334 protein-coding genes, 1 other RNA gene, 106 pseudogenes, 1 riboswitch and 1 other annotated feature (2 of these 443 running past the window's edge) are annotated in these 461,373 nt (G+C 60.8%); of the genes and pseudogenes, 188 read left to right on the top strand and 253 right to left on the bottom strand.

Annotation, left to right across the window (positions count from 1 at the left end):
• Positions 1–661 (top strand): annotated as a pseudogene (locus ACVWW3_RS37625) (IS5 family transposase); its annotated part reaches 128 nt to the left of the window's first position; the annotation flags it as partial.
• A 14-nt stretch (positions 662–675) separates the two neighbouring features.
• On the opposite strand, the pseudogene ACVWW3_RS37620 reads toward ACVWW3_RS37625, so the two are convergent.
• The 3 genes and pseudogenes from ACVWW3_RS37620 to ACVWW3_RS37610 form a co-directional block, all read right to left on the bottom strand.
• Positions 676–870: pseudogene (locus ACVWW3_RS37620) on the bottom strand (hypothetical protein); the annotation flags it as partial.
• A 10-nt stretch (positions 871–880) separates the two neighbouring features.
• Positions 881–2,318: pseudogene (locus tag ACVWW3_RS37615) on the bottom strand (IS701 family transposase).
• A 211-nt stretch (positions 2,319–2,529) separates the two neighbouring features.
• Positions 2,530–3,615: an IS5 family transposase gene (locus ACVWW3_RS37610; protein ID WP_456651353.1), complete on the bottom strand. Its 1,086-nt coding sequence runs from the start codon at positions 3,613–3,615 to the stop codon at positions 2,530–2,532.
• A 154-nt stretch (positions 3,616–3,769) separates the two neighbouring features.
• Between ACVWW3_RS37610 and ACVWW3_RS37605 the strand changes: the two are divergent.
• Together ACVWW3_RS37605 and ACVWW3_RS37600 are read left to right on the top strand one after the other, a co-directional pair.
• Positions 3,770–5,105: pseudogene (locus ACVWW3_RS37605) on the top strand (IS1182 family transposase).
• Between the two features lie 77 nt (positions 5,106–5,182).
• Positions 5,183–5,405: pseudogene (locus ACVWW3_RS37600) on the top strand (IS110 family transposase); the annotation flags it as partial.
• Positions 5,406–5,770: 365 nt separating this feature from the next.
• On the opposite strand, the gene ACVWW3_RS37595 reads toward ACVWW3_RS37600, so the two are convergent.
• The gene (locus ACVWW3_RS37595; RefSeq protein ID WP_456651354.1) at positions 5,771–6,091 is read right to left on the bottom strand and encodes a hypothetical protein; all 321 of its coding nucleotides are present in this window, start codon (positions 6,089–6,091) and stop codon (positions 5,771–5,773) included.
• Between the two features lie 251 nt (positions 6,092–6,342).
• On the opposite strand from ACVWW3_RS37595, the gene tnpB (ACVWW3_RS37590) reads away from it, so the two are divergent.
• The 3 genes and pseudogenes from tnpB (ACVWW3_RS37590) to ACVWW3_RS37580 all read left to right on the top strand — a co-directional run.
• Complete coding sequence (gene tnpB, locus ACVWW3_RS37590) at positions 6,343–6,531, top strand: IS66 family insertion sequence element accessory protein TnpB (protein WP_456651355.1); 189 nt, start codon at positions 6,343–6,345, stop codon at positions 6,529–6,531.
• Complete coding sequence (tnpB, locus tag ACVWW3_RS37585; RefSeq protein WP_456672357.1) at positions 6,491–6,679, top strand: IS66 family insertion sequence element accessory protein TnpB; 189 nt, start codon at positions 6,491–6,493, stop codon at positions 6,677–6,679. Before tnpB (ACVWW3_RS37590) ends, tnpB (ACVWW3_RS37585) begins: the two co-directional genes overlap by 41 nt.
• A 56-nt stretch (positions 6,680–6,735) precedes the next feature.
• Positions 6,736–7,330, top strand: a pseudogene (locus tag ACVWW3_RS37580) (IS66 family transposase); the annotation flags it as partial.
• Here ACVWW3_RS37580 and ACVWW3_RS37575 read toward each other — a convergent pair.
• A protein-coding gene (locus tag ACVWW3_RS37575; RefSeq protein ID WP_456647380.1) for an IS3 family transposase occupies positions 7,327–8,459 on the bottom strand; the annotation gives its coding sequence in 2 pieces (ribosomal slippage) (positions 7,327–8,204 and positions 8,204–8,459; 1,134 coding nt in all). The pseudogene ACVWW3_RS37580 and the gene ACVWW3_RS37575 overlap by 4 nt on opposite strands.
• 108 nt (positions 8,460–8,567) lie before the next feature.
• On the opposite strand from ACVWW3_RS37575, the gene ACVWW3_RS37570 reads away from it, so the two are divergent.
• A complete protein-coding gene (locus tag ACVWW3_RS37570) occupies positions 8,568–8,810 on the top strand; it encodes a hypothetical protein (RefSeq protein WP_456651357.1) in 243 nt (80 codons plus the stop codon).
• A 186-nt stretch (positions 8,811–8,996) separates the two neighbouring features.
• Here the strand turns inward: ACVWW3_RS37570 and ACVWW3_RS37565 are convergent.
• From ACVWW3_RS37565 to ACVWW3_RS37550, 4 genes and pseudogenes are all read right to left on the bottom strand, one after another.
• Positions 8,997–9,224: pseudogene (locus ACVWW3_RS37565) on the bottom strand (IS256 family transposase); the annotation flags it as partial.
• A 380-nt stretch (positions 9,225–9,604) separates the two neighbouring features.
• The gene (locus tag ACVWW3_RS37560; RefSeq protein ID WP_456672356.1) at positions 9,605–10,105 is read right to left on the bottom strand and encodes a hypothetical protein; all 501 of its coding nucleotides are present in this window, start codon (positions 10,103–10,105) and stop codon (positions 9,605–9,607) included.
• Between the two features lie 421 nt (positions 10,106–10,526).
• On the bottom strand, positions 10,527–10,955 hold the full coding sequence (locus ACVWW3_RS37555) for a hypothetical protein (RefSeq protein ID WP_456672355.1): 429 nt from the start codon (positions 10,953–10,955) through the stop codon (positions 10,527–10,529).
• Between the two features lie 146 nt (positions 10,956–11,101).
• Complete coding sequence (locus ACVWW3_RS37550; RefSeq protein WP_456672354.1) at positions 11,102–12,490, bottom strand: recombinase family protein; 1,389 nt, start codon at positions 12,488–12,490, stop codon at positions 11,102–11,104.
• A 523-nt stretch (positions 12,491–13,013) separates the two neighbouring features.
• Between ACVWW3_RS37550 and ACVWW3_RS37545 the strand changes: the two are divergent.
• Positions 13,014–13,667, top strand: a pseudogene (locus tag ACVWW3_RS37545) (reverse transcriptase domain-containing protein); the annotation flags it as partial.
• Here the strand turns inward: ACVWW3_RS37545 and ACVWW3_RS37540 are convergent.
• Positions 13,618–14,670: a KamA family radical SAM protein gene (locus tag ACVWW3_RS37540; RefSeq protein ID WP_456672353.1), complete on the bottom strand. Its 1,053-nt coding sequence runs from the start codon at positions 14,668–14,670 to the stop codon at positions 13,618–13,620. The pseudogene ACVWW3_RS37545 and the gene ACVWW3_RS37540 overlap by 50 nt on opposite strands.
• Positions 14,671–15,244: 574 nt before the next feature.
• Between ACVWW3_RS37540 and ACVWW3_RS37535 the strand changes: the two are divergent.
• Positions 15,245–16,770, top strand: a pseudogene (locus ACVWW3_RS37535) (ISNCY family transposase).
• A 244-nt stretch (positions 16,771–17,014) separates the two neighbouring features.
• A pseudogene (locus tag ACVWW3_RS37530) lies at positions 17,015–18,047 on the top strand (IS110 family RNA-guided transposase).
• Positions 18,048–18,566: 519 nt separating this feature from the next.
• On the opposite strand, the gene ACVWW3_RS37525 reads toward ACVWW3_RS37530, so the two are convergent.
• A protein-coding gene (locus ACVWW3_RS37525; protein WP_456651361.1) for an IS3 family transposase occupies positions 18,567–19,746 on the bottom strand; the annotation gives its coding sequence in 2 pieces (ribosomal slippage) (positions 18,567–19,470 and positions 19,469–19,746; 1,182 coding nt in all).
• A gap of 1,206 nt (positions 19,747–20,952) precedes the next feature.
• On the opposite strand from ACVWW3_RS37525, the gene ACVWW3_RS37520 reads away from it, so the two are divergent.
• From ACVWW3_RS37520 to ACVWW3_RS37500, 5 genes are read left to right on the top strand one after another with little or no spacing between them, the layout of a single operon-like run.
• Complete coding sequence (locus ACVWW3_RS37520) at positions 20,953–21,750, top strand: GHMP family kinase ATP-binding protein (RefSeq protein ID WP_456651362.1); 798 nt, start codon at positions 20,953–20,955, stop codon at positions 21,748–21,750.
• A gap of 19 nt (positions 21,751–21,769) precedes the next feature.
• Positions 21,770–22,795 (top strand): pyridoxal-phosphate dependent enzyme, encoded by a 1,026-nt coding sequence (locus ACVWW3_RS37515; protein ID WP_456652099.1) that lies wholly within the window; start codon positions 21,770–21,772, stop codon positions 22,793–22,795.
• Positions 22,796–22,806: 11 nt separating this feature from the next.
• A complete protein-coding gene (locus ACVWW3_RS37510; protein WP_456651363.1) occupies positions 22,807–24,018 on the top strand; it encodes an ATP-grasp domain-containing protein in 1,212 nt (403 codons plus the stop codon).
• Positions 23,939–24,664 carry a lyase family protein gene (locus ACVWW3_RS37505; RefSeq protein WP_456672352.1) on the top strand — a complete coding sequence of 242 codons (726 nt, stop codon included), beginning with the start codon at positions 23,939–23,941 and terminating at the stop codon, positions 24,662–24,664. The genes ACVWW3_RS37510 and ACVWW3_RS37505 overlap by 80 nt, the downstream gene beginning before the upstream one ends.
• Positions 24,643–25,506 (top strand): lyase family protein, encoded by an 864-nt coding sequence (locus tag ACVWW3_RS37500; RefSeq protein WP_456672351.1) that lies wholly within the window; start codon positions 24,643–24,645, stop codon positions 25,504–25,506. The genes ACVWW3_RS37505 and ACVWW3_RS37500 overlap by 22 nt, the downstream gene beginning before the upstream one ends.
• Before the next feature lie 701 nt (positions 25,507–26,207).
• Here the strand turns inward: ACVWW3_RS37500 and ACVWW3_RS37495 are convergent.
• On the bottom strand, positions 26,208–26,468 hold the full coding sequence (locus tag ACVWW3_RS37495; RefSeq protein ID WP_456651365.1) for a hypothetical protein: 261 nt from the start codon (positions 26,466–26,468) through the stop codon (positions 26,208–26,210).
• Between the two features lie 403 nt (positions 26,469–26,871).
• On the opposite strand from ACVWW3_RS37495, the pseudogene ACVWW3_RS37490 reads away from it, so the two are divergent.
• From ACVWW3_RS37490 to ACVWW3_RS37475, 4 genes and pseudogenes are all read left to right on the top strand, one after another.
• Positions 26,872–29,377 (top strand): annotated as a pseudogene (locus ACVWW3_RS37490) (CoA transferase).
• 263 nt (positions 29,378–29,640) lie between these two features.
• Positions 29,641–31,089: an IS5 family transposase gene (locus ACVWW3_RS37485; protein WP_456651367.1), complete on the top strand. Its 1,449-nt coding sequence runs from the start codon at positions 29,641–29,643 to the stop codon at positions 31,087–31,089.
• Between the two features lie 467 nt (positions 31,090–31,556).
• Complete coding sequence (locus ACVWW3_RS37480; protein WP_456672350.1) at positions 31,557–32,207, top strand: aminopeptidase P family N-terminal domain-containing protein; 651 nt, start codon at positions 31,557–31,559, stop codon at positions 32,205–32,207.
• Positions 32,128–32,781 (top strand): M24 family metallopeptidase, encoded by a 654-nt coding sequence (locus ACVWW3_RS37475; protein ID WP_456672349.1) that lies wholly within the window; start codon positions 32,128–32,130, stop codon positions 32,779–32,781. The genes ACVWW3_RS37480 and ACVWW3_RS37475 overlap by 80 nt, the downstream gene beginning before the upstream one ends.
• 245 nt (positions 32,782–33,026) lie before the next feature.
• Here ACVWW3_RS37475 and ACVWW3_RS37470 read toward each other — a convergent pair.
• Together ACVWW3_RS37470 and ACVWW3_RS37465 are read right to left on the bottom strand one after the other, a co-directional pair.
• A pseudogene (locus tag ACVWW3_RS37470) lies at positions 33,027–34,443 on the bottom strand (ISNCY family transposase).
• Position 34,444: 1 nt separating this feature from the next.
• Entirely contained in the window at positions 34,445–34,789 is a 345-nt protein-coding gene (locus ACVWW3_RS37465; RefSeq protein WP_456651369.1) for a DUF6788 family protein, read from the bottom strand.
• Positions 34,790–35,183: 394 nt separating this feature from the next.
• Here ACVWW3_RS37465 and ACVWW3_RS37460 point away from each other — a divergent pair.
• Positions 35,184–35,418 (top strand): annotated as a pseudogene (locus ACVWW3_RS37460) (IS256 family transposase); the annotation flags it as partial.
• 339 nt (positions 35,419–35,757) lie between these two features.
• On the opposite strand, the pseudogene ACVWW3_RS37455 reads toward ACVWW3_RS37460, so the two are convergent.
• Positions 35,758–36,113: pseudogene (locus ACVWW3_RS37455) on the bottom strand (transposase); the annotation flags it as partial.
• Between the two features lie 7 nt (positions 36,114–36,120).
• On the opposite strand from ACVWW3_RS37455, the pseudogene ACVWW3_RS37450 reads away from it, so the two are divergent.
• Both ACVWW3_RS37450 and ACVWW3_RS37445 read left to right on the top strand, forming a co-directional pair.
• Positions 36,121–36,743: pseudogene (locus ACVWW3_RS37450) on the top strand (ISL3 family transposase); the annotation flags it as partial.
• Between the two features lie 126 nt (positions 36,744–36,869).
• Positions 36,870–37,894 (top strand): annotated as a pseudogene (locus tag ACVWW3_RS37445) (IS110 family RNA-guided transposase).
• 289 nt (positions 37,895–38,183) lie between these two features.
• Here ACVWW3_RS37445 and ACVWW3_RS37440 read toward each other — a convergent pair.
• The 8 genes and pseudogenes from ACVWW3_RS37440 to ACVWW3_RS37405 all read right to left on the bottom strand — a co-directional run bounded on the left by ACVWW3_RS37440 (position 38,184) and on the right by ACVWW3_RS37405 (position 45,920).
• Positions 38,184–38,807 (bottom strand): UPF0149 family protein, encoded by a 624-nt coding sequence (locus ACVWW3_RS37440; protein ID WP_456651370.1) that lies wholly within the window; start codon positions 38,805–38,807, stop codon positions 38,184–38,186.
• Positions 38,804–40,361 (bottom strand): annotated as a pseudogene (tnpC, locus tag ACVWW3_RS37435) (IS66 family transposase). The gene ACVWW3_RS37440 and the pseudogene tnpC (ACVWW3_RS37435) overlap by 4 nt, the downstream one beginning before the upstream one ends.
• A gap of 50 nt (positions 40,362–40,411) precedes the next feature.
• Positions 40,412–40,764 (bottom strand): annotated as a pseudogene (tnpB, locus tag ACVWW3_RS37430) (IS66 family insertion sequence element accessory protein TnpB).
• On the bottom strand, positions 40,761–41,222 hold the full coding sequence (tnpA, locus tag ACVWW3_RS37425; protein WP_456651371.1) for an IS66-like element accessory protein TnpA: 462 nt from the start codon (positions 41,220–41,222) through the stop codon (positions 40,761–40,763). The pseudogene tnpB (ACVWW3_RS37430) and the gene tnpA (ACVWW3_RS37425) overlap by 4 nt, the downstream one beginning before the upstream one ends.
• 219 nt (positions 41,223–41,441) lie before the next feature.
• Complete coding sequence (locus tag ACVWW3_RS37420) at positions 41,442–41,645, bottom strand: ATP-binding protein (RefSeq protein ID WP_456651372.1); 204 nt, start codon at positions 41,643–41,645, stop codon at positions 41,442–41,444.
• A gap of 881 nt (positions 41,646–42,526) precedes the next feature.
• Entirely contained in the window at positions 42,527–43,798 is a 1,272-nt protein-coding gene (locus tag ACVWW3_RS37415) for a Coenzyme F420 hydrogenase/dehydrogenase, beta subunit C-terminal domain (RefSeq protein ID WP_456651373.1), read from the bottom strand.
• Between the two features lie 324 nt (positions 43,799–44,122).
• The gene (locus ACVWW3_RS37410; protein ID WP_456651374.1) at positions 44,123–45,091 is read right to left on the bottom strand and encodes a 3-hydroxyacyl-CoA dehydrogenase NAD-binding domain-containing protein; all 969 of its coding nucleotides are present in this window, start codon (positions 45,089–45,091) and stop codon (positions 44,123–44,125) included.
• Positions 45,092–45,158: 67 nt separating this feature from the next.
• Positions 45,159–45,920, bottom strand: a pseudogene (locus ACVWW3_RS37405) (3-keto-5-aminohexanoate cleavage protein).
• A 903-nt stretch (positions 45,921–46,823) separates the two neighbouring features.
• Between ACVWW3_RS37405 and tnpA (ACVWW3_RS37400) the strand changes: the two are divergent.
• The 3 genes from tnpA (ACVWW3_RS37400) to tnpC (ACVWW3_RS37390) are packed head-to-tail and all read left to right on the top strand — an operon-like array spanning position 46,824 to position 49,269.
• Positions 46,824–47,225 carry an IS66-like element accessory protein TnpA gene (gene tnpA / locus ACVWW3_RS37400; protein WP_247442931.1) on the top strand — a complete coding sequence of 134 codons (402 nt, stop codon included), beginning with the start codon at positions 46,824–46,826 and terminating at the stop codon, positions 47,223–47,225.
• A gap of 23 nt (positions 47,226–47,248) precedes the next feature.
• Positions 47,249–47,569, top strand: coding sequence for an IS66 family insertion sequence element accessory protein TnpB (tnpB, locus tag ACVWW3_RS37395; RefSeq protein WP_430642467.1), 321 nt, complete (start codon positions 47,249–47,251; stop codon positions 47,567–47,569).
• Positions 47,570–47,616: 47 nt separating this feature from the next.
• On the top strand, positions 47,617–49,269 hold the full coding sequence (tnpC, locus tag ACVWW3_RS37390; RefSeq protein WP_456647434.1) for an IS66 family transposase: 1,653 nt from the start codon (positions 47,617–47,619) through the stop codon (positions 49,267–49,269).
• 362 nt (positions 49,270–49,631) lie between these two features.
• On the opposite strand, the gene ACVWW3_RS37385 is transcribed toward tnpC (ACVWW3_RS37390), so the two are convergent.
• Together ACVWW3_RS37385 and ACVWW3_RS37380 are read right to left on the bottom strand one after the other, a co-directional pair.
• Positions 49,632–50,858 (bottom strand): aminotransferase class I/II-fold pyridoxal phosphate-dependent enzyme, encoded by a 1,227-nt coding sequence (locus ACVWW3_RS37385; RefSeq protein ID WP_456651376.1) that lies wholly within the window; start codon positions 50,856–50,858, stop codon positions 49,632–49,634.
• A 1,002-nt stretch (positions 50,859–51,860) separates the two neighbouring features.
• Positions 51,861–53,456 carry a class I adenylate-forming enzyme family protein gene (locus tag ACVWW3_RS37380; protein ID WP_456651377.1) on the bottom strand — a complete coding sequence of 532 codons (1,596 nt, stop codon included), beginning with the start codon at positions 53,454–53,456 and terminating at the stop codon, positions 51,861–51,863.
• A gap of 1,276 nt (positions 53,457–54,732) precedes the next feature.
• Here ACVWW3_RS37380 and ACVWW3_RS37375 point away from each other — a divergent pair.
• Complete coding sequence (locus tag ACVWW3_RS37375; RefSeq protein WP_456651378.1) at positions 54,733–56,802, top strand: recombinase family protein; 2,070 nt, start codon at positions 54,733–54,735, stop codon at positions 56,800–56,802.
• Here the strand turns inward: ACVWW3_RS37375 and ACVWW3_RS37370 are convergent.
• The 10 genes and pseudogenes from ACVWW3_RS37370 to ACVWW3_RS37325 form a co-directional block, all read right to left on the bottom strand.
• Positions 56,772–57,033: pseudogene (locus ACVWW3_RS37370) on the bottom strand (integrase core domain-containing protein); the annotation flags it as partial. The gene ACVWW3_RS37375 and the pseudogene ACVWW3_RS37370 sit on opposite strands and share 31 nt — an antisense overlap.
• Before the next feature lie 37 nt (positions 57,034–57,070).
• Positions 57,071–58,443: pseudogene (locus tag ACVWW3_RS37365) on the bottom strand (IS30 family transposase).
• A gap of 46 nt (positions 58,444–58,489) precedes the next feature.
• Positions 58,490–59,116: pseudogene (locus ACVWW3_RS37360) on the bottom strand (IS3 family transposase); the annotation flags it as partial.
• Complete coding sequence (locus ACVWW3_RS37355; RefSeq protein WP_456672348.1) at positions 59,117–60,487, bottom strand: IS110 family RNA-guided transposase; 1,371 nt, start codon at positions 60,485–60,487, stop codon at positions 59,117–59,119. It abuts the pseudogene before it with no gap.
• A 238-nt stretch (positions 60,488–60,725) separates the two neighbouring features.
• Positions 60,726–60,980: pseudogene (locus ACVWW3_RS37350) on the bottom strand (transposase); the annotation flags it as partial.
• Positions 60,981–61,791: 811 nt separating this feature from the next.
• Positions 61,792–62,415, bottom strand: a complete 624-nt coding sequence (locus ACVWW3_RS37345; protein WP_456651370.1) for a UPF0149 family protein — start codon at positions 62,413–62,415, stop codon at positions 61,792–61,794.
• A pseudogene (gene tnpC, locus ACVWW3_RS37340) lies at positions 62,412–63,969 on the bottom strand (IS66 family transposase). The gene ACVWW3_RS37345 and the pseudogene tnpC (ACVWW3_RS37340) overlap by 4 nt, the downstream one beginning before the upstream one ends.
• A 50-nt stretch (positions 63,970–64,019) precedes the next feature.
• A pseudogene (tnpB, locus tag ACVWW3_RS37335) lies at positions 64,020–64,371 on the bottom strand (IS66 family insertion sequence element accessory protein TnpB).
• Positions 64,368–64,829 (bottom strand): IS66-like element accessory protein TnpA, encoded by a 462-nt coding sequence (gene tnpA / locus ACVWW3_RS37330; protein WP_456651371.1) that lies wholly within the window; start codon positions 64,827–64,829, stop codon positions 64,368–64,370. The pseudogene tnpB (ACVWW3_RS37335) and the gene tnpA (ACVWW3_RS37330) overlap by 4 nt, the downstream one beginning before the upstream one ends.
• 148 nt (positions 64,830–64,977) lie before the next feature.
• On the bottom strand, positions 64,978–65,178 hold the full coding sequence (locus ACVWW3_RS37325) for a hypothetical protein (RefSeq protein ID WP_456651380.1): 201 nt from the start codon (positions 65,176–65,178) through the stop codon (positions 64,978–64,980).
• A 684-nt stretch (positions 65,179–65,862) separates the two neighbouring features.
• Here ACVWW3_RS37325 and ACVWW3_RS37320 point away from each other — a divergent pair.
• Positions 65,863–68,361 (top strand): CaiB/BaiF CoA transferase family protein, encoded by a 2,499-nt coding sequence (locus ACVWW3_RS37320; RefSeq protein ID WP_456651381.1) that lies wholly within the window; start codon positions 65,863–65,865, stop codon positions 68,359–68,361.
• 1,351 nt (positions 68,362–69,712) lie between these two features.
• Here ACVWW3_RS37320 and ACVWW3_RS37315 read toward each other — a convergent pair.
• Positions 69,713–70,555: an enoyl-CoA hydratase/isomerase family protein gene (locus ACVWW3_RS37315; protein WP_456651382.1), complete on the bottom strand. Its 843-nt coding sequence runs from the start codon at positions 70,553–70,555 to the stop codon at positions 69,713–69,715.
• Between the two features lie 765 nt (positions 70,556–71,320).
• On the opposite strand from ACVWW3_RS37315, the gene ACVWW3_RS37310 reads away from it, so the two are divergent.
• Together ACVWW3_RS37310 and ACVWW3_RS37305 are read left to right on the top strand one after the other, a co-directional pair.
• Positions 71,321–72,406, top strand: a complete 1,086-nt coding sequence (locus ACVWW3_RS37310) for an IS5 family transposase (RefSeq protein WP_247772700.1) — start codon at positions 71,321–71,323, stop codon at positions 72,404–72,406.
• A gap of 63 nt (positions 72,407–72,469) precedes the next feature.
• A pseudogene (locus ACVWW3_RS37305) lies at positions 72,470–73,530 on the top strand (IS3 family transposase); the annotation flags it as partial.
• Between the two features lie 1,392 nt (positions 73,531–74,922).
• On the opposite strand, the pseudogene ACVWW3_RS37300 reads toward ACVWW3_RS37305, so the two are convergent.
• Positions 74,923–75,838: pseudogene (locus ACVWW3_RS37300) on the bottom strand (3-keto-5-aminohexanoate cleavage protein).
• A gap of 956 nt (positions 75,839–76,794) precedes the next feature.
• Here ACVWW3_RS37300 and ACVWW3_RS37295 point away from each other — a divergent pair.
• Complete coding sequence (locus ACVWW3_RS37295; protein WP_456651384.1) at positions 76,795–77,250, top strand: transposase; 456 nt, start codon at positions 76,795–76,797, stop codon at positions 77,248–77,250.
• Between the two features lie 585 nt (positions 77,251–77,835).
• Here ACVWW3_RS37295 and ACVWW3_RS37290 read toward each other — a convergent pair.
• From ACVWW3_RS37290 to ACVWW3_RS37265, 6 genes and pseudogenes are all read right to left on the bottom strand, one after another.
• Complete coding sequence (locus ACVWW3_RS37290; protein ID WP_456651385.1) at positions 77,836–78,891, bottom strand: 3-hydroxyacyl-CoA dehydrogenase NAD-binding domain-containing protein; 1,056 nt, start codon at positions 78,889–78,891, stop codon at positions 77,836–77,838.
• Positions 78,892–79,489: 598 nt separating this feature from the next.
• Positions 79,490–79,726: an acyl-CoA dehydrogenase family protein gene (locus ACVWW3_RS37285; RefSeq protein WP_456651386.1), complete on the bottom strand. Its 237-nt coding sequence runs from the start codon at positions 79,724–79,726 to the stop codon at positions 79,490–79,492.
• A 38-nt stretch (positions 79,727–79,764) separates the two neighbouring features.
• Entirely contained in the window at positions 79,765–79,875 is a 111-nt protein-coding gene (locus ACVWW3_RS37280; protein WP_456672444.1) for a hypothetical protein, read from the bottom strand.
• Positions 79,876–80,159: 284 nt separating this feature from the next.
• Positions 80,160–80,339 carry a transposase gene (locus tag ACVWW3_RS37275; protein WP_456652102.1) on the bottom strand — a complete coding sequence of 60 codons (180 nt, stop codon included), beginning with the start codon at positions 80,337–80,339 and terminating at the stop codon, positions 80,160–80,162.
• Positions 80,327–80,653 (bottom strand): transposase, encoded by a 327-nt coding sequence (locus tag ACVWW3_RS37270; protein ID WP_456651387.1) that lies wholly within the window; start codon positions 80,651–80,653, stop codon positions 80,327–80,329. The genes ACVWW3_RS37275 and ACVWW3_RS37270 overlap by 13 nt, the downstream gene beginning before the upstream one ends.
• A gap of 520 nt (positions 80,654–81,173) precedes the next feature.
• Positions 81,174–81,321, bottom strand: a pseudogene (locus ACVWW3_RS37265) (IS110 family transposase); the annotation flags it as partial.
• Between the two features lie 121 nt (positions 81,322–81,442).
• Between ACVWW3_RS37265 and ACVWW3_RS37260 the strand changes: the two are divergent.
• Positions 81,443–82,589, top strand: a protein-coding gene (locus tag ACVWW3_RS37260; protein WP_456672347.1) for an IS3 family transposase whose coding sequence is annotated in 2 segments (ribosomal slippage) — positions 81,443–82,321 and positions 82,323–82,589 — 1,146 coding nt in all. Because the reading frame shifts where the segments join, the coding sequence is not laid out codon by codon here.
• 819 nt (positions 82,590–83,408) lie between these two features.
• On the opposite strand, the gene ACVWW3_RS37255 is transcribed toward ACVWW3_RS37260, so the two are convergent.
• Complete coding sequence (locus tag ACVWW3_RS37255; protein ID WP_456651388.1) at positions 83,409–83,819, bottom strand: hypothetical protein; 411 nt, start codon at positions 83,817–83,819, stop codon at positions 83,409–83,411.
• Between the two features lie 359 nt (positions 83,820–84,178).
• On the opposite strand from ACVWW3_RS37255, the gene ACVWW3_RS37250 reads away from it, so the two are divergent.
• Positions 84,179–84,697, top strand: coding sequence for an N-acetyltransferase family protein (locus ACVWW3_RS37250; protein ID WP_456651389.1), 519 nt, complete (start codon positions 84,179–84,181; stop codon positions 84,695–84,697).
• 44 nt (positions 84,698–84,741) lie between these two features.
• Here the strand turns inward: ACVWW3_RS37250 and ACVWW3_RS37245 are convergent.
• Positions 84,742–85,004: pseudogene (locus ACVWW3_RS37245) on the bottom strand (IS630 family transposase); the annotation flags it as partial.
• Positions 85,005–85,268: 264 nt separating this feature from the next.
• Between ACVWW3_RS37245 and ACVWW3_RS37240 the strand changes: the two are divergent.
• The 9 genes and pseudogenes from ACVWW3_RS37240 to ACVWW3_RS37200 all read left to right on the top strand — a co-directional run.
• Positions 85,269–86,413, top strand: a protein-coding gene (locus tag ACVWW3_RS37240) for an IS3 family transposase (protein ID WP_456651390.1) whose coding sequence is annotated in 2 segments (ribosomal slippage) — positions 85,269–85,446 and positions 85,446–86,413 — 1,146 coding nt in all. Because the reading frame shifts where the segments join, the coding sequence is not laid out codon by codon here.
• A gap of 63 nt (positions 86,414–86,476) precedes the next feature.
• Positions 86,477–87,633 (top strand): annotated as a pseudogene (tnpC, locus tag ACVWW3_RS37235) (IS66 family transposase); the annotation flags it as partial.
• 788 nt (positions 87,634–88,421) lie between these two features.
• Positions 88,422–89,054, top strand: coding sequence for a tyrosine-type recombinase/integrase (locus ACVWW3_RS37230; RefSeq protein ID WP_456672346.1), 633 nt, complete (start codon positions 88,422–88,424; stop codon positions 89,052–89,054).
• Positions 89,055–89,122: 68 nt separating this feature from the next.
• A complete protein-coding gene (locus tag ACVWW3_RS37225) occupies positions 89,123–89,857 on the top strand; it encodes a tyrosine-type recombinase/integrase (protein ID WP_456672345.1) in 735 nt (244 codons plus the stop codon).
• Positions 89,858–89,938: 81 nt separating this feature from the next.
• Positions 89,939–90,766: a tyrosine-type recombinase/integrase gene (locus tag ACVWW3_RS37220; RefSeq protein ID WP_456651393.1), complete on the top strand. Its 828-nt coding sequence runs from the start codon at positions 89,939–89,941 to the stop codon at positions 90,764–90,766.
• Positions 90,735–91,106, top strand: coding sequence for a Maf family protein (locus ACVWW3_RS37215; RefSeq protein ID WP_456672344.1), 372 nt, complete (start codon positions 90,735–90,737; stop codon positions 91,104–91,106). Before ACVWW3_RS37220 ends, ACVWW3_RS37215 begins: the two co-directional genes overlap by 32 nt.
• Positions 91,107–91,120: 14 nt before the next feature.
• A complete protein-coding gene (locus ACVWW3_RS37210; protein WP_456651395.1) occupies positions 91,121–91,321 on the top strand; it encodes a hypothetical protein in 201 nt (66 codons plus the stop codon).
• Positions 91,322–91,434: 113 nt separating this feature from the next.
• Positions 91,435–91,579 (top strand): annotated as a pseudogene (locus ACVWW3_RS37205) (transposase domain-containing protein); the annotation flags it as partial.
• A 652-nt stretch (positions 91,580–92,231) separates the two neighbouring features.
• Positions 92,232–93,112: pseudogene (locus ACVWW3_RS37200) on the top strand (IS3 family transposase); the annotation flags it as partial.
• Positions 93,113–93,152: 40 nt separating this feature from the next.
• Here the strand turns inward: ACVWW3_RS37200 and ACVWW3_RS37195 are convergent.
• A complete protein-coding gene (locus tag ACVWW3_RS37195; protein ID WP_456651396.1) occupies positions 93,153–94,526 on the bottom strand; it encodes an IS30 family transposase in 1,374 nt (457 codons plus the stop codon).
• Positions 94,527–94,569: 43 nt separating this feature from the next.
• Between ACVWW3_RS37195 and ACVWW3_RS37190 the strand changes: the two are divergent.
• A pseudogene (locus tag ACVWW3_RS37190) lies at positions 94,570–94,848 on the top strand (IS3 family transposase); the annotation flags it as partial.
• 80 nt (positions 94,849–94,928) lie between these two features.
• Here the strand turns inward: ACVWW3_RS37190 and ACVWW3_RS37185 are convergent.
• Positions 94,929–95,936, bottom strand: coding sequence for a D-alanine--D-alanine ligase family protein (locus ACVWW3_RS37185; protein ID WP_456651397.1), 1,008 nt, complete (start codon positions 95,934–95,936; stop codon positions 94,929–94,931).
• A gap of 377 nt (positions 95,937–96,313) precedes the next feature.
• On the opposite strand from ACVWW3_RS37185, the pseudogene ACVWW3_RS37180 reads away from it, so the two are divergent.
• Positions 96,314–97,065 (top strand): annotated as a pseudogene (locus tag ACVWW3_RS37180) (IS5 family transposase).
• 366 nt (positions 97,066–97,431) lie between these two features.
• Here the strand turns inward: ACVWW3_RS37180 and ACVWW3_RS37175 are convergent.
• Positions 97,432–98,581 (bottom strand): IS3 family transposase gene (locus tag ACVWW3_RS37175; protein WP_456651398.1). Its coding sequence is split into 2 segments (ribosomal slippage): positions 97,432–98,131 and positions 98,130–98,581, totalling 1,152 coding nucleotides; the frame shifts between segments, so codons are not numbered across the junction.
• Positions 98,582–98,967: 386 nt separating this feature from the next.
• Between ACVWW3_RS37175 and ACVWW3_RS37170 the strand changes: the two are divergent.
• Positions 98,968–99,354: pseudogene (locus ACVWW3_RS37170) on the top strand (IS110 family transposase); the annotation flags it as partial.
• A gap of 105 nt (positions 99,355–99,459) precedes the next feature.
• Here the strand turns inward: ACVWW3_RS37170 and ACVWW3_RS37165 are convergent.
• Positions 99,460–100,161, bottom strand: a complete 702-nt coding sequence (locus ACVWW3_RS37165) for a hypothetical protein (RefSeq protein WP_456651399.1) — start codon at positions 100,159–100,161, stop codon at positions 99,460–99,462.
• Positions 100,162–100,897: 736 nt separating this feature from the next.
• Between ACVWW3_RS37165 and ACVWW3_RS37160 the strand changes: the two are divergent.
• Positions 100,898–101,667 (top strand): annotated as a pseudogene (locus tag ACVWW3_RS37160) (IS5 family transposase).
• Between the two features lie 240 nt (positions 101,668–101,907).
• On the opposite strand, the pseudogene ACVWW3_RS37155 reads toward ACVWW3_RS37160, so the two are convergent.
• Positions 101,908–103,174, bottom strand: a pseudogene (locus tag ACVWW3_RS37155) (IS256 family transposase).
• Between the two features lie 100 nt (positions 103,175–103,274).
• Between ACVWW3_RS37155 and ACVWW3_RS37150 the strand changes: the two are divergent.
• The 3 genes from ACVWW3_RS37150 to ACVWW3_RS37140 all read left to right on the top strand — a co-directional run bounded on the left by ACVWW3_RS37150 (position 103,275) and on the right by ACVWW3_RS37140 (position 106,491).
• On the top strand, positions 103,275–103,790 hold the full coding sequence (locus tag ACVWW3_RS37150) for an IS4/Tn5 family transposase DNA-binding protein (protein ID WP_456672343.1): 516 nt from the start codon (positions 103,275–103,277) through the stop codon (positions 103,788–103,790).
• Positions 103,791–104,429: 639 nt separating this feature from the next.
• Entirely contained in the window at positions 104,430–105,944 is a 1,515-nt protein-coding gene (locus ACVWW3_RS37145; RefSeq protein WP_456651400.1) for a recombinase family protein, read from the top strand.
• A gap of 4 nt (positions 105,945–105,948) precedes the next feature.
• The gene (locus ACVWW3_RS37140; RefSeq protein ID WP_456651401.1) at positions 105,949–106,491 is read left to right on the top strand and encodes a recombinase; all 543 of its coding nucleotides are present in this window, start codon (positions 105,949–105,951) and stop codon (positions 106,489–106,491) included.
• Here the strand turns inward: ACVWW3_RS37140 and ACVWW3_RS37135 are convergent.
• A pseudogene (locus ACVWW3_RS37135) lies at positions 106,461–107,266 on the bottom strand (IS3 family transposase); the annotation flags it as partial. The gene ACVWW3_RS37140 and the pseudogene ACVWW3_RS37135 sit on opposite strands and share 31 nt — an antisense overlap.
• On the opposite strand from ACVWW3_RS37135, the gene ACVWW3_RS37130 reads away from it, so the two are divergent.
• From ACVWW3_RS37130 to istB (ACVWW3_RS37115), 4 genes are all read left to right on the top strand, one after another.
• Positions 107,150–107,521 (top strand): hypothetical protein, encoded by a 372-nt coding sequence (locus tag ACVWW3_RS37130; protein ID WP_456672473.1) that lies wholly within the window; start codon positions 107,150–107,152, stop codon positions 107,519–107,521. The pseudogene ACVWW3_RS37135 and the gene ACVWW3_RS37130 sit on opposite strands and share 117 nt — an antisense overlap.
• Positions 107,506–107,805, top strand: coding sequence for a hypothetical protein (locus tag ACVWW3_RS37125; RefSeq protein WP_456651402.1), 300 nt, complete (start codon positions 107,506–107,508; stop codon positions 107,803–107,805). Before ACVWW3_RS37130 ends, ACVWW3_RS37125 begins: the two co-directional genes overlap by 16 nt.
• A gap of 172 nt (positions 107,806–107,977) precedes the next feature.
• Positions 107,978–109,516 (top strand): IS21 family transposase, encoded by a 1,539-nt coding sequence (gene istA / locus ACVWW3_RS37120; RefSeq protein WP_456651403.1) that lies wholly within the window; start codon positions 107,978–107,980, stop codon positions 109,514–109,516.
• A 40-nt stretch (positions 109,517–109,556) separates the two neighbouring features.
• Positions 109,557–110,180, top strand: coding sequence for an IS21-like element helper ATPase IstB (istB, locus tag ACVWW3_RS37115; RefSeq protein ID WP_456651404.1), 624 nt, complete (start codon positions 109,557–109,559; stop codon positions 110,178–110,180).
• On the opposite strand, the gene ACVWW3_RS37110 is transcribed toward istB (ACVWW3_RS37115), so the two are convergent.
• The 3 genes from ACVWW3_RS37110 to ACVWW3_RS37100 form a co-directional block, all read right to left on the bottom strand.
• On the bottom strand, positions 110,175–110,534 hold the full coding sequence (locus ACVWW3_RS37110; RefSeq protein ID WP_456672342.1) for a hypothetical protein: 360 nt from the start codon (positions 110,532–110,534) through the stop codon (positions 110,175–110,177). The two genes, istB (ACVWW3_RS37115) and ACVWW3_RS37110, sit on opposite strands and share 6 nt — an antisense overlap.
• Before the next feature lie 43 nt (positions 110,535–110,577).
• Positions 110,578–112,056, bottom strand: coding sequence for a recombinase family protein (locus ACVWW3_RS37105; RefSeq protein ID WP_456672341.1), 1,479 nt, complete (start codon positions 112,054–112,056; stop codon positions 110,578–110,580).
• A 217-nt stretch (positions 112,057–112,273) separates the two neighbouring features.
• Complete coding sequence (locus ACVWW3_RS37100; protein WP_456651406.1) at positions 112,274–112,756, bottom strand: hypothetical protein; 483 nt, start codon at positions 112,754–112,756, stop codon at positions 112,274–112,276.
• Between the two features lie 20 nt (positions 112,757–112,776).
• Between ACVWW3_RS37100 and ACVWW3_RS37095 the strand changes: the two are divergent.
• The 4 genes and pseudogenes from ACVWW3_RS37095 to ACVWW3_RS37080 form a co-directional block, all read left to right on the top strand.
• Positions 112,777–112,905: pseudogene (locus ACVWW3_RS37095) on the top strand (ATP-binding protein); the annotation flags it as partial.
• Between the two features lie 227 nt (positions 112,906–113,132).
• Positions 113,133–114,324, top strand: a pseudogene (locus tag ACVWW3_RS37090) (ISL3 family transposase); the annotation flags it as partial.
• A gap of 138 nt (positions 114,325–114,462) precedes the next feature.
• Entirely contained in the window at positions 114,463–115,203 is a 741-nt protein-coding gene (locus ACVWW3_RS37085; protein ID WP_456672340.1) for a hypothetical protein, read from the top strand.
• Positions 115,200–116,201, top strand: coding sequence for a hypothetical protein (locus ACVWW3_RS37080; protein WP_456672339.1), 1,002 nt, complete (start codon positions 115,200–115,202; stop codon positions 116,199–116,201). Before ACVWW3_RS37085 ends, ACVWW3_RS37080 begins: the two co-directional genes overlap by 4 nt.
• A 266-nt stretch (positions 116,202–116,467) precedes the next feature.
• On the opposite strand, the gene ACVWW3_RS37075 is transcribed toward ACVWW3_RS37080, so the two are convergent.
• The 7 genes and pseudogenes from ACVWW3_RS37075 to ACVWW3_RS37045 form a co-directional block, all read right to left on the bottom strand.
• On the bottom strand, positions 116,468–117,637 hold the full coding sequence (locus ACVWW3_RS37075; protein ID WP_456651408.1) for a M20 aminoacylase family protein: 1,170 nt from the start codon (positions 117,635–117,637) through the stop codon (positions 116,468–116,470).
• Between the two features lie 277 nt (positions 117,638–117,914).
• Positions 117,915–118,808, bottom strand: a complete 894-nt coding sequence (locus tag ACVWW3_RS37070) for a M24 family metallopeptidase (protein ID WP_456651409.1) — start codon at positions 118,806–118,808, stop codon at positions 117,915–117,917.
• A 112-nt stretch (positions 118,809–118,920) separates the two neighbouring features.
• Positions 118,921–120,119, bottom strand: a pseudogene (locus ACVWW3_RS37065) (IS256 family transposase).
• 131 nt (positions 120,120–120,250) lie between these two features.
• Positions 120,251–120,538 (bottom strand): aminopeptidase P family N-terminal domain-containing protein, encoded by a 288-nt coding sequence (locus tag ACVWW3_RS37060; RefSeq protein ID WP_456672443.1) that lies wholly within the window; start codon positions 120,536–120,538, stop codon positions 120,251–120,253.
• Between the two features lie 134 nt (positions 120,539–120,672).
• The gene (locus tag ACVWW3_RS37055) at positions 120,673–120,822 is read right to left on the bottom strand and encodes a hypothetical protein (RefSeq protein WP_456672472.1); all 150 of its coding nucleotides are present in this window, start codon (positions 120,820–120,822) and stop codon (positions 120,673–120,675) included.
• Positions 120,788–121,114 carry a D-aminoacyl-tRNA deacylase gene (locus tag ACVWW3_RS37050; protein WP_456672338.1) on the bottom strand — a complete coding sequence of 109 codons (327 nt, stop codon included), beginning with the start codon at positions 121,112–121,114 and terminating at the stop codon, positions 120,788–120,790. The genes ACVWW3_RS37055 and ACVWW3_RS37050 overlap by 35 nt, the downstream gene beginning before the upstream one ends.
• The gene (locus ACVWW3_RS37045; RefSeq protein ID WP_456672471.1) at positions 121,014–121,619 is read right to left on the bottom strand and encodes a hypothetical protein; all 606 of its coding nucleotides are present in this window, start codon (positions 121,617–121,619) and stop codon (positions 121,014–121,016) included. The genes ACVWW3_RS37050 and ACVWW3_RS37045 overlap by 101 nt, the downstream gene beginning before the upstream one ends.
• Before the next feature lie 1,013 nt (positions 121,620–122,632).
• Positions 122,633–122,730: riboswitch (glycine riboswitch) on the top strand.
• A 153-nt stretch (positions 122,731–122,883) separates the two neighbouring features.
• Here ACVWW3_RS37045 and ACVWW3_RS37040 point away from each other — a divergent pair.
• Together ACVWW3_RS37040 and ACVWW3_RS37035 are read left to right on the top strand one after the other, a co-directional pair.
• On the top strand, positions 122,884–123,243 hold the full coding sequence (locus tag ACVWW3_RS37040; RefSeq protein ID WP_456672337.1) for an FAD-dependent oxidoreductase: 360 nt from the start codon (positions 122,884–122,886) through the stop codon (positions 123,241–123,243).
• Complete coding sequence (locus ACVWW3_RS37035) at positions 123,236–124,162, top strand: FAD-dependent oxidoreductase (protein WP_456672336.1); 927 nt, start codon at positions 123,236–123,238, stop codon at positions 124,160–124,162. Before ACVWW3_RS37040 ends, ACVWW3_RS37035 begins: the two co-directional genes overlap by 8 nt.
• Here ACVWW3_RS37035 and ACVWW3_RS37030 read toward each other — a convergent pair.
• The 4 genes and pseudogenes from ACVWW3_RS37030 to tnpA (ACVWW3_RS37015) form a co-directional block, all read right to left on the bottom strand.
• Positions 124,144–124,767 carry a UPF0149 family protein gene (locus tag ACVWW3_RS37030; RefSeq protein ID WP_456651413.1) on the bottom strand — a complete coding sequence of 208 codons (624 nt, stop codon included), beginning with the start codon at positions 124,765–124,767 and terminating at the stop codon, positions 124,144–124,146. The genes ACVWW3_RS37035 and ACVWW3_RS37030 overlap by 19 nt on opposite strands.
• Positions 124,764–126,322, bottom strand: a pseudogene (tnpC, locus tag ACVWW3_RS37025) (IS66 family transposase). Before tnpC (ACVWW3_RS37025) ends, ACVWW3_RS37030 begins: the two are co-directional and overlap by 4 nt.
• 50 nt (positions 126,323–126,372) lie before the next feature.
• Positions 126,373–126,724, bottom strand: a pseudogene (tnpB, locus tag ACVWW3_RS37020) (IS66 family insertion sequence element accessory protein TnpB).
• Positions 126,721–127,197 carry an IS66-like element accessory protein TnpA gene (gene tnpA, locus ACVWW3_RS37015; protein ID WP_456672335.1) on the bottom strand — a complete coding sequence of 159 codons (477 nt, stop codon included), beginning with the start codon at positions 127,195–127,197 and terminating at the stop codon, positions 126,721–126,723. Before tnpA (ACVWW3_RS37015) ends, tnpB (ACVWW3_RS37020) begins: the two are co-directional and overlap by 4 nt.
• An 838-nt stretch (positions 127,198–128,035) precedes the next feature.
• Between tnpA (ACVWW3_RS37015) and ACVWW3_RS37010 the strand changes: the two genes are divergently transcribed.
• Positions 128,036–128,512 (top strand): Lrp/AsnC family transcriptional regulator, encoded by a 477-nt coding sequence (locus tag ACVWW3_RS37010; protein ID WP_456651415.1) that lies wholly within the window; start codon positions 128,036–128,038, stop codon positions 128,510–128,512.
• An 853-nt stretch (positions 128,513–129,365) separates the two neighbouring features.
• Entirely contained in the window at positions 129,366–131,090 is a 1,725-nt protein-coding gene (locus ACVWW3_RS37005) for an MFS transporter (protein ID WP_456651416.1), read from the top strand.
• Positions 131,091–132,285: 1,195 nt separating this feature from the next.
• Here the strand turns inward: ACVWW3_RS37005 and ACVWW3_RS37000 are convergent.
• A pseudogene (locus ACVWW3_RS37000) lies at positions 132,286–132,677 on the bottom strand (alanine dehydrogenase); the annotation flags it as partial.
• A 302-nt stretch (positions 132,678–132,979) separates the two neighbouring features.
• Here ACVWW3_RS37000 and ACVWW3_RS36995 point away from each other — a divergent pair.
• The 6 genes and pseudogenes from ACVWW3_RS36995 (at position 132,980) to ACVWW3_RS36970 (ending at position 136,836) form a co-directional block, all read left to right on the top strand.
• Positions 132,980–133,414, top strand: a complete 435-nt coding sequence (locus ACVWW3_RS36995) for an autoinducer binding domain-containing protein (RefSeq protein WP_456651417.1) — start codon at positions 132,980–132,982, stop codon at positions 133,412–133,414.
• 221 nt (positions 133,415–133,635) lie between these two features.
• A complete protein-coding gene (locus ACVWW3_RS36990) occupies positions 133,636–135,072 on the top strand; it encodes an IS701 family transposase (RefSeq protein WP_456651263.1) in 1,437 nt (478 codons plus the stop codon).
• A 24-nt stretch (positions 135,073–135,096) separates the two neighbouring features.
• Positions 135,097–135,237: pseudogene (locus tag ACVWW3_RS36985) on the top strand (LuxR C-terminal-related transcriptional regulator); the annotation flags it as partial.
• A gap of 94 nt (positions 135,238–135,331) precedes the next feature.
• The gene (locus ACVWW3_RS36980) at positions 135,332–135,691 is read left to right on the top strand and encodes an acyl-homoserine-lactone synthase (RefSeq protein WP_456672334.1); all 360 of its coding nucleotides are present in this window, start codon (positions 135,332–135,334) and stop codon (positions 135,689–135,691) included.
• A 51-nt stretch (positions 135,692–135,742) separates the two neighbouring features.
• Positions 135,743–135,928, top strand: coding sequence for an acyl-homoserine-lactone synthase (locus ACVWW3_RS36975; protein ID WP_456651418.1), 186 nt, complete (start codon positions 135,743–135,745; stop codon positions 135,926–135,928).
• Positions 135,929–136,665: 737 nt separating this feature from the next.
• Positions 136,666–136,836, top strand: a complete 171-nt coding sequence (locus ACVWW3_RS36970) for a hypothetical protein (RefSeq protein ID WP_456651419.1) — start codon at positions 136,666–136,668, stop codon at positions 136,834–136,836.
• A 64-nt stretch (positions 136,837–136,900) separates the two neighbouring features.
• On the opposite strand, the gene ACVWW3_RS36965 is transcribed toward ACVWW3_RS36970, so the two are convergent.
• The 3 genes and pseudogenes from ACVWW3_RS36965 to ACVWW3_RS36955 all read right to left on the bottom strand — a co-directional run bounded on the left by ACVWW3_RS36965 (position 136,901) and on the right by ACVWW3_RS36955 (position 139,432).
• Positions 136,901–137,140, bottom strand: a complete 240-nt coding sequence (locus tag ACVWW3_RS36965) for a DUF2274 domain-containing protein (RefSeq protein WP_456651420.1) — start codon at positions 137,138–137,140, stop codon at positions 136,901–136,903.
• Positions 137,127–137,462 (bottom strand): annotated as a pseudogene (locus tag ACVWW3_RS36960) (TrbI/VirB10 family protein); the annotation flags it as partial. The pseudogene ACVWW3_RS36960 and the gene ACVWW3_RS36965, both read right to left, overlap by 14 nt.
• A 164-nt stretch (positions 137,463–137,626) precedes the next feature.
• The gene (locus ACVWW3_RS36955) at positions 137,627–139,432 is read right to left on the bottom strand and encodes an ABC transporter ATP-binding protein (protein WP_456651421.1); all 1,806 of its coding nucleotides are present in this window, start codon (positions 139,430–139,432) and stop codon (positions 137,627–137,629) included.
• Between the two features lie 999 nt (positions 139,433–140,431).
• On the opposite strand from ACVWW3_RS36955, the pseudogene ACVWW3_RS36950 reads away from it, so the two are divergent.
• The 5 genes and pseudogenes from ACVWW3_RS36950 to ACVWW3_RS36930 form a co-directional block, all read left to right on the top strand.
• Positions 140,432–140,711, top strand: a pseudogene (locus ACVWW3_RS36950) (ATP-binding protein); the annotation flags it as partial.
• A 121-nt stretch (positions 140,712–140,832) separates the two neighbouring features.
• Positions 140,833–141,123: a hypothetical protein gene (locus ACVWW3_RS36945; protein WP_456651422.1), complete on the top strand. Its 291-nt coding sequence runs from the start codon at positions 140,833–140,835 to the stop codon at positions 141,121–141,123.
• 364 nt (positions 141,124–141,487) lie between these two features.
• Positions 141,488–141,745: pseudogene (locus ACVWW3_RS36940) on the top strand (transposase); the annotation flags it as partial.
• A gap of 26 nt (positions 141,746–141,771) precedes the next feature.
• Positions 141,772–142,434, top strand: coding sequence for an ABC transporter ATP-binding protein (locus ACVWW3_RS36935; protein ID WP_456651423.1), 663 nt, complete (start codon positions 141,772–141,774; stop codon positions 142,432–142,434).
• 39 nt (positions 142,435–142,473) lie between these two features.
• Positions 142,474–143,391 carry an ABC transporter ATP-binding protein gene (locus tag ACVWW3_RS36930; protein WP_456651424.1) on the top strand — a complete coding sequence of 306 codons (918 nt, stop codon included), beginning with the start codon at positions 142,474–142,476 and terminating at the stop codon, positions 143,389–143,391.
• Positions 143,392–144,132: 741 nt separating this feature from the next.
• On the opposite strand, the gene ACVWW3_RS36925 is transcribed toward ACVWW3_RS36930, so the two are convergent.
• The 19 genes and pseudogenes from ACVWW3_RS36925 to ACVWW3_RS36835 all read right to left on the bottom strand — a co-directional run.
• On the bottom strand, positions 144,133–144,423 hold the full coding sequence (locus ACVWW3_RS36925) for a hypothetical protein (RefSeq protein ID WP_456651425.1): 291 nt from the start codon (positions 144,421–144,423) through the stop codon (positions 144,133–144,135).
• 8 nt (positions 144,424–144,431) lie between these two features.
• Complete coding sequence (gene hypE, locus ACVWW3_RS36920; RefSeq protein WP_456651426.1) at positions 144,432–145,472, bottom strand: hydrogenase expression/formation protein HypE; 1,041 nt, start codon at positions 145,470–145,472, stop codon at positions 144,432–144,434.
• Positions 145,469–146,611, bottom strand: a complete 1,143-nt coding sequence (hypD, locus tag ACVWW3_RS36915; RefSeq protein ID WP_456651427.1) for a hydrogenase formation protein HypD — start codon at positions 146,609–146,611, stop codon at positions 145,469–145,471. The genes hypE and hypD overlap by 4 nt, the downstream gene beginning before the upstream one ends.
• A complete protein-coding gene (locus tag ACVWW3_RS36910) occupies positions 146,608–146,844 on the bottom strand; it encodes a HypC/HybG/HupF family hydrogenase formation chaperone (RefSeq protein WP_456651428.1) in 237 nt (78 codons plus the stop codon). Before ACVWW3_RS36910 ends, hypD begins: the two co-directional genes overlap by 4 nt.
• A pseudogene (gene hypF / locus ACVWW3_RS36905) lies at positions 146,844–149,100 on the bottom strand (carbamoyltransferase HypF). The gene ACVWW3_RS36910 and the pseudogene hypF overlap by 1 nt, the downstream one beginning before the upstream one ends.
• A complete protein-coding gene (hypB, locus tag ACVWW3_RS36900) occupies positions 149,097–149,987 on the bottom strand; it encodes a hydrogenase nickel incorporation protein HypB (RefSeq protein ID WP_456651430.1) in 891 nt (296 codons plus the stop codon). Before hypB ends, hypF begins: the two are co-directional and overlap by 4 nt.
• On the bottom strand, positions 149,987–150,331 hold the full coding sequence (gene hypA / locus ACVWW3_RS36895) for a hydrogenase maturation nickel metallochaperone HypA (RefSeq protein ID WP_456672333.1): 345 nt from the start codon (positions 150,329–150,331) through the stop codon (positions 149,987–149,989). Before hypA ends, hypB begins: the two co-directional genes overlap by 1 nt.
• Complete coding sequence (locus tag ACVWW3_RS36890) at positions 150,324–151,382, bottom strand: nickel-dependent hydrogenase large subunit (protein ID WP_456651432.1); 1,059 nt, start codon at positions 151,380–151,382, stop codon at positions 150,324–150,326. The genes hypA and ACVWW3_RS36890 overlap by 8 nt, the downstream gene beginning before the upstream one ends.
• Positions 151,383–151,414: 32 nt before the next feature.
• Positions 151,415–151,930, bottom strand: a complete 516-nt coding sequence (gene hybE / locus ACVWW3_RS36885; protein WP_456651433.1) for a [NiFe]-hydrogenase assembly chaperone HybE — start codon at positions 151,928–151,930, stop codon at positions 151,415–151,417.
• Complete coding sequence (locus ACVWW3_RS36880) at positions 151,927–152,136, bottom strand: rubredoxin (RefSeq protein ID WP_456651434.1); 210 nt, start codon at positions 152,134–152,136, stop codon at positions 151,927–151,929. Before ACVWW3_RS36880 ends, hybE begins: the two co-directional genes overlap by 4 nt.
• Positions 152,133–152,996, bottom strand: coding sequence for a hydrogenase expression/formation C-terminal domain-containing protein (locus ACVWW3_RS36875; RefSeq protein ID WP_456651435.1), 864 nt, complete (start codon positions 152,994–152,996; stop codon positions 152,133–152,135). The genes ACVWW3_RS36880 and ACVWW3_RS36875 overlap by 4 nt, the downstream gene beginning before the upstream one ends.
• Positions 152,993–153,436: a hydrogenase accessory protein gene (locus ACVWW3_RS36870; RefSeq protein ID WP_456651436.1), complete on the bottom strand. Its 444-nt coding sequence runs from the start codon at positions 153,434–153,436 to the stop codon at positions 152,993–152,995. The genes ACVWW3_RS36875 and ACVWW3_RS36870 overlap by 4 nt, the downstream gene beginning before the upstream one ends.
• A 237-nt stretch (positions 153,437–153,673) precedes the next feature.
• The gene (locus ACVWW3_RS36865) at positions 153,674–153,970 is read right to left on the bottom strand and encodes a HypC/HybG/HupF family hydrogenase formation chaperone (protein WP_456651437.1); all 297 of its coding nucleotides are present in this window, start codon (positions 153,968–153,970) and stop codon (positions 153,674–153,676) included.
• 25 nt (positions 153,971–153,995) lie between these two features.
• Positions 153,996–154,580 (bottom strand): HyaD/HybD family hydrogenase maturation endopeptidase, encoded by a 585-nt coding sequence (locus ACVWW3_RS36860; protein ID WP_247438850.1) that lies wholly within the window; start codon positions 154,578–154,580, stop codon positions 153,996–153,998.
• 18 nt (positions 154,581–154,598) lie between these two features.
• A complete protein-coding gene (cybH, locus tag ACVWW3_RS36855; RefSeq protein WP_456651438.1) occupies positions 154,599–155,342 on the bottom strand; it encodes a Ni/Fe-hydrogenase, b-type cytochrome subunit in 744 nt (247 codons plus the stop codon).
• Positions 155,343–155,358: 16 nt separating this feature from the next.
• Positions 155,359–157,146, bottom strand: coding sequence for a nickel-dependent hydrogenase large subunit (locus tag ACVWW3_RS36850; RefSeq protein WP_456651439.1), 1,788 nt, complete (start codon positions 157,144–157,146; stop codon positions 155,359–155,361).
• A 30-nt stretch (positions 157,147–157,176) separates the two neighbouring features.
• Complete coding sequence (locus tag ACVWW3_RS36845; RefSeq protein WP_456651440.1) at positions 157,177–158,268, bottom strand: hydrogenase small subunit; 1,092 nt, start codon at positions 158,266–158,268, stop codon at positions 157,177–157,179.
• Positions 158,269–158,585: 317 nt separating this feature from the next.
• Positions 158,586–159,120, bottom strand: a pseudogene (locus tag ACVWW3_RS36840) (nickel-dependent hydrogenase large subunit); the annotation flags it as partial.
• A pseudogene (locus ACVWW3_RS36835) lies at positions 159,117–159,289 on the bottom strand (HupU protein); the annotation flags it as partial. The pseudogenes ACVWW3_RS36840 and ACVWW3_RS36835, both read right to left, overlap by 4 nt.
• Positions 159,290–161,201: 1,912 nt before the next feature.
• Between ACVWW3_RS36835 and ACVWW3_RS36830 the strand changes: the two are divergent.
• On the top strand, positions 161,202–162,257 hold the full coding sequence (locus ACVWW3_RS36830; RefSeq protein WP_456651441.1) for a pyridoxal-phosphate dependent enzyme: 1,056 nt from the start codon (positions 161,202–161,204) through the stop codon (positions 162,255–162,257).
• A gap of 273 nt (positions 162,258–162,530) precedes the next feature.
• Here the strand turns inward: ACVWW3_RS36830 and ACVWW3_RS36825 are convergent, their stop codons facing one another.
• Positions 162,531–162,854, bottom strand: coding sequence for a hypothetical protein (locus ACVWW3_RS36825; RefSeq protein ID WP_456672332.1), 324 nt, complete (start codon positions 162,852–162,854; stop codon positions 162,531–162,533).
• A 794-nt stretch (positions 162,855–163,648) separates the two neighbouring features.
• Between ACVWW3_RS36825 and ACVWW3_RS36820 the strand changes: the two are divergent.
• The 4 genes and pseudogenes from ACVWW3_RS36820 (at position 163,649) to tnpC (ACVWW3_RS36805) (ending at position 167,321) form a co-directional block, all read left to right on the top strand.
• Positions 163,649–164,845, top strand: a pseudogene (locus tag ACVWW3_RS36820) (IS3 family transposase).
• A gap of 30 nt (positions 164,846–164,875) precedes the next feature.
• Positions 164,876–165,277, top strand: coding sequence for an IS66-like element accessory protein TnpA (tnpA, locus tag ACVWW3_RS36815; RefSeq protein WP_247442931.1), 402 nt, complete (start codon positions 164,876–164,878; stop codon positions 165,275–165,277).
• Between the two features lie 23 nt (positions 165,278–165,300).
• Positions 165,301–165,621 carry an IS66 family insertion sequence element accessory protein TnpB gene (tnpB, locus tag ACVWW3_RS36810; protein WP_430642467.1) on the top strand — a complete coding sequence of 107 codons (321 nt, stop codon included), beginning with the start codon at positions 165,301–165,303 and terminating at the stop codon, positions 165,619–165,621.
• 47 nt (positions 165,622–165,668) lie between these two features.
• Positions 165,669–167,321 carry an IS66 family transposase gene (gene tnpC / locus ACVWW3_RS36805; RefSeq protein WP_456647434.1) on the top strand — a complete coding sequence of 551 codons (1,653 nt, stop codon included), beginning with the start codon at positions 165,669–165,671 and terminating at the stop codon, positions 167,319–167,321.
• A 427-nt stretch (positions 167,322–167,748) separates the two neighbouring features.
• On the opposite strand, the gene ACVWW3_RS36800 is transcribed toward tnpC (ACVWW3_RS36805), so the two are convergent.
• The 8 genes and pseudogenes from ACVWW3_RS36800 to ACVWW3_RS36765 all read right to left on the bottom strand — a co-directional run.
• Positions 167,749–169,086 (bottom strand): glutamine synthetase family protein, encoded by a 1,338-nt coding sequence (locus tag ACVWW3_RS36800; RefSeq protein WP_456651443.1) that lies wholly within the window; start codon positions 169,084–169,086, stop codon positions 167,749–167,751.
• A complete protein-coding gene (locus tag ACVWW3_RS36795) occupies positions 169,086–170,372 on the bottom strand; it encodes an ATP-grasp domain-containing protein (protein WP_456651444.1) in 1,287 nt (428 codons plus the stop codon). The genes ACVWW3_RS36800 and ACVWW3_RS36795 overlap by 1 nt, the downstream gene beginning before the upstream one ends.
• Positions 170,369–171,331: a DMT family transporter gene (locus ACVWW3_RS36790; RefSeq protein ID WP_456651445.1), complete on the bottom strand. Its 963-nt coding sequence runs from the start codon at positions 171,329–171,331 to the stop codon at positions 170,369–170,371. Before ACVWW3_RS36790 ends, ACVWW3_RS36795 begins: the two co-directional genes overlap by 4 nt.
• On the bottom strand, positions 171,328–172,119 hold the full coding sequence (locus tag ACVWW3_RS36785; RefSeq protein WP_456672331.1) for a gamma-glutamyl-gamma-aminobutyrate hydrolase family protein: 792 nt from the start codon (positions 172,117–172,119) through the stop codon (positions 171,328–171,330). Before ACVWW3_RS36785 ends, ACVWW3_RS36790 begins: the two co-directional genes overlap by 4 nt.
• A 38-nt stretch (positions 172,120–172,157) precedes the next feature.
• Positions 172,158–173,216, bottom strand: a pseudogene (gene rtxC / locus ACVWW3_RS36780) (dhydrorhizobitoxine desaturase).
• A 24-nt stretch (positions 173,217–173,240) separates the two neighbouring features.
• The gene (locus ACVWW3_RS36775; protein WP_456651447.1) at positions 173,241–174,560 is read right to left on the bottom strand and encodes an O-acetylhomoserine aminocarboxypropyltransferase/cysteine synthase family protein; all 1,320 of its coding nucleotides are present in this window, start codon (positions 174,558–174,560) and stop codon (positions 173,241–173,243) included.
• A 474-nt stretch (positions 174,561–175,034) separates the two neighbouring features.
• On the bottom strand, positions 175,035–175,652 hold the full coding sequence (locus tag ACVWW3_RS36770; protein ID WP_456651448.1) for an aminotransferase class V-fold PLP-dependent enzyme: 618 nt from the start codon (positions 175,650–175,652) through the stop codon (positions 175,035–175,037).
• Between the two features lie 724 nt (positions 175,653–176,376).
• Positions 176,377–176,975: pseudogene (locus tag ACVWW3_RS36765) on the bottom strand (transposase); the annotation flags it as partial.
• 405 nt (positions 176,976–177,380) lie between these two features.
• Between ACVWW3_RS36765 and ACVWW3_RS36760 the strand changes: the two are divergent.
• On the top strand, positions 177,381–177,758 hold the full coding sequence (locus ACVWW3_RS36760) for a hypothetical protein (protein ID WP_456651449.1): 378 nt from the start codon (positions 177,381–177,383) through the stop codon (positions 177,756–177,758).
• A 441-nt stretch (positions 177,759–178,199) separates the two neighbouring features.
• Here ACVWW3_RS36760 and groL read toward each other — a convergent pair whose 3' ends face one another.
• The 3 genes from groL to ACVWW3_RS36745 all read right to left on the bottom strand — a co-directional run bounded on the left by groL (position 178,200) and on the right by ACVWW3_RS36745 (position 184,228).
• Positions 178,200–179,840: a chaperonin GroEL gene (gene groL, locus ACVWW3_RS36755; protein WP_456651450.1), complete on the bottom strand. Its 1,641-nt coding sequence runs from the start codon at positions 179,838–179,840 to the stop codon at positions 178,200–178,202.
• Between the two features lie 85 nt (positions 179,841–179,925).
• Complete coding sequence (gene groES / locus ACVWW3_RS36750; protein ID WP_456651451.1) at positions 179,926–180,240, bottom strand: co-chaperone GroES; 315 nt, start codon at positions 180,238–180,240, stop codon at positions 179,926–179,928.
• 2,431 nt (positions 180,241–182,671) lie between these two features.
• Positions 182,672–184,228: an ISL3 family transposase gene (locus tag ACVWW3_RS36745; protein WP_456652106.1), complete on the bottom strand. Its 1,557-nt coding sequence runs from the start codon at positions 184,226–184,228 to the stop codon at positions 182,672–182,674.
• A 702-nt stretch (positions 184,229–184,930) separates the two neighbouring features.
• Here ACVWW3_RS36745 and ACVWW3_RS36740 point away from each other — a divergent pair.
• From ACVWW3_RS36740 to ACVWW3_RS36710, 7 genes and pseudogenes are all read left to right on the top strand, one after another.
• Positions 184,931–186,502 (top strand): acetyl-CoA carboxylase biotin carboxylase subunit, encoded by a 1,572-nt coding sequence (locus ACVWW3_RS36740; RefSeq protein WP_456651452.1) that lies wholly within the window; start codon positions 184,931–184,933, stop codon positions 186,500–186,502.
• A gap of 72 nt (positions 186,503–186,574) precedes the next feature.
• Complete coding sequence (locus ACVWW3_RS36735) at positions 186,575–187,000, top strand: biotin/lipoyl-containing protein (RefSeq protein WP_456651453.1); 426 nt, start codon at positions 186,575–186,577, stop codon at positions 186,998–187,000.
• Positions 187,001–187,081: 81 nt separating this feature from the next.
• Positions 187,082–188,684, top strand: a pseudogene (locus ACVWW3_RS36730) (acyl-CoA carboxylase subunit beta).
• 1,332 nt (positions 188,685–190,016) lie between these two features.
• Positions 190,017–190,178: pseudogene (locus tag ACVWW3_RS36725) on the top strand (anthranilate phosphoribosyltransferase); the annotation flags it as partial.
• 84 nt (positions 190,179–190,262) lie between these two features.
• Positions 190,263–191,395 (top strand): IS3 family transposase gene (locus tag ACVWW3_RS36720; RefSeq protein WP_456647380.1). Its coding sequence is split into 2 segments (ribosomal slippage): positions 190,263–190,518 and positions 190,518–191,395, totalling 1,134 coding nucleotides; the frame shifts between segments, so codons are not numbered across the junction.
• Positions 191,396–191,492: 97 nt separating this feature from the next.
• Positions 191,493–191,957, top strand: coding sequence for an AMP-binding protein (locus ACVWW3_RS36715; protein WP_456672442.1), 465 nt, complete (start codon positions 191,493–191,495; stop codon positions 191,955–191,957).
• Between the two features lie 128 nt (positions 191,958–192,085).
• On the top strand, positions 192,086–192,469 hold the full coding sequence (locus ACVWW3_RS36710; RefSeq protein ID WP_456672330.1) for an AMP-binding enzyme: 384 nt from the start codon (positions 192,086–192,088) through the stop codon (positions 192,467–192,469).
• Between the two features lie 880 nt (positions 192,470–193,349).
• On the opposite strand, the gene ACVWW3_RS36705 is transcribed toward ACVWW3_RS36710, so the two are convergent.
• Positions 193,350–193,868: an Lrp/AsnC family transcriptional regulator gene (locus ACVWW3_RS36705; RefSeq protein ID WP_456651455.1), complete on the bottom strand. Its 519-nt coding sequence runs from the start codon at positions 193,866–193,868 to the stop codon at positions 193,350–193,352.
• A 179-nt stretch (positions 193,869–194,047) separates the two neighbouring features.
• Between ACVWW3_RS36705 and ACVWW3_RS36700 the strand changes: the two genes are divergently transcribed.
• Positions 194,048–195,484, top strand: coding sequence for an IS701 family transposase (locus ACVWW3_RS36700; RefSeq protein WP_456651263.1), 1,437 nt, complete (start codon positions 194,048–194,050; stop codon positions 195,482–195,484).
• 373 nt (positions 195,485–195,857) lie between these two features.
• Here the strand turns inward: ACVWW3_RS36700 and ACVWW3_RS36695 are convergent, their stop codons facing one another.
• The 11 genes and pseudogenes from ACVWW3_RS36695 to ACVWW3_RS36645 form a co-directional block, all read right to left on the bottom strand.
• Positions 195,858–196,217 carry a hypothetical protein gene (locus tag ACVWW3_RS36695; RefSeq protein ID WP_456651456.1) on the bottom strand — a complete coding sequence of 120 codons (360 nt, stop codon included), beginning with the start codon at positions 196,215–196,217 and terminating at the stop codon, positions 195,858–195,860.
• Between the two features lie 1,812 nt (positions 196,218–198,029).
• Complete coding sequence (locus tag ACVWW3_RS36690; protein WP_456651458.1) at positions 198,030–198,248, bottom strand: hypothetical protein; 219 nt, start codon at positions 198,246–198,248, stop codon at positions 198,030–198,032.
• A gap of 562 nt (positions 198,249–198,810) precedes the next feature.
• Positions 198,811–199,080 carry a DUF6129 family protein gene (locus ACVWW3_RS36685; protein WP_456651459.1) on the bottom strand — a complete coding sequence of 90 codons (270 nt, stop codon included), beginning with the start codon at positions 199,078–199,080 and terminating at the stop codon, positions 198,811–198,813.
• A gap of 33 nt (positions 199,081–199,113) precedes the next feature.
• Positions 199,114–199,467: a DUF3024 domain-containing protein gene (locus ACVWW3_RS36680; RefSeq protein ID WP_456651460.1), complete on the bottom strand. Its 354-nt coding sequence runs from the start codon at positions 199,465–199,467 to the stop codon at positions 199,114–199,116.
• A 15-nt stretch (positions 199,468–199,482) separates the two neighbouring features.
• Complete coding sequence (locus ACVWW3_RS36675) at positions 199,483–199,722, bottom strand: nitrogen fixation protein NifZ (protein ID WP_456651461.1); 240 nt, start codon at positions 199,720–199,722, stop codon at positions 199,483–199,485.
• Between the two features lie 23 nt (positions 199,723–199,745).
• A pseudogene (locus ACVWW3_RS36670) lies at positions 199,746–200,206 on the bottom strand (nitrogenase cofactor biosynthesis protein NifB); the annotation flags it as partial.
• Positions 200,207–200,827: 621 nt separating this feature from the next.
• Positions 200,828–201,235 (bottom strand): hypothetical protein, encoded by a 408-nt coding sequence (locus tag ACVWW3_RS36665; RefSeq protein WP_456651462.1) that lies wholly within the window; start codon positions 201,233–201,235, stop codon positions 200,828–200,830.
• A gap of 7 nt (positions 201,236–201,242) precedes the next feature.
• Positions 201,243–201,461: a hypothetical protein gene (locus ACVWW3_RS36660; protein ID WP_456652107.1), complete on the bottom strand. Its 219-nt coding sequence runs from the start codon at positions 201,459–201,461 to the stop codon at positions 201,243–201,245.
• Between the two features lie 157 nt (positions 201,462–201,618).
• Positions 201,619–202,992, bottom strand: a complete 1,374-nt coding sequence (locus tag ACVWW3_RS36655; RefSeq protein WP_456647414.1) for an IS30 family transposase — start codon at positions 202,990–202,992, stop codon at positions 201,619–201,621.
• 592 nt (positions 202,993–203,584) lie between these two features.
• A pseudogene (locus tag ACVWW3_RS36650) lies at positions 203,585–204,860 on the bottom strand (IS256 family transposase).
• Between the two features lie 36 nt (positions 204,861–204,896).
• Positions 204,897–205,214: a hypothetical protein gene (locus ACVWW3_RS36645; protein ID WP_456672329.1), complete on the bottom strand. Its 318-nt coding sequence runs from the start codon at positions 205,212–205,214 to the stop codon at positions 204,897–204,899.
• 693 nt (positions 205,215–205,907) lie between these two features.
• On the opposite strand from ACVWW3_RS36645, the gene ACVWW3_RS36640 reads away from it, so the two are divergent.
• A complete protein-coding gene (locus ACVWW3_RS36640) occupies positions 205,908–206,093 on the top strand; it encodes an aldehyde dehydrogenase family protein (RefSeq protein WP_456652108.1) in 186 nt (61 codons plus the stop codon).
• Here the strand turns inward: ACVWW3_RS36640 and ACVWW3_RS36635 are convergent.
• Positions 206,090–206,254 (bottom strand): hypothetical protein, encoded by a 165-nt coding sequence (locus tag ACVWW3_RS36635; RefSeq protein ID WP_456651464.1) that lies wholly within the window; start codon positions 206,252–206,254, stop codon positions 206,090–206,092. The genes ACVWW3_RS36640 and ACVWW3_RS36635 overlap by 4 nt on opposite strands.
• A gap of 127 nt (positions 206,255–206,381) precedes the next feature.
• Between ACVWW3_RS36635 and ACVWW3_RS36630 the strand changes: the two are divergent.
• Together ACVWW3_RS36630 and ACVWW3_RS36625 are read left to right on the top strand one after the other, a co-directional pair.
• Positions 206,382–206,696: pseudogene (locus ACVWW3_RS36630) on the top strand (aldehyde dehydrogenase family protein); the annotation flags it as partial.
• Positions 206,697–206,833: 137 nt separating this feature from the next.
• A pseudogene (locus tag ACVWW3_RS36625) lies at positions 206,834–207,349 on the top strand (MFS transporter).
• A 229-nt stretch (positions 207,350–207,578) separates the two neighbouring features.
• Here the strand turns inward: ACVWW3_RS36625 and ald are convergent.
• The gene (ald, locus tag ACVWW3_RS36620; protein WP_456651465.1) at positions 207,579–208,691 is read right to left on the bottom strand and encodes an alanine dehydrogenase; all 1,113 of its coding nucleotides are present in this window, start codon (positions 208,689–208,691) and stop codon (positions 207,579–207,581) included.
• Between the two features lie 328 nt (positions 208,692–209,019).
• Here ald and ACVWW3_RS36615 point away from each other — a divergent pair, with 328 nt between their 5' ends.
• The 6 genes from ACVWW3_RS36615 to ACVWW3_RS36590 all read left to right on the top strand — a co-directional run bounded on the left by ACVWW3_RS36615 (position 209,020) and on the right by ACVWW3_RS36590 (position 214,245).
• Entirely contained in the window at positions 209,020–209,742 is a 723-nt protein-coding gene (locus ACVWW3_RS36615) for a helix-turn-helix transcriptional regulator (protein WP_456651466.1), read from the top strand.
• Positions 209,743–209,836: 94 nt separating this feature from the next.
• Complete coding sequence (locus ACVWW3_RS36610) at positions 209,837–210,469, top strand: acyl-homoserine-lactone synthase (RefSeq protein WP_456651467.1); 633 nt, start codon at positions 209,837–209,839, stop codon at positions 210,467–210,469.
• A gap of 65 nt (positions 210,470–210,534) precedes the next feature.
• Complete coding sequence (locus tag ACVWW3_RS36605) at positions 210,535–210,801, top strand: LysR family transcriptional regulator (RefSeq protein WP_456651468.1); 267 nt, start codon at positions 210,535–210,537, stop codon at positions 210,799–210,801.
• Positions 210,802–210,946: 145 nt separating this feature from the next.
• Positions 210,947–212,485, top strand: a complete 1,539-nt coding sequence (gene istA / locus ACVWW3_RS36600; protein ID WP_456647450.1) for an IS21 family transposase — start codon at positions 210,947–210,949, stop codon at positions 212,483–212,485.
• 13 nt (positions 212,486–212,498) lie between these two features.
• Entirely contained in the window at positions 212,499–213,242 is a 744-nt protein-coding gene (gene istB, locus ACVWW3_RS36595) for an IS21-like element helper ATPase IstB (protein ID WP_456647451.1), read from the top strand.
• A 295-nt stretch (positions 213,243–213,537) separates the two neighbouring features.
• Positions 213,538–214,245, top strand: a complete 708-nt coding sequence (locus ACVWW3_RS36590) for a LysR family substrate-binding domain-containing protein (RefSeq protein WP_456651469.1) — start codon at positions 213,538–213,540, stop codon at positions 214,243–214,245.
• Here ACVWW3_RS36590 and ACVWW3_RS36585 read toward each other — a convergent pair.
• The 13 genes from ACVWW3_RS36585 to ACVWW3_RS36525 form a co-directional block, all read right to left on the bottom strand.
• Positions 214,218–214,460 (bottom strand): DUF2274 domain-containing protein, encoded by a 243-nt coding sequence (locus ACVWW3_RS36585; protein ID WP_456651470.1) that lies wholly within the window; start codon positions 214,458–214,460, stop codon positions 214,218–214,220. The two genes, ACVWW3_RS36590 and ACVWW3_RS36585, sit on opposite strands and share 28 nt — an antisense overlap.
• 5 nt (positions 214,461–214,465) lie before the next feature.
• Entirely contained in the window at positions 214,466–215,647 is a 1,182-nt protein-coding gene (locus tag ACVWW3_RS36580) for a TrbI/VirB10 family protein (RefSeq protein ID WP_456672441.1), read from the bottom strand.
• 21 nt (positions 215,648–215,668) lie between these two features.
• A complete protein-coding gene (gene trbG / locus ACVWW3_RS36575; protein WP_456672328.1) occupies positions 215,669–216,643 on the bottom strand; it encodes a P-type conjugative transfer protein TrbG in 975 nt (324 codons plus the stop codon).
• A gap of 1 nt (position 216,644) precedes the next feature.
• Positions 216,645–217,325, bottom strand: a complete 681-nt coding sequence (gene trbF, locus ACVWW3_RS36570) for a conjugal transfer protein TrbF (protein WP_456651472.1) — start codon at positions 217,323–217,325, stop codon at positions 216,645–216,647.
• Positions 217,326–217,374: 49 nt separating this feature from the next.
• Positions 217,375–218,607, bottom strand: a complete 1,233-nt coding sequence (gene trbL / locus ACVWW3_RS36565) for a P-type conjugative transfer protein TrbL (RefSeq protein WP_456651473.1) — start codon at positions 218,605–218,607, stop codon at positions 217,375–217,377.
• Positions 218,608–218,610: 3 nt separating this feature from the next.
• Positions 218,611–218,982, bottom strand: a complete 372-nt coding sequence (gene trbK-alt / locus ACVWW3_RS36560) for a putative entry exclusion protein TrbK-alt (protein ID WP_456651474.1) — start codon at positions 218,980–218,982, stop codon at positions 218,611–218,613.
• A 2-nt stretch (positions 218,983–218,984) separates the two neighbouring features.
• Positions 218,985–219,719 (bottom strand): P-type conjugative transfer protein TrbJ, encoded by a 735-nt coding sequence (gene trbJ, locus ACVWW3_RS36555; protein ID WP_456651475.1) that lies wholly within the window; start codon positions 219,717–219,719, stop codon positions 218,985–218,987.
• Positions 219,719–222,151 carry a conjugal transfer protein TrbE gene (gene trbE / locus ACVWW3_RS36550; RefSeq protein ID WP_456651476.1) on the bottom strand — a complete coding sequence of 811 codons (2,433 nt, stop codon included), beginning with the start codon at positions 222,149–222,151 and terminating at the stop codon, positions 219,719–219,721. The genes trbJ and trbE overlap by 1 nt, the downstream gene beginning before the upstream one ends.
• A 9-nt stretch (positions 222,152–222,160) precedes the next feature.
• Entirely contained in the window at positions 222,161–222,424 is a 264-nt protein-coding gene (locus ACVWW3_RS36545; RefSeq protein WP_456651477.1) for a VirB3 family type IV secretion system protein, read from the bottom strand.
• Positions 222,424–222,750 carry a TrbC/VirB2 family protein gene (locus tag ACVWW3_RS36540; protein WP_456651478.1) on the bottom strand — a complete coding sequence of 109 codons (327 nt, stop codon included), beginning with the start codon at positions 222,748–222,750 and terminating at the stop codon, positions 222,424–222,426. Before ACVWW3_RS36540 ends, ACVWW3_RS36545 begins: the two co-directional genes overlap by 1 nt.
• Complete coding sequence (gene trbB / locus ACVWW3_RS36535) at positions 222,747–223,667, bottom strand: P-type conjugative transfer ATPase TrbB (protein WP_456651479.1); 921 nt, start codon at positions 223,665–223,667, stop codon at positions 222,747–222,749. The genes ACVWW3_RS36540 and trbB overlap by 4 nt, the downstream gene beginning before the upstream one ends.
• A 516-nt stretch (positions 223,668–224,183) precedes the next feature.
• Complete coding sequence (locus ACVWW3_RS36530; protein ID WP_456651480.1) at positions 224,184–224,489, bottom strand: hypothetical protein; 306 nt, start codon at positions 224,487–224,489, stop codon at positions 224,184–224,186.
• A 332-nt stretch (positions 224,490–224,821) separates the two neighbouring features.
• Positions 224,822–225,214: a hypothetical protein gene (locus ACVWW3_RS36525; RefSeq protein ID WP_456651481.1), complete on the bottom strand. Its 393-nt coding sequence runs from the start codon at positions 225,212–225,214 to the stop codon at positions 224,822–224,824.
• Positions 225,215–225,637: 423 nt separating this feature from the next.
• On the opposite strand from ACVWW3_RS36525, the gene groES (ACVWW3_RS36520) reads away from it, so the two are divergent.
• Positions 225,638–225,952, top strand: a complete 315-nt coding sequence (gene groES / locus ACVWW3_RS36520; RefSeq protein ID WP_247350375.1) for a co-chaperone GroES — start codon at positions 225,638–225,640, stop codon at positions 225,950–225,952.
• A gap of 206 nt (positions 225,953–226,158) precedes the next feature.
• Positions 226,159–227,221, top strand: a pseudogene (groEL, locus tag ACVWW3_RS36515) (chaperonin GroEL); the annotation flags it as partial.
• A 429-nt stretch (positions 227,222–227,650) separates the two neighbouring features.
• Here the strand turns inward: groEL and ACVWW3_RS36510 are convergent.
• The gene (locus ACVWW3_RS36510) at positions 227,651–228,028 is read right to left on the bottom strand and encodes a hypothetical protein (RefSeq protein WP_456651482.1); all 378 of its coding nucleotides are present in this window, start codon (positions 228,026–228,028) and stop codon (positions 227,651–227,653) included.
• Between the two features lie 706 nt (positions 228,029–228,734).
• Between ACVWW3_RS36510 and ACVWW3_RS36505 the strand changes: the two genes are divergently transcribed.
• On the top strand, positions 228,735–228,896 hold the full coding sequence (locus tag ACVWW3_RS36505; protein ID WP_456651483.1) for a hypothetical protein: 162 nt from the start codon (positions 228,735–228,737) through the stop codon (positions 228,894–228,896).
• 218 nt (positions 228,897–229,114) lie between these two features.
• Here the strand turns inward: ACVWW3_RS36505 and ACVWW3_RS36500 are convergent.
• Positions 229,115–229,866, bottom strand: a protein-coding gene (locus tag ACVWW3_RS36500) for an IS5 family transposase (RefSeq protein ID WP_456672327.1) whose coding sequence is annotated in 2 segments (ribosomal slippage) — positions 229,115–229,536 and positions 229,536–229,866 — 753 coding nt in all. Because the reading frame shifts where the segments join, the coding sequence is not laid out codon by codon here.
• 1,137 nt (positions 229,867–231,003) lie between these two features.
• Here ACVWW3_RS36500 and ACVWW3_RS36495 point away from each other — a divergent pair.
• Positions 231,004–231,360: a hypothetical protein gene (locus ACVWW3_RS36495; protein WP_456652147.1), complete on the top strand. Its 357-nt coding sequence runs from the start codon at positions 231,004–231,006 to the stop codon at positions 231,358–231,360.
• Positions 231,321–231,436: a sequence feature (AL1L pseudoknot), on the top strand. Its footprint overlaps the gene before it by 40 nt.
• A pseudogene (locus ACVWW3_RS36490) lies at positions 231,327–232,204 on the top strand (IS3 family transposase); the annotation flags it as partial. Its footprint overlaps the feature before it by 110 nt. The gene ACVWW3_RS36495 and the pseudogene ACVWW3_RS36490, both read left to right, overlap by 34 nt.
• A 27-nt stretch (positions 232,205–232,231) precedes the next feature.
• Here the strand turns inward: ACVWW3_RS36490 and ACVWW3_RS36485 are convergent.
• Both ACVWW3_RS36485 and ACVWW3_RS36480 read right to left on the bottom strand, forming a co-directional pair.
• Entirely contained in the window at positions 232,232–232,618 is a 387-nt protein-coding gene (locus tag ACVWW3_RS36485) for an ectoine synthase (protein WP_456651484.1), read from the bottom strand.
• 964 nt (positions 232,619–233,582) lie between these two features.
• Positions 233,583–234,474 (bottom strand): annotated as a pseudogene (locus tag ACVWW3_RS36480) (IS701 family transposase); the annotation flags it as partial.
• Between the two features lie 86 nt (positions 234,475–234,560).
• Between ACVWW3_RS36480 and ACVWW3_RS36475 the strand changes: the two are divergent.
• From ACVWW3_RS36475 to tnpC (ACVWW3_RS36430), 10 genes and pseudogenes are all read left to right on the top strand, one after another.
• Positions 234,561–236,110: pseudogene (locus ACVWW3_RS36475) on the top strand (ISL3 family transposase).
• A gap of 468 nt (positions 236,111–236,578) precedes the next feature.
• Entirely contained in the window at positions 236,579–236,920 is a 342-nt protein-coding gene (locus ACVWW3_RS36470) for an IS4/Tn5 family transposase DNA-binding protein (protein WP_456651487.1), read from the top strand.
• 74 nt (positions 236,921–236,994) lie between these two features.
• Positions 236,995–237,591 carry a hypothetical protein gene (locus ACVWW3_RS36465; protein WP_456672326.1) on the top strand — a complete coding sequence of 199 codons (597 nt, stop codon included), beginning with the start codon at positions 236,995–236,997 and terminating at the stop codon, positions 237,589–237,591.
• A 14-nt stretch (positions 237,592–237,605) separates the two neighbouring features.
• A complete protein-coding gene (locus ACVWW3_RS36460; protein WP_456651489.1) occupies positions 237,606–238,001 on the top strand; it encodes a hypothetical protein in 396 nt (131 codons plus the stop codon).
• A gap of 22 nt (positions 238,002–238,023) precedes the next feature.
• Positions 238,024–238,455 (top strand): transposase, encoded by a 432-nt coding sequence (locus tag ACVWW3_RS36455; protein ID WP_456672325.1) that lies wholly within the window; start codon positions 238,024–238,026, stop codon positions 238,453–238,455.
• 23 nt (positions 238,456–238,478) lie between these two features.
• Positions 238,479–238,757, top strand: a complete 279-nt coding sequence (locus ACVWW3_RS36450) for a hypothetical protein (RefSeq protein WP_456651491.1) — start codon at positions 238,479–238,481, stop codon at positions 238,755–238,757.
• The gene (locus tag ACVWW3_RS36445; protein WP_456651492.1) at positions 238,750–238,938 is read left to right on the top strand and encodes a hypothetical protein; all 189 of its coding nucleotides are present in this window, start codon (positions 238,750–238,752) and stop codon (positions 238,936–238,938) included. The genes ACVWW3_RS36450 and ACVWW3_RS36445 overlap by 8 nt, the downstream gene beginning before the upstream one ends.
• Before the next feature lie 46 nt (positions 238,939–238,984).
• Positions 238,985–239,386 (top strand): IS66-like element accessory protein TnpA, encoded by a 402-nt coding sequence (gene tnpA / locus ACVWW3_RS36440; RefSeq protein ID WP_247442931.1) that lies wholly within the window; start codon positions 238,985–238,987, stop codon positions 239,384–239,386.
• Positions 239,387–239,409: 23 nt separating this feature from the next.
• Positions 239,410–239,730 (top strand): IS66 family insertion sequence element accessory protein TnpB, encoded by a 321-nt coding sequence (gene tnpB, locus ACVWW3_RS36435; RefSeq protein WP_430642467.1) that lies wholly within the window; start codon positions 239,410–239,412, stop codon positions 239,728–239,730.
• A gap of 47 nt (positions 239,731–239,777) precedes the next feature.
• Positions 239,778–241,430, top strand: a complete 1,653-nt coding sequence (gene tnpC / locus ACVWW3_RS36430; RefSeq protein ID WP_456647434.1) for an IS66 family transposase — start codon at positions 239,778–239,780, stop codon at positions 241,428–241,430.
• Between the two features lie 290 nt (positions 241,431–241,720).
• On the opposite strand, the pseudogene ACVWW3_RS36425 reads toward tnpC (ACVWW3_RS36430), so the two are convergent.
• From ACVWW3_RS36425 to ACVWW3_RS36400, 6 genes and pseudogenes are all read right to left on the bottom strand, one after another.
• Positions 241,721–241,966, bottom strand: a pseudogene (locus ACVWW3_RS36425) (hypothetical protein); the annotation flags it as partial.
• A 117-nt stretch (positions 241,967–242,083) separates the two neighbouring features.
• Positions 242,084–243,082 (bottom strand): annotated as a pseudogene (locus ACVWW3_RS36420) (thioesterase domain-containing protein); the annotation flags it as partial.
• Between the two features lie 186 nt (positions 243,083–243,268).
• A pseudogene (locus ACVWW3_RS36415) lies at positions 243,269–247,531 on the bottom strand (amino acid adenylation domain-containing protein); the annotation flags it as partial.
• Positions 247,479–255,071: an amino acid adenylation domain-containing protein gene (locus ACVWW3_RS36410; RefSeq protein WP_456672324.1), complete on the bottom strand. Its 7,593-nt coding sequence runs from the start codon at positions 255,069–255,071 to the stop codon at positions 247,479–247,481. The pseudogene ACVWW3_RS36415 and the gene ACVWW3_RS36410, both read right to left, overlap by 53 nt.
• A 28-nt stretch (positions 255,072–255,099) precedes the next feature.
• Positions 255,100–256,134: a formyltransferase family protein gene (locus ACVWW3_RS36405; RefSeq protein ID WP_456672323.1), complete on the bottom strand. Its 1,035-nt coding sequence runs from the start codon at positions 256,132–256,134 to the stop codon at positions 255,100–255,102.
• 211 nt (positions 256,135–256,345) lie between these two features.
• Positions 256,346–256,546: a hypothetical protein gene (locus ACVWW3_RS36400; RefSeq protein ID WP_456651494.1), complete on the bottom strand. Its 201-nt coding sequence runs from the start codon at positions 256,544–256,546 to the stop codon at positions 256,346–256,348.
• 948 nt (positions 256,547–257,494) lie between these two features.
• On the opposite strand from ACVWW3_RS36400, the pseudogene ACVWW3_RS36395 reads away from it, so the two are divergent.
• Together ACVWW3_RS36395 and ACVWW3_RS36390 are read left to right on the top strand one after the other, a co-directional pair.
• Positions 257,495–259,048: pseudogene (locus ACVWW3_RS36395) on the top strand (ISL3 family transposase).
• A 116-nt stretch (positions 259,049–259,164) separates the two neighbouring features.
• Positions 259,165–260,193 (top strand): IS110 family RNA-guided transposase, encoded by a 1,029-nt coding sequence (locus ACVWW3_RS36390; protein ID WP_456652110.1) that lies wholly within the window; start codon positions 259,165–259,167, stop codon positions 260,191–260,193.
• A gap of 940 nt (positions 260,194–261,133) precedes the next feature.
• Here the strand turns inward: ACVWW3_RS36390 and ACVWW3_RS36385 are convergent.
• The 5 genes and pseudogenes from ACVWW3_RS36385 to nifB (ACVWW3_RS36365) form a co-directional block, all read right to left on the bottom strand.
• A pseudogene (locus tag ACVWW3_RS36385) lies at positions 261,134–261,301 on the bottom strand (DegT/DnrJ/EryC1/StrS family aminotransferase); the annotation flags it as partial.
• A 155-nt stretch (positions 261,302–261,456) separates the two neighbouring features.
• A complete protein-coding gene (locus ACVWW3_RS36380; protein ID WP_456651495.1) occupies positions 261,457–261,726 on the bottom strand; it encodes a hypothetical protein in 270 nt (89 codons plus the stop codon).
• Positions 261,727–261,762: 36 nt separating this feature from the next.
• Complete coding sequence (locus tag ACVWW3_RS36375; protein ID WP_456652111.1) at positions 261,763–262,116, bottom strand: DUF3024 domain-containing protein; 354 nt, start codon at positions 262,114–262,116, stop codon at positions 261,763–261,765.
• 21 nt (positions 262,117–262,137) lie between these two features.
• Positions 262,138–262,362 carry a ferredoxin gene (locus tag ACVWW3_RS36370; protein WP_456651496.1) on the bottom strand — a complete coding sequence of 75 codons (225 nt, stop codon included), beginning with the start codon at positions 262,360–262,362 and terminating at the stop codon, positions 262,138–262,140.
• A gap of 12 nt (positions 262,363–262,374) precedes the next feature.
• A pseudogene (gene nifB / locus ACVWW3_RS36365) lies at positions 262,375–263,864 on the bottom strand (nitrogenase cofactor biosynthesis protein NifB).
• 290 nt (positions 263,865–264,154) lie between these two features.
• Between nifB (ACVWW3_RS36365) and ACVWW3_RS36360 the strand changes: the two are divergent.
• Positions 264,155–264,618 (top strand): annotated as a pseudogene (locus tag ACVWW3_RS36360) (IS5 family transposase); the annotation flags it as partial.
• 533 nt (positions 264,619–265,151) lie between these two features.
• Here ACVWW3_RS36360 and ACVWW3_RS36355 read toward each other — a convergent pair.
• From ACVWW3_RS36355 to ACVWW3_RS36335, 5 genes and pseudogenes are all read right to left on the bottom strand, one after another.
• Positions 265,152–265,608 (bottom strand): annotated as a pseudogene (locus tag ACVWW3_RS36355) (P-type conjugative transfer ATPase TrbB); the annotation flags it as partial.
• Between the two features lie 572 nt (positions 265,609–266,180).
• A pseudogene (dctA, locus tag ACVWW3_RS36350) lies at positions 266,181–267,477 on the bottom strand (C4-dicarboxylate transporter DctA).
• 613 nt (positions 267,478–268,090) lie between these two features.
• Positions 268,091–269,218 carry a TlpA family protein disulfide reductase gene (locus ACVWW3_RS36345; RefSeq protein ID WP_456651498.1) on the bottom strand — a complete coding sequence of 376 codons (1,128 nt, stop codon included), beginning with the start codon at positions 269,216–269,218 and terminating at the stop codon, positions 268,091–268,093.
• Positions 269,219–269,442: 224 nt separating this feature from the next.
• Complete coding sequence (locus tag ACVWW3_RS36340) at positions 269,443–270,921, bottom strand: MFS transporter (RefSeq protein ID WP_456651499.1); 1,479 nt, start codon at positions 270,919–270,921, stop codon at positions 269,443–269,445.
• Positions 270,839–271,444, bottom strand: a complete 606-nt coding sequence (locus tag ACVWW3_RS36335; protein ID WP_456672322.1) for a hypothetical protein — start codon at positions 271,442–271,444, stop codon at positions 270,839–270,841. Before ACVWW3_RS36335 ends, ACVWW3_RS36340 begins: the two co-directional genes overlap by 83 nt.
• A gap of 978 nt (positions 271,445–272,422) precedes the next feature.
• Between ACVWW3_RS36335 and ACVWW3_RS36330 the strand changes: the two genes are divergently transcribed.
• A complete protein-coding gene (locus ACVWW3_RS36330) occupies positions 272,423–272,629 on the top strand; it encodes a hypothetical protein (protein WP_456651501.1) in 207 nt (68 codons plus the stop codon).
• Between the two features lie 831 nt (positions 272,630–273,460).
• Here ACVWW3_RS36330 and ACVWW3_RS36325 read toward each other — a convergent pair.
• The 7 genes from ACVWW3_RS36325 to ACVWW3_RS36295 all read right to left on the bottom strand — a co-directional run bounded on the left by ACVWW3_RS36325 (position 273,461) and on the right by ACVWW3_RS36295 (position 282,505).
• Positions 273,461–273,985 carry an SDR family oxidoreductase gene (locus ACVWW3_RS36325; protein WP_456651502.1) on the bottom strand — a complete coding sequence of 175 codons (525 nt, stop codon included), beginning with the start codon at positions 273,983–273,985 and terminating at the stop codon, positions 273,461–273,463.
• Positions 273,986–274,973: 988 nt separating this feature from the next.
• A complete protein-coding gene (locus tag ACVWW3_RS36320) occupies positions 274,974–275,393 on the bottom strand; it encodes a CopG family transcriptional regulator (protein WP_456651503.1) in 420 nt (139 codons plus the stop codon).
• Positions 275,394–275,406: 13 nt separating this feature from the next.
• On the bottom strand, positions 275,407–277,386 hold the full coding sequence (locus ACVWW3_RS36315; protein ID WP_456651504.1) for a conjugal transfer protein TraG: 1,980 nt from the start codon (positions 277,384–277,386) through the stop codon (positions 275,407–275,409).
• A 1,280-nt stretch (positions 277,387–278,666) separates the two neighbouring features.
• A complete protein-coding gene (locus ACVWW3_RS36310) occupies positions 278,667–280,394 on the bottom strand; it encodes a relaxase/mobilization nuclease domain-containing protein (protein WP_456651505.1) in 1,728 nt (575 codons plus the stop codon).
• 241 nt (positions 280,395–280,635) lie between these two features.
• Positions 280,636–281,229, bottom strand: coding sequence for a lytic transglycosylase domain-containing protein (locus ACVWW3_RS36305; protein ID WP_456651506.1), 594 nt, complete (start codon positions 281,227–281,229; stop codon positions 280,636–280,638).
• Between the two features lie 305 nt (positions 281,230–281,534).
• Positions 281,535–282,014 (bottom strand): S26 family signal peptidase, encoded by a 480-nt coding sequence (locus ACVWW3_RS36300; RefSeq protein WP_456652112.1) that lies wholly within the window; start codon positions 282,012–282,014, stop codon positions 281,535–281,537.
• A 26-nt stretch (positions 282,015–282,040) separates the two neighbouring features.
• Positions 282,041–282,505 (bottom strand): DUF2840 domain-containing protein, encoded by a 465-nt coding sequence (locus tag ACVWW3_RS36295; protein WP_456651507.1) that lies wholly within the window; start codon positions 282,503–282,505, stop codon positions 282,041–282,043.
• 344 nt (positions 282,506–282,849) lie between these two features.
• On the opposite strand from ACVWW3_RS36295, the pseudogene ACVWW3_RS36290 reads away from it, so the two are divergent.
• Positions 282,850–283,875 (top strand): annotated as a pseudogene (locus ACVWW3_RS36290) (IS110 family RNA-guided transposase); the annotation flags it as partial.
• A gap of 593 nt (positions 283,876–284,468) precedes the next feature.
• Here the strand turns inward: ACVWW3_RS36290 and ACVWW3_RS36285 are convergent.
• The 5 genes and pseudogenes from ACVWW3_RS36285 to ACVWW3_RS36265 all read right to left on the bottom strand — a co-directional run bounded on the left by ACVWW3_RS36285 (position 284,469) and on the right by ACVWW3_RS36265 (position 286,943).
• Positions 284,469–285,327 (bottom strand): annotated as a pseudogene (locus ACVWW3_RS36285) (replication initiator protein A).
• Between the two features lie 3 nt (positions 285,328–285,330).
• A complete protein-coding gene (locus tag ACVWW3_RS36280; RefSeq protein ID WP_148742779.1) occupies positions 285,331–285,609 on the bottom strand; it encodes a helix-turn-helix transcriptional regulator in 279 nt (92 codons plus the stop codon).
• A 123-nt stretch (positions 285,610–285,732) separates the two neighbouring features.
• A complete protein-coding gene (locus ACVWW3_RS36275; protein WP_456651510.1) occupies positions 285,733–286,143 on the bottom strand; it encodes a DUF2285 domain-containing protein in 411 nt (136 codons plus the stop codon).
• A 166-nt stretch (positions 286,144–286,309) separates the two neighbouring features.
• Positions 286,310–286,441, bottom strand: coding sequence for a transcriptional regulator domain-containing protein (locus ACVWW3_RS36270; RefSeq protein WP_456672440.1), 132 nt, complete (start codon positions 286,439–286,441; stop codon positions 286,310–286,312).
• Positions 286,442–286,664: 223 nt separating this feature from the next.
• A complete protein-coding gene (locus tag ACVWW3_RS36265; protein WP_456652113.1) occupies positions 286,665–286,943 on the bottom strand; it encodes a DNA -binding domain-containing protein in 279 nt (92 codons plus the stop codon).
• Positions 286,944–287,104: 161 nt separating this feature from the next.
• Between ACVWW3_RS36265 and ACVWW3_RS36260 the strand changes: the two genes are divergently transcribed.
• Positions 287,105–287,356 carry a helix-turn-helix domain-containing protein gene (locus ACVWW3_RS36260; RefSeq protein ID WP_247356711.1) on the top strand — a complete coding sequence of 84 codons (252 nt, stop codon included), beginning with the start codon at positions 287,105–287,107 and terminating at the stop codon, positions 287,354–287,356.
• A 229-nt stretch (positions 287,357–287,585) separates the two neighbouring features.
• Here ACVWW3_RS36260 and ACVWW3_RS36255 read toward each other — a convergent pair whose 3' ends face one another.
• Positions 287,586–287,726: a hypothetical protein gene (locus ACVWW3_RS36255; protein WP_456651512.1), complete on the bottom strand. Its 141-nt coding sequence runs from the start codon at positions 287,724–287,726 to the stop codon at positions 287,586–287,588.
• Between the two features lie 1,174 nt (positions 287,727–288,900).
• Between ACVWW3_RS36255 and ACVWW3_RS36250 the strand changes: the two genes are divergently transcribed.
• Together ACVWW3_RS36250 and ACVWW3_RS36245 are read left to right on the top strand one after the other, a co-directional pair.
• Positions 288,901–290,718 (top strand): recombinase family protein, encoded by a 1,818-nt coding sequence (locus ACVWW3_RS36250; protein ID WP_456672321.1) that lies wholly within the window; start codon positions 288,901–288,903, stop codon positions 290,716–290,718.
• On the top strand, positions 290,699–290,971 hold the full coding sequence (locus ACVWW3_RS36245) for a hypothetical protein (protein WP_456672320.1): 273 nt from the start codon (positions 290,699–290,701) through the stop codon (positions 290,969–290,971). Before ACVWW3_RS36250 ends, ACVWW3_RS36245 begins: the two co-directional genes overlap by 20 nt.
• Here the strand turns inward: ACVWW3_RS36245 and ACVWW3_RS36240 are convergent.
• Positions 290,941–291,802, bottom strand: a pseudogene (locus ACVWW3_RS36240) (IS3 family transposase); the annotation flags it as partial. The gene ACVWW3_RS36245 and the pseudogene ACVWW3_RS36240 overlap by 31 nt on opposite strands.
• A gap of 211 nt (positions 291,803–292,013) precedes the next feature.
• Here ACVWW3_RS36240 and ACVWW3_RS36235 point away from each other — a divergent pair.
• Positions 292,014–293,397: pseudogene (locus ACVWW3_RS36235) on the top strand (IS110 family RNA-guided transposase).
• Between the two features lie 2 nt (positions 293,398–293,399).
• On the opposite strand, the pseudogene ACVWW3_RS36230 reads toward ACVWW3_RS36235, so the two are convergent.
• Both ACVWW3_RS36230 and ACVWW3_RS36225 read right to left on the bottom strand, forming a co-directional pair.
• A pseudogene (locus tag ACVWW3_RS36230) lies at positions 293,400–293,658 on the bottom strand (transposase); the annotation flags it as partial.
• 315 nt (positions 293,659–293,973) lie between these two features.
• A complete protein-coding gene (locus ACVWW3_RS36225; RefSeq protein ID WP_456651514.1) occupies positions 293,974–294,294 on the bottom strand; it encodes a DUF736 domain-containing protein in 321 nt (106 codons plus the stop codon).
• Positions 294,295–294,711: 417 nt separating this feature from the next.
• Between ACVWW3_RS36225 and ACVWW3_RS36220 the strand changes: the two are divergent.
• Positions 294,712–294,860: pseudogene (locus ACVWW3_RS36220) on the top strand (DUF736 family protein); the annotation flags it as partial.
• Here ACVWW3_RS36220 and ACVWW3_RS36215 read toward each other — a convergent pair.
• From ACVWW3_RS36215 to ACVWW3_RS36195, 5 genes and pseudogenes are all read right to left on the bottom strand, one after another.
• Positions 294,809–295,321 carry a hypothetical protein gene (locus tag ACVWW3_RS36215; protein ID WP_456652148.1) on the bottom strand — a complete coding sequence of 171 codons (513 nt, stop codon included), beginning with the start codon at positions 295,319–295,321 and terminating at the stop codon, positions 294,809–294,811. The pseudogene ACVWW3_RS36220 and the gene ACVWW3_RS36215 sit on opposite strands and share 52 nt — an antisense overlap.
• Before the next feature lie 135 nt (positions 295,322–295,456).
• A complete protein-coding gene (locus ACVWW3_RS36210) occupies positions 295,457–296,371 on the bottom strand; it encodes a DUF2493 domain-containing protein (RefSeq protein WP_456651515.1) in 915 nt (304 codons plus the stop codon).
• A 332-nt stretch (positions 296,372–296,703) separates the two neighbouring features.
• Entirely contained in the window at positions 296,704–297,765 is a 1,062-nt protein-coding gene (locus ACVWW3_RS36205) for a DUF7146 domain-containing protein (RefSeq protein ID WP_456651516.1), read from the bottom strand.
• Between the two features lie 137 nt (positions 297,766–297,902).
• A pseudogene (locus ACVWW3_RS36200) lies at positions 297,903–299,153 on the bottom strand (strawberry notch family protein); the annotation flags it as partial.
• Positions 299,154–299,429: 276 nt separating this feature from the next.
• Positions 299,430–300,387: pseudogene (locus tag ACVWW3_RS36195) on the bottom strand (ArdC family protein).
• A 1,031-nt stretch (positions 300,388–301,418) separates the two neighbouring features.
• On the opposite strand from ACVWW3_RS36195, the gene ACVWW3_RS36190 reads away from it, so the two are divergent.
• Positions 301,419–302,363 carry a reverse transcriptase domain-containing protein gene (locus ACVWW3_RS36190; RefSeq protein WP_456651518.1) on the top strand — a complete coding sequence of 315 codons (945 nt, stop codon included), beginning with the start codon at positions 301,419–301,421 and terminating at the stop codon, positions 302,361–302,363.
• Between the two features lie 27 nt (positions 302,364–302,390).
• On the opposite strand, the gene ACVWW3_RS36185 is transcribed toward ACVWW3_RS36190, so the two are convergent.
• Positions 302,391–303,544 (bottom strand): IS3 family transposase gene (locus ACVWW3_RS36185; protein WP_456651519.1). Its coding sequence is split into 2 segments (ribosomal slippage): positions 302,391–303,286 and positions 303,286–303,544, totalling 1,155 coding nucleotides; the frame shifts between segments, so codons are not numbered across the junction.
• A 333-nt stretch (positions 303,545–303,877) separates the two neighbouring features.
• On the opposite strand from ACVWW3_RS36185, the gene ACVWW3_RS36180 reads away from it, so the two are divergent.
• Entirely contained in the window at positions 303,878–304,528 is a 651-nt protein-coding gene (locus tag ACVWW3_RS36180) for a group II intron reverse transcriptase/maturase (RefSeq protein ID WP_456672439.1), read from the top strand.
• A 159-nt stretch (positions 304,529–304,687) separates the two neighbouring features.
• Here ACVWW3_RS36180 and ACVWW3_RS36175 read toward each other — a convergent pair whose 3' ends face one another.
• The 3 genes from ACVWW3_RS36175 to ACVWW3_RS36165 all read right to left on the bottom strand — a co-directional run bounded on the left by ACVWW3_RS36175 (position 304,688) and on the right by ACVWW3_RS36165 (position 305,861).
• Positions 304,688–304,870, bottom strand: coding sequence for a hypothetical protein (locus tag ACVWW3_RS36175; protein ID WP_283089880.1), 183 nt, complete (start codon positions 304,868–304,870; stop codon positions 304,688–304,690).
• 133 nt (positions 304,871–305,003) lie between these two features.
• Positions 305,004–305,525, bottom strand: coding sequence for a thermonuclease family protein (locus ACVWW3_RS36170; RefSeq protein ID WP_456651521.1), 522 nt, complete (start codon positions 305,523–305,525; stop codon positions 305,004–305,006).
• A 63-nt stretch (positions 305,526–305,588) separates the two neighbouring features.
• A complete protein-coding gene (locus ACVWW3_RS36165) occupies positions 305,589–305,861 on the bottom strand; it encodes a hypothetical protein (protein ID WP_456651522.1) in 273 nt (90 codons plus the stop codon).
• 168 nt (positions 305,862–306,029) lie between these two features.
• Between ACVWW3_RS36165 and ACVWW3_RS36160 the strand changes: the two genes are divergently transcribed.
• Positions 306,030–306,296, top strand: coding sequence for a hypothetical protein (locus ACVWW3_RS36160; RefSeq protein ID WP_456651523.1), 267 nt, complete (start codon positions 306,030–306,032; stop codon positions 306,294–306,296).
• A 33-nt stretch (positions 306,297–306,329) separates the two neighbouring features.
• On the opposite strand, the gene ACVWW3_RS36155 is transcribed toward ACVWW3_RS36160, so the two are convergent.
• Positions 306,330–306,461 (bottom strand): DUF3606 domain-containing protein, encoded by a 132-nt coding sequence (locus tag ACVWW3_RS36155; RefSeq protein ID WP_456652114.1) that lies wholly within the window; start codon positions 306,459–306,461, stop codon positions 306,330–306,332.
• Between the two features lie 167 nt (positions 306,462–306,628).
• On the opposite strand from ACVWW3_RS36155, the pseudogene ACVWW3_RS36150 reads away from it, so the two are divergent.
• From ACVWW3_RS36150 to ACVWW3_RS36140, 3 genes and pseudogenes are all read left to right on the top strand, one after another.
• Positions 306,629–306,798, top strand: a pseudogene (locus tag ACVWW3_RS36150) (IS110 family transposase); the annotation flags it as partial.
• Between the two features lie 352 nt (positions 306,799–307,150).
• Positions 307,151–307,327, top strand: a pseudogene (locus ACVWW3_RS36145) (DNA ligase); the annotation flags it as partial.
• A gap of 80 nt (positions 307,328–307,407) precedes the next feature.
• Complete coding sequence (locus ACVWW3_RS36140; protein WP_247772700.1) at positions 307,408–308,493, top strand: IS5 family transposase; 1,086 nt, start codon at positions 307,408–307,410, stop codon at positions 308,491–308,493.
• 128 nt (positions 308,494–308,621) lie between these two features.
• Here ACVWW3_RS36140 and ACVWW3_RS36135 read toward each other — a convergent pair whose 3' ends face one another.
• On the bottom strand, positions 308,622–310,058 hold the full coding sequence (locus ACVWW3_RS36135; RefSeq protein WP_456651263.1) for an IS701 family transposase: 1,437 nt from the start codon (positions 310,056–310,058) through the stop codon (positions 308,622–308,624).
• Positions 310,059–310,147: 89 nt separating this feature from the next.
• Between ACVWW3_RS36135 and ACVWW3_RS36130 the strand changes: the two are divergent.
• Positions 310,148–310,572, top strand: a pseudogene (locus ACVWW3_RS36130) (ATP dependent DNA ligase); the annotation flags it as partial.
• A gap of 193 nt (positions 310,573–310,765) precedes the next feature.
• On the opposite strand, the pseudogene ACVWW3_RS36125 reads toward ACVWW3_RS36130, so the two are convergent.
• A pseudogene (locus ACVWW3_RS36125) lies at positions 310,766–311,378 on the bottom strand (cell envelope biogenesis protein TolA).
• A 702-nt stretch (positions 311,379–312,080) separates the two neighbouring features.
• Between ACVWW3_RS36125 and ACVWW3_RS36120 the strand changes: the two are divergent.
• Positions 312,081–312,326, top strand: a complete 246-nt coding sequence (locus tag ACVWW3_RS36120) for a hypothetical protein (protein WP_456651524.1) — start codon at positions 312,081–312,083, stop codon at positions 312,324–312,326.
• A gap of 289 nt (positions 312,327–312,615) precedes the next feature.
• Here ACVWW3_RS36120 and ACVWW3_RS36115 read toward each other — a convergent pair whose 3' ends face one another.
• Entirely contained in the window at positions 312,616–313,899 is a 1,284-nt protein-coding gene (locus ACVWW3_RS36115) for an IS256 family transposase (RefSeq protein WP_456651525.1), read from the bottom strand.
• 566 nt (positions 313,900–314,465) lie between these two features.
• On the opposite strand from ACVWW3_RS36115, the gene ACVWW3_RS36110 reads away from it, so the two are divergent.
• Both ACVWW3_RS36110 and ACVWW3_RS36105 read left to right on the top strand, forming a co-directional pair.
• Positions 314,466–314,729, top strand: a complete 264-nt coding sequence (locus ACVWW3_RS36110) for a hypothetical protein (protein WP_456651526.1) — start codon at positions 314,466–314,468, stop codon at positions 314,727–314,729.
• Between the two features lie 496 nt (positions 314,730–315,225).
• Positions 315,226–315,513 (top strand): hypothetical protein, encoded by a 288-nt coding sequence (locus ACVWW3_RS36105; protein WP_456651527.1) that lies wholly within the window; start codon positions 315,226–315,228, stop codon positions 315,511–315,513.
• 139 nt (positions 315,514–315,652) lie between these two features.
• Here ACVWW3_RS36105 and ACVWW3_RS36100 read toward each other — a convergent pair whose 3' ends face one another.
• Complete coding sequence (locus ACVWW3_RS36100; RefSeq protein WP_456652115.1) at positions 315,653–316,207, bottom strand: peroxiredoxin; 555 nt, start codon at positions 316,205–316,207, stop codon at positions 315,653–315,655.
• A gap of 527 nt (positions 316,208–316,734) precedes the next feature.
• On the opposite strand from ACVWW3_RS36100, the gene nifH reads away from it, so the two are divergent.
• The 11 genes and pseudogenes from nifH (at position 316,735) to ACVWW3_RS36045 (ending at position 325,535) form a co-directional block, all read left to right on the top strand.
• Positions 316,735–317,625: a nitrogenase iron protein gene (gene nifH, locus ACVWW3_RS36095; RefSeq protein WP_456651528.1), complete on the top strand. Its 891-nt coding sequence runs from the start codon at positions 316,735–316,737 to the stop codon at positions 317,623–317,625.
• 98 nt (positions 317,626–317,723) lie between these two features.
• Entirely contained in the window at positions 317,724–318,386 is a 663-nt protein-coding gene (locus ACVWW3_RS36090; protein WP_456652116.1) for a nitrogen fixation protein NifQ, read from the top strand.
• A 610-nt stretch (positions 318,387–318,996) separates the two neighbouring features.
• A pseudogene (locus ACVWW3_RS36085) lies at positions 318,997–320,147 on the top strand (homocitrate synthase/isopropylmalate synthase family protein); the annotation flags it as partial.
• 118 nt (positions 320,148–320,265) lie between these two features.
• The gene (gene nifW, locus ACVWW3_RS36080; protein WP_456672319.1) at positions 320,266–320,598 is read left to right on the top strand and encodes a nitrogenase stabilizing/protective protein NifW; all 333 of its coding nucleotides are present in this window, start codon (positions 320,266–320,268) and stop codon (positions 320,596–320,598) included.
• A gap of 500 nt (positions 320,599–321,098) precedes the next feature.
• A complete protein-coding gene (locus ACVWW3_RS36075) occupies positions 321,099–321,461 on the top strand; it encodes a hypothetical protein (RefSeq protein WP_456651529.1) in 363 nt (120 codons plus the stop codon).
• A complete protein-coding gene (locus tag ACVWW3_RS36070) occupies positions 321,445–321,720 on the top strand; it encodes a hypothetical protein (RefSeq protein WP_456651530.1) in 276 nt (91 codons plus the stop codon). The genes ACVWW3_RS36075 and ACVWW3_RS36070 overlap by 17 nt, the downstream gene beginning before the upstream one ends.
• A gap of 18 nt (positions 321,721–321,738) precedes the next feature.
• Positions 321,739–322,854, top strand: a complete 1,116-nt coding sequence (locus tag ACVWW3_RS36065; RefSeq protein ID WP_456651531.1) for an electron transfer flavoprotein subunit alpha/FixB family protein — start codon at positions 321,739–321,741, stop codon at positions 322,852–322,854.
• Positions 322,855–322,865: 11 nt separating this feature from the next.
• Positions 322,866–324,174, top strand: a pseudogene (locus tag ACVWW3_RS36060) (FAD-binding protein).
• Positions 324,175–324,215: 41 nt separating this feature from the next.
• Positions 324,216–324,512, top strand: a complete 297-nt coding sequence (locus ACVWW3_RS36055; RefSeq protein ID WP_083926516.1) for a ferredoxin family protein — start codon at positions 324,216–324,218, stop codon at positions 324,510–324,512.
• 388 nt (positions 324,513–324,900) lie between these two features.
• Positions 324,901–325,173 carry a hypothetical protein gene (locus ACVWW3_RS36050; protein WP_456651533.1) on the top strand — a complete coding sequence of 91 codons (273 nt, stop codon included), beginning with the start codon at positions 324,901–324,903 and terminating at the stop codon, positions 325,171–325,173.
• 188 nt (positions 325,174–325,361) lie between these two features.
• On the top strand, positions 325,362–325,535 hold the full coding sequence (locus ACVWW3_RS36045; protein ID WP_456651534.1) for a hypothetical protein: 174 nt from the start codon (positions 325,362–325,364) through the stop codon (positions 325,533–325,535).
• Between the two features lie 606 nt (positions 325,536–326,141).
• On the opposite strand, the gene ACVWW3_RS36040 is transcribed toward ACVWW3_RS36045, so the two are convergent.
• From ACVWW3_RS36040 to ACVWW3_RS36030, 3 genes are all read right to left on the bottom strand, one after another.
• Positions 326,142–327,274 (bottom strand): IS3 family transposase gene (locus ACVWW3_RS36040; protein WP_456651535.1). Its coding sequence is split into 2 segments (ribosomal slippage): positions 326,142–327,019 and positions 327,019–327,274, totalling 1,134 coding nucleotides; the frame shifts between segments, so codons are not numbered across the junction.
• 33 nt (positions 327,275–327,307) lie between these two features.
• Positions 327,308–327,490, bottom strand: a complete 183-nt coding sequence (locus ACVWW3_RS36035; protein ID WP_456651536.1) for a hypothetical protein — start codon at positions 327,488–327,490, stop codon at positions 327,308–327,310.
• An 879-nt stretch (positions 327,491–328,369) separates the two neighbouring features.
• Positions 328,370–329,209, bottom strand: coding sequence for an RMD1 family protein (locus ACVWW3_RS36030; protein ID WP_456652117.1), 840 nt, complete (start codon positions 329,207–329,209; stop codon positions 328,370–328,372).
• A 1,044-nt stretch (positions 329,210–330,253) separates the two neighbouring features.
• Between ACVWW3_RS36030 and ACVWW3_RS36025 the strand changes: the two genes are divergently transcribed.
• Complete coding sequence (locus ACVWW3_RS36025) at positions 330,254–330,583, top strand: thermonuclease family protein (protein ID WP_456651537.1); 330 nt, start codon at positions 330,254–330,256, stop codon at positions 330,581–330,583.
• A 1,878-nt stretch (positions 330,584–332,461) separates the two neighbouring features.
• Here ACVWW3_RS36025 and sugE read toward each other — a convergent pair.
• Together sugE and ACVWW3_RS36015 are read right to left on the bottom strand one after the other, a co-directional pair.
• Positions 332,462–332,777 (bottom strand): annotated as a pseudogene (sugE, locus tag ACVWW3_RS36020) (quaternary ammonium compound efflux SMR transporter SugE).
• Between the two features lie 115 nt (positions 332,778–332,892).
• Complete coding sequence (locus tag ACVWW3_RS36015; RefSeq protein ID WP_456672318.1) at positions 332,893–333,600, bottom strand: SPASM domain-containing protein; 708 nt, start codon at positions 333,598–333,600, stop codon at positions 332,893–332,895.
• Positions 333,601–334,408: 808 nt separating this feature from the next.
• On the opposite strand from ACVWW3_RS36015, the gene ACVWW3_RS36010 reads away from it, so the two are divergent.
• The 3 genes from ACVWW3_RS36010 to ACVWW3_RS36000 all read left to right on the top strand — a co-directional run bounded on the left by ACVWW3_RS36010 (position 334,409) and on the right by ACVWW3_RS36000 (position 337,045).
• Positions 334,409–334,573 carry a DUF2934 domain-containing protein gene (locus ACVWW3_RS36010; protein WP_456651539.1) on the top strand — a complete coding sequence of 55 codons (165 nt, stop codon included), beginning with the start codon at positions 334,409–334,411 and terminating at the stop codon, positions 334,571–334,573.
• Between the two features lie 760 nt (positions 334,574–335,333).
• Positions 335,334–335,639, top strand: coding sequence for a hypothetical protein (locus ACVWW3_RS36005; RefSeq protein ID WP_456651540.1), 306 nt, complete (start codon positions 335,334–335,336; stop codon positions 335,637–335,639).
• Between the two features lie 1,088 nt (positions 335,640–336,727).
• Positions 336,728–337,045, top strand: a complete 318-nt coding sequence (locus ACVWW3_RS36000; protein ID WP_456651541.1) for a DUF2934 domain-containing protein — start codon at positions 336,728–336,730, stop codon at positions 337,043–337,045.
• Between the two features lie 698 nt (positions 337,046–337,743).
• Here ACVWW3_RS36000 and ACVWW3_RS35995 read toward each other — a convergent pair.
• The 7 genes and pseudogenes from ACVWW3_RS35995 to ACVWW3_RS35965 form a co-directional block, all read right to left on the bottom strand.
• Positions 337,744–337,914, bottom strand: coding sequence for a hypothetical protein (locus ACVWW3_RS35995; protein WP_456651542.1), 171 nt, complete (start codon positions 337,912–337,914; stop codon positions 337,744–337,746).
• 368 nt (positions 337,915–338,282) lie between these two features.
• Positions 338,283–339,017: a class I SAM-dependent methyltransferase gene (locus ACVWW3_RS35990; RefSeq protein ID WP_456652118.1), complete on the bottom strand. Its 735-nt coding sequence runs from the start codon at positions 339,015–339,017 to the stop codon at positions 338,283–338,285.
• Between the two features lie 781 nt (positions 339,018–339,798).
• Complete coding sequence (locus ACVWW3_RS35985) at positions 339,799–340,038, bottom strand: nitrogen fixation protein NifZ (protein ID WP_456651543.1); 240 nt, start codon at positions 340,036–340,038, stop codon at positions 339,799–339,801.
• Complete coding sequence (locus ACVWW3_RS35980) at positions 340,035–340,355, bottom strand: nitrogen fixation protein NifZ (protein ID WP_456651544.1); 321 nt, start codon at positions 340,353–340,355, stop codon at positions 340,035–340,037. The genes ACVWW3_RS35985 and ACVWW3_RS35980 overlap by 4 nt, the downstream gene beginning before the upstream one ends.
• Before the next feature lie 1,120 nt (positions 340,356–341,475).
• Complete coding sequence (locus tag ACVWW3_RS35975) at positions 341,476–341,700, bottom strand: 4Fe-4S binding protein (protein ID WP_456651545.1); 225 nt, start codon at positions 341,698–341,700, stop codon at positions 341,476–341,478.
• A gap of 15 nt (positions 341,701–341,715) precedes the next feature.
• Complete coding sequence (gene nifB / locus ACVWW3_RS35970) at positions 341,716–343,272, bottom strand: nitrogenase cofactor biosynthesis protein NifB (protein ID WP_456652119.1); 1,557 nt, start codon at positions 343,270–343,272, stop codon at positions 341,716–341,718.
• Positions 343,273–343,908: 636 nt separating this feature from the next.
• A pseudogene (locus ACVWW3_RS35965) lies at positions 343,909–345,882 on the bottom strand (prolyl oligopeptidase family serine peptidase).
• Positions 345,883–345,963: 81 nt separating this feature from the next.
• On the opposite strand from ACVWW3_RS35965, the pseudogene ACVWW3_RS35960 reads away from it, so the two are divergent.
• Positions 345,964–346,717, top strand: a pseudogene (locus ACVWW3_RS35960) (IS5 family transposase).
• A gap of 482 nt (positions 346,718–347,199) precedes the next feature.
• Here ACVWW3_RS35960 and nifT read toward each other — a convergent pair.
• From nifT to ACVWW3_RS35940, 4 genes are read right to left on the bottom strand one after another with little or no spacing between them, the layout of a single operon-like run.
• Positions 347,200–347,421, bottom strand: coding sequence for a putative nitrogen fixation protein NifT (nifT, locus tag ACVWW3_RS35955; protein WP_456652120.1), 222 nt, complete (start codon positions 347,419–347,421; stop codon positions 347,200–347,202).
• Positions 347,418–348,611 carry a cysteine desulfurase NifS gene (gene nifS / locus ACVWW3_RS35950; RefSeq protein ID WP_456672317.1) on the bottom strand — a complete coding sequence of 398 codons (1,194 nt, stop codon included), beginning with the start codon at positions 348,609–348,611 and terminating at the stop codon, positions 347,418–347,420. Before nifS ends, nifT begins: the two co-directional genes overlap by 4 nt.
• Positions 348,612–348,629: 18 nt before the next feature.
• Complete coding sequence (locus ACVWW3_RS35945; protein ID WP_456651546.1) at positions 348,630–348,923, bottom strand: NifU family protein; 294 nt, start codon at positions 348,921–348,923, stop codon at positions 348,630–348,632.
• Positions 348,924–348,962: 39 nt separating this feature from the next.
• Positions 348,963–349,283: an iron-sulfur cluster assembly accessory protein gene (locus ACVWW3_RS35940; RefSeq protein WP_456651547.1), complete on the bottom strand. Its 321-nt coding sequence runs from the start codon at positions 349,281–349,283 to the stop codon at positions 348,963–348,965.
• A gap of 330 nt (positions 349,284–349,613) precedes the next feature.
• Between ACVWW3_RS35940 and ACVWW3_RS35935 the strand changes: the two genes are divergently transcribed.
• From ACVWW3_RS35935 to ACVWW3_RS35925, 3 genes and pseudogenes are all read left to right on the top strand, one after another.
• Positions 349,614–350,204 (top strand): hypothetical protein, encoded by a 591-nt coding sequence (locus ACVWW3_RS35935; RefSeq protein WP_456651548.1) that lies wholly within the window; start codon positions 349,614–349,616, stop codon positions 350,202–350,204.
• 594 nt (positions 350,205–350,798) lie between these two features.
• Positions 350,799–351,047 (top strand): annotated as a pseudogene (locus tag ACVWW3_RS35930) (transposase); the annotation flags it as partial.
• 44 nt (positions 351,048–351,091) lie between these two features.
• Positions 351,092–351,661 carry an IS5 family transposase gene (locus tag ACVWW3_RS35925; protein ID WP_456651549.1) on the top strand — a complete coding sequence of 190 codons (570 nt, stop codon included), beginning with the start codon at positions 351,092–351,094 and terminating at the stop codon, positions 351,659–351,661.
• Positions 351,662–351,810: 149 nt separating this feature from the next.
• Here ACVWW3_RS35925 and ACVWW3_RS35920 read toward each other — a convergent pair whose 3' ends face one another.
• A complete protein-coding gene (locus tag ACVWW3_RS35920) occupies positions 351,811–353,031 on the bottom strand; it encodes an IS701 family transposase (protein ID WP_456651550.1) in 1,221 nt (406 codons plus the stop codon).
• A gap of 627 nt (positions 353,032–353,658) precedes the next feature.
• Here ACVWW3_RS35920 and ACVWW3_RS35915 point away from each other — a divergent pair.
• Positions 353,659–353,760: pseudogene (locus tag ACVWW3_RS35915) on the top strand (hypothetical protein); the annotation flags it as partial.
• Between the two features lie 189 nt (positions 353,761–353,949).
• On the opposite strand, the gene fdxB reads toward ACVWW3_RS35915, so the two are convergent.
• The 19 genes and pseudogenes from fdxB to ACVWW3_RS35820 form a co-directional block, all read right to left on the bottom strand.
• The gene (fdxB, locus tag ACVWW3_RS35910) at positions 353,950–354,234 is read right to left on the bottom strand and encodes a ferredoxin III, nif-specific (RefSeq protein WP_018457679.1); all 285 of its coding nucleotides are present in this window, start codon (positions 354,232–354,234) and stop codon (positions 353,950–353,952) included.
• A 2-nt stretch (positions 354,235–354,236) separates the two neighbouring features.
• Entirely contained in the window at positions 354,237–354,452 is a 216-nt protein-coding gene (locus ACVWW3_RS35905; protein ID WP_456651551.1) for a CCE_0567 family metalloprotein, read from the bottom strand.
• A gap of 7 nt (positions 354,453–354,459) precedes the next feature.
• Positions 354,460–354,930 (bottom strand): NifX-associated nitrogen fixation protein, encoded by a 471-nt coding sequence (locus ACVWW3_RS35900; RefSeq protein ID WP_456651552.1) that lies wholly within the window; start codon positions 354,928–354,930, stop codon positions 354,460–354,462.
• Positions 354,931–354,940: 10 nt separating this feature from the next.
• Complete coding sequence (gene nifX, locus ACVWW3_RS35895; protein WP_247822239.1) at positions 354,941–355,336, bottom strand: nitrogen fixation protein NifX; 396 nt, start codon at positions 355,334–355,336, stop codon at positions 354,941–354,943.
• Between the two features lie 22 nt (positions 355,337–355,358).
• Positions 355,359–356,738 (bottom strand): nitrogenase iron-molybdenum cofactor biosynthesis protein NifN, encoded by a 1,380-nt coding sequence (gene nifN / locus ACVWW3_RS35890; protein ID WP_456651553.1) that lies wholly within the window; start codon positions 356,736–356,738, stop codon positions 355,359–355,361.
• Positions 356,739–356,747: 9 nt separating this feature from the next.
• Entirely contained in the window at positions 356,748–358,391 is a 1,644-nt protein-coding gene (nifE, locus tag ACVWW3_RS35885; protein WP_456652121.1) for a nitrogenase iron-molybdenum cofactor biosynthesis protein NifE, read from the bottom strand.
• Positions 358,392–358,510: 119 nt separating this feature from the next.
• Positions 358,511–360,070, bottom strand: a complete 1,560-nt coding sequence (nifK, locus tag ACVWW3_RS35880; RefSeq protein WP_456652122.1) for a nitrogenase molybdenum-iron protein subunit beta — start codon at positions 360,068–360,070, stop codon at positions 358,511–358,513.
• Between the two features lie 81 nt (positions 360,071–360,151).
• Complete coding sequence (gene nifD / locus ACVWW3_RS35875; RefSeq protein ID WP_456651554.1) at positions 360,152–361,654, bottom strand: nitrogenase molybdenum-iron protein alpha chain; 1,503 nt, start codon at positions 361,652–361,654, stop codon at positions 360,152–360,154.
• Complete coding sequence (locus ACVWW3_RS35870; RefSeq protein ID WP_456651555.1) at positions 361,651–362,373, bottom strand: hypothetical protein; 723 nt, start codon at positions 362,371–362,373, stop codon at positions 361,651–361,653. Before ACVWW3_RS35870 ends, nifD begins: the two co-directional genes overlap by 4 nt.
• Before the next feature lie 603 nt (positions 362,374–362,976).
• A pseudogene (locus ACVWW3_RS35865) lies at positions 362,977–363,581 on the bottom strand (ISNCY-like element ISBva1 family transposase); the annotation flags it as partial.
• A gap of 2,483 nt (positions 363,582–366,064) precedes the next feature.
• Entirely contained in the window at positions 366,065–366,280 is a 216-nt protein-coding gene (locus ACVWW3_RS35860; RefSeq protein WP_456651557.1) for a hypothetical protein, read from the bottom strand.
• Positions 366,281–366,749: 469 nt separating this feature from the next.
• Positions 366,750–366,947 (bottom strand): hypothetical protein, encoded by a 198-nt coding sequence (locus tag ACVWW3_RS35855; protein ID WP_456651558.1) that lies wholly within the window; start codon positions 366,945–366,947, stop codon positions 366,750–366,752.
• 742 nt (positions 366,948–367,689) lie between these two features.
• Positions 367,690–367,893 (bottom strand): 4Fe-4S binding protein, encoded by a 204-nt coding sequence (locus tag ACVWW3_RS35850; protein ID WP_456652123.1) that lies wholly within the window; start codon positions 367,891–367,893, stop codon positions 367,690–367,692.
• Between the two features lie 1,880 nt (positions 367,894–369,773).
• Positions 369,774–370,658 (bottom strand): annotated as a pseudogene (locus tag ACVWW3_RS35845) (SMP-30/gluconolactonase/LRE family protein).
• The gene (locus ACVWW3_RS35840; RefSeq protein WP_456651559.1) at positions 370,658–371,485 is read right to left on the bottom strand and encodes a citryl-CoA lyase; all 828 of its coding nucleotides are present in this window, start codon (positions 371,483–371,485) and stop codon (positions 370,658–370,660) included. Before ACVWW3_RS35840 ends, ACVWW3_RS35845 begins: the two are co-directional and overlap by 1 nt.
• 55 nt (positions 371,486–371,540) lie before the next feature.
• Positions 371,541–372,807: pseudogene (locus ACVWW3_RS35835) on the bottom strand (CaiB/BaiF CoA transferase family protein).
• Positions 372,808–372,861: 54 nt separating this feature from the next.
• Positions 372,862–373,206: a hypothetical protein gene (locus ACVWW3_RS35830; protein WP_456651561.1), complete on the bottom strand. Its 345-nt coding sequence runs from the start codon at positions 373,204–373,206 to the stop codon at positions 372,862–372,864.
• A 247-nt stretch (positions 373,207–373,453) separates the two neighbouring features.
• Positions 373,454–373,666 carry a hypothetical protein gene (locus ACVWW3_RS35825; protein ID WP_456672438.1) on the bottom strand — a complete coding sequence of 71 codons (213 nt, stop codon included), beginning with the start codon at positions 373,664–373,666 and terminating at the stop codon, positions 373,454–373,456.
• An 804-nt stretch (positions 373,667–374,470) separates the two neighbouring features.
• Entirely contained in the window at positions 374,471–375,793 is a 1,323-nt protein-coding gene (locus tag ACVWW3_RS35820) for an MATE family efflux transporter (protein ID WP_456672316.1), read from the bottom strand.
• 800 nt (positions 375,794–376,593) lie between these two features.
• Between ACVWW3_RS35820 and queD the strand changes: the two are divergent.
• Positions 376,594–376,955, top strand: a pseudogene (queD, locus tag ACVWW3_RS35815) (6-carboxytetrahydropterin synthase QueD).
• Between the two features lie 507 nt (positions 376,956–377,462).
• On the opposite strand, the gene ACVWW3_RS35810 reads toward queD, so the two are convergent.
• Positions 377,463–377,657 (bottom strand): hypothetical protein, encoded by a 195-nt coding sequence (locus ACVWW3_RS35810; RefSeq protein WP_456651564.1) that lies wholly within the window; start codon positions 377,655–377,657, stop codon positions 377,463–377,465.
• Positions 377,658–378,650: 993 nt separating this feature from the next.
• Here ACVWW3_RS35810 and ACVWW3_RS35805 point away from each other — a divergent pair.
• Positions 378,651–379,682 (top strand): recombinase family protein, encoded by a 1,032-nt coding sequence (locus ACVWW3_RS35805; protein ID WP_456672315.1) that lies wholly within the window; start codon positions 378,651–378,653, stop codon positions 379,680–379,682.
• Positions 379,683–379,752: 70 nt separating this feature from the next.
• A complete protein-coding gene (locus tag ACVWW3_RS35800) occupies positions 379,753–380,355 on the top strand; it encodes a hypothetical protein (RefSeq protein ID WP_456672314.1) in 603 nt (200 codons plus the stop codon).
• Here the strand turns inward: ACVWW3_RS35800 and ACVWW3_RS35795 are convergent.
• The 6 genes and pseudogenes from ACVWW3_RS35795 to ACVWW3_RS35770 form a co-directional block, all read right to left on the bottom strand.
• Positions 380,337–380,417, bottom strand: a pseudogene (locus tag ACVWW3_RS35795) (acyl-CoA thioester hydrolase); the annotation flags it as partial. The gene ACVWW3_RS35800 and the pseudogene ACVWW3_RS35795 overlap by 19 nt on opposite strands.
• A gap of 66 nt (positions 380,418–380,483) precedes the next feature.
• Positions 380,484–381,404 (bottom strand): metallophosphoesterase, encoded by a 921-nt coding sequence (locus tag ACVWW3_RS35790; protein ID WP_456651566.1) that lies wholly within the window; start codon positions 381,402–381,404, stop codon positions 380,484–380,486.
• 129 nt (positions 381,405–381,533) lie between these two features.
• Positions 381,534–382,568 carry a Holliday junction branch migration DNA helicase RuvB gene (gene ruvB / locus ACVWW3_RS35785; RefSeq protein ID WP_247446360.1) on the bottom strand — a complete coding sequence of 345 codons (1,035 nt, stop codon included), beginning with the start codon at positions 382,566–382,568 and terminating at the stop codon, positions 381,534–381,536.
• 20 nt (positions 382,569–382,588) lie between these two features.
• On the bottom strand, positions 382,589–383,206 hold the full coding sequence (gene ruvA, locus ACVWW3_RS35780; RefSeq protein WP_247341748.1) for a Holliday junction branch migration protein RuvA: 618 nt from the start codon (positions 383,204–383,206) through the stop codon (positions 382,589–382,591).
• The gene (ruvC, locus tag ACVWW3_RS35775) at positions 383,203–383,730 is read right to left on the bottom strand and encodes a crossover junction endodeoxyribonuclease RuvC (RefSeq protein WP_247341750.1); all 528 of its coding nucleotides are present in this window, start codon (positions 383,728–383,730) and stop codon (positions 383,203–383,205) included. Before ruvC ends, ruvA begins: the two co-directional genes overlap by 4 nt.
• 70 nt (positions 383,731–383,800) lie before the next feature.
• Positions 383,801–384,547, bottom strand: coding sequence for a YebC/PmpR family DNA-binding transcriptional regulator (locus ACVWW3_RS35770; protein WP_456651567.1), 747 nt, complete (start codon positions 384,545–384,547; stop codon positions 383,801–383,803).
• Positions 384,548–384,753: 206 nt separating this feature from the next.
• Here ACVWW3_RS35770 and ACVWW3_RS35765 point away from each other — a divergent pair, with 206 nt between their 5' ends.
• The 6 genes and pseudogenes from ACVWW3_RS35765 to ACVWW3_RS35740 all read left to right on the top strand — a co-directional run bounded on the left by ACVWW3_RS35765 (position 384,754) and on the right by ACVWW3_RS35740 (position 392,597).
• The gene (locus ACVWW3_RS35765) at positions 384,754–386,499 is read left to right on the top strand and encodes a methyl-accepting chemotaxis protein (RefSeq protein WP_456651568.1); all 1,746 of its coding nucleotides are present in this window, start codon (positions 384,754–384,756) and stop codon (positions 386,497–386,499) included.
• Between the two features lie 109 nt (positions 386,500–386,608).
• Positions 386,609–388,033, top strand: coding sequence for a methyl-accepting chemotaxis protein (locus tag ACVWW3_RS35760; protein ID WP_456672313.1), 1,425 nt, complete (start codon positions 386,609–386,611; stop codon positions 388,031–388,033).
• 142 nt (positions 388,034–388,175) lie between these two features.
• Positions 388,176–388,484, top strand: coding sequence for a hypothetical protein (locus ACVWW3_RS35755; protein WP_456651569.1), 309 nt, complete (start codon positions 388,176–388,178; stop codon positions 388,482–388,484).
• 120 nt (positions 388,485–388,604) lie between these two features.
• Positions 388,605–389,070 (top strand): annotated as a pseudogene (locus ACVWW3_RS35750) ((2Fe-2S)-binding protein).
• Positions 389,071–389,078: 8 nt separating this feature from the next.
• Positions 389,079–391,256, top strand: coding sequence for a molybdopterin cofactor-binding domain-containing protein (locus ACVWW3_RS35745; RefSeq protein WP_456651571.1), 2,178 nt, complete (start codon positions 389,079–389,081; stop codon positions 391,254–391,256).
• Positions 391,253–392,597 (top strand): annotated as a pseudogene (locus tag ACVWW3_RS35740) (c-type cytochrome). The gene ACVWW3_RS35745 and the pseudogene ACVWW3_RS35740 overlap by 4 nt, the downstream one beginning before the upstream one ends.
• Positions 392,598–392,677: 80 nt before the next feature.
• On the opposite strand, the gene ACVWW3_RS35735 reads toward ACVWW3_RS35740, so the two are convergent.
• The 6 genes from ACVWW3_RS35735 to ACVWW3_RS35710 form a co-directional block, all read right to left on the bottom strand.
• On the bottom strand, positions 392,678–393,577 hold the full coding sequence (locus ACVWW3_RS35735) for a DUF5677 domain-containing protein (protein ID WP_456651573.1): 900 nt from the start codon (positions 393,575–393,577) through the stop codon (positions 392,678–392,680).
• A gap of 34 nt (positions 393,578–393,611) precedes the next feature.
• Positions 393,612–394,436 (bottom strand): TIGR00282 family metallophosphoesterase, encoded by an 825-nt coding sequence (locus ACVWW3_RS35730; RefSeq protein WP_247446345.1) that lies wholly within the window; start codon positions 394,434–394,436, stop codon positions 393,612–393,614.
• The gene (locus ACVWW3_RS35725) at positions 394,414–395,010 is read right to left on the bottom strand and encodes a 5-formyltetrahydrofolate cyclo-ligase (RefSeq protein ID WP_456651574.1); all 597 of its coding nucleotides are present in this window, start codon (positions 395,008–395,010) and stop codon (positions 394,414–394,416) included. Before ACVWW3_RS35725 ends, ACVWW3_RS35730 begins: the two co-directional genes overlap by 23 nt.
• Before the next feature lie 189 nt (positions 395,011–395,199).
• Positions 395,200–395,359: non-coding RNA, 6S RNA (ssrS, locus tag ACVWW3_RS35720), on the bottom strand.
• 48 nt (positions 395,360–395,407) lie between these two features.
• A complete protein-coding gene (locus ACVWW3_RS35715; protein WP_354044819.1) occupies positions 395,408–395,791 on the bottom strand; it encodes a cell division protein ZapA in 384 nt (127 codons plus the stop codon).
• Positions 395,788–396,108 carry a DUF4164 domain-containing protein gene (locus ACVWW3_RS35710; RefSeq protein WP_026232773.1) on the bottom strand — a complete coding sequence of 107 codons (321 nt, stop codon included), beginning with the start codon at positions 396,106–396,108 and terminating at the stop codon, positions 395,788–395,790. Before ACVWW3_RS35710 ends, ACVWW3_RS35715 begins: the two co-directional genes overlap by 4 nt.
• 311 nt (positions 396,109–396,419) lie before the next feature.
• On the opposite strand from ACVWW3_RS35710, the gene tkt reads away from it, so the two are divergent.
• The 8 genes from tkt to ACVWW3_RS35670 all read left to right on the top strand — a co-directional run bounded on the left by tkt (position 396,420) and on the right by ACVWW3_RS35670 (position 405,947).
• On the top strand, positions 396,420–398,405 hold the full coding sequence (tkt, locus tag ACVWW3_RS35705; protein ID WP_456651575.1) for a transketolase: 1,986 nt from the start codon (positions 396,420–396,422) through the stop codon (positions 398,403–398,405).
• Between the two features lie 170 nt (positions 398,406–398,575).
• A complete protein-coding gene (gene gap / locus ACVWW3_RS35700; RefSeq protein WP_354103006.1) occupies positions 398,576–399,583 on the top strand; it encodes a type I glyceraldehyde-3-phosphate dehydrogenase in 1,008 nt (335 codons plus the stop codon).
• A 141-nt stretch (positions 399,584–399,724) separates the two neighbouring features.
• Complete coding sequence (locus ACVWW3_RS35695) at positions 399,725–400,921, top strand: phosphoglycerate kinase (RefSeq protein WP_456651576.1); 1,197 nt, start codon at positions 399,725–399,727, stop codon at positions 400,919–400,921.
• 66 nt (positions 400,922–400,987) lie between these two features.
• A complete protein-coding gene (gene fba, locus ACVWW3_RS35690) occupies positions 400,988–402,055 on the top strand; it encodes a class II fructose-bisphosphate aldolase (RefSeq protein ID WP_456651577.1) in 1,068 nt (355 codons plus the stop codon).
• Positions 402,056–402,254: 199 nt separating this feature from the next.
• Positions 402,255–403,280 (top strand): class I fructose-bisphosphate aldolase, encoded by a 1,026-nt coding sequence (locus ACVWW3_RS35685; RefSeq protein ID WP_456651578.1) that lies wholly within the window; start codon positions 402,255–402,257, stop codon positions 403,278–403,280.
• Positions 403,281–403,283: 3 nt separating this feature from the next.
• Positions 403,284–403,988 (top strand): thiamine phosphate synthase, encoded by a 705-nt coding sequence (locus ACVWW3_RS35680; RefSeq protein WP_456651579.1) that lies wholly within the window; start codon positions 403,284–403,286, stop codon positions 403,986–403,988.
• Between the two features lie 8 nt (positions 403,989–403,996).
• Positions 403,997–405,064 carry an HcpA family protein gene (locus tag ACVWW3_RS35675; protein WP_456672312.1) on the top strand — a complete coding sequence of 356 codons (1,068 nt, stop codon included), beginning with the start codon at positions 403,997–403,999 and terminating at the stop codon, positions 405,062–405,064.
• 97 nt (positions 405,065–405,161) lie between these two features.
• Positions 405,162–405,947, top strand: coding sequence for an inositol monophosphatase family protein (locus tag ACVWW3_RS35670; protein ID WP_247341807.1), 786 nt, complete (start codon positions 405,162–405,164; stop codon positions 405,945–405,947).
• A 446-nt stretch (positions 405,948–406,393) separates the two neighbouring features.
• Here the strand turns inward: ACVWW3_RS35670 and ACVWW3_RS35665 are convergent, their stop codons facing one another.
• From ACVWW3_RS35665 to ACVWW3_RS35650, 4 genes and pseudogenes are all read right to left on the bottom strand, one after another.
• A complete protein-coding gene (locus ACVWW3_RS35665) occupies positions 406,394–407,518 on the bottom strand; it encodes an AAA family ATPase (protein WP_456651581.1) in 1,125 nt (374 codons plus the stop codon).
• A 129-nt stretch (positions 407,519–407,647) separates the two neighbouring features.
• Positions 407,648–410,809 (bottom strand): annotated as a pseudogene (locus tag ACVWW3_RS35660) (multidrug efflux RND transporter permease subunit).
• A 6-nt stretch (positions 410,810–410,815) separates the two neighbouring features.
• Positions 410,816–412,009, bottom strand: coding sequence for an efflux RND transporter periplasmic adaptor subunit (locus ACVWW3_RS35655; protein WP_247341815.1), 1,194 nt, complete (start codon positions 412,007–412,009; stop codon positions 410,816–410,818).
• Between the two features lie 228 nt (positions 412,010–412,237).
• Positions 412,238–413,245, bottom strand: a pseudogene (locus tag ACVWW3_RS35650) (SAM-dependent methyltransferase).
• Between the two features lie 209 nt (positions 413,246–413,454).
• Between ACVWW3_RS35650 and ACVWW3_RS35645 the strand changes: the two are divergent.
• From ACVWW3_RS35645 to ACVWW3_RS35630, 4 genes are all read left to right on the top strand, one after another.
• Positions 413,455–414,474 (top strand): flagellar motor protein MotA, encoded by a 1,020-nt coding sequence (locus tag ACVWW3_RS35645; protein ID WP_247341821.1) that lies wholly within the window; start codon positions 413,455–413,457, stop codon positions 414,472–414,474.
• 4 nt (positions 414,475–414,478) lie between these two features.
• Positions 414,479–415,507, top strand: coding sequence for a peptidoglycan -binding protein (locus tag ACVWW3_RS35640; protein ID WP_007599914.1), 1,029 nt, complete (start codon positions 414,479–414,481; stop codon positions 415,505–415,507).
• Positions 415,507–415,953: a GNAT family N-acetyltransferase gene (locus ACVWW3_RS35635; RefSeq protein WP_456651583.1), complete on the top strand. Its 447-nt coding sequence runs from the start codon at positions 415,507–415,509 to the stop codon at positions 415,951–415,953. Before ACVWW3_RS35640 ends, ACVWW3_RS35635 begins: the two co-directional genes overlap by 1 nt.
• Before the next feature lie 110 nt (positions 415,954–416,063).
• Complete coding sequence (locus ACVWW3_RS35630; RefSeq protein WP_247341827.1) at positions 416,064–416,291, top strand: hypothetical protein; 228 nt, start codon at positions 416,064–416,066, stop codon at positions 416,289–416,291.
• Positions 416,292–416,521: 230 nt separating this feature from the next.
• On the opposite strand, the gene ACVWW3_RS35625 is transcribed toward ACVWW3_RS35630, so the two are convergent.
• Positions 416,522–418,348 carry an ABC transporter ATP-binding protein/permease gene (locus ACVWW3_RS35625; protein ID WP_456651584.1) on the bottom strand — a complete coding sequence of 609 codons (1,827 nt, stop codon included), beginning with the start codon at positions 418,346–418,348 and terminating at the stop codon, positions 416,522–416,524.
• A gap of 237 nt (positions 418,349–418,585) precedes the next feature.
• Here ACVWW3_RS35625 and rpmE point away from each other — a divergent pair, with 237 nt between their 5' ends.
• Positions 418,586–418,813 (top strand): 50S ribosomal protein L31, encoded by a 228-nt coding sequence (gene rpmE, locus ACVWW3_RS35620; RefSeq protein WP_247341837.1) that lies wholly within the window; start codon positions 418,586–418,588, stop codon positions 418,811–418,813.
• Positions 418,814–418,905: 92 nt separating this feature from the next.
• Here the strand turns inward: rpmE and rcdA are convergent, their stop codons facing one another.
• Both rcdA and ACVWW3_RS35610 read right to left on the bottom strand, forming a co-directional pair.
• Entirely contained in the window at positions 418,906–419,415 is a 510-nt protein-coding gene (gene rcdA / locus ACVWW3_RS35615) for a protease adaptor protein RcdA (protein WP_247341840.1), read from the bottom strand.
• Between the two features lie 590 nt (positions 419,416–420,005).
• A complete protein-coding gene (locus tag ACVWW3_RS35610; protein WP_456651585.1) occupies positions 420,006–420,197 on the bottom strand; it encodes a DUF1192 domain-containing protein in 192 nt (63 codons plus the stop codon).
• A gap of 112 nt (positions 420,198–420,309) precedes the next feature.
• Here ACVWW3_RS35610 and ACVWW3_RS35605 point away from each other — a divergent pair.
• Both ACVWW3_RS35605 and ACVWW3_RS35600 read left to right on the top strand, forming a co-directional pair.
• Positions 420,310–421,309, top strand: a pseudogene (locus tag ACVWW3_RS35605) (NAD(P)H-quinone oxidoreductase).
• Between the two features lie 153 nt (positions 421,310–421,462).
• A pseudogene (locus ACVWW3_RS35600) lies at positions 421,463–424,340 on the top strand (EAL domain-containing protein).
• Between the two features lie 170 nt (positions 424,341–424,510).
• Here the strand turns inward: ACVWW3_RS35600 and ACVWW3_RS35595 are convergent.
• Positions 424,511–424,774 (bottom strand): DUF7662 domain-containing protein, encoded by a 264-nt coding sequence (locus tag ACVWW3_RS35595; protein ID WP_456651587.1) that lies wholly within the window; start codon positions 424,772–424,774, stop codon positions 424,511–424,513.
• Between the two features lie 144 nt (positions 424,775–424,918).
• Here ACVWW3_RS35595 and ACVWW3_RS35590 point away from each other — a divergent pair, with 144 nt between their 5' ends.
• Positions 424,919–426,415, top strand: a complete 1,497-nt coding sequence (locus ACVWW3_RS35590) for a diguanylate cyclase (RefSeq protein ID WP_247343688.1) — start codon at positions 424,919–424,921, stop codon at positions 426,413–426,415.
• A 100-nt stretch (positions 426,416–426,515) separates the two neighbouring features.
• On the opposite strand, the gene ACVWW3_RS35585 is transcribed toward ACVWW3_RS35590, so the two are convergent.
• Positions 426,516–427,391, bottom strand: a complete 876-nt coding sequence (locus ACVWW3_RS35585) for a UTP--glucose-1-phosphate uridylyltransferase (protein ID WP_247343690.1) — start codon at positions 427,389–427,391, stop codon at positions 426,516–426,518.
• A 202-nt stretch (positions 427,392–427,593) separates the two neighbouring features.
• On the opposite strand from ACVWW3_RS35585, the gene ACVWW3_RS35580 reads away from it, so the two are divergent.
• Both ACVWW3_RS35580 and ACVWW3_RS35575 read left to right on the top strand, forming a co-directional pair.
• Positions 427,594–428,991 carry a lytic murein transglycosylase gene (locus ACVWW3_RS35580; protein ID WP_456651588.1) on the top strand — a complete coding sequence of 466 codons (1,398 nt, stop codon included), beginning with the start codon at positions 427,594–427,596 and terminating at the stop codon, positions 428,989–428,991.
• A 198-nt stretch (positions 428,992–429,189) separates the two neighbouring features.
• Positions 429,190–430,886 (top strand): annotated as a pseudogene (locus ACVWW3_RS35575) (SGNH/GDSL hydrolase family protein).
• 162 nt (positions 430,887–431,048) lie between these two features.
• Here the strand turns inward: ACVWW3_RS35575 and ACVWW3_RS35570 are convergent.
• Positions 431,049–431,417, bottom strand: a complete 369-nt coding sequence (locus ACVWW3_RS35570) for a CsbD family protein (protein ID WP_354044784.1) — start codon at positions 431,415–431,417, stop codon at positions 431,049–431,051.
• Between the two features lie 59 nt (positions 431,418–431,476).
• Positions 431,477–432,214 (bottom strand): SDR family NAD(P)-dependent oxidoreductase, encoded by a 738-nt coding sequence (locus tag ACVWW3_RS35565; protein WP_456651590.1) that lies wholly within the window; start codon positions 432,212–432,214, stop codon positions 431,477–431,479.
• 97 nt (positions 432,215–432,311) lie between these two features.
• Here ACVWW3_RS35565 and ACVWW3_RS35560 point away from each other — a divergent pair, with 97 nt between their 5' ends.
• Both ACVWW3_RS35560 and ACVWW3_RS35555 read left to right on the top strand, forming a co-directional pair.
• A complete protein-coding gene (locus ACVWW3_RS35560; protein ID WP_456672311.1) occupies positions 432,312–433,091 on the top strand; it encodes an SDR family NAD(P)-dependent oxidoreductase in 780 nt (259 codons plus the stop codon).
• 141 nt (positions 433,092–433,232) lie between these two features.
• Positions 433,233–434,120, top strand: a complete 888-nt coding sequence (locus ACVWW3_RS35555; RefSeq protein WP_247343709.1) for a TauD/TfdA dioxygenase family protein — start codon at positions 433,233–433,235, stop codon at positions 434,118–434,120.
• 160 nt (positions 434,121–434,280) lie between these two features.
• Here the strand turns inward: ACVWW3_RS35555 and ACVWW3_RS35550 are convergent, their stop codons facing one another.
• On the bottom strand, positions 434,281–434,925 hold the full coding sequence (locus tag ACVWW3_RS35550) for a YqgE/AlgH family protein (RefSeq protein ID WP_456651591.1): 645 nt from the start codon (positions 434,923–434,925) through the stop codon (positions 434,281–434,283).
• Between the two features lie 152 nt (positions 434,926–435,077).
• Here ACVWW3_RS35550 and ACVWW3_RS35545 point away from each other — a divergent pair, with 152 nt between their 5' ends.
• The 3 genes from ACVWW3_RS35545 (at position 435,078) to ACVWW3_RS35535 (ending at position 438,449) form a co-directional block, all read left to right on the top strand.
• The gene (locus ACVWW3_RS35545) at positions 435,078–435,917 is read left to right on the top strand and encodes a protein-disulfide reductase DsbD domain-containing protein (RefSeq protein WP_247343715.1); all 840 of its coding nucleotides are present in this window, start codon (positions 435,078–435,080) and stop codon (positions 435,915–435,917) included.
• A 142-nt stretch (positions 435,918–436,059) separates the two neighbouring features.
• Complete coding sequence (locus ACVWW3_RS35540) at positions 436,060–437,427, top strand: flippase (RefSeq protein ID WP_456651592.1); 1,368 nt, start codon at positions 436,060–436,062, stop codon at positions 437,425–437,427.
• A 197-nt stretch (positions 437,428–437,624) separates the two neighbouring features.
• The gene (locus tag ACVWW3_RS35535; protein WP_456651593.1) at positions 437,625–438,449 is read left to right on the top strand and encodes a sulfite exporter TauE/SafE family protein; all 825 of its coding nucleotides are present in this window, start codon (positions 437,625–437,627) and stop codon (positions 438,447–438,449) included.
• A gap of 46 nt (positions 438,450–438,495) precedes the next feature.
• On the opposite strand, the gene ACVWW3_RS35530 is transcribed toward ACVWW3_RS35535, so the two are convergent.
• The 12 genes and pseudogenes from ACVWW3_RS35530 to cysG form a co-directional block, all read right to left on the bottom strand.
• Entirely contained in the window at positions 438,496–439,284 is a 789-nt protein-coding gene (locus tag ACVWW3_RS35530) for a 3-hydroxybutyrate dehydrogenase (protein ID WP_106941870.1), read from the bottom strand.
• A gap of 2 nt (positions 439,285–439,286) precedes the next feature.
• Positions 439,287–440,463, bottom strand: a pseudogene (locus ACVWW3_RS35525) (patatin-like phospholipase family protein).
• A 79-nt stretch (positions 440,464–440,542) separates the two neighbouring features.
• A complete protein-coding gene (locus ACVWW3_RS35520; protein ID WP_456651594.1) occupies positions 440,543–441,046 on the bottom strand; it encodes a CAP domain-containing protein in 504 nt (167 codons plus the stop codon).
• A gap of 91 nt (positions 441,047–441,137) precedes the next feature.
• Positions 441,138–442,175: a sulfate/molybdate ABC transporter ATP-binding protein gene (locus tag ACVWW3_RS35515; RefSeq protein WP_456651595.1), complete on the bottom strand. Its 1,038-nt coding sequence runs from the start codon at positions 442,173–442,175 to the stop codon at positions 441,138–441,140.
• Entirely contained in the window at positions 442,165–443,076 is a 912-nt protein-coding gene (gene cysW, locus ACVWW3_RS35510; RefSeq protein WP_456651596.1) for a sulfate ABC transporter permease subunit CysW, read from the bottom strand. Before cysW ends, ACVWW3_RS35515 begins: the two co-directional genes overlap by 11 nt.
• Before the next feature lie 9 nt (positions 443,077–443,085).
• Positions 443,086–443,922, bottom strand: coding sequence for a sulfate ABC transporter permease subunit CysT (gene cysT, locus ACVWW3_RS35505; RefSeq protein ID WP_456651597.1), 837 nt, complete (start codon positions 443,920–443,922; stop codon positions 443,086–443,088).
• Positions 443,923–443,955: 33 nt separating this feature from the next.
• Complete coding sequence (locus tag ACVWW3_RS35500) at positions 443,956–444,957, bottom strand: sulfate ABC transporter substrate-binding protein (protein ID WP_456651598.1); 1,002 nt, start codon at positions 444,955–444,957, stop codon at positions 443,956–443,958.
• A 124-nt stretch (positions 444,958–445,081) separates the two neighbouring features.
• Positions 445,082–445,813 carry a phosphoadenylyl-sulfate reductase gene (locus ACVWW3_RS35495; protein ID WP_247343738.1) on the bottom strand — a complete coding sequence of 244 codons (732 nt, stop codon included), beginning with the start codon at positions 445,811–445,813 and terminating at the stop codon, positions 445,082–445,084.
• Entirely contained in the window at positions 445,810–446,325 is a 516-nt protein-coding gene (locus tag ACVWW3_RS35490) for a DUF934 domain-containing protein (protein WP_456651599.1), read from the bottom strand. Before ACVWW3_RS35490 ends, ACVWW3_RS35495 begins: the two co-directional genes overlap by 4 nt.
• Positions 446,312–447,967 (bottom strand): nitrite/sulfite reductase, encoded by a 1,656-nt coding sequence (locus tag ACVWW3_RS35485; RefSeq protein WP_456651600.1) that lies wholly within the window; start codon positions 447,965–447,967, stop codon positions 446,312–446,314. The genes ACVWW3_RS35490 and ACVWW3_RS35485 overlap by 14 nt, the downstream gene beginning before the upstream one ends.
• Before the next feature lie 11 nt (positions 447,968–447,978).
• Complete coding sequence (locus ACVWW3_RS35480; RefSeq protein WP_247343749.1) at positions 447,979–448,296, bottom strand: DUF2849 domain-containing protein; 318 nt, start codon at positions 448,294–448,296, stop codon at positions 447,979–447,981.
• Positions 448,293–449,717 carry a siroheme synthase CysG gene (gene cysG, locus ACVWW3_RS35475; RefSeq protein WP_456651601.1) on the bottom strand — a complete coding sequence of 475 codons (1,425 nt, stop codon included), beginning with the start codon at positions 449,715–449,717 and terminating at the stop codon, positions 448,293–448,295. Before cysG ends, ACVWW3_RS35480 begins: the two co-directional genes overlap by 4 nt.
• Positions 449,718–449,962: 245 nt before the next feature.
• Here cysG and cysD point away from each other — a divergent pair, with 245 nt between their 5' ends.
• The 3 genes and pseudogenes from cysD (at position 449,963) to ACVWW3_RS35460 (ending at position 455,155) form a co-directional block, all read left to right on the top strand.
• Positions 449,963–450,757, top strand: a complete 795-nt coding sequence (gene cysD / locus ACVWW3_RS35470; protein WP_247446358.1) for a sulfate adenylyltransferase subunit CysD — start codon at positions 449,963–449,965, stop codon at positions 450,755–450,757.
• A gap of 19 nt (positions 450,758–450,776) precedes the next feature.
• Positions 450,777–452,694: pseudogene (gene cysC, locus ACVWW3_RS35465) on the top strand (adenylyl-sulfate kinase).
• 295 nt (positions 452,695–452,989) lie between these two features.
• The gene (locus tag ACVWW3_RS35460) at positions 452,990–455,155 is read left to right on the top strand and encodes a malate synthase G (RefSeq protein ID WP_456651603.1); all 2,166 of its coding nucleotides are present in this window, start codon (positions 452,990–452,992) and stop codon (positions 455,153–455,155) included.
• 68 nt (positions 455,156–455,223) lie between these two features.
• Here the strand turns inward: ACVWW3_RS35460 and ACVWW3_RS35455 are convergent, their stop codons facing one another.
• Positions 455,224–455,379 carry a Thivi_2564 family membrane protein gene (locus ACVWW3_RS35455; RefSeq protein ID WP_007599832.1) on the bottom strand — a complete coding sequence of 52 codons (156 nt, stop codon included), beginning with the start codon at positions 455,377–455,379 and terminating at the stop codon, positions 455,224–455,226.
• Positions 455,380–455,653: 274 nt separating this feature from the next.
• On the opposite strand from ACVWW3_RS35455, the gene ACVWW3_RS35450 reads away from it, so the two are divergent.
• On the top strand, positions 455,654–457,747 hold the full coding sequence (locus ACVWW3_RS35450; protein WP_456651604.1) for a methyl-accepting chemotaxis protein: 2,094 nt from the start codon (positions 455,654–455,656) through the stop codon (positions 457,745–457,747).
• A gap of 66 nt (positions 457,748–457,813) precedes the next feature.
• Here ACVWW3_RS35450 and ACVWW3_RS35445 read toward each other — a convergent pair whose 3' ends face one another.
• Entirely contained in the window at positions 457,814–458,467 is a 654-nt protein-coding gene (locus tag ACVWW3_RS35445) for a DUF2865 domain-containing protein (protein ID WP_354044723.1), read from the bottom strand.
• A gap of 16 nt (positions 458,468–458,483) precedes the next feature.
• Positions 458,484–459,272: a L,D-transpeptidase gene (locus ACVWW3_RS35440; RefSeq protein ID WP_456651605.1), complete on the bottom strand. Its 789-nt coding sequence runs from the start codon at positions 459,270–459,272 to the stop codon at positions 458,484–458,486.
• Between the two features lie 209 nt (positions 459,273–459,481).
• Here ACVWW3_RS35440 and ACVWW3_RS35435 point away from each other — a divergent pair, with 209 nt between their 5' ends.
• The 3 genes from ACVWW3_RS35435 to ACVWW3_RS35425 all read left to right on the top strand — a co-directional run.
• Positions 459,482–460,597, top strand: coding sequence for an AI-2E family transporter (locus ACVWW3_RS35435; protein WP_456651606.1), 1,116 nt, complete (start codon positions 459,482–459,484; stop codon positions 460,595–460,597).
• Positions 460,598–460,674: 77 nt separating this feature from the next.
• Positions 460,675–461,046, top strand: a complete 372-nt coding sequence (locus ACVWW3_RS35430; protein WP_456651607.1) for a DUF883 family protein — start codon at positions 460,675–460,677, stop codon at positions 461,044–461,046.
• Between the two features lie 92 nt (positions 461,047–461,138).
• Positions 461,139–461,373 carry the 5' portion of a hypothetical protein gene (locus ACVWW3_RS35425; protein ID WP_456651608.1) on the top strand. 221 nt of this gene lie beyond the right edge of the window, so the window shows 235 of its 456 coding nt (coding positions 1–235); its start codon is at positions 461,139–461,141; its stop codon lies off the right edge, out of view.

The following is a 461,373-nucleotide window of genomic DNA, read 5'->3' as shown; positions in this document are numbered from 1 at the left end:
AGAATCTGCTGCAGGCGATGCCGTTGCAGGCGTTGTATTCGGTCCGCTCGGAGCGGCTCCTGATGGATCGATGGAGCGGCTGGAATACGACGTTCTGTTCCGCTGGTTCGTCGGCATCGGCGTTGACACCCAGCCTGAAACCATTCGGTGCTCTCGAAGAACTGAGACCGGTTGCTGGAAGGCGACATCGCGGCCAAATTGCTGGCGGCGGTGCTGGCGCAGCCCAAGGTGAAGAAGCTTCTATCGAGCGATCACTTCATGAGTCCACGGCACGCTGATGGAGGCCTGGGCCTCGATGAAGAGCGTCAGGCCGAAGGATGGCCCCGGCGAGCCGCCGGCCCAAGGCGGCGGGCGCAATGCCGATGCGGACTTCCATGGCCAGAAACGCTCCAACGAGACCCATGCTTCGATCACCGATCCGGACGCCAGGCCGTACCGCAAGGGCAAAGGCAAGGAGACGAAGCTGTGCTTCATCGGACACGGGCTGATGGAGAACCGCCACGGCCTGCTGGTCGACGCGTGCCTGACACAAGCCGACGGGCATGCCGAGCGGGTGGCCGCGCTGCACATGATCGAGCCTCGTGCCGACCGGCCGACAGCGATCACGCTTGGCGCCGACAAAGCCTACGATGCAGAAGCCTTCGTCAACGAGTTGCGAGCAAGCTGTTGAAGAACTCAGCCGCGTTCGCAAACGAAGGCTGAATTATCGCCATTGTGGATGTAGAAGTGGCCGACGAGCCTGCCTGCAGTGCCGATCATAGCCCATCCACGACCATGGGACGGGTCATTCTCGTCGTGCCCTTCCCATGAAAACTCGGGGCAGGCCGATCTGTCGCGGGTGCCGTAGCGCACGTCCAGGAAGCCCTTGAGAGTCCTAATCTTACTGCGTCATAAATTTTTGCGCGATCGCGGACGCAGGATCGCTCTTGCGCAACATGGACATCGCGACAGACTTCTGACGAGGGCGAGAACGAGCCGTCGACGCATCGTCGCAATCGAGTTTGGAATGTGCCGTTCGGTGCGCAGCGGCGGAGCCTCTGGGTTTGTAACCTTCGGGAAGGGCAGGCGTTTGGAATAGCCCGGCTGAACGAGGCGCTGAGGGGGGAATCGTCTCCCTTTCGGAGATGAGGAATCCGTAAGCCGCTATGCATAGTGTGGCATGGTGGTGGAAGCCGCGCCAACCGCGCCCTTCGAAGTGGCCGAGCCCGACCTCCTGCTTGAGTTCCTGATAGTCGCGCTCAATGCGCCAGCGCAGTTTTGTCAGGTCGACCAACCGATGGAAGGCGATCTTTTCGGGAACGGTCGAGAGCCAATATTTTGTCGGCTCGGCCTCGTTCTTCGGCCACTCGATCAACAGCCATTCTTCCGGGCGGCTCTTGGTGAGGTTGTAATCGCGATGGGCAACCCGCACGCGCACCCGAGCAAAGCGCGAGGTGAGCTGCTCGGCCGAACCTTCGCGCCACGCGATCGTGCGCCATGCCTTTGCCGGCAAGCCGAGCGCGAGTTTCTTGACCGAGATTGGCTGATGATGGCGATCACGCCGTATCAACTTCGGCGGCCTTCCCTGGCCCGACCATCTTTTGGCGCGCAGCGGCACCATGCCCGGCGCCCACACCGTGGTGTTCGGTAGAATGCCAGCGACATAGCTCAACCCCAGCGTTGCGATATCCGTGCGCAGTTCGGTGTTGGCACCGTAACCGGCATCCATCAGCACGACGCCGCGCGGCAGGCCGGCCTCGCAGGCCTTACGAATCTGATCGAACGCGATCTGCGGCTTGGTCTTGAAGACAATGTCCTCAGGAATGCCGGCCTTTCGCCGGCGTGCGCGATCTTGCCATTCCTGCGGTAGGTACAGGCGATAAGCGACCGGCAGGCTGGCGTGGTGATTGGCAATCGACAGCGACACCGCGACCTGACAATTGTCCTGCTTGCCGAGTTGGCCGCAATACTGTCGTGCCACTCCTACTGAATGCCGGCCCTGCTTGGGAAAACCTGTGTCGTCGATAATCCAGGCCTCGATCGGTCCATGACGCTCGATCCGCGGCAGCACCATCTCGCGCACCTTGGTCAAGACCTTCTCGTCCGACCAGCGCCCTTCACCGACAAAATGCAGCAGCGATTGATGCTGCGCCCGCTGTCCGTTCAGGCGCGGTGATCGCCGCCATCGGTTCCACGCTCTTGCGTTCGCATGGCATCATCAGACCAACGCAGTAATCCCGTAACGGCTTCGCCCGGTCTGCATGGCCGATCACGCTCACAAGCCCCTCGACATAGGCCGCAAACCGCGATTCACTCCCGTCCGATCTTGGGTGACCCATCCCAGCTCTCCATGCCGAAAAACGAATCTCCCGAAAATACCAGCAATTCCAGGATCAAAGATCGCGACTTTCTGACTCAGTAAGACTAACAGTCTGCTGAAAAACCTTGAAATGGAGAAATTTCATATTTCCGCCGGTCGTTTTTGGAGCGGCGCGGTAGAGTTGGATGTAATTTCGAGCTTGGTATTGAGTGTGCCCCGGCGCGGGGTGGCTATGCGGCGAGCAGTTTTGGAATTCGGATCAGGTTATAGGCGATCAGATTAAGCAGGAAGTCGGCGGCGACGCGAGCGATGCCCCGATGTTTGGTCTTGCGCATGGTGCCATGCTGCTTGCCCCATCCGAAAATGCACTCGACCATCGCCCGGCGCGATTGCGACATGCCGTATCCGGGATGCCGCGTGGTTCGTTCGTCGATCGCGCTGTTGCGGTTCTTGCCGGTTTTGGTGATGGCCTGGTTCTGTGTCACATGCGGCGTCACGCCGATGGCGCGAAGATTGGCGACATGATCGGCCGTATCGTACGCCTTGTCCTCACCAGCCGTGATGCGGCGACCTGCGGCTTTGCGTCTCGCCTTCAGCATGACCTCCGCAGCCCGGCGTTCGGCGGTGCCATTGGCATGCGTGACCCTGCCGGCCACCGCCAGCCCATGCCGGTTCTCCATGGTGGCGTGGCCCATATAGCAAAGCTTGGCCTCCCGTCCGGCCGCCTTGCGATAAAGCCTGCTGTCCGGGTCACTGGTGCTCGCATGGGTGTCGTTCTTGCGTTTCTGGCCATGGAAGTTGGCGCCGTCATCATCGTCGCCGCTGCCGTCCTTGGGGCGAAAACTCTTCTGCGAAGCCCAGGCTTCGATCAGCGTTCCGTCCACCGAAAAATGCTCGTCCGACAATAGCGGCTGGACCTGAGAATGGTTCAGAAGCCTGGTCATGAACTTCGTGAACACATCGCCGTTCTGCAGCCGCTCCCGGTTCTTGGTAAAGGTGGTCGGGTCCCAGACCGGATCGTCCGGCGACAGTCCCACGAACCAGCGATACAAAAGATTGTAGTCCAGTTGCTCCATCAGCTGGCGTTCCGAGCGGATGCCGTAGAACACCTGCAGCAGCAAGGCGCTCAGCAATTGCTCCGGAGGGATCGAAGGACGTCCCTCGCTGGCGTATAGCTTTCCAAGGCTGCGGTTCAAATCACTCAAAACATCCCGGACAAGTTCCCGGACCTTCCGCAGCGGATGGTTCGCTGGCACGCGCTTATCCGGCGCGATGTACGAAAACAGGCCGCCCTGATCCGTAAACCTGCCGCGCATGATCGTCTCCGCCGATTCGAGATGATAAAGTGAATCATCAAGTCCCCTCCCTGGCGAGGGGGTTTTTCAGCAGTCTGCTAGTGAAACTGACACTAGGAGCCTGTCCGAGTAATCGGATCTTTCTCGACGAAGCACAAGCGTCGTGATTCAAACAGTGGATAGCAAGACATTTCGTCCTTGGGACGTTGATCAGGTTTGGCTGCTTCCGCCGTCGGTCCAGGATTTGGTGCCTTCCGGGCACGTTGCGCACTTTGTCCGCGACACGGTTCGCACCGGCTTGGACCTGTCGGCGATCATGGATAGTTATGACGAGGAGCGCGGCTATCCGCCTTACCATCCGGGCATGATGGCGGCGCTTCTTCTTTATGCGTATAGCCAGGGGATCTACTCGTCGCGGCGGATCGCTCGGGGCTGCGAGGAGCGGCTGGATTTGCGGCGGTGACGGGAATGCAGCGTCCGGATTTCCGCACGATCAGCGAGTTCCGCAAACGCCATCTGGCAGCGCTATCGGGTCTGTTCCGGCAGGTCTTGAAGCTGTGCCGCGAGGCCGGCCTTGTGAAGCTTGGCCATGTGGCGCTCGACGGCACCAAGATCAAAGGCCAATGCCGGGATCAACAAGGCGATGAGCTATGGCCGGATGAAGGAGGCCGAGCCGAGGCTTGCAGCGGAAGTCCAACGCTGGTTGGCCGAAGCCGCCCAGACCGACAAGGCCGAGGACCGTCAGTTCGGAGCCTCGAAGCGCGGCGACGAGATGCCGGACTGGATGGCCAATAAAGAGAAACGGCTCGAGAAGATCCGTGCCGCCAAAGCGGCGCTGGAAGCTGAAGCCAAAGCCAAAGTCGCCTCGAAGCCGGACGACGACGGCTCCGGCGATGGCGGCAAGGCCAGGCCGGGACGCAAGTCCAAGCCTGTCACGGCAGAGCCGAGCGACAAGGCGCAACGCAACTTCACCGATCCCGACAGCCGCGTGATGCCCACCAAGAACGGCTTCATCCAGGGCTACAACGCACAGGCCGCCCGTCGATGGCGCCCATCAGATCATCGTAGCGCACACGCTGACCAACTCGCCGAGCGATCAGGCGCAGTTCGCACCCTTGCTCGATGTCATCAAAGCCAATCTCGGGATGAACCCGGATGAAGCATCTGCCGATGCGGGCTATTGCTCGCAAGCCAATCTTCGCACGCTCAGCCGACGCCGGATCGAGCGCTACGTCGCCACCGGGCGGCAAAAGCACAGCACCAAGGCGGCCACGGCAAAACGGAAGCTCAAATCCGGCACGCTCATCGCCAGAATGAGCACCAAGCTCAAGCGCGCAGGCTATCGAAGCCGGTATCGATTGCGAAAACAGATCGTCGAGCCCGTCTTCGGCCAAATCAAGCAGGCAAGAGGATTCCGCCAGTTCCTCCTGCGCGGCATCGACAAGGTCAAAGCCGAATGGGCCATGATCTGCACCGCCCACAACCTCACAAAACTCGCAGCAGCACGCTAAGGAGAAGCTTGTCTCCTGCAAAAAACGCTCAGAACTCGATTCGCTCGGTCCCAAGTCCATTACCGGGACAGCCTCCTAGCGGCAAGATATCCAGATGGGGCGACAGGCTTCTCCGAACTTACTTGTTCGAGGCAGCGAGCGTCCTTCTCTATCGGACCAAAAAAATGGTCTTCCCTCAAGGCCTGGGAAATGAAGCTGGCGAAGCGGGTCGGTACGAAAAAAGCAAAGGTCGCCACTGCGCGCAAGTTCGCTGTGATCCTCCACTGCATTTGGGTCGATGGCACGTTGTTCGACTGGGGCCCACGCGCCGGCCTGACCTTAATTTTGCTAGTTCCTGGCCCGGTCCGCCGGCCCGGCGATGTCCCGCTGGGACGTTGGTAGTGGTGACCTTCTCAATCGGCTGGTGGCGGCTCGTCCGCACGCCGTTGCAAACGATGAGGCACCCGATCCGGACATCATCATGAGGCGCTTGGGACCTCGGAAAGGATCATGACCGCAGCGACCGGCAGCTGATCGCATTGAGATTTAGGTGACGCTAAACGGCAAATACTACCGAGCTGGTTATCGATCTACCAGCCGCGCTCGCCCCGTCTCCGCAACCCCGACCCGCTCCGACGGGTCGAGCGCTACCGTCTTGGCGAATGGCTTCAAAAAGAGAATTGACATCAATCCGCAATTAAAGGGCCGATTGACACATTGACTGGCGGCTGGCGAGTGATGTCGAAGGGCATCGCGGGGTATCCGCTAGAAAACACCGCATCCAACGGGCCCCGCTCGGCAATCTTCGCAGCACGAACGTAATGTTCGATGTCGAAGAAGGCGCTTGGGTTGGTGCCCGGCCAACGCCACGCCGCGGCATGACCGCCCGCGCCGTGAAGGTTGAGGCCAAGATGAAGCGTGCGGATAACGGAAGACATAGACACTCCCAAATGCGGCAACCTCGAAGCTACTGGCAACGCCTTCAACGACAAATTGATGTTGATCATGCTGTCAGCTACCGCGAACCGGACCAAATCCGAGGCTGGCTTTGTCAGGGCAGTTGTGGCCGAGGGCATCCTCTGGCGTCGGTGGCGGCCTCATCGGAGAGCGCGGCAGCACATTCGACGGAGCGTCGGATTGAGATCGAGTTGGCTGGCGGGCGGCGTGTTATTGTCGATGCGGGCGTCGACATTGAGGCGCTTCGCCGGATCATCGAGGCTCTGGATCCGCGATGATTCCGGTCCCTACGGGAGTTCGGGTGTGGCTGGCGACGGGCCACACCGACATGCGCAAAGGCTTCGCCTCTTTGTCGTTGCAGATGCAAGAGGTGCTACGCCGTGATCCGCTGAGCGGTCATTTGTTCTGCTTCCGCGGACGCAGAAGCTATCTTTTGAAGGTGATCTGGCATGACGGCCAGGGCGCCTGTCTGTTTACGAAGAAAACTTGAGAGAGGTCGTTTTATATGGCCGTCGCTGGCGGACGGCGTTGTGTCGATCTCGCAGGCGCAGATGAGCTATCTTTTGTCCGGCATCGATTGGCGAAATCCTCAAAGAGTCCTGGCGTCCGACGAGCGTGGGCTAAGGTTTTGTCGTTGAATTTGGCGACGAATGTGATTCCATCTGGTTATGGAATCTGCCGCCGACGGACTGCCATCCGATCTCGCCGCCGCACATGCAATGATCCTGGCCGAGCGCGCCGCAAGCTTGCGGCGGAAGCCAAGCTTGCTGAAGCGCTGTTCGAGATCGAGCGCGAGATCTACGGGTTGAGCGCCGAGGAGCGGCTGCCGGTCCGCCAGGAGAGAAGCTCGTCGTGACCGATTTTGAGGCTCGGCTGCGGGCGGAATGTGCCCGGCTCTCGCGTTCGTCCCGTGATCAAGCCGATCAATTATCTGGTGGGACGGCTTCGCCCGCTTTGTCCACGACGGAAGGATTTGCCTGACCAACAATGCGGCGGAGCGAGCGCTGCGCGGTTTTGCGCCGGGAAGAAAGGCATGGTTGTTCGCCGGCTCCGACCGCGGGGCCGAGCGAGCCGCCGTGATGGCGGCGCTCATCATGACGGCGCGTCTCAACAACATCGACCCGAAAGTGTGGCTCGCCGACGTCTTCGCGCGCATCGCGGACATGCCACAGAGCTGTCTACGCGAGTTGCTGCCGTGGAATTGGACATCTCCCCGTCGACGTCAGAGCTGGTCCCGGTTGTCTGAACAAAATCTCCGCGTCGATAAGTGGAGCGTCTGCCGGGGTTAGGCCGCCATGCGGATTGGCGGCTGGTTGAAGTAGGCTTGATCCGGTGTGCTGCCGTCAAGGCTCGAGTGTGGACGTCGGCCGTTGTAGAAGTCGAGATAGCGGCCAATCGAAGCTCGCGCCTCGCCGACCGTTTCGTAAGCTCGCAGATAGACCTCTTCATATTTGACGCTGCGCCACAGCCGTTCGACGAACACATTGTCCCGCCAAGCCCCTTTGCCGTCCATGCTGATGGCGATGGCTTGGTTGGTGAGCAGGCCCGTGAAGGCCGCGCCAGTGAACTGCGAGCCCTGATCCGTGTTGAAGATTTCGGGCTTGCCGTGACGCGCCAAAGCATCCTCCAGGGTCTCGACGCAGAAGGCCGCCTCCATCGTGATCGACAACCGCCACGAGAGAACCCGGCGGGTTGCCCAATCCAGCACGACAGCGAGATACACGAAGCCGCGCGCCATCGGGATATACGTGATGTCCATCGCCCAGACCTGGTTCGGCCGTGTGATCTCCATGCCGCGCAGCAGATACGGATAGATCTTGTGACCGGGCTCTGACTTGGTCGTGCGCGGACGGCGATAGAGCGCCTCTATCCCCATTCGCCGCATCAGCGTTTTGACATGCCGACGGCCGACCTTGCACCCCTCGGCAGCCAGCAGGCCGCGCAACATACGCGAACCGGCGAAGGGATACTCCAGATGCAACCGATCGAGCCGTTGCATAATCGCGAGGTCGGCGGAGGGCACCGGACGCGGCAGGTAATAGACGCTGCCACGGCTGATGTTCAGAGCTTCCGCTTGCCTAGTGATCGACAGATCGTGCTCACGGTCGATCATCGCTTTGCGCTCAGCAACCCCGCCTTGGTGAGCGCTCCTTCTAAAAAATCGTTCTCCAGCGTCAGCTCTCCGATCTTGGCGTGCAACGACTTCACGTCGATGGCCGGCCCGGCAGATGCCGCGGGACCTGCCCCGAAAACGTCAGAGGCACCGCCCTCCAGTTGGGCCTTCCACGCCGTGATCTGATTGGGGTGGACATCAAAGTGCTCGGCCAACTGCGCCAGCGTTCGATCGCCCTTGATGGCGGCCAGCGCTACTTTCGCCTTGAAGGCCGGGGAATGGGTTCGGCGGGATCGTCTGCTCATCGTCGCTCCTGTCTGCGGCAACTATCGCCGCATTCAGGCAGAAACTCCACTTATCGCGATGTTCAGATTTCTGAGACCAGCTGTGTCCTCCGCTCAGGCGGCGTAGCCATGCACGTCAACAAAGTTCATTCCATCTTCACCACCGGTCGCGTCGCAAAGGACCTCGGCGAGGACGAGGACTGGCTCTGGGATGTGGCCAACGGAATGGACCCGGAGGACGGCGTCATCTGGATTCACGGCATAGGTGACGACGGCGTCATGGCGTTCACCGACTTTGGCATCGAAAACCTGATGGAGCTCATTAGGATGCACAAGGAAGACGCCGAACTCCTCAGGCGGTTAAATAGGTGATCCACTGTCCGCGGCTTAGCTCGGATGGATGCTTAGGGGCGGCCTGTGCACTCGAAGAGAGTCGCTGCAATTTCCGAGTGCGCAACCGCCTACTGGTTTATGAGGATTGCGGATGCGGCTGAGAAGAGAGATTGGTGCGGCTACGAGCCGCTCGATCCCGCGGATCTCGCTGTCAATCCCGATGGAAGCGACGGGACCAATACCGGTCATCACCTCGCGTTCCGGCAGGTGACCGCGGCGCACGACGCCCTGGTGGCCGTCCGCAGTCTTCAAATCGGCATGCTTGCGAGACAGTCCGCGACCTCGGCCTCGACGGCCTGGCCCCAACAAATACGCGCCCCATTTGCCGAAGATTTCGGTGAGTTGATCGTCGACGTTTCCTGGTTGAATCAGCTTGATCCTATCTTTGGACACGGCATATCGCTCCTTCGATGAAGAAGTGGGGGCGTTAATCACCTCCACGACATGGCGCCTTACAGATTTTCGCCGTCATCAACTTTCAGCGATAGCTCTGGCATGCATACGCCGAACCCACTGGCAAGTCGGGCAAAACTCAAAGAGGAAAACCTCTGTGACAAGGTACTAGCTCAGGTTTATAGCAGCGATGGACCTCGCTCTTTAGCTCCTCACCAGTTATCCAAACAAGCCAATTGTCCTCGGCAATACCCTCTTTCACCAGCCGCAATATCGAACCGCCGGGTTCATGGTGACGGTAGTGTGGAAGCCCATTGTCCACCCGCCAGCGTGCCACAAGCGCACATAAGAAGTCGGGAGCCCACATTGCAAACGACAGGCTATGCGTTATTCGAGCTATCATCTTCGGAATCGCCCTGTCCTCTGAGGTCTCTGCGCACCCAGAGATCGCCGTTGTAGGCTACTTTGCCGGTCATCTTCTTTGCGCTAGGTGCTATGCAAGCACAATGATCCTGAGGATGTGCGTGTGCGATCGGATCAATGTAAAATGCCCGTAGTGACCGAAGGTGCTCTTCAAAGTTGCTGTTCGAAAGGTCATACAGGCGAGTAGCATTTGTAAGCACAACGTCCTTTTTTTTGTCGAGGCCAACGACCCAATATCCGTCGCCTGAATTAATTGTGGATCGGTCTGGCCGAAAGTTTGGGAATGTTTTCCCTTTTGTTGGAGCGGCCTGAGTAATTGAGACATATTCCTGAAAGTCGAAGCCCATCAATAGGCTGATGTTGTTGTGGGCAGCGACGGCGTCGTATATTTGAATGGAGCGTGAGACGTGAAAAGGAACAACCGCGCACGTGACTGCCGCTCTCTTCTCTACCGTCATGAGCCCTCCCATAGCCTATATGCCAGCAAATTATGGTATCGACGGAAAAACGTATGCCATACTACCTTTTCTGGTGGCCGACTTGCAGGCAAATCACAGATGGTCGGAGGACCTGGTCACCAATTCCTCCCTTGTGGTGAGGTGGGCGGCAAACTGCGGACGTAAGCTATGTCGGCGATGATGGTCTGAGCCCCATTTTTTATCCAGCAATGGGGAGAGTCCCGGGCGGTCGCTTCTGCATCGAGGATCTGGTTTTAATCGACCTTAGCTCCTCCCAGCCGAGGATTCGGCAGCGAAAACTCCGGTCGGTCTCGGAGTTGAAGTCTCAGTTCTTCACACGCGACGAGCTCGCGGATGGAATCCGGTTGTGTCGCCGGTGGTGGCGTAGCTCGGTAGAGCAAAGCGGTCCGGACGCGCGCCCTCAATAGCGCCGTAGCGGGCGGGCGCGGTGACCCGCCGCCAGATACACCACGCCAAGGGACACGATCCGTGCTGCTTTCTCGATCGTCATGCACTCGCCGTCCTGCACTTGCTGTTTCGGCTCGAAGCAGGGGATCTCCCAGTGTGTCCGCAGGCTCGACACACGATTTGCCGTAAACGACAGTCCTGTGGCCGTTGTACGGCCTTGGCGATTGAGGATGCCGGCGATCTTGGTGTCGCTATAATGTGCAGCCAGTCGCCGCAGCAGATCGATCGTATCGTCGGCGGTGCGGATCGGCGATGGGTGCGAGTGCGGCAATGGGACATTAACTTCACTGAAGAGACCGCCGCGCCAACGCAGCGTCAGGTGAGCGTTGTATTTATCGCGCTCGACTCTCAAGGTGACATCGTCGAGCAGCGTGCGGAGCAACTCCTTGCGATCGCGATCTCTCGTCGTGGGCGCGAACCAGATACGCTTGAGGTCTTTACCGAGTGCAAGGATCGCGTCGCGTTCTTCGTGCGTAAGCGAGCGCGGTCGGGCATGTTCGCGGTCCGAGAGTTCGGATTCGGCAGTCTTCAGTTCCAGCAGAGCGCTTTCCCATTCTGCTTCGATCGTCCACGCGCGACGAGTCTATTCTCCGGGTCCACGGCGCGATAGCGTCGCTCGGCGCGCTGCGCGTTGTAGCGCGCACGCTCGACGTCGCGACGGAACTGCGCGAGAATCGTCTCGTGACCGGCGTCGAATTGCTCGATCGCCTGGAGCGAGGCTTCCAGGCCTGCGGGCGCGAGAGCCGCGAGGAACGCTTCGGCGACAGCCGCATCAATCTGCACACCGCCGATGTTGAGGCAGTACTCGCCCCGGCCGTTGACGATGTTCTTGCCGGCGCAGTGATATCCGGGCGCCGAGAACCGGCCGCTGTAGTGTACGGCCAGGCGCCGACCGCAGTGTCCGCATACGGCGAGGACTTGCAGGAGTGCTGCGCCTTCTCTCACGGCACCCCCGCTCTGGTGCGGTCGAGGACGGATGTTCTGCGCCAGGCGCTTCTGGTTCGCCTCGAAGGTATTCCAATCGATGTATCCGGCATGATGGTCACGAATGAACACCGGCCACTGCTCGCGGTCGCGTTGTCTGATGCGCTTTCGGATTCGACCGCCCGCATCGAGATAGCATGTCTGCTGGGTGCGGCCATACACATAAACGCCGGCATAGAACGGGTTGGTGAGGACCTGGTGGATCTTTGTGTAAGTGGGGGCGACCCAGCGGAGATCGACAAGGCTGTTGGAGTGCAGCGGAAAGCGCAGGCCTTGCGAGCGGAACCACAGCCACACGCGTCGTGCCGAGCCGAATTCGGCAAAGCGGTCGAAGACAGCATGGATCGCGGCTTGCACCGACTCGTCAGGATGCAACAGCACCTCCCCGTCGGCGTCGCCTCGTACCAGACCCACCGGCAGCCCGCGGTGCAGTTCTCCGCGTGCGGCCTTGTTGCGGATGCCACCGAGCAGCCGCGCACGCAGCACATGCAGCTCTGCCTCTGACATCGTACCTTTGAGCCCGAGCACCAGGCGGTCATTGAACAAGCCTGGATGATAAATCCCATCTCCATCACCGATGAGCGTGTGGGTCAGGCCACATAGATCGAGCAGACGGTACCAATCAGCATTATTGCGCGCTAGTCGCGAGACTTCCAAACCGAGCACGATGCCCACCTGGCCGAGGCCGACCTCCGCGGTCATACGCGCGAAGCCGGTGCGCTCGGAAAGGCCGGAACCGGAAATACCGAGGTCCTCATCGATGACCTTCACCTGATCGCGTCGCCAACCAAGCCGCGCGGCGCGTTCGGCTAACTCGTACTGACGGGCAGTGGACTCCCGATTATGCTCGACCTGCGTCGTACTGGACTGACGTACGTAGACGATTGCGCATCGGCGTAGGTGCTCAGCGGTGATCTTGCTCAGTTCGTTCATCGTTGTGATCTCCGGCAGTGGCGATTGCTCGGGCGATTAGTCGGGCGAGTCGCAGCACGAGATGTGCGCGCTGCTCTTTATCGAGGGCCCCCCATACGGGTACGGCCCCGCGCTGAGGTGGTGGGTCGAGAAAGCTTAGCTGCTGCATGGCTGTCCTCCGATTCCGCTGGCAGGACAGTATGCGCGGCATCCAATTGCCGCAGCAAAGCGTCGACGATCGTCCGGGCGTGCAGCAGCTCGGCGTGGGAAACCAGGAATGCCGCTCGAGCGCATTGCGGGCTTGCACGCGGTAAATGTTGTGCGATAGGCAGATCTGTCCACGCGGCCGGTACAAGGGCACGGGTACCATCGGGCAGTACAAGCGTCAGATGAAGTTCGCCGCGTCGATGACACCAGCCAAGCACATTAAGCGCAGATCCCTCAAAGGGATGGCGCGACCGAACGATAGTTACCTGATCGGGATAGTCGTCGAGATGATGCGCGCGGTGGTGGGTAGTCTGTCGAGTAGTCTTTTGACTCGGTCGACCACGAGTGGCTGTTGCGGATGGTGGCGCACAGGATCGCCGATCCTCGCATCTTGCGGCTCATAGAGCTGTGGCTGAGGGCCGGCGTTCTGGAGAGCGGCGAGAAGCAAAAAGCGGACAGGGGTACCCCGCAAGGGGCGGGCACCAGCCCGCTCCTCGCCAACGTATTCCTGCACTACGTCCTCGATCTCGGGGCCTACCAATGGCGCCGTCGCCACGCACGCGGCCGCATAGTGACCGTGCGCTATGCGGATTACTTCGTCATGGGCTTCGAGAGGAAGGTGGATGTGCAAGAAATGCTTTTGGCCCTCAGGGCGCGGCTGGCCAGCTTCGGTCTGACGCTTCATGAGGACAAGACGCGGCTGATCGAGTTTGGCCGGTTTGCGGCCCTCTCGCGTCAGCGGCGCGGCGAGCGGCGGCCCAAGACAAGGCCGAATGGCCGAGCTACTCGACCACGATCTGGAAACACTCATCAATCCACCTCTCGATCATCATTCGGGCAGATCGTCCAACCAGCAAGCGGTCTCGATGTATGGCCTGGAAAAGATCTTTCCAACTCTGTCCGGGAACTTGTTCTGATGATATCGCATATAAACGCGCCCATCATCTCCAAGATCGAGGATCATCGATTTTTCCTGAATAGTGCGACATGATGTATCTAAACGTCTTTTCGATGCCCGCGAGACGTTGAGTGACGCCGCGCGCAATCTCTAATCCGCGTCGAAGCGGAACCTGAAAATGGGATGCGGCCTTCACCGGCCTTGCTTGAAAGAGATAGTAAGGACGGACACCCATTTGGTGACACTTGGCAAATGTCGCTGCCAAGACCTCAGGATTATCATTAACTTTCGCGAGAAGCACAGATTGATTGAGGAACTGCACTCCCTGTGCACGCAAACAACGGATATTCCGCTCAGCACCGACCGAGATCTCACCGACGTGATCGAAATGTGTGACAAGCACCGCAGTTTTACCAGCATCACGGATTCGTTGGAAGAAAGCAGGTAGAGCTGGATCCTCGAAGCGCTTTGGTTCAAAGGCGAAGAGCTTCGTGCCGATCCGAATGGAATCCAAATGTCGGATCGGGAGCAGATTTGTAAGAATTTCGTCGAGCTTTGCCGTGCTAAGAACGAACGGATCTCCTCCTGATAGGAGCACATTCGTCATCTCAGGATGGCGGCTAATATATTGCCGAACTTTCGCGAGGTCTGGTACAACTTCGTCGGAGTCTCTGCCAACAAGCCGTTTGCGGAAGCAGAACCGACAATAAGAAGCGCAACGGCTAGTTACCAGCAACAGCCCGGTCTGGGCGTACTTGTGTTGAAGTCCGGGCACGACGGTGTTGTCATGCTCGCCGCTCGTATCCAAAACGCCGGGACTATCCAACTCCTGGACTGAGGGCTCCACAATGTACTTTAGCTGGTCGTAGTAACCACTGTTTGCGATCTGTTCAGCATAAAAATTGCTGACATGATAGCGCGTGATGTTCCGGGCTTGCAGCTCCGCCTCCGTAATTGGGCGAGCGCCATCTATGAATTTCATGCCTGTTGTGCGGAGCGGCGGCTTCATACTTGCGGATGATGACTGGGGTGAGCGATCGCCACAGGTGACCGGTAGGCCCGCTGCATCGTGCATGTCATGTGAAGAAGGCTTCATTTGAACTCCTTTGGTCGGAGAGCGCGAGATCGTCGGCGCAAACACCTAATTTGTCCCTTCTCAGCAATCTGCGTGCCAAGAAGAGTGGTGGCTCGTCCATGCAATGCACCTTTACGCCCCGCCATTAGTGGAGAGTTGTCCTTCAGTTTGTTCGGCTCAGAGCATGCATGTCTTCAATCGGACACAACAATCCAATGAGCCGCGAATGTTTATCCTCTCGATGATCAATGGGTCCTGGGATCAGGTGGATGTCAGCCTCCGAACCTTGCCGCAGGTCATTGAGAACGACCGAGAGCCTTGTCCCGCTACAACTCATCCGAGACGCGCATGCGAAGGGCCTTGCTCGATCGAGCTACACCGACGCCGAGAACCCCGGCGCGCGATAATTGCGTTGCTCCGATCGAGATTCATTTTTGACGGAAGATCCTTTTGAACCCGCTCTGACGAATGGCGGCCTGTCAGACGACTGAGAAAGCCTAGCGCGGCAATCGGGATGGAAGTGCGCACTGCCTCGCCTTAATCGTTGCGGGATGCTGAGCCGTTGCCTCACGTAAATTGCTCCCTTGGACTGGGAATGAGCGGGGCAAAGACGGGATGGCTGAGCATGGCGATGCGGAAGGAACTGACGGCGACGCTAGCCGCGCTATCGGACGTCGGATCGCGCGAAGAAGGCGAGGATATAGATGAGTTCGCCGACATCACCGGATTCCATCGCAAGCACGCGATGGCTTCTTCGAGGTCAGGAAGGCGGACGGCCAGGTCGGCGGACGCGACGACGGGTGTATAACGGGGCAGAACACAACGTTCTCGCGCTCCTTTGGGAGGCGTCAGACCGGATTTGCGGGAAGCGGCTGAAGGCGCTGATGCCTGCGCTGATTGCGGCAATGGAACGGCACGGCCACCTCGTTCTCACTCCCGAGATCCGCGACAAGCTTCTGGCGATGAGCGCTGCAACGATCGGCACCCACGCCAATGTGCGGTCCGAGAGGGGTTGGGTCGCAAGCGCCGACGGCACGCGACGCACTCGTTGAGTCGCAGTATTCCAAATACGGACCTCGGCAGGTTGGACCGATCCGGCACCGGGATTGGTCGAGGCGGACCTCGTAGCGCACAGCGGACCGTCGGGGCGCGGCAGCCTCATCCAAACCCTCTTACTCACTGAGATCGCGACCGGCTGGACGGAGTGCGCCCTCTGATCGTGCGGAACAGACGCTGTTGAGCACGGTCTTGACGGAATTGCGCAAACAATTGCCGTTTGCGTTGCTTGGCTTCAATACGGACAACGATACCGTGTTCATGGATGAGACGCTGAAACCCTACTGCGATACGGCCAGCATCGTCTTCGCGCGCTGCCGCCCTACCGGAAGAACGACCAGGCGTTCGTCGAGCAGACGAACGGTGCTATCGTGCGCAGGATGGTCGGCTATCGTCGGTTCGAGGGTTTGGAAGCGGCCAAGCTGCTGGCTGAACTCTATCGATAGGCGCGCTGCTCGTGAACTTCTTCCAGCCCTCGTTCAAGTTGGCAGCCAAGCAGCGCGACGGCGCGCGTGTGCGCAAGACATACAGCGCGCGCCAGCGACGCCACACCAGCGCTTGGCCGGCGACGCCCGCACGACCGACGCTGTTCGTGTCCATCTCCAAGAACTCTATGCCGCTCTCGACCCGGTCGCGTTGTTGCGCGATATCCTTGCCGCACAGGAACGCCTCACGGCGCTCGCGGATACCCAGCGAGTCGCCCATGCTGCTATGGCATCTCAACAGATCGATATCTTCCTGGAAAGCCTTCGTACCGCCCGGAAGGAAGAAGGTCTGCGACCGACGGATCGGCCCATCGCGAAAGCGAAGAGAGGGCGGCGTCGTCCCGATCCCCTCATCGTGATAACGCCAGATCTGCGAAAATGGTTTGAAGCTGAGCCGTGGCGGACCGATAGCGTACTACTCTCCCGACTACAGGTGGAATATCCTGGGGCCTGTCCGAAAACGCTACTTCGAACGCTTCAGCATCGCCTCAAATCCTGGCGCAGCGAGCAAGCAAATGCACTGCTGTTCGCTCCTACGGACAAGACGCCATCGACTTATGAGGTCACAACACCACAGTGATGGGATGAGGAACCAGCGGAGGAGGCGGGGCACTCCGAAACCCTGGCCATCTCCGCAACCGGCCTCCTCATCTAACTCCGGAGCAAAATAAATGAGGCAACCGATCGCAATCGAGAGCATCGCTACATGCGGCAATACGGCTTCCCATCCAGATTGATGGTGTGGAACGGCCCCGTTACCGACAGCATCAAAGTGCTAAAACGTGGGTCGTTGCTGGCAATGCCACAAGGTAGGGAGCCGTTCCGTGAATCAGGTTAGCACCATCGGCCTGGATTTGGCCAAGAACGTTTTTCAAATACACTGCGCCGATGCCGAGGGCGCGCCGATCTTCTTCGAAAACTGCGTCGGCCGACGTGCTGCGCTTCTTCGCAAAGATTCCGCCGTGTCTGGTCGGCTTGGAGGCGTGCGGCAGTGCCCATTATTGGGCGCGCGAGATTGCGGCGCTCGGTGACGACGTGCGCTTGATTCCGCCGGTTTACGTAAAGCCGTTCGTGAAACGGGGCAAGACGGATGCTGCCGACGCCGAGGCGATCAGCGAAGTGTGACCCGCAAGACCATGCGTTTCGTTCCGATCAAATCGGCCGATCAGCAGGCCTCGGCCATGGTGCGCGCGCGCTCTTTTACTCCGCCAGCAAACTCAGGCGATCAACACGCTTCGCGGGCATTTGTCGGAGCCGGGCATTATAGCCGCCACCGGCACGGCGAAAGTAGCAGAGTTGATCGAGATCGTGCGGGACGAAGAGGACGTTTCCCTGCCAAAAGCCGCCCGTTTGGCTTTGGCTGAAATCGCCGATCAGATCCATGCGTTGACGCGCCAGATCGATAAGCTCGAACGAGGTATCGTCGGCAAGGTGAAGCGTGACGAGGACATGCGGCGCCTGATCACAATTCCGGGCGTTGGAGCGATCACGGCGGCTTCCGTCAAAGCGCTGGTCCCGGATCCCGAAGGATTCAAATCCGGCCGTCACTTCGCCGCCTGGCTGGGACTGACGCCAAAGCCCCATTCTAGCGGCGGCAAGCATCGGCTCGGCGGCATATCGAAAATGGGCAATCCGACGCTCCGCCCGCTGCTTGTTTGTGGCGCGACGTCGGTCTTGCGACGCGTGAAGGGCAACGAGAAAGCGCCGCGGTGGCTAATCTCGCTTTTGGCGCGACGGCCTTTCAAGGTAGTCACGGTCGCGCTCGCCAACAAGATCGCGAGGATCGTCTGGGCGCTCCTCACCAAGGGCGGGAGCTATCGAAATACTGGCGTGGCAAGCGGCGCAGCACGTGCCTGAGCCGAACGACGACCAGAACAGACTGCCCGGCACGTAGCCGGACAGAGGCGAGTTGCATCGTTAGACGATGACCCCACGGGACGAAATCCCGAGGCGAGAGAGGCCGGCGCGACAATGCGCTTAAAGCGCGTCAGATTGATCAGCCCCTCGCATCGCGAATTTCATCGAGGCCAGCGGTCCACGACCGCGCTGAACGGCCGGACATATGACCGCACCGTTCCCGGAGGACGAATGTCTAAAAAAACACTTGCCCGCGGGGCCGTTCCACATATGTCGCGCTATAATAGGATCGTCGATTCGGAGTGGCGCGACCAGGCGTTAGATCACTTCCGCAACTCGCTAAGCGAGGGACACGTGGCCCGATGCCTCGCTTTAGATGATTGACCGAGGGCGCGACACACGGAACGACGGCAGGCAGCCAGGCAACCACTGGCTGTGAATCGATCCCAGGATAGGTAAGAGCTGGTCTCGCTTGTCTGAACAGACTTTCCGCGTCGATAAGTGGAGCCTCTGCCGAGATTAGGCCGCCACGCGGAGCGGCGGAAGGTTGAAGTAGGCTTGATCCGGGGTCATGTCGTCAAGACTCGAATAGGGCCTTCGTGCGTTGTAGAAGTCGAGATACCGGCCGATCGAATGTCGCGCCTCGCCGACGGTTTCGTAGGCTCGCAGATAGACCTCCTCGTATTTAACGCTGCGCCATAGCCGCTCGACGAAGACGTTGTCCCGCCAGGCGCCCTTGCCGTCCATGCTGATCGCGATGCCGTGGCTGGCGAGGACGCCGGTGAAGGCCGCCCCGGTGAACTGGCTGCCCTGGTCGGTGTTGTCGCGACAATGCCTTCGGCATTGCGCTGAGATCTCGGGCTTGCCGTGACGGACCATCGCGTCCTCCAGCGTCTCGACGCAGAACGCCGCCTCCATGGTGATCGACAGCCGCCACGACAGAACCCGGCGGGTCGCCCAGTCGAGCACCACGGCGAGATCGACAAAGCCACGTGCCATCGGGATGTAGGTGATATCCATCGCCCACACCTGATTGGCCCGCTCGATCGCCAGACCGCGCAGCAGATACGGATAGATCTGGTGGCCCGGTTCGGGCTTGGTGGTGCGCGGACGGCGATAGAGTGCCTCTATCCCCATCCGCCGCATCAGCGTCTTCACATGCCGGCGACCGATCTTGCTCCCCTCGGCAGCCAGCAGGCCTCGCAACATGCGCGAACCGGCGAAGGGGAACTCCAGGTGCAGCTGATCCAGATGCCGCATGATCGCGAGGTCGGCGGACGACACCGGGCGCGGCAGATAATAAACGCTGCCGCGGCTGATCTCCAAAACTTCCGCCTGCCTGGTGATCGACAGATCGTGTCCACGGTCGATCATCGCTTTGCGCTCAGCAATCCCGCCTTGGTGAGCGCTCCTTCTAAAAAACTATGCGCGGCGCTGCGCTCCCCCTGTGGGATAGAAACGGCCGGATCTTGGCATGCAGCGACTTCACATCGACTGCGGGCGCGGCCGGCGGCCCGCCCCCTGGTCCGAAAATCCCGGAAGCATTGCCCTCAAGCTGCGATTTCCACGCCGTAATCTGATTGGGGTGAACGTCAAAATGCTCGGCCAGTTGGGCTATCGTCCGATCGCCTTTGACGGCGGCCAGAGCCACCTTCGCCTTGATGGCCGGTGAGTGATTCCGGCGTGCTCGTCTGCTCATCGTCTCTCCTGATTCGCGGGCCTATCGTGCCCGTCGTCAGGCAGAAACTCCACTTAACGTCCTGTGCAGATTTCCAGAGCCGGCTCTGTACAGTCGACGAATGGGTGCCGATGATCGGCTCCCCACGATGATGCTCAAGGCGATGCTACGCGTCGAGGAAGCAAGCCGTCTGGCGCAGGGAGGCACCAGGTCTAGCCGCGGGCATTCTCATCGAGAAGCTCGGCCCCACAATGAAGAAGGTGTCTCACGAGCAGTTTGTGCGCCAACGCGAACTGCATGTCGGATCTTGAACAGGACTCGGCACAAGCCGAGACGACAGCTTAGATGGCACCGGGCGATAAGACCGCGGGTGCTATCGTTCGAGCGTAGCAAACCGGCCAGCTTGACATCTACCAGACTTACAAGTCGACGTCGCGGCAGATTATTTAGCTGAAGCAAGGACGCAACCTGGACTGGCGGGACTTTTGGCTTAGGAAATTTGAGACCGCAATGACCCGCTGCCCAGTCCCAAATGAATATTCCGGCTTGAGCGCTGAGCAACGTCAATGCATTACCGAAATGCCCACCATGGCTCGATAGCCGCTCGCAAGGCGTGACCTTTAACAGCGGACTCTCACTCTTGGTAGGTGCGCCGATCTTTGCGCCTAGCTAAATGTGCCGCTGCGAAATCCATTAGGTAGGTCCCAAACGCAGAAGAAGTATGCGTTCACCTGAAGCGAGGCATTCATAACATCAAAATTGTCACTTCCGGGGGCCTCATTCCACGGGTGGGGATTACTTGTGGTCCGCTACTGCGCAAATAATGGACTGATGCAGATCACATTTGGAGCTGTGGCAATGTCGTTATTTGTAAATGAACAAGTGCGATTGGTGCAGCACTGAACAACATAGAGGAGACCATTTCCATCGGCTTTTTTGCTGCCCTCTCGTTAAGTCATTGGCGATGTACTCGCACGGTAACACCACAGGAGCAACATGATGGTTATTCCAATGCCTCGGACGGACAACACACAGGCCCGCTCCTACTCGCTCGCGAAGCCATACGGGGTGGCTACTTGCCACCCTCATTTCGGCGAGCTGCTGCAGGGAGCCTTCACTGTCAAAGATAGGGGGCAGCGCCGCACAGTGCGTGCGCTCGTTTCAGTTCACATGCCACACGTCGATGGATCGGAAGCCCGTGCGACGTTAGAGCCGAGCCGCATTGGGATGTTCGAACCCCAGGTCGGCCGCACCGGTGTCGAAGTGAGACCTGGTCATTTCCACAAATGTGAGATCGCCGCTCGGGTCACCCTCGATGCTCTAGCAATGAGGAACATGGGGGCTACACTAGAAGTTAGCACGTCGGTGCCGGAAGGCGTCGGCATGGGCTCGTCTACGAGCTGCGTAGTCGCCTCGATCCGTGCGGTCGCCAAAGCCGTCGAAGCTTACCGGGGGGTCCGAGTGACTCCGGCGCCTCATCTACAAGCGAAGCTTGCCGTGTCTGCCGAGCATGCGTGTGACTCGTTGATGTTTGACTGCACCAGCAGCACCATTCTGTTCGCCCATCGAATGGGCAAGATTGTCCGAGTGTTCAACGGTGCTCTCCCACAAATGTTGATTCTGGGGTTTGACACAGGCTCGGCCGAGGGCGGCATCGGAACCGACGGACTCCGGCGAGCGCGCTACTCGCGTGATCAGATCGCGGCGTTCGAGTGCGCCTTGGCAGTCCTAGAGCGTGCAATTGCAGAGCAGAGCGTCGCACTCGTCGGCCGCGTTGCGACTTTCTCCGCCATACAGAGCGAGACCGCCATTCAGAATCCGCTTAAGAAGCCGAAGTTCAACGAACTCCAGCGCATCAAGGAAGACACTGGATCGGCCGGTATTGTCGTAGCCCATAGTGGTACCGTCGCTGGCCTGATCTTCGACCCGGAGCTCCCCGGCCTTCACAACCGACTGGACGAGGCTAGAGCCTCAATTAGCCGCCTAGGCTTCAGTCAGCTGTGTAGTTTCTCGACCCCATATTGAGGATCAACACTTGGTGGACATGCTATCGGACATCATCAGTGCTCATGCGCCCCTGAAGATCGTTTCATTGCGACCAAACTTGGCCGCGATCGATTTCAGGCTAATGAAAGTATTCCCCGCCTTCAACATCATCGAAGCCGGTCTTCGCAACGGTGAAATCGGCCGCAACACGACGATTGTTGAAACGTCCAGCGGAACGATGGCTCTCGCCCTCGCCATCGTTTGCATGCAATTCTCGCTCAAATTGCACATCTTTGGCGACCGCGCTATCGAGCCACCGCTTAAACGCACAATGGAGGAGCTGGGGGCCGACGTTCACCTTGTCGAGGCGACAGCCTCCAACGCCAACGTACAGTTGCTCCGGAAGAATGCGCTCCTTGAGTTTGTGGACCGAACTGGAGCTATTTGGTCACGACAATATGACAATCTTGGCAATCGCCTTTCGTATGCGCGTCCCGCTGCGGAGGCGATCAGGCAATTCGGCGAGATCGACGCTTTGGTTGCAGCGGTAGGGTCTGGAGGCTCATCCTGCGGGCTTGCGCACTATTGCCGCGCATTCTTTCCGGAAATGAAACTCGTTGGGATCGATACCTTCGGCAGCATCTTATTCGGCCAACCGGTCAATCAACGCGATTTGCGTGGTCTCGGCAACAGCATTCTACCTGGCAACTTGTTTCACCAGGCGTTCGATGAAATTCATTGGCTTGGTGCGAACGAAGCATACCAAGCGGCGCACCGACTTCATCGCGAGACTTCGTTAAAGCGCGGGCCTACTAGCGGGGCGGCTTATCTCGTCGCCAAATGGTACGCGGATCTCTCTCCAAAAAGCAAAGTGCTTGCCGTCTTTCCCGATGACAGCAACCGCTACGAGCACAACATCTACGATCCGAGATGGATGCAGGCGAACGGCTATCACGCCGAGCTCGCCGCGACCGAGCCTGTCCTTGTCCCTCACCCGCTTCATGCTGATAACGGCTGGTGCCGTTTCAACTGGAGTCGCCGCTCGTTAGCCGAGGTGATGGAGTATCGGCATTCCGCGAACTGAAGCATAAACGAATGGCACACTCAGCGGCGATCTTCATTGAATCTAATACTACAGGCTCAGGCGCCGAATTTATTCTGCGTGCACAAGAACTGGGGCTCGTTCCGGTGTTTGTTACCGCTTCACCGGAGCGGTATGCCTTTCTGCCTGGCATCGCGGAGCTCGACCTACGTATATGCGAAACGACTTCAGAAGCTGCTGTTTCGGCCGCAATCGATAGCGTCGCCGCGGCCATGCCGATCGAGCTGCTAACGACCTCTAGCGATTTCTACCTTTACACGGCTGCGCTGCAAGCCAAACGTCTCGGGCTCACGGGTCCGGATCCCGACGCAATCGCGCTTTGCCGTAATAAGGGCCGTCAGGCGGCCGCCCTGCGGGCGGCGGGCATCGGCGTGCCTAATTGCGCCCAAGTCAGCGCCGACGGCGATATCCACAACGCGATTACACAGGTCGGGTTACCTGCAGTCACCAAGCCGATCAGCGGTACTGGCAGCATGGGGGTCACCCTCGTGGAAACCGAGACAGATGCAGTTACAGCTTTGCGCAAGCTCCTTGTCACCACGAATGACGTGCGTGGCCGTCCTATGCAGGCTGGTGCCCTTCTTATGTCGTATATTGCAGGCGAGGAGTATTCCGTCGAGATTCTCGATAGCCACATCATCGGTGTGACGCGCAAACATCTTGGGGCCCTTCCGCATTTCGTCGAGATCGGACACGATGTACCAGCACCAGTCTCGCCTTGGTTGCGCGCGCAAATCGCAAATGAAGCGCTTCGCGCCATAAAGGCCCTGGGCCATGTGCAAGGACCAGCTCATGTCGAGCTGCGGCTTCACCAGGGTTGTGTTACGATTATCGAGGTAAATCCGCGCCTCGCTGGCGGTTCGATCCCCAGCCTTTTTCGGCACGCCACGGGTTTTGACCCGGTCCTAGCGGTCCTTCGTAGCCTGCTCGGAATGCCCCCGCAACGTCTAATCGGAGGCTCTCACGGCTCGATTCGATTCATCGTGCCGGAGCGCGATGGAGTCTTTGCCGTTCCACAGAACCATGAGCGTGCTGTCGATCGTTTCGGACTGGCGGAGTTCGTTCTATATCGGACACCGCCAATACAATTTAGGCGCTGTAACGATTTCCGTGACCGGATTGGTCATGTCATCGCAGTTGCTGACGACCCGAGAGCTGCGGCTCAGCGTGCCGCAGCTGCCGTCGCTTTCATCTGTCGTGCATAAGGAGATCATCTTGGGAAGCACAGGCCGCATTAAATCAGCTCTCGATCCTGAAGCGAGCGCTATCGTCTTCGATATCGATCTTCAACGCGCAGCAAACGACGAGCTACCCTTCTACGCTGACATTGATCGAGCCCAGGCCATCATGCTTGAGCGCGTTGGCTTGATCGACCGGGATCTCGCCAGAAGAGTACTGACAGAGCTTGACAAGTTGCAGGCCGGAGCCTTCCAGAGCGTCGCAGCTTGCCGTGCCCCGCGCGGTTCCTATCTCGCTTATGAGGATCATCTCTGCTCGGCCATCGGCAAGGAAGCTAGTAATCTGCATCTCGGCCGCAGCCGCAACGATATCAATGCGACCCTCGTAAAGCTGAAGCTGAGAGCGCCTTATCAGGAATTGGCACGTGAATTAATCAAGCTTCTGCAAGTGCTGTGCAGTCTGGCTCGCGACCACCTTGAGACAATCTTCCCACTACACACGCATCGTCAGCCCGCACTGCCATCCACATTCGCGCACCATTTGGCTGCGTTCGCCAGCGCCCTCGCGCGCGATCTGGATGCGGTTTTGGCAGTGCATCCGCTCCTCAACCTTTCTTGCCTCGGGGCTGGCGTCGGGGGTGGTGCACGACCTTGCCCATCCTGCCGGACTTGACGGCGAGGCTGCTCGGCTTTGCGATGCCACCAATTAACTCAATTGACAGCGTGGCATCTCGGGATTTGATCCTTCGCCTGTTGGCAGGTTGTGCGATTCTCGGATCAACTCTCAGCCGCATCGCCGAAACGTTGCTGTTGTGGGTCGGCGACGCGGGATTGGCTAGTCTACCGGACGAACTGGTCGGCTCTAGCTCCGCGATGCCGCATAAGCGCAATCCCTTCCTTCTCGAGCAGGTGCAGGGAAAGGCAGGCGCGATCATTGGCTGTTTCGTCGCCACGGTCACGGGGATGCATAGTACCCCCTTCACGAACTGTGTGGCAGTCGGAACGGAAGCTACTCGGCATGTCTGGTCCGGGATTGACTATTCCATTGGGGCGGCACGCCTCATCCGATTGTGCTTCTCAGGGTTGAATGTCGCCGAAGACTCGGCCTCGACTATGGTCGAAACGTCGTTCGTGAATGCCATGGAAACAGCGACTCGCCTTGCCCTCAGCAGCGATCTCGATTTTCGTTCCGCCCATAACGAAGTCGGGCAGTTGGTTACGACAGCGCTCGAATGCGGCGCACCGAGTCTCCTGGCGAGCATGCAAGGTGGTCGGATGCTCAATTCCGAGATATCGCCGGCGCCAGGCGTCATCGCGCGGAAGGCTCGAGCTGGAGGTGGGCCCGCTCCGGATGCCGTTGCGACTGCGCTGGACGAGCTTGAACAGAGCATCGAACGATCAGGCGCTCTTTTGCGTGATCTCGGCGCTGGTTGGAGCCGCGCTCGAGAAGAACTTCGATCTGCAATCGGGAGCTTCGACGCGTCCGCCCTGAAGGGGCCCATGGAGGGGGAATGAACCCAGTCATGAGAGACGAGGTGCCGGAGTTCACGGACAAGCTTTCGGGTGATCAGACCCGCAAGCGAAAGCGGAGAACCTCAGAGTCGTTGAGCTCAAAGCCACGTGCGGTGACGCCATCGCGGCCGGTGCTCAGAACTTGCGCGCTCGTGGCTCCGGCCCCGGGCGAGACGCTGTCGCGCTGGGAATACGGGCTGCTCGACAGCCGTCCCAAGTTCACTGGTGAGGCGCTTAATAACGTGGCTTGTGATTCGGGAGACTGCCTTATGACTAAATACGAGTCCCATCCTCTAGGGATTCTCAACCTCGAAAGAGGGCCGAAACCTCCACCTCCGAGGCTCGGCTCGCTCCTCCACCCGTCGACGTTTGCGTTTCCAGTCATCTCGGAAACAGTTGAGGGAGCTTGGGCAGACATTGCGATGCGCGGCGATCCAACGATCGGTCCAGCCACGATCGCAGCGGCCAAGCGCTTGGTCCAAAGAGGCGCTGTTGCGATAAGCTCAAACTGCGCCTCCTTTATCCGACACCAAGACGCTGTGGCCGCGACGGTGAATGTGCCAGTCGTCACATCGGCCTTGCTCTTGGTACCGGCATTGCTTGGCCAACTGCGGCCGACTTCCAAGATCGCTGTCCTTTCTGCTGATTCGAGAAATGCCAGCGAACGCGTGCATCGCGTTGTAGATCCCAGTCAACGATCGAGATTAGTGATTGGCGGCGTAGAAGGAGGTAAATTGCACCAGAACGAAATGAAGCGTCCGCCAGTATATACCGAAACTGCCGATATTGAGGCGGATGTCGCGGCCTGCATCTCCCGTCTCCTCACTGCCCACCCATCGATAGATGCGATTTTGTTCGAGTGCACGGCTTTCCCGCCCGTGTCGCGAGCGATCCGTCGCATGACGAACCTGCCAAGCTACGACATCGCGGGCCTCTGCCGGATGATGATGGAGTCCCTTTCTCATGATCTAACGCATGTTTCAACGAGAATAGCGCAAGGATCATGATTACCGGGAGGGGCCGTACCGGTGAATGCAGTGGGTTCAGCGCTTGACAGAGGCCGTCCTGATCATGACCGTCGAGTGGATAGCATCGTGCGAACACTACCGACGAGGGCATTTTTCAGGCGGACTCCCTAGGAGCTTGCAATGCCGGTGGCTCATTGACGGTTGGAGCCTCGGTCGCCCACACCAGCGGCAACCAACGCGTTGGCACAAACCGTCTGATACGTTTCGTCTTGCAAGACGCTCGCACTGGGGAGAGTCATTCCCGGCGAGCACACGAACAGCAAATCGTCCCGCGCGTTAGACGCGGCATACCTGTGAACGCATCACACCCGGCAAACCAATGCCTCATGAAGGAGTAGCTATGCAGCCGTCAACCCTTCCGCTCTTCGGTGTCAAGGTCGTTGATTTGGGACAGTACATCGCCGGCCCGGCAGTGGCGATGATCCTCGCCGATCTTGGCGCCACTGTCGTACATATCGACCCGCCATCCGGTCCCCTCTGGGACAGCCCGGCCAATGCGACCCTTAATCGAAACAAACTGATCGTTTCGGTGGACTTAAAGACTGAGGAAGGTTTGTCGCAAGCCCAAACATTGATCAGCGACGCGGACATCGTGATCGAGAATTTCCGCCCGGGAGTGCTGCGCCGCCTCGGGATCGACTTCAGCGCTTTGCGCAAGACTCGTCCGACCCTGATTACCGTGTCCATTCCCGGCTTTGCGTCCAACGATCAACTCCGTCGCGAGTGGCGCGCATTTGAAGCGGTAATCGGGGCATCCTCCGGATTATTCACTGATTTGGGGTTGAACCGAGTATTGAGGGGTGTTGATCCATCCTTTTCGCCGCTACCTCTGGCATCGGCCTACGGTACGATGCTAGCGGTATCGGCCGCGGTGCTTGCGCTTCAGGCGCGGGAACGCAGCGGAATTGGTGACCAGATCGAGGTGCCTCTTGCATGCGCGGTGATGGAGGGACTTGCATACAGCTCGATTAGCATCGACCAGCTTCCGCTTCGCTATAAGTCGCAACGTGAGCGCGAGATCGCCCGGCGACGCGAAGCGGGCCTGCCGATGAACCTCTCCTATGAGGAAACGCAGGAACTCCTCGATCCATTTGCCCGCAACTACAGATGCAAGGACGGGCGCATGTTCTTCGTCCTCTGCTCAGCCCACAAACATCATACCAGGCGCTGTTTGCAGGTGTTGGGTCTATACGACGAGCTCCTGGCGGAAGGGCTTGTCGAAGAGATGAATACCTATCTTTCGATGCGCGACTGGCGATCTGACGTCTCCCTCAGTTCGTCCCCTTTGCCGAAATCATGGGCAGACAAGATCGCCGGGCGAATGAAGACCGTCTTTCTCACCCGCACCGCAGCGGAATGGGACGAACTTTTCGGTGAGAGCCGAATCCCCGCCGCACCGCAGCGTTGGCTGCGGGAATGGATCAGAGACGATCACGCAGAACGCGCGGGCCTGATGATCAAAGTCGATGATCCGGTGTATGGACGGATGATTCAGCCCGGACCGGTCGCCTGGCTGGAGGAGAGCGGGGAAGCGATGCTGAGCCCCGCACCGCGAAAATGGGTCGCCTTTGATGAGGCCATCGCAGCATTCTCAGGCTTACCTGTCAGGCAGCTGCCGGCAAGCAAGGCCGACAGTTCCGCGGGGTGGCTCGACGGCGTGCGAGTTCTCGATCTGAGCAATGTTATCGCGGGGCCGCACTCAGCGTGCTATCTCGCTCGCCTCGGCGCTGAGGTAATCAAACTCGACCCGGCCAGCCCGCTTTACGACAGCTCGATCACAGTGGTCTGCAGCATGACTCACATGCGCGGCAAGCGCTCGGTTCTGCTGGACATCGCATCCGCGCCTGGCCGAAAAGTTTTTGAGAGGCTCGTGAAGTCTGTTGATATTGTGATCTGGAATGCAACTGACCGCCAGGTGGCGCGGGTTGGCCTTGGTCCGGCGAGCCTCAAAGCCATCAATCCAGACGCGATCTTCTGCCAGCTCGATTGCTTCGGCGGCATCCGTCGCGGCCCCCGAAGCGATTATCTCGGTTACGAGAATCACGTACAGGCGACTACAGGCATCATGCTGAGGGCCGGCGGTTCCTCAGAAACGCCTGATGAATACGTGAATGTCGGTACTATCGATGTGATGGGCGGGTTCAGTGCAGCTCTCGCAGTTGCGGCGGCACTGTATCAGAAGGTCAGGACCGGGCAAGCAGGGCGAGCTCGCACGTCCTTATCGGCGGTGTCTGGTCTCTTGCAGATCCCATTCTGCTACGACTACGCGGGGCGTGGACCCTTCGATGAACCGGCCGGGATAGATTGCAAGGGCTATGGTGCATTGAATCGCTTCTACACGACGGCGTCCGTCCGCAGCCTCTTGCTCAGCGCATCCGAGCGCGATCTGCCGCGACTTGAACGAATTAAAGGGCTTGAGGGCGTTGTCGATGTGCCGAAGGAGGAACTGACCGACTTCCTAGCCAAAGCTATCGCCAAGGCTTCCGCAGAGAAATGGGTTTCACAATTTCATGAAGTCGGCGTCGGTGCCGCCATTTGCGAGAGTATCGCGGCCATACGATCGGAAAATTCGAGACTTGCGAGTGGTGATCCGGGGATTCGAACAAGGCAGCTACGCCTTCTCCACGTTACGTGACCATCCCAGCGGGCATGTTGTAACGCAGGCTGATCATTGCGCGATCCGTTCGGCCGTCGGAAAGATCTATGCGCTGCCTCCCGCGGAAAAATACGGCGCTTCCACGCGCCAAGTTCTGCAGCGACTACAATACCGCGACCCCGAAATTGACGCGCTATCCCGTGCGAAGGTTGTAAGCGAAAGCTGGAGCACCGAGTATTTGCCCAGCTGACGAGAAGATTACTGCTTGTGCAGCCGATCCGAACACTCAAACGGCACGAGAGATGCAGGGTCGCTTCACGGACGCACCACATAGTCGTCCGTGAAAAATCCTGAAGCAATTGAGCGGCAAAAGGAAAATGCCGGAATTTGCGGGATTGGATTTGCCAGCAACCGGTGCTTGGGAGGCGGTTTTCTTGCAAATTGATGTTTTGTGATTCCCTCGAATCTCGCGCTGTGATTCCCTGCTGCTGGCGGTGACGAGCGGAGGATTCGATGCGGCCACGGGAGCGTCGGGAGAGCGGCGATCAGGATCTGTTTCGTTCACGGCTTGACCAGATCATCGACACGGAACACGCGCTGGTGAAGCTGGCGCGGACGATCGATTGGGGATTTCTGGAGGCGAAGTTCGGAGCGGTCTACACCGATGACCCCGGCCGTCCGCCGCTGCCGACGCGCTTGATGGCGGGGCTGGCCATTCTCAAGCACACTTATGACCTGTCCGACGAGGTGCTTTGCGAGCGCTGGGTCGAGAACCCCTATTACCAGTACTTCTGCGGCGAGGAGTTCTTCCAGCACCGGCTGGTGTTCGATCGCTCGTCGCTGACGCGCTGGCGCAACCGCATGGGCGAAGAGCGGTTGCAGGCGCTGATCCAGGAGAGCCTGTCGGTGGCCGCCATGACCAGGGCGATCAAGCCGTCCGACCTATCCCAGGTGATTGTTGACACCACCGTTCAGCCCAAGAACGTGACGTTCCCCACCGATGCAAAGCTTCTGAACCGGGCGCGCGAGAAATTGGTGCGGTTGGCGAAGCTGAGCGGGGTGTCTTTGCGCCAGTCCTATGCGCGGGTGGGCGAGTTCGCCCTGATCCAGCATCAGCGCTATGCCCATGCCAAGCAGTTCAAGCGCGCCAACCGGATGCTGAAGAGGCTGCGCACCTATCTCGGCCGTGTCATCCGTGACATCGGCCGCAAGATCGAGGGCAATGCCACGCTCGATGGGAAATTTGCGAAGCTCTTGATGCTGGCGCGGCGGGTGCACGAGCAGCAGCAGCGCCAACGCGGACCGAAGGTCTATTCGCTGCATGGGCCGGAAGTCGAATGCATCGGCAAAGGCAAGGCTCACCGGCCTTACGAGTTCGGTGTCAAGGTCTCCGTCGCCACCATGCTCAAGCACGCCGCGGGTGGTCAGTTCGTCACCCATGTCAAGGCGCTGCCGGGCAATCCCTACGACGGCCATACGCTGGCGACGGTCATCCCGGAGATGGAGGCGCTGGTCGGCAATACCATCGAGCGCGCCTTCCTCGACAAGGGATACCGCGGCCACAATGCGCCGCCCGACTACAAGTTCAGGATCTTCCTCTCCGGCCAGAAGCGAGGAGTGACGCCGAAGATCAAGCGCCAACTGCGCCGCAGGTCCGCCGTCGAACCCGTCATCGGCCATCTCATGGCCGAGCACCGCATGGGCCGCAACTATCTCTGGTTCAAGCACGGCGACGCCAACAACGCCGTCCTCGCCGCCGCTGGCTACAACTTCCGCCGTCTCATCCGATGGCTCAAGCTTTTGCTGTGCCAAATCCTGGCCGCGCTCTTCACCGAGCCGATCGCCAGTCCAACCGAAATTAGGGTTCTTCACGCTCGACCACATAGACACGAATCATTTGATGCCCGAAGAGCCAAGCCGCCTATTAACCCGCGGGCAAAAGGCACCACAAATGGGAATTGAAGCGACTTACGGTCGGCGATCACGGAGCAAGCAGTCGGAAAGCCAAAGTCAGCACGAGACGCACGCACAAGGCCTCACTCCTCGACGGGATCCGTCTCGTAGACCTCGCGTAAGTCTTCGCCGGCCCGCTCTGCACGACGATCATGGCGGACCCGGGAGCGGATGTCCAGTTTCACTCAAGGGGAGGCGCGCTCACCCGCGCTCTTGGCGGGCAGATAGAGAAGTTCGTGAGCGCAAAGGGGCTACGGCGCTTGCGGCCGCGACCATCCCGGAGAGTTGCAGTATTCCTGGGTACATTGGTGTGTCGGTCTTGCCAAGGAATTCCGCGCCCCCAATGGTTCGCACCAAACTGCGTGTTTCTCTTTCGAATATGTTACCCAATGAGCGTCCTAACTGACGTAATCTGCTGTCGAGCCAGCGTTTACATCTTATCGATCGCTCGCCGTTGAGCCTTGTCGAGAAAAGCTATGAATACTATTGGTCCAGAATCTATCAGAACGATTCGTTACGCTCCCTTCCCGCGGGCCGAATACGAACATCGGGTCGACCGAGCCCAGTGTTCGATGAGAGAACATGTCATTGACGCGCTTGTGGTGACCTCCGAACACAATTTGCGATATTTTGTTGGCGAGCCTAGCACGACGCCGCAGCAGACGACTCGGCCCCGCTTTCTTCTTATTCTCTTGTCCGGTGAGGCTGTTGCAGTCGTCCCAGAGGGAATCGATCAGTTCTATGAGGAGACGACTTGGGTCAAACGTTTCCGGAGCTGGCCTAGTCCAAATCCAAAGGATGAGGGTGTATCGGCGCTCGCCGGAGCATTGCGCGAACTATTACCGGAGCATGCGAAAATCGGCATAGAGCTTGGCGCCGAAAGCAGACTTGGGTTCCCTGCGGGAGATTTCTTACGTGTTGCGGAGGCTATTAAACCTCGGAAGTTTGTCGATGCATCGGATCTGATTTTCACTCGGTTGCGAATGATCAAGTCTTCATTAGAGGTCGAGCGAATTCGAACTGTATGTCAGCTTGTCTCGGAAGCATTTGGACAACCTGACACCAAAGCTGCGTTTGGGTATGACGGAACGGGAGGCGTGTCGCCTCTTCGAGCTCGAATGCTTTAGTCGCGGTGTCGAAAAGACGGCTAAGATAGTGGGTGTTTCTGGGCGCGGGGGTTATACACGCCCCTACGGTGTTCCGAGCGACAAAGTTCTCTCTGATGGTGACCTGCTGTTTATTGATGCCGGCTGCCTGTTTGACTTTTATTGGAGCGACTTCGATCGACATTTTGCCTTCGGCCCACCCGATCGGCACACCCAAAATGCCTATCAAATCGTTTGGGATGCGACTGAAGCGGGAATCGCTGCCGTTAAACCAGGTACTCCGATCTGCAATATCTGGGGCGCAATGTCAGATGTACTAAATGGCTCAAACAATCGCGGTAAGGCCACGAACATCGGGCGAATGGGACATTCGATGGGTTTATGGATGCCGGAGTTGCCCTCGGTGCAACCTGATGACAAGACGATCCTAAGACCAGGCATGATCATCAACATTGAACCAAGCACCTCATACCCGTCATATTTTGACGGATCACCGAAGTTGATGCTGCACGAAGAGGTCGTCGTCGTGACCGAATCTGGGGCGCAGCTGCTCACTTCTCGGGCTTCTCGAACCATACCGGTTGTCGTCGAATAAAGAGAGCGGCAGATCCGCGTATGCAGCTGCCGATAACCGAAATCGCCGCTCTCCTGTGGAGTGTCCCCCGTTAGAGTGGACACTCCGCTGGTTTGATCAATGCAATGTAAGATCGCGGTCGACTAGCTACTTTCCGGCGCAAAAATCGCGGTTCTGATGGGCGCGGTCAACCATGCAGACAATAAGAAGCCCCGGCGGGGGGGGGCGGCGGGGCGATGTGAGGCCAAGATTGCGCTGGAAGTGGACTACCTTTGGAGTGACTGCTGTTCCATCACGCGACCGATGCTGATGAGGTTGTCGGCGACAACGCCGAGCCCGACCCAGCGCGTGATTCCGGCGCTGCCTTTGTAGCGGCAGCAATCGAGCCCGTGCCGCCGTTTGGCGACGCTGACGCGCCCCTCGCATCCGGTCCGCCATTTCTGGCCGTTGCGGAACCAACGCTTCTTCTGCTCGCGCTTGCGGGCGACGCTCTTGGTGGAACGATTGGGGATGCAGACGCGCTTGACGCCGCTCGCCTTCGCCGCGGCTTCATTCCTGGCGGAATAGAACCCGGCATCTGCCGCGACCAGACGTGGCGTGCGACCGAGCTTGGCTTGGTGGATTTCGATGGCCGGGATCAACAGGTCCGAATCGCTCGGCCGCCGATCATAGACTTCGTAGTCGATCACGATCTGGTTTTCGGCTTCCTGCAGCTTGACCATCTTGCCGAACTCGTTGGGCTTGCCGGCCTTGCCCTTGCGAATGATCTCCGTCGAGGGCTCGAACACGCTGACGAGCTTGTCCTCTCCGCGTGTTGCCGTGGAAGATGCGTTGCCGGGTCTGCCGCATCACCTGCCGCACCAGCGGCATCATCGCTTCCAGCTCCTGCCGCAAGCCTTGCAGCGCCAGTCGTTTCAAGATGCCCCTGGCCCGCTTCACGCCGGTGGATATCTCATGGGAGAAGCGCTTCGCTTGCCCCACCACTCGGCTCGTCGAATCAATAGCTTACGGTAGCCTTGCTTGAGCCTCTCGTGATTGAGCGGTCCTTTGGCACGTGCAATCCGCGAGATATCGAGCAGCCGCAGTTTTACGCTTCGCGTTCGCTCGCGCAGCTTGGTTCCGGCCGCGCCCGCGATCTCGGTGACCTTCTTCATGTGCGGATCAGCACCCTAACCCCGTCACCCAGCAACGTGCTGTCGGTCGGGTAATGGATGTTGGTCTCCACCACCGTCGTATCCACACGCATTCTGCGTCCCTGCGTCACCCCTTGTTGCTGCGCGATTTGCACGATCCGGTCGTGGATCTGTCTGATTGTCTCCGGATCCACAGCCAGGCCCCAGCGCCCCATCGTCTTGGCGTCCGGCATCTTGCCGCCGCCCACACGGGTGAAGTCGCGATACACCAGATTGGCGCGCACTTCACATTCCAGCACGTGATAGCTCCAGTTGCGAACATGCTTGAGGATCAACAACCGCAACACCACCTCGGCCGGCGCGCCCAGCCGACCACGACTGCGGCTCTTGTGCGGCTCTTGGGATGTCGTCTCGCCAGCGCCTCGTACACTGCACCGACGATCTGTTCATCCGCCAGAACCCGGTCAGCATGGATCATCCAACCTTCGCGAAGATCGCTCACTTCCCCGGCGATCAAGCCGTCGCCGAAGCTCAGTTGCGCTCTGCGCATCTCAATCACGTTTCTTCCTCCCCCGCGGCACCGCCACATCAGGGCGCAACAGGTCGTGATTGAACTCGCAGATCGCCTCGATCGCGTCTTTCAGCTTCTGGTAATTCTCCAGCCAGCGGCGCACCTCGGCAACGCGCTCACGCCGCACACTGAACTGGCGCACGCGTCCACCCGCATAGCTCACCGTCAGGACATGCACCTGGTGCCCTTCGCCGCGCGCGCATTTCGGGCAGCCGCTCTTGTGACGAACGGTGCGCTCCAGCAACGAACCGCGCAGCAGTTCGCCGGTGACCGGCAGCTTGCCGACAAGCTTCTCACGCGTTTGAAGGGCTCGCTTACGAATCATTCATAAGAATGAATCAATGCTGCCGCTTCAAGTCAACGCCAATCCGTTCGACCCTGCAGTTTCGCCACACCAAGCGATTCTGGCTGCCTCACAAGGCCGCCAAATTTTGCGCCGGAAAGTAGCTAGGCCATTCGGCTTCGCCCTCACAGATCCGGGCAGGCGGCTTTCCCGCACCCGGCTCTTCCCGAGGATAACCCGCGTCATATCCGCGCCTGTGCCCAAGTGCGAGTGATGCGTGGAACGGGCAGACGGAAGCGTGCCGTCAGCGTCTCGAACTCGGACCAACCCATGCGCCGGCTTTTCTGGCTGCGCCGTCTCAGACAGCGCATCCAGGTCCGACGCAGTTCGCGGTAGAAGCCGTTGAGCGCTGGATAATTGTGCGGCCGGCCGTAGTATCGAAAGCACCTTCGCCACCGTGCGCCACCGCACCATTCCGATCGAAGGGCTGCCTCTCCAAGAAGACGGCACTCGCGATGGTCTTCAAACTGCTTGAGGCCGCGCATAAAAGCTGGCGTCGTCTCGATGGCCACAACCAGTTGCCAAAATTCGTTCTCGGTGTGACATTCAACGACGGGATCGAGGTCATCGCCAAGCCGACCGACCGTCAGCCCATAACCGCCGCCGCCTGACCGGCTCCGGCCGTCACCAAAATTTGGCGATAGGTCCTTTGCCCTCTCATCGGCATCCAATTTTTGCTCTGACTCATATGGGGAACGGCTCGGGCGGCAAGATCTTTCTCTGGTTGAACAAGGGATGACGGTGCGGTCATATGTTCGGCCTGTGAACGCGGCGCCTGGCCACTGGCCACGATGATATCCGCGGAAGCAATCGCCCGATCAATTTCCCGCACTCGAAGCGCAGTGAGTCAGGCGGTCTGATTGCTACGGGGAATGTCGTCATTCGGGGATCATCCAGATTGCAGCTTGCCTCCTCGGCAGCTTTCTTCTTCCGCCGGAGAGCTCTTAAGATTAGGATTTCAGTATTGCGGCTGGCGCCTGATAGATGCCGCCTCTGACCAGCAAGGCCCAGATGGTGCGCGCAATCTTATTGGCGAGCGCCACCGATACGACCTTGACCGGCCGTCTTTGCAGCATGGTCCGAATCCAGAGCGGTACTTTCAACCCTCGTTTAGCCAGCTTGATGATTGAGGTCGCACCAACGATCAAGAGCGTCCGTAATTGCCAATTTCCACGCTTTGATATCGCCCCAAGCCTTTCTTTCCGGCGCTCGATTGTGCCCTCGGTGCTAGCCCCGTCCAAGCGGCAAAATCTCGTGCAGCCGCAAAACATCCAAGTACCGATGTCCAAACGGTAGCGGCGATGAGTTAGACTGGCCACAGCAGGAAGCTGCTACGGCAGGTGATCCGCGGAGAGCGCACCGATGTCTTCCGGCCCCGGCAAAGTTCGCTGGATCCGCATCTGCCACGGCTCGACGATCAGTGGGCGTCCGGCTGTCGAAATGGTGCCGAACTTTGGTAACGCTTGACGACGCGTGGCTTCCGAGCCTCGCTCCGCGTCATCAGCGAGTCGGCGCCCCGCAGACGACGGGCCGAAAGGCCGATGCCCAAAACCTTCAGCGAATCCGGTCGGCTAGAACGATCGCGCGCCTCATTACAATCGGGCGGGATTTGCTCACGAAAGCGGAGACCGTCACGGTCGCCGCGGAGACTGGTGTACCAAACCCGGTTGAGGCCCGCGAGATCATCGCCGAATTCCACCTGATGATCCGGCGCAAGGCTGAGGCGGGTCTCACCCCATGGATCGAGCCAGCCCGTGCGAGTCTCGCCGCATCGTTCACGCGCGGCGTAACGAGTGATGAAGGGGCGGTTCGAGCAGCGATCATCTCGCCTTGGTCCAACGGACAGACCGAGGGGCAGATCACCCGCCGCAAGCTTGTCAGGCGCCAAATGTACTGCCGGGGGAAACTCGATCTGCTTCAAGCCAGACCAGAATAAGCGGAGCTGTACCAAAAATGCGTCAGAGCCAATATTGCAAACGATGACGTAAATTGCGGTCGGCGCTCGTGGGAGAAAGCTCCGTTATCGTCGAGGCTCGCAATCAAACGATTCGGAGGAGCTGTCATGAGGCAATACGTCGGGCTAGATGTCTCGCAAAAAGAGACTACGGTTTGCGTAGAGTCAACGAGACTGGTCAAGCCATTTTTGAAGGAAAGGCTAAGTCTCATCCCGGAGATCTCTCAAAATTACTTCGTAAAGATGCGCCACAGGCGGAGCGTATCGGCTTTGAGACGGGCGCAATGGCGAGCTGGCTTTGGCATGAGCTTCGTAGGGTCGAACTCCCCGTCGTTTGCATCGATGCAAGGTATGCACATGCAGCACTGTCGGTCCGCATGAATAAGAGCGATCAGAACGATGCTCGAGGTCTTGCCGAGCTGGTGCGGGTTGGTTGGTATCGAGAAGTCAAAATCAAGAGTGAAGAGAGCCAACAGGTTCGAGCAATCCTCGTCGCGCGGTCCCGCCTTGTGTCCATGCGCCGGGATATCGAAAACCAGGTCCGCAGTCTGATCAAGGAATGTGGGTTGCTATTCCCCCGAGCCATCGGCCAACAGTTCCGCAACTTAGTCCGTGAGCTGTTGAGCGAAGGCAATCAGCTCCTCGCCGTGGTAGAGCCGCTCCTATCGATTCATGAGCATATCTGCCAGCAGCAGAGCAAATTTGAGGACGAAGTCCGCCGATTGGCGAAGTCGGACGAGACGACGCGTCCCCTGATGACAGTTCCTGGTGTCGGCGTCGTCACCGCCTTGACGTTCCGCCATACGATCGATGACCCGTCCCGCTTCCGATCGGCCTCGACAGTCGGCGCCTATCTCGGCCTCACCTCGGCGCAACCAATCTGGTGAAACTGACACTAGTGGCAAGATATCCCGATGGAACGACAGGCTTCTCCGAACCTACCTGTTCGAGGCAGCGACCGTCCTTCTCTATCGGACCAAGAAATAGTCTTCCCTGAAGGCCTGGGGGATAAGCTCGCGAAGCGGGTCGGTATGAAAAAGGCAAAGGTCGCCATTGCCCGCAAGATCGCAGTGATCCTCCACTGCATATGGGTCGATGGCACGTCGTTCGACTGGGGCCACGCGCGAGCCTGACCTTATTTTGTAAGTTCCTGGCCCGGTCAGCTGGGCCGGCGATGTCCCGCTGGGACGGTGGTCGTGGTGACCTCGGTCAATCGGCTGGTGGCGGCTCGTCCGCACGCCGTTGCAAACGATGAGGCACCCGATCCGGACATCATCATGAGGCGCTTGCGATCTCGGAAAGGACCATGACCCCAGCGACGGGCAGCGGATAGTTGAAATTTAGGTGACGGCTAATCGACCGACACTACCGAGCTGGCTATCGATCTACCGTAACCGGTATGAGCTCCCACGTCTGCGGTGATCAGCGGGCGCGAGCGTAGCGGATCGGCATCCAGTATTGGCACATGGCCTCGACGGCCGCTGGAAGATCGGCGTGGGCGTTGCGCAGAAAATCCCTGGTCTCGCGCCCGCTTCGTGCCGGTCCGAGCAACGGCCGGCCCTGATCGTCGCGACAGTGCAGCAGGATGGGCAGAAGCAGGCCATGATTGACGTTGCTGGCGTCCAGCAACGGCGCCCACGCCGACGGCCTGAGCCGCGTTGCGGCATAGAATCCCTGGCACCAGGGTCGCGGATCGACGTCGCCATTGGCTTTGCGCCGGTGCATCGGCTCGAACTGGCTAGGCGTGGTCGAAAGGATCTGGCTGATCTCGTTGTGGCGCAGCGCGACGGCGGAGATCGCTGCGAACTCCGGAGTGCCGCCGTGGTTGAAAGCATCGGCATCGATGGCGAGCAGCGGGCAGATCCAGTCGAGCGGGCTGATCGACACCGGTCCGGCCACGATCGCGGCGACGTAGCCATCGAGCATGGGGAGACTGGTGGCGGCAGGGTGCCGATCGACACGAACCTGGAGCCACCGCTCGAGCTCCGCAAGCGGCATCGCGGCTGCGGCCATCGACGACGATGCTGAATGGCGACGCGGGCTCATGCGGCGGCTTGTGCGATGCGCTCGCGGGCCGCCTTCCAGTTCCAGGCGAGCAGCTCGTGCAGCTGATGGCTCTTGGTTCGCCCAGACACGATGCGCTCCAGCACGTCGGACAAGTAGGCCTGCAGATCGAGCTCATGAAGCTTTGCTGTGTTCACGATCGACGACAGGATCGCCCAGCTCTCGGCGCCGCCTTCGCTGCCGCTGAACAATGAGTTGCGTCTTCCCATTGCAATCGGGCGCATGGAACGCTCGACCGTGTTGGGATCGACCTCGACGCGGCCGTCGCGAAGAAACAGCGTCAGTCCGTCCCAGTGATTGAGCGCGTAGTTGATGGCCTCGGCCAGCTTCGACTGGGAGAAGAGCTGGCCGACCGTTGCCGTCAGCCGCGCCTTGAGCGCCGCCATCAGTGGTGCGGTCCTGGTGCGGCGGGCGGCAAGCCGCTGCTCGGCACTGCTGCCGCGGATCTCGGCCTCGATGGCATAGACCGCCTGCAACCGTTCGATCACCTCGCGAGCGAATGGCGACTGGGTCGTCTTGTAGACCTCGACAAATTTGCGCCGGGCATGGGCGAGGCAGAAAGCGAGCTGGATCGCGCTGCCATGACCGCGGGCGAGCGCCTTGTAGGCGGCATAACCATCCACCTGGAGAATGCCGGAAAAGCCGGTCAATTGTCCGGCGATCTCCTCGGTGCCGCGGCCGCCGGCGAACACGTAGGCGACCGCCGGCGGCGCGGGGCCGCCCCACGGGCGGTCATCCATGGCATGCGCCCAGAACTGGCAGATGCGGGGGCGATGTTGTCCGGGATCGAGCACCGGCATCGGCGTCTCGTCGCAGAACACGCGCGGCGAGGCCTGGATCGTGCGCAGCTGGAGCTCATAGAGGCTCTTGAGCCACCAGGCCGCACGCTTCACCCAGCCGGCCAGCGTCGCGCGGTCGAGATGAAGGCCCTGACCGGCCAGAATCTGCACCTGCCGATACAGCGGCAGATACCAAGCAAACTTCGACACCACCACGTGGGTCACCAGCGCCGTTGAGGCCATGCCGCTCTCGATCAGTCGCGGCAGCACCTTCGCCTGCACCACGCCGTCGGTGCAGCCGCGGCAGGCGTATTTGGGACGGATCGTGCGCAGCACCCGCAGGATCGCCGGGATCACGTCCAGCACCTCGCTGACGTCCTCGCCGATCTTATGCAGGCGGCCGTCGCAACACGGGCACGCTGTCGCGTCCGGCTCCAGCACCTGCTCACAGCGTGGCAGGTGCTTGGGCAGCGCGCCGATGTTGCGGCGGGCCTTCTTGCGCGGCTTACCAGCCGGCTTGGTCGCAGCCGCATCGTCGTTGGCCGGCGCAGCTGGTGTGACGCCGGTCTCCAGATCGTCCAGCTCGAGCGCGAGCTGCTCGTCCACGAGCACCGCAAGTCACTCCGAGCGCTTCCCGAAGATCATCTCCTTGAGCGCTGCATCGCCAACGTAGCTTCTCGTTCTCGGCGTCAAGCGCGAGCACCATCTCGGTCAGAGCTGCGGTGTCGGTCGGGAGAGCGTCGGGACGAATCGCCATGATCAAACGATACATCCGCACGCCACAGCCTCCAGCGAAATCCACACGCGTCATCCGACGAGCGCCGGCTGCTTCACAGGCTTCGGCGACACACGCGTCCACTCGAGCCCGTCGAGCAGTCGCGAGCTGCGTCGCACTCAGATGTATCACGCCGTCGCGGATCGGTGGCCAGGTGAAGCGCCCTTGGTGCAGCCACTTCGTCACCAGCACCATGCCGCTGCCGTCCCACGCCAGAAGCTTCACTCTGTCCATGCGCTTGCTGCGAAAACACGAAGACGTCGCCGCAATACGGGTTCGCGCGCAGCGCTTCGCTCACCAGCGCCGACAGCGTGTGCACCGACTTGCGGAAGTCGACCGGCTGTGTCGCCAGCACCACCTTAGGGTCAGACCGTAGCGCAATCACCGGATACCCCGGAGCGCCGACAGCACCGTCGAAAGCGTCGCCAACTCCACGCCTGGCTCGACGCGGATGCGCGCTCCACTCACCTCGATCTCGATCACCCCGCAGGGCTTGGCCGGCCGCGCGGCGATCTCCAAAGGCGTCGTTTGTGCCGGCGAAATACGCTCGGACTCGCCAGCTGTCCCGCCACCGCTTCCGGCGCCAATTTGGATCGGCACGAAGTTCGGCGCCTTGCCGGCCACCGCCGCCGCAACCTGGCGGCGCCACACCGTGAGCAGCCCGCGGGAAACGCCATTGCGCCGCGCCACCTCGGAGATGTTCGCACCCTCCTCAAAGCTCTCCGCCACGATCCGGGCCTTGTCCTCGCCCGTCCACCGTCGCCGTCGGCGCTCCCCAGTGATCACCTCGACGCGACGATAGGAGTCACCTCCCTGCCTGGCATCAAGCATGGCATTTGCCATCGCTTCACCTCCACCGATCAGCTCATGCCAGGCTGTATCGCAGGCGATCCTCGCGATGGCGAGGTGGGGGCCTCATGCCGGTTACGATCTACCAGCCGCGCTCGCCCCGTCTCCGCAATCCCGACCCGCTCCGGCGGGGCGAGCGCTATCGTCTTGCCGAATGGCTTCAAAAAGAGAATTGACATCAATCCGCAGTTAAAGGGCCAAATGACAACGGGGTTACTGATCGTCGTCGCGGCGTTTGAATTGCCCACTGTCATTGCCGGTCTCGACGATGTCGCAGTGGTAGGTCAACGGTCGTGCTGTACGGTGGTGATTGGCGTCGCCGAACACGTTGGGCCATTCACCTAACGCGAGATTGGTACTGACGATCCCGGAGGCGCGGCCATAGAGCCGGCCGACTAGATGTGGCAGAAGGTGCACGTATCCGAGCTGGTCCAGAACGGATGAAGTCCATCCAGGCTCAATGCGCAGCGAGCTTATCGCTGACCTCGGCAAGTGAGTAGGTCGCCGACAATGCGCTGCGATTCATGCTTGTGCTTGACCGCAGTCGCCATAAGCTCGTCGAAGGCGGCGTTAATGCCGTAGATATTGAGTTCACCCATGAGATCGAAGAATTGGGTTTATTCCATCAGATGGTCCTCTGGAGGTCGTTGTAGCGGGCACAATCGGCGATTGGCGCATGGCGAACGCTCAGGGCGGCCAGCGTCATTGCGCAGAATTACATCAGGTCGCGGCCCGCTTGCGCCACCGACTCCCTACTCCTTGATTGGCTTGGCCGAGTCGATTCTGGACTCGCGACCGAACTTCCGTCTGTTCATCGCCCCCATCGACCTCGTGAAACACCTAGTCTCAGTGTTAATCAAGCCGGCAGCCGCTTAGATCTGCTCTTCCGTAAACCGACCGCGCTTGCTCTGGTGCTCGTCTTGGACACAAAGCGAAATTCAAACCGGATTAAGCCCGTGAGCACGGCCACGCGGATCCGGGCTTCGCAAACACAGAATCGATTCTGTAAGGCTAGGTACCGATGGAACTCTTCATACGACATAGCGTATTGTTCTCACCAGAGAGCGTGCTTCTTCGATCAAGCTGGATTTGCCGTCCCACTCAGCCTTTCGGCATCGCCCTAGCGCCGTTCCAGATTACGTCTCTCCCCGCGACGCCGCCTGCCTTCACCACGCCTCAAACTCGAGCACGCAGATCCGGCTAAACTGGGTTCGAGATGCCTGATCGCTCCACCTCCACCTCCGGCAAGTGTAAATGAGCTCAGGGCTAATTCTGAAATTGCTCTCTTGGCGAGTGTTCTAGATCAGGTGCTCCCAGTTCTCTCCGGAGAGCACGTGCCTAACTGTGCCTCCAAATTCCTGGAAGATCCTACGTAGCCCGGCACGCTTAAGGCCATCCATCGTCCGATAGCCGAAAGCCTTGATCGTTCTTTGGCCCATGAGCCGCAACGCGAATAAGGATGCGGATGCGGCTGCCTTCCTGTGATGGTTGGTATGCATCTGTTCGATCTCCGCGAGCGAAACCGGCGAGATCTCTAAATATCCTGCGTCGATAGCCCCATGGAGCAACTCTTGGCCAGCTGGCGTTCGAACGACAGCCACGTTGGTCCCCGGAGCTTCAGCGTACAGACGCTTTCCGTTCCGAAGCACCCAGCCATCTGGCACCGATACATCTGCGACTTCACCTACGGTGTCCGGACAAATCTTGCATCGAAACTGTTTTTCGTAACCGAATTTACCCATGTACCAGGCCCCTGGATAAGGGAGATCGTAAACAGTTCCATCTCGGGTCTGCACACGTAGCGGACCGGGCCATCCCTCACCACGGAAACGGTACAAGCCGACGTCCAGCTCGTCGATGCCGTGGTGACGAATTACCGCCTTCGCGATGTGTGCCGAGGGAACACCACCACAAAAGATCGTCAACATGTAGGGAATCAAGCGCTCGACCCGCGGGTCGGCTCGTCCGAGGGCACGAACCGCCGAGATGTCGCAAGGCTTGGCGATCACGGCAAAGTGCTTATCTTCATCGAGCAGCCGGTGCAAATCGATAAGAGGCGACGATGGGCCATAACGAGACTGAGCCCCGCGTAGCACTTCGTCCGGCGTCCTCGAAATGGTGGAGATCGTCAGCCATGGCTTTCGATCATCCGCGCGGACATGCAACACCGCATGAATCCGGCCACTGGTAAGCAGATAGCGGCCAAGGGCCGTCAATGTTCCGCCTGCGGCCGCCTTGTGACGGACGAGCGGCTCTCTCGACCAGGACCTGTGTATCTCGCGCATGGGTCCCCATAACGGGTGAACGGTGCATCCTTCAGGCCTGCCAGGGCCCTGAACCGACACGCCCGGGCAGACGGCAATAATTTGCTCCTTCTTGGCCGCCGCCATCTCACCTTCGACGAGAGGGCGCATGTTGCCTTCAATATTGATGCCCATCGATATCACAGGGGCGGCGATACTCGCGCACATGCCACAGCCCGTGCATAGGCCAGCCCCGACCACATCCTCGACGTGCTGGGCGGGCGGGGAAAAGAATCGTCGCTTGCTGTCCTTCTGCTTGCGTGCCAACAGATTTCTCCTAATAAACTTTCGGATCCTGATGAAAGCCCTTTCACCGCGGGCCTGCTCAAGCCGTGACGGCGAAGATTGGTTTCTACTCAGCGACATCCGGATGCTCCTTCCGACCCACCTCGGACGAGGCAGTGTTGCTTGCATCCGTACCGACTCAGCAAGTGCTCACGCATGTTTCGCTGTCCTTCTTCGTCAAGTTCGCCGCAGACGTCAAATAACCCGATCTGCTCACTCATTGGCCGGCAAGGTCTCATGAGTCGCTCGTGGTCATGTGAAAGCGAGAAGTTGTTCTCATCCCAGAAAATCTGCGCACGCACCACATTACTGAGCCGGAGCAGTGCGCTTCCGGAGCACCTGCTCCCAACGCGCGAGCGTCTCTCCCGCACCGTAGCGTTGAGTTCGCAACGCCTGCAGCACGGACACGAGGCAGTCGTCGCGTTTCTCTTCGAGCTCAGGGAAGGTCAGGTTCTCGACACTAGCCTGCAATTCTGACTGCTCGGCGAGCCTGTCAAGGAAGGCATCAGTGAGTTCCGGCACGTCTGTGAGCTTCGTCCACGGGCACTTTAGCATGGGTCCCCATTGCTCCATGTAGCGACGCATGCCAACCGCGCCACCGCCGATCCGGAAAGGGCCGAGGATCGCTCGACGCAGTCCGAAGGAATAACGCACGGCGTCATCAACCTCCTGCACAGTGGCCACACCGTCGTGGACTAACCACAGCGCCTCGCGCCACATCGCCTCCTGCAACCGGTTCGCTATAAACCCGTCCACCTCTTTGCGAACCACGAGCGGGTGCATTCCCACGCTCCGATAGATCGCCGCCGCCCGAGCCAGTGTTTCGGGCCTTGTGTGCTGTCCTGCGCACAGTTCAACTAGCGGCATTAGATAGGCCGGGTTGAACGGGTGTGCGACGAGCAAGCGCTCGGGGTGGTTCATCTGCGCCTGCAGCAACGACGGTGCAAGCCCCGATGACGAGGAGCAGATCAGCGTATCTGGCGCAGCCGCCCGGCTGGCAGCCGCGAGCAGTGGCTGCTTGAGATCCAGGCGCTCCGGCGCGGATTCCTGGACGAGTTCCACGTCGCGCACGGCGTCTGCAACCGACTCCACCACTGTTAGGGATCCCTCCGGGGGCAGCGGGACTTGTGTAAGACGCCGATATGCCCGTCGCGCTTTGAGCAGGATCTTTTCCACGCGCTCGAGAGCGCCGGCCGACGGGCCGTACAGTCGCACATCCACTCCATTGAGCATAAAACGAGCGGCCCAACCGCCGCCGATAACGCCGCCGCCCAACAGCCCTACCGCGCGCGGTGGCCTGTCCAACGGTGACCTTGAACCCTCTGTCATGGCCTTGACCTCTCTAACTTGGGATTTTGAGTCTCAGGCGTGAACTTTGAGCGCGAGCTTCTCCCGCACCTCGTCCGGACGCATCACGTACACCGATCCTCTCGAGAATCTGTACCGCGCGTTCCACGAGCTCAGCGTTCGTCGTCAACCGCCCCTGGGACAGATAGAGATTGTCCTCCAGCCCCACCCGCAGGTTTGCGCCCACTAAGCGCGCTAGCCCCACGTAGGGAAGCTGCATCCACCCAATCGAGAAAGCCGAATGGACCGAGCGCGGTGGGAGCTGGTGCACGAGCGCCATCAACGTGCTCAGATCTCTCGGCTCACCATAAGGAAGCCCCATGCACGGCTGGATCAACGTTGGCTGTTCGATCAACCTCTCCCAGATCAATTCACGCACCATACAAGCTGACCGGAATCGAACACCTCGAGCTCAGGACGGACACCGAGCCCGCGCACGCGCGCGGACATCTCGCACAGTATCCCGGTGGGTTTTGAACATAATATCCTCATTCCGAGTAGCAAAGCGCATTGTCCCACAAGGGAGCGTGCAGATCTCGGGACGCAACTCTTCCACGTGCACCAGCCGCTGCAGCGCGCCCACCAAATCGGTCTAAGGCTCCATTGGAAGGGAGAGTTGCCTCCACCCAGCACGAGGTCACCTCCCATGCCCGCGGTCAGGTTAATGACCGGATTGAAGCGCGATTCCGAATCCACCTCACCACCTCCGATACAACGCTGGACCACGCGAGCCCCGCCGGGTAGCACCATCGCGCACATGGATGTGCACCACTGCAGCTCCAGCTTTCTTGCCCCGATTGCGGAGTCCTCTATCTGCTCTGGACTCACCGGAACATGTGGATTACGTTCCACCCCATTTCCGCCGTCCGTAAGCGCGCAGGTGATGAACACCTCTGAAATCATCTCAGCTTCTCGTTTCGCTCAAAGTGCTCAAGCCAGGTGTGTGCTGCGAGTTGCCTAATTATGGTCGCCGGAAGCTCGAGTGATAGTACGTCGACTCGAGAGGGTGCTGTCGTCTACTTCCGGGCGATAGGCAATGTGAAGCCCTGGTGATAGTCCTCATCCCAGCAATCGGCGTGCCACTCGCGGAATGCCTTACGCGACGCGCCTCCGGGGGAAAGGCGCGCAGCTAACAGCTAAATCAGCGATATCAGCGATGGAGGGTTCGCGATTCAGCGCGTACTAAGCGTCGCATGATACGCCGGAGCTTGGAGGCCTGTCGGATCCAGAACGCCATTGTTTGGTTGAACTTGTTTCAATAGCGCGTTGAGTCCGTAAGACATATCGTCGGAATGAGTGGCGGGCTGTCAGAATTCTAACATAGCCACAGTGAAGCTGACGCGGCGGCAGACACTTGGCACCGCACCGCCAAGCGTACATCGCTCGACGATTACGCTCCTTATGCCGGCCTCGCGGCCGGCGTGCTCGGTATCTGCGCCGACCTGACCCTCCAATCTCATGCGTACAACACCGCTCACGCTCTCAGCCCGGCGCTGATCGCCAACCGTTTTACGCCTTAGCTGACAAAGACGCAGCTCGTATCCTACGGTCGCAAGCTCAGATCAACTAAGGCGTACGCATCCGACGGGGGCCGTCTTGCGTGACGGATGGTAATTCGCGAAGCGTGTGACCTTAAGTCGAGCTTTAAGGTCATCAGGCGATGCGGGTCGAGGTTTTGGGCGGGCTGGAGCGGCGGCGGCGCTGGTCGCAGGACGACAAGGCACGGATTGTCGAGGAGACGTTGGCGCCGGGCGCGAAGGTGACTGAGGTTGCGCGTCGCAACGGAGTAGCGGCCAGCCTGGTGTTTACCTGGCGTCGACAAGCACGAACATCGGAACAAGTTATACCATCTTTTACGCCGGTGCAGATCGCCGCCGTAGCGGCCTCGGCTGAGGAAGCTCCGAAGCTTTTGCCTACGGTTGATGGCCGAGTTCGCTCCGCGGCAGCCGCGCGTACTGGATTGATAGAGATCGATCTTGGCAACCGACGGTGCATCCGGGTGGATGCGCACGTCGATCCGGACGCGCTGGCGCGGGTCCTCGATGTGCTTGGACGCCGATGATTGCTATACCGGGGAATGTGCGAGTGTGGCTCGCGACAGGCTACACGGATATGCGCAGAGGCTTTCCGTCGCTGGCGCTCCAAGTGCAGGAGGTGCTGCACAAAGACCCGCTCAGCGGTCATCTGTTCGTCTTCCGCGGTCGCCGCAGCGATCTTGTGAAGGCGATCTGGCACGATGGCCAGGGAGCCTGCTTGTTCACAAAAAGACTCGAGAGAGGAAAGTTCATCTGGCCATCGGTTGCCGGTGAATCGGTAACGATCTCGCCGGCGCAGTTGAGCTATCTGCTGTCCGGGATCGATTGGCGCAACCCTCAAGAAACCCATCGGCCGACGCGGGTCGGATAGCCGCTTTTACGGTTTGAATCTGCTGCTTGATCTGATTCAATGGCTTCATGATACCGAAGCCGGACGATCTTCCATCGGACCTTGCGAGTGCCCTGGCGGCGCTGCAGGGCGAGCGTGAGGCGCGGCTGCGAGCCGAGGCGGTGGCTGCCAGTGCGCAGGCGGAGCTGTCGGACAACGAGGCACTGATCGCGCATCTCGAGCTGCGGATCGAGAAGCTCAAACGCGAACTGTACGGGCAGCGCTCCGAGCGCTCGGCACGGCTGCTCGAACAGCTGGAGTTGGAGCTCGAAGAACTCGTCACCACAGCGAGCGAGGATGAGCTTGCCGCGCAGGCCACAGCGGCGAAGACGCAGAACGTCCGCCCCTTCATGCGCAAGAGACCGATGCGCAAGCCATGGCCGGATGACATCGAACGCGAGCGCGTCGTCATTGAGGCTCCAACGACCTGTGCCTGCTGCGGTGGATCGCGGCTGGCGAAGATCGGTGAGGATGTGACCAAGACGCTGGAGGAGATCCCGCGCCGCTTCAAGCTGATCGAGACGGTACGCGAGAAGTTCACCTGCCGCGATTGCGAGAAGATCAGCCAGCCGCCCGCGCCGTTCCATGCCACACCGCGCGGGTTCATCGGCCCACAATTGCTGGCGACGATCCTGTTCGACAAGTTCGGCATGCATATCCCGCTCAACCGCCAGAGTGCGCGCTTCAAGGCCGAGGGGATCGACCTGCCGTTGTCGACGCTGGCCGACCAGGTCGGGCACGGGACCTTCGCCGTCATGCCCCTCTTCCACTTGATCGAACGCCATGTGCTCGCGGCCGAGCGCCTTCATGGCGATGACACCACCATCCGCATCCTGGCGAAGGGCAAGTGCACGACTGGGCGGATCTGGACTTATGTGCGGGATGACCAGCCGTTCGCCGGGCCTGCGCCGCCGGCGGCGGTTTACTACGCTTCGGGCGACCGTCGCGGCGCGCATCCACAGAAGCATCTGGCCACCTTCACCGGTATCCTGCAGGCGGACTGCTACAGCGGCTTCGAACCCCTGTTCGACCCGAAGAGGAAGGTGCTACCGATCACGCCGGCATTCTGCTTCGCCCATGCGCGGCGGGGCTTCTTCGAGTTGGCTGACATCGAGAAAACCGCCCGGGAAGGCCGCAAGGGCAAACCAGTCTCTCCGATCGCGCTGGAGGCGGTCAGACACCTTGACGCGTTGTTCGAGATCGAACGCGCCATCAACGGCCGCAGCACCGACGAGCGGCGAGCCGTGCGCCAGGAGAAAAGCAAGCCGCTGCTCGACGACATGCACGCCTGGCTGCTCCGAGAGCGAGAAACCCTCTCGCGCTCCTCCGAGGTCCTGAAGCCCATGAACTACATGCTCAGGCGCTGGGACGACTTCGGCCGCTTCCTCGACGATGGCAGGATCTGCCTGACCAACAATTGTGCTGAGCGCGCATTGAGAGGCATCGCCTTGGGAAGGCGCAACTGGACCTTCGCCGGCAGCCAGCATGGTGCCGACCGTGCCGCCATCATGCTGACAATGATCACGACCTGTCGTCTCAACGACGTCGATCCCAAGGCCTGGCTCGCCGACATCCTCGCCCGTATCGCCGATCTTCGCGCGTCGCGCCTGCACGAACTGCTGCCCTGGGAATGGAAGCTCCTGGGCCAAACCGACAAGTCCGCCGGTCAGCAGGCCGCCTGACCTTCACCTAACCGATCATAGAGCTCGCTGTGCCCGCGCGCATGCGTCAATCAGGCGGCCTTCGTCGTATGCGTACACTAAGGCGCGCTTCAGCGCTTCAGCAACTGATGTGTCATGTCCACCGGGACAACGGCGACTGAGTCTCGCAGCGGCTGAGGCTTACGACACAGTCCAGTCTCCGAGCGAGACGGACAATTAACCATAGCGCATCGAAGCTGCCATGAAGGATTTGAAAAGATGAGATCCTGCAGTTCGCGGCGGTGGCAGGGTAAGCGAAGTCTCGATTCCAAGGGTGCAAACCATTTCCTCTCCTCAGCACCTGGAGTGATCCGGCAGCTTCAGAAGAGCGACCTGCAGACACATCACCTTAGCGGATAGGGTTTCCCGGTTCTTTCGGCGACTTGTTCCAAGATGCAGTCGCACAGCCGCTCGATGTCGCCGGCCTCATGCTTGGCTGTAATGCACACCCTAATTCTGGCCGCTCCTTGCCCTGCAGTCGGGAAGAACGTGACCAAAGTGTAGAATCCCCCGTCGAGGAGTCCTCTTGAAATTGCAAGCGCATCGACCTCTGATCCAACCGTAATCATTCTGATCGGAACAGAATTGCCCTGCCCCGCAGTTGTGAGGCGGCGGTCAAACATATCGATTCGCTGCGCCAGTTGCTCCCGTCTCCGCCTGAGTTCCGCAGAGCGGTGAAGTTTGCACGACTCAAGCGCAGCGCCAACGGCCGCTAGATTTAGTCCTTCCGAATATTCGCTGGGAATAGACTCTAGTCGTAGCAACGCTTCGTGGTTGGTCGTCCCCAGCATCAATATTCCGCCCGATGCGCCAAATCCATTGCCCAGGGATCCCGCTATGAGCGTACGGTCACCTAACATTTGTGGAAACTGAGATCGAGCAAATCCTTCCCCTTGGCTTCCGAAGATGGATAAGCCATGAGCATCATCGATGTAGAGGAAGAGCCCATAACGTTCCTGGAGCTGACGCAGCTCCTCAATCGGCGAATGGCTTCCCATCCAGTAAACACCGTCGCAAACATAGGCGACCACTGGGTGCTCCCGGCACAACTGTTCGAGAGCGCCGATATCGTTGTGGACGATTGCGTATGCCCGCGTGTCATCGGCCTTCAGCTTCTGAAAGGTTAGCAACATGCGTGAAAAGCTATCGAACACCACGACCGGCTTCTTCCCGCCGGTTAACCGACCGGAAGCAAGCATTGGAATCGCGACCAGATCAACCAGCATCAAGCTGGAGAAGGTGAGCACACGGGCGCGGAATATTTCAGACAGAGTCTCTTCAAGTTCTCCCAGTAGATCGAAACTCCGCCGCTTTCCGGCGCGAGATGAATGCGATGACGGCTGCCCTTGGATCGCGGCGATCGCGCCGGCGACAATCGCTGGATGATCGTCGAGGCCCAGATACGAACATCGAACGAAATCGAGTGGCTGCCGAACTTGACTGTTGCAAGGAACAATAGAGCGTCTAGACGTGGGAGATCCGTCAGCCGCGATGAGGTCGGCTCGGAGGGCTGCATAAGGATCGGTGATCCGAAACTGTTCAGTCGGGTGACTAGGATGCGGTTGCACCATCGTTCTCCATTTTGTCTGCCGAACCGCGCGCAACCGTCGGCACCGGCTCTCTTCGCTCAAGATCGAACGTTCAACAAAGGGCAATTTCTGTACCAGGCTCGTGGACAGCTCGCCCAGTGCATTTAGGCGCCGAACCAAACCACTTAGTACTCGCCCAGCAAGTCGGATCAGCGAGCTCGATCCAGGGCACCCTTGGCGCGCACACTCTGTGCTGGTCTCACGGGTTCGCCGCCGGATCATGCTCTGGTACTTACTCCATGTACCTGCTCGGTTGCCGATCTAATCGGCCAGCCTCTATGGTGGCCATAAGTCCAGATCGAAGTTCCACAAACAAAACGCCGACAGACCTGCTGCCCTCCAGCGCCCGAAGACCGCTTAACCAGTTGATGGCGGGACCCATTCAAGTCACCCGGCTAGGCCGAACGCTTTGAGAGAGTAAGGGCCCGTGGGGTCAACGCTGCTGCGAGCAGCGCGACGTAAATGGCCCTCCCACTCGTGCCGACCAAAAGAGCCCGTTTAGATCGTCGGAACACGAGCTCGCCGCTTCTGTCGGAAGATGAGACCAAAGGCGAGAACGCATACTCCATTGGATCACTGTTGTGACTGGGGATCTAGAGGAAGTCGGTAGATATAGCTTGATCATACCGCCCAACATTCCGCACGGGCGACATGTTGTACGTCGGTATCGGCGCCCGGACTTTTGTATCGAAAGCATTGGCTATTCGCTTCGCGAATCGGAGGCGAGCCTCTCCGCTTGTGTAGAGGCGGACGGTCCGGGCCGGCCTGCACGTCAGCATTAGCGACCAACACGCGTTTCCAACTATTGACGAATTATCAAGTACGTCGTCGACTCGAGTTATCGAAGCCGATCACGGATCGGCGAAGGCGACAGTCTCGCCATTCTTCACGGCCGCCGTATCCGTGAATATCCGAAGCGGAAGGTGAGTCCTTTGGCCGCTTGACGTGCAGGGCCCGGCAGCTCGTTGCCGCGAGGATGTGCCTTCACCGCCAGCGCTTCTGCTCAGCGTCGTAAGCGCCAGCAATCGGATCACTCACTGCCATCAGATCACGTTTAAGCACTTTATTACTGGACGTGGTTCTAGGGAGCGCCGAAATGAAGCCTATGTATCGCGGCACCTTGAACACGGCGAGGTGCCTACGAGCGTGCTCGAGAATGCGAAGGACGGCGTCGTTTGGCGTAATACCTTTCCTTAATTCGACGTAAATCTTCACCTCCTCTCCGCGATTTACATCGCGAACCGGCACGGCGGCTACATCTGAAATCTCGGGAAGCTCGCGGATCACTGCCTCCACTTCGCGCGCAGCGATGTTCTCGCTCGAACGGCGGATCATGTCTTTTGTGCGCCCCACCAACCAGTGGAAGCCGAGTTCGTCGCAACGCATCAGATCACCGGTCTTGAACCATTCTCCTTCGAAGGCGGCGGTATTGGCGTCCGGCTTTTTCCAATATCCTTTAGAAACTCCGCGCCCTTTAACCCACAGCTCGCCGACTTCCCCCAGCGGCGTGTCGCTTCCATCCTCACTTATCAGCTTGAGTGTTCGAAAAGGTGCGCGAATCCCTACAGAACCGGAGTCGGCCAGCTCGTCAAAGTCATTCGCCATTCGGGTACCGAAGCCGATCTCAGTCATCCCATAAGCCTCCTGGGTACGCACTCGAAAACGCTTCCGGAACTGTCGTACCGTATCGGGCCCCCAGCCCCAATTCAGAATCTGCTTCAGGTCTGTCGCCCCATCTTCGTCAGCGGCCTCGGCCTGGCGCGCTATCAGCTCGGGACACTGGCACCACTCGATGCGGTGCTGCTTGAGCCAGCCGATGAAGCGAGTCGAGCTGAGTTGCGGAGCAAGGTAGTGGGTGGCACCATGCCGATATGACTGTAGAAGATGCCACGGCCCATCGACATAGAAGAAGGGTTGCGCAGAGAGATACCTCTTGTACGGCTGCGCATCCCAACTCGCTGCCTGGTACGAGAATACGCCCCAGTAGTCGTGAGTCAACATGCAGCCCTTTGGAAAGCCCGTTGTCCCCGAGGTATACTGAATGTTCAGCAAATCGTCCGGACGGATATCCTCGCTCACCGGAGTGTCCGCCACGCCTTTGAGTAATTTATCGAGGGTGGCAACTGTCACTTTGGAAGGCTGGCCCACAAGAATCGCTCGCTCTATTGTAAGATCTTGCGGCCAGGCCGTCATCGCCATTAACTGAGACCACGCAGATTCGTCGACGACAACGAATCCAACCTCTGCGTCGCTAAGAACGTATTCTATCTCTCTAGGCGTGTAGCGCATATTGATCGGGACCATCACCGCACCGAGCTTCGCAATCGCGAACCAGAGGATTGGAAATTCGATGCGATTTGGCAGCATCGCCCCAATGCGATCGCCCTTGCTTACGCCGAATGCGCGCAAGGCACGTGCATATTTGTTGGATAGTTCTTCCATTTCGGAGTAGGTCGCGCGCTGACCGCGGTCGAAAACGTCGATCGCGGTCGTCGAACCGTGCGCTCTAGCCTTACTTGAAACCAGCTGACCGACCGTGGTCGTCTCATATGCGGATTCCAATGCCTCGATGTTGCGCATTACATTTGCGAGTCGCTCTTGTAGATGTGGTTGTCTCAAGTTCGTAGCATCCATCATTGTTACTCTACCTCTGACATCGGAGGACAAGACAAGTCTACTAGCAGTCGCTGCGATTAACAGCTCGCTGAGAGTTATGATCACTATAGCCACCGCCGCGGTGTGGCGGACAACACTACACATTCCAACCTCTCACCGCCGCAAGGCATGATGGAGGCGATCACGTAGCACCTTCAGTCAACTCGCAATATGCGCGGCCTCACTTGCTCGTGTCGAATGCCGGAAGGAACGCTCGACGACGTGCAGGGGGCACCGACACGTGAAACGGATCCATTGAGTCTTCCCTTACGACTTATTCTCCGATCCAGATAGGAAACCTCAGTAGCTAGTTAACCTTATCGACCAGGATAAAAACACGACCAACTCTGGTAGCGAAATCGCATTGTTTTATGAACGGGACTGTGTCCCCAACGTGAACGGCTCCTTATAAGATAACAATGTCGAGAGTGGCCTCAACCCGCTGCCCAACCATTCGGGGAGTCTGCTATAGACGTCCTTGATGGAGAAACGCGTTCCTATCTGTCCGTCTGAGCTGCTGCCGGTTTGATGGACGGCTGGTTAAGCTAATCCCACCTTGCGCTCGAACTCAACAGGGCTGAGATATCCGATCGTCGAATGACGCCGGATCGCATTGTACAACGAGGTTTGAGAACGCCCACAGGACCGTTCTTCGCGAGGTTCTTTATCGGCATCATCCTTGGTTTGGGCGCCGAGTTTGCGTTCATGGGGCCATCGACAAGGCCGACGATGTCGTTTTTCGCTGCACCCTGGACGGATCGCAAGCAGACCGTTGGCTTGAAGCACCAGCATGGATGTTCGACCGGAGGGCATGCCATGACGCCGGGTTTCTGACAGCTCAGCCGCTTGTTAGCATCGATGCACTTGCGGCGCTTTCTGCGCTTCTCGATGTAGCGTTGAAGGATCGAACGCCATCAGCTGCCCCGCTTTCTGGCGCATCCAGAGGCTCTCACGGCCAGAATCGGGGAGCGACTCATGTCACGGCAGACGGCAATGCCAGGGAGGTGGATACCGACACAATCGACAACCGCGGCCGCGGCAGCAGATGGATCTGTTCGGGAGCGGCCTTTCGAACGGCGCCATCGGCGCACCAGCATGGCTGGAGCTGCCGGCGGAAGCTCGGGCGGCCCTCACAAGCCTGATGACGCAGTTGACGACCATGCTGCGATGACAGCGACGCCGCCCGCGAAGGAGGTCGGTCATGATCTCTGACAAGGTCAGGCCTCATCGTCTGGAGCGCAAGGCGATTCTTTACGTGCGTCAATCCTCGGCACATCAGGTATTGCACAATCGCGAGAGCAGCGCGTTGCAATACGCCATGCGGGACCGGCTGACGGCGCTCGGGTGGTCAGAGATTGAAGTGATCGATGATGATCTCGGTCGCTCAGCCGCTGGCGGGGTACAACGCGCCGGTTTCGAGCGAATGGTAGCGGAGGTTTGCCTCGGTAAGGTTGGTGCGGTTTGCGCCCGCGAGGTCTCGCGCTTCGCCCGCAACAGCCGGGATTGGCAGCAACTCATCGAGATGTGCCGCGTGGTCGATACCGTTCTGGTCGATCAGGAGACTATCTATGCGCCAAGGCACGGCAACGACCGCCTGCTGCTCGGGCTCAAGGGCAGCCTCAACGAGTACGAACTGGATTTGTTGCGCCAACGCTCGCTCTCGGCCCGCTACGAGAAGGCGCGCCGGGGCGAGTTGGTTGTGGCGGCGCCCGTCGGCTTCGTGAAGGCCGGCGACCGTTATGAGAAAGATCCGGATCGGCGTGTCCAGGAAGCGATCAAGCTGGTGTTCGACAAGGTCGAGGAACTGGGCAGCGCGCGACAGGCGCTCTGCTGGCTCCACGAGTACAATCTCGATCTACCAGTGAAGCAGTCCAACGGCGACACAGCCTGGCGGCGACCGAGTTACTCCGCCATCCGCCGGATCATTGAGAACCCGGTCTACGGCGGCGCCTATGCCTATGGTAAGACGGCTGTGGCGGCGGGATACACCGCCGGGGGCGTGAGCGTGAAGATCCGCCGCAAGACGCGGAACGAATGGTTGACGTTGAAGCCTAATACCCACGACGGGTATGTGAGCTGGGAGAGGTTCGAGGCGATCCGCGCGATGGTCAGCAGCAACGTTCCCACTGGTCGGCATCACGGCGCGCCCAAGCATGGAGACGCGCTGCTGGCCGGTCTGATCCGGTGCAAGCGCTGCGGCCGCAAGCTCACACTCCGGTACTCAGGCATGAAGCGCCATATCCCGCGCTACAGCTGCAGCCGCGCCTGGATGGACAATGGCGGCGCTCACTGCATCGCCTTCGGCGGATTGCGCGTCGATGATGCAATCGAGGAAACACTGCTTGGCGTTGTCGGCCCAGGCGCTATCGCCGCGGCAACCGCTGCCGCCAAGGGAGCCAGGGAACGCCGCGATCAGGTGCGCGATGCTCTCAGTCGCGATCTGGAAGCGGCGAGCTATGCCGTCGACCGGGCTTTCCGGCAATACGATGCCGCTGACCCCGCGAACCGGCTGGTGGCGAGTGAGCTTGAAGCGCGCTGGAACAGGGCGCTCGCTCACGCGGCGGAGGTCGAGGGCAAGATCGCTATGCATGATGCGGCGACGCCCGCCCCCATTGCTGATCCAGCTTCGCTCGGCGTTCTGGCCTCAAACCTCAAAACGGTCTGGGATGCGCCGACGACGGATGCTCGCCTCAAGAAGCGCATTGTGCGCACCCTCATCCATGAGGTCGTGGCCGATATCGACGACGCGGCCTCCGAGATCGTTCTCATCGTCCACTGGGTGGGTGGTGCCCACAGCGAGTTGCGCTTCCCCAAGCGCCGGCGCGGACAGCGCAACAGCACCTCTGCCGATATTATCCAAGCCGTGGGTCAACTGGTGCCGATCGCCAGCGATGTCCTGATTGCCGGCCTCCTCAACCGCAACGGCTTCAAGACCGGCAACGGCAATCGCTGGACCCGCGAGCGCGTCACATCAATGCGCTCGAACTACCACATCGCGGTGTTCAAGCCCGCCGAGGATGGAACCGAACCCTGGCTCAACCTTGGCAACGCCGCAAAGCTCCTGAAGATCTCGCCCAGGACCCTCCGGCTGGCCGCTGAAGCCGGTGAAATCGAAGCCTTCCATCCGCTATCGGACGGCCCGTGGATCTTCGCCCGCGCCTCGCTGATAACAACTGCCTCTCAATCTATCGCCGAACGAGCGCGACAGAACCCAAGATACCCCACGGGATCGCATCCCAATCAGCAAAGTCTCTTCTCTTCAACAACATAGACAGATGGGTGTTCTGATGCGCGGTTGTAGAACCGCTCGTTGTAGTCGAACACATTCGGCCCTGGCCTCGTTTCTGGTGCGATAGGTTTTGCTGGCCGTGCGCTCGGTCTTCAGTGACGAGAAGAAGCTCTCCATCGCGGCGTTGTCCCACACATTGCCGGACCGACTCATGCTGCAAACGATGCCGCTGTCGGCCATCAACCGCTGGAACTGCTCGCTGGTGTATTGGGCGGATTCAAACGGTCGTCGCAACACCAGTTACTTTCACTCATGACAGCAGATCGTCAAGCGCCTCCGCCGGCGTTTTCCAGCCTAGTGTCTTTCTCGGTCGGGCATTGAGAGCCGCTGCCACAGCGGATATCTCCTCGGCGCTGTGGATGCTCAGGTCTGTGCCTTTCGGGAAGTACTGCCGCAGCAACCCGTTGGTGTTCTCGTTAGTGCCGCGCTGCCAAGGGCTTCGCGGGTCGCAGAAGTAGACCTGGATACCCGCATCGATCTTGAGACGATCGTGCTGAGCCATTTCGGCCCCCTGATCCCAGGTTAGCGAGCGACGCAGCTCTTCAGGTAAGGTGATGACGGTGCGCGTGATCGCGTCGCGCACGGCTTCAGCCCCGTGTCCCGCGAGCGCAGGTCCGTTCTTCACGCGCGCAGCTTCGCCATGTCCCGCCAACCGGGGAAGGTGCAATAGCATCGTGAAGCGCGTCGTGCGCTCGACCAGCGTGCCGATTGCCGAGCTGCCAACACCGAGGATGAGGTCTCCCTCCCAATGCCCCGGCACTGCTCGATCGGCAGCTTCAGCAGGACGTTCACTGATCATGATCTCCGGGGAGACAAAGCCCTTGCCTCGCCTGCGTACGCGCGCTCTGGGCATCCGTAATACACGCCCTGTTCGCAAGCAGGCCGTCAGCTCGCGGCGTAGCGCGCCGCGGCCCTGAACGAAGAGAGCTTGATAGATAGCTTCGTGGCTGATGCGCATCGTCTTGTCGTCCGGGAAGTCGATCGGCAAGCGTCGGGCAATCTGCTCAGGGCTCCAGGCTTGGCCCATCGCCGATCCTTGCGCGGGCCATGCCGGCGCCCCTTCCACGGAACGGAGGGACCAGGAACGGGAGCGCCGGTCGGGGCTACGACGCCGCCAGCAAGTCTCTCCTCCACATAAGTGCGCAAGGTTGCATTGAGCGCAAGCTTGGTCGGCTTGGGCCGGCGAGCGGATCGATCCGCATGCCATTGGGCAGTTGTTGCCCGATACTCCAACCCGCCGCCGCGGGTGGCCGCATTGCGCCGCAGTTCACGGGAGACTGTCGAAGCAGCCCGCCCCAGGCGACGTCCGATCTCCTGTATGGAATGGCCCTGCACCTTGAGAAGTGCGATCTCCTCGCGCTCAATCAACGAGAGGTACCGCCCGGAGAGCGCCTTTGCCGAAGATCTGAACATCGCTGGTGGCATGCCGCCCGCCTTTCGGAATAATCTGCTTCCGACAGGTTCTGACAATCCGGCTTCGAGTGCAGCATCTTCGCTGCTTAACCCAGCGGCAATCGCCCGCCAAAATTTATTCTGTTCATTGCGCCCCGCAACAGAGGGCCGTCCGGGCGACGGCAATGGGGCTCGTCCTGACCGCTCCGATCTGCGCCTTACAACGTTCATCGCAACCTCCAAACTCCGAGTGTTGCGACGACCGTTTGAATCCGCCCTGGCTGCCCTGATCGGAGTGGTGCAATAACTCGTTGGGCTTGCCCCGCCGCCAGACGGCCATCAGCAGGGCGTCGGCAACCAATTGGGCCGTCATGCTGGCGCTCATCGACCAACCGACCACCCGGCGCGAGAACAGATCGATCACGGCCGACACGTATAGCCAGCCTTCCGCGGTCCAGATGTAAGTGAAGTCGGCGATCCACTTCTGGTTCGGCCGCTCGGCCACGAACTGCCGGTCCAGAACGTTCGACGCTACGGTTGCGACCTGGCGATCGCCTTCGTCCTTCGGCAGACGCCGGCGCCGTGGTCGCGCCCGCAGGGCCTGCAAGCGCATCAGCCGTTCGATCCGGTGCAGACCGCATTCGACGCCATCGGCCAGCACGTCACGCCAGACCCGCCGTGCGCCGTAGGTCCGATCGCGGGCAACGAAGCTGGCCTTCACCTGCCGGCTGACAGCCTCGTCGCCTCGGGATCTGGCGCTGGGGGATCGGTTCAGCCAGGCATGGAAGCCCGACCGGGACACGCCCATCGCATTGCATAGCCATGCCACCGGCCAGATGTTCCGGTGCTTCGCAATGAAGACGAACTTCATGTCGCTTCCTTCGCGAAGAAGGCCGCGGCCTTCCTAAGAAACAGCGCACGGATTGGCGTCTTCCCCCGGAATGGCCTGCAAGACGAAGCCCAGTGATTTGGCCCGCCGCTGAAGGTTGGCGAGGACGCGGCTGCGATATTGTTGCTCATATCGATCAGCACCCGGGTCCTTGTAACTCATGCCGTGCCGAAGTGTGTTGTAGAACAAAACCGCGATCTTGCGGGCGGTCGCTGTCACGGCTTTCGACTTGCCGGCACGTGAGGCCAGCCGGCGATAGAATGCGCCGAGCGCCGTATCGCTCCGCCCGACGGTGGTGGCCGCCAGACGCAGCAATGCGGCTGCCCGACTGGAGGATCGCCGGGTACGCGAAGACAGCACCTTGCCTCCGGAGATCTTGTTGCCCGGTGCGAGGCAAAGCCAGGAAGTGAAGTGTTTGGCCCTCGGCCATGCCCTCAGATCCGTGCCGCACTCACCGATAAGCTTCAATGCGAGCGAGGGACCCAGCCCGTGGATCTCAGTCAGATCGACACCGAGCACGCCATACAGTGCGGCCCTGACATCGAAGGTAGGTGTGTTGACCTGCTTGGTCTTGATGCGTGGCTTGGACAGCCTTCCAACTGGTTTTACGCCTTTATTGTTCAGTGCCGCGATCAGAGCTTCGAGTTTGCGGTCGCAGTCCAGCATCTTCGCCTGGTAGACGTCGTAGAGTTCCAGCGATTGGCCGAGGGCAAAGACATGTTCGTCCCGATTATTGCCGACCAGTGCGGCGCGGATCGTCTCGATCGAGGAATGGCAGCGCACGTCCCGGTAGGTTGCCAACACGTCGGGATTGCGCTCGCCTGCAACAATGGCTCGGATAATCCGCATGCCGGTCGCGCCGGTGATATCCGAGACGACATGATGAAGCTGCAAGTTCATCTCCATCAGGGCCTTCTGCATGTGCTGGATGTGGGCTGCGGCATATTCCACCAGCCGCTCGCGCTGGCGTAGATAGGCGCGCAATGTTGCAATCTCGGCATCCGGTCGGAAGCTGCCGCGTAACAGGCCGTAGGAATGAAGCTGGCGTAGCCATGCGGCATCGCTGCCATCCTTCCGCCCAGGCACGTTCTTGGCGTAGCGTGCGTTGACCAGAATGACCTCAAATCCGCGCTGCTCCAGGATCTCATAGACCGGGATCCAATAGATCCCGGTGGATTCCATCGCCACGCTGGTGACGCCGCACGCTTTGAACCAGTTCGCCAGATCATGCAGGTCCTGCGTGAATGTGCCGAACGTCCGCACTGGGATGTCAGTGCAGGCCGGATTCACCGCAGCCATGTGCATCCTTGATCCGATGTCGATAGCAGCCGCTCCGAAGTTGACCGACTTCAATTCCAGGCAGTCACCGGTTGTCGTCTTGGGCATTGCGAATCCTCCGTCCGATCATGGGCAGGAGGGTCTGGGCTATGCCAATTTGTCATCTTCCTAATCGGGATCGCCGCCGGAACGGCGTCACCACTCTCAAGTCCGCACGCGCCCATGGACCACGTTTTTTAACGGGGACAGTGCCTCCAATAAGCTGACGGCCGCTACCCTCCCAGCCGCAGAGGATAGCACAAGGCCGTTTCTACCCCGCGCAGGCGCGCCTGGGCGCTGGACAGTTTTTTACGATGTCCCGCTCAGCCCTGAGTTTGTTGACCTCGCGCCTGAGCCGCTCGATCTCCTGCTGCTCGGGCTTCATCTGTCCATGCTCGGGGAAGGCCTGAGCCGGATCGGAGCCGAACTCCTTGATCCATTTGCGCAGCACGTTCTCGTGGACGTCCAGGTCACGGCCAGCCTGCGCCACAGACACCCCGCGCTCCCTGACAAGCTTGACCGCCTCGATCTTGAACTCTCGACTGAACTTTCGTCTCCGCATGACCACCTCCGGCTCCATGAAACACCTAAACTTGGCGTCCATCAAACCGGCAGCAGCTCAGTCGTGAATTTCCAATTCGAGTTAGGATCGCGCTCATCATCTTTCCAGATCAGTTGCGTAGGGGCGGAACGTCACCGTGCGCGAGTGGCGCGGATAATATTTAAGAAGTCGCCAAGTGCGGAGTCATATCGCGCTCCAACCGACTGAGCATGATACGTTTATACGGCTTACCGTATTTGACTTAGTTGGCGCGCCCTCCGGCGGAGATCAGATCAAGGGGCTCGCCGACCGTTCGCCAAGTTGCCTCGATGCCGTGTCGCTGCCCGTCTCGCAACAGGGTTCTCGAGTTTGGCAATGACGTGCTCGAGTTGATTTAGGTCGCGACGGTAAGATGGCAAGGAGAATAAAGGATCCCCCGTGGCAGGGCTGGCGTTCCGCCGCCTTGCCTCCGTGACTGCATTGGAAAAGAACCGCAATGCGCGGACGATCTGGTTACTTGGAAAGCACGGATATCCGCCAAGCGCGAGCCAAGGCCGAATGAGCCGATACCACCATCAGGACAAATTTGTTAAGATGTTCCTTGTCCATTTAGCGGATACGCACATACATTCTGAGTGCGGATCGTCGACCAAATCGACGCGACTGACGAATGGAGCGTGGCTCCCATTGAGTAACCAGATGGCCGCTGCCGGTATGTGATCTTGAGTATTGTCGAGCCGCAGCGTCTTCGATCGGTGGGAACTTAAGCGCAGGCTCAGCAGAGTGGCGTTCGTTAGACCGTAACCGGTATGAGCTCCCACGTCTGCGGTGATCAGCGGGCGCGAGCGTAGCGGATCGGCATCCAGTATTGGCACATGGCCTCGACGGCCGCTGGAAGATCGGCGTGGGCGTTGCGCAGAAAATCCCTGGTCTCGCGCCCGCTTCGTGCCGGTCCGAGCAACGGCCGGCCCTGATCGTCGCGACAGTGCAGCAGGATGGGCAGAAGCAGGCCATGATTGACGTTGCTGGCGTCCAGCAACGGCGCCCACGCCGACGGCCTGAGCCGCGTTGCGGCATAGAATCCCTGGCACCAGGGTCGCGGATCGACGTCGCCATTGGCTTTGCGCCGGTGCATCGGCTCGAACTGGCTAGGCGTGGTCGAAAGGATCTGGCTGATCTCGTTGTGGCGCAGCGCGACGGCGGAGATCGCTGCGAACTCCGGAGTGCCGCCGTGGTTGAAAGCATCGGCATCGATGGCGAGCAGCGGGCAGATCCAGTCGAGCGGGCTGATCGACACCGGTCCGGCCACGATCGCGGCGACGTAGCCATCGAGCATGGGGAGACTGGTGGCGGCAGGGTGCCGATCGACACGAACCTGGAGCCACCGCTCGAGCTCCGCAAGCGGCATCGCGGCTGCGGCCATCGACGACGATGCTGAATGGCGACGCGGGCTCATGCGGCGGCTTGTGCGATGCGCTCGCGGGCCGCCTTCCAGTTCCAGGCGAGCAGCTCGTGCAGCTGATGGCTCTTGGTTCGCCCAGACACGATGCGCTCCAGCACGTCGGACAAGTAGGCCTGCAGATCGAGCTCATGAAGCTTTGCTGTGTTCACGATCGACGACAGGATCGCCCAGCTCTCGGCGCCGCCTTCGCTGCCGCTGAACAATGAGTTGCGTCTTCCCATTGCAATCGGGCGCATGGAACGCTCGACCGTGTTGGGATCGACCTCGACGCGGCCGTCGCGAAGAAACAGCGTCAGTCCGTCCCAGTGATTGAGCGCGTAGTTGATGGCCTCGGCCAGCTTCGACTGGGAGAAGAGCTGGCCGACCGTTGCCGTCAGCCGCGCCTTGAGCGCCGCCATCAGTGGTGCGGTCCTGGTGCGGCGGGCGGCAAGCCGCTGCTCGGCACTGCTGCCGCGGATCTCGGCCTCGATGGCATAGACCGCCTGCAACCGTTCGATCACCTCGCGAGCGAATGGCGACTGGGTCGTCTTGTAGACCTCGACAAATTTGCGCCGGGCATGGGCGAGGCAGAAAGCGAGCTGGATCGCGCTGCCATGACCGCGGGCGAGCGCCTTGTAGGCGGCATAACCATCCACCTGGAGAATGCCGGAAAAGCCGGTCAATTGTCCGGCGATCTCCTCGGTGCCGCGGCCGCCGGCGAACACGTAGGCGACCGCCGGCGGCGCGGGGCCGCCCCACGGGCGGTCATCCATGGCATGCGCCCAGAACTGGCAGATGCGGGGGCGATGTTGTCCGGGATCGAGCACCGGCATCGGCGTCTCGTCGCAGAACACGCGCGGCGAGGCCTGGATCGTGCGCAGCTGGAGCTCATAGAGGCTCTTGAGCCACCAGGCCGCACGCTTCACCCAGCCGGCCAGCGTCGCGCGGTCGAGATGAAGGCCCTGACCGGCCAGAATCTGCACCTGCCGATACAGCGGCAGATACCAAGCAAACTTCGACACCACCACGTGGGTCACCAGCGCCGTTGAGGCCATGCCGCTCTCGATCAGTCGCGGCAGCACCTTCGCCTGCACCACGCCGTCGGTGCAGCCGCGGCAGGCGTATTTGGGACGGATCGTGCGCAGCACCCGCAGGATCGCCGGGATCACGTCCAGCACCTCGCTGACGTCCTCGCCGATCTTATGCAGGCGGCCGTCGCAACACGGGCACGCTGTCGCGTCCGGCTCCAGCACCTGCTCACAGCGTGGCAGGTGCTTGGGCAGCGCGCCGATGTTGCGGCGGGCCTTCTTGCGCGGCTTACCAGCCGGCTTGGTCGCAGCCGCATCGTCGTTGGCCGGCGCAGCTGGTGTGACGCCGGTCTCCAGATCGTCCAGCTCGAGCGCGAGCTGCTCGTCCACGAGCACCGCAAGTCACTCCGAGCGCTTCCCGAAGATCATCTCCTTGAGCGCTGCATCGCCAACGTAGCTTCTCGTTCTCGGCGTCAAGCGCGAGCACCATCTCGGTCAGAGCTGCGGTGTCGGTCGGGAGAGCGTCGGGACGAATCGCCATGATCAAACGATACATCCGCACGCCACAGCCTCCAGCGAAATCCACACGCGTCATCCGACGAGCGCCGGCTGCTTCACAGGCTTCGGCGACACACGCGTCCACTCGAGCCCGTCGAGCAGTCGCGAGCTGCGTCGCACTCAGATGTATCACGCCGTCGCGGATCGGTGGCCAGGTGAAGCGCCCTTGGTGCAGCCACTTCGTCACCAGCACCATGCCGCTGCCGTCCCACGCCAGAAGCTTCACTCTGTCCATGCGCTTGCTGCGAAACACGAAGACGTCGCCGCAATACGGGTTCGCGCGCAGCGCTTCGCTCACCAGCGCCGACAGCGTGTGCACCGACTTGCGGAAGTCGACCGGCTGTGTCGCCAGCACCACCTTAGGGTCAGACCGTAGCGCAATCACCGGATACCCCGGAGCGCCGACAGCACCGTCGAAAGCGTCGCCAACTCCACGCCTGGCTCGACGCGGATGCGCGCTCCACTCACCTCGATCTCGATCACCCCGCAGGGCTTGGCCGGCCGCGCGGCGATCTCCAAAGGCGTCGTTTGTGCCGGCGAAATACGCTCGGACTCGCCAGCTGTCCCGCCACCGCTTCCGGCGCCAATTTGGATCGGCACGAAGTTCGGCGCCTTGCCGGCCACCGCCGCCGCAACCTGGCGGCGCCACACCGTGAGCAGCCCGCGGGAAACGCCATTGCGCCGCGCCACCTCGGAGATGTTCGCACCCTCCTCAAAGCTCTCCGCCACGATCCGGGCCTTGTCCTCGCCCGTCCACCGTCGCCGTCGGCGCTCCCCAGTGATCACCTCGACGCGACGATAGGAGTCACCTCCCTGCCTGGCATCAAGCATGGCATTTGCCATCGCTTCACCTCCACCGATCAGCTCATGCCAGGCTGTATCGCAGGCGATCCTCGCGATGGCGAGGTGGGGGCCTCATGCCGGTTACGTTAGACCGGACAATCGGCTGGTTTGATTATCGCAATGTGCGCCCGTGGTGCGCAGACCGGAGTCACATAATGTAGTGGCGCTTGAAGCTGTTCGCGAACGGCTCAGCCATGCCGTTTGTCTCGGAGCTGTCGACCGGGCGAAACGGCTCGAGGTCGATGGGCGACATAGCTGATCGACAAGCCCTTTGCAGCCTGTTGTTGATGCCCGAGAGCTTTGCTCTGTCGTAAACGTCCCGGCGGGCAACGCCCGTAATGATCTCCACCTTCGAATCGCGGAAATAAGGGTTTGCCGAGGACTAGGCGCGGCCTTTGAACGGAGGGGCAGTGCACTCCGGTCGAAGCTCGCTAAGCTCAGCAGAAGGTCTCGATCGGGATCCATGCCAGCAGTATTTGCCGCAGGATCTCGCGCTCCGTCCTCAACGAACGTGTAAACCGATGCGCGATACTGGCTACCAGCTCGTTCGACTGTGCCCGGCGAAAGCATTTGTCAGCCCTACGGCATTCACGACGCGTCTATCTCTCAAGAGCACCGAACCGTCATCGAACGGTGATAAACCTATGCGACTGACCCTCACTAAATCAGGTAGTATCTTGACCTTTAGTCAGTCGCGTAACGTGTATCGGTAACTCGCCGAAGGCACAACGCGCCCTCGCAACAACAGGCAAAGGGGCAGAAATGATCGACATACTGCGCCGCTGTTGTCACTCAGGACATCTTGTAATGCAGTTAGCAACAGTGCGCCGCAAGCTTCGGCAATCGCTGAAACGTCGCTCGATGAACGTGTCGCATACGATTCGTCCGTCGGCTCATCGACGCAGCTGGGCGTCCGTGTGGGCTAGGCCTCTGGGCCATCGCCGATCACGGGTTACAGACGAGAGGGCGGCGCCCGCGATCGTGGACTTGTTAGGTTCACATGGCGGGCCAAATCACGTGCCGGAGCATCAGCATGCTTGAAAAAGGTGAGCGATCGACGAATGTGCTCTCGCATCTACGCGTTGTCGAAATCGGCAGCTCGGCGGCATCCAGCTATTGCGCGCGATTGCTTTCGGACTTCGGCGCCGATGTTCAGAAGGTCGAGCCACCATCAGGCGATCCACTTCGCCGCAGCGCCCCATTAACGCCCCGCGGCCAGAGCGCGTGGTTTGCATTCCTGAGCTTCAATAAGTCAAGCATCATCATCGACCCCAGCGACCCGGACGCGAGCACCCGGCTATCGGCACTGATCAAGAATTGCGACATCTTGGTCGATGGCCGCGACATAGACTCTGCAGATTGTGTCCCCATTGACTTAGCCGAGATCCGGAAGCAGCGCCCCGAGATCATCTACCTCGAAGCAAGCTGGTTCGGAGCGGAGGGCCCTTATGCAGGATTTTGCGCAACTGATTCCACGATCCGTGCGCTCGCCGGTCTTGTCAAGCTGGTTGGGCCGGCCGAGGGGCGCCCGTTGCATGCACCGGACTTTCAAACAGGCATCATGGCCGGCCTGTGGGGCTTCATTGCCGCGGCTGCTTCGGCGGTTGGACGGACGCAGGGGGGAGTCGGGCGCTCTTGGTCGCTGAGTGTTTTCGAAGCGAGCATCGCCCTGAGCGAGTATCAGATGTATCAGGCGCTTCAGGACGGCGACCTAATGCAGCGGATCGGTGTCAATCGCTTTTGGTCGGTCTTTCCGTGGGGGATTTATGAAACGAGGAACGGGTGGCTCGGGGTTTCGGTGAGCACGCCGGCCCAATGGCGTGCATTCTGCGACATGGTTGGTCTACCCAAACTGCGTGATGATCCAAGTCTTGTTCTCGGCGAAGATCGTTTGAAGCATATGGAAGAGATTGAACGACAGTTTATCCCAAGATTGAAGACGCGCACCGCGCTGGAGTGGCTCGGAGAGGGGCTAAACCGCAGAATCCCGCTCGTGCCAGTACCCGAAATATCCAATCTCCTCCAGGACGTGGAGAAGACACGGCGCGGCGCGATCGTGCCCATAGTGTTTGGGGCGGAAGAAGCCTTGACGGTGGGCCCGGCTCTGCGGCTGACAACGACGCCCCCGCTCCGCGGAGGGAAGGTTCCGACCGTCGGTGAGCAGCAGGTGTTCGCAAACAGCCGAAGACATCTGACCGGCCCCGCGTTCGCAGCCCATGACTTTAGCGAGGCCGACCGGCGGCCATTACAAGGAGTCCGCATCATCGACTTCACCATGGGCTGGGCGGGCCCCTTGTGTACCCGCACCCTGGCCGACCTCGGAGCGGACGTCATCAAAATTGAAGCTATTCAATATCCGGATTGGCTGCGTGGCGTTGACAGACGGGCGGCTTACGTTGACGGGCGGAAGTACGAAAAGGCTGCACCATTCTGCATCCTGAACCGCAACAAGCGGGGTATTACACTTGATCTGACGCGCGCGCAGGGCGTCGCTCTTGCGAAACGACTGTTGGCGGAAGCAGACATTGTCGTTGACAATTATTCAGCCGATGTGTTGCCGAAGCTCGGGCTTGGTCACGACGTCATTAGTGCACTCAATCCTCGCGTTGTGATGATGTCAATGTCCGCATTTGGTACCGACAGCACGTATCGAAGTTGTCGGGCCTACGGCTCGACCCTCGAGCAGGGCTCTGGCTTGCCGAACGTGATCGGAAACACGAACGGGCCGCCCGTGATGAGCCACATCGCATTTGGCGATGCCGTCGGTGGCTTGAACGGCTGCGCTGCAGTTCTAGTTGCGCTGATGCACGCCCGCCGTACCGGGCAAGGTCAGTTTATTGATCTCGCGCAGATCGAGTGCATGATGCCGTTTGCGGCGCCATGGATCACCCTCCACTCGATGGACGGTAGGGCTCCGAAACGGTATGGCAATCGACATCCAGACTTCGTGCCGCATGGCTGCTTCCGCTGTGCGGGTGAGGATAATTGGATTGTCGTAGCCGCGACGGACGAAGGGATGTGGCAGAGGCTCGCATTGCTTATTGGCCGAAGAGACTGGGCTGCTGACGAATCGTTGAAAACGTCGGATGGGCGACGTGAGATCGAGGACGTTATTGAGACCGTCATCCAATCGTGGACGCTCTCTCGCGATCCGGATCTAGCTATGTGCGAATTGCAGGCTGCGAGGGTTGCTGCCGGGGTGGCCCGCCTACCAGCTGACCTTCTCAGCGATCACCATCTCAAGTCGCGTGCATTTCTGCAGGAAGTGGAGCGTGCTTTCATTGGTAGGCATCCGCAGCCTTCAATGCCTATTCGCGAGGATCTACGTCCCTACCCGATCTACACCGCGGCGCCGACGCTAGGCCAACACAACAGAGAGATCCTATCAAAGCTCCTCAACATCTCCGACGCCGAGATCGCTCAATTGATGGAGCAGGGCATCATTGGCACAGCGATGCTCTCCGAGGAGCAGCTTGAAGAAACGAAGGCGAAGTCTCAGGTGGACAAAGATCTTGCGGGGAAGTCGGTATGAAATAGATGTCGTGCCAGGATGACAAAGGGATCTATTAATGAGACTAGCCGCATTGTCAAATTTCTCAGCCCGGGTCGATGGTCCAATACCTGTTACGAATGTTCTGCCTGCTGGTGCGCAACAGCTGCGGTTATGGTCGCGGTCAAAATCCTTGTTGCCATGCTGAACACCGGAGTTCTTACCAGTCCTGCCGGGTCTCTTGCGGAATGGTTGGACGCCGCCGCGAAAATTCGATTGGGACGGCTCAGGTGACGCCAGCGAAGCGGGTGTGGGCTGCAGGTAATCGATCGCGAATCTTCGCCTGCTTGCTGAGCTGCAGCAGGAACGTGGTGGCGCCGACCAGGCAACCGGGCCGAGCGAATAAGGGGCGGCACGGGCGAAAACTTGCTGTTGCTGATCTGCGTAGCTGCGGAAGAGCTGATCGAGATCGGCGCCGTTCGGGAAGTTTCAAGGGCTGACCTGACGTCCCCCGTCGACGTCAAACATGGGGTCATAGATCAGACCAAAACCTCACCATCGACGAGGGCGCGTTTACACCGCTCGCTCCGTCAACATGCGCACAATTGTCAGCTGGCATACCCTCACCAGCAAGCTCGTTGCTCTGTCGGCTGATTAATTGCCCGGCCAGATATCACTGCCTCGTCGGGTCTGGCAAAGCATTTTGAAATCTTCGTCTAACTCAGTGCGCGATGGAATGGCTCGAACTCACGACGCCTATGCAAAAACCCGTCAAGGACAAAATCTGCTAGAAGAATATTGTTTTGCCAGAGTGGTCGAACGAAGCCGCTGACACGGCATTGCGTGCTGTCTGAAACGATTGCGAGTGTTCAAAGATCACCCTTAAACAGAAGGTGTTCCAATGGCTGAGATCAGCCCACTTCGCCACCAACCCGGCCTTGTCGCCGGACTCGACACCTGCACAAACACTCGGCAACGCCTTCTGGTCCCGCCGCTGAAACGTCCGATCGCGCGGAAGTCAGATCGCCCGCCACGATCATCATGGAAACCGCCCACTCCACCATGGCCATGACGATCCGCCGCGACGAGTAGATCCTGCGGCATGGCCGTGCATAAGTAGCGCCCTCATCACCTCGTATCGAATTGATGCTAAGCCAGCCCGCTCCGTTAGCAATCCAGGATCACCGATAGATCAACCCTCTCCCCCTGACAAGCGACACGATCAATCGCGAAACCTTGGTCTTGCAGCCCATAATCCTGTACGCGCGTCGGCAGAGGCTTTGCCCCATCGACCTTCAGGGACGAACGTCCTTGCTAATTGACGGCGCAAAGACTCAGACTCGCGCTCCTGACAAGTCACTATTCAGATGAGCTCTTAGCGGTTGCCATTGTGTCAATCGCTTTCCTTCTCAAATGGCTCAAAGATTGAGCTCACCCAATAGTTTGCCGCAGCAGTCCCTTCAGTCAGCTGAATCTGTGCATACCGCTTGAACTCGGAGTCAGAGTTCTCCATGATCAAACCGGCTTCGGCGCCGTAGCGCAAGGCAGAGTCGAAGCCTCCCGCATTCATTGTATTGTTCAGTGCACGCTTGTGCCACACTAAAGTCGCCATAGCGACGCGCGAAATGCGTTTCGCGATACGAATGACTTCTTCCTCAAGGCGATCTTTCTGAAAGACACGGTTCATAAAACCAAGCCTGTATGCCTCCTGCGCGTCGAACATGTCTCCAGTGTACATCAGTTCGCGGCAACGTTGACCCATGACCCATGGGATTGACATCATCATAACAGGTTGTCCAAACCGAACCTCAACTGCACCGAACCTGGCATCGCTAGAACAGTAACGAAGATCGCACATTGAAATGAAATCCATCGCTCCTCCCAAACAGTAGCCATTGACCATTGCGATCACAGGCTTAGAACACTTGAAGGGAGAATAAAGGAACTCGAAAGAGTCATCGACGATCTTCTTCCAATCGTTGACTGTTCTTTGCTTCTCACCGCCGGCTGCTACTTCGGCATCCTCGTCGTTGAGGTCAAAGCCCGCGGAAAATGCGCGTCCACCAGCGCCGCTAATCACGATCACACGTACTTCCGGATCACCATCGGCGACCGCTAGCGCATCGTTAAATTCTTTGCGCAATCGGATTGAGATGGCATTCATTTTCTTCGGCCGATTCAAAGTGATGCGCGCAACGCGGTCGTCCACTTCGTAAACGATTGTGGTGGGTTCCATTTTCTTCTTCCTCTGCTGGGTTGATAACTGCGATAGGCGCCAACCCGTTATCCTCGATGAATCCGAGCGCATCGTCATCCCTTCAAAAAACGTGCCTACGAAATGTCATCGAAGGCAGGGTTCACGGACTTCCGCCCATCGCTCACAGATAGATGAGCTCGCTCGGAATTTGTCGGCCGCCGTTCGCGATTCTAGCACTGTTGGGTATACGTCTCGAGATGAGCACGTCCGCTGCGGAAGCGCTTGGTCGTCGGGCGCGCTGAAGTTAGGGCATGATACAGCTTGACGTTGAACCGAGGCCTACCTATTCTGGTGATGTTGGATTTTCGGAAGGCGGTGTGCCACGTCTCAAAAGTCAACATCGGCAATGCGTTCTTGGCCCAAAGTCTCATCGATCGGAGTTTGCGAGCTGAGGCCAAGTCGCTGACGTGGCGTCACGGCAGAGCTCTCTTCTGCGACCGTTCGTATCTTCCCGCTGTTTCACAGCGCGCGATGCGGCACGGCCGAGGAGCAACCCTATCTGTAGGGACCGTCGATCCGAGTGATTTGTCCTATTGTCTTATCTCGGTAATCTCTTGCGGGTGCATGCGGCAGTTCGATAATGCAATCACATTGCAAACGAGCGAAAGCGGCCTGGTCAGCAGGATCGACAAGCTAAAGCGTTATGGCGCTAACTGTGATAACCTAGCAGACTGCTGAAAAACCCCCTCGCCAGGGAGGGGACTTGATGATTCACTTTATCATCTCGAATCGGCGGAGACGATCATGCGCGGCAGGTTTACGGATCAGGGCGGCCTGTTTTCGTACATCGCGCCGGATAAACGTGTGCCAGCGAACCATCCGCTGCGGAAGGTCCGGGAACTTGTCCGGGATGTTTTGAGTGATTTGAACCGCAGCCTTGGAAAGCTATACGCCAGCGAGGGACGTCCTTCGATCCCTCCGGAGCAATTGCTGAGCGCCTTGCTGCTGCAGGTGTTCTACGGCATCCGCTCGGAACGCCAGCTGATGGAGCAACTGGACTACAATCTTTTGTATCGCTGGTTCGTGGGACTGTCGCCGGACGATCCGGTCTGGGACCCGACCACCTTTACCAAGAACCGGGAGCGGCTGCAGAACGGCGATGTGTTCACGAAGTTCATGACCAGGCTTCTGAACCATTCTCAGGTCAAGCCGCTATTGTCGGACGAGCATTTTTCGGTGGACGGAACGCTGATCGAAGCCTGGGCTTCGCAGAAGAGTTTTCGCCCCAAGGACGGCAGCGGCGACGATGATGACGGCGCCAACTTCCATGGCCAGAAACGCAAGAACGACACCCATGCGAGCACCAGTGACCCGGACAGCAGGCTTTATCGCAAGGCGGCCGGACGGGAGGCCAAGCTTTGCTATATGGGCCACGCCACCATGGAGAACCGGCATGGGCTGGCGGTGGCCGGCAGGGTCACGCATGCCAATGGCACCGCCGAACGCCGGGCTGCGGAGGTCATGCTGAAGGCGAGACGCAAAGCCGCAGGTCGCCGCATCACGGCTGGTGAGGACAAGGCGTACGATACGGCCGATCATGTCGCCAATCTTCGCGCCATCGGCGTGACGCCGCATGTGACACAGAACCAGGCCATCACCAAAACCGGCAAGAACCGTAACAGCGCGATCGACGAACGAACCACGCGGCATCCGGGATACGGCATGTCGCAATCACGCCGGGCGATGGTCGAGTGCATTTTCGGATGGGGCAAGCAGCATGGCACCATGCGCAAGACCAAACATCGGGGCATCGCTCGCGTCGCCGCCGACTTCCTGCTTAATCTGATCGCCTATAACCTGATCCGAATTCCAAAACTGCTCGCCGCATAGTGACCTGCCCCTGCAAATTTCCTCCACGGGGAGCTAGAGTCCGGCCTTCTCAAGGACGGACAGATGAAGCGAGCCAGGTTTACTGAGGAACAGATTATCGGCGTGCTGCGGGAACATGAGGCTGGTGCGAAGACCGCCGATCTCGCGCGCAAGCACGGCGTCTCGGAAGCCACACTGTATAATTGGAAGGCCAAATATGGCGGCATGGACGTTTCCGAGGCCAAGCGGCTGAAGCAGCTTGAGGAGGAGAATGCCAAGCTGAAGAAGCTCCTGGCCGAACAGATGCTGGATGCTGCAGCACTTCGCGAGTTGCTTTCAAAAAAATGGTAGGGCCCGCCGCCCAGCGCGAGGCTGTCGCGCATCTGCAGGCCGAACTCGGCCTGTCGGAACGGCGGGCCTGCTCGATCGTCAGCGCCGACCGCAAGATGATCCGATACCGCTCGTGTCGGCGGCCGGATACCGAACTGCGCATCGAGTTGCGTGAGCTCGCGCATGCGCGCAGGCGGTTCGGCTACCGGCGGCTGTTCGTGCTGCTGCGGCAGCGCGGCGAGCCGTCCGGGGATCAACCGGATCTACCGGCTGTATCGCGAGGAGGGCCTGACCGTACGCAAGCGGCGCGCCCGCCGCCGCGCTGTGGGCGTACGGGCTCCAATCCTGGTCGAGGCCAGGCCGAATGCCCGCTGGTCGCTGGACTTTGTCCATGACCAGTTCGCGTGCGGTCGGCGTTTCCGGATCCTGAACGTCGTCGACGACGTCACCCGGGAATGCCTGGGTGCGATCCCCGACACGTCGATCACCGGACCGCGGGTGGCTCGGGAGCTGACGGCGATTGTCGAGCGCGCGGCAAACCGGGCTTGATTGTCTCCGACAACTGCACCATGTTCACCTGAATTGCGAGGCTGGCTTGGTGGAAGGACACCGTATCGACTGGCACATCATCGCTCCAGCCAAGCCAGTCCAGAATGCCTTCGTCAAGAGCTTCAATGGGCGCAGGCGCGATGAAGGCTTAACGAGATCCTGCTCTTCGATCTCGATGACGCAAGGGCAGCAATTTTGCCGACTACAACTGTGACCGCCCGCACTCCTGGATGAATACCTCACCCCAGCGGTCGTTCACCGCAACTGGCGATCGGCTACGCAACCCCACCAGTTGCCGATCGCCCATTGCTCCACTGGCCAGTCGGCGCACAAAAGCCCGAGGCTCTAACCCGCTGGATGAAACGTTAGTGGCAGGTCAGTTCATCTGGTGGCAATGGGGATATCATGATCTGCCCTCAACCAGATCGTCTTGCCACCTATCTTTTGGAGAACGGCGCCGATATCCGCGCGATCCGGGTGCTGCTTCCGCCATGCCAACCTGTCAAGCACAACGCGCTGCACCCAGGCGAGCGCCAAAAGGATCAGCCATCAACCCAGCCTCATTGGACATCCGCATTCACGGCTGAGATATTGCTCAGAACGGGAGTACATAGTCAATCAAACCAGCCAAGCGTCCGGTCCATCAGGTCAACTCCAGCCTGCCCTCCGGCATCCACAGAAGGAGTTCGCGGTTTTCACAAAAGTAGATGCAAGCCGCCGTTCGTGCGCAAGCATTCGTAGGTCATGTTGCTCGACGCTGGACTTGCGAGGAAGCAGACAAGCTGCGCGACATCCTCCGTTGTCGAGACGACCTTAAGCGCATTTGCGCCAGCGCGGCATCACGCACCTGCCGAGTCCCCGGCTCCATGGCCCCCTTGGTGAAGGATTGAGTATCGATGTCGCCACGACAAACGGTATTGACGCGAATGGAAGGCGCGAGCCCACGTGCCAGCGCCGGCGTAACGGCATTCCCTCGCCCTTGCTCGCTGAGTACGCGATGGATGAGCCGCCGCCGTTGATGCCTGCGATCGAGTAGACGTTCACCACGGCGGCTGGTCGTTCGCTCGCCTTTAGCACCGCCGTTGAGGAGCGACCGCGCTGCACGATCATCTGATATGGTCCCCTCGTATTGACGGCATAGATGCGCTGAAGATCCTCCGCCGAGAGGCCCATCGAGATCGCCATTTGGGACGTGCTTTGTTGTACCGGCATTGTTGATGAGCAAGTTAAGCCGCCCCCAGGGCGTAGCGGCGTAGACGAATTTCCTGCAATCTTGGTCGCGAGAGACGTCGCCTTGCAACACTACCACCTCGGCGGCCGCCCGCAATGCGGCAGACTTTAGCTGCCTTCTGGCTGTTGGAATAGTTGACCACGATGTGCGCCCCATCTTGGACAAGAGAGCGCCATCGCAGCTCCAAGCCCAGACGGCGAGCCCGTCACTATCGCACACAATCTGTTATTCAGCATGGTTCCCTTCTTGAGCACTCAAGGCTTGTGTTATCTGCGAGGCAGAACGCGCGAGATCCACAAAACTGTGTTGCCCGGAAATGACATGGGTCTGCAGCCCCGCGTCCGGCCCTGACGTGAACCAGCATCTGCTCGCGGGTTAACGCCGTGTCTACCCAATCTGCGTGCTGCCGATCGCGCCGTTGCTCCTGTCATCCTCCGTTGCCATCATAGACCAGAACTTTTGGTGAGAGCTTCTGGCGCACCTCATCTGGGCTCATTACCCGGACCCCAATCCTCTCGAGAATCTCCACTGCCCGCTGAGTGAGTTCGGCGTTAGTGGCCAATCGCCCGCGAGAGAGGTAAAGGTTGTCCTCCAAGCCTACTCGCACGTTTGCGCCGACCAACGGGGCCAGCGCCACATAGGGTAGCTGCATCCGTCCGATCGAAAAGGCCGAGTAAATGGCTTGTGATGGGAGCTGGTGCACTAACGCCATGAGCGTGGTGGGGTCATCTGGCGCACCGTAGCGAATGCCCATACATAGCTGGATCAATGCCGGATCGTCAATCAGGCCTTCTTTGATCAAATCGCGTACCAATACCAATTGACCAGCATCAAACACCTCAAGCTCAGGACGCACCCCGAGCTCTTTCACGCGCGTAGCCATCGCGCGCAATGTCCCAGCCGTATTGACCATGACGTACTGACTGCCTGCACCCCAGTTCATCGATCCGCAATCCAGTGTACAGATTTCCGGGCGGAGCTCTTCCACGTGTAACAGCCGCTGACGTGCGCCCGCTAGATCCGTGCCCATTGGGTTCGGCGGCAGAGGAGAGTCCGCTTCACCCAGCACTAGGCCGCCGCCCACCCCCGCGGTCAGATTGATGACCGGATTTACGCTTGATTCCCGAATGCGCTCCCACCACCGCCCGATACAAGGCCAGATCGGCCGAGCCACGCCGCGTGTTTGGATCACGGACGTGGATGTGCACCACCGCCGCGCCGGATCGCGTAGCCTCGATCGCAGACTGCGCTATCTGCTCCGGGGTAACCGGCACATGCGGGCTACGCTCGACCGCATCCCCACCGCCTGTTACAGCACAAGTAATGAATACCTCCGAGATCATAGTGACCTTCTCCATTCCTGGAAGCTTAAGGACTTTCAGTAGACACCGTCGTCGCGTTGAGCTGTCGAAGTGCCAGCGCATTACTAGGTGCAATCGATTGGGAACACCTTGCGTCAGCGCCGGGGGCAACGGTTCGACGGCCAGTCTTTGTCCAAGCAATCGGCGTGCCGTAACCGGAATGCTGCACGCGGCTTGCCGGACGGATAAAGTACGTCCAGGCAGCCGCCGGCTTTTGGAATGAGCTGCGGTTTGTCCGAGTTCGTACATAGCTGCAACGAACCCGACACGCATGGCGTCACAAAAATGGACGCTGACGTGCTGGTCATCCCTCGCGCTGAGTCTCAATGGCTGCCTGATGATGCGCCCGTTTGACGACCTTACCGACGACGTGGAACATCAGTGCATCGCCTAGGAGTATGTTGTTTTGTTACCGGAATCGGCCATCGGGCCAACTTCTATTTTGAACTCCATGCTGGAGCACGCGGGTCAGCATGGATGACGTGACCCTATTCAGAAGATCTTCGCGACCTCGCTCTGGCGAGGGCGGACGCGGGCGAGACCGTTCGTTCGATCGCAGAAGCGCTTCAGATCAATCCTTTCTGTGTAACGAAGTGGAAGAATCTGAGGCGGAAGACCGGAGGCATTTCTCACGGCAAGATCGACGGTCACAAGTAGCCGATTCTGTCCGGTACTAAATGCAGACTGGCTGCGCAAACGCATTCGCTCCGGTCCATTCACTTTGCGGAAACTGATGCAGGAACTGGCGGAGCGCGGGATCAACACAGACGTGCGGGCGGTGTGGACGTTCGTTCACGCCGAAGGGCTGAACGTCAAAAAAGATCCTACCGGCCGTACAAGCCCGATATCACGCGTAAACGGGCGCGTTGGAAGACCCATCGGGGCAAGATCGACGCGTCGCGCCTGGTCTTTATCGATGAGACCAGATCAAAACCAACATGGCGCCGCTGCGGGGCCGAGGGCCGAGCGGGATACGCCTGCAGGCATCTGAGCCTTTCCGCCATTGGACAACCATGACCTTCAATGCAGCGCTGCGCGATGACCGGATCAGCGCGCCATGGGTCGTCGCCGGTCCCATTAATGGCGAGCTCTTTACCCTCTATCGAAAGGTACTGGCGCCGACCCTCGCAAAACGTGAAGTCGTGATCGTCGACAAACTCGGCAGTCACAAGCGAAAGGCGCGCAACGCCGTCCGCGCCGCAGGAGCCCATGTGCTCTTCCTGCCGCTTTATAAGGCCAGACCTCACCCTTTCGCCAAGCTCAAACACCTGATGCGAGCCGCACAGAGACGTGACGTCGAAGCGACTTGGCCCACACTCGGCGAACTCCTCGATGTCTTCTCCAAAGAGGGAATGCGCCAACTGTTCCAAGAATCAGCCTATGTTTCCGTATAAAAAAATCATGCTCCTGCTAACACGGTGTTCATCATCAGATAGGGAATGTTAGGACGCCGATGCCTTTCTGGCTCCAGTGGCGCTGAACGCCCAAAAGGCACTGTTCCAATGGTCGAAGGTCTCCTGGAAGCCGCGCCAGTGAAATCCTCCAGAGCACGCTACGACGAGCTGGTCCGCCAGATCTCGCTGTCTCGAACGACCGATAATCAGGCCCGATATGCAACTCTCGTCGTTCCAAAACACACGATCCACCATGCCTAAGGCTGGCTCCCAAAAAGCAGACTTGAACCAGGTTGCATGTGCTCGCGGACGTTCTCCTGTCGGGCCCTGCTGCCTACTTGGCTCGCCTACTTGGCTCGCCTTCATTGATCAGCATCTGCTCGCCTGTGCCGCCACCCACTCATTATCTTCGGGCCCGAGCACGTGGTCGGTAAAAGTCCCGGACATGGAACGGGTGCGTCTCGAATATACTCTACAGGTACTCCCCGTCTACGTCGACGAACGAATGAGGGATTGGTGTCAAAGGAATGGAGATAACGGCTCGCAGTGAGACTGCGGTTGTAATTGCGTCAGTTGAACGACATCTCAGGCTTTGCTATTAGGAGTAGCTGGTGAACTGGCTGGAATGCGATTGCGAAGCGACTGTTCCCATCGCGCGAGCGTTTCTCCCGCACCGACCCCCTCCGAGCGCAAGCCCTTCAGCACTCCGACAATGCCATTGTCGAGCATCTCTTGGTACTCGGAGATCATCATGTTCTCGCCCAAGGCCAGCGCAGCCGACTGCTCGGTCAGCTTGTCCAGGAAGGCGTCAGTGTACTCTGGCACCTCAGTGAACTTGGAGCTATTAATCCCCGACCATCCCCGCCATTTATTCAAGAAGGCACGTATAGTGGTTTCGCCGCTGCCCACGAGGTAGGTCATAATGGGTCCGAGGACCGGCCGTCGCACCCCGAAGGAGTAACGGACCGCGTCGTCGATTTCCTGGACGGTGGCAACGTTGTCCTGCACCAGCCACAGTGCCTCACGCCACGCGGCGGTCTGTATCCGGTTCGCGATAAATCCCTCGATCTCTTTGCGCACGACAAGCGGATGCATCCCAAGCGCCCTGTAGATGCGCGCCGCCCGCTGCAAGGTCTCGGGCGCCGTGCGCTGTCCCGCGCATAATTCAACTAATGGAACCAAGTATACCGGCTGGAATGGATGAGCGACAAGCAGGCGCTCGGGGCGCGGCATATCGGTCTGCAGAAAAGACGGCGGAATAATCGAGGTCGACGAGCAAATCAGCGTCTCGGGTGCGGCCGCTCGGCACGCTTCGGCAAGCAGAGGTCGCTTCACCTCCACGCGATCCGGCACGCTTTCCTGAACAATATCCACGCTGTGCACCGCGTCCGCCACCGAATCCACAACCGTGAGCGATCCTTCGGCTGGCAGAGGCACCTCAGTCAGACGTTCAAACGCTCGGCGCGCATGCGTTATCTTCTTCTGCACGCGCTCGGCCGCACCAGGGGAGCGACCATACAGGCGCACATCCACCCCGTTGAGAATAAACCGAGCCGCCCATCCGGCGCCGATAACGCCGCTCCCCAGTAGCCCGACTGCTCGTGGCAGCCTCTCAGAACTGAATGCTGAACTCTCAGACATGAACGTTGACCTCAGACATGAACTTTGAGCGCGAGCATCTGGCACAGCTCATCTGTGCTCCTGGCCCTGTGACCGCAGAGGACGCCTCAGAGATGCTTCGCGTCCTTTCCTAACAACTTGATCTTTCCCAATTCGCTCAAAACCGGACAAAGTGTCAATCATGCTGAACGCCTTGGCGGGATCAAGAGCGTGCCACAAAAAACTCTTGTAGCAGGTGGCCGCAGCGCACGCCAATGCAGCTGTCCTCATCAAGCAACCAGCGTGCCACTTGCAGAATTCCGGCCCGGGTTCCGTAACCGACAGATCTAGAGACGAAGCGAGGAGTCGCTCAATGCCGTCGCCTCATGCTTTCGATCGAGTCGTTCCTCTGATGCGAAAGATAATTGTCCGCCGCAACTGGGAATCCACCATCGTTCTCAAGCTCGCAATCCCCGCAATCTCAAATGACGCCGCATCTGGAAAACAGACTTCGGATTGATCGCTTAGGGGCGTATTCTCGGACGACCTAGCTAATTCTAATGCCCGCTCTCGGGTAGGTAGCATTCCTGAGACTGAGCATGCCGAAGGAGGTTGTTGGTCTAGCCGGCCGCTTGCTTGATCATATTGCGGGCGATGACGATTTGCTGGATCTGACTGGTGCCTTCAACAGCCTGAACAGCCGCACATCGAGGTAGAAGCGCTCGATGCCATATTCGGCCATGTGGCCCGCCCGGCCATTTATCTGTAACGCGCGGTCTGCCGACCGCAAGGTTGGTGAATAACTGGTAATACGGTAATACGACGCTTCGGTCGTCACAATCTTTCCATCGTCGCGCCGACGTGCGGCATCGAGCACAACGCGTAAAGTTCCGCCTGACTATCGGCAGGCGTAGCTTAGACGAGCTGAAACTCCGCAACGGCATGGCCGAACTGTTTGCGATCGATCGCGAACTGCAGAGCGTCGCATAGCATCTGTTCGCCCGCGCCAGCTGCGAGCGCAGCCAGATGGATACGCCTTTCTCATCACGGGTTTTGAGCCGTGTCCTTCCTTGCCGCCGATGACCTGCGAGGCTGCCACTTCGGCAGCTCTCAAAGAACTTGCCGGCCGTGTGTGTCCTTCTAAACCATCTCCCTATCGGGCTTGGTTATAGTAATACTTGGCGTGTTTGCGCTTGAGGATGAATGCAGTCACGCCATCAGGACCTTTGTCCACGGGATGCGGGCCCTCAGAGTCTGTCTCAAAAAGGTGCATCCATTTCAGGCTCTAGCCAGGCGGCGAGTTAGGAGCCTCAAATGGGCAGCGAGCAGCCAAGCGAGTTCGGTGGCGGCAGAACCTTCGAAATCTTGGCGAGGCGGCGACACCTGCCGAACCATGCAAAGGTACGCTCGACGACCCAGCGCCTGGGCAGGGCTGGAAGCTTTTGACGCCGAGTAGTCGCTCGACGATGTCGACCGTCTACAGTCCGCAGTCGGAGAGTGCGTTGACGAGCTGCTTGCCGCGATAAACCGGGTCGGCAAAGACATGCTCGGGCCTTGAGACGCGCTCTCGCAGGTGCTTCAGCAGAGGACCGGCGCCACGGTCATCCTGAATGTTGGCGGGATGAACATGTACGGCCAGCAAGAGACCGTTAGTGTCGGTCACGATATGGAGCTTGCGTCCATGGAGGCGCTTGCCGGCGTCGAACCCGCGTGGCCCGCCGGTCTCCCTCGCCGAGGCGGTGTGGCTATCGATGATGGTTTTGTCAGTCAGGCTCTCAGGATGAATATGCCGCGTTCGGCGCATTGGTGACAAAGCGCTTTGTTCAGTTCACAACGTAAACGACACGATCGCGAAGCGCTGTCGTGCGAAGCGGCGCTCCATTCGTCCGCCGTCTGGATTCGTCAACGCGAACGAGGCAAAGGATCTAACCGGTCGCGAGCCTCAAGCGAGCTCACTATGCTCGGTTCTTTCAAATACTCGGTGTGCTTGCCGTCCTGGCGATCGGAAGACGTTCCAGCGAAGCACGTAACGAGGGACTTATGCGTACTCGCGCTTAAGCAGAAACGGTGAGAATGCTACGCTGACGCGAACGGCAGACATCGTTCGGACATGATTGGGAGAGCAAGGGGTAGACGTCCCGGACGAGCGGGTGATCACCGTAACCAATCGGTTGGGCGCACAGTAGTTTGGCCGTTTTATGTGGAGACAATTTCGACTTTGAGACCGAGCGGACGAAGAAGTCCTCGGATGACTTGCTCCGCGGCAGCGCTGGAGCGGACGATATGCTTGCGAGCAGCTGCTAATGTCTGCGCCCTTTGGCTGCCGATGCTCTTGACGTGGACAGGCTTGAACCATCCCGTTCTCACCATCTGCGCGATCCCACGGGCGCCGTTCCGATCGGTCTTCACCAGCATGGCCGAAAGTGCCGCCTCAACCTGGCGGGCTTCCAAACTGACGGCCGGCAGTCCCAGTTCGATTAGATTTGCGGTCAGCCATTCTGAGGTCAGAGCCGGCTCCGGAAATCTGCACAGGACGTTAAGTGGAGTTTCTGCCTGACGACGGGCACGATCGGCCCGCGAATCAGGAGAGACGATGAGCAGACGAGCACGCCGGAATCACTCACCGGCCTTCAAGGCGAAGGTGGCTCTGGCCGCCGTCAAAGGCGATCGGACGATAGCCCAACTGGCCGAGCATTTTGACGTTCACCCCAATCAGATTACGGCGTGGAAATCGCAGCTTGAGGGCAATGCTTCCGAGATTTTCGGGACCAGGGCGCGCCGCCCGGCCGCGCCTGCAGTCGATGTGAAGTCGCTGCATGCCAAGATCGGAGAGCTGACGCTTAGAAGGAGCGCTCACCAAGGCGGGATTGCTGAGCGCAAAGCGATGATCGACCGTGGACACGATCTGTCGATCACCAGGCAGGCGGAAGTTTTGGAGATCAGCCGCGGCAGCGTTTATTATCTGCCGCGCCCGGTGTCGTCCGCCGACCTCGCGATCATGCGGCATCTGGATCAGCTGCACCTGGAGTTCCCCTTCGCCGGTTCGCGCATGTTGCGAGGCCTGCTGGCTGCCGAGGGGAGGAAGATCGGTCGCCGGCATGTGAAGACGCTGATGCGGCGGATGGGGATAGAGGCACTCTATCGCCGTCCGCGCACCACCAAGCCCGAACCGGGCCACCAGATCTATCCGTATCTGCTGCGCGGTCTGGCGATCGAGCGGGCCAATCAGGTGTGGGCGATGGATATCACCTACATCCCGATGGCACGTGGCTTTGTCGATCTCGCCGTGGTGCTCGACTGGGCGACCCGCCGGGTTCTGTCGTGGCGGCTGTCGATCACCATGGAGGCGGCGTTCTGCGTCGAGACGCTGGAGGACGCGATGGTCCGTCACGGCAAGCCCGAGATCTCAGCGCAATGCCGAAGGCATTGTCGCGACAACACCGACCAGGGCAGCCAGTTCACCGGGGCGGCCCTTCACCGGCGTCCTCGCCAGCCACGGCATCGCGATCAGCATGGACGGCAAGGGCGCCTGGCGGGACAACGTCTTCGTCGAGCGGCTATGGCGCAGCGTTAAATACGAGGAGGTCTATCTGCGAGCCTACGAAACCGTCGGCGAGGCGCGACATTCGATCGGCCGGTATCTCGACTTCTACAACGCACGAAGGCCCTATTCGAGTCTTGACGACATGCCCCCGGATCAAGCCTACTTCAACCTTCCGCCGCTCCGCGTGGCGGCCTAATCTCGGCAGAGGCTCCACTTATCGACGCGGAAAGTCTGTTCAGACAAGCGGGACCAGCTCTGTCGGTCTTGCCTCCGGCCTACCCGCTCAACGATCAGCCCATTGTTCGAGGTGTGCTGCACATTCGACGGCGCGTCCGCCGACCTCGTTCCCTCCCGGATAAGCTTTCCGGTCTCGGCCACTGCACATACCGCAGCGGGACTTTTCCTCCTTGGATGGAATCGGTCCGTCAATCAAAACGCACTGCGTTGCAAATAGGTCAGACGATGGGGACCGAATACCCCATCTCTTCTGCGAAACGATGGTGCTTCATGCTCTGGTCCTCGTCTTGGGCCAGAGCGAACTTCAAACTGGATTAAGCCGGGGGGACAGGATCACATCGCATGGCAATCTCTTCGACGGCTACGCGCTCGGGCCCTGTAGCCGCCAGCGTGGAGAAGCTCACCGGCTTGGAAGCTCGTCGCATTCACGCATTAAAGGAATTTGTCGATCCGTCATCGGCCGGCGAAAGGCCGGGCCACTGCCTGGCATTCGCTCGCGTTGCCCACAGGAATAAGAGAAAAGACAACTAGCCTAGACGTTTGCGACATAGAAGTTAGCGTATCTAGCGCTGACTGTCGGATGTGCGACATGCTGTTGAACTCATGTCAGGTCCACTTTAGCAAATAATCTTAGAACTCAGCCCCTCGCAATTGGCACGCGTTTTGAAACATACTCTCTATCCAGCATCGTTCAATCGAGGCGCCCTAGTGATGCTATACCAGATATTTGCGCTTGACGCATTGTATGCGCGGCTTGTCAGTTCGAGCGCCGCAAGGCTTATCTCAGTGCGAGCTCGTGCACATTTTCGTGCCTCTGATCAACCGCTCCGGAATCGTGGTTCGTGTGATCACCGGCAGACGCGGGTGATTGATCGCTTCGGCGCGCCGAAGCTCGCAGTAGTTGCGGTAGGAGCCCAAATGAACCTTCCTTCGCGATTTCAACGCAGCTGACCGTCAATGGCGTCGATACTAATCGCAATGTTGTCAGGCACGTCGTGTGCATCGCTTCATTTGCTGGTGGATTGTGCGCGATCTTCTGGCAACAGGTCGCCGTGTGACGGCTCAGCTCAACCCGGTTCAAGATCGACTTGCCGATCACCGGGGTTCCGCCTGCTTGCAGCGTGCCCGCCATCACCAGCTCGCGCCGAACTGCGCCGAGGTCGTTGACCGCGCGAAATCCGCCGGCCAATTAAGCTCCGGAAGTGCGGGCCGCTGCCGATCGATGAGCCGCGCAGCGCTGCATCGCCCCATCCGCCCAGCAAGAGCAAGCCTCCGCATTCGACGGGATCGCTCCATTTTCAATACCCCCCACCAGGTCGCTGCCCGGACCGGTTGTGAGCCACGCTCTCGCAGTATCCGGCGTTTCCCGAACTGTTGGACAGTCCTTCTGGCGTTGTGAGATATCCGGCTCCAACGTGCGCGCTTGTCTTGTTGGCCAGATGGCGTTTGATTGCTTCGGCTCTCCAGTTAGTCGAAGGTGACGCGAGAATATGCTGCGAAGAGTTCGAAACGACGTCTCGATCGCACGAACAAAGATGGAGAAAGAACTTGAGCGATATCGTTATTCGGCCAGCTACCGAGGTAGATGCGGCGGAGATCGCAGCGATCCATGTAGCAAGTTGGCGTGACACGTATGCCAGCATTTTTTCTCCGGAATTTCTTAGCGGCCAGATCGAAGCAGACCGGCTAGCCATCTGGTCGCAAAGGCTGTGTGATCGTCGTTCAGATCAGCTAGTAAACGTTGCCATGTGCACAACTGGGCGAATACAGGGCTTCATCTGTGGCTATTGTGATTTTGATCCTGTCTGGGGAAGTCTCGTAGCCAATCTTCATGTTCTCCCGGAGGCTCGTGGTCAGAGCATAGGTGAAAGGCTATTCCGGTCTGTCGTCCGTGAGGTTGCGGAAAGGCAATCTAAATTGGGACTGTATCTGTGGGTGTACGAGGCAAATGAGGCGGCGCTCCGCTTCTACAAAAGGCTCGGCGGCCGCGTGGCTGGGACGCGCAATTCTGATGGAAACATCGTGTTACTGGTACACTGGGCAATGCTGCCCGGAGTGCTTGAATAAGATGCTGGTGCGAAACTAGTCACGTGAATCTAAACCGCGCCACGTCAAGTGTGCTGGGCTGTATGGCAGAAGCGTTTGACGGAAGCTAACATCTGGTCTGCGGACTTGGTCCGTTTGAAGGGCTTGGGTTTATGTTGTGCAGCTCGATGGAGGCAGGGACGTCGGCCCTCGAGCCCGCCGGATCTACTTTCTGGTGAGCTCAGCGAACCAGCGCCTCGACTTGATTGATCCCTGACCCGGAAATCGGCGTGAAGTGGACATTATAATGCGGCCGATGGGCGAGCCACGCCTTGATCTTAGTTGTCTGTCGGTGGCGGAGTTCTCCGGGTGAACGCCCCCTCACGGCGTCGCTGTGCCGAAGAACGTATGCCAGATGCACTGTGGGTGATGTCCCACCGCCCTTTTTTATGGGGCGACAGATTGACTAGTCATCCTTAAGCCAAAAGCGATTCGGGGATCCGCTCCGCCGGCCGTGTTCCGGTGGAGAGCCGGCTCCGGAAATCTGCACAGGACGTTAAGTGGAGTTTCTGCCTGACGACGGGCACGATAGGCCCGCGAATCAGGAGAGACGATGAGCAGACGAGCACGCCGGAATCACTCACCGGCCTTCAAGGCGAAGGTAGCTCTGGCCGCCGTCAAAGGCGATCGGACGATAGCCCAACTGGCCGAGCATTTTGACGTTCACCCCAATCAGATTACGGCGTGGAAATCGCAGCTTGAGGGCAATGCTTCCGAGATTTTCGGGACCAGGGCGCGCCGCCGGCCGCGCCTGCAGTCGATGTGAAGTCGCTGCATGCCAAGATCGGAGAGCTGACGCTTAGAAGGAGCGCTCACCAAGGCGGGATTGCTGAGCGCAAAGCGATGATCGACCGTGGACACGATCTGTCGATCACCAGGCAGGCGGAAGTTTTGGAGATCAGCCGCGGCAGCGTTTATTATCTGCCGCGCCCGGTGTCGTCCGCCGACCTCGCGATCATGCGGCATCTGGATCAGCTGCACCTGGAGTTCCCCTTCGCCGGTTCGCGCATGTTGCGAGGCCTGCTGGCTGCCGAGGGGAGCAAGATCGGCCGCCGGCATGTGAAGACGCTGATGCGGCGGATGGGGATAGAGGCACTCTATCGCCGTCCGCGCACCACCAAGCCCGAACCGGGCCACCAGATCTATCCGTATCTGCTGCGCGGTCTGGCGATCGAGCGGGCCAATCAGGTGTGGGCGATGGATATCACCTACATCCCGATGGCACGTGGCTTTGTCGATCTCGCCGTGGTGCTCGACTGGGCGACCCGCCGGGTTCTGTCGTGGCGGCTGTCGATCACCATGGAGGCGGCGTTCTGCGTCGAGACGCTGGAGGACGCGATGGTCCGTCACGGCAAGCCCGAGATCTCAGCGCAATGCCGAAGGCATTGTCGCGACAACACCGACCAGGGCAGCCAGTTCACCGGGGCGGCCTTCACCGGCGTCCTCGCCAGCCACGGCATCGCGATCAGCATGGACGGCAAGGGCGCCTGGCGCGACAACGTCTTCGTCGAGCGGCTATGGCGCAGCGTTAAATACGAGGAGGTCTATCTGCGAGCCTACGAAACCGTCGGCGAGGCGCGACATTCGATCGGCCGGTATCTCGACTTCTACAACGCACGAAGGCCCTATTCGAGTCTTGACGACATGCCCCCGGATCAAGCCTACTTCAACCTTCCGCCGCTCCGCGTGGCGGCCTAATCTCGGCAGAGGCTCCACTTATCGACGCGGAAAGTCTGTTCAGACAAGCGGGACCAGCTCTCTGATCACCTTCCCCGGAGCGGGTGGTGATCGATGGGCCTACGGCTTGCGAATGCTGCGGCAGCAATCGCCTTTGCAAGCTCGGCGAGGACGTGACGCGGATGCTGGAAGTGGTGCCGCGCCAGTGGAAGGTGATCGAGACGGTCCGGGAGAAGTTCTCCTGCCGCGACTGCGAGAAGATCAGCCAAGCGCCGGCGCCGTTCCATACCACCGCTCGGGGATGGGCTGGCCCGAGCCTCCTGGCCACGATCATGTTCGAGAAGTTCGGCCAGCACCAGCCGCTCAACCACCAGGCCGAGCGCTACGCTCTGGAAGGCGTAACGATCGCACTGTCGACCATGGCGGATGCCGTTGGGGCGGTCTGTGCGTCGCTGGATCCCCTGCTGCGCCTGGCGGAAGCCCATGTGATGGCGGCCGAGCGCTTTCATGCCGATGAAATGACCGCCCCGGTGCTGGCCAAGGGCAAGACCGATGCGGGACGGTGCAGGATCTACCTCCGGGACGACCGGCCGTTTGGGGGCGCGGGCCCACCAGCAGCGATGTCCTACTACTCACGCGACCGCAAGGGCGAGCATCCACAGGAGCATTTGGCGGGGTATGCCGGCATCCTGCAGGCCGACGACTATGATGGGTACAACCAGCTCTATCTGGCGGGGCGCCGGCCCAGACCGATCCGGGAGGCTGCCTGCTGGTCGCATGGAAGGCGTCCGTTCTTCACCATGGCCGACATCGAAGAGAATGCGCGGCGCAAGGCTGCGGGCAAAAAGGAAATCCCGCTCTCTCCGATCGCGATTGAGGTCGTGCGGCGGATCGATGCGCTGTTCGAGATCGAACGCTCGATCAACGGCAAGAGCGCCGAGGAGCGCCTTCAGGTGCGGCAGACGCTGAGCCGGCCCTTGGTCGAGGCCCGTCAGGTCTACACGCGCGGAGAGCTCGCCAAACTGTCTCGCGGTCACGACCTGGCCAAGGCGTTCAACTACACCTGAAGCGATGGGCGAACTTCACGCCATTCCTGGAAGATGGACGCGTGTGTCTCTCCTACAATGCAGCCGAACGGGGCTTGCGAGGCATCGCTCTTGGACGGAAGTCCTAGCTGTTCTGCGGCTTCGACCGGTGCCGACCGTGCCGCGACGATGTACAGCCTAATCGTCACGGCACGATGCCGCGCTCGGCATAGTGCTGTTATGCCGCCCGCCGAACTATGCCGAGGCGGGTCGTTATCCTCAGATTTCTGGCTGACCGGCGTTAATTGGTCGGTTCGACATAGTTCGTTCTGTGCCTCCGCTGTCAGCAGCGGAGAACAAGAAGATGGAAGTTGAAGAGTACTTGTGCAGAAGCCGGCTGTACCGGCGTCTCAGAAGCGGGCCGCACGGACTGCTCGTCGAGTGCTGCGCCGTTCGTCTCGTCGAAGAGAGGCTCGTTCGGCACGGCGCGTGGTTGTTGCCTCAACGCAGTTGCCGGGCTCCTGAGTTGGATCGCGGGCCGCCGCTATAAGCTGATTGATCTCGATGAGCAGGTCGTGAGCGGTACCTCCGACATGGAGGCGGGAGGCAGTCTATCCAAACCGGTGACCGGCAGCGCTCAAGCGATGGTTTTCGGTGCTGCGCGAGGAAGGCGCGGTCGCGCCGTTGGTGCTACCGCCTCTCACCCCGCACGAACGGATGTTCGGAGTTCAATGCCTACCCTGCGATCAGAGCGCGGGTTGGCCCCGAGGTCCGTCGTACGCCATCTCCCGGTCATCCGCAGGTTTTTGCACGAGGTGTGCTCCGGCGGCGCCGGCGCCCTGTGCAAGATCAGCCAAGAGGACGTGATCTGCTACATTGAGCGCCACGCCCAGGATTGGAGCCCGGGAACAGGCAAGGCGATGTGCTGGTCTTTGCGTGCCTTTCTCCGTTACCTCCACCATCGGGGGCTGAACGCGCGCCCGTTGGCGGATTGCGTTCCATCGATGCGCCGATGGAAGTTCGCAACTCTACCGACCTATCTGCCTGCCGCTCAGGTGCGGAAGGCTCTCGACGGTTGCGACCGAGAGACGGTGATGGGACGGCGCGACTACGCCATTCTGTTGTTGCTGGCCGAGCTCGGCCTGCGGGCCGACGAGGTTGCGACGCTCACCCTCGGCGATATCGACTGGCGCGCCAGCGAGATACTCGTTCGCGCCAAGGGCCGACAGGGTGCACGAATGGCGATACCGCCAGACATTGGCGCGGCTATCGTTGCATATCTGCGCAATGGCCGCCCAAAGTCGTCGTGCCGACGGCTGTTCGTCCGCACACTCGCGCCACACGTCGGCTTTGCTTCCGGATGCGCGATCACCATGATCGCCAAGGCCGCTCTCGATCGCGTTGGAATCGAAGGTTGCGCCCACCGCGGCGCCCATATCTTCCGACACAGTCTGGCTACCGACCTTCTCCGAACTGGCGCGACCTTGTCGGAGATCGGACAGTTGCTACGGCACGAGAACCACGACACCTCCCGGATTTACGCGAAGGTCGACATCGATGCGCTCAGAACATTGAGCCTGTCCTGGCCGGGAGGCGTGCAAAGACCGATCTGCGCTCCGCACTCGATAAATACCTGAGCATGCGCAAGGGGGTGGGATACAAGTACGAGGACCAGACCCGTCGGCTCGCCGACTTCGTCACCTTCATGGAGACGCGCAAGGCCAGGATCATCACGACGAAGCTGGCAATGGAATGGGCAACGCTGCCGCCTGATCGTCATGCATCCTGGGCGCTGCGATTGAGCGACGTGCGTGGGTTCGCGCGCCATGTCGCCAACTTCGATCCGAGAACGGAGGTGTCGCCCGTCGGCATGCTGCCCGGATGGAAGCGCGCCAAGCCCTATGTCTACAGCGACGCGGAGATCGATGCGTTGCTGACGGCAGCGGTGGCTCTGCCGCCAGCGGACGGGCTGCGCCGATGGACCTACCATACCTTGTTCGGGCTGATCGCGGTGACAGGCATGCGTATATCCGAGGCGATGGGCCTGGAGCGTGATGACGTCGACCTCGACGCTGGCGTGCTGACGGTCCGGCTGACCAAGTTCGGCAAAGTCGCGGCTCGTGCCATTGCATCCGACGACGAGAACCGCGCTGCGCGACTACGCCCACCGGCGCGACGCGATGCTTGGATCACGCTGCGGCTCGACCTTCCTCGTTGCCGAACAGGGAGGCCGCTTGTGCACCAGTACGTTCATCGCGTCTTCTGGCGATTGTCCAGAGAGATTGGGCTGCGGCGCCCAGCTGATCATACCGGGCCACGCGTGCACGACTTCCGTCGTCGCTTCGCCAGCCGGACGCTGCTCGACTGGTATCGCGAAGGCAAGGACGTCGAGCAACAACTCCCAGTGCTCCACTTTACTCGGCCACGCCTGCGTGCGTGATACTTACTGGTATCTCTCGGCCTGCCCAGTGTTGATGGAAGAAGCGGCACGGCGTCTCGATCGGCGGTGGGAGGTGACGTCATGAAGCCCGCCTGCAATGTCGCCACGTTGATCGAGCGCTTCTTCACCGAGCGCCTCATGCGCCAGCGCAATGTTAGTGGCAACACGATCGCCTCCTACAGAGACACGTTCCGGCTGCTGTTCATGTTCGCACAGGTGCGGCTGCGGAAGTCCCCATCGGCCCTGACGCTCGCCGATCTGGATACAACGTTCATCGGCGCGTTCCTCACCGATCTCGAGGTAAAGCGCGGCGCCAGCGCGAAGACGCGTAACCTGCGTCTGACGGCCATCAGATCCTTCTTCAGGCTCGTGTCCTTCGAGGAACCGGCACACAGTGCGCTGATCCAGCGCGTGCTCGCCATACCGAGCAAGCACCGTGACAAGCGACAGGTGCACTTCCTGACGCGCCCTGAGATCGAAGCGGCTCTCGCCGCGCCCGATCGAAAGACGTGGCTTGGTCGGCGCGATCACACCTTGCTGCTGGTCGCGGCCCAGACGGGCTTGCGCCTCTCAGAGCTGACTGACCTTGACCGGGATGCCGTCCACCTCGGGTCTGGTGCGCACGTACGATGCGTCGGTAAAGGACGGAAGGAGCGGACCACTCCGCTGACCACACTCGCTCGGTGTGCGCTCCAGGCATGGGTCAAGGAACCGTTATGGAAAGGAGCAACAGCGTTGTTCCCGAACGTGCACGGGAGCCGGCTCCGTGCCGACAGCGTCCAGTCGCTACCAATCAGCCCTTGGAATAGTTTTCAAGATGGGTCTATGGCGCGGCAAAACTCCGTTGATCCTGGCTTCGCAAAGCGGCGTGCGCACAATGCTACTGGCGAATGCCGGACTCCAATTTGAAGCGATCGCCGCTGACATTGACGAGCGCGGCACTCAGGCTGCGTCAAAAATTTTTCAAACCGCGCGAGATTGGCCTTTGCTGGCGCGGCAGAAGGCGAAAGCGGTTTCAGCCCATCCTTCCGGAGGCTATGTGATCCGTGCCGACCAGACGCTGGTGACCGTCTGGGCGCCGAATCCGGAAGCGAAGTCGCGTTTACGCGCAAGCGCGGCGCTCCATCGAAGAAACCGCAGCTGCGATCATGAAGCTTACGGCGATCGCCAGCGCTGGGAAAGCATGTTCGTGTCGCTCACAAGAGTTGCCGGTCTTCAAAGGCCAAGAGCGTGTCACCGCACGTGCTAAGGCACAGCGGTGCGATGGAACTGCTGCAAGCCGGAGCCCACTGCTCCGTGATCGCGCTGTGGCTTGGTCATGAATCGGGCGAGACGACGCAGACGTACCTGCAACCCATCTCGCCCTCAAGAAAGCTGCCCTGGCGAAGCTTAAGCCGTACGAGCGCGGCAAGCGAACCGGCTTCCAGCCGAACGATCGCCTGCTCGCCTTTAGGGGCGCTCTGAACGATCAGACTATGCCGAATGGAATGGGGCAACCGTGCACGAGATCGACGGTGGCAGCGGACAACGACGTGCCGTACCGGACCTGTTTCGGCATGGTTCGGCGGGCGGCATAAACGGCGAAGATGAACGGTGTCGACGCGCAGGCGTGGCTTACGGATATTCCTCGTCCGGATCGCCGGGCCTCCAGCGCATCGGCTGGGCGAGTTGCTGCCCTGGAATTGGACGCCGGAAACAGTGATCTCGGCTCGAGCGGCATGACCACCCACGTCAACAAGGTCCATCACGTCACCATCATCACCAAGGTCGCAAAGGACCTCGGTGAAGACGAAGACTGGCTGCGCGACATCGCCATTAGAAGTGGAGATCCAGGAGGGTCATCTGGGTCTATGGCTTCGGAGAAGACGGCGTCAAGGCGTCCACCGATTTCGGTATCGAAACTGCTGAAGCGGTGGTCCTGTGGTCTACGCCGCATGGTTACTTCCATCGCGACACTGGTCACACCACATGCTTTGCCGGTCGGCCAGATCATCTAGGTTCTGGCTACATGTGCCAAACGTGCGCACCGACACATCAGTGCAGGCTGGGTTCACCGCATCCACGCGCATCTTTGATCCGATATCGGTGGCAGCAGCCCCGAAGTCGACCGGCTCTAATTCCGGACGATCTCCGGTTTTCGTCTTTGGGCGTCACAAGCCTGCGTCGGATCATGGGCAGGAGGGTCTGGGTTAAGCCAATTGTGATCTTCCTACTCGGGATCGCCGCCGAAACGATTTCACCACTCAAGTGCGGATGGACCCATGGACCACATTTTTTTAGAGGGGCAGTGCCTCCAACAAGCTGACGGCCGCTATGAGCTGCACCCGGTTCCGAAGACACCAAGTTAGGTGTTTTATGGAGCAGGAGGTGCGTCATGGAGAGAAGGCAGTTTACGCGAGAGTTCAAGCTTGAGGCTGTGCGGCTGATCAAGCAGCGCGGCGTGTCGTATGCGCAGGCGTCAAAGGACCTCGGAGTTCATCCGACACAGTTGCGCAATTGGGTGAAGCAGCTTGCGGACGATCCGCAACATGCATTCCCTGGCCACGGTCAGATGAAGCCAGAGCAACTGGAGATCGCGCAGCTGAAGCGCGAGGTCACCAAGCTGAAGGCCGAACGGGACATCCTAAAAAACGCCGCGGCCTACTTCGCGAAGGAATCGACGTGAAGTTCGGTTTCGTTGCGAAGCACCGAAGGATCTGGCCGGCGGAATGGTTGTGCGAGGCGCTCGGTGTCTCGCGGGGTGGATTCTATGCCTGGCTGACACGGCCGCGCAGTGAACGCAGCCAGAGCGAAGAAGAGCTTGGCGCGAAGGTTCGAGCCAGCTTCCTGGCCAGCGACCGGACCTATGGCGCCAGGCGGGTGTGGCACGACCTGCTGGCCGAAGGGATATCTTGCGGGCTGCACCGGATCGAACGATTGATGCGGCTGCAGGCCCTTAAAGCGCGCCCACGACGGCGTCGACTGCCGCCCGATCTGGGTGAGCGGCAGATCGCCGCCGTCGCTCCCAACGTGCTCGACCGCTCCTTCGAAGCGCCCGCTCCCAATCGCAAATGGATCGCTGACTTCACCTATGTTTGGACGGCGGAGGGTTGGCTCTATGTGGCCGCCGTCGTTGATCTGTTCTCGCGGCGGGTGGTCGGCTGGTCAATGAGTACAGCGATGACGGCACAGCTCGTCACCGATGCCCTGGTGATGGCGATCTGGCGACGAGGCAAACCGGACGCTCTGCTGCATCATTCCGATCGCGGCAGCCAAGGCGGATTCAAACGGTCGTCGCAACACCAGTTACTTTCACTCATGACAGCAGATCGTCAAGCGCCTCCGCCGGCGTTTTCCAGCCTAGTGTCTTTCTCGGTCGGGCATTGAGAGCCGCTGCCACAGCGGATATCTCCTCGGCGCTGTGGATGCTCAGGTCTGTGCCTTTCGGGAAGTACTGCCGCAGCAACCCGTTGGTGTTCTCGTTAGTGCCGCGCTGCCAAGGGCTTTGCGGGTCGCAGAAGTAGACCTGGATACCCGCATCGATCTTGAGACGATCGTGCTGAGCCATTTCGGCCCCCTGATCCCAGGTTAGCGAGCGACGCAGCTCTTCAGGTAAGGTGATGACGGTGCGCGTGATCGCGTCGCGCACGGCTTCAGCCCCGTGTCCCGCAAGGGCTGGTCCGTTCTTCACGCGCGCAGCTTCGCCATGTCCCGCCAACCGGGGAAGGTGCAATAGCATCGTGAAGCGCGTCGTGCGCTCGACCAGCGTGCCGATTGCCGAGCTGCCAACACCGAGGATGAGGTCTCCCTCCCAATGCCCCGGCACTGCTCGATCGGCAGCTTCAGCAGGACGTTCACTGATCATGATCTCCGGGGAGACAAAGCCCTTGCCTCGCCTGCGTACGCGCGCTCTGGGCATCCGTAATACACGCCCTGTTCGCAAGCAGGCCGTCAGCTCGCGGCGTAGCGCGCCGCGGCCCTGAACGAAGAGAGCTTGATAGATAGCTTCGTGGCTGATGCGCATCGTCTTGTCGTCCGGGAAGTCGATCGGCAAGCGTCGGGCAATCTGCTCAGGGCTCCAGGCTTTGGCCCATCGCCGATCCTTGCGCGGGCCATGCCGGCGCCCCTTCCACGGAACGGAGGGACCAGGAACGGGAGCGCCGGTCGGGGCTACGACGCCGCCAGCAAGTCTCTCCTCCACATAAGTGCGCAAGGTTGCATTGAGCGCAAGCTTGGTCGGCTTGGGCCGGCGGGCGGATCGATCCGCATGCCATTGGGCAGTTGTTGCCCGATACCCCAACCCGCCGCCGCGGGTGGCCGCGTTGCGCCGCAGTTCACGGGAGACTGTCGAAGCAGCCCGCCCCAGGCGACGTCCAATCTCCTGTATGGAATGGCCCTGCACCTTGAGAAGTGCGATCTCCTCGCGCTCATTCAACGAGAGATACCGCCCGGAGAGAGCCTTTGCCGAAGATCTGAACATCGCTGGTGGCATGCCGCCCGCCTTTCGGAATAATCTGCTTCCGACAGGTTGTGACAATCCGGCTTCGAGTGCAGCATCTTCGCTGCTTAACCCAGCGGCAATCGCCCGCCAAAATTTATTCTGTTCATCGCGCCCGGCAACAGAGGGCCGTCCTGGCGACGGCAATGGGGCTCGTCCTGACCGCGCCGATCTGCGCCTTACAACGTTCATCGCAACCTCCAAACTCCTGGTGTTGCGACGACCGTTTGAATCCGCCCAATACACCAGCGAACAGTTCCAGAGGCTGATGGCCGATCACGGCGTGATCTGCTCGATGAGCCGGTCGGGCAACGTCTGGGACAACGCTGCAATGGAAAGCTTCTTCTCGTCCTTGAAGACCGAGCGAACAGCGCGCAAGGTGTACCGGTCACGCAACGAGGCCAAGGCCGACGTGTTCGACTACATCGAGCGCTTCTACAATCCGAAGCGAAGGCACTCGACGATCGGATATCTGAGCCCTATGGAGTTCGAACGGAAGGCCGGATTAGCTTAAGCCGGTGTCAACAGAACCGGGTGCAGCTCACATTCCATTCGAGCGGCAGGGTTACAGCCTAGCAGCTCCCTAGTCGGCGTTCAGGTCGCGCGCGAAATGCCAACTCCGAAACATCGCTTGTGAGCGATTTGGAGGATGCGATTAACTAAGCTCGAGAAGCTGTGTCCGGCGGCTGCCGCGGCCTGGACATAGGCAGTGCCTGTACCGAGTGCCGCCATGGAGTTGATCTCGAGAACAAAGGGCTTGCCGGACCTGTCGATTCGGAGGTCGATGCGAGCGTAATCGCGACACAGGCAGGCACGGAAGGTCGAGACCGAAATATCTCGCAAGGTGGCCGCGAGCTTGCTCTCGATTTGCGCCGGGCAACTCCTCCGTGGCTCGGCCGCCGCCAAATGAGCCTTGTCTTCCCAAGTTACGAGACGCGTTTCGCGGTCGCCGAAGTCGAGCTCCACCAGAGGCAACATCTCGACCTCTTCGTTTCCTAGCAGCGCGACCCAGATTTCCTGCCCCTCGATGTACTCCTCCACGATCGCATCCTGCGCATATTGCGTGACGATCACTTCTACGGCGTGCCTCAGTCGAGCAGGCTCATAAACGAGTTGCAATCCGAGGCTGGTGGATTCGTGGCGCGGCTTTACTACTAGCGGGAATCGCAGGTCCTCGGTACTCTCAGTTCCACGACGCATCACGCGAAAGTTCGGGGTTGGCACGCCGCGGTCGCGGATGAGAGTCTTGGTGATGGCCTTGTCGAGCGCCAGCCCATGCCCGAGCGGGCTCGATCCCGTGTACGGAACGCCGGCCATTTCGAGCATCGCCGGAACGTGAGTGTAGCGGCAATCGCCCTGAATTCCGTACGCCATGTTGAAGACGATTCCCGAAGGGCGGGCTTGCTCATCGGGTGGCATGAACCGCTCGAGCGTCGCGAGCAGTTCTTTATCGCCTTCCAATGCCAACGTGTCGTGGCCGTTCTCCTCCAGCGCGGCCACTACGCTTTCGACTGTCTCGCGGTCATATTCCTCCGGACAACGCTGACCGAACCGGTTGATTACGCCCCTATGGTCGTGGTTCCATACGACGGCTACCCGCATGAGCCTCCTCCGATTCTCGCCGGCCATCACATTCATTCGCTTTAAATTAGTCCAACGCGAATAGCTCGACTGCCCCAGCGCGGCACCCCGGTGCGGAGGCGACGACAGCCTTGAGTGCGGCGTCCATCCGAGACTTCCTTCTTGAAGAGCGCACTGTGCTCCACGCCCTCTGATCCGGCATTCTCCATCGTCTCACCTTTCGATCTCATCCTTCGGGCAAATCATTTCAACCAGCAGACGGTCGGCGTGTGTTTGATCATTACCGTATATACACTCGGATATCGCCTGCCAACTCGAGTAGGTCGATATGTTTCATGGACTAGGGTCTGTTGGGATTCAGGATTCTCATGCGGGCCTGGTTGTGATTCAAGCTTGGGATGGACCGATTCGTTTTGACCGACGCCCAGTGGGCGAAGATGGAGCCGCTTTGTCTTGGAAAGCCGGGCGATCCCGGCCGCCGCGGCAAGGACAACCGACTATTTGTCGAAGCCGTGCTGTGGATCGCCCGAACCGGCAGTCCCTGGCGGGATCTGCCAGCCTCGTTCGGCCACTGGAACAGCGTCTTCACGCGCTTCCGCGACTGGGTAAGGGCGGATATCTGGAAGCGGCTGTTCGAGGCTGTCTCCGACGATCCCGACATGGAATACGCCATGGTCGACGCCACCATCGTCAAGGTCCACCGCCACGGACAGGGCGCAAAAGGGGGACGCAAAGCCAGGCGATCGGCCGCTCGAAAGGCGGCATGACCACCAAAATCCTGGCGCTCACTGATGCGCTTGGCAATCTCGTGCGCTTCGTGCTGCTGCCCGGACAGCGCTTCGACACGGTGGGTGTGCCGCCGCTCATCGAGGGATTGATCTTCGACGCGTTGATTGCGGACAAAGCGTTCGACAGTAACGCCATCATTGCCGAACTCGACACGCGCGGCGCCAAGGCTGTCATCTCCCAGCATCCGCGTCGGGCAAAGCCTCTCGCCATCGACAAGGAGATGTACAAATGGCGGCATCTCGTCGAAAACTTCTTCGGCAAGCTCAAGGAATTCAAGCGCATCGCAATGCGCGCCGACAAGACCGATCAGAGCTTCGCCTCAATGATCCATCTGGCCGCAGCCGTGATAAACTCCCGATGAATCCCAACAGACCCTAGAGCGACATGCCCAGCAAGTCATGCTAAAGAATCTTCACCAGATCGCCGCGGCGGCCCCGGATGGTGTAGAGATCGCCGGCATGAGGTCGCGTTCAGGCTTGCCTGAACTGTGAGAGCCACGCTTCGCATGCCGCGACGCATATCGGTGTGGCCGCTGGCGATCCAGACCCTACCGCCGCTCGGAATCGGGATCATCGTCATCGCAAGAGCTCAAGAACCTGCTGCAGCGCCTCAACATCCACGTCTCGGTCAACGCGAACACGACAGCCGCCGCCAAGCTCGATCTCGATGATTCCAGCCCTTCCACGCTGCGCCGGCGGTAAGGCGCCGGTGACCTTGCCCCCAAGTTTTATCCAGTTTTGAGTTCGCCTTTGCCGTTGGATTTGCCCGGCTGGGCGGTGGGAGCGACGGGAGCTGGCGCGGAGCCTTCGGCATAGCGCAGCGCCAGATCCCGGCGCGGGTGGCAGGTTATGGCGAACTCGGACGGGGTTCTCCATCCTAGCTGCGAGTGCGGTCGTGTGCGATTGTAATCGGCCCGCCAGCATCCAAGCGCGACGCGGGCTTGGGCCAGTGACGTGAACAGCGTCTCGTTCAACAGCTCATCCCGCAGGCGACCGTTGAAGCTCTCGATGAAGGCGTTCTGCATGGGTTTGCCCGGCGCGATGTAGTGCCACGCGACACGGCTCTGATCGGCCCATGCGAGAATGGCGTTGCTGGTGAGTTCGCTGCCATTGTCGCTGACCACCATCTTCGGCTTGCCACGCTCGATCATCAGTCGGTCCAGTTCCCGCACCACGCGGGCGCCGGAGAGCGAGGTGTCGGCCACCAGCGTCAGGCACTCGCGGGTACAATCATCGACGACGGTCAGGATGCGGAAGCGGCGACCGTCGATCAGCTGATCCGACACGAAGTCGAGCGACCACCGGTCGTTCGGCGTCATCGGAACCAGCATCGGCGCCCTGGTCCCGATCGCCCGCTTGCGGCCACCACGGCGGCGCACCGTCAGCTTCTCTTCCCGATAGAGCCGGAAGAACTTCTTGTGGTGATCAGATATCCTCCCGCTTGAGCAGAACATGCAGCCGCCGGTAGCCGAAGCGGCGGCGTTCCTGGGCAATCGCCCTCATGCGCTGGCGAAGACCGGCATCGTCAGCCCGGGTCGTCCGATATCTCATCGTCATGCGGCAGCAGCCGATGGCTTTACACGCCCGCCGTTCGCTCATCCCGTGGGCATCCACCAGATGAGCGACAGCTTTCCGTTTCCCCGCGGGCGTCACCACTTCTTTCCCAAGAGGTCCTTCAGTCAGCTTCGTGTTCTCGTCCTCCAGCGTTCTCAGCCGCTTGGCCTCGGAGACGTCCATCCCGCCGAACCTGGCCTTCCATTTGTAGATGCTGGCGTCGCTGACGCCGTGCTTGCGGCACAGATCGGCCACCGAAACCCCGGCCTCATGTTCCTTCAAAATCCCGATGATCTGCTCTTCCGTAAACCGATTGCGCTTCATGCTCTGGTCCTCGTCTTGGGCCAGAGCGAACTTCAAGCTGGATCAAGCCTGTGGGGCAAGGTCACCGGTTGTGGGGCGGCGCTCGGGAGCGGCCGCTACAGGCGTGGTCTCGACGGAAAGAAGAGCTGGCCCAGCATCTCCGCCCAGTCGCCCCTGGCGCGCTTGTCGACGCCAGGTGAACAGCAGGCTATGAGCCACGCCGCAGACGGTCTCGCCGGGCTGCAAGGTCTCTTCGACAAGGCGGACCTTCTCGTCGTAACTCTATTGCCGCCGACGCTCGGCGCCCAACACACTGATCTGCATTCCCGACGGGACCTTAAAGCTGGACTTAACGTCAACTCCTCAGGCTTCCTCGAAGACCAAAAGGCGGCGGCTGGAGGACACCGATGGAATCTACCGGAGTCTACTGGATCCCGGCCTACGAGATCCTGGAACAGTGCGGGTTCGAGGTCATTTTGGTCAATGCGCGTTACGCCAGGAACGTTCTGGGCAAGACAAATGTCGCCGATGCGGCATGTTTGCGCCAGCTCCATCCTTACGGTCTGTTACGCGGGAGCTTACGTCCAAATGCCGAGATCGCAACCCTGCGTACCTATCTGCGTCAACGAGCGAGTTGAATATGCTGCCGCCCATATCCTGCATGTGCAGAAGGCTCTAATGGTGATCAACCTGCAGTGCCATTTGTTGTGTCGGGTGTCCCGGGAGCGGCCGATATGCGGATTATCCGATCCGTTGTTGCAGGCGAGCGCAATCCCGACGTATTGGCGACCTACAGCAACGAACCATCGCAGGACTACGAGGAACTGCACTCACTCGCGTTCAGAACAATGCTGAATGGCTGGACTGGGTTAGTATTGCAAAACACGTCGTTGAATAAGTCACGAGGCAGGAACGGGCCTCGCAAATGCGTAAGGATCAAAAATTCTCCTCAGCTCCTCTTTCGTCATCCACATAAGCCAGTTATCTTCCGTAATATTCTCTTTCGCTAACTGCAACAACGCCCCGCCAGATTCATAGTGAGGCGCAGTGTAGACGCCTTTGTCCAGTGTCCAACGCTGTGCAAGCCAACATAAGAAATCAGGGTTCCACATCGCAAGTGTGATGCCAGTTCCTATTCCCCCCACGCCCTTCAGCAGACCTTGTCTCCTAAAGTCTCTGCGTACCCAAAGGTCTCCGTGGTAGGCAACTTTACCTGTGATCTTCTTCGCACTTGGCGCCGTGCAGATGCAACGATCTTGTGGATGCGTATGTTTTTCGGGCTCAGCATAGAACACCTTCAATGATTGAAGATGTTCTCCAAAATTGCTGTGCTGAAGGTCAAACAGCCGAGCAGCCTCTAGATACGCAACTTCGTTGTTTTTGTCGAAGCCGATGATCCAGTATCCCTCGCCCAACTTTATCGGCGAGCGATCTGGCCGGAACACTGGTTGAGTCGGAAGCTTTGTCGGAGTGGCTTGCGTAATCGACACATACTCGTGAAAATCGAATCCGACCGACATCCTAATACCTTTTGCGGCGGCGGCGTCATCATAGACCCGAAGAAAGCGAGACACCTGCAACAGATTAACTACGCTATTCATTTGCAACATTCTCCTGCCGTGATGATAGCTTGATTGCCAACTTAGCGAGCGCGAGCGATCCATGGTACGCTGTCAGTGGAAGGACCGACATCTACCTAACTTGGTGGGGCAGCGCTCTCATATCTGAGGATGCGCCTGCGATGGCGACTCCGAAAGCACGGGCTTTTCGTTTGTCATCAAGCGCGAGCTGCGCCATCGCCCGACCCTCCAGCCTAACATCGGACGGCTTCAAAGATGAATACCTCAGCTGGTGCTACGTCAAAGGCCGCGCCGGCGATGCCACCAACGTTGTCCTGTCAGCCGTCGGCGCAACTTCCGCCGCGGGCCTGGTTCAGAGAATTCTTGCGCCTGTTGCGCTCTCTCGGCCTGGCGGACGCTTAACTGTCTAGTTCAGCTTAACGATCAACTACGAGGAGCACGCTATCACGCCCGTGACACGAGCAGACGACCGACGAACGCAATCAGCGCGAACGGCACGTATCCGCGCTTGAGCATCGCGACAAACCGGTGAGCGATGCGGCGCGAAGGCGCAGTCATTCGGCGCGCGGCCGCTTTGAACCCGCCAAGAAGCCACTCCAAACACCACCTGTCCATTCGCCCGCGCTGCCGACGGCTACACGGTAGCCTTGGCTCCGCGACTGATCCGCTATCGGTGAGCGAGTTGCAGGCCCGATCCCTCTAGGGTCTGTTGGGATTCAGGATTCTCATCGGGGCTTGGTTGTGATTCAAGCTTGGGATGGACCGATTCGTTTTGACTGACGCCCAATGGGCGAAGATGGAGCCGCATTGTCTTGGCAAGCCGGGAGATCCGGGCCGCAGCGGCAAGGACAACCGACTGTTTGTCGAGGCCGTTCTGTGGATCGCCCGAACCGGCAGTCCCTGGCGGGATCTGCCGGCGATGTTCGGCCACTGGAATAGCACATTCACGCGCTTTCGCGACTGGGTGAAGGCGGATGTCTGGAAGCGGCTGTTCGAGGCCATCTCCGACGATCCCGACATGGAATACGCCATGGTCGACGCCACCATCGTCAAGGTCCACCGCCACGGTCAGGGCGCAAAAGGGGGACGCAAAGCCAGGCGATCGGCCGCTCGAAAGGCGGCATGACCACCAAAATTCTGGCGCTCACCGATGCGCTCGGCAATCTCGTGCGCTTCGTGCTCCTGCCGGGACAGCGTTTCGATACGGTGGGCGTGCCGCCGCTCATCGAGGGATTGGCCTTCAACGCGCTGATCGCTGATAAGGCCTTCGATAGCAACGCCATCATCGCCGAACTCGAAGCGCGTGGCGCCAAAGTCGTCATCTCCCAGCATCCGCGCCGTGCACAGCCTCTCGCCATCGACAAGGAGATGTACAAATGGCGGCATCTCATCGAGAACTTCTTCGGCAAGCTCAAGGAATTCAAGCGCATCGCAATGCGCGCCGACAAGACCGACCAGAGCTTCACTTCAATGATCTATCTGGCCGCGGCCCGCGATAAACTCCAGATGAATCCCAACAGACCCTAGAGCCGGCCTGTCCGGCTCCGCAGCGTAAGCCTACGGTGATCCTTTCAATTACTCAATTACCCATAACTTTGACTACTCGGGCTAATCCGCTGTTCGGCAAAATCTTGAATCGAAAGAATCACTAGTGATTCTTTGTGAGCACCTGATTCGCGCTGGGGTGCTCTATGGGACTGACATTAAGGGAGCGATCGGCAAAGGGCTGTTTGCGGGAGCTATGCGGGATTTTGGGTGACGAGGTGATCAGGCGGCGTGGTTTGCCGGCATGTGGATGACCTCGATGCCGTCGTTGAATCTGACACCTGCGATCACCTTCGGCAACTGATTTGTGCCTTTGAGCCGCCGCCAGGTCCTTGATGCCGCGATGACCAGCTTGAACACCATCAGCTTGGCGGTGATTGGCGACAACGAACCCTTGGTTCGCACCGTTCTGTGCCGCACGGTCGCGAACACGCTTTCGATCGGGTTGGTCGTGCGCAAGTGATCCCAATGCTCGGCAGGGAAATCATAGAAGGCCAGCAACGCGTCGCGGTCCTTGGCGAGGCATTCGACCGCTCGGCCGTACTTGGCGCGGTATTTCTCGGCGAAGGCGCCGATCGCCGCTTCGGCGGCCGCCCGGTTCGGCGCCCAGTAGACTTCGCGCAGGTCCTTCTTCATGTTGGCCTGGACCGAGAGCGGGACCTTGTCCAGGACGTTTACGGTCTTGTGCACCCAGCAGCGCTGGTGCCGTGTGCCGGGAAAGACCTCGTCGAGCGCCTTCCAGAAGCCGAGCGCGCCGTCGCCAACGGCAATTTCCGGGGCGATCTGCAACCCGCGCTGCTTCACGTCGATCAGGAGCTCACGCCAGCTCTGCGCGCTCTCCCGGACGCCGACCTGAAAGCCAATCAGTTCCTTCTTGCCTTCCGGCGTCGCGCCGATCAGCGCCAGCATGCATTCGCCGTGGTCTTCCATGCGCGCCTGCAGGAAGACGCCATCGGCCCACACATACACATAGCGTCGCGCCGACAGATCGCGCCTGCCAGCGCTCATACTCGCCCTGCCACTCGGCCGTCAGCCGGGAGATGACCGCCGGCGACAGGTTCGGCGCGTCCTTGCCCAGCAAGGCCGTCAGCGCCTCCTGGAAATCACCGGTCGAGATGCCGCGCAGGTACAGCACCGGCAACAGCGCATCCAGGCTCCGGGTGCGCCGCGCCCACAGCGGCAGGATTGCCGAGCTGAACCGGATCCGCTCGCTATCGCCGGCCGCCCCGCGGTCCCGAATCTTCGCCCGCGCGACCTCGACCGGTCCGATGCCGGTCGCAATCGTTCGCGCCGGGCCGTAACCATGTCGCACGACACGGGCGCGCCCGTCGGCCAGCTTCAAATCCTTCACCGTGGCAAGAAACGTCTCGACTTCGATCTCCACGGCCTGCGCCAGAAGCTGCCGCGCACCAGCTCGCAGGATATTGGTCAGTGGATCATCGATCTCGCCGGGCTGACGAAGCGGGACAATGTTGCTAGTCTCGTTCATGGCGTATCGCTCTCCTTGAGAGGTTCTGGCAGGCTCGACACCCGCCTCGATACGCCGCCTATCTTATTCCGTCATCACCCACTTTCCTGCATAGCTCTGTTTGCGGTCCTTGCAAGGTGAATGTTGGATTGATCGAGAGAGTAGTGGATGCGAGTTTAGGGACGCGCGGCTTGGCGATAGATTACGCAAGCTGCTCATGCAGATTGGAAGCGCCATGGGACAAAGCATTCCGCTCGTCTGCCAGGATTGGGCGAATATCAAGGCAGCCTACCGCTTCCTCTCTAATGACCGGGTCAGCGAAGCGGACATTCTGGCCGACCATTTTCAATCGACACGTGATCGTGCCGCCGCCACTGAAGGTCTCGTTCTTGTGCTGCACGATACAACCGAGTTCAGCTATCAACGCGAGACGCCAAAAGCGATCGGCATCACCAAGAGCATAAACAGTGGGCGGGATAAGGCGGGTCGCCTCAGATCGCACAAGGTTTGCGGCATCCTGATGCATTCGAGCCTCGCGGTTACAAGAGCTGGTCCCGCTTGTCTGAACAGACTTTCCGCGTCGATAAGTGGAGCCTCTGCCGAGGTTCGGCCGCCGCGAGGAGCGGCGGAAGGTTGAAGTAGGCTTGATCCGGGGGCATGTCGTCAAGGCTCGAATGGGGCCTTCGTGCGTTGTACAACGACGTTTGAGAACGCCCACAGGACCGTTCTTCGCGAGGTTCTTTATCGGCATCATCCTTGGTTTGGGCGCCGAGTTTGCGTTCATGGGGCCATCGACAAGGCCGACGATGTCGTTTTTCGCTGCACCCTGGACGGTCGCAAGCAGACCGTTGGCTTGAAGTACCAGCATGGATGTTCGACCGGACGGCATGCCATGACGCCGGGTTTCTGACAGCTCAGCCGCTTGTCAGCATCGACGCGCTTGCGGCGCTTTCTGCGCTTCTCGATCTAGCGTTGAAGGATCGAACGCCATCAGCTGCCCCGCTTTCTGGCGCATCCAGAGGCTCTCACGGCCAGAATCGGGGAGCGACTCATGTCACGGCAGACGGCAATGCCAGGGAGCGGATACCGACACAATCGACAACCGCGGCCGCGGCAGCAGATGGATCTGTTCGGGAGCGGCCTTTCGAACGGCGCCATCGGCGCACCAGCATGGCTGGAGCTGCCGGCGGAAGCTCGGGCGGCCCTCACAAGCCTGATGACGCAGTTGACGACCATGCTGCGATGACAGCGACGCCGCCCGCGAAGGAGGTCGGTCATGATCTCTGACAAGGTCAGGCCTCATCGTCTGGAGCGCAAGGCGATTCTTTACGTGCGTCAATCCTCGGCACATCAGGTATTGCACAATCGCGAGAGCAGCGCGTTGCAATACGCCATGCGGGACCGGCTGACGGCGCTCGGGTGGTCAGAGATTGAAGTGATCGATGATGATCTCGGTCGCTCAGCCGCCGGCGGGGTACAACGCGCCGGTTTCGAGCGAATGGTAGCGGAGGTTTGCCTCGGTAAGGTTGGTGCGGTTTGCGCCCGCGAGGTCTCGCGCTTCGCCCGCAACAGCCGGGATTGGCAGCAACTCATCGAGATGTGCCGCGTGGTCGATACCGTTCTGGTCGATCAGGAGACTATCTATGCGCCAAGGCACGGCAACGACCGCCTGCTGCTCGGGCTCAAGGGCAGCCTCAACGAGTACGAACTGGATCTGTTGCGCCAACGCTCGCTCTCGGCCCGCTACGAGAAGGCGCGCCGGGGCGAGTTGGTTGTGGCGGCGCCCGTCGGCTTCGTGAAGGCCGGCGACCGCTATGAGAAAGATCCGGATCAGCGCGTCCAGGAAGCGATCCAGCTGGTGTTCGACAAGGTCGAGGAACTGGGCAGCGCGCGACAGGCGCTCTGCTGGCTCCACGAGTACAATCTCGATCTACCAGTGAAGCAGTCCAACGGCGACACAGCCTGGCGGCGACCGAGTTACTCCGCCATCCGCCGGATCATTGAGAACCCGGTCTACGGCGGCGCCTATGCCTATGGTAAGACGGCTGTGGCGGCGGGATACACCGCCGGGGGCGTGAGCGTGAAGATCCGCCGCAAGACGCGGAACGAATGGTTGACGTTGAAGCCTAATACCCACGACGGGTATGTGAGCTGGGAGAGGTTCGAGGCGATCCGCGCGATGGTCAGCAGCAACGTTCCCACTGGTCGGCATCACGGCGCGCCCAAGCATGGAGACGCGCTGCTGGCCGGTCTGATCCGGTGCAAGCGCTGCGGCCGCAAGCTCACACTCCGGTACTCAGGCATGAAGCGCCATATCCCGCGCTACAGCTGCAGCCGCGCCTGGATGGACAATGGCGGCGCTCACTGCATCGCCTTCGGCGGATTGCGCGTCGATGATGCAATCGAGGAAGCACTGCTTGGCGTTGTCGGCCCAGGCGCTATCGCCGCTGCAACCGCTGCCGCCAAGGGAGCCAGGGAACGCCGCGATCAGGTGCGCGATGCGCTCAATCGCGGCCTCGAGGCGGCGCGCTATGCCGCCGACCGGGCTTTCCGGCAGTACGATGCCGCTGACCCCGCGAACCGGCTGGTGACGAGTGAGCTGGAAGCGCGCTGGAACAGGGCGCTCGCTCACGTGGCGGAGGTCGAGGGCAAGATCGCCATGCATGATGCAGTGACGTCCGCGCCCATTGCTGATCCAGCTTCGCTCAGCGTACTGGCTCAAAACGGTCTGGGATGCGCCGACGACGGGTGCTCGCCTCAAGAAGCGCATTGTACGCACCCTCGTCCATGAGGTCGTGGCCGATATCGACGACGCGGCTTCCGAGATCGTTCTCATCGTCCACTGGGTGGGTGGTGCCCACAGCGAGTTGCGCTTGCCCAAGCGCCGGCGCGGACAGCGCAACAGCACTTCCGCCGATATTATCCAAGCCGTGCGTCAACTGGTGCTGATCGCCAGCGACGATCTGATTGCCGGCCTCCTCAACCGAAACGGCCTCAAGACAGGCAACGGCAATCGCTGGACCCGCGAGCGCGTCACATCAATGCGCTCGAGCTACCACCACCCGGTGTTCAAGCCCGCCGATGACGGGATCGAACCCTGGCTCAACCTTAGCAACGCCGCAAAGCTCCTGAAGATCGCGCCCAAGACGCTCCGGCTGGCCGCTGAAGCCGGTGAAATCGAAGCCATCCATCCGCTGTCGGATGGTCCTTGGATCTTCGCCCGCAGCTCGCTGATAACAACTGCTGCTCGATCTATCGCCGAACGAGCGCGACAGAACCCAAGATACCCCACGGGATCGAATCCCAATCAGCAAAGTCTTTTCTCTTCAACAACATAGACAGATGGGTGTTCTGATGCGCGGTTGTAGAAGTCGAGATACCGGCCGATCGAATGTCGCGCCTCGCCGACGGTTTCGTAGGCTCGCAGATAGACCTCCTCGTATTCTACGCTGCGCCATAGCCGCTCGACGAAGACGTTGTCCCGCCAGGCACCCTTGCCGTCCATGCTGATCGCGATGTCGTGGCTGGCGAGGACGCCGGTGAAGGCCGCCCCAGTGAACTGGCTGCCCTGGTCGGTGTTGTCGCGACAATGCCTTCGGCATTGCGCTGAGATCTCCGGCTTGCCGTGACGGACCATCGCGTCCTCCAGCGTCTCGACGCAGAACGCCGCCTCCATGGTGATCGACAGCCGCCACGACAGAACCCGGCGGGTCGCCCAGTCGAGCACCACGGCGAGATAGACGAAGCCACGTGCCATCGGGATGTAGGTGATATCCATCGCCCACACCTGATTGGCCCGCTCGATCGCCAGACCGCGCAGCAGATACGGATAGATCTTGTGGCCCGGTTCGGGCTTGGTGGTGCGCGGACGGCGATAGAGCGCCTCTATCCCCGTCCGTCGCATCAGCGTCTTCACATGCCGGCGGCCGATCTTGCACCCCTCGGCAGCCAGCAGGCCTCGCAACATGCGCGAACCGCGGCGAAGGGGAGCTCCAGGTGCAGCTGGTCCAGATGCCGCATGATCGCGAGGTCGGCGGACGACACCGGGCGCGGCAGATAATAAACGCTGCCGCGGCTGATCTTCAAAACTTCCGCCTGCCTGGTGATCGCGAGAGTGACATTTACGAGCTTTTCTGCGCAGCACAGGAGATCGGAACTCATTTCCTGATCAGGACCTGCGTTGACCGCTTGGCTGGAAACGGGGATCACACGATCGCCGACGAAATGGACGAGGTCGCCGTCAAAGGGCTCCATCGCATCGAAGTCAGAGACAGTAACGGCGATCCCGACCAGGCCGTTCTTGAGATCAGGTATCGCAAAATTCGCGTCCTTCCGCCGGTCGGAAAGCAGAAGTGCTTCCCGCTCTGACCCTGACGGTGATCCATGCCGAAGAGCGCGGGACGTCGAAAAAAAGAAAGAAGATCGATTGGAAGCTGATCACCGACCTGCCTGTTGGTTCCCGCACCGACGCCATTGAGAAGCTCGAACATGGTTTGAGATGGAAGATCGAGGTGTTCCACAAGATCCTCAAATCGGGCTGCAAAGCTGAGGAGTCGAAGCTCAGGACCGCCCAGCGTCTGACCAACCTGATCTCGCTCTTTTGCATCCTGAGTTGGCGGGTGTTCTGGATTGCATGTTCCAGTCGATCGTGATCATGGATTCCAGGTCATCGTGATCACCCATTCCAGAGCATCGTGATCACCGTTTCCAGCGGATCGTGATCGGTATTTCCAGTGATCGCGATCGGGGCAATTAGGAGGCGCGCGCCGCTGACAGTCCGCAACCCTGGTAGCTTGGTCTTTTGCCTAACCGCAGAGGATCGAGATGCCGACCGAGAGACTGTCCATGCGCCACATCCGTGAAGTTCTACGCCTACACGACAGCGTCGGCATGTCGCAACGCGCCGTTGCCCGCAGCCTCGGCTTGGCCCAGGGCACGGTCAGCAAGTACCTCAACCGAGCTCGCCGCGCCGGTCTGACCTGGCCGCTGCCACCGGAGCTGGATGACGACGTCCAGCTCGAGAACCGCCTGTTTCCGCCGCCGTCTGATCGGCACAGCGACGAGCGTCCGCATCCAGACTGGGCGCTCGTGCATCGCGAGCTGCGGCGCCCGAACGTCACGCTGATGCTGTTGTGGGAGGAGTATTGCGACGCAAACTCCGACAGCTTCAGCTATGCGTGGTTCTGCGAACGCTACAAGGAGTGGACCGGCCGCCTCAAGCCGACCCTGCGCCAGGTCCATGTCGCCGGCGAGAAGCTGTTCGTCGACTATTCCGGCCATACCATGGAGGTGGTTGACGGGCTCAGCGGCGAGGTACGGAGCGCGCAGATCTTCGTCGCCGTGCTCGGCGCCTCGAACTACACCTACGCCGAGGCCAGCCTTAGCCAAAGCCTGCCGGACTGGATCGCCTCACATGTCCGGGCATTTGCTTATTTCTGCGGCGTGGCCCGGCAGACGGTGAGCGACAATCTGAAGGCTGGCATCACCCGGGCCTGCTTTCACGAACCGATGGTCAACCGGACCTATGCCGATCTCGCCCGCCATTACCGCACCGCCATCGTCCCAGCGCGACCGTATCGTCCACGCGACAAAGCCAAGGTCGAAGTCGGGGTCCAAATCGTCGGACGATGGATCCTGGCGCGCTTGCGCAACCGCCGCTTCTTTTCGCTCGCCGCCCTCAACGAGGCGATCCACGCGCTCCTGGTCGAGTTGAACGACCGACCTCTCCGGAGTTGGGGACGAAGTCGGCGCGACCTGTTCGAAGAGCTCGATCGTCTGGCGCTCACTCCCTTGCCGGATGAACCGTACCAGTATGCCGAGTGGAAGCGCTGCCGGGTCAACCTCGATTATCACATCGAGATCGCCAAGCATTACTACAGCGTCCCTCACAACCTCGTGCGTCAAGAGGTCGAGACCCGCGTCACCCAAAAGACCGTCGCGATTTTCCTGCGCGGCAAGCGGGTGGCGTCGCATCTGCGCAGCACCCTGCCGCATCGCCCGACGACGATTGCCGAGCATATGCCGAGCTCGCATCGTCGTTATCGCGACCGGACCCATGAGCGTATTCGTTGCGAAGCCGCCAAGGTCGGCCCCGACGTCGACACCCTGATCGACGTCATCCTGCGGTCGCGACCGCATCCGGAACAGGGCTTCCGCTCCGCCATCGGCATTCTCGGGTTGGTCAAGCGCTACGGCCAGGAGCGCGTCGACGCAGCCTGCGCCCGTGCCCTTCTACTCAACGCCCGTTCGTACAAATCGGTCGCCGCCATCCTCAAGAACGGCACCGACAGGACCGCTCCGCCCACCGACGAGACGCCCATTCTCTTCCACGCCAACATCCGCGGCCGCAGTTACTACAATTGATCAGGAGATCAGCATGCTCGTTCACCCCACCGTCGATCGCTTGCGCGCCATCGGCCTCGTCGCCATGGCCGATGGCCTCACTGAACTGCAGAACGATCCCGAGGCAGCCGGGATGCCGAACGCCGATTGGCTCGGTCTCCTCGTCGATCGAGAGGTCACCGCCCGCGACAATCGTCGCATCACGCGTCGCTTGACGAGCGCCAAGCTCCGTCAAGCCGCCACCATCGAGAACGTCGACTATCGTACCGCCCGTGGTCTCGACCGTTCGCTCTTCCAGAACCTCGGCACCTGCCAATGGATCCGCGATGCCAATCACCTGGTCATCGTCGCCCTAACCGGCACAGGCAAGTCCTGGCTTGCTTGTGCGCTCGGCAACAAGGCCTGCCGCGACGGCTTTTCCGTCCTCTACAAGCGGGCACCCCGCCTGTTCGCAGATCTCGCGCAGGCGCGTGGCGAAGGCCGTCTGGCGCGCCTGATCGCAGCCCTCGAGCGCGTCAACCTGCTCATCCTTGATGACTGGGGACCCGAACCGCTCACCGCCGACCAGCGCCGTGATCTGCTCGAGATCGTCGACGATCGTTACGATAAGGGATCGTTGTTGATCACGAGTCAGGTGCCCGTGTCGCAATGGCATGATGTCATTGCCGAGCCGATGACTTCATGATGCCTCCTTCTTGGAACGCTTGGTGCGTCGTACCCGGTTGCGAAGCTGAGTAATTTGTTTGTCTAAGAGCTCGATCTGCCATGGCTGGCCCCTGGCCAATTGATGACCTGCCAGCAACCCGCGCGCGAGATAATCGAACACCCTCTGCGGGGTTACTCCAAGCTCAGTCGCCGCGCCCTGAATCGAGAAGCTCCCGTCGGGCCAGCGCATTGGGTTCATCTCCATGCCGTTGATTTTGACGGTGGGAATGCCCCAGCGGGTACGTAATACCCAGACGTTCTCGCCTTTGAAGGCGCAGCCTCGGGCCGCGACGAAGCCTTCCTGATTGAGTATCGCCGCGATCTCGCCATCCATTTTGTGTTCAGCATTCAACTCGACGATTCGTCGCCGCAACCGATCAATGTCGGTGTAATCGCGGTAGGTGTGAACGCGCCGTTGTACGTGATGCTCGCGTGGTTGCGCCGGTCTGCCAGACAATCTTGAGCCACACTTGACCTCGGGTCCGCTTCTGATCAAGAACCACTTCGCGGATGACAAATCGCAGAATACGCTTGAGATCGGCTGCCGACGTGGTGGCCGCATTCCAAATCCTGGGCAGATTCTCGCCGAGCGCTTGTAGCCCGGCGCGTTCCGCCGGGCCAATCAGAAGCGGCTCTTGGACGCGCCAACGCGCATGCTGCTGCTCGACCGCCTCGACGACACGCAGCTTCTCTTCCCAAGCCCGCTCAAGTGAGCGCGCCACAAGACGGTTCTCGGGTTCTATGGCGTCATACTGACGCCGAGCGCGCTCGGCCTCGTAGCGGGCGCGCTCCACGCGAAGCGCCCACTGGCGCTCGAGCTGACGGCTCTCCTGCTCCAGTTGGCCCGCCGCCGCGAGCGCGATCTCAATCTGATCCGGCACTAGGGCATCGAGGACCACCCGCTCGACCAGCGCGTCAACCGCCAAGGCCCGGACTTCCTGACACAGTGCACTGCCTTGCTGGTCCCGATCCGAGCGGCAGCAATAGACCGGATAGTCGGCATTCGGGCCAGTGTAGCGCATGCTCATGCGCCGTCCGCAACGGCCGCAGATCGCAATTCCTTGTAACAAGGCTGCCCCCTTGCGCGGTACGCCAGAATGTCCTGCCTCATAGCGGAAGACGTTATCTGCCAGTCGCCCCTGGTTGGCCATGAACTCCTCCCAGCTGATATACCCTGGGTGAGCGGCGTGGAGGCAAACCACCCAATCCCCGATCGCCACCTTGACCGTTCCCGTCAGTGATCCCGGCCGGCATCGGCTCGGATCCTTTTGCCGTCGGCCATAAACGTACGCCCCAGCATAGGCCGGATTTTGAAGGACGCTAAGGACGCGTGCACTATCTGGCGCCCGCCAGACGATCTCATGTGGAGATGGGCCAAGCAGCTGTCGAACCGGCAAGGACAATCCGTTCCTGTCCAAGTAACGCATCACACGGCGAGCGCTCTGCAGTTCCCGAAATTTGGCGAACACGAGATGAAGACGGGCCTGCACCTCCTCATCGGGATTGAGAATAATTGTGCCCGCTCGATCATAGGCGAGCCCGGCGGGCAGGGGCAGCCGCAGTTCGCCGCGCGCCGCCTTCTGGCATTCCCCTTGGTGAAGGCGCATTCGAAGCTGATGCAACTCCGCCTCGCTCATGATGCCGGACAAGCCCAACAGCAGGCGGTCGTGGTAGGCGCGCGGATCGTAAAGCCGCTCGCCATCCGCAATGAGCACGCCGAACACCGAGCACAGCTCGAGAAGCTGATGCCAGTCCCGGTTGTTGCGGGCAAAGCGAGAAGCGTCGAGGCTCACCACGAGACCGGCGTTGCCAAGGCCGATCTCGGCAATGAGCTTCTGGAAACCATGACGATCCACACCGCCAGCACTGGATTTGCCCAGATCCTCGTCAATGACCTGGACGCGCTCCGGCGGCCAGCCCAGACCGATGGCGCGCGATCGACGAGGCGGTACTGCAGCTCCGTGCTCTCCTGGTGCTGACGCACCTGGTTCATGGATGACTGCCGCACGTAGACATAGGCCAACTTCGCTCGGTGCGCAGTCGTGAGCCGCTCGTCAGCGACGTTCAAGCTGATTAGCACGACCCAGTCTCCTTCCGGGCGTGCCGGGAACCGCTTGCATTCGCCGCAGCAGCGCGGCGAGGATTTGAGCGATCTGGGTTTGCGTCGTGGTCGACAGATTCGGCCACAGGCGCGGAATGTCGGCCGGACGGCCAGGTGAAGTTGCCAACGTCGGCAGGGGTCGATACGCAACGCGACCTGGAAGCGGTTGGTGGGTCATCGCGAATCACCTTCTCGTCGAGAAGGCTCAGACTCGCGCTCAAATGTTGCATCAATGGGATCAACATACGTGCGCTGATGTGCGGCAGATCGGCGGCGTTCGGGCCGGAAGTTGTCGTCTCGGCAAGATCCGTCGACGCGATCCGAACCGCCCGCGGCCGGCCGTCCGGCAGCGCGACAACGACGTACGCGGGACCGCGCCCCGGCCGCTCCTTCAGCACCTCAACCCGGTGCCCAAAAAGAAAATGATGCGGGTCGGTGATCGTGACGTGAGACACGAGCCGCTCGAGAATCGGGGTACTCTGACGTGTTCGGTGACCCCACCCTCGGCGATGCGATATTGGATCGCATCATTCACAATGCTCATCGCATCGAGCTCAAGGGCGACAGTCTGCGGCGTCAAGCCGGCGAACAGAAAAAGCCGTGAACACCTCGCGCACGATCGTCCCGCCGGACCACAGACCCCTCCCGCGCGCGCCGCTACGTCGCTCGTGGGGGCACTCCGCGCCGCGCACGGGGCCCTCCCATGGACCGCCAGAACGATCTTCGAACCAATCCGCCAGCCTTGACGAGGAGGCCGCTTCCAGCACAAATAAACTCGCCAGTCGTGTTCGTCTCCAGTGATCGCCATCATCTGGAATCCGTGATCACCATCGCCTGGAACGCCTGATCACCATCCCTGGAATGCGCAGCGGCCGGCCGGCAGCAAGCCTCGCCAAGCGGCTCATGCTGCCTGTTAGCAACGATACCTTGCTGCGGGTGGTTCGCCGGTGGACGGCGATGCCGACTGATCCATTGCTTGTTGTGGGTATCGATGACTGGGCGTTCCGGAGAAACCGTCGGTACGGGACCATCGTGTGCGATTTGGAGCGTCGGCGGATCGTTGCCTTGCTGCCCGACCGGGAAACGGCGACCGTTCAGGCGTGGCTGTCGAAGCACCCGGGCATCAACATTGTGTCGGGAGATCGCGGTGGTGGATATGGCGAGGCAGCAGCCAAGGCGCTCTCGAACGCCATCCAGGTCGCCGACCGCTGGCATCTGATGGAAAACGCGAGCGCGGCCTTCCTTGATGCGGTGAGCCGCTCCATGAGCAAAATCCGAACCGCAATCGGGGCGACGACGATCGATCCTAAACTGCTGACCTGTGCGGAAAAGCTTCGCTATCAGGGCTATCTGCGGCGCCAGGACAGCCATGCCGCAATTGCGGCTCTTGTCAGCGACGGTGTGCCGCTCAAGGAGATCATCCGCCGCACAGGACATAGTCGCAATCTGGTTCGCCAAATTAGTCGCGGCGGCGGTACGGATATGTTCCGCACCCGTCAAAGCACCCTGTCGCAACGGTGCCAAACTCTGGCGCCGTTTGAGAGAGCAAGGCTTTAAGGGATCGCTGCGCGTGGTGGCGGAATGGGCCACGCGACGCCGACGCGCCGAGACTATCAGCCGTCAACAATTGCAGAAGGTCCCCGCCGCCAGGACGACAGCGCAGTTGATGACGACGAAGCGCGACCACCTAACCAAGGCCGAGACCGTCACGGTTTCCGCTATTGAACAAAGCGTTCCTATGCTGGCCGATGCCCACGCTCTCGTTGGCCGCTTCCACGCGATGATCCGAAAGAGGGTCGACATCGAGCTCGAACCTTGGATAGATGAATCCAAGCAGAGCCTCATCGGCTCGTTCGCGAATGGCATTGCCAACGATAAGGGCGCGGTGCACGCGGCTATCACGCAACCATGGGCCAACGGCCAAGTGGAAGCTCAGATCACCAAGCTCAAGCTGGTCAAACGGCAAATGTACGGGCGCGCTAAGCTCGATCTCCTTCAGGCTAGGCTGATTGGCGCGCCATAAAAACAAACACGATCATCGAATATGCGTCAGAGCCCCCTTTGGATGCCGATCGGGGGCGCATTGCCTCACGCAGAATGTTACTGGACAACTTCTCGCCGATGACTGCAGCGGCGCCACCAAATTGCTTCGGTGGCCTCTATGGCGGGAAAGATCAGTATGGGCGCGCGGCGCGAAGTGATGTCGGCGGTGATGGAGCGTTACCGGTCGGCCACACGGGCGGAGAAGGGGCGGATCCTCGACGAGCTGTGCGCGACGACGGGCTGGCATCGCAAGCATGCGGTGCGCGCACTCCGGCGACGCGCGACGGTTGGGTCGAGCGAGGTCGAGGCACCGCAAGAGCGCAAGCGTAGATATGGTGCGACGATCAAGGACGCGATGACGGCGCTGTGGGAGGCGTCGGATCGGGTGTGCGGCAAGCGGCTCAAGGTGATGGTCCCGACCTTGCTGCCGGCGCTCGAGCAACATGGCCGATTGCGGCTTGGCCAGGCGGACCGTGATTGTGTTCTGGCCATCAGCGCCGCAACCATCGATCGCCTGCTCGTCGACGTGAAGATCGCGGCGAGCGGCGGCAGGCGGCGCCGTGCCGGATTCTATTCGGCAATCCGGCGCGAGGTCCCGATCCGCACGTTCAATGACTGGAACAGCCCGCTGCCCGGCTTCTGCGAGGTCGACATGGTAGCCCATGGCGGCACGTCGGTGGCTGGCTCGTTCATCCAGACCCTGACGATGGTCGATGTCGCCACTGGCTGGACGGAGTGCCTGCCGCTGTTGACGCGGGAAGGTTCGCTCGTCCTCGAGGCGATCAATCGGGCACAGAGCCTATTCCTTTCCCCTGGTTGTTGCGCGGGGTGGACTTCGACAATGACAGTGCCTTCATGAACGATGTCGTCGTGCCATGGTGTCGCGAACAGAAGCTCGAAGTCACACGCTCGCGCGCCTACAAGAAGAACGATCAGGCGTTTGTCGAGCAGAAGAATGGTGCCGTTGTGCGTCGCCTGATGGGCTACGGCCGCTTCGATGGCCTCGAGACGGCGCGCGCGATGGGCCGCCTCTATGCGGCGGCACGGCTTTACGTCAACTTCTTCCAGCCGTCGTTCAAGCTAAAGGAGAAGCGCCGCGAAGGGGCTAAAGTGATCAAGCGCTATCACCCCCCATCGACGCCCTATGAGCGTGCATTGGCGCGTCCAAAAGTGAGCGCGGCCGTGAAGAAACGGCTGCGCGATCAGTATCGCTCGCTCGATCCGGTCGCGCTGTTGGCCGAGATTCGCGCAACCCAGGACGAACTCGGCGATCGCGTCGATCGTCGTGCCGGACAGGCGCGCGGCCTGCAACCCGCCAGCACGAGCACCGCGCCAGCGACCGCAGCCTCTTTTGTGAAGACGCTCGGCAAGACGACGACGACCGGCGAGCCGCGTGCCACGCACCGGCGCACCCGTCGACCGTATAAAACCAGGGTTCGCATGCCGTCCAAGCTCGACCCGCATATTGCTGCGATCGAGGGCTGGCTCGCTACGCAACCGCAGCTAACTGCACTCGCCATCGTCGGCCGGCTCAGCGAGAAACACCCCGAGGAGTTCGGGACAAGACAGCATTCGATCGTGCAGCGTCTGCTGAGGGCGCTTAGACGGAAGACGGCCGAGCAGTTGGTCGCGGAGGAGCCGCTCGGCGAGGCCACCACTGCTGCCCCATTGCCCGGGGTTGTGGACGGCTCGGGCTATGTAGGGCCCGACCCGCCCACAGCCCCTCTCGTCGAGCAAGCCGGAAAAAGCCACTTGGCGCGGCCGATCAGCCGAGGTCGCATCGACCAGTGCAATGGCGCCGTCAGGGTAACATTCGCAGATGCGGCAATACGGGGGTCCCAGTCCAACGCCGATTGACAGCGTACCTGCTGAGCTAAACCGGGCAGCGGCCGGAGCGCTTCTCGCGCCGCATGGTCATTGCTAGGGATTCGCGATCCAGCAGGCGCATATCAGCTCATCGGACAGCTCGTGGGGTGGAAGCGACAGGTCTTCTGGCAATCTCCCGCAGTTTGCCATTGCCTGCGGCAATGCCGACGACCATCGCAAGTCAGCACGAGCGGCTTAGCGGCTGGGCCGTGCAGCGAGTGAACATTGGGATCGTACGTGCTCCTCCCGCCGACGCTTCAGACGCCTACCAATGTCTCAACCAAGTTCACCCAATAGCCGATGCCATACGGCAAAGCTTCGTCGTTAAAATCATATGCCGGGTTGTGCACACCAGCGGTCGGTCCGTTTCCAATGAAAATCAGAGCGCCTGGCCGCGCCTCAAGCATGTAAGCGAAATCCTCCGCCCCCATGCGGGGTTTAATGCTCTCGTCAACGGAACCGGACCCGACGAGACTGCGTGCCGCCCTGATCGCCAAATTAGTCTCCTGGATGTGATTGAAGGTCACCGGGACCGACCGACGGTACTTGAAGTCGATATCTGCGCCAAATGCGCTCGCGATGCCCTGGGCGGCTGCCATGATCTGGCGTTCGGCGAAGTCTCTCAAGTCAGGGACGTGGGTTCTGACCGTGCCAGCCATTTCGACCTGATCAGCGATGATGTTGTAAGCATTGGCAGCATTCAACTTCGTCACGGAGATCACGAGCGAATCGATTGGATTGATTTTGCGTGAAACGAGAGTTTGTATGCCGACAATGATCTGTGCGGCAATCACGACTGGATCGATGGTCTCATGCGGCTTAGCCGCATGGCCGTCCCGGCCCTTTACGATAATGTCGAAATCGTCCTGCGACGCCATGATAGGCCCGCCGCAAATGCTGAATTTGCCAACCTCGGTGCCCGGCGCGTTGTGCATCCCAAAGATTTTGGAGATGCTGAAACGATCCATGATTCCTTCCTGAACCATTCTTAGGCCGCCAGACGGAAGTTCGACTTCTTCCGCAGGCTGAAAGATCAAAGCAACGCAGCCTTTAAAGTTGCGCGTGCTGGCAAGGTATTTCGCGGCACCCAACAACATGGCGGTATGACCATCGTGACCGCACGCGTGCATTTTACCGGGTGCTTTCGACGACCAGGGCTTGCTTGAGGCCTCGAGGATCGGCAAGGCGTCCATGTCCGCCCTTAGCGCGATGGTGGGTCCGTCTCCGCCCCTCCCCTGGATCAATGCAACGATACCGGTTTCAGCTATCTCCGTCTCAATATGATTGATACCGAAGGAAGCCAGCTTCTCGGTCACGAACCCAGCCGTGTTATGCAGCCGATAATCCAGCTCAGGATTTTCATGAAGGTAGCGACGCCACTCGGTTGCCTCTCGTTGCAGATCTCGGAAAGTGTCCACGCCGTGCATGTCAGACCTCAATTTGTGAGTTCAATACGATACGGCACTGTAGAAGCCCGGCGGATGCGCCATGCTTTCGGGCCTCTTCGAGCACCTTCTGTTGCTGTCAGCCACATGCCCTCCCAGCTTTGCGTCTGACTGGACATTGAGGTCTCGCCGGAACACGTGAACGAGACACGGCGAGGCAGCCTCTATCCATCGAAAATTATGGAACACTTCTCAAGGTTAGGCGAAAACTCAGCATGCTCTTCGCCCGATCCCGCACATTTGGGGTGCTAGCGTTCTCTTAGTTCGCGACAACCGGTATTGTTCGAGAAGCCCGAGAAGTGAGCAGTTGGGCCCCAGAGTCGGTCACGACGACGACCTCTTCGTGCAGCATCAACTTCGGCGATCCGTCAAAATATGACGGGTATGAGGTGCTTGGTTCAATGTTGATGATCATGCCTGGTCTTAGGATCGTCTTGTCAGCAGGCTGCACCGAGGGCAACTCCGGCATCCATAAACCCATCGAATGTCCCATTCGTCCGATGTTCGTGGCCTTACCGCGATTGTTTGAGCCATTTAGGACATCTGACATTGCGCGCCATACATTGCAGATCGGAGTACCTGGTTTAACGGCGGCGATTCCCGCTTCAGTGGCGCCCCAAACGATTTGATAGGCATCTTGGGTGTGCCGATCAGGCGCGCCGAAAGCAAAATGTCGATCGAAGTCGCTCCAATAAAAGTCAAATAGGCAGCCGGCATCAATAAACAGCAGGTCACCATCCGAGAGAACTTTGTCGCTCGGAACACCGTAGGGGCGTGTATAACCGCCGCGGCCAGAAACACCCACTATCTTAGCCGTCTTTTCGACTCCGCGATTGAAGCATTCGAGCTCGAAGACCCGACACGCCTCCCGTTCCGTCATACCCAAACGCAGCTTTGGCGCCAGGTTGTCAAATGCTTCCGAGACAAGCTTACATACAGTTCGAATTCGGTCGACCTCTAATGGAGATTTGATCATCCGCAACGGAGTGAAAATCGGATCCGATGCATCTACAAATATCCGAGGTTTGATCGCTGCCGCAACACGTAAGAAATCTCCCGTAGGGAAGCCAAGTCTGCTTTCGGCGCCAAGCTCTATGCCGATTTTCGCATGCTCCGGTAATAGTTCGCACAATGCTCCGGCGAGGGCCGACACCCCCTCATCCTTTGGATTCGGACTGGGCCAGCTCCGGCACAGCGTGATCGTGTCCCTTGGCGTGGGGTAGCTGGCGGTGGATCACCGCGTTCGGCGGCAAGGGCCGGGCCGGTCAGCTGGCGATAGCCGTGAGGCTGACGCTCGGATCATCGCTCAACGGCGCGATGGTTTCCAGTGTCATGTAGCGAGCGCGTTGGACCGCCCATTCATCGTTTTGCTCGAGGAGGATCGCGCCGATGAGGCGGACGATGGCATCCTCGTTGGGGAAGATGCCGACCACCTCGGTTCGTCGCTTGATCTCGCCATTGAGGCGCTCGATCGGGTTGGTGGAGTGCAGCTTGGTCCGGTGCTGCGGCGAGAAGGTCATATAGGAGAGGACGTCGGTCTCGGCTTCGTCGAGGAAGCATGCCAACTTCGGCAGCTTGGGGCGGAGCTGATCGGAGACCTTGCGCCATTGCGTTCGTGCGGCGTCCGCATCGTCCTGGGCGAACGCGGTGGCGATGAAGGCGGAGACGACACGGCGGCCACTCTTGCCGGCATGCGCCAGCGCATTACGCATGAAGTGAACGCGGCAGCGCTGCCAACTGGCGTTGAGTACCTTGGCCACGGTGGCCTTGATGCCCTCGTGGGCGTCGGACACGACCAGCTTGACGCCGCGCAGGCGGCGGCGGGCGAGCTTGCGCAGGAACGCCGTCCAGAACGTCTCGGCCTCTGACGGGCCGATATCCATGCCGAGAACTTCGCGGCGGCCGTCGCTGTTGACGCCGACCGCGACGATCACCGCGACCGACACGATGCGGCCATTCTGGCGCACCTTCACATAGGTCCGTCGATCCACAGATAGGGCCAGTCGCCCTCGATCGGACGGCCAAGGAACGCCTTCACCTTGTCGTCGATCTCGCCGCACAGCCGGCTGACCTGGCTCTTGGAGATGCCGGTCATGCCCATCGCCTGCACCAGATCGTCCACCGAACGGGTCGAGACGCCCTGCACGTAGGCTTCCTGCACCACGGCGGTGAGCGCCTTCTCGGCCATCCGGCGCGGCTCCAGGAAACCCGGGAAGTAGGAGCCCTTGCGCAGCTTGGGGATGCGCAGCTCGACGGCGCCGGCACGGGTCTCCCAGATCCGGTCGCGGTAACCGTTGCGCTGGGCCAGGCGTTCGGGATTCTTCTCGCCATAGGCCGCCCCGGTCTGGCCTCCCACTTCCAGCTCCATCAGACGCTGGGCGGCAAAGCCGATCATCTCGCGCAGCAGATCGGCGTCGGGGGTCTTCTCTACCAGCGTGCGCAGGTTCATCATGTCGTCGGTCATCGGTGGCTCCTCGGTTGCGTTGGCGTGTCGCAACCCGATCCTGCCGGAGAACTGCCGGTGACCACCGCAAAGCCGCCCGCCCGCTACGGCGCAATTGGGGGCGCGCGTCCGGGCGGCTTTGCTCTACCGAGCTACACCACCACCGGGGACACGACCAGAAGCCGTTTTACCCAGGTCGTCTCCTTATAAAACTGATCGATTCCCTCTGGAACGACTGCAACAGCCTCATCGGACGAGAGAATAAGAAGAAAGCGGGGCCGAGTTGTCTGCTGCGGCGTCGTGCTAGGCTCGCCGACAAAATATCGTAAATTGTGTTCGGAGGTTACCAGAAGCGCGTCAATGGCATGTTCTCTCATCGAACGCCGGGCTTGTTCGACCCGATCTTCGTATTCGGCCCGCGGAAAGGGAGCGTAAGGAATCGTTCTGATGGAACCAGAACCTAGAGAGCATTCATGGCGTTTCTCCTAAAAATGCACCGCGCGGGCGCCAACGGGCAAGTTCAACAAGCTCGCTGTGCAGCACGCCGACTTCGACGACTCGCGCCCCCGCGTGATCATTCGGCAAGATCCTTGGCCTTCAAAGCCGTGCGTCGCTGTTTATGCGAAAGCATTGGGACGCCAAGTTCCTCGGCAAGCAAGCGCGCATCGGCCTTGTAGGGCGCTTTGAGCTTATCGTGGTACACGATGGCTTGAATTCCGCCCACGATTGAATGAATCCACGCACGCTCTTAGATTGATCAATCGACTTTCGTGATCATAGCCGCCAGACACCAGCCAATGATTGGGCAGGACGTGACTAGCTGCTATCGGGAGGTTGTCGAATGACTGCAACACCGCGGTTGTGAAGCTTGGTTCAAAGTGGACGCCGCCGACACAGAGGACGGCACGCACAGGTTCATCCATCCGATCGGACGTATGCAGAAGAGCTCTCGCCAGCACTCGGGCGGCAAGGAGATTTGCCCAATCGTCTGGCGGGCTTCCGATCTCGATGTCCATTGCAGAAGGGCCTCAAGTCCGCGAGACAGGTCCCAGCATAACCGGCTTTGACGCCTGACCAGTGAGTCGCCTCTAAGTAGGTGCGAAAGTTATGAATATCAGAGGTTACGCGCTCGGCCTCAATGGCAAGAAGCAGCCCTCGAGTAATTCGGGGGTCAACTTTGCTGAAAGTCCCCGTAGCCAGGTCGCCAGTCGTTTGAACCGAGAAAATGGCGTTTGGCGCATTGGCACCCTCGTGCCAATTCACTATGCCGATGACATCGGCGTCACCGAACCGCTCATTGAAGAGTGGTGCGTAGCGGGCATAATCGTTACTTACGACCTCGTTAGTGCGTACGATCGAAACGATAGTGTCGCGCAGGCGCGGGACCTCGAGCACCGGATGTCCATCAATCCCGAGCCCCGTCGAAACAACGGTGGATCCGGTCATGATGGCGTTCAGAACGTGACCCGCCACCGGATCTTTTTCGCGGTCAACGCAAAAGATAAAGACGGCACGTCTCACTGCCTCCCTCCTTCAATTTCACTCGGGATTGAGAGCGTACGAGTCGGCCCCGAGCGCGGCTCCCGAGTTCCAAGAGCAGCGCACTGAAGAAAGTCGGGCGCCCGGCCTCAAGAGACCCACCAAGGCGTGCCTCAGCGCGCTTCAACACGGCGCCGGGCACAAGGTGACGTTCGTGGTCGGCCGAAGCCTTCGACGGAGCTGCGGTCGGAACCCGCGTCAGCCGGGAAGGACTGCACTTATCTGCCGAAGCGATGACAAGGGTCGAATTCATAGTGCGCTGATCGCAAATCAAATGCACCGCTGACCGGAAGCAGCATCATCGTCTCCATAGGGCCTAAGAACCACCCGTCGGACGGAGTGACCGGATCACGTTTGCAGACCTCGCAGCCAGGGCGACGAGTTCGGCATCAAGCTCGACGCTGACCAGTTGGCCGGGGATGGATCATCAGGGTGCGTGCCGGGAATCATCCAGACACATTTCGAGGAGCACTGATAGCGGTGTTCACGCATTCAGATGCGATGAGCAGCGCACAATCGGCCTTCAAGGTCATTTCGAACGCAAGACTGAGAGTCCTCAAATTGCGGACGGGCCCGGCGGCACTTCACTGCTGCTTTACCTGAATGCTGGCGTTCTGGCTGGGACCATCAACGCCGCGTGAGACCGGCGGGATAATCGTAAGCCCAGATACAGCGAATTCTTGACACCAAATTGCATGAGACGCGCGGCTTTGAGAGGCGCTACGTCATCGTCGCTGCCCGGACATTAGACCGGCTTTTGTGCTCTCGTCGTGCGTTTTTTTGGATGAGCTTGCAGCATTGCTGCGACTAGCGGGCTATTGTGCTGAAAAGCGGCGACATCCCGCGCGGCTACAATCGGCATCAGCGGCTTCATCCGGCTGATCTTAGTGGCGAAAGAGCGTTCTCCCAGCGACTCCGATGCGGTGTGATTGTCGCGTGGTTCGTGAGCTCTCTTGACGTGTAGGCCGCACGTCTGAAAGTGTCGTGACGCCTGACGATGGTGTGCGGGAGAGTGCGGTGGGCCGACAGGCCCATCGCCGCCGACGGAGCAACTCCCCAAGGAAACTCTCAGGCCCAGGACTGCACACCGAGGACGATCTGGAGAGAGGTGCCGGTTGGTACCCACCGAAGGGGACCGTTGTCTATCAGGATAGCGGAGAAAGCTTCAGGTGCACGGACAGATTTGGGGACGGAGTTGTGGCGGAAGCCGTTTCACCGTTCATTCATCCCTGTCTTGGAGCATACGATGAGCACGATCATCAGTATCGGATCTGGTGTCACCGAAGTTACAACTGCCTATGCCTTGGCCTGCCGCGGCTATTCGGTCACGATCTTTGATCGCCAACGTTATCCCGCAATGGACACTTCGTTTGCAAATGGCGGCCAATTGTCGGCAAGCAATGCCGAAGTCTGGAATAGTCTCGCAACGATCGTAAAAGGCGTGAAATGGATGCTGCGCAAGAACGCACCATTGCTGCTGAACCCCAAGCCCCAGTTTTCACAAGTATTCTTGGCTCGCCGAGTTCGTAGGTCAGATCCGTCACTACCGCCGCAATACGATCGAGACGACGAAGCTCGCGATCGCCGCGCGGCAATATTTGTTTGAGCTTGCCGACCGGGAGAGCATCGACTTCGACTTGGAGCGACGAGGAATATTGCACGTATATTCGAGTAAGGCAGATTTCGACGCGGCTTCTCGGGTAAATCAGTTGCTGCTGCAGGGCGGATTGGATCGCCGCCCCGTGACGCCTTCCGAAATGCTCGCCATAGAGCCAGCGCTCAGTACTACGGCGGTTTCTTTACCCCCTCTGATTCAACCGGCGACATTCACAAGTTCCACGCGTGGTCTCGCTGCGGCTTGCGAACGAAAGGGTGTGCGCTTTATCTTTGGTGCGGAGATCTGCGACATGCGAGCCGATCAAGACGGTGTGGTCGTACGCTGGCAACAAGGTCCTCTGAGGGAGGAACTTAAAGCTGAAAGGGCAGTGGTCTGCGCTGGGGTCGGCAGCCGCCGCATTGCTTCAATGCTGGGGGACAAGGTAAACATTTATCCCGTCAAGGGGTACTCCATCACGGTAGAGCTGCGGGACAAAACGAGCCAAAAGGCTGCGCCCCGTGTCAGCCTGCTCGACGAGGCCACCAAGATCGTGACCAGCCGGTTGGGAGAAGATCGCTTCCGCGTCGCAGGGACCGCCGAGTTCAATGGCGAGAACCGCGACATCCGCTGGGACCGCATCAAGCCTTTGGTACGCTGGGTAGAGCGAGCGCTCCCGAATGTGTCTACCGCACAAGTGGTGCCATGGGCGGGCCTGCGTTCTATGACACCTAGCATGATGCCGAGGGTCGGCCGAGGCAAACGGCCGAATATTTTCTACAACACCGGGCACGGTCATCTGGGCTGGACATTATCCGCTATCACAGCTGAGATGGTTGCCGACGTCATTGCGACAGACGACAGTAAAGCTCGGTCGAGCGTAACCGGTATGAGCTCCCACGTCTGCGGTGATCAGCGGGCGCGAGCGTAGCGGATCGGCATCCAGTATTGGCGCATGGCCTCGACGGCCGCTGGAAGATCGGCGTGGGCGTTGCGCAGAAAATCCCTGGTCTCGCGCCCGCTTCGTGCCGGTCCGAGCAACGGCCGGCCCTGATCGTCGCGACAGTGCAGCAGGATGGGCAGAAGCAGGCCATGATTGACGTTGCTGGCGTCCAGCAACGGCGCCCACGCCGACGGCCTGAGCCGCGTTGCGGCATAGAATCCCTGGCACCAGGGTCGCGGATCGACGTCGCCATTGGCTTTGCGCCGGTGCATCGGCTCGAACTGGCTAGGCGTGGTCGAAAGGATCTGGCTGATCTCGTTGTGGCGCAGCGCGACGGCGGAGATCGCTGCGAACTCCGGAGTGCCGCCGTGGTTGAAAGCATCGGCATCGATGGCGAGCAGCGGGCAGATCCAGTCGAGCGGGCTGATCGACACCGGTCCGGCCACGATCGCGGCGACGTAGCCATCGAGCATGGGGAGACTGGTGGCGGCAGGGTGCCGATCGACACGAACCTGGAGCCACCGCTCGAGCTCCGCAAGCGGCATCGCGGCTGCGGCCATCGACGACGATGCTGAATGGCGACGCGGGCTCATGCGGCGGCTTGTGCGATGCGCTCGCGGGCCGCCTTCCAGTTCCAGGCGAGCAGCTCGTGCAGCTGATGGCTCTTGGTTCGCCCAGACACGATGCGCTCCAGCACGTCGGACAAGTAGGCCTGCAGATCGAGCTCATGAAGCTTTGCTGTGTTCACGATCGACGACAGGATCGCCCAGCTCTCGGCGCCGCCTTCGCTGCCGCTGAACAATGAGTTGCGTCTTCCCATTGCAATCGGGCGCATGGAACGCTCGACCGTGTTGGGATCGACCTCGACGCGGCCGTCGCGAAGAAACAGCGTCAGTCCGTCCCAGTGATTGAGCGCGTAGTTGATGGCCTCGGCCAGCTTCGACTGGGAGAAGAGCTGGCCGACCGTTGCCGTCAGCCGCGCCTTGAGCGCCGCCATCAGTGGTGCGGTCCTGGTGCGGCGGGCGGCAAGCCGCTGCTCGGCACTGCTGCCGCGGATCTCGGCCTCGATGGCATAGACCGCCTGCAACCGTTCGATCACCTCGCGAGCGAATGGCGACTGGGTCGTCTTGTAGACCTCGACAAATTTGCGCCGGGCATGGGCGAGGCAGAAAGCGAGCTGGATCGCGCTGCCATGACCGCGGGCGAGCGCCTTGTAGGCGGCATAACCATCCACCTGGAGAATGCCGGAAAAGCCGGTCAATTGTCCGGCGATCTCCTCGGTGCCGCGGCCGCCGGCGAACACGTAGGCGACCGCCGGCGGCGCGGGGCCGCCCCACGGGCGGTCATCCATGGCATGCGCCCAGAACTGGCAGATGCGGGGGCGATGTTGTCCGGGATCGAGCACCGGCATCGGCGTCTCGTCGCAGAACACGCGCGGCGAGGCCTGGATCGTGCGCAGCTGGAGCTCATAGAGGCTCTTGAGCCACCAGGCCGCACGCTTCACCCAGCCGGCCAGCGTCGCGCGGTCGAGATGAAGGCCCTGACCGGCCAGAATCTGCACCTGCCGATACAGCGGCAGATACCAAGCAAACTTCGACACCACCACGTGGGTCACCAGCGCCGTTGAGGCCATGCCGCTCTCGATCAGTCGCGGCAGCACCTTCGCCTGCACCACGCCGTCGGTGCAGCCGCGGCAGGCGTATTTGGGACGGATCGTGCGCAGCACCCGCAGGATCGCCGGGATCACGTCCAGCACCTCGCTGACGTCCTCGCCGATCTTATGCAGGCGGCCGTCGCAACACGGGCACGCTGTCGCGTCCGGCTCCAGCACCTGCTCACAGCGTGGCAGGTGCTTGGGCAGCGCGCCGATGTTGCGGCGGGCCTTCTTGCGCGGCTTACCAGCCGGCTTGGTCGCAGCCGCATCGTCGTTGGCCGGCGCAGCTGGTGTGACCGCCGGTCTCCAGATCGTCCAGCTCGAGCGCGAGCTGCTCGTCCACGAGCACCGCAAGTCACTCCGAGCGCTTCCCGAAGATCATCTCCTTGAGCGCTGCATCGCCAACGTAGCTTCTCGTTCTCGGCGTCAAGCGCGAGCACCATCTCGGTCAGAGCTGCGGTGTCGGTCGGGAGAGCGTCGGGACGAATCGCCATGATCAAACGATACATCCGCACGCCACAGCCTCCAGCGAAATCCACACGCGTCATCCGACGAGCGCCGGCTGCTTCACAGGCTTCGGCGACACACGCGTCCACTCGAGCCCGTCGAGCAGTCGCGAGCTGCGTCGCACTCAGATGTATCACGCCGTCGCGGATCGGTGGCCAGGTGAAGCGCCCTTGGTGCAGCCACTTCGTCACCAGCACCATGCCGCTGCCGTCCCACGCCAGAAGCTTCACTCTGTCCATGCGCTTGCTGCGAAACACGAAGACGTCGCCGCAATACGGGTTCGCGCGCAGCGCTTCGCTCACCAGCGCCGACAGCGTGTGCACCGACTTGCGGAAGTCGACCGGCTGTGTCGCCAGCACCACCTTAGGGTCAGACCGTAGCGCAATCACCGGATACCCCGGAGCGCCGACAGCACCGTCGAAAGCGTCGCCAACTCCACGCCTGGCTCGACGCGGATGCGCGCTCCACTCACCTCGATCTCGATCACCCCGCAGGGCTTGGCCGGCCGCGCGGCGATCTCCAAAGGCGTCGTTTGTGCCGGCGAAATACGCTCGGACTCGCCAGCTGTCCCGCCACCGCTTCCGGCGCCAATTTGGATCGGCACGAAGTTCGGCGCCTTGCCGGCCACCGCCGCCGCAACCTGGCGGCGCCACACCGTGAGCAGCCCGCGGGAAACGCCATTGCGCCGCGCCACCTCGGAGATGTTCGCACCCTCCTCAAAGCTCTCCGCCACGATCCGGGCCTTGTCCTCGCCCGTCCACCGTCGCCGTCGGCGCTCCCCAGTGATCACCTCGACGCGACGATAAGGAGTCACCTTCCTGCCTGGCATCAAGCATGGCATTTGCCATCGCTTCACCTCCACCGATCAGCTCATGCCAGGCTGTATCGCAGGCGATCCTCGCGATGGCGAGGTGGGGGCCTCATGCCGGTTACGGCCGAGCCGATCCGTGGCCTGATACTCGGGGCTCTCCAGCTCTTCAAAACCATGCTCCCGGCACATTAAGACCGGGAGCGCATTGTTTGACAGAGCGCCACAGCCAGGATCTTGCGTACCCAGGGAAGAAGTGAGGCCTGGCCGGCGTACGACTGGCTTGGACGCACGAAATCAATTTTTCAAACGAATCCCCGGATTAGCCACTTGGCGCCGTCGCTTTCAACAGCCTAACGCAATCACCATCGGTTTAACGAGGGTGTCTGCATGACCCTATGTTGTTTTCGCGAATTCCTGTCAATGCACGCTGTGGCCCCCATTGAAGGTGCGCTTTGCGTCCAAGTAAAAAGGCGCCATGCTGTAGCGTTCGTCAAGGCTTGATTTAGTATCGCCAAAAAAGGACTCGCGCTGCAAAGTCGGCTCGCGGGCTGCTCTGCTAGTATTTCTCTCAGAGCAGAGAACCATCCCGAGACCTCGAAATCGTCGTCATAAACAAGAAGTCGAGCTCAACGTCATGTCGGCACCGGACCCTGCCGGACGACCGCCACGGTCGTTCGCCGCCCAGCCGGCAATCTTCGCTGAGTAGCAGGACGTACGTCTTTTGGAGACCAATTTTGCGACGCGCGCTGCATATTTGTTGAAATTGCCGGTAGATCGACGATACTGATGTCGCAATGATGTTTTTCAACGAGATCTCCCCCTATGGGGAGTTTTTTCTGCGCAGAGTGGGGAGTCTTTGCAGGATTTCCTCTCACGCCTGGAGCTGGTTATGCCATACGACCGAATCGACGCTCACATCCTCGAGATCGTGCAAAAGAATAACCGTCTGACATCCGAGGCGATTGGCGAACTGGCCGGGCTTTCTGCTACCGCGTGTCAACGCAGACTTAAGAGGCTTCGTTCGGCAGGCATCATTGAGGCCGACGTTTCGATCGTCTCGGCGAAGGCGGTAGGAAGACCCATTCAGATGCTGGTGTTGGTGACCTTGGAGCGGGAGCGCTCGGACATAATCGATAGATTCAAGAAGGCGATCAAATCATCAGTTGAAGTAGTCAATGGGTTTTACGTTACAGGTGATGCTGACTTTGTCCTATACATTACCGCACGCACCATGGACGACTATGAGCAGTTCACGCGACGATTCTTCCGTGAGAACCCCGATATCAAAGGCTTCAAAACCATGGTTGTAATGGACCGGGTAAAAGCCGGCTTCGCTATTCCAATCGAGGCTCCGTCCGAGGATTGAAGTGATTGTCTTACGACGCAAATCTGCGTGCTATTGTTTATCATCGCAGGCAAGGTAAAGCGCACTGCCTGAGCTACAACAGGAATCGAGAGCAGATGATGTTTGGGTGCAAGGTGCAATTCATAGGACTTGAGCAGCGTCTCACTCGGACTCGTGGCGCTTGTTGCGCTAACGGTTCAGTGTTGTAGCGCACGCGAGCTGACCGATTCGGTCGAGCGGAACTCGCGAACGTTTACCGAATGGAGAGGTGGTGGCGGCTTGCCCAGCATGCGTCGCATACCGCGCTTTTTCATCGCTCAGTGCTTGTAAAACGCTGCCAACCGCCACATCGATCTTGTACTCTGCGCAATTAGCGAACCTTCGATCGGATTTCTAGATCGGCTTCGAGTAGGACGCCCGTCTATATGCGTTCAGATATTGCTAGCATCCCACTCTGACATAAATATGCAGATCTCAAGAATTCGACGGCGATCTCTCTGCAGCAGGGCTGATGCAGCAGCTCGCTTGCCGAAGCCGGACCAGATACAATCCATTATACGGGATCAAGACCTGGCCCAGGACTATCCCGCCTCTGGCGCGGCTGAGTGCGTGCCACACCTTGCTGACGCGGCCGGTGATGTCGCGGCGAGTGATTAGACATCGGCCCCGTTCATGCTCATGCTTCAAGGACAAGGGTCAGATCCGTTCGCTCCAGGGCCGGCTAGAGCCACAGCGAATCCTCGGAGCGAGGTTCGCTCTATTAAGGCGTTTCGCACCCACATGCGGCACAAAGCAGACAGGGCCGCTCACCGTTGGCCAGTAGCCGAATTTCGGAGCCTATCTTCAATTCATCGGAGGTAATGCAGCAAGCGAGATGACTTATTCTCCCAAGCCTCGGGCTTTCAGCGCTGAAAGCATCACTGCGCCGTTCCGCCACTCTACCTTCCGGCGCATCTGGCTCGCCAGTCTGCTTACGAATTTGGGCGCCCTGATTCGGAGCGTCGGCGCGGCCTGGGCGATGACTCAGATGACATCGTCGGCCGACAAAGTCGCTCTTGTTCAGACCGCGTTGTTGCTGCCTGTTATGCTGATCTCGATGCCAGCCGGCGCCATTGCTGACATGTATGACCGGCGAATCGTGATGCTCGTCTCGCTCGGCATCTCGCTCGCTGGTGCGACCGCGCTGACGACACTTGCCTGGCTCGGCCTGGTCACGCCGGACTTGTTGCTGATACTTTGTTTCGTGATCGGCAGCGGCGTAGCCATGATGGATCCTGCCTGGCAGTCCTCCGTTAGTGAGCAGGTGCCGGCGGAAGCTCTTCCGGCGGCGGTCGCGCTGAACAGCATCAGCTACAATATTGCGCGCAGCGTAGGACCTGCTATTGGCGGCATTGTGGTTGCGACAGCGGGCGCTGTAGCTTCCTTCGCGTTGAACGCCTTGCTATATCTGCCGCTCCTTGTTGCGCTATTCTTTTGGAAGAGAAGTTCCGAACCTGCGTATCTCCCCCCCGAAAAGCTAAACCGTGCCATCGTGTCGGGGGTCCGCTACATCGCTAATTCGCCTCCGATCAAGATTGTTTTGATCCGTTCGATGGTAACGGGCCTGATCGGCGGCGCCATCATTGCGCTAATGCCACTCGTTGCACGCGATCTCCTGCGAGGCGGTGCCCAGACGTATGGGATTACGCTCAGCGCGTTTGGCTTGGGTGCGGTGATCGGAGCACTAAATATACCCGAAATACGGAAGCGGTTGAGCGGTGAGGCAGCAATCCGAGCGTGCGCTTTGTCGATGGCTGGCTCGCTTGCCGCGGTGGCCTTGAGCCGCGATCTCGTTCTAACATCGGCCGCCCTTGTCCTTGCGGGCGCTGTGTGGATGATGGCGTGGGCCCTTTTCAACATTGGCGTGCAACTGTCGGCGCCGCGATGGGTCGCGGGACGCTCCCTCGCGGCCTACCAAGCAGCGAGCTCAGGCGGGATTGCTGTCGGTAGCTGGGGCTGGGGTCGCCTGACCGATGCCGCCGGGGTCGAAACGGCACTTTTGATATCGGCCGTCCTGATGTTGAGTTCTCCGCTATTGGGACTCTGGCTCCGTATGCCTCGCATAAACCTGCGAAGCGAGGACACCGAGGCGCTCGCCCATCCTGAGGTTCGCCTTGCGCTAACCGATCGCAGTGGGCCGCTTGTGATAGAAATCGAATATCGTGTGACACAAGAGAATGCGCGGGCCTTTCACAACATAATGCAAGACGTGCAGCTGTTCCGGAAAAGGAATGGCGCGTATGGCTGGTCGATCGCACGCGATATTGCCGATCCGGAACTGTGGACCGAGCGCTACCATTGCCCGACCTGGCTTGATTATCTGCGTCAACGCAACCGCTCGACCCACACCGAACGCGCGCTGGACCGTCAAGCGGCCTCCTTCCACGTCGGTCCGGAGCCCGTGCGTATCCGTCGCATGCTAGAGCGACCGTTTGGATCCGTCCGGTGGAAGGATGATGTACCTGACCATGCCGCCAACGAAGTCTTGCTGGGCGACTTGGGCGGAGCCGAACGTGGTAATGTCATTTCCAAGACCCGCGCCAATTCGATACTGCCCTGAGGCATCCCGCGCGCTTCTCGGCCGCGGAAACCAGCACCTTTCAGCACTGCAGCCCTTCGAAGCTCGACCAGAGAATGGCGTTTGCCATGATGACCGGCATCCCCCTCGTTGCGAGCTCACCGTGGATCTGCGGGTGGTCTTCGGCTCGGTAGTCGAAGCCTGAGGGCTGTGTCAAGTCTGAACAAACGCACGTTCAGACGCGAGAAACTAGATGGCCTTTTGCAGACCACCAAAGCCGCAGCGTCGTCCTTCCAGAATTCGCGTGGAGATACCGTTTTTGTCCCCGCTTAGGCTTCGCTGAACCAATTCATAGATAGTCTAATCGGGATAGGGGGAGTCTCGCGGCTCTTCCCTCCCACACCACCGTACATACGGGTCCGTATACGGCGGTTCACCGGATTGAGCGCGAACGGCTTGTTTTGCGTCCGCGCCAGAGGTTCAGATGGTGGACTCCGTCGCGTCGGCTTCGGCTCCTTTGAGCGGCGCCGTCCGGGCTTCACCCTTTCCCGCCGCTCCCAAGGCCAGTGACCTGGATTTCCGCCGCATGGCCGGCTCGAGGTTTCCACATCCAAAACGTCTTTCCAGCGTTCGGGCCTTCAGCGAAACTCGTTCCGCCTACTATGCCGTCTGCTGACTTCTCCGTCGCGATCACGAACCTTGCGGCCCGCTCAGTCCGGTCGCCCGGACACGCCGGAAATCTCCCGAGGTAAGTTCGACCGCCTTCCCTGCACGCCCGCCGGATTTATCACCCCAGCCCTTGATGACTGTGGACTTTGCGATCATTGGCTCGCTCGTCCGGCTGGGTAGGCCTCGTTATCCCGGTTCTTGTCCATCGGGCCGCAGGTTTGCTCCACGCTTCCTTCAAACCCCATCTCGCGATGACGCCCTTGCGCTTCGCTAACCCTTCGCCGCCATCAGGCTGGGTAAAGGACTTCCACCTCCAAGCTGTCGAACATGCTCGGCACACCAAAAAAGGGGCCACTCCCGAAGGAGTGGCCCGCCAAGTCAGGGAGAAAACGTCCCATGGTGGGACCTCTGGGATCAGGCCGCAGCCTGTTCGATCGGTGAGAACGGCAGGCCGAGACTTTCGGCCACCGCCTTGTAAGTTAACCGGCCTCGGTAGACATTGAGACCTGCGCGCAGATGCGGATCTTCGAGCACGGCTGCAAATCCCTTTGTTGGCCAGAGCCAAATCAAGTGGAAGAGTCGCGTTATTCAATGCGTCCGTCACAGTTTCATAGGCGATTGCCATGCACCCAGACTTGAGGAGACCCTTAGCCTAGTCCGAATCTGGAGCCAAATGCAGTACGCGAATAGAATCTGTTTCTCTCGCAGTTGGCTTCATTCGGAAGGCTCGGGCTCCTTAACCTTACGATCATCTCGCTAGCTGCGAACACCTCACGAGCGGAGCCCAGGATTGTTGCGCCCGGCTGGCGATAGTTCTCATCCGTTGCGCCAATGCACAGCCCCAGCATTCGTCTGGATGAGCACGCTGTGAACGACGGCCACGTAGTCGCGAACGGCTCCCGGCGTAAGTCCCACGCGGTATTCGTGGCTCTTGATTTCCTTGGGAACACCGATCTTCATTTGCCCTCTCCTCGAGAGTGCTTTTAATCGAAAAAACCGTACGGCCTGCGCCGCAGACGTCCAGATTTTGCAGAAATTCAGCATCTTTCACGCGATCATGCAGGTTTCCAAAAGGAGAAAGATCGAGAGGCCTACAGGAGGTCTCCTCAAGACCACAACATAGCAGATGCAGAGTCGAATCCGGCTGGCTCCCGAAATAGAGGTTGCAGCTAGGCTGGCTCCAGCATATTTCGATGCAAACTTTCTCGAGCAACCCGCCCAGATAGCTTGCGATTTGACATCATCGACCACCGAGGACCGCCGTGTGGTCATCCACGCTGTATCAAGCCTTTCAAAAACTCGCCGACCGGCTCGTCGAAAGCACAGATCGTGATTCCGCTCAGCAGAGCATGGCCGATATCGCAGAGGCGCTGAATCTATCTAGCTTCGCAGTCTTGCACTTCCTCATAATCCAGGGCGGTCCCCCGACCCTAATCTCGATCCGCGATCCTGGACAGCACACTATCTTCAAATACGCGTCCGTTGATCCCGTGGTGCGTGAGGCGATCCGCTATAATCAGCCCTTTCAATGGGGGCTGGGATTTGGCCTGCCCGTCCGATCGGAACGAGAGCGCGAAATATTTGAAGAAGCGGTGAAATTCGGCATCCGTTATGGATTTACATTTCCAATCCACGATGACAACGGTCCGCTCAGCGGCGCTGAGCTTTGCGACCGACGACCGTCGAGCCAGTTTTGAGCATTCGATACTCAAACATGCCCAGGACCTGCGGCTGATCGCAACGTTCTTCCATGCACGTGTCAAGCGTTTCTGGACGGCCGATCGCTTGGTCGCCGGGGTAGCATAGTCTCCCCGAGAGCTCGAATGTCTCTAGTCTTACTGAGTCAGAAAGTCGCGATCTTTGATCCTGGAATTGCTGGTATTTTCGGGAGATTCGTTTTTCGGCATGGAGAGCTGGGATGGGTCACCCAAGATCGGACGGGAGTGAATCGCGGTTTGCGGCCTATGTCGAGGGGCTTGTGAGCGTGATCGGCCATGCAGACCGGGCGAAGCCGTTACGGGATTACTGCGTTGGTCTGATGATGCCATGCGAACGCAAGAGCGTGGAACCGATGGCGGCGATCACCGCGCCTGAACGGACAGCGGCGCAGCATCAATCGCTGCTGCATTTTGTCGGTGAAGGGCGCTGGTCGGACGAGAAGGTCTTGACCAAGGTGCGCGAGATGGTGCTGCCGCGGATCGAGCGTCATGGACCGATCGAGGCCTGGATTATCGACGACACAGGTTTTCCCAAGCAGGGCCGGCATTCAGTAGGAGTGGCACGACAGTATTGCGGCCAACTCGGCAAGCAGGACAATTGTCAGGTCGCGGTGTCGCTGTCGATTGCCAATCACCACGCCAGCCTGCCGGTCGCTTATCGCCTGTACCTACCGCAGGAATGGCAAGATCGCGCACGCCGGCGAAAGGCCGGCATTCCTGAGGACATTGTCTTCAAGACCAAGCCGCAGATCGCGTTCGATCAGATTCGTAAGGCCTGCGAGGCCGGCCTGCCGCGCGGCGTCGTGCTGATGGATGCCGGTTACGGTGCCAACACCGAACTGCGCACGGATATCGCAACGCTGGGGTTGAGCTATGTCGCTGGCATTCTACCGAACACCACGGTGTGGGCGCCGGGCATGGTGCCGCTGCGCGCCAAAAGATGGTCGGGCCAGGGAAGGCCGCCGAAGTTGATACGGCGTGATCGCCATCATCAGCCAATCTCGGTCAAGAAACTCGCGCTCGGCTTGCCGGCAAAGGCATGGCGCACGATCGCGTGGCGCGAAGGTTCGGCCGAGCAGCTCACCTCGCGCTTTGCTCGGGTGCGCGTGCGGGTTGCCCATCGCGATTACAACCTCACCAAGAGCCGCCCGGAAGAATGGCTGTTGATCGAGTGGCCGAAGAACGAGGCCGAGCCGACAAAATATTGGCTCTCGACCGTTCCCGAAAAGATCGCCTTCCATCGGTTGGTCGACCTGACAAAACTGCGCTGGCGCATTGAGCGCGACTATCAGGAACTCAAGCAGGAGGTCGGGCTCGGCCACTTCGAAGGGCGCGGTTGGCGCGGCTTCCACCACCATGCCACACTATGCATAGCGGCTTACGGATTCCTCATCTCCGAAAGGGAGACGATTCCCCCCTCAGCGCCTCGTTCAGCCGGGCTATTCCAAACGCCTGCCCTTCCCGAAGGTTACAAACCCAGAGGCTCCGCCGCTGCGCACCGAACGGCACATTCCAAACTCGATTGCGACGATGCGTCGACGGCTCGTTCTCGCCCTCGTCAGAAGTCTGTCGCGATGTCCATGTTGCGCAAGAGCGATCCTGCGTCCGCGATCGCGCAAAAATTTATGACGCAGTAAGACTAGTGGTCTTCGCGCGGCAAATCTGCTGGCGACATCGGGATCATTCTCGGTATCACCGACCGTACTGTGTGCTTTCACCTGAATAACTTCCGAGCAAAGCTCGACGTTGGCTCGTTGCGTCAAGCCGTCGTGCTGTTAACCGAAGCAAAGTTTCGAACATAGAGCGCCTCCTCTTCGTAGACACCTGAGTGACTGCACAAGATGCGCTCGCCTCTACTCTCTGCTTTGTTTGACGAAACAAACCGGAGAGGTAAGCATGATGCAGCTCATCACCCCAGAAGTCTATGGCGAGTTCCTCGATGATTTCTCGGATAAGCATCGACTGAGGTATCATGTTTCAAGACAGTGCTTGGACCGGGATGTCGAGATCAGCGGCGACGTGGAGGTCGACGAGTTTGATGTCCTTCGGCCAGTTCATCTACTGAACCGCTCAATCGATGGCTGTGTTCAGGGTCGCATCCTGCTTCTGCCTTCGACCGGGCCAATCATGCTGAGAGAACCACGAAGCGATCGGATTTGGAGAGCAGCCGGTTCGCCCTCGATGCTCCGTCGGATGCGGCGAAGGCGAGCGGCGGACTTGCTGCGGCAACTTACGAGTGTTTGCCGGCATGCTTGAGCTCGGCATTTTCATTGAATTGACCGAAATCGTCACTGTCACCGATGCCCGATGGAGCGCATTCTTCGCCGGGCCGGGTGGCCCCTCCGCCCGATCGGGAAAGCTCGTCCTCTCGGAAACACCAAGGCCATTGCTGGACACCTGGAGGTCTCGCCCAATGCCCTGAATCGCAGCCGCAAAGCGGGACACATCTCAGGTCCTGTGCTCTGCGCTCCAGTCATCCGAGCGGCCGCCTGATCTGGAAGTAAGTACAATAAGGGCATGGCTGCACATTTTGAGCGTAAAGCTATCTGGTTTGAGACTTAGATGCACAAACCACCTCGATCAAGAACCTCCCTTCATGCCAACAAGGCAATCGAACTGAAACACCTGAGACTCGCCGTTGCTGCGGCCGCTTGCGGTAGCCTCCGTGAGGCCGCCGCTTTGCTGAATTCGCAACAATCGAGCATCAACCGTTGATGAGCTCGAGCACCATTTGGCGTTGCCGTTTTCGAACATCATAGCGGGGGTGTGCGTCCAACTCACGCCGGGCTCGGTGTGCTTCGCCAGGCTCGAACGATTATGGAGGAGTTTGATGCCCTGATTGCAAGTGCCAACTGCATTCAGAACACCGAAACTGGCCGCCTGAGGGTTGGCTTCTGTACTTCGCTCTCCGCAGGCAATCTGCAGGCCTCGTTGCTGGAATTCAGCCAGACTTCCCCTGATAGAGGTTGCGACATCCGAACGGTCTCGGACGCACCTTGCCACGGCGCTACGCAATGGCGCGCTGGACATTCTGATCGTCACAGGGAGCCTGCCCGTTTTCGAGATCAGAGCCATGTCGCCTTGGAGCGAGCGCGTTCTCATCCTCTTGCTTCAGAAGCACCCCTGGCCGTCCGCGAAACCATCTCCTGGACCGGCCTGCGGGGAAAGGCGGTGCTGCTGAGCCACTACGATCCGGGGGTGTTTCAAGCTCTTCTTGCGGATTCCGCGGATTGCGGCCGAAAATCGAATGCCACGACGTCAGCCGCGGCATCATCAAGAGCCTGATGAGCATGAAGGCCCGAATCAGCTTCGTGCTCGAATCCGATATGGGGGCGAATTTTGCCGGCCTCTCTACCGAGAGCTGCGCGACGGCACGGGTGCGAGCCGGCTGGAGTTGCTAGCATATTGGCGCGGTGAAAACGAAAGCCCCGCCCTCGCCGCCTTTCTGGAAATGCTCTCCGAGCGCTATCCTTCACCTCCGCTCGGACGCTGAGGCGCTCGTCGCGCTTTTCGGAAAGTTCTGTCTGCTGCGATGAACCGAGCCAGCTTGGGGGCGATCAGTCTCGCGAGGTCTGTGATGGGCTGTCCCGTCTCCCGCGCCAGGATTTCGGCGCAGGCGATGAGACCCCGGTGGATGCCGTCGGGGAGTTCGTGCGTGACCTTGACGGGCTTCTTTTCGATTGCAGCGAGTTTAAGCTTTGCCATTCTCACCCCTGTAAAGCTCGAGCACCAGGTCACGATTGACGATCACCCGCACCGGAAAACACGGACGAATCATCAATGTTGCTCGGATGTTGAGATTGCGGCGAACCAATTGCTGGCCGGTTTGGTTGATCGAATCTCCTGCTCCGAGTCGCAGGGCCGCAATGACGTCGCTGTTCGTGCTACCAGAGTCGGCACGCGAATTCACCTCGGTGCCAACGGCGCGCAGGCTCCAAAGCGCTGCTGTCCCCAATAGCTCCTTCCAGTGGTTGTCGACCTCGTCCTCGGGACCGGAATAGCCCGCCGCGTCCGATGGCGCCGAACGACCGCTGGTGCTCGACTTCCTATCGGATCAGCTCATCGATGGTCGCCGCTTCCGTATGCTCAGCCTGGTCGACGACCGCGTTGAGTTTCTTCTGGCTGTGCGCCTCCCTTTGCTGAACCTTCAATTTCTTTCGCGGCTCAAAGACCGAAGTCTCCCTGCCGTCCCTATTCGCTAACCTGCCGTAGAGATCCGAACTCAGTCGCTTGGCTTTCCAACAGCCGCCGATAGATTCCGCCGGGCCGCCTAGTCAACGCAACATGCGTGCCCTGTTCGGCAATGACGCCGCCATCAAATACTAGGATGCGGTCGAGGCTGCGCACCGTCGACAGGCGATGTGCGATCACAATCGAGGTGCGGCCCTTCATCAGCCGCTCCATCGCTTCTTGGATGAGGGCTTCCGATTCTGAGTCGAGACTTGAAGTTGCCTCATCCAGGATAAGCACCGGCGCATTCGCAAGAAACGCGCGCGCCAGCGCAATGCGCTGCCGCTCACCGCCTGAGAGCTTGACGCCACGCTCACCGACCAGCGTGCTGTAGCCCCTGCGCAGCCGGAGGATGAACTCGTGCGCATTCGCAAGCCGCGCCGCCCGCTCGATCGCTTCCACGCCGGCTCCGGGCCTGCCATAGGCGATGTTCTCGGCAAGTGAGCGATGGAACAGGATCGGCTCCTGCTGCACGACCGCTACCTGGCTGCGGAGCGAGTGCTGCGTGGCCAGCGCAATGTCCTGACCATCAACCAGAATGCGGCCGCCCGAGACGTCATAAAGCCGCTGAATGAGCTTGACGAAGGTCGTTTTGCCGGAGCCGGAGCGGCCGACTAAACCAACCCGCTCGCCGGCGCTTATCTCAACTGATAGCTTGTCATAGAGCGGCGCCTCCTCGTCTCCATATTGGAAACTGACATTGTCGAATACGATCGCACCGCCGTTAATGGCGATCGGCCTTGCATCGGCCACATCGCCGATCCCGATCGGCCCGTCATGGATTGCGACCAATTCCTCCATGTCGTCGACTGAGCGCTGGAGGTTGTTGATGTATATGCCGACCTCGCGCAAATACCCGTGAATAACGTAGTAGCTGGTCAGCACATAGGTGACGTCGCCCGGCGAGGCGCGCCCCGCCGTCCACAGCAGCAGCGCGCCGCCGATCACAGACACCCGCAGGCACAACAGCAGCGAGTACTGAGACATGGCGGCGTAGCTGTAGCACAGCCAGGTTCGTCGCAGCCGCGCGCGCCAACGGTTGATGATCCGGGCGAACCGAACATCCTCGCGCGCTTCCGCGCCGAAAGACTTTACCACCGCGTTGCAAGTTAGCGCATCGGCCAACGTGCCGCCGATCTTGGTGTCCCAGGCGTTGGAGACGCGTGCGGCAGGCGCGATATAGCGGATCGAAAATGTCATCGTCACCGCGACATAGAGAGCCGTGCCAATCGCGATCACGCCCCCCAGCGCAGACCAATGCAGCCCGAGCAGGATCATCGAACCGACCAGTACCGTCAGGGACGGCAACAAGGACATGAGGATGGTAGTGTTGAGCAAGTCGAGGGCCCACATGCCGCGCGTGATCTTCCGCACGCTCGATCCGGCGAAAGAGTTAGCGTGCCAATCGGTTGAGAACCGCTGGACACGTATGAACGCCTCGCGTGCCACATCTGACATCGCCTTGAGTGTGAATGGAGCGATTGCCCCCAGACCTACGAGGCGCAAGATCATCGAAAGCAGGCCGAGCACGGCGATGCCGCCGAATGCCGCCAGCGCCGCATGTCGCGCGGCCTCGTTGCAAGGGCCTGACGTCAATGCGTCTACGAGCTGGCCGGAGTAAACCGGCATGAACAGGTCGGCCGCCGTTGCGCCAAGGAACCCAACGAGCACGAGGGCGGCGCGGTAGGGCTGGAGCAGCCATTGGCGGAAGACGAACGGGAGCACCGCACGGATTGCGATAGGACGTTTGTCAGCTCGATCGGTCATGCCGCAACCCGGCCCCGCTCCGGATGCAAATCGAGTCCATCTGAATTGAGCCCCGAATCGCGCCGGCGCGATTGAGCACGGGCATTCTGTCGGCTTTCCGTGGTCAGGCGAAGCACTCGATGCCAACACTTTGGGCCGCTTGGATCTCGCTCCTTAACTTTCCGCGGAAGCGTGGCGGCCTCATGCAAAGGGAAACGCCTCACCTCATGCACCATTAGACGTCCTGAAGAATTCGTTCATTACAGCATCCTGCTCGAGAAAGCCCTCTCCTTCGAAAGATCACAGTCGTCTCAAAGCAGGCCTCGCAAGCAATCATGTCTAGTCCTGTTCCTAAGGCGTTCGTGCATGGGAGCGATCGGCGAGCACAAGATGGTTCATCAAGAAGATAATGATCGCGTTTCATGACTACACGGCCACGAGACAACGCACCGGCCAGGTCCAACGTGATCGGATTTATGTTCGATCTCGAACACACGAGGGCGCTCATGCAGTGCCAGTGTCAATCGTCTCAATCAACAGCCAAGGCTGGTAGTTGACAGGGGGTAGGTGCAGCCGAGTCAATGTATGGGTAGCCGATTGCGCAAAGGACCGGGTCGATAGGTCTCCTCGCACAAGACATTGCTTCCTGTGAATAGGTATCGAGCTCCAGCGCGATAGAGATCGAGCAACTGAGCCCTCTGCAGAACTAAGAACAGCTCACAAGGCGACATATTCTAGATGTCAAAAGGCCAACTGCTTCCGGTAACGAGGCGACTAGGTTGCTGTCCTAGCACCAGACGTCTGCCGCCCACTTGAGCCGTGTAGGAAGAAGCCGAAGGCGATTTAGCAGCGCGCGACGTTGTCCGGCCCCGGGGACGCCCACCTGTTTTTCTTAAATCCAATAATTGGTGCCGCTAACAGTGTTAGGGTGGCGCAGGCGTCAATGTCGCCGGCTGTTAATCGGCATAGCGATAGTATAATTGGTTCCAGTGGGCGGCAGATCATCATAGCGAGTTACGCCTGCCCAGTGTCAAGCCGATCTGGCCGACGCTTGCCGCGCAGTCGGACAAGGAAAGCTGCCCGCCGTGCGCTTCCTTGCTGTGCTTGCCGAGCACGCGGTGGCTGACCGCGCCCGCTGTCGGATCGAGCGGCACACTGCCGAGGCGCACCTGCCCGCGGGCAAGGCGCTCGCCTCTCTCGACTTCGACAGCGTGCCGATGCTATCCAAGGCACAGGTGTGGCACTCGCCGCAGGCGATGTCTGGCTCGAGACCGGCGTCAATCTGCTGCTGTTCGGTCCATCCGAGTCAGATTCATACTGCCCATCTCGCTACCCCCTTAGAGTTGAGCCTCTTTTTGACCCGGATCGCCAGACGATGGCCGCCGGCACCGCCGCGCATGCGCGGCGCGCTTGACATCGGGATGTTCCAGATCAACCGCTTTGATCATCCACGGTGCGCCTTTGCACAGCTGCTGCGCAGGCAAGCTCTGTTCTTCAATCAGACGGCGAACCGTCGAAGGACTGACTTTCAATGCAGTTGCAGCTTCGTCCAAAGTGACATCTCCACGCTCGGCGCGCTCGCCCTCTCGGTAGACCGCGATGGCGTGTTGGTTGCGCAGGCTGCGAACGCGGACACGAGTCCAACTGTTGCCCGCCCCGTCGACTTACTGGCGCGATTGAGAACCGCGGCGATGGTGCTGTCGGGCATCTGACGCGCGAGGACACGAACGAGATCGACCAATCTGCCGCTGTGCTCCAGCGGTGCTCGCCGGTGCGGTTCTTCCTCACCTGCAATGCAGTGTGATCGCCCCCATGCCAGTGGACAATCAAGTCCAGCACCTCGTCGCGGATGCGCACAACAATCTCATGGATCAAGCTTCGGATGATCCTCTTGCGCGTCGCAGCTGTTGCACCCGGACTGGTCGTGTCCCCGGTGGTGGTGTAGCTCGGTAGAGCAAAGCCGCCCGGACGCGCGCCCCCAATTGCGCCGTAGCGGGCGGGCGGCTTTGCGGTGGTCACCGGCAGTTCTCCGGTAGGATCGGGTTGCGACACGCCAACGCAACCGAGGAACCACCGATGACCGACGACATGATGAACCTGCGCACGCTGGTAGAGAAGACCCCCGACGCCGATCTGCTGCGCGAGATGATCGGCTTTGCCGCCCAGCGTCTGATGGAGCTGGAAGTGGGAGGCCAGACCGGGGCGGCCTATGGCGAGAAGAATCCCGAACGCCTGGCCCAGCGCAACGGTTACCGCGACCGGATCTGGGAGACCCGTGCCGGCGCCGTCGAGCTGCGTATCCCCAAGCTGCGCAAGGGCTCCTACTTCCCGGCGGGCGGGATCTTCCTGAGGGAACAGCCGTGCGCGGTGTCTCTTTCTCTCTCCAGGCTGGCCGCTGCCTGGCAATCGTCGGCGGGTCCGGCTCCGGCAAGAGCGTGGCCTCGCGCGCCATTGTCGGTCTTGCTGGCCGCCGAGCTCATGTCCATGCGCGTCAACTGAACTTCGCGGGCACCGATCTCATGGATCTTGATGACCGCAGCTGGCGGCGCGTCCGTGGCAAGGAGATCGGCTTCGTTCTGCAGGATGCGCTCGGGGCGCTCGACCCGCTCCGCCCTGTGGGCAAGGAAATCGGCGAAGCATTGCTTCTCCATCATGCAGTTACTTCAGGAGAGGAACTCAAAAGGCGTGTCGTCGCACTCCTTGAGCTCGTCGGGGTGCCTGAAGCCGAGGTGAAGGCCCGGCAACTGCCGCATCAACTATCTGGTGGCCAGCGTCAACGCTCGCTCATCGCTGCCGCGCTGGCGCTAGATCCACGCATCCTGATCGCGGACGAGCCGACCACGGCTCTCGACGTCACCGTGCAGGCACAGGTGCTGGGACTGCTGGAACAAATCAAGGTTCGGGGCAAGGCGCTCATCTTGATCAGCCATGATCTGGCGGTGGTCTCCCGGATAGCCGACGAAGTCTTAGTCATGCATGAAGGCGAGGTCGTCGAGCGCGGATCGGCAGACCAGGTTTTCTAGGACCCGCAGCACGCCTATACGCGCCAGCTCCTGGATGCAGTGCCCTCTGCTCGCCCGCGAGGCTCTCGTCTGTCGTTATTGCCCGCTGCACGGCCGCCGCAGCCGCAGTCACGCTCCCTGGAGCAATTACCAGCGCAATTATCATCGACATTCCCTCCCATCGTGCTCAGCGCGGCGAATCTTGTGAAGCGGTTCAAAGGACCAGATGGCGTGCTGCGGACGGTCGTCGACGGTGTCTCCTTCGAGCTGCGATCTGGCGAGACGCTGGGCGTCGTCGGCGAGTCCGGATCTGGCAAGTCGACGATGGCACGAATGGCGCTGGCGCTCGACCTGCCCGACGATGGGGCCGTTCTGTTTCAAGGTCAGGCCTGGACCACGCTCACTGATCGCGAGCGCAGAGCGCGGCGCCGGGCTATCTCCGTCATTTACCAGGATCCCCTCAGTTCCTTTGATCCTCGCTGGACTGTGGAACGCATCATATCCGATAGCCTCACCAGTGACGTGCTGACCAGAGGCGAGCGCGATCAGCGCGTTGTCCAGCTCCTTGACCTGGTCGGACTATCACGAGCCTTCCTGGATCGCCGACCGCTCGAACTCTCGGGCGGTCAGCGCCAGCGCGTTGCGATCGCCCGCGCGATCGCTCCAAGGCCCGCCGTGATCGTCTGCGATGAACCGGTCTCAGCGCTCGACGTCTTAATCCAGGCACAGGTGCTGGACCTGCTGGTCGATCTGAAGGCGCATCTTAACGTGAGCTACATCTTCATTTCGCATGATCTCGGTGTGGTCCGCCATCTCAGCGATCGCGTCATGGTCATGCGGCAAGGGCGCGTCGTTGAGACCGGCACCAGGGACGAGATATTCCTCAATCCGCGTACCGACTACACCAAGGGCTTGATCGCCGCAGTTCCAAGTCTTGCGCGCGGCGGGGCGGCCAATCGTTCATTCAGCCGCCTCTAAGAAGACGCCCTCATAAGTGCGCTCATTTCCATGCCGTGTGATGAAGGCCGTTTCGACGAACGGGCCGCGGCCTTTGTCGATTGAAAACGCGTAGAAGCCACATCCTCGTCAGCAAGCGAGGCTTTTGTCATTGCGTCCAGCGTTTACTGCCATTCGAGTCGAGAGTTCAGTCTAACCGATTTGCGGCGCTGGTGAGCTCGGAGGGGGTTGTCATATCGGCGTCCGTCTATTGGGATTCCTGCGGTGCAGAAATTGCGGGATGTCTGCGGGCTGGCTCGTCTTTGATGCCGACTGTGGGATTTGCGACATGTTCTCGGAGGAGGACACGCCCGCTAAAGCAAATAGCCATTACAAATCAAGCTATCGCAGTTGGCACGAGCCTTGAAAAGGAGCTGTCATCCAGCATGGCATGCTCAAGGAACGTAGTGATGGCTCATAAGATCATAGCCTCTCAGTTCACGTATGCGTCGCGTGCGATTGCGACTTCCGAACGCCACTGTCCGACTCATTGCGCGCTCGCGCACGCTTTCGCCAAGGTGATCGACCAAGCCTCGGTTGCGGTCCACGCCCGCACCTATCGCGGTGCCGATGACCGACCATTCTGCCAGCCACCTGCCGCGTCTTCTTTGCGCTCAAAATGGGCCAAAAGGTCGATGCCGCGGCACGCCGCATCGGGAACGTGCGATGGACCCAGATTGGACCGGCGTCGAACTCGCCATCCGCCTGCAGCACCGTGACACCCTACTCCGGGACGCCCTCGAGAATGGCCCAGTCGAGGGCCGCAGGACCGTGGTCACCGGGCGGGCCGGGGTGCACGACGAGGCAACGCACGCCACGCCAGACATCGTCCGGGATCGCCCCTTTCAAGAACGGCGCGATAAGGAGGTCGGGCCGATACAGCGCAATACTTTCGCGGGTCACGTCGGGATGGATATCGAGCTCGACCGAGACCTCATGGCTACGCTCGCAGAGTTCGACATGCAGCCGCTGCGTCAGGATGTTGAAGGAATGCGACAAAAGCAGAATGCGCATCCTGAGCCTCAACAGATCCGGGGTAATTGTTCGCCCGACAGCCAGTCGACGATCCTTCCGCCGCCAAAGCTCGTCGCCATCTGCACGAAATAGTGGTCGTCTGCCACGGCCTCGCCGATCTCGGCGGCATCACGGCCGAGCGGATGCACCCGCATCGCCGCAAGCACGGCTGCTGCAACCTCGGGCGCCACGATCGCTGCCAGCTTGCCTTCGTTGGCGACGTAGAGTGGATCGAGCCCGAGCAGTTCGCAGGCCGCAGCAACACCGGGCTTCACCGGGATCGCCGCCTCCTGAAGTCGGAAGCCGAGGCCGGACTGCTGAGCGATCTCGTTCAGCGTCGCGGCGAGCCCACCGCGGGTGGGATCGCGCATCAAACGGATGCCCTTGCCGCCGGCCGCCAGCATGCTCGCCACGAAATCATGCAACGGCGCGGAATCCGAGACGATCTCGGTCTCAAAAGCGAGGTTCTGGCGTTTGGACATGATGGCGACGCCATGGTCCCCGAGCGTTCCAGAGATCAGGACACGATCGCCGACGCGGGCATTCCCGGCAGAGAGCTCGAGCCCGGCAGGCACGACACCGATCCCGGCTGTCGAGATGAACAGGCCGTCGGCCTTGCCGCGTTCGACGACCTTCGTGTCACCGGTGATGATGTAGACGCCCGCGGCTCGCGCGGCCTCGCCCATGGAATCCGCAATCATCTTCAGGTCGGAGAAACGAAAACCTTCCTCGATGATGAAGCTCGCCGAGAGATAGAGGGGCCGCGCGCCGGCCATGGCGATGTCGTTGACCGTGCCATGCACGGCAAGCGAGCCAATATTGCCGCCCGGAAAGAACAGCGGCGAGATCACATAGCCGTCGGTCGTCATCACCATGCGCCCGGCGCCGACATCGAACGCAGACTGGTCGTTGCCGCACGCCAGCCATTCATTGCCGAAGGCCTCGTGGAACAGGCCCGAGATCAGTTGCGACATCGCGCGGCCACCGGATCCGTGGGACAGGTCGACGCAGCCGTTCCTTATGTCGAGCTTGCGCTGATGGGCTTTCATGACGCCCGCCGTTGCTGATGATCGCGGAAGCGGCCGTAGGTCCAGTGTGCCGCACATGCACCCTCGGACGCGACCATGCAGGACCCCATCGGCGTCTCCGGCGTGCACATCGTGTCGAACAGCTTGCAGTCAACCGGCTTCTTCACGCCGCGCAGGATGGCGCCGCATTCGCAGGCCGGATTGTCGGCAACGCGAAGCTCGTTCATGTCGAAGCGGACCTCGGCGTCGTATTTGGCGTACGCCCGCTTCAGCTTGAGCCCGCTATAAGGCACTAAGCCGAGACCGCGCCACTCGAACTGGTCGCGCAGCTCGAAGATGTCGGAGACCTCCTCCTTGGCACGCAGATTGCCGTCACGGGTTACTGCGCGGCTATACTGGTTCTCCACCTCATTTCGGTGCTCGTTGACCTGCCGCACCAGCATCAGGATCGCCTGCATCATGTCGAGCGGCTCGAAGCCCGCGATCACCACCGGCTTGCCGAATTCTTCGGCAAAGAACTCGTAAGGCTCGGTGCCGATGATGGTCGAGACGTGGCCCGGCCCGACGAAGCCGTCGATCTCGACGCGGCCGATATTGCGGATATCGGCGCTTTCCAGGATGTTCTGCATCGCCGGCGGCGTCAGCACATGATTGCAAAACACGCTGAAGTTCTTGAGCTGCTTCTTCTCGGCGAGCCGGATCATCGCGGCGGTCGGCGGCGTCGTGGTCTCGAAGCCGATGGCGAAGAACACGACCGCGCGGCCGGGAATTTCTTCCGCAACACGGATTGCATCAATCGTGGAATAAACCATACGGACGTCGGCGCCGCGCGCCTTCGCCTTCAGCAGCGAGGCACCCTGCGAGCCCGGCACCCGCATCAGGTCGCCGTAGACGCAAAGGATCACGTCCGGCCGCTCGGCGAGCCGGATCGCCATGTCGATGCGTCCCGCTGGCAAGACGCAGACCGGGCAGCCGGGGCCGTGGATCATCCGCACGTTCTTCGGCAGCATGTCCTCCAGCCCGTAGCGGGAGATTGTATGCGTGTGGCCGCCGCAAAATTCCATGAAACGATAGGATTTTTCCGGATCGGCCTTCGAGCGAATCGCCTTCGCCAATCCCAGCGCGATCTCCTTGTCGCGATACTCGTCCGCATATTTCATTGCGCGGCGTCCCGGCTTTCGGCGCCGATTTCACGCAACAGCTCCAGCGTCCGCTGCGCCTCCTCCGGATCGATCTTGGTCAGGGCGTAGCCCACATGGATGATCACGTAGTCGCCGACGGCGAAGTTTTCGATCAGCGCCACCGAGATTTCCTTGCTGATTCCATCGATCGAGACGACGGCCATGTCGTCGGGCAGGAGCTTTGTGACCTCAGCAGGTATCGCGAGACACATCAGGCGTTTCCTTCCGAGCCTTGCTGTTCGAGGAGTTGGAGCGCGGCGACCCAGGCCTGCCCGAGGCTGAGGCCGCCGTCATTGGACGGCACCTGGCGAGGCAGCAACGGCGAGAGCCCGGCGGCGACGCAGCCGCGCCCGATCTCGTCTGCGAGGATCGCGTTGAGGAAGCAGCCACCGCCCAGGATGACGGTCGTGACGCTGGTCTCCAGTGCCGCGCGCGCGATCCAGTCGATGCAGGCGGCGGCGAAGGTGCCATGGAAGAGCTCGGCCCCATCGACCCGGATCGACCGCAAGGCGCTCGAGCAAGGGGAAAAGAGACAGCACGCCATTCTCGATCGTCCAGCCGTCCTCCGCGAGGCGCGGTGTGCGGACACGCGCTTCCAGCTTCATTGCGGCTTCGCCCTCGTAACTCTGCACCGGACAGAGATCAAGCAGCCCCGCCGCCGCGTCAAACAGCCGGCCGGCGCTGGTCGTCGTCGCCACGCCGGGCTGGTCGAGCATAGCGCAGAGACGCGCAGCCTGCGGCTGCATCGCAAAGCGCTTCGCAATCGCGTCGCCGCGCCGCAAGGCGTGCAGCACGCTCGCGGCCATGCGCCACGGCTCGCGCGTCGCACGATCGCCACCCGGCATCTTCATCGGCGCCAGATGTCCGAGCCGCCGGAAGCGTGCACCATCGCACGAGAGCAACTCGCCGCCCCAATTGCCACCGTCGCTGCCATAGCCGAAGCCGTCGAGCACCAGCGCCAACGCTGGTCCTGCGACGCCATGTTCCGCCATCACGGATGCCGCATGGGCATGGTGATGCTGGACCGCGATCAGCCGCCTCCCGCTGGCTTCGGCGAAACGGGTCGAGGCCATGTTCGGATGCAGGTCGTGGGCGATGACGACCGGGTCGATGTCCAGCGTCGAGAGCAGGTGATCCACCGTCTCCTCGAAAAAACGAATGCCTTCCGCGGTGTCGAGATCGCCGATGTGCTGGGAGACGAAGGCTTCGTTGCCGCGGATGACGGTGACCGTCGACTTCAGCGCGCCGCCGACCGCAAGCACCGACGGAACGGACTTCGCGAGCCTAATCGGCTCGGGAATATAGCCGCGGGCACGGCGGATGAACTGCGCCCGGCCCGCGACCACGGACACAACAGAGTCGTCCGCGCGGGTGACGATGTCGCGGTCATGCGTGACGATCAGGTCGGCGATGCCGGCAAGCCGCCGTTTGGCCTCGTCATTGACGATCACCAGCGGCTCGCCGCCAGGATTGGCGCTGGTTGCCACGATCGCCCAACTTGCGCCGTCCGCTCGCGGATGCGCCGAATCGAGCGCCTTCAGCACCAGATGATGCAGCGGCGCGACGGGCAGCATGACCCCGATCCGCGACAGCTCCGGCGCAATCGCGGGCGGAAGCATATCGCGGGATCTCATCAGCACGATGGGCCGCGGCGAGGATTCCAGCAGCGCGAGCCCGACCGCATCGATTTCAGCGATCTCGCCGACCACATCCGTCGAGCCGACCATCACGGCGAACGGCTTCTGATTGCGATGCTTCCGGTGCCGCAGACGCCACACGGCAGCATCTTCACGGGCATTGCACAGCAATTGATATCCGCCGAGTCCCTTGATCGCGACGATCCTTCCGTCCGCGATCGCAGTGGCGATCTGCTTGGTATCATGACTGATCCTTGGCCCACATCGCGGGCAGGCAATTGCTTCGGCGTGGAAGCGACGGCTCGCCGGATCGGCATAGTCTGCTGCGCAGGCCGTGCACATCGCGAAGCGCCTCATCGCGGTGGTACGGCGGTCATAGGGCAGCCGCTCGGCGATGGTGTAGCGCGGGCCGCAATGGGTGCAGTTGACGAAAGGATACAGATGGAAGCGGCTCGCCGGATCAAACAGCTCGCTCAGACACTGCGGACAGGTCGCGGCATCGGCGGCGATCCGGGTCGAGACCTTGCCCTGCTCACTGGCGCGGATGTGGAATTCGTCGCTTTCGGTGATGCCGACCGGTTGCACGGAAATGTCGTCTATCCGAGCCAGTGGCGGTTTTTCCAGCGCCAGCGCATCGACAAAATCGGCGGCGCGGTCGCCCTCGACCTCGATCACCACGCCATCGGGATCATTGGCAACGAAGCCGCCGAGCCGATAGCGCGCGGCGAGGCCGTAGACGTAGGGACGAAAGCCCACGCCCTGCACGGCGCCGCGCACATGCAGGCGCAGCCGTCTTCTGTCTCGCGCCATGGCCTCGCCGCTCATGCTCATCCCGACACGGCCATCTCGGTCGGCTTCATCTGTGCAACCCGCTTGCGAATCCAGGCATACAATGCCGCAAAACCCTCACCGGTGCACGCCGATAACGTCAAAACCTCGATCTTCGGACTGACCCGGCGCGCATATTCGATCGTCCTTGCAAGATCGAAGTCGAGTACGGGCGCAAGATCGATCTTGTTGATCAGCATCAGAGAGGAGGCTGCGAACATGTCCGGATATTTCAGCGGCTTGTCCTCGCCTTCCGTGATCGAGAACACCACGATCTTGCAGGCCTCGCCGAGATCGAACGCCGCGGGACAGACGAGATTACCGACGTTCTCGATGAAGAGGATGCCGCCGTTAAGCCAGGGCAAGCGGTCATAGGCTTCGCCGACCATGGCGGCATCGAGATGGCAGCCTTTGCCGGTATTGACCTGGATCGCCGGCACGCCGGTCGAGCGGATCCGTTCGGCATCGTTGGAGGTCTGTTGATCGCCTTCGATCACGCCAATCGGAAAGCTGTCCTTCAGCTCGGACACGGCGCGAACCAGAAGCGAGGTTTTTCCGGCGCCGGGGCTCGAGACCAGGTTGAAGACGAGCACGTCGCCGGTGCGGAAGCGCGCGCGGTTGTCGGCGGCAAGCCGATTGTTCTTGCCGAGAATGTTGCGCTCGACCTGGATGATGCGGTCGCTGCTCATGCCGGCGATCTGCTGGCCTGCCGCGTTGGCGCTGCAATCGACCAGCCCGCCATCGCCGGGCGCGTGATCATGATGATGGTGATGGTCGTGGCTGTGCCCATGATGATGCGAATGATCGTACCCATGGGAATGATCATGGGAATGATCATGGGTGTGTTCGATGGACGTTTTGGCATCGCTGCAACCGCATACCGTGCACATCAGTCGACCTCCAGTTCCCTCACGCGCATCTCTTCGCCGCCGATCACCTGCAATTGATAGCTGCCGCAGGACGGACACGGCTCATAGCGCTGCTTGATCTCGACGCCTTTGCAGCAGGCCACGCACCAGGCCGCTCCCGGCGGCGTCTCGACGATCTCGAGCCTTGCTCCTTGCGCAATGGTGCGTGCGGCGACGGCCTCGAAGCAGAACTTCATCGCCTCAGGCGCAACATGGCTGAACGCACCGATCTCCAGGCACACGACGTTCACCCTAGCGAAGGCGCGCTTGCGCGACTCCTCCTGGATAATCTCGATGATTCCCTCGCATAGCGCCATCTCATGCATGGCCGATCTCGCGGAAGCTGAGGCTGAAGCCGACGCACGGATCGAACGAGCCGACGAACGTGCGGACCGCATCCAGCCCCTGCCGGCCCCCGGCCAGAACGGAGCCCTGGAGGCTGCGAACCAACGGCCCGCGGGCATGGAAATTCCACTCCGTCGGCGCCAAGAATTCGAAGCGGACGATGCGGTCTTCATCGTCGAGCTCGACGGCATGATAGAGCCGGCCCCGCGCGCATTCGACGGCACCCGCGCCTCTGCCGGTTCCCAGGCGGTAGCTCTGGAGGACGCTGTCCCCGACTGTCCCATCGTCCGCCTCGAGGAAGGCGCACAGCCGCGCCACTTCCGCGATCCGCGCCTTCAGACGCTCGGCGGGGCCCAGGCCCGGCGGCAGGATCGGCTCACGCCCAACCCGCCGCGCCCAGACGCCGGTCTCCGGAATCCGGCCATGGAGATGAGGCGCGTCGGAGAATATCGCGCCATCGGCAAGCAGCCGCATGACGATTTCGAGATCGTCGGCTGCCGACAGGAATGACTGTTCGACCACCGGCGGCAGCAAGGCATCGCCATCGAAATTCGCAAGATGTACCGCCAGCGCGCTGCCGGCCCCGGGGGTTTGCTCCTCGCTCGCGATCCCGAGCGCGGCGAGCGATGCCCTGATCTTCGCCACCGCCTCGCGGCGCGAGACCGCCTCCCCGCGCTCGGCGATGCTGCCACCCAGAACGGCCGTGGCCTCCATCATGGCACGAACGGCTGCGGCGCCGGCGCCGTCAAGCGTGAGACGGCCAACGAACAGGCCGCGTAACAATTCGGTCAGGCGTTCGGCGACGACAGCGACGACGCGACCGTGCTCAATCTCGAGACTGGCATCCTCGCCCCGCGCCGCCTCGACCGCGGACAGGAAAGCTACCTGATGCGCCATCGAGCACAGGGAGAACAGACGCGGCAGCACCGACGGCAGTGACGAGGCCGGCTTTCCCGCGAACAAGCGCGTCAACGGCGGCCGGCTGCGCGGCCGGATCGCGACGTCGGCGATCGTGCCGCCGGCGAGCCACACCGTGATGTCGATCTCGTTGCGGAAGGCCAGGCTCATCCGCACCGCTCCGTCAGAATACCGCGCAGGAAGTTACGCCGATCGATCGGGCTTGTTGCGGGCTCGCGACGACGGATCGACTCCTCGCTGTCGGCCGGCAGCATCAGCTCGGCGAGGGTCGCTTCGGCCGTCGCCCGCGCGGCGACCATGTCCGCGAACTGGAACATCGGCGAGAACAGCGAGCAGCTCGCGATCAGGCCCATTTGTCCGACCTCGCTGAGAGTGAATTCGATATCGCCCGCAGGGAAGCGAATTCGCAGGCTCGGGCCCGACGTATCCCGCGCGATCGCGCTCGCCGGCATCACCACGTTCATGAACCAGGGCGTGACCATGATGCCGATGGTCGTGCCGTTGAACCAGCGGAAACCGACCGCTTCGACGCCGAGCGCGTCGTTGTAGATCGGCAGATCGCGCATCGCGCGCTCGCGGAACTCCCGATAGCTTCCTGCCAAGAGCTCGCCCCACGCTTCGGCGTCGGCGTCGCTGGCAGAAATTTGCGTGTCAGCCGTCATGACGCGATCGCCATGAACTTGGATTTTGGAGAGTCGCAGTTCGGGCAGCGCCAGTCTTCCGGCAACCCCGCGAACGGAGTGCCGGGCGCGATCTGTGCCACCCCATCGCCATCGGTGGGATCATAGACCGTCCAGCAGATGCCGCATTCCAGCCGCGTGACATCGGCGACGTCCTGGCGCACGCCAAAATTCTCGAACCTGCTCATTTGAAATAGGCCTCGATGATCTCCTGAAGCCGCTCAGCCGAGTCCTCGAAGTCCTCGTCAGCCGCAATCGCCACCGTCGGCACGCCGCCGATCTCCAGCGTATCGAGGATGATGGTGTCCATGGCGTTGAAGAACTGCACCGACCATACATTGCGGATGCCCGTGGAGAGCACCCGGCAGGTACCATAGCCGCGAGAAACCAGTCGGATCGGCCCGTTCTTGATCGTGTCCTGGAGAAAACTCATGTCGACCGAGCTCATCGGCAGCAGCGTGAAATTGATGATCTGCGAGCGGATGCCCGGCCGCCATGCGAGCGCCCGCTCGCGGATTTCCGCAAGCACCGGCAGCACGTTCATGGCACCTTCGGGGGCCTGCCCGATCTCGAAATCCGCAGCCGTGAGATCGGCAGCGGCGCGCTTCACGATCTCCGGGATCGGCCCGACCTCGAGATATTCGTGATTGGCGTCGCTCTCGAGCCGCACGCGCCAGATCCCGGCCAGCACAGATTCCTGGATCTTCGCCAACGATCCATCGGGCAGCGCAACGACGGCGGCCACTTCGCCCCGGCCCATCACGTCGGCAATCAGCTTGCGCTCGAGATCGTTGAGATTGCCAAGCCGGAACAGTTGCGTCGGCATGTCGGCTTTCTGGCTCGCGATCGCTGCGGCCACCTTCGACAACAGCTCGATGGCGTTCGGGCAGCTCCTGGCGAGTTCCACGCTGTCGAGCGTGGCAAGCTTGGCCAAGGCACCGGCCGCGGTCAGGCTGCCGCTCGTCGCGTTCAGGCTCTCATCGCCGATCGGAAACACGTTGATCGGCTGCTCCGCGCCCTCGGGCGCAGTCCAGAAACCCGCGTTCATAGTTCGGCACCTTGGCGGTGCTGGGGAACGATGGTTGTCATGACAACGGCACTCGTGCCGTGCGGACGGTCGACCAGCTTGGTGATGCGGTCGACATAGATCGACCAGTCCTGGATCTTCGCGATCAGCCCGAGTGTCTCGCCCTTGACGACGAAGATCAGCGTCGGCTGCACGCGCACGCCAAAACGCTGGCCGAGCTCGCTCTCGGCACCGCGGGCGATCACCACGGCACGCAAGCGACCCTTGAATGCCTCGATCAGCTCCGGCAGCACGACCGCGACGTCGATCGCCTCCGGAAAACGCGCGGGGTCTCCCGCCGACAGCAATACGGCGATGGCGTGGGCCTCGTCGGTCGTATTCAGAAAACGATTGACCGTCGTAGCATCCACCTCGGGCAAGCCACGCCGCGCCAGATCTTGCCTTCCCTGCTGTAATTTCATCAGACCTCCCCTGACTAGCTTATGATTCTGCTGGGAATAGGGATCAGCAAGGTACGTGCCAAGGACGGTTATCACCTTTCCTGATTTATCTAGTTGATTTGAATCATATGTTTCCACGACAGGAGATGCATCAATCCCAAGACGGAAAGCTAATTTCCATATCGGATGAAAATGAACTTAGCAGATAGAGATTATCTTCCAGCGAGGACACGGGCTCTCGCGGAGCGGGCTGCCGCCCTAATCAAACCGGAGATGCTCGGGCAGTTGCGGCTCGCGGTCAATGAGGTCGACGAAGAAGCGATCGCAATCCTCGCCATTGATCGCTGCGCCCAGACCGTCGATCGCGGCGCCGATCAGGCGCGCCTCGGCCTCATGCAGAAGCCGAACCGCGGTGTCGATAAAGACCAGCACCCTGGCACCGGCCGGCGGGTTCGAGAGCAGCAGCATCGAAACGCGCCGCTGCTCGCCTCGGAACTCGCACAGCGCCGATATCCCGTCAGTCTCAACGATCGTCATCGGCAAGCCGAGGCACATGGCGGATCTCCGACGGTGTAGCCGGTCAGGCCGGCCGCCCCCTCATCTCGTAATGCTGATGATCGATGTCGTTGGCGAGCAGCCGCTCCGATTCTGCCAACGGCGCGGTGCGCGGCATCACCTCGACGCCCCATTCGGCCAGGATCTCGCAACCAAGCTCGAGCGCCGGCGCGATCTGATCGCGCACCGGCTCCGTCAGCGGCCCACCCCAACCCTCGAGGTCGAGCGGCTGGCAGCCGATCAATACGAGATGTCGCGGACAACGGCCAAGCAGGTCGGCCGCGCTGATGACCTCCTGGAAGCCGGTCTGGTGCAAGCTCATCTTCTTGGCGCCGGAGAAACGCGGCACCTCGTCGTCACGAACGACCTTCAACTGCCCGGGCTCGCTCCCATAGTCAATCGCGTCGAACACGATCAAACGATCCGCATCCTCCAGGTAGTTCACGAGGTAGAGCCCCTGCGTGCCTCCATCGAGAATGGTGACGTTGTCGGGCACGGCGTAGCGGCGGTGGAATTCCTCCACCGCGCGCACGCCAAAGCCTTCGTCGGCCCACAGGATGTTGCCGATGCCGAGCACCAGGATGCTGTTTGCTTGCGAAGATGTCGGCATCGGTATCATTCCAGTTTCTCAGTCGCGGAATTGCCGCTCGCCGGAGATCATCGAGGAGATAATGCTCTGGCGCGACATGATGTCCTCACGGACAGCGGCGTAGATGTGCACCATCACGAACACGACCAGCGTCCACATGCCGAGATGATGCCAAGTGTGAACGTCCTGGCTGTTCGGCCAGATCGCGAACACCCAGCCGAACAGCTTGTGCTGCCAACTGTCGATGCCCGCACCTTCCGAATAGAGCGCAAAGCCGGTAACGATCATGAATGCCACGAACAGCGTGAAGCCCGTGAACATCGCGGTCCGCGCCAGCGGGTTGTGGCCGACATACATCTTCGGCTCGCGCTCCAGGAACGCATACCAGCGGATTTCATGCAGCACTTCTTTCCAGAAGTGCTTGCGATGCACCGGCAGATAGAAAATCTGCCGGGAATGGTGATTTCCGACGAAGGCCCACAGAATGCGGGCAAGGAAGAACACCGCCAGCACCTGCCCCGCCGCGAAATGGGCAAAGCGGATATAGCCCATTACGAAGTTCGCCGAGGCCTCGCCCTCGATCGACGGCAATGGCGTTCCGATCAGATAACCGGTCACCATCAGCACGATGGTCGAGAACGCGTTCACCCAATGGCAGATCCGCACCGGCGCTTCGTAGACGTAGACGGCGGGACGGCCGACCCCATGTTCGCCGGCCGCATCGGCCGCTATCGCGGAGAGGTCCGGCTCGGCTTCCGCCGGACGTGCAGCTACATCCATCATGGCGTTTCCCCCTGCTTCACCTGACCTTGACGCTGGCCATTTCCTGGCCGTCCGGACTCATGACATGCGTGGAGCAGGCCAGGCACGGATCGAAGGAATGGATCGTGCGCAGGATCTCCAAAGGCTGCTCGGGATTGACCATCGGAGTGTTCATCAACGAGGCCTCGAATGCACCGATGTTCCCTTGCGGATCGCGCGGTGAGCCGTTCCAGGTGGTCGGCACCACGCACTGGTAGTTGTCGATCTTGGTTTCCTTGATCTTGATCCAGTGCGCGAGCGCGCCGCGCGGCGCCTCGGTGAAGCCAAAACCCTTGGCCTCCTTCGGCCAGCTCTCCGGCTTCCACTTGTCGACGTTCGCGGTCGAGCTGTCGCCGGCCTTGATGTTGGCGACGAGCTTGTCCTGGAAGTCGCGCATTTGTCGTCCGGCCCAGACCGACTCCAGCGCGCGCGCCGCCGTGCGACCGAGCGTCGAGAATAGCGCCGACAGCGGAAGGTCCATATCCTTCAGGAACTTGTCGACAGGATCCTTGAACTCGGCCTTGTTCTGCGCATAGCCCACCACCCAACGCGCCAGCGGGCCGACCTCCATGGCGTGCCCCCGCCAGCGCGGCGCCTTGATCCATGAATATTTTCCGCCCTCATCGAGCTGCTCGATCGCGGTCTTGGTGCCTTTCGCATTAGGTCCCAGCACGTAGTTCGGCTCGGTCACGCCGTCCCAGGGATGCAGTCCCTTTGTTTCGTCGGGATATTTGTACCAGGAGTGAACCACGAACTCCTGGATCTCATCGGGGTTGGCATGATCGACGGGAAGCACCTCCGAGAGATTGCCGTTTATGATGGCGCCCCGCGGCAGCTTCAGGCTCTTGGAGGAGTAGTCGTTGGCGTGTTCCGGCACGTCGCCATAAGAGAGTACGCTCTTGCCGGAGAGACCGCCGCCGTAGAGCCAGTCCTTGTAGAACGAACCGATCGCCGCCACGTCGGCCAGGTAGACCTGCTCGTTGAACTCGATCAGGCGATCGATGATCGACGAGATCAGGTTCAGGCGCTCGATGTTGATGGCACCGACCGCGCCCGCGCCGTCGACGTTGATCGGACAGGGCACGCCGCCCACGAGCCAGTTCGGATGCGGATTCTTGCCGCCGAAGATGGTGTGGATCTTGACGATCTCCTTCTGGAAATCGAGCGCCTCCAGATAGTGCGCGACCGCCATCAGATTGGCCTCAGGTGGCAGCTTGTAGGCCTTGCTGCCCCAATAGCCGTTCTTGAAGGGCCCCAACTGCCCCGACTCGAAGAACTTCTTGAGACGGGTTTGCAGGTCCTTGAAGTAACCTGGCGACGACAGCGGCCAGCTCGAGATCGACTGCGCGAGCGTCGAGGTTGCGCGCGGGTCGGCCGAAAGCGCGGAGACCAAATCGACCCAATCCAGCGCGTGCAGGTGATAGAAGTGAACGACGTGGTCGTGCACCTGCAAGGCAAGCTGCATCAGATTGCGGATCGAATTGGCGTTCTCCGGAATGGTGATCCCGAGCGCGTTCTCGACCGCGCGCACCGACGTCAGCGCGTGCGTGCCGGTACAGACGCCGCAGATCCGTTCCGTGAACGCCCAGGCGTCGCGGGGATCGCGGTTCTTCAGGATCACCTCGATCCCGCGCCACATCGTGCCGGTGGAGACTGCGTTTCGGATGACGTTGTCGGCGTCGACATTGACCTCGACCCGCATATGACCTTCGATGCGGGTCACCGGATCGACGACGATGCGTTTGCCGGAATTGTCGAGATTGAAGCCGTTGGGAGTCTTACCCATGATTTTCTTACCCTTGGATCTCTTTGGCGCTTAGCTGGTGTGGTGCGCGTCTTCGCGCTTGCCGGCGAGCCGCCTCACCGCGGTCACCGCTGCATGCGCGGCGACTGCCGCACCGACGGCTCCGGCCGCCACCATGCCGATCTGGTCGGCGTTCTTCTCGATGCCGAACTGCTTGATGTTGGTGAGACGGTCGTAGAACGAACTCTTGTCCCAGAATCCGTCTTCCGAGCAGCCGATGCAGCCATGGCCCGACTGGATCGGGAAGGAAACGCCGCCATTCCAGCGCACGGTCGAGCAGGCGTTGTAGGTGGTCGGGCCTTTGCAGCCCATCTTGTAGAGACAATAGCCCTTGCGCGCCGCCTCGTCGTCCCACTCCTCGATGAACTGGCCGGCGTCGAAATGCGGCCGCCGATAGCACTTGTCGTGGATGCGCTGCGAGTAAAACATCTTCGGCCGGCCCTGACGGTCGAGCTCGGGCAATTTGCCGAAAGTGGTGATGAAGGTGACGACGCCGGTCATCACTTCGGCGATCGGGGGGCATCCCGGCACCTTGATGATCGGCTTGTTGGCGATGACCTTGTCGATGGGCGTCGCCTGCGTCGGATTGGGCTTGGCCGCCTGCACGCAGCCCCACGAGGCGCAAGCGCCCCAGGCGATGATCGCCATCGCATCCTCCGCCATCATCTTCAGCTTCTCGACGAACGGCTTGCCGCCGTCGATGCAGAACATGCCGCCTTCGTTCAGCGGCGGATTGCCTTCCACCGCGAGAATGTATTGCCCTTTGTGCTTGGCGCGGGTCTCTTCGAGGATCACCTCCGCCTGGTGGCCTGCGGCCGCCATGATGGTGTCGTCATAGTCGAGCGAGATCATCGAGAGCACGGCATCCTTCACCAGCGGGTGCGCGGAACGAATGAAGCTCTCGGAACAGCAGGTGCATTCGAGGCCGTGCATCCAGATCACCGGCACGCGCGGCTTGGTCTCGAGCGCGTTCGCGATGCGGCTCGCCGCCAGCGGCCCCAGGCCGAGACTCGTCGCAGTCAGACTGCAAAATTTGTGAAAGCTCCGACGCGTGATACCTTGTCGCCTGATCACGCTGTAAAACGTTTCCGTCGCCGCGCCCATGAATCCTCCCGCCTCGGGCTTTGACTTGTCTATGACGCCAAGGACAGCAAGAAGCAGGCCAAGCGCTGGGAGCGTAAGGAAAGTAGAGTGATACCAAATTGTTGCAGATTTGAATTGCTCGAATTGCGGTGCGCCCGCATGCCCCGACCGAAAAGCGGAAACAATTCGATTTCAAGCGACAACGAAGTTTCCGCCCCCGCGCGACAGACCACTCAATGCGCGGTGCACACCATCCAGGGATCGAACGAGCGCACGACGTGCTGGATGGCGACCGAGCGTGTGCCGGCGTCGCCGATATCGGTGCCGATCAGCGCCTGCTCCAGCGGGCCGCCGACATCGGCCGGCTGGAAGGCCAGACTATGCGGCCACTTCCGGCGAAGATACCCATGGGTTCGAGCCGCCGCGCCCGCGCCGGCAGGACATCGCGTGCCGCAGTGCCGCGCTTCGCTGCGAAACGGTCCCGTGTCTCCTCATGCCAGGCGTGCGCGGCACAGGCCTCGCGAGCGAAGTCAGGCGTGAAGAAGATGTAGAAGTGCGTGAGATGATCGGCGGCATTCTCCGCCGCATGCGCGAGATTGGCGGCGAGAGTCCCGTTCGGCGCGACCTCGGCCGCCATCGCATCGCGAAGAGCGGCAGCGGCGGCGACCGACTGCGAGACCGAGCAGATGCCGCAGATCCGCGGCGTCAGCGCCAGCGCCTCGAGGGGCGGACGCCCCCCTCCAGGATCCGCTCGAAGCCGCGATACAGCGGCGCCGTGACCTCCGCGCGCATGACCCGCCCACTCTCGACATTGAGGCCAACTTCGAGAGCGCCCTCGACGCGTTGAGCGGACCCGATCGTGATGCGCGTCATGGCGTGCGCTTCGCCGTCGGGCGGCCGGGCAGCACGACCACGTGGTCCGCGGTCGCATTCAGCAGCACCCGCCGCGGCGTCGCCGACTTCGACAGGGCCGCGAGCGCCACGAACCAGGTCTTGGGCATGTCGGTCGGAAGTCCGACGGAATGCCGGCAAGCTCTGCGGATGTCTCTCTCCACAGTGAAACGCGAAGCGACTTGCTCCGGCGCGATCTGCCTCGGTACATCTGGCGCGTACCGCGCGATGTTGGAAAGACAACCAGTCTTCGACTTGCTTTTGACGCGACAGATCATCTTTAAGCGGCGGCCGCCGGCGCGACTCGTTTGCGGTTCGCACGCCACGCCCGTGCTGCGGTCCGCAAGCCCTGCCCCGACGCCTCAGTGAGCGAATAGAGCGCGGCGGCTATACTCTACACACGAAAGGCGGCGAGCCGCTTTTCGAGCGGCGCTAAGGAATAAACAGGCAAAAGGGGCGGCACCTTAGGCTCAAGAGAACATTGGAACGCGGCCCCTAGATCTTGTGATCTGCGGCAGCCGCTTCATCGGCGAGGTCCCCGCGAACCGACGCATCTATGTCGCCACCGGGCATATCTACCGTACCCTCAATGCGCCTCTGGCCGGCACATACGCCGCGGCTTAGCCCAGAGTATACTATGCAGAGACGTGGCTTGCCCCATCAATGCTTGCCTGTAGAGACCGTTCGGGCCTCGGCTGTTCCGAACTCCTCTTCAATCGCGGGACACACCAACTGCACGTTCGGCCAGGCGTCACTTCGGCTTGATCTGGACGTCACCACGGCAGAATGCCTTCGGCAATGCCTAAGCCGCACGACTTTCCGGTCGCGTTCCTGTCGAGATCGCCCAGCAATGACCACAACAAAAATTTAGCTGTCTGTGAAGCTCCACTGTCACATTGAACGGGTCCTAGTCATTGTATTCGTTTTCGGCACAGCTGAGCCACTGACTGCGACCTTAAAACGAAACATCGTTATCAAACGTCTTGATGGACCATCAGGAGGCTGGGACATGCTGGGCTCTCATCGTTAGATTCTAAGTTTTCAGGATTTTGCGCCATGTCATATCCACTCCCTCAAACCAAGCTGCATGCTGTGCTGAAAGGTGCTCTGGAGGATGCTGTCCGGATGGTGCCTGAAGCAAGGCGGACGTCTTCATTGAAGGCTTGCCTCGCCGAGAAGATTCTAACTTTGGCCGCGCGGGGTGAGAGCAACCCAACGATCCTAACTCGTCTCGCCGTGCTGACGGTGCAGAAATCCTGTCATGGCTGTTACGGATGTGAAAGGTGGTAGTCGCACGGGGGTGCCCGCGAAGCGCGAATTGATTAATTTGAACTGGAAGGTCGGGCTTTCTGGCGTCACAGTAGCACGGTTGGCGATACGCTTTTCGCTGACATGATGGAGATTCGTTCGCTATGTCATGGCGTCCGCGTGACCCAATAGCGGCCACCCACGCCGAGGCCAAACTTATCGCATATAAAATAAGACAGAACTTCCTTCGATTTGTAAACCGCCACTGCCTCGCTTCGGGAATGTCGTTTTCGCGACACACGAGCGTGCATTGAAACACGACCCCGTCCGGAATCGAGCACAACACACATTTGCCGAATACCGGAGTGCACATGCAGGGAGGACCAGACTTTGATGACGGAAACGATCGCCTTGATCACGCAGGCGAAGACTATCCAAGAGCCTAAGTACTGTTCGCTCGAAACGTCGGCTGGTTCTGCGACGTGCTATCCGCGAAGATCCGCAGCATCCCGCACAATCGCGCTCGCGTCGATGTAAACGGGCTGCGTCGCAGAGATGGACCCGCGAGGGCCATCGCCGCAATCCTTCAGTCGAGTTCGCTGGGATCGGTCCAACCGCAATTAAACTTGCGTAGGCGGACGCGAGCGCGAAAAAGGCCGCCGCGAAAAGCGCGCGATCGAAGTCGTCGAGGGTGGTGCTCGCAGGTACAGCTGGTTATGATCGGCGGAAACAGTTGCGGTGCAACCCTCCGGCAGCAGCCGTCACCTGTAGCGGACAAGATCAACGCATGAACAGCACCTCTTCTTCACCAGTCAATGCGATCTTCTTCACCAGTCAATGCGATCGCAGCCGAGCTTGGCGGCCTCGATCCCGCATACGCGCCGACGCCACTCCTGAACCTTCCGGCGCTTGCGGAGCGGCTCGGAGTGACGCAGGTGCTAGCGAAAGACGAGGGCCGCCGCATGCTCGGCAGCTTCAAGTCGCTTGGTGGCACCTATGCCGGGTTACGCGCGCTCGCCCGGGCCTCGCGCATGCAGTTGGCCGACCTTCTCGCGGCCCGACCTAAGGGGCAGCCGACCCTGGTCTGCGCCAGTGACGGCAATCACGGGCTCGCGGTAGCTGCCGCCGCGCGCTTTGCCGGGGCGCCCGCCCGCGTGTTCCTGCACGAGGGCGTGCCGAACGCGCGCGCGCGCCGCATCGAGAATCAGGGTGCCGAGATCGTGTGGGTGCCGGGCACCTACGACAATGCAGTTGATGCGGCCGCAGCCGCGGCCTGCCAAGGCGCCGGCATTCTTGTCGCCGACACGACCGACGATCCGAACGACCCCATCGTTTGCGACGTCATGGCGGGATACGGCGTCACGGCGGCGGAAATCCGCGATCAGGTGGATTTCGCCGGCCATGGGCGTCCGACACACGTCTTTATACAAGCTGGTGTCGGCGGACTCGCCGGTGCCATCGCCGAGGGCCTCTCGGGCTGGCTGGCACCTCCGGGATGCATCGTGACGGTCGAGCCGGAAACCGCCGCGTGTCTTGCGCCCGCGCTCGCGGCCGGTCGCCCGATTCGGTTGATGGGCGATCTCCGAACATCCGCGGAGATGCTCTCCTGCGGCCAGGCGAGTGCGCCCGCCGTTGCGGTGCTCAGGCGTCACGGCGCTCGGGCCATCACCGTGCCCGAGGCGGAATTGGTGGATGCTGTCCGCGTACTCTCCGCCCATGATGGCCTCGCCACCACGCCGTCTGGTGCAGCGGGCCTCGCGGGTGCCATGGCTGCCCTCGCAGACCCGAGCCATACAAGCGATCTCGGACTCGACCGGTCGAGCCGCATTCTCGTCCTCCTCACCGAACGCGCCTGGGAGGACGGAACGTGAGCACCGCGATCTTCGCTCCTAGTTCGACTTGCATCCTCTCAGTGACGCCATGTCTGGCAGGCTCGACGCTTCATGATTGGATCATCGGCGGTCCGTCTCCGGCTCGGGAACCAAGGGCGCGCCCCCGACGGAAACCGGCCCTTCTGCTTTAGGCGAGCGAGTGGCTCTTGTAGTCGGCTTTGAAGCGGCCTGGGCTGCTGGCGGACGAATATCTGCAGCAAGAGGCGCAGCAATGTTCTGCAGAGACTCAATTCTTGAGGTCAGGGCTGCGATTTAATCTAACATCCGTTTCAAATCGGCTTGCTGCGCATCGATGTTGCGGTTGAGCGCTGAAATCTCCTCGCTCACCTCCTGTTGCCCCGACCGAATCTCCGAAAGGGCCGCCTTGTCTTCAGGTGACAACGCCGGCATTGGTACGGCTTCACGTGCCGCTGACGCCTCGATCATTCGGTCGATATGGGGCCAGTAAAATGCACCCCCAACGCATAGCCCGATGAAGATGGCGACAAATCCAAAAACCCACGGAAGGCGTCTTGATGACTTCTGCAAGACGGGCGGCAACTCCGAACCGTTCGCTTGATCAATCACATCCATCATTCTTTCTCTCGATCTATAATGGCTCTCGTTGCCGCGATAGTAGATGACGGTCAAGAGCGTCCATGCGAACACTAATTGGTCATGCGCACAAAGATATCGGGAAAGATCATGCCGCTTCAGCATCCAACACGACTCTACTCGTGCCACGAATCGATGTTTTCCAGCGCCAACAGGCACTCGGCGCATTAATGCTGCACAGGCAATAAAAAACGCACGATACGATCGTAAGTACACTCGCGATGGCGCGGGCTCCTCCACACTGGCGGCAATCTGCGGGGCGGGCTGTCGAAAGATAAACAAGCACGCTCGCAGAAGGCGGGCTCAGCTAGCTTCTCAGATCAACTCTGCGCCCGAATGGATGGCTTTACGCAAAGTTAAGCTAGCCGATTGAGAGATGACGAGTCGCGATCTATAAGAACGGGCGTTATCTGCGCGAGTCTAACAGCGAGCCATTTGACCAGGATCATGAGCCAGGAGCCACGGCTCCCTATGCCGGAATTTACCGGTGCATGAGCTGACATCGCGAGATCGGCATCGTAGCGGACCACGTCTTACCGCCACAAGGACATCATACGCACGCGGTGCATTTTTCAAGCGTGACCACCCGGTTCGCAGACTTACTCGGAAATACAAGGAATATTGATTTGGGCGACTGAGTGGGCCTATCTTTTCGACTTTGCAAGCCTAACAACCTGCATTGAACGCGGCGGCATTTTCGCGGCGAGCTTAGAGTGACCTGCCCTGCCGATTTCCTCCGGTTGAAGTTAGAGTCCGGCCTTCTGAAGGACGGACAGATGAAGCGAGCCAGGTTTACGGAAGAACAGATTATCGGTGTGCTGCGCGAACATGAGGCCGGTGCAAAGGCGGCCGATTTGGCGCGTAAGCACGGCATCTCGGAAGGGACGCTGTACAATTGGAAGGCCAAATTCGGCGGGATGGACGTTTCGGAGGCCAAGCGGCTGCGGCAGCTTGAGGACGAGAACGCCAAGCTGAAGAAGCTACTGGCCGAGCAGATGTTGGATGCCGCCGCGTTGCGCGAGCTTCTGTCAAAAAAATGGTAGGGCCCGTCGCCAAGCGCGAGGCTGTCGCGCATCTGCAGGCCGAACTGGGCCTGTCAGAGCGGCGGGCCTGCTCAATCGTTAGCGCCGACCGCAAGATGATCCGCTATCGGTCGTGCCGGCCGCCGGATACCGAACTGCGCGTCCAATTGCGCGAGCTTGCCAATGCTCGCAGGCGCTTCGGCTATCGCCGGCTGTTCGTCCTGCTGCGCCAACATGGCGAGCCGTCCGGGCTAAACCGAATCTACCGTCTCTATCGGGAGGAAGGCCTCAGCGTCCGCAAGCGCCGGACCCGCCGCCGCGCGGTGGGTGTTCGGGCGCCAATCCTGGTCGAGGCTCGGCCGAATGCCCGTTGGTCGCTGGATTTTGTCCATGACCAGTTCGCCAGTGGTCGCCGCTTCCGGATCCTGAACATCGTCGATGACGTGACCCGGGAATGCCTGGCGGCAATCCCCGACACCTCGCTCCCGGGACGGCGGGTGGCGCGCGAACTGACGGCGCTGATCGCCCGTCGCGGCAAGCCTGGCATGATCGTCTCGGACAACGGCACCGAGTTCACCCTGCAACGCCATGCTGACCTGGTCGGAAGACCACCAGATCGCCTGGCACTTCATCGCACCGGGAAAGCCGATGCAGAACGGCTTCTGTGAAAGCTTCAACGGCCGGATGCGCGACGAGCTTCTCAACGAAACTCTGTTCTTAGGCCTCGATCACGCCCGGGCCAGAATTGCCGCTTGGGCCGCCGACTACAACAGCCAACGCCCGCATTCTTCGCTGGGCTACCTGACGCCTGCGGCCTATGCCGCCAACCTCACCGCAACGTGCGACCGGCTGCGCAACCCCGACCAGCTCCGCCGATCGCACGTTGCTCACCCCGTACGCATCCGACGGGGGCCGTCTTGCGTGACGGATGGTAATTCGCGAAGCGTGTGACCTTAAGTCGAGCTTTAAGGTCATCAGGCGATGCGGGTCGAGGTTTTGGGCGGGCTGGAGCGGCGGCGGCGCTGGTCGCAGGACGACAAGGCACGGATTGTCGAGGAGACGTTGGCGCCGGGCGCGAAGGTGACTGAGGTTGCGCGTCGCAACGGAGTAGCGGCCAGCCTGGTGTTTACCTGGCGTCGACAAGCACGAACATCGGAACAAGTTATACCATCTTTTACGCCGGTGCAGATCGCCGCCGTAGCGGCCTCGGCTGAGGAAGCTCCGAAGCTTTTGCCTACGGTTGATGGCCGAGTTCGCTCCGCGGCAGCCGCGCGTACTGGATTGATAGAGATCGATCTTGGCAACCGACGGTGCATCCGGGTGGATGCGCACGTCGATCCGGACGCGCTGGCGCGGGTCCTCGATGTGCTTGGACGCCGATGATTGCTATACCGGGGAATGTGCGAGTGTGGCTCGCGACAGGCTACACGGATATGCGCAGAGGCTTTCCGTCGCTGGCGCTCCAAGTGCAGGAGGTGCTGCACAAAGACCCGCTCAGCGGTCATCTGTTCGTCTTCCGCGGTCGCCGCAGCGATCTTGTGAAGGCGATCTGGCACGATGGCCAGGGAGCCTGCTTGTTCACAAAAAGACTCGAGAGAGGAAAGTTCATCTGGCCATCGGTTGCCGGTGAATCGGTAACGATCTCGCCGGCGCAGTTGAGCTATCTGCTGTCCGGGATCGATTGGCGCAACCCTCAAGAAACCCATCGGCCGACGCGGGTCGGATAGCCGCTTTTACGGTTTGAATCTGCTGCTTGATCTGATTCAATGGCTTCATGATACCGAAGCCGGACGATCTTCCATCGGACCTTGCGAGTGCCCTGGCGGCGCTGCAGGGCGAGCGTGAGGCGCGGCTGCGAGCCGAGGCGGTGGCTGCCAGTGCGCAGGCGGAGCTGTCGGACAACGAGGCACTGATCGCGCATCTCGAGCTGCGGATCGAGAAGCTCAAACGCGAACTGTACGGGCAGCGCTCCGAGCGCTCGGCACGGCTGCTCGAACAGCTGGAGTTGGAGCTCGAAGAACTCGTCACCACAGCGAGCGAGGATGAGCTTGCCGCGCAGGCCACAGCGGCGAAGACGCAGAACGTCCGCCCCTTCATGCGCAAGAGACCGATGCGCAAGCCATGGCCGGATGACATCGAACGCGAGCGCGTCGTCATTGAGGCTCCAACGACCTGTGCCTGCTGCGGTGGATCGCGGCTGGCGAAGATCGGTGAGGATGTGACCAAGACGCTGGAGGAGATCCCGCGCCGCTTCAAGCTGATCGAGACGGTACGCGAGAAGTTCACCTGCCGCGATTGCGAGAAGATCAGCCAGCCGCCCGCGCCGTTCCATGCCACACCGCGCGGGTTCATCGGCCCACAATTGCTGGCGACGATCCTGTTCGACAAGTTCGGCATGCATATCCCGCTCAACCGCCAGAGTGCGCGCTTCAAGGCCGAGGGGATCGACCTGCCGTTGTCGACGCTGGCCGACCAGGTCGGGCACGGGACCTTCGCCGTCATGCCCCTCTTCCACTTGATCGAACGCCATGTGCTCGCGGCCGAGCGCCTTCATGGCGATGACACCACCATCCGCATCCTGGCGAAGGGCAAGTGCACGACTGGGCGGATCTGGACTTATGTGCGGGATGACCAGCCGTTCGCCGGGCCTGCGCCGCCGGCGGCGGTTTACTACGCTTCGGGCGACCGTCGCGGCGCGCATCCACAGAAGCATCTGGCCACCTTCACCGGTATCCTGCAGGCGGACTGCTACAGCGGCTTCGAACCCCTGTTCGACCCGAAGAGGAAGGTGCTACCGATCACGCCGGCATTCTGCTTCGCCCATGCGCGGCGGGGCTTCTTCGAGTTGGCTGACATCGAGAAAACCGCCCGGGAAGGCCGCAAGGGCAAACCAGTCTCTCCGATCGCGCTGGAGGCGGTCAGACACCTTGACGCGTTGTTCGAGATCGAACGCGCCATCAACGGCCGCAGCACCGACGAGCGGCGAGCCGTGCGCCAGGAGAAAAGCAAGCCGCTGCTCGACGACATGCACGCCTGGCTGCTCCGAGAGCGAGAAACCCTCTCGCGCTCCTCCGAGGTCCTGAAGCCCATGAACTACATGCTCAGGCGCTGGGACGACTTCGGCCGCTTCCTCGACGATGGCAGGATCTGCCTGACCAACAATTGTGCTGAGCGCGCATTGAGAGGCATCGCCTTGGGAAGGCGCAACTGGACCTTCGCCGGCAGCCAGCATGGTGCCGACCGTGCCGCCATCATGCTGACAATGATCACGACCTGTCGTCTCAACGACGTCGATCCCAAGGCCTGGCTCGCCGACATCCTCGCCCGTATCGCCGATCTTCGCGCGTCGCGCCTGCACGAACTGCTGCCCTGGGAATGGAAGCTCCTGGGCCAAACCGACAAGTCCGCCGGTCAGCAGGCCGCCTGACCTTCACCTAACCGATCATAGAGCTCGCTGTGCCCGCGCGCATGCGTCAATCAGGCGGCCTTCGTCGTATGCGTACCTCACCCCGCGCCAAACGGCGTAACATCCGCTGAGGCTCTAATCGCCACTGGATGAAACTTCGGAGGCAGGTCAGGCAGGCAATACCGCGCTCGGCCAAATCGGTTCTGTTTTGTGACAACAGTCGCTTTTTCACCGTTGTGGATCCCTCGCGCGACGCGTGCCTCTTTCAAAACACTCGACCCGGGCATCCGGCCAAAGTGGGTCATGCGCCGTCATAGTGATGGCGACGTTCGAACGCTACGAAACCTCGCTAGCCGGCGATAGTATTCAACCAAATGCCAGCCTCACTCGCGTCTCACATGATAGCCCCAACATGAACCGCGGTTCGGACGGACGACCGGCATACCTGCTAAATAGCTTCGAAGTACCGCTGGCGTTCACAGTCGGAGACTCGATGTTGAACGGCTTCCCACTCCCATCGCCGGGAACGGGAGAACGCTTCAACAAACCTTTCGCCAAAAACGTCCATCGCCTTTGGAGATTGTTCAAACCGGGATGTGGCCTCAGATAAGTTTTGGGGAAGCCGTTCGAACGGAGGGTGTTTTTCCTCGCTTGCATCACCAACAATTGGAGCTGCCAACACAACATTCTCTTCAATCCCCAGAATACCGGAGCCGATAGCACATGCGAGAGCGAGATAGGGGTTCACATCTGCGCCACTCAATCTGTACTCGAGGCGGTGTGCAGACTTGTCTCCCGGAATGACCCGCACCGCACACGAACGATTGTCAACTCCCCAGCTAGGACAGGTTGGAGCCCAGTAGCCTGGCCGCAGCCTCTTATAGCTGTTCACGTTGGGCGCAGCGAGTACACAAAAGTTGTTCATATATTTCAGCTGTCCGCCGAGGAATTGGCTCATAGTTCTTGAGATGTTGCGGCTTGCCTCGCCTTCGTAAAATGCATTTTGACCATTTGACGACATTGAAATGTGAATATGTCCCGACTGTCCCGGCCAATTCTCCGAAACCTTTGCCATAAACGTTGCCATCATACCCCGCTTCTGAGCCCAGGATTTCAACATCGACTTGAATACGACTGCTCGATCCGAAGCCTCCAGGGCATCACAATGCCGAAGCGATGCCTCAATCGCCCCAGGCCCGGTTTCAAAGTGGAGCCCGCTGAGCGGCAATCTAGCATTCTCACAAAGCGCCAGAATCTCTTCGAATAGCTCATTACTGCCAAGGGTGCGCGCCACTGAATAGCCAAAAGGGCCTCTCGTCAGGGGGACCCATTGATCATAAGGCTTTTTCTCAATTGTCTCGACGCTCTCATTAAACAGCATAAACTCGAACTCAAATCCAACAGCGCAACTGTATCCGTGGTCAGCAGCTCTTCGTAAGACCTTCCGCAAAACACCACGCGGGCAGATGCTCTCATGGCCACCCGCAAACTCTGCGAGATAAAGATACCGATCATGACGGTTAGACACCGGACGCGCTGTGCCTGACAAAACACGCAGGTTGGCGTCTCCGAATATCGATGGCGGCTCTTGCCCGAAATTGGCAGGTATCACTCGGTCCGAACAATCCCAGCCGAGCACGGCTTCGGAGAACTTGATTGTCCAGCCTTCGTCCGAGACATCGTCAGCAAATACGTGCTTGCCGCGAAGAATGCCGTCAAAGTCGCATACTCCAATCAATGCCTTACGCGCCTCGTCCGCGCCAGCCACCTGTATTTCGCTTGCCATCACTTCTGACCCTGCGCCGTCAATCCGAATACCTCGTCCATACGCATTGCTCGCAGCTTGCGATAATCCTCATCAAGCTCAGTCAAGTTGTTGCTCACGAGATACACAATACCCGGCGTCGAAGCTAAGTCGGTCGTCGGGACCAGGTTTTGACCTATCGGAACAAACGCTATCGAATCTGCGAAGCTGGGCAGCTTGCGGATTGCGTCCAGTCCGGGATAACCGCCAACAACACCGTCCATATTGGAGATGAGTGAGACGCACAATGCGCGCGCCAGCCGCGTGTAAGGCCCGCGTCGTCTCATATGATCAGTAAAACCGATGGGATCTGCGTAGCGCCACGCCGTCAGTGTTATATGATTGTGACCCAAAGCCATGGTCCGGGCTTTTGCCGACATTGTCCCCTGAAGCCTCGCTCCAAGATCCACCAGAACCGGCCCCTTATGATCGATGATAATTTCGGCATGAGCAGGTCCGTTGACGATCTCAAGCGCCCTTAGCGCCGGCACCAAGTAATCGGACAGCTCTTGAACAACTGGTTCCTCACCTCCCAGCAACTGCTCGAGCGCGCAGACCGATGCCGCGCCCTTGATGGCAACGGTGTCATAAGTCCACACCTCCGTGACGAAGGTTTCTCCGTCGATCGAGACAGCGTTTACGGTGTATTGTTTGCCGCTCATCTTCTCCTGGCCAAGAACAAAACGATTCATCGCTCCGAGGCAATTCGCCTTGCCGACAATAACATGCACAGCTCTGCGAACATCAGCCTCGGTCGTGCAAAAGAACACGTCCTCCGTACCTGCGCTGTTCAAGGGCTTGATCACGATTTCGTCGTAGCGCTGTTGACGCATCCAACTTATGACGTCCTCCGCATCGTCGAATACAACTTGTCTGATCGATCGCACTCCTGCAGAGCTCAAAGCGTCAGCCAAGCGCGATTTGTCACGTCTTGCAGCGGACAACGCGGTTCCATTTGAAGGTAGTCCGAGCCGCTCGGACAAGGAATCGGCCAGTTCAACTCCTGACTCACAACCCGCTATGATGAATTCCAACTCCCTACCTCGGAGAGCCTCCAAATGAAATTCAACGATCTCCTCCTTAGCCATGCGCTCGTCCGGCCGAATGATTTCATCATAGATGCCGACGTTAAAGTGCGATTGGAAGATTGGTGGGATTCGTGCATTCGACATCGCATGCACGGTCCTAATTCCGTAGCGTTTGAACTCTTCCGGCAGGTATCGGCCTGTCGAGTATGCGTCGACAATTACACAATTCCGTTCCTTCATGCCGATCTCCGATACTGCAAGTAGACGTTAGCGACGGCGACAGCCGTAATGAGAACGTTTCCAACAAACGTATATAAAGAAGGCACGATACGAGAATCGAAATACTGGAAAAGAAACGTAACGACAGGTGCCGTGGACAAAACCATGTTTGCCGTAAATGGCTCTACGCGGCGAATGCCCTCCTGCACAAGGAGCAAGGGAACAATGATCGTCGAGAGTGCAATCATTATGATCGCAAGCCAATGCTGTGAGATCTCTCGTAAGATGGAGGAAGGATCGCTCAGTGCTAGCAGCAAGAGGATTGCTCCATAGAAGCGATGGGCCAGCACTTGTCGACCAGATAATCCATGGTCGAACAGCAGTTTCACAAGGATATTGGTCAGCGAAAGCGACAGCCCAGCTGCGATTGCCAGGAAGATACCAAAGGACGAGCGAGATCCCCATTCGATCCCAGCGTTGCCGCTTGCCGCGATCCAGACCATGTAAACACCAACAGCCGCAATCAGAACGCTCGCGGCGACATCTGACTTCGGAGGACGCCCCTGTCTCCTGATCAATGCGTTCAACCATGCTGTCGCTGTAGGTCCCAATGCGACCATGAACGTGACGACGATAGCTGGCTCGGCGTACTTCAGCCCGATAAACAAACCGACCCAGCTTATCGCAGTAACGCAATTGAGCGACACAAAAGCTAGAATCGACGACTTCGTGACCTTCGCTCCAATGCCTTCGCGGCGAGCCACAATGTTGAACGTGATACTTACGATACCAAAGGAGAACAGCAGAGTGACCCACACGTTCGCTTGCTGAAAATATGACGCCGCAAAGACTTCACCTGCCGCGCTAACGACAACGTAGAGGGCAATAAGGAGCACTCCTGCGGCGAATTGTCTGCTCGGCCTGTCGAGAGGCTCTCCTTCTTTCAATCCCAAAGGGCGGCATTTCGATCGAAACTTCATGCTACGCCCCTATCACTTCTTAGGCGATACGTGACACACGCCTCTCCAAATGCATTGAAAAGCTGCTTGCTCAGAGGATCAGTTTCGACGTGCCATTCGGGGTGCCACTGCACGCCGATCTGCAGCGTCGGCGCGCCTATTACAGAAGCCGCTTCGATCAGACCGTCGGACGCCCAGGCTTCCGGTTTCAGCGCAGCCGCAAGCCGTTCTATGCCTTGATTGTGCAAGGAGTTAACGTGCGCCTCGATCGCGCCCGCGATCGGAACGAGAACGCCGTCAGGACATAATTTCACGCTGTGCGCTATATCGTACTGGCGATCCCTCGGCAGTCCGGCCTTCTCAGCGTGCATCTGTCCGCTTTCCAGCCTCCATTCGGACAACGACGGGTGAAGCGTGCCGCCAAAATAGACGTTAAGCTCCTGAAGCCCACGGCAGATGCCGAGTATCGGCATCCCAAGGGCAACCGCCTTCTCGATGGCGCCCGCGGACAGCCTGTCACGAGGGCGATCCCTCACGCCAGCTTGAACGTCCGCCTGGCCTGTCAGTTTCAGTCTGCGCCAAGCGGACCAACTGAAGATGGTAGGATCGATATTCGATTCATCGCCTGTCAAAATCAGACCGTCGAGCCTGCCCATGATCGACAGATCACTGTCGCCTTTCGCATCGTCAGCATCGATCGTTGGCAATATCACGCAAGCCACGCCCGCATAGCGAACGAGGGCTTGAACATATTTGCGCCGCAACCAGTCACGGTGCACGCCATCGGCCAAAAGGCGGTTTGAGGTCACGCCCACCACGGCTCGGACCGACTCTGTTCGCCGCGATATCAAGCCAACTGCTCCTTCGCCTCGGGACTGGCCAGAGACTGCTCATACAAGCATCGATTTCGCTCCTTCAACTGGGCAATTACGCTGGGTTGACCTTGAGGGCCCTTGACGAAGAGCCCTCCCCAGGTTGCGGCAACACTTGCGTAATGAGGATCCTGCATTCAAATTTTCTGAGCTTTGCGCAAGAGCCAGAAAGGAATGCCGGGCGACAGATGGTGCTCAAGGTGGTATTCATCCAGATTCTGACCGACAATGGCTCGCTCGATAAAATTCCCCTTTCTATTCCGGGTCAGGTAGACGTTCGTTGTCTCGGTCTCGCACATAGGTGAGTGCTCGGCGAGCTCGATAAACCAGCCGAGAGCTTGAAACGTGGTGAGATAGGGCACGATCCAAAACAGGACGAGGACGTGGAGCAGTCCAAGAAGGTATGACCCACCGAATATGAGCGTCCAAAAGAGATAAAAGCCATACTTGTCGATGAGGATTCCCGACCGGCTCTGGTCCTCGGCATCTGTGATCGAAAACCGATTAGTCCAAAGGTACTTCAGATACGCGACTGTCGCGCCACCCAGTATCGGCTTCCAGATGATGTTGAAGGCGTACTGCTTAGGAGGCACAACTTCGTAAACGCCGCTGGCCAAGAAGAACTTCAAGTCGGGATCCTTCTCCGGATCGCCGAGATTCGGGTGATGCAGGTAGACGTGTGAAATCCGGTATGCCCAGTGGCGCTGGAACAAAGGATAGGACGCGAACAAATGCCCAGGGTATAATTCCAGGTCGTGTTGCTCGCGAGGGTGCGGTGAGCCGCATCGTGAGCGATTGTCGTCAATCCACGCTGGTAGGCGCCAATCAACAGAACTGCGAGGGGATATAACCACCATGACACATGAACCGTCGCCAGCACGCAAGCTGCGATCACAGCGTAGTCTTTCGCGATGTAAGCAGCTCCCGTCACGTTGTCAGGCCTCAGCGGCGGAGAGCTGCTGGTTGATCTCGCGGCCAAATTGAACCGCCTCAAAACGTGACGACCTCAATTTCCAAGCATCTGCCTGTTTCATGAGAACCCTTTTCATAATCGGTTGTCAGATTGCGGAAAGCGCTTTTTCCAAGTCCTTGATGATGTCGCTAACATCTTCGATGCCGACGCAAAGCCGGATGGAGCCACCAAATATGCCGGCCGCTTCGCGCTTTTCCCGTGGGACGGTGGTGTGGGTCGTAGAGACAGGATGGGTTACCAGCGTGCGGGCGTCCCCCACATTCGACACGTGATACATCAGCTCGACGTTCTGGATGAACTTGCGGCCGGCTTGCTCGTTCTCCACCTCAAACATGATCATCGCCCCGTGCCCATACCCGGTATTAAGTGTCTGATCGATGATTTCTCGGTCAGCTCCCTCAAAAAGGCTCGGGTAGAAGACACGGCACACTTTCGGATGTTCCTTCAGAACGTTGGCTACAATCCTGGCATTTTCGCAGTGCTGCTTCATGCGAAGAGGTAGCGTTTCAAGTCCCTGAATGAGTTGAAAGCTCGCAAAAGGGGCGATGGCCGCGCCAGTATCGCGCAACCAAGTCATACGCGCCTTGAGACGAAATTCGCTCTTTCCGAGGTCGTCGAGCTCCGCCAACGCTTTGCGCCAGATGATCCCGCCGTGCGCATCGTCCGGACTATTGAACAGAGGGAAGCGAGATCTTCCCCGGTAGTCGAACCCACAGTTGTCGACGATCAGTCCGCCGAGCGTCGTCCCATGACCGCAAATGTATTTCGTGGCAGAGTACGTCGTAATCGCGGCGCCGAGAGCTGACGGCTGGCAAACCAGCGGGGTTGTCGTATTGTCTACAACCAAGGGGACGCCGTGCCTTCTGCCGATCTCCGCCAGCTGCTGGACGGGAAGCGGAATCAGACAGGGATTGGAGATGATCTCCCCGAACAGACATATCGTGCGATCATCAATGGCGCGTTCGAACGTCTCGGGGTTTCGAGGGTCTGCCGTCCTTACGTTGATACCAAGACGTTTCAACGTGTTGTGGAGAAGATTCCAGGTATTGCCGTATAGATACGGAGAAGCGACGACGTTATCGCCCACCTCACCGCTTGATAAGTTTACGATCGCAAGAAACGTCGCCGCTTGACCTGATGCAACGGCCAGCGAGTCGCTTCCCATGTCGACGGCAGCGTACCTTTTTTCCAGCGCCCGGGTCGTCGGATTGATGATCCGAGTGTACGTGAAACCATCAGCCTTCACGTTATAGACGTCAGCAATATGGCTCAAATTACCGTCGAGCTCATAGGCCGTATTCTGATAGATCGGCACTGCCACAGCTTTTGTCACCGGATCACGACGGTATCCTGCGTGCAGAACAGCAGTTTCGATCGAATATGAATGCCGTGCGATGCTCACCATTGGGCGCGATATCTCTGTAGGGCTCTCGCGTGTTTCCTGGGCTGACACTCGTCCCACGGGCAGAGTCTCACCGGAGCGGAAGTATGTGCGAAAGGCACAGCCCAACTGCTCAATCCAATTGGATTGAATCTCGCCAATACAGCCGATCCGAAAACTGCGCGTAGGAAGATGCAGTTTAGAGTAGATGTAGAGGTTATGGGCTGCCAGGTGCCGATATAGGCAGTCAAACGCTACCTGGTCGGAGATGCCAGCTGGCGCGGTGAACGCCACGCAAACCGGCGACTGGAGGTTCGCTGGAAGCAGTGGGGACGCCACTCCTTCCAGCTCTGTTATGACGCTGCCTCTTATCTTCTCATACCTACGGCGCCTGGCATCTATGCCTTCGATGCTCAGGACCTCCAATGCCATTGTGACTGCCTGAACGATATGCGTTGGTGGGGTCGATCGCCATTCACCAGTGCGCTCAAGCGAGCGTCATTGATCTCTCACGTCGAGCACAAACGATCTTGGCTCTTCAACTGCATTCTCAAGAAGCTCACGAGAGGCAATAACGAAAGCCAGCCCTGGCGGACCTTCGACGCACTTGTTGCTCGACGTAACCAAGACGTCTGGCCCGCCTCGGCCTAGGTCGATGTCGACGCTGCCGAAAGAACTCATTGCGTCGACGATAGTCTTTACACCACGCTGCCTTGCTCCTTCTATGATCGGTTCGAGCGGATTCACAATCCCGGTCGTAGTCTCGCAGTGGACCAAGCATACGTGCGTGATACCTGAATCTCGGTTCAAACGCGCGATGACTTCCTCAGGGTCCAACGGTTCGGTGGCTCGCTTGATAAGAGTCACCGCTTGGACGCCCCACAGCCGCAGAATTTTGAGAATGCGCTCGCCATAGATGCCGTTTATGCAAACAAGCGGCCGGTCGGTTTGGGTGACAAATGAAGAGAGAGCAGCTTCCATTCCAAAGGAGCCGCCACCCTGGATAGGAACGACCGAATAGCCTTTCGCGTTGCCCGACACATTGAGCATCAGCCGCCTCATGCGAGCGGTCACTTCCTTGAACTCGCAATCGCGCGATGCGAGGTCGAGCTGCATCTGGGCCTTCACTGCCGACGATAACGACATTGGCCCAGGCGTCAGCAAAGCACGTTGTCTTGTCACACCACCCCCGTTTAGTTGTCTCGTCACACGATCTCCTTATGTAGTGCCCATCGCAGTTCGGCAGAGTCACACGATGTTCTTCGCGTGACGACGATCGAAACCCGAGTGAACGAGACCCTGATCCTAGTCGCAGATTAAGAACGATCTGCGTAAAGCCCGCAGATCTCCCGGTACCGCACCACGTTGCCGTTCGCACTTGCCGCGAAGCATCAGCTTCCTTCTGGCATTGAGATGCAGGTTTGAGGGCCACCATCTCGCGTCGCTCACAGGCACGTCAGCCACTACTTGCGTGTGAGCGGCGTCTTACGATCCGACGGTGAGCCAAGCGCATCCGTCGGACGCGCGTTGCTATGACTCAGACACAGGAAGCTTCACGACAGTCGTTGATGATCGGGCTCGCCTTGCGTGAGCCCAGGATTTGGGACATTCGCACTCTATGTTACTCGTTGGGACGGCTTCGGGTGCCGAAGTCTGTCGCCCCTATTTCGACACGTTGCATCTTGACGTAAGGTGCGATTCAAGCCCCTCAGATAGCTTATCGTGTGAAACTTTTCAGATAATGCGGCTGTGTCGCATGTAATCCGAGGCGCCACAGTATGTGCACGATGTCAAAGATGAGTCCCATCAAGCTCCAAAGCTAAAAACGCGCTCGAAGCAGTCCGGCCGCCTTGCGATAAAGCCTGCTGTCCGGGTCACTGGTACTCGCATGGGTGTCGTTCCTGCGTTTCTGGCCACGGAAGTTGGCGCCGTCATCATCGTCGCCGCTGCCGTCCTTGGGGCGAAAACTCTTCTGCGAAGCCCAGGCTTCGATCAGCGTTCCGTCCACCGAAAAATGCTCGTCCGACAATAGCGGCTTGACCTGAGAATGGTTCAGAAGCCTGGTCATGAACTTCGTGAACAGATCGCCGTTCTGCAGCCGCTCCCGGTCCTTGGTAAAGGTGGTCGGGTCCCAGACCGGATCGTCCGGCGACAGTCCCACGAACCAGCGATACAAAAGATTGTAGTCCAGCTGCTCCATCAGCTGGCGTTCCGAGCGGAGCCGTAGAACACCTGCAGCAGCAAGGCGCTCAGCAATTGCTCCGGAGGGATCGAAGGACGTCCCTCGCTGGCGTATAGCTTTCCAAGGCTGCGGTTCAAATCATTCAAAACATCCCGGACAAGTTCCCGGACCTTCCGCAGCGGATGGTTCGCTGGCACACGTTTATCCGGCGCGATGTACGAAAACAGGCCGCCCTGATCCGTAAACCTGCCGCGCATGATCGTCTCCGCCCATTCGAGATGATAAAGTGAATCATCAAGTCCCCTCCCTGGCGAGGGGGGTTTTCAGCAGACTGCTAGAAGTCTCACAGCCACAAGAGCTCTGCTTCTTGCGCTCGAGCATTCGCAATGGTGCGTTAACTCCATCTCGGAGCAGTGGGCGACATGGAGCGGAAAATGCACAAGCCTTCGATCGTCAAGAAGACGGCGTGCGGCATGAAATTGTGGACACTTTCCAGCTGCACAGCGCTCACTTAACGCGATCTGTTCCCGGTTACATCAACGTAGCGAGTCGGTTTACGCTGATCACTTGAGCCATGATTGGCATTGTCAGCCGCAGGAAATTTGCGTGCGGGCTTGCGCTCCGACGGAAAGGTGAATCACCAAATGCAATGGAATCCATTTATGAGCGACGTGACAACTCAGATTCATTCGCACGCGGTCGTGTGGATCGACCACCTCATTGCTAAGATATTCTCCACAGGTTTAACGGGCGTCAGCGCGACGGCCGTACGCGCGCATTTGGCGCCCCAGCGTCTTGATTGCAAAGCGAATACTGGCTCTGCCGACGTGAATGACGATCCGACGTTTGTCGTCAGGGTAGGTCGGGCCCTGAGTAGCTGCACTGATCTGCTGATCATCGGACCGGGAACCGAGAAGACCGAGCTGATGAACTTCCTGAGAGTGAACAGGCCGGATCTCACGCTGCACGTCGAGACAAGTAATCCTCCGACCGACCAGGAAATTGTAGCGCTTGGGCGAAAGATCTTCCGTCTCGATTGAGTCGGCGATGTTCTTCTTCTGATTGTGGACGGTGCAACAGGTCGGCCCATTTAGGAGAGATGAGGATCGCTCTTCCCGGGGACCACCACCTGGCTCGCGCATCCGTTTACGGCGATGGATAGGCGCGCGAACCGATGCTATTTAAGTCAGTAGCGCCAATGGGTGGCTATCGCGACCGGGCGTTCTCAGGTGTTCGCCTTGACCGGCCGCCGATGTTGAAGCCGCAGGGAAACACTGTGCAAAACGGCGATCATCCGCTTGTCAACCGGTGACATGCCTACCAGCAGACTCGCGAAACCCCAAGCGGAACGTCTAGCAACGGCCGATCGTCGTTTCCGCAGAGCGCATAGCGCGAGATCAGAACAACGAACTAAAAAAGTCGCGAGCAAAAAATGACCCCGGCATTTTTCTGCCGGGGATTGCATTTTTGAGAGAGTTGGATCAGAAGTCCATGCCGCCCATGCCGCCGCCCGGAGGCATCGCGGGCGCGCCAGTGTTCTTCTTCGGCAGCTCGGCGACCATGGCCTCGGTAGTGATCAGCAGGGCCGCAACCGAGGCTGCGTTCTGAATCGCGGTGCGGACCACCTTGGTCGGGTCGATGATGCCCTTGCTGACCAGGTTGCCATACTCGCCCGTCTGCGAGTCGAAGCCGTAGGCGTATTGCTCCTTCTCCAGGATCTTGCCGACGATCACCGAGCCGTCTTCACCGGCGTTGATCGCGATCTGGCGAGCGGGAGCCGACAGCGCCTTGCGCACGATCTCGACGCCGGTCTTCTGGTCGTCGTTCTTGGTGCGCAGGCCCTTGAGCTGCTCGGAAGCACGGAGCAGGGCGACGCCGCCGCCCGGGACGATGCCTTCTTCCACAGCCGCGCGGGTCGCATGCATCGCGTCATCAACGCGATCCTTGCGCTCCTTCACCTCGACTTCGGTCGCGCCGCCGACGCGGATCACCGCGACGCCGCCGGCGAGCTTGGCCAGACGCTCCTGGAGCTTCTCACGGTCGTAGTCCGAGGTGGTTTCCTCGATCTGCGCCTTGATCTGGGCCACGCGCGCCTCGATGTCGGCCTTCTTGCCGGCGCCGTTGACGATCGTGGTGTTCTCCTTGTCGATCATCACCTTCTTGGCGCGACCGAGCATGTTGAGCGTGACGTTCTCAAGCTTGATGCCGAGATCTTCCGAGATGGCCTGGCCGCCGGTCAGGATCGCGATGTCCTGCAGCATGGCCTTGCGGCGATCGCCGAAGCCCGGAGCCTTGACGGCCGCGACCTTCAGACCGCCGCGCAGACGGTTGACGACGAGCGTGGCCAAAGCCTCGCCTTCGACCTCCTCGGCGACGATGACCAGCGGCTTGCCGGTCTGCACCACGGCCTCGAGCAGCGGGAGCAGCTCGTTCAGCGAGGAGAGCTTCTTCTCGTTGATGAGGATGTAGGCGTCGTCCATCTCAACGCGCATCTTGTCGGCGTTGGTGACGAAGTAGGGCGAGATGTAGCCACGGTCGAACTGCATGCCTTCGACAACCTCGAGTTCGGTCTCGAGCGACTTGGCTTCTTCAACCGTGATGACGCCCTCGTTGCCGACCTTCTTCATGGCGTCGGAGAGGAACTTGCCGATCTCCTGGTCGCCGTTGGACGAAATCGTGCCGACCTGGGCGATCTCGTCGTTCGAGGTGACCTTCTTGGAGTTCTTGACGAGGTCGGCGACCACGGCTTCCACCGCCAGATCGATACCGCGCTTCAGATCCATCGGGTTCATGCCGGCGGCAACCGACTTGGCGCCTTCACGAACGATCGCAGCCGCGAGCACGGTGGCGGTGGTGGTGCCGTCGCCGGCCGCATCGGCGGACTTGGAGGCGACTTCGCGCACCATCTGCGCGCCCATGTTCTCGAACTTGTCGTCGAGCTCGATCTCCTTGGCGACGGTGACGCCATCCTTTGTGATGCGGGGAGCGCCGAACGACTTGTCGAGCACGACGTTGCGGCCCTTCGGACCGAGCGTGACCTTTACCGCGTTGTTGAGAATATCGACCCCGCGCAACATGCGGTCGCGGGCGTCTACGCCGAACTTGACTTCTTTGGCTGACATGTGGGTTTTCCTGAATGTTTTACTTGGTCTCACCCTTGGCGACGCCCAGCAGGCGCTCCTCAGGATGAGCGGTGCGAGCGATGGTTTAGGCGGCCTTCTTCTTGGCGGGCACGTCGGTGAGAACGCCCAGGATGTCGCTCTCTTTCATGATCAACAGCTCCTGGCCGTCGATCTTGACCTCGGTGCCTGACCACTTGCCGAACAGGACGCGGTCGCCGACCAGGACGTCAATCGGGATCAGCTTGCCGCTCTCGTCGCGGCCGCCGGGGCCGACGGCGATGACTTCACCTTGCGAAGGCTTTTCCTTGGCAGTGTCCGGAATGATGATGCCGCCAGCGGTCTTTTCTTCTGCGTCAATGCGCTTGACCACGACGCGGTCGTGAAGCGGACGGAATTCCATGCAGATCTCCTAAGCATTTACACCAATTGAAGATTTCCCGATTGCTAGCAATCGCGGCCCGCGAGTGCCAACGCAGGCGCAGCTGAAATAGGACCGATTTTTTGGGGAACAAGTGTTTGTAGCAGGAAAATCGGCTCAGCGCACGGGGTCTCTGTGGGGGCTGCCCCAGATCACGTTCTCGAGCTTGCCGCCGAGCACCCGACCTTCTTCTGAGTGAGTCGTACGGCTCTGTCTCTCAACCTTGTCGCCTAACAGTTCAATTCCTCTGCCCTAAATTCGAGCTGGTAAAGGCCAGCCGATCTGGTGCCGGTTCAAATGCGAATCGTCGGCTGACTTCGTTCTAAGATTGCGATGCGTTTAGAACCTGACGCAGAGCTCGCGAATTGGGGTATCGATCCGCTTGATCGATGATCCGATACTCAGCAACTCGAGGCCAGGCAACGCTGGCTGCGAGAGCTAGCGCAGAACGCGCTCAGATCGTTCGGCACCTGGTCCAGTTTCAGATCACCTTTGCGCGCCGAAGTCGCTGCTGGACGGATCGCCGGTGCTTCAGACAGCGAGCGCGCCGATGTCCCGGTTTGCGCGAGAGGGCCTCTGCCCGCATCGCGACAGGTCTATATGCGCGAGCAGCTCGCCAAACTGTCCCGCGGCCATGACCTGGCCAAGGCATTCAACTGAATCCTGACGCGATGGGCGAGCTGTGAAGACACCGGTAGCGGCGTGCTGATCGATACCGCCGGCGCAGGTGTGATCTCGACAGGAACAAGAGCTGGCACGAAATCTCCGCCCGGTCGCCCCTGGCGCGCTTGTCGACGCCTGGTGAACAGCCGGCTGTGAGCTCCCCGTACCGGAGCGCGAGGCCGCAGAGCGTCTCGCCAGCCTGCAAATGGGGAACCTTCTCGTCGCAACTCCGTCGCCACCGACGTTCGGCGCCCTTTCGCTACGTGATCTCAAAGCTAGCCTTAAGATCAAATCCTCGGCCGCCTCTCAAACTATACAAGACGGCCGCCGCCGGCGGGATACGGACTCAAACTAGTCAGGTGAATCTAAGTTCCCCCAGGTCCGCCAGGCCTTGTGGCAGAGCCGTCTGGTCTGCGGACTTGGGCGGCGTGAAGTGGACATGATAATGCGGCCCTAACGACGCAATTGGGCGGCTCTTACAACTGCGGTCACGACAAGCGCTCTCCTTCAAGAAGCCCTCTAGAAGCATTTATGGCGCGCGTAGCTTGCAACGGCACGTGCTCAAGACGGCCGCGGAGAATTTGCCGCGGCTTTGTGCAGCGAGCGCGAGCACATGTCAGGACGGCGCCATAATAGTGCGGAGGACCCAGTGACGAGCCCGCCGAGACGGCAGTCGTTCTCGCAATTCGCAGGCATTGCAAGAAGTGACTCGCAATCCGCGGGATCGATCATAATTATTTGCAAGCGCAACGCACCCTTAGGCCCTACATACCCAATCACCTGCGCAGGTTCCCTCGGGTCAGAACAAGAACTGGCTCCACAGAATCAAGCACTGGCTCTCGGCTTTCGTCAAAAAACCTCAGGGCAACGTCTCTTGGTTGTTCATTAAGAGCAGCCACCATGGTGGTTCGCGACTCACCGATCTCCGATCGATGCGGCGTGCCAGGGAGAGGTTGGTCTTACCGGCGGGCAACAGCGGTCGTGATCTCCCGAGTCTCTGGTGCTCCGACGCTGACATGGTGCCAAGGTCGACAAGCGTTTCATAATCAAAGGTCTCGAGCATGGCGCGATTCGCCTTTCGACACGCGCTTGATCTCGGCATCGGTGCGTTGGCGCACGGAAGGATTTCGTTTGCGGCGGCCACAGCCGAAGGCCGGGTGTTCGGCACCTGAAATTGTCCGGCGGACCGCCAACCTTGCACAGTCTTACTACTAGTTTGTGACGTTAGATTACCTTCGAAGCACTTGAGAACGGCGTCAATAAGCTCAAATCGGCGGCTCCGATTTTAAATTTAGCAATCGAGCAGAATAGGCTCGAAGTCGTCGGGGGTCTTTATCGGCTCGAGACCGGCCGGTTCGAATTGGTAAGCTGACCGTCATCAGAGCGTTAACTTCTGAGCAATGCCGTTTGAAGCGACAAGGAAGGGTTGTTGTCTCTGCCGCCGAGTCGACCAGATCCTGGACCGGAGGACAGATCTTACGCAGCGCGCCGGCGCAGCGCCTTCACGGGCAAGCCCCCAGCCGTAGACAGAATGGATAGTGCGTTACGTACGGACCTGGCTACTTCCGGGATGCCAGGAGCTTGGACAAATTTGTGCGATCATCTCGTTGAAAGGCCTTGAATCGCACGTAACGTCACATTGTACGATCTTGAAATGAGATCGCGACCTCTGACAAACGAACGTAAGCTACTCCTAGGGTGTCAATCGGCTTGCAACTTTGGCTCTGACGCAATTTTGGTGCATTGGTGATCATGTAGCGCCGATCAAGCGCGCCTGAACAAGATCGAGCTTGGCGCGCCCGTACATCTGACGCTTGACGAGCTTGAGCTTGGTAATCTGACCTTCGGTCTGCCCGTTAGACCAAGATGTTGTAATCGCAGCGTTGATGGCGGCCTTGTCATTGGTGATGCCGTTGGCGAAGGATGCGACGAGACTTGCGCATGCTCGTTCCAGCCATGGATCAAGATCCACGTGAGTCTTCTTGCGGATCATGGCGTGGAAAGCGATGATGATTTCGCGAGCTTCCACCAGCAGAGGAACGCCCTTCTCGATCGCCGCGATGGTAACGGTCTCAGACTTTGATAGCGCATCGCGGCCATTGGTCATCAGGCGGGCGATGGTTCTGGCAGACGGCACGCGCTGTATACTTTGAACATCGGGCGTTTCGGCGCGCCGACGGCGTGTCGTCCACTCTCTAACAACTCGCTCAGAGCCCCTAAAGCCTAGCACCTTAAGGCGACGCCACAGGTCGGCTCCGTTATAATGGCCTGAAGCCCACTGGGCGTCGAGCCATGGCAGATGGTGCTCGAGTGAGCTCTCGCGCACCCTGAACACATCCGTTCGCTGACCTCGCAGAACTTTGCGAACGAGGCCCCGGCTATGTCCCGTAAGTCGCACGATCTCCTTTATGGAGACACCCGTCTCAGCCTGTCTGAAGATTGCCGCGTTGGTGTCCTCACGCCGTAGATAGCCTTCGTACTGGATGCGCTCGGCGGAAGTGAGCAAGGCAGGATTAATTGTGGCGGCGCCGACCGCCACACGAACCTGGCGCATGGATTTGCGGACCGCATCGAGGAAGGCGTGGCTGGCGTTCTCCATCAAATGCCAGCGGTCAGCAACCTGGGTGGCCTGCGGGAGCGCCTTGGCTACAGCAAGGGCGTAACCACCGCCGCGATCGCGCGCGACCACAGCAATTTGCGGCTGCCCCGCCAGCCAAGCCTGTGCCGTAGCGGGCTCTCTGTCGGGCAACAGCGCGATCGGTCGTCGCCGCTCGAGGTCGCAGATGATTGTTCCGTACCGCTGATTGCGCCGCCAGGCCCAGTCGTCGATACCGATCACGCTCGGCACAGCAAAGGGCTGGCAACCGCGCCTTCGCACGACCCGAAGCAATGTATCGTTGCTCACGGGCAGCATAGGTCGACGGGCAAAACTTGCGGCCGGGCGGCCACCCAGGGCAAGCCCAAGGTGATGGACCAGAAGATCGAGCCGCGCCGTTCGCCGCGCCCACGGCGCCAGAGCCCCGTCATCGAACCGCTCGGTGAAAATACGTCGACTGCACATAACGGTGAAGCAGCGGAAGCGACGCGCCACGACCACCAGGCGAACCGGCCGCCCCGCCAGCGGCAGATCGGTAAGACATCGTTGATATCGGCTATGAATTCGCCCGGAACTGGCTCCGCATCCGGGACACAGACTCTTGTCGCTCCTGGGACGGACGGTGATCACGGTCGTGGCGCCATCACAGACGGCGCTCTCCACGTCAAACCCAGGAGGGATCAGGGCCGACGGTCGCAGGGCTCGCTGCATCATGTTGATTCCCTTGTGAAACCAACGCGAGCCGGCGCCTGAACTTCATCAAAAGTGAGTCAGAGCCAATATTGCAGGCCGAATGACACTCCTAGGGTGTGGGGCGATGGCATAACGATCTTGTCGTATTTCGAATTTGCGGCGAACGCTCGCCGTAAATGAGCCGGCGGCAACTCTCCCTTGCCGACGGTCGGGGCGATGTGTAGCAGCGTCGCTCCTCCCCCTGACTTCGCCCGGCTTCCAAAATGAGGCCGGGCCTTTTTTGCCGTCGGGAAGACGTTAGCGCCTTGTCGACGCGCAACTTGCTCGATCAGCTCGTCCGGAGACCAGGCAAACTTGCGAGGCGAGTCCGGCAAGACAACACGCGTTACGACGACATCGGCATGCTGATTGTAAATCGTCAACAAATCGCAGCCTTCGGTTCTAGCATACAAAGCAACACTTCCGCAGCCATCAACGACTTGAACGGTCCGGCCTGTTTTTCTCTGTAGACAGGCCATACTGTGCCTTGCGCAGGAACACCACTACCGCAACGTACCGACCTAAAGAGGATATCGTGACACGCACACAACGAACGCATTGGTTTTTGCGTCCCAAAGCCAACTGCTGTGCAGTAGTTCTTATTGTGCAACGGCATCTCTGTGCTCGAGTGTGCGGGTTGCGCGAGATCAGCTGCCGACCGACGCGAAGAAAGACGCTTGCATGGAGGACGTGTTTCGCCTGCGTAGCACCCGCATCCCGGATCGCACCGCCATCACTGCGTGTCTCAGAGCCAAGCAGGCGAGCTTGAGTCATCAATGTCGCGACCTCCATTGGCGATACCGCCAAGAAAACACGGGACTCGAAGTCTCGTTTGAGTTGTTTGTTTGGATACGAATGCACACAATGCCTTTCGATACAGTCCTTATCGCCAACAGAGGCGAGATCGCTGCCCGCATCATCAAGACGTTGCGAAAGCTGCGCCTTCGTTCTGCAGTTGTCTACCACGAGGTCGATGCGCGAAGCCCGGCAGTCTCCATGGCCGACACAGCGATTCTTATCAGCGGGCAGACGCCGATCGCGGCCTATCTGGACATCGCACAAATTATCGCCGCCGCTCACAAGGCGGGCGCCGGCGCTGTTCATCCAGGTTATGGATTTCTTTCCGAACAGGCTCAATTCGCCACGGCCGTGATAAAGGCCGGCATTGCGTTCATCGGCCCCGCACCCGAAACTATTGAACTGATGGGCGATAAGATTCGGGCCCGCAACTTCGTCCAGTCGAACGGCTTTCCAGTGGCCCCATCTGCAATTGAGGAGGACGATCCAGCGACGTTCGTCTCCAGAGCGCGTGCAATTGGAACCCCTTTGCTGGTAAAACCGTCAGGGGGCGCGGGCGGCAAGGGCATGCGCATTGTACGCGATGTCGATGCTCTGGAAGGCGCCATTGAGCAGGCTCGCTCTGAGGGGCAACGGTATTTTGGGGATCACCGGCTTTACGTCGAAAGTTACATTGAGAACCCGCGGCATATCGAAGTGCAGGTACTCGGCGACTCTTATGGGAACATTGTACATCTGTTTGAGCGGGAGTGCTCGGTACAACGCCGCTTCCAGAAGATCATCGAGGAAGCGCCCTCGCCAGCCCTGTCGCCAGAACTACGGAAACGCATCTGCGAGACCGCGGTCGGTATCGCACGCGCCGCGAATTATCAAAACGCAGGAACCGTCGAGTTCATTTTCGATGCAGGAGAATTCTACTTTCTCGAGATGAATACGCGCCTACAAGTCGAACATCCCGTGACTGAGATGATCACCGGCATCGATCTTGTCGCCGAACAGGTCTATGCCACCGCGGGCCGAGAACTTGGTTTTGCTCAGTCAGATATCGTTTCGAACGGCCACGCTATCGAAGTAAGGCTGTACGCTGAAGTCCCCGAACGAGGCTATGTTCCGACGTCCGGCAAAGTACTTCTTCTCGAGTATCCGAGCGGGGTACGGATTGACAGCGGCATCACGCAGGGTCAGCCAATCACCACTGCGTTTGATCCCATGCTCGCAAAGATCATCGCGCATTCGCCGACGCGCACATTGGCCACCGCGACGGCCAATCACGCGATTCAGGGTGTCATTCTTCTCGGCTGCGAGCAAACGCTAGCTTCCTCGCCCGCATCCTTTCCGACGAGTCGTTTGTCCGCGGACAGTTTCATACAGGATATCTGGAGGAAAACCCGCACATTGCCGCTGGTAACTCTGCTACCGCCCTACCGGCATTCCTGGCATCAGCTGCTCTCCTGACCCGACAAGTCCGCGAATCGGCCGATGCCGTGCCCGCGCTTCACGCTTCGCTGGGCCATTGGAGAAATTGACATGTATCACTCCGTCGAGGTTGATGGCGTCGACCATCAGTTATGGCTTTCACCCTGCCAATCCGGCTCCTATCATCTTCACTTACGCGACCAAGTCATTTCCCCGGTCGCGTTCGCGCAATACGGCGAGAATTCAGGTGTCCTGACTATTGCCGGCGAGACCGAACGGGTCCGCTTCGTCATCGAAGGCGATCTGATTCACGTCCACATCCGTGGCATAACGCGCGTTTTGCGCTACAGCGACCCGTTGCGAACGCTCGCTTGCGTGAACCAAGAGGAACGTTCGCTCATGACCCGCGCACCGATGCCGGGAGTAGTCGTTACGATCGCGGTTTCGCCTGGTCAACCGGTATCCGCAGGCGCGGCGCTGATGATGATTGAGAGCATGAAGCTGGAACTATTATTCGCTCGTCACAGCATGGCGTAGTCGATCGAATCCATTTCAAAGAAGGGGAGAGCTTCGAGCGGGATGCTGTGCTGATTACGCTATCGAAAGAAGGGCGCTGAATTGCTACGAATCGCTTCTGGGGCGAATGTCAATTCGCAAGACTTTCGTCAAAACGCGCTCCACAACAGGCGGCTTGCTGACGAGTTGAAGGAGCGGCAACGTGCTGTCCGCTTTCAGCGGCCCGAGCGGGAGCTCGAGCGCCTTCGACGTCAGAATAAGCTGTTTGTACGAGATCGAATCGACGCCTTGCTCGATCCAAATACTCCGTTCCTCGAGCTTTCAACGCTGGCCGCTAACAAGGCCTATAACGGCGAAGTCCCCGGCGCGGCACAGGTCGTCGGCATCGGGATCGTCGCGGGTCGCGAGGTGATGGTTCATGCAGATGACGCAAGCGTGAAGGGCGGCGCATGGTATCCGTTGTCTGTCAAGAAGATAGTGCGGGCCTTGGACATCACAATCGAGAATCGTCTGTCAGTGATTCATTTGTGCGATGGCGGGATTCCTACCTTTTCAGGCAGAGTTCTTCGCCGATCGCTACTTCGCGGGTCGGATCCTCCGTAACCAATCCATTCTCTCCAAGATGGGAGTACCGCAGGTCGCGATCGCAATGGGTCATTGCACAGCGGGAGCGGCCTACGTCCCGGCGCTTAGCGAATTCAGCATCATGGTCGAGGATACGGGAGCTATATTTCTCGGTGGCCCTCCAGTCGTGAAAGCTGCTACCGGTGAAGACGTATCGGCACAGGAGCTTGGGGGCGCCCACATGCATACGAGCGTGTCGGGCACGAGCGATTATTCCGCGAGCTCCGAGATGCACGCTATTGCGATCGCACGTGATATCGTTGCCCGATTCCATCGGGCCGCGAAGATTCCGATTGATCAAGCCGCCCCGGAACCCCCTGTCTACGACGCATCGGAACTATACGGCATTGTTCCCAAGGACCCTCGAGTGCAGTTCGACATGCGGGAGATCATCGCCCGCATCGTCGATGGCAGCCGATTTCACGAATACCAGCCGCGTTTTGGCACGTCCCTGCTGTGCGGTTTCGCGCGGCTTCATGGATATCAAATAGGGATTCTTGCAAATAATGGCGTGCTGCTCAGCGAAAGTGCGCTGAAGGGCGCTCACTTCATCCAACTATGCGACAAGAACCGGACGCCCCTGCTCTTCCTGCAGAATACAACGGGCTTCATGGTCGGCCGCGAATACGAGCGCCGTGGCATAACCAAGGATGGCGCCAAGCTGATCATGGCCGTCTCGGGAGCGTCGGTCCCAAAATTCACGGTCGTTTGCAACAGCTCGCATGGAGTAGGTACCTACGCTATGGCGGGACGTGCTTTCGATCCTCGGTTCGTCTTCACCTGGCCGCAGTCTCAGATCTCTGCGATGGGCGCCGAGCAAGCGGCAGGTGTGCTGACCCATGTTAAGACCAGACAACTGGCCCGTGATGGTGGGCGACTCGCAGAGCAGGAGCTAGCAGCCATTCGAGATCCCCTTCTCGACGAGTATCGGGAACGATCGAGCGCCTACTATGCAACCTCTGAAATCTGGGACGACGGAATTCTTGATCCAGTCGATACCCGAAGTGCACTCGCGATCGCCCTGAGCGCTTCGCTGAATGCTCCCATCGAAGCGCCCCATTATGGCGTATTCCGAATGTAGCCGGCAGGAGTCGAACGTCCGTGTCAGTGGATTCTACTCTCTGACCGGAGTCCAAATCGACGGATCGTCCTGTCCCCGGCATGAGCCAGATTGGTGTCGCCCACATTCCGCGCAGAACTCGAATTCGCGACCTTGGTCAAATAGATCAACCCGGGTGGGGCGTTGAATTCGGTGATCACGTTGTCGATCAGGACGACGGCGTTGCGTCGACGCAGCTGGAGCTGGGTCGCATAGGCCTGATTGGCCGCGCATCGAACCTCGCGTGGGGACTACGCAAAGTGCGTAACACTCGAGATGATCTGCTCGTTACACTTCTAGCATTGCGTGGTGTAATTGCGGGGCTCCTGCGGGTCGAAGCCATCGACATCTGGAGTTCGCGATCGATGCAAGCGCGGGCTGCCCTGCTGACTCTGATCCACCAACGGACGCGTCAGTCACAGTAGATCTAGGTGCGCCCTACTGATGGATTGTTGGTCCATTCATCGCCAATGATAACAATCCTTAGGAGGAGACAAGCCATTATACCGATCGCGGTCAACGATTCCGCGACGGGCTGGTTGCAGAAGAAGTGATCCCGCCATGCTCGACTATGGAACCACCCACCGTCTCGCCGTCCGATTGTCTGATCTGATCTCGAGCAAAGAACACTTGCTCCTTTGCAGGTGAACGCCATGGATAGCTTGATTCTTACGCAGCGTCAGGTTGTAGGATTGCAGAGCGGACTGACGTTCAAGCTGACACCGCGCATGCCTCGACGACGCATACGCGGTCCGAGCCGGACCGGTTGCCGAGCTGCATGACCCCACCAACGCCCGTTTCGAATGACGCCTCGCTATTGAACGCAGAAAACGAACAAGGGTGAGAATGATGTCATGGGGCGCGCAAGTATGGCTAACGAGTGACTTAGGATCAGTGCAAACATCCACTAAGCAGACGCTGCCGGTAACGAGCGCCGATGGTGCCGGCCGAGACGCGCGCAAGTTGCGCAACGCGCTCTAATGTCAAGTATCTCAAAGAGGAGGAGCACCATTTGTGATCGAGACGGCGCGACATAATGCCATATCAGGAGCAACATGCAGTATATTTGATCAGGATATCGAGCTATGCGCCAGCGCCAGCTGGGAGCATCAACGGCGAGTAGTCGTGTGTGGCATCGACGTCATCCTGCAACCGTCGAGTTCGGCTCGATCCACAAAACCGCAACGTTTGTCCGATCATATATCAGCAAAGAACAGCGTGGGTATCGACAACATGGAAGGGATCATCTAGCGGCTTGAGGTCGCGCTCGCACGCGCGACTGGCCAATTGGAACGACTAAGCACGTGGAGAGCAATGAACGCCCTCAAATCGATCATTAGCAAAGTTGCTACGGGTGCCACGCTGACCCGCGAGGAGACCGCAACAGCCTTTGAAATCATGATGTCGGACCAGGCGACATCCTCCCAGATCGGAGGATTGTTAATGGGGATGCGGGTACGTGGCGAAACCGTGGAAACAGCTGGTCTCAGAAATCTGAACATCGCGATAAGTGGAGTTTCTGCCTGAATGCGGCGATAGTTGCCGCAGACAGGAGCGACGATGAGCAGACGATCCCGCCGAACCCATTCCCCGGCCTTCAAGGCGAAAGTAGCGCTGGCCGCCATCAAGGGCGATCGAACGCTGGCGCAGTTGGCCGAGCACTTTGATGTCCACCCCAATCAGATCACGGCGTGGAAGGCCCAACTGGAGGGCGGTGCCTCTGACGTTTTCGGGGCAGGTCCCGCGGCATCTGCCGGGCCGGCCATCGACGTGAAGTCGTTGCACGCCAAGATCGGAGAGCTGACGCTGGAGAACGATTTTTTAGAAGGAGCGCTCACCAAGGCGGGGTTGCTGAGCGCAAAGCGATGATCGACCGTGAGCACGATCTGTCGATCACTAGGCAAGCGGAAGCTCTGAACATCAGCCGTGGCAGCGTCTATTACCTGCCGCGTCCGGTGCCCTCCGCCGACCTCGCGATTATGCAACGGCTCGATCGGTTGCATCTGGAGTATCCCTTCGCCGGTTCGCGTATGTTGCGCGGCCTGCTGGCTGCCGAGGGGTGCAAGGTCGGCCGCCGGCATGTGAAGACGCTGATGCGGCGGATGGGGATAGAGGCGCTCTATCGCCGTCCGCGCACGACCAAGTCAGAGCCCGGTCACAAGATCTATCCGTATCTGCTGCGCGGCATGGAGATCACACGGCCGAACCAGGTCTGGGCGATGGACATCACGTATATCCCGATGGCGCGCGGCTTCGTGTATCTCGCTGTCGTGCTGGATTGGGCAACCCGCCGGGTTCTCTCGTGGCGGTTGTCGATCACGATGGAGGCGGCCTTCTGCGTCGAGACCCTGGAGGATGCTTTGGCGCGTCACGGCAAGCCCGAAATCTTCAACACGGATCAGGGCTCGCAGTTCACTGGCGCGGCCTTCACGGGCCTGCTCACCAACCAAGCCATCGCCATCAGCATGGACGGCAAAGGGGCTTGGCGGGACAATGTGTTCGTCGAACGGCTGTGGCGCAGCGTCAAATATGAAGAGGTCTATCTGCGAGCTTACGAAACGGTCGGCGAGGCGCGAGCTTCGATTGGCCGCTATCTCGACTTCTACAACGGCCGACGTCCACACTCGAGCCTTGACGGCAGCACACCGGATCAAGCCTACTTCAACCAGCCGCCAATCCGCATGGCGGCCTAACCCCGGCAGACGCTCCACTTATCGACGCGGAGATTTTGTTCAGACAACCGGGACCAGCTCTGTGCTGCGTCAAGAAGCGTTGCTGTGGAATGGAATTATGAGTCAGCACATGCATAACCTCGGCTCGACCGATCATGTCCTGACAGTCTTGCCGCTGTTTCACGGTGGCGGCCTGAATATCCAGACCACGCCGGCTTTGCATCACGGCGCGACCGTCACCATTCACACGCGAGTTTACGCCCGAGGCGACGCTTGCTGCGATCGAACGCGACAGACCTACGCTGGCAGCGTTGGTGCCTACCACGATGCAATCCCTAGCCGACCATCCTCAGTGGCGGACGACGGACCTCTCCTCACTGAAGGCAATTTGCACCGGTTCAACGATGGTCCCGCAGCACCTTATCGAACGCTTTGTCGCGCGTGGGGTGCCCCAGTGCTGCAGGTTTACGGTTCGACCGAGACCTGCCCTATTGCTGTGTATACGAGGCTCGGCGGCGATCTTGCGCGTAAGGGCTCGAGCGGCTTGCCCGGCCTATGCTGCGAAGCCGGCTATTCTCGATGATACCGGCAACGAGTTGCAGGCAGGCAGCCCGGGCGAGATCGCCGTACGGGGCCCCAACGTCTTCAGCGGGTATTGGGGCGCTCAACAAGCAACGCGCGAGCCTTTGCACAACGGCTGGTATCTCACCGGTGACATCGGCCGCCGCGCTGCCGATGGATACTTTTGGGTGCAATGATCCCAAAAGGAACCTGATCATTTCCGGTGGAGAAAATATCTACCCGGCGGAAGTAGAGCGCGCGCTTATGGAGCATCCCCTCGTCGCAGACTGCGCCGTTGTCGGTCGACCCGATCCGCGCTGGGATGAGGTGCCGATCGCTTATGTGATCAGGCGGCCGGGGGTTCGGCTTGACGCGGAAGCACTAACGGCGCATGCAGGCTCGCAGCTCGCCCGCTTTAAGGTGCCGCGCGAGATTATTTTCACGGAAGAATTGCCACGTACGGCGCTGGGCAAGACCCAGCATTTCGCGCTGAAGGGGCTTACACGATCAAGCCAGTACAACGACGGCGACTGAAGATTTCGATCGGGTGTGGCATTTCCTTTACCCCGCAGGCGTGGCCGCTGAGGGCCGCGAAACCCCACGGGTCACCGCGTCTATGCGAACACGGCAGCTGCGAGTTGATCATTGTCGGCGCCTTTCCGTCGAATAACGTTGCCCCGAGGTCGCTGATGCCGCGGATCCTCCTGAATGCCGGTACCGCGCAAATGTCGGGCTCTGATCTGGCGACAACCAAGTTTCGCTTGCCTCCAATTCGGCCGAGACGTCGTCCATGTCTTCACAGGTGCCGCACTCTTCCAGGAAGTTAATGGAGGTGCTGAGCCGGAGCGACGTCGCCAGTTGGGTACCCATCCTCACTCAGCCGATATTCCGATCGTCTATCCCAGTGGCTCCTCGACGCCGCCGACGTCCGCGTCAGTTAGAGCTTTGCCCGTGTTGCTGCCGGCGTATTCTGGGACGTGATCGAACTACCCGTGCCGTCTTTGGGAGCGCGATTTGTATCAATCTTCCTATCAACCGATGAGTAGCGCGCCATTCGAGCCCGTCCGGGTTCAAGAGGAGAGATCGCTCTCGCGAGCCTGCGTGGACGCTCGCCCTCGACGAGTGCTTGCAGCAATGCCCGTATCAGCGCCATGCTGAATGAAGCTTCTGATATGCCCGGAAAATTAGCGACCTGTCGACCGCGCAAAGCGTCTTGAACCTGACCTGACTTGTTCGGAAGTCCGAAACCGCACAACAAGCGCCGGCCTCATAGTGTTAGCCTCGGACATTGCTGTTGAGGAGCATGCGCCGAGCCAGATGGAATTGCTGGAACGCGGCTCATTTTAATCGGACCGCATCGACCCGGGCCGAGAGTGCGAGATGATCGTTACCGCTCTCGCAGCGCGGAAAGCGATTATGCTTGATCCAAGATGAGGGCGTTAAGGGTCACGGCGGGATACCAGCATGCCAACGATCCCATTTGTAAAATGAAACCGGCTTTGACTAGGTCCAGAACAACTGCAGTCTCGAGGCGCTTTATATCTGGATTTTCATTTATCAAGCGTCGGGTGAAATGCTCGTACTCTTCCATATTATTTGCAGTCACCAACAGGATGAAATCAGCTTGGCCCGCGACGTAAAATCCGCTCATCACCTCCCTCATAGTGCGGATCCCCCGCTTAAAGCGATCAATAATCTCGGCGCGATTGCGCTCAAAGAAAACCAGGGCCAGCATAGTCACGTTTCGGCCGATCGCGCTTGGCGAAATGATTGAGACGTCTGATTCTATCATGCCCTCCTTTCGTAGGCGCTTCGGTCGGCGCTGAACTCCGGATGCAGATAGACCAACTTTCGCGCCGAGTTCTACACTGCTTAGGCGATTGTTGCGTTGAACGAGATCAAGAAGACGAGCATCGATTTTGTCGATTTCCATGGCTGCATTGCGGACTCTCGAGTGCGACCGCCTCGTCCAAGCATGCGACGTAGTCCCATTGAGCGTCCCGGTCATCTCCAAACCTCCTCCCTAGTCTTACTGAGTCAGAAAGTCGCGATCTTTGATCCTGGAATTGCTGGTATTTTCGGGAGATTCGTTTTTCGGCATGGAGAGCTGGGATGGGTCACCCAAGATCGGACGGGAGTGAATCGCGGTTTGCGGCCTATGTCGAGGGGCTTGTGAGCGTGATCGGCCATGCAGACCGGGCGAAGCCGTTACGGGATTACTGCGTTGGTCTGATGATGCCATGCGAACGCAAGAGCGTGGAACCGATGGCGGCGATCACCGCGCCTGAACGGACAGCGGCGCAGCATCAATCGCTGCTGCATTTTGTCGGTGAAGGGCGCTGGTCGGACGAGAAGGTCTTGACCAAGGTGCGCGAGATGGTGCTGCCGCGGATCGAGCGTCATGGACCGATCGAGGCCTGGATTATCGACGACACAGGTTTTCCCAAGCAGGGCCGGCATTCAGTAGGAGTGGCACGACAGTATTGCGGCCAACTCGGCAAGCAGGACAATTGTCAGGTCGCGGTGTCGCTGTCGATTGCCAATCACCACGCCAGCCTGCCGGTCGCTTATCGCCTGTACCTACCGCAGGAATGGCAAGATCGCGCACGCCGGCGAAAGGCCGGCATTCCTGAGGACATTGTCTTCAAGACCAAGCCGCAGATCGCGTTCGATCAGATTCGTAAGGCCTGCGAGGCCGGCCTGCCGCGCGGCGTCGTGCTGATGGATGCCGGTTACGGTGCCAACACCGAACTGCGCACGGATATCGCAACGCTGGGGTTGAGCTATGTCGCTGGCATTCTACCGAACACCACGGTGTGGGCGCCGGGCATGGTGCCGCTGCGCGCCAAAAGATGGTCGGGCCAGGGAAGGCCGCCGAAGTTGATACGGCGTGATCGCCATCATCAGCCAATCTCGGTCAAGAAACTCGCGCTCGGCTTGCCGGCAAAGGCATGGCGCACGATCGCGTGGCGCGAAGGTTCGGCCGAGCAGCTCACCTCGCGCTTTGCTCGGGTGCGCGTGCGGGTTGCCCATCGCGATTACAACCTCACCAAGAGCCGCCCGGAAGAATGGCTGTTGATCGAGTGGCCGAAGAACGAGGCCGAGCCGACAAAATATTGGCTCTCGACCGTTCCCGAAAAGATCGCCTTCCATCGGTTGGTCGACCTGACAAAACTGCGCTGGCGCATTGAGCGCGACTATCAGGAACTCAAGCAGGAGGTCGGGCTCGGCCACTTCGAAGGGCGCGGTTGGCGCGGCTTCCACCACCATGCCACACTATGCATAGCGGCTTACGGATTCCTCATCTCCGAAAGGGAGACGATTCCCCCCTCAGCGCCTCGTTCAGCCGGGCTATTCCAAACGCCTGCCCTTCCCGAAGGTTACAAACCCAGAGGCTCCGCCGCTGCGCACCGAACGGCACATTCCAAACTCGATTGCGACGATGCGTCGACGGCTCGTTCTCGCCCTCGTCAGAAGTCTGTCGCGATGTCCATGTTGCGCAAGAGCGATCCTGCGTCCGCGATCGCGCAAAAATTTATGACGCAGTAAGACTAGCACCTCTACGAATGTGCGTCTTCAGCCGACAATGCGCGCACTGACGAATTGAAAGGCTCAAACCTTACCAGGGACAGCCAACCACCGGTTCCGGCCTTGTGCGCGCCCGGTCGGCTTGCGTCGCCTCTCCTATTCCAATAAGCCGCTAAAGCTCTTTTCCTCACGGCGCTGTTTGTGGAGGTGAATTCGTCGGTACCGCACCTCTTTTGATCCCTGGCGGAAGCGGCCATGTGGGCGGCTTAGCGTCACCAATGGAGCGCCATTGGATTGACCTCGCGGGCGAGCTAGTGCGGGGTGAATTACCTTTAGCTATGTCACGTCGCGCCCGTGGCGGCGCGCAGGCCAGACTGGCGGTTCTCGAAACGGATTAACGACAGCACTCTTCCATAGGCAGGCCGGCTTCCCGCCTGCGTCCCGTCGTGTGATGATCGATCACTGGACGCAATAGATCAGGAAGCAGCGCGACCGGTATCGTCCCGCTCGCACCAGCATCGAAATCTGGCATCATTGTAATGGCTTCCTCTCCGTCGAAGGAGCCTAGGATTGCCTCTCCTCTGGCGTCAGTCAACGTCCGCGGCTTCGCCGCGGCAAACGGCACCTCCATATTGAAACAACTAAAGCGCGGCATCTTCCGGGCAAGGCGCACCGTCACGCCACTAAGCAGCGCATTCAGGACCAGGATCGAAATCTTGGCCGCATCCGCGATACGGCCGAAACGATCGAGCATCGAGGCGCGTCTGCGTTGAGGCTCAGGCCGTGGTAGGGCGGCATCAGCATCAGAAGGCTTGCGCCACGCGCGGCCGCATAGCGGGTGCGCTCGATTGCAAATTGCGTGCTGAAATGTTTGCACGTGATCATGACCGCCTTCCGACTACCCACATGAGCCAGGGACAAATCAACTAATATATCGCACTCCTGCACCGATAACGGGAACTGCTCGGAACAATGAGCCAGAATGCAGATCCATCGACGCGCTCGTCGATCATGCATTCGAGCACGCGGCGCTCCCCCTCAAGGGCAAGAACTCCGGTTTCCGCGAAAGCCGGTGCGACTGGGAAGAGGCGGCTATAGGCGTGTTTCCTTGCATTTGGCATGAGCAGGCGCCCAACAAGCAGATGTTCTTGACGGTCAGATGTCTTTGGGCTCGCTTCAGGTCATCAAGAACATTCGATGCGCCTCGAACAGATAATAGGATCCGGGAATGGTCCTCGCAGTGTTCGCCGCCTGCAACCGAAAGACCGAACTGATCATCGCGCGTCCAGCCATCTGCTGCGAGAAGACTTCTTAGTTATTGTTCCAGAGGGTCCACCAGAAACTAAAGGCTGCGTCGGTGTCGCTCATGCCATAGCCCGCTTCACTTTTCTCTTCCGATGCAGGGCATGAGCAATCCCCACAAGATCATTCCGGCTCTGAGGCAGCCTTTGACGATGAGATCGGAGCGCTAGAGAACTTTATCCCAGCGGTCGCCCGTCGATACGCGGTGTTTTTCGCTCAGCATTTTCGAGATGACTCGAACTGTCCTGCTTCGACCTTATGAGGCGCGGCCCTGCCCCGATCGTGATTATTCCAGATGAGGTCGCATTGGTCCCTTGTAAGACGCAACCGTCTAATTCAGCTGCCCACTTAGACGTGTCGGTTTCTCGCGTATCGCGACGTGAACGGGATGATTCACCTAACATATGCTGAGCGGTGTCTTCCGCTTGTACAGCTTTCGAAAAGCAGACGGCGCTAAAGGCTCCGCAGGAAAGAAACGCTAGCGAGCTTCTGTCTCCCTCCCATGGGCTCCTCCCGCGGCCAACGCATGCTTCTGAGCAAAGCTTGTTCTTGTTCAGCGGAGAGAAGAACACGACGTCCTACTATAAAGATCTTCAAATTGCCGGCGTCTCAAGGATTCGAGTGCGCTGGCGTCCGCCAGTATCAGTCCCGTATACATCCTTGTCCCTGGACTCCGGCTGGACACTTTCGGAATGAAGCTGAGGCATCGGCGATGGTCAGGCGCATCAGGGACTCGAAAGCCGCAGTGCGCGGCGGGACAAGCCGGTGCGCAAAACGCCCGTCTTGGTGTCAATCGGACGAGGCCTGTCGATCGGTTGTCGGAGGAACGAGACCGCCGGCACGTGGGTGTTTCGCAAGCCGACGGATCGCGATATACGGACCCCCGGACACTCGGACCCAACTGTCGACTACAGCGCGGAGTGAAACCGATCTAAGCGCGTGTCCATTACGGGGCCCCGATGCAAAACCCACTGTCAACGTCAAGGGTCGAACCGTGCCGTTGCGTTTGACTCATGATCGATCCGGGGAAAACAACGCGGGAGTGACCGATCGTAAGCCAAACTCCGTCGTGCCAGCAACGATTGACATAATCGAAATAGTGTCATTGCCGAAAGTCAGGAGAATTGTAACCGGCAGGTCCTCGTAGATGTCTTCGATCTGCGACAGACTGTACGCCCTGGCGCCACCCGCTCGATCGCATCGGCTGGACAGCCTGCGAACACCTCAATCTCGTGGCTAGCCACGATATCGATGATCTCTTCGCTCATGCCAGCGTCACAGCTTCTTGCTTGTAGGTGTCAACTGCGGCCCGGGTCAGCCGAAAAACGCCACGACCACCGGGCAGTGAGCGATAGGCAGAGTCGGCTCGGGCTTTGAGAACATCAAACCATTGGTCGGGCGTGAGCCTCGCCGGGCGCTCGCTGATCTGGATCACTCTGCCATTCGGGGCGAAGCGGACGTGAATGATGATCTTCGGATTCATATCGTTACCGTTTTTTTTGCCAGGTTTAGAGACCGGTGGGCTGCTCGATTGTGACGTGTTCAGTTTCGTCCCCTTTGGGGTGGCCCCCGCGCCGCGACTTGAACTTCGCACCTGCATTGGTGCCGGGTGGCCCGTTCGGGCTTGGCGGCGATAATCGCCCGTGTGTTAGGCCTCATACGTCCTTCGGCATTGCCGTGAGCTCGTTTCGGACCAACAGTCGATGTCGCCAAACTCCGCCGGTACGTCCGCGAGATTAATGGCATGGACGGCTTGAGAAACGAATACGAGGAGGCGATTACCTCTTGCTCCGCTCGACACCGAGCGCCTTCAGGCCAAGCAGGAGCCCGATCGTGCGCTTGGAACCGCAACGCTATACTTGCGACCAACATAGACCGCGAAAGCTGGTTCGAGCGTCTCAGTCGTCGACCGACTGGAAATTCGCTGCGAACACAATAGCGCTTCGACGGCAGAGAGTCGGCAACAATGATATCAGGATGCGAGAGCGGAATTGCATTCACCGCCTCCGCGTCATCGAGGTGATTCTCTGCGGGTCCAGTGCCGATCACCGCCTAACATGCCTCCTAGCCAGCACCAATCCAGTCGCTCGCGCCTGATCGGCCGTAATCTGCATGCAGTGGTCCGATCCATCGATTAGATGCAGGTCAAACTGCGGAAGACGCCGGAATGGTTGCTGCGTCACATCCGACGCATCACATCGAACCAAGGTGAGCTGCGGAAAGCGGCGCCTTAGGTCAGCAAAGGCGCTAGTGTCTATGTTAGCTGTCGCAAGCAGGCGTTCGATTTCGATCAATTGTTCTGTGGCGAGCGCCATTGTGGCTCCTATATGACTGCTGCAAAACGAGCATCACTGCCAGAACAGCCGCTCGGGATCCGTGTTCAATTCGTCGATCGCCGACGCAAGCCGGTGGAACATGCTGTAAAATTTCCAGCTTCCTCGCGCATGATTCTTGAAGAACAGTTTCCAGACCCCGCTCACGGCATCGTAATGAAATAGCGCGACATCGATCTGACCGCCATAGTTGCCGATATTGCGCGAGCAGCAGGGACTCTCAATGAGATAGCCAGCCTTTACCGGCGTTACACTCGGCGAGACATAGCGATAGTGCTTGCGCGAGATCAAAGCACGCTCGATCCGCTTGCGATCTAGCTCGTTCGGATGCGGGATCAGCCCGACCGGTATCTCTCTCGACACTCTCATTGCGAGAACATTCCCTCAAAGGACTGCGATCTCTTCTTCAAGACAACCAACGACCAGCCGCTCACCAAAATCTACAAGATAAATCGGCACGCTCGCTTCGGTATGCATCGCGACCCGGACGATCTCGCCGATAGCACCGGCGCCGACCAGGATCCCATCAGGCGGCGCGGTGGCAACTGACTCGTCATTGATGAGATTGACTGCGGTTTTCACGCGCTGGCCCGATCGATATTTTGGAACGCGCGGCTCTGTCATGACACAGCCGATGCTGTGCCGTGCTCGGCGCGGAGATCAGTGGCACGAGAAGTCGTTTTCCGATTGGCCGAGGCATCGCCGGGGCCGGCGATACCGAGCACAGTCAGCTGCGGAATTCTGGTGGCGACCGCGAGCAGCTTTCTCGCCGCCTGCTCAGGAGTGAGCTTCTCACTAACAACACCCGGACGCGATTCATTGGCGCCGTCGTACTTGCGATTGCGGTAGTTGCATTGAATATTGCAAGCCGGCGCTACTGCGACATGGGTGCGAGCGTAATGATGATAAGCTTCTTCGCTATAGCAGGGATGAGTCCTACTTTTGTTCCAGATTTCGGACGCAGATCGCTTGGGGCAGCCTGTGACCCATAGCTCCGTTTGCCATTCTTCGAAGAGCTCCGGGAACCCTTATAATCGGCGATGACCCGCATCCCGTCGCTATCCTCAGCATCTTTGACATGTTTTCCGCGTCGGGCAACAGCGTTCATATTCAATTCTCTAGTGTGGCCATGGCGACCAGCCTGAGCGACCACAGAACGAGAGTTAGCAACTGGCGTGCCATCTCGGACGGCGATGGCATTCCCGCCCTGTGAAGTTAGCTTGCCGTGATCCGCACAGTTGTGCACGCGTCAGCGACAGTTCACACGTCGCAAATGCGACAGGCGTCGCAATTGTGACGGAGATGGCCGTTGGGTTCTCATTGAGCTCGCGTGAAATCTCCCAACCCGCAACGGTGGTTTGCGATTCGACCTCTTCCTACTAGCGGACCGGGGCGAGCAGCCCACTTTGCGCCGCTACTTGGCGCCTGAGCCGTTGACCGGGGCCACGGCGCAGGCGCGGCCAAGTGGGACGGAGTGCCTGGGAGTCTCGCCGCCTTTCAACGGCAACGGTATCTGAGCGCTGATGCCCGCTCGGCATGAACGGCGCACTGCGCATCGCGGGATCTTCGACCTGATCGAAGCAACAGCACCTTTCCTCGATATATATGCTGAGATATCAGCACTTCTCGTTCCAGCTCTCCAATAAAAATTCGAAGCCCACAACGGCATCCAAATTCTCCTTCGGCAACCGATCGTCGGGCGCGGCCTTGATCGCCTAGATAGTCCGGTCTAAGAGTGCGGTGCGCTCGTTCGGCTCTTAGAGGACCGGCGCCGCCCCAGTCCTTCAGGCTCGCGCCGACGTAGCTCGACAGAATGGGATCGTTCCGGGACTGGCGATGCCAGCTCACGAGCTCTCGTGTCCTCTGGCTGGACTTGGGGCTTGCTAGGGCGCGGCTCCATCAATTCGAGCACCGCTCGTCCCTTGTCCGTGATGCGCCACCCTCCATTCACACGCTCGACGAGTCGTTGCGAAAAGAGGTCGAGCTCAGGCACGCGGGCGCCCATGCTCTTGGTGCGCGCCGCCCAATCGGGACCGCTCGTGGCCAAAATGGCCATGTCTCGCTTGAGGTCCGGCATGGATGCGAACCCGTCGGGGTAGCTCACAAGAATCTTCAACACCGTGACCTGGAAATTCACATAAGCACTATGAGTGTTGTCCGCACCTACCGCCACATGTTGGCGCAGAGCGAAGAGCTTCCATGCCGACCTGCCTAAGGTGGTCCGCCGTGATCTCACCTCTATTGGCGGCGTCCAAGATCTTGGAAGCGACATGGGCCCGAGTGCCGGTTTCGCTGCGAGGCAGACCCTCGCAAACCTCCTCGAGAACAGCACGCAAAAGCGCAGTGGTCGTTGCGTCCAACACTTGGCGACTCCGCAAGGCGCAAAGAATGGTAGCACGAGCAAGTACGCTGAAACTTTCAAATGAACTATTAGCTGATTCCAAGACTATGAACTTCACCACAGTTGCCGTTGTTCGTTGGGCGGATTCAAACGGTCGTCGCAACACCAGTTACTTTCACTCATGACAGCAGATCGTCAAGCGCCTCCGCCGGCGTTTTCCAGCCTAGTGTCTTTCTCGGTCGGGCATTGAGAGCCGCTGCCACAGCGGATATCTCCTCGGCGCTGTGGATGCTCAGGTCTGTGCCTTTCGGGAAGTACTGCCGCAGCAACCCGTTGGTGTTCTCGTTAGTGCCGCGCTGCCAAGGGCTTTGCGGGTCGCAGAAGTAGACCTGGATACCCGCATCGATCTTGAGACGATCGTGCTGAGCCATTTCGGCCCCCTGATCCCAGGTTAGCGAGCGACGCAGCTCTTCAGGTAAGGTGATGACGGTGCGCGTGATCGCGTCGCGCACGGCTTCAGCCCCGTGTCCCGCAAGGGCTGGTCCGTTCTTCACGCGCGCAGCTTCGCCATGTCCCGCCAACCGGGGAAGGTGCAATAGCATCGTGAAGCGCGTCGTGCGCTCGACCAGCGTGCCGATTGCCGAGCTGCCAACACCGAGGATGAGGTCTCCCTCCCAATGCCCCGGCACTGCTCGATCGGCAGCTTCAGCAGGACGTTCACTGATCATGATCTCCGGGGAGACAAAGCCCTTGCCTCGCCTGCGTACGCGCGCTCTGGGCATCCGTAATACACGCCCTGTTCGCAAGCAGGCCGTCAGCTCGCGGCGTAGCGCGCCGCGGCCCTGAACGAAGAGAGCTTGATAGATAGCTTCGTGGCTGATGCGCATCGTCTTGTCGTCCGGGAAGTCGATCGGCAAGCGTCGGGCAATCTGCTCAGGGCTCCAGGCTTTGGCCCATCGCCGATCCTTGCGCGGGCCATGCCGGCGCCCCTTCCACGGAACGGAGGGACCAGGAACGGGAGCGCCGGTCGGGGCTACGACGCCGCCAGCAAGTCTCTCCTCCACATAAGTGCGCAAGGTTGCATTGAGCGCAAGCTTGGTCGGCTTGGGCCGGCGAGCGGATCGATCCGCATGCCATTGGGCAGTTGTTGCCCGATACTCCAACCCGCCGCCGCGGGTGGCCGCGTTGCGCCGCAGTTCACGGGAGACTGTCGAAGCAGCCCGCCCCAGGCGACGTCCAATCTCCTGTATGGAATGGCCCTGCACCTTGAGAAGTGCGATCTCCTCGCGCTCATTCAACGAGAGATACCGCCCGGAGAGAGCCTTTGCCGAAGATCTGAACATCGCTGGTGGCATGCCGCCCGCCTTTCGGAATAATCTGCTTCCGACAGGTTGTGACAATCCGGCTTCGAGTGCAGCATCTTCGCTGCTTAACCCAGCGGCAATCGCCCGCCAAAATTTATTCTGTTCATCGCGCCCGGCAACAGAGGGCCGTCCTGGCGACGGCAATGGGGCTCGTCCTGACCGCTCCGATCTGCGCCTTACAACGTTCATCGCAACCTCCAAACTCCGAGTGTTGCGACGACCGTTTGAATCCGCCTTGATTGCCTGAGACGTCGCGGCCGTGTCCTCCTCGCGGAGGGTAGTTGTGATGCTCTTGCTCCGCCACGCCAGTGCCGAGGAACCACCTCCTTGATGGAATTCAGCCCCGGAGAGGCTCTTTTTGACGATTTTCATCGCGATGCCTGTCCTCGCCCACATGAACTCATTCTCGTGGCGGCGCATCTTCAGCATCAGTATCGCGCGCTGAGGCTGATTGAGCTCGCTCACCCGATGCTCAACTGCGCGCACGGCCATTCGTAACTTGCCTTGAACTCTTTAATTCTCGTTGAAGCAAAGGTTTCGTTGGGCCGAGACCACGTTCTGGAAGCGTGTTGCATAGAGATTGATGACAGAACCGCAAGGAGGTCGCCTCCTTCATGGGGCCATCGTCGCGCAAATCGGTCACGAAGCCCTCAACACGACTGGATGCTGCGAGCTGGCGCTCATGATTATCGGCATGCTTCTTGATCGATTCGTCACTGGGCTTGCGGGGATGTCCCGATCGGTGTTGAACTACGTCGGGCCGACGTTGCCGGAGTGAATGTTACGCGGCCCTCGTGACGTGGGCAACGGGCTTGATCGTCACTGCGATCGTGGTGAGCTTGAAGGGCCGCACGCAGAACCGACAATTGCTTATGCGCCTTCAATCGTCGGAAGCCCTTGTTGGCCTCGATCATGCCGGCCGCGACCCATCGCAAGGCCATACCGGCATCCCGCCAGCGTTTGACGTTGCGCGTGACGCGGCGAATGGTGCCCATCATGTTCTCGGCGATGTTGGTACAGGCGAGCGATCGACGAAGCTCCTTCGGCAGCTTCAACCGGACGACAGTCAGGATTTCGTCGAGGCCTTCGAGGATGCTGGCCGCTACGCCGGGCCATTGCTGGTCGAGTCGACGCGCGAGATTGCGGATCAATTTTTCAGCCTTGTCGGCGTCATCGAGCTCCCAGGCCTGGCGCAGCACCCGACGGGTGGCCGCATGATGTTCTTTCGGCAGGCGTTCCACGATGTTGCGCGCCTTGTGGATCTGGCAGCGCTGGATCGCAGCGGCCGAACCGAAGGTGCGGCGGATCGCCTTCGACAACGCTTTCGCGCCGTCGGCGATGAACAGTCTTGGCACCGTCGGGTCGAGCCCGCGCGAGACCAGGTTGTCCAGCAGGGCCTGAACCGTTGCGGCATTCTCGGTCGCCCCTTCCACCAGAGCCAGCGGATGCTTGTTGCCTTCGCCGTCAATCCCGATCGCGGCGACCAGCACGAGATCGTCGCCGAGATGCAGCCCATCGATTTGGACCACTAGAAGGTCGAGCGCGGACAGGTCGGCAGCCATGAAGTCGGCCAGCCGCGCCGCCGACAGCGCTACGAACCTCCGCGAGGCCGCCGACTTCGAAACCCCCGATCCGGGCGGTGCCGGCACGTCACCCTCGGGCAGCCGGACAGCGCGGCCGAACCGGCGCGTCGACACATTGATCAGCATCAGGTTCATCGCCCAGCGACCGAGCCAATCCTCCTGCGCCGCCGTTTCCCAGCTCGGGATCGTGACCTCGCGGCCGTCCACGCCCCGGGCCCGCGGGCGCTCGACCTCGATCTTGCCGCCGTGGAAGCCGATCCGTCCCCGCGTTCGGCCCCAACGGTGCGCCCGCCGCGCCGCGTCGCGACCGTGGCGCAGCCCGCAGGCCGCCGTGACATCCGCCTCCATCATCGTGCCGAGCGCCTCGATCCCTGCCGCAAGGCAGAACCGATCGAAGCTCGCCCGCACTTCTGCAAAAGCTTCGTCCACAGCCCCGGTCGCCGGCGAACCAGCCAGTGTGATATCTCTCGTCATGGCGTTGCTCTCCTTTGTGGAATCAGCACCCCGAGCCTACCGGCTCAAGGTGGGCAACGCCGACCTCTTCAGAAATTCAACAGAACCCGGGACATCCCCGGGCTTGCGCTCGAATTCGGTTGCAATTTGCCCGGATTCCAAGAACGTTTGTGACAACGATACGACATGATCTTTGAATTCATTGCTGGCATTCGGCTCACCTTGCGCCACGCTCCCGTTGACCGTGATAGTGCAGATTGCACCTGTGACAATGACCCCTGAAATCCGCAGCAGTGCCAGCTGTTCGCGTAGCCGAACGCGGAATCCGCGACGCGGTGATGATGTCCAACGAATTCCGATCGCGACTTTGCGCATTTTGCCCCTCAAATGACTTGTCCGGACCCGCCCGAGCTGGTGCGCACTGTCGCGACGCGCAGCTATTCTGCTAAATCGCCGAGCTCAATGTTCTCTGCCGCTCGTTGACGAGCGCTGACTAATTTAGATTGGTTCCTAAATCCTGAAACCGAGCTATCGAGGGTACGGACGCGTACACCGAGCGAGTGTTTGATGGCGTCAATGAACAGTACGCAAGTTCGAATATTCTCGCGAGAAACGCTTCAAGATGGCAGTTGCTGCGAACTTGGCGAAATCTGCGCTCAAAAACTGCAAGATATCTCTGCAAACGCCTCCAATCCTCCGAGGTAAATGAGTATCCGATATCCGCTTGCACGATCCGACGACGTTTCGTGCAAGATTGGAGTTCCCAGTGAGTTCATTTACTTGCCGAGCTCCTATTCAGTGCCCTTCGGGGCGTTTCCTCCCTGACTCGGCCGCGCGGTTCTCGCGCGGCCTTTTTTCGCGATCGACGAAGACCTGATTACTTAGATTTGAAAACCTCCAGGAGCAACGCGACGACCCGACCGCCGCCGCACAACCACGCAAGGCTCGTCCATCCTGCGCTAGCGTCTGAAGGACCCGTCACTTCTCCGGGAGGCCTGCTGGCGCCTGACTTGGCTCACCTCGCCTTTCGGTAAAAACAATCTGGCGATCGGCATTTAGCTCGCCAAACTGCCGCAGCTCTCGGCCGACCGCTGCACGAGAGCCGTGGAGGCTGCTGAACGATCTGCATGGGCTAAGCTCACAGCCAAGCAACGTTCCAACATCCTGCGCAAATGGTACGAATTGATCGTCGCCAATCGCGAGAATCTCGCGCTGATCCTGACCTCCGGGCAGGGCCCCTCTCTGCGGCGCTAGGTGAACTCGATATCGGTGGCGCCTATGTCGAGTTGTACGCCGAAGAGGCGCGCCGAAACGATTCTCTCGCCGCGCCCGGATGCAAGGCTGCTTGCGATAAGGCCACGGATTGGCGTCTGCGGCGCCACCACGCCGTGAAACTTCCCCAACTCGATGATCACCCGCAGGGTAGCGCCGGCGCTCGCCGCAGGTGCACCGTGGTGCTGAAGCCAGTCAGTCAGATGCCGCTCTCGGCGGTTGCGCTCGCAGCCCTCGCTGAAGGCCGGCGTGCCCTAGGGTGTCTTCAACGTCATCACCGGAGATTCGAGACCGATCGGCGAGGTTTTCTGCGAGCACGCGGCCGTGCGCTTTGTCGGCCTCACTGGCTCGACCGAGGTCGGCAAGATCCTCTACCGTCGGGCCTGCATCGGCCTGAAGAGCTCGGCCTCGAGCTGGGCCTTTCGTGGTGTTCGACGACCCGATATCGATGCCGCCATCGAGGGCGCCATCGTCTCCAAATACCGCAACATGGGCCAGACCTGCGTCTGCGCCAATCGCCTCTACGCAGAGGCAGGCATCTATGAGGAATTCGTGCAGAAGCTCTCGACCAACGTCGCGGCATAGAAATTCGCGATGCTGCGGTTCGTGCCTGCACACTGTCCATGAGCGGCGCGATCCGGCGATTGTGCTCAATCATAATTCGGTCTGACAGCCGCAGCTCTGCGGGCGCCGTATGGACGTGAACGCTGTTCAACATTGACGTGCAGCTCTCCCCCCTGGGTTGCCGGCCAATTCGTTGCGGCTTGGTAGGCTGCGTTCTCTGGGGCCTCGCCGTGTCGGTGTCGACTACGCATCCGGCCATCACCGAGCGCGGGGAGGACGCCGACATGCTTGCCGATCCTAAGGTGCGGCTCCCGCTGACGTACCGGAGCGGCCCACTGGTGGTTGAGCTCGAATTTCGCGTGCCCTCGGAAAATGCGCGAGCCTTCCACAACCTCCTGCAGGATGTGCAGCTCTACCGGCAACGCAACGGCGCCTATGGTTGGTCAATTGCGCGTCGCCGACCCCGAGCTGTGGACCGAGCGCTAGACTGTCGACATGACTCGATATTTGCGCCAACGCAACCGCTGGACCAGTCGGAGCGCGCATTACACTAGAAGGCCATGGCTTTCCATATCGGGCCTGAGCCCCTGCGTATCCCTCGTATGCTGGAGCGCCCGTTTGGATCGGTACGCCGGAAGGATGATGTGCCCGACCGCGCCGCGAGTGAGCTCTAGCTGCTGGTTGAGAGCGCGGCGCAGGCAGTTAGCTGTCGTCCATTCGACCGCCCCCGCATTCAAGGACCCCGGGCACGTTGCCCTTGCGCTTGGCTAAGCCTTCGCCGTCAATCAAGTTGGCTAGAGGACTTGCACCTCCAAGCTGTCGCTCATACTCGGTACACAAAGAGAACCACGCTGATGAGCGGCCCAAGTCTGCGACCAAACGTCCCGTAGCGGACCTCTAGAATCAGGCCGCAGCCTGTTCGATCGGCGAGAAGGGAAGACCAAGGCTATCGGCGACAGCCTTATAGGTTAGCCGGCCCCGATAGACATTCAGGCCTGCGCGCAGATGGGGATTTTCGAGCACAGCTGCAAATCCTTTACTGGCGAGAGCCAAACCAAAAGGCAGCGTAGCGTTGTTGAGTGCCTGGCTTGAGGTGAGCGGCACAGCTCCGGGCATGTTTGCGACACAATAGTGGATAACGCCATCCACCTCATAGGTTGGATCGGCATGTGTCGTCGCCCGCGATGTCTCGAAACATCCGCCCTGATCGATCGCTACGTCCACGATCACGGAGCCTTGGCGCATCGAACTCAACATACCGCGGCTGACCAGTTTCGGCGCGCTCGCGCCAGGAACGAGAACGGCACCAATGACAACATCCGCCGCAAATACCTCTTCTTCAACGGCGTCGATCGTCGAGAATCTGGTACGTACTCGCCCTTCGAACAGCTCATCCAGTTCGCGAAGCCTGGGAATGGAACGGTCGAGGATCGTGACCTCAGCGCCCAAGCCTGCCGCCATCCGTGCAGCGTGAGTGCCGACAACGCCCCCGCCGATCACCACAATGCGAGCGGGTGGCACGCCCGGTACCCCGCCAATCAGCAGTCCCCGTCCGCCCGCGTACCGCTTCAGCGCCGCACCCGCGGCTTCAATCGCAAGTCTTCCGGCAACCTCGCTCATAGGGGCAAGCAGTGGAAGGCCACCGTGCCCGTCGGTCACAGTTTCATAGGCAATTGCGGTGCAGCCAGATTTCATGAGGCCCTTCGCTTGCTCCGGATCCGGAGCCAAATGCAGATAAGTGAAGAGGATCTGGTTTTCTCGAAGCTGCGTCCATTCGGAGGGCTGTGGCTCCTTGACTTTCACGATCATTTCGCTCGACGCGAATACCTCGCGAGCAGAGGTCGCAATCGTCGCGCCCGCTTTGCCGTAGTTATCATCTGTCGCGCCAATCCCGGCGCCGGCGTTGCTCTCGACGAATACGCTGTGGCCAGCTGCAACGTATTCGCGGACGGCCCCAGGCGTCAGGCCGACGCGGTATTCGTGCGTCTTGATTTCCTTGGGAACACCGACCTTCATTTGCAATCTCCTTGGTGAGCAGCCCGTTGTAATCGGAAGAGCGGTACAAACCTGCGAGGCGAGAGGCCAAACAGCGCAGTAATCCGGCGATCTTCCGCGCCTCCTTGCAGGATTTCGAACGTGCGACCTAAGACCGCCGAGTTGGCAGGGATGCTACCACGGGGCGACAATACGTGATGCGGCCCCGGCAGCCAAACCAGGCACTCCTGATCAGGATTGATCTACGCCGGACTGGGTCGACTTGTTCGTTGTTTTGCCTCATTCGCAACGATGCTCGATCCGGTAACACGAGTAGCGCTTGCGAGGGAGGCCCGCGGGTTCATCAAAGATGGATCGGGTTTTTCAAAGGTTTGCTGAACGATTGACCGAAAGCACGCATCCAGACGCAGCTCAGCAGAGCATGGCTGAGGTCGCCGCTGCGCTCGAACTGTCGTGCTTCGCATATCTCGCTCTTCCCCGTGAGCCGGGCAGTGCTCCCAACCTGATCTCGACATATCCCCCCTCCTGGACCGCCATCTATCTGCAGCGCGGCTACGAATCCGTCGATCCGGTGGTACGTCGGGCAATGCGCCAGCCTAAGCCCTTCCGATGGGGGCTTGGATTTGAAACGCGAAATCGGCCGGAGCCTGAACGCGCTCTGTTCGAAGAAGCCGACAAATTTGGCATTCGCTGCGGGTTTACATTCCCTATCCACGATGACAAGGGCGCAATCGCCGCGCTGAGCTTTGCAAGTGACGAGCGTCGAACTGCTTTCGAGCGCGCGCTTGTCGAGCACGCCCAGAGCCTGCGATTAATCGCAACGTTTTTCCATGAGCATGCAAAACGCTTCTGGACGATTGATCGCATGGTGGGCGGCGTGGTGCTGTCTCCTCGCGAGTACCAGTGTCTCGAATGGTCCGCGCGCGGTAAATCGGCTGGGGAGATCGGGATCATTCTCGGTATCTCAGAGCGAACGGCGGGATTTCACCTGGACAACGCCCGTGCGAAGCTCCGTGTCAGCTCGCTGCGTCAAGCGATCGTGCTGTTGACCGAATCAAAATCGCGAAAATAGAACGCCAGGAGTCCATAAACACCTGTGGAACTGCACAGGATGCGCTTACCTAGGCCTCTCTGCTTAGTTGCCGGAATTAAGTAGGGAGGCAAGAATGATGCAGCTCATCACGCCGGAGTACTACGGTGAATTCGTCAACGATCTGGCCGAGATGCACCGGCTGCGCTACCGCGTTTTCAAGCAGCGTCTGGATTGGACCGTCGAGGTCAGCGGCGACATGGAAGTGGACGAATTTGACGTGCTTCGACCGGTGCATCTACTGAACCGCTCGCGAGCCGGACAAATTCAAGGATGCGTTCGGCTTTTGCCTTCGAGCGGTCCAACTATGCTGAGGGACACTTTCGCGATCCTGCTGGACGGGCAGCCGGGACCACGAAGCGACCGGATTTGGGAGAGCAGCCGATTCGCGCTTGATGTTCCCGCGGATGCGCCGAAGGCGAGCGGCGGACTTGCTGCTGCCACTTACGAGCTGTTTGCGGGTATGATTGAATTCGGCCTTTCCATTCAATTGATCGAAATCGTCACTGTGACCGACGCCCGCATGGAGCGCATTCTTCGCCGGGCCGGATGGCCCCTTCGCAGAGTGGGAAAAGCTCGCCCTCTCGGAAACACCACGGCGGTTGCTGGGTACCTGGAGGTCTCGCCCGATGCGTTGGACCGCATCCGCAAGGCAGGGCACATCTCGGGACCGGTGCTCTGGGCCCCGGTCATTCAAGCGGCTGCCTAGGTTCTGGAAGCAAACCCAATCGCAGCATCGGTGCACAAGGCCGCTCTTCTCTCTCAAGACTTACTATGCACAAGGCACGACGAACACGACCGTCACTTCAAGCCAGTAAAGCGCTCGAACTGAAACACCTGAGATCGGCCGTCGCTGCGGCCGATTGCGGGAGCGTTCGTGGGGCCGCCGAGTTGCTGAGGGCCCAACAATCGAGCCTCAGCCGAACAATCAGCGAGTTTGAGCACCACTTGGGCGTTCCAATTTTCGAGCGCTTCAGCGGAGGTGTGCGCCCAACGTGCGTGTTCCAGCCGATCGTGATCACGGATTCCAGGCCATCGTGATCACCCATTCCAGAGCATCGTGATCACGGTTTCCAGCGGATCGTGATCGCTATTTCCAGCGATCGCGATCGGGGCAGGAGGCGCGCGCCGCTGACAGTCTGCAACCCGGGTAGCTTGGTCTTTTGCCTAACCGCAGAGGATCGAGATGCCGACCGAGAGACTGTCCATGCGCCACATCCGTGAAGTTCTACGCCTGCACTACAGCGTCGGCGTGTCGCAACGCGCCGTTGCCCGCAGCCTGGGCTTGGCCCAGGGCACGGTCAGCAAGTACCTCAACCGAGCCCGCCGCGCCGGTCTGACCTGGCCGCTGCCGCCGGAGCTGGACGACGACGTCCAGCTCGACAACCGCCTGTTTCCGCCGCCTTCTGATCGGCCCAGCGACGAGCGTCCGCATCCAGACTGGGCGCTCGTGCATCGCGAGCTGCGGCGCCCGAACGTCACGCTGATGCTGTTGTGGGAGGAGTATTGCGACGCAAACTCCGACAGCTTCAGCTATGCGTGGTTCTGCGAACGCTACAAGGAGTGGACCGGCCGCCTCAAGCCGACCCTGCGCCAGGTCCATGTCGCCGGCGAGAAGCTGTTCGTCGACTATTCCGGCCATACCATGGAGGTGGTTGACGGGCTCAGCGGCGAGGTGCGCAGCATGCAGATCTTCGTCGCCGTGCTCGGCGCCTCGAACTACACCTATGCCGAAGCCAGCTTCAGCCAGAGCTTGCCGGACTGGATCGCCTCGCACGCTCGGGCCTTTGCCTATTTCGGCGGCGTGGCGCGGCAGACGGTGAGCGACAATCTCAAGGCCGGCATCACCCGGGCTTGCTTTCACGAACCGATGGTCAACCGGACGTATGCAGATCTCGCCCGCCATTACCGCACCGCCATCGTCCCGGCGCGACCGTATCGTCCACGCGACAAAGCCAAGGTCGAAGTCGGGGTCCAAATCGTCGGACGATGGATTCTCGCGCGTCTGCGCAACCGCCGATTCTTCTCCCTCGCCGCCCTCAACGAGGCGATCCACGCACTCCTGGTCGAGCTGAACGACCGACCTCTCCGGAGTTGGGGACGAAGTCGGCGCGACCTGTTCGAAGAGCTCGATCGTCCGGCGCTCACTCCCTTGCCGGATGAACCGTACCAGTATGCCGAGTGGAAGCGCTGCCGGGTCAACCTCGATTATCACATCGAGATCGCCAAGCATTATTACAGCGTCCCTCACAACCTCGTGCGTCAAGAGGTCGAGACCCGCGTCACTCAAAAGACCGTCGAGATTTTCCTGCGCGGCAAGCGGGTGGCGTCGCATCTACGCAGCACCTTGCAGCATCGCCCGACGACGATTGCCGAGCATATGCCGAGCTCGCATCGTCGTTATCGCGACTGGACCCATGAGCGTATTCGTTCCGAAGCCGCCAAGGTAGGCCCCGACGTCGACACCCTGGTCGACGTCATCCTGCGGTCGCGACCGCACCCGGAACAGGGCTTCCGCTCCGCCATCGGCATTCTCGGGCTGGTCAAGCGCTATGGCCAGGAGCGCGTCGACGCCGCCTGCGCCCGTGCCCTGCTGCTCAACGCCCGTTCGTACAAATCGGTCGCCGCCATCCTCAAGAACGGCACCGACAGGACCGCTCCGCCCGCCGACGAGACACCCATCCTCTTCCACGCCAACATCCGCGGCCGCAGTTACTACAATTGATCAGGAGATCAGCATGCTCATTCACCCGACCGTCGATCGCTTGCGCGCCCTCGGCCTCACCGCCATGGCCGATGGCCTCACTGAACTGCAGAATAATCCCGAGGCTGCCGGAATGCCGCATGCCGATTGGCTCGGCCTCCTCGTCGATCGCGAGGCCACCGCCCGCGACAACCGTCGCATCACGCGTCGCTTGACCAGCGCCAAGCTCCGTCAAGCCGCCGCCATCGAGAACGTCGACTATCGCACCGCTCGCGGCCTTGACCGTTCGCTCTTCCAGAACCTCGGCACCTGCCAATGGATCCGCGATGCCAACCACCTGGTCATCGTCGGCCCAACCGGCACCGGCAAGTCCTGGCTTGCCTGTGCACTCGGCAACAAGGCCTGCCGCGATGGCTTTTCCGTCCTCTACAAGCGGGCACCCCGCCTGTTCGCAGATCTCGCGCAGGCGCGCGGCGAAGGCCGTCTGGCGCGCCTGATCGCAGCCCTCGAGCGCGTCAATCTCCTCATTCTTGATGACTGGGGACCCGAACCGCTCACCGCCGAGCAGCGCCGTGATCTGCTCGAGATCGTCGACGATCGCTACGACAAGGGATCGCTGTTGATCACGAGTCAGGTGCCCGTGTCGCAATGGCACGATGTCATTGCCGATCCCACCCTCGGCGATGCGATTTTGGATCGCATCATTCACAATGCCCACCGCATCGAACTCAAGGGCGACAGTCTGCGGCGCCAAGCCGGCGAAAAGAAAAAGCCGTGAGCACCTCGCGCACGATCGTCCCGCCGGCCCACAGGTCCCTCCCGCGCGCGTCGCTGCGTCGCTCGTGGGGGCACTCCGCGCCGCGCACGGGGCCCTCCCATGGACCGCCGGAACGATCTTCGAACCAGCCCGCCAGCCTTGACGAGGAGGCCGTTTGCAGCACACATAAACTCGTCAGTCGTGTTCGTCTCCAGTGATCGCCATCATCTGGAATCCGTGATCACCATCGTCTGGAACGCCTGATCACCATCCCTGGAATGCGCACCCAACGCGGCCCGGCTGCGACGTCCTTCGGTTGGCCAGGATCATCCTGGAGGAATTCGACGCACTCATCGCAACCGCGCGATCCGTTCACAACAGCGAAATCGGCCGTCTGAGCGTCGGCTTCTGCACATCGCTTTCGGCCGGCAATCTGCAAGCCTCCTTACTTGAGTTCAAGGAGCGGTTCCCGCAGATCGCGCTTGCGACGGTTGAACGATCAAGATCACGTTTAGCAGCGGCACTTCGCAACGGAGCCCTTGATCTCCTGATCGTCACGGGGAACTTGCCTTTGTTGGACACCAAAGCCATGTCTCTGTGGAGCGAGCGTGTTCTCGTTGCCTTGCCTCATGACCATCCTCTCAGTTCGCGCGAGACTGTTTATTGGCCCGACCTGCGCGGCGAGACGGTGCTGCTCAGCCACTGCGACCCCGGAAAGGAGCTCGAAGATCTTCTGGTTTCCAAGCTCGTTTCGCCTGAGGCCCGCCCAACAATCGAGCGCCACGACGTCAGTCGCGGCATGATCAAAAGCCTGATCAGCATGAACACAGGAATAAGCCTCGTGCTCGAGTCCGACATAGGTGCAAATTTGGCGGACCTTGTTTACCGAGAGCTGCGCGACGGCGCGGGTGCGAGCCGGTTCGAGTTTTCTGCCTATTGGCGCGCCGACAATGAGAACCCGGCCCTGCAGGAATTCCTGAAGTTACTCTCCGAGCGCTATTCCTGGCCTTCGATCGGTCGCTGACGCGCGCGGCGCGCTTTCCGAAAGGTTCTGTCGGCCGCCATGAACCGAGCCAGCATGGGCGCGATAAGCTTGGCCGGATCTCCGATCGGCTGAGCGGTCTCCTGTGCAAGAATCTCGGCATATGCCACGAGATCCCTGTGCACGCTCGCGGGCAGTTCATGCGTAATCTTGATCGGCTTGTCGTCTTCGACTGCGCCGAGCTTGAGCTTGGCCATCGTCCTCACCCCTTATACGGTTCGAGCACCAGGTCACGGTTGACGATCACCCGTACCGGAAATCCCGGACGAATCGTCAAAGTTGGCTGAATATTGAGATTGCGGCGGACTATCTGCTGGCCTGTTTGATTGATCGAATCCCCAGCTCCACGGCGGAGCGCGGCAATGAGATCGCTGTTGGTATTGCCGCTATCCGCCCCGGAATTCACCTCGGTGCCCACGGAAAGCAGCGTCGAAAGAGCGGCGGCCCCCAACAATTCCTTCCAATGATTGTCGACTTCGTCCTCAAGACCAGAGTAACCTGCCGCATCTGCGCCGGGCTGCCGTTCCAAAACAATCGACCTCCCATTCGGCATGATAAGGCGCGTCCAGACCAGGAGCACGCGCGACTGCCCAAATGCGACCTGGCTATCGTAGCTCCCGATCAGCCTTGCTCCCTGGGGAATAAGGCGAGCTCGCCCGGTAGGAGAATCGTACACCGCTTCTGTGACTTGCGCCGTGATCTGGCCAGGCAGGTCGGAGCGGATTCCTGTGATCAGCGCGGCCGGAATGACCGTTCCGGCCTGAACGACAAAAGGCGAAGCCGGCCTCACAAGGCGATCGGAGCTTGTCGTCCGACGATCGACCGTTGCACTGACGAACGCTAGCTTTCGGTCTTGGCCGTTTTGAGCAAATGCTTCGTCGGATGATGGCGCGGCGCTTGAACGGGCTTCGCTCGATGAAGTGGCAGGGGCTTGTGGCCGGACGTTGGTGCTGGCAAATACCTTGCTGGTCCGTGCCGCTTCGCTCTCCTGGTTGACACGCTGCTGTTCGGCGTCGATACCGAGCGAGCCGGACGTCGAAGATCCCTGTGCTGCGACGATCGGCCGACCGAGATCGCCTGGCAAAGGCGGCCCCAGGCGCGGCACGTCCTTCGGGATCTCGGTATAATCCTTCGGTAAGGTCGCGAGCTGATCGGCGACGTTGTGGTGGTCAGTCGCGTAAAGCTCCTCGGGCGCTGAGTTACCTGACCGTTTCTCCTGCAGCGCCCAGAGCACCGCGCCAGTGATCAGCAACAGCACAAGGGCGCTGCCGCCGATCAGGACCTTCCGCGAGAGGCGCGCAACTTTTGGCGGGTCCGGCCGGAGCCGCAGGGTTTCGGCGATCTCTTCCGGCGACTTATCCCCGGGGCGCTTCCTTTGGTGTATCGATCGCCTGGTCAGTATCGTTCAAAGCGACCTCCCGTCAGTTCGCACGATCCTGACCTTCTGCTGGTGCTCCTCGCCGAGCCTCAGCTCCGCGGCCGCGAACAGCCGGTCAACAATCAGCACATTTCCGTAAGCGCGGTAGTTGACGATTTCAGTTTTGCCGTCTGGCCCGATCACAAAGAGCGGCGGCATCTCGCCCTGACTGACGCCGAGGGAGAACTCGATATAGGTTTTGCGGCCGTCATCATAAGCGTTGACGGGGCGCCACGGCGGGCTGTCGCCCTCGATGGCATAACGGTACCGGCGCGCCGGCAGGTCCGGAATAAAAGGTGCCGGCGGTAAAGCTCGAGTTCGCTCGCCACGATCCCCCGGATAGAACCAGGCCACCGAGGGCATATAGGGCTTTTCTTTGGCGCGAAGTTCGATCAGGTAAGTACGGCGATCAGTATTGACGACGAGGTTGGTCTCGATCGAGGGACGGGTTGGCTTGACCATAATGTGAACGCGGCGGGTGTCGCCGCTGCCACTCTCGGTGTCGCCGACCACCCAGCGAACGGTATCGCCTGCGGCGACCGGTCCTGAGCCGATCAGCTGCTCACCCGGCTCGAGGGCAATGTCCGTAATTTGCCCCGGCGCGGCATAGATCTGGTAGAGCGCGCCCGGACTATAGGAAAACACTTGCACCGCATTGTAGTAGCCGGCTTTGCGAGGCTGCACGCGTGCAGCGTCATTTGCGGTTTCGATGCGCTCGACAGGCTGCTTGGGCTCCGCGCTGTTGCCGCCTCGTGCAGCCTTCCAGGCCGGCGGCACATGCAGCGGTCGCGGGCGATCATGGGCAAGCGCCGGCAAGTCCGGTGCCGGCGGGAGCTCGTTGTCGTAGCTGATTTGCGGCGGCCTGAAAGTCGTGCAGCCGCCGACCGTCGAGACACAGACCAGAAGAGCCAGAGGCAAGCACGGCCGCGCTTTTCGTGACACAGTAACGAGACCTGATGGCATGTTAGCCGAGCTCCTTTGACCAGTTGATCGCGTTGACGTAGATGCCGAGGGGATTTTTGCGTAGGCGATCCAGATCGCGAGGCGTTTCCACGACGATGGCGAGGATCGCGCTCCACCGCTCCGTTGCGGCAAGCTGACCGTTGTCGTAGCGCCGCTCGATCCAGGCCAGGCGAAAGCTCTCAGGGGAGGCCCGGATGACGCTAGACACTTCGATCGCGACTTGCGTTTTGCCGAGCTTGGCGAATGGTTCGTTATTGCGGGCATAATCATTGAGCGCGGCGGCGCCGCGATCGGTCATGAAGTCATAGGCGCGCAGCCAGTTTTCGCGCAGTACGATGGCGTCCATCGGCAGACCACGCACATGCTCGATGAATCGGGCCAGGTGAAACGCTACTTGAGGGTCCGTCGGTTGGTAGCTGGCATTTGCCGGAGCAACCGTCTTAGCTTCCCCCAATTGGTCAACCTCAACCACCCAAGGCGTGATCGTCCCCTGTGCGGATTGCCAAACCAGGGCCGCGGCGAAACCAGCGGACAAGAAGAGGGAGGCAAACGCCATCAGGCGCCAGTTTTTGGCCTGCACTCGCGCAGACCCAATGCGATCATCCCAGACCTGGGCGGCGCGTTGATACGGAGTGACAGGCTCCGGCATGCGGCCATAGTGAACGGCCGATCGTTTGAACATTGTTTGACCTCAAGAGATGCTCAGGAATGGAAATGGTCGATGTGAAGCGTCAGCCGTCTTGTTGGGAGAGGTCGACAGATCCGCCGCCCCCGCCGTGATCGCCCGAACGGATCGCCTGGGTAGCCGCTGATGCGCCATGGCTAATCGTCTGCGCTCGCTTCATCCGACGAACCCAAGCGGGCGCGTCGGACCCAGCGGCGGAAGAGCCCTCTCCTCTACCGGCATGACTCGGCGACCCACGAAGACCAGCGGCGAGCGAACGTAAAGGACTAGCCGCACCTGACGCACTTGCTTCTGCGCCGGACATGCTCCCCGCCCGCGACACGCTCATCGTACCATTTGCAATCGCGCTGCCTCCACGTGCCGCGCCAGCAATCGCGCCTCCGGCGAGACCCGCCGCGCCGGCGGCAAGACCCGCGCCAGCCGCAACAACGCCACCGGCGGCGAGGCCCGTCCCGACAGCGCTTCCGGCGCCAAGCTGCGGACCTCCGGAGACGATGCCGTTGGCAATACCGGGCCCGAAAATCCCGAGCCCAAGAAGTGTGAGCGCACCGAGCACCAGTGCCATCGCGTTCTCGATGGTCGGCTGGTTGCCGCCGAAACCTGCCGTGAACTGCGAGAACAAGGTCGAACCGATGCCGACAATGACGGCCAGGACCAGGACCTTGACGCCGGAGGAAATGACATTGCCAAGCACGCGCTCGGCCGCAAAGGCGGTCTTGCCGAAGAGGCCAAAGGGGATCAGAACGAAGCCGGCAAGTGTCGTCAGCTTGAACTCAATAAGCGTGACGAAAAGCTGGATCGCGAGAATAAAGAAGGCCAACAGCACCACGATCCAGGCGAACAGCAGGACCGCGATCTGCACGAAATTCTCGAAGAAGCTGACATAACCCATGAGCCCCGAGATCGAGTCGAGGATGGGGCGGCCGGCATCAAGGCCAACTTGCGCGATCCGGCCCGGCCGCAGAAAATCTGCCGACGACAGGCTTGTGCCTGAGGCTTTTAGCCCAAGGCCTGCAAAGCTCTCGAAGACGATGCGCGCAAGGCTGTTCCAGTTGCCGATGAGATAGGCAAAAACGCCGACAAACAATGTCTTCTTGACGAGCCGGGCAAGAATCTCCTCATCAGTGCCAAAGGACCAGAACAGGCCCGCGAGCGTGAGGTCGATCGCGGCCAGCGTCGTGGCGAGATAGCCCACTTCGCCTCCGACAAGGCCAAACCCGGAATCAATGTAGCGGGTGAAGGTTTCCAGGAACTGATCGATGACGGAGGTACCACCCATGGCTCACTCGCTTTGGCTTGGAATGGAGGGAAAACCGGACGGCAGGCGACTTTCGTCCTTGCGCGGGACAGGAGAGGGGAATGGCGCCGCGCCTGTCCGGCTGTCCGGATCACCTGTCGATCTACTCCCTCCCAAGAACTGCCTGCGCTGCTCGGCCCAGATCTTCTGGCATTCCAGAAGAGCCTCTTTCTGCTCGTAGGTGACGGTGCGGCATTGCTCGAGCTTTGCTGCGGTCGCATCGGATTTTGACGCGAGATAGACGGAAGATTGGGTCGCGCTCCCGTCCTCACCCAACCGAATGGCGCAGACGCCAACCACCAGGACAGCAAGACCAAGCGCTGCCGCGGCGGGCAGTCGTTCAAGTCGTTTCTTCATGATCAGTGGAACATCTGCACGGTTGTTGGTTGGTAGCCCTGCCCCTGGGTCAGAAAGCGCCGCAGTTGCTCCCTGCCCTGATCCTGCGCAGCTGCGCGCTGGGCAGACTCGAGCGTTTGCGCACGACCTTGCGACGCGACAGTGGCCGTAAGGTCCGCAAGCTGCTGAGCTTGCAACGCAAGGAGCTGGTTGCCGGCCTGACTTGCCTGAAGCGCACCCGATGCGCCCTGGCTCGCCGTCACCAGGGCCGACATTTGGGTGCGGTTGGTGTCGAGATTGCCGACAACACTCGCTTGGACCCGCATGGCGTCCTGCAGCCCGGCAACGGAGTTCTGCCAACGCGTCTGCGCATTTCCGACAAGGAGCCCATTGGACATGCTGACCGATGCCGGCGCATAGGTGGTGGCAAACGCGCGGTCGATCTGCTGGACATCATAGGCAATCCGCTGAGCCTGCGAGAGTAGCTGCTGGGTGCGCTGAATAGATTGCTCGAGCTGTTGCAACGACGAATAAGGCAGGTTCGCCAGGTTCTTCGCCTGATTGATCAGCATCTGCGCTTCGTTCTGGAGCGAGGTGATCTGGTTGTTGATCTGCTGCAGCTCACGCGCGGCGGTCAGCACATTCTGAACGTAGTTGTTGGGATCGAACACAATCCACTGCGCCTTTGCTTCGCCGGGCGCTTGGACCATGGTCATGGCGATGATGCTTGCCGCCAGAATCGGCAGGATACGGTTCATCAGAGCGCTCCCTGTTGGGCGAGCTGCGGAATGAGGTTGCAGGCCCAGCCGAGGTCGCGCGCCTTGAGCCAACCGGTGACGAACTCGTCCCTTCCGTGCTCGGCAAGCACCCGATCGATGACAGCCTGGTCGGCTTTAGACGAGGCGGCCGCAAAGGCGAGCGCGATTTCGCCAAGTCCGAGCTCGAACAGCCGGTTGCCGCGTCGAGATTGGCAGTAGTAGTGTCGCTTGGGGGTGGCGCGGGCAAGGATCTCGATCTGCCGGTCGTTCAGCCCAAACCGCCGGTAAATCGCCATGATCTGCGGCTCGATCGCGCGATCGTTTGGCAACAGGATCCGGGTCGGGCAGCTCTCGATGATGGCAGGCGCGATTTTGGAGCCGTCGATATCGGCAAGCGACTGGGTCGCAAAAACGACGGAGGCGTTCTTCTTGCGAAGCGTTTTGAGCCATTCGCGGAGCTTGCCGGCAAAATCGGCATCATCGAGCGCGAGCCAGCCTTCGTCGATGATGAGCAGTGTCGGACGGCCGTCTAAGCGGTCCTCGATCCGGTGAAACAGATAGGCCAGAACTGCGGGCGCCACAGAGGTCCCAATCAATCCGTCGGTCTCGAACACCTGGACGGAGGCTTCACCCAGCCGTTCGTGCTCGCCGTCCAGCAACCGCGCGTATGGCCCACCGAGGCAGTAGGGCTGGAGGGCGCGCTTGAGAGCATTGGATTGCAGGAGAACGGAGAGCCCAGTCAGCGTCCGCTCCGTAACCGGCGCCGAGGCGAGCGAGGTCAATGCCGACCAGACATGATCCTTAGTCTCAGGCGTGACCTCGATCCGCTCGCGCGTCAGGATCGATGCAATCCAGTCGGATGCCCAGCCTCGCTCGCCGAGATCGTCGATGCGCGCGAGCGGCTGGAGGGCGACGAGTTCTGACGATTCGAGCGCGCCACCGAGATCATGCCAGTCGCCCCCCATGGCGATGGCCGATGCGCGGATCGAGCCGCCGAAGTCAAACGCAATGATCTGCGCCGCGCTGTAGCGTCGGAACTGCAGCGCCATAAGCGCCAGCAGGACCGACTTGCCGGCGCCCGTCGGTCCGATGACCAGCGTGTGGCCGACATCTCCGACATGCAGAGAAAACCGGAATGGCGTGGAACCTTCGGTCTTGCCGAAGAACAATGGGGGCGCCTTGAGGTGGTGATCCCTCACCTCTCCGGCCCATATCGCAGATAACGGGATCATATGGGCGAGGTTCAGGGTCGAGACCGGGGGCTGGCGGACGTTTGCGTAAGTTTGTCCAGGCAGGCTGCCGAGCCACGCTTCGACGGCATTGACCGTCTCGGCCATGCAAGTGAAGTCCCGGCCCTGGATGACCTTTTCGGCGAGGCGGAGCTTTTCGTCGGCTGCGCGCGGATCCCTGTCCCAGACCGTGACCGTTGCGGTGACGAAGACCTCGCCGATCTGATCCGAACCCAATTCCTGGAGCGCACTATCGGCATCCATCGCCTTGTTGTGGGCATCGGTGTCCAAAAGCGCGGAGGCCTCGTTCGTCATCACTTCCTTCAGGATCGAGGCGATCGATTTGCGCTTGGCAAACCATTGCCGCCTGATCCTGGTGAGGAGCTTGGTGGCATCTGTCTTGTCGAGCATGATAGCCCGCGTCGACCAGCGATACGGGAATACCAGCCTGTTCAGCTCGTCGAGAATCCCGGGCGTGGTCACGGTTGGGAACCCCACGAGCGTCAGAACGCGCAGATGCGCGTCGCCCAGCATGGGTTCAAGACCGCCTACCAGCGGTTGATCGGCCAGCAGCGCATCGAGGTACATCGGGATTTCTGGCACGCGCACGCGGTGCCGTTTGGTCGAGACCGTCGAATGCAGGTAGGTGAGCGTTTGCTCGTCATCAAGCCAGCCGCATTCCGGCATGAAACCCTCGACCAGCTGCAGCACGCGGCTGGTCCGGTCACTAAAGCCGGCGATCACCTCGCGTGCATCCGCTCCCGCAGCGCGCTGGCCGCCCTCGTACAGCAAGCGCTCTGCTGCCGCAGCACTCTCCGCCGGAGGCAGATAAAGGAAAGTCAGGTAGTAGCTCGATTCGTAATGACTGCCGGCTTCTTCGAATTGCGCTTTGCGCTCCGCATCCACCAGCGCCGAGGCGACGTCCGGGAATGTATCCGGCGGATAGCGTCCGGCCGAATGCCGCTGCGCCTCGACGAACACGGCCCACCCCGATCCGAGGCGACGGAGTGCATTGTTGAGGCGGCCAGCGACCGCAACAAGCTCGGCAGGCACGGAGCTGTCGAGATCCGGCCCTCTGAACCGGGCCGTTCGCTGAAACGATCCATCTTTGTTGAGGATGATCCCTTCGTCGACCAGGGCGGCCCAGGGCAGGAAGTCGGCAAGACGTGTGCTTGAACGGCGGTATTCGGCAAGATTCATCATGGGACGACTTCAGGTGCTAAGGTGAGCGGGAATGCGAACATGCCGGCGCACGACTTCTACGAATTCCGGATCGCGCTTTGCGGCCCAGACCGCAGCCATGTGACCCACGAAGGCGAAGAGAAGGCCGGCCAGCCACATGCGCAGGCCGAGACCGAGTGCGGCGGCCAGTGTGCCGTTGAGAATGGCAACCGCGCGCGGCGCGCCGCCCATCAGTATCGGTTCGGTGAGCGCGCGGTGGACGGGAGCCACAAATCCCGGGACTGGCTCGTCCATCAGATCACCACTCCGCCGCCGAATGAGAAGAACGACAGGAAGAAGCTCGATGCGGCGAATGCGATCGACAGGCCAAACACGATCTGGACTAGCCGCCGGAAACCACCCGAGGTGTCGCCAAAGGCGAGCGACAGCCCGGTCACGATGATGATGATGACGGCAATGATCTTTGCGACCGGACCTTCGACCGATTGCAGGATTTGGTTCAGCGGCTGCTCCCAAGGCATGTTCGAGCCGGCAGCCCAGGCCGGCGCGCTGGCGAGGGAAAGTGTGGCGAATGCTGCAATTGAGATGAAACCGGGCGCGAGAGAGGCTCGTGTGGTCATGACTGATCTCCGATGTTCGAAAGGCTGTAGTCGCCTGATGATCCAAGGCCGTTGACGCACGCGAGTTCGCTCAAACGCCGTTCGCCACCACGGCCAGAGAGCACGGCGATGACGTTGATGGTTTCTGCGATCAGCGCACGCGGGACGGTGATGACGGCTTCCTGGACCAGCTGCTCGAGCCGCCGCAGCGCGCCAAGCGAGGTGCCCGCGTGGATCGTGCCGATGCCGCCGGGATGTCCTGTGCCCCAGGCTTTCAAGAGATCGAGGGCTTCGGCCCCACGGACCTCGCCGATCGGAATGCGATCAGGGCGCAGGCGAAGAGAGGAGCGCACAAGATCGGAGAGCGAGATCACGCCGTCCTTGGTCCGCAGCGCCACCAGGTTCGGTACCCTGCACTGAAGCTCCCGGGTATCTTCGATGAGAACGACGCGGTCCGATCCTTTGGCAACCTCGGCAAGCAGCGCATTTGTCAGCGTGGTCTTCCCGGTCGAGGTGCCGCCGGCGACCAGGATGTTCTTCCGTGCGGCGACCGCATTGCGAAGCGCGCTCGCTTGGCTCACGTTCATGATGCCTGCGGCGACATAGTCGTCCAGGCCGAACACGGCGATCGCCGGTTTGCGGATCGCAAACGTCGGCGCGGCAACAACCGGCGGCAGCAATCCTTCGAAACGTTCCCCCGTTTCCGGCAGCTCAGCCGAAATCCGGGGCGAGCCGGGATGAACTTCTGCTCCTACATAGTGCGCGACCAGTCGGACGATTCGTTCGCCATCCGGCGCCGGAAGGCTCTCTCCCGTGTCTGTAAGCCCGCTCGACAATCGGTCGATCCATAGCCGCCCGTCGGGATTGAGCATCACCTCCACAACGGTCTGATCTTCCAAAAAGCCGGCAATGGCCGGCCCAAGGGCGGTGCGGAGCATGCGCGCCCCGCGCAACTCGGCTTCCGAATGAAATGAATGTATCGCCACGGCTGCCCCACATGATCGAGGCCCTGCCCTTCAGTGGCCTCATGTGAGACAAGTAGAAAAAGCAGATCCTACGCTATCGCAAGACAGGATCATCACCGTCGTAGTCTGGCGTAGAAACGACAAGAGTCGGAAAGGAAGGTTCGGTAAGCTCGTGTTCGGCGCGCCGAAAAAGGCGAGCTCGTTAGCATCGGCCCGTCAAGCTCGCGTCACCACTCTAGGTGTTCATCCGCCTCCAGGATCGCGGCCTCGCTCGCTAGGATAGCGGCATGAGCCGAGCTCCAGCCGCAGGCCGGTTGGAGTATGGCCGAAGTCCTACCTTTCCCTTTCCGGCTTCGAAACCATGGAACGGCAAACCAGGCGAGCGCCGCCAGCTGTAGCAGCACGATCAATCCGAACGCGGTCTGGCAGGCAATCAAAGCGTGGTTTGCCGGCCTCAACGGGCCATCGCTCAAGAATCAGTCCCGTCCCCTACTGCACGATGAAGGCCCAGCCAAATTGCAGGACGTTCAAACCACCATTCGCGCGCGCGACCAGTTGGGGCGGGAAATAATCTCCTATGATGGCGTAGGTCAGAGCGGTGGCCGACCCGGCCACCGACACGACGCACCACGGCAGAAGTGAGGGCCAGGGCGGATGCAGGATGAGGACGATCTCCGCTCCGAAAAAAAGAGCCGCGACGGCCGCGAACAGCACTTCCATATTCCTGCCACGACTGCGCACCCGGTTTGCAAGCACGCCCAAGGCTAGCGCCCCCAGACTCAAAACGGTCGCCATCACGACCGGCGCCGACCCGATGCAGGCCGCCGACAGGGGCAATCCGCCAGAAGCCTTGATCAGACTAGATGGTTTTCAGCGCGGCCGGTTTCGTGGTGTCTGGTCGACTATCGACTCGTTCGGGAGCGACCGGATAGATCAAAATGGCAGAAAGCGCGCTTGCGGCAGCCAGCACCGCGAACCAGGCCGCGCAAGCTTATCCTGTCCAGGAGCACCTCGGCAGGAGCGGTTGCCGTCACCGCGCCCAAATGAACCCAGCATGATCATAAAGCCATTGATGAGAGCCAACCGTTCTCTAGGAAACCAGAGGAGGATCATTTTCAGCCCCGAGGTCAGCGCTGCAGCACTCCCAAGTCAGGATTCGCGCTGACCATGAGAAGCGAAACGAATCCCATCGACAGTCCAAAGAGCGCTGCCCCCGCTGCTGCCACAGCCAAGAGCAAGCTCTGGACCCGGCGCGCCCGTAGCGACCAATAACATGCCAATCGGAACTGGCTCGCCATGATGACCAGGAAATAGATTGACGTGAGCAGCCCGACATCAGCAGCGCCGAGCCCGAGATCGGAGCCTAGGAGCCCACCGATCAGCGTATTGATCGTTCGGAAAAGGTATACAAGGTAGTACCCGGCCGCGAAGGGAAGAAAGACGCAGGCGATAAGCCGCCACACAGCGACCGGCTCGATGCGTGCTACAAGCGTTGTTTGCGTCGCAAGCCCCTTCTGCACGCTTCTGGCGTTTTGGCCATTGCGCTCAACAGAACGAACTGGACAGGAAAGTTCAGATTGCTCCCGCCCCTCCGCGGCGGCAGCGCTCGGCTCGAATCCCCCTCTACACCGGGTGCGGACGAACTCTCCTGAACCACTTCTTCTACAGTTCGCCTCTGTGACACACTGCCGCCAGTTTCAGAGGCGCGCCAGCTTGCCTTCCGAGCGGATCAATCGTCTCCTGGATCAATAGCTGGCTAGGCCGCGCCCTGCGCTCGACCTGGTCGACCAAAACCTTGAAGCGCTATTGGCCGAGCAGGCGGGCGTCCTGCTGCTGGGATGACTGCATGGCGCGCCGTAACGGTGAGGTGATAGTGCGCATGAGGGTCACTATCTGCCCAACTCGGGAAATCTTCAATTGGTGTAAATGCTTAGGAGATCTGCATGGAATTCCGTCCGCTTCACGACCGCGTCGTGGTCAAGCGCATTGACGCAGAAGAAAAGACCGCTGGCGGCATCATCATTCCGGACACTGCCAAGGAAAAGCCTTCGCAAGGTGAAGTCATCGCCGTCGGCCCCGGCGGCCGCGACGAGAGCGGCAAGCTGATCCCGATTGACGTCCTGGTCGGCGACCGCGTCCTGTTCGGCAAGTGGTCAGGCACCGAGGTCAAGATCGACGGCCAGGAGCTGTTGATCATGAAAGAGAGCGACATCCTGGGCGTTCTCACCGACGTGTCCGCCAAGAAGAAGGCCGCCTAAACCATCGCTCGCACCGCTCATCCTGAGGAGCGCCTGCTGGGCGTCGCCAAGGGTGAGACCAAGTAAAACATTCAGGAAAACCCACATGTCAGCCAAAGAAGTCAAGTTCGGCGTAGACGCCCGCGACCGCATGTTGCGCGGGGTCGATATTCTCAACAACGCGGTAAAGGTCACGCTCGGTCCGAAGGGCCGCAACGTCGTGCTCCATGCAGTTCGACCGTGGCTACATCTCGCCCTACTTCGTCACCAACGCCGACAAGATGCGCGTTGAGATGGACGACGCCTACATCCTCATCAACGAGAAGAAGCTCTCCTCGCTGAACGAGCTGCTCCCGCTGCTCGAGGCCGTGGTGCAGACCGGCAAGCCGCTGGTCATCGTCGCCGAGGAGGTCGAAGGCGAGGCTTTGGCCACGCTCGTCGTCAACCGTCTGCGCGGCGGTCTGAAGGTCGCGGCCGTCAAGGCTCCGGGCTTCGGCGATCGCCGCAAGGCCATGCTGCAGGACATCGCGATCCTGACCGGCGGCCAGGCCATCTCGGAAGATCTCGGCATCAAGCTTGAGAACGTCACGCTCAACATGCTCGGTCGCGCCAAGAAGGTGATGATCGACAAGGAGAACACCACGATCGTCAACGGCGCCGGCAAGAAGGCCGACATCGAGGCGCGCGTGGCCCAGATCAAGGCGCAGATCGAGGAAACCACCTCGGACTACGACCGTGAGAAGCTCCAGGAGCGTCTCGCCAAGCTCGCGGGCGGCGTCGCGGTGATCCGCGTCGGCGGCGCGACTGAGGTCGAGGTGAAGGAGCGCAAGGATCGCGTTGATGACGCGATGCATGCGACCCGCGCGGCTGTCGAGGAAGGCATCGTCCCGGGCGGCGGCGTCGCCCTGCTCCGTGCTTCCGAGCAGCTCAAGGGCCTGCGCACCAAGAACGACGACCAGAAGACCGGCGTCGAGATCGTGCGCAAGGCGCTGTCCGCGCCCGCTCGCCAGATCGCGATCAACGCCGGTGAAGACGGCTCGGTGATCGTCGGCAAGATCCTGGAGAAGGAGCAATACGCCTACGGCTTCGACTCGCAGACGGGCGAGTATGGCAACCTGGTCAGAAGGCATCATCGACCCGACCAAGGTGGTCCGTACCGCGATCCAGAACGCAGCCTCCGTGGCGGCCCTGCTGATCACCACGGAAGCCATGGTCGCCGAGCTGCCCAAGAAGAGCGGCGCCGGTCCGGCGATGCCCCCGGGCGGCGGCATGGGCGGCATGGACTTCTGATGAACTCTCTCTAAAATGCGACCCCGGCAGAAAAATGCCGGGGTCATTTTTTGCTCGCGACTTTTTCAGTTCGTTGTTCTGATCTCGCGCTATGCGCTGCGGAAATGACGATCAGCAGTTGCTAGACGTTCCGCTTGGGGTTTCGCGAGTCTGCTGGTAGGCATGTCACCGGTTGACAAGCGGATGATGGCCGTTTTGCACAGTCTTTCCCTGCGGCTTCAACATCGGCGGCTTGGCAAGGCGAACACCTGAGAACGCGCCCTCGCGGTACACCATTAGCGCTACTGACTAAATAGCATCGTTCCCGCGCTTTTCCATCGCTGTAAACGGATGCGCGAGCCAGGTGGTGGTCTCCCGGAAGGCGCGATCCTCATCTCGCCTAATTTGGGCCGATCTGTTGCGCCGTCCACAATCAGAGACATCGCCAACTCAATCCAGACGGAAGATCTTTCGCCCAAGCGCTACAATTTCCCGGTCGGTCGGAGGATTACTTGTCTCGACGTGCAGCGTGAGATCCGGCCTGTTCACTCTCAGAAAGTTCATCAGCTCGGTCTTCTCGGTCCCCGGCCCGATAATCAGCAGATCGGTGCAGCTACTCAGGGCCCAACCTACCCTGACGACAAAGGTCGGATCGTCCTTCACGTCGGCAGAGCCAGTATTCGTTTGGCAATCACGACCCTGGGGCGCCAAATGCGCGCGTACGGCCATCGCGCTGACGCCCGTTGAGCCTATGGAGAATACCTTGGCAATGAGCTGGTCGATCCACACGACCGCATGCGAATGAACCTGAGTTGTCTTTTTGCTCATGAATGGGTTCCGTTGCCTTTCGTCATTTACCTCTCCGTCGGGGCGCAAGGCCGCACGCAAATTCCGTGCGACTGGCGGGTGCAATCATGGCTCGAGTGATGAGGCGTAAACCGTCTCGCCACGTTGATGTAGCCGGAACAGATCGCGTTGACCGCCTGCCGCAAAGCGAGTGCTGCGACTTCATCGAGCGTCACGAGCAGGCGGCCACTGACGATGCCGCTGATGTTCGCTTCATTTGGCAGCTTTAGCTTGATCGGTCCGTTGGGCCCCAAGAGCAAATACTCGCGTTCGATGGACTTATGGAGCGCATGGCGCCGGTCGCATGAACTTTGCGTTCATTATCCCTCAGCACGAAGGGTACAGCCACGGCATCGGTCGGCTCCCCACGGAAGATCTCGCGCGCTTGAACGAGCGGCTGAGCGCGCTCGAGCTCCTTCACGACGATAGGGTAGCCCGCCTGCGTCAGGGTCCCTTCTCCCCAATCTCCTGCGATGAGAACCGTGTGGCCGTCGACCCAGCTGACGGCCTGCTTTCCCGCCGGAATACCGAAACGGGTGTGACTACGACCTTAGTGTCCCGGTCGAACTCTCGGACGAGCAGCGTCCTTACGGCCATCACAAAGCGGGACGAGGCACAGACGCTCTTCGGGCGGCGAGAAGCACCTGATACGCCATGGTTCGCAACGCGCAGCAGTTGTGAGGCAAGAATGGCTGTCAAGCCTGGTACGCTGCCAGATGCCGCGCACATGGTTTTCGTCTCGGCAGAAATTGCTGAGACCTCGCCGCTCCAACGAAACATATGGAATCCGGTCTTTGGCGTGAAGCATGCTGAGCGCCTCCTCATAGAAGCGGCCATTGTGGGGATCTGATTGGAGCACGCCGAGCGTCTTGTCATTCTCGGCCCGGGCCCAGGCCACTGCGCGCGGCGCTTCGATTTCCTCGAGCCAAAGGAAGGGATCATCCACCTGGGCCGCAGGGGCCGACTTCTGGGGCACCGCCGTGAACGACAAACACGTCAGTGAGAGCAACACGGGGGCGAGGAGCGAGTGTTTCATAGGAGTGATCCTGAACTAGGGTCTGTTGGGATTCATCTGGAGTTTATCGCGGCCGCGGCCAGATAGATCATTGAAGTGAAGCTCTGGTCGGTCTTGTCGGCGCGCATTGCGATGCGCTTGAATTCCTTGAGCTTGCCGAAGAAGTTCTCGATGAGATGCCGCCATTTGTACATCTCCTTGTCGATGGCGAGAGGCTGTGCACGGCGCGGATGCTGGGAGATGACGACTTTGGCGCCACGCGCTTCGAGTTCGGCGATGATGGCGTTGCTATCGAAGGCCTTATCAGCGATCAGCGCGTTGAAGGCCAATCCCTCGATGAGCGGCGACACGCCCACCGTATCGAAACGCTGTCCCGGCAGGAGCACGAAGCGCACGAGATTGCCGAGCGCATCGGTGAGCGCCAGAATTTTGGTGGTCATGCCGCCTTTCGAGCGGCCGATCGCCTGGCTTTGCGTCCCCCTTTTGCGCCCTGACCGTGGCGGTGGACCTTGACGATGGTGGCGTCGACCATGGCGTATTCCATGTCGGGATCGTCGGAGATGGCCTCGAACAGCCGCTTCCAGACATCCGCCTTCACCCAGTCGCGAAAGCGCGTGAATGTGCTATTCCAGTGGCCGAACATCGCCGGCAGATCCCGCCAGGGACTGCCGGTTCGGGCGACCCACAGAACGGCCTCGACAAACAGTCGGTTGTCCTTGCCGCTGCGGCCCGGATCTCCCGGCTTGCCAAGACAATGCGGCTCCATCTTCGCCCATTGGGCGTCAGTCAAAACGAATCGGTCCATCCCAAGCTTGAATCACAACCAAGCCCCGATGAGAATCCTGAATCCCAACAGACCCTAGGTTGGCCGCCCAGCTCGCGCGACTTGCGAGCTGGCCGGAAGCGGACAGATGACATACATCCGGTCTTGACAGCGGACATGCGGGGAACCGGGCCCGCCGGTCCGAACGAAGCAAATAGTGTGCCGCCTCAAAATTGGAGGTTCTCCAGTCTCTCGGTCTCGCATTGACTCAAACCTGACAACACTAACTTCGAACTATTGTGATGAGTTTACGCTTTTCACCGATGGAGCAGAGATGCCCTGCCCTGGCATTTCACAGACCCGTCCGTCACCGCGCTAGAAGCATTTATGGCGCGCCTACGAAGTGACCTCGCACTCCGCGGGGTCGATCAGAATTATTTGGCGCAAGGCACCCTTAGGACTCCACATAGCCAATCACCTGCGCAGGTTCCCCCGAGTGAGAACGAGAACTGTCTCCACGGAATCAGGCACAGGCTCTCGGCTTTCGTCAAAAACGTCAGGGCAACGTCTCTTGGTGGTTCACTGCGAGCGCCGCCACCAGCGGCCGCTCGCTACTCACCGGCCTCCGAGATCGGCGGCATGCCAGGGGTAGGTTGGTCTTACCGGTCGGCAGCAGCCGTCGTGATCTCCCGACTCTGCGGTGGTCCGACGCTGACAGGGTGCCAAGGTCGCAAGCGTTGAAATGCTGCGAATTGCAGAACGACTGCCGTCTCGGCGGGTTCGTCAACCGCGGCAAATCCTCCGCGCGAGGGCCGTTCTTGACACGTGCCGTTTGCAGGCTGCAATAATCAAAGATCTCGAGCATGGCGCGATTCGCCTTTCGACACGCGCTTGATCACGGCAACCGTGTGTTGGCGCACGGAAGGATTCCTTGAACCAAATTGGCCAAACACTGATGCCCTGCCGCCGGTCCGTGCTCGCGCGCATGGCGCGCCAAGAGCCGCGTCGTCCACAACTCATGCGGATAGCCGCGGATAGCTGTGATCCTTCGCCTTGTCGCACGCCAGCGACACCAACCAGGCCTTGGCCTCAGCCGTGATCGTTGGCTCCTTGCCTGGTCGCGGACGATCGTCGAGGGCCGCCAGCGGGGCCGTCGGCCAGCGCCCGCTCGACACAGCGTTGCACCGTCTGATGATAGACCCAAGTCTATGGCCCACTGCGCAGAACGAAGGATTTTCCCGATACGCCAGCAGCATCTGCGCCCGCGACACCCGGCTCGCCAGTTCGATCCTCGACCGCCAAAGTGTTGTCAAGGTCGCAATCTCTTCATCGCTCATTGCCCATTCGACCGCTCGCCGCCATCCTGCCATGATACAGCTCCTCGTTGCGCCGACCGAAAACGAGGAATCCGCCAACAACCCGTCCGTTCCACCAATCAGCCTGCTCCAGGAGCGCAGGCTTCATGGAATCGGTCGTCTAGATCCTGCGCAGGCAAGCGCCTATTTTGCGGTGGCGGGGCTCGACCGCCGTGTCTAAGTGATGATCGCCTTCATTGGCGATCATCATGGGGCGCAGGTGGGCGAGCCGATCCAAGATCCTGCCGAGCCCCCCTTCGACCTACCATGCCGATCGAGCCAAGCTGTCAGCGCGCGCCCGGCGGCACGCGGCGCCGAAGATCGAGGTTCGGCGCGTCTTCAATCAGAACTTCTCCGTGTACGGAGTGCGCAAGGTCTGGCGCCAGCTCAAGCGCAGAGATCTTCCATATTGCGCGTTCCACAGTCTCGCCATTAATGCGGGACATGGGTTTGCAAGAAACCCTCTGCGGCAAGCTCGTCAAGGCCATGATACGTCAACCGCCAGTTCCAGTCGTCACGACCGAATGCCCTTTGGCACTCCGACTTCACCTATCTCGCGACCTGGACCGGCTCCGTCTACGTCGCCTTTGTCATCGACGCCTATGCTCGAAGGATCGTGGGCTGGCGGGCCTAGCGCACGACAAGCGCCGGCTTCGTGCTCGATGCGCTGGAGCAGGTCCTGCGGCGGCCGGTACGTCGCGGGGGCTCGTGCACCATAGCGACAGGGGCCGCCCAGAACCTCTCGATCAAATACACCGAGTGCCTGGCTGAAGTGGGCGCGGAGCTATCTGTCGGCAGTTTCGGAGATCCTATGACGACGCTCTCGCCAGAACCATCAACGGCCTTCACAAGGCCGAGGTGATCCACGGCCGGGCCATGGCGAAGCTTCTAGGCTGTCGAATTTCCACCCTCCAACGGGTCGATTGGTCAACAACCGACGGCTCCTGGAGCCCATCGCAAACATTCCCTCGGGCCGGCGCCGGACAACCAGCCATGGCAGCATAACTCAAACCAAATGGCCTTGAGGGCAAGCCCGGGGCGGTACACCTTGCTTAATATGCCGACCCTGCCGGGTCGTTGAGCTTGTGGCACTCGGTTCCGTTGAGGGGCGGGTTAAAGATACTAACGAGGATCATATCCCTGTCTCGCCCCCCGCGCAGAAGATGCTTGTCATGCTTGTCTAGCACATACATGTCGCCCTTGCGAATGGAGAAGATATTGCCGTCCATATCCTCCACCTCGCCCTCTCCGGCGATGCAGTAGCAGGCTTCGAGATGATTACGGTATTGCAGAAGCGAGATGGTCTTAGCGCGCACTACGGTGTGGCAGATGCTAAAGCCCATGCCGTCCTTAGCCGTCAGGAGGCGGTGGCTAGTACCATTGCCCCAATCGACGAAGTGATCGGTCGCTTCGACATCGTGCAGGCTCCGCACAATCATATTGTTTGATTCCAGGAATACAGGTGCAAGTCACCATTGTAAAAGCGCGGAGGCCATTGTTCTGAACTAGAAGCGCGGCTTCCGCGCGCTCCCCAAGCGGAAAGCCAAGGTATGGCTATTTGGACCGGACAGGCCGGCAAGAATCTGCCAACCATGTCCTCCACTGCCATTCGCCCCATTCCTGAAACGGCGCCGTCCTGGCCTCGCCGGGAAGCCGTAGCCCAATCATGAGAGGAGAGATCTCGCCACGATGGCGCGCGCGGCGGCCGCGGTAGTATCAGGATCGATTGAGCAAGTTTCATCTGAACTCTTAGAAGTGAGCTGCTAGATCGTTATGGTCGCAACGGATGCCCCCTCTCAAGCAACCGATGTGCCAACGACGTTCTGAAAACACTCCTGAAAAAACAATGCGCCTCTCGTTGCGCTAGCTGGCGTCCTGCCGTCACGCTTGCGACATCGATGTCTTGAACGAGACACAGCTCAACACAGGGCCGCGGAGGGTCAATGGTGACGATTGCGCCAGGTTCCAGCGCGGATGGCAGGTGAAGGAGAACTCGGACGGGGTGTTCCATCCGAGGCGCGAGTGTGGTCGCGCGTCGTTGTACAACAAGACTTGAGAACGCCCACGGGACCGTTTGCCGTGAGGTTCTGTACCGGCTTCACCCTTGGGCAGGCCGTGAGGTTTTCGTTCATGCCGAGAGAAAAATCCAAGATCATCGTAGACATTCTGAATTTCCATTGGCTTCCACTCCCGGGCTATAGACAGCCTAAGCATAAGTGATACAGATGAACTAGCATTACAGTTGTCTTTTTGATTTGAAGTGAGCGCGTTGAGCGGCAGCCTGATGAGCTCTGCGCCAGAATGACCATGCGATGATGCGTGCGGGTTGAATACGCTTTCGAGCAAGTCTGATGGCAATGCGGCGGATTTCCTGGATTGACCAACGGATCAGTGGCGGTGTGGTTATGCTTTGGCTTTTGCCGGGGGGCGACGTTTCGTTTTTGTGGGCGGTGGCGGATTAGCGCGATGTCGGATCGCGGCCATCATGGCGAAGGCGAGCATCACCAAGGACACATGACGGTGCCAGCCGTGCCAGGATCTGCTCTCGTTGTGATCGAGCCCAAACTCGTTTTTTCGCGGTTTCAAAGCTGTCCTCGATTGCCCATCGATGGCCTTCGACCGCGACCAGCGTTTCAATTGATGTTCCCGCTGGGCACCAGGTGGTGAAGAAGGCGAGGTCATCATCGGCGATGCGACGACGGATTAGTAGACCGCGCGTCCATAAACCATCATTTGCGCTGTTGAACTGCTCGGCCTCGAGATCGGCCAATTCGAGCTAACACAAGTCGTGCAGCCGCGGTCCCTTGGTTCTGGCTCCCGCCGACAGGCGCTTCCAGTCGGACGGGCGCCGCGTCTGGGCGAGGTCTGCAGCCGTACCGGCGACCGGCGGTCGCTTGCCCCAGGATCGGAACACATGAGCGCTGCTGACCCCAAGCACGTAGCCCTTGCCTGCCCGACGTAGTTGCTGTTCGATGTCGCCAACACCGTAGACCGTATCACCGGCAACCCACTTGAATGGTACAGACGCGGCTATCGCACGTGCGATCATTCTCGTCGCAAGCTTTGGCTTGGTCGCAAAGCCGACATCGGCCGGCACATATGCGCCTTCCAGACGATCTGGATCGTCGGTCCATTCCTTCGGAAGATACAACGCGCGATCGATGAACGCATGATTATGACGCGAAACGTAGGTAGCGTAGACGCCGATCTGGCGGTTCGTAATCTTCCCTGCCGAACCAATGTATTGCCGCGCCACTCCGCATGACGCTTTGCCCTGCTTGAGAAAGCCGGTCTGTCAATCGGCGTTCAAATTTGGCGCTGACTCACTTTTGATGAAGTTCAAGCGCCGGCTCGCGTTGGTTTCACAAAGGAATCAACATGATGCAGCGTGCCCTGCGACCGTCGGCCCTGATCCCTCCTGGGTTTGACGTGGAGAGCGCCGTCTGTGATGGCGCCACGACCGTGATCACCGTCCGTCCCACGAGCGACAAGAGTCTCTGTCCCGGATGCGGAGCCAGTTCTGGGCGGATCCATAGCCGATATCAGCGACGCCTCACCGATCTGCCGCTGGCGGGGCGGTCGGTTCGCCTGGTCGTCGTGGCGCGCCGCTTCCGCTGCGTTACTGTTATGTGCGGCGACGTATTTTCACCGAGCGTTTCGATAACGGCGCTCTGGCGCCGTGGGCGCGGCGAACGGCCCGGCTCGATCTGGTCGTCCATCACCTTGGGCTTGCCCTGGGTGGCCGCCCGGCGGCGAGTTTTGCCCGCCGACTTATGCTGCCCGTGAGCAACGATACGTTACTTCGGGTGGTGCGAAGGCGCGGGTGTCCGCCTTTTGCTGCGCCGAGCGTGATCGGTATCGACGACTGGGCCTGGCGGCGCAATCAGCGGTACGGAACAATCATCTGCGACCTCGAGCGGCGACGACCAATCACTCTCTTACCGGACAGAGAGCCGGCCACTGCGCAAGCCTGGCTCGCGGGGCAACCACAGATCGCTGTGGTCGCGCGCGACCGCGGTGGCAGCTACGCCCTTGCTGCGACCAAGGCACTCCCGCAGGCCACCCAGGTCGCCGACCGTTGGCACCTCATGGAGAACGCCAGCCAGGCCTTCCTTGATGCGGTTCGCAAATCTATGCGCCAGGTCTGAGTCGCGGTCGGCTCCGCCACCATAAATCCCGACTTGCTGACCGCCGCCGAGCGCATCCAGTATGAGGGCTATCTTCGGCGTGAGGACACCAACGCAGTAATCCTCAAGCAGGCCGAGACGGGCGTCTCCATAAAGGAGATCGATCGGCTCACTGGACACAGTCGGGGTCTCGTCCGCAGGGTACTGAGAGGTCAGCGATCCGATGTGTTCAGGGTGCGCGAGAGCTCGCTCGAGCACCACCTGCCATGGCTCGACGCCCAGTGGGCTGGTGGTCATTGTAACGGCGCCGACCTGTGGCGTTGCCTCAAGGTGCAGGGATCTTAGGGGCTCGATGCGGGTCGTCACCGAATGGGCGGCACGCCGTCGGCGAGCCGAAACGCCCGATGCTCAGAGCCTACAACGCGTGCCGTCCGCGAGAACTATCGCCCGCCTGATGACCAACGGCCGCGATACGCTCTCAAAGTCAGAGACGGTCATCATTGCGGCGATCGAACAAGGCGTTCCTCTCCTGGTGGAAGCTCGAGAGGTCATCACCGCTTTCCATACGATGATCCGCAAGAAGGCTCACGTAGATCTTGACCCAAGCGAGCATGCGCAAGCCTCGTCGCGTCTTTTGCCAACGGTGTCATCAAGGACAAGGCTGCCGTCAACGCCGCGATCATGACGTCTTGGTCCAACGGACAGACCGAGGGCCAGATCACCAAGCTCGAGTTGGTCAAGCGTCAGATGTACGGACGTGCCAAGCTCGACTTGCTTCAGGCCCGCCTGATCGGCGTTATATGACCACGGCTGCACCAAAGTTGCGTCAGAGCCAAATTTGAACGCCGATTGACACGCAGGGCCAAGAGCGGTGCGCAGCATGCGCGCGCCACGAGAAAAGACTTCCGAATGGATTGATATGCCCGCCACGATCGTCCCCGTCGAACGCCGATCGCAGCAAGCGGTCAGCGAGGGGATGAGTAGAGAAGGCAGGAAAGGGTTAGTTCAACAAGTATTCAGTCATCGTAGTGATACGGCGTAGAGCAGAGAAAAAATACTTGCAGGATCGCATGAATGCTTGATCGGGTCACGCCCACAAACTGCAAGAAATTGCGTCATGGAGCGTGCGGATCGGGGTGAAAGCGTATGCTTCCGGTGAAGCTTTCAATTACCCACATTTAGTCGAATGGGCTGAGGGAGCGGACAAACCATTGCATCGCAGGAATCGACCGTGATTCCTTGTCTGGCACCGATTCGCATGGGGCGGTGCCAATGGACGAAGAAGCCGACGCATGGTTTGATCGCGAACTCGCTGGCTGCAACCTTGTTGACGAGCGCCTCAACAAGCGGCTCCGCAAACTGGTAGCGCAGATCGGCAGCTCCATGGGAGAAAGCATTCCGCTGGTGTGCCAGGACTGGGCCAACACCAAGGCTGCATATCGTTTTCTCTCCAACGACCGGGTCAGTGAGGCGGACATTCTGGCCGGCCACTTTCAATCGACGCGTGAGCGCACGATCGCCACCGGCGGTCCGGTTCTGGTGCTCCATGATACGACCGAATTCAGCTATCAAAGAGAGAACTCAAACGCGCGATCGGGATCACCAAGAACATAAACAGCGGCCGGGACAAGGCGGGACGCCTGAGATCGCGCACGGTTTGCGGCATCCTGATGCACTCGAGCCTGGCGGTGACGACCGAAGGGCTGCCGCTTGGACTGGCGGCCGTCAAATTTTGGACCGGAAGAAATTCAAGGGGATCGCCGCGCTTAAGAAGAAGATCAATCCGACGCGTGTTCCCATCGAGAAGAAGGAGAGCAATTCGGTGGCTGGACAATGTCTGTCAATCCACGGAGCTGCTGGGCGATCCGGGACGATGCGTCCATGTCGGTGATCGCGAGAGCGACATCTATGAGCTGTTCTGCGCGGCTCGAGAAGCTGTAACGCACTTCGTGATCAGGACTTGCGTTGATCGTTTGGCTGGGGAAGGAGATCACACGATCGCTGACGAAATGGACGAGGTCGCCGTCAAAGGACAGCATCGCATCGATGTTCGAAACAACAACGGTGATCCCGATGAAGCCGTCCTCGAGATCAGATATCGCAGGATTCGCGTCTTGCCACCGATCGGAAAGCAGAAGCGCTACCCGGCGCTGACCTTGACGGTGATCCATGCCGAAGAGCGCGTGACGCCGAAGAACAGAAAGAAAATCGAGTGGAAGCTGATCACAGATCTGCGTGTTGGTTCCCGCGCCGGGGCCATTGAGAAGCTGGATGGTATGCTTTGAGATGGAAGATCGAGGTGTTCCACAAGATCCTCAAATCAGGCTGCAAAGCTGAGGAGTCGAAGCTTAGGACCGCCCAGCGTCCGACCAATCTGATCTCGCTCTTTTGCATCCTGAGTTGGCGGGTCTTCTGGATGACGATGCTCAACCGTTCCGCTCCAGACGCGCCACCAACCCTCGCGTTGACGGCGACCGAAACCGGCGTGCTCGATCGCCTCGTCAACGACAAACCAAAAGCGAGAAAGACGCTTTCGCACTATCTCATCAAGATCGCCCGGCTCGGCGGGTATCTCGCCCGTGCCAGCGATCCGCCCCCTGGCAATACGGTCATGTGGCGCGGGCTGTCGCGCCTCACCGACGTAGCGTTAGCGCCTTGGTCGGAGGAGAATTTGTGGGTAATTGAAAGCCGGTGAAGGGCGCCTTGCCGAGTGAGGCATGTTGTTGAGAACGGTCCTTATGGACAGTGATAGGCGCAGTGCCCAAGTCGAACGGCTCGAACTGGTGGCCACAGGCCGGCGGCGGCGCTGGTCCGAGGACGAGAAGCTCAAGATCGTCCTGGAGAGCTTACAGGCGCCGCGCCAGGTCGCTGCGACTGCGCGGCGATATGGCGTTTCACGCTCATTGCTGCTGCGACGGCGACGGTCGTTTCGGCCTGAGCCGAAGGATGCCGCCCATAACCTGGCTTCGTACCGGCGATGGTGGTCGCGGAATCAGGTCCGGCGCCCTGTCCAGTCGCGCGGGCCAGCAGCGGCGGGACGATCGAGATCGAGTTTGCTGCCGGGGGCTCGGATGCGGATCACAGGTAGGGTCGACGCGGCCACGCTGAAGGCCGCGGTGGCGGCGCTGGCAGATGGACGCCTACGGTGATCCCTATTGCGTTAGGCGTGCGGGTGAGCGCGACCTACCGGTTGAGCATTTCGAACGGCTTTCCTGCCGGCTACCGAGATACGAAGCTCTCAGGGCCAAATGTCGGCTTCAAAAAAAACAAGGAAGTCGCGCCGTTCCACGAGCATCTCGCGGTCGATCCATTTGTCGTGAGGTACGCTGATGGGACCCACTCCTACAATTGCTATCACATCCCAACCAGCCTGAACGCAGGCCGTTTCCCGGCAGCGCGACTTGAAGCGTGGCCCTGGAAGAATATCCCGCTGAACCGGGTCCATGGATAAGTCTCGCGCCGCGAGCACCATCCAGCATTACGCCTTCCAACGCCTCAAGGCCGATTTTGACCTCGTCTTCAACGACGACGGTTCAGGTGAAGCGGCTGACCTCGTCGGCCTGAAAGAGGTTGACGAGAAGACCATCCGCCGTACGCATCCGACGGGGGCCGTCTTGCGTGACGGATGGTAATTCGCGAAGCGTGTGACCTTAAGTCGAGCTTTAAGGTCATCAGGCGATGCGGGTCGAGGTTTTGGGCGGGCTGGAGCGGCGGCGGCGCTGGTCGCAGGACGACAAGGCACGGATTGTCGAGGAGACGTTGGCGCCGGGCGCGAAGGTGACTGAGGTTGCGCGTCGCAACGGAGTAGCGGCCAGCCTGGTGTTTACCTGGCGTCGACAAGCACGAACATCGGAACAAGTTATACCATCTTTTACGCCGGTGCAGATCGCCGCCGTAGCGGCCTCGGCTGAGGAAGCTCCGAAGCTTTTGCCTACGGTTGATGGCCGAGTTCGCTCCGCGGCAGCCGCGCGTACTGGATTGATAGAGATCGATCTTGGCAACCGACGGTGCATCCGGGTGGATGCGCACGTCGATCCGGACGCGCTGGCGCGGGTCCTCGATGTGCTTGGACGCCGATGATTGCTATACCGGGGAATGTGCGAGTGTGGCTCGCGACAGGCTACACGGATATGCGCAGAGGCTTTCCGTCGCTGGCGCTCCAAGTGCAGGAGGTGCTGCACAAAGACCCGCTCAGCGGTCATCTGTTCGTCTTCCGCGGTCGCCGCAGCGATCTTGTGAAGGCGATCTGGCACGATGGCCAGGGAGCCTGCTTGTTCACAAAAAGACTCGAGAGAGGAAAGTTCATCTGGCCATCGGTTGCCGGTGAATCGGTAACGATCTCGCCGGCGCAGTTGAGCTATCTGCTGTCCGGGATCGATTGGCGCAACCCTCAAGAAACCCATCGGCCGACGCGGGTCGGATAGCCGCTTTTACGGTTTGAATCTGCTGCTTGATCTGATTCAATGGCTTCATGATACCGAAGCCGGACGATCTTCCATCGGACCTTGCGAGTGCCCTGGCGGCGCTGCAGGGCGAGCGTGAGGCGCGGCTGCGAGCCGAGGCGGTGGCTGCCAGTGCGCAGGCGGAGCTGTCGGACAACGAGGCACTGATCGCGCATCTCGAGCTGCGGATCGAGAAGCTCAAACGCGAACTGTACGGGCAGCGCTCCGAGCGCTCGGCACGGCTGCTCGAACAGCTGGAGTTGGAGCTCGAAGAACTCGTCACCACAGCGAGCGAGGATGAGCTTGCCGCGCAGGCCACAGCGGCGAAGACGCAGAACGTCCGCCCCTTCATGCGCAAGAGACCGATGCGCAAGCCATGGCCGGATGACATCGAACGCGAGCGCGTCGTCATTGAGGCTCCAACGACCTGTGCCTGCTGCGGTGGATCGCGGCTGGCGAAGATCGGTGAGGATGTGACCAAGACGCTGGAGGAGATCCCGCGCCGCTTCAAGCTGATCGAGACGGTACGCGAGAAGTTCACCTGCCGCGATTGCGAGAAGATCAGCCAGCCGCCCGCGCCGTTCCATGCCACACCGCGCGGGTTCATCGGCCCACAATTGCTGGCGACGATCCTGTTCGACAAGTTCGGCATGCATATCCCGCTCAACCGCCAGAGTGCGCGCTTCAAGGCCGAGGGGATCGACCTGCCGTTGTCGACGCTGGCCGACCAGGTCGGGCACGGGACCTTCGCCGTCATGCCCCTCTTCCACTTGATCGAACGCCATGTGCTCGCGGCCGAGCGCCTTCATGGCGATGACACCACCATCCGCATCCTGGCGAAGGGCAAGTGCACGACTGGGCGGATCTGGACTTATGTGCGGGATGACCAGCCGTTCGCCGGGCCTGCGCCGCCGGCGGCGGTTTACTACGCTTCGGGCGACCGTCGCGGCGCGCATCCACAGAAGCATCTGGCCACCTTCACCGGTATCCTGCAGGCGGACTGCTACAGCGGCTTCGAACCCCTGTTCGACCCGAAGAGGAAGGTGCTACCGATCACGCCGGCATTCTGCTTCGCCCATGCGCGGCGGGGCTTCTTCGAGTTGGCTGACATCGAGAAAACCGCCCGGGAAGGCCGCAAGGGCAAACCAGTCTCTCCGATCGCGCTGGAGGCGGTCAGACACCTTGACGCGTTGTTCGAGATCGAACGCGCCATCAACGGCCGCAGCACCGACGAGCGGCGAGCCGTGCGCCAGGAGAAAAGCAAGCCGCTGCTCGACGACATGCACGCCTGGCTGCTCCGAGAGCGAGAAACCCTCTCGCGCTCCTCCGAGGTCCTGAAGCCCATGAACTACATGCTCAGGCGCTGGGACGACTTCGGCCGCTTCCTCGACGATGGCAGGATCTGCCTGACCAACAATTGTGCTGAGCGCGCATTGAGAGGCATCGCCTTGGGAAGGCGCAACTGGACCTTCGCCGGCAGCCAGCATGGTGCCGACCGTGCCGCCATCATGCTGACAATGATCACGACCTGTCGTCTCAACGACGTCGATCCCAAGGCCTGGCTCGCCGACATCCTCGCCCGTATCGCCGATCTTCGCGCGTCGCGCCTGCACGAACTGCTGCCCTGGGAATGGAAGCTCCTGGGCCAAACCGACAAGTCCGCCGGTCAGCAGGCCGCCTGACCTTCACCTAACCGATCATAGAGCTCGCTGTGCCCGCGCGCATGCGTCAATCAGGCGGCCTTCGTCGTATGCGTACCATCCGCCTCTGCGTCATTCATTGCAAAAACGCCTACAAGGGCGTGATTTTCGCAGGACATCAGAATTTTTATGTGCGTTGCGGACAGGCGCAGAAAAGTGCGAGGGTTAAGCTCCACAGGGATGTTGCGGCTCTACAAGGATCTCAAGCGCCGCCACGAACTCTGGATGAAGGATGGCCACACGCGCTTTCTCAAAGGCGACATCAAGCAGTAGGGACAAATCACTCCTTGAGGAAAATCGGCTTTGATGTCTGCGATCATATTGCGGAGGCGAATCCAGGTCGGCTTCACATCGGCAGCCTTCGTGGTGTCACGCAGATAGACGAAAACGGTGGTCTCGCCGGCAACAGTGACGCTCTTGGTGCAATCGAGCGATTCCAGCTCATCGCGCTTCTTCTCGATCCGGTCGGTGACCTGGCGCGTCATCTCTTCAGGCGAAGCGCCCGGCCATTGCGCCTGAGGTCCCCACCAACCGATAGATTGTTCGGCAGAGCCGTGAGCTCCGAATCGGATAGGTCGAGATCGCCGCCGACCTTGAGGTTATCAGGTAATGCGGGATTGACACCGTGCCCGCGATTAAAGAACGGACGACGATTTAAGAGTCCCGATTAACGCCGTTGAGATCGCCCGACCCAGAACTTGGCGGTTCTCCGGGACATCCATCATAGTCACGTGGTCGCCCGGAATTGGCACGGCATGAATGGCCTCCGCACTTAAAATTCGGTCCCAACCCCGCAAAGGCGAAATTGCTTCTGGACCTAGTGAACTTTTTCGAGAACGCGTCCGGCTGCTAAGGGGCCGGTTCGCATAGAATTGGTGTATCTCAACTGGAAGGGACGGAACTTGATGCAGGTCCAGCGCCCATTGGAAGTGCATGGCCCTTTCATAAGTCAGAATGTCACTGTGGAGATTGCGATCCAGAGGGATCGCCCCGATTTTCTGCGCCTTTTCAAGGAACTGAGAAATTGAACTTCGTCCAGCGAAGCGTTCAAGTACTTCGAACCTCTCGTCGTCTAGTTCGAGAGATTCCAGGAGCACTTCTTGTATCATTTGGGTGGGCGATACGCTTGATGGATTTGAAGATAGTACAACGTCAATTAGACCGATGAATGAAACAGCTTCATCGTGATCCAGTAACTGCTGCGCAATTGCGTAAGCCAAGATTCCCCCTGATGAGTATCCAGCGAGCCGGTATGGACCTCGTGGCTGGATCTCTCTTATTGCGAGAATGAGTTGCGAGGCTATTTCTTCAAGAGTTCGAAATTGAACTTTACCAAAGGGCGGCCATGGCAAAGTGTAGACAGGACATCCTGCGTCCATCTCCTGCGTCAAACTAAGGGCATAGGAGCGATCGCCCAAACCTGTGGGAACAAACAACAGCGGCGGCTGCGATCCGGTTTCGCGAACACAAATCACTCCCGAACTGCTGGGCTGTGGTTTCAAATGAATCTTTGATGCAAGTTCCTTTATAACGGGGGCTTGGAAGAGGTCGGCGGCGCTGAACTTGAGCCCGAGATCGACTGCGCGACTGAGCAGTTGCACCACTAAGAGCGAGTGGCCGCCCAGTTCGAAGAAATGGTCGTTGCGTCCGACCCGCTCCAGCCCTAGAAGCTCGACCCAGATCCGCGCCAACGCCGTCTCGACTGCACCCTGCGGCGCCTCATAGGCCGCCCGCGCATAGGCATCGTCAGCCGGCGCCGGCAGTGCCTTGCGGTCGAGCTTGCCGTTCACCGTCAGCGGCAGCACCTCAAGCCGCACAAACGCAGCCGGCACCATGTACTCCGCTAGGTGCGCACTTAAGTGCGCGCGCAAGACGCCGGCAAGCCCGCCTCCATCGTTCTCGTCCGAGCCAGCCTCGGGCGCGCAGACCACATAGGCGATAAGATGCTTGTCGCCGGCGCGGTTCTGGCGCGCCACCACAACCGCATCGCGCACAAAGGCGTGCTCGCAAAGCCGCGCCGCGATCTCGCCCGGCTCGATGCGGAAGCCGCGGATCTTCACTTGGTCGTCATTGCGGCCCAGGAACTCCAGATTGCCGTCCGGCAGATAACGCCCGAGGTCGCCGGTCCGGTACAGCCGGTCGCCGTCCACAAAGGGACTGGCGATGAACCGCTCGGCTGTCAGCTCGGGGCGGTTCAGATAGCCCCGCGCCACTCCCGCCCCGCCAATGTAAAGCTCGCCCACCGCCCCGAACGGCACGGGCGCGCCATGACCGTCCAGCAGGTACACCCGCGTGTTCGCAATCGGACGGCCGATCGGGACCACTGCCCCATTAAAATTAGCCGGGCAATTCCAGACTGTCGCGCAGACTGTTGTTTCGGTCGGGCCATAAGCGTTGACAATTGATGCCGGGGCAAGACTTTGGATGAGTTCAGCCTTCGGCAGCTCTCCAGCAAGAATGAGAACTTGCGAAGTCAAACATTCCAGATTCTTGCTTGCCTGAAGCATCGCCGGGGGTAACGTCGCATGGGTGATGTCTTCGCTTCGGAGATAATCCGAGAGCTTGTTACTCGCTTGACGGATCTCGTTTGCAGGCAAGTGCAATGCGGCTCCAGAGCCAAACGCCATAAGAAGCTCCCAAGCGCTTGCATCAAACCCAACGGAGGCGAACTGCACCACTCGGCTGTTGGAAGAAGCGCCGAAAAGACCGACCTGAGCCAACATCAGATTGACCAACCCCCGATGCTGGACCATGACGCCCTTTGGGTTTCCGGCTGAGCCTGAGGTGTAGATCACATAGGCGAGATGGTGGGATGTGAGGCCAAGCGTGCGCGGGTCGGGGTCCGAAGCCGGCCGTTCGGCCCAAGCCGGCGTGGCCGTCTCCAGATCGACCGCTGTCACATCGGTCAGCACCTCGGGGCCGAGTGCGGCGCGGCCGGCCGCATCGCAAAGCAGCAGCTGCGGCGCGGCATCGCTCAGCACCTGGCGCAGCCGCTGAGACGGATAGGCCGGATCCAGCGGCAAATAGGCGCCGCCCGCCTTCAGGATCGCCAAGAGCCCCACCACCATGGCCGGGCTGCGCTCCAGGCAGATCGCCACCGGCTGATCCGGCCCGACTCCGAGTGCGATCAGATGATGCGCCAGCCGGTTGGCCCGCGCGTTGAGCTCGCCATAGCTTAGTCTCTCGTTCTCGTGGACCACCGCCACCGCCTCCGGCGCCTTTTGCACCTGCGCCTCGAACAGCTCATGGATGCACCGCTCCGACGGATAGGCCACCGCCGTCCGGTTCAACTCCTCCAGCAGGTAGCTGCGTTCGTCGGCCGGCAGGATGTCGAGCTCGCGCACCGGCGTGTTGGGGGCATGCTCCAGCGCCTCCGCCATTTGCTCGAGCGCCCGCTGCATATAGCCGCGGACCCGATCCGCAGAGACAGGCTCCGCCACCTGCGCCGTCAGGCCGAGCGCTTCGCCATAATCCTCGACCGACAGGGTCACGGGATAGTTGGTGCGCTCCTCGCCGCCGAGCCATTCCGCGCCCGACGGGACATCATCCGTTCCGGAGCCGGGCGTGGCTGCCGTCCTGTTATGGCGGTAGTTCAACAGCGCGCTGAACAGCGGCGCCGGCGCCGCAACGCCGCTGCAGCGTTGCGCCAGCGCCAGCGAGGCATGCTCGTGCGCCAGCAGCTCGGAAAGCTGCGCGTGGGTGCTGCGCACGCTCGCCGCAACCCCGGTCTCGTCTAAGGCAAGCCGCACAGGCAGAGTGTTGACGAACAGGCCCATTGTGCGGTCGGCGCCCGCACCCGCATGCATCCGGCCGAACAGCACCGTGCCGAACACCACCTGCTCTCGGCCGCTGCTGCGCGCCACCACCTGCCCCCAGGCCAGATGGCACAGGCTGGCCAGGCTCACCCCGAGCCGCCGCGCCTGTTCGCGCAGCCGCTCGTTGAGCGCCTGCGGCAGCATCCGATGCGCCTCGCCGACGCCGCTGCCGTCGCCGTAGACCTCGCTTAGCCCGAACGGCATGGTCGGCTCGTCGATGTCGGCCAGCAGCCCTCGGAAGAACTCTTCATGCGCCTTGGCATCAACAGCAAGACGCGCCTGCGCCACCAGATTACGGAACGGCAGCGGCGCGGCCAGTTCATAGGCCCGCCCTGCCAGCATGGCCCGCACCTCGGCATGCATCACTTCCAGCGTCGTGTGATCCCCGATCAAATGATGCTGCAGCTGCAGCAGCAGCCAGCGCCCGCTGCCGGGATCGAGCGCGGTCACAAACCGCAACAAGGGTGCCCGGCCAAGATCGATGCGCTGCCGGCGCGGATCAAACCGGCGCCGGAGCTCATCGGCGCCGGAGCCATCACAGCCATCCAGCTCGACCTCGCTCACCTCCAGCGACGCACGACGCCACACCACCTGGGCCGGGCTCGACAGTCCCTCCCAGACAAAGGCCGTGCGCAGGATGTCGTGCCGGTCCACCACTTGCTGAACCGCACCAAGATAGCGTTCCAACAGGCTACGGTCGGCAAACGCCATCTGCGACACCAGCAGATAGGGATCGCCCCGGCTGGCCAGCAGATGATGGAACAGGATGCCGTCCTGCAGCGGCGACAGCGCATAAATGTCCTGGATGTTGCGGACGCCACCAGGCACCGTGGCGACGATCCGGTCGATCTCCGGCTGGGCCAGCTCGATCAGCGGCAGCATCTGCGGCGTGATCGCCGTACTCTGCTCGGTGATCAGGCTCGCAGGCACCGCCACCTCATGAGAACGGCCAAGGCTTGCGGCAAGATCGGCCAGCACCGGCGTGGCGAACAGCGTGCGCACCTCCACCCCGAGCGACAGCCGCCGCAGCCGGCTCAAGAGCTGCACCGCCAGGAGCGAGTGGCCACCGAGCTCGAAGAAGTTGTCGTGGCGTCCGACCCGCTCGACCCCGAGAAGCTCCGCCCAGATCTCTGCCAGCGCCGTCTCGATCGCGCCGCGCGGCGCCTCATAGGCCGCCCGCGCATAGGCATCGTCAGCCGGCGCCGGCAGTGCCTTGCGGTCGAGCTTGCCGTTCACCGTCAGCGGCAGCCCCGATAGCCGCACGAACGCCGACGGCACCATGTAGTCCGGCAGCCGCGCACTTAGGTGCGCGCGCAAGGTGTTGGCAAGGTCAGGGCCATCCACCTCATCCGATTGAGCTTCGGGCGCACACACCACATAGCCGACGAGGTGCTTGTCGCCACGGCCATCCTGTTGCGCCACTACAACCGCATCGCGCACAAAGGCGTGCTCGCAAAGCCGCGCCGCGATCTCGCCCGGCTCGATGCGGAAGCCGCGGATCTTCACTTGGTCGTCATTGCGGCCCAGGAACTCCAGATTGCCGTCCGGCAGATAACGCCCGAGGTCGCCGGTCCGGTACAGCCGGTCGCCGTCCACAAAGGGACTGGCTATGAACCGCTCGGCTGTCAGCTCGGGGCGGTTCAGATAGCCCCGCGCCACTCCCGCCCCGCCAATGTAAAGCTCGCCCACCGCCCCGAACGGCACGGGCGCGCCATGACCGTCCAGCAGGTACACCCGCGTGTTCGCAATCGGACGGCCGATCGGGACCACTGCCCCATTAAAATTAGCCGGGCAATTCCAGGCTGTTACGTCGATAGCAGCTTCCGTGGGACCATATAGATTGTGCAGACCAGTCCAAGGTAATACGCGCCGAACCTTCTGCGCAAGGGAGGCGGAAAGCGCCTCACCACTACACACGAGACGCTGCAGGGATGTGCAGCGATCAACGCCCTTCGTGTCCATGAAGCTGACCAGCATGGATGGTACAAAGTGTGCAGCGGTGATGCGTTGGCCGATTATCAAGTTTACAAGCGCATCTGGGTCTTTGTGCGCACCAGGAACCGCCAGCACCAGGGTCGCCCCTTCAAGCAATGTCCAAAAGAATTCCCAGGCCGAGACATCGAAGCCAAACGGGGTCTTCTGCAAGACGACATCAGCCGCATTGAGTGCATAGGCCTTTTGCATCCAGATCAGGCGATTGATAATAGCCCGATGCTCATTCTGTACCCCTTTGGGAGTTCCGGTTGAGCCTGAGGTGTAGATCACATAGGCGAGATGGCGGGATGTGAGGCCAAGCGTGCGCGGGTCGGGGTCCGAAGCCGGCCGTTCGGCCCAGGCCGGCGTGGCCGTCTCTAGATCGAACCGCCGTCACATCGTTCAGCACCTCGGGGCCGAGTGTTGCGCGTCCGGCGGCATCGCAGAGCAGCAGCCGCGGCGCGGCATCGTCGGCAACCTGCCGCAGCCGCTCGCTGGGATAGATCAGGTCCAGCGGCAGATAGGCACCGCCCGCCTTGAGGATCGCCAAAAGCCCGACCACCATCGCCAGGCTGCGCTCCAGGCAGATCGCCACCGGCTCGTCCGGCCTGACTCCGAGTGCGATCAGATGATGCGCCAGCCGGTTGGCCCGCGCGTTGAGCTCGCCATAGCTTAGTCTCTCGTTCTCGTGGACCACCGCCACCGCCTCCGGCGCCTTTTGCACCTGCGCCTCGAATAGCTCATGGATGCACCGCTCCGACGGATAGGCCGCGGCCGTCCGGTTCAGATCCTCCAGCAGATAGTTGCGCTCTTCAGCCGGCAGGATGTCGATGCGGCCCATCGGCTGGCCTGCATCGGCAGCCATCGCTCGCAGCAGCGCCAGCAGATAACCACGCTGCCGCTCGATCGTCGCCTGATCAAAAAGCGCCGTGGCAAAACTCAGTGTTCCAGCGATCTCCTCGCCATGCTCGCTAAGGCTCAGCTCCAGATCGAACTTGACCTGATCGAGCCCCTTCCCGGCAGCCTCCACACTCAGTCCTGGCAGGTCCAATGACCCAAGCGCATTGTTGTCCCAGGCCAACATCACCTGCAACAACGGCGTGTGGTCAAGAGCCCGGGGCGGCTGCACGATCTCCACCACCTGCTCGAACGGCAGGTCCTGATGCTCCTGCGCAGCCAGCGCCGTGCGCCGCGTCCGCTCCAGAAGCTCCGACACGCTCGGCTCGCCCGATAGGTCCAGCCGAAGCGCCAAGGTGTTGACGAAGAAGCCGATCAACTCTTCGATCTCGCGCCGGCAGCGATTGGCGCTCGGCACGCCGATCACAAGGTCGTCCTGCCCCGACAGACGCGACAGCACCGTCGCCCAGCCCGCCAGCACCGTCATGAACAACGTCGTGCTATGCCGCCGGCTCAGCCGCTTCAAGTCCCGCGTCAGATCCGCATCGATGACAACAGGAACACTGGCCCCGGCAAACGATTGCTGGGCCGGCCGCGCACGGTCCGTCGGCAAGACAAGACGAGCCGTGCCTGACAGGGCGTTGCGCCAATATTTCGCTTGCTTCTGCAGCCGTTCCCCCGACAGCCATTGGCGTTGCCAGGCGGCATAATCCGGATACTGGATCGCCAGCGGCGGCAAAGGATCGTCCTGTCCAGCCTCGAACGCCCGGTAAAGCTGACTGAGTTCACGCACCAGCACGCCCATCGACCAGCCGTCCGAGACGATGTGATGTTGGGTCAGCAGGAAGACGTGTTCCTCATCCGACATCCGCACCAGACGCCCGCGGATCAGCGGCCCGCGCGCAAGATCAAACGGCGTGCGCTCCTCTTCGTGGCACAGATCCAAAAGTGCCGCTTCCGCATCCGGCCTCTGCCGTAGATCGTGCTCAAGCACCGGCAGTCCCGCATCCGGCGGCAGGATCTCAACCCGGGGCTTGGCCTGCGGCGCGACAAAGACACTGCGCAGCGCCTCATGACGCGCAAACAGATGGTCAAGGCTGCGCTGCCAGGCGCTGCGGTCGAGCACCCCGCGCAGCCGCAAGGCTAGCGGAATGTGATAGTGCGTGCTGCCTTCGTCCAGCTGCGCCAAAAACCACAGCCGCTGCTGCGCAAACGACAGCACAAGCGGCTCATGACGCGATACGGCCGCAATCGCCGGCAGGTCTTGGGGACCGGAGCGGCTCAACTCCTCGACGATGCTTGCCGCCAGATCGGCCAGCACCGGCCTGGCGAACAGCGTCGACAGCGGCAGCGCGACGCCAACAGCCTGCGACAGCCGGCTCAAGAGCTGCACCGCCAGGAGCGAGTGGCCGCCCAGTTCGAAGAAATGGTCGTTGCGTCCGACCCGCTCCAGCCCTAGAAGCTCGACCCAGATCCGCGCCAACGCCGTCTCGACTGCACCCTGCGGCGCCTCATAGGCCGCTCGCGCATAGGCATCGTCAGCCGGCGCCGGCAGTGCCTTGCGGTCGAGCTTGCCGTTCACCGTCAGCGGCAGCACCTCAAGCCGCACAAACGCAGCCGGCACCATGTACTCCGGTAGGTGCGCACTTAAGTGCGCGCGCAAGACGCCGGCAAGCCCGCCTCCATCGTTCTCGTCCGAGCCAGCCTCGGGCGCGCAGACCACATAGGCGATAAGATGCTTGTCGCCGGCGCGGTTCTGGCGCGCCACCACAACCGCATCGCGCACAAAGGCGTGCTCGCAAAGCCGCGCCGCGATCTCGCCCGGCTCGATGCGGAAGCCGCGGATCTTCACTTGGTCGTCATTGCGGCCCAGGAACTCCAGATTGCCGTCCGGCAGATAACGCCCGAGGTCGCCGGTCCGGTACAGCCGGTCGCCGTCCACAAAGGGACTGGCGATGAACCGCTCGGCTGTCAGCTCGGGGCGGTTCAGATAGCCCCGCGCCACTCCCGCCCCGCCAATGTAAAGCTCGCCCACCGCCCCGAACGGCACGGGCGCGCCATGACCGTCCAGCAGGTACACCCGCGTGTTCGCAATCGGACGGCCGATCGGGAGACAGCGGAGTGTTTCGTTACTCAAGTTGATCTCGAAGACTGTCGCGAAGGTCGTCGTCTCGGTCGGGCCGTAGCAGTGAATGAGACGTACGGGGCCTTCTTCTTTCAGCAATCTCAGAAATGAGCGAAGATCATTGCGCTCTCCTCCACAGAGGAGGTACTTAAGTTGGGCTAATGTCGGAGCAATCGATGATGTACATTGGTTGAATAATGCTGTTGTTAGAAAAAGTGACGTCACCCGGTGCTGTTTAAGCGCCCGGGCAAAACTGGGAGCATCTGTGACAGCTTGCATTGCAACAATGCAACCACCGTTAAGCAGCGGCGCCCACACTTCGAATGTGCTTGCGTCGAAGGCGGGATTGCCAGCCCACGCCACACGATCCCCGACCTCAATCTTCGCATATCCATTATTGATCACGAGCCGGTTGACAGCACGATGAGGAACAAGAACTCCTTTGGGAAGGCCGGTTGAGCCGGAGGTGTACATTACGTAAGCGGCAGCCTCAGCGCTCAACGCGAGGCCAGGATCGGAACTACATCCCGTTCCAACTATGAGCGGCTCAATAGCCAGAACAGGTATCGTCGCGTCAACCAGATCATCACCGTCAATCTGGCTAAGCACCAGGCGGGCAGCACAATCAGCCATCAGCCATTCTTGTCGCGCAGATGGAAGGCCGCGATCGATCGGTACATACACTCCGCCCGCCTTCAGGATCGCCAGCTGCGCCACCACAAGAGCGACGGAGCGGTCAAGCACTGTCGCAATGCTATCCCCCGGCCCGACTCCGAGTGCGATCAGATGATGCGCCAGCCGGTTGGCCCGCGCGTTGAGCTCGCCATAGCTTAGTCTCTCGTTCTCGTGGACCACCGCCACCGCCTCCGGCGCCTTTTGCACCTGCGCCTCGAACAGCTCATGGATGCACCGCTCCGACGGATAGGCCACCGCCGTCCGGTTCAACTCCTCCAGCAGGTAGCTGCGTTCGTCGGCCGGCAGGATGTCGAGCTCGCGCACCGGCGTGTTGGGGGCATGCTCCAGCGCCTCCGCCATTTGCTCGAGCGCCCGCTGCATATAGCCGCAGACCCGATCCGCAGAGACAGGCTCCGCCACCTGCGCCGTCAGGCCGAGCGCTTCGCCATAATCCTCGACCGACAGGGTCACGGGATAGTTGGTGCGCTCCTCGCCGCCGAGCCATTCCGCGCCCGACGGGACATCATCCGTTCCGGAGCCGGGCGTGGCTGCCGTCCTGTTATGGCGGTAGTTCAACAGCGCGCTGAACAGCGGCGCCGGCGCCGCAACGCCGCTGCAGCGTTGCGCCAGCGCCAGCGAGGCATGCTCGTGCGCCAGCAGCTCGGAAAGCTGCGCGTGGGTGCTGCGCACGCTCGCCGCAACCCCGGTCTCGTCTAAGGCAAGCCGCACAGGCAGAGTGTTGACGAACAGGCCCATTGTGCGGTCGGCGCCCGCACCCGCATGCATCCGGCCGAACAGCACCGTGCCGAACACCACCTGCTCTCGGCCGCTGCTGCGCGCCACCACCTGCCCCCAGGCCAGATGGCACAGGCTGGCCAGGCTCACCCCGAGCCGCCGCGCCTGTTCGCGCAGCCGCTCGTTGAGCGCCTGCGGCAGCATCCGATGCGCCTCGCCGACGCCGCTGCCGTCGCCGTAGACCTCGCTTAGCCCGAACGGCATGGTCGGCTCGTCGATGTCGGCCAGCAGCCCTCGGAAGAACTCTTCATGCGCCTTGGCATCAACAGCAAGACGCGCCTGCGCCACCAGATTACGGAACGGCAGCGGCGCGGCCAGTTCATAGGCCCGCCCTGCCAGCATGGCCCGCACCTCGGCATGCATCACTTCCAGCGTCGTGTGATCCCCGATCAAATGATGCTGCAGCTGCAGCAGCAGCCAGCGCCCGCTGCCGGGATCGAGCGCGGTCACAAACCGCAACAAGGGTGCCCGGCCAAGATCGATGCGCTGCCGGCGCGGATCAAACCGGCGCCGGAGCTCATCGGCGCCGGAGCCATCACAGCCATCCAGCTCGACCTCGCTCACCTCCAGCGACGCACGACGCCACACCACCTGGGCCGGGCTCGACAGTCCCTCCCAGACAAAGGCCGTGCGCAGGATGTCGTGCCGGTCCACCACTTGCTGAACCGCACCAAGATAGCGTTCCAACAGGCTACGGTCGGCAAACGCCATCTGCGACACCAGCAGATAGGGATCGCCCCGGCTGGCCAGCAGATGATGGAACAGGATGCCGTCCTGCAGCGGCGACAGCGCATAAATGTCCTGGATGTTGCGGACGCCACCAGGCACCGTGGCGACGATCCGGTCGATCTCCGGCTGGGCCAGCTCGATCAGCGGCAGCATCTGCGGCGTGATCGCCGTACTCTGCTCGGTGATCAGGCTCGCAGGCACCGCCACCTCATGAGAACGGCCAAGGCTTGCGGCAAGATCGGCCAGCACCGGCGTGGCGAACAGCGTGCGCACCTCCACCCCGAGCGACAGCCGCCGCAGCCGGCTCAAGAGCTGCACCGCCAGGAGCGAGTGGCCACCGAGCTCGAAGAAGTTGTCGTGGCGTCCGACCCGCTCGACCCCGAGAAGCTCCGCCCAGATCTCTGCCAGCGCCGTCTCGATCGCGCCGCGCGGCGCCTCATAGGCCGCCCGCGCATAGGCATCGTCAGCCGGCGCCGGCAGTGCCTTGCGGTCGAGCTTGCCGTTCACCGTCAGCGGCAGCCCCGATAGCCGCACGAACGCCGACGGCACCATGTAGTCCGGCAGCCGCGCACTTAGGTGCGCGCGCAAGGTGTTGGCAAGGTCAGGGCCATCCACCTCATCCGATTGAGCTTCGGGCGCACACACCACATAGCCGACGAGGTGCTTGTCGCCACGGCCATCCTGTTGCGCCACCACAACCGCATCGCGCACAAAGGCGTGCTCGCAAAGCCGTGCCGCGATCTCGCCCGGCTCGATGCGGAAGCCGCGGATCTTCACCTGGTCGTCATTGCGGCCCAGGAACTCCAGATTGCCGTCCGGCAGATAACGCCCGAGGTCGCCGGTCCGGTACAGCCGGTCGCCGTCCACAAAGGGGCTGGCGATGAACCGCTCGGCTGTCAGCTCGGGGCGGTTCAGATAGCCCCGCGCCACTCCCGCCCCGCCAATGTAAAGCTCGCCCACCGCCCCGAACGGCACGGGCGCGCCATGACCGTCCAGCAGGTACACCCGCGTGTTCGCAATCGGACGCCCAACGGGAGGCAACTGGGGCCAACATGATGGGTCAGCTGCAAGGTGGTGCTCGGCAATGACGCTGATTTCTGTGGACCCGTATTGATTGATCAATCTCGCCTTTGGATGTGCTTCGAAGAAGGCCCTAAGCAGTGGAGTGGCCTGCAGTTGCTCACCCGCTGTATAAATCTCACTTAAAGAGGGCAGCTTCACTTGCTGCGCGCCCCAGACCTCCGCAAAATGGTTCAATGCTACGAATGGGAGGAAAAGTCGCTCGATCGCCTCCTTTTCCATGAATTCGAGCAACTCGGAGAACTGCCTGCGGGTCTCTTCCCGCACAAGTACGAGCAGTCCACCGTCCTTCCAACAAATGAACATTTCCTGACAGGACACATCGAAGTTCAGGGTAGCGAATTGAAGTGTGCATCGTTTTGACGTGCCAACCGCCGCGAGCGAATTCACAAGCGAGCCGTGGGACATTTCTACGCCCTTTGGCGTTCCGGTGGAGCCTGAGGTGTAGATCACATAGGCGAGATGACGGGATGTGAGGCCAAGCGTGCGCGGGTCGGGGTCCGAAGCCGGCCGCTCGCCCCAGACCGGAGTGGCAGTATCCAGATTGACTACGCTGACATCGGCCACAGCCTCGGCGCCCAATGCGGTTCGACCGGCCGCATCGCAAAGCAGCAGTCGCGGCGCGGCATCGTCGACAATCTTCCGCAGCCGCGCCGGCGGATAAGCCGGATCGAGCGGCAAATAGCCCCCCCCCGCCTTCAGGATCGCCAAAACGCCAACCACCATTGCCAAGCCGCGTTCCAGGCAGATCGCCACCAGCTGGTCGGGCTTGACCCCGAGCCCGATCAGATGATGCGCTAGCCGGTTGGCCCGCGCGTTGAGTTCGCCATAGCTCAGTCTCTCGTTCTCATAGACCGCAGCCAACGCCTCCGGCGCCTTTTGCACCTGCGCCTCGAACAGCTTATGGATGAACCGCTCCGACGGATAAGGCGTCGCCGTCCGATTCAGCTCCTCCAGTAGATACGTGCGTTCGTCTGCCGGGAGAATGTCGATGCGGCCGACCGGCTGCCCCGCATCGGCCATCACACCATTTAACAAAGTCTGCAAATGCTGCGTCATGCGGCCGATCTGCCTTGGCGCAGATCGAGTGGCATCAAAATGCCAGCGGAAGCTCCCATCCAGAGCGCAAACCTCAAAGGTCAGCAAATCGCCGCATAGGGCCGGGTCAGCTTTGTGACTCGTCATCAGATCGCCAGCCACCGAACAGCTCTCTGTCGTGATTGTGATGCCAATCGGCCAGGGTCGGCGCGAGCGTAGCGCTTTCATACGTCGCAAGGCCGGGCAACGCGTGATAAGATCCCGGGCAAAGCTACCGTGCGCCCTCAGCTGAGCGAGTTCGGCCGCTACGGTTTTGCGCACCTCTTCAAAATCATTAGCAAGCTCAATGGTCACTTCCATCGGCACGACAGGGGAGATCAACGCCTCTATCGCTTTGGAGGCAGCTTGCGATCCATCCGATGCTGGCGTCCATCCCAGCTGAAGCTCTGTTTCTCCCGTGATGCGGGCGAAATAGATCAGCCAAGCCGTTGCCACGTATTCCGAGCGATCGAGTGGGGACAGTTTAGCCAAAGCACTTGGACTGAACCCACGAACTCGACTGCCATCCGGGCGGCGCCGCAGCCACGGACGATGACAGGAAAGGAGAATGCAATGTTCTAAACTGCTCGAGCCGCTGTCGCCAAAAATCTTCCAGAGGCGCCAGCAATTCATGGGTGGCAGTTATGCTCCGCGCCTGTTCATTGCTCAAGATCGGAAGGCGACTACCTTCATCCAGCTTCAAGTGCCTGGCGAGGGCTCGCGCGTCCAGCATCTGCCCATCGAGTTCGCCAAAGCAAACATCGACGTCCTCGGTGCCCGTCGCCACACGCCAATGGCTCGAGTGGACTTCAAGCAGGGAACCTGCCGGACTGCCCGAGCTTTGAGCCAACACCTCCAAGTTTCTGACTTTGACAGCCTGATCGCTTAGGAGAGCCTTGGGCAGACACATTGGATTAAGATGATACGGCCCAAAGCCTAGGGCCCGTGTCATCGCCGATATCTCTTGCGCGGATTGATCCCATCGCAGACAGCCTGCGGAATCTGGGCGTCGATGTCTCAAAAAGTAGCTTCTGTCCACCAGTGCCTGCGGATAGGCCAAAAGCTTCCTGTTCTCGAGGCCAGTTAAGAGCTCGCGGAAGCCTTCGATTGCGGCTTCATGGCATTTAAGATTCAGGGTCAGTGCCGTATCGGTGGGCGAAATCAACACCTGGCGCTGGATCACGACGTCACCGGTATCAACACCGTCATCGATCCAATGCCACGTGACGGCATATTCGGTCTCTTGGGCCAGCAGCGCCCAGGACGTCACGTGCGTTCCCGCATATCGTGGCAATGGACCGTCGTGGTAATTAAAAGCACCTCGACGAACCCACTCCAATACATCCGCTGGCAGTATGAACGGATTTGCAACTGAGAAAATCAAATCTACCGGCGCGGCCTTCAAAAAAGAAGAGAGCTCTTCAACACTTGCTATAGACGGGATGTTCGAGCGAAAAGCCCAATCGCGGAATACGCCATCAGCACACAATGCTGCACCAATGACGTGGCCCCATCTCAATTGCCAGCTGCACGCATCTGATAGCGAGCGTACCACTGCCGACAAAGACGGTAGAGGGGATCGATCGCGCTTCAGGTAGCCTGTCCTGATCGCCTGGTTGGCAGACGCTCCCGCGCGCCGGAGATACCTGATATGTCATCTTCACCGCTCCTGCAGTCCATGCATCAAGCTGGGCTTCCCGCCATGGCGTCGCGCCACGAAGCGACTCAAATCAGCCACACTGGTTCGAATTTGCTCGGGATAACCGCGCCCGAAGTCGCTTGCGCAATGGGGTATTGGCGGCGCCGAAACTCTTGCGCGCCGCCAAGATCTTCCCAATGTCGCGGGCAGGCCGCACGCCTCCAGATATCGTCTCCGGCAGAATCGCAGCTGCCATCTTTGCCTGGTCTGAGTTTCCGGTGAGCGAGATCATCAGACGACTTCTCCTCAATGCGCGTTTATGGAGGAGCCTACGCATGTATCGTGCCAAAGGAGGAATCGTTCTTTGTCAGTATGCTAGCCCTAACACTGCTATGTCACTTATCCGACCTCGCGGGACATCGTACAAATTGAGCGCGCTAGCAATCGGCCCAAGGCTTCTGGAATTTTGCCTGATGTGTCCGGGCAAAGAAAAGCGGAGCCTAGAACGTCAAAGTGATTTTTCCGGCCGGCCGCACCGCCTTTTCAGGTGTGACTCTCTTAAAATTCCGATGGTGCGTGATTGAGGTCAGTGGCTCTCGCAGTGGACGCCAAGAGGACGTCCTCGTTATCGGGGGTCACATCCAGCGGCTGCGAAGTAGTTGGCGCGTTGGCGCATTCCTGTGGCTCGGAGAGTTTGACGATTTGCCAACTCCACAGGGCATTGAACCAATCCGGGTTTGCCGGAGGCTCCAAATCCTGAGGATGGAGCCATGACAAGCAAGAAGGCGAACAAGCTTTCACCCGAGGTCCCGGCCCGTATGGTTCGGATGGTTGTGGAGGAGAATGCGGTTCGCTGCATCTATTTAATTTAACTGCGTTTTTCGGCTCGCGTCGAGCAATGGGGGACGCGGAGTGGGGCTGGTACTTCGTGAGCGTGCGTGACGATTCCGATCGAGCACGGCCGATACTGTAGCGCACGTGTGACACGGTTGCGATCACGGAGTGTTCGTGCATACGATCGCGACCTGACTCATGTTTTGAATAAAGGTGGGAAAGAAAATTCTCAAAACGAGAACCCGCGTACCTGCCTCGCTCAAGCTTCGGATCGAGTTGAATCTCGAAACCGCTCTCGAAGCGGAATCTGCGATCGAGTGTCAATCGGCGTTCAAATTTGGCTCTGACTCACTTTTGATGAAGTTCAAGCGCCGGCTCGCGTTGGTTTCACAAAGGAATCAACATGATGCAGCGTGCCCTGCGACCGTCGGCCCTGATCCCTCCTGGTTTTGACGTGGAGAGCGCCGTCTGTGATGGCCCACGACCGTGATCACCGTCCGTCCCACGAGCGACAAGAGTCTCTGTCCCGGATGCGGAGCCAGTTCTGGGCGGATTCATAGCCGATATCAGCGATGCCTCACCGATCTGCCGCTGGCGGGCGGCCGGTTCGCCTGGTGGTCGTGGCGCGCCGCTTCCGCTGCGTCACTGTTATGTGCGGGCGACGTATTTTCACCGAGCGCTTCGATGACGGGGCTCTGGCGCCGTGGGCGCGGCGAACGGCGCGGCTCGATCTGCTGGTCCATCACCTTGGGCTTGCCCTGGGTGGCCGCCCGGCCGCGAGTTTTGCCCGTCGACTTATGCTGCCCGTGAGCAACGATACGTTACTTCGGGTGGTTCGAAGGCGCGGGTGTCCGCCTTTGCTGCGCCGAGCGTGATTGGTATCGACGACTGGGCCTGGCGGCGCAATCAGCGGTACGGAACAATCATCTGCGACCTCGAGCGGCGACGACCGATCGCCCTGTTACCCGACAGAGAGCCAGCTACTGCACAGGCCTGGCTCTCGGGGCAGCCGCAAATTGCTGTCGTCGCGCGCGATCGCGGCGGTGGTTACGCCCTTGCTGTAGCCAAGGCGCTTCCGCAGGCCACCCCGGTCGCTGACCGCTGGCATTTGATGGAGAATGCCAGCCACGCATTTCTCGATGCGGTCCGCAAATCAATGCGCCAGGTTCGTGTGGCGGTCGGCTCCGCCACAATAAATCCTGCCTTGTTGACAGCCGCGGAGCGGACCCAGTACGAGGGTTATCTACGGCGTGAGGATACCAACGCGGCAATCCTCAGACAGGCGGAGACGGGCGTCTCCATAAAGGAGATCGTACGACTTACGGGACATAGCCGAGGCCTCGTCCGCAAGGTCCTCCGAGGTCAGCGAACGGATGTGTTCAGAGTGCGTGAGAGTTCTCTCGAACATCATCTGTCTTGGCTTGATGCCCAGTGGACTAGTGGTCATCACAACAGTGCCGACTTGTGGCGTCGCCTCAGGAGGCTGGGTTTTAGGGGCTCCGAGCGGGTTGTTAGAGAGTGGACGACACGCCGTCGGCGCGCCGAAACGCCCGATGTTCAAAGTATACAGCGCGTGCCGTCTGCCAGAACCATCGCCCGCCTGATGACCAATGGCCGCGATGCACTATCAAAGTCTGAGACCGTTACCATCGCGGCGATCGAGCAAGGCGTTCCTCTCCTGGTGGAAGCTCGCGAAATCATCGCCGCTTTCCACACGATGATCCGCAAGAAGGCTCACGTAGATCTTGACCCTTGGCTGGAACGAGCATGCGCAAGTCTCGTCGGGTCCTTCGCCAACGGTGTCACCAGAGACAAGGCCGCCATCAACGCTGCGATTAAAACGTCTTGGTCCAACGGGCAGACCGAGGGTCAGATTACCAAGCTCAAGCTCGTCAAGCGTCAGATGTACGGGCGCGCCAAGCTCGATCTTCTGCGGGCCCGCTTGATCGGTGCTACATGATCCCGATGCACCAAAATTGCGTCAGAGCGAATATTGCAGACGATGACGTAATTGCGGTCGGCGCCCGCGGCTCGAAAGGTCCGCTATCTTCAAGCCTTCCCGCAATGTCGGGGACTATGAAGCAATATGTTGGGCTCGACGTCTCGCAAAAAGAAACATCAGTATGTGTGGTCAACGAAGTGGGGCAGGTCTTGTCCGAGGGAAAGGCCAAGTCCGACCCGGGGGCGCTCGCGGCACTGCTTCGCAAGCGGGCGCCACAGGCAGAGCGCATCGGATTTGAGACCGGCGCGATGGCGAGTTGGCTATGGCATGAACTCCGTAGGGTTGCTCTTCCGGTGGTCTGCATCGACGCGCGTCATGCCCACGCGGCTTTGTCCGTACGCATGAACAAGAGCGATCAGAATGATGCTCGAGGTTTGGCCGAACTGGTGCGGGTCGGCTGGTATCGAGAAGTCAAAGTCAAGAGCGAGGAAAGTCAGAGGATCCGCGCGATGCTCGTCGCGAGATCTCGGCTCGTGGCCATTCGTCGGGATATCGAGAACCAAGTCCGCAGTCTAATCAAAGAATACGGCTTGCTCTTCCCACGCGCGATCGGACGGCAGTTTCGTAATCAGGTCTGCGAGCTATTGGGCGAGGACCATCAGCTCCGCGGTGTGGTCGCGCCGCTTCTGTCGATCCATGAGCAGATCTGCAAGCAGCAAAGCAAGTTCGACGACGAAGTCCGCCAATTGGCGAAGTCGGATGAGACGACGCGCCGCCTAATGACGGTTCCTGGTGTCGGCGTGGTGACCGCCTTGACCTTCCGCCATACGATCGACGACCCATCGCGCTTCCGATCGGCATCAAGCGTCGGCGCCTATCTGGGTCTTACGCCTCGACGCAACCAGTCCGGCGAAACTGACATTAATGGCAAGATATCACGATGGGGCGACCGTCTTCTCCGAACTTACCTGTACGAGGCGGCGACCGTCCTGCTTTATCGCACGAAGAAATGGTCCTCTCTCAAGGCTTGGGGCATGAAGCTCGCCAAGAGGATTGGCATGCGAAAGGCAAAGGTCGCCATCGCGCGCAAAATCGCCATCGTTCTTCACTGTATCTGGGTCGATGGCACATCCTTCGATTGGGGCCAGGCGAAGGAAGCCTGATCCGATTTTGTAGAGTTCCTGGTCCGGTCTGCCGGACTGGCGATGTCCCGCTGGGACGGCGTTGTGGCGACCTCGTTCATTCGGCTGGTGGCGGCTTGACTGTACTCCGCTGCAGACGTTGAGGCGCCCGACCCGGACATCATCATGAGGCGCTGCGCGACCTCGGAAAGGACCATGACCCCAGCGAAGACATCAACAAGCCCGGGAGATCCAATGCCCTGGCCGGCAGGGCACGTATCAGCCGCGCCCGCGCCGTCTCCGCAACCCGGACCAGCTCCGACGGCGCGAGCACTACCACCGTGCCGTGGGCGAGTTCAGAAATGTAAGCTTGACAACAAACTGCAATTGAAGGGCCGAATGACAATAGTCATCCGAAAGTCAGGATCACAACAGTTGTAACCGGCAGGCCCTCGCCGATGTCTTCGATCTGCGACAGACGTACGCCCTGGCGCGACCCGCTCGATGGCAGCGGCTGGACAGCTTGCGAACACCTCAACCTGGAGGCTAGCCAGTTTATCGAGGATCTCTTCGCTCATGCCGGCGTGACAGTTTCTTGCTTGAAGGTGTCAACTGTGGCCCGGGTCAGCCGAAAAACGCCACGACCAGGGACAGTGGGCGATAGGCAGAGCCGGCTCGGTCCCTGAGAACATCAAACCATTGGTCGGGCGTGAGCCTCGCCGGGCGCTCGCTGATCTGGATCACCCTGCCATTCGGGGCGAAGCGGACGTGAATGGTAATCTGCGGATTCATATCGTTCCCTTTTTTTGCCAGCTTTAGAGACCGGAGGCTGCTCGATTGTGACGTGATCAGTTTCGCCCTCCCCGGCGCGGACCTCGGCCGGCGACTTGAACTTCGCACTTGCATAGGTGCCGGGTGGCCCCTGGCGGTGGCGGCGATAATTGCCCGTGCGTTAGGCGTGATACGTTCTTTGGCATTGCCTTCAGCCACGTTTTGTCAGCAAACACCGGCCGGTGCGTCCGCGAGATTGATGGCATGACCATCTTGAGAACGAACAGGAGGAGGCCATTACCTCCTGCCGGGGTTTAATACCGAGCGCCTTCAGGCCAAGCAGGAGCCCAATCGTGCCGCTTGGAACCGCAACGCTACCCTTCGGGCCGACAGCGAAAGCTCATTGGAGCGTCTCAATCGTCGACCGATTGGAAATTCGCTGAGAGTCGGCAATAATGATATCGGGATCCGAAATCGAGATTGCATTCACCGCCTCCGCGTGATCGAGGTGATTCTCTGCGGCTCCAGTGCCGATCACCGCCCAACATGCCTTCCAGCCAGCACCAATCCGGTGGCTCGCGCCTGGCCGGCGGTAATCTGCATGCAGCGGTCCGATCCATCGATGAGATGCAGGTCAAACCGCGGAAGACCGCGGAATGGCTGCTCCGTCACACCCGCCGCATCACATCGAACGAAGGTAAGCCGCGGAAAGCGGCGGCTTAGGTCAGCAACGGCGCTAGTGTCACTGTTAGCTGTCGCAAGTAGGCGTTCGATCTCGATCAATTGTTCTGTGGCGAGCGCCATTGTGGCTCCTATATGACTGCTGTCAAATGAGCATCACTACCAGAACAGCCGCTCGGGATCCGTGTTCAGTTCGTCGATCGCCGAGGCCAGCCGGTGGAAAATTCCGTAAATTTTCCAACTTCCTCGCGCATGATCCTTGAAAAACACCTTCCAGACCCCGCTCACGACATCGTAATGAAATATCGCGACATCGATCTGACCGCCGTCGTAGTCGATTGTGCGTGAGCGGTGGGAACTCTCAATGAGATAGCCAACTTTTACCAGCGTCACACTCGGCGAGACATAGCCATACTGCTTGCGCGAGATCAAGCCACGTTCGATCCGCTTGCGATCTCGCTCGTTCGGATGCTGGATCGCCCCTAGTTTTCTCAACAATCTCTTTGTCAGCATGAAGTTCACGAGCACACCCCTTCAGACAGGCGCCTGATAACACATCACTGATGTGCCGATGACGCAGGTGTTTTGGACTGGACCGACAGCGACACACTGCGTTTCGTCAAAATAGACGATGCATTCGGTGCACTTCTTGGGTTCAATTACGAAGTTTGCAGCCTTCTCGGAGGTTGCAACATTCGGGCATAAGGGTTCACAAGCCGTGGAACTCGTACGTTGCGAGGCGATGATCTTGAATGGCATCGATACAACCTCTTACGCGACCGAGGTCAGCGGTTCTTGCCGCATCGCGGCGTCGCCGCGCTGGACGTGCCGGATCTCGCCGCTCTTGATTTTATGGAGATAGCCCCTGAACCAGCCGATCGCCGATTTCTCGATGGTATCGTGCGCGTATTGATCGACCGGCTCGATCCCAGCATTGATCAGAATGTCTCTTGGGCAGCCACCAATCTTGGCCACGAATACAGCATGGCAGTCGTTGATGGCGCGGATGATGCCCGCAAGCCGATCCTCCTCGCGATATCCGCCCTGGCAGTAAACGTCGACATGACGGTGCCCGACGAGTTTGACGCTGGATGTCGAGAGTTCGTATACCTGGAACTCCCTAGCATGCCCAAAATGCTCATTAATGAGGCCCGAGACTTTGGTTGCGACTGCGGCCAGAAGCTTGACCTCGCTCATTTCGCCAGCGAGTTCCGCTAACTCTTCCTGCCTGGTCGTGATCCTCGCCGCAGGCTCATCCTCAATCTTGGCCTGATAAGCCTTGCGCGTCTCGAGGTCATATTGAACGTCCATGGCCATGACCTTCTCTATGGTGAACTCGCTGCTGCGATCATCTCCGAGCAGGCCGACGGCGTCAGCGCGGCACTGGCGGCAATGCCGCATCATCTTTATCTGACCTTCACAAGCATCCTGCAGCGCCGCCAATTCCTGCGCTGGTCGGGCCTCGCTGGCCTTTGAGCCCGAATGCTGTGCCGTGCTCGGGCGCGGAGATCAGTGGCGTGTTATGCAAGAAGGCGCCGCGCGACTTCGCGCCCTATTGACCTCGATGCGGTGCTGCTCGTTAGTGCCGGGAACCATCACTGAATTGATCTTGCACAGGAAGTCCTCTTCCGTGAACATCTCGAGACCTCGTAATTAGCGAGTGGAGATTCGTTTCGCAGCCCCGATTCCGGTGTAGCGCTTGTGGTTGGGGAAACTCCAAGTATATTTATATATCCTGGCACCGGTTTCGGGATAGATCGTGTCGATGGGTGAGGTGGTCGATTTTGCAGCGGCATATCGCGTCGAGGCAGGTCCAGCCCGTTCGTTGGTAGACACAACTTGATGTCGGGCGCCGCCCTGACAGCGAGTTCAAAAGTCTTGAATGTCGTTTTCGGATCGGCCAAAGCCTCGCCGGGGCCGGCGATACCGAGGATAGTCAGCTGTGGAATTGTCGTGGCGACCGCGACCAGCTTTCTCGCCGCCTGCTCAGGAGTGAGCTTCTCACCAACAACAGCCGGATGCGATTCATTGGCGCAGTCGTACTTGCGATTGCAGTAGTTGCATTGGATATTGCAATCTGGCGCCACCTCGACATGCATGCGAGCGTAATGATGATGAGCTTCTTCGCTATAGCAGGGATGGCTCTTAGCTTTGTCCACGATTTCGGACGGCAGATCGCCCGAGGCAGCCTGTGACCCACAGCGTCCTTTGCCATTGTTCGAAGAGCTCCGGCAACCCTTATATTCGGTGATGACCCGCATCCCGCCGCTATCCTCGGCATCTTTGACATGTTTTCCGCGTCCGGCAACAGCGTTCACATTCAATTCTCCTGGTGGCGACCAGCATGAGGGGCCCCAGAACGAGAGTCAGCAACTCGCGTGCCATCTCGGGGGCGATGGCATTCCCGCCACGTGAATGGGTCAGCTGGAAGTGATCTGCACATTTGTGGCACGCGTCAGAGACAGTTCACTCGTCGCAAATGCGACAGGCGTCGCAATTGCGACGGAGATGATCGTTGCGTTCTCATTGAACTCGCGTGGCATCCTCCCAACCCGCTCGTCGGTGTGCCTCCGGCGGAAAAGGGGGAAGCACAATCGGGCAATCGGCCGCTCGCGGGGAGGCCGTACGACAAAACTCCATGCGCTGAGCGATCCGTTCTGCCGACCGGTCGTCCTGCATCTGACCCCAGGTCAGGATGCCGACATCGCTGCTGCGCCCGATGTTCTGGCGCTCGCGCCACCCATGAGCGCGCTTCTCGCAGACAAAGGGTACGACGGTGACAACCTTCGCGCCGAATCGCTAGACACGGCGCCAAGCCCGTCATTCCCAATAAATCCAACCGTGTCGTCATCCATCGCTTCAACAAACGCGCCTACGAAGGCCGAAATGTCATCGAACGCTGCTTTTGCCGGCTCAAGGACTTCCGGCGCATCGCCACACGATATAACAAGCTCGCCCGGAATTTCTTGGCCGTTGTTCCATCTCGCCGCCCTCGTCGCATATTGGCTCGATTGAGTCTGGACCCTAGCGGACCGGGGCGAGCAGCCCGCTTTGCGCCGCTACTTGGCGATCAATATCTCTATTACGTGCGGGAGCCATATCGCGATCGGTGTCAGGCGTCGCTCGAGCAGAAAGCAGAGTTCGTTGCGCGCGAGTGCTTGCGGAGCGACGATCGCGTAATGGACGCTCAGCCAACCGTTTGGTGATCTGCCGCGAAACTCTGATCATTGAAGCGACAGCCGATCAAGAGCGCGCGGGCAGCACCAAGAAAGTTTCGTGTTGGGCCCGACTGCGGCCATGCCGCCTCTGGTCAATCAGAACCGACGGGCCATCCGCCGGCGGAGATCGTGACAGTCCAGGTTGGCTGCGCCGGCCTCGTTAGCCAGCAGTTACTCCGCGCTTGCGCGGAGGCAACTCAGCCGGTTTGTCGTGCCGACTTGGCGCAGTGGCTTAACTCCCTAGCACAAGCCAAGCTCATGGACCTAAATTGGAGAGAGGTCCCTTGCTTCGGCGCGCCTCAGCCGGCCCTGTCCAGGCTGGCAAGACCCCAGCTCAGTGGTCAGTGCCGTCTTGCCGGTCGAGGTGCCGCCGGCGACTAGAATGTTCTTGCGCGCGCAAACTGCATCCCTCAATGCACCGGCCTGATCCGGCGTCATGATGACGAGTGCGACGTAATCCTCGAGGCTGAACACGGCGACCGCCGGCTTTCCGATCGCAAATGTTGGCGCAGCAACGACCGGCGGCAGGAGCCCCTCAAAGCGCTCCCCCGTCTCGGGCAGCTCGGCAGAAATCCGTGGGCTCCCGGGATGAACCTCGGCACCCGTAGTGAGCCACCACGCGGATGATTCGCACTCCGTCAGAGGGGCATATTTTCTTGCCGGTATACGTAAGGCCGCTCGACAGTCGGTCGATCCACAGTCGGCTATCGGGATTGAGCATCACCTCGACGATCGCCGCATCTTCCAAAAACCCTACGATGGCGGGCCGCAACGCGGTACGCAGCATACGCGCTCCGCGGACGTTCGCTTCTGAATCAAAAGAATGGATCGCCACGATTTGCGCCAAGCTGCTGAGGCCGCTTCGGGCGCCCTCATCTGAAGGCAAATAAAAGACAGGTCGTGTGTTACCGCAACAACGGGAAAATGCCGTTCGTAGTCTAGCGTAGAGAAAGGAACATTCGAAAAGAGCACCGGCTTGACGCGCCAACCCCTCGACGGCGAGGCGAGAAATCAGCAATGACCAATGATCCGGAGCTTACTATTTTCCGCCTCTCCCGGTCGCGGTGTTTGCTCAGGCCCCGTTGCTTCTCCTGAACCACTGTCGCTCCCTCACGTGGGCACGATTGAGCTCCCGCTTTTTGAGGAAGCTCAAACCCGGGATAATGAACCACATCAGCCGGCGGGCTGCCGCAGGCAGTAATGCCGACGCTGGTCTGGTGCACCACCGTGATCGTAATGACCCTGCACCATTCCCCCTGGATACAGGCTGGCCCAGTACTGCACGAGGCTTGCCAACGCAGAATGCAGGCATTCAAAGAGTGATTTCTAATCCGCAATGGCCGAGCTGAGATCTCCGATCTACTTGAGCTGCGCGTGTAGCGAGACATGGTCGAGTTCACCTTCCCACCACGACACAAACACCGCGGCAATACCGTTCCCGATGATGTTGGTAAGCGCGCGCACCTCGCTCATGAACTTGTCGATCGAGAATACGATCGCAATGCCCGGGACGAGGTCAGGACTGACCACCGTCAACGTTGCGGCCAGGGTGACGAACCCGGCACCGGTAACACCACTTGCGCCCTTCGAGGTGAGCATCGCCACAACGAGTATCGTGAGCTGCTGGCTGAAGTCGAGATCGACCCCGAGCGCCTGCGCGATGAACAAGGTCGCCAACGTCATGTAAATGTTGGTCCCATCCAAATTGAAAGAGTATCCTGTCGGCACCACCAGGCCCACGACCGGCTTGGAACAGCCCAGCCGTTCGAGTTTTTCCATCAACTGCGGCAGCGCGCTTTCTGGATGACGACGTTCCGAGCACGATCAACAGCTCATCCTTGATGTAGACGATGAACTTTAGAATAGAAAACCCGACCAAGCGCGCGACCAGGCCAAGCACAATGATCACGAAGAGCCCGGCTGTCACATAGAACAGCGCAACCAATCCGATGAGTTTACCGAGCGCGGACGGTCCGAATTCGCCGATAGTGTAGGCCATGGCGCCGAACGCCCCGATTGGCGCTGCCTTCATTATGATCCTAATGACACCAAACACCGCGTGTGCAGCATCGTCGACCAGACTGCGCATCCGCTCACCCCGCTCGCCAAGCGCCATCAGCGAGAACCCGAATAGGATGGCAAACAGCAACACCTGAAGGACATCGCCTCGAGCCAGAGCGCCAACTACGCTATCCGGAATAATATTGAGGAGGAAATCGACCGCCTTCTGCCCTTCCGCTCTTTTGACGTAGTTGGCTACCGCCGCGGCATCAGCTCTGGGAGCGAGCCCATGGCCGGCCTGAACGAGATTGCCCATCACGAGACCCAAGATCAGCGCGAAAGTTGACACGATCTCGAAGTAAAGCAGCGCCTTGACGCCGACACGGCCGACCTTTCGTGCATCCTGAACATGCGCAATTCCGGACACAACAGTGCAGAAGATGATCGGCGCGATCACCATTTTGATCAGCTTGATGAATCCGTCACCAAGCGCTTTGACCCAGCCGTTCGTCCCTACAGCAGGCCACAACCAGCCAACGAGAACGCCAATCAGGATCGCGATGAGTACCTGGATGTAAAGAACATTGTACCAGGGGCCAGATGGCTGAAACGCGGCGGCGGCTTTGACAGAGCGGCGCTGGCGGTGATTGTACATCACGCTCGACCCGGCGCCGTGGCACCAAAGAGGGGTGACAATGAAGGCACGGCCTCGCTCAGTGTTCCCTTAGCGCGGCGCGCACAGCGCACTGACCGCTCTAAAAAACCCCGTCCGTTGCCACGGTTTGCCGCCTCTCCCGAATGGGCTTGCGGCCAGCGCGAAACAAAGTCCTGAATCCCTTCTGAAACCAGCGGTAAAAACTTGAGAAAGCTTCCTTGAGAGTTGGAATGCATCAACGTCACCACCCATTTCTATTTTTTTTGTTCGAAGATGCCACCAGCATCTTATTAAGAGACCAACTCTAGCAGGCGGCGACCACTCTTGACCTGGACAGGCATTCTCGCCCCCGTCGCGCCAGAGCGCGACGTACCTTGAATTAACATTCACCGCAGAACACTTGTGGTGGTGCGGCTTGCCTGCGTTCACCCGCTCACTCGTGCTATCTTCACTTTAGGTGAATGCCCCGGCGTTCCCAAAGGCATCGACTTCGATCGCAAAACCGCAAGGGCCGAGAAGACATGGCAAGCAGCATTGCTCACGCTGCCTCCCTTCGCGATTCCGGTTCCGGCTTTTCGGAAGCTTTGTTTTGCGGTCTCGCACAACACTCCTCCTAAGAGAGCTTCTCGCCCCTGTAGCTCGCTAAGGTCTGGAGGGAGCGCTGCACTCCCTTCCGTTTCGCTTCATCCGGGATGGGCGCTGCATCCAGCCATTTCAGCGTCACCTCGAGCAATTCGATCGCGCGATCCTTTTCACCAGTCTCGTAATAGTACTGAGCAACCGGCCCGTACGAGAGGAACTTCGCGACCTCGCTGCCTTGGGGCGGATTCGCCGCCAGGATGTGTTCGCAGAGGTCCTTGCCCATGGCAAAGCGGTCGGCATGTGGAAAACCGGAGTAGTCTTTGGCGGGGTCGAAGAGTTGGCGGATGGCCACGTACATCCAAACCACGCATTTCTTGCCGATTGCGTCGCGAACCAATTCGCGCAATACCGCCAGGCCGGCCGGCATGTCCCGTATCTTGTAAAGCAACAATTCCGCATGAAGCCCACGGAGCTCGACTTCGTCCGGCCTCGCAGCGAGTGCCTCCTCAACAGCTGAAACGGCTGCCGCCCAATCCTTGCTATTCATGGCGGCTCTAAGTCTGGCAAAGATCGGCTCCACCAGCGCTCGTTCGCGCTTTACGCGTTGACCCGTGTTTATCCTCTCCGCATCCAGGGCTTTGGCTTCGTCGCTCCCTGCCCAGGAGCCGTTCAGAACTTTCGGCAACACGTTGTCGAGTTTCGTCGGATCGCCGATAAAGGCCAAGCGGCCATCACGATCGACCACGAACGACGACGGAATTCCGACAGAAAAGCTGGGATCCATCCAAAGCTTGTTCATTTCGCCGGCGTAGTCGAATGCGATCGGGAAGTTCAGATTTGGCAAGCTCTTCGTCAGCCAAGCGTCCAAGCTGGCTCGCGCCTCATCTGCCGTCGAAGCTTGTTCGCTAGCCGCGATGCCCACCACCTCAACTCCGTTGCTCCTGTATTTGCCTTGCAGACTCACCAACTTCGGCATCGAGGCGATACATGGTCCGCACCACGTCGCCCAAAAGTCGATGATGTATACTTTCCCAGGTTCGAACTTCGTAACGGGCTGGCCACGTAGCCAGTCCTCAACTTTGATGGAGGGAGCCGGCGAACCGACTCTCAGCACGTTCTCCGCACCGACTTGACTCGCGCTCTCAGTCACACTGGTCATTGCTCAATCACCTTTACCTGGCCCTACGGAGAACAAGAGCAAGCCGCATGCCAGCCAGCACTCATTGATATTACGCATTCTACGTATCATTCCTGTCGACCTTGCGACGCATGTCGCATATCCGACCAGCTGTTTGGAGCTTCTCAGGCAATCAGTAGGCCGGCGACCGGACGATCTTGACGCGCCTGTAGACCGACGAGGGGAAGTCATGCAGAAGGCCGAGTTCACCACTCCACGTCTTGATCGGTTTCCAGGATAACCATTTGAGCGGTCGGGATTACAACGTGAACTGACCTGCTTTGGCCTGTCGACTTGCGCTTGACGGCGATCTCAGATTTCCAATTCAACTCTTTGAACGAAGGGGCGATGAACCAAACTAGGGCGACCAGCTGCAGCACAACATTGATACTGAACGCCGTCTGATAGGCGATTGAGGGGTAGTGTCCGTCCTTTGCCGGCCACTGCTCGAGAATTACCCCCGTCCCGTACTGGACGAGGAAAGCCCACCCGAAATGCAGAACGTTGAGCACGCCGTTTGCGCGCGCGATCAGTTGGGCCGGAAAGTAATCTCCGATGATCGCGTAGCTGAGGACGATTGCTGATCCGACCACCGCCACAACGATCCACGACGGTAGCGACGGGAATGGCGGATGCAATATCAGCGCGAGTTCGGCTGCAATGAACACAGCAGCTATGATTGCGAGCAACCTTTCAATGTTCTTGCCATGCCGGCGCAGCGAATCGGCGACCACGCCGAGCAGCAACGCGCCAATGCTTAGGGCTATCGCCATGACGAGCAATTGTGTGACAAGGCTTGTTCGATCCAAGCCTTCCACATCGCTCAGCCAGGACGCTGCCCACAAGGACTGCAGGGCCCACGCCGACCCGATACATGTTGAAGAGATCGGCGCAATTCTCCAGAACCGCCCATCCGTATAGACGGTCTTCAGGCTGACTGTCCCTGGAGGGCTCTTCGCAGTTGCCTCATGCTCTGGAACCAAAAAATAAATCGAAGCGGCCGCGGAGGCACTGGATGCGGCAAGCAGCTCAAATAGACCGCGCCACCCTATCCAGTTAAGCAATGCCTCGGCTGGTGCGGTTGCCGTTACTGCGCCCAGCGCACCCAGCATGATCATACAGCCGTTGATGAGCGCCACGCGCTCTCTCGGAAACCAGAGCACGACTGTTTTCAGGCCAGACATGAGGGAAGCTGCGGTGCCGAATGCAATCATCGCGCGAGCAACCAGAAGCGACAGAAATCCACTCGATAATCCGAAAAGCGCAGCGCCTGCGGCAGCCAGCAGCAAGAGCGCACACTGGACTCGGCGCGGACCGAAGCGATCCAAGAGCATGCCCATCGGAATCTGGCTGCCGGTAACAACCAGAAAGTAGATCGAGCCCAACAGCCCCAAATCGGCCATGCCAAGCTCCAAATCAGAGGCGAGGCGGCCAGAAATGAGCGTGTTGATCATCCGAAACAGGTAGGAAAGATAATATCCCGCGGCAAAGGGAAGGAACACGCAAGAGATGATCCGCCAGCTCCAACGCCGGTTGAGCTTCTCGCCTGATATCAGCCCAGCGGCATCGCTGCGCGTGTTGCTCGAAGCGCGGCCACTGGCTTTAACACAAGGCGTTTGGCAGCTGTCGAAAGTGGATATTGCTGCCGCCCTCCTCGGCGACAGCACCCGCGTCTGAGTTTTCACCTACGACCGCCACACAGTGGGGTTCTTCTTCAACTGGCGCTCGTGGAACGGCGCGTGACGCTCCGCCGCCCATTTCAGGCCCGGATCCGGTGGAATTTCCCGAGCTATCAATTGCCTCCTGCAGCAAGGGCCGGCCAAACCGTACGCGGCGCTCGACCTGCTCGGCAAAAGCCTTGAAGCGCTCGAGCCCGAGTACGCACGCCTCGTCCTGCTTGGATGGCGGCATTGGCGGCGTCAGCGTGAGGTGGTATCGCACATGGAGAGCCACTATTTCCGCGATCGTCGCAATGTCCGTCCGCAGACTGATCACCTGCTCACTCGTTCGCTCGATCGCCTCGTAAACAAGACCCTCTATAGGCGGCGCCGGATCCAGGAAGCGCTCAAGAGCCGCCTCGACGACGACGCTCTTGCCCATACCACAGCGGTCAGTCGCGGCTTGGAGTCGCCGGAAAATGCACTCAGAAAGTTGAATTGTTATCTTTTTGGTCTGCTGAGCTTCGCTTGGACTCGGCTGCGCGTCCACCTCAGCTTCATTCCGACTTGAGCTCCGTTCTTCCCGGCGCCCGCCGCTAATCTGCATACTCCAGCTTCCTTCTCTCTGCGACCGCACACCGCCCGCGCTTGCACGCGCGTGGTCTGGATGTTCGGTCGAAACAACGGATGAATCGCTCTGCGATGACGCATGACAAAAAGGCCGAGACCGCATGTCGCTTCAACCGCGGGGACGTTCTGGTCGCAGTCTGGCGTACCGAAAGAAAGAAACGGCGGATTCCTAAAGACCAGCGCCAGAGTCGTAGCCTCTTGTCCCTCTAGACAGTCAGGTCGCCGACAGACGCGCGATTTCGCGGACGGTACGTGCACGCTTACTTGAAATCGACAAAGTTATCGATCCAAAGAGAGGCGCAGGCGCAATCTAGACGACGCCCTCGCGCCCTCGAGGTCGCGAACGACCCGCGCGGACGCACCGGCCTTATTCCCTGTGGGGTGATGCGTCTCATAAGAAGCGCACCAGCTCATGCGCGCGACCAAAAACACCTGCGCCTCACCGATTTCCGGCATGCATCACCAACGTGCGATAGGACGTACAACCGTTCGCGTGCCGCGCGTTGAGCCCGGCCCCACGGCCGTTGAAACGTATCTGCTGGCCCGGTGCGACCACTCACTTGTCAGGAGGCCTCAGGGGAAGTGTCGGCCGCACTGGGCGGGCGGGTGGATCGCGCAGCGGGTCCCCCTCTATGGCTGCAAACGTAGCGCTCGTTGTGCCCGTCCTCGCCAGCCAGGAGATTCATCGGTCCCCCGCAGTCCGGGCATCGCTCCGGATCCGATGGAGGACTGACATGTGAATTGCCCCTGCCGACGGCGATCTTACTTGCGCCAGATCGGCTGCTACAGGCTCGTCGCAGAACATTCTGCGAAAGGCCCAACCTGCTCGCCGGGCTTGACGTCGGAGCCGCCGATGTACTTAAATGCAAATCTTGGTGGCGTTGAGTGAGGGCACATCATGGATGGCGAGTTCTACAGGAGCTTTGCACAGCGGGCCCGCGATCAGGCCGACCCGTTCACGCGAAAGCGGCTTCTGGTGCTCGCCGAGAAATACAATGCTAAGCTGGGGAAACCTTCGCCGGCCAGCCGCAATCTCCAACGCACGCTGCCGCTGCCCCGCACCGCGCCAACCGTGAGCGCCTTCTCCGATGCTGGCGAAGCTTGACGAAGAGCGCTGGCAGCGACGTCGACTGCGCCGCCTGCAGCGGCAGCAAGCATCACCGCTCCAAGGCGCTGGATTTTCCAAGGTCGATGCGCGAACTACACCGGGAAAGGATGCGCACCCAAACCGGAGTGAGCATGCGGGATGGCACCCGTCGACTGCCCTCACCGCATTTCGGAAGGACTGTGGTCGCCACACCTTGCCGGTGGAGGCATTCAGGAAACGGACCGAGGAGCATGCCGGCCAAACGACCGGCAGATGAGTATCGGGACCGATCTGCTCCAGTCCCGTCAGCAGTTGCTGCACGTTCATGCCCGTGCCCGGGCACCTGAAAAGTACTGATTGCTCCATACGCCCAGCATAGGCCTGGATACTGCGCCCTGAAACTGCGGTTGTTTACTGAGAGCGTGCCGGCGCCTTCCAGAGCACCGTGCGGCGACAGTTATGAATCTTCATCGCGTCTGCAGGCCGGGTCCAGGACACAGTTTTTCGTACTCCTTTGGCCCAGTTCTCGAGCCGCGGGCTGGGTCCGGATCGTTGAGCGCAAGCGTGGGCACCTTCTCGGCGAGTGATCTGGTTTTGTCGTCCTCCATAAAATTCCTAATCCGAATGGGGCGCTCGTGTTGCGCAGGATGCTGGATGCCCTTGCATGGAGATCACCGTAGCTTGAGTGCGCGTTCACCTTCAGCCGCCAGCTTCCCCGGCGAGGATCGCCCGGACCTGATCTCTCCGCCGTTTGGGGCCGCTCGGAAAGACCTGCCGTGACGAGCCGTCTCGAGCTGACGATGTGGTCTCCCGATATGAGCGGATCCTCATCGAGGCAACATCCAGATCTCAAGGCGGCGCGCTGCAAGGATGCCATCGACAGCCACGTCGATGCCGGTGATGTAGGATGCGTCGCCGAAAGCGAGGAAGCTCACGCGCCGCGATCTTCCGTGGCTTACCGAAGTGTTTCGCGGCTATCTGCTCCAGCAGGACCGTTCCGCGGTCTTGCACGCTGGCCTCGGAAATGCCGATCTTCCTAAACGGCGGGCTTTCGGTGACGCCCGAGCTCTCGGCGTTTACCCGAGCGCTTCGGCGGATCAGTTGGGTGCCAAGGGCTCGCGTCATGTTGCACAGTGCGGCCTTGGATGCCGATACAACCAATGTTCCCGCGATTTCGACCTGATCGGACGAAGACGCCGTGAAGACGATCGCGTTTATATTGCGCGCGAGAGGCGGCGCGTTCTGAACATTGAAATAGGATCTAGGGAAATCGACTCTCATGACGTCAAAGCTGTGCTGCGTTGTTTCCGCGAGCGAGCCGAGTTTCACTATTTCGGCATTGGCATCGAAATAAGCTATAATGGTTTTGCGCATTCCTTCGAAGCGGGATAGCCGGCGCGACAAGCGCCAATAGTCAAGCCTCGTTGTCCGGATAGCTGCGCAATGCCCTGCAGGACTTTGGCTCATGACGCGTTTTCCGCATCGCTTCGCTTATGCATTGAGAAGGCTTTCTGCCTACTGTGTCGGTAGTCGCTCCGGCTACTGCTGTGGCCGCTCTTGCTGGCGATCTTACCATTGTTGCGAGTGACGTTGCCCTTCGTACGTTTGGTAATCAGCTTCATCTTGCACCGCTTGGCGATCAGGGGCATCGGGACAAGCTTCCATCCCGTGGCCTCGCGCAACTATGCTTGCGTAATGCCGTCTTGTCGTGAGGCGAGAGAGCTGATCAGTTTGATCTTGGTGTGAGGATGCTTGGCTATCGTCGCCATCCCGAGGGAATTGGTTCTCATTCAACGGCTCCAAGCCGATGTGCTTCTCTTGGCGCAGTTGTCTCTTCGATCGGAAGAGAATGATTTAGTTCCGTTCCTCTGGAATTGTGGAAGCATATTGCAGGCGGTCTCGGGCGATGCCCGATTGCAATCTGACGTAAACGGATAACATCGCATCAGTTTGCTGAAGGGCGATGCAAGGGCTCGCATTTTTCGACAGGATGTTCGCACACCAGGACGGTACAACGTGGACTACTAACACAGAGGACCTGCAATGCAATTCGCGAAAACTGGTAGGGCAACCATTGAGAAGACCTTCCAGAACTCTGGATTAGCCTTCCGCTTGCTCAAGCAAGCAGCGTTACTCCATTGAGCGGCAGCTCGGATGGGGCCGGACGTCGCCTCAACTCCCTTCACATTTCAGCATTCATGTCATGCGGCTGCTACCCTTAGATATCTGCCGTCGATCCCGATCTAACGCGCTCGCTCCGTTCGATCCGCCTTATCGTTGTTTGCGGCATGTACTCGGCGCGAGCACCCTTACAAATTCACTTGTAGTCCTGCATCGTCCGCCCGCTCCGGCCGTTGTTGAATTACTCTGGAATTGCGGCGTTCGAATCCAAGCTCACCTCTTTCAGAACGGTTGATCCACTGGAAAGCCTTCGGCCAAGCGCTTCAACGAATCGATCATAACGTTCGGCGCCTTTGGCGCGAGCGGCTGGACTGGATTGTTCTGGTAATGCCGGCACCGATGTCAACCAGAAGCGAACGAACAGGGCGAGCGTCTCGAGAGTGATGCTGTCATTGCGTTCGAGGCGCTCGAGCAGCCGTGCGATGCGATCCAGCCGCTTGGCAATAGCCGCCTCGCGTCGGTCGGAATCGTCAGGCGAAAGAAATGAAGCGATCGCGGCCTCTGCGACCAGCGACTTGGGCTGGCCACGACGCTCCGCGAAGACATCAAGAGTCCTGAATGTCTGCGGATCAAGGTAGATACTGAGCTGAACCTTTTTCACCGATTTGTCCCACTCAGAGGTCCATGCCATCGTCAGGGTCGAGGCTGGTCGCGCGCGCTAATCCCTGCATTACGCGGCTTAGCGCTTGTGCCTGGACCGCATCTGCGTCGGGCTCATCGGGACCAGCATCGAACTCATGTTCCGCGAGCGGTGCCTTGATTTCGATCTCCTCGTGCTGCGGCAATTCTAGCTCGCGCCGCCGCCCCCCGTTCGGATCGCCACGCTTTCGCTGCCGAATCCCAACCAGTTCGTTCGAGGGCGCAGGGGGCGGGTGCCCTGACCAGTCCTCATCCGGGCGCGAGGACAAGAGAATTGTTCCTGCTCTAGCGGGCTTGAAGATTCGCTTCTGGAATTGCGGGTCCTCGTAGTAGCGAACCTTGGTGGCACGCAGCGGGTGGAGGCCCGACACCATCACAATCGCCTCTTTCGATGAGAGCTGCATGACTTCGCCAGGCGTCAGGAGCGGACGGGACGTCTCTTGGCGGCTCACCATCAAGTGCCCAAGCCAGGGGCTTAAGCGATGCCCGGCATAGTTTTTCATGGCTCGCAATTCGGTCGCGGTCCCCAGCGCATCCGAGACGCGCTTAGCGGTGCGCTCGTCATTTGTGGAAAAGGCTATCCGGATGTGACAATTGTCTAGGATCGCGTGGTTCGGCCCATAGGCGCGTTCTAACTGATTCAGGCTCTGAGTGATCAGGAAACTCCGAATGCCATAGCCCGCCATGAAGGCAAGCTGGCTCTCGAAAAAATCGAGGCGGCCCAGAGCTGCGAACTCGTCGAGCATCAGGAGGAGCTTTTGACGGCGCCGGTCGGCATCCAGGCTCTCGGTCAGGCGCCGTCCGATCTGATTGAGGATGAGCCGCATCAGGGGTTTTGTGCGGACGATGTCGGATGGCGGCACGACGAGGTAGAGTGAAACGGGCTGCGATCTGTCGACGAGATCGCGAATGCGCCAATCGCTCCGCGCGGTGACCTTAGCGACGACCGGATCGCGATAAAGGCCCAAGAAGCTCATTGTGGTCGACAGCACGCCCGACCGCTCGTTCTCGCTCTTGTTGAGCAGCTCTCGCGCAGCTGAAGCGACGACGGGATGGACGCGATCACCAAGGTGAGGGGTCGCAAGCATCGCATTCAGGGTGGCCTCGATCGGGCGGCACGGGTCCGAAAGGAATCTGGCAACCCCGGCAAGTGTCTTGTCAGCTTCAGCGTAGAGAACATGCAGGATAGCGCCGACGAGCAGAGAATGGCTGGTTTTTTCCCAATGATTGCGGCGCTCGAGCGCCCCTTCGGGATCGACCAGGATATCCGCGACATTTTGCGCGTCTCGTACTTCGCAATCACCGCGGCGAATCTCAAGAAGGGGATTGTAGGCGGCGCTTGCCGCGTTTGTCGGGTCGAACAAGATTACATCTCCAAGGCGCGCGCGCCATCCCGAGGTCAACTGGAAATTCTCGCCCTTGATATCGTGGACGATCACCGAACGCGGCCAGGTCAAAAGAGTTGGAACGACCAGACCGACTCCCTTGCCCGAACGGGTAGGCGCAAAGCAGAGCACGTGCTCAGGCCCATCATGGCGAAGATATCGACCATCAAAACGCCCGAGCACAAGGCCATCGTTGCCTAGCAGCCCCGCCCGTTTGACCTCGCGCGTATCGGCCCAACGCGCTGATCCGTAAGTCGTGACATCGCGAGCCTCATGCGCGCGCAAGACCGAAAGCACCATTGCGGCGGCAACTGCCGCGATCCCACCGCTCCCGGCAATGGCGCCTCCCTGGAGGAATATCGTGGGCGCGTAAGCGTCGAATTCAAACCACCAGATGAAGAAGGCAAACGGCTGGTAGACGGGCCAGGTCCCTAACCTGAACCAGGCCGGTCCAAGCTGTGGCTGAAACGCAAGCTGATAAGCGGTCCATTCGGTCGCTGCCCACACGAAGGTGAACGCGATTAGGCAAACCAGGATCACCTGATGCCAGATGATTTTTGTCGCAGACATGGCTTGCTAATATCGACACCATCGACCTGTTGGCTACAATCAGAGGCTTATGCTTCTCGTAGTCGCGCGCGCCCTGGCGAAGGTATTGGCGGATCAGATCGGGCAAGCCGCGCTTGGGCCGAAAAAGATCCCTCGCGTAGAACAGGCCGTCTCAAAGCACCGTCCCAAGCAGCTTCGCGTGATAGGCGATTGGATGATGAGACAATCAACTCGTACCGTGCTGCCGCTCGAGGCGAACCGGCCGGCCTTCGCGAAGCGAGGCTCCGGGTTATAGATGCCCGGAAAGCTAGCTCGCGTCTGCCCTAAGCTCTCCGTCAAGCGCGCGCGATCAAGAGAGAGTGCGGCGTGCCACAACGCGTTATCGATGAGGCGGGCGTTCCCGGATTAAATCGGCGGCAGGCGGGGCTCGCAGAGTACAAGAATCATGCGGGGAGAGTCCCGGCAGGAGCTTATTTCGGACGGGACGACACTGCCGGGTCGACGGTCATCTAGATACTCCCGCACATCGGCATCGAACGAGTCCTCCTCCAGCCGGTCGCCTGTTGGTGCCCTGTTGTTTTGGCCAGCCAGGTGCTTGGATATTGTACGTCAGCTGTTGCGGTCTCTCTGGAAGCTGGGACAGGCGAATTGGCGTTTGCCAAATCTTCCATTGCGCGAATCGAGTTGCACTTCGGCTATGCCCTGTCGAACGCCGGCTTGCGGGCCTCGCCAGCCTGCGGATGCTCGCGCGAATGCCTCCGGATTAAAATCGAGCAGGTTGAAATCGTTATTCGTCCGCTCGATGACACGCCCACAACTGGGTCCAGCAAACTGGACTTTGGCGGTCGGAAAGGCGGTGCGCGAAGCGCCGCAGTCTTCTGCAGAGCATCTGACCATCGGCATCCGAGACCAGCACGCACGGAAGTATCGTCACAGCAATCACGCCCGAGCCAGACACCTTCCGATCACTTAAAGATCGAAGGTCCCATGCCGTTTCCGCTACACGGGATGGCCATCTAGATTGGAAGGGTTCTGCTGTCCGATTTAGCCGTTGAGAGTCTCAGCGACCTAAGGGTGAACGGCGCATTCTTCCACACAGCTGCGTCCAATTGATGATCGAGCGCCACCAAAATCGAGGGAACCCGGAGGCGATGAAGAGATAGTTCCGGACGGTGGATCCGCCATTCGCTATTCGCTGCTCACTATCGCTCCTCCCCCATTTTTCCGCCCGACCAGTCCACGCGAGGCAACAAGGTCTTCCCTCCCTGCAATTGGGCGCAGTGCAGCGCCGGGACCTCAGGTCAGAGTGATAGGCCGCGCTTGCGCCCGAAGTCCCAGTCGACACTACCTGGACCGGCGATGCCGCTGACCTGCTTTCCCAAGTCCCGCTCGAGCGAAGGCGACCAGGGCACAAGCTGAAAGCCGAGGCCGTTGTCGATCATCGCGAAGCGCCCGGAAGCCAGTGACAGGCGTCGACGATAAACCCCCGAAATCTGCTCACCTACATCAGATGACAAGTGCGGAAGCCCCGTTTCCTCGATGAGACGTCGTGTGACGACGTCGAGTTCGCGGTCGCGGAGGGTTTCGATCAGGTTGCGTCTTAGCCGAATCCTGTTGCCATCGCGCTGAGCGAGCTCTTGGTCAGCCAAAACATCGATGCGCCGTTCAAGTGCCGCACGGACCTCGGCGCCAAACGCGTTGCGCGAGAGCTCGGCAGGATCTCGCGCAACGAGCTGCCGGTCTAGCCATGTTGCACCATCCGCCGCGACCTGCTGGTCCAGAACGAGCTCCGAGCGGACCGCGAGCGCAATCCGCGTTCGACCACGGGCGTCCGCAAACCGGCGCAGTTCCACAATCCCACCGATCGGCCCATCGCCGGCCGCCTCCAGGTCAGAAAGCTTCACGTGATGCACGCGCCCGTCAATCCCATCGACAATGGCAAAGGCTGTGCCCTTCAGCTCGTCATCAAGCCCGCGCGCGATGAGACGGCCAACGATCGGTTCACCATGAGTTTCGCCCTCAAGTGCCCAGGATGCGGCCGTGCGGCTGGCGCCATCCCGCGTGAGGATTTTGTGCAGCCGCTTGATGATGTCGCCGCGCTCGCCCAGCGCGCGCAACCTCGCCTCCGCATCGGCGGCCAGAATCCAGACCGCGGGGCCCGCAGGTTCCGCCAAGCCGAGCCGCTCGAGCGTCCGCATCCGCCCGATCCGAATTTCCCGCAATGGATCGCGTCCGGCATCCCGCTCAAATCTCAAATCGATAACGCCGTCCGCCTTCCCCGCTTCCCGGGCAAGCGTCCGATCGAGCCTGGTCCAGCGTTCGGCTGTCGTGTCCGCCTCAAGGCTCTGGCGGATCTCGAGCTCCGAACGAGGGCCAAGTTCGCGCGTGACAAGGTCGCTGGTGCGGGCGCGTAAGCCCATAGCGATATAATCGCGACTGATGACGAGGTCGGCACCGTCATCGGTACGGCCCCGCACGAGGATGTGAATGTGCGGATGCTCGGTGTTCCAATGGTCGACCGCCACCCAGTCAAGCCGTGTGCCAAGGTCGCGCGAGGCTTGGTCCATCAGTTCCCGAGTGAAGCTACGCAGGCTGGCAAGTTCACCAGCATCATCAGGCGAGACGATGAACCTAAAATGATGGCGGTCGCCCTCGCAACGCGTGACGAAGGCGCGACCGTCCGCATCATCCCCCTCAGCGTCGAATAGTTTGCCCTGAGCGCCGTCGCGTGTGACTCCGTCGCGCTGCAGGTAACCGATATGGGCGCGCAACGCGCCCGGCGAACGCATCCGCCGCACCACCCGCGCCTTGACCATAGCGCCGCGGCCGCGGGCGTTGAGGAGCCGTGCCGCAGCGATGCTCGCGGCGCGGCCGCGTCCAAACTTTCCGCCATGGCCATTCTTGCCTCGCGAGAGGCCGCCGGCCTTCTGAGCGGCTGTGAGTACCTGCGCGAGAAACGGCTTTGTCCGGGGCGCGCGCGTGGAACGGATACGGCCGGGACGGATCCGAAGATCATCGTCGCGCGTCATTTCGGCCGCCGCAAGGCACGGAAACCCTGGTAAGAACAGCGCCTTGGGGAAAGCTGAACTTTGCTCCGAGTCGCCGCAATGTTTAGTCGATCATTGAAATGGATATACTTTCTCGCACAACCGACCGGCCGCACCTTGCGGCTTTTATCCTGCCATCGGCGGGCGGCTCCCCCCTGCTCCCTCCCGGCCATTCTCAAACATGCGAGAACCTTCGAGGCCATGCGACCAAATCCGATTGCGATCATGGAGAGTGCACGTTGACTGATCGATGCACAAACAGCCCTGTCGCGCGAGGTACGAGTGCACTGGTAACGGCGTTAGGCGCTGCCTTCGACGAATTCATTGTGCGCACTCTTGATGCAAAGCTGTCGGTAGCGGACGAGCTGCCGTATCGCTCAACACAAACAGGAGCTTGCTGCCACAGGACGACGTGTCTGGCGGCCGAACCACGGCTGTTGCTTTGCTCAATTCCGATCAATGCTGCGAGTCTGGCTACATAGGTTTGCGTTTCTTCTGGAAGCGATCGACCTGTCGCCAAATGCTCGTCATATCGCTTCGGTCCCGCATTGTAGGCCGCAAGAAACCCTCTCGATCCGAACCGGTCGAGCATCTCCCGAATGTACGCTGAGCCAGCTATAATATTGTCGTGCGGATCAAACGGATCGATACCGAGACCGTAACGAGCGCTCAGTTCGACCCAGGTCGCGGGCATGATTTGCATCAGCCCGAGCGCTCCTCGAGGCGATATGGCATGCGCATTACCGCCACTTTCGACCTGCATCACGGCATCGATCCAACGCTCCGGGATCGCGAACCGGTGGGAGGCTTCGGTCACGAACGGGGCGTATGAAACGCTACGAAGCAGGGTTGTGGAGTGCGCAGCTGGTGCCCGCGATGCGACCTCCGCTCTGGCTGTCGAGGGCGGTCCTAACGTCAGCAGAATTCCCAAAAAGCAAACAGTGGCCCCACATCGAATTGGGCGGACAGCCGCCAAGTATAACGTTTCTCCCAGCCCGCCTTGAGGTCGCCTGATCACGGGGAAATGCGCGCCGATTGTCAAGAAGCTGGCCGAGACGGAGGAACGATGTTGCGACCGGCCATATGGAGAAATGAGGGGCCAATAGGGGAGATCCGGCATTGTCACTTCTCTCTGGTCCACACCGGAAGCGCTCGGCCAATGACGGCCGATCTCGGCAGGAGCCCGAAATATCGGCCGTCTAGCGAGTCCGCCGACTGCCAGTTCATGAGAAACACTTCACCCTCAGCAATGACCCGGCAGCCCTGCCAGACCGGCAACGGCCGGCCGCGGCGATCGCGCTGGCTTGCCTCACCCACGTGTATGCTGTCGACGATGATTGCGAGGCCCGTTCTGCAGACGGTTTGGCCGGGCAGCGCCAGCACACGCTTGAGCATTGGAAGGCCGCTTGGCAAATAGCCGTTGAGATCGAGAAAAGTCGCGAGCGGGTCTGGCGTTCGAACCGCCACGAGCTCAGTGACGTACAATGGTCCGGCCTCTTGCAAGCGATAGACGCCGATCGGCACGCTGTCCGAGGCATTCCAGATGTACAATGGTGAGGTGTTGTTGACTGGCCAGAGCGCGAGCATTGTCGCCCCACACATCGCAAGAATGTTCCCCATCCGTCCCATCAGAGTGCGATCCTGCGCCGATGGAGCCACGCCTGGTGGCGTCCACGGGTATAAGCTCGTGGCTTTTCGTTGACGGAAAGACGGTTGTGGGCGTGATGCCAATACTCGGGGGCTGCATCGGCGGGATCGATGCCCAGTGACTCTACGGAGTCGATCAACTGGAGAACGCGTTCGACCTTTGGCCAACCAGCTAATCGCAGCAGGCTTTCGCCGCCGGGGCTGACCCAAGGCACGGTTGAGTATCGCTGCCCTGGCGCGACGGCGCGCAAAATGTCGATCCGAGACAGGATGGTTCCGAAGTCGTTGGACGTCCAGCGCACGAACGCGAAGATGCTGCCGGGCAAAAACGAGAGAATGCGCCGGTGATGGTCAACGATCTCCACTGATGCAGGTTGACCGAACCGGATCCGATTTTCGATGCGCTTCTCGAGCCACAAGAGCTCAACAGTTGTGAGGTCGCTCACCTGACTGCTCCTTATTGTTGAGACGGATTTTGGACCTCCCGAGAATGGCTATCACCGGCGCATCGTGCGAGACGCCTTTTGCGTCGGCAGGACGGCTGTAATGACGCTGCGATGGATCGTGGTCGCCGAAGGCTTGCTGCAATCCTGCTGCAAGGGACCACATCGGCGAGGCTCCAATTCGATAGAAGGAATCGAAAGAACTGCAGGTTTTCCGAGGTAGTGGCTTGTGTCCCCTCGCCGGCCAGATTGCGCAGATGTTGCTTGGCAAGAATCCGGGAAGGGAACGGAGCGCGCGTTCCGGCGGAGAATGCTAGAGACGAACGACGGAATTTTATGCAGGGCTCGACGTGTCACTGCATGCAACGAATGTTTGTGCGGTGGACGGCCACGGCAACGTCGTTCAGGAAACGACACTCGAGACCGACCCGGACGCGATCGAGCTGTTCCTGGCGGAACCGGGAATCCACCTCAAGCGCGTCGGCCTGGAAGCGTTCTCGTACAGCGCCTGGCTGTTCACGGCGATTTCCGAAAAAGGCCTCGTCGTGATCTGCATCGAGAGCCGGCACGCCAAGGCGGCGCTGAACGCGATGGCGAACAAGACCGAGCGCAACGCCAAAGGCATTGTGCAGATGATGCGGACCGGTTGGTTCCGTACGGTTCATGTCAAGTCGGAGAGCGCACAGCCGCTGCGCGCGCCGCTGGTCGGGCGCAAGGCGATGCGCTGCAAGATGCTGGGCATGGAGAACATGATCCGCGGCCTGTTGAGCCCGTTCGGCCTCCAGGTCGGCAAGATCTCGGTCGGCCGTTTTGATGCGCGGGTGCGCGAGATCATGGCCGGAAAGAGCGCATTGGAAGCGATCGTCGCACGGCTGTTCGACGCCCGCAACGCCATACGGCTGCAGTTGGCAAAACTGCACCGCCTGCCGCTGGCAGCTGCGCGCAGCGACAGCGCACTGCGCCGGATGATGATGGTGCCCGGAAGCGGCGCGCGCGTGCCGCTGACATTTCGCGCCACCGTCGATGATCCGACGCGATTCAAGAAGTCGACCAATGTCGGCGCCCACTTCGGGCTGACGCCGCGGCGCGATCAATCCGGCCAGACCGACCGGATCGGCAGCATCTCCAAATGCGGTGACGAGCTGACGCGGGCGATGCTGTACGAGGCGGCGATCGCGATCCTGACCCGCATCCCGAAGAATTTTAAGCTGCGGCTGTGGGGCCTGCGGCTCGCCAGGAAGAAGGGTCTTAAGCGCGCAGCGACTGCGGTCGCGCGAGCGCTCGCGGTGCTGCTGCACAAGATCTGGATCGATGGCACGACTTTCCGATTTGGCGCCGGCGTCAAGCGCGGCCGGCCCGCACTGGCTCGTTAAGGGCCTTCGCGGACCGGCCGCGTCGATGGCTGCCACCTTCTTCCGCCACGGCGGAGCGGCGTCTCCCGAGGGGACGGGGATGTGGGTGAGATCGCAACTATTCTTGCCGGCGGCCTCATGCAGAGCTTTGAGGCCATCATGCAGCGCCCTGGTTAGCCTGAGCGCCCATTCTCCAGATTCCGGCATGTGGTGGCCTTGGTGCCAACTACGGACGTTAGCGAGTCCTCCTCGACGAGCGAGCTGCCGCAAACGGAAGCAACGATCGTGATGCGGTGACGCTGAAGTTGATGATCGCGTGGCTTTGCGCGCGATTGCGTTCTCGCGCGTACGTTGGAGAAAGGAATCGCATTGCAAGAACGTGTTGCGCGTGACAGAGTACGCGCATGAGGCATCCTCGCTGCATGCACGACCGACTTGTTCACAACGCACTGATTCACAACAAGACGTTAGTGTCAGTACGTTAGTAAAGTTAAGAGAGCTGGAAGGATTGGCGTTGCAGTGCTTCAGGTGTGATTTAGGTCCTCGATAGCATGCGGATCGGGTCCCCGATGGCACGAGTCTTCCAGCTCCTGATGACACGAGCGAATTCACAGCTAGTCCCCCGCAGGGCTGATAAGGCCACGCTTTCGCAATCGCTGCGTGGGCGAGTCCATCGGGACGAGTGCGAAATTCAATCGTCCTTCGCCATTCAGGTCGTGTGTGATAGCCAGCCGATAGCCCGGCAAAGTGCTTCAGCGGTGAGAGGCTCCCGGACTTGGCATGCAAGTGCGCGAGCCCGAAGCTCCAACCCCCATGCTGATGACCCCCGTGCTTGCGGACAAGGCGATAGAGCCAACGTTCCTGTCCACCGGTCAGATCGAAATACGCGCGGTCAATGGTCAGCACGAGCGATTCGTTTAGAACGCCCGTGTAGAACCAATCGGGTAAGATCAACTCAATCCCACGGGCACGCCCGTGCATACCGCTTGTGTGTTTCCATTCGTTTATCCAGGAAAAGCGAAGCCGCGACCGTTCTGTCGGTTGCCGGATTAAGGCCAAGACGCTGGTTGATTGCAATCGGTCGAGTGCAACCTTGAGGCGGCCGTAGTCGCGTACGCTGGTGCCGCAGCCGACGAAGGTCAGGATCTCGTAGGGGGTGGTGGACATCAGGCGCGAGGTTTTCAACCCGGCATCGCGTGCCTGGACAATCTGTGAGGCAGCCCAGATCAGAACGTCCGCGTCCCAGATCGTGGCCAGGCCATGTTCCGGCACCGCTTCGAGACGGATGGTGATGCTGCCGGCGCGGAAGTCGATCCGAACGATCCGTTTCGACTTTGCTAGCGAAAAGAACGGATACGCCATCAAGTCTTGCGCGTCCCGTGCAGCGAGATCGCCAGGAAGCGCGCGAAACAGATCGAGTTGGTCGCGCTCTGACCGCCGCCTCCTCGCTGCAGTTGAGTTGCTGTCCAGCATGGGTCAGCGCCGCTCCTTGCCCGCATACGGAATCGGTGTGTGCCGTTTCGCGGGCAGGACTGTGCCTGCGCCAGGATCGCTGGTGGACGTTTTGGCGCCGCGGTCAACCCACGCCGTCAGGTCTTCGAGCGCATACACAACGCGGCCGCCCAGCTTCCGGTAGGTCGGGCCTGTGCCATAGGTGCGGTGCTTTTCCAGGGTGCGGCCGGACAGTCCGAGAAAGCGCGCCGCCTCGGGCGTGCGCAGATAGCGCGGCGGCAAACCGGCGTTCGGATCGGGCATTTGCGAGGCTCCGTGGTCGTCTGGAGCGCGACCGGGTTCGGTCGCACGTCGACGGTCACCATGACGGAGTAGGAGTGCTCAGGGGGATGCCGAAGATGGACCGATGGTTTTCGGCACCCTGCTCTACTCCCGGCGAGATGAAGGACGCAGCAATGCGCGATAGCCGCCGCGCGTCAGAGCCAAGCCGGCCTGCACCAGGCGGATGGTTCGGCTGCGCAGCTCGTGAGTTTTCCAGGCTCGTTCGGGGATGCGTTTTCGGCCGAACAGCACTTCGGCAATGACCCGATAAGAAGCGCCATCCAAGTGCCCATCGAGCGCGCGCAGCGCCAAGGCCAATCGTTCGCGTCGCTGCGCCGAAAGCTGATAGATGGGGGGTCCCGGGGCGCGGCCGGTGATAGCGCGCCACAGCCGACGTGAAGCGTGCACGCGGATCTCGTAATCGTCGTCGAGCGGCAGTTCAGCCGCATAAGAGAAACCCGGCTGCGGCGCCTCTTTCAGCCACAGGTGATGTTGCGCCCCCTGAATCCGCAACACCGCATGCCAACCGTCAGATGCCTGTCTGATGCTTGCCGATCCAAGATCGGCAAGCGGTAGAAGGCCGATCGCTCGTGGTGCTGACGCGCTGCGCACAACCGAAACGACGGTTGGCAGGGTCTCGGGCGCCCAGAAGATCGTCTGTTCGTAAAAGGACCGCTCCGGATCATGAGCGAAAGCAGACGCCCCATCTCCTCCGGAATTCGGACCTCGCCTGCCCGCCTTTCGAGCGAGCTTCCCGAAAGGAAGCTCGATAGTTGGGACTGCGTCGGAGTGACTCCCAGGCGAAGTCCGGCATCTCCGCCAACTTGATGGCGTGCCGATACGCCTCGGGTGAGCGCCAGTCGAACTCAGACATTACCCTGATCCCCTGCCGTAAATCGATTGCCGCGAAATGTCTATAAAGCCGTGGGTTGTCGGGGAAGTCACCAAATGTGCATTGCGCGATGCGCGCAGGCGATCACGCTTTGAGCGGGAAGAAATCTGTTCTCGATTTGGAATTCGAGACGATAGAATCTTTGCTATTTATTGGCTCCGCCGCGAAGCAAGTCGCGGTAGCCGTGGTCTGCTATCCATTTTGCTCGCGCCAGATGGCTGTCAAATGCATTGCGGGCTCGCGCCGGTTCGCGGTGCGGATCGATATGCAACACGATCAGGGCAACTTCTTTCCAGTCCGCGCCATCGGCCTCGGCATCGAGCAGGCGCCAGTAGGTCACCAGATGCTGCTCGTCATAGGAGGTGAGCACCGCATCGTTGGGCGCCAAATCCGCGACATCCGGGTCGAGCGGCGGTGTTTGCATCAAGAATCTCGCAAGAAAAACAATAAGAGTGCCCGCAGCCACGGTACGCTCAGCGGGCGTTAGCTGAAAGTCCGCTGGCCTCGCTCCCAAGGCGGTCACACTTGGGGAATACATACTATAGGAGATAAACCGCATAGTATGTAAACACGCAACTTGCGCAGATGGACATGCGCAAGTTGGTGGGGCGGAATTTCGCTAAGTTCCGGAAGCAAAAAGGCTTCACGCAGGAGAAGTTCTCCGAGGCGTCCGGCTTTACTCAGCAATACATCAGCGATTTAGAGCGTGGTCGGCGCAATCCCACGGTAGTGACGCTGTTCGAACTCGCGAGCACATTAGGCGTTAGCCACGTCGATCTCGTGTTGCCTGATGAGGAATTCTGCAAGGAGCGAACCAAGACGCCGAAGCAAAAATGAGAGGACTTCGGCGAGACGCTCGTTTCCGGTTGCTCGGCAGTTGCTGCATGGCTCGAACACGAAGCTCCGCCCAGGGTGTAGCCTTCGCCCCGGGTTCGATGCGGGCATTCTCGACCGTACGCGTTTCCCGGAGCGCGGCTCGTCGTGCAGCCGTCCACGCGCCGCTCCGCAAAACGCCGCCACCTACGTCGACCCGTCAAGGCCCAGCTTGGCCGCCACTACCTTGTTCCTAACAGCCTTCCGCGCAGGTCAGCACGATCCGCGCTCGCAGCGCCAGCACCAGCGCCGTCTTCCGCCGGGTCGTCAGCGACTTCAGTTCGGCACGAACTTCATCGCTCAATGTCAGGGAGGCAAGTTGCCGGACCTCCATCACATTCTCCGTCCCTGCTACATCCTCCATCTTGGCACAGCGACGCAAATCTAATGCAAATCTACGATTGCAGACTTGTGGCTCGGGACACTGGCCGCAGCGCCTTTTTGAACCAAAGGTGATGTTGCGCTCCCTGAATGCGCACTACAGCACCATCAACCATCGGGTGCCTGTCAGTTGCTGCCCGATGCAAGATCAGCAGACGGTTGCGCAGCGGCGAGGCAGACGCGCTCCGCACGACTGGCACCAGCATCGGCAAGGCCTCGGTGCCCCACGAGCAACGTGCCTATAGTGTCGGCAGTGACCACTCATATATGGGTGGCCTCGAGAGGCAATCTGTGAACCGGAGAACTAGTCTTTCTCAACTGGCTGGCCGACAGGCTAGGTGTTCACTTATGCTGAAGGCTCTGTTCAGCCACCCAGAGGAGCGACGACACCGAAAGAGCCGGTCCCGTTTGTCTGAACAGAATCTCCGCGTCGATAAGTGGAGCGTCTGCCTGGGTTAGGCCGCCAAGCGGCCTGGCGGCTGGTTGAAGTAGGCTTGATCCGGTGTGGCGTCGTCAAGGCTTTGGTGCGGTCGGTGACCATTGTACAACGAGGTTTGAGAACGCCCACAGGACTGTTCTTCGCGAGGTTCTTTATCGATATCATCCTTGGTTTGGCTGCCGAGTTTGCGTTCATGGGGCCGTCGACAAGGCTGGCGATGTCGCCTTCCGCTGCACGCTGGATGGATCGCAAGCAGATCGTTGGCTGGAGGTTCCAGCATGGATGTTCGACCGGACGGCATGCCCTGACGCCGAGCCTTTGACAGCTCGGCCGTTTGTCAGCATCGACGCACTTGCGGCGCTCTCTGCGCTTCTCGATCTAGCGTTGAAGGATCGAACGCCATCAGCTGCCCCGCTTTCTGGCGCATCCAGAGGCTCTCACGGCCAGAATCGGGGAGCGACTCATGTCACGGCAGACGGCAATGCCAGGGAGCGGATACCGACACAATCGACAACCGCGGCCGCGGCAGCAGATGGATCTGTTCGGGAGCGGCCTTTCGAACGGCGCCATCGGCGCACCAGCATGGCTGGAGCTGCCGGCGGAAGCTCGGGCGGCCCTCACAAGCCTGATGACGCAGTTGACGACCATGCTGCGATGACAGCGACGCCGCCCGCGAAGGAGGTCGGTCATGATCTCTGACAAGGTCAGGCCTCATCGTCTGGAGCGCAAGGCGATTCTTTACGTGCGTCAATCCTCGGCACATCAGGTATTGCACAATCGCGAGAGCAGCGCGTTGCAATACGCCATGCGGGACCGGCTGACGGCGCTCGGGTGGTCAGAGATTGAAGTGATCGATGATGATCTCGGTCGCTCAGCCGCCGGCGGGGTACAACGCGCCGGTTTCGAGCGAATGGTAGCGGAGGTTTGCCTCGGTAAGGTTGGTGCGGTTTGCGCCCGCGAGGTCTCGCGCTTCGCCCGCAACAGCCGGGATTGGCAGCAACTCATCGAGATGTGCCGCGTGGTCGATACCGTTCTGGTCGATCAGGAGACAATCTATGCGCCAAGGCACGGCAACGACCGCCTGCTGCTCGGGCTCAAGGGCAGCCTCAACGAGTACGAACTGGATCTGTTGCGCCAACGCTCGCTCTCGGCCCGCTACGAGAAGGCGCGCCGGGGCGAGTTGGTTGTGGCGGCGCCCGTCGGCTTCGTGAAGGCCGGCGACCGCTATGAGAAAGATCCGGATCAGCGCGTCCAGGAAGCGATCCAGCTGGTGTTCGACAAGGTCGAGGAACTGGGCAGCGCGCGACAGGCGCTCTGCTGGCTCCACGAGTACAATCTCGATCTGCCGGTGAAACAGTCCAACGGCGACACAGCCTGGCGGCGACCGAGTTACTCCGCCATCCACCGGATCATTGAGAACCCGGTCTACGGCGGCGCCTATGCCTATGGTAAGACGGCTGTGGCGGCGGGATACACCGCCGAGGGCGTGACCGTGAAGATCCGCCGCAAGACGCGGAACGAATGGTTGACGTTGAAGCCTAATACCCACGACGGGTATGTGAGCTGGGAGAGGTTCGAGGCGATCCGCGCGATGGTCAGCAGCAACGTTCCCACTGGTCGGCATCACGGCGCGCCCAAGCATGGAGACGCGCTGCTGGCCGGTCTGATCCGGTGCAAGCGCTGCGGCCGCAAGCTCACACTCCGGTACTCAGGCATGAAGCACCATATCCCGCGCTACAGCTGCAGCCGCGCTTGGATGGACAATGGCGGCCCTCACTGCATCGCCTTCGGAGGATTGCGCGTCGATGATGCAATAGAGGAAGCACTGCTTGGCGTTGTCGGCCCAGGCGCTATCGCCGCTGCAACCGCTGCCGCCAAGGGAGCCAGGGAACGCCGCGATCAGGTGCGCGATGCTCTCAATCGCGACCTCGAGGCGGCGCGCTATGCCGCCGACAGGGCTTTCCGGCAATACGATGCCGCTGACCCCGCGAACCGGCTGGTGGCGAGTGAGCTGGAAGCGCGCTGGAACAGGGCGCTCGCTCACGTGGCGGAGGTCGAGGGCAAGATCGCCATGCATGATGCAGTGACGTCCGCGCCCATTGCTGATCCAGCTTCGCTCAGCGTTCTTGCCTCGAACCTCAAAACGGTCTGGGATGCGCCGACGACGGATGCTCGCCTCAAGAAGCGCATTGTACGCACCCTCGTCCATGAGGTCGTGGCCGATATCGACGACGCGGCTTCCGAGATCGTTCTCATCGTCCACTGGGTGGGTGGTGCCCACAGCGAGTTGCGCTTGCCCAAGCGCCGGCGCGGACAGCGCAACAGCACCTCTGCCGATATTATCCAAGCCGTGCGTCAACTGGTGCTGATCGCCAGCGACGATCTGATTGCCGGCCTCCTCAACCGAAAACGGCCTCAAGACAGGCAACGGCAATCGCTGGACCCGCGAGCGCGTCACATCAATGCGCTCGAGCTACCACCTCCCGGTGTTCAAGCCCGCCGATGACGGGATCGAACCCTGGCTCAACCTTAGCAACGCCGCAAAGCTCCTGAAGATCGCGCCCAAGACGCTCCGGCTGGCCGCTGAAGCCGGCGAAATCGAAGCCTTCCATCCGCTATCGGACGGCCCGTGGATCTTCGCCCGCGCCTCGCTGATAACAACTGCCGCTCAATCTATCGCCGAACGAGCGCGACAGAACCCAAGATACCCCACGGGATCGCATCCCAATCAGCAAAGTCTCTTCTCTACAACAACATAGACAGATGGGTGTTCTGATGCGCGGTTGTAGAAATCGAGGTATCGGCCGATCGAGGCACGAGCCTCGCTGACGTTGTTGTAGGCCCTCAGGTATACCTCCTCGTATTTGACGCTGCGCCACAATCGCTCAACGAACACGTTGTCACGCCAGGCGCCTTTGCCATCCATGCTGATGGCAATGCCGTTGCTGGCGAGTAGGCCGGTAAAGTCCGGTAAAGTCCGTGTCGGTGAACTGCGAGCCTTGATCGGTGTTGAATATCTCCGGCTTGCCGTGACGTGCCAGAGCATCCTCGAGCGTCTCGACGCAGAAGGCCGCCTCCATCGTGATCGACAGACGCCACGACAGAACCCGGCGGGTCGCCCAATCGAGTACGACGGCGAGATAGACGAAGCCGCGCGCCATCGGAATGTAGGTGATGTCCATCGCCCAGACTTGGTTCGGCCGCGTGATCTCCATGCCGCGCAGCAGATAGGGATAGATCTTGTGGCCGGGCTCAGGCTTGGTGGTGCGGGGGCGGCGATAGAGCGCTTCTATCCCCATCCGCCGCATGAGCGTCTTCACATGCCGGCGGCCGACCTTGCACCCTTGCAAAGCCAGCAGGCCACGCAGCATACGCGAACCGGCGAAGGGATACTCCAGATGTAGCCAGTCGAGACGCCGCATGATCGCGAGATCGGCGTCCGGCACTGGGCGCGGCAGGTAATAGACGCTGCCCCGGCTGATCCGCAGAACCTCAGCCTGCTTGGTGATCGACAGATCGTGCTCACGGTCGATCATCGCTTTGCGCTCAGCAATCCCGCCTTGGTGAGCGCTCCTTCTAAAAAACTGGTCTCAGCGCTGCTCGCTCCCTGTGGGATAGAAACGCATTGCCGCTAGACTGCGGCCGGAAGGGAGCGGCCGATATGATTCTGCCCCGCTAAAAAACCTGGTCCATGGGCTGTTGCGTACGTGAGAGTGGTGACGCCGTCCCGGCGATCCCGTTTAGGAATCTGAATAAATTGCGCAGCCCAGCCCTTCCGCCGTGTCAGCAGGAGGATTGGAGATGAACCGCAACAAATCGAAATCCAGGGCCGACCGCACGATGCCCATGGTGCACCCGAACGCGGCTGCCATCGACATTGGCGCGACCATGCACATGGCTGCCGTCAGGGCAGATCGCGCACCTGAGCCAGTACGCAGCTTTGGTACCTTCACGGCTGATCTGCATCGGCTGGTCGACTGGTTTACAGAAATGCGGCGTCGAGACCGTCGTCATGGAATCGACCAGTGTCTACTGGATCCCGATTTTCGAGCTTCTCGATGCACGGGGGTTCACTGTGTTTCTTGTCAACGCGCGCGATGCCAAGCACGTGCCGGGGCGCAAGACCGATGTCAGCGACGCGCAGTGGCTGCAGCGGCTCCATTCGTTCGGGTTGCTGCGAGCCAGCTTTCGACCCAAAGGGCAGATTGCCGAACTGCGAGCCTACGTGCGTCAGCGGGAGCGTCTGCTGGAGTACGCGGCTTCACACATCCAGCATATGCAGAAAGCATTGACTGAGATGAATCTTCAACTCCACCACGTTGTGGCCGACATCACCGGTGCGACCGGCCTGGGCATCATTCGCGCGATCCTTGCCGGCGAGCGCGACCCTGAGGCGCTGGCGTGCTTACGCCATTACAGCTGCCACTCCAGCGCCGAGACGATCGCGAAGGCGCTCGCCGGTAGCTACCGTGCCGAGCATCTGTTTGCGCTCGATCAGGCACTCGCCCTTTACGACGCCTATCGCGAGAAGGCATCTGCCTGCGATGTCCGGATCGAAGCTGTGTTGAAGGAACTCAGCACCCACAGGGGCCGTGATCATGGATCAGCACCGCCAGTCTCGCGGCGTAGGAACAGAACCGATCAGGCGAACGCTCTGGCTTTCGACGTCCGGGCGGCGCTGTTCGTGTTGCTCGGAAAGGACATCACTATGATCGACGGCCTCGGCCCTTACCTTTCGCTGAAGTTGATCGCGGAATGCGGCGACGACCTTACCTCATGGCCAAGTGCAAGGCATTTTACCTCCTGGCTGGGGTTGGCTCCGAGCAATAAGATCTCCGGCGGCAAAGTGCTCTCGTCACGAACACGCCGATCCGGCGGTCGGGCCGCGGCTCTTCTGCGCCTCGCTGCCGTCACCGTCGGACGCACTGACACCGCGCTCGGCGCCTTTTACAGGCGCCTCTCGTCCCGCATCGGCAAGGCCAAGGCGGTGACCGCCACGGCCCGCAAGATCGCAGTCCTGTTCTACAACGCGGTGCGACACGGAATGGAGTATGTCGATCCGGGGGCCTCATCCTACGAGACGCGCTACCGCACGCGAGTCGTCAACAATCTGCATCGGCGTGCCAAGGCATTCGGGTTTGTTCTCCAGCCCGTGGAGCCGAAAGCTGGTGCTGCCGTTTCTTAGGAATCGTTCTCCAGCGTCAGCTCTCCGATCTTGGCGTGCAGCGACTTCACGTCGATCGCGGGCGCCGCCGACGCAGCGCTGCCCGGGCCGAATACGCCAGATGCCCCGCCTTCGAGCTGGGCCTTCCAGGCCGTAATCTGATTGGGGTGAACATCAAAGTGTTCGGCCAGTTGGGCTATCGTCCGGTCACCCTTGACGGCGGCAAGCGCCACCTTCGCCTTGAAGGGCCGGTGTGTGGTTCCGGCGCGGTCGTCTGTTCATCGTCTCTCCTGATTCGCGGGCTTATCGTGCCCGCCGTCAGGCAGAAACTCCACTTAGCGTCCTGTTCAAATTTGCGAGGCCGGCTCTCAAGGACTTCGCCTAAGCGTCGCAAGCCGGCGAGCCACATTCCAAGAAGAAACAGCACTGCTGCGTAAGAGCGACTTTATGACCACCAGATCGGTAGCGGCACTGCGAGCTCTAGAACGCGACTCACAAAAATCGACTGCTCCGATGCAGCGGCAGCGTTGATGTTTTCGACTTTAGGCTCCAAAAGGAACCCGCCCGATCAACTCGGGCGGGGCTTTAGAGCGAGTCTCACTCGCCGTTCTTGCGCGGCCGCGACCAGAGCAGGGTGTACCCCTCGCCGCCTTCGTCATCGAAAAGGTTCGCGTAGATCGGTCCGTTGAATGAGGGATCGTCGAGCTTGAGCGAGAGGTAGTCGCGGCCCTCCTCGGAGCGCTTCGACCAGGCTGCCCCGATCTCCGCCCGGCCCACGTAGATGCGGTGGCTGGGCGCGTTGTCGCTGGAGCGGTTGGTTTCGGCGACGATGCGGACGCCCTTGGTCTGAAGGCTCAGGGTGACGATCTCGCCGTGAAACTCGTTACCGACCTTCTTGAACGAACCGATGTTAGCCATGTTACTTCTCCTGTTTGCGTTTCGAGCCCGCGACCACCGCGGCCTCGATGGCGATCTGAAGCCGAAGACGATCGGCGACGCACCCGCGGTCTGCGGGCCGGAGCGCAGCGGAGGACGCCGTTGTGGCGACTTTCTTGTCTCGCGAGGAATGGGCGAAGCCCAGGGGAAGAAAGTCGCATCAACGGCGTTGCGGCTCAGACGATCGAGGCGCAGCCGGTCTTCGGCCAGATCAAGCCATCAAGGAGGCCACGTGCGTCGCGTGCTGAACCGCAATCTTAAGGAGAAGACGTGGCGTATCTCGGTTCTTCTGAACAAGAGCGGTGAACGATCCGGCGTAGAAAGAGAAACAATCTGTTGCAAAGGGCGGTGTCCTCTTCGAAGGAATGATCAAGGGGCACGCCGCACCGCTGCAGCTACGTGGGTTGGGCCGAGATGGACGCGGATTGGTCAAGGCACTCCGAGAAGGACTGGCTCCCCGCTTGCGTCCCGCTGATCCCTCGTTCAACGGACCGATTTACGCGAACCTGTTCGATGATGAAGACGCAAGGGTCTTCCCTTGCGGATAGTGGCCGTAAGAACTGGCTGGGATCGCTCCACCGCCCGACCGGACTCGAGCGGGCGGGTCTTCGCCAAAACTCTCAAGCGTGTCCATGCCGTGCCGCCGATGCAAACCGTACCTAGGCAAGCGAAGGCCTCGCGCCAAACCAGCGAAGGCACCCCCGATCTGCGACAGGGCAAACACCACATGATAGCCAGCGATTGCCGCAGGGACCGCGAATACGGCTGCGATCGCGACGCGCAAAGTCAAGGACCAACTAGCGGCGACGGCGACCTGACCAGCGGCAAGCGTCAGCGAGCCAGAAGCAATTCCGATGAGCAGTGCGCCGAAGATGCTCGCGCCATCACGGCATGCCAACATCCCCATGCTGAGTGAGACGAAACACGGCAAGGCATAGACCAGCGCAAAACTCAGCCAGCAGAATAAACCGATGCCGAGTGTGTTGGGCACAATCCCAAGCGCGAGCACGGCGGTGGCTCCAATGCATACATGTACTGGTCCCGCCTTCCACCACCACCGCGGCGCGGCTTCGGACCTAAAATCGAAACGAGGCGAAGTTGCGGCGTGCAACTCCGCCTTGGCGTCTTCGAGGCGAGACGGCGCTCATGCGCCACCGAACCTCCAGACGGGGATGCCGAGCCGCTTCGCCTTGTCAGCGAGATTGTCCTGAATTCCCGTGCCCGGGAAATGCATGACGCCGATCGGCAGAAGCTCGAGGAGAGCGTCGTTGCGCTTGAACGGGGCCGCCTTAGCGTGTTTCGTCCAATCGGGCTTGAAGGCGATCTGTGGCACCTTGCGATTGGTCGCCCATTTCGAGGCGATCAGTTCAGCGCCTTTCGGGGAGCCGCCATGGAGGAGGACCATGTCGGGGTGCTTTGCATGAACCTTGTCGAGGCGATCCCAGATAAGGTGGTGGTCATTGAAGTCGAGCCCACCGGTGAGTGCAATTTTCGGTCCTGTTGGCAACATGACCTCAGTCTCGGAACGACGCTTGGCGGCGATGAAGTCGCGGGAGTCGATCATTGCCGCGGTGAGCGTTCGGTGATTGACCAATGATCCCGACCGAGGACGCCAAGCTGAGCCGGTGTGGACCTCAAATCGCTCGATGGCCTGATCCCGGAACAGTTCCAGGCAATTGCGGCGCTCGATCAGCGTGAGGCCCTCGGCGGTCAAGCGCTCGAGTTCCACTGATCGCACTTCCGAGCCGTTCTGCTCACGTTGGCTCTTCTGCTGCGCCTGCTCGTTTTCATCGAGCTGCCGTTCGATGCGATCGACGGCACGGTGGAACAGGTTGACGGTCGACCAGAGCAGATCGTCAAGGTCCGGCTCAAGCCGCGTGTCGTTCAGGGTCGCAACCAGGGCGTCGAAGATATCGACTACGGCGCCGATGATCATCTTGCCCTCCGGGAGTGGTCTTGGATCGGGCTGGTCGTCGAAGGGACGAAAGCCGAAGAGCTGTAATTCGGTGAGGATGTGGTCGGTCGGAGACGAGGCGTGCGGCGGTTCGATGTCAGTCATGAGAAGAGGTCCTTTGCCGGATCGGCCGCGACCATCGCGGCCTTCGTGGCGATCCTCTGACGGCAGGCGGAACGGGCCAGAACCCGACAGGGCCGAAGCGACAGCGAAGGATGGCGGAGGCCGGCTATTTTGCTTCGCGATGCAAAGCGCGCGGCCAACTGCATGATGTGTCTTCACATCGCTGGCGCGCGGCGGAAAATAGCCGGACGCAGCCATTGCCGGCCCGGGCCGGCTGCCGTCCGATCGCCCCCGGTAGAAGGCCGAGGTCGCGTCCCCTTCCGGTATTGGCCTCGCCTATGACCGGCCTATCAACGTCGATCAAAGACCGGGAGCTATTCCGCGGCCACGGTCGACGAATGCAGGAAGCGAACGACATCCTCTGGCACAAGCTGAAGCCGCAGCGCTGCTCGGAGGGCTTCGAGACCGAAGACATGCAGATCTTCGTTGAAGTCACCCAGCCGGGGCGACAGCACGACCGCTTCAATGCCGGCGTCTGCTGCGCGCTGGCTGAGAGTTGCCAGCACCGCATCACCGGCGGCATCGGCATCGCGCGCAATGTAGAGCCGGCGCAGGCTAGACGGCAGCGTCATGGCGCAGAGGTGATTAGCCGAAAGCGGTGCCGCCATCGGCATAGTCGGCAGCAGGTAGCGTAGCGAAAGCATGGTCTCGATACCCTCGCCGGCAGCGAGCACGTCATCGACCACGCCGAACCGAACGGCGTTGCCGAGCAGATCGCCCATCGCGCGTCGTGGGGTATCGACCGGGGCCTTGCCGAGCCGCACGCGATCAAAGCCGTCCGGGTCGAGCCAAGTGCGGTGCACGCCGGTGATCCGACCATCGAGATCCGTGACGCCGGCAATCATCGCCGGCCAGGTCTGGGTCGGCAGATGGTCGTCCGGCCGATAGTAGCAGCGTGGATGGAAGCGTAAGCTGCCACCATGATGTACGCGGGTGATCCCACGGCGCTCCAGATATGTCTCAACCACGGTCCCGTGGATCGGGCTGGACATCGCAAAGAGCCGACGGGCGGCCTCTTGTGATCCGGTAGGTACTGCCGGACCGATGGGCTTTGAGACGAGCGCCGGTTCACTCCGAAGCAGCCTCAGAAACCGCCTCGCCTCCTCGGCGACTTCGCGGAAGTCACGCAAACCGCAGGTCTCGCGAATGACGTCGAGGAGATCGCCATGTTCGCCGGTTGCGGCGTCAGTCCATTTTCCGGCGGAGCCCTTCGGTGATTCCTTAAGCCGCACAAACAACGAGCGGCCCGGGGTGTTGTGGACGTCGCCGACCACCCAGTACTGTCCCGCCCGCTTGCCGTTGGAGAGATAGTGTCGGCACACCGCCTCGGCCTCGCGCGCGAGGCGGCGTGCCAGTTCGCAAGGCTCGCGTAGCATCAGGCTGCCTCCCGCTCACTGGCGCGCTCGACTGGATAGCGGTCGAGCACCTTCGACAGGATCTCGACACCGCTCGCGTCCATGGGCACGAACATGCGCAGCTTCCAGGAGATGATCTCTCCGAAGAGACCGTCAGAGTCGAGGACATATTCGCGTGGGGTGATGTCGACCTGGACCTCGCCCCACTCCTCCGTCGAAATCTCGGCGAGCCGCCGCTCCATCAGCGCCTCGCCAGTCGAGACGATCCGGATGACAGCGGCGTGGCCCGCATCAAGATCGCGCTCGATCGAGCGGATCAGCGTCGGCGTCTTCATCGAGGTCAGCAAGTGCCCGAAGAAGCGCTGCTTGGCGCTTTCGAAGGCAGATCGCGCGGCCGATTTGGCCTGACCGTTTAGCGTACCGGTCTCTCCGGTGATGTTCGCGGCCCGCATTGCCGCATCGACATTGTTATGGATGACGCTGAACGCCCCGGCATAGGCGTCGTAGATGCGAACCTGCTCGGGCGTGAGCTGATGCTCGACGAGCTCGTACGCGACGCCCTCGTAAGAGAGCGAGCGGGCCGCGTAGAGCCCGAGCGCCTTGAGGTCGCGCGCAAGCACCTCCATCGCGGCGACGCCGCCCTCCTCGATGGCCTCGACGAACTCGGCGCGGGTGGCGAACGGGAAATCGGTACCTCCCCACAAATCCAACCGCTGAGCGTAGGCCAGATTGTGCACGGTGGTGGCACCGGTTGCCGACACATAGACGACGCGAGCATTCGGCAAGGCGTGCTGGAGCCTCAGCCCCGCACGCCCCTGCTGGGAGGCCGCCCCCGGACGATTGCAAGCAATCGCCTTGAGGTCGCCGCGCTCGCCCTTCTGGCCTGCCGCGTTCTGCATCGCGTGGCTCTCGTCGAAGACAATCACTCCGTCGAAGTCGGAGCCCAACCATTCGACGATCTGCCGAACGCGCGAAAGCTTTTCGCCGCGTTCGTCGGTTCGCAGCGTAGCGTAGGTGGTAAATAGGACGCCTTCCGAGAGCCTGATCGCTGTGCCCTGGCGAAACCGAGACAGCGGCGTCACGAGCAATCGCTCCATGCCGAGCGCGGACCAGTCGCGCTGCGCGTCTTCGATCAGCTTGTCGGACTTACTGATCCAGACGGCGCGGCGGCGGCCCTTGAGCCAGTTGTCGCGCAGGATGCCGGCGACCTGCCGCCCCTTGCCCGCACCGGTGCCGTCGCCCAGGAACCAGCCCCGGCGAAAGCGGACGGCATTATCGGCATCGTCGCGTGCGGCCGCCACAACATCAAAGGTCGCATCCACGGTCCAGGAGCCCGCTAGAAACTTGGAATGCGCCTCGCCGGCATAGATGACGCTTTCAAGCTGGGCATCGGACAGGATGCCAACCGCCCGCACATTGAGACTTTGCAGGAGCGTCCGCTGGGTGATGCTTTCCGCGAGCTGCTCGATCGAAACGCCTGCCTTCACCCGCCGCACGTTCGACTGGCTGAGCACAAGTTTGTTGAACGGAATGTTCCGTGAGGGCGACAGGGTGATCTTCTGGACAGCCTTCGTCATCTCGATTCTCCACGACGGGCGGCCGGGAGCCTCTCTCTCGGCCTCCAACCCGTCGCGAAAACCGCATCTCCTCTCTCACTCTCGTTTCCGAAGCGACCGGCGAGATCTTCACGCTGCCTCCTGCTCCGCTCCCTCGGTCGTCACGTCAACAACGGACTCCGGCAGAAAGCCAAGCAGATAATCTGCAACTTTGCTGGCATGGGAGGCGGCGCGAACAATCGCACGATTGTCTTCGCGCAGCACTTCAAGCCAGGAGGCGATATAGTCGGCATGCCGCACGGTCGGTACGATACCGAGCGACGCCGCAACTGAACGCAGCCGATATCTCCGCGATCAACTCTTCAAAAGCATACTTCTTGGTACCGTAGCCGCCTGACAAGTCGCGGTTGAGACGTGATGGATGACCACTGGCATGTGCTAATTCATGCAAGGCCGTTCGATGCCAATTGATCGGCTCAAAATAGGCTTGCGGTGGCGGCACCTGCACGTAGTCCTCTGCCGGCACATAGAATGCGCGATTGCCGCCCATCCGGAAGTCGATGCCAGTGGCCTTGATGAGCTTTTCGACCCGGGGCTCGATCAGGCCTGGCGGCGGAGGCGGCGCCGTCGTCGTGATCTCCGAAGGCAGGTCGTCGCATTGATCAGTATTAAAGACCGTGAACCGCTTCAGGAATGCGATGGCCTGCGCTTCGTCACCCGTTTCGCTCGCCCGCCGCTTCTCGTCGACCGGCACAAAGCGGTCGGCATAGACGACGGTCGTGCCGCGCTCGCCCTTGCGGACGTGACCGCCGAGCGACAGCGCCTGGCGAAATGTCAGCCAGCTCTGACCTGTGAATGCGCGCTCAGTGGCGGCTCCCCAGAGAATTAGGATGTTAATCCCGCTATATTGGCGGCCGGTCGCGGCACTTTTTGGCAGGGCCAGAGGCGTCTTCGCCGCCGCCGTGCCCCATGGCTGCACCCACGGCGCGCGGCCGGCCTCAAGCTCGGCGTTGATCTTGTTGGTGATTTCGTCATAAAGGTTCGCCCGGTCCTCACCGGATCGTGCCCGAGGATAATGTCTGGACATCGCGGATCTCCGCGACGGGCGCCGCGAGCCTCTCTCGCAGCCCGTAACCCGTCACGGCAAAACCGCGCGAAACTCTTACTCTCAGCCTCTCCGCGAGAGAGTGCGAAATCTAGGGGGCGGCCCGGCTTCGGTCCGATTCGTCTTGGGGCTTGGCATCGAGATCAGGGCCGCAGGCCCTGACCTGGCGTGCGCCAATGGCGCATCGCCTCAGCGGAAAATGGCACCCGGAGAGCGTGAGCATAGCGACCCGAAGGGGCACGCGGGTCCGAGTGCAGCGACGAGACCGGTTAACAGCGGCACCCGGGAACGGGGCAGTGATAGCGATCGCCGAAGGCGAGCCCCTTTCCCGAGTGCCCCCGGCGAGGAACTCCGAAGCTCTTGCGCGAGGGATCGAAGCCGGACGGCGTGCGCCGTTGAGGCGTGGAGAAGAAGGGAGTGTTCGAAAGAATGGAGCCTGCTGGTTATGGCTCGTACTTGCCCGGCTTACCGGTGTCGGAAACGACTGAGACTCCGAAAGGAGAACGGGACCAGAGCATGCCGGGAAACGTCTCGAAATCGGGCGCCGCAGCCCGGTGGAGAGCACAGAGTAAGGTGTGCATGGTGAAAGCTGTATTGCCTGAATCCCAGTTTCCAGTCGCCAAAGGGCTGGCAGTAGCGAACGCGGCTGACACGCTACGCCACGCGGGGCAGATCGCACCGGCCAGTGCGATTTGCCACCAGTCCGCGCGGGACGACCACCATCGGTGGGTCAAGGAGACGAATGGGACACCTAAACACGCCGCAACTTCCCACACACGCAACTACGGGATCGCCTGCAGCAGGCTCTTTCGAGGACCTGTATGGCGACGGAGCCGTCATAGTACCCAAATGCCCGACGTAATGGCCGGGACAGCCGCCGCGAGGCGGACGATCATGCGTATAAGGCCGGGTGACCGGACCGAAAGCGCCTCCGATCGGGGGAAGGACGATGCCGCCAATAACGGCATGTGCAGTATGCGAAGAGAAGATTCTTCGACGGAGAGGTTCTGCTGATGCAGGCCGTCACCATCCAGAGGAGAATTGAATCACTGCCGACTTTGTCGCGGTCGGGTAAGCGCGTAAATGGCCTTCACCGCCTGATGAGATGTCCGCATCTCTTCGAGTGGGCCTACGAAAAGGTCTCCCGCAACAAGGGAGCTCTGACGCCCGGTGTAGATGGCAAGACGTTCGACGGCATGTCGCTGGAGAAGCTCGCCGACATCGCCAGGCGCGTGGCAGATGGCACTTATCGCTTCCGGCCAGTCCGGCGGGTTTATATCCCGAAGGACAACGGCAAGACACGACCGCTGGGTATCCCCACGGTGGAAGATCGGCTCGTTCAGGAGGCGGTCAGGATTCTACTCGAAGCGATCTATGAACCTGTGTTCCTCAATGAATCACATGGGTTCCGCCCGGGGCGATCCTGTCATACCGCACTCAAGCTCATCAAGAAGAGTTGGACGGGCTGCAAGTGGCTGGTCGAAGTGGATGTGCGTGGGTTCTTCGACAACATCGACCATGACATCCTGCTTGGGCTTCTAAGGAAGCGGATCGATGACGATAAGTTCATTGGTCTGATCGAAGGAATGCTCAAAGCAGGCTACATGGAAGATTGGGTCTACGGACGCACTTACAGTGGCACGCCACAGGGCGGCGTTGTCTCGCCCTTGCTCGCCAACATCTATCTGCACGAGCTGGACCAGCACATGCAGATGATGAAGGCGGACTTCGACAAAGGCCGTGAGCGACGTCCATTCCCGCGCTACGTGGCGTTGGAACGGCGCGTCCTCAGTCTCCGCCGGAAGATTGAACGGCTCCGTGCCGAAGGCGCGGATCGGGCCGAGATCGATGCTGCATTTGCGGAGATCAAAGCCATCAACAAGGAGAGACGGAAAGTGCCTTCCGTCGATCCGATGGACCCCAACTTCAAAAGGCTCCGCTACTGCCGCTATGTCTGAGCTGCACCCGGTTCTGTTGACACCGGCTTAAGCTAATCCGACCTTCCGTTCGAGCTCCATAGGGCTCAGATATCCGATCGTCGAATGCCTTCGCTTCGGATTGTAGAAGCGCTCGATGTAGTCGAACACGTCGGCCTTGGCCTCGTTACGTGACCGGTACACTTTGCGCGCTGTTCGCTCGGTCTTCAAGGACGAGAAGAAGCTCTCCATTGCAGCGTTGTCCCAGACATTGCCTGACCGGCTCATCGAGCAGACCACGCCGTGATCGGCCATCAGCCTCTGGAACTGTTCGCTGGTGTATTGGCTGCCGCGATCGGAATGATGCAACAGCGCGTCCGGCTTGCCTCGTCGCCAGATCGCCATCACCAGGGCATCGGTGACGAGCTGTGCCGTCATTGCTGTACTCATTGACCAGCCGACCACCCGCCGCGAGAACAGATCAACGACTGCGGCCACATAGAGCCAACCCTCCGCCGTCCAAACATAGGTGAAGTCAGCGATCCATTTGCGATTGGGAGCGGGCGCTTCGAAGGAGCGGTCGAGCACGTTGGGAGCGACGGCGGCGATCTGCCGCTCACCCAGATCGGGCGGCAGTCGACGCCGTCGTGGGCGTGCTTTAAGGGCCTGCAGCCGCATCAATCGTTCGATCCGGTGCAGCCCGCAAGATATCCCTTCGGCCAGCAGGTCGTGCCACACCCGCCTGGCGCCATAGGTCCGGTCGCTGGCCAGGAAGCTGGCTCGAACCTTCGCGCCAAGCTCTTCTTCGGTCCGGCTGCGTTCACTGCGCGGCCGTGTCAGCCAGGCATAGAAGCCACCCCGCGAGACACCGAGCGCCTCGCACAACCATTCCGCCGGCCAGATCCTTCGGTGCTTCGCAACGAAACCGAACTTCACGTCGATTCCTTCGCGAAGTAGGCCGCGGCTTTTTTTAGGATGTCCCGTTCGGCTTTAAGCTTGATGACCTCGCGCTTCAGCTGCGCGATCTCCAGTTGCTCCGGCTTCATCTGACCGTGGCCAGGGAATGCATGTTGCGGATCGTCCGCAAGCTGCTTCACCCAACTGCGCAACTGTGTCGGATGAATACCAAGGTCTTTGGACGCCTGCGCATACGACACGCCGCGCTGCTTGATCAGCCGCACGGCCTCAAGCTTGAACTCCCGCGTAAACTGCCTTCTCTCCATGACGCACCTCCTGCTCCATAAAACACCTAACTTGGTGTCTTCGGAACCGGGTGCAGCTCAGTCGACGACTTTCTTATCGGCGTGATCGGGAGCAAGCGGGAAGCGTGTGAGATCATGGCCTGCGTCGAACGATTCCTGACGGAGACCTTGAAGCTCACCGTTTCGCCCGAGAAAAGTGGGGTTCACGCCGCTTCAAAGGGAGTGACCTTCTTGAGCTATCGCGTCTCGACATACACATCCTACGGGGCTGGACGAAAATCCAGCCGCAAGGGACCGGCTGGACGGACATGGCGCGTGATGCGTCGGCCGACCACCGGAAATGTCAGCTTGCGGGTGCCGCGCAAGGAAGTCACCAAGTTCTGCAAGCAACACGGCTATGGCGATCTCGCCAAGAAGACCGGCAGTCCGCGCGAGCAGTTCCTGGTAACCAGCGACGTTGCAACCGTCCTCGCCTATAACTCAGAGTTCCGTGGGTTTGCGAACTACCATTCGTTTGCCGACGACATCAAGAGCGCCTTGGGATTGCTGGAGCTTGTCGTGTTCCGCAGTCTTGTGAAGACGCTGGCGATGCGACATCGGACGACGAGAGCAAAAACCATGGCGCGTCTGTGGAAAGGCACGGACTACGAGGTCAGCTCCGTGGTCCGTGGTAAGCTTCGCAGCATCAAGCTGTGGAGACTGAAGCATCTGACCCGAGCCTACTGGACAAGTCCGACTATCGACAACGTCACGGCAGGTGCGTGGTGGGTCAAAAGCCCAAATGATCTGATCGATCGACTTAACGCTCGCAAATGCGAAGCGTGCAGCGATACGACGGGACCATTCGAGATGCATCATCTCCGCCGCCTAGGTGACCTGCGAAGCGGATCGCTGACGGTCTGGAAACGGTCCGGTTGGCGGCGCAAGACCATTGTCCTGTGCCCGTCATGCCGTGCAGCCGTCTCCGGTCGAGAGTATGCGCGTACGGAAAGCCGTGTGCATTGAAAAGTGCCCGCACGGTTTGGGGGGAGGCGTAGGGATATCCTCTTCGAGGTGTCCCGCGCCTACCCTACCGAGACGCAAAGCGGCTCGGTTCAAGAGAGCCCGATGCGGCGGAGCCGCACGCGCGCAAGCAGAAGACACTCTAAGGCTTAAGTCGGGGATCTAGATTTCCTCGCGCGCATGCGTCTGCGCGTCGTAGATCCTGATCTGAAGCATCGGAAAACGCTTCTTTAGTTCTTCGCCACCCGCCCTGGCGCCGTCTCTCGTTGTAAATTCGGCTTTGAACCGGCCGTCGACTTCAAGTGCGTAACCGGCGGCCGGCAATTCACGGGTGGCTGCAACCATTTCATTCCCATTGTATAGTGAGGTGATCGGGAATGATCGGTAGCGTGAGTCGCCCAAACCGCGCCAGAGCCACCTGCCCAACTGCGGTGATAGGCCAACACACATTGTGGATCGGCATCTCTCTGGAATCGCGTCAAGGATGGGCATTTGCGTCATCCGAGCAGGTGGGCGGCTTTCCACTTGCCCGGATGCATGCACGATAGAGCCACGGCTCGACGTAGCTGCCCTTCCAGAGTCCCCTGCCGGTACGCTCAGCCTCGCGCTGAGCTTCGTGATATCTGCCCTTTGAGTATTGAGGCCAATCCAACGCAAGGCCGCTCCGTACAAGCCATTCAGCGAGATCCCTGCCTGCGACCGAGCAGGTCGCGACGGTGCGGCCATACGGGTCGAGGCTAACTGGAACACAATTGACGGGGCGGCCGGCAATGAAGACATCAAGGCCGTTCGCGGCCTGCGCGCCGCAACGATATTGTAAGCTGTCTTCGCCGCGGCACAGCTGACTGCTCTCCGGTGCATCGATGCCCCAAAACCGGATGCGCACTCCATGTATTTCCAACGTGTCGCCGTCGATCACGCTGGCCTGTCCGACAAAATCGCCGGCCAGCGCCACGCTCGACAGAATGGCGAGAATCAAAGCGACAGAGGTTCGACGCATTCCAATGACCTTGTAGCTACCGCAAATCTCGCGGATTGGATTTCGGCCAGTTCTCAAGTGGCTTCAGTGCTGGCAGGTTGTCTGGCCGCTCGTGATAGTGAAACTCCGAGCCGCGCCGCCGGCTGCCTCGGAGCCAGCCCAGAGCAGAATCGCGTCCATAAGCCAAGTGAATTCATAAATCTTCCAGACGCCGTCATTCTTTATAACTTTTCCGGTCGCGTTGAATCGCAGGCTGTTCAGCCGGCAAAGCGCGTAAACTTCGTCCCAGCGTGCGCCTTTGGGAGGAGGAAAGGCGCTGCAGCGCCCTTTACCAGACGAGGCGCTGAAAGTCGTCATGCGCGGCGCTGACAAGGAAGACGAGATTGCTGCGTAGCTGATTTTGCACAGGACGGCGGAACACTGGAAAAGCACCTGCCCCGACGTTTTGGAATCCCTGCTCTGTGTTAGCAGCCCGGAACGAACCGAGGGCTGCAAGGATTCGTCCCTCGCGGAGGAGCGATCTTGATGCTGATGATCAAGGAGAGGCGGACGGCGATCCGCACGGTAAGGGGGTGGACGATAGCCGTGTTGCAGGAGGCAGGCGCGATCTGCGAGTGTGCATACCACGGCTGGATGCAGGACCGCGCAGATCCGCACGCCCGTGAGCGGGCGTTCGAAATCGCCCGCCAGGATGCGCCACCGGGTCTTTCGCGCGAGGCGGCCGCGGGCGCGGTGACTGAGGTCCTGGACTCGATCGGCGATACCTGCCCCGAATGCCCGCCTGACGTCTAGGCACGCGCTGGGCTATCGACGCGGCAAAGGTGACTAACGCCCAAGACCCTTCTCGACGCGCTTCCGGCTGTTGCCGACCTTTTTGACAGCTTTCTTGACCGCTGACGCCGACCGCCCTGTCTTCTTGGACTCGTACCCCAATTCATACTTTTGCCCGCCGGCCACACGGGCTCGGTCCTGCGTGCGCCCGCGCGCCGGCGCGCCGGCTTCTTCTTCGCTGCCGCCATTGGCTCCTCCTGTCGGATCGATGACAAACCAACACAGCAAAGGATTCACGGGTTCCGGAACGATTCGAAGTGTGTCAGTTTGAATCAGCTGTTGCGTGGATTACTCTGTGGATCCGCCACCAGCCTCAATCGGCGCTGACCCGATGGTTCTAGCCAACAGCCCGCGCGGCCGCAAGCGCACGATCGTGGCGCTGGCGCGCAAGCTGCTCGTGCCTTGGAAGTACGTGACCGCCGGCGTCGTGATTGAGGGAGCCGTGATGAAGTCCGCCGCCTGAGGCAACCCCTCTCACAGTCTTCAAACCAATCAGCCGAGGAACGATCAGCCTCGGCCGATCCGGGTGGACGAACCGATGGATTGCATGGCTTCAAATGCCGCAACGAAGAATGGTCCCGTCCTCTCGAGCCTGCCCCGCCGCAAGCGGAATGTTGGTGCAGTCGCGACCGCGCGACGACCGGATGTGAGTTTGATCTGGCACGCGAAACCAGATTGCGAAAACCGGCTCGAACCTGAGATCGCCTGACGAGAAGGAGCTATCCGCCCCGCATCCGCCCGACCACCAAAGCCTGATGGCGTGCTCGCTCGCGTCAAGGTCAAGCCGCTTCGCGGCGGCCCTCCGGGCCGACCTTCTGGCCAACGAGGTAGCCAAGATCTTTACCCGGCGTGGCCACGACTGGACGCATCGCTTCAAGAAGGTCGCCCACGACGCCTGGCGCATAAGGGCGAGCTCGGCCGTCATCGACAGCGAGATCGTCGTCCCCGCTGCCGACGGCACGACCAACTTCTCGGTGCTGCAGAACGAGCTCTAGCAGTCTGCTGAAAAACCCCCTCGCCAGGGAGGGGACTTGATGATTCACTTTATCATCTCGAATCGGCGGAGACGATCATGCGCGGCAGGTTTACGGATCAGGGCGGCCTGTTTTCGTACATCGCGCCGGATAAGCGCGTGCCAGCGAACCATCCGCTGCGGAAGGTCCGGGAACTTGTCCGGGATGTTTTGAGTGATTTGAACCGCAGCCTTGGAAAGCTATACGCCAGCGAGGGACGTCCTTCGATCCCTCCGGAGCAATTGCTGAGCGCCTTGCTGCTGCAGGTGTTCTACGGCATCCGCTCGGAACGCCAGCTGATGGAGCAACTGGACTACAATCTTTTGTATCGCTGGTTCGTGGGACTGTCGCCGGACGATCCGGTCTGGGACCCGACCACCTTTACCAAGAACCGGGAGCGGCTGCAGAACGGCGATGTGTTCACGAAGTTCATGACCAGGCTTCTGAACCATTCTCAGGTCAAGCCGCTATTGTCGGACGAGCATTTTTCGGTGGACGGAACGCTGATCGAAGCCTGGGCTTCGCAGAAGAGTTTTCGCCCCAAGGACGGCAGCGGCGACGATGATGACGGCGCCAACTTCCATGGCCAGAAACGCAAGAACGACACCCATGCGAGCACCAGTGACCCGGACAGCAGGCTTTATCGCAAGGCGGCCGGACGGGAGGCCAAGCTTTGCTATATGGGCCACGCCACCATGGAGAACCGGCATGGGCTGGCGGTGGCCGGCAGGGTCACGCATGCCAATGGCACCGCCGAACGCCGGGCTGCGGAGGTCATGCTGAAGGCGAGACGCAAAGCCGCAGGTCGCCGCATCACGGCTGGTGAGGACAAGGCGTACGATACGGCCGATCATGTCGCCAATCTTCGCGCCATCGGCGTGACGCCGCATGTGACACAGAACCAGGCCATCACCAAAACCGGCAAGAACCGTAACAGCGCGATCGACGAACGAACCACGCGGCATCCGGGATACGGCATGTCGCAATCACGCCGAGCGATGGTCGAGTGCATTTTCGGATGGGGCAAGCAGCATGGCACCATGCGCAAGACCAAACATCGGGGCATCGCTCGCGTCGCCGCCGACTTCCTGCTTAATCTGATCGCCTATAACCTGATCCGAATTCCCAAACTGCTCGCCGCATAGCCACCCCGCGCCGGGGCACACTCAATAACAAGCTAGAAATTACATCCAACTCTACCGCGCCGCTCCAAAAACGACCGGCGGAAATATGAAAATTCTCCATTTCAGGGTTTTTCAGCAGACTGCTAGTCTTACTGCGTCATAAATTTTTGCGCGATCGCGGACGCAGGATCGCTCTTGCGCAACATGGACATCGCGACAGACTTCTGACGAGGGCGAGAACGAGCCGTCGACGCATCGTCGCAATCGAGTTTGGAATGTGCCGTTCGGTGCGCAGCGGCGGAGCCTCTGGGTTTGTAACCTTCGGGAAGGGCAGGCGTTTGGAATAGCCCGGCTGAACGAGGCGCTGAGGGGGGAATCGTCTCCCTTTCGGAGATGAGGAATCCGTAAGCCGCTATGCATAGTGTGGCATGGTGGTGGAAGCCGCGCCAACCGCGCCCTTCGAAGTGGCCGAGCCCGACCTCCTGCTTGAGTTCCTGATAGTCGCGCTCAATGCGCCAGCGCAGTTTTGTCAGGTCGACCAACCGATGGAAGGCGATCTTTTCGGGAACGGTCGAGAGCCAATATTTTGTCGGCTCGGCCTCGTTCTTCGGCCACTCGATCAACAGCCATTCTTCCGGGCGGCTCTTGGTGAGGTTGTAATCGCGATGGGCAACCCGCACGCGCACCCGAGCAAAGCGCGAGGTGAGCTGCTCGGCCGAACCTTCGCGCCACGCGATCGTGCGCCATGCCTTTGCCGGCAAGCCGAGCGCGAGTTTCTTGACCGAGATTGGCTGATGATGGCGATCACGCCGTATCAACTTCGGCGGCCTTCCCTGGCCCGACCATCTTTTGGCGCGCAGCGGCACCATGCCCGGCGCCCACACCGTGGTGTTCGGTAGAATGCCAGCGACATAGCTCAACCCCAGCGTTGCGATATCCGTGCGCAGTTCGGTGTTGGCACCGTAACCGGCATCCATCAGCACGACGCCGCGCGGCAGGCCGGCCTCGCAGGCCTTACGAATCTGATCGAACGCGATCTGCGGCTTGGTCTTGAAGACAATGTCCTCAGGAATGCCGGCCTTTCGCCGGCGTGCGCGATCTTGCCATTCCTGCGGTAGGTACAGGCGATAAGCGACCGGCAGGCTGGCGTGGTGATTGGCAATCGACAGCGACACCGCGACCTGACAATTGTCCTGCTTGCCGAGTTGGCCGCAATACTGTCGTGCCACTCCTACTGAATGCCGGCCCTGCTTGGGAAAACCTGTGTCGTCGATAATCCAGGCCTCGATCGGTCCATGACGCTCGATCCGCGGCAGCACCATCTCGCGCACCTTGGTCAAGACCTTCTCGTCCGACCAGCGCCCTTCACCGACAAAATGCAGCAGCGATTGATGCTGCGCCGCTGTCCGTTCAGGCGCGGTGATCGCCGCCATCGGTTCCACGCTCTTGCGTTCGCATGGCATCATCAGACCAACGCAGTAATCCCGTAACGGCTTCGCCCGGTCTGCATGGCCGATCACGCTCACAAGCCCCTCGACATAGGCCGCAAACCGCGATTCACTCCCGTCCGATCTTGGGTGACCCATCCCAGCTCTCCATGCCGAAAAACGAATCTCCCGAAAATACCAGCAATTCCAGGATCAAAGATCGCGACTTTCTGACTCAGTAAGACTAGGGCAAGTCGACCAAGATCGTGCTGGTGGCATTCGATCTGCTCTTTCTGAATGGCCGCGATCTGCGGAAGCTGCCGCTGATCCAGAGGAAAGCCGAGCTGAAGAAGACCTGCGCCCAGGGGAGACGCTGACCATTGCCGGCTTCGCACTCGATGGAACGAAGTGGGACGGCATCTATATCGGCCGCCAAGGGCGACGATCTGATCCATGCGGGCAAGGTCGACCACGGCTTTGACAAGTCTTCCGCTGCTCACCTCCGGAAGAGACTGAAGCCGCTGATCCGGAAGACCCAGCCATACACGAAGAGGATCGCACATAAGGGCACCTGGGTCGAACCAAAGCTGCTCGCCGAGATCGAATATCGCGCGAAGTCGGGCGAGGGAAAGGTGCGGCACCCGTTCTTCGGGGCTTGCGGGAGGACCTGTGATGGATGCATTCGATCGCTTCTGGTGGTGAGCGAACAAGCCCCTGGAAAGCCAACTGACGATTCCAGCCGAACTACACCAAGCCGTCTCGGAGCTCGCTGCTGAGGACCGGCAAGACCGCGCCGCCGTGAACCAGGCCGCAGCACGCGTATCAGATCCCGAACGATGAACGCACGCGAGTGTGCGGCACAGAAACTAGCCGCGCGCGCGCCGCAGCGCCGCTTCCAAGCGCTCCTTCTCGTTGTGCCAGCGGGCTTGTTCGGTTTGCGACCTCTTCTCAAGAGCCTCAATTTCGGTCTGGATGGCGGCGGCCCGGTTCGCGTGCTCCCGCTTGGCTTTGTCCAACGCAGCCTGTGCGTTGTTGACCGCCTGCTGACGGCGTTCACGCTCCTTCTGCCTGGCGGCCTCTTCCTTCGCCCGTTCAAGCTCGCGGCGCCTCTGCTCCCGTTCGTAGGCGAGCGGCCTTCCGCTCAGTAGCCTTGTGGACGGAGCGAGCGGAACGCCGCTTCGCCTTTGAGCCTTTCGGCTTGCGGGAAACTTTCGTTGGTCCGCCGCCGCCGAGATCGGTGGGCAGCTCGGCATGTTCGCTGAAAGGGCGATCGGTTCCAACCGAGCGCCTGAGAACGACGCCGGGCTTTGCCATGGTCGCGGCGATGACGTCAGGGTCATCACTTTCCTTCGCCGCGCCCTGATGGAAGAGATTGCTGTCGGCGGCCCACGCTTCCAGAGCCGCTTTCATGGAGGGGGCGGCGATTGCCAGATCGAAGAAGCCCACCGAAGTCTCGTAGGTCTTCAGTTTTCTGGCCATGAGACGCTTCGCCGCCCAGTGACCGCTGCCATGCGATCAGCTCTGCCGTTACCTCGCGAGCAGAGAATTTCCAAAGCGGGGCGAACAGAGCGGCCGGCCCGGAAGATATCCCAACGCATGCGGCTTGTCGGAGCGAGCTTTCCGTGAACCCACGGCAAGGATACGCTACGCCGACTTCCGCTGCGGTTTGGCCGCTGGCTTCTTCGCCGCGGCCTCCTGCAAATGGAGCGGAGAGGCTCATGCGCCGCGATCGTGGACTGCGCGGCTGCCGCGAAGGCTAAGACATCCAGCTTGCCGTCAATCCGGACCAAACGGGTATGTCCCAAACGTCGTGTACACCTGCGGCGCATTGCGACATCACGATAAGATCATTTTCCCTACGCGGTCGCGGATACATTCTGCAACTTCGCGACGATCAACATCGCCAGCCTGATGAACGCCATGGAATGAACGATAATTGGTTCGTTTACCTAGTTCCGTAAAAGCGAGACGAATGTTTGCAAACGGCCGATTTTGATGCTCTCTACGCAACTTTACGCTAGGCAACACAGAGCGCCTGAGCGGGTGGGCGGGCGCAACCAACGATGCGAGCTGACTTGCTCAATTTCGCGAGCCCAAGCTGGAGGGCAATAGGATGCATTGCATCACAGCGCGACCCTGAACGCTTGTTCTGGCAATAAGATTGTGGAGATGGAAGGCGACTTGACGGAGATCGAGCAGACGCTCGCCGCTATTGATAGCTGTGAGCCCTGCCTGATGCTCCGGCAGAAAGTTCCACATCTTGCCTGGATTTGTTGCGAGGCGTGCGACATGACGCAGAGCCCGTTCCGCCGGGTTGGAAAGTTCGACCTTCATCTGCTCGACAGTGGAGGTCACTGTGTACAGATCACGAATGATCCACAGCGCGCCGCCGGCATTGTGCTGGCCAAGCGCTCTGGCAAATCATGATCAAGCAATCGCCTGCCGGTGCCAAGCTCACACAGGACGGCTAGGCCCGCGGGTTGCTTGCCATGCCGGAGTGCCCGGCCCGGGAAATATCACTATCAGGTCGCTCGCTCATTCATCGGGTCCATGAGACGGGGGCAGGCGATGGTCTCGCAGAAGTGTTCGCTGAGGGCGAAATTGCCTGGGTATCTCAACGTGGCTTATTAAACCAAGGATACTGCGGTAGATCAAATTTGGATGGCGAGCCGTGCTCGATCGAGCTATCGCCAAATTTTGGTGACGGCCGGGCCGGTCAGGCGGCGGCGGTTATGGGCTGACGGTCGGTCGGCTTGGCGATGACCTCGATCCCGTCGTTGAATGTCACACCAAGAACGAGTTTTGGCAACTGGTGGTGGCCATCGAGACGGCGCCAGCTTTTCTGCGCGCCCTCGACGAGTTTGAAGACCATGGCGAGCGCGGTCCCGTTCGACAGACAACCCTTCGACCGGATGGTGCGGTGGCGCACGGTGGCGAAGGTGCTTTCGATGGGGTTGGTCGTCCGCAAGTGTTTCCAGTGCTCGGCCGGGAAGTCGTAGAATGCGAGCAGCGTGTCTCGATCCTTGCTCAGGCAGTCGGACGCCTTCTCGTATTTCAGCGTGTAGCTCTCGATGAAGGCGTCGAACGCCAGCTCGGCGGCGAGCTTCGTTTCAGCCATCCAGATCGCCTGCAGCGCGCGTTTGGCCTTCGGCTGCTGGCTCTTCGGCAACTTGGCGAGCACGTTGGCGGTCTTGTGCACCCAGCAGCGCTGCTCGCGCGTTTTCGGCCAGACCTCGCCGGCCGCCTTCCAGAACCCGAGTGCGCCATCGGCGATGGTAAGCTGCGGCGCCACGTCGAGCCCGCGCCGCTTCAGATCGAGCAGCAGATCGCGCCAGTCCTGCGCGCTCTCGCGGGCGCCATCGGTGAAGCCGACCAGTTCCTTGCGGCCTTCCGGGGTCGCGCCGATCAGCACCAGGATGCACTGCTTTTCGTCTTCGAGGCGCGCTTGGAGATGGATGCCATCGGCCCAGATGTAGACGTAGCGCTTCGCCGACAGATCGCGCCTCTGCCACGCGGCGTGCCCGTCGAGCCAGCCATCCTTCAGGCGACCGATGGCGGATGCCGACAACCCGGCAGCATCCTTGCCGAGCAGCGCAGCCGGCGCCTCAGAGAAGTCGCCGGTCGAGATACCCTTCAGGTAAAGGATCGGCAGCAGCGTCTCGATCGACTTCGACCGGCGCATGTAGGGCGGCAGGATCGACGGCGAGAACCGGATGCGGCCAGGATCGGCGGCGTCCGCTTCGCGATCGCGTACACGCGGCTGGCGGACGGCGACCGGACCGATGCCGGTCATCACCTCGCGCTCCGGCAGGTGGCCGTGGCGGACCACGCGCTGGTGGCCGTCCCGGGTCTTCAAATCGGCATGCTGGCCGAGAAAGTCTGCAACCTCGGCCTCGACCGCCTGGGCCAGCAGGGCACGCGCTCCATTGCGCAAGACTTCTGTGAGTTGATCGTCGAAGATTCCTGGCTGAATCAGATGGATGACGTTATTGTTGGACACGGCATATCGCTCCTTCGGTGGAGAAGTGGAGGCGTCAAGCACCCCCACGATATGCCGCCTTCCCGATTCCCGCCGTCACCAACTTTGGGCGATAGCTCTGCTCGATCAGCTGACGAGCAGTAACGCGTAGGTGTTGCAAGGTTTGCCTTTGTGAGTACTCGCCCTTAAGTCGGCAGGACTTCAGAAAATAGGAGAAGACGTTTGCTCTTCGCGCGGTAACGCCGTGCATTCGCCGTGAAGGCCGGTTGATGATGCGCGCGCAAGTGAGGCAGTGCGACTGTCCCGGCCGATCCGCGCTACTCCATCAATAGTATCGGCGGCTGGAAGTATCATACTACGAAATTGGTGAGTGAAGTCGGCGCATTCAAGCAAGAAGCGCGTTTTGAGTTGTTTTTCGAAGACGCATCGAGCGTCCCTTCTGTATGCTTGCTTCCATGTTGAAGCGGCCGACGCGCACGTCGAAAATCGGCTTTGTCACGCGGATAAAGATCCAGAAGACAGAGGACAAATTCGCGTGTAGTTCCGGTTCCTGTCTCGAAGAGAAAAATCCGCTTGAATAGTTGTCGATGACCATTGATATGGTAATGGGAAGCAGTTGCGTCTTCGCCAAAAACAAGACGCTACAGGCAGATGTGCAAAGCGAAATCGGAGAACACGTGGCAAAAAGCACCAAGCGCAAAGAGTATAGTAAGGATGACGTCAAGCTGCTCAAAGTGCACTCAAAGGCCCGCACCCCTGTAGCTAGGGTTTCAAAGCTTATGAAGCGATCCGAGGGCTCTCTAAGACAGAAAGCACGCACCTTGGGGATTGGCTTGGGTCACCAGCGTTGAGATTCGCGTCAATGTTCGGAAATTGACCGGCGTGATGATCGGACGGCCAGGCGGCTTACGACAGCCGGCCATTGATCGTTTCAGGTCCCTGCGCCCGAGGGTCAGCTCGCGCGGTGAACGAGCTGACCGGTTTCCCTATAGAGCTGATCGGTTTCCCGATAGACCAGTCAATTGGCCTAAACCTCGTCGATTTGGCATGGTTTCAATTCAGGGACTGATAAAGCCGACTCGTTCGTCTCACTGTGCGGCTTACATCGTGAATATAGATTTACCGAGCCCGGAAATACGGTCCGCGAGCGTGCCGGCGGATCATCATCTCGGCCGGTAGACGTCATTCGGCGCTGAGCCATCTCCCTCTGCCTCCACCTTTCTCGAAGCGCGGCGACTGGAATCTAGTTCCCCCAAGAGGGAGCTTGGCACCATTTTTCCGAGTCCGTGGGCGCCGGCATCGTCGGCCTACAGCATTAGCGGCCTGCGGCTGACGCAGATCGCTCTGATGATGCTGCCGGCCGGCAAGCCGCAGAAAGAAGGGAATAGCCGCGGTCCGGCCTACGGCGACAATATAAAGGACCTGCGGCAGGAGATGTGGGTCGAGCAGGCGCAGAAGCGTACAAGTATTTTGTATGTTCATGCGCCGCACCCTCTTGTATGCGGGATTTGTTGTGAGGTGAGCAAAGCGGTGGTGAACATTGTTCATCGTTATCATCGAGACCGTCGATTTCGCCGCCGCGACTGCCGCGCGCGGACAGCGCGGCGGCCGCGGCAGACTCCATGGCGGCAATGAGAATTGAATTGCGGGCCGCACTCGCTAGCAGCAGGCCGCATTTGCGGTAAGATCGTCTCATCTGGTATCCGACAAACGATTGAATCTGACGTCGTTCGAATGCGGGAGCTGCTCCTTGCTGCACTTTCGACATGTTGCCTCAGGCAATTCTAAGCGTGTCGCCGCCGATTTCGCGGTTGCAAGGACAGAGCTCATCAGTCTGTATCGCATCTAGAACGCGTAACGTGTCCGTCGGGCTGCGGCCGACATTGAGGCTTGTCGCATAGACATGCTGGATCGTGTTCTCAGGATCGACGATGAAGGTGTAGCGATGCGCGATGCCATCACGCGATCGCACGCCAAGGCCGTCGACCAGTGCGCCCTTGGTGTCGGCAAACTGCCAGATCGATAGACGGTGCAGATCCTTGTGCTCACGCCGCCAGGCGAGCTTGCAGAACTCGTTATCGGTCGAGCCACCAAGCACGACTGCATCGCGATCGGCAAAATGCTTGGACAGGCGCGCAAACTCAGCGATTTCGGTTGGGCAGACGAATGTGAAATCCTTCGGGTAAAAGAAGATGACTTTCCATTTTCCGGGGAAACTCCTCTCAGTCAGGGTCTCGAAGGCGCTCTGCCCGTTCTCCTCTTGCAGGTGAAAGCCGGGCTTCACGCCTGTGATGTCAAACGGCGGCAACTTGCTTCCAATTCCAGGCATATTGTCCTCACAACATCGCGTCACACGGAACAGTGTTCCGCGACTGGCAAAGCAAGCGATATGCCACCCATCTGCCGGCAAGTACCCATCATCCCGGTCCTGGAAAATTCGCCTTGGGTGACGGCGGTGTCCTCGAACCCCATCTGCACCGTGTGGTCTCCTCAATTGACTCGGGGACCCGGCATTCCCCATTTCCGCGCTCTTTCGCCCGGCGCTCGTAGTGGAATCCACGCGCCAGGCTTTGTCGGGTTTCTGTCAGAGCCCTTGCCGCTGTTGGGTCCGCCACAGCTTCCGGTCTCGGATGCTGCGCTATTAGTTGAGCCTAGTCAGATGCTTAACGCGCGTGCGAACGAATGGCACGCTAGTTGCTAACTGGATGCAGCAACAAGGAGTGAGGGCTGAGGGCACGCCGACGCTGATGGCGAGCGATGGCCTCCTTCCCGAAACCCGTGTGTCCACGTTTCTGAGAGAGAAACAGCCTCGCGCGTTCGGCGCGAAAAATTGGCAATCGGTTGATGGAGAGCAACATGTCTTCGCTGAGACAAATCGCGTTTTATGGCAAGGGTGGCATCGGTAAATCGACAACGTCGCAAAATACGTTAGCGGCTCTTGCTGAGCTGGGCCAAAGGATTCTCATCGTCGGCTGTGATCCCAAAGCGGACTCGACTCGCCTCATCCTGCACGCCAAAGCGCAGGACACCATTCTGAGTCTGGCGGCGAATGCCGGCAGCGTTGAGGACCTCGAAATCGAGGACGTCATCAAGCTCGGCTACAAGGACATTCGATGCGTCGAGTCCGGCGGTCCAGAGCCGGGGGTCGGGTGCGCCGGAAGAGGCGTGATCACTTCGATCAACTTTCTGGAGGAGAATGGCGCCTATGAAAACATCGACTACGTCTCTTACGACGTGCTCGGCGACGTCGTCTGCGGTGGCTTCGCGATGCCTATCCGCGAGAACAAGGCACAGGAAATCTACATCGTGATGTCCGGCGAGATGATGGCGATGTATGCCGCCAACAACATCTCCAAGGGTATTCTGAAGTATGCGAATTCCGGCGGCGTGCGCCTCGGCGGCCTGATCTGTAACGAGCGGCAGACCGACAAGGAGCTGGAGCTTGCAGATGCTCTTGCCAAGAAGCTCGGCAGTCGGCTGATCTACTTCGTGCCGCGCGACAATGTCGTGCAGCACGCGGAGCTGCGCCGCATGACTGTGCTGGAATACGCGCCAGAGTCCAAGCAGGCGGATCACTATCGCAATCTCGCGACCAAGATCCACAATAATGCGGGACAAGGCGCCATCCCGACGCCAATCAGCATGGACGAGCTCGAGGATATGCTCATGGAGCACGGCATCATCAAGCCTGTCGACGAGAACCTGGTCGGCAAGACCGCCGCCGAGCTCGCCGCTGTTTCGGCATAGTTCATGTTGTCGGCCTTCTCGACCGGGAAGGCCGACATCGTCCACTCAGAAGCTGGGGGAACTTCATGATTGGCGCACAAAGCAAATTGGCCGATACGATGTCATCTCCTGTATCAGCAGCTCACATCGCCGAGCAGCGCGATGCAAGTGAGCTCTACGGGCTTCTGACCGGGCGCCATCCAACAGAAGTCGACATCAGCGACGATGGCAATTTCGATCGCCATGTGCTCGCTTGCGTTCTCGCCGCATCCGCTATGGATGGTGGCCAACTTCCCGAGCGGGCTGGCTTGACTAACCAGGAGCTCGATGCGCTCTTGGTGCAATACTTCCCATCTACCCCGGTCAGGAGTTGTACCTGGCGCGAACAGTCCGCGTTACTGGCTCCTGACGAGACGATTATGGTGCGCGACCTCCTGCTTGCGCAACGTTCCACGCATGGCGAGGTCGGCGGGTGGCTCGCGACGATGATTGCGCGGCGCGCCATGGAGCCTAATCACCTGTGGGAAGATCTCGGTCTGCGGGAGCGGGACGAATTATCCCGCCTCCTGATGCGCCATTTCGGGCCACTGGCGGCTCGCAACACCAAGAACATGCGCTGGAAGCGCTTCTTCTATCGCACGCTATGCGAAGATGACGGTCTGGTGATGTGTACCGCGCCGGTCTGCACGGAATGCAATGATTTTGATCTTTGCTTCGGCGAGGAGAGCGGGGAGAGCCGGATGGCCGGACGCCGGCGGGGATCATCTGCGTCGTCTCGATGACTCCGTCCAAGCCATCCCAAGTTCGCAAGACTGAGCTCATAACGGATGCCCCCTCCTCGGCGCGAGTTCCGGTATATCGGGCGAGCTTTCGGCCAGCTGTCACATGACGAGACTGAGGGTTTGAAAGGATACCGGGGTAAACAACTTCGCGCAGGCGGCCTAAGCAGGACGCGGCGGCGTCTGATGATGGCGGCTTGATAACTGGCAGAGGGGACGTCACATTTACCGCCGAGATGTTCTATGTTGACGCGCGATCGACGCCAACATCCGCCTCTCGATCGCGCCCCGCTGAACTCGTTTACGAACACTGACTTGTGGTTGGACCGAACCCTTCTTCGATAAGCGCCGGAATGCACGCGCCTTGCCCGAAGTGCTGCAGCTTGAGGTGAGGCCCGAACCGTTGCCTGGCTAGCAAGCTTCCAAGCTCGGCGCCTGCGCTCAGCTCGGTCGCAAGCGCACCGAACCTGGCGCTCCGCCGTTTGCACCCTGTCGGATTTGCGACAAACCCGACTAATCTGAAATTCGGCGTCATTCACAGGTTCTTGGAAATTCGAGCGGGTTGGCACAACAGTTGCTGAACAGCTTCCGGAATAAACATACGGAGCCGCTGATGGCGTTCGCTGCCGCAATCACCGGGCCCGACAAAGATCGGTCGAGGTCCATGGTCCTTAATGACATCACGTTGCGCGACGGCGAACAGACACCCGGCGTGGCCTTCACGACACCGGAAAACGTCTCGATCGCGCGTGCGCTGGCCGCGGCCGGGGTCTCGGAGATTGAGGCCGGCACGCCGGCGATGGGTCAGGAAGAGATTACCGCGATCCGAGCGGTCGCCGAAGCGGGCCTTGCGACCACGATCATCGGCTGGTGCCGGATGAAACCCGCGGACATCGATGCGGCGATCGAGGCTGGTGTTTCGATGGTCAGCCTATCGATTCCACGGCCGACGTGCAGATTGCGGCGAAACTCGGTGGCGGCCGCTTGGCCGTGCTTTAGCGGGTGAAGCGCGTCGTGGCCTATGCTCGCAACAAGGGACTGGATGTCGCGGTGGGTGGCGAAGACTCCTCGCGTGCCGATGTCAACTTCCTGACCGACCTGATCGCAATCGCCAACGCGGCCGGCGCGCGGCGCTTTCGTGTCGCAGATACGCTGAGCGTGCTCGATCCCGACGCGTCCTTCGCGCTCCTGGCCGCACTGCGCGCCAGCACCGATCTCGAGCTCGAGTTCCACGGCCATGACGATCTTGGGCTGGCGACGGCTAATACGCTGGCGCCGATCAAGGCCGGTGCGACGCACGCCTCTGTGACGGCCATTGGACTGGGCCAGCGAGCCCGCAATGCGCCGCTGGAGGAAGTTGCCGTCGCACTTAGGCAGCTCTACGGCCGTGATACCGGCGTGCTGCTATCCGAACTGGAAAAACTCGCGGCCGCCGCTACAGCCGCAGCGTGCCGCAACATTCCGCCCAGCAAGGCGATTGTCGGCGAGCATGTCTTTACCCATGAATTCTGCATCCACGTCGATGGGCTCTTAAAAGACCGGCCCATCTACCAAGCGCTGGACCCGGGGTTGCTCGGCCGCTCCCACCGCATTGTGATCGGCAAGCATTCAGGCCTTGCCGCTATCACTTCGCTCTTGTCCGAGCTACAGTTTTCGGTCACCGCCGAGCAAACCGAAACCATTCTCGCGCGCGTCGGCAAGCATGCCATCGAGCACAAAGGCCCGGTTTCCCAGGAAACGGTGGTGGCGATCTGGCGCGACATTCACGAGAGATCGCTCGTCAACCGAGGGCTATCAGGTGGTCAGCCATGCGCATCGCGCGATCAGGTTGGAACATTCGAGCCAGGACGGTTTCTGGACGCGGATCTAATGGAGGTTGAGAATGACGACGGACGGGATCCTTTCGCAATTGAGCAAGGCCTCGGCGGCAGAGGAGTTTTTTGCACTGCTCGGCGTCGAGTACGATGCGAAAATCATCGACGTGGCGCGGCTTCACATCCTGCGTCGCATGGGTCAATATCTCGCGGGCGAGGAGTTTACCGGTGCATCCGATCCTGAGATCGCCTCGCGTTGCAAGGCCACGCTTGAGCGCGCCTATGCCGACTTCGTCACGTCCTCCCCGATCGAACAGCGCGTATTCAAGGTTCTGAAGGATGCGGCCGCACCACAATCGAACAAGCATCCAGCATTGGTGCAGCTCAGTTGCTTGGAGTGAATTGAGTTGTATCCCGTGCTCTGGAGTGTGAAGGTTCGGAGAACCTGCCAACCTCCCATGGCGTCGAAGTTAAATGAAACTTGCAGTTACCGCCTCGCGGATCCGCAGCTTGGACACTCGGCTCCTGAAGGTGATCACCGCTCAGCCCTGATATTTCCCTCGTTTCAAGCTGGTGCTCATGGTGCACCTATCTCCTGCAATGGAACGCCGGCAGCGGTGAGCGCATGTTGGTGAGGAAAGCGCAGCAAGATTCGGATGAATGTCTTCTGTCGCATTCCGGACACGGGTCCAGCACGGTTGTCGAACGTTCGAGAGGCTGCCAATCCGATTTCCTTCAGTAAGAGTCTGTATTGGCGGTCAGTTTTCATCGTCTGCGCAATTGGTACGACAATTGCTGACATATGCTCAGCTAGTCTGGAGAAGCGAATGCACATCTTGGTCAGGATCGAGTTTGTTTTGGAACACGCGCAGTTTCGCGCGCGCTGCCTGTTGGCATTATGATGCGTCGCGACGCCAAAGCTATGGTTGCATATTCCGGCCTGGCTGAGCTGAAAGCTGCGCTTGATCCGCGCCAACAATTCGTCGACGAAATCACTCCCCTTGGCCGATCTATGGCCGAGGTTTCCCGGGGGGAGCCCTTGCTCTCCAGCGCCGGTCGCGCGGCGCCGTTGATGGGCGGCTTCATCGCCGGCCCTCGTGCCTTCGCCAAGAGTTGCGGGCGTGTCGCTGCAATCGGCAAGATTGCGAGGGCATTCAGAGTAATGGATCGCGTTTTCACCGGCAAGCTCGCGACCGACAGTGGCACCAGCCGAGCCGCCGGCACGTCCTCGATCTGTTCGAACTCGCTTGCATCTCGAAGATGAGGGGGACCAATCGATCGGCTCGCGTGACCGCGCGGTTGCGTGCCTCACTAGTTCCATTGCCGAAGCGGGGAAGAACGCCCAAGCGCGTGCTTCCGGGCTCGTCGACAAACGTCCAGCAATGGGTGTCTCGGCCCCGCGCTGCTGCCAGGCGGTGTTGAAAGATGGCGGCGGGCACGCGGCCGAACTCTTAATTGAAGCAATCTTCACGCGCGAATTCAAAGCTGGAGGCGGAGCACGCTTCCTGGCGAGCCGCTACTGAACACGGATGGGAGTACAGATGATGAGCACCGCACCCAAAAGCGCAGCTCCGGCCGCGGGTGGTGGTCGCGCGGCGACCAAGAGGGAGCTGCCCGAACGATTCAAGGCGTATAAGCACGTCTGGGTCTTCATCGAGCAGGAACGTGGCATAGTGCATCCCGTCTCCTGGGAGCTGATGGGTGCCGGCCGCCGGCTCGCCGACAAGCTCAACGTTGACCTCGCCGCGGTTGTCATCGGCCCGGTCGGGGAGACAACGCAGCAGGCGGTCGCCGAATCCTTCTGCTACGGCGCAGACCTCGCCTATATCGTCGCGGATGATCTGTTAGCCGATTATCGCAATGAATCCTACACCAAGGCCCTGTCAGAGCTGGTCAATACGTACAAGCCGGAAATCCTACTCCTAGGGGCAACTACACTCGGCCGCGATCTCGCTGGCTCAGTGGCCACCACACTGCTCACCGGCCTTACTGCCGACTGCACCGAGCTCGATGTCGATGCCGACGGCTCGCTTGCAGCGACGCGGCCGACGTTTGGCGGCTCACTATTGTGCACGATCTACACACTGAACTATCGTCCACAGATGGCAACAGTCCGTCCGCGCGTGATGCCGATGCCCGAGCGCGTGACCGGTGCGGTCTGGCGCGTCATCTCGCATCCACTCGGCCTTGTAGAGGAAGATATCGTCACAAAAGTGCTGTCGTTTCTGCCAGACCGCGATTCGACAAAGTCCAACCTTGCCTATGCCGACGTGGTCGTCGCCGGAGGGCTCGGTCTGGGGTCGCCTGAGAACTTCCAACTGGTACAGCAACTCGCGGACGTGCTTGGCGCCGAGTATGGCTGCTCGCGGCCGCTGGTCCAGAAGGGCTGGGTCACCTCGGACCGACAAATCGGCCAGACCGGGAAAACCATTCGGCCAAAGCTCTATATCGCGGCCGGTATTTCCGGCGCGATCCAGCATCGTGTTGGCGTGGAGGGGGGCGACCTCATCGTTGCCATCAACACCGACAAGAACGCTCCGATCTTCGACTTCGCCCATATCGGCATCGTCACGGACGCCATTCGACTGTTGCCCGCATTGATGTCTGCATTCCGCGCGCAGCTATCGCCGCACTCGCACGACCGCATCGCTGGTTAGGGAAGCTTGTTATGATCGAAGAAAGATTCGACGCGATCGTCGTCGGTGCTGGCATGGGCGGGAATGCGGCAGCGCTGACCATGGCCGAGCGGGGCCTAAAAGTGCTGCAGCTGGAGCGCGGCGAGTATTCGGGCTCGAAGAACGTGCAAGGCGCCATCCTCTATGCCGATATGCTGGAGAAGCTGATCCCGAATTTCCGAGAAGATGCACCGCTTGAACGGCATCTCGTCGAGCAACGCTTCTGGATCGTGGACGAGCGTTCGCACACCGGGATTCACTATCGCTCCGATGATTTCAACGAGGAGAAGCCGAACCGCTACACCATCATCCGCGCCCAGTTCGATAAATGGTTCTCCCAGAAGGTCCGCGAGGCCGGCGCCACGGTGCTGTGCGAGACCACGGTGACCGAGCTCCTCCGGGATTCCCACGGGAGGGTCGTCGGGGTGCGCACAGACCGAGATGGCGGTGAAATCCACGCAGATGTCGTCGTGCTGGCCGAGGGGGTGAACGGAGTGCTCGGGACGGGTGCAGGCTTAAGAGGGCGGCCGAAACCGGACAAGGTCGCACTCGCGGTCAAGGAGATGCATTTCCTGTCGCGCGAGACAATCGATGCTCGCTTCAATCTCAAAGGCGACGAGGGGCTCGTCATCGAAGCCGCCGGAACCATCTCCCGCGGCATGACCGGTATGGGCTTCATCTACTCCAACAAGGAATGCATCTCGCTCGGTATCGGCTGTCTTGTTGCCGACTTCCAGCGTACCGGCGAGACGCCTTACGGCCTGCTCGAGGGCTTCAAGCGTCACCCGTCCGTCGCGCCGTTGATCGAGGGTTCGGAAGTAAAGGAATACTCCGCGCATTTGATCCCCGAAGGTGGATACAAGGCGATCCCGCAGCTTTGTGGTGAGGGCTGGGTTGTTGTCGGAGACGCCGCCCAGCTCAACAACGCCATCCATCGCGAGGGGTCCAATCTGGCGATGACGTCGGGCCGTATCGCCGCGGAAGCGATCTGCCTTATTAAATCGCGAAATGATCCGATGACGGCCAAAAATCTTTCGCTTTACAAAAAACTGCTGAATGATTCCTTCGTGATAAAGGACCTGAAGAAGTACAAGGATATGCCGGCACTGATGCATACCCACTCGCAGAACTTCTTTCTCACATATCCGCAGCTCTTCTCCAAGGCGATGCAGGATTATTTGCGCGTCGACGGCACACCAAAGCTTGAGAAAGAGAAGCTGATGCTGAGCTCGTTCATCAAGGCGCGGTCGTGGGAGTGGTGTGTTCAGCGATGCCCTGCGCATCGCCCGGGCCTGGCGGTGATCACAAACCAAAGACAACGACGAACGACGGAGCCAGAAACAATGCCGAGCGAGCCATCCCGACGTGTCGAGGACAAACTATTCTACAACCGCTATCTCGTTGATTCCGGCCGCGCCCATATCAAGGTGCGGCCGCACACCACACCATCCTCACGGCTCTTATCGATGCTGAAGGCCTGCCCTGCACGTTGCTACGAGCTCAGCGATAAAGGTCATGTTGAGGTGACAGTCGACGGGTGTGTCGAGTGCGGCACCTGCCGGGTGATCTGCGAAGAAAGTGGTGATATCGAGTGGAGCTACCCACGTGGCGGTTACGGTGTGCTATTCAAATTTGGTTAAAGCTTCGGGGTAGGAGCTGATGGGCAGGCCGCGGCGTTCTCGCGATACAACGAGATCACGCGCCAAGTTGAGATTTCACCTGATTCAATCGAGTCCCGACCTTTCCATCTACCGGGCGGGCCCTTGCCAGGTTCCGCGTAGTCAAAGCGAGCGGATCCGAAACAGGGGCAACGTATTGGCTGGATCAGGTCGTCCATCTCGGATCTGTCGATCGATCCTGGTTCTCTTCACCGTAGCGGCGCCTGTCTTCCCTGGGCCAGCAGTGATGCGCTTGCCTGTGGAAGGCGGCCACATCTACTACATCCTTCCTGAACACCGCGAGCCGTGCGCGGTGTTTGTGCCGGTGCCTATCATCACGGAACAAGTGTAACAACCCTAGGAGAACCGTATGCCGAACAGACTGACACAAGAGATCATGGAACGAACCAACGAACAGCGCCGTCGCCTTGGGCGTTGCCTGCTGAGCAAGGAAGGCTTTGTGCACGCCATTGGCCTCCAAGCCCAGGACGACCGGAGCGTGGACGCGCTCGTTGTCAACCTCGTCAACCACATTGTGGAGCCTGGGGACATGGAGCTGCACAGCTCGCCGCACGTCGCGCCCAAGGTGGACGACGAGATCGAGCTGAACACCGACGTGGACGTCACGGCAACGGTCAAGTGACAACCCCGTTGCGGACGCGGCGCCCTCGCCCTCGCTGGCCGTGCCCTTCCACATGAAGACCAACGCCGAGGCCGAGGCTGATGCCATGGTTAACAACGCCCCCTTTGAACACCTCGAAGACGAACTCACCGTCCACGACGACGAGTAAAGCAGCCCAAATTACGTGCATCTTATTATGGCCTCTAATGATGATCACGTTGTTCCTGCTTCCGGTGATGAGCGCCGCTTTCTGGTGCTTGACGTCTCCCCCTCAACATCTGGCCGGTTTCGAGTTCGCGGCGATCCGCCTGCCGCCACTGCCTCGCGACGCTGCCTATGACCTACAAACGGAACGCTGGAAGCAGGACTTCGCTTCGCCGTAGCCGCCGACCCGACGATCGTGCCATCGAGCGCCTTGTAGACAGACAAGCACGAGCGGATCACGAAATTAGCGCTTTGTGACTCCTTCGCGCGACCGCCGGCTGCGCGTTCGTCAGGCGGGCTGCGCGCATGCAGCACGTAAGTTTGCACTTTCATTCGCCTGTATCGCCGGGATATATGATCGGCCGGCGAGCATGGCGATGGTTCGATTACAAAAGAGCAGGGCAGCCGCGCTAACGCGCGGCGAGCAGAGGCACGCCGTGAGAGTTCGGTCGGCGACACCCAGGCCCTCATAGCCGAACTGAGAAGCTTGCCGCGCGAGAACCTCGCGGATGCGGTGTTCATGCTCTCGATGGATGCAAGACGGAAGGGCGAGTTGATACGACCTGCGATCGAGAAGCGCGCCAAAGTCGACTTGGACTTTGATCCGCCGCCGAATGCTGATTTGGCGACCTATCTCGCGAATGATGTGGTCTCGGCCTTACGCCACCACGTTGCTGACCTTCCGACCTTGCTGGACCTGTTAGTTTCGCGAGGGCCTGACGTCAGAGCTGGTCCCGGTTGTCTGAACAAAATCTCCGCGTCGATAAGTGGAGCGTCTGCCGGGGTTAGGCCGCCATGCGGATTGGCGGCTGGTTGAAGTAGGCTTGATCCGGTGTGCTGCCGTCAAGGCTCGAGTGTGGACGTCGGCCGTTGTAGAAGTCGAGATAGCGGCCAATCGAAGCTCGCGCCTCGCCGACCGTTTCGTAAGCTCGCAGATAGACCTCTTCATATTTGACGCTGCGCCACAGCCGTTCGACGAACACATTGTCCCGCCAAGCCCCTTTGCCGTCCATGCTGATGGCGATGGCTTGGTTGGTGAGCAGGCCCGTGAAGGCCGCGCCAGTGAACTGCGAGCCCTGATCCGTGTTGAAGATTTCGGGCTTGCCGTGACGCGCCAAAGCATCCTCCAGGGCCTCGACGCAGAAGGCCGCCTCCATCGTGATCGACAACCGCCACGAGAGAACCCGGCGGGTTGCCCAATCCAGCACGACAGCGAGATACACGAAGCCGCGCGCCATCGGGATATACGTGATGTCCATCGCCCAGACCTGGTTCGGCCGTGTGATCTCCATGCCGCGCAGCAGATACGGATAGATCTTGTGACCGGGCTCTGACTTGGTCGTGCGCGGACGGCGATAGAGCGCCTCTATCCCCATCCGCCGCATCAGCGTCTTCACATGCCGGCGGCCGACCTTGCACCCCTCGGCAGCCAGCAGGCCGCGCAACATACGCGAACCGGCGAAGGGATACTCCAGATGCAACCGATCGAGCCGTTGCATAATCGCGAGGTCGGCGGAGGGCACCGGACGCGGCAGGTAATAGACGCTGCCACGGCTGATGTTCAGAGCTTCCGCTTGCCTAGTGATCGACAGATCGTGCTCACGGTCGATCATCGCTTTGCGCTCAGCAACCCCGCCTTGGTGAGCGCTCCTTCTAAAAAATCGTTCTCCAGCGTCAGCTCTCCGATCTTGGCGTGCAACGACTTCACGTCGATGGCCGGCCCGGCAGATGCCGCGGGACCTGCCCCGAAAACGTCAGAGGCACCGCCCTCCAGTTGGGCCTTCCACGCCGTGATCTGATTGGGGTGGACATCAAAGTGCTCGGCCAACTGCGCCAGCGTTCGATCGCCCTTGATGGCGGCCAGCGCTACTTTCGCCTTGAAGGCCGGGGAATGGGTTCGGCGGGATCGTCTGCTCATCGTCGCTCCTGTCTGCGGCAACTATCGCCGCATTCAGGCAGAAACTCCACTTATCGCGATGTTCAGATTTCTGAGACCAGCTGTGTCTGCTTCACCGTCGATCGGGAGGAGGCCGTTTCGCTGCTGGTCGCAATCATTCGCGAGCAGCGGCTCGAAGAAGCCCTTGAAGGCCTCAGGCTCGCCGGGCTCCTGAACGAGCCAGCGAAGGATCGCCATGCCGGGGTCGGTTCGGAAGCGGATTTGAGAGGAGCTGCCGAGGGCGAGTGTCCAGGCGCTTTGACGGACAGTCCTGCAGATGGAATGTCCAGAGCGGATGGGGACGTCAGAAACTCTCGGCGCCGGCTTGCGAGCTCAAAGCCGCGTCGAAATTCGCGGCGTAGTTCCTTTGTCATCCCGTTAGTGTTTATCGTTGACGCGGAGCCGCTATGCACGCCCGGTCGCAGTCCCCGGCCGCGTTCAGCTCGGCGCCTTCGCGTTAGCGAGGACGAGACCCGCAGTTCTGAGCGTTCATGTTCAGTTGCAGCGCGCGTTTGCGCGCTGGCGGATCATGGAACCGTTCGCTAACAGCCACGCAAGGGAAATCACGGCAGGACACATCGACCGAGCCGCGGCGATGTGGCAAAGCGGCGAAAGGCAGTCGCTCAACCCAGTGAGGCGTCCTGGTGAAATCGACCGTCCTTTGTGTTTCGGTAGTCGCTGGCTGCGCCATGGGGGCGGCGGGGGAAGGTCTGGCAAGTATGCCACGACTAAGTCGAGAATAGCAGACAAGCTGAGTGGCGGCCCGCTGCAAATTGGGCAAAAGGGCCTTCTTGGGTAGCGCTGGATCGTCGACATCAACGCTCCGCCGCGCGTCTGCCATACACGCCCTATCCTTGCTCGATCGCCGGGGAAACGAACTCGCCTCGGCTATTCGCTGTTTTCGCGAGCCGCACCGGGATTTCGCCGAACCTCGCGTCCACGAGCACGGCGAAGACATAGCCGGAATCCGCAGCTGAGTGCGGCCGAACGGCGCGTCCCACGTCAATGCCGCCCAAGTCGGTCAGTAGGCCCGCTCAAACCCCACGAAGGCCCCTCATGCGCTACGGCCAGCCGCACTCAGTGAGCTGCTGTAATAATCTGAAAGCATCCGATCGCAACTTCCATCACGATCAGCACGACTACAACCCACTCAAGACGCAGCGAGCGGCGTGTGTCGATGATGTCCGTCAGTGCGTTAGCCGTTCCGGAGATGGCCGACAGCTTGCGCTCAAGCATCTCAAGACGCTCCTTCAATTCGTATTCGTCTTTCAGACGCGCATAACGCCGCTCGAGTTCCGGCTTCTCCCAGAGTGCGTCGGGCTTTTCGGCAATGGCGACGCGGCCCGCGACGCGCTGCTGGACCAGGAGCGCATTGCCGATCAATTCGAGAATGCCCTTGCGGCTCCGCGGCGTCCGGCCGTGCTCGGCTAGTTCGCGTGCAAAGGGTTCGATCACGTCGAATACCGCGGCGATACGGCGCTCATCTCGCTCCAGCGCCGTGCTCTTGGCTAGCGTATCGGCGATCAGCAGCAGCCGATCGTCGCTAAAGTCTCTGAGACAAATCCGTCCGCCCGGCAGGATGACCTCGGCGCTCTGGTCGTCGCAGAGCTGCGCCTGCGCGCTCTCCTCCTCATAGGAGCTGAGTTCACCGATGACCCGCGATATCAGCGTTTCGATCAGCGCGCTTTCTTCCGAGGGCGACAACCCGATGAGCACTACAACGCCATAGCGGAAGATCACGACAAGGCCCGCATGAATGCGGAAAGCGACCGGCGTCGAGGACACCAGCGTTCCGATTTCCAGAGCCGACGGGTTGATACGATCCCCCAGCATGACTGCCCGAATGCGCAGCATCGACGCGGCCGCCGTCTGTCCGGAGACGGCAGGCCTACCGGGCGTAAGTTGATCCATGTTCACATTTGCATGCGGTTTGGCGCCACTGCGACGCGATAGCGCTCCCCTGGAAATACGTCCAGAACTTCGTCGCAGATGATGCAGCGGAATTTGCCGGGAGCGTCGCTGAGAGATGATGCTGAGATCCAGCAAATGCGGGCTCCACAGTTTGGATCGGTGGTCGCCATTTCCATGTTCGTGCATGCTTCGCCGCAAGGTGAATCGAACGACCCAGCAAGCTCTTCGAGGAATTCGACGACCCAGGCCGCCAAACATTTGGCTGCGCCCTAGACGCCGTCCCTTGAACAAGGTCGAGCAAGATTGATGCCGAACCGGTATCTTCGCGCCAGCGGCCTCAGGATTTCCGCTTCAATGGGCGAGCAAAAATGATTGTTTGAAACGGCACAGGTGACCAAAAAACTGGCCGCAGTGTGTGTGTGTTCAACTTCCTCCAGAGCATGTCGGCTACAGAACACGGTGACTCTTGCGCGCGGCGGAATTTTCAAGCCGCAATCAGAGCCTTAGCCGCGTCAGCGGCGCTGGCATAGCTATTGCTATGAAATGTCGCATTGACCGAGCGAAGGCGGAGCGCACACCCCAAACGATCGTCCCGGCAAATTCTTGAGCCAAGGCCCGAGTACAACGGCAGAACGGAGTTGAGACCGTGCATATCGAACCGGGAATAGTGACCGGCGCCAAGCTCGTGTGGAGCTACGCGACAGGCATTGCGACGGGCCGCATCGCCGCCAAGCTTGTGGTCGAGACCATACGCGAGCGGGGCTCTCTGTCATTTGCTTTGCAAGCCATCACCAAGGCGAACTGCCGCAAGGGCGTGGAGGAATGGCGGGATGCGGCCAGCGCTGCAGCCTGGTCGCAGAGCATCGGGGGCGAGGTTGGACACGAGGGGCGCCTTGCGCTGCTGATACAGGGGGAGTCATCCGTCGAACGAGCTTACCCATGCAACATTAGCACCCTCCTAAGCTCAGCCGCGATGGAGCGCCGTTCGGCGGTCCCCCATGCTCTGCTGCACTCGGCCGGAATGTTCGCAGTTCGGCAAAGAAGATCGCCATGTATGGATTGATCGTGGTGTTGACCATGCTCGCACTGTGCAGCATCGTGTTTGCCCGCGAATTGACGGGGCCGGCAAAGGTCATCAGCACCGACACCCTTGAAGTTCACGGGACACGCGTTCATCTCTGGGGCATCGACGCGCCGGACGAGACTCAAACGTGCCGATATATCAACGGCAATCCATATCGGTGTGGCCTCAGGGCCGCGAGCGATCTTGAAAGCTTCATTGCAGAGCGCGAAGTCAGTTGCCTGTCAGTCCTGGAGGATGGGACGATGGGGACCTGTTCAGTTGATGGCATCGATCTCCGGAGAATGGTTGGTGCGTAACGGTCTCGCGCTCGAGCGATACTCCAGGCGACGATGCGCAAGGCGCAGCCGAACGTGCCGGACTGGGCGTGTGGGCGGGCAGCTTTGCCGTACCTTGGCTATATCGAAATTGCATTTGCTTAGGTGGTCGACCAGCCAGCTGTTCTGACGACACGAATGCACATTTACTTGAGCGGCATTCCCCACACCAGAATAAATGCGTCGACCGGGAGTGAGCAAGCTTACCACGGCCGCCCACCCATGCTCAAACGAGTAAGACGGTCTGAAGCTCTCGTAAGCGGAAAAGTCGCAAGACCGAAAATCGCTCACTCCGCAGGAACGCCATCGTTCTCGGCGTAGTTCTTGGGAACCATGGACTCGCAATCCGCGCCTCTTGAGTTCGAGAGAGAGCCGCATTTACGCCTGAAGAACGGCGAGCTCTCCAGAGCCTAAACAAGACAAAGGCGTGGCACGGAAACAACAATCAGATTCCGCCGGGTACAGGTCGAGCGGAAGAAAGAAGGCTGGTGGCCTTCAAGGCACCCCTGGGCAAGGTAGACAACACGAATGTGGCTCGGGATGCAGCCTACCTGACTCCATTCGACTCTAACTTTCAGGTTTTGACATGCCCAGAGCTCGCAGCTTGATTTCCAGAGGTCGCCAGATGCTGTCATGCCAAAACTCATACACTCGCACTCAAATCTGACGGACCAAGCAGCAGGTGTGAGCGCTTGCGCAACGCCGGCTCCGAGGGGCCCATCGAAACGACGGTAGTCGAATTGCGCCTTTTGCCGCGGGAACGCCGCATAGGTCCCTTCCCGGACTTCGCTGCTATTGGCGATATCGGCCGCGATTGCCTTTTCAAGCCAGGGCTGCTCCGACATAGGCCAGCATTTTTCCGGGCGGGTAAGAAGCCTAATACCACACGTGTGGTTTCGGTGACAAAGACGTGTGGATCTGCCTTGCAGGCGCCAATCACAACAATGCCACAGAAGACAATGCAGCTGTTGGTGCGGTTGGAAACAGCATGGCTCGCTGACGACTGGCTGGAGATCCGCTGAATGAGCAACACCGCATGCGACGAGCGCGACTGCTGCGGCAGTCCGAACAAGAACGTCAGATCGCATGTCACCTCCCGAACACGAAGTGCCCGCCTTCCAGAACGAAGCGTGAGCCACTGAACTCGCAACGTCGCTCCCATGCCCTGGTGGTGTGCAGACTCTGTGCCAACGGGCACGATGTCCTGCGAAAGAGATTAGGTGATCGAGCTTCTTTGCAACCACACAATGAAGTCGCGCCGGTAATTCGAGGCGCGGAGCTGAGCTCAGTCAGAGATCGCAAGCTCACCTGACCGCGACCTGAGGGTTGAACTGGTCGGCAGTCCCTGATGGTGCCGACGCCGGATGGTCGGAAGCAGTTCGGAGCGAACGAACACGATCTACCGGTCTGCATCGTCTCCCCTGCTGCCCCGGAGATCAGGCATCGTATAACTCCGGCAAGGGACCTTTCTTGGCCGTCGCCCGGAGATCAGCCGCATAGCTGGGTTTCATTGCTGTTCTATTGGGTACCGCGATCTCGGCAGCGAATTGTTCGTGCCGTTTTCGGTGGTGCTATTGTGCCAGTCGCGATGGCGATGGGACGCTGATGAGCGGCTGGCGTATCGTCCGCACCAGGGCTTTCGCTTCACGACACAGAGGTCGCGGCCAGACGGTCTCGGCCCAGAGGGCTTGCATCGGCATTTCGCTTTTTGGCGACTTTCCTCGCCATTATCGGCGCCGCGCCCTCGCCGGGGCGCTAGAACGTGGCCTGCTCGATCGTCTATGCGTGGAGAATCACGTGCCGGCCTCGGCGATCCTTACGGCGCTGACCTGGTGGGGGTCACTGCTTTCGATGTTTTCGTCAGGACACGAGCTTCAGCCCGACAATGCCGGCGACGATCAGTCCGATGCTGGCAAAGCGAAACGCGGCGGCCGGTTCTCCGAACAGGATGATGCCAAGCGCTGCGGTGCCGACCGCACCGATGCCGGTCCAGACCGCATAGGCAGTTCCAATGGGCAGCGTCTTTTAGAGCAAGGCCGAGCAGGATCACGCTGCCGGCCATGGCCGCGAGCGTGAGCACGGATGGAACGGGCTTGGTAAAGCCCTCGGTGTATTTGAGACCGATTGCCCAGGCGACCTCCAGCAGGCCGGCAACCAACAGAATGCTCCAGGCCATGGCGGCCCTCCGTTCATGGCAGGGTCGTCCCCGCGGATGATGTGGTGATAAGCTGGGAGGCCGTCCTTGCCAGGTCTCGCGATTCGCTTCGAGCAGGGTCAACTTCTCTCAAAGATCAACATTCCGACTTCATTGGTTCGGCGAATTCACACGATCGACAAAGCAGAAAGCCGTCCGTTCCGTTTATGCGATCGGCAATATTGCAAAAGGCTGCCCCTTGGAAGAGATCCTTGTACCTGTCGCGGAGGAGGTTGCCCAAAACGTGTTGTCGCTCAAAATCCATGCAGCAGAAAGTAACGTCGCCGTTTGGGAGAAGAACATTACGATACTGCCGTTCGTCAGGACATGTCAGTGCTCCAACGATTGGCTGCCGCGCTCCAACCATCTTCTCGCCGTTGCCAGCCCTGCTGCGCGGCGGACGCGAGCGAACCAGCGCTTCGTCAGGAATTATGCCGATAAGTTCGGGATGCACCTCGCCCATGACCATGAAGAGCAACGATGAAACGTCGGCGTCGACAAGTTGGCGCACCAAATCGACATAGTTGCGCCTGACGAGACCACTATCCATGTGCGTGCCGTCATCAAAAACATGCACCAGGAAAACGCGGAACTGCAGCGCACGCAAGCGTCTTAGATCCCGCCCGTTCATTCCTACCAGGGTTGTGGAAATCCGGATTCCATGGCCACACGCATAGGCATGCTCAACCATTTCTGTGCAAGCCGGATTGAGCCAAGGCTCCGAATACCCGGAAAAGCTGATGTCGACAGCTGCTGGTACGCGCGCCAGACATCGCTTGAAATCTTGGAGAGAAAGATGCTTCACGTCGGATATCGCTCTTTGCCGTTCGGCGAAACTTGTCCTGCGGGCAATAAGAACATCGGACGATACAGCCCGTTGTCGTAGTTATCTCCAAGACCCTGCCGCCACCGATTGCGGAGCGCAGCTCCTGTAGAGTCATCGATTCTATATCGTCCACTTCCGGGCTCCGCGTTTGGAACAAAGAGATCTTGAGGGGACCGTTGATTTGCATCTCATGCCGGTTTCGCTCATGCATCATTCTCGATTCTTCGTCCATCAACGCGACACGGCAGCAAGCACGGTCGCGACAGATGCGACGGCTCTCTCCCCTTAGCGCCCCAATCCAGCAGGATTGGACGGCTGCCGAATGCACATGTGTCGATGGGGTTGGTCTAACGTCTCGTTCATTCCAACATGCATCACTCATGCCATTGGCGGTACTGTCCATAACTCGACACGTCCGCGATAAATGTCGTCCCAATTGCCGCAACCGAAGCGCAACTCTACGCGATCGGTAGCGTACAATATGACGCTACGTACGATTCAAGCTCTCTTGAAAATGAGTTGGATGGCAGCTTTCCTATGAAATGTGACCGTGTAGCCCGCCCCGAGCGCCACGTCATCATGATCAACGTGGTCGGCATCGACCCGCGAAGTTCCCATTGCGAGTGCCCCCACCAAGCAGCTGATCCAAAATCTCAGGTGAAAAATCCGTAGCCAAGTGAATCTCCTGTCAAAGGTAAACTCAGAGAAACCATCTTAAACTGTGCTACTGACTCCCTCGGACGCGGCCAGCCTAAGCCGCCCTTGGGTCTCCTTAGGAGTCACGCAAATGGTAGGTCCTCTGACTCAGAAGGACGTCGAGCGCCGCGCATATCACCTGTGCGAGCAAGCCGGAATGCCTAAGGGGCGCGATCAAGACTTCTATCTAGAAGCGGAACGACAGCTGAACGAAGAGCTGATCCGCCATGAACTCAAGACGCCGGACACGCTGTAGAAAACCGGAAAAGAAGTCTGAGCGCCTTTTTGGCGTCGAGATCAATCCACTAGCTGTTGCAACGATCCACCGGTTGCCCCAACACACGATGGAGTCGATCCGACCAATACCCGGCGCGGAGTCGCCGCGTGTTGCCGTCCGAACGCCATCGTGTCCTCCATCCGAGCACAAACCCAAGATCAGTGCGCCTGCGACCGCGCAATGGTGCGCGTTCGATCGCCGCCTGGCCTCAATAACGCCAGAACCACTTCTCGACTTGGACTCGAGAGATCTCCCGGGTTCAGCGCCACACGCGGCAGTGGGACTTCGCTGACTTTTGTCAGCGACCGTCACCTCGATCTCTTCCAAGGTATTTGCCTGGTGCAATCGCATGATCGGATCCCTTGCGGCTCCCCAATGATCATGATGCGATCTAAATCAATGATGAACGGCGAACAAGCCGGAAGACGAACAATGATTAGAAGCACTGCGCAGAGGGCGACTACCGCCGAAGTGGCTCAGCGCGCTGACGAGGACTGCCGGGGAAACTGATGGTCAGCAGGGTATTAGAGCCGCGTTAGGGGCCTTGCAGCTGCCTGCCACGACTGTTGCGAGAAATGTTTGATTAACTCTGTGCTTTTACCGAATACGGGAGCTTCTTGGACCGATTTTTTATTCCCCATCCTGCATTTAATTCCTTTCTAGTTTCAATCGGCGCTCGACCTGCGTTATTATGTGATTCTAATAGTTCGGCTTTTTGGATTAACCGGCGGAAATTACCATGGCAAAGCCTGCCGTTTCCCGTGACGCGTTCCGCAGCTTTTTTGCGCTTTATGCCGCCAAGGCTCACCACGACAACAAACCCGAAGGCGAATATCGTTTGATGCAATTGTTTGGATCGAGCGAAAATATCCCCGACGATCTGCTCGATCTATGGTCGGCCCGAGCTGACTCACTCGGCCCCGAAACGGTCAGCGGAGTGCTTTGCCCGCGCGCCCGCGACATCGCGAACGGCAGCGTCAGTTATGACCATGCAAGTGATTTTCTGCACGCGTTGCTTAGAGAGTTGGATCAGACACGACGCTAACGGAGTGTGCCCTCAGCGCTGATCACGAAGTGACTTTGAGAGGCGTAGCCAAATAGCGGCTGCGCTTATGGGTCATCGGGCTCGCTACTTCAGTTGGACCTCCACGACGGCTTGCCGTGCAAGTAGCGCATCTATCGACCGCGCGAAGCGCCAAAGCACGATCATTGGGCGCCGTGTTGGGATTTGCTGCCTCGCGGATTGCCGGACAGATCCCCGGACCATCCGCGATTTGTGACCAAGCGGAGGGAAGGCGCCGCCTAACGCGGCCGACGCGCGCTTCCTCTGCTAACGTCACGGGCACTGCGCCGTCTCTTTCGGCCAATCATCCTCGTCTCGGCCTCTCGCAACCGATCTCGGAGCTTCTGCACTTCTAAGAGCTGCGCGATCAGCGTTTTCCGTTTCTGTAGAACCGCAGAACAACCGTAAATATGATACTGCTCACTCATTACCTGCCCCGGAAAAAAGGACCTGAAAAAAGCCAATCGATGTCAAATCGGGCAAACTATACAATTTATCGTAGGGCACAACTAAAAAATGAGGGAGGGCGGACTATCAATCAGTATAGTAGTACTAAGCAATGAGCCATTATTTTTTTCAGGTGCGCTTCGAGCTTTAAAAGGGCGCGGCGCGCTTCTCACGTAGGTAGTGGTATCTGTCATAGATTTCATCAAGATCGATTTTGCCTCCATCCCACCCGGCGGTCCTATTGAGGGGTCTGCTCGGACAAGATGGTGAGACTGATGGCACCAGCGACTGTAGCCCGCGCGCCATCTTGCAGAGCTGAAGCGCTACGTCGCCACGAAATACTAATTCAGAGAGTATCAGACCTTTCAGTTCGCGGTGGCGGAATACAGGACCAGCTCTCTCGTGGTGTTCGACCTTCCAAGAACGGAATGATCTGAACCGGCCGTTCGGCAACGATGCCCCGCAGTAAACCCCTGGATCGCTATCGCTCGAACATTCCTCGCCGTGCAGCGTCATATAGACTGCCGGAGCAGCGCATGGACCACTGGGAAGAACTTCAAAGGCTGCAACATCAGCTGGAATTGGCCAATCGGGCGCTATCCTTCATCAGCGACTAGGCCACCGTGAACCGGCTTGCAACGTTCGGGAAGGAGATCAGGGACAAGCTCGACGAACTCCAGGCGGCCAGCTTACGCGAGGAGATCCGCAGACGCGCTTTTGAGTTCTGGCAGGAAGCCGACCGTCCTGAAGGGCGCCACATCGAATATTGGCTGCGGGCAGAAAGTGAGCAGCCGGGCGGCCTGATGTCGAGCGAAAGACTTGGTCGCACACGAGGACGATGTCCGCGCACGTGCTTACAAGGCCCTGGATGGAGACGAGTAAGCGGCGGCTATTGGCTCCGGCACGGCGCGGTGATGCCGCGCCAGAAGACTGCATTCTGAGGAACGGAAAAGAAGGGCCGCTGCAAAGCAGTTAATGGCAGCGCAGATCAGCAGGAAGCGGTGCATTTGTTTGATCCGCTGAGACACAAAACCTGACCAATGCTGCACGAAAGTTTTCAGGCAAATGTCGCTTTGACGCGATCAATCGATGGATGAGAGCGGTTCTTCACCTGGATCCAATAGCGGCAACGGCCCGCTTCATACGATCGGCCGCGGCGTTTTGACACCAGTCCCTCAAGACCATCTTGCACGCGGCGCGGAATACATCAGGCCCAAGCTCGCCACGTTCGGATGGATTAACGAACACACCTTCGGGGACGCCAGGCGCTCCAACCTCGTCTTCCGCATCGACAGGGGGAGCATGCGGAGGTCGTCACCGCCTTCGGCGAGAATATCGAAAGCGCAGAACTGCACTTCGTAATCGTGCTGCGCGAGTGAGACGCGTTGAAATCAGAAATTGCTATCGACGCCGAGCACGACCGCCTCGCCATCGAGTGCTGTTGGCGGACCTTACGCGCTGCCTCGACGATCCAAGGATAACGGCTGGTCCAATTGTAGCCGCCGCGCGTGATCAGACGTACCGGTCGCCATCGCGCTCCAAGCGGAGGCGACGTCATCGTACTTCGATTCGTGGAGCCGGTCGGCACTGCATGCACGCGAGTAGGCCTAGAGCGGGCAGAATTAATGGATCCTACTTCTCAGCGAGTTCTCGCGCAGCCGAAGAGCTGCTGGATCAGCCGCTCTATAGTCTGCTCGTAGTCAGATGGCGTCAGTGAATGCGCGCCGTGTAACGTCAGTTGATTCTGGAGGATCGTCGTCATCATGGCTTTGACGCTCACGAGGACCTCGACTGAAAACTGGATCGTCATAAAATCAACCAGAAGTCGATTCTAACATGGATAACCCGCAACGGCAATGGCTTCACTTCGGGCTGCGTACAATTGCGGTCGACGCTGGCTATGTTGCGCAACGAAGCACGCGTGGGGGCAGCTAAGGGCCCATTAGCAGAGGTCCGGGCAGACGCCAGCCGCGTCTGATCTATGCGGAAGCCGACGTATCCAATGACACCGCGCTGTGGAAGGTGATCGCCGTCAGGGAAAGAAGTGAGAAGCCCCCGCCAGCGCGACCGCGCGGCGGGTCCCGACCCTAGTGTCCCGATCGGGATGCTGCCCGCTTGAATCGATCGGAGGTTCACAAATCGTGGCTTCTGGGACGGGCTGCCGGCGTTCATCAAGTGTCAGCGCGCGCCGGTACGGTCCTCACAAGGAACAATATCCCGGGGAGAATGGGCTTGCTCCGGCGGAGAGAACACCGCCAGGTATCCGCCACGCCCTGCGAGCTCATATGTGGCGATCGCGCGATAGCCGACTGCCGTCAGCTCGCACCGCAAGAGCTCAATAGGCGTGCCATGGCTCGACGTCGGGAACTCAAGGTCGACAATTCCAACTCGCGCACCCCGCTTCAAGGCGGGTATGAGATTGTAGAAAAAGGCATAGGGTTGGGCTATCTCGTGATACATGTGCACCAAGATTGCGGCATCCAGCGAGGAAGCGGGTAGGCGCGGGTCGTGCGGTTCGCCGAGCGCGAATTTGACGTTGGTCAACTTCAGGAGTTCCGTTCGCTTGGCGAGCTCGATGAGGTAATCGCGCGTGACATCCTGGGCAACGACAGAGCCCGCGGGCCCCACGAGGTGGGAGAGCCTGACCGTGTGGTAGCCATCGCCCGCACCAATGTCGCCGACCGTCATGCCTGGCTTCAGTTCAAGAAGACGGGCGATTTGGCCGGCTTCATTCACGGAGTCGCGGAGCTCTTCGCCAGAGCGGTGTGGGCTGACGATCCGCGCAACAGGACGCTGAGGCGAGGGAAACTCCTTTGCCGCGGCCCCGGGAGGAGCCAGATAACCGATGTCAGCGGCGGGTGCACGAGTTGCGGAAAACGCCACAAGCAGCGTCGCTGCACGGGCCAGTGCCATCACAGGCCTGCCAAGCTTTCTCAGCCGCTCTGATCTTCCAAGTCTGAGCGTGTCCCCAAGCGCCGCAGAGAGCCTTCTGTGATCAACGCTGGACGGTCGCCGAATTTCACGAATCATCCGATGAGCCATCGCCCTTTTTTGGATACCGAATTTCACCAAGCCTTCGTCTCGCATCTTCAATAGGAGGGATTGGCACGCTTCTTCATTCACGATATTGGCACCTTTCATGACTTCGTAGACTTTGAGTGGCTTTTCGCGGAGCGCGCTCAGGAGATTTTCTCGATCATTCAGCACGACTAGACTCCTAAGGTCACCCAAGCGCGCCAGATCACTGAAAATACGAAAGCTGATCTTCCGTAACGACTCGCTCGATATTCTCCGACTTGCACTTGATGAGGTATCTAAGACGTCCATCTGGATATGTTGAATAATGGTGTAAATCAATGGTGGATCATTTGCGGCACGCCCTTGTGAACCTTGAGGCTGATGGCGAACGTGTTCATTCGCTTATAGGCAAATGACATGTGTCCACCTCTCAATTTGCCGCTGCTCTACCGTGCACCCCGTTCAGAACCGCTGTCGCCAAGCCAAGCCGTTGATGGGTCGAATGCCACTTCCAAACGCCCTTGGGGTCATCTTTGCGGAGCAGCTGCCATGCCGCCCCAGTCCTATCGTGGTGCAGCAGCGCGACGTCGACGAGGCCGCCCTCCGCATTGATATGGATGCGCAGGTAATCCGGAATGATGTCGTCTGATGATTGCGGCGTTCACTGCGCGATATCCTAGACTGCAGAGATTTCTGCCTCGAGGCAGCCAACCACCAACTGCTTGCCGAAGTCGATCATATAAATGGGTAGGTTCGCTTCAGTATGGCGACCGACCTGGACGATCTCACCAATGTACCCGACGCTGACCAGACACTCTTCCGCCGACGCGCCGGGAAAGGAACCGTCATTGAGCAGATCGATTGCCGCCTTGACACGTTGGCCTGACCAGTATTTTGGCGATCTTGGTTCGATCATCGGTGTGCCACTCCTGGCAAGAACGGCTCCTCGCCTTGATGGCTTGGCGTGACTAGATCGAGCTCCTTGCATTTCATGCCGACGCGATTGCCGGAGCCGAGGAATTCGACTCCATAGATATAAAATTGTTGCAGGAACGTGCCGATCGAGACGACATAGCCAAGCTCGCCTTTCTTGACCAGAACCTCACCGATCTCCTTGCCCACATAGGTGCCGTCGTTGCGGATGGTGCGGTTGGCCCGCACGTTGTCACCATAATCAAAGAAGGGGGCGTCCGTCAGCTCGACGATGTCACTATCACGGGCGATGTTGCTCATGCTGCCGTCCCCGTTCCATGGTTCAACTGTACCGCGCCTCGCGGGCGCCCGGCCTTACGAACCGCCCTATCATGATCCTCGATCGACCCCCTCCATTCCCGCACGGCGGCGCTTGCGATTGCGGATTGCATGAGCCTGTCGGGATCCCGGTGCAGCAACATCAATGCCCGCAACCTAAAATCTAGATGCTCAAGATAACTATCCGTGAGCCCATGGTTGATATTGAAGAAGCCATCGACGCGGCACGCGCGTCTGTCATCGAGCGAGGCGTGCTTAAGCCGGCCGCGAGCCGCGTGCTTCAGCGCGGGATGCGCAAAGCCGACAGAGTCGACCCGATTACCCCGGCAACCGAGGGCATTGTGGACGTCATCACTCACGGTCCCGCCCATACGCTCGAGCGTGCCCAACAACACCTTGGCGCCAGCGTTGTCCGTGCGAAAAAGCCCCAGCAGTCTCCCGACAGCTGCCGTCTTTTCCGAGTTGCCCGAGACGCATCTGCAAGTCGGCAATAAGCGTTGAGCGAGAACAGGAAGACAAACACGAGGTGCTCTCATAGCAGCCGAATTCCGGCTTGGTGGCGCCCACCGCACCGGTGGCAGGAAATTCGTTTCCGCATCACGTGATCGGGTGCGAACGCCTTGGCGTGGCGCAGGTGTACTTTCTGCACCTTCATCGGGGTGATAGGATAGCCCTGTCGCCCTGGGATCATGCTCGGCGGGCTCGACACCGTGCGACCAAGACAGGACTCGGTGAGGACGCCCTCTCTCGGATGACCAACTGAAGAAGGCCTCGGGCATGAATGTCGCATGATCAGTGATGGCCGCAGGCGACTGGATTGATATCGTGGAAGACGGGTCCGCTCTTCGTGGGCCCATCGGCGAAATCGATCCTCGACGCTCAAGACAGGGGCCTTCGCGCCGACAGGAATAGCTGGACGCGCTCCCGCCGACGGGCGCGTCGCCAGAATATGGCTTGACAACTGGCGAAAAGGTTAGCGACCAGGGCGAGCCGTCCACCCGGTCTGAGGAGGCGAAAGCCGCGGCCGGCGCCTCGTCAAGGCGGAGCATCATCCGCCCGAGTTTCTGAACCTTTAGTGTCATAGTGACATCCATCGTGGCCCTCAAGCAGGCTCCTGGTGACGCGGCAGTGCCGTGTCGAGCACGCATGTATTGTCAACCGGGCAAACCGCCACGCATTGCGGCTCATCAAAGTAGGCGGCGCACTCGGTGCATTTCTCAGGATCGATCAGGAAAAGGCCGGCTCGCTCGGAAATAGCGAAGTTCGGGCACTGCGTTTCGCACGCCGAACAGCCAGTGCATTGCGAGGCGATGATCTTGAACGGCATTGTCTGAACCCATCCTCAGGCGGCGGAAATCAGCGCATTGCGGCGGGCCGTCGGATCGACCCGCTCAACGTGCTTAATCTTCCCCTCATTGACTTTGTCGAGATAGAGTTTGAACCAGGCGATCGCCGAGCCATCAATGAACTCGCAGGCGTACTGATCGACCGGTTCGATTCCGGCCTTGATCAATTCGGCCTTCGGGCAGCCGCCGATCTTTGACACGAACACGGCATGGCAATCGTTGATGGCACCGACGGCGATTTCGAGCTTGCTGTCCTCGCCATGGCCACCCTGGCAATAGGGATGAATAGGACGATGGCCAACGAATTTTGCGCCTGAAGTCGAGAGCTCGTAGATCTGGAACTCCTTGGCGTGACCGAAGTGCTGGTTGATCAATCCCGAGCCCTTGGTTGCAACCGCCACCAGCATCTTGATTGCGCTGGACGCGCTGGCGAGCCCCGCAAGCTGCTCCTGCTTGGCCGCAAGCTTTGCAACGCGCGCCTTCTCGACTTTGGCCTGATACTCCCTTCGGGCCTGCTCATCATACTTGACGTCCATGGCCATGATCTTTTCCATGGTGAACTCCGCGCCGCGGTCCTCCCCGAGCAGTCCGACGGCGTCGGCGCGGCACTGGCGACAATGACGCATCATGTTCATCTCGCTTTCGCAGCTATCCTGCAATGCTGTCACTTCCTGTGCGGTCGGGCCGCGTTGCCCGCTGAGACCGAACACGGTGCCGTGCTCGGGCGATGAAATCAGCGGCATCACATTATGCAGGAAGGCGCCGCGCGACTTCACGGCCTTGTTAACCTCAACCAGATGCTGATCGTTAATCCCGGGAATCATCACCGAGTTGACTTTGCACAGGATGCCGCGCGCGGTGAGCATCTCCAGGCCGTGGAGCTGCCGATTGCTGAGGATGCTTGCAGCTTCAATGCCGGTGTAGCGCTTGTGGCGGTAAAAGATCCAGGGATAGATCTTTGCGCCAATATCGGGATCGATCATGTTGATCGTGATCGTCACGTGATCGACCTTGAGTCTTGCGATCGTGTCGACATGATCAGCTAGCGCCAGACCGTTCGTCGAGAGGCACAGCTTGAGATCTGGCGCGAGCTTATTGACGAGCTCGAACGTCTTGAATGTTTTGTCCGGATTCGCGAGTGGGTCGCCAGGGCCAGCAACGCCGACCACGCTCATCTGAGGGATCGCGGAAGCGACCGCCAGCACCTTCTTGGCAGCCTGCTCCGGCGTCAACTTCTCGCTGACAATGCCGGGGCGCGATTCGTTCGCGCAATCGTATTTACGATTGCAGTAATTGCACTGGATATTGCAGGCGGGTGCGACCGCGACATGCATGCGGGCGTAATGGTGGTGCGCCTCTTCGCTGTAGCAGGGATGGTTCTTCACCTTTTCCCAGACCTCATTTGGCACATTGCCGATGCCGGCCTGAGATCCGCAGCTCGCCTTGCCGCTGCCGTCGGCCGGACCGCAGCTCTTGTGCTTAGCCATGACTTGCATGGTCTCGCTGATCTCGTTGCCGCCGCAGGATACCTGGTGTTGCGCTGAAGTACTCATTTTTCCAATTCTCTTCGCAAGCCGAATCCTTCCAGCAAGCATCCCCAGAGTCGTTTCTGAAAAGCCAAGAGCAACTGGCGTGCCATACCTGCCACAAATGAACTTTGTGGTTCGCTTCAAGCAGTTAGGTAACGCCTGCTCGAATGTCAGTTTTATCAACTCATGTTGGAAAGCTGACAAAAATTGCGATCACAAGAGCGCTGGCAGCGCTAGTATGACGGCGGGTACGCAGCTTCATCTATGCCCTTGGGCAAAGAGCATGGCGGCTGGTGTCGTTGAAAGTTGATCTTGTCGCCGAAATGTGACGCGTATCAAGCACAATCCGCAAAAGACGTTCCGGACGTTTTGAAGGACCAACTTGAACTGACGATCCTTCGTAGATGCAGACAAGAAGCAGCCCTCCGTTTATCGACCTATGTCGTGGAAGATCAGGCGGGCCCCTGCCCGACACTCCGCAAGACAATGTCGGGCAGGTGAAGAGACGCCTGGTGGCCAGCGTCCCGAGGGCCACGAATTGGACCGTTCGTCCAAACGTTGGTTGGCCATCTCGAATAGGTCGCGCGGGTGTGACGCCTCAGATTCGTAAAGCTGCAGCCGCCTCGGTCGACATCGAACGAACTGCCGTCCAACAACTACCTACGTCGCTGCGTCCTCCGTATCCAGCCAGCCGATCCTGCTCTTCAGGAAACGCAGGCCCAGCACCAACAAGCCGGCGTGCTCGCTGTTGTCCTTGCCATAGCCGTGGCCGCCGGCGGCATGCTCGTAGATATAAGCCTCATAGCCACCGCCTGCAGCTTCGCTGCCATTTTGCGCGCATGTCCGGGATGGACGCGATCGTCCCGCCGCCTGGTGGCCATCAGGATCGGTCGATAGGACTGCCCGGGTCTTGCGGCATGATAGGCAGAATAGGTCTTCAGCCACTCCCACTCCTCAGCCTTGTCGGGACCGCCATATTCGGCGGGCCAGTTCGCCCCGGCGAGCAGTTTGGTGTAGCGGCGCATGTCGATCAGCGGGACGGTGCAGAACAGTGCGCCAAAGAGCCCAGGATATCGCGTTAGCATGTTGGTAATGAGGATGCCGCCGTTCGATCACTCTCGGCCCCGATCCGCTTGGCCTGTGTCACGCCGCGCTTAACGAGATCGGCGGCGACGGCTGCGAAATCGTCATGCGACAATCTCTTGCCGGCCAGCCGGCCGGCGTCGTGCCAGCGGGTGCCGAACTCACCGCCGCCGCGCAAAATTTGCCTGAACCGTGGTGCCGCCGCAGTCAAGCCAAAGCTTACCGAGCGCGGAATTGTAGTACGGTTTCACGGAGATTCCAAACCCGCCATACCCGCTCAGATGGACCGGCGCGTTGCCGGTCTGTCTGACCAGGCCGGTCTGTAGGTAGGGAATTTGCTCACCGTCGATCGAGATGGCCTCGTGCCGCGTGACCACGCAGTGCGACGCGGCAAACGTCTTCGGCGCCTGCTTCAGCACGGCGGGACTGCCAACGCCCCGCTCCAGGACGGCGGGGTGAGCGGATCCTCGAGGTGAGCCAGCAAGTCGCCATTGCTCTCGGACGGATCGCGATCGAGAGACCAGATGTCGACGGAGCCAAGATCAGGAAGCCCGCCCAATTGCTCGCGGTTCCAGCGATGATCGGATGGCGTGCAGATCTCGAACACTGGGCGGAGTTCGTCGAGAATACAAAGCACAAGCGGTCTGCCCTGCCACAGACCAGGATTCGCGCGGCTTCAGGACAAGCCAGTTGCGAAGCGACCGCATCGAGATGTTATTTGGCAAATCGAGCCTCGTCTTGGCGCCCGTTTCATCGCCCAGCCAGGCCACGCAATTGGAGACGTCTGTCGCATCGAGGAACCAGATCCTCGGGCGGCACGACAATGTCGTCAACACTGCAACCGACTGACACATGAGCGGCCTTGGTCTCAAAGATCACTGCCGCTTTGTCGACTTGCGTACCACGCCGCCACAGCCTCACCGTGCGCGCATAGCCGGTGGTCGCGGCCATGCCGTCGCCACGGGAGCTTAACAACACCAGCGTATCAAAATCGAGCCATACGCCGCTGCCTTTGGCTTCCGGCAAGACAAAGCCATCGTAGATGAAGAGCTTCGTGTCTGAGCCGAATTCACGCAAAGTGACGGCATCGCTTCCGCCGCGCGATAGACTCAACATCCATCGCGACTGATTTCCAGGCGGTGCGGCCGTGGCGTTCAGAAGCCAGTCTTTTCCTTCGGTGACGGCAAGTGATCGAGGTCGAGCAGGATGTCCCATGACGGGTTCAGCCTGCGATACTCTTCCAGAGTGGTTCGCCGCCAGAGCCCGCGTGGATTATTGGCGTCCCTCCACAAATTAGAGATACTCGCCGCGCCGGCTGACATAGGGGATATTGTGAGGTCGGTCGTAAATCGCTGTCAGCGCATCTCTGTCTCGTTCGGCTGCGGGTCCGCCAAACACCTCCAGCGTCCTGCTATTCTGCCGCTCGACGAAGTTCAGCGCCCGCGCGCCTTCGATTTGTTCCAACCACAGATAGGGATCATCGTCAGGAGCGGAGGGCGTTGGCCTTGCAGTTCGCGAGTCGTCGACGCTCCTTGTCTGACCATGCGTCATTTACAACCTTAGGTCGTGCGGCCTTTTGGGATTCTAAAATTGGATTGAATGTGATTCAAGGCTTTCTTTTAGGAGGAAGCCTTGGGTGTTATGGAACGGCTCGTCCTGAGCGATGCGCAATGGCAACGTATCTCCGGCTTGATCATCGGTCGGCCGGACCAGCGTGGCTCGACGGGCCTCGACAACCGCATGTTCGTCGAGGGCGTTTTATGGATCGTGCGGACCGGTTCGCCGTTGTGTGATCTGCCTGAAGCGTTCGGCGAGTGGAATAGCGCGTTTCGGCGCTTCAGCCGGTGGAGCGCAAAGGGGGTTTGGCTGCGCATGTTCGAAGCGCTCGCAGACGATCCGGACTTTGAGTACTTGATCGTTGACTCCACGTCCGCGCCCACGAGCACGCCAGCGGCGCAAAAGGGGACTCAAAATCAGGCCACCGAACGTTCGCGCGGCGGCCTGACGACAAAAATCCATATGGCTGCCCGCGGCTTGGGTTGCCCGGTCCGTTTCTTCCTAACAGTGGGGCAAGCCGGTGATGCGCCTCAGGCCCAGCCGCTCATCGAGGGGCTTCCAGCCGAGGTCGTAATGGGCGATGCAGCCTACGATTCCGATGCGCTGCGATCTTCCATCGCCGCAAAGGGCGCTCAAGCCGTCATTCCGAACAACCCTCGCCGGCAATCAAATATCCGCTCAACAAACCACTCTATGCCGAGCGTCACCTGATCGAATGCTGCTTCTCGAACTCAAGCGGTTCAGGCGTGTCGCGATCCGTTACGAAAAGACCGCACGAAATTACTTCGCCATCGTAACTATCGCCGCCACCCTGCTCTGGTTAACGTAACTGTCCACACGACCTAATCTTCGCGCAGTTCGACTGTTTCAAGGATTTGCATCGCGAACGTTGCATCACGATTTGCAAGCTACCACTTGGCCCGGCGCGAGATTCAATCCTCTCGAAACTGAATCTTGCGGAGTTGCAGCAATTGGCCTGACGCTGTGAAGATGTGCGGAATGCAACGACCGGGCTGGCGATGTCAGCACAATGGGCCCTCGCGAGGCCTCCCCGTCAACGCCGTCTCGCAGGCTCAACAGTGCTGGCCTAGGCCGAGTATTGCGTTTGGCACCATGCGTCGGCGCCATCTTGGTTTCCAAGAACGCTTCGACCGCTTCCGGAGTCATCGGCACGTTCGGCTGGAACCTTCGATCACGCCAAGCCAAAGCCAGGAATGATGTGGCCTTCCTCGGAAAGGCGTCGGACCGCTGCGCCAAGAATAGCTTCCGCGTTCGCTGGTTTGGCGAGGTTCTGTGGAGTCGCAGCATTCATCATTCGGTTGCTTCGCCGCCGCGCTTCCTGGCATTGATAGTAATCGGAAGGATGGTGTCACTCGCCATCGCGGGTAGGTCGAGCACCCACCCGTTCGCGATTTTAATCCAACCACCCCACAGCGTCTCGTACTCACATTCGACAATCGACTCCTCAAGATCCTTCTTGGGCACATAAATGGAAAGCCCCGTCTCGGGCGAACGGCGAATCATGACCTTCATAGGAGCTCCGCAACTTGTGAGCTCTCGCCCGCGCGCTCCTGACACGCACGCCACAAGGCTCTCTGTTTGGCATTGATGTCCGCCAGGGCTTGCAGGACACGATCGATCTCATCCGGCGCCGTCTCGCGCGACAGCGAGAACCGAACCGCACCGCGCAAAAAAGCCGGTGGTACTCTCATCGCGCGCAGGACATGGGACGGCTCCATCGAGCCGGACGCGCAGGCTGAACCGAGTGAGACGGCAATTCCGTTGCGGTTCAGGTGGTCGACGATGGCCTCTGCTTCGAGATGCTCGAATGCGATGTTGGACGTATTTGGCAAGCGGTTCTTGATATCACCAAGCACGATGCAACAGCCGAGAGCGAGAATGCCTTGCTCCAGCCTGTCGCGAAGCATGCCAATCTGCATCTGCTCTTCTATGAGGTGTGCCGCAGCGAGTTCCGCCGCCTTGCCGAGCCCAATAATGCCCGGAACGTTTTGCGTGCCAGCGCGGCGATGCCGCTCCTGTGCGCCGCCGAAGATCAGCGGTCGGAACTTGATGTCCTTGCGCACATACAGCGCGCCGATCCCCTTCGGACCATGGAGCTTATGGCCGGAGAGCGACAGCATGTCGATGTCCGTAGTCTTCAGGTCAATCGGAATCCGCCCGACCGCCTGGACCGCATCGGTGTGAAAGAGCGCGCCGACTGAGCGCGCCATCTTGGCGAGGGATTTCACCGGAAAGATCGTACCGGTCTCATTATTGGCCCACATGACCGAGGCGATTGACGTGCGCCTCGACAATGCGTTGCGATAAGCCTCGATGTTCAATCGGCCGCTTGCATCGACCGGAATGACATGGGTCTTGATTCCTCGTCGGCCCAGCTCCTCGGCAAGGGACAGCACGGCTGGATGCTCAACGGCCGTAGTGACGATCTCCTCGCGTCCCTCCTGCACGGCGAGCGCGGACAGGATCGCGGTGTTGTCGGATTCAGTCGCGCCCGAGGTGAAGACGATCTCGTGATCGAATGCGGCGCCAACGAGGGCCTGCAGCCTCCGGCGCGCTTGTTTCAACGCGGGCGCAACCTCAATGCCGAATGCATGCCCGGACGACGCATTGCCGAATTGCCCAGAGAAGAACGGCAGCATTGCCGCGACCACCAAAGGATGTGCACGGGTCGTCGCGTTGTTATCCAGGTAGATCGGCCGCACGGACTGTCCGCTCTGCACTTAAGGCCCCACTTTGGCAGCTCCGGGGGGCGGGATCAGGCGGACGAACTCGCCGAGCCGCTCGATCAGGCGCGCGTGAATGGCCGCGAGCGTCGTTCCCGCAAGCTTGCATAACATGCAGGCGCCGGTGAGCCTGACCATGATCTTGTTGCCTTCGATTTCGACGAGCTCACAATCCCCACGATCACGCCTGAGGCTTGGCCGAATCTTATCGAGCACGGCCCGGACAATCCGCTCGCCATCGGAAGCCTCTGCACTCGAAGACTGCTTCGTTCGTTCAGCCTTGAGGCCCATGTTCGATGCTCCTTCCATTGCGAATGGTCCGAAGGCGACTCAGCTGAATGATTTGCCGCAGGAGCAGCTCGATTTGGCATTTGGGTTATCGAAGCGGAACCCTGACCCTTCGAGCGACACCACGAAATCGATCGTGGTGCCGTTGAGATGCGCCCGGCTCGCGTTGTCGACGAAGACTTTGATCCCCTCTTGCTCGAACACGGGCTCATCGGAGACCGGCTCATGAGCAAGACCCATTTTGTATGTTAACGCTTGGCAACCGCCGCCTTCGACCATGACCCGCAAACCGCTTGCCGGCTCGGCCGTCGAGGAGATTGCGGTCTTCAGTGCGTTGATGGCGCTATCCGTTAGCTTGATCATTTCTGGCTCGCTCTCAGTTTCTGTCGCGAGGCACAATTGGCAAATCCCATGCCAGTCGGGATGCAGCTGAAATCAATTGGTTTTGCAGGCGGCGACCATACGATTTGCGACCTGTCGGGTTTGAGACAGGCGGCTTTCCGGCGTCCCGACCTTATCCCGCCGAGACCTCGTGATGGTGCCAGCACGTATTATCCCTGCACATTGCGCCAAGCCGCCGCTTACCGTGTGCGTCGCTGCAGACATGGGCGCACGGCAAACAACTTGCATAAGGTCAGCGGACACGCCGCATTGGGCGATGCATGTACACGACAGATTGATGAGGAGCCTTCCATGACGTCCATCGACAACACCGCTCTTGGCCAGTTGGACAAGGAGGGGCGGTTGCTGAATGCGGTGCTTAAGACCGAGACAACGAAACCGGGGCGATTTGGATTTCGGGGCGACATCGCGCTTAAGTTCCAAGCCCAGCTCGCCGACGAAAAACGACCTCCAGACTATTCCATTGAACAAGTTCTTGCAATCGCGCAGGAAGGCGAACCGACGATCCCAGTCCTTGCCGGATATCTGCATTCGTTCGCATATCTACCTCAGGCTGCAAAGGTTCTGGATGGCAGGCTGAGCCCCAAAGGCAGCTATTTCATTTTCTGCAACAACATTGATCTGCTCGCGAAGTACCGCACCAAGATAGGCGACATCACCTTCCGCATTCTGCCTTGCGACGAATCAACTGTGTGGAAGGAGATGATGGACCTCGCCGGCGTTGACAAGAATGACATCAAGAAGCTCGGTACGGCCGGTAGGCTCGACTACCTGCTTGACGCGGCCAAGGACGTCGGTGGATCATACACGGAAATTTCATACGAGGACGGCCTGGCCAAAATGGAGCCTGTGAAAAGCAGAAGCGAAAACCGCCCCGTCTGAGGCATTGCCTCAGACCTCTCTCGCCAGCTCGACGAGGATGCCGCAGAGACAGTCACTGCGCCCGCTTCGCCGGGACTGGCTCTGACAGACTCTGGTGATGCACTACCGCCCTACCTTTCGGGAGATCACATGCCCACTCTGCTAGTCGTGTGTCGGCCAAGAGCACTGTCGTCAATTGCACTGAGGGGCGGCTGGCCACGACCGTCCGCCTGACTGCATCCATGGGGGATCCGGACAATCCAATGCTCATCGGTTGATGATCGTGGTCACATTTCAGAGGGCGGATCGCCGATGTATGGATCGGCTTTGGCGCTGTGCTCGAGGCCTTTGCCAGCCTGGCGCAGAGATATCGCGCGGACAGTTGTCGACGAGCTGCGCCCGCGGACGATGGAAACCGACCCCGGGGATTGAGTCTCGCGAGGGTTGCATCATTCGAGAGAACCCAGCAAGCCAGCGCCAAGCGGTTTGCCTCGTACTGCAGTTCCGCAGAGCCTCAAAATGCGACGGCGGGGTGCCGGTCGATCGAGCCAGGCCAAGCGATAGCTGAGCAGACTTGGCCCCACGTTCTCAATGTTGTGAGAACGAAGCGAAGCTATGCAGAATGCCGCAACCGAAGCTGTCCCAGGGCCTGCACCCAAACAGCGCCACGTGATTTCGGGCGAGAGAATGCGCGCGGGTTTGTTTTGGCTGAATGATCGGCAATGGGGACGTATCGAGCCTCATCTGCCGACGGGACTGACGGGGCCGGATCGGGACGACGAACGGGGCATTATCAGCGGAATCATTCACATGCTGCAGTCCGGTGCGCGATGGGGCGACTGCCGGCGTGAATACGGCCCTTACACGACCATCTACAATCGCTTCAAGCGCGGGGTCAAGCGCGGGCGATGGTGCGCAATCTTCGAGCGCTGGCCAAGCCCGGCGAAGACGGCGTCGTGCTGTCGCTCGACTCGACCTCGACTAAAGCACACCGGTGTGGCTCCGGCGGAAAAGGGGGAGCACAATCAAGCGATCGGCCGATCGCGCGGAGGCCGCACGACAAAATCCGTGCGCTGAGCGATCCGCTCTGCCGGCCGGTCGTCCTGCATCTGACCCGAGGCCAGGATGCCGACATCGCGGCGGCGCCCGATGTTCTGGCGCTCGCGCCGCCCATGAGCGCGCTCCTCGCTGACAAAGGGTATGACGGCGACAACCTTCTCGGCGAAATTCTTCGTCGCGGCGCCAAGCCCGTCATCCCCAACATATCCGACCGCGTCGTCATCCATGCCTTCAACAAACGCGCCTACAAAGGCCGAAATGTCATCGAGCGCTGCTTTTGCAGGTTCAAAGACTTCCGCCGCCTCGCCACCAGATACGACAAGCTCGCTCGGAATTTCTTGGCCGCTGTTCATCTCGCCGCTCTCGTCGCATATTGGCTCAATCGAGTCTGGACCCTAGCATTACAGTTGTCTTTTTGATTTGAAGTGAGCGCGTTGAGCGGCAGCCTGATGAGCTCTGCGCCAGAAAGACCATGCGATGATGCGTGCGGGTTGAATACGCTTTCGAGCAAGTCTGATGGCAATGCGGCGGATTTCCTGGATTGACCAACGGATCAGTGGCGGTGTGGTTATGCTTTGGCTTTTGCCGGGGGGCGACGTTTCGTTTTTTTGGGCGGTGGCGGATTAGCGCGATGTCGGATCGCGGCCATCATGGCGAAGGCGAGCATCACCAAGGACACATGACGGTGCCAGCCATGCCAGGATCTGCTCTCGTTGTGATCCAGCCCGAACTCGTTTTTCGCGGTTTCAAAGCTGTCCTCGATCGCCCATCGATGGCCTTCGACCGCGACCAACGTTTCAATTGATGTTCCCGCTGGGCACCAGGTGGTGAAGAAGGCGAGGTCATCATCGGCGATGCGACGACGGATCAGTAGACCGCGCGTCCATAAACCATCATTTGCGCTGTTGAACTGCTCGGCCTCGAGATCGGCCAGTTCGAGATAACACCAGTCATGCAGCCGCGGTCCTTTGGTTCCGGCTCCCGCCGACAGGCGCTTCCAGTCGGACGGGCGCCGCGTCCGGGCGAGGTCCGCGGCCATACCGGCGACCGGCGGTCGCTTGCCCCAGGATCGAAACACATGAGCGCTGCTGACCCCAAGCACGTAGCCTTTGCCTGCCCGACGTAGTTGCTGTTCGATGTCGCCAACACCGTAGACCGTATCACCGGCAACCCACTTGAATGGTACAGACGCGGCTATCGCACGTGCGATCATTCTCGTCGCAAGCTTTGGTTTGGTCGCAAAGCCGACATCGGCAGGCACGTATGCGGCTTCCAGACGATCTGGATCGTCGGTCCATTCCTTCGGAAGATACAACGCGCGATCGATGAACGCATGACCATGACGCGAAATGTAGGTAGCGAAGACGCCGATCTGGCAGTTCGTGATCTTCCCTGCCGAACCAGTGTATTGCCGCGCCACTCCGCACGAGGCCTTACCCTGCTTGAGAAAGCCGGTCTCGTCGATCACCAGCACCGCATCGTCATCCGCCAAATGCTCGATGACATAGTCGTGGACGATATCGCGCAGGGCATCAGCGTCCCAATCCCCGCGACCCAGGATCGCCTGCTGCCGCCATGGGCCAGGATTGCCAGCCGCCTCCGCGCGCATCCAACCGGTCTTGCGCTGCTCATCTCCGAGCAGACCTTCCAGGAACAGGCCGGCATTCGTCGCAACACGCTCTTGCGTGAACAACGGACGTATCCGCTGCTTGACCTCTCGAAGCGACGCCGCCCACAACGCAAGCGTCTCCTCAACCGACGCGGCCCGCGCCCACGACATTCGAATCATGGTTGCCCATGGATTCAGAAGTCTGCAAACAAAGCAACTGTAATGCTAGGCCAGTGTCGCGGACCAACAAAGGCGACAGAACAGTGTCGGATAGTGGTCAGACGCCAGACTGGCGACACCTTCTTTATCAGTTCTCCTGAATGACGATTCCAGTTGCTGGAATAAATGCGGCCTCTCGCAAGTGGACTGCTGTTGCAGGCAGGCCATAATGAGATCCGCGCACACCCGTTCCTAATGAGGGGTTGGGGCACGAAGGCCCGCTTTTTTGCACAGGGCTTACGGTATGCTGATCCACTGTTTCGTCATCACTATTCGCGAACCTTGCAATCGAGCCAGAAGCGTCAGGCAAACGCGGGATCTCTGCCTTCGTCGCCACGCATCTGCTCGAAGCGCTAACAAAGATAGTGCTCCAGACCGACTTCAGGTCCGTCGTCATGAACGGAACTGTTAGCATTCTTGCTCTTCGGGGGAGCGCTCCACGTCGATCTCGCAACGTTGGTAAGCCGCGCCGTACCCCCAATCGAGCTTGCCACCTTCGCCACGATCACGTCGACGTTTATCCTTGGCTTTCTATTCTGGCAGCCCGCTGGTCGCCTTGGTTAGTCGCTGCCGCTGTCTTTGGCGCTGATGTTTGGCGGCCTCATCAGCCTGACCGATCCGCTGGCGGTCATGGGTACGCTCAAAAAGGTAAAGGCACCTGAAGTCTCGAGGTCGAGATGCAGGGCGAGTCACTCTTTCAACGACGGTGTCGGCATTGTGGTTTTCACGATCCTGCTGGCCTACGCCGCCGGCGGTCCATGCGAGGTCGCGGCCCGATTCGGCAACTGCCGGCTTCACGCCATAACAGGTCGGATCTGGGAGTTCCCTACCAGCTTGTATCTGACAACTCACTCCTCGATCTCGTCGGAGAAAGCTGAATCAACCAGGTGGTGTGTGGGTCTGACAGTTTGTTGGGCACACCCGGGCGCAGGCGCTGCAGCCGATGCAAGCGCCTTCGTCCTTCAGCACCATGACCTTCTTTTCGAGCTCATCGTCGTCCTCGTCGAGATCGATGATCTCGCCACCCTCGCTTAGCCCCTTCAGCGTCATGACCTCACGGCCGCAGATCTTGTAGCAGCGGCCGCAGCCGATACACTTGTTGGGATCGATAGAAACCAGGTAGTCCGGCCTCCAATTGCGACCGTCGCGGGTCCTGAATGACATGGCTAACCGTCCGCTATGTTTCTTTTGTCCAGCGCCTCGAGATATTGGCGCTTGCTTTCGAGCTCGCTGAAGGCAGCGTGGGCCTTCTGGGCCACGCTCAGGATCGACGACCAGTTGACCGGCAGCTCCTCGGAGAGGTCGTGGAGGTCCATCTTGGCCTGGGTCGCCTTGGCCGCCAGCTTCTTTATTTCCGCTTTCAGAGTTTCGATATCGCTCACACTTGCCTCAACAACTCGCCAGTTCCGGGAACTTACGGATCATCTCAACGCCACTGTTGACGAATTTGTCGCCTTGATTGGCGAGATCAGAGAGATGGTCGAAACCAAAGCGATGCACGTCGCGCAGCTGCTTGCTCACGACAACGAGCCGGCCGCCGATCAGCACGATCCGACCGAACCCTTCGTGATGCATCTTCAGCATTGGCGAGATCATCACACCGGTGGCCGTCTCGATCGAGAGCGCAACGGCGTCGAAGAACAGCTCCAGCCGCCATGTCGTGTCCGGGTCGGGATTGCCGACGATCGGCAGCGCACGCCGCTTGCGCTTGTCGAGAACGTAGGGTTCGAGCAGCTCGAGATCCTTTTTGCCGTCCCAGGCGCCGTGGGTGTCCTGGGCGCGCCAGATCTTGATGAGCTCTTTCAGAAATGGCCGTTCCGCCGCGGCGGCGGGTGGAGTGACTTCAGACGGATCGGCCATCTTTGTTCCTTCAGGCTTCGAAATCCACCGGACGTTCCCGGCTTTTGGTGAGCAGCTTCCGCAGCCAGGGCGGCGGCGACCCCTTCAGCACGGTTTCGAGTTTGACGCAAAGGTCATGGATGGGCTCTGGCTGCAGCACCTTCATCGGATGGATGTTCCTGGCGACGACTCGCGCAGCACCCGAGCCGCCAATCGCCGCAACATAGAGGATTGCGCACTCCCTGATCGCCTCGACCTTCGGCGCGAGCTTATCCTCATTGCCGTCTTCGGTGAGGTCACCGTCAAACTGGATCGCCTCAATAAACCGGTGCCCGTCCGGGCCGACCTCGTAGATCGCAATGTTCTTGGCCCAGCCGAAGTGGGCATCGACGTGCTTCAAATCCTGAGTGGCGAATGCAACTTTCATCCGGGTTGTTTTCTTTCCCTGCTCAATGCAACTGGGGCTGGACCTGCGGGCCGCCGCAGGTTGATCGCCAGGTGTCGGGCGTCGGCCCATGGTTGGCTTCGCGGTCAGTGATGATCAGATTGGCGATGTCAAAGATCAGATTGCGCGTGCCGCGATAGCCAACGATCGTGAGGTGCGCAGCCCCGACGCGATCGAACATAGGGAAGCCTACCCGGAAGAACGGGACATTGAGTCGCGAAGCGGCCTGGCGACCATGTGAATGCGACATCAAGAGGTCGCAGTCACGCGACCTGGCAAGCTCTTCAAGGTCCTCCAGATCGCCGATCAGGACGTCCTCGGTCCTGACCCGCTGGAGCACCGGTGAGTTCGTCGTCGTCACCGCAGCACTAACCTGTGCGCCCATCTCGTGGAGCAAGCTGGAGAGATCGAATAACAAGTCCGGCTCGGCGCCGATCGCGAGCTTGCGGCCGCCGATATGGAAATGTGCATCCAGCATGGCGTCTGCCAGCTGTCCACGCTGCCGGCGATATTTCCAGGGCACCGACCGGCCGCTGATCTGGCTCAGGAAGGCGATGAATTCGTCATTTGGGATAAGGCCACAGAGCCGCTCGAACAGGCGGAACGGCGTGCCTGTCCGCACCTGCATGGCCTCGGCCGCACGGCGCATTTGCGCACCGATCGCGATCGTCCAGGCCACCTGCCCCATGGTCGCAATCTCGTCCACTCCAATGCCCCCGATCGTGGTGGGCGTGAATTCGTCGGGGATGTGACCGTCCAGCGAACCGGCGACGTCCGGCAGGAACGAGGGCTTGAGGCCAAAATCCTCAAAAATCGTGCGAAGCTCGTCGAGATCGCCGGGCGTGAGGTGGCATCCAGGTAGCACGTTGACGCGGGAGATATCGCGCGGTCTCGCGGTGTCGACGGGAGCCACAAGCATCTCGATCATCCGCGCCACTGTCTTGCTCCAGCCATCCTGAAAGGCATCCTTGAAATCCGGGGTCGAGACGTAGACAAGGGGGAGCTTTTCGAGCTTCGGATGCTTCTGTCGGATCAACCGGATGAATGCTTCGACATCATCGCCGTTGGTCTCGGTGACGCCAGTTGAATTGATACCAATGATCTCGGGCTCGACGCGATTGTAGATGTTGAGGATCGCCTGTTCGAGATTCTCGTGGCCACCGAGCACGGTGGCAACCTCGCTCATGGCGGTCGTCTGCATCGGCACGGCTTCATTGAAATGGCGCACGAACAGCGTTAGCCCGAAGGAGGTGCAACCTTGCGGGCCGTGCAAAAGCGGCATCGCGCCGCGCAGGCCCAGGAAGGCAAATGAGCCGCCGATCGGCTGGCTCATTTTGAGCGGATTGACCGAACAGGCTTTCTTCGAGGTAGTGACGATCGCCATGCCGTTCCCCTACTCCGCCGCCTGCAGCGCCGGGGGCTGCAGATCGGAACGAATGTCCTTACAAGCAACGCACTGTGCGGTGGAATTGGTGCACGGCTTGGCGGGCTTGGCGAGGTTCGGGCCATGCGCCGCAATCGCGCTCTCGCCACCGCTGGCCTCACTTTCACGGGAGAGACTTATCGTATCGACGCCGTTCTTGCTCGCGTCTCGAGCTGGATCAGCGGCTTGCGCATACATCTGCGCAACCGGCCTTGCCTGACGATTTCGGTCGAACTCATCCCATGGGGCGGCTTGGCGGAGCTGATCCCATATCGGATTGTAGAGCGCTTTCTCGATCTCCTCCATGAGCTTGACAATCCCGATATAGCCCATATAGGCGTGGCAGCGCTCCTGGTTGATATCGAGCCACGGCATCGCCGCCTTTAGTGCGACGAATTGCGACTTGCCGCCGGAGAGCATGATGTCGGCTTTTGCGTCCTTTAGCATCTTGTAGATCTCGCGAGGCGACATGTCCTCGATCATGTGGGCGTGCTGGCCCATTAATTCCTTGATACGTTCCTTGTCCTTCTTGGTCGATTTCTTCACGGACGTGCCGACGATCTCGAGCCCGGCCTCTTGCAAAGCGGCCACCATCGACCAGGATTTCACGCCACCGGTGATGAGAACAACCCTCTTGGCGGCAAAGCGTGGCTTGAAACGTTCAATCGCAGCCCAGGCTTTGGTCTCTTCGCGTGCGATCAGGGCTTCTGTGCGTTGCATCAGCTCAGCCGGCGCGCCGCGTTCGATCAGCATGCGCGCGATCTGGCGTAGTGAATCGCTGGAATCCTCAATACCATAGAACGAGCCTTCAAAAAACGGGATGCCGTAACGCTGCCTCATCTTGCGTGCGACGCTGATCATTGCCTTTGAGCAGACCATCATCGCGGCTTTGGCTCGGTGCGAATAAGCCACCTCGCGATACTTGCCGTCCCCCGAGATGCACGACAGGATCCGGATTCCGAGCTCATCGAGCAGCGGCTTGACCTGCCAGAGCTCGCCGGAGAGGTTGTATTCGCCGATGATGTTGATGTCATACGCAGTGATGTAATCGGGCTCTCCGGTACCGATGACGTGCTCCAGCAGTGCTTCGCCTGCGAGCTTGTTGCCAAGGTTCTTCGACCCCACAAATCCCGGGGCATTGATGGGAATGACCGGTTTGCCAAGTTTGGCGGAGGCTGCCTTGCAGACCGCGTCGATGTCGTCACCGATCATTGCGGGCACGCATGTCTGGTAGACGAAGATGGCCTGCGGGTCGTATTTCTCTGTGATCTCCTTGACTGCCCTGTACAGCCGCTTCTCGCCGCCGAACACGATGTCGGTCTCGCTCATGTCCGTGGTGAAGCTTCTGCGCCACAGATCGGAGCCGGAGGAGGCGGAACCGCGATTGTCCCAAGAATTGCCCTCACAGGCGATTGGGCCATGCACAAGATGGGCGACGTCGGTGAAGGGCTGCAGTGCGACTTTGGCGCCATCGAAGGCACACCCACCGGCGACGCCGCCGGGCTTCAGCTGCTTGGTGCATCCATTCTTGCGCTCGACGTTCGACTTGCTCGCGTTCCTGGCGCAGCCCGGTTCGTTAAAGACGTCCTGTATGGTCGTGGGAAGCGAAGTCATGGTGTCTCTTTCGGGGATGTCAAGACATCCGCACAGACCAAGAGGATGGGCCGGCGGATAACCTGTGATCCCCGCCACAGCGCCGCTGTTCCTGCGGACGATGAGGCGGGGCGCTCGCCTTAGCGTATGATGTCGAAGCTGTAGTCTGTCTTACCAACCGAGCTGGTTTTTCTATCGATCTCATCAAAGATCTTGTCGAGAATCTTGACCAGCACATTCATGCTACCCTGATAGCCCCACACTGGATAACGATGGTGATGATGGCGATCGAAGATGGGAAACCCGATGCGGATTAGCGGCGTTCCAGTGTCACGTTCGAGATACTTGCCGTAGGTGTTACCGATGAGGAAATCGACTGGTTCTGTGAACAGGAGCGAACGCATGTGCCAGAGATCCTTGCCCGGGAAGGCGCGGCAGTTTTTACCGAACGGCGAGCTCGCGAACAACGCCTGCATCTTCTGCTCCCAGGCCTTACTCCCGTTGGTCGAGAGCACGTGCCTTGGCTCAGCGCCAAGCTCCAGCAAGAATGCGGCCAGGCCATAGCAGAGGTCGGGATCGCCGTAGATCGCGAACTTCTTGCCGTGAACGTGCGCGCTAGAGTCAGCCATTGCGTCTACCAGACGCCCGCGCTCCCGCTCCAGCGCATTTGGAATTGCCTTGTTGGTGATACGCGACAGCGTCATCAGGAAATCGTCCGTAGCGCTGACACCCAGCGGGTGATTGAAGGCGACGACCTCCTGGTCGTGCCCCTTGATGAAGGGCAACGTCTTCTCCGTACAATATTGCTGCATGGAAATGGTTGCCTTCGCATGGACTGCGTTCGCGGCATCCTCTAGTGTGGTGCCGCCATCATACATGCGGAACTCGCCGTCGGTGGGGGTATCGAACACATCACTGTTATCCGCGAGGATCGTGTAGCCGATCCCCATCAGCTCGAAGATGCGCTTTATCTCACGGATGTTTCCGACAGTGTAGCCGTCGAAGCCACCGATGAAGTTGATCCAGTTGTTCGCTTTGCGCTGGAGTTTAGGCGCCGTGCCGGCTTTGCCATCCCAGAAATGCTCGAGGATACCCTTGAGCGTGTTGTCGTAGCCCGTAATGTGGCTACCGACGAATGCAGGAGTGTGAGCGAATGGTACGTCGTAGTCCGCGGGGACTGAACCTTTTTCCTTTGATGTTTTGATGAAGGCGTTGAGGTCGTCGCCAATGACTTCCGCCATGCAGGTCGTGGCGACCGCGATCATCTTCGGCTTGTACATGTTGTAGCTGTTGGCAAGCCCGTCGGTCAGGTTGTTGAGCCCCCCGAACACAGCCGCGTCTTCCGTCATGGACGAGGAGACGCACGAGGTCGGCTCCTTGAAGTGCCGCGACAAATGGCTGCGATAATACGCGACGCAACCCTGGGAGCCGTGGACGAACGGCAGTGTGCGCTCGAACCCAAGCGCGGCGAACACCGCACCTAGCGGCTGGCAAGCCTTCGCCGGATTAACGGTTAGCGCCTCGCGGGCGAAGTTCTTCTCGCGATATTCGGGCGTCTTGGACCATTCTCTGATACGGTCGACTTCGGCGGGATCATGCGGATTCTCAAATAGCGCCTTCTTATTGGCCAGCATCCGCTGGTATTCGTCTCCCCGGAAAAGCTCAGAGTGGTCGAGGATGTGTTCGGCGTTCTGTGTCATCATGGCACTCTTCAGGTTCTTGTGTTCGTTCTCCTGCCCTTCCCCTCCTCTGTGGAAGAAAGGGCCCGGGCGTCGGCTTTCCTATTCCGCCGCCATGAGGCTCGGCCGCGGAGCGTCCTTCCAAGGTGCGGTGGTCTTCCCCCAGATCGGGGAGTTGATTGCCATGTCCATGTCTCGGGCGAAGATCGCGAAGCCGTCGTAGCCGTGGTAAGGACCCGAGTAGTCCCAGGAATGCATTTGGCGGAACGGCACGCCCATTTTTTGGAAGACGTATTTTTCCTTGATACCGGAGCCAACGAGGTCGGGCCGGATCTTTTCTACGAAGCGCTCGAATTCGTAGCCGGTGACATCGTCGTAGATCAGCGTGCCGTCCTTGACGTAGTGCTGGGCGGTGCGCTGATAGTCGTCGTTGTGACCGAACTCATAGCCTGTGCCGACAACATCCATGCCGAGGTCCTCATAGGCGCCGATGACGTGGCGAGGACGTAGGCCGCCGACGAACAGCATTACGGTCTTGCCATCGAGCCGCGGCCGGTATTTCGCCGTGACCGCATCGACCAGCGGCTGATATTTCGCAATGACGCGCTCGGCGCCCTCCTTGATCTTATCATCGAAGAAGCTTGCAATTTTGCGCAGCGACTCCGCGATTTTGGAAGGCCCGAAGAAGTTGTACTCGCACCAGGGAATCCCGAATTTTTCCTCCATGTGCCGTGAGATGTAGTTCATCGAGCGATAGCAATGCAATATGTTGAGCTTCGCTTTCGGCGTCGCCTCCAATTCAGCGAGAGATCCATCCCCGGACCACTGGGCGATGACGCGCAGGCCCATTTCTTCGAGCAGGATCCGTGACGACCAGGCGTCGCCGCCGATGTTGTAGTCGCCGATGATGGCAACGTCATACGGGGTCGGCTCAAATTTAGAGCTGGCTTCTGGGGCGCTCTTGTCGAAGATCCAATCTCGAACGGCGTCGTTCGCGATGTGATGGCCGAGCGATTGTGACACGCCACGAAAACCCTCGCACCGCACAGGCACGATGGTCTTGCCGCCATATTCCTTTGACTTTTCTCTGGAGACTGCCTCGATATCGTCACCGATCAAGCCAATCGGACATTCGGACTGAATGGTGATGCCCCTGTTGAGAGGAAACAGCTCCTGCAGCTCGTCGATGAGTTTGGTGACCTTTTTATCGCCGCCGAACACGATATCCTTTTCCTGGAAATCGGAAGTGAACTGCAGTGTCACGAACGTGTCGATGCCGGTCGTGCCGACGTAGTAGTTGCGCCGCGAGCCCCATGAGTACTGACCACAGCCGACCGGACCGTGGCTAATGTGGATCATGTCCTTGATCGGCCCCCAGACGACGCCCTTGGAGCCCGCGTAGGCGCAGCCGCGGATGGTCATTACGCCCGGAATGGACTTGATATTCGACTTGACGCCACAATCCGACTTCCCCACCTCGTGAACACTCAGATGCTTGGCGCGCCTTTTGGCGGTCTTCTCTGGGTAGACCTTCAACACCTCGTCGATTAGCTGCTTGTTGCGCGCCTTGATCTCTGCGACGCTTTCGGTAGTTGCTCGGCTCATACAAATTTCCTTTCGATTGTCGTCTCAAATGAAGATGCGGCGCTTTTCCGGTAGACCGACGGACTTCCGATCCGGCGTTGAGGCGTAAAGCGTGCAATCTCCCTGGCCAGTCCTACCGAACGCAACTTCGCGGGCTTCTGGATCATGCCGCAGCGGTCGATCAGGATGTTGCAGCTCATCTCGGCTAAGCGCTCGCGAGCGCCATGTGTGAGGCTGTTGGTTTGTCGACGGAAACGCTGACCAAGACGCGTCTCGGTGATGTCATGCCTGCCCTCCAGCGATTGGTCATTATCGGCTTCTTTACTCGCTCGCGTGCCATCAGGGGCCCGCCTGCCCCTCTGCATGTCGATGCAAAGGGCTAACAGCCGCCTGTTGCGCAGGGGTTTGCAACGAGCGTGCCAGCGCTGGTTGAACACAAAAACCCACGTCTGTAGAGCTAGATAGCTGGTAGGATGCGGATTGTTATAAACCTGACTCTGCGTGGCACCGACAGCCGTATCCGCTAACGCCCTGTCTGAAACAAAACAATCGCTTGCGCTCTCCGCCAGCGAGATAGCTAGAGTCTTCCCGCGCGCCGACGTCACTCCGGTGCGCAGCTTTGCTTGGCGCACCCATCGAGCGACCGCAAACACGATCGGTTCGAGAGAGTCCAGCGCACGTACATGCGCCGATGGTGTTTGCGATCGATACTGAGCAAGTGATGATGAGCGCTGCAGCACCTCTTCCGAATGACTAAGAGAACTCAGTTGTCAGCAGAACGCTTTGTTTCACCTACACGCGATCTTTCGCTTCGCTCGTCATTCCACTTGATCTCGTGGAGACGCGCTCTAATGTGGCGACACGCGATCTCGTGGAAAGCATTGGGGCTGATCGATTCTCAGCCGCGATAGCCTTAAAGGCGCAAGCTCGTGGCCCTTGCTCATTCGGGGTAAAGAGGTCGGCGTTCTACAACGGCCTCGTCCGTGTCATTCGGCAGTCCAGTTGCAGCTCGCTTCAGCATCTCGGTAAGACACGCCGCGACGCAATTCGGCGCTTCGATCGGGCGCGCGTCGACTTTTTTCTATCGCTGCTTGCGGGAGCGTGACGCGGTGAGCCGGCGCCGGCACGCAGCACCGAGTGCAGGGACAACGAGGCCCGTCTGATGATGAGCGCGGGCATCAGCGCGGGCTGAGGGCCCGTGGATAGCCCACTTTTATCTACTTCCCGGCGCGAAATTGATGCTTGTTTGGCCAACGGCATAAACCAAAACAACCCCCGCCGGGTGGACGGCGGGGTCTGAAGCGAGCATGATGGGTGCGACGTCTACGGAGCGGCTCGGCTGCTCATCGTCCGGCCGATGTTGCCGAGGTTGAGATCACACCGAGGGTGACCCAGCGCTGCATTCCGGCGTCATCCTTCTATCAGCATCGATTGAGGCCGTTTCGCCGCTTAACCACGCTGATGCGTCCATGGCGTGCGCCATTTTTGGCCACCGCGGAACCAGCGCTTCTTCTGTTCGCGCTTGCGCTCCGCGCCTTTTGCTCGGCCCCAATTCTCTCGCAGCGGCCTCGTTCCTGGCAGAGTAGAATCCCGCGTCAGTCCGCACCAGCCGCGGCACGCCCCGTGGTGGGTTGCGGTGGCCGGGATCAACAGATCGCCATTGGGCCGCCGAAAATAGACTTAGTCGACAATCTTGCAGCTTGATCATTTTGCCGAACTCATTGGGCTTGCCGGCTTGTCCTTACGGATGATCTCCGTCGACGGCTAGAACACGCTGAGAACCTTATCTTCCACATGAGTGCCGCCGTGGAAGATGCGCGCCCGGGCTCTTGACGCGTCACCCGCTGCCCCAGCGGCAACATCCTATTGACCTCCGCGCGGAGCCTCTCAGTGCTATCTGCTGCAGAATGTCCGTCGCCTTCTTCACTCCTTTGGAGATTTCTGCGCTTGCGGAAATAAAGCGTAAGACACCAGTCACTTCCAAAAAAGAGATTCTCGGCCAATCTGTGAACTCCAATTCGAAGCTACGTAGGCCAGTAAGTTTGGTGGTGAATTTAAGGGTCTTCCCTGAAAGGGCTGCCAATGAGCCAGATGCGAACTTGAATACTGTCGTGCCGGAAGTTGCGACCGCAGTTCCTTGCTCGCCTTCCATGCTAGAGAAGCCGGTCGCCTCGGAGAGTTGCCCAATTGCAACTCCCTCCAGCGCGCGGTGAAATTCCAGGGACGCTAAGTACGTTCCTTTATCAGCAGCCCACTCGCTGACCGACACTGCTGTAATCCCCGCGTCACTCAAGAGACCATCCGCGATCCGGCAGCCATATTGAACCGTGAGAATGACCCGCTCGTTCCGAACTCCGACCGGCTCTCTATCGGCGGCAGTGATCGTGCACGCGTACCGCCTTGTGTCCGCAACCGCGCTCGCGCTTAGCCCGAGCAGTTCGAGAGCGGGACATAATGCAAAAGCGATAACGGCTCTTCTCATTCGGCTACACCTAGTCTGGAGTATCGTTCGCCTGCTCTGTACAATCTGACGCTACGGCCGATTCAAGCTTCTTCGATCGCTTTGTCGGATGAAAGCTACTCATGTTGACCGCGCTTTCGCAGAAACGGCGCAATCGGTGTCCCCCAGCGGTGGTCCTGGATGGGCGGCCCGAACGGTTTCAGCGCTCACGGTGCGCCGCGGGCCAGCACATCGGTGAACCAAGCCTGAGGACCGACGCATTTCAGCTCGGCGGCGGCCATAACGGGCGCGGCGACGGAGCCTACGTTCCCGACGCAGGCGCACGCGTTCTATGAGCGGACGCCATTTTGCGCGCCAATGCCCCGCGGCACAGGTCCCGAATTTTGCTTCACAGTGTCAATGTAAAAGGAAACGTGGTCGCTAGGAGCCGTTCAAAGGCAGATTGCCGCTCAAGCAGGCGATCTTCGAGAACCTTACGCTCGAGATCACTTAGCTCGCTTTTAAGCCTTCTTCGACAGCGCCAAATGTCATTCCGCACGTATCTGATCTCATTCAATCGATCGTCAATCGAAGCCATCACGGACACCATATCTAACTTGAACCAGCCATGGACAATTGGTCAATCACGTCCTTCCCGCGGTAAGACGCCGATGAGATCTCACGACCTGGCGTCTGCGGACATGATGTAACGATCTCCTCCCAGCATGTCCTCTTGTACCGAAGTCTTTCAACGCAAGAGCACGAAGTGACCGTTGCTTCTGCAGAAGTTCAGCGATTTTTGCCATCAGCGCGCAGGATTCAAAAGCTGCCACTCGGCCGTGAGTGGGTCGAAATGGTTATCTTATCCCAACCCACACGCGGCCCGATCAGGTGTCAGGCCGGCACTTAAGCTGGTGTCGAATGGGAGTATCCGAGGAAATCGGACGGTCGTACCGTCAAGCTCTGGGTAACAGATTTGATATCGGCAATTGCCATGCCAGCGAACCCCAGGTGGGATTCAAGACAAGCCATGTTCAGGCTTCGGGGCTCGTCTGTTACAAACGAGCGCGGATTTCGGCGGCGGCGCGCAAAGAGCTGGCCCGGATATGAGGTCGGAGAGCCTTCACTCGGCAGGGCGAGGCGAAATCGTGAGCGATGCGCATCGCCGGGCGCCTCGGCTCAGTGTCTCGCCGTCGGCCGGCGTAGATCTTTTTACCGCCGTCCCACGTGTGGCCGGCAAGCTGGCAATTGGATCTCATCACAAAACTTTCTGTGCGATGATGTCTAGCCGGGACTGGCGCTTGTCGCATCTGTGACACTGTATGTATTCACCAAACCAAGACATCCGACGTTGTTCGGTAGCCCGGACTCGTTCTGTACTAAATCAGCAGTTTGCATGTCAGATGCAACTGGCATGTGGGTTGCTATTGTCCAGCCGCATCGTGAGCGCTGAGCGCGACCAGCGGTGCAACACGGATACTATCAACTTCGCTGGAGCGTATTGGCCACCCAATCGCTTGATGGAAAACCGATGCGGCCACCGGACAGATTATCCTTGTTTCGGCTGTCAGATCGGCCATCATTCCGAAGGTTGAGGCGCTAGTCTGATCGACCAAGGTCGTGACCTAAGCTCAAAGCGAACTCGCGAATCAAATAAAGGCTTAAAGCCTCGTGGGCGAACGTCGGCAGCGAGCACCTCGAAATCGAACATCTGATGCAGCCTCGCTTCACAGGATCCCGTGCATGCTGCGCCGGCCCGTTGAGGGAAGAGAGTTTGGCATCGCTTTCGACTGTTTCCTTGATGTCAATCAGAACTGATGAGGCGGGTGTATGAACAAATCGATTCGGGAGCTTCGGCTTGTGGCTGAAGCATCTGTTTTGGCGATTGGGCTGCTGATGTCGTCAGGAGCTAGCGCGGACGATGATCTCATGAGAACCGCCAGGCAGATCTTCCATCCGATCCCCTCAGTCATTCCTGCGGTAAAGGACAATCAGCGTACGTTGCTGATGCGCGGCAGATCGGCGGCGTTCGGGCCAGAAGTTATTATCTCGGCAAGATCCGTCGACGCGATCCGAACCGCCCGCGGCCGGCCGTCCGGCAGCGCGACAACGACATAGGCGGGACCGCGCCCCGACCGCTCCTTCAGCACCTCAAGCCGGTGCCCGAACAGAAAATGATGCGGGTCAGTGATCGTGACGTGAGACACGACCCGCTCGAGAATAGGGGTACTCTGACGTGTTCGGTGAGCCGCAGCCGCTCGGTCAGGAATCGTGTGATCGACGCCATTAACCAATTCAAGTTGAGAATTGGCTACCCCCTGTGCATCCTTGCAAGGCCGAGCAGCGGCGAGCCGACTGCCGCTGCCTCACGCTCGTACTCGAGGCCCTCGCGCCAGGAGTCTCGTCATGGCCAACATCCCGAGACCCAAGTTTGGTCTGACGCTCGGTGGACCGTTAGCGCCGGATGAAAGCGGCAGTTCACCTGTTAGATCGTTGGGATGAGTATTCACTTGGAGGGAGGCGCCTTGAAGAATTCGCGACGACGATTTACGGTGTTGACGCGAAGGCTCGCCAATCTTGGAGTTAGAAAAGCGAGAGCAGGAAGCGCACGTAGAAATCGCGAAGCTAGATGCGCTTATCGCGTCGTCCAAGGAGCAGGTTGAAGCGGCCAGCCGCCTAGTCGATGCCAAGAACGAAGAAGCTCGTGAGATCGTGGTAGAACGAACGCGCTCGGCGCTCCGACATCTGCGTGATCGCGACAATCCTGGTCTTTTCCGTCAGCAGCTTCTCGAAATCGCCGGTGGGGAAGTTGCGATCATCCTCGGTCCGCATCCGCTTGATCACAGCGCCATGAGGCTCCTTAGGAATTGCCAAGCCGGATTGCTCCAGGATCGAACGGATGATCAGGTCAGACTGCCTGTGTTCGGCGGCCCCCGCGACGAGCCGCGAGCTCGATCGCCTCCGTGGCGTTGGTCAAGATGATCTCCTCGGCGCGCCAAGCACTTACGTGCTGAGCGACTTTGGCGCGCGCCTTCGTTGTTTCCGTCGCGCTGGCGAGTAGTGCAGCCTGGACGTTGGCCTGCGCGACATCGCAGGAACAGTTCCGGACGTCGGGATGCACGCTGACTTACAACACTGGAGTAAGCGGCGAGAGCGCGGCGGGGATCCTGTTATGACCGTAGGCACCATGCACTCGCGCAGGTGACCGTGGGCAAGCGGATGCCGAGCATCTCGTACGTGTTCAGGATCTCCGGACCGATCACGCCGCGCGTGGAGACCGTCTCTTCGGCTTCGAAGTGACGTAGCTTTAGATATCCTGCAAGCCGATCTTGGGACATTCGACGCCCGTCCACCTCGCCTCGGCTCGTCAGCCAACGACGATAAGCCTCAACGCGGCGACCTGGAGCATCGAGGCGGCCTTGTCCTTATTCGAGACAAATTTGACGGTGTCCTCTGACAGGGCCCTTCGAGGGTTTCTCGGAGTCGATCAGCGCCTTAAGCTCATAACGATTTGATCGACCTCGATGCGCCCCACGCGGACGGCGGCCTCCTCAAGCTCGACATCAACTACTTCGTTCGCGAAATCGAGCGCTAAAGCCTTCTGGACGCGGGCTTCTTATGTTGTTTTAGACGGGACACAGGTGTCAGGCACCGGACAGACCACCGTACATTGCGGCGTGTCGGAATGGCCCTCGCACTCCGTACATTTTTTGGCATCGATAACGTAAATGTCGCCCTTGAGGCTGATCGCCGCGTTGGGACACTCGAACTCACATGCCCCACAAACGGTGCATTGCGAAGCGACGATCTTGTAAGCCATGCCTTCCGACTCCTTAGGCGAGCGATGCCATTGGCGATCCCCTTCAAATTCCGTGCCAAGGACAGAAGCGCTCACAATCATGGGCAATTTGGCCAATTGTGCTGTCCCGGGTCTGAGACCATGTTGCATCTGCGACAGCAACGGGCCACTTCAATTTAAAGCCATCCGAGCCCTCGGGCCCTACTCCGATAGCCAGTCGCGACTCGACTGCTGCGAGATTCCGTCGGTTTGTCTGGCATGGCAGCGCGGGGCCCAGCGACGCTCGACGATTCCGAAACCGGCGGCGCGACTAAAAGCCGCGAGCCGACGCACGTCTGCGCCGGATCTCAGGAAACCTCCGGTCATACGCCGTGACTGGAGGTTTTGTGCAAGCCGCGCTCCACGGCTGCAACGTTAACTCCGCGGATGACTCGCCGGAGGTTTGCCAAAACGGGTTTTGCTACAATAAGCTTCGGCTTCGCTTCGGAGGGAAATGAAGTTCGGCCGGGAGACGCGATTACTGGCTTTGCAAAGTGACCGATTTAATTGCAGTCAGCCGCATGCCTGGTGCCGAGTAGGCATGCGGCGCGGGCGAGCGCTGGTACGCTTTTCCTTTCCAATCGAAGGAAGTCCATCATGAGTTCGCAGCAGGTCAAGCCGCGGTCGATTCTGAGAACGGCAACAGCTTGCACTTACCTCACCTCTGTTGCTTATAGCGAGTGCGGACGTCCTATTCCCTATCGAGCTTGATCGTTGCTCTCAGTTGCGTTTTCTGTATCCTTCTGAACATGGATATCCTCAAGAGGGACTGGAGGGACTAACGTGACGGGTGTTCGTGTTGGCGCTGAAGCGCAAGGCCTGCCTTGCGGGGGCACGGCTTTACGCAAAGGCGTGCCAGGAGATGAGAACGCGATCGCAGAAGCCGTCGGAAAGCTACTTTCTGAATTAGGTGGCCCCGGACCAGAGTTCAGGCTTGAGGGCGCGAAGCAGGCTGCTTTGCGCCTGATTCCAGGATCCCGAAGAGGGCCTCATTGTTGTCATCGAGGAACAAGCCACGCGGCAGATTGTAGGGGGTCGCTGCCATCTCGGCTGTACAGGCCGTGAGAGCAGCCGGAGCGTACGGTGTGCTTCAGGAGCTATGGATTTCTCGCGACTTCCGAAGCTCTGACCACGGTCGGCATCTGCTCGAGGCGGTACATTCGGAGGCGAAGCGCCGAGGCTGGCAGATGATTGAGGTTGCGTTGCCCCGGATGGCTATCCAGCTTTAGAATGGGTACGCCGTTTCTACGAGGAGAGGGGATATCGGGTTGGAGGATTGCGCGCGCGAAAGAGGTTATGACAGTACCGCGACCTCTGCTCCACACAGTTAAAAGCGCTCCTGGGTCTATCAGAAAAGACTTTCAAAGCAGCAAATCCTGCTGCTTGTTGGTTCTCAAAACGAACGCTCCAACGCGTGCGTCGCGGCCGAGGATGATCGGCGCTGATGCGGTGCTTACTCCCACTGCGAGCGGGTTACCCCTTCGACCTTCTTGGCGGGTATCAGCCATCAAATCGTTCTTCATAGTGCGAAGCGATACGATAGTCTTCAAGGCTCGTGGACCGCGAGCCGAAACCTGCCCGGCTAAAGGCGCGGAGCCAGGTCGGCGGCGGCCCGTTGGGGGCGAAGCCCGACCCAGCCTTACAAACGATAGCCGAGTCGTTCTCTCGTGGCTTCCTATACAATGCGACTTACTGACGCCAGTTTCGGATCACCGCACACAAATGCGATCCATTCGTCGCCAAGTACAATGCCTCGGCAACTGGCAAGCCAATCATCTACCGGGCTCCTTCCTGCATCTTGATTCGGTGGACCGTCGCGTAAAAGGATTCGGCACCACCTTGTCACTCCTGCTGGCGAACGTTCAAGGAAAGCGAGCGAGATCAGCCATCAACACTGATCCGGTAGAGGATTCCGTAATGAGCAATGTGCCGTTTGCCGCCTCCAATACGAGGTTCGTGCAGGTCGCCCCAGCGCAGGACTTGATGGGGGGGCGATCGGTTCGCCGTTCGGCGCCATGACGAAGACGTGGCCGAGGGAGGCGTGCGCGACAAAGAGCCGCCCTTTTTGATCCATCGTCAGCCCGTCAGGACCGCTGGTCCCGAAGAACAAGCTGAACCGTCCCACCTTCCCAACCCCACCGTCACGCATCAGCGGCACGCGCCAGATGCTGTTGTCGCGCGTCATTGCAACGAACAACACGGCCTCGTCGGGACTGAGCACCAGCCCGTTCGAAATCAGGCAATCGAGCCGGTCGTCAGGACACAGTCGGAACACCCGGCCGGTCGGATCGTGCAATCCAGTTTGCACCTGATCGGTGAAATAGATGTCGCCGTTGGTCGCGATATGCAGGTCGTTGCAGCCTCTGAAGGACTCGCAATTGCGGTGCCTCAGAAGCGGGCTGATAGTATCCTGCTGCGGATCGAGCTCCATGAGGCCGTTCATCTAGTCGGCCACCAGCACCCGGCCATCAGGTGCGATCTTCAGACCATTCGGCCAGCCGTCATATTCGATTATCAGAGACCAGATGCCGTCGCGCAAATCCGGAAAATGCGGCCGAAGAGGATATCGACGACGTAGAGATCCCCGGACTTGTCGAACGACGGCCCCTCGATGAAACAATCCCACCGGATGGCCCCCGCGGTTGGCATCCGCCCCATTTTGAGGAAACACCAGGGCGACGAAATTCTGCCGGCATCGACGAGAACACGCGGGTCTCAACCAGCTGAGGCGGCTTGTCGAGATACATCATGACGCGCCTCCCAGCGTGCGGCGCGGCTGGCCCTCATATTTGTAGCCAAACTGCTTGGGCATCGGTCCCTTGTTACGATCCTTGCGCCTGGTCTGTTCCCAGGCGTGGGCCAGGATTCCGACCGCGCGCGACAGGCAGAAGACGCCGCGCGCCAGCGGAGGCGCGAAGCCGAGCTCGCCATAAATGACCGCGGTCGCGCCATCAATGTTCATCGGGATGAGTTTGCCCTTGCGCTGCTGCATCACGCGCTCGATCGCGCGGGCGGCCTTGGCATAGTCGCCGCTGACACTGCCCTCAGCACTTGCGCCATCCACCAGCGCCAATAGCGGTGCCGCGCGGGGGTCGATCGGATGAAACCGGTGGCCGAAGCCGGGCAGATATTTGCCGCGCCTTGCAGTGAAATGGTCGATTGCGGCGGCCGCGGCCTCGCCGATCTCTAGGCCATCGCGCCTCCGCAGCACATCCTCGTAGAGTTCGACCGCCTGCTCCCCTGCTCCGCCGTGCACGTCATCGAGTGTATTGATCGCGGAGGCCATCGCACCGTTCAGGGGCAGCCCGCAGCTCACCGCCATCTGCGCAATTGCGATGGAGGGCGCGTGCGGACCGTGGTCAACGGACGCGACCAGCGCAGCTTGCAGCAGCCTCTCCTGCGCTGGCGTCGGCAGATCGCTGCGTAACATCAGCCAGATCATGGCGGGAAAGGAAATCCGGCCGATCAAATCTTCGATTGGATAACCCCGATAGGCGATGCGACCGGGCGCGATGTCGCAGATGGAGGTTCGCCACCAACGGGCCGCTTTCTGTCGCAATTCTTCTTCGCTCATTTCCGCTTCCGCCCCTTCAACCTGCCGATTGCCAACCGCCGCAAGCCGTCGAATATCATGATATTGGTCCGTCCGCGGCTACGCGGACGGGCAGGAAATCAGCCCCTCCTTGCTTTGGCGTCCCGACGGCCCGGCTTGAGACCAGTTGCTCGACCTCCGCATACGAATAGCCGAGCCGCTGCAGCCATCGCTCGGTGTCTGCTCCGAGCGTCGCAGGTGGTGAAGGCACCGAAAACTCCTCATCCAGCCGGAAGCCCGGCCGCATGATTCGTAACGGCTGCGCACCGTCTTGTTCTGGGGCCAAAGTCTCGACGAATCCGCGCTCGAGGAGCTGTGGCTGCTGCAAGACTTGCGAGACCGTCAGCACGCAGCCTGCGGGGACTCCAGCCAGATTCATTTGGGCCTCCCATTCTTCAGCGGGCTTGCAACTCAACGCCTGGTTCAACTCCGTGTTCAGCGCTGCGCGATTGGTCTTGCGCATCTCGCGCTCAGCAAAGCGTGGATCCGTCTTCAGGTCCGGTCGGCCAATCAGGTTGCATAGGGCTTGGTACTGCTTCTGCTCGTTGGCGGAAATGTTCAGCGGGCCTGTTGCGGTGCGGAATGTGCCGGAGGGAGCCGCGGTGAAGTTCTCGTTGCCGATGGGCCTGCGGCTCGACACCAGCGTTCAGGTGGTTGGAGACGACCCATCCCATCGCTGCAACGGTGGTTTCGAGCAGGGACACGTCAATGAACCGACCGCGGCCGCTATGCCGCTGTTCGACCAGAGCCGCGGCGATGGCAAAGGCAGCAGTCAGTCCCGCAATCGTATCCGAGATCGGAAAGCCCGTGCGCAGGGGAGCCGAGGCCGTATCGCCAGTGACGCTCATGGCACCAGACAGACCCTGAACAATCTGGTCATAGGCTGGACGGGCGGACCACGGCCCGCTCTGCCCAAAGCCGGAGATCGCGCAATAGACGAGACGCGGGTTCTGCCTGCTGAGCACATCAAAGCCCAGGCTAAGCCGTTCCATCACCTTCGGCCGGAAGTTTTCGAGCACCACATCGGCTTCCTTGACGAGTCGCAAGAATACCTCGCGGCCCGATTCCGACTTCAAGTCCAGCGCCACGGATTGCTTGCCGGCGTTCACCGCGACAAAAGAGAGGCCCTGCAGGCGCTCTGCCCTTTGCGGATCGGCGCCGAGGCGTCGCGCGAGGTCCCCGCTCTTCGGATTTTCGACTTTGATGACCTCCGCGCCAAGACGCGCGAGATGATAACCGCAGAACGGACCGGCCAACACGTTCGACAGGTCCAGGACGCGGATGCCGATGAGCGGCAGAGACATCTGAAGACGCCTTCGTTTAGGTGATCCCATGGTGAGGGCTTGGCCGGCGGGCAGCTATTTCAGTTCTTGTGCGGCGCGTTCCGCGAAACGATTGGTGAAAGTTTCGTTCAGGTCGATCCTTGCGGCAGCAATTTTTGGATCAAAGTCGCTTAGGACAGCCAGCGGGACCTTGGCCGCCTCGACGTCCATCTGTCCGGTCGGCGAGAAGAGCGCTTTCGATGCGTTCATGATTTCGATATTCACCTTGCGATTGTCAGTCTTGTAACCAGGAGGAATCGTATCGACGAGCTGCTCCGTCGGCGTTGCGTTGATCCAGCGGTGAGTTTTGAGCAAGGCGTTGACCAGGCGCTGGACCGTTTCGGGATTTTGTCGATGAAAGACTGCTGAAGGTAGAGACACGCGGTCGGATAGGATCCGCCGAAGGCCTGCTTTGAGCCTTCGATCGTGCGCGCATCGAACAGCGCTGTCACGTTCTTCTTGCGCGCGAGAAGCGTCGCGATGTGATCGAAATAGACCAGGGCATCGACGTTCATAGCCTCAAGCGCCACCATGCCCGGTGCGCCGCTGCCGACGGAAATGATGTTGACATCGCGTGCGACCGGCGGAAAAATGAAAATTCTCCATTTCAAGGTTTTTCAGCAGACTGCTAGAGCAAGCTCGCTGGAGTAGCCATCCAGGCTACCTTGCGAGGCAGCATGTCCGACCAGCTGTGGTATATCGAGCCCCGAGGTCGATAACGCGCACCCGTGTGATCTCTGACTCCGATCACTTTCGCTCCCATATTGTGTAGCTCGAGTGCGGTGATTGAACCGACATTTCCAAAAGCCTTGAACAATACCGTGACAGATCGCTTCGGCATCAGCAGACGGGTTTTTAGGTCGTCTGGTATCCTCAGATAATTCGCGATCAGTTCGAATTGCTTTACGGCCATATCAAACACTGGCCCAGTGCAGACAGTCACGACAGCTCCTGCGCCTGGATATGAAATATCGGAATGCTTGTGCCTCAGAGCACCGAGCTCCCTGGTGCGTGTTGCGCGTTTCAGATGCGGGTGAGACAACTAGTCCAATCAGCAAGATTACGTCTCGCGGTCACGCCAAAAATATCACCAATGCGATGAAAGCGAGATTGACCGAGGCGGCCACGACGGCCCAACAGCGAATCGTAGCAGGCGAAAATTCAAGAGCGTCCTGCGAAGTGTCGACCCAAAGCGGCGGCATTCAAGTCAGCTCCAAAGACGCGGGTTAAGAGACAAACCTGCATAAGCGCAGAAACCACCCACTCTGCTAAAGCCGAGCCTTTCGACCGCGCGTAGAGCCCTTGCCGCCCCGGTTGGCGAGCGGGAGCACATCGGCTATCGCTCGCCGAACTGCCCGATCCGTCCGCTAGGCGAGCCGGTGCGATCCGCGAGTGCGAGGAGCACGGCTGGAGGAAGGGCCGCGCCGATCGCACGCCCGCGAGCCCGCAAAATCCGTGCCCACTGGCAACCCATCTTGCCGCGAGCTTCTCGGGAGGCTTGCGCCCAATGCTCTGGGTTCGATGACATCCATTCTAAGGTCAACCCGCTATCCCGATCGCTCTTGAGCCACGGTGCCGGAGCGCTCGTCTGAGCTCACCGAACTGATGGAACATGACGAACAGAGCGATCATTCCGGCGCCCAGTTCAGCGATTGCTTGACTGGCTAACAGTCCATCGAAACCCGCAACCACCGGGAATAACAGTACGGCCGGTATGAAGAGATAGCCCTGCCTCGCCAGGGCAACAATTGCACTGAGGCGTGCTCTCCCAAATGCCTGAAGCATTGCCGTCACGAAACTCTGAACCCCCAAACAGTCCAAAAAAGAGATGGAACACGATGCAGGACGAGACGGCTAATTCCGTGACATTCTCGTTATCGCTAAATAGGCTCACCAAAGGCCTTGCAAAAACAACAACGGCCGCAGAATACGCGATGGAGAATGCGACCGTAACGAAGAGCATGAACTTCGCAGTCTTCAGAATACGAACATAGTCGCGTGCGCCCCAACCGAAACCCAGGATAGCTTGAGCGCCTATGCAGAACCCGGTGATAGGCAGTGCGCCGACCATCAAGATTCGCATAGCTATTCCAACTGCAGCGATGGAATCATCGCCGAACGGTGCGGCAGCTCCGTACAAGAGCATAACCGCAAGAGCCGATAAGATACTCGTCATTGTCGCTGGCGCGCCCGCCAACGCGAGCTGTCGGATGCGATCTGCTCGCAATGATATGTGAGATATCCTGACGAGAACTGTCCCGCCGAGCTTCGTAAAATACGCAATATATAGTCCGATAGCGGCGATCTGCGATACCAGCGTTGCGAGGGCTGCGCCACGCACACCAAGGTCAAACAAGAATATGAAGACAGGATCAAGCACAGCGTTCAGTAGAAACGCGGTAAGCATCGCCCACATGCTGAATCGCATATCGCCTTCGGCTCTGACAATGAACCCGCTAACGATGTTTAGAAGCATCAGGGTGTTCCCGAACAAAAGCGTTCCCGCGTAGTCGAGCGCCACGGGCATGATGGTTGGAGTCGCTCCGAGGATTGCGAATATCGCTGGCAGACTTGGAAGCAGAGCGACGGTAACTATGATGCCGATCGGAGCGGTGAGCGCGAGAGCTGTACTTGCGCCTCGACTCGTCTCTAGGTACTCACGGGCGCCCAGATGACGAGATATGAAGGACGCCGTTCCAACACCGGTTCCCTGTCCGGCTGCCGCGAGCAGGACGATGATCGGCAAGGTCATGCTCACAGCTGCGGTCGCCTGCGCGCCAAGTGCGCCAACAAAGATCGCATTGACGACCTGCTGTAACGCATGGATCGATAACCCAACAACAGAGGGAATGGCGAGCCGCAGGATAAGGCTTGAGAGATTCGGGTCCGATAGATCGATGTGCTGTTTCTTCTGTGGCATCAAACTTCGCTCGCTCTCGAGCGCGAATTCCGTATCCGGCTCATTCATGCGTGAACGTGTCGCGACTTTTCCAAATTCGCTGATCGCGCACTCAGCGCAACCGTTTCCGATCCGCTCTTGCACAGCGGTACATAAGTTTATCTGCGCCGATCGATCGTCGTGATCGCGTGGACCCGTTTGACGTTTCACAAGCTGATTTTTAGCTTGTTCGATTTTCCCTAGGCATACGCCTCCCGCCAATCGTAGCCTTCTGCGGCTCTTAAGTTAGAACAACGAGGATCCTGATTGAGGTGTCCGTGCGTAGCCACCGAGGTTCTGCTAGTCATATTGTGCCGTTCTGCCCTTTGTTGACTTCTCATCGGGTGCGTTCATTTCTGTTTCCTCGATGATGATCGGCGGGGGAACGCGGCCGGACCCTAGGGCCTCAACTTGGCTTTGGCATCTACCGGACCTTGTAGTAGACGCTCCATCGTCTGCATGGCACACGCAATGAACGTGCCCAGAACCAGTATTGGGTTCGGCGACGATGTCGTGCAAGCGCTCCATGATCTCGGGTTCCTTGTCGCGACCGAGACGAACGGCAGCTGCTGGTCTCGGCCGGCGTGGTAACTGGGTTTGCGTCAGCAAATCGCGCCGCGCTGGCCATCGCTCGCGGACACGAACTCAAAATTCGTGTAGCCGCAGCCGGAAGCTCTGCCGGCGGTTCGATGAGAGGGGCTCGGACGATTTTTGCTTCGACCCACAGACGGCCCTGGCGCCGTCGACCACATGCGGCAGGCCGTCGCGTAACGCCTGACTCATCGGAAATGGCGAATCAGAGTGCAATCCCACAAACATCCCGGCATAAGATGAAGATATCCCAGTATTTAAGTTCGAGGCGGCGCACCGACTTCCAAACGTCCCGCAGACACATCGCTGTCATCGGACGCACGGTCATTCCTATCGCGTCGAGGTCGTGCTGAACGGGAACGTGGATCCGCACACCGGGTTCGTAATGGATTTCTTCAGCATGGAAGAAGCGTTCGGTCTTCTTCTAAAGACGCTCGATCACCATTGCCTGAACGAAGTCCCGGGACTCGAAAATCCGACGGCGGAAAATATCGCCATCTGGATCTGGCAGCACGCGAAACCGCGCCTCGCGCAACTCTCGAGCGCGAGGGTGTACGAGACGACAGATTGTTGGGCGGAATATGACGGGCCCGATCGCTGAATTCAGCGCTCATTTTGGACTGTATTGATGCGGTGCGCCTGTCCTTCTTCGGCTTCGAAGCCGACTTGCCCGATCTGCGCTTCGGCTCCTCATTCGGCCGGATCCGCGGGCAGATTCCCGTGCTCACGGAATGCCCTTGGATCTGGCGGGAGGTCAGACGACGGCGCCCTGCAAGGCTAGGATCTCAAGGAGCGCGAGGCAGCCATCGACAGCGCGATGAGCCGCCGCCGTCATCAGCAGATGCGGCAGCCGTAAGCCTCCGAAGCCCGCCGGACCAAATGCCCAGGTTGAGCCGATTTATGCCTCCCGCGACGAACTGGTGTATGTGCCTGCATAGATGATGATCAGGACCTTTACGCGAGAAGCGGCCTTTGAGGGACGACCGGGTTTGACGGGAATCTGAGTCGAGAAGGCCCTCATCATAGGCATTTTCGGCTTCGGTAGGCTCCCCTTCCACGCCAGGCTCGTCGAGCGCCTGACGCGCCTCGCGGGCGAAGCCATCCGGCGTCAGCCGCGAGGGACTGGCACGGCCATGGGGCGTAGCCGAGCCGTACCAGACGGCCCTTGCCCAGAGCGGTACGAACCGCGCAAGATCTGATCTTCGCCGCCGAGCTTGGTGAACTCACACACTAGGAAGACAGCCTCATCCTTCTTGCGCTCGATCTTTTCAATCTTTTCAAGCGAGGTCTGATGCTTTGACATCGCAGTCTCCGTTCCCGCAAAACATGGACGCATACACACGACAACGTTCAATAAAATAGGACAAAACATAATTACACCACTCCGACGCACCGGGGCGGCTATGCTAATGCCTCGACGGAGCCGCGATTCCCGTTGCGGGCTGGCTGATTCCTCGTGGAAAACGGCGAACTGTATCCTGCCCAACCCGATCTTGGCCGAGACGGCAGACTCGGCGTGCTCTTCCCACCACAGGCCAGCGGGTCGCGTATCTCGCCAGCGCTGGTGAGGCGCCACGGGGCATCATCAACGGTGCCTCGCCAGCCGAAAGGGAGGAAATCCGCGGGGATCCAGACGCCGGACGGGACCTGGGCAGCGACGCGCGACCGCGAGTGCTTGCTCTTGGAGGCTCGACGCAAGGGTCATCGAACCAGCGGAATAAGAAAGACCCAATCAGCGACGGTTCCTTGGGTCGAACCACCGTGTCTGGCCTGTGCGCGACAATGCGTCCGCCAGCGGCCAAATTTTATTGATGGACGAGCCGGCGCTCCGCGCCGGCCACTACACATCTGTACGAGAAGCCTCGTGAACCGAGAACGGGTCCGCCACGGACTTACGTCGCCGTCACCCGCAAGTATTTTTACTCCGCTTTGCTTAGCGTCTCTGCTCTCGACTACGCGCCTCATCGATAGGAATGCCCTCACGCGCGCCGCGGCACTTCAAGAATTTCATTTTCATTCGACGCTGCCGAAGTCAGCATGCGAGAAGATCGCTGCGGCTTGGCTGTAGCGCAGCGCAGAAATTTAGGCTAGCTTCTGCTCGCGAGTTTGCAAATGCGTACCCGCACCCGATCTCTCCGAAGACAACGAGCGATCATTCGACCGCTCGCCCCCTCACATCCTCAGAGCTGGGATAATCCGGACAATGAGGAAATCTGGTTTGAGTTGGCTCGTGCTATCGGATGTCAGGTCGCACGGGATGAAAATCACGGCTCAGTACAGCCGATAAAGGACCGACATGACGACGGCGTCATCGAAGAAAACGGCCGTACTATACGCCCGTTATTCCAGCGACATGCAAAAGGCGACCTCGATTGATGGTCAGCTATTGCTCTGCCGGAAGGTCGCATTGCGCAACGACCTCGATGTCATCGGCGAGTTTGTGGATGCCGCAAAATCTGGTCTTACCGAAGGCGCGCGGGACGGCTATCAGCGTTTGCTCAACGGTGTGAGAAACCGGGACTTTGACGTAGTCGTGGTTGAGCATTTCGACCGCTTGTCGCGCGATCCCGCAACCATCCAGCGTCTCAAGCAGGTTTTCGAGTTCAACGGCGTTGAGCTGATGGATCAGAAGGGGGTCTATGCGACCGCCACTGACATCAGCATCGCAAGTCTCTACAACACGATTTACAAGCCGCAGCTCGCCGAAAAGGTTCGGCGCGGCCATGACAACGCTGTTGCCAACGGAAGAATTCCTGGCTCATGCGCCTATGGTTATCGACCAAGGTCGGGCGCGCCGGGCGAACGCGTGATCGATCAAAACGAAGCAAAGATTGTGCTCCGCATCTTCACCGAATATGCAGCGGGCCGCTCGACCCGAACTATCGCCGCTGATCTCACCCGCGAAGGCGTGCCCTCACCAGGGGCAACTCGTCACAAGAATAAGGCTGATCGTACCACCTGGAATCACCAGTGCATTACAGGCGGTCGGCATGGTCGCGGCATTATCGGCAACGATCTATATATCGGCGAGATACATTGGAACGTTCGCTCGACAATTCTCAACCCGGAGACCCAGAAGAAACAGAAGCGCCGCAATCCAGAAGAGCGCCACATCATAGTTAAGAAGCCGGAGCTACGGATCGTGCCGCAAGTGCTCTGGAATCGAGCGCAGGAGGTTCGTAGCGCGCGCGCCGTATCTATGTTCGGACCGACTGGCAAGCCGCGGCGTCGCGCCGTGATCCCGCGCAACAACGAGCACCCGCTTGCCGGTGTGCTTCCGGTGCGGCGTCTGCAATGGCCACATGCGAATCGCTCAATCCTCGCGTAACGGTGCACCGCGCGCGGCATGCGCGAGCGCGCATCAGCGGGGCACGTGCGAGCACACCCGTAGCTTCGACATGGACGTTCTGCTCGAGGATGCCTCCAACAAAATCCAACTGAAATTGCTTTCGCCGAAAGCCATTGAAGAGGCGATGTGTGCCTGGAAGGAGGAGCGCAAAAACGATCGGAACAAGGGCAGCGAACACTCTAAGCTAGAGCGTCGACGCCGCGTGTTGACTACCGAGATCGAACGCCTGTCATATGCCATCGCAAATAGCCGTCGGAAGCCGGACGAGTTGCTCAAGCGGATCGATGAGTGCGACCTGGAGCGGGAAAGCGTTGAAGAGCGCTTGCGGCTGCTGGGCGCTGGCGGCGAAAATGTCATTGGCTTCGATCACCCGAAATTCGGTGACCGATACCGTTCGGAGGTTAGAAGGCTGGTCACCGCGCTCAAGGCCAATCCGAAGGCGATCGAAACTCGCGTAGCCTTCCGCAACTTGATCGAATGCATAGTAGTGCATCCGGTTCGCAAGCGGATGCCCTACGAATATACGCCTTACCTGAACAGCTCCGCGCTTTACGGCAAGAACCTTTTCCCAGAAAACCGCAGCAAGGGGCGAGAAATCAGCACGTTTCCCTGCTACGACAATGGCAAGTCAGGGAAATCCGTGTCCTCGTAGTAGACCCGGACCTGCATATGGTGGCGGCCGTCGCGGATCTCGCCGTCGAGATGAGCTGTCACGTCGCGAACCTCTTGTTTCAGATAGAGGCCCGTTTTGCGCAAAAATGGCCGGACGCGCAAGCGCGGCTAGGACACAGCCGCCCCCGTCCGCCCCAGCGTCACTTCCACGATCTCAGGCGGCACGCCGACGCGGAGCGGCATGATGCTGCAACCAAGGCCGCCGGAGATGATGACGTCGCATTTCAGCCGGACATGACCATAGGCGAGCCGGAGACCGTGCTGCGGCGGAACGGCCGGCGACCAGCCGAGCAGACGGACCTGGCCGCCATGGGTGTGGCCGGACAGTTGCAACGCGACGCGGGCGGGCACGCGCGGCGCGATGTTAGGCTCATGCGCGAGCAGGATGATCGGCGCGTCGTCGGTGACCTTGGCAAGCGTCGCGGCGAGATCGTCGGCGCCGAAGTGTCCCGTGCTCCGGAAGCGTCGCGCCGGCAGAAAGGCGAGCTGATCGCCCAGCCCCGCGAGCCAGAACGTGCGGCCGTCCTTGGTGAGCCGCACCGCGTCGTTTTCGTAGACGGGAATACCGGCCGCCTCCAGCGCGCGATGCGCCACCGTCAGGCCATGGCCGGCTTGCTGCACGGTTCTGTCGGCCCAATAGTCATGATTGCCCATGACGGCATGGACGCCGAGCGGCGCTTTCAGGCCGGCCAGCACCTTGGCCCATTCCTTCGCCGGAATGATGCGCGTGACCTGGTGCAGACCGGCGACATAGTCGCCGAGCAGCACGATAATATCCGCGTTCAGGGCGTTGGTGCGATCGACGATGGCCTCGATCCGCTCCAGCGACATCCAGGGATCGCAGGCATGGATGTCGGCGATCACGGCGATCTTCAGCGGGAAATCCGCCGGCCATTGCCGCGGGGCCGGATGATAGCGGGTAACCCGAAGCCGCAGCACCGGTTCGACGCCGACGCCATAGGCCGCGGTCGAGAGGCCGAGCGCGGACAGGCCGCCCATGGAACGGAAGAAATGACGGCGCGTGATCATGGCAGCCCGATCGTGATGCAGCTTCGTGATGCGATCCGATTGGAGCGAAAATGGGGTGCGTTTGTGCAGACCCTCTGCACGAGATTACCGGAAATTCATGATGGCCCGAGCACTCAGCACTTGCGCAGGTCAGTCGTCGCTTTCGTCGGTGCCGAACAGGCCGAACTGTGCCGCCGCATCGCGCGAGGGCTCGCTGATGCCGAGATGGCGGAAGGCGTGCGAAGTGAGCAGGCGGCCGCGCGGGGTGCGCTGCAGATAGCCGCACTGGATCAGATAGGGCTCGATGATGTCTTCGATCGCATCGCGCGGCTCGGACAGAGCGGCTGCCATCGTCTCCACGCCGACCGGGCCGCCGCCATAGTTCTGCGCGATGGTCGTGAGGTAGCGGCGGTCCATGGCGTCGAGGCCCGCGGCGTCGACCTCGAGCGCGCTCAGCGCGTGGTCGGCAATCTTGCGATCGATCCTGTCGGCATCGGCCGCAGAGGCGAAATCGCGTACGCGGCGCAACAGCCGGCCGGCGATGCGCGGCGTGCCGCGGGCGCGGCGCGCGATCTCGTTGGCGCCATCCGCGCTCATGCCGACATTGAGCACGCGCGCACCACGGGTGACGATGCTCTCGAGCTCTTCGATCGTGTAGAAATTCAACCGGATCGGAATGCCGAAGCGGTCGCGCAAGGGATTGGTTAGAAGGCCGGCGCGCGTGGTGGCGCCGACAAGGGTGAATTTCGACAGTTCGATCTTCACCGAGCGCGCCGCCGGGCCTTCGCCGATGATCAGGTCGAGCTGAAAGTCCTCCATCGCGGGATAGAGCACCTCTTCCACCGCCGGGCTCAGGCGGTGGATCTCGTCGATGAAGAGCACATCGCGCTCTTCGAGATTGGTGAGGAGTGCTGCGAGATCGCCGGCCTTGGCGATCACCGGGCCCGACGTCGCGCGAAAGCCGACGCCGAGCTCCTTGGCCACGATCTGTGCCAGCGTGGTCTTGCCGAGGCCGGGCGGGCCGACGAACAGCACATGATCCAGCGCCTCGCCGCGCTTGCGTGCCGCCTCGATGAAGATCGAGAGGTTCTTGCGCGCCTGCTGCTGGCCGACGAAGTCAGACAGCGATTGCGGGCGCAGCGCGGTATCGCCGACATCATCGCTGCGGCGCTCGGGCGTGACCATGCGGTTGGCCTTCGGGTCGCTCACTTCGACAGCTCCTTCAGGCCTAGCCGGATGAGCTGCGCGGTCTCGGCGCTCTCGCCGGCGCTGCGCGATGCCGATGCAATCGCCGCCGCCGCCTGCGGCTGGCCGTAGCCGAGATTGACCAGCGCGGAGATCGCGTCTGCGACGGGGCGCGGCGCGCGCCGGTCGTCGACGGCACCGGCAAGATGCACCACGGCTGGGTCAATAGTTGCGAAGGCCGGCGCCTTGTCTTTCAGTTCGGTGACGATGCGCTCGGCGACCTTGGGGCCGACGCCGGGCGTGCGCGCCACCGCGGTCTTATCGCGCAACGCGATCGCGTTGGCGAGGTCGGAAGGCTGCAGCGTGCCGAGCACGGCAAGCGCGACCTTGGCGCCGACGCCCTGCACGGTCTGGAGCAGGCGAAACCATTCGCGCTCGTGGTCGCTGCGGAAGCCGAACAGTTTGATCAGGTCCTCGCGGACATAGGTTTCGATCGACAGCACGGCGGCCTCGCCCTGCGACGGCAGATGCTGCAGCGTGCGCGACGAGCAATGCACCTGATAACCGACACCGCCGACATCGAGAATGACGAAATCCTCGCCGTAGGAATCGATCAGGCCCTTGAGCTTGCCGATCATAACCCCACCACCTTCAGCCTGAGCGCCGTGCTCGTGCGATGATGGGCGTGGGTGATGGCGATGGCGAGCGCGTCGGCGGCGTCCGCGGACGGCGGATCGGACTTGGGCAGCAAGATCTTGAGCATCATCGCGATCTGGTGCTTGTCGGCATGGCCGGCGCCGACCACCGTCTTTTTCACCTGGTTCGGCGCGTATTCGGCAACGCTGATGCCGAATATTGCGGGCGCCAGCATGGCAACGCCGCGGGCCTGACCAAGCTTCAGTGTCGCAGCGCCGTCCTTGTTGATGAAAGTCTGTTCGACTGCCGCTTCCATCGGCTTGTGAACGGACAAGATCGCGGCGAGCCCTTCATGGATCGCGAGCAACCGGCTCGCGAGCGGCAAATCGTCCGGCGGTTCCACCGAGCCGCAGGCGACGTAAATCAGGCGGTTGCCCTCGGCCTCGATCACGCCCCAGCCGGTGCGGCGCAGGCCGGGGTCGATGCCGATGATGCGAACGGGGACGCGAATCGGGAGCGCAGTCATGGGCCAGTGATAGCGGCTAGCTGCCGTGGGGGAAACAGAAACAGAACGAAAGTAACAGGGGAAGTGTGCCCTACCCGCCCATCTTCGCCAGCAGCGCGTCCGACACCTCGAAATTGGCGTAGACGTGCTGGACGTCGTCATGCTCGTTGAGCAAATCCATCAGCTTGATCAGCTTCTCGCCAGTCTCGTCGTCCACCGCGATCGTGTTCTGCGGCTTCCAGATCAGCGCCGCCTTGCGCGGCTCGCCGAACTTGGCTTCGAGCGCCTTGGCGACGTCGCGATAGCCTTCAGTCGAGGCGTAAATTTCGTGGCCGCCTTCGCTCGATATCACGTCGTCGGCGCCGGCTTCGATGGCGGCATCCAGCACCGCATCGTCGGAGGCGACGCCGCGGTCGTATTCGATGATGCCGGTGCGGTCGAACATGAAGGAGACCGAGCCGGTCTCGCCGAGATTGCCGCCGGACTTGGTGAAGAAGGAGCGGATGTCGGAAGCGGCACGGTTGCGGTTGTCGGTCAGCGCCTCCACGACGACGGCAACGCCGCCGGGGCCGTAACCCTCGTAGCGGATCTCGTCATAATGCTCGCCGTCATTGCCGAGCGCCTTCTTGACGGCGCGCTCGATATTGTCCTTCGGCATGTTCTCCTGGCGCGCCGCGATGATGGCCGCACGCAGGCGCGGGTTCATGTTGGGGTCTGGCGTCCCCAGCTTGGCCGCGACGGTGATTTCCCGCGCCAGCTTGCCGAATAGTTTCGACTTCTGGGCATCCTGCCGCCCCTTGCGGTGCATGATGTTCTTGAATTGGGAATGTCCGGCCATGCGTGATCTTCTCTAGGGAATCGTGCGCCAAGATGAGCGTGGGAAGCGCGGCCTTATAGGCCGCCACCCCACTGGAATGACAAGAGGCTCTACGACTTTAAGGTAATAGCGTAGTGGCCCCTGCCTAGATGTCAGGCATCGTTAACCCTGATTTCATTCCAGCCTGCAAAAATAGCGTCCGACCGTTCCCCGACAAGAGAGACCTGATGGTGTTCGGACTATTTCGGAAGCGTCTGCCGGACATGGCTGCGCCTGCGGCAACCCCGCAGGCTGCGCAGCCGGTCAATTCCGAGCCCGCTCCGGCCGTTGAGGGCGATTCCGCCAAGGAAATCCTGGAACTGCTGGAACTCGAGCTGGGAGCGATGATTCGCCAGCTCGAGCGCGCCGCCAATTCGGTGGCCGGCGGCGCCGGGGCGACCGCCACGACGCTTGCCGCCATCCGCGACCGCACCGACGCGCTGACCGGCCGGACCAACGCCGCGCAATCGAACGCCTCGACCTTCGCCCATGCCGCCGACAAATTCACCCAGTCCGCGCACGGAATCGGCGCGCAGGTTCGCGAAGCCGGCAAGCTCGCCGACGAGGCCAGCGCCGCGGCTCAGGAAGCCCGCGCCAATGTCGATCGCTTGCGCGAGTCCTCGGCCGCCATCGGCAACGTGGTCAATCTGATCGCACAGATCGCGCGGCAGACGACGCTGCTCGCTCTCAACTCGACCATCGAGGCTGCGCGTGCGGGTGATGCGGGAAAAGGCTTTGCGGTCGTCGCCACCGAGGTCAAGGCACTCGCGGTGCAGACCCAGGGTGCCACGGAGGAGATCACCAGGAAGATCGACGCGCTGCAGCGCGACGCCGCCGGCTCCGCGGACGCGGTGCATCGCATCTCGCAGGCGATCGAGGCGATCCGCCCGGTATTCGAGACCGTCAACGGCGCGGTCGCCGAACAAAACGCCACCACCAGCGAAGTCTCCGGCAACGCGACAAGCGCGTCGGAGTTCATCGTCTCGGTCGGCGAAAGCGCGGCCGAGATCGATGCTGCGACCAAGGCGGCCGAGACCCACGGCGAGAACGTCGCCAGCGCCGGCAAGGCCGTGACCGCCTTCGCACAGAAACTGAAATCGCGTTGCGCCGTGCTGCTCCGCCAGAGCGAGCATGACGACCGCCGCAAGACCGAGCGGCTGCCCTGCCATCTCAAGATCGAAACCGCCCGCGGGGTGCTGCCGGTCTACGAGCTATCGATGGACGGCGTGCTGATCGGCGGCGCGGACGCGGGCCGCCTTGCACCGCAAGCAATGATTGAAGGTACTCTCGAGGACGTCGGGGCCTGCCGCCTGCGCGTGGTCGAGCAATCCAAGGCCGGCGCCCGCGCGCAATTCGTTGCTCCCAACGCCGCGCTCAACGAGAAGATCGAGGACCGGCTCTGGTCGATCCACGAAGAAAACACGGAGTTCGTCACCCGCGCCATGGAGGCGGGTAACGCGCTGACCGGAATCTTCGAGCAGGCGGTTGCACGCGGCGATGTCGGCATCAACGACCTCTTCGACACCGATTATGCCGAAATCGCCGGGACCGATCCGCAGCAATACCGCACCAGATATCTGGACTGGGCCGACCGCGCGTTGCCGCCGTTCCAGGAAGCGTTTCTGGCGAAGGATCCGCGTTTGGCGTTCTGCGCCATGGTCGATCGCAACGGCTTCCTGCCGGTGCACAACAGGATCTATTCGCATCCGCAGCGGCCGGGCGATGCCGCCTGGAACACCGCCAACAGCCGCAACCGGCGGATCTTCAACGATCCGGCGGGGTTGGCCGCCGCGCACAACCTGCGCTCGTATCTGGTCCAGAGCTATGCGCGCGACATGGGCAACGGAAATACGGTGATGATGCGCGAGATCGACGTCCCGATCCGCGTGCAGGGCCGGCACTGGGGCGGATTCAGGACGGCCTACAAGCTCTAGTGCGCGCTCAGGCAAGACATCAAAGCGCGAATCACCTCTTAAGATCGAAATTGGAATGGGAATGCCGCGGAGAGCCGGCGAACGGCTCTGACTGGAGGACTCTCAAGACATGTCCGTCGTACAACTTGCAGTACTGGACACCGGCTCCAACCGAACGCTTGCCGAACGGCTGATCGATCAGCTCGCCGACCGCATCGGCGGCCTCGGCGTGGAACTCGCCGACATTGCCGGCAACGTCCAGGAAGTCGCACACCGCGTCGCGAACCAGTCGGAACGATTCCATCACCTCCAGGAAACCGCCGAGACGATGGTGTCGGCCAACCACGACATCGCCAATGCGTCACAGGCGGTGCAAACGACCACGTCAGCGGCGGTCGGCGAGATCGCGCAGTCGCGCAATGCCGTCGACACTGCGGTCAACCACATTTCCGAGCTCGTCGCAGCCGTCGAACGCATCGAGGCGCGGCTCAGCGCGGTGGGCTCCGCGCTGGCACAAGTCGCAAAAGTGTCCGGCTCGATCGAGGCGATCGCGAAGCAGACCAATTTGCTCGCGCTCAACGCCACCATCGAGGCGGCACGCGCCGGCAATGCCGGCCGCGGCTTCGCGGTGGTCGCAAGCGAGGTGAAGAACCTCGCGGAAGCTACCCGCCAGGCCACGCACCAGATCTCCGAGACCGTGCGTGATCTGGACGGCCAGATCGAAGGCCTGATCGGGGAGAGCAGCGACGCCTCGCAGCGCGCAAAGACTGCCGGCGAAGGCGCCCAGCAGATCTCCGGCATCATCTCGCGGGTCCAGCAGGGCTTCGCCTCCGTGGAAGCGGAAATCGGCAGCGTCACGCGCGCGGCGACCTCCAATCTCGGACACTGCGACACCGTCATCAGCGAGCTCAACGAGCTTGCCAAGGGCGTTGACCTGTCCTCGCGCGATCTCAAGAACGCCGATCAGCGCGTGACCAAACTGCTCGACACGTCCGAAGGCCTGATCGCAATGATCGCCGACAGCGGCGTCGAGACATCGGATGCTCCGCTGATCCGAATCGTCGTCGAGACCGCAAAGCGGATCTCGGATGAATTCGAAGCCGCAATCGGCCGCGGCGAGATGACGCTCGATCGGTTCATGGACGAGAACTACCGGGAAATCTCCGGCAGCGATCCCAAGCAGTACAACACCAATTATGTCGAGTTCACCGACCGCCTGCTGCCCGCGATCCAGGACCCGATCCAGAAATCCGATTCCCGGATCGTGTTCTGCGTCGCCTGGGCCAAGGGCGGCTATCTGCCGACGCACAACCCGAACTATCGCCTGCCGCAGGGCAAGGACCCCGTCTGGAATAACGCCAATTGCCGCAACCGCCGCCTGTTCACCGATCGCGCGGTACAGAAGGTCGCGGCCAACACCAAGCCGTTCCTGCTGCAGACCTATCGCCGTGACATGGGCGGCGGGCAGTTCGTGCTGATGAAGGATCTGTCCTCACCGATCATGATCCGCGGCAAGCACTGGGGCGCCTTCCGGATGGGTTTCCGGCAGAGCTGACGGTCTCACGACGGGCCTGCCGCGACGGCGCTCTGGCGTCCCTGAATCAAAACCTCGAAAACAACCCCATGCACAGTAGCCGGGGCGAGCGGAATCAATGGCTTAAGCGCCTGACGAAACCGTGGGTTTAGGCGCCCGCCTGGTGAAGTCGTTGCGCCGTCGGGCAAAACAGGCGCACGATGGCATCATCGCGCATGTTGGCTATCGCATCGTTGGATCCGGCGGCTGGCCGTTGCGATCAATCGCGTCAGAACTGCACCGCGCTCGCCGTCGGTCGACTTCCACAATCGCACGACTTTCGTCATCGCATGATTTTGCGCATTCGCACGATCATCTGCGGCGATCAATGACGCGTGTGGAGAAAAAACGTCAAAACATGACGATTATCATATCAATTAGCCCAAAACCGTTGCAGCGATCGCCGCACAAATTTGTGAACGTCATGGCCTGACGCGCTCGCTGCGCAAATATGCATGTCGACGCTTCATCGTTTCGCATCGATATGATTATTGTCGCGCGCAAATTCGCTGACTAGATCGCCGTAAGCGATCGAGCGAGCAAGGGGATGCATATGGCAATTGTTCTCACCATCAACGGGCGAAACGAAATCGTTCGACGCGCCACCTGAAATGCCGCTGCTGTGGGTACTGCGCGACGTCCTCGGAATGACCGGCACCAAGTTCGGCTGCGGCATCGCGCAGTGCGGCGCCTGCACCGTGCACGTCGACGGCAAGGCAGTGCGCTCCTGCGTATTGTCGGTCAGCGCGGTCGCGAACCGCGCCATCACCACGATCGAGCATGTCGGAAGCACGCCAGCGGGCGCAAAGGTGCAGAAGGCCTGGCTCGATGCCGAAGTGATCCAGTGCGGTTACTGCCAGTCCGGCCAGATCATGGCGGCCGCGGCGCTGCTGGCGGCAACGCCAAACCCCGACGACTCCGACATCGACGCCGCGATGGCCGGCAATATCTGTCGCTGCGGCACCTATGTGCGCATCCGCGAGGCCATCCAGCAGGCCGCCTCCGGCCGGCAGTCGTGAGGTTCGCCATGATCACAGACAAGTCTCTCCCGCGCCTCTCCCGCCGCGCAGCTCTGACCGGTGGTCTCGCGACCGGTTTCCTGCTCGCCTTCCATCTGCCGCTGCGCGCCGCCGTCAACGAGCCGGTGCAGCCGGTTGACACGACCGACGGCAAGTTCGCACCGAACGCCTTCATCCGCATCGACGAGGCCGGCCGCACGATCCTGATCATGCCGCAGGTCGAGATGGGCCAGGGCACCTACACCTCGATCTCGGCGGTGCTCGCTGAAGAGCTCGACGCCGACTGGAGCAAGGTCGAGGTCCAGCACGCGCCGCCGAACGACAAGCTCTACGGCAATCCGGCTTTCGGCCTGCAGGCGACCGGCAACTCCAACTCGATCCGAGCCTGGTGGACGCCGCTGCGCAAGGCCGGCGCCACCGCGCGCGCGATGCTGGTGCAGGCCGCGGCCAGCCAATGGGGTGTCGAGCCCGCAAGCTGCTCGGCCGCGAAGGGCGAGGTCGCGCATGCCGCGAGCGGCCGCAAGCTCGGCTATGGCGCGGTGGCGCTCGCCGCGCAGGGCCAGACGCCGCCGAAGGATGTCGCGGTCAAGGACCCCAAGGACTTCGTCATCATCGGCCAGCCCCTGAAGCGGCTCGACACACCTGACAAGGTCAACGGCAAGGCCGTCTACGGCATCGACGCGATCCTGCCCGGCATGAAGTTCGCAACCGTCGCTGCCTGCCCGGTGTTCGGCGGCAAGGTCGGCAAGGTCGACGACAGCGCCGCGGTCAAACTCCCCGGCGTGCGCAAGGTCGTCGTGCTCGACGACATGGTCGCCGTGATCGGCGATCATATGTGGGCGGCCAAGAAGGGCCTCGAAGCGCTCCAGATCGAGTGGAACGAGGGCCCGAACGCCAAAATCACGACCAAGGACATCTGGGAGGATCTGCGCAAGGCCAGCGAGAAGGACGGTGCGGTCGCGAAGTCCGACGGCGATATCGTCAAAGCGCTCGCGAGCGGCGACAAGTTCGAGGCGGCCTACGAGTTGCCGTTCCTGGCGCACGCCTCGATGGAGCCGATCAACGCCACCGTCCACGTCAAGCCGGACTCTTGCGAGATATGGACCGGCACGCAGATCATGACGCGCGTGCAGTCCGAAGCGGCGAAGGCCGCGGGCCTTCCCATTGACAAGGTGATCGTCAACAATCATCTGCTCGGCGGCGGCTTCGGCCGCAAGCTCGAGCCGGACATGGTGATCGCGGCGGTCAAGATCGCCAAGCAGGTCGACTACCCCGTGAAGGTGGTGTGGACCCGCGAGGAGGACATCCAGCACGACGTCTACCGCCCGGTCTATCGCGACCAGATCACGGCATCGCTGGTCGACGGCAAGGTCGCGGCCTGGAAGTACAAGGTCGCGGGCTCCTCGGTAATGGCACGCTGGTTTCCGCCGGCGTTCCAGAAGGGGGTCGACATAGACGCCGTCGACGCGGCGATCGATACGCCGTACGACTTCGCCAACTTCCATGTTGAATATGTCCGCGCCGAACCGCTGTCGGTGCCGACTGGTTTCTGGCGCGGCGTCGGCCCGAACAACAACGTGTTCGCGGTCGAATGCGCGATGGATGAGCTCGCGCGCAAGGCCGGCAAGGATCCGATTGAATTCCGAAGGTCCATGCTGACCAAGAACCCGCGCATGCTTGCGGTACTCAACCACGTCGCTGAAAAATCGGGCTGGGGGCAACCACTGCCACCGCGCGTCGGCCGCGGCGTTTGCGTGCAGCCGTCGTTCGCAAGCTTCATTGCGACCGTGGTGGAAGCGGAGATCGACGATATCGGCGAGATCGTGCTCCGCCGCATCACCTCGGTGGTCGACACCGGCATCGCGGTCAATCCCGACACGGTGAAAGCGCAGATCGAGGGCGGCCTGGTGTTCGGCCTCACCGCCGCGCTCTATGGCGAGATCACCATCGAGAAAGGCCGCGTGCAGCAGTCGAACTTCCACGACTACCGCATGATGCGCATCAACGAGACACCGAAGATCGAGGTCATCGTGGTCAAGAGCGGCGAGGCGCCCGGGGGCATTGGTGAGGCCGGCGTCAATGCCGGCCCGCCGGCGCTGCGCAACGCCATTTATGCGGCAACCGGCATCGCGCTGCGGCGCCTGCCGATCGACCGGAAACTGCTGGCTGCGGGGAAAAAGGCATGAGCGGCAAGATGCGTATCCTCACGAGCCTGGTCGTGATCTCCATTGTCGTGGTGGCGCTCGGCGTCTGGATCATCCGCGGGCCCGGCCCGCTCGACTTCGCCGGCGGCCCCAAGGTGGCGCTGGCGGACTACCGTGCCGGCAAGCCGACCGGCGTGCCGGCGAGGCTGGAGAAGGCCAGCCTGGTCGAGCGCGGCGAATATCTCGCGAAGGCGGCCGACTGCATGGTCTGCCACTCCAAGCCCGGCGAGAAGGACTATTCCGGCGGGCTCGGCTTCAAGCTGCCGTTCGGCACCCTCTATTCCACCAACATCACGCCGGACAAGGACACCGGCATCGGCAATTACAGCGACCAGGATTTTCTCAACGCGGTCCCAGCGCGGCAAGCGCCATGACGGCGCCCGGCTCTATCCGGCGATGCCGTACACGTCCTACACCACCATGACCGACGAGGACGTACTGGCGGTGAAGGCGTATCTGTTCAGCCTGCCGGCGGTGCGCGCGAAGCCGCAGGAGAACACGCTTTCGTTCCCGTTCAACCAGCGCTGGGCCATGATCTTCTGGTCAGCCGTGTTCAATCCGGACACGCGCTTTGCGCCCGACACCTCCAAGAGCCCGGAGTGGAACAGGGGTGCGTATCTCGCGGAGGCGCTCGCGCATTGCGGTGAGTGCCACACCCCGCGCAATCTCGGCTTCGCGCTGGACAACCGCAAGAAGTTTGCAGGCGCGATCACGGCCGGTTGGCGCGCCTTCAACATCTCCTCGGACAAGGCCACCGGCCTCGGCAATTGGCGTGATGAGGATTTGATCTCCTATCTTTCCGTAGGCCATGCGCCGGGTCACGGCTCGGCGTCGGGGCCGATGGGTGAAGCGGTCGACCACAGCTTTAGCCAGTTCGCCCCCGAAGACATCCACGCCGTTGTTGCTTACTTGCGTAGCGTGCCGCCGGTGCCCTCGCCCGACCTGCCCGCAACCACGGCGCCCGTCGCGCCCGCCTCGCACAAGGACGGTGTCACGGCGGACGCGCGCGGCAAGCAAATGTTCGCCAGCGCCTGCGCCAGTTGCCACGGCTGGAGCGGCGAGAGCCCGGTCTCGCCGATGGCAACGCTGACCGGCACCTGGGCCGTCAACGACCCCGCCGCCATCAACGTCGCGCAGATCGTGCTGTCCGGCACCAAGCGCCACACGCCGGACGGCGCGCTGTCGATGCCCGCGTTCGGCAATGCGTATAGCGACGACGAGATCGCGGCGGTCGCCAACTACGTCACGGCACGGTTCGGGGCGAAGGGCTCGAAGCTGACAGCGAAGGACGTGGCGGAGATGCGGGAGCAGACGGCGGAGTAAATCTCTTGCTGCGAACGCTATGCCCCTTCAGCGCGTCGGTGTACAGAAGGTATAAGAAGCAGATTTTTTGCTCATGCGCGTTAGATCGCGGGCCACGCCTTTGCTGATAGATAGGATTCGTGGGCTTGGTCCACCGACTCGATGCGTACGCCGAGGTCGGCCAATTGTTGGCGCAACTGATCGAATGTAGCCTCACCTCCAATAAAGATCAGATACTCTGCTACTGCGGAGAGGGCGAGATGTCCGAGCGCGAAGAGTGGTTGTGGGCGCGGCCGACCCCAGTCGAGGTTCGGTGTGAACGCGCCGGCTTCATCCGTTTCCAAGTGGAAATGATACAGGTCGTGCCAAGAGCCGTGAACATTGTGGGACATGCCTCCGAAGACGGCCAGATATGGCTGCTCCAGTCCGACAGCCGCCGCCTTCTGGCGTAGATCTTTGCCGCCCCAAGGTGTTCGATCCTTAAGGTCAACGCTGTCGAGCATGACACCAGCAATCCGCGATGCCCGATCAATAGAATTCAGCATGCGCTGCTCGATGTGAAGGACGTCTCCGCCGCGCTCTCGGATGTTGGCTTGGATTGTGTCGTGCAGCCTGCGCTCGTGCTTCAGCGAATGACGGACGAGGGAATTAACGAGTTCTGGGGAGAAGTTCGCGATCAGGTAGCGGACATTGACGATGGTCTCGAACGCTAATCGGCTCAGGATCGTTCCGGTCTCCATCTTCTTCTCTACGATCTGGTCGAGGAAGGCAGAGAGCAACTTGGAGAGCCGCACCATGTTGCCACCAACCGCAGCCTGATCGCGTGTCCATACAGGCGCCGATCCGAGAACACATGCCGCCACGCTGACGTAGGATGTCACTTCTCGCAATAGCTCAGACGCGAGAACCGTGAAGTCCCATTCGCGTGTAAAGGCGGCAATTGCGACCGGATCTACGGTCACCCGCTCGACGGCTGGTAACGGCCCTTTTGATGCAGTCATAAGTCTAGGTCCGTCGCGAATGCCGCTCGAAAATTCAACTCAACCAAAATCTCGGCGTCGTCGGCTCCAGCCTTCCGCCCGCGCGCACCGGTGCAATCCGTAGTGCAAGCCCCGTCGCGTCATCCGTCTCCACCGCGACGCCGCTCAGCGTCGCCGCCCCTGCTGCCGGCTCGAACCGGCCCGACGGAATGCCCGACGTGAACCTCCGCAGCGGCTCCTCCTTCTGCATACCGATGATGGAGTCGTAGTCGCCGGTCATGCCGGCATCGGTCATGTAGGCAGTGCCGCCGGACAGGATCTGGTGGTCGGCGGTCGGCACATGGGTGTGCGTGCCGACGACGAGGCTGGCGCGGCCGTCGCAAAAGAAGCCGATACCCTGCTTCTCGCTACTCGCCTCGCAATGGAAATCGACGACGATGGCGTCCGCGGCAACGCCGAGCGGGCAGGCGCCGAGTTCTCGCTCCAGGGCTGCGAAGGGATCGTCGAACGGGGTCATGAAGACGCGGCCGAGCGCGTTGACAACGAGCGCGTGCTTGCCATTCTTGGTCTCGACCAGCGCGGCGCCGCGGCCGGGCGTGCCGCGCGGATAGTTCGCGGGCCGCACCAAACGCTCGGCGCGCTCGATGAACACCAGCGCTTCACGCTGGTCCCAGGAGTGATTGCCGAGCGTCACGGCGTCGGCGCCGGCGTCGAGAAACTCGTGATAGATCGCTTCCGTGATGCCGAAGCCGCCGGCAGAGTTCTCGCCGTTGACGACGACGAAATCGAGCGACCAGTCCTTGACCATGCCGGGCAGATATTCGGCGATGGCGTTGCGCCCCGCACGGCCGACGACATCACCCACGAAGAGAATGCGCAACTTCAGAACTCCGGAAATCGAATACGTCGGATTCCGTTAGCACATAATCCAGCGCGACGTCGTGGGATAGTGCCGGAACCGCCTTGATCTCCTGCGCTGCAAAAGCGAGCCCGACAGCGATGATGTTGTTGGCTTTTCGCAAATGCGCGAAAGTGTGGTCGTAGTGCCCGGCGCCATAGCCGATGCGATGGCCGAGACGGTCGAAGGCAGCGAGCGGCGTCAGCATGATGTCCGGAATGACTTCGGCGGCCCCGGGCGACGGCTCGGGAATGCCGAGCGGACCGAGCATCAGCCGATCGTTCGGATGGAAGATGCGGAAGATCAGCGACTGGCCGCGCGCGGTGACACAGGGCAGCGCGAGCCTGGCGCCCTCCTCGACGAGCTTCTTCATCAGCGGCATCGGATCGATCTCGCTGCGGATCGGCGAATAGCCGGACACGATGCTGCCAGGCAGGAGCTGGAACGGCAGCCCGCGCCTGGCGAGCTTGGCGGCGGCGGCGGTGCGTTTCTTTTCGCTCAGCGCATCGCGCGCCGCGAGCGCCTTGGCACGGAGTTCGGCTTTCGAATTCGACATGCGCAGGGTCCCCACGTCATCACCCGCCTTGTGCGCCCTTGCGCAATGGAGCGGGTGATCCAGCGTTCCAGAGGCGGTGGTGATTCACACAAAGGCCGCGGCGTACTGGTTGCCCCGGTCAAGCCGGGGCATGACATCTGTTGAACCAGCCGCAGTCGTTTCAACAAGCACAAATCGAGCAAACAAAAGTGCGAAGCCGCGAACGCCGTTGAAGCACTCGATCCCGGAGTTCCCTACGAAAGTAGGTGGGCACCATATGTCCGAGCCCACGGGCCCGGCCAGGGACAGTTCCCTAAAGGATCGATAAGGCCCCGGGGATTATGGCTCCTGACGCGCGTCGCAGCCTCGCTTGGGCAATGTAACAACGATGCTGACGAATCGCCAGCCCGGTGAGGGGTCAGCCGATCGCGATCCCGTTGCCGACGGTCCGGTTCAGGACCTGGGTCGATTTCTCGATGCGCTCGGCGGCGGCGTTCAGTGCGTTGACGACTGCGGTCTGGCTCAACCGGGCGCGCTCGACAGCGGCATTGCGGAAATCCCGCAATTCGGTCAGCTCCTGCTCCATGGTGCGGATGCGGTTGCCGGCGTCGACCAGCTCGTCGCAAACGGTCAGCGCCGCCATCACCGTGAGCCGTGCGTCGCCGATCTCGCCGAACTTTCCGCGCAGGGACTGGATCCGCGTCTCCAGGCTTTCGGCGAGCTTGAGCAGCCGCACCTCCTGGCCCTCCTCGCAGGCCATGCGGTATTGCCGGCCGTTGATGGTGACGTTGATGTGGCTCATCCGTCCTCTCCGGTATCGAGCACTGAGCGTATCGTGACGATCGCGGAATCCAGCCGATCGGAGATCTCGCGGCTGGAGCGTTCGAGCTTGCGCGCCTTCACCAGCGCGCCGTCGAGCTCGTCGGCAAGCCGCGAGCGATCCGCGCCCAGCGCCTGGATCCGCGCCGCGAGCTCGTTCTCGTCGCGGTCGGCATCGCGCCGCCGCTCCACCGCGCTTTCGAGCGAGTCGAGCGCCGCCATGAGCCTGCGGGTCGCGATCTCGATCTCGACGGCAGAGGACTCGGTCATGGCAGAGCTGTTGGAAACGCGATCGTTCATGCAGTCAGCGGCGAAACCTGTGGCCTTGCCCATGGGCTTTTCCTTGGGCTTTTTCTGGGGCTTGCCGCCCGGCAAAAGACTCGGTTCGGCAAGCGGTTAGAAGCAGAAATTTACGTGGCAAGCCAGGGAAGCGCAACGCCGCCGCGAAACTATGCACCGCTAAGCAACTTTTACGGCCAAACCAGCGTTTGATTGCCTTGGACTCCCGGAACCGAGGTGCTATTTCAGCCCCCGACCTTCAGTGGCCGCCAGGCTCCTCCCATACGGCTCGCACCCGCCGCCAAGCGCCTCATTTCAGACGGATTTCAGACATGACGCAAGTCGACCACACCCGTATGGCCAACGCGATCCGCGGCCTCGCAATGGACGCCGTCGAGAAGGCGAAATCCGGCCATCCCGGTTTGCCGATGGGCGCGGCCGACATGGCCACGGTGCTGTTCACGCAGTTCCTGAAATTCGATGCGGCAGCGCCCGCCTGGCCCGACCGCGACCGCTTCGTGCTCTCGGCCGGCCACGGCTCGATGCTGCTGTATTCGCTGCTGTACCTGACCGGCAATTCCGACATGACGCTGGACCAGATCAAGCAATTCCGCCAAGTCGACTCGCTGACTCCCGGACATCCCGAAAATTTCCGCACCAAGGGTATCGAGACCACCACAGGCCCGCTGGGCCAGGGCATCTCCACCGCCGTCGGCATGGCGCTCGCCGAAAAAATGCTCGCCGCCGAGTTCGGCAAGAAGATCGTCGACCACCACACTTACGTGCTCGCCTCGGATGGCGACCTGATGGAAGGCGTGTCGCAGGAAGCGATCGCGATGGCCGGGCACTGGAAGCTCAACAAGATGATCGTTCTCTACGACGACAACGGCATCTCGATCGACGGCCCGACCTCGATTTCGGATTCCGTGGACCAGGTGAAGCGTTTCAAGTCGGCGGGCTGGGCCGCCGAGAAGATCGACGGCCACGACCAGGCCGCGATCGCTGCCGCGATCACGCGGGCGCAGAAGTCGAGCAAGCCGACGCTGATCGCCTGCCGCACGACCATCGGCTTCGGCGCGCCGCATAAGGCCGGTACGGCGAAGGCGCATGGCGAGGCGCTCGGCGCCGACGAGCTCAAGGCAGCCAAGGAAAATCTCGGCATCTCGCTCGAGCCGTTCGCGGTTCCCGACGACGTGCTGAAGGCGTGGCGTGCAGCCGGCAGCCGCGGCGTGGCAGCTCGCCAGGAATGGGAAGGCCGTCTCGGTGACCTCGGCAGCCGCAAGCGCGCCGAGTTCGAGCGCCGCCTGCGCCATGAGCGTCCGGCCTCGCTCGTGAAGGCAGTGCGCGCCTACAAGAAGGAGCTGCTGGAAAAGCCGATGACAGCGGCGACCCGCAAATCCTCGGAAGCGGTGATCGAAGTCATTGCCGGCGCCATGCCGATGGAATTTTTGGCAGGCTCGGCCGACCTCACGGGGTCCAACAACAACAAGGCGAAGTCGGCAACCGCCTTCTCCGCCAAGACGCCGAAGGGCCGCTTCATCCATTACGGCATCCGCGAGCACGGCATGTGCGCGGCCATGAACGGCATCTTCCTGCACGGCGGTTTCGCGCCGAACGGCGCGACCTTCCTGGTGTTCACCGACTATGCGCGCCCTGCGATGCGCCTTGCCGCGTTGATGGGCGCCGGCGTCGTCTATGTGATGACGCACGACTCCATCGGCCTCGGTGAAGACGGCCCGACCCATCAGCCGGTCGAGCATCTCGCAGCGCTCCGCGCCATCCCGAACATGCGTGTGTTCCGCCCCTGCGATTCCGTCGAGGTTGCCGAATGCTGGGAGCTCGCGCTGAACCGCCTCGACGGCCCGACCGTGCTGGCGCTGACACGGCAGAACCTGCCGCAGCTCCGCACCACCGCGCCGAACGACAGCCCTTGCGCCCAGGGTGCCTACGAGCTGGTGGCCGCCCAGGGCGAAGCCAAGGCAACGCTGTTCGCCTCCGGCTCCGAGGTCGAGATCGCGGTCGCGGCGCAGAAGCAGCTCGCCGAACGCGGCATCCCGTCGCGGGTGGTCTCGGTGCCCTCGCTCGAGCTGTTGTTAGCGCAACCAGAGGCCAAGCGCGCCGCCATCATTGGCAACGCGCCGGTGAAGGTCGCGATCGAGGCGGCGGTACGCTGGGGCTGGGATGCCGTGATCGGCCATGACGGCGAATTCATCGGCATGCATTCCTTCGGCGAAAGCGGTCCGGCGAAGGAGCTTTACAAGCATTTCGGCATTACCGCCGAGGCTGCGGTGAACGCCGTGCTGAAGCGCGTTTCCTGAGAGTTGAGCTTGCCAAAAAAAAGGATTACCTAAGTTCTCATATGATCAAGCACCGCCCGGCTGAACCGGGCGTCCGCCCTAAAAAAACCCTCGCAGGCGCGCTAAGCGCGTTGTGCGGGAAGATCGGCGTTATCGAACACCGTCATTGAACGGTCATAAGGAGACGAAACATGGTGGTCCGCGTCGGAATTAACGGTTTTGGCCGCATCGGCCGCAACATCCTGCGGGCCATCGCTGAGTCCGGCCGCAAGGACATCGAGGTCGTCGGCATCAACGACCTCGGCCCGGTCGAGACCAACGCCCATCTGCTTCGCTTCGACAGCGTCCATGGCCGCTTCCCCGGCACCGTGACCGTCGAGGGCGACACGATCAGCCTCGGTGGCAACAAGATCAAGGTGACCGCCGAGCGCGATCCCTCGAAGCTGCCCTGGAAGGACCTCGGCATCGATATCGCGATGGAGTGCACCGGCATCTTCGCCTCGAAGGACAAGGCGTCTGCGCATCTGACCGCCGGCGCCAAGCGCGTGCTGGTCTCCGCGCCCGCCGACGGCGCTGATGCCACCATCGTCTACGGCGTCAACCACGACACGCTGAGCAGGGATCATCTGGTCGTCTCCAACGGCTCCTGCACCACCAACTGCCTCGCTCCGGTCGTCAAGGTGCTGAACGACCTCGTCGGCATCGAGACCGGCTTCATGACCACGATCCACGCCTATACCGGCGACCAGCCGACGCTCGACACCATGCACAAGGATCTCTATCGCGGCCGCGCCGCCGCGATGTCGATGATCCCGACCTCGACCGGCGCCGCCAAGGCGATCGGTCTCGTGCTGCCGGAGTTGAAGGGCAAGCTCGACGGCGTCGCGATCCGCGTGCCGACCCCGAACGTCTCGGTCATCGACCTCAAGATCGTCGCCAAGCGCGCCACCGATCCGAAGGAAATCAACGCGGCGATGAAGCGCGCCTCCGAGCAGCAGCTCAAGGGCATTCTCGGCTACACCACGGCGCCAAACGTCTCGATCGATTTCAACCACGACCCGCACTCCTCGACCTTCCACGAGGACCAGACCAAGGTGCAGAACGGCACGCTGGTACGCGTGATGTCCTGGTACGACAACGAGTGGGGTTTCTCGAACCGCATGGCGGACACCGCCGTTGCGATGGCGAAGGTGATCTAAGAACGTAGGTCCCATGTCCCGGACGCGGTGCAGCGCGCGTGCGCTGCTCGGCAGAGCCGGGACCCATGTTCCCCGCGTAGGTCCCGGTTCTGCACAGCGGCACTTCGCGCCGCAGTGCACCCGGGGCAAGAGGGCCCAGAGATGACCAACAAATTCCGCACCCTCGACGACGTCGACGTGAAGGGCAAACGCGTGCTGCTGCGCGTCGATCTCAACATACCCATGGACGACGGGCGCGTCACTGACGCGACCCGGCTCGAGCGCGTCGCGCCGACCATCACCGAAATCTCCGACAAGGGCGGCAAGGTCATCCTGCTTGCGCATTTCGGCCGGCCGAAAGGGCGCGATGCCAAGGACTCACTCAAGCCCGTCGCCGAGGCGCTGTCGAAGGTCGTGAAGAAGCCCGTCGCCTTCGCCGACGACTGCATCGGCGAGCCCGCGGCCGCGGCGGTTGCCGGCTTGAAGGACGGCGACATCCTCTGTCTGGAAAACACCCGCTTCCACAAGGAAGAGGAACAGAACGATCCCGCCTTCGTCGCGGAGCTGGCCAAGCTCGGCGACATCTGGGTCAACGACGCGTTCTCGGCCGCGCACCGCGCCCATGCTTCGACCGAAGGCCTCGGCCACAAGCTGCCGGGCTATGCCGGCCGCACCATGCAGGCCGAACTGGTTGCGCTGGAGAAGGCGCTGGGCTCACCGGCCAAGCCCGTCATCGCGATCATCGGCGGTGCCAAAGTCTCGACCAAGATCGACCTGCTCGAAAACCTCGTGACCAAGGTCGACGCGCTCGTGATCGGCGGCGGCATGGCCAACACCTTCCTGCACGCCCAGGGCGTCGGGATCGGCAAGTCGCTGGCCGAGAAGGATCTCGCCGCGACTGCGCTGCGCATCATGGAGAAGGCGGAAGCCGCCAACTGCGCGATCATCCTGCCGGTGGACGCGGTCGTCGCCTATCATTTCGCCGCCAACGCGCCGTCGCATGCCTATGGCCTCGACGCGATCCCGGACGACGGCATGATTCTCGACGTCGGTCCGCAGTCGATCGTCCGCGTCCATTCCGCAATCGACGACGCGGCGACGCTGGTCTGGAACGGACCGCTCGGTGCCTTCGAGATGCAGCCCTTCGATCGCGGCACGATGGCAGCCGCCAAGCATGCTGCCGAGCGCACCAAGGCCAAGAAGCTGATCTCGATCGCAGGCGGCGGCGACACCGTCGCGGCCCTCAACCAGGCCCATGTGGCCGGTCAGTTCACCTATGTCTCGACCGCCGGTGGCGCATTTCTTGAATGGATGGAAGGCAAGCCCCTGCCCGGCGTCGAAGTTCTGCGCACCAAATAATCAGTCGCGAATAATTAGCGGCCTTGAAGAAGTGGCCTTGAAGGCCCAAACGGGAGAAGAAGACACATGGCTCGGATCACGTTGCGTCAATTGCTCGACCATGCGGCAGAGAACGATTACGGCGTACCGGCCTTCAACATCAACAATATGGAGCAGGCGCTGGCGATCATGGACGCGGCCAATCAGGTCGACGCGCCTGTCATCATCCAAGCCTCGCGCGGCGCGCGGTCCTACGCCAACGACATCATGCTCAAGCACATGATGGACGCGGTGACCGAGATCTATCCGCACATCCCGGTCTGCGTGCATCTCGACCACGGCAATGAAGCCGCAACCTGCATGACCGCGATCCAGGCCGGCTTCACCTCGGTCATGATGGACGGCTCGCTCAAGGCTGACGGCAAGACCCCCGGCGACTGGGGCTACAATGTCGGCGTCACCAGGATCGTGACCGACATGGCCCATCTCGGCGGCATCTCGGTCGAGGGCGAGCTCGGCGTGCTCGGCTCGCTCGAGACCGGCATGGGCGACAAGGAAGACGGCCACGGCGCCGAGGGCAAGCTAAGCCACGACCAGCTCCTGACCAATCCGGACGAAGCCGTGAAGTTCGTCCAGGAGACCCAGGTCGACGCGCTCGCGATCGCGATGGGGACTTCTCACGGCGCCTACAAATTTACCCGCAAGCCCGACGGCGACATCCTCGCCATGAACGTGATCGAGGAGATCCACCGCAAGCTGCCGAACACCCATCTCGTCATGCACGGCTCCTCGTCGGTGCCGCAGGACCTCCAGGACATCATCAACGCCTATGGCGGCAAGATGAAGCCGACCTGGGGCGTTCCGGTCGCCGAGATCCAGCGCGGCATCAAGAACGGCGTTCGCAAGATCAACATCGACACCGACAACCGCATGGCGATGACCGGCCAGATCCGGAAAGTGCTCAAGGACAATCCGGAAGAGTTCGACCCGCGCAAGTACCTGAAGCCCGCGATGGAAGCCATGACCAGGCTGTGCAAGCAGCGGCTCCAGGAATTCAATACCGCCGGGCAAGCTTCCAAGATCAAGAAGGTGCTTACGACGGCCGAAATGGCCAAGCGCTACGCCAAGGGCGAGCTCGCCCCCCGCGTCGCGTAGCGATCGCGCGGTGGCGTAACCAGCCCCCACTTTCTCCGTCATTCCGGGCGCCGCAAACCGGCGAGCCCGGGATGGCGACCTTGTTGCCGGTACCAAAGCCCCTCCCCCCTTGCCCTGCGACGAACGTTAACTCGGCATTTGCCCGAGAACGGTCTATTTTCGCAGGCAAGGGCAGAAATCGTTTTGGGAGGACCTCTCGATGAATCTGACTGAGCTCAACAGGATCGCGACCGCCATGGTCGCGCCCGGCAAGGGCATCCTTGCCGCCGACGAATCCTCCGGCACCATCAAGAAGCGTTTCGACGCGATCGGCGTGGAATCGACCGAAGAGAACCGCCGCGACTATCGCGAGATGCTGTTCCGCTCGAAGGAAGCCATGAGCCGGTACATCTCCGGCGTCATCCTCTATGACGAGACGATCTGGCAGGACGCGAAGGACGGCACGCCCCTGCTCAAGCTGATCGAGAGCAGCGGCGCTATTCCCGGCATCAAGGTCGACGAAGGCACCCAAGCCCTGCCGATGTGCCCGGGCGAGCTCGTCACCGTCGGGCTCGACAAGCTCGCCGAGCGGCTGAAGAAATATTGCGAGCGCGGCGCGCGCTTCGCCAAATGGCGCGCGGTGATCGACATCGGCAGCGGTATTCCCTCGATGACCGCGATCAGCGTCAACGCCCATGGGCTGGCGCGCTATGCGGCGCTGTGCCAGGCTGCGCAGATCGTACCGATCGTCGAGCCGGAAGTGCTGATGGACGGCGATCACGACATCGATCGCTGCTATGAGGTGACGAACCGCGTGCTCAACAAGACCTTCCAGGAATTGCGCCTGCAGCGGGTCGCGCTCGAGGGCATGGTGCTGAAGCCGAACATGGCAGTTTCCGGCAAGAAGTCCGCGAAGCAGGCTTCCGTCGAGGAGGTCGCGGAGAAGACGATACGGCTGCTCAAGGCCTGCGTGCCCGCGGCGGTGCCCGGCATCGCCTTCCTCTCCGGCGGCCAGTCGGATGAAGAGGCGACCGCGCATCTCAACGCCATGCACAAGCTCGGTCCGCTGCCCTGGGGCCTGACCTTCTCCTACGGCCGCGCGCTCCAGGCCGCGCCGCAGAAGGCCTGGTCGGGCAAGGCCGAGAACGTCGCAGCCGGACAAAACGCATTCAGTCACCGCGCGCGTATGAATGGGCTCGCCTCCAGAGGCGAATGGCAAAGCAGCCTGGAACAGAAGGCAGCCTAGATCTTGTCGAACAAATCTCCTCCGCCGCGCCCTGCGCCGCGCCTTTATCTCGCGACGCCTGTCATCGATGATCACGCTTCGCTTCTGGCCGAGCTGCCCGGCCTGCTTGCTTCCGCCGACGTCGCGGCCGTGCTGCTGCGGCTGAAGGAGACCGACCAACGCACCATGATCTCGCGGATCAAGGCTCTGGCGCCGCCGGTTCAGAAAGCGGGCGCCGCGCTGCTCATTGAAGGCCATGCCGAACTGGTCGCGCGCGGTGGCGCCGACGGCGCGCATCTTGCGAGCCTCGCTGCGCTGGAAGAGGCCGCACCCTCGCTCAAGCCCGATCGTATCGCCGGCGTCGGCGGGCTTGAGACGCGCCACGATTCCATGAGCGCGGGCGAGCTGGGCGCCGACTACGTGCTGTTCGGCGAGCCCGACGAGAAAGGCCAGCGGCCGTCGTCTCAGGCGATTGCCGAGCGGCTGGATTGGTGGGCCGAGTTGTTCGAGCCGCCCTGCGTCGGCTTTGCCATGTCGCTGGAAGAGGCCCACGAATTCGCCGCCAGCGGCGCCGATTTCGTGCTGGTCGGCGAGTTCATCTGGGCCGATCCGCGCGGACCCAAGGCCGCGCTGATCGAGATCGACGCTGCGATCAGGAAGGCCTATGCGACAGCGCTTGCTGGCCAAGATCCTGCGGGCCGGAAGCCTGCGGGTCGAGAGCACGGCTAGCGCCCGACATGAAGCTCCCGCGCATCACCATCCTGGCCACGTTGCTGCTCACGGTGCCTGCGGCCGCGCAGCTCCAGATCACGCCGCCTGCGGCGACGCCGAGCCCGCCCGCCGAGAAACAGAAACCCAGGCCGCCCCCGGTCGCCAAGAAAAAGGAGGCCGCGCCGGCTCCCAAACCTTCGGCGTCCCCCAAGCCGGCCCCGGCAGCAACCGTGATCCCGGCGCCTCCGACCGACAATTCCAACGTCGATCTGGTGTTCGGCGCCTATCAGCGCGGCCAGTACAAAACCGCCCTCGATCTCGCCACCGCCCGTGCCGCGACCGGCGATGCCAAGGCGATGACCATGCTGGGTGAACTCTATTCCAACGCCATGGGCATCCGGCGCGACTACGTCAAGGCGCTGCAATGGTACAAGCGCGCCGCCGATGCCGGCGACCGTGAGGCGATGTTCGCGCTCGCCATGCTCAGGATTTCCGGCCGCGGCGGCGCGGTCGATAAGGGCGAGGCGGTCAAGCTGATGGCCTCCGCCGCCAAGCTCGGCGAGCCCAAGGCGGCCTATAACCTCGCGCTGCTCTATCTCGACGGCCAGACCCTGCCGCAGGACGTCAAGCGCTCCGCCGAGCTGCTGCGCCAGGCCGCCGCCGATGCCGGCCTGCCCGAGGCGCAATACGCGCTCGCGACCTTCTACAAGGAAGGCACCGGCGTGCCCAAGGACCCCGAAAGGGCGGTGCGTCTGCTCCAGGCCGCCACGCTGACGGACAATGTCGATGCCGAGGTCGAATACGCCATCGCGCTGTTCAACGGCACCGGTACGCCGAAGAACCAGCCGGCGGCCGTGGCCCTGCTGCGCAAGGCCTCCCGCCAGGGCAGCGCGATCGCTCAGAACCGGCTGGCCTGGGTCCTGATCAACGGCATGGGTACATCCGTGGACAAGGTCGAAGGCTTTAAATGGCATCTTGTGGCCAAGACCGGCGGCAAGGGCGATCCGGAGCTGGACAAGCAATTGTCCGATTTGCCGGCCGAGGAGCGCGCCAAGGTCGAGGCCGCCGCCAGGAAATGGCTCGGGACCAAATGACTTGACGCAATGACTTGACGTTGGGCCCCTCGCAGGGCACCCAATCTCTCAAACAGGCGCGATTTCGCGCCATTTCCCCCGTTCAAGACCAGAGCTCATGCTGTATTCCGCAACTATCAACGTCATGGTCAAGGCCGCGCGCCGCGCCGGCCGCAGCCTCAAGCGCGATCTCGGCGAGATCGAGCATCTCCAGGTCTCGCTGAAGGGACCGGCGAATTACGTCTCGCTCGCCGACAAGCGCGCTGAGGAAATCGTCTACCAGGACCTCGCCAAGGCCCGCCCCGGCTACGGCTTCATCGGCGAGGAAGGGGGAACGCGCGAGGGCTCCGACAAGAGCCACACCTGGATCGTCGATCCGCTCGACGGCACCACCAACTTCCTGCACGGCATCCCGCAATTCGCGATCTCGATCGGGCTTTCGCGCGAGGGCACGATCATCGCAGGCGTGATCTACAACCCCGCCAATGACGAGCTCTATATCGCCGAGCGCGGCAAGGGTGCCTTCCTCAACGACCAGCGCCTGCGCGTTGCCGGCCGGCGCCAGCTCAACGAATGCGTGGTGGCCTGCGGCCTGCCCCATATCGGCCGCGGCGACCACGAGGAATTCCGCCGCGAGATGACCGCGATCCAGGACCGCGTCGCCGGTCTCCGCCGCTTCGGCGCCGCCTCCCTCGATCTCGCCTTCGTCGCCGCCGGTCGTCTCGACGGCTACTGGGAGCGCAATTTGCAATCCTGGGACATCGCGGCGGGTATGATCATGGTGCGCGAGGCCGGCGGAACGGTCACCGACATCGACACGCCCGGCGATGCCCTGGTGACGGGCAATGTCGTGTGCGGGAATGAGTTCGTGCACGGGGAATTGGTGAAGGTGTTGAGGAAGTAGGCGTAGGCCGAGGTCGCGCCTTACACACCTCTGTCATCGTCCGCGAAGGCGGACGATCCAGTATTCCAGAGAGTTCAGTTGGATATGGAACGGCCGCGGCGTACTGGATGCTCCGCCTGCGGCAAGCTATCGACTTGAGAAGTAAAGCCCGGCGACGATGAGAGCAGCAAAGATTGCCCATGGAACGGCTAAGTCTCGCAAGACACCGCCCCGGCAGGCCGCAGACAGCGTTCCGGGGAGCCAATAGAGCACGATAAACAGCTTGGTCCTTATACCGCCCCACTTGACATAGCTGGGCTGCTCATCGACCGGCCTTCGGAAATCGCGCCAAATGTAAAGAGCGCCCGTAAGTATATAAGCGATCGCTATGGCGGCCACCATTCTCATGGATCGCCTGCTCCTTCCCAAGCCGCTGGGTGGCAGCTCTGCGGCTTCATCTGAACCAACTAAGCGTCATCCTCGTCGGATTCGTCGCGGTACTCACCGCCGATGGTCAGGCCCTCGATAGCCGTGGCGCCTTTCGACTTGATCACCCGGCGAAGTGGGACCGAACTCTCGCTTCGCAACGCCTCCATCAGCTGTTCCGAATGGGTGACAATCCAGATGTCGGCGCGGCGTGATGCCTTGGCGATCAGCCGGGCCAGCGGTGCCAGCAGCGACGGATGCAGGCTTGTCTCGGGTTCGTTCAGCGCGATGAACGGCGGCAGCCGGTAACCCATGAACACCGCGAGCAGGCAGATGTATTTCAGCGTGCCATCGGATAGTTCATGAGCCCTGAACGGCCGCGGCATATCCGCCAATTGCAGATCAAATTGACAGAAGCCGTTTTCCTCCCACGCGCGGAGTTCGGCGCCCGGGAATGCATCCTGGATTGCGTCCTGCAGGTCGTTGGCGTCTTCCCGAATGACATAGAGGGTCGCGAGGGCGGCAGCCAAATCGGTTCCATCGGCGCTGAGTGAGGGCGTTGCGATCGCCAGACAAGGCTTTCGTATCGGTGACGCCGGATCAGTGCGAAAGTCATGATAGAATCGCCAGCCCAGCATCGCATTTCTGATCAGGTCGATTTCCGGGCATTGCTTGCCATTGGAAAAAGCCGCAAGCGCGGTCTCTGACGGCAGCACCGCATCCTTGTGAGCGTTCCAGGCGCCGCTCTCGCCGCGGACGCTGATGAGCGAATTAATCCGCTCCATCAGCTTGACCATTCGTTTGCCGTGCGTCGCCTCGATACCTTCGGCCTTGATCATCGGCTCGCCGGAAAACGCGGCCTGAGCCGGGCTTGGAAACCCCAGCTCGATGGAATACCTCATGCTGTCGAATGTGGCCGAGAGGCGCAGCCGCCCGTCTTCGCCTCGCTTGCGAATGCCGGACCAGCAGACCGAATTCAATCCGCCTTCATCGGCGATCGTGCGGGTGATTTGACCGGTCGCCGCGTCGCGCAACAGCGACAAGGACTTGTAGAGATTGGATTTGCCAACACCATTCTCGCCCACAAACACGGATAAGGGGTGGATGGGTATGGAGAGCCGCCGAATGGAGCGATAGTTCGAGATCGCAATTTCAATCGGACGCATCGCATGCTCTCAATCGGCAGGCTACCGTGCATTCGCGGTGCAGCGCGAATGACGGTTTTTTCAATCCAGGGATGCAGTCTGGATTGATGCTCCCAAGAAAGCAAGCCGAAGGCAAAACCGATCTGGCGTTCAGTGACCGGCCCTTGCCGGCGCGGGCGGCCCATACATCTCGGCCTCCTCCGCCACCTTCTCCCGATCCCCGCCCAGCACGCGCTGCACGGAGACGAAGAACACCGGCACCATCAGCAGGGCCAAGATCACCACCGCAATCATGCCGCCCATCACGATGGAGCCGAGCGATTGCTGGCTGGCGCCGCCGGCGCCGTGGGCGATGGCCATCGGCAGCACGCCGCAGATGAAAGCGAGGCCGGTCATCAGGATCGGGCGGAAGCGCAGGCGGCAGGCCTCGATGGTGGCGTCCACCAGCGGCTTGCCTTCCTTCCGCAGATCCTTGGCGAATTCGATGATGAGGATCGCGTCCTTTGCCGCTAGTCCGATGATGGTGATCAGGCCGACGGTGAAATAGACGTCGTTCGGCAGGCCGCGCAGCATCGCCGCGATCACGGCGCCGACGATACCGAGCGGCACAGTGAGCAGCACCGCGAGCGGAAATGGTCCAGCTCTCGTACAGCGCGGCCAGGCACAGGAACACCACGAACACCGACAGCGCCAGCAGGAACGGCGCCTGCGAGCCGGACAGCTTTTCCTGCAGCGATTGTCCGGTCCATTCATAGCCGAAGCCGCGCGGCAGCTTGCCGGAAAGCCGCTCCATCTCGGCGATGGCATCGCCCGAGGTGAAGCCGGGCTTGGCCTCGCCCGAGATGCGCACCGCCGGATAATAGTTGAAGCCGGCGATCTGGGTTGGTCCGCGTGCCCATTCCACGGTGGTAAAGGACGAGAACGGCACGAGCTGGCCGCGGCTGTTCTTGACGTTGTAGTTGAGGATGTCCTCGGTCCGCATGCGGTCGCGGGCATCGGCCTGCACCACGACGCGCTGCATGCGGCCGCGGTTCGGGAAGTCGTTGATGTAGTTCGAGCCGAGATTGGTCGAGATCGTGTTGTTGATGTCCTCGAAGGTGACGCCGAAGGCGCCGGCTTTTTCGCGGTCGACCACGAGATTGACCACGCCGGCCTCGGGCAGGCCCTCGACATAGACCTTCTGCAGCACAGAACTCGCGTTGGCCTCCGCGATCAACTGGTCGGCGGCACGCATCAGGGCCGGATAGCCCTTCTGGCCACGGTCCTGAAGGCGGAACGAGAAGCCCGAGGAATTGCCGAGATTGTCGATCGGCGGTGGCTGCAGCGCGGCGATCTTTGCGTCGCGGATTGACGACGACAGATCGCGGTTGATGTCCGTGACGATCGCCGCTGCCGAATCCTTCGGCCCGCGCTCCGACCAGTCCTTCAGGGTAATGAAGGCCTGCGCGGTGTTCATGCCCTGGCCGGAGAAGCTGAAGCCGGTGAGGAAGGTGACGTTGTCGACGCCCGGCCGCTCCGCCAGATATTTCTCGACCTTCTCGATCACCGCCTCGGTGCGGGCATAGGACGAATCCGACGGTGTCTGCACGTCGGTGGTGACGAAGCCCTGGTCGTCGACGGGCAGGAAGCCGCGCCCGGCAGGTTGACGAAGGCCCATGACAGGCCGGCGAGCAGCGCGACGTAAACCAGCATCAAGCGGCCGGTGCGCTTCAGCGAGAAGCCGACAGTGCGCGAATAGCCCTCCTTGCTGCCGTCGAGCATGCGGTTGAACCAGCCGAACACGCCCTTCTTGGCATGACCGTGGCCGGCCGCGACGGGCTTGAGCAAGGTCGCGCACAGCGCCGGCGTCAGCGACAGCGCCAGGAAGGCGGAGAAGCCGATCGCGGCGACCATGGTCACGGAGAACTGGCGGTAGATGATGCCGACCGAGCCCGGGAAAAACGCCATCGGCACGAACACCGCCATCAGCACCAGCGTGATGCCGATGATGGCGCCGGTGATCTGCGACATCGCTTTCCGCGTCGCCTCCTTCGGCGGCAACCCCTCCTCGGCCATGATGCGCTCGACGTTCTCGACCACGACGATGGCGTCGTCGACGAGGATTCCGACCGCGAGCACCATGCCGAACATCGAGAGCATGTTGATGGAGTAGCCGGCGAGCAGCAGCGTGGTACAGGCGCCCAGCAACGCCACCGGCACCACGATGGTCGGAATGATGGTGTAGCGGATGTTCTGCAGGAACACGAACATCACCACGAACACCAGCACGATGGCTTCGACCAGCGTTGTCAGCACCTTCTTGATCGAGGCCTCGACCACCGGCGTGATGTTGTAGGGAATCTCGTAGGAGATATTGGCCGGGAAGAAGCGCGACAGCTCCTTCATCTTCTCTTCGACGGCGCTCGCAGTCGCCAGCGCATTGCCGGTCGGCGACATCAGCACCGAGAGACCGGCGGTCGGCTTGCCGTCGAGACGCGTGTTGAACTGATAGCTGAGACCACCGACCTCGATGCGCGCGACGTCGCGCAGACGCACGGTCGAGCCATCGGCATTGGCGCGCAGGATGATGGAACCGAATTCGTCCGGTGACGAGAGCTGGCCCTTGACCAGCACCAGCGCGGAGGTGCGCTGGCTCGACGTCGACGGCTCGGCGCCGATGCTGCCCGATGCCACCTGCGCGTTCTGCGCGGTGATCGCCTTGTTGACGTCGTCCGCGGTCAGCCCATAGCCGACCAGCTTTGCCGGATCGACCCAGACGCGCAAAGAACGCTCGGTCGAGTAAAGCGTGGCGCGGCCGACGCCGGGGATGCGGCGGATCTCGCCGAGCACGTTGCGGATCATGAAGTCGCCCAGGCCCACCTCGTCGAGGCTGCCGTCGGTCGAGTTCAGCGTGATGATCTGGAGCACCGCGCTGGATGCTTCCTCGATCAGGATGCCTTGCTGCATCACCGCGCGCGGCAGCCGCGCCTCGACGCGCTTGATGCGGTTCTGCACCTCGACCGAGGCGGCGCTGGTGTCGGTGCCCGGCTGGAAATTGGCGATGATCTCGACCTGGCCGAGCGAGTCGCTGGTGGATTCGAAATTGAGGATGCCGGAAGCGCCGTTGAGCTCCTCCTCGATCAGCCGCGTGACGCTGTTGTAGAGGTTTTCGGGCGAGGCGCCGGGATAGCTGGTCGAGATCGAGATCGAGGGCGGGGCGATGATCGGATACTGCGCGATCGGCAACAGCGGAATCGAAATTGCGCCGACCAGACAGATGAACAGCGCGACCACCCAGGCGAAGATCGGCCTGTCGATGAAGAAACTCGCCATGGCCTATTACCGCGTGAGCTTCTGGGCGTGCCGATTGTCCGCGGTTGCATCCGCTTCCGACCAGGATTGCGGCTTGACCCTGTCGCCGGCGGCGAATTTCTGGAAACCTTCGACCACGACCTTGTCGCCGGCCTTCAGGCCGTCGGTAACGAACCAGATTCCGTCCTGTGCCGAGCCGGTACGCACCGGCTGCACCGCGATGTGGTTGTCGTCCTTGACGACGAACACCTCGCTGCCGCCGCCGCCGTTGCGCTGGATCGCCTGTTGCGGCACCGCGATCGCGTCGCTATCGAGGCCCTGGTCGATGCGGACCCGGACATACATGCCCGGCAACAGCTCGCGCTTGGGATTGCGGAACTCACCGCGCAAGGTCACCTGACCGGTGTTGGCATCGACCTTGGCGTCCGAGAACAGCAACTTGCCGTCGAGCGAGTAGAGGGTGTTGTCGTCGAGCACGAGATGCACCTTGGCCGCATCAGGCGCGATGCGCTCGAGGTCGCCGCTCTCGAAGGCGCGGCGGAGCTGGTTGAGCTCGTTCACCGACTGGGTGAAGTCGGCATAGATCGGATCGAGCTGCTGGATCGTGGCAAGGTTGGTCTCGTTCTGGACCGCGAGCGCGCCCTCGCTGACCAGGGCAGCACCGACGACGCCGTCGATCGGCGCGCGCACGGTGGCATAGTCGAGATTGAGCTTTGCGCGCGCGAGGTCGGCCTTGCGACCCTCGACCTCGGCATGGGCCTGGCGCTCGGCCGCGATCGCCTTCTCGTTCTCGGCTTCGGGCGCGGCGCGCTGGGCGGTGAGCGTGGCGATGCGGCGCGCCTGCTGCTGGGTCTGCATCAACGCAGCCTCGGCCTTGGCGAGCGCGGCGTCGTTGGCCATCACTTCGACCTCGAACGGACGCGGATCGATGCGGTACAGTGCATCGCCCGCCTTCACCTCGCTGCCCTGTCGGAACAGGCGCTCGACCACGATGCCGGAGACGCGCGGCCGCACGTCGGACACGCGCGTCGGCGCAATGCGGCCCGGCAGTTCGCGCACCACGGCGCGCGGCTGCGGCTTGACGATGACAATGCTGACGTCGGGGTCGTTGGGCTGGGCGGCTGATATGGCAGAGCTGGATTCGTCGCAGCCTGCCAACAGCGGCGTAAAGGCCGCGAGCATCATTGCAACGCATGCCGATCGCGCGCGAAGTCCTGACATGAAGTGGGGTGCCCCGATATTGTTGAAACCGATCACGCTCCGCGGGGCCTGTTCTGGGTGATTCCGCGCGGCCGATGTCGTCAACATAGAGGGGACTTGCTGCGACGCAACGCACGTTGCGGCGGCTCAATGTCACACGGCCTATCATGCTGAGGTCAGGGCGTTTTTCACGCCTCACCCGATTGTGAATCGGGTTCCATCGCGGCGTGCTGCGACAGAAGATCGCAATTACCCGGCGGCCTTCATCCGGTAGTGGCTGACACCCCACTCGGTTCCATCGGCGTGGCCGAACAGGCCCGACGTCGCGAGGAAGAGCCAGCGCCAGCGTCGCAGCCACAGGCCGGTCTCCTCGCCATGGATGTTGCGCAAGGCCGTCTCGATGGAACCGCGATGCGCGTCGAAATTGGCGAGCCAGTCGCTGGCGGTGCGCTGATAATGCGTGCCGCTCCAGCACCATTCCTTCTCGATCGTGAAGATGTCGCCGAATTGCCTGACGAGGTGATGGCTCGGCATCAGCCCGCCCGTGAAGACATGCTGCGCGATCCAGTCTTGGCGATTGGCCCGGTCGAACCGGTGAGAGCCGGAGCGATGGGCGACGACGTGCATGAAGAACCGCCCCTCCGGCGCGAGCCACGCGCGCAGGCGCGTCATCAGCTTGCGCCAGTTCATCACGTGCTCGAACGTCTCGACCGAGACGATGCGGTCGAATTGCCCGTCGGGCGCGAACACGCTCATGTCCGCAGTGACCACGCGCAGGTTGAGAAGACCGCGCAGCCGCGCCTCTTCCTCGACATAGGCGCGCTGCGCCTGCGAGCTCGACACCGCCGTCACCTTCGCGTGCGGAAACTGACGCGCCATCCACAACGACAGCGAACCCCCGCCGCAGCCGAGTTCGAGGATGGTCTAAGCGGCATGCTCGACGGTCTGGCGCAGCGCCTCCTCCTCGGCCTCCCGCAAGGTGGTCGCGCCGGTCTTGTAGAAGCAGGACGAGTATTTGCGGTTGGGACCGAGCACCTTCGCAAAGAACGAAGCGGGCATCTCGTCATGCCCGGCATCCGCGTCCTCGGCGATCGGCCGCAGCATCATCCTTCCTGCGAAAGCGGCATCGTCGGCCGCGCCCAGCGCGGACAGGCGCGTCGCCGTGCGCGAACACAGGCGCTGGATCGCCGCGCGGATCACGACATCGGGCAGCGGCACCCGTTCGGCAGTCCCGATGATCGCGCAAACGACGCTCATGCGATCACTCCGTCTCTGGGCGGCAGGGGCCAAAATCCGAGCTAAGCCTGTGGAATACCGAAGTTCTGCAAGATACGCGGGTATCAAAGCCCCGTTTCGGCATTGGGTTCCACAACCCTCCCCGAAATCGCCGCATCCGGCGCTTTTTTTGGGCTGGCGCTGTGCCATAGTGCGCCCGCAAGCAAGTTTCGTAACGGATGATACCGACCATGCCGTCAGGCGCCTCGCCTCGCTCTCCCATCGACATCGAATACACCAAGCTCTCCTCGCCCAGCGTTTTCCTGGTGCGGATGCTGGTCTTCCTGGTGCTCTGCACCCTGGTCGGCGTGGTGCTCTACAAGCAGATCATCCAGGCCTTCTTCGCCAATCCCGGGCTCAATGCGCTGATCGGCGGCGTGATGTTCATCGGCATCATCCTGGCCTTCCGCCAGGTGATCCGGCTCTATCCTGAAGTCTCCTGGGTCAATAATTTCCGCATCGCCGATCCCGGCCTGGCGCCCGCCCGCCACCCCAAGCTGCTGGCGCCGATGGCGATGATCCTCGGCGGCGAGCGCTCCGGGCGGATGTCGATCACCCAGACCACCATGCGGCACCTGCTCGATTCGATCGCGACCCGCCTCGACGAGGCCCGCGACATCTCCCGCTACATGACCGGCCTTCTCGTGTTCCTCGGCCTGCTCGGCACCTTCTGGGGCCTGATCGAGACGGTCGGCTCGGTCGGCAAGGTGATCGACGGGCTCAAGGTCGGTGGCGATTCCGGCGCCCTGTTCGACACGCTGAAGGAGGGTCTCGCCGCGCCGCTCGGCGGCATGGGCATCTCGTTCTCGAGCTCGCTGTTCGGCCTCGCCGGCTCGCTGATCCTCGGCTTTCTCGACCTGCAATCGAGCCAGGCGCAGAACCGCTTCTACACCGACCTCGAAGACTGGCTCGCCACCACCGTGCGCGAGTACGGAAGCGGTGAGGTGGCGGCGGCCTCCGGTGGCGGCGGTGTTGCCAGCGGCGAACTTCAGGCCGCGGTCGAGCGGCTGCGCATCGTGCTCGAGGAGGGCACGGCCAGCCGCAGCACCACCGCGTCAATGGCAGGCCTTGCCGAAGCCATCCAGGCGCTGGTCTCGCATATGCGGACCGAGCAGCAGATGATCCGCGAATGGGCCGACGGCCAGGGCGAGCAGAACCGCGAGATCCGGCGCCTGCTGGAGCGCATCGCGCGTCAACCCGAGAAGGGCTAGCAACATGGCTCTGGCGCGCGGCCGTCGCGGCGACACCTCTTTCAACTATTGGCCCGGCTTCGTCGACGCGCTGTCGACGCTGGTGCTGTCGATTGTGTTCCTGCTGTCGGTATTCCTGGTCGTGCAATTCTTCCTGTCGCAGGAGGTCACCGGCAAGGACAAGGCGCTGGAGCTGCTCAACGCCAAGATCGCGCAGCTCAACGAGCTGCTGTCGCTGGAAAAGCTCGGCAAGCTCACGCTCGACGACCAGGTCTCGTCACTGAAAGCCGGCCTTGCTTCGGCCGAGTCCGAGCGCGACCGCATCAAGGGCCTCTATGAGGGCTTAGCCGCCGCCGGCAACGACGCGCAAGGCAAGTCCTCCGAACTCGGCAAGGCGCTGGACTCGGAGAAGGCGGTTTCGGCGCGGGCGCTGGCGCAGATCGAGGTGCTGAACCAGCAGATCAGCGCGCTGCGGCGGCAATTGGCGGCGCTGGAAGAAGCGCTCGACGTCTCCGAGAAGCGCGACAAGGAATCGCAAAATCGAATTGCCGATCTGGGGTCTCGCCTGAATGTTGCCCTGGCGCAGCGCGTGCAGGAATTGTCGCGCTACCGCTCGGAATTCTTCGGCCGCCTGCGCGCCATCCTCGGCAACCGCCCCGACATCCGCATCGTCGGCGACCGCTTCGTGTTCCAGTCCGAAGTGTTCTTCGACACCGGACAGGCGGTGCTGTTGCCTGAAGGCCGCGCCGAGCTCGACACCCTGGCGACCGCGCTGATCGACCTCGACAAGAAGATCCCGAACGAGATCCCCTGGGTGCTGCGCGTCGACGGCCATACCGACGTGCGTCCGGTCAACGGGCCGAACTTCAAGTCGAACTGGGACCTCTCGGCCGCCCGCTCCATCTCGGTGGTGCAGTATCTGATCTCGCTCGGCGTGCCCGCTCAGCGCCTGGTCGCCGCCGGCTTCGGCGAATTCCAGCCGCTCGACACCGCCAACACGGAAGAAGCCTATAAGCGCAACCGCCGCATCGAGCTGAAGCTGACGGAGCGGTAGTGAGCGCCGTCCACCTCCGCCCTTACCGTCCCGAGGACGAGGCAGCCTCGATCGAGCTCTGGCATCGCACCTGGCAGCAGGCCTATCCGCAGATCGACTTCGCCGCCCGCCTGGAATGGTGGCGCGAGCGCTGGCGCAAGGATCTGGTGCCGAGAGCCTCGATCGTGGTGGCGGAGCAGGATGGCGCGCTGACCGGCTTCGTCACCATCGACGGCGACGGCTATCTCGACCAGCTCGTGGTCGATCCCGGTCACTGGGGCTCGGACGCCGCAAGACTGCTGGTGGATGAGGCCAAGCGCCTGTCGCCGGCGGGCGTGACGCTGCTCGTCAACAAGGACAACACCCGCGCCATCCGCTTCTACGAACGCAACGGCTTTGCCCATGCCGGCGACGAGCTGAACCCGACCTCGGGCCGGCCGGTGCTGAAGATGTCATGGCGGGTTTGATTCTGGCGGCCTTGATTTTGGCGGGCGTGACCCCCGTCACGTCGGGATCCCGGGACGTCACCTATTCGTTGTGCCCGGAAGTTGGGCCGGCAAGCGGATGGAGATGACCGATGAAACTGAGCGATCTGGCCAAGGGGTGTTCGGTCCTGCTCGGCGTCATCGTCGCCGGATATGTCTCGACGAATTATGTCGATCAGCGCTTCGCCACGCCGGTCAAGACGACAAGTCTTCCTGCTCCGACGAACGGCCCCGCGCCATCGGCCTGCGTCGAAGAGGACGGCAGCTGGAAGAACTGGTTCTGGCCGAACGTGCCGGCGCTCTCGCCGAAGTGCAAATGATAGAGCGCTCCAAAACCAAAAACGCGAAAACAACCCCATGCACAGTAGCCGGTGAATGTGAAATCAATGGCTTACGTGGGAGCCTGAAGCTCCTCCCACAAACTCCGCTGTCGTGCCCCGGCTTGACCGGGGCATCCAGTACGCCGCGGCTTCTCGGGCGATCACGACTGCCTCTGGAATACTGGATCATCCGCCTTCGCGGATGATGACTCTGCGAATGAGGCGACGCCTCACGCCCCCTCGAACTGCAATCTCGCCAGCCTCGCATAGAGTCCGTTCGCAGCGACGAGCTCGGCATGCGTGCCCTGCTCGACGATCGTGCCCTGGTCCATCACCAGGATGCGGTCGCAGGACAGCACGGTGGCGAGGCGATGCGCGATGACGAGCGTGGTGCGGTGGCGCATCAGCTCTTCCAGCGCGGTCTGCACCAGCGTTTCGCTTTCGGCGTCGAGCGCGGAGGTGGCCTCATCCAGCAGCAGGAGCGGCGCATCGCGCAGGATCGCGCGGGCGATCGCGATGCGCTGACGCTGGCCGCCTGATAGCGTCACGCCGCGCTCGCCGAGCGGCGTCTCGAAACCTTCGGGCAGGCGGCGGATGAACTCGGCGGCGTGCGCGAGCTCGGCGGCGCGCTCGACCTCGGCGTCGGTCGCATCGGGCCGGCCGAAGCGGATGTTGTCGCGGGCGCTGGTCGCGAACACGTTCGATTCCTGCGGCACCAGCGCGATACGGGAGCGGAAATCGCGCGGATCGGCGGATTTGACCGGCACGCCGTCGAGCGAGATCGCGCCGCTCCGCGGATCGTAGAAGCGCAGCAGCAGATGAAAGATCGTGCTCTTGCCGGCACCGGACGGACCGACGATCGCGACCTTCTCGCCGGGGCGCACGGTGAACGACACGGCATCGAGCACATTGACGTCGCACCGCGCCGGATAGGCGAAGCTGACCTGGTCGAAACCGACTTCGCCGCGTGCCGGCACCGGCAGCGCGCGCGGCGCCGCGGGCGCCTTGATGTCAGGCTGCACATGCAGGATCTCGAACAGCCGCTCGGCAGCGCCGGACGCTGCCGAAACTTCGCCCCAGACCTCGCTGAGCTGGCCGAGGCCCGCCGCTGCGAACGCCGCATAGAGCACGAACTGGCCGAGCCGGCCCGGCGAGATGGCGCCGGTCAGCACGTCGTGCGAGCCGATCCAGAGGATCGCGACCACGCTTGCGAACACGATGAAGATGATGATGGCGGTCAGCACGGCGCGGGCCTGGGTCGAGGTGCGCGCGGCTTCATAGGCCTGCTCGACCTCGCCGCCGAAGCGCTTCGCAGCCAACCCTTCGCTGGTATAGGCCTGCACGGTACGGATCGCACCGATCAGCTCGCCCGCATAGGCAGATGCCTCGGCCAGCGTGTCCTGCGCATTGCGCGACAGACGCCGTACCCAGCGCCCGAAGGCGACCAGCGGCAGCACGATCAGGGGAATGGCAAGCAGCACGAAGCCGGACAAGCGCGGGCTGGTGAACACCATCATCGCGGCGGCGCCGAAGAACATCATCAGATTGCGCAGCGCGATCGAGACGGAAGCACCGACGGCGGATTTGATCTGGGTGGTATCCGCCGTGAGACGCGACACCAGCTCGCCACTGCGCGCGGAATCGAAGAAGGCCGGCGAGAGCGACAAGAGATGGGCGAAGACGTCGCGCCTGAGATCGGTGACGATGCGCTCGCCGATCGTCATCACGAGGTAGTAGCGCGCGGCGCTTGCGAGCGCGAGCACGGCGACCACCGCGATCATCACCGAGAAGTAGCTGTTGATCAGCGCGATGCCCTCGGGCGTCAGGCCGAAATCGATCATCCGGCGCACGGCCACCGGCACCAGCAGCGTGGTCAACGCCGCAACCGTCAGCGCGACGAAAGCGAGCGCCGCCCGGCCGCGGTAGCGGGCCACATAGGGCGCGAGCGCCAGCAGCGGCCGCAGCTTCGCGCGGCTCTTCGCCGGCGCCTCCATCAATTCGGCTTCGATCGACGGGGCTTCTGCGGGCCCGGTTTCAAGCCGTTCTACTGCGCTCATGAGATCTGACCAAAAAGAGAGGAGTACGCTCCAAATAGGCCTGGCGAGCGGGAGTGGCAAATCCGGGATGTCCCTTGGGAGGACCGCCCGGTCCTTCAGGCACCGCGAAGGCGCTCCCAAAACGGTCCCAAGGCCGTCCGGCGGCTTGTTTTACAGGGGCTCGTGGGGTATAGACCCGGCCAAATCCGTCATTCGATAGCCACTCAAGCGAGGCGCCGGGGCGCCCTAGGAATTGCCATGAAAGCCGAAATTCATCCGGATTATCATACGATTAAGGTCGTGATGACCGACGGAACCGAGTATCAGACCCGCTCGACCTGGGGCAAGGAAGGCGACACGCTGAACCTCGACATCGACCCCAAGTCGCATCCGGCCTGGACCGGCGGCAACGCCCAGCTGATGGATCGCGGCGGCCGCGTCTCGCGCTTCCAGAAGAAGTTTTCGGGCTTCCTCAAGAAGGATTGATCCGGCCCTCGAGGCTGGAGATGAAAAACGCCCCCGGAGAGCCGGGGGCGTTTTTGTTTGTGGGGGTCTGTCGCGTAGCTGCCAGCCGGATCTTACCGCTCGAACGCCGCTTTCAGCGCGTTGAGATGCGGCACCAGCGGGTTGCCGATCGAGGGATGATCGACCGGCGGGGTGTGGATGGTGGTGTCCAGGCGGCGCACGCGGGTCTGGAGGCTCATCGAGCGATGGATCAGGTCCTGGAGCTGCGAGGGCAGCTTCTCGACGGTATCGGTGGGGCCGGGATCGGCGGCCGAGAGCTTGACCTTCGTCTTCTCGCGGCTGGCCTGGCCGAGCGTCATCTCGCCTTCCTTGACCGCGCGGTGCAGCAGCAGCCACGAGGCGAGCTGCATCAGGCGGGTGGTGAGGCGCATGCTCTCGGTCGCGTAGGTGAGGCTGACGGCGCGATCGAGCGCCTTGGCCTCGGTGCGGCCGGCGCCGTCGAGATAGGCGGCGGTCTCCTCGACCAGATCCATACCCTCGCGGAACAGGACGCCGAACGCCGCAGAATTGGTGAACCGCTCGCTGAGTTGAACGAGAGCGCCGTCGGCTTGCAAACGTTCCATGGTTAACGCCCCTTACGCAACTGTCTGACTGCCCGGCTTGGCGCCGGCTTATGATGAATAAATCATTGCGCGGGCGGGACGCCGAGTCCAGCGGCAAGCGCGGATATGGTTTCCGCGGGTCTTTCCTCGGAATTCAACCGAAACCAGTCTCTTTTTTGACGCGTTTTCTTCACGCGAACCGGTACCCACTTCGTTCGAAAACGCTTTCAAAGCAAAAAAAGAGCCGCCGGAAAACCGGCGGCTTGAAAGTTGATAACAGGGAGGCGTCAAACAGAGTGGACAGGAGCCACTCGGTGTCCAAACAAGGACAGTTCCAGTCATAAACTCGAAAGCTTAATGTGGAGTAAACGAGCGATTATTTTGAGAGTTCATTAGCCATGTCGGTCAGTGGCCGAGGGCGCTGCGGAACAATCCAGGCTCAGCGGCAGGGACAAAGACTATTCCCTCATGGTGAGGGAGCGCGCATCGCGCGCGTCTCGAACCATGAAGGCCCCGCTCTCGCCCGCGGCCATCCTTCGAGACGACCGCTGCGCGGTCTCCTCAGGATGAGGACTATCGTGTGGGGCCACCCCGCTCCAGCGTCGGGAGCTCTACTTCTTGAAAAAACTATCCGCCGCATTTCGCGAGGCGCGTTTCTTGATGGCGGCTTCTTCCAGTCTGGCGATCTCGGTCTTGAGCAACGTCACACGCTCGGTCAATTCCTCCACGGACAACAGTGAGAGATCCTGTCCAATGTCATGGCTGATCTTCCTGCGCGGCTTGTCGTCGTCTTCCGTCGGCATTGTCGTTCCTCCTGCGTTCGCATCACAAGCGGCTGAGGCGGTTGCCAGCGTGGACCGCGCTGGCTAAGCAATGGCCTCGTTTCCATCCCGCACCTTTGCTCAAGGACACATCATGGACAAGCTGCCCGCGCAAATGACGGTGGTCGCCATCTCCAAACCCGGCGGACCGGAAGTGCTGGTGCCGGAACAGCGGGCGCTGCCGCAGCCTGGCCCCGACGAGATCCTGGTCAAGGTGCAGGCCGCGGGCGTCAACCGGCCCGACGTCGCGCAGCGCTCCGGCGCCTATCCGCCGCCGCCCGGCGCGAGCGACCTGCCCGGCCTCGAGATCGCGGGCGAAGTGGTCGCCGTCGGCAGCAATGCCAAGCGGCACAAGATCGGCGACAAGGTGATGTCGCTGGTCGCCGGTGGCGGTTATGCGCAGTACTGCATCGCCCCAGGACGCCCAGGCGATGAGCGTACCGCCGTCGCTGTCGATGAAGGAAGCCGGCGCGCTGCCGGAAACCCTGATGACGGTCTGGCACAATGTGTTCGAGCGCGGCGGCCTCAAGACCGGGGAGACGCTGCTGATCCATGGCGGCTCGTCCGGCATCGGCACCATGGCGATCCAACTCGCGAAAGCGTTCGGCGCGAAGGTGATCGTCACCGTGGGATCGCAGGACAAGATCGACGCCTGCCTCAAGCTCGGCGCGGATCGGGCCATCAACTACAAGGACGAAGACTTCGTCGCCGTGGTCAAGGCGGAGACGAACAATACCGGCGCCAATCTGATCCTCGATATGGTCGCCGGCGACTATGTCGACCGCAATTATGATGCCGCCGCGGTCGACGGACGCATCGTGCAGATCGCGACCCTCAACGGGCCCAAGGTCACCGTCAACATCGCCAAAGTGATGGTCAAGCGCCTCACCCATACCGGCTCGACGCTGCGCCCCCGTAGTAATGCGGACAAGGCGGCGATGGTGGCCGCGATCGAGGCGAAAGTGATGCCGCTTTTGCGCGAAGGCCGGGTCAAGCCGCTGATGGACAGCACTTTCCCGCTGGAAAAGGCATCCGATGCACACCGGCGGATGGAAACCTCGGCACATATTGGCAAAATTGTGTTGGAGGTCTAGGCCAGCGACCCACAGGCGGGCCGGAAACCCTTTGATTTTCCTCGCTTTCGTGGCATCTATCGCGACGCACCGAACTATCTTGTTCCGTTCGGAAAACGCCGTGCACCGAAGAGCCTGCACTGAAGAGTTTGCGTCGAACGCGGAGAACTGACCTTGCGTCTGATCAGGCGCCTCGCGCCCATAGCGCTGGGCCTCATGATTCTCGTCTGCGCGTTCCCGGCGCGCGCGCTGGACGCTGTCAGCGTCCGCGGTGACGCGCCCGCGATCGACCTTACCGGCGTGCTTGAGCATCAGCGCAGCGACGCCGACCGCATTCAGGTCTCTACCGCGCCCGGAACCGACGGCATCGTCCGCCGCATCGAGGTGCGCGCCCGCGAAGGCGGCCAGAACTGGGTGGTGTTCGCGCTCGCCAACAACACCGACGACCAGCTCGACCGCCTGATCGTCGCCCCGCATTACCGCATCGTCTCCTCGGGGCTGTTGTGGCCCGACCTCGGGCTGTCGCGCATCGCAACCATCACGCCCTCGACCGGCGACCGGCCGGAGCGGCAGGAGAGCCCGACCGCCGACGTCTTCCGCGTCACCCTCGACCCCGGCGCCGTCGTCACCTTCGTCGCGGAGCTGCGCACCGACAAGCTGCCGCAGCTCTATCTGTGGGAGCCGGAGGCCTACAAGGACAAGGTCAACTCGTTCACGCTCTACCAGGGCATCGTGATCGGCATCTCCGGCTTGCTCGCGCTGGTGCTGACCATCCTGTTCGTGGTCAAGGGCAGCATCATGTTCCCGGCCGCCGCGGCGCTGGCCTGGGCGGTGCTGGTCTATATCGGCGTCGATTTCGGCTTCTGGGGCAAGGTGCTCGACATGTCGAACAACGCCGAACGCATCTGGCGCGCGGCGGGTGAGGCGATTTTGGCGGCAACGCTGCTGGTGTTCCTGTTCGCCTATCTCAACCTCAGTCGATGGCACGTGCGCTATTCGCACATTACGGTGGGCTGGCTCGCGTTCCTGGGCTCGCTGGTTGCGCTCGCTCTGTTCGACCCTGCGGTCGCCTCCGGCATCGCGCGCATCTCGCTGGTGCTGATCGCCTTCGCCGGCTTCACGCTGATCGTCTATCTCTCCACCCACGGCTTCGACCGCGCGGTGCTGTTGATCCCGACCTGGTTCCTGCTGGTGATCTGGGTGATCGCGGCCGGCATGGCGGTCGCGGGCTCCGTCACCAACGACATCGTCGGCCCGGCGCTGCTCGGCGGTCTCGTGCTGATCGTGATGCTGATCGGCTTCACGGTGATGCAGCACGCGTTCGCGGGCGGCGGCGCCACCACCCGGCGTGGTCTCCGACATTGAGCGGCGCGCGCTGGCACTGGCCGGCTCCGGCGATCTGATCTGGGACTGGGACGTTTCCGCCGACAAGGTGTTCACCAGCCCGGAGACCGAAGCCCTGCTCGGTCTCAAACGCGGCACGCTGGAAGGCCCGGCCGCGTCCTGGCTGGAAGTGCTGCACCCGCTCGACCAGGACCGCTTCCGCGCCGCGCTCGACAGCGTGCTGGATCAGCGCCGCGGCCGCCTGGTGCAGGATTTCCGTCTGCGTACGCCGGACGGTCACTTCATGTGGTTTGCGCTGAAGGCGCGCCCGGTGGTCGGCTCCGACGGCGAGGTCTCGCGCGTCGTCGGCACCCTCACCGACGTCACCGAACTGCGCAACGCCGAGGAGCGCCTGCTGCACGATTCCGTGCATGACAACCTCACCGGCCTGCCCAACCGCAAACTGTTCATGGACCGGCTCGGCGCGGTCGCGCATTTCGCCAAGACCATGCCGACGCTGCGGCCGACGCTGATGGTGATCGATCTCGACCGCTTCAAGCAAGTCAACGATTCCGTCGGCATCGCGGTCGGCGACTCGATCCTGCTGACGCTCGCCCGCCGCCTCACCCGCATCCTGAAACCGCAGGACACGCTGGCGCGGCTTGCCGGCGATCAGTTCGGCCTGATCCTGCTATCGGAGCAAGACCCCGCGCGCATCACCGCCTTCGCCGAGACCATCCGCAAGACCATCCGCGCGCCGATCGCCTTCAACGAACGCGAGATTTTTCTCACCGCCTCGATCGGTCTCGCCTTGTCCGATCCGCAAGTGCAGCTCACGGACGAGATCATCAAGGACGCCGAGCTTGCGATGTATCATTCCAAGCGCATCGGCGGCGACCGCATCGACGTCTACAAGCCTGCGATGCGCGCGCGAAAAACCGACCGGCTGACGCTGGAGAGCGAGCTGCGACGCGCCATCGAGCGGCAGGAGCTCACGATCCTGTACCAGCCGATCGTGCGGCTGGAGGATCGTTCGATCGCCGGTTTCGAGGCGCTGGTGCGCTGGGATCATCCGAAGCTCGGGCGCATGGCGCCGTCGGAATTCATCGCCATCGCGGAAGAGACCGGTCTCATCATCGACCTCGGCATGTTCGTGCTCGACCAGACCGCCAAGCAGCTCTCGATCTGGCAGCGTGCGATGCGCTCGCGCGAGCCGATCTTCGCCAGCGTCAACGTCTCCTCGCGGCAATTGCTGCGCCACGACCTCATCCACGACATCCGCACCGTGCTGTCGCGCTCCTCTGTCGCGCGCGGCACGCTCAAGCTGGAATTGACGGAATCGATGGTGATGGAAAATCCGGAGCACGCGGCGCAGATGCTGACGCGCATCCGCGAGCTCGGCACCGGGCTCTCGCTCGACGATTTCGGCACCGGCCATTCGTCGCTGGCCTATCTCCAGCGCTTCCCGTTCGATACCATCAAGATCGACCAGTCGTTCGTGCGCACCACCAATCGCGGCACGCGGCCGGTGATCCTGAAGTCGATCATCGCGCTCGCGCACGACCTCGGAATGGATGTGGTCGCCGAAGGCGCCGAGACCGATTCCGACGCGGTCGAGCTCTACCAGATGGGCTGCGAATACGCGCAGGGTTTCGCCTTCGGCGAGCCCATGGACGCCGACGCCGCGATGCGGTTGCTCACGGAAGTGCGGCTGGAAGCGGCCAGCTAGCTCTTCTTTCCCTCTCCCCTTGCTTGTGGGAGAGGGTCCGCTCGTAGAGCGAGCGGGGGTGAGGGGTATCTCTCCCCGAACGCTACTCTCTCAATTGCGGATGCAATCCCTCATCCGGCGCTTCGCGCCACCTTCTCCCGCAAGGGGAGAAGAGAAGAAAGCGCACGCCGCTACCGCCGCCGGTCGCTCTTCCGCTTCGTGAACCGCACGCTCTGGCCGTCCGGCATCCGCATCGCCTTAAAACCGGCGGCGAGGCAGGCTTCACGCTGCGGCATCTGGATGTCGGGGCTGCGCTGGGTGTCCCACCATGAGGCACGATTCGCCGCGCGCGGCAGGGCCACGCCGATGATCTCCTCGATCTGTTCATAGGTCAGCACGAATTCCGCCTGCTTGTGCCGCATCAGATAATCGCGCAACGCGTCGTAATCGTTCACCGCTGTCCTCTTCGCTGGTCGAAGCCCCGCTTTGCCAAAAAACGTCAGCCGCGGAAACCAATTTTTAACTCATTACGGCAGCGCCGTCCCGGCTTAAACACTACTCAAGCTTTCGGGCGCATTCACTGATGTCGGGAGCGAATGATGTTGTCTGGATGGCGCGAAGTCATGGCCCGCCGGCCGTGGCGGCTTTCGGCGAAGCTGCTGATCATCTCGTCCGTGGTGACGGTGATCGGCTTTTCCGCCATTTGCGTCAACGTCATGCTGGACATGCGCCGCGGCGAGGAGGCGCTCGCCCGCCAGACGCTGGAAAACCTCGCAACGACCATCGAGTCCGACGTCACCCGCAACATCGAGATCTACGATTTGTCTCTGAAGGCGGTCGCCGGCAACATGCTGCTGCCGGAGATCGCGACGGTCTCAAAGCCGATCCGGCACCTGATCCTGTTCGACCATGCGACCACGGCGAGGAACTTCGGCGCGATCCAGGTGTTCGATGCCGAGGGCAGGCTGACCATCGATGCCTCCACGCTCGATCCCCTGCCGGAGAACCGCAGCGAGGAGGACTACTTCAGGATTCATCGCGACAATCCTGGAGCCGGGCTCTACATCAGCCGTCCCATGCTGTTCCGCGGCGCCTACGCGATCGTGCTGAGCCGGCGCATCAGCGACACTGACGGCGGCTTTCTCGGCGTCGTCGCCGGCTCGATCCGCTTCAGCTATTTCCACGAATTGTTCGAGCGGCTGAACCTCAACCCCGATGACACCATCACCGTGCTCAAGCGCGACCGCACCATCATGATGCGGCGGCCGTTCGACCTCGACGTGATCGGCACGAACCTGAATGATCGCCGGACCTGGAGCGCCGACAATCTCCGGGCCGGCGCCTCCTATGCAGGCCAGGGCCCGGTCGATCCGACGCCGCGGCTCTATGTACGCAGCACCGACAGCGGTCCGCTGTTCGTGGTGGCAGGCAAGCCGCTGAACGCCGTGTTCGAGCTCTGGCAGAAGGAAGCCTACCGCATCGGCGCCGTGGTCCTGGCGCTGATCCTGTTCATGCTGGCCTCGACGCTGGTGCTCGCGCGCGAGATCGGCCGGCGCGCCGAAGCCGAGCGCAAGCTCGAGGAGATGGCGACGACGGATGCGCTCACCGGCCTGAGGAACCGCCGCAAGTTCGACCAGGTCATCGACGTCGAATGGCGCCGTGCCATGCGCCAGAAGACGCCGGTCGCGCTGCTGATGATCGATGCCGATCACTTCAAGGCCTACAACGACACGTTCGGCCATCAAGCCGGCGACCAGGTGCTGGTCGGCATCGCCATCTGCATTTCCGACTCGGTGAGCCGCGCCGGCGACTGCGCCGCGCGCTATGGCGGCGAGGAATTCGCCGTGCTGCTGCCGGGCACCTCGGTCACCGACGCCTTAGAGGTCGCCGAGGCGATCCGCATCAAGGTGCAGGGCTGGTCCGACGACCAGACGGCCTCGACGGTATCCTGCGGCATCGCGAGCTTCGTTCCCACCACCGGCATGGACTGGCCGATCCTGGTCGCCGCCGCCGACAAGGCGCTCTATGCCGCGAAAGCCGGCGGCCGCAACCAGTCGGTGGTCGCGAGCTTGCCGAAGCTGTCGCTGGTGGCGTGAGGGCTACGCTGCTTGCCGCCGTCATTGCGGGAAGCTCTTGCGACGAAGCATTCCGGATCGCTTCGCTTCGCTTGCCGTGACGAGTAGAAACAGCCGACGTCTATTCCCCCAGATACTTCTTCATTTCCGCGATCAGGCCATCGCGCAGTTCGGGCCGCTTCAGGCCGTAGGCGATGTTGGCGCGGAGGAAGCCGGGCTTGGAGCCGCAATCGTGGCGTTCGCCCTCGAATTCGACGCCGTAGAATTTTTGCGATTTGGCGAGTCCGATCATGGCGTCGGTGAGCTGGATCTCTCCGCCGGCGCCGCGCTCCTGGGTCTCCAGGATCTTGAATATCTCCGGCTGGAGGATGTAGCGGCCGGTGATCGAGAGGTTGGAGGGCGCGGTGCCCTTGGCCGGCTTCTCGATCATGCCGTCGACCTCGAACATCTTGCCGGTGCGTTTGCCGACGCCGCAGATGCCGTATTGATGGGTGAGATGGTCGGGCACCGCCTCGACCGCGATGATGTTGGATTTTTCGCCGAGCTTGCTGGCGGTCTCGATCATCTGCTTCAGGCAGCCGGGCGAATTGAGCACGAGTTCGTCGGGCAGCACGACCGCGAACGGTTCGTTGCCGACGATGTCGCGCGCGCACCAGACCGCATGACCGAGGCCGAGCGGCGCCTGCTGGCGGGTGAAGCTGACGGCGCCGGCTTCGGGCTGGTTCTGCGCCAGAACGTCCTGCTCGGTCTTCTTGCCGCGCGCGGCCAGCGTCGCATCGAGCTCGAACATCCGGTCGAAATGATCTTCGATGACACTTTTGTTGCGGCCGGTGACGAAGATGAAGTGCTCGATGCCGGCTTCCCTGGCCTCGTCATAGACATACTGGATCAGCGGCTTGTCGACGATCGTCAGCATTTCCTTCGGCATCGCCTTGGTGGCGGGCAGGACGCGGGTGCCGAGGCCGGCAACGGGAAATACGGCTTTGCGGATTTTCATGGGATTGATCGAATACCTGAGGAACACGTGAAGGAAGCAATGGCATCTTGCTAGCTTGTTTGCAGCCGCCAACAAAGGCGGATGTGGGGCCTCGTCCTCACAGAGTTAAGAAAAAGGCCGTCATCAAAATTTCACCTTTGTTAAGCAGTTGGCAACCGTAACCAGGCCTCCTGAGGGCGGATTTGGCCGGACAGGTGAGGACATGATGCAATCAATGGCAGGGCTGGCAAAACGGGGCGGGTCCGTGACCGGTGCGATGATGATTGCGGCCGTCCTGCTGTTCCCGCTCCCCGCCGGCGCGCAGACTCAGAACGGTCTGTCAAATCTGTTCGGCGGCATTTTTTCCGGTCCGAACCCGGCGCCCTCGCAAGCAATGCCCGGCCCCGGGGACGCTCAAACGGGAGCTCAACCTTGGACCGGCGAGGACGGCGCCTCCGGTCATCCGCTGATGACGGCCGCCGCGATCCGCGAGGCCGCGGGTAACTTCAACAATTGCGTCGCAGGCATGTGGCCCGATGCCGCGCGGCGCAACATCACGCAGGAAAATTTCCAGCGCTTCACGGCAGGCCTTGCGCCCGACCTGCGTATCATGGACCTCATGGACTCGCAGCCGGAGTTCACCAAGTCGATCTGGGACTATCTCGACATCCTCGTGAACGACAACCGCCTCGCCAAGGGCCGCGAGGTCCTCGCCAAATACAAGGCGCAGTTCGACGCCACCGAAAAGGCCACCGGCGTCGATCGTTATATCATCGCGTCGATCTGGGGCATCGAGTCCAACTACTCGACCCAGATGGGCGACCGCAGCGTGCTGCAATCGACCGCAACGCTCGCCTGCATCGGCCGCCGCCAGGCCTATTTCAAGGACGAGTTCCTCTCGGCACTGGAGATCCTGAACCGCGGCGACCTCAGGCCCGAACAGTTGCGCGGCTCCTGGGCCGGCGCCTTCGGCCCGACCCAATTCATGCCGACCGCGTTCAAGCGCTTTGCCGTGGACGGCGACGGTGACGGACGGCGCGACGTCGTCGACAATCCCTCCGACCTGATCGCCTCGACCGCCAACAATCTGAAGAAGGACGGTTGGCAGGCCGGCCAGACCTGGGGCTACGAGGTCGTGGTGCCGGAGGGATTCAACTACATGCTGGCCGATCGCGCCAAGGCGATGACGATGGCGCAATGGGAGAAGCTCGGGCTCAAGCGCCCGGCCAACCAGCCGTTGCCGCACCCGGCGGAGAAAGCCTATCTGCTGGCGCCCGCCGGCGCGCAGGGGCCGGGCTTCCTGATGCTGCAGAACTTCCGGGTCATCATGAAGTACAACCCTGCCGAGGCCTATGCGATGGCGATCGGCCATTTCGCCGACCGCCTGCGCGGCGGCCAGCCCTTCGTGCAGCCCTGGCCGCGGCAGGAACGCGAGCTGTCCCGCACCGAGCGGCTGGAACTCCAGCAACTGCTGGCCCAGCGCGGTTTCTACAAGGGCACCCCCGACGGCCAGTTCGGCGGCCAGACCCGGGAAGCCCTGCGCAACTTCCAGGCCTCGATCGGGGTCCCCGCGGACGGATTTGCCTCCTCCGACGCGCTGAACCGGCTGCGCGGGCGGTAAAATCGCGCCGAAAGTAACCCTGAACAAGGATTCCGGCAGGCAGCCTTGACGGGGGCGGCTGTTCCCCGTGTATGGGCCAAGAGAATATGGGCCAAGAGAATCTGAAGAGAATCTGAAAAGAGAATCTGCCCGTTTGGCGCCTGATTCCGTTATTATATTGAACTACTCCCGATCCCCATTGCGCGTGCCCGAGATCGCATGTCGAAGAAGTCCCTGTTCAAGGCGCTGACCGAGACCGGCCCGCTGATCGCGCTGGGGACGGCGCTTGCGATTCTGGTCTTGATCGCGGGGCCGGCCTCGGCGCAATTCTTCAATTTCCCTGGCTTCGGCGGCCCGCCGCAACGCCAGGCCCCGCCACCGCGAAGCGGCGGTGAACGTGGCGGATGGTTCGGCGGCGACTTCTTCGCGCCGTTCCAGCAGCAGCAACAGCAGCAGCAGGCGCCGCGCCAGGATTTTTCGCGCGCACCGGCGCCGGCCAAGCACGACACGACGCCTGACAAGAACGTGCTGGTGATCGGCGACGCCATGGCCGACTGGCTCGCCTACGGCCTCGAAGACGCCTACACCGAGCAGCCCGACATGGGCGTGATCCGCAAGCACAAGACCACGTCCGGCCTGATCAAGTACCAGCCCAAGGGTGAGCCCTCGGACTGGGCGGCAGCCGCGAAGGGCATCCTCGAAACCGAAAAGCCCGACGTGATCGTGGTCATGCTCGGCCTCAACGACCGCATCGCCATCCGCGAGGCAGCAGCCCCCGATAAGTCGGACAAGGCGACGGACAAGGACAAGAAGAACGACAAGGGCGCGCGTGGCAAACCACCGGCCAAGCCCGGCGATGCCAAGCCCAACGACAGCGCGGCCAAGCCGGACGACGCCGACCTGCCGCAGGATGATGCCGACAACGCTGACACACCGGCGGTCGCAACGCCCGAGAAGACCGCACGCAACCCGAACGGCCTCTACGAATTCCGCGACGAGCGCTGGGTCGAGCTCTACGGCAAGAAGATCGAGGAGCTCGCCAACGTGCTCAAGAGCAAGGGCGTGCCGGTGCTCTGGGTCGGCCTGCCCGCGATCCGCGGCCCCAAGGGCACCGCGGACATGCTGTTCCTGGATTCGCTCTATCGCGAAGGCGCGGCCAAGAGGCCGGCATAACTTACGTCGACGTCTGGGACGGCTTTGTCGACGAGGCCGGCCGCTTCCTCCAGAAGGGCCCGGACTTCGAAGGCCAGATCCGTCAGCTCCGCAGCTATGACGGCGTCTATTTCACAAAACCCGGCGCGCGCAAGCTCGCTCACTATGTCGAACGCGAGATCACGCGCCTGCTCGCCGGGCGCTCCGGCCCGATCGCGCTGCCGAGCGAACCCGCAACGCCCGACACCAGTGCCGAACCCGGCAAGCCCGCGCCGCGGCCGCTGGCCGGCCCGATCGTGCCGCTGGTTGCGGCCTCGATCTCGACCGATCAATTGCTGGGCGGACCGGGCTCGCGCCCTGCCGCCGTCGATGCGCTCGCTGCGAGAACAATGGTGAAGGGCGAGCCATTGGCTGCGCCCGCGGGCCGTGCCGACGATTATGCCTGGCCGCGCCGCGAAGTCGGCCGCGAGCAGTCCAAAGGCGATACGCCGATGGCCGCGACGTCGCCCGAGGGCAATGCTGCTCCGGGTTCACCCGGCGCCGCCGCAGCGATCGCGCCGCAAAAGCTCGCGCCGAAGAAGCCGTCGGTGCCGCAGCAGCCGGCACAGGCAACGCCGTCAATTCGTGATTTCTTCGGCTTCGGCTCTCCGCAAGCACCGCCGCGTCAATTGACGCCCGCGCCAGGGCCGCGCAATCCCAATCAGAACCCCGCGATTCCGCGGCCGCCGGGCAATGTCGGGCGATCGGCGGAAGTGGCTCGGTAGTTTACCGAGCTGAGCCCTCGTGTCCCAGACGCGTTGCAGCGTGTAACGCTGCTGCGCAGAGCCGGGACCCAGCTCTTGACTCACAAAAATAAGCCCCGGACGCAATGTGGCGCTTCACGCCGCATTGCGTCCGGGGCACGTTGGATGGCGTTTAGCTGAGCCCTAATAGCGCCAGCGCGGCGGCGGGCGGCGCGAAGGCCGCGCCATCAACAGCGCGAGTGCAAAGCCGATGCCGCCGGCGACCAGCAGCGCGCCGAGCGGGTTGTCCTGCACCTTCTGGGCAATTGCCTGCGAACCATCGCGGAAAGTGTCGCCGCTGTTCTCGTAGGCATCCTTGGCGTAACCCGCCGCCGTTTCGCCAGCGTCACGGACGGCATCCTTGGCCTGGCCGTAGAGATTTTGCACGGTGCCTGCGGCTTCCCGCGCGTTGCCCGACGCCTGTGTCTGCGCATCGCCTGCGAGATCACCGACAGCGCCTTCCGCGCGTCCGGCGAATTCCTTGGCCGATCCGACAATCCGATCCTTATCCATGATGCTCCTCCTCGGGGTCAGCCCAAGTAACCGATCAGGAGCGGCACGGTTCCTTCGCGCTAGAGAATAAGCCCGCCGTCGACGACCAATGTTTGGCCGATGATGTAGGACGACAGCGGCGACGCCAAAAACAGCGCCGCGCCCGCCATGTCAGCCGGGGTGCCCAATCGCCGCAGCGGAATGCGTGAAAGTGCACCTTCGAGCCGCTTGGGATTGTCGGTCGTCACCTTGGTCATCTTGGTGTCGACGAGACCGGGCGCGATGCCGTTGACGCGGATGCCGTCCTCGGCCCAGGCCTCGCCCAGCGTCCGCGTCAATCCGACCGCGCCGGTCTTCGACGCGTTGTAAGCGGGATTGCCCATCGTGGAATGATAGGCCGCGGTCGAGGACACCATGATCAGCAACCCTTGCGAGTCCCGCAGCATGGAATGAAACCGCGTGGCGCAGGCCATCAGGCTCATCAGATTGACCTCGACGACCTTGCGGAAGCCGGCCATCTCGAACTCACCGCGGCGATAGAGCACCGCGCCCTGCGCGAGCACCAGCACGTCGAGTCTGTCGAACGACGGCTTGAAGGCTTCGACCGCTCCGGTATTGCCGACGTCGAGCTGCGCGTAGGAGAGACCGGCGAGATCCGAGCCTTCCTCCTGCGAATATTCCTTGGCGTGAGCACGCGTACCGCAGACCGCAACTTGCGCGCCCCTGACGCGAAAGGCTTGCGCGATGCCGTTGCCGATGCCGCTGGAGCCGCCGATAACCAGCACCTGCTTGCCTGAGAAATCGAGTTCGTTCGTCATCGCCACCTCCCTCTTTGCTTTGCTTGTTTGACCTGTCTGCGGATCGATGCCAGCCTTGTCAATCATAACAAGAACAAGCAGAGCGCGAGGAAACAGCATGTCCGATTTCAAACAGCTCAGCCGGTCCGTGAAGGGTCTGACCGTTCTCGTCACCGGCGCGGCCAGCGGCATGGGGCGCGCGACGGCGCGTGTGTTCGCCACTGAAGGCGCGAACGTCGCCGTCACCGATTATGACGAACAAGGCGCGCAAGCCGTCGCGGAGGACATCGCGACAGCTGGCGGATCGGCGAAAGCCTGGAAGCTCGACGTTGCCGACGGCACCGAGATCAAGCGCGTGGTTGGCGACGTCGCCGCGCATTTCGGCGGGCTCGACATCATCGTCAACAATGCCGGCATTTCCGTGCGCGTCGCGATCGACGACGAGGCCTATGAAGACGCCTGGGCCAGGGGCATCGCGGTGATGCTGACGGCGCATCCGCGCATCGTCCGCGCCGCGCTGCCTCACTTGCGCAAGTCAAACAGCCCGCGCATCGTCAACATCGCTTCCACCGAGGCGCTCGGCGCCACCGCGTTGCACAGCCCTTATTCGGCGGCGAAGGGCGGCGTCGCCAGCCTCACCCGCTCGCTCGCGGTGGAGCTCGGCCGCGAAGGCATTACCGTCAACTGCATCTGCCCGGGTCCGATCCGCACAGCCATCACCGACCGGATATCGGAAGAGCACAAGACGATCTACGCCAAGCGCCGCACCGCACTGGGCCGCTACGGCGATCCCGAAGAGGTCGCGCACATGACGCTGAGCCTGTGCCTGCCGGCAGCGTCCTTCCTCACCGGCGCGGTCATCCCCGTCGACGGCGGCCTGATGGCGCGCAACGCGTAAGAGCTGTGGCCCGGATGGAGCGCAGCGCAATCAGGGCTACGGGCAGCTATGCACACCGAGCGTTGACAACGCCGGTTACGGGAGTAGTTTTTTCAGCGACAGAGCGGGACCAACCGCTCGCGGCTCGCGGGAGAAAACGTCATGACGATCGCCATCCGGCAGCTTCAGAAGCATTTTGTCGGCGAGGTCTCGGGCCTCGACCTGAGACAGCCTCTCACACAGGACCAGGCGCGCGAGGTCGAGGCTGCCATGGACAAATATGCGGTGCTGGTCTTCCACGACCAGGACATCACCGACGAGCAACAGATGGCTTTTGCACTGAATTTCGGCCAGCGCGAAGACGCGCGCGGCGGCACGGTGACGAAGGAGAAGGACTACCGGCTCCAGTCCGGACTGAACGACGTCTCCAATCTCGGCAAGGACGGCAAGCCGCTGGCGAAAGACAGCCGGGCGCATCTGTTCAATCTGGGCAACTGCCTGTGGCATTCCGACAGCTCGTTCCGCCCGATCCCGGCAAAATTCTCGCTGCTGTCGGCCCGCGTGCTCAACCCGAAGGGCGGCAACACCGAATTCGCCGATATGCGCGCGGCCTATGACGCGCTCGACGACGACACCAAGGCGGAGATCGAGGACCTCGTGTGCGAGCACTCGCTGATGTATTCGCGGGGATCGCTCGGCTTCACCGAATACACCGACGACGAGAAGAAGATGTTCAAACCGGTGCTGCAACGTCTCGTGCGCACCCATCCCGTGCATCGTCGCAAGTCGCTTTATCTCTCATCGCATGCCGGCAAGATTGTCAGCATGAACGTGCCGGAGGGCCGGGTACTGCTGCGCGATCTCAACGAGCACGCGACCAGCGCGGAGTTCGTCTACGTCCACAAATGGAAGCTGCATGATCTCGTGATGTGGGACAACCGCCAGACTATGCACCGCGTCCGCCGCTACGACCAGTCCCAGCCCCGCGACATGCGCCGCGCGACAGTGGCGGGGACCGAGCCGACGGTGCAGCAGCAGGCGGCGGAGTAGTTCGTCATTTTCCGAAGCTGGTCAACGCCCGGCTTGACCGGGCGATCCAGTACGCCGAGACGGGTGTGATCGAGCCGATACGCTGCGGCGTACTGGATGCCCCGGTCAAGCCGGGGCATGACAGCGAGGGCGACGCACGACACCAAGAGTGTCGCGACAGCTACGCGTGGCCCGCCTCGTTCGAGAGCATGCCGGGATCGATGCCGATCTTGCGCAGCGCGCGGCCGTATTTTTCATCGACGTCATCGCCGAAGATCAAATCCGAATCCGCGTCGCAATGCAGCCAGCCATTGCTCTGGATTTCGGTCTCGAGCTGGCCCGGCGCCCAGCCGGCATAGCCGAGCGCCAGGATGGCGTGCTTGGGGCCGGAGCCGTCGGCGATCGCGCGCAGGATGTCGACGGTCGCGGTGAGGCAGACGCCGTCGTCGATCCGGAGTGTCGCGTTCTCGATGTAGAAATCGCTGGAGTGCAGCACAAAGCCGCGGCCGGTATCAACCGGACCGCCGCGCAGCACCTTCATGCTTTCGGCGTTCTCCGGCAGCTTGATGTGCTCGCCCTTCTTGATGATGCCGAGCTGTTGCAACAGCTCGGGGAAGTCGATGCTGCCGGCCGGATGGTTGACGATGATGCCCATGGCGCCTTCGGCGGAGTGAGCGCAGAGGTAGATCACCGAGCGCTGGAAGCGCTCATCGCCCATCACCGGCATCGCGATGAGGAGGCGGCCGTCGAGGTAACCCGCCGAACTGGGAAGCGCGGGGCCGGGCTTGCGGGTGCTTTCGCCCATCCTCTTTCCTGTGGGAGCCATCGGTGAAGCACTCCGGTTTCAATTCCTATCCTGATGTCGGGCCGGTCCGCTGTCAAATCAAGGCTTGCAAGGTCAAGACTTGCAGGGACTTGATTCAAGTCATCACAAGCAATTCAATGGTTTGCCCCGGGGTGACCCTGTAAAGACGTATCATGCTGACAAGAGTTCCCCTGCATGCGGCGATTGGCGTCGCGACAACCCTGCTTGTGTCATCGCTGGCGCTTGCGGCCCATGCCGACGACGCATCGCCGTGGCAGCGTGACGGACATTCCGCGGTGCGGTTGCTCGCGGGATCGCGCAGCGGCGCCGTCCTGCTCGGCGGTATCGCCTTCCAGATCCAGCCCGGCTGGAAAACCTATTGGCGCATGCCGGGCGATTCCGGCGTTCCGCCGCGCTTCGATTTCTCGAAGTCTGACAATGTCGAAGCGGTGACGGTGATGTGGCCGGCGCCGCTGAAGTTCGACGACGGCGCCGGCGGCCATTCGATCGGCTATCACGACCAGATCGTGCTGCCGCTGCGCATCATCGCCAAGGCGGCCGACAAGCCGGTGACGCTGCGCGCCGAGATCAATTACGCCGTGTGCGAAAAGCTTTGCATTCCGGTCGAGGCCAAGGCCGAGCTTGGCTTCAACAGCGTCGCGTCGACCGAGGACGCCAATCTGCGTGCAGCGCTCGACACCGTGCCCAAGCCCGCCAATATCGGCGATCCCAACCCGATCACCATCCGCGACGTCAAGCGTGACGGGCCCAAGAATGTGGTGGTCGACGTGGTGACGCCGGATGCGGGCAACGTCAATTTGTTCGTGGAAGGCCCGACGCCGGATTGGTCGTTGCCGATCCCCGCGCCGGTCGAGCCCAGCCCGCCGGGCGTGAAGCGATTTTCTTTCGAGCTCGACGGACTGCCACCGGGCGCCAAGCCCGACGGCGCCGCGCTGAAGTTCACGCTGGTCGGGCCGCAGAAGTCGTACGAGTTCAATACGAATTTGGAGTAGTCGTCGTCCTCCCCCGTGCGCAATTGCGCACGGGGGAGACGACGGAAACACCCAACCGAATCTTAACGAATGGTTGCTAATCCCCAAGGCTACTGCAGCAAGGCTGCCGCAGCATGCGCGTGCGCCCCGGGGATCCTTCGAATTGGCCGTGATGGATGCAGAACCCGCAACGACCGGACCTGCCGGCCTGATCGCGCGGCTGCGCGAAAAATTGACGGGCGGATCGAGCGAGGCGTCGCTGACGCGGCGGCTGGCGGGCACCATCTTCATCATCCGGGTGATCAGCGCGGGCCTTGCATATTTCTCGCAGGTCCTGCTCGCGCGCTGGATGGGCACGTCCGACTACGGCGTCTACGTCTATGTCTGGACCTGGGTGCTGCTGCTCGGCAGCATGATGGATTTTGGCATCTCGGCCTCCGCGCAAAAAATCATTCCGGAGTACCGCACCAGCGGCGAGCAGGCGCTGCTGCGCGGCTTTCTCTCCGGCAGCCGCTGGCTGACCTTTGCCGTCTCCGCGCTGGCGTCGCTCGGCCTTGCCGGTATCGTCAAATTGCTGTCGCCCTGGATCGATCCGGCCGAGGTACTGCCGCTCTATATCGGCTGCATGACGCTGCCCGCTTTCGTCGTCGCCAACACCCAGGACGGCATCGCGCGCTCGCATGACTGGATGCAGCTCGGCCTGATGCCGCAATTCATCATCCGCCAGGCGCTGATCATCGGCATCACGGCCTGCGCCTTCCTGCTCGGGTATCATCTCGGCGCGGTCGCCGCGATGGTCGCGAGCGCCGGCGCGGTGTGGATCGCGATGACCGGGCAGATGATGGTGCTGAACCGCAAGCTTGCCAATCACATCGAGCCGGGCCCCAAGGCTTATGACATCGGCGGCTGGCTCGCCGTCTCGCTGCCGATCCTGCTGGTCGAAAGCTTCTACTTGCTCTTGTCCTATACCGACGTGCTGGTGCTTCAGCAGTTCCGCCCCTCCGACGAGGTCGGCGTCTATTTCGCCGTGGTGAAGACGCTGGCGCTGGTCTCCTTCATCCACTACGCGATGTCGGCGACCACCGCGCATCGCTTCGCTGAGTACAACGCAGCTGGCGACAAGGTGCGGCTGTCGGCTTACGTGGCGCATGCCATCAACTGGACGTTCTGGCCGTCGCTGGCGGCGACCATCGTGCTGCTCGCGCTCGGCAGGCCGCTGCTCTGGCTGTTCGGGCCGCAATTCGTGGTCGGTTACGACATCATGTTCGTCGCCGCGATCGGGCTCGTGGTGCGCTCCGCGATCGGCCCGGTCGAACGCCTGCTCAACATGCTCGGGCAGCAGAAGATCTGCGCGCTGGCCTATGCGCTGGCCTTTGTGATGAACCTGGTACTCTGCATCGCGCTGGTGCCGCGCTACGGCGGTCATGGCGCCGCCACCGCGACCTCGATCTCGCTCTGCTTCGAGACGGTGCTGCTGTTCTGGATCGTGCGACAGCGCCTCGGCCTGCACGTGCTGGCGTTCGGTAAATAGGCGCTTCACACCTGCCCTCGCATGCTGCCCTCGGGGAACGGCTGTTTCGCAGCAGGCCCGGGAACAAAAAGAAATGCCTACTCATCGTCGGCATACAGCACGATTTTTCTTATTGCTCCCAATCAGTTGCACCGTAGGGAAATTTTATTCTACGTCATATTGCCCAACTGACGAGATAAACCTAAGATTCCCTGGACATGATCGATCCACTCTACGTCGCCTCCGGTTTTGGCGTCGGCCTGCTGGTCGGGATGACCGGCGTCGGCGGCGGTTCGTTGATGACGCCGCTGCTGATCCTGTTGTTCGGCATTCATCCATCGACCGCGGTCGGCACCGACCTGCTCTATGCGGCCGCCACCAAGACCGGCGGCAGCGTGGTGCATGGCTGGTCGCGCAGCGTGCACTGGCCGGCGGTGCTGCGGCTCGCCTGCGGCAGCCTTCCGGCGAGCGCGCTGACGCTGCTCGTGCTGTGGGAGCTCGACCTCAAGAGCGATTCCGAGCGCAGCCTGGTCAATCTGGTGTTGTGCTTTGCTCTGCTGCTGACCGCGACCTCGCTGATCTTCCGCAAGGCGATCATGAAGCGTTATCGTCGACGCCTGGAGCAGGTCGATGACCGCACCACGGCGATCGCGACGGTCATCACCGGAATCGTGCTCGGTGTGCTGGTCTCGATTTCATCGGTCGGCGCCGGCGCGGTCGGCGTCACCGTCCTGCTGCTGCTCTATCCGCGCCTGCCGATGGCGACCATCGTCGGCTCCGACATCGCCCATGCGGTACCGCTGACGCTGGTCGCCGGAATCGGGCACTGGGCGCTCGGCGACGTCGATTGGGCGCTGATGGGCGTGCTGCTGCTGGGCTCGCTGCCCGGCATCATCGTCGGCAGCTTCAGCGCGACGCGCGTGCCCGAGACGGTGCTGCGCCTGACACTTGCCAGCGTGCTGTTCGTGGTCGCCGGCAAGATCATGTTCGCGGAGCTGAACCTGTCCTCGGCATTCGTGACGGCGCTAGCCTGGACACACTGAACGAAAATGGCGGAGCTCGGCTCCGCCATTCGCCAGCCGTAGTCCCCTACTCCGCGGTCCAGCCGCCGTCGATCGAGAGGTTGGTGCCGGTGATCTGCGCGGCATCGTCGCCGCACAGGAACAGCGCGAGTGCCGCGACCTGCTCGGAGGTGACGAACTCCTTGGTCGGCTGCGCATCGAGCAGCACGTCGTTGATCACCTGCTCGCGCGTAAGGTTGCGCGCCTTCATCGTGTCGGGAATCTGCTTCTCTACCAGCGGCGTCCAGACATAGCCGGGGCTGATGCAGTTGCAGGTGATCTTGCTGGTCGCGACCTCCAGAGCCACGGTCTTGGTCAGGCCGGCGATGCCGTGCTTGGCCGACACATAGGCCGACTTGAAGGGCGAGGCGACCAGCGAGTGCGCGGAAGCGGTATTGATGATGCGGCCCCAGCCCTTCTTCTTCATGCCGGGCACGGCGGCGCGAATGGCATGGAAGGCCGAGGACAGGTTGATCGCGATGATCTGGTCCCACTTCTCCGGCGGGAATTCCTCGATCGGCGAGACGAACTGGATGCCGGCATTGTTGACGAGGATGTCGACCGAACCGAAACTCTTCTCGCCGAGCGCGATCATCCCGGCGATCTCCGCCGGCTTGGTCATGTCGGCGGGCGAATAGACGGCCTTGACGCCGAAATCGGATTCGATCTTGGCGCGCTCCTTCTCGATGTCCTCCGGCGAGCCGAACCCGTTGATGACGACATTGGCGCCGGCGGCGGCGAAGGCGCGCGCATAAGCAAGCCCGATGCCGCTGGTCGACCCGGTCACGACGGCATTCTTGCCTGACAGACTACCCATATTCATTCGCTCCTTTTTGGCGGGGGCGCGGTGACGTCCCCCGTGAGATCGTAAGTCACCATGGTCTCGCCGGATTGCGGCCGCTCGAGCCAGTCCTTGTGGCGCATCGACAGATGCACGTCGCGCACGCCGGCTTCCCAATGCTCGACCATGGCGACATGCGAGAAATCGTAATCCTTGGACGAGGATTCGTAGTTCTTGCTGCGGTAGATCAGGTGCACCACAGTAACAGTGCTTTCGCGCGATACCTTGGCAAGGAATTCCACGGAAGGGTCGTTCTTGAGATAATCGGGCAATTTGGAAATCAGGTCGCGCACGGCCCTGCGGGCGTTGTGCACCTGCTTGTTCTTGTCGGTGTTCATCCGCGTGCGGCTGGAGAAGCGGATGTCCTTCTCGCGCTCGGTGGCCTCGAGCAGCGACGTCGGCAGATCGCCGCGGGCGCTGAACAGGTCGATCTGGAAGATCAGGAGGTCGCGGTCGACCTCGGCGTCCAGCACGTAGTCGAGCGGCGTGTTGGAGGCGATGCCGCCGTCCCAATAATGCTCGCCGTCGATCACGACGGACGGAAAGCCCGGCGGCAACGCGCCGGAGGCCATGATGTGCTCCGGGCCGATTTTCTTGCCACGCTTCTTGAATTCGTAATTGTCGAAATACTTGAAGTTGCCGGAGGTGACGCCGACCGCACCGACCGACAGCCGTGTCTTCAAGTCATTGATGCGGTCGAAATCGACAAGGCGCTCCAGTGTCTTCTTCAGTGGCGCGGTGTCGTAGTAGCTCTGCGCCTGTGGGCTGCCGGGGGGCCAGAGCAGCGCCGGAGGCAGGCGAGGCACGAAGAAGCCGCGGCACGCCGAACGTTGCGATGAGCGCGGCGCTGCTGGAGTTGAACAGCTCGCGGCTGTGATCGCTCTTGCCGATCGGCTTCCACGGCACCGGCGCGGAGACCATCTCCCAGAATTCCTTGAGCCGCCTGACCCGCGTCTGACCTTCGTTGCCGGCAATGATCGCGGCGTTGATCGCGCCGATCGAGATGCCGGCCACCCATTCCGGCTCGAAGCCGGCATGGCAGAGCGACTGATAGGCGCCGGCCTGATAGGAGCCGAGCGCGCCGCCGCCCTGGAGGACCAGGACGCGTTGCGCATTCGCGGGGACTGTTGCGATTTCCGGGCTATGATCTGTCATGTGGGAACAGTAGCAAAAGGCGAGCCACCGTGGCGACAGTTTCGCCGCGGCGTCAATGCATCCCAAGATCAAGTCTGGCTTATCGGGGGTCGGTCGAGGCCAGGATCATGGTCCAGAACACCTTGTATTTGGTGCCGGGAGCATAACCCGCCGCTATGCCCAATTTTGTGACACCGCTCTTGAGCATGTTGGCGCGGTGCGGGGGCGAGTCGCGCCAGCCGGAAAACGCTTCCGCCAGCGTATGATAGCCGGCCGAGACGTTCTCAACCGCAACATTCGCCGGATAACTGCCGGCGCTGAGGCGCTTGGCCAGCGGCGCGCGGACGTCATGGTCCATCTTGTTGGCCGCCGCCATGGCCTGTGACTGGGATTCGGCGAGCCGCATCAGATCGGGGTCGATCACGACGGTGCCGAGCCCGTTATTCTGGCGGTATTGCGAGATCATGATCGCAGCCGCCTGCGCATCGAGCTTGGTGCCGGGGACGGACATATCGGCATACATGGACGGCTGCTGGACCGGCGCTTCGTTGCCGGCGCAGCCGGCGAGCAGCAAAGTGATGAGTACTGCGGCCGCGGCGCGCATGAACAGAAGCCCCCAAAATCAGGGGCCGTTGTTGCATATCAACCGTGGCTGAAAGGTGAATATTGAAGAAAAATTGCCCCCTTGAGCCGGTTCAGGCGCCCGCAAATATCCGGTAGCGGCGGGGCTCCAGGCCAATCGTATCGCCGGCGCGCAGTTCCCTGTCGCGGGGGGCGTCGATCTCGATGGTCTCGCCGCCTGACAGGGCGACCTCGGCCCGCTGCACGGGGCCGAAATTCCGGACGTGCTGAACCGCGCCCTCGAAAGCGCCGCTGCCGGGCGGCCCGACCAGCATGTCGTGTCGCCGCACGAACAGTCTTGACGCGCCAGGCGCAAGGCCGTCTGCCGCGAGCCGCAGCGGCCGATCGCCGAGCCTGATGACGCCACCTTCGATCTTGACCGGCAGCTCGATGGATTCACCGATGAAGCCGTGGACGAAGGCCGTCGCCGGAGTTTCGTAGACGTCGTCGGGCGAACCGATCTGCTCGATCCTGCCCTTGTCCATCACCACGACACGGTTGGCGACTTCCAGCGCCTCCTCCTGGTCATGGGTGACGAAGATCGATGTGACGTTGATCTCGTGGTGCAGCGACCGCAGCCATCTGCGCAGCTCTTTCCGCACCTTGGCGTCGAGCGCGCCGAAGGGTTCGTCGAGCAGCAGGATGCGCGGCTCGATCGCGAGCGCGCGGGCGAGTGCGATGCGCTGGCGCTGGCCGCCCGAAAGCTGGCTCGGATAGCGGTCGGCGAGCCAGTCGAGCTGCACAAGATCGAGCAGCTCCTTGACGCGCGCACGGATGGTCGCTTCGTCCTTGCGGATCGCGCGCGGCTGCACGCGGAGGCCGAAGGCCACGTTCTCGAACACCGTCATGTGGCGGAACAGCGCGTAGTGCTGGAATACGAAGCCGACGTGCCGCTCGCGTGCCCCCTGCGCCAGCGCGTCCTCGCCGTTGAAGGCGACGTCACCTGAATCCGGCCAATCGAGGCCGGCGATGATGCGCAGCAGCGTGGTCTTGCCGGAACCGGACGGGCCGAGCAGCGCCAGCAGCTCGCCGTTGTCGACCTTGAGGTCGACGCCATCGAGGGCTTTGAAGCTGTCGAACTTCTTGACGAGATTCCTGACTTCAATGGTCACTTGCGTCGTGTCCTTCGTCGAGATGATGTTCGAGAACGGTCTTGGCGATCAGCGTGATCAGCGCCAGCATTGCGAGCAGCGATGCGATCGCGAACGCCGCGACGAACTGGTATTCGTTGTAGAGAATCTCGACCAGGAGCGGCATGGTGTTGGTCTCGCCGCGGATATGGCCGGAGACGACGGACACTGCGCCGAACTCGCCCATCGCGCGCGCGTTGCAGAGCAGGACGCCATAGAGCACGCCCCATTTGATATTGGGCAGCGTGACACGGAAGAAGGTCTGCAGGCCCGAGGCGCCGAGCGAGATCGCGGCCTCCTCCTCCTGCGTGCCCTGCTCCTGCATCAGCGGAATCAGCGCACGTGCGACGAAGGGGAAGGTGACGAAGGTGGTCGCGAGCGCGATGCCGGGCACGGCGAACAGGATCTGGATGTCGTGATCGCGCAGCCAGCTCCCGAAATAGCCCTGCGCGCCGAACAGCAGCACGAAGACGAGGCCCGAGATCACCGGGCTCACCGAGAACGGCAGGTCGATCAGCGTGATCAGGAAGGTCTTGCCCCTAAACTCGAACTTCGCGATGGCCCAGGCCGCGACGAGACCGAACACGAGGTTGAGGCCGACTGAGATCGCGGCTACCACCAGTGTCAGCTTGATCGCGGACAACGCCTCCGGGTCGGCCAGCGCGGCGAGATAAGCGAGCATTCCCTTCGAGAAGGCCTGCGCGAACACGACCACCAGCGGCAGCACAACGAAGACAGAGAGAAAGATCATCGCCAGCGCGATGATAATGATGCGGACCGCGCGTGGTTCGGTGCGAAGGCTGTTCCGCGCAGCTGCCGCATGCGCGCGTGCCTTGGCGTCGGGGGCCGAGAGTGATACGGAATCAGCGATCTGCATCGTCATGATCCGCCCTCAGCGCGCCGGGATCCGGCTCCGCGCCCAGCGCTGGAGCCGGTTGACGGCGAAGATGATGACGAAAGACACGACGAGCATGACCACAGCGATGGCGGTCGCATCGGCGTAGCGAAATTCAGAGAGGCGGATCACGATCAGGAGCGGCGCGATCTCGGACACGTTCGGCAGATTGCCGGCGATGAAGATCACCGAGCCGTATTCGCCGACGGCGCGGGCGAAGGCGAGCGCGAGCCCGGTGAGCAGCGCCGGCCCGAGCGAGGGCAGGATCACGCGGATGATGGTCTGCCAGCGGCTGGCGCCAAGGCTGCCCGCGGCCTCCTCGATCTCGGGATCGAGATCCTGGAGCACCGGCTGCACGGTGCGCACCACGAACGGGATGCCGATAAAGATCATCGCGATGAAGATGCCGAGCGGCGTGAACGCAACCTTGATGCCGGCCGCCGCAAGCGGCGCGCCGAGCCAACCCTTCTCGGCGAACAAGGCGGTCAGCGCGACGCCGGCAACCGCCGTCGGCAACGCGAAGGGCACGTCGACGATGGCATCGAACAGCCGCCTTCCGGGGAAGCGGTAGCGCACCAGCGCCCAGACGATGATGCTGCCCATCACCAGATTGACGCAGGCCGCCGCAAACGCGAGCCCGAAGGACACGCGAAGCGCGTTCAGGGTACGGCGGCTGGAGATGATGGCCCAGAACTGTTCCAGGCTCAGCTCCAGTGATTTCAGAAACAGGCCGGCGAGCGGAATCAGGATGATGATCGACAGCCAGGAAAGCGTCAGCCCCATCGTGAGACCGAAGCCCGGCAATGTCCGGCGTCGTGCTGCTATTGCGCTCACCCGGCCCCCTAAAGCCCCTCCGACAGCGCCCGATCAGTTCTTGTAGATCTGATCGAAGACGCCGCCGTCGGCAAAATGTTCCTTCTGCGCCTTGGTCCAGCCGCCGAACACATCGTCGATCGTGAACAGCTCGACCTTTGCGAAGGAGTTTTCATATTTTTTGGCGATCTCGGGATCGCGCGGACGATAGAAGTTGCGTGCCGCGATTTCCTGACCTTCCTTGGTATACCAATATTGAAGGTAGGCGTCGGCGGCGTTGCGGGTGCCTTTTTTATCGGCAACCTTGTCGACGATGGTCACCGGCGGTTCCGCCAGGATCGAGAGCGGCGGCGCCACGATCTCGAATTTCTCCGGACCGAATTCCTTCAGCGCCAGATAGGCCTCGTTCTCCCAGGCGAGCAGCACGTCGCCGACGCCGCGCTCGACGAAGGTCACGGTCGCGCCGCGCGCACCGGTGTCGAGCACCGGCACCTGCTGATACAACTTGCCGATGAAGTCCTTCGCTTTGTCGACTGAACCGTATTTCTTCTGCGCAAAACCCCAGGCCGCGAGATAATTCCAGCGCGCACCGCCCGACGTCTTCGGGTTCGGCGTGATCACCGCGACGCCCGGCTTGAGCAGATCATCCCAGTCCTTGATGCCCTTGGGATTACCCTTGCGGACCAGAAACACGATGGTCGAGGTGTACGGCGATGAATTTTGCGGCAACCGCTTCTGCCAGTCGGCCGCCGTGAGGCCTTTGCCCGCGATAGCGTCGATGTCGTAGGCGAGCGCAAGCGTTACCACGTCGGCCTGCAATCCATCGATCACAGCGCGCGCCTGCGAACCGCTGCCGCCATGCGACTGCTTGATCTCGACGCTCTTGCCGGTTTCCTTCTGATAGGCATTCGCAAACGCCTTGTTGAACTCGACGTAGAGCTCACGCGTCGGATCATACGAGACGTTCAGCAGATTGATGTCAGCGGCGAGAGCCGAGCTTGCCAGCAAGCCAGTAACGAGAAGTCCTGCAGCGAGCGGAACGATACGGCGCATCATGTCCATCTCCATTCACTTCGATGACGTCGGTGTCAGCGAAGACCTGCAGGCATAACTCGGATCCAAACGGGCTTAAGTCAACGGAACCGGATTTTCTTGTTCGTAGCCGGGCAGCGCGACTGTGCTACGAAATCTTCATCGTGTGGATGCCGCATTCTGTCTTGGCCCGGCCACGCCACCGACCGGCGCGTTCGTCTTCGCCTTCAGCCGTTCTGCTCGTGCAAGGCATACACCCGACCGACAGGAAACCGGACTCCACCAGAGGATGGCGCGGCAATTTGGCGCGGGCGAAAATTGCCTCGAGTTCCTCGCGCGAGACATTGGCGAAGGGATTGAACTTCAACCGCGCGCCGTCGTCCTCGACCACCGGAATGTCGGCGCGCGTGCTGCCCTGGAAGCGCTTGCGGCCGTTGAGCCACGCATCGAACGGTTTCAGCGCACGCGCCAGCGGCTCGACCTTGCGGATACGGCAGCAAGCGTCGGGATCCGAGAACCAGAGGTCGCGGTCGGGATCTTCGCGCGACAGCGTCTCTTCGGCAGGTTTGATCGAGCGGACGTCCGTCAGGCCCAGCGTCGCGATCAGCGTGTCGCGATAGGCCAGCGTCTCCTCGAACAGCCAGCCGGTATCGAGGAAGATCACGGGGATCGCCGGATCGACGTCAGCCATGACTTTCAGCAGCGTCGCCGATTCCGTGCCGAAGGACGACACCAGCGCCAGCTTCTCGCGCCCGACCGTCTTCAGCGCAGCGGCAATGATTTCAGCGGGCGAGGCATCGCGTAGGGCATGATCGAGCTCCTCCGCTGAGGGCAGCGCAGAGACGGACATCGACGGAACCTGAGGCGCGATTGCGTTCACGTGCCGACACCTTCGGAGTGACGCAGCTGCATGCGCCGGTGCAGCGCCGTGATCCGGCCGTCGCCGGTCGGCTGGTAGAATACCGAATAGCGCTTCGCGGTCTGCATGAAGGCTTCCGCGTCGGCCTGCTTCTTGACGTCGAAGGAATCGAAGCCGGCGCGGAGCATGAACACGAACTGGTCGCGCAGGATCTGGCCGGTGGCACGCAGGTCGCCGCGATAATTGTAGCGCTCGCGCAGCAGCCGCGCCTGGCTGTAGGCACGTCCGTCGCGGAAGGTCGGGAACACCAGCGCGACGACGGCGATCTTGCCGAGATACGGCACCAATTCGGCGATGTCGCGGTTGTTCGGCCAGATCACGCCGACCTTGCCGGTCCGCTTGAGCAACGCATCCGCCTCGCCGACGAAGCGCTCGGCCGGCACCAGGATGTCGCCGCCCTCGGGCAGCGGCGTGTCGACGGCGAGCTTGACGAAGCTGTCGTCGACGATCTTTCCGCCGTTAACGAGTGGCATAAACGCGCTCCTTGAAGGGTTCGACGCCGAGGCGCTTTACGGTGTCCATGAACAGCTCTTCCGGCCGCTCGCGCAGCGCCAGATAGGCCTCCACGATGTCCTCGACGACGTCGGCGACCTCGTCGAACTTGACGCCAGGGCCGATCAGATTGCCGAGTGCGGCGCTCTCGTCGGCGCGGCCGCCGATGGTGATCTGGTAGACTTCCTCGCCGTTCTTCTCGACGCCGAGAATGCCGATATGGCCGACATGGTGATGGCCGCATGCATTGATGCAGCCGGAGATGTTGATGTGGAGACGGCCGATCAGATTGGCGAGCTCGTGATTGGCGAAGCGCCGCGTCAATTCCTGCGCGATCGGGATCGAGCGCGCATTGGCCAGCGAGCAATAATCGAGCCCCGGACAGGCGATGATGTCGGTGATCAGGTTGACGTTCGGCGTCGCCAGCCCGAGCTTGTCGAGCGCCTTCCACAAGGCCGGCAGGTCGCGCTTGGCAACGTGCGGCAGAGCGAGGTTCTGCTCGTGGCCGACGCGAATCTCACCGAATGAGTATTTGTCGGCGAGATCGGCCAGTGCATCCATCTGCTCTGCGGTGGCATCGCCCGGAGGCGCGCCGATCGGCTTCAGCGAGATCGTGACGATGGAATAGCCCTGGACCTTGTGCGGGGCGACCGAGTTCTTGCGCCACGCCTCGAAATCAGGATCGGCCGCGGCTTGGCGCAGCTGGTCCGGCATGTGCGGCAGCTTCTCGTAGGACGGGTAGGCGAAGCGCGAGCGGATGTCCTCGATCACCTCGTCGTCGATCTGGAGCGAGGAGTTGCGGATGTGCTGCCACTCTTCCTCGACCTCGCGCGAGAATTTCTCGATGCCGAGCTCGTGCACCAGGATCTTGATGCGCGCCTTGTAGATGTTGTCGCGGCGGCCGTACTGATTGTAGACGCGCAGGATCGCTTCGATATAGCTGAGGATGTCGCGGCCATGCACGAAGTGCTTGATGGTCTTGGCGATGAACGGCGTGCGGCCGAGCCCGCCACCGACCAGTACCTCGAAGCCGGTCTCGCCCTTCTCGTTCTTGATCAGGCGCAGGCCGATATCGTGGATCTTGATCGCCGCGCGGTCATGGCCCGACGCGGTGATTGCGATCTTGAACTTGCGCGGCAGGAACGAGAATTCCGGATGCAGCGTGGTGTGCTGGCGGATCAACTCCGACCAGATGCGGGGGTCTTCGATCTCGCCGGGCGCGACGCCGGCCCACTGGTCCGAGGTGACGTTACGCATGTTGTTGCCGGAGGTCTGCATCGCATGGATGCCGACCTCGGCGAGATCAGCCAGCGCATCCGGCAATTCGGCGAGCTTGATCCAGTTGAACTGGATGTTCTGCCGCGTGGTGAAATGGCCGTAGCCGCGGTCGTATTTGCGCGCGACATGGGCGAGCGCCCGCAACTGGTTCGACGCCAGCGTCCCGTACGGGATCGCGACGCGGAACATGTAGGCGTGCAGTTGCAGGTAGACGCCGTTCTGAAGCCGCAGGATCTTGAACTCGTCCTCGGTGAGCTCGCCGGAGAGGCGGCGCTTCACCTGGTCGCGGAACTCCGAGACGCGCTCGTTGACGAGCGTGCGATCGATTTCATCGTAAGCATACATAAGAAAACGCCTTAAACCTGGACCGGCTGTCCGATGGTCACGCCGGTGCGGCGGATCTGTTCGCGCAGATTTCCGGGTTCGATCTTGCCGTCCGCACCGACCTGTACTGGTGCGATATAGGGACCGATCGCGCCGACGTCATCGGCAACGGACTCCGCAAGCAACGCTTTCGCCTCGTCGGAGTTGCGCACGATCGCGGCTTCCGACAGGTCCGCGGACCAGCTCATGGCGGCGGTGCGGTAAACGACGATGCCGTCCCAGGTACGGTTGGCGGTTACGACCGAGGGGCCGGCGATTTTGATCTTCTTCTGTTCAAGCGGGGAGGTCATTCGGCTGCATCCAATAGTTCAGAGATGATTTGCTTTGGAGTTTGGCGGCGAAGCGAGCCGGCATGCCGGACCACATCGCCGATGATGAGAATGGCGGGGCCGCCGTTGGTCCGCCGCACCAGCTCGGGCAGGTCGCGCAGCGTGCCGATCGCGCCTTGCGCATCGGGACGCGTGACGCGGGCGAACACGCCGACCGGCGTCTCCGGCGAACGGCCGGCGGCAAACAGGCCGGCGCGGATCGCGGGGGCAGCCGTCATGCCCATGTAGACCACAACGGTCATCTTGGCGTCGGTCAACGTCGACCAGTCCACCGTCTCCGCGTCGCGCGCCTTGTGCGCGGTGAGGAAGGTGATGCGGGTCGCTTCATGACGGTAGGTGAGCGGCACCTCGAAATCGGCGGCACCGCCAAGCGCTGCGGTGATGCCGGGAATGATCGAATAGGCAACGCCGGCTGCGCGCAGGGCTTCGACTTCTTCGCCACCGCGGCCGAACACGAAGGGATCGCCGCCCTTCAGCCGCACCACGCGCTGGCCGGATTGCGCGGCCTCGATCATGCGCTTGTTGATGGCGTCCTGCCCGATGCCGGGCTTGCCGACGCGGCGGCCGACCGGCACGCGCGTGGTGTCGCGGCGGATGCGGTCGAGAATTTCGGGCGAAACCAGTTCGTCATGGAAGACGGTATCGGCGTCCTGCAATGCGCGCAGCGCCTTGATGGTGAGCAAATCCGGATCGCCGGGTCCGGCGCCGACCAGTGCGACGGAGCCTTCCGGCTTGTCGGCGCGCGCGAACGCGGACGGATCGGTGATCCTGTTCAGCGCCGCTCCAGCCTCGCCCTTGCGGCCGGCCAGAACGGCGGCGCCGATCGGGCCGTCGATGACGCGCTCCCAGAAGCGGCGGCGCAGCGGAAACTCGGCAATACGTTCGTTGATGGATTTGCGAAAGCCGCCGATGAACTCGGCAAGCTCGCCGATCCGCGCCGGCAGCAACGCCTCGATCTTTTCGCGCACGCGCCGCGCGACGACCGGCGACGTTCCGCCGGTACCGACAGCGACCACGACATCGCCGCGATCGACGATCGCCGGGAAGATGAAGCTGGAATGTTCGAGATCGTCCATGACGTTGACGGGCAGGCCGAGCGCCTTGGCGCGGGCCGACATCGCCACGCCGATATCCCCCGCGCCTGCGCAAACGATGGCAATGATTCCTGAGAGATCGGCCGTCAGCGGATCGGCAGCCACAACTTCGATACGCGCCGCGTCCGCGGGGCTGAGGCCCAAGTCCTGATCGCCGTCGATCGCATGCACGCGGATGCGCGCACCGGCGGCGGCGAGCACGCGCAACTTGGCGCGCAAAAGCTCACCCGCGCCGATGAGGACCACCGGGCCGGCCTTGAGATCGAGAAACACCGGCAAGAACCGCATGCGATACTCGCTTCCCCCACATCCGGGGTTGACTGGAATTATTTTCTATATATGTGTCGTTTCGAGCGCGCAAAGAGAAAATTTTTTCTTCTCTCCCGCACCGCAACTATAGAATTTTCGCCTCCAAACGCAAAGTGGCAGAGATGCATCTTCTCAAGGACGATTCCGCAGCAAACGGACTGAGCAGCCCCGCATTCACCGTGCGCGCGCCCGCGAAAGAATTTTCTGCTGACCTTGCCCCGAGCATGGACCATCTCGACCAGCTCGAAGCCCAGAGTATCTATATCTTCCGCGAAGCCTTCGGTCGCCTCAAGAAGATTGCCCTGCTGTGGTCGCTCGGCAAGGACTCCAATGTCATGATCTGGCTGGCGCGCAAGGCGTTCTTCGGCCGCCTGCCGTTCCCGGCCCTTCATGTCGACACCGGCAAGAAGTTTCCGGAGATGTATCGCTTCCGCGATCACTACGGCAAGGAGTGGGAGCTGGATCTGCGCGTCGAGCCCTGCCCGCCCATCGATGCCGTCGACCCAACGCTGCCCCCCGCCGCCCGTTCCGCCGCGCGCAAGACCGAGGGTCTCAAGATGGCGCTCGGCAAATACGGTTTTGACGGCCTGATTGCCGGCATCCGCCGCGACGAGGAGGCGACGCGCGCTAAGGAGCGCGTGTTCTCGCCGCGCGGCCTGGAGGGCAATTGGGACGTGCGCGACCAGCCGCCGGAGTTCTGGGATCATTTCAACGCCTCGCCGCCGCAAGGCGCGCATCTGCGCATTCACCCGATCCTGCATTGGACCGAGTCCGACATCTGGGCCTACACCAAGCGCGAGAACATCCCGATCATTCCGCTTTATCTCTCGCAAAACGGCAAGCGCTACCGCTCGCTGGGCGATCAGGACATCACCAATCCAGTCGCTTCGACGGCGTCGAACATCGACGAGATCCTGGTCGAGCTCGAGCAGACCAAGGTGCCGGAACGTGCCGGCCGCGCGCTCGACCACGAGACCGAGGACGCTTTCGAGCGCCTCCGTGTCGCCGGCTATCTCTGATCAAGGACGCGAGCGCCGTATGAACATGATCGTCACCCCCGCTTCGCCCGCCACGCCGAACGGCACCACGCGGCCCCAAGTCCGCATCGTCATCGTCGGCCATGTCGACCACGGCAAGTCGACGCTGGTCGGCCGCCTGCTGCACGAGACCGGCAGCCTGCCCGACGGCAAGCTCGAGATGCTGAAAGCCGTCAGCGCGCGGCGCGGCATGCCGTTCGAATGGTCGTTCCTGCTCGACGCGCTCCAGACCGAGCGCGACCAGGGCATCACCATCGACACCACGCAGATCCGCTTCCGCACCAATTCGCGCGACATCGTGCTGATCGACGCGCCCGGCCACGCCGAATTCCTGCGCAACATGATCACCGGCGCCTCGCAGGCCGACGGCGCCGTGCTGATCATCGACGCGCTCGAAGGCGTGCGCGATCAGACCCGACGACACGGCTATCTCTTGCATCTGCTCGGCGTGAAGCAGGTCGCGGTCGTCGTCAACAAGATGGACCGCGTCGACTTCTCCGCCGAGCGCTTCAACGAAATCAGCGACGAGATCTCGGCGCATCTGCTGGGCCTCGGCGTGAAGCCCACGGCCGTGATTCCGATTTCCGCCCGCGACGGCGACGGCGTCGCCGAGCGCACCGACCGGATCGGCTGGTACAAGGGCCCGACTGTGGTCGAGGCGCTGGACAGGCTCGAGCCGGCGCGGCCGCTGGAGGCGCTGGCGCTGCGGCTGCCGGTGCAGGCGATCTACAAATTCGACGACCGCCGCATCGTGGCTGGCCGTATCGAATCCGGCAGCCTCATCGCCGGCGACGAGATCGTGATCATGCCGGCCGGCAAGATCGCCAGGATCAAGACGGTCGAGAGCCTGGCCCGTGACGCCGGTTGCGGGACGCCAGGGTGCGGGCCGTTCGGTCGGCATCACGCTCGACCGCGAGCTGTTCGTCGAGCGCGGCGATATCATCGCGCATGCCAACAGCGCCCCGCGTGAGACGCGGCGGTTGCGCGCGCGGATCTTCTGGCTGCACGACAAGCCGCTGGCCAAGGGCGACCAGCTCCTGGTGCGCTGCGGACCCAAGGAAAGCCGCGCCACCGTCGTCGCGATCGAGAAAGCCGTCGATCCGGGCGAACTGTCGAGCGTCGAGAACAAGGCGATCGGCCGTAACCATGTCGGCGAGATCGACATCTCTCTTTCCAATTCGATTGCCACCGACCCCTACACCGAGAACCCGCGCACTGGCCGCATCGTGATCGAGGTGTCTGGGCGCATCGCGGGCGGCGGCCTCGTGCTGTCGGTCGATGCCGGCCAGCGCGCCCTGCCCGTGGACATCGTGCCGGTGGAATCCGCGCTGCGGCCCGACGAACGGTCTGCGCGCTATCAGCACAACGGCGCCGTGGTCTGGCTTACGGGCCTGCCGGCGTCCGGCAAGTCGACGCTGGCCAAGGCGCTGGAGCGGCGGCTGTTTTCGAATGGCGGCTCGCCGATCCTGCTCGACGGCGACACGCTGCGCGCCGGGCTCAACAGCGATCTCGGCTTCTCGGCCGCCGATCGCAGCGAGAACATCCGCCGGCTCGCCGAAGTGGCGACGCATCTCGCGCGCAACGGCCACATCGCCATCGTCGCCGCGGTCTCGCCCGCCCGCGAGGACCGCGCCACCGCGCGCCGCATCGCCGACACTTCGTTCCGCGAGATTCATGTCGCGACCCCGGCCGGCGTGTGCGAAGAGCGCGATCCCAAGGGACACTACAAGAAGGCTCGGGCCGGCACGCTCGCGTCGTTCACCGGCATCGGCAATGATTACGAGACACCGCAGGCCGCCGAGCTCGTGATCGACACCTCGACGCGGACGGTCGCCGAGGCGGCCGACGAGATCGAGCAGATGCTGAAGACGACCGGCGTGCTGTTCGACGAAGTCGTGGACCTCGCCGCGAATATTTGAAGCCGGGCTGCTGCTCCGCTGTCGTCGCCCGGCTTGACCCGGCGACCCAGTATTCCATCGACAGCAGTGATTCAGCCGAGAGGCCGCGACGTACTGGATTCCCCGCCTTCGCGAGGAATGACACCGGTGCGTGGGCCGCCCACCGCGCCTTGACATTTTGACAGACGTCGGGGGCCTTCTCACGGCCCCGATTTTGGGGCTAATAAGGCCCCGAAAGCTGCTCCCTTGGGGCGCATTTTGCTGCTGTCTGGTCAAAAGCAGCCAAAAACATCGATTTCCAACGAGAAAGCCCATCATGGAACGCGTCGACGCCCACGGATTGAAGATCGCTCCCGTCCTGTTCGATTTCATCGCCAAGGAAGCGGCCCCGAAGACGGGAATCGCGCCGGATGCGTTCTGGGCCGGGCTCGCCGCCATCATCAAGGAGCTGGGGCCGAAGAACCGCGCATTGCTGGCGCTGCGCGACACGCTGCAGGCCAAGATCGACGACTGGCACCGCGCCAACAAGGGCAAGGCGTTCGACCTCAATGCCTATACCGCTTTCCTCAAGGAGATCGGCTATCTCGTCCCTGAGCCGGTGACGCAGAAGGTCGAGACGACCAATGTGGACGAGGAGATCGGCAAGATCTGCGGCCCGCAGCTCGTTGTGCCCCTGACCAATGCGCGCTACGCGCTGAACGCGGCGAATGCGCGCTGGGGCTCGCTCTATGACGCCTTCTACGGCACCGATGCGATCCCGCACGATCCTTCGGAGAGCGGCAAGGGCTACAACAAGGCGCGCGGCGACAAGGTAATCGCGAAAGCAAAAGCGTTCCTCGATGCCGCCGTGCCGCTGGCGACCGGCAGCCACACCGACATCACCGCCTATAGCGTCGTCGCGGGCCAGCTCGCGGTGAAGCTGAAGAGCGGCAACGCCACCGCGCTGAAGAACGCCGCGCAATTCGCAGGCTTCCAGGGCGACGCGGCCGCGCCGAGCGCAGTGCTGCTCGTCAACAACGGCATGCATGTCGAGGTAAAGATCGACCGCAACAGCACGATCGGCAAGGACGATCCGGCCGGCGTCGCCGACATGATCATGGAGTCCGCGGTCTCCACCATTCTCGACATGGAGGATTCGGTCGCCGCGGTCGATGCCGAGGACAAGGTGCTGGTCTATCGCAACACGCTCGGCCTGATGAACGGCACGCTGACGGCCGATTTCGAGAAGGGCGGAAAGGCGCTGACGCGCTCGCTCAATGCCGACCGCAGCTACAAGACGCCGGATGGCAAGGGCGAGGTCAAGCTGCACGGCCGCAGCCTGCTGCTGATGCGCAATTGCGGTCACCACATGTTCACCGACGCGGTGCTGGACGAAAAGGGCGAGGAGATTCCCGAAGGCCTGCTCGATGCCGCCGTGTCCGGACTTCTTGCCGTTCACGACCTCAAGGGCAACTCCAAGGTCAAGAATAGCCGCACGGGATCTGCCTATATCGTCAAGCCGAAGATGCACGGCCCCGACGAGGTGTCGCTGACCTGCGAGATCTTCGACCGCGTCGAGAAGATGCTGTCGCTGCCCGAGAACACGCTCAAGGTCGGCATCATGGACGAGGAGCGGCGCACCACCGTCAACCTCAAGGCCTGCATCCAGCGCGCCTCCAAGCGCATCATGTTCATCAACACCGGCTTCCTCGACCGCACCGGCGACGAGATCCACACCTCGATGGAAGCGGGTCCGATGATCCGCAAGAACGAGATGAAGGCGCAGCCCTGGATCAAGGCCTATGAGGACTGGAACGTCGATATGGGCCTGACCTGTGGCCTGCCCGGCCACGCCCAGATCGGCAAGGGCATGTGGGCCGCGCCGGACAAGATGGCGGACATGCTGGCGCAGAAGCTCGCCCATCCGCAGGCCGGTGCCACCACCGCCTGGGTGCCCTCGCCGACCGCCGCGACCCTGCACGCGCTGCACTACCACCAGGTCAACGTCACCGCACGCCAGCAGGAGCTCACCAAGGGCGGCCCGCGCGCAAAGCTCTCCGACATCCTCACTATTCCGGTGTCGAAGTCGAACTGGGCGCCCGACGACGTCAAGCAGGAGATCGACAACAACTGCCAGGGTATTCTGGGCTATGTCGTGCGCTGGATCGACCAGGGCGTCGGCTGCTCCAAGGTACCCGACATCCACGATGTCGGCCTGATGGAAGACCGTGCCACCTTGCGCATCTCCAGCCAGCACCTCGCCAACTGGCTGCACCAGGGCGTCATCACCGAAGCGCAGGTGATGGAGTCACTCAAGCGCATGGCGGTCGTGGTCGACAAGCAGAATGCCGGCGATGCCATCTACAAGCCGATGGCGCCGGCGTTCGACGGCACAGCCTTCAAGGCCGCCTGCGACCTCGTCTTCAAGGGCCGCGAGCAGCCGAACGGCTACACCGAATACATTCTCACCGCCCGCCGCCGCGAGGCCAAGGCCAACGGCTGAGCCCGATCGGTCTCATGCCAAAGCCCCGGCTCGCGCCGGGGCTTTCTTGTTTGCGGTAGCACCGTCCGCTAGAACACTGCGAGATATTTCAGCAGCGACACGATACCGATGATGATGACGACAACGCGCGCGATCTGCTTGGCTCGGCCATCCATCGGCAACATGTTGATGAGGTAAAGCACGAGAATGACGACGAGAAAGGTGACGAGTACGCCGACCAGCATCGCTGGGACCCCCCTTTAGGCAAAGTTGCTGACGGTTTCACAACGCGCAACTCCCGCACCGGTTCCATCGCCGCAACCCTCTGCAACTTCTAGTAAATACGTACTTCTACGATCCGCCGGCCTGCCTAAAACTTTACCCTTTTCCTTTCAGATGCAGAAACCGTTTGGGTCCTGAGCCGCAAACGGCATGCGATTGCCGATTCTTGCGTGCCCCTCTTTTCCGATGTTGCCCGGGGCGACGTCACGAACTTTGCAACGGGAATTGGGGACTTCGATGCTGAATCGTCTGACCGTATCCGCGCTGCTGAAGGCGGTGATCGCGATCACGTCGGTCTGTGTGGTGATCTCGCTCTCGCTTACTGCCTACGAGTCGTGGGATCGCCTCAGGACCGCCAACCGCATCTCGCAGATCGCCGACGCCTCCGCCGATTTGTTCAAGGCGATGCACAATCTGCGCACCGACCGGTCGACCACGTCACGGCTGCTGAACGCGACCGAGCCGATGGACCCCGAAATCGAGAAATATCTGCGGAGCCTGCGCGATGCGCAGATGCCGGCGATGGCTCGCGCGCTCAAGCTGCTGCCTAGCATCGACTTTCCGCAATCGGGCACGATGGTGCCGGAGCTGGCTCGCCTCTACAAGCTGCTGATCGAGGAGCAAACGCAGTTCTGGGACGACGTCGCCAAGGCCAAGGATCAACGCCGGGCCGGCCTGACCAAGGAATACATGGAGACGACCCAAGGCCTGCTCGATGTGCTCGACAGGCTGTCGAACACGCTAGCCGGCACTGTCAACCACCAGGACGCCACGATCGACCAATTGCTGTCGATCAAGCAGAACGCCTGGCTGCTGCGCAACACCGCAGGCGAAGCCTCGCTGATCGTCTCGACCGGGCTGGCGGCGGGGAAGATCACGCCAGAGGGCCGCTACAACTACACCCAATATGTCGGCGGCACGGCGGCGATGTGGAAGGCGCTGGAATTGTCGACGTTTGGCATGCAACTGGCACCGGCGCTGACCTCTGCCGTGGCTGCTGCCAAGACCGCCTATTTCGAGCCGCAATATTTGGCCTTGCGCGACCGCCTTGCGGACGCGCTGGTAAAGAGCGAGAAGCCCGAGATGACCGCCAACCAGTGGAGCCCGCTCACGGTCGGCCGCATGGCAAGCGCGGTCGCGGTAGCGGAAGCCGCGCTCGACGCCGCCAGGACGCATACGCTGGAGCAGCGCAGTGGCGCGCAGCGCGCCCTGATCGTGCAGCTCACGCTGCTAGCGCTCGCCATGGGGCTCGCCGTCGGCGCGATCATGCTGGTCAGCCGCCGCGTCATCACTCCGCTCAACACCATCCGCGATGCCATGCTGAAGGTCGCCGGCGGCGACCTCGCGGTCGACAGCGGCTATCTCGATCGCCAGGACGAGATCGGCGCGCTTGCCGGCGCACTGGAGACCTTCAAGCAGCAGGCCAACGAGAAGCTCAAGATCGAGGCGCACGAGCGCGAGCGCAATGTGGGCGCCACCGCGCGCCAGCGCGCGGTCGAGGCCTATGTCGGCGAGTTCGAGGGCGCGGTGCGCAAGACGCTCGGCGAATTGAGCGAAGCCTCCGGCGAAATGCGCAAGACCTCGGGCGATCTGTCCGCGGTGTCGCGCCAGACCAACGACCGCGTGCAAATCGCCGGCAAGGCCTCCAACGACGCCTCGATGAGCGTCGACAGCGTCGCTGCCGCCGCCGAGGAGCTGTCAGCCTCGATCAACGACATCAGCCAGCAGGCCGCGCACGCCGCAGGCATCGCCAGCCGCGCCGTCAACCAGGCCCGCGAAACCGACAGCACCGTTCAGGGGCTAGCACAATCCGCGGGACGCATCGGCGAGGTCGTAGGTCTCATCAACACCATTGCGGCACAGACCAATCTGCTGGCGCTGAACGCCACGATCGAGGCCGCGCGCGCCGGCGAAGCGGGGCGCGGGTTTGCGGTTGTGGCATCCGAGGTGAAGTCACTGGCAAGCCAGACCGCCAAGGCGACCGAGGAGATTTCGGAGCAGATCGCCGACATCCAGAAGGTCGCCGGCGATGCCATCAACGCGATCCAGGCGATCGGCGGCATCATCGGCGAGGTCAATGAAGTCGCCACCGCCATCGCCGCCGCCGTACAGGAGCAGGGCGCGGCGACCCAGGAGATCACCCGCAGCACGCAATACGCGGCGCAGGGCACCAAGAACGTTTCGGAGAATATTTCCGGCGTAAAGGCCGACGCAGATACCGCAGCCGGGGCCGCCGAGAACGTCAAGCAAGCCTCCGAAACGCTGGAAACGCAGAGTCGCCAGCTCGGTCATCAGGTCAGCGACTTCCTGGGCAAGATCCGGGCGGCGTAGGGCTGCGGGCGCTATCCGCTCACAGTCATCCTGGAGAAAGCCAGGACGACGTGGAAAGAGCTCCCCCTACTCCTTCGCCACCACCGGCACCTGGCGGAATCTTGCGCGCACCGAGTCCGGCAGCGGAGAGAAGTTCATCGCGACGCCGCGACGGTCGTTGGCATTGCGGCTGGCGACCACCAGGCCGTCCGCGCCCGCGACGATGTCGCCCTTGCGCAAGGTGGGATCGTCGTCGACCTTGACCTGAGCGAGCCCGGCCGGATCCTTGCCATTGCAGGTGCAGCCCGTCACGATCTCGTTGCGGTACCGGAAGGCGTTCGGCAGCTCGGAATAGGATTTTCCCTTGTCCGTCGTGGCGTCGTCGATATTGCCGCCATAGACCAGCGAAGTCTCCGAGGCCGGGCAGAAGCTCTTGCAGGACTGCGCCTTGCTCTCGGCATCGTTTCCCTGCGCCGGGAAATAGCGACCGTCGCAGCCGCGCACGCAATAGGCCGTGCCGCCGCCATAGGAGGCCCGCTGGCGCGGCGCGTCGTATCGCGGCATGTCATCGCCGGGGAACGGCATGCGGATCTCCGGCGCCGGCCGCCCGCGGAAGCCGCCGAACAGCGCCGAGAAAAAGTCCTCCGCGTGCGCCGACGGCGTCAGCGCGAGGCCGAAGGAGGCGACGGCGAAGAACGCCGCCGCGCCACCTGCCAGTTTGCCGATCGAACGTCTCTTCATGTAACCTCGCTCAACTCTAATTCACGGCCGACGTCGAAATGTTCAGCGCCTGCCTGCCTGAAGGCAACGTCGTCGGTGCCGGGCGCTTGCGCAGGGAATCTCCGCCTCTCGCCATCAGCGGTGCGTTCTTCGGCAGCACCACGACCTTGGCGCCGACATTGACGCGGCTAAACAGGTCGGTGACGTCCTCGTTGGTCAGGCGGATGCAGCCGGACGAAACGAACTTGCCGATCGTGGTGGGATCGTTGGTGCCGTGGATGCGGTATTCGCTCGAACCGAGATACATCGCGCGCGCGCCGAGCGGATTGCCGGGACCGCCAGCGACGAAGCGCGGCAGATAGGGCTGGCGTGCGATCATCTCCGCCGGCGGGTGCCAGTCCGGCCATTCCGCTTTGCGGCTGACGCTCTGCACGCCCGACCAGGTGAAGCCCTCGCGGCCGACGCCGACGCCATACCGGATGGCGCGGCCCTGGCCGAGCACATAATAAAGATAGGTGTTGTTGGTATCGATGACGATAGTACCGGCCGGCTCGCTCCGGTCGAAGCTGACGATCTGCTTGCGCAGGCGATCGGGCAATGCGGCATCCTCGTCGGAGGCCTGCGACTCCGGACTCGCATAACCCGGCCTGGCATAGCCCTGCGAATAACCCTGATCCTGCGGATAGGCCTGCTCCTGCGGGTACGTATAACCCAGCGTCTGCGCGCTCGCGGCGCCGAACGGCACTGCCAGCAAAGCGGTTGTGAAGGCGAAAGCGGCGATGCGGCGCGGCGAAAAGCGGCGTCGGACTGCAGAGAACTTGGTCATGTGCTGCCCCGTTGGATGCCTGCATCAGGGTGATGCGCTGATCCGATAAACGCGGTCGAGCCGCTATAAGTTCCGCGGCAGGATGCGGCCTCCAAGTCACAGTCAAGCGAGCGTCTCTTCACGAAGCGGCGATGGAACCGGTGGCGCGTTGGTACGTTTCTCATTTCATAGGGCACGCGGACCGAAGCCTTCCGTGCCGGAGAGGTATTGTGCGCGTCCTTCCCAGTGAACGTATAATTCCCGGCAACAGCGAAGGCACACCGCTCCCCGAGCGCCACGGCGAACTTCCGCCAGTGATCCGGCGCACCGAATTCGTCGCATTCGCGCTTGCGGGGCTGCTGCTGATCGCGGTGATCGCCGTTCTCTATGTCGGAAAGGCGTTCTTCCTGCCTGTCGTGATGGCGTTCGTCACCGGCACGATGCTGTCGCCGGCGGCAACCTTCCTGGAGGAGCGGAAGGTGCCGCGCGGGCTCGCGGCCGCGTCGATCGTGATCGCGGTGACCGCCGTGGTCGGCTTCATGGTCGCGCTGATCGCCTCACCGCTGATGGAATGGAGCTCGCGCCTGCCCGAACTCGGCGCGCAATTGAAGGACAAGCTGCACGTGTTCGACCGGCCGCTGGCGTTGTGGCAGGAGCTGCAGACGATGGTCGGCGGCGGCTCGGACGGCTTGCACAGCTTCCAGATGCCGAAATTCGAATGGGTGCAGCCGACGCTGGAATTTTTGTCGCCAACCTTCACCGAATTCCTGCTGTTCTTCGTCACCCTCATCCTGTTCATCGCGAGCTGGCGCGACCTGCGCCGCGCGATGATCATGACCTTCGGCGATCACGACGCGCGGCTGCGCACGCTTCGTATCCTCAACGAGATCGAGGTCCATCTCGGCAATTATCTTCTGACCGTGACTGTCATCAATATCGGCGTCGGCGTCGGCGCGGGCATGGTCTGCGCGCTTATCGGCATGCCCAATCCCGCCGGCCTCGGAGCCCTCGCGGCCACCCTCAACTTCATCCCGATCATCGGGCCGGTTGCGATGTTCGCCATTCTGGTCGTGGTCGGACTGGTCACTTTTCCGACCATTGGAGGTGGCCTGATGGCGGCGCTTGCCTTTGGCGGCCTCACCTTCCTGGAGGGGCACTTCGTCACACCAACCATCATCGGCCGGCGGCTGGAGCTCAATGCGCTCGCCGTGCTGCTGGCGCTGGCATTCTGGACATGGCTGTGGGGCCCAATGGGCGCGTTCCTGTCGTCGCCGCTTCTGATCGTCGCGCTGGTCCTGAAGGAGCATCTGCTGCCGACGGATTCGCCGCAGCTCCCACAAGGTTGAGAGGTTTCGATGACGGAACTTCCGTCACGACGAAACGTTCTCCGCCCATCTCAACCGCCAACAGTTCGGAGCTCCCGATGTCAACGTCCGACGGCGAAGCCAGGATGAGAGACTGGACTGACAAGGCCACCGCAGAACGCCTCGATAAGGATGTAGCAGCCGTGAAAAACGATATCGCCGCCCTCACCGACCAGATCACCGACGCGCTCAACGTCTTTGCCAATTCTGCCGGCAAGCAAGCCCGCCGCGGCTACCGCCAAGCGCGCGAAAACGTGGATTCGACCTTCGACGACATGTCGGAGCGCGGCAGCGCCATGATGGGCGCAGCGCAAGATGCCTACGGCTCGATCGAGGAGAGGCTGGAAGACGCGATCACGCAGCGACCGCTCGCGACCGTCGGCATCGCGCTCGGCATCGGCTTCCTGATCGGTGCCGCCTGGCGCCGCTGAGGTCGTGAACGGGTTTTGAAGCGGCGGCGCTGCGGCGCCGTCGGTGCCGGCATGTGACGATTCGGCTCGTGGGGGGTTTGAGGAGCAAGGCCATGTTTCAGCGCATCATCGACGGGATCAGCGCATCCACCGGCACGACTGTGCGGTTGACCTCGTTGGCGGCGGGCGCGGCGCTCGCGCTCTTCATCACGACATGCTTCCTGTGCGCCGCGGCATTCATCTCGGTGCTGGAAAAATATGGTCCGGTGCAGGCTTGCCTCGCCGGTGCCGGCGTTTTCTTTCTGCTGACCCTGACTGCGGCAGTGAGCTATTGGGCCTACAAGCGGC

The organism is Bradyrhizobium sp. LM2.9 (assembly GCF_054056555.1).
Note: the sequence above shows the minus strand (reverse complement) of the source record. Positions and strands in the feature narration are given on the sequence as shown.

What these genes read in the sequence shown, in the direction of transcription:
- tnpA (WP_456651371.1), bottom strand. Translation starts at nt 41,222, where the DNA reads ATGGCAAATGCCATGCTTGATGCCAGGCAGGGAGGTGACTCCTATCGT.
- ACVWW3_RS37485 (WP_456651367.1), top strand. Translation starts at nt 29,641, where the DNA reads ATGCGGCCACGGGAGCGTCGGGAGAGCGGCGATCAGGATCTGTTTCGT.
- hypB (WP_456651430.1), bottom strand. Translation starts at nt 149,987, where the DNA reads ATGTGCACGGTATGCGGTTGCAGCGATGCCAAAACGTCCATCGAACAC.
- ACVWW3_RS35790 (WP_456651566.1), bottom strand. Translation starts at nt 381,404, where the DNA reads ATGATCACGCGCCGTCATTTCTTCCGTTCCATGGGCGGCCTGTCCGCG.
- ACVWW3_RS35565 (WP_456651590.1), bottom strand. Translation starts at nt 432,214, where the DNA reads ATGACGAACGAACTCGATTTCTCAGGCAAGCAGGTGCTGGTTATCGGC.
- ACVWW3_RS35945 (WP_456651546.1), bottom strand. Translation starts at nt 348,923, where the DNA reads ATGGGCCTCAAGGCTGAACGAACGAAGCAGTCTTCGAGTGCAGAGGCT.
- ACVWW3_RS35455 (WP_007599832.1), bottom strand. Translation starts at nt 455,379, where the DNA reads ATGCTGGTCGGCGTACTCGTCACCTTTCTCGTCGTCATTCTCGTGCTT.
- ACVWW3_RS36035 (WP_456651536.1), bottom strand. Translation starts at nt 327,490, where the DNA reads ATGGCGATCCTTCGCTGGCTCGTTCAGGAGCCCGGCGAGCCTGAGGCC.
- hybE (WP_456651433.1), bottom strand. Translation starts at nt 151,930, where the DNA reads ATGACGGCTGACACGCAAATTTCTGCCAGCGACGCCGACGCCGAAGCG.
- ACVWW3_RS37210 (WP_456651395.1), top strand. Translation starts at nt 91,121, where the DNA reads ATGGAACTGCTGCAAGCCGGAGCCCACTGCTCCGTGATCGCGCTGTGG.
- tnpA (WP_247442931.1), top strand. Translation starts at nt 238,985, where the DNA reads ATGCGGGTCGAGGTTTTGGGCGGGCTGGAGCGGCGGCGGCGCTGGTCG.
- ruvC (WP_247341750.1), bottom strand. Translation starts at nt 383,730, where the DNA reads ATGACTGCGCTCCCGATTCGCGTCCCCGTTCGCATCATCGGCATCGAC.
- ACVWW3_RS36050 (WP_456651533.1), top strand. Translation starts at nt 324,901, where the DNA reads ATGCCGAACAGACTGACACAAGAGATCATGGAACGAACCAACGAACAG.
- ACVWW3_RS37030 (WP_456651413.1), bottom strand. Translation starts at nt 124,767, where the DNA reads ATGAGCCCGCGTCGCCATTCAGCATCGTCGTCGATGGCCGCAGCCGCG.
- tnpA (WP_247442931.1), top strand. Translation starts at nt 46,824, where the DNA reads ATGCGGGTCGAGGTTTTGGGCGGGCTGGAGCGGCGGCGGCGCTGGTCG.
- tkt (WP_456651575.1), top strand. Translation starts at nt 396,420, where the DNA reads ATGACGCAAGTCGACCACACCCGTATGGCCAACGCGATCCGCGGCCTC.
- ACVWW3_RS37495 (WP_456651365.1), bottom strand. Translation starts at nt 26,468, where the DNA reads ATGAGAAAGGGACTCCATCATCATCCGGCAGAGGCCCGCGATGTCGTA.
- nifW (WP_456672319.1), top strand. Translation starts at nt 320,266, where the DNA reads ATGACGACGGACGGGATCCTTTCGCAATTGAGCAAGGCCTCGGCGGCA.
- ACVWW3_RS37540 (WP_456672353.1), bottom strand. Translation starts at nt 14,670, where the DNA reads ATGAAGCCTTCTTCACATGACATGCACGATGCAGCGGGCCTACCGGTC.
- ACVWW3_RS35985 (WP_456651543.1), bottom strand. Translation starts at nt 340,038, where the DNA reads ATGATCGAACCAAGATCGCCAAAATACTGGTCAGGCCAACGTGTCAAG.
- ACVWW3_RS35585 (WP_247343690.1), bottom strand. Translation starts at nt 427,391, where the DNA reads ATGAAAATCCGCAAAGCCGTATTTCCCGTTGCCGGCCTCGGCACCCGC.
- ACVWW3_RS36045 (WP_456651534.1), top strand. Translation starts at nt 325,362, where the DNA reads ATGATCACGTTGTTCCTGCTTCCGGTGATGAGCGCCGCTTTCTGGTGC.
- ruvA (WP_247341748.1), bottom strand. Translation starts at nt 383,206, where the DNA reads ATGATCGGCAAGCTCAAGGGCCTGATCGATTCCTACGGCGAGGATTTC.
- ACVWW3_RS37290 (WP_456651385.1), bottom strand. Translation starts at nt 78,891, where the DNA reads ATGTCTGAGAGTTCAGCATTCAGTTCTGAGAGGCTGCCACGAGCAGTC.
- ACVWW3_RS35800 (WP_456672314.1), top strand. Translation starts at nt 379,753, where the DNA reads ATGGACGTTCTGCTCGAGGATGCCTCCAACAAAATCCAACTGAAATTG.
- ACVWW3_RS36645 (WP_456672329.1), bottom strand. Translation starts at nt 205,214, where the DNA reads ATGCGCAAAGTCGCGATCGGAATTCGTTGGACATCATCACCGCGTCGC.
- ACVWW3_RS35445 (WP_354044723.1), bottom strand. Translation starts at nt 458,467, where the DNA reads ATGAAGAGACGTTCGATCGGCAAACTGGCAGGTGGCGCGGCGGCGTTC.
- ACVWW3_RS37520 (WP_456651362.1), top strand. Translation starts at nt 20,953, where the DNA reads ATGTTCGAACCCCAGGTCGGCCGCACCGGTGTCGAAGTGAGACCTGGT.
- ACVWW3_RS36850 (WP_456651439.1), bottom strand. Translation starts at nt 157,146, where the DNA reads ATGGGTAAGACTCCCAACGGCTTCAATCTCGACAATTCCGGCAAACGC.
- ACVWW3_RS36315 (WP_456651504.1), bottom strand. Translation starts at nt 277,386, where the DNA reads ATGTCTGCGACAAAAATCATCTGGCATCAGGTGATCCTGGTTTGCCTA.
- ACVWW3_RS37080 (WP_456672339.1), top strand. Translation starts at nt 115,200, where the DNA reads ATGAACGATGTCGTCGTGCCATGGTGTCGCGAACAGAAGCTCGAAGTC.
- ACVWW3_RS36190 (WP_456651518.1), top strand. Translation starts at nt 301,419, where the DNA reads ATGCAGGCCGTCACCATCCAGAGGAGAATTGAATCACTGCCGACTTTG.
- ACVWW3_RS37230 (WP_456672346.1), top strand. Translation starts at nt 88,422, where the DNA reads ATGCGCCGATGGAAGTTCGCAACTCTACCGACCTATCTGCCTGCCGCT.
- ACVWW3_RS36545 (WP_456651477.1), bottom strand. Translation starts at nt 222,424, where the DNA reads ATGGACGAGCCAGTCCCGGGATTTGTGGCTCCCGTCCACCGCGCGCTC.
- ACVWW3_RS35485 (WP_456651600.1), bottom strand. Translation starts at nt 447,967, where the DNA reads ATGTATGCTTACGATGAAATCGATCGCACGCTCGTCAACGAGCGCGTC.
- cysW (WP_456651596.1), bottom strand. Translation starts at nt 443,076, where the DNA reads ATGACGATGCAGATCGCTGATTCCGTATCACTCTCGGCCCCCGACGCC.
- ACVWW3_RS35760 (WP_456672313.1), top strand. Translation starts at nt 386,609, where the DNA reads ATGTCCGTCGTACAACTTGCAGTACTGGACACCGGCTCCAACCGAACG.
- ACVWW3_RS36380 (WP_456651495.1), bottom strand. Translation starts at nt 261,726, where the DNA reads ATGGCGCTCGCCACAGAACAATTGATCGAGATCGAACGCCTACTTGCG.
- ACVWW3_RS36165 (WP_456651522.1), bottom strand. Translation starts at nt 305,861, where the DNA reads ATGACGACTTTCAGCGCCTCGTCTGGTAAAGGGCGCTGCAGCGCCTTT.
- ACVWW3_RS36880 (WP_456651434.1), bottom strand. Translation starts at nt 152,136, where the DNA reads ATGAGCAGGTTCGAGAATTTTGGCGTGCGCCAGGACGTCGCCGATGTC.
- ACVWW3_RS35520 (WP_456651594.1), bottom strand. Translation starts at nt 441,046, where the DNA reads ATGCGCGCCGCGGCCGCAGTACTCATCACTTTGCTGCTCGCCGGCTGC.
- ACVWW3_RS35450 (WP_456651604.1), top strand. Translation starts at nt 455,654, where the DNA reads ATGCTGAATCGTCTGACCGTATCCGCGCTGCTGAAGGCGGTGATCGCG.
- ACVWW3_RS36605 (WP_456651468.1), top strand. Translation starts at nt 210,535, where the DNA reads ATGCACAAGGCACGACGAACACGACCGTCACTTCAAGCCAGTAAAGCG.
- fdxB (WP_018457679.1), bottom strand. Translation starts at nt 354,234, where the DNA reads ATGTCATTCAGGACCCGCGACGGTCGCAATTGGAGGCCGGACTACCTG.
- groES (WP_247350375.1), top strand. Translation starts at nt 225,638, where the DNA reads ATGGAATTCCGTCCGCTTCACGACCGCGTCGTGGTCAAGCGCATTGAC.
- ACVWW3_RS36845 (WP_456651440.1), bottom strand. Translation starts at nt 158,268, where the DNA reads ATGGGCGCGGCGACGGAAACGTTTTACAGCGTGATCAGGCGACAAGGT.
- ACVWW3_RS35715 (WP_354044819.1), bottom strand. Translation starts at nt 395,791, where the DNA reads ATGAGCCACATCAACGTCACCATCAACGGCCGGCAATACCGCATGGCC.
- ACVWW3_RS35710 (WP_026232773.1), bottom strand. Translation starts at nt 396,108, where the DNA reads ATGAACGATCGCGTTTCCAACAGCTCTGCCATGACCGAGTCCTCTGCC.
- ACVWW3_RS37185 (WP_456651397.1), bottom strand. Translation starts at nt 95,936, where the DNA reads ATGCGGGTAGCCGTCGTATGGAACCACGACCATAGGGGCGTAATCAAC.
- ACVWW3_RS35665 (WP_456651581.1), bottom strand. Translation starts at nt 407,518, where the DNA reads ATGCGTCCGATTGAAATTGCGATCTCGAACTATCGCTCCATTCGGCGG.
- tnpB (WP_456672357.1), top strand. Translation starts at nt 6,491, where the DNA reads ATGACGGCCAGGGCGCCTGTCTGTTTACGAAGAAAACTTGAGAGAGGT.
- ACVWW3_RS36225 (WP_456651514.1), bottom strand. Translation starts at nt 294,294, where the DNA reads ATGGCTAACATCGGTTCGTTCAAGAAGGTCGGTAACGAGTTTCACGGC.
- ACVWW3_RS37375 (WP_456651378.1), top strand. Translation starts at nt 54,733, where the DNA reads ATGATCTCTGACAAGGTCAGGCCTCATCGTCTGGAGCGCAAGGCGATT.
- ACVWW3_RS37195 (WP_456651396.1), bottom strand. Translation starts at nt 94,526, where the DNA reads ATGAACGTTGTAAGGCGCAGATCGGCGCGGTCAGGACGAGCCCCATTG.
- ACVWW3_RS36925 (WP_456651425.1), bottom strand. Translation starts at nt 144,423, where the DNA reads ATGCGCATTCTGCTTTTGTCGCATTCCTTCAACATCCTGACGCAGCGG.
- ACVWW3_RS37075 (WP_456651408.1), bottom strand. Translation starts at nt 117,637, where the DNA reads ATGCACGGCGTGGACACTTTCCGAGATCTGCAACGAGAGGCAACCGAG.
- ACVWW3_RS36075 (WP_456651529.1), top strand. Translation starts at nt 321,099, where the DNA reads ATGCGTCGCGACGCCAAAGCTATGGTTGCATATTCCGGCCTGGCTGAG.
- ACVWW3_RS36615 (WP_456651466.1), top strand. Translation starts at nt 209,020, where the DNA reads ATGGATCGGGTTTTTCAAAGGTTTGCTGAACGATTGACCGAAAGCACG.
- ACVWW3_RS35810 (WP_456651564.1), bottom strand. Translation starts at nt 377,657, where the DNA reads ATGTCAAAGCATCAGACCTCGCTTGAAAAGATTGAAAAGATCGAGCGC.
- ACVWW3_RS36695 (WP_456651456.1), bottom strand. Translation starts at nt 196,217, where the DNA reads ATGCTCGATCGTTTCGGCCGTATCGCGGATGCGGCCAAGATTTCGATC.
- ACVWW3_RS36870 (WP_456651436.1), bottom strand. Translation starts at nt 153,436, where the DNA reads ATGAAATTACAGCAGGGAAGGCAAGATCTGGCGCGGCGTGGCTTGCCC.
- ACVWW3_RS37610 (WP_456651353.1), bottom strand. Translation starts at nt 3,615, where the DNA reads ATGCGCGGCAGGTTTACGGATCAGGGCGGCCTGTTTTCGTACATCGCG.
- ACVWW3_RS35920 (WP_456651550.1), bottom strand. Translation starts at nt 353,031, where the DNA reads ATGATTCGAATGTCGTGGGCGCGGGCCGCGTCGGTTGAGGAGACGCTT.
- ACVWW3_RS36680 (WP_456651460.1), bottom strand. Translation starts at nt 199,467, where the DNA reads ATGAGAGTGTCGAGAGAGATACCGGTCGGGCTGATCCCGCATCCGAAC.
- ACVWW3_RS35765 (WP_456651568.1), top strand. Translation starts at nt 384,754, where the DNA reads ATGGTGTTCGGACTATTTCGGAAGCGTCTGCCGGACATGGCTGCGCCT.
- ACVWW3_RS35630 (WP_247341827.1), top strand. Translation starts at nt 416,064, where the DNA reads ATGAAACTGAGCGATCTGGCCAAGGGGTGTTCGGTCCTGCTCGGCGTC.
- ACVWW3_RS37480 (WP_456672350.1), top strand. Translation starts at nt 31,557, where the DNA reads ATGAATACTATTGGTCCAGAATCTATCAGAACGATTCGTTACGCTCCC.
- ACVWW3_RS37005 (WP_456651416.1), top strand. Translation starts at nt 129,366, where the DNA reads ATGACTTATTCTCCCAAGCCTCGGGCTTTCAGCGCTGAAAGCATCACT.
- ACVWW3_RS36055 (WP_083926516.1), top strand. Translation starts at nt 324,216, where the DNA reads ATGCCGAGCGAGCCATCCCGACGTGTCGAGGACAAACTATTCTACAAC.
- ACVWW3_RS37570 (WP_456651357.1), top strand. Translation starts at nt 8,568, where the DNA reads ATGCACGTCAACAAAGTTCATTCCATCTTCACCACCGGTCGCGTCGCA.
- ACVWW3_RS36485 (WP_456651484.1), bottom strand. Translation starts at nt 232,618, where the DNA reads ATGATTGTGCGGAGCCTGCACGATGTCGAAGCGACCGATCACTTCGTC.
- trbJ (WP_456651475.1), bottom strand. Translation starts at nt 219,719, where the DNA reads ATGAACCGTATCCTGCCGATTCTGGCGGCAAGCATCATCGCCATGACC.
- ACVWW3_RS35990 (WP_456652118.1), bottom strand. Translation starts at nt 339,017, where the DNA reads ATGGCACTGGCCCGTGCAGCGACGCTGCTTGTGGCGTTTTCCGCAACT.
- ACVWW3_RS37595 (WP_456651354.1), bottom strand. Translation starts at nt 6,091, where the DNA reads ATGATCAACATCAATTTGTCGTTGAAGGCGTTGCCAGTAGCTTCGAGG.
- ACVWW3_RS36170 (WP_456651521.1), bottom strand. Translation starts at nt 305,525, where the DNA reads ATGCGTCGAACCTCTGTCGCTTTGATTCTCGCCATTCTGTCGAGCGTG.
- ACVWW3_RS36860 (WP_247438850.1), bottom strand. Translation starts at nt 154,580, where the DNA reads ATGCCGACATCTTCGCAAGCAAACAGCATCCTGGTGCTCGGCATCGGC.
- ACVWW3_RS37225 (WP_456672345.1), top strand. Translation starts at nt 89,123, where the DNA reads ATGGAGACGCGCAAGGCCAGGATCATCACGACGAAGCTGGCAATGGAA.
- ACVWW3_RS37440 (WP_456651370.1), bottom strand. Translation starts at nt 38,807, where the DNA reads ATGAGCCCGCGTCGCCATTCAGCATCGTCGTCGATGGCCGCAGCCGCG.
- nifN (WP_456651553.1), bottom strand. Translation starts at nt 356,738, where the DNA reads ATGGCGATCGTCACTACCTCGAAGAAAGCCTGTTCGGTCAATCCGCTC.
- ACVWW3_RS35440 (WP_456651605.1), bottom strand. Translation starts at nt 459,272, where the DNA reads ATGACCAAGTTCTCTGCAGTCCGACGCCGCTTTTCGCCGCGCCGCATC.
- ACVWW3_RS36400 (WP_456651494.1), bottom strand. Translation starts at nt 256,546, where the DNA reads ATGATCTCGCTCACCGGAAACTCAGACCAGGCAAAGATGGCAGCTGCG.
- ACVWW3_RS35725 (WP_456651574.1), bottom strand. Translation starts at nt 395,010, where the DNA reads ATGTCGAATTCGAAAGCCGAACTCCGTGCCAAGGCGCTCGCGGCGCGC.
- ACVWW3_RS36160 (WP_456651523.1), top strand. Translation starts at nt 306,030, where the DNA reads ATGCTGATGATCAAGGAGAGGCGGACGGCGATCCGCACGGTAAGGGGG.
- ACVWW3_RS36770 (WP_456651448.1), bottom strand. Translation starts at nt 175,652, where the DNA reads ATGCAGCTCGACCTCGCATCGCGCGATTGCGAGTTCAAGGAAGTGACC.
- ACVWW3_RS36955 (WP_456651421.1), bottom strand. Translation starts at nt 139,432, where the DNA reads ATGACCGATCGAGCTGACAAACGTCCTATCGCAATCCGTGCGGTGCTC.
- ACVWW3_RS36005 (WP_456651540.1), top strand. Translation starts at nt 335,334, where the DNA reads ATGGCAAAGCCTGCCGTTTCCCGTGACGCGTTCCGCAGCTTTTTTGCG.
- ACVWW3_RS36140 (WP_247772700.1), top strand. Translation starts at nt 307,408, where the DNA reads ATGCGCGGCAGGTTTACGGATCAGGGCGGCCTGTTTTCGTACATCGCG.
- ACVWW3_RS37165 (WP_456651399.1), bottom strand. Translation starts at nt 100,161, where the DNA reads ATGAATAGCGTAGTTAATCTGTTGCAGGTGTCTCGCTTTCTTCGGGTC.
- tnpC (WP_456647434.1), top strand. Translation starts at nt 165,669, where the DNA reads ATGATACCGAAGCCGGACGATCTTCCATCGGACCTTGCGAGTGCCCTG.
- ACVWW3_RS36260 (WP_247356711.1), top strand. Translation starts at nt 287,105, where the DNA reads ATGGACATGCGCAAGTTGGTGGGGCGGAATTTCGCTAAGTTCCGGAAG.
- ACVWW3_RS36760 (WP_456651449.1), top strand. Translation starts at nt 177,381, where the DNA reads ATGAGCGACGTGACAACTCAGATTCATTCGCACGCGGTCGTGTGGATC.
- nifB (WP_456652119.1), bottom strand. Translation starts at nt 343,272, where the DNA reads ATGAGTACTTCAGCGCAACACCAGGTATCCTGCGGCGGCAACGAGATC.
- ACVWW3_RS36065 (WP_456651531.1), top strand. Translation starts at nt 321,739, where the DNA reads ATGATGAGCACCGCACCCAAAAGCGCAGCTCCGGCCGCGGGTGGTGGT.
- ACVWW3_RS35805 (WP_456672315.1), top strand. Translation starts at nt 378,651, where the DNA reads ATGACGACGGCGTCATCGAAGAAAACGGCCGTACTATACGCCCGTTAT.
- ACVWW3_RS35675 (WP_456672312.1), top strand. Translation starts at nt 403,997, where the DNA reads ATGAAGCTCCCGCGCATCACCATCCTGGCCACGTTGCTGCTCACGGTG.
- hypD (WP_456651427.1), bottom strand. Translation starts at nt 146,611, where the DNA reads ATGAAATATGCGGACGAGTATCGCGACAAGGAGATCGCGCTGGGATTG.
- ald (WP_456651465.1), bottom strand. Translation starts at nt 208,691, where the DNA reads ATGAAGGTCGGTGTTCCCAAGGAAATCAAGACGCACGAATACCGCGTC.
- ACVWW3_RS35430 (WP_456651607.1), top strand. Translation starts at nt 460,675, where the DNA reads ATGTCAACGTCCGACGGCGAAGCCAGGATGAGAGACTGGACTGACAAG.
- ACVWW3_RS35980 (WP_456651544.1), bottom strand. Translation starts at nt 340,355, where the DNA reads ATGAGCAACATCGCCCGTGATAGTGACATCGTCGAGCTGACGGACGCC.
- nifH (WP_456651528.1), top strand. Translation starts at nt 316,735, where the DNA reads ATGTCTTCGCTGAGACAAATCGCGTTTTATGGCAAGGGTGGCATCGGT.
- trbL (WP_456651473.1), bottom strand. Translation starts at nt 218,607, where the DNA reads ATGGGTGGTACCTCCGTCATCGATCAGTTCCTGGAAACCTTCACCCGC.
- fba (WP_456651577.1), top strand. Translation starts at nt 400,988, where the DNA reads ATGGCTCGGATCACGTTGCGTCAATTGCTCGACCATGCGGCAGAGAAC.
- trbG (WP_456672328.1), bottom strand. Translation starts at nt 216,643, where the DNA reads ATGCCATCAGGTCTCGTTACTGTGTCACGAAAAGCGCGGCCGTGCTTG.
- ACVWW3_RS35640 (WP_007599914.1), top strand. Translation starts at nt 414,479, where the DNA reads ATGGCTCTGGCGCGCGGCCGTCGCGGCGACACCTCTTTCAACTATTGG.
- ACVWW3_RS36090 (WP_456652116.1), top strand. Translation starts at nt 317,724, where the DNA reads ATGTCATCTCCTGTATCAGCAGCTCACATCGCCGAGCAGCGCGATGCA.
- ACVWW3_RS35840 (WP_456651559.1), bottom strand. Translation starts at nt 371,485, where the DNA reads ATGAGCGAAGAAGAATTGCGACAGAAAGCGGCCCGTTGGTGGCGAACC.
- ACVWW3_RS35735 (WP_456651573.1), bottom strand. Translation starts at nt 393,577, where the DNA reads ATGACTGCATCAAAAGGGCCGTTACCAGCCGTCGAGCGGGTGACCGTA.
- ACVWW3_RS36310 (WP_456651505.1), bottom strand. Translation starts at nt 280,394, where the DNA reads ATGACGCGCGACGATGATCTTCGGATCCGTCCCGGCCGTATCCGTTCC.
- ACVWW3_RS35685 (WP_456651578.1), top strand. Translation starts at nt 402,255, where the DNA reads ATGAATCTGACTGAGCTCAACAGGATCGCGACCGCCATGGTCGCGCCC.
- ACVWW3_RS35995 (WP_456651542.1), bottom strand. Translation starts at nt 337,914, where the DNA reads ATGACGATCCAGTTTTCAGTCGAGGTCCTCGTGAGCGTCAAAGCCATG.
- ACVWW3_RS36690 (WP_456651458.1), bottom strand. Translation starts at nt 198,248, where the DNA reads ATGAATCCGAAGATCATCATTCACGTCCGCTTCGCCCCGAATGGCAGA.
- ACVWW3_RS35925 (WP_456651549.1), top strand. Translation starts at nt 351,092, where the DNA reads ATGGTGCGCAATCTTCGAGCGCTGGCCAAGCCCGGCGAAGACGGCGTC.
- ACVWW3_RS37515 (WP_456652099.1), top strand. Translation starts at nt 21,770, where the DNA reads ATGCTATCGGACATCATCAGTGCTCATGCGCCCCTGAAGATCGTTTCA.
- ACVWW3_RS36990 (WP_456651263.1), top strand. Translation starts at nt 133,636, where the DNA reads ATGGGTCACCCAAGATCGGACGGGAGTGAATCGCGGTTTGCGGCCTAT.
- ACVWW3_RS35900 (WP_456651552.1), bottom strand. Translation starts at nt 354,930, where the DNA reads ATGGCCGATCCGTCTGAAGTCACTCCACCCGCCGCCGCGGCGGAACGG.
- istA (WP_456647450.1), top strand. Translation starts at nt 210,947, where the DNA reads ATGCCGACCGAGAGACTGTCCATGCGCCACATCCGTGAAGTTCTACGC.
- ACVWW3_RS36825 (WP_456672332.1), bottom strand. Translation starts at nt 162,854, where the DNA reads ATGATGGATGTGATTGATCAAGCGAACGGTTCGGAGTTGCCGCCCGTC.
- ACVWW3_RS35745 (WP_456651571.1), top strand. Translation starts at nt 389,079, where the DNA reads ATGATCACAGACAAGTCTCTCCCGCGCCTCTCCCGCCGCGCAGCTCTG.
- tnpC (WP_456647434.1), top strand. Translation starts at nt 239,778, where the DNA reads ATGATACCGAAGCCGGACGATCTTCCATCGGACCTTGCGAGTGCCCTG.
- ACVWW3_RS36330 (WP_456651501.1), top strand. Translation starts at nt 272,423, where the DNA reads ATGGATGGCGAGTTCTACAGGAGCTTTGCACAGCGGGCCCGCGATCAG.
- ACVWW3_RS36210 (WP_456651515.1), bottom strand. Translation starts at nt 296,371, where the DNA reads ATGACTGACATCGAACCGCCGCACGCCTCGTCTCCGACCGACCACATC.
- ACVWW3_RS37320 (WP_456651381.1), top strand. Translation starts at nt 65,863, where the DNA reads ATGCTTGAAAAAGGTGAGCGATCGACGAATGTGCTCTCGCATCTACGC.
- ACVWW3_RS36610 (WP_456651467.1), top strand. Translation starts at nt 209,837, where the DNA reads ATGATGCAGCTCATCACGCCGGAGTACTACGGTGAATTCGTCAACGAT.
- ACVWW3_RS37550 (WP_456672354.1), bottom strand. Translation starts at nt 12,490, where the DNA reads ATGAACGAACTGAGCAAGATCACCGCTGAGCACCTACGCCGATGCGCA.
- ACVWW3_RS36265 (WP_456652113.1), bottom strand. Translation starts at nt 286,943, where the DNA reads ATGCAAACACCGCCGCTCGACCCGGATGTCGCGGATTTGGCGCCCAAC.
- ACVWW3_RS36865 (WP_456651437.1), bottom strand. Translation starts at nt 153,970, where the DNA reads ATGTGCCTCGGCTTGCCGATGACGATCGTTGAGACTGACGGGATATCG.
- cysG (WP_456651601.1), bottom strand. Translation starts at nt 449,717, where the DNA reads ATGCGGTTCTTGCCGGTGTTTCTCGATCTCAAGGCCGGCCCGGTGGTC.
- ACVWW3_RS36280 (WP_148742779.1), bottom strand. Translation starts at nt 285,609, where the DNA reads ATGCCCGATCCGAACGCCGGTTTGCCGCCGCGCTATCTGCGCACGCCC.
- ACVWW3_RS35460 (WP_456651603.1), top strand. Translation starts at nt 452,990, where the DNA reads ATGGAACGCGTCGACGCCCACGGATTGAAGATCGCTCCCGTCCTGTTC.
- ACVWW3_RS36010 (WP_456651539.1), top strand. Translation starts at nt 334,409, where the DNA reads ATGGTAGGTCCTCTGACTCAGAAGGACGTCGAGCGCCGCGCATATCAC.
- ACVWW3_RS37510 (WP_456651363.1), top strand. Translation starts at nt 22,807, where the DNA reads ATGGCACACTCAGCGGCGATCTTCATTGAATCTAATACTACAGGCTCA.
- ACVWW3_RS35825 (WP_456672438.1), bottom strand. Translation starts at nt 373,666, where the DNA reads ATGCCGAAGCGATCTGTCACGGTATTGTTCAAGGCTTTTGGAAATGTC.
- istB (WP_456647451.1), top strand. Translation starts at nt 212,499, where the DNA reads ATGCTCATTCACCCGACCGTCGATCGCTTGCGCGCCCTCGGCCTCACC.
- ACVWW3_RS35935 (WP_456651548.1), top strand. Translation starts at nt 349,614, where the DNA reads ATGACGTCCATCGACAACACCGCTCTTGGCCAGTTGGACAAGGAGGGG.
- ACVWW3_RS36775 (WP_456651447.1), bottom strand. Translation starts at nt 174,560, where the DNA reads ATGGTGAGCATCGCACGGCATTCATATTCGATCGAAACTGCTGTTCTG.
- ACVWW3_RS36455 (WP_456672325.1), top strand. Translation starts at nt 238,024, where the DNA reads ATGTTGTTGAGAACGGTCCTTATGGACAGTGATAGGCGCAGTGCCCAA.
- ACVWW3_RS35770 (WP_456651567.1), bottom strand. Translation starts at nt 384,547, where the DNA reads ATGGCCGGACATTCCCAATTCAAGAACATCATGCACCGCAAGGGGCGG.
- groL (WP_456651450.1), bottom strand. Translation starts at nt 179,840, where the DNA reads ATGTCAGCCAAAGAAGTCAAGTTCGGCGTAGACGCCCGCGACCGCATG.
- ACVWW3_RS36980 (WP_456672334.1), top strand. Translation starts at nt 135,332, where the DNA reads ATGATGCAGCTCATCACCCCAGAAGTCTATGGCGAGTTCCTCGATGAT.
- ACVWW3_RS36205 (WP_456651516.1), bottom strand. Translation starts at nt 297,765, where the DNA reads ATGCTACGCGAGCCTTGCGAACTGGCACGCCGCCTCGCGCGCGAGGCC.
- rpmE (WP_247341837.1), top strand. Translation starts at nt 418,586, where the DNA reads ATGAAAGCCGAAATTCATCCGGATTATCATACGATTAAGGTCGTGATG.
- rcdA (WP_247341840.1), bottom strand. Translation starts at nt 419,415, where the DNA reads ATGGAACGTTTGCAAGCCGACGGCGCTCTCGTTCAACTCAGCGAGCGG.
- trbF (WP_456651472.1), bottom strand. Translation starts at nt 217,325, where the DNA reads ATGTTCAAACGATCGGCCGTTCACTATGGCCGCATGCCGGAGCCTGTC.
- ACVWW3_RS36025 (WP_456651537.1), top strand. Translation starts at nt 330,254, where the DNA reads ATGTATGGATTGATCGTGGTGTTGACCATGCTCGCACTGTGCAGCATC.
- ACVWW3_RS37355 (WP_456672348.1), bottom strand. Translation starts at nt 60,487, where the DNA reads ATGCCCAAGACGACAACCGGTGACTGCCTGGAATTGAAGTCGGTCAAC.
- ACVWW3_RS37385 (WP_456651376.1), bottom strand. Translation starts at nt 50,858, where the DNA reads ATGGTGCAACCGCATCCTAGTCACCCGACTGAACAGTTTCGGATCACC.
- ACVWW3_RS36790 (WP_456651445.1), bottom strand. Translation starts at nt 171,331, where the DNA reads ATGAAGTTTCGATCGAAATGCCGCCCTTTGGGATTGAAAGAAGGAGAG.
- ACVWW3_RS37295 (WP_456651384.1), top strand. Translation starts at nt 76,795, where the DNA reads ATGGCGCCGCTGCGGGGCCGAGGGCCGAGCGGGATACGCCTGCAGGCA.
- ACVWW3_RS36675 (WP_456651461.1), bottom strand. Translation starts at nt 199,722, where the DNA reads ATGACAGAGCCGCGCGTTCCAAAATATCGATCGGGCCAGCGCGTGAAA.
- nifX (WP_247822239.1), bottom strand. Translation starts at nt 355,336, where the DNA reads ATGAAAGTTGCATTCGCCACTCAGGATTTGAAGCACGTCGATGCCCAC.
- nifD (WP_456651554.1), bottom strand. Translation starts at nt 361,654, where the DNA reads ATGAGCCGAGCAACTACCGAAAGCGTCGCAGAGATCAAGGCGCGCAAC.
- ACVWW3_RS36540 (WP_456651478.1), bottom strand. Translation starts at nt 222,750, where the DNA reads ATGACCACACGAGCCTCTCTCGCGCCCGGTTTCATCTCAATTGCAGCA.
- ACVWW3_RS35550 (WP_456651591.1), bottom strand. Translation starts at nt 434,925, where the DNA reads ATGGCTCCCACAGGAAAGAGGATGGGCGAAAGCACCCGCAAGCCCGGC.
- ACVWW3_RS36830 (WP_456651441.1), top strand. Translation starts at nt 161,202, where the DNA reads ATGCGATCTTCTTCACCAGTCAATGCGATCGCAGCCGAGCTTGGCGGC.
- ACVWW3_RS37040 (WP_456672337.1), top strand. Translation starts at nt 122,884, where the DNA reads ATGAGCACGATCATCAGTATCGGATCTGGTGTCACCGAAGTTACAACT.
- ACVWW3_RS36100 (WP_456652115.1), bottom strand. Translation starts at nt 316,207, where the DNA reads ATGCCTGGAATTGGAAGCAAGTTGCCGCCGTTTGACATCACAGGCGTG.
- ACVWW3_RS37345 (WP_456651370.1), bottom strand. Translation starts at nt 62,415, where the DNA reads ATGAGCCCGCGTCGCCATTCAGCATCGTCGTCGATGGCCGCAGCCGCG.
- groES (WP_456651451.1), bottom strand. Translation starts at nt 180,240, where the DNA reads ATGGAATTCCGTCCGCTTCACGACCGCGTCGTGGTCAAGCGCATTGAC.
- ACVWW3_RS35625 (WP_456651584.1), bottom strand. Translation starts at nt 418,348, where the DNA reads ATGAGCGCAGTAGAACGGCTTGAAACCGGGCCCGCAGAAGCCCCGTCG.
- ACVWW3_RS37110 (WP_456672342.1), bottom strand. Translation starts at nt 110,534, where the DNA reads ATGGATGGCGAGATCGCGGCGATACTCAATCAGGAAGGCTTCGTCGCG.
- ACVWW3_RS36740 (WP_456651452.1), top strand. Translation starts at nt 184,931, where the DNA reads ATGGAGGACGTGTTTCGCCTGCGTAGCACCCGCATCCCGGATCGCACC.
- ACVWW3_RS36445 (WP_456651492.1), top strand. Translation starts at nt 238,750, where the DNA reads ATGGATAAGTCTCGCGCCGCGAGCACCATCCAGCATTACGCCTTCCAA.
- ACVWW3_RS36110 (WP_456651526.1), top strand. Translation starts at nt 314,466, where the DNA reads ATGACCATTGATATGGTAATGGGAAGCAGTTGCGTCTTCGCCAAAAAC.
- ACVWW3_RS35555 (WP_247343709.1), top strand. Translation starts at nt 433,233, where the DNA reads ATGACGATCGCCATCCGGCAGCTTCAGAAGCATTTTGTCGGCGAGGTC.
- ACVWW3_RS36270 (WP_456672440.1), bottom strand. Translation starts at nt 286,441, where the DNA reads ATGCCGGACTTCGCCTGGGAGTCACTCCGACGCAGTCCCAACTATCGA.
- ACVWW3_RS36530 (WP_456651480.1), bottom strand. Translation starts at nt 224,489, where the DNA reads ATGGCGACCGTTTTGAGTCTGGGGGCGCTAGCCTTGGGCGTGCTTGCA.
- ACVWW3_RS36470 (WP_456651487.1), top strand. Translation starts at nt 236,579, where the DNA reads ATGGACGAAGAAGCCGACGCATGGTTTGATCGCGAACTCGCTGGCTGC.
- ACVWW3_RS35535 (WP_456651593.1), top strand. Translation starts at nt 437,625, where the DNA reads ATGATCGATCCACTCTACGTCGCCTCCGGTTTTGGCGTCGGCCTGCTG.
- ACVWW3_RS35820 (WP_456672316.1), bottom strand. Translation starts at nt 375,793, where the DNA reads ATGAATGAGCCGGATACGGAATTCGCGCTCGAGAGCGAGCGAAGTTTG.
- ACVWW3_RS35610 (WP_456651585.1), bottom strand. Translation starts at nt 420,197, where the DNA reads ATGCCGACGGAAGACGACGACAAGCCGCGCAGGAAGATCAGCCATGAC.
- ACVWW3_RS36875 (WP_456651435.1), bottom strand. Translation starts at nt 152,996, where the DNA reads ATGAACGCGGGTTTCTGGACTGCGCCCGAGGGCGCGGAGCAGCCGATC.
- ACVWW3_RS36135 (WP_456651263.1), bottom strand. Translation starts at nt 310,058, where the DNA reads ATGGGTCACCCAAGATCGGACGGGAGTGAATCGCGGTTTGCGGCCTAT.
- ACVWW3_RS36370 (WP_456651496.1), bottom strand. Translation starts at nt 262,362, where the DNA reads ATGCCATTCAAGATCATCGCCTCGCAACGTACGAGTTCCACGGCTTGT.
- ACVWW3_RS36505 (WP_456651483.1), top strand. Translation starts at nt 228,735, where the DNA reads ATGGCTGTCAAGCCTGGTACGCTGCCAGATGCCGCGCACATGGTTTTC.
- trbE (WP_456651476.1), bottom strand. Translation starts at nt 222,151, where the DNA reads ATGATGAATCTTGCCGAATACCGCCGTTCAAGCACACGTCTTGCCGAC.
- hypE (WP_456651426.1), bottom strand. Translation starts at nt 145,472, where the DNA reads ATGAAAGCCCATCAGCGCAAGCTCGACATAAGGAACGGCTGCGTCGAC.
- ACVWW3_RS36390 (WP_456652110.1), top strand. Translation starts at nt 259,165, where the DNA reads ATGAAGCAATATGTTGGGCTCGACGTCTCGCAAAAAGAAACATCAGTA.
- ACVWW3_RS36795 (WP_456651444.1), bottom strand. Translation starts at nt 170,372, where the DNA reads ATGAAGGAACGGAATTGTGTAATTGTCGACGCATACTCGACAGGCCGA.
- nifT (WP_456652120.1), bottom strand. Translation starts at nt 347,421, where the DNA reads ATGAAGGTCATGATTCGCCGTTCGCCCGAGACGGGGCTTTCCATTTAT.
- ACVWW3_RS37380 (WP_456651377.1), bottom strand. Translation starts at nt 53,456, where the DNA reads ATGCGCAACATCGAGGCATTGGAATCCGCATATGAGACGACCACGGTC.
- ACVWW3_RS36105 (WP_456651527.1), top strand. Translation starts at nt 315,226, where the DNA reads ATGATGCTGCCGGCCGGCAAGCCGCAGAAAGAAGGGAATAGCCGCGGT.
- gap (WP_354103006.1), top strand. Translation starts at nt 398,576, where the DNA reads ATGGTGGTCCGCGTCGGAATTAACGGTTTTGGCCGCATCGGCCGCAAC.
- ACVWW3_RS36300 (WP_456652112.1), bottom strand. Translation starts at nt 282,014, where the DNA reads ATGTGTGGGGCGACAATGCTCGCGCTCTGGCCAGTCAACAACACCTCA.
- ACVWW3_RS37310 (WP_247772700.1), top strand. Translation starts at nt 71,321, where the DNA reads ATGCGCGGCAGGTTTACGGATCAGGGCGGCCTGTTTTCGTACATCGCG.
- ACVWW3_RS35695 (WP_456651576.1), top strand. Translation starts at nt 399,725, where the DNA reads ATGACCAACAAATTCCGCACCCTCGACGACGTCGACGTGAAGGGCAAA.
- ACVWW3_RS35530 (WP_106941870.1), bottom strand. Translation starts at nt 439,284, where the DNA reads ATGGGTAGTCTGTCAGGCAAGAATGCCGTCGTGACCGGGTCGACCAGC.
- trbB (WP_456651479.1), bottom strand. Translation starts at nt 223,667, where the DNA reads ATGCTCCGCACCGCCCTTGGGCCGGCCATTGCCGGCTTTTTGGAAGAT.
- ACVWW3_RS35655 (WP_247341815.1), bottom strand. Translation starts at nt 412,009, where the DNA reads ATGTCAGGACTTCGCGCGCGATCGGCATGCGTTGCAATGATGCTCGCG.
- ACVWW3_RS36715 (WP_456672442.1), top strand. Translation starts at nt 191,493, where the DNA reads ATGAGTCAGCACATGCATAACCTCGGCTCGACCGATCATGTCCTGACA.
- trbK-alt (WP_456651474.1), bottom strand. Translation starts at nt 218,982, where the DNA reads ATGAAGAAACGACTTGAACGACTGCCCGCCGCGGCAGCGCTTGGTCTT.
- ACVWW3_RS36255 (WP_456651512.1), bottom strand. Translation starts at nt 287,726, where the DNA reads ATGGAGGTCCGGCAACTTGCCTCCCTGACATTGAGCGATGAAGTTCGT.
- ACVWW3_RS36735 (WP_456651453.1), top strand. Translation starts at nt 186,575, where the DNA reads ATGTATCACTCCGTCGAGGTTGATGGCGTCGACCATCAGTTATGGCTT.
- ACVWW3_RS36965 (WP_456651420.1), bottom strand. Translation starts at nt 137,140, where the DNA reads ATGGCAAAGCTTAAACTCGCTGCAATCGAAAAGAAGCCCGTCAAGGTC.
- ACVWW3_RS36745 (WP_456652106.1), bottom strand. Translation starts at nt 184,228, where the DNA reads ATGCAGCGAGCCCTGCGACCGTCGGCCCTGATCCCTCCTGGGTTTGAC.
- ACVWW3_RS35940 (WP_456651547.1), bottom strand. Translation starts at nt 349,283, where the DNA reads ATGATCAAGCTAACGGATAGCGCCATCAACGCACTGAAGACCGCAATC.
- ACVWW3_RS36945 (WP_456651422.1), top strand. Translation starts at nt 140,833, where the DNA reads ATGTTCCAGATCAACCGCTTTGATCATCCACGGTGCGCCTTTGCACAG.
- ACVWW3_RS36705 (WP_456651455.1), bottom strand. Translation starts at nt 193,868, where the DNA reads ATGGAAATCGACAAAATCGATGCTCGTCTTCTTGATCTCGTTCAACGC.
- ruvB (WP_247446360.1), bottom strand. Translation starts at nt 382,568, where the DNA reads ATGGTCACGCCCGAGCGCCGCAGCGATGATGTCGGCGATACCGCGCTG.
- istA (WP_456651403.1), top strand. Translation starts at nt 107,978, where the DNA reads ATGCCGACCGAGAGACTGTCCATGCGCCACATCCGTGAAGTTCTACGC.
- hypA (WP_456672333.1), bottom strand. Translation starts at nt 150,331, where the DNA reads ATGCATGAGATGGCGCTATGCGAGGGAATCATCGAGATTATCCAGGAG.
- tnpA (WP_247442931.1), top strand. Translation starts at nt 164,876, where the DNA reads ATGCGGGTCGAGGTTTTGGGCGGGCTGGAGCGGCGGCGGCGCTGGTCG.
- ACVWW3_RS35490 (WP_456651599.1), bottom strand. Translation starts at nt 446,325, where the DNA reads ATGCCACTCGTTAACGGCGGAAAGATCGTCGACGACAGCTTCGTCAAG.
- ACVWW3_RS36655 (WP_456647414.1), bottom strand. Translation starts at nt 202,992, where the DNA reads ATGAACGTTGTAAGGCGCAGATCGGAGCGGTCAGGACGAGCCCCATTG.
- ACVWW3_RS36175 (WP_283089880.1), bottom strand. Translation starts at nt 304,870, where the DNA reads ATGGTTGCAGCCACCCGTGAATTGCCGGCCGCCGGTTACGCACTTGAA.
- ACVWW3_RS37050 (WP_456672338.1), bottom strand. Translation starts at nt 121,114, where the DNA reads ATGGACATCGAGATCGGAAGCCCGCCAGACGATTGGGCAAATCTCCTT.
- ACVWW3_RS36700 (WP_456651263.1), top strand. Translation starts at nt 194,048, where the DNA reads ATGGGTCACCCAAGATCGGACGGGAGTGAATCGCGGTTTGCGGCCTAT.
- ACVWW3_RS35570 (WP_354044784.1), bottom strand. Translation starts at nt 431,417, where the DNA reads ATGGATAAGGATCGGATTGTCGGATCGGCCAAGGAATTCGCCGGACGC.
- ACVWW3_RS37085 (WP_456672340.1), top strand. Translation starts at nt 114,463, where the DNA reads ATGGCGGGAAAGATCAGTATGGGCGCGCGGCGCGAAGTGATGTCGGCG.
- ACVWW3_RS35580 (WP_456651588.1), top strand. Translation starts at nt 427,594, where the DNA reads ATGATGCAATCAATGGCAGGGCTGGCAAAACGGGGCGGGTCCGTGACC.
- nifK (WP_456652122.1), bottom strand. Translation starts at nt 360,070, where the DNA reads ATGACACAGAACGCCGAACACATCCTCGACCACTCTGAGCTTTTCCGG.
- cybH (WP_456651438.1), bottom strand. Translation starts at nt 155,342, where the DNA reads ATGATGGATGTAGCTGCACGTCCGGCGGAAGCCGAGCCGGACCTCTCC.
- tnpC (WP_456647434.1), top strand. Translation starts at nt 47,617, where the DNA reads ATGATACCGAAGCCGGACGATCTTCCATCGGACCTTGCGAGTGCCCTG.
- ACVWW3_RS36375 (WP_456652111.1), bottom strand. Translation starts at nt 262,116, where the DNA reads ATGCTGACAAAGAGATTGTTGAGAAAACTAGGGGCGATCCAGCATCCG.
- ACVWW3_RS36325 (WP_456651502.1), bottom strand. Translation starts at nt 273,985, where the DNA reads ATGCGCAAAACCATTATAGCTTATTTCGATGCCAATGCCGAAATAGTG.
- ACVWW3_RS36685 (WP_456651459.1), bottom strand. Translation starts at nt 199,080, where the DNA reads ATGGCGCTCGCCACAGAACAATTGATCGAAATCGAACGCCTGCTTGCG.
- ACVWW3_RS36975 (WP_456651418.1), top strand. Translation starts at nt 135,743, where the DNA reads ATGGAGCGCATTCTTCGCCGGGCCGGGTGGCCCCTCCGCCCGATCGGG.
- ACVWW3_RS35560 (WP_456672311.1), top strand. Translation starts at nt 432,312, where the DNA reads ATGTCCGATTTCAAACAGCTCAGCCGGTCCGTGAAGGGTCTGACCGTT.
- ACVWW3_RS36585 (WP_456651470.1), bottom strand. Translation starts at nt 214,460, where the DNA reads ATGGCCAAGCTCAAGCTCGGCGCAGTCGAAGACGACAAGCCGATCAAG.
- ACVWW3_RS37145 (WP_456651400.1), top strand. Translation starts at nt 104,430, where the DNA reads ATGATCTCTGACAAGGTCAGGCCTCATCGTCTGGAGCGCAAGGCGATT.
- ACVWW3_RS37270 (WP_456651387.1), bottom strand. Translation starts at nt 80,653, where the DNA reads ATGCGCCGAACGCGGCATATTCATCCTGAGAGCCTGACTGACAAAACC.
- ACVWW3_RS36250 (WP_456672321.1), top strand. Translation starts at nt 288,901, where the DNA reads ATGATCTCTGACAAGGTCAGGCCTCATCGTCTGGAGCGCAAGGCGATT.
- nifE (WP_456652121.1), bottom strand. Translation starts at nt 358,391, where the DNA reads ATGACTTCGCTTCCCACGACCATACAGGACGTCTTTAACGAACCGGGC.
- tnpA (WP_456651371.1), bottom strand. Translation starts at nt 64,829, where the DNA reads ATGGCAAATGCCATGCTTGATGCCAGGCAGGGAGGTGACTCCTATCGT.
- ACVWW3_RS37220 (WP_456651393.1), top strand. Translation starts at nt 89,939, where the DNA reads ATGAAGCCCGCCTGCAATGTCGCCACGTTGATCGAGCGCTTCTTCACC.
- ACVWW3_RS37505 (WP_456672352.1), top strand. Translation starts at nt 23,939, where the DNA reads ATGTCATCGCAGTTGCTGACGACCCGAGAGCTGCGGCTCAGCGTGCCG.
- ACVWW3_RS35975 (WP_456651545.1), bottom strand. Translation starts at nt 341,700, where the DNA reads ATGCCGTTCAAGATCATCGCCTCGCAATGCACTGGCTGTTCGGCGTGC.
- ACVWW3_RS37560 (WP_456672356.1), bottom strand. Translation starts at nt 10,105, where the DNA reads ATGACGGTAGAGAAGAGAGCGGCAGTCACGTGCGCGGTTGTTCCTTTT.
- ACVWW3_RS37215 (WP_456672344.1), top strand. Translation starts at nt 90,735, where the DNA reads ATGCTACTGGCGAATGCCGGACTCCAATTTGAAGCGATCGCCGCTGAC.
- ACVWW3_RS37315 (WP_456651382.1), bottom strand. Translation starts at nt 70,555, where the DNA reads ATGGAACCCACCACAATCGTTTACGAAGTGGACGACCGCGTTGCGCGC.
- ACVWW3_RS37010 (WP_456651415.1), top strand. Translation starts at nt 128,036, where the DNA reads ATGCCATACGACCGAATCGACGCTCACATCCTCGAGATCGTGCAAAAG.
- cysD (WP_247446358.1), top strand. Translation starts at nt 449,963, where the DNA reads ATGGACCATCTCGACCAGCTCGAAGCCCAGAGTATCTATATCTTCCGC.
- ACVWW3_RS36910 (WP_456651428.1), bottom strand. Translation starts at nt 146,844, where the DNA reads ATGTGTCTCGCGATACCTGCTGAGGTCACAAAGCTCCTGCCCGACGAC.
- ACVWW3_RS36800 (WP_456651443.1), bottom strand. Translation starts at nt 169,086, where the DNA reads ATGGCAAGCGAAATACAGGTGGCTGGCGCGGACGAGGCGCGTAAGGCA.
- ACVWW3_RS35500 (WP_456651598.1), bottom strand. Translation starts at nt 444,957, where the DNA reads ATGATGCGCCGTATCGTTCCGCTCGCTGCAGGACTTCTCGTTACTGGC.
- ACVWW3_RS35545 (WP_247343715.1), top strand. Translation starts at nt 435,078, where the DNA reads ATGCTGACAAGAGTTCCCCTGCATGCGGCGATTGGCGTCGCGACAACC.
- ACVWW3_RS35670 (WP_247341807.1), top strand. Translation starts at nt 405,162, where the DNA reads ATGCTGTATTCCGCAACTATCAACGTCATGGTCAAGGCCGCGCGCCGC.
- ACVWW3_RS35590 (WP_247343688.1), top strand. Translation starts at nt 424,919, where the DNA reads ATGTTGTCTGGATGGCGCGAAGTCATGGCCCGCCGGCCGTGGCGGCTT.
- ACVWW3_RS35645 (WP_247341821.1), top strand. Translation starts at nt 413,455, where the DNA reads ATGCCGTCAGGCGCCTCGCCTCGCTCTCCCATCGACATCGAATACACC.
- ACVWW3_RS35480 (WP_247343749.1), bottom strand. Translation starts at nt 448,296, where the DNA reads ATGACCTCCCCGCTTGAACAGAAGAAGATCAAAATCGCCGGCCCCTCG.
- ACVWW3_RS36345 (WP_456651498.1), bottom strand. Translation starts at nt 269,218, where the DNA reads ATGACCAGTGTGACTGAGAGCGCGAGTCAAGTCGGTGCGGAGAACGTG.
- ACVWW3_RS36510 (WP_456651482.1), bottom strand. Translation starts at nt 228,028, where the DNA reads ATGAGCAAAAAGACAACTCAGGTTCATTCGCATGCGGTCGTGTGGATC.
- ACVWW3_RS35850 (WP_456652123.1), bottom strand. Translation starts at nt 367,893, where the DNA reads ATGGCTTACAAGATCGTCGCTTCGCAATGCACCGTTTGTGGGGCATGT.
- ACVWW3_RS37465 (WP_456651369.1), bottom strand. Translation starts at nt 34,789, where the DNA reads ATGATTCGTAAGCGAGCCCTTCAAACGCGTGAGAAGCTTGTCGGCAAG.